The 457,078-nt window shown below is 56.6% G+C and carries 429 protein-coding genes, 9 tRNA genes and 2 pseudogenes (1 of these 440 cut by a window edge); 239 read left to right on the top strand and 201 right to left on the bottom strand.

Translation table 11 applies throughout. The annotated features are described in order from the left end of the window. The first annotated feature begins 6 nt into the window (after nt 1-6). Genes KORLAC_RS09485 through KORLAC_RS09510 form a run of 6 tightly spaced genes read left to right on the top strand, consistent with a single transcriptional unit; the run spans nt 7 to nt 7,702 of the window. Nucleotides 7-1,107, top strand: coding sequence for an XrtA/PEP-CTERM system-associated ATPase (locus KORLAC_RS09485; protein ID WP_068305840.1), 1,101 nt, complete (start codon nt 7-9; stop codon nt 1,105-1,107). Beyond that, nucleotides 1,097-2,020 carry an XrtA system polysaccharide deacetylase gene (locus KORLAC_RS09490; RefSeq protein WP_082714599.1) on the top strand — a complete coding sequence of 308 codons (924 nt, stop codon included), beginning with the start codon at nt 1,097-1,099 and terminating at the stop codon, nt 2,018-2,020. Before KORLAC_RS09485 ends, KORLAC_RS09490 begins: the two co-directional genes overlap by 11 nt. Beyond that, the gene (locus KORLAC_RS09495) at nt 2,017-3,063 is read left to right on the top strand and encodes a FemAB family XrtA/PEP-CTERM system-associated protein (protein WP_068305842.1); all 1,047 of its coding nucleotides are present in this window, start codon (nt 2,017-2,019) and stop codon (nt 3,061-3,063) included. Before KORLAC_RS09490 ends, KORLAC_RS09495 begins: the two co-directional genes overlap by 4 nt. Before the next feature lie 9 nt (nt 3,064-3,072). Further along, nucleotides 3,073-4,290: a TIGR03087 family PEP-CTERM/XrtA system glycosyltransferase gene (locus tag KORLAC_RS09500; protein ID WP_068305844.1), complete on the top strand. Its 1,218-nt coding sequence runs from the start codon at nt 3,073-3,075 to the stop codon at nt 4,288-4,290. After that, nucleotides 4,290-5,822, top strand: coding sequence for an exosortase A (xrtA, locus tag KORLAC_RS09505; RefSeq protein WP_068305846.1), 1,533 nt, complete (start codon nt 4,290-4,292; stop codon nt 5,820-5,822). Before KORLAC_RS09500 ends, xrtA begins: the two co-directional genes overlap by 1 nt. Further along, a complete protein-coding gene (locus KORLAC_RS09510) occupies nt 5,810-7,702 on the top strand; it encodes an XrtA/PEP-CTERM system amidotransferase (RefSeq protein WP_068305847.1) in 1,893 nt (630 codons plus the stop codon). The genes xrtA and KORLAC_RS09510 overlap by 13 nt, the downstream gene beginning before the upstream one ends. A gap of 12 nt (nt 7,703-7,714) precedes the next feature. Here the strand turns inward: KORLAC_RS09510 and phoB are convergent, their stop codons facing one another. The 7 genes from phoB to KORLAC_RS09545 all read right to left on the bottom strand — a co-directional run bounded on the left by phoB (nt 7,715) and on the right by KORLAC_RS09545 (nt 15,254). Then, nucleotides 7,715-8,404: a phosphate regulon transcriptional regulator PhoB gene (phoB, locus tag KORLAC_RS09515; RefSeq protein ID WP_068305849.1), complete on the bottom strand. Its 690-nt coding sequence runs from the start codon at nt 8,402-8,404 to the stop codon at nt 7,715-7,717. Between the two features lie 24 nt (nt 8,405-8,428). Continuing rightward, nucleotides 8,429-9,142, bottom strand: a complete 714-nt coding sequence (gene phoU / locus KORLAC_RS09520; RefSeq protein ID WP_068305851.1) for a phosphate signaling complex protein PhoU — start codon at nt 9,140-9,142, stop codon at nt 8,429-8,431. An 11-nt stretch (nt 9,143-9,153) separates the two neighbouring features. Next, entirely contained in the window at nt 9,154-9,924 is a 771-nt protein-coding gene (gene pstB / locus KORLAC_RS09525) for a phosphate ABC transporter ATP-binding protein PstB (protein WP_068307100.1), read from the bottom strand. Nucleotides 9,925-9,955: 31 nt separating this feature from the next. Beyond that, nucleotides 9,956-11,275, bottom strand: coding sequence for a phosphate ABC transporter permease PstA (gene pstA, locus KORLAC_RS09530; RefSeq protein ID WP_068305853.1), 1,320 nt, complete (start codon nt 11,273-11,275; stop codon nt 9,956-9,958). A 9-nt stretch (nt 11,276-11,284) separates the two neighbouring features. Next, nucleotides 11,285-12,664: a phosphate ABC transporter permease subunit PstC gene (pstC, locus tag KORLAC_RS09535; RefSeq protein WP_068305854.1), complete on the bottom strand. Its 1,380-nt coding sequence runs from the start codon at nt 12,662-12,664 to the stop codon at nt 11,285-11,287. Nucleotides 12,665-12,766: 102 nt separating this feature from the next. Continuing rightward, complete coding sequence (locus tag KORLAC_RS09540) at nt 12,767-13,843, bottom strand: substrate-binding domain-containing protein (protein ID WP_068305856.1); 1,077 nt, start codon at nt 13,841-13,843, stop codon at nt 12,767-12,769. Between the two features lie 127 nt (nt 13,844-13,970). After that, nucleotides 13,971-15,254, bottom strand: coding sequence for a sensor histidine kinase (locus tag KORLAC_RS09545; RefSeq protein ID WP_068305860.1), 1,284 nt, complete (start codon nt 15,252-15,254; stop codon nt 13,971-13,973). 255 nt (nt 15,255-15,509) lie between these two features. On the opposite strand from KORLAC_RS09545, the gene KORLAC_RS09550 reads away from it, so the two are divergent. From KORLAC_RS09550 to KORLAC_RS09565, 4 genes are read left to right on the top strand one after another with little or no spacing between them, the layout of a single operon-like run. Beyond that, nucleotides 15,510-16,304 (top strand): hypothetical protein, encoded by a 795-nt coding sequence (locus tag KORLAC_RS09550; RefSeq protein ID WP_068305862.1) that lies wholly within the window; start codon nt 15,510-15,512, stop codon nt 16,302-16,304. 9 nt (nt 16,305-16,313) lie between these two features. Continuing rightward, entirely contained in the window at nt 16,314-16,616 is a 303-nt protein-coding gene (locus KORLAC_RS18795) for an HPr-rel-A system PqqD family peptide chaperone (RefSeq protein WP_074519310.1), read from the top strand. After that, a complete protein-coding gene (locus tag KORLAC_RS09560) occupies nt 16,613-17,542 on the top strand; it encodes an HprK-related kinase A (RefSeq protein WP_068305867.1) in 930 nt (309 codons plus the stop codon). The genes KORLAC_RS18795 and KORLAC_RS09560 overlap by 4 nt, the downstream gene beginning before the upstream one ends. Then, nucleotides 17,539-18,546: a nucleotidyltransferase family protein gene (locus KORLAC_RS09565; protein ID WP_068305869.1), complete on the top strand. Its 1,008-nt coding sequence runs from the start codon at nt 17,539-17,541 to the stop codon at nt 18,544-18,546. The genes KORLAC_RS09560 and KORLAC_RS09565 overlap by 4 nt, the downstream gene beginning before the upstream one ends. Here the strand turns inward: KORLAC_RS09565 and gph are convergent. Then, nucleotides 18,533-19,198 (bottom strand): phosphoglycolate phosphatase, encoded by a 666-nt coding sequence (gph, locus tag KORLAC_RS09570; RefSeq protein ID WP_068305871.1) that lies wholly within the window; start codon nt 19,196-19,198, stop codon nt 18,533-18,535. The genes KORLAC_RS09565 and gph overlap by 14 nt on opposite strands. A 275-nt stretch (nt 19,199-19,473) precedes the next feature. On the opposite strand from gph, the gene KORLAC_RS09575 reads away from it, so the two are divergent. Beyond that, nucleotides 19,474-20,847 (top strand): class II 3-deoxy-7-phosphoheptulonate synthase, encoded by a 1,374-nt coding sequence (locus tag KORLAC_RS09575; protein ID WP_068305873.1) that lies wholly within the window; start codon nt 19,474-19,476, stop codon nt 20,845-20,847. Between the two features lie 121 nt (nt 20,848-20,968). Here KORLAC_RS09575 and KORLAC_RS09580 read toward each other — a convergent pair whose 3' ends face one another. Next, complete coding sequence (locus KORLAC_RS09580) at nt 20,969-21,598, bottom strand: LysE family translocator (protein WP_068305874.1); 630 nt, start codon at nt 21,596-21,598, stop codon at nt 20,969-20,971. Between the two features lie 128 nt (nt 21,599-21,726). On the opposite strand from KORLAC_RS09580, the gene KORLAC_RS09585 reads away from it, so the two are divergent. The 5 genes from KORLAC_RS09585 (at nt 21,727) to KORLAC_RS09605 (ending at nt 27,539) form a co-directional block, all read left to right on the top strand. Further along, the gene (locus tag KORLAC_RS09585) at nt 21,727-23,400 is read left to right on the top strand and encodes an NAD+ synthase (protein ID WP_068305876.1); all 1,674 of its coding nucleotides are present in this window, start codon (nt 21,727-21,729) and stop codon (nt 23,398-23,400) included. A 44-nt stretch (nt 23,401-23,444) separates the two neighbouring features. Then, nucleotides 23,445-24,776, top strand: coding sequence for a glutamate--tRNA ligase (gene gltX, locus KORLAC_RS09590; RefSeq protein WP_068305878.1), 1,332 nt, complete (start codon nt 23,445-23,447; stop codon nt 24,774-24,776). A gap of 10 nt (nt 24,777-24,786) precedes the next feature. Further along, nucleotides 24,787-26,118, top strand: coding sequence for a cysteine--tRNA ligase (gene cysS / locus KORLAC_RS09595; RefSeq protein WP_068305880.1), 1,332 nt, complete (start codon nt 24,787-24,789; stop codon nt 26,116-26,118). Further along, nucleotides 26,118-26,861: an RNA methyltransferase gene (locus KORLAC_RS09600; protein WP_241493398.1), complete on the top strand. Its 744-nt coding sequence runs from the start codon at nt 26,118-26,120 to the stop codon at nt 26,859-26,861. The genes cysS and KORLAC_RS09600 overlap by 1 nt, the downstream gene beginning before the upstream one ends. Nucleotides 26,862-26,939: 78 nt before the next feature. Continuing rightward, entirely contained in the window at nt 26,940-27,539 is a 600-nt protein-coding gene (locus KORLAC_RS09605) for a C-type lectin domain-containing protein (protein WP_068305884.1), read from the top strand. Nucleotides 27,540-27,545: 6 nt separating this feature from the next. Here the strand turns inward: KORLAC_RS09605 and hemB are convergent, their stop codons facing one another. Continuing rightward, on the bottom strand, nt 27,546-28,535 hold the full coding sequence (gene hemB / locus KORLAC_RS09610; protein WP_082714601.1) for a porphobilinogen synthase: 990 nt from the start codon (nt 28,533-28,535) through the stop codon (nt 27,546-27,548). Nucleotides 28,536-28,749: 214 nt separating this feature from the next. Here hemB and KORLAC_RS09615 point away from each other — a divergent pair, with 214 nt between their 5' ends. The 3 genes from KORLAC_RS09615 to KORLAC_RS09625 all read left to right on the top strand — a co-directional run bounded on the left by KORLAC_RS09615 (nt 28,750) and on the right by KORLAC_RS09625 (nt 30,836). Next, nucleotides 28,750-29,229 carry a MarR family winged helix-turn-helix transcriptional regulator gene (locus KORLAC_RS09615; RefSeq protein WP_068305888.1) on the top strand — a complete coding sequence of 160 codons (480 nt, stop codon included), beginning with the start codon at nt 28,750-28,752 and terminating at the stop codon, nt 29,227-29,229. A 157-nt stretch (nt 29,230-29,386) separates the two neighbouring features. Beyond that, nucleotides 29,387-30,604: a 5-aminolevulinate synthase gene (gene hemA, locus KORLAC_RS09620; RefSeq protein ID WP_068307101.1), complete on the top strand. Its 1,218-nt coding sequence runs from the start codon at nt 29,387-29,389 to the stop codon at nt 30,602-30,604. Nucleotides 30,605-30,617: 13 nt separating this feature from the next. Then, nucleotides 30,618-30,836, top strand: a complete 219-nt coding sequence (locus tag KORLAC_RS09625) for a DUF6898 family protein (RefSeq protein WP_068305890.1) — start codon at nt 30,618-30,620, stop codon at nt 30,834-30,836. A 33-nt stretch (nt 30,837-30,869) separates the two neighbouring features. On the opposite strand, the gene KORLAC_RS09630 is transcribed toward KORLAC_RS09625, so the two are convergent. Beyond that, a complete protein-coding gene (locus KORLAC_RS09630) occupies nt 30,870-31,286 on the bottom strand; it encodes a Ros/MucR family transcriptional regulator (protein WP_068305892.1) in 417 nt (138 codons plus the stop codon). Between the two features lie 273 nt (nt 31,287-31,559). Between KORLAC_RS09630 and rpiB the strand changes: the two genes are divergently transcribed. The 11 genes from rpiB to KORLAC_RS09685 all read left to right on the top strand — a co-directional run bounded on the left by rpiB (nt 31,560) and on the right by KORLAC_RS09685 (nt 41,525). Continuing rightward, nucleotides 31,560-31,997, top strand: a complete 438-nt coding sequence (gene rpiB, locus KORLAC_RS09635) for a ribose 5-phosphate isomerase B (RefSeq protein ID WP_068305894.1) — start codon at nt 31,560-31,562, stop codon at nt 31,995-31,997. A gap of 50 nt (nt 31,998-32,047) precedes the next feature. Further along, nucleotides 32,048-33,340 (top strand): serine hydroxymethyltransferase, encoded by a 1,293-nt coding sequence (glyA, locus tag KORLAC_RS09640; RefSeq protein WP_068305898.1) that lies wholly within the window; start codon nt 32,048-32,050, stop codon nt 33,338-33,340. Nucleotides 33,341-33,421: 81 nt separating this feature from the next. Then, entirely contained in the window at nt 33,422-33,901 is a 480-nt protein-coding gene (gene nrdR, locus KORLAC_RS09645) for a transcriptional regulator NrdR (protein ID WP_068305899.1), read from the top strand. Nucleotides 33,902-33,914: 13 nt separating this feature from the next. Continuing rightward, nucleotides 33,915-35,009 (top strand): bifunctional diaminohydroxyphosphoribosylaminopyrimidine deaminase/5-amino-6-(5-phosphoribosylamino)uracil reductase RibD, encoded by a 1,095-nt coding sequence (gene ribD, locus KORLAC_RS09650; protein ID WP_206594912.1) that lies wholly within the window; start codon nt 33,915-33,917, stop codon nt 35,007-35,009. 9 nt (nt 35,010-35,018) lie between these two features. Next, complete coding sequence (locus KORLAC_RS09655; RefSeq protein ID WP_068305900.1) at nt 35,019-35,618, top strand: riboflavin synthase; 600 nt, start codon at nt 35,019-35,021, stop codon at nt 35,616-35,618. Nucleotides 35,619-35,622: 4 nt separating this feature from the next. After that, nucleotides 35,623-36,732, top strand: a complete 1,110-nt coding sequence (gene ribB, locus KORLAC_RS09660) for a 3,4-dihydroxy-2-butanone-4-phosphate synthase (RefSeq protein ID WP_068305902.1) — start codon at nt 35,623-35,625, stop codon at nt 36,730-36,732. A 60-nt stretch (nt 36,733-36,792) separates the two neighbouring features. Beyond that, nucleotides 36,793-37,233: a 6,7-dimethyl-8-ribityllumazine synthase gene (locus tag KORLAC_RS09665; RefSeq protein ID WP_068305903.1), complete on the top strand. Its 441-nt coding sequence runs from the start codon at nt 36,793-36,795 to the stop codon at nt 37,231-37,233. Beyond that, nucleotides 37,233-37,700 (top strand): transcription antitermination factor NusB, encoded by a 468-nt coding sequence (gene nusB, locus KORLAC_RS09670; protein ID WP_068305906.1) that lies wholly within the window; start codon nt 37,233-37,235, stop codon nt 37,698-37,700. The genes KORLAC_RS09665 and nusB overlap by 1 nt, the downstream gene beginning before the upstream one ends. Nucleotides 37,701-37,730: 30 nt before the next feature. After that, entirely contained in the window at nt 37,731-38,684 is a 954-nt protein-coding gene (thiL, locus tag KORLAC_RS09675; protein ID WP_068305912.1) for a thiamine-phosphate kinase, read from the top strand. A 22-nt stretch (nt 38,685-38,706) separates the two neighbouring features. Then, the gene (locus tag KORLAC_RS09680; RefSeq protein ID WP_068305914.1) at nt 38,707-39,207 is read left to right on the top strand and encodes a hypothetical protein; all 501 of its coding nucleotides are present in this window, start codon (nt 38,707-38,709) and stop codon (nt 39,205-39,207) included. A gap of 230 nt (nt 39,208-39,437) precedes the next feature. Beyond that, entirely contained in the window at nt 39,438-41,525 is a 2,088-nt protein-coding gene (locus KORLAC_RS09685) for a sodium-translocating pyrophosphatase (protein ID WP_068305916.1), read from the top strand. 76 nt (nt 41,526-41,601) lie between these two features. Here KORLAC_RS09685 and KORLAC_RS09690 read toward each other — a convergent pair whose 3' ends face one another. After that, the gene (locus tag KORLAC_RS09690; RefSeq protein WP_068305918.1) at nt 41,602-42,099 is read right to left on the bottom strand and encodes an outer membrane protein assembly factor BamE; all 498 of its coding nucleotides are present in this window, start codon (nt 42,097-42,099) and stop codon (nt 41,602-41,604) included. 164 nt (nt 42,100-42,263) lie between these two features. Here KORLAC_RS09690 and KORLAC_RS09695 point away from each other — a divergent pair, with 164 nt between their 5' ends. The 5 genes from KORLAC_RS09695 (at nt 42,264) to KORLAC_RS09715 (ending at nt 45,489) form a co-directional block, all read left to right on the top strand. After that, the gene (locus KORLAC_RS09695; protein WP_068305920.1) at nt 42,264-42,806 is read left to right on the top strand and encodes a ubiquinol-cytochrome C chaperone family protein; all 543 of its coding nucleotides are present in this window, start codon (nt 42,264-42,266) and stop codon (nt 42,804-42,806) included. Beyond that, entirely contained in the window at nt 42,807-43,355 is a 549-nt protein-coding gene (locus KORLAC_RS09700) for a YceD family protein (protein ID WP_068305922.1), read from the top strand. It abuts the gene before it with no gap. Nucleotides 43,356-43,474: 119 nt separating this feature from the next. Continuing rightward, nucleotides 43,475-44,518 (top strand): phosphate acyltransferase PlsX, encoded by a 1,044-nt coding sequence (gene plsX, locus KORLAC_RS09705; RefSeq protein WP_074519311.1) that lies wholly within the window; start codon nt 43,475-43,477, stop codon nt 44,516-44,518. A gap of 171 nt (nt 44,519-44,689) precedes the next feature. Continuing rightward, entirely contained in the window at nt 44,690-44,980 is a 291-nt protein-coding gene (locus tag KORLAC_RS09710) for an integration host factor subunit alpha (RefSeq protein WP_068305924.1), read from the top strand. Between the two features lie 41 nt (nt 44,981-45,021). After that, complete coding sequence (locus KORLAC_RS09715; protein WP_068305925.1) at nt 45,022-45,489, top strand: MerR family transcriptional regulator; 468 nt, start codon at nt 45,022-45,024, stop codon at nt 45,487-45,489. A 7-nt stretch (nt 45,490-45,496) separates the two neighbouring features. Here KORLAC_RS09715 and KORLAC_RS09720 read toward each other — a convergent pair whose 3' ends face one another. Beyond that, nucleotides 45,497-46,120 carry a helix-turn-helix transcriptional regulator gene (locus KORLAC_RS09720; protein WP_074519312.1) on the bottom strand — a complete coding sequence of 208 codons (624 nt, stop codon included), beginning with the start codon at nt 46,118-46,120 and terminating at the stop codon, nt 45,497-45,499. 176 nt (nt 46,121-46,296) lie between these two features. On the opposite strand from KORLAC_RS09720, the gene KORLAC_RS09725 reads away from it, so the two are divergent. Together KORLAC_RS09725 and KORLAC_RS09730 are read left to right on the top strand one after the other, a co-directional pair. Then, nucleotides 46,297-47,880, top strand: coding sequence for a Rieske (2Fe-2S) protein (locus tag KORLAC_RS09725; RefSeq protein WP_068305927.1), 1,584 nt, complete (start codon nt 46,297-46,299; stop codon nt 47,878-47,880). Nucleotides 47,881-47,966: 86 nt separating this feature from the next. Next, a tRNA-Pro gene (locus KORLAC_RS09730) sits at nt 47,967-48,043 on the top strand. Between the two features lie 10 nt (nt 48,044-48,053). Here KORLAC_RS09730 and KORLAC_RS19175 read toward each other — a convergent pair. Continuing rightward, nucleotides 48,054-48,188, bottom strand: coding sequence for a hypothetical protein (locus tag KORLAC_RS19175; RefSeq protein ID WP_277620380.1), 135 nt, complete (start codon nt 48,186-48,188; stop codon nt 48,054-48,056). On the opposite strand from KORLAC_RS19175, the gene KORLAC_RS09735 reads away from it, so the two are divergent. The 5 genes from KORLAC_RS09735 to KORLAC_RS09755 are packed head-to-tail and all read left to right on the top strand — an operon-like array spanning nt 48,178 to nt 54,688. Beyond that, a complete protein-coding gene (locus KORLAC_RS09735; protein ID WP_074519341.1) occupies nt 48,178-48,984 on the top strand; it encodes a sulfite exporter TauE/SafE family protein in 807 nt (268 codons plus the stop codon). The two genes, KORLAC_RS19175 and KORLAC_RS09735, sit on opposite strands and share 11 nt — an antisense overlap. A 30-nt stretch (nt 48,985-49,014) precedes the next feature. Beyond that, nucleotides 49,015-50,865, top strand: a complete 1,851-nt coding sequence (locus tag KORLAC_RS09740; protein WP_074519313.1) for a methylmalonyl-CoA mutase family protein — start codon at nt 49,015-49,017, stop codon at nt 50,863-50,865. Continuing rightward, nucleotides 50,862-53,015, top strand: coding sequence for a methylmalonyl-CoA mutase (gene scpA / locus KORLAC_RS09745; protein WP_068305932.1), 2,154 nt, complete (start codon nt 50,862-50,864; stop codon nt 53,013-53,015). The genes KORLAC_RS09740 and scpA overlap by 4 nt, the downstream gene beginning before the upstream one ends. A gap of 8 nt (nt 53,016-53,023) precedes the next feature. Further along, on the top strand, nt 53,024-54,034 hold the full coding sequence (meaB, locus tag KORLAC_RS09750) for a methylmalonyl Co-A mutase-associated GTPase MeaB (protein ID WP_068305934.1): 1,011 nt from the start codon (nt 53,024-53,026) through the stop codon (nt 54,032-54,034). Nucleotides 54,035-54,064: 30 nt separating this feature from the next. Continuing rightward, entirely contained in the window at nt 54,065-54,688 is a 624-nt protein-coding gene (locus tag KORLAC_RS09755; RefSeq protein WP_068305936.1) for a glutathione S-transferase family protein, read from the top strand. A gap of 57 nt (nt 54,689-54,745) precedes the next feature. Here the strand turns inward: KORLAC_RS09755 and KORLAC_RS09760 are convergent, their stop codons facing one another. From KORLAC_RS09760 to KORLAC_RS09800, 9 genes are all read right to left on the bottom strand, one after another. Beyond that, on the bottom strand, nt 54,746-55,483 hold the full coding sequence (locus tag KORLAC_RS09760) for an SDR family NAD(P)-dependent oxidoreductase (protein ID WP_068305937.1): 738 nt from the start codon (nt 55,481-55,483) through the stop codon (nt 54,746-54,748). Between the two features lie 3 nt (nt 55,484-55,486). Then, the gene (gene purF / locus KORLAC_RS09765) at nt 55,487-56,974 is read right to left on the bottom strand and encodes an amidophosphoribosyltransferase (RefSeq protein WP_068305939.1); all 1,488 of its coding nucleotides are present in this window, start codon (nt 56,972-56,974) and stop codon (nt 55,487-55,489) included. Nucleotides 56,975-57,113: 139 nt separating this feature from the next. Then, nucleotides 57,114-57,794, bottom strand: a complete 681-nt coding sequence (locus KORLAC_RS09770) for a CvpA family protein (protein ID WP_068305941.1) — start codon at nt 57,792-57,794, stop codon at nt 57,114-57,116. Between the two features lie 21 nt (nt 57,795-57,815). Further along, nucleotides 57,816-58,334 carry a GNAT family N-acetyltransferase gene (locus tag KORLAC_RS09775; RefSeq protein WP_068305943.1) on the bottom strand — a complete coding sequence of 173 codons (519 nt, stop codon included), beginning with the start codon at nt 58,332-58,334 and terminating at the stop codon, nt 57,816-57,818. Nucleotides 58,335-58,341: 7 nt separating this feature from the next. Continuing rightward, nucleotides 58,342-59,718 (bottom strand): DNA repair protein RadA, encoded by a 1,377-nt coding sequence (gene radA / locus KORLAC_RS09780; protein WP_068305949.1) that lies wholly within the window; start codon nt 59,716-59,718, stop codon nt 58,342-58,344. Between the two features lies 1 nt (nt 59,719). Beyond that, the gene (locus KORLAC_RS09785) at nt 59,720-60,496 is read right to left on the bottom strand and encodes an ABC transporter ATP-binding protein (protein WP_068305955.1); all 777 of its coding nucleotides are present in this window, start codon (nt 60,494-60,496) and stop codon (nt 59,720-59,722) included. Continuing rightward, nucleotides 60,493-61,278, bottom strand: a complete 786-nt coding sequence (locus KORLAC_RS09790) for an MlaE family ABC transporter permease (RefSeq protein WP_068305960.1) — start codon at nt 61,276-61,278, stop codon at nt 60,493-60,495. Before KORLAC_RS09790 ends, KORLAC_RS09785 begins: the two co-directional genes overlap by 4 nt. 112 nt (nt 61,279-61,390) lie before the next feature. After that, nucleotides 61,391-62,176, bottom strand: a complete 786-nt coding sequence (locus KORLAC_RS09795) for an enoyl-CoA hydratase-related protein (protein WP_068305963.1) — start codon at nt 62,174-62,176, stop codon at nt 61,391-61,393. 65 nt (nt 62,177-62,241) lie between these two features. Next, nucleotides 62,242-63,483 carry a DEAD/DEAH box helicase gene (locus KORLAC_RS09800; RefSeq protein ID WP_068305966.1) on the bottom strand — a complete coding sequence of 414 codons (1,242 nt, stop codon included), beginning with the start codon at nt 63,481-63,483 and terminating at the stop codon, nt 62,242-62,244. Nucleotides 63,484-63,566: 83 nt separating this feature from the next. Here KORLAC_RS09800 and KORLAC_RS09805 point away from each other — a divergent pair, with 83 nt between their 5' ends. Next, nucleotides 63,567-64,265, top strand: a complete 699-nt coding sequence (locus KORLAC_RS09805) for an alpha/beta fold hydrolase (protein ID WP_068305968.1) — start codon at nt 63,567-63,569, stop codon at nt 64,263-64,265. On the opposite strand, the gene parE is transcribed toward KORLAC_RS09805, so the two are convergent. Further along, the gene (gene parE / locus KORLAC_RS09810; RefSeq protein WP_068305970.1) at nt 64,262-66,241 is read right to left on the bottom strand and encodes a DNA topoisomerase IV subunit B; all 1,980 of its coding nucleotides are present in this window, start codon (nt 66,239-66,241) and stop codon (nt 64,262-64,264) included. The two genes, KORLAC_RS09805 and parE, sit on opposite strands and share 4 nt — an antisense overlap. A gap of 213 nt (nt 66,242-66,454) precedes the next feature. Between parE and KORLAC_RS09815 the strand changes: the two genes are divergently transcribed. Further along, nucleotides 66,455-66,718 (top strand): hypothetical protein, encoded by a 264-nt coding sequence (locus KORLAC_RS09815; protein ID WP_068305972.1) that lies wholly within the window; start codon nt 66,455-66,457, stop codon nt 66,716-66,718. A gap of 154 nt (nt 66,719-66,872) precedes the next feature. On the opposite strand, the gene KORLAC_RS18960 is transcribed toward KORLAC_RS09815, so the two are convergent. From KORLAC_RS18960 to KORLAC_RS09830, 3 genes are all read right to left on the bottom strand, one after another. After that, complete coding sequence (locus tag KORLAC_RS18960; protein WP_068305975.1) at nt 66,873-67,409, bottom strand: hypothetical protein; 537 nt, start codon at nt 67,407-67,409, stop codon at nt 66,873-66,875. Nucleotides 67,410-67,579: 170 nt separating this feature from the next. Next, nucleotides 67,580-69,004, bottom strand: coding sequence for a type I glutamate--ammonia ligase (glnA, locus tag KORLAC_RS09825; protein WP_068307105.1), 1,425 nt, complete (start codon nt 69,002-69,004; stop codon nt 67,580-67,582). 97 nt (nt 69,005-69,101) lie between these two features. Beyond that, nucleotides 69,102-69,440 (bottom strand): P-II family nitrogen regulator, encoded by a 339-nt coding sequence (locus KORLAC_RS09830; protein ID WP_068149449.1) that lies wholly within the window; start codon nt 69,438-69,440, stop codon nt 69,102-69,104. 276 nt (nt 69,441-69,716) lie between these two features. Between KORLAC_RS09830 and KORLAC_RS09835 the strand changes: the two genes are divergently transcribed. The 12 genes from KORLAC_RS09835 (at nt 69,717) to KORLAC_RS09890 (ending at nt 79,780) form a co-directional block, all read left to right on the top strand. After that, a tRNA-His gene (locus KORLAC_RS09835) sits at nt 69,717-69,793 on the top strand. A 343-nt stretch (nt 69,794-70,136) separates the two neighbouring features. Beyond that, entirely contained in the window at nt 70,137-71,630 is a 1,494-nt protein-coding gene (locus tag KORLAC_RS09840; RefSeq protein WP_082714604.1) for an NAD(P)H-hydrate dehydratase, read from the top strand. Nucleotides 71,631-71,762: 132 nt separating this feature from the next. Then, nucleotides 71,763-71,847 (top strand) — tRNA-Leu (locus KORLAC_RS09845). Between the two features lie 49 nt (nt 71,848-71,896). Continuing rightward, entirely contained in the window at nt 71,897-73,459 is a 1,563-nt protein-coding gene (gene tig, locus KORLAC_RS09850) for a trigger factor (protein WP_068305977.1), read from the top strand. Nucleotides 73,460-73,712: 253 nt separating this feature from the next. Further along, nucleotides 73,713-74,342, top strand: coding sequence for an ATP-dependent Clp endopeptidase proteolytic subunit ClpP (clpP, locus tag KORLAC_RS09855; RefSeq protein WP_068305979.1), 630 nt, complete (start codon nt 73,713-73,715; stop codon nt 74,340-74,342). A gap of 88 nt (nt 74,343-74,430) precedes the next feature. Further along, entirely contained in the window at nt 74,431-75,699 is a 1,269-nt protein-coding gene (gene clpX, locus KORLAC_RS09860; RefSeq protein ID WP_068305984.1) for an ATP-dependent Clp protease ATP-binding subunit ClpX, read from the top strand. Between the two features lie 182 nt (nt 75,700-75,881). Beyond that, nucleotides 75,882-78,299: an endopeptidase La gene (lon, locus tag KORLAC_RS09865; RefSeq protein WP_068305987.1), complete on the top strand. Its 2,418-nt coding sequence runs from the start codon at nt 75,882-75,884 to the stop codon at nt 78,297-78,299. Between the two features lie 161 nt (nt 78,300-78,460). Next, entirely contained in the window at nt 78,461-78,736 is a 276-nt protein-coding gene (locus KORLAC_RS09870) for an HU family DNA-binding protein (protein ID WP_068305989.1), read from the top strand. A gap of 140 nt (nt 78,737-78,876) precedes the next feature. After that, nucleotides 78,877-78,952: transfer RNA gene (locus KORLAC_RS09875), tRNA-Val, on the top strand. Between the two features lie 41 nt (nt 78,953-78,993). Continuing rightward, nucleotides 78,994-79,069, top strand: a tRNA-Val gene (locus tag KORLAC_RS09880). 107 nt (nt 79,070-79,176) lie between these two features. Further along, nucleotides 79,177-79,482, top strand: coding sequence for a hypothetical protein (locus KORLAC_RS09885; protein ID WP_068305993.1), 306 nt, complete (start codon nt 79,177-79,179; stop codon nt 79,480-79,482). 221 nt (nt 79,483-79,703) lie between these two features. Next, nucleotides 79,704-79,780 (top strand) — tRNA-Asp (locus KORLAC_RS09890). Between the two features lie 51 nt (nt 79,781-79,831). Here KORLAC_RS09890 and KORLAC_RS09895 read toward each other — a convergent pair. Next, entirely contained in the window at nt 79,832-80,404 is a 573-nt protein-coding gene (locus KORLAC_RS09895) for a DoxX family protein (RefSeq protein ID WP_206594913.1), read from the bottom strand. Between the two features lie 106 nt (nt 80,405-80,510). On the opposite strand from KORLAC_RS09895, the gene KORLAC_RS09900 reads away from it, so the two are divergent. From KORLAC_RS09900 to fabZ, 37 genes are all read left to right on the top strand, one after another. Beyond that, nucleotides 80,511-80,587, top strand: a tRNA-Asp gene (locus KORLAC_RS09900). A gap of 245 nt (nt 80,588-80,832) precedes the next feature. Next, entirely contained in the window at nt 80,833-81,198 is a 366-nt protein-coding gene (locus KORLAC_RS09905; RefSeq protein WP_068149414.1) for an NADH-quinone oxidoreductase subunit A, read from the top strand. After that, nucleotides 81,189-81,749 carry a NuoB/complex I 20 kDa subunit family protein gene (locus KORLAC_RS09910; RefSeq protein ID WP_241493399.1) on the top strand — a complete coding sequence of 187 codons (561 nt, stop codon included), beginning with the start codon at nt 81,189-81,191 and terminating at the stop codon, nt 81,747-81,749. The genes KORLAC_RS09905 and KORLAC_RS09910 overlap by 10 nt, the downstream gene beginning before the upstream one ends. A gap of 90 nt (nt 81,750-81,839) precedes the next feature. Further along, the gene (locus KORLAC_RS09915) at nt 81,840-82,472 is read left to right on the top strand and encodes an NADH-quinone oxidoreductase subunit C (protein WP_068305998.1); all 633 of its coding nucleotides are present in this window, start codon (nt 81,840-81,842) and stop codon (nt 82,470-82,472) included. Beyond that, on the top strand, nt 82,472-83,650 hold the full coding sequence (locus KORLAC_RS09920; protein WP_068306001.1) for an NADH-quinone oxidoreductase subunit D: 1,179 nt from the start codon (nt 82,472-82,474) through the stop codon (nt 83,648-83,650). The genes KORLAC_RS09915 and KORLAC_RS09920 overlap by 1 nt, the downstream gene beginning before the upstream one ends. After that, the gene (gene nuoE, locus KORLAC_RS09925; protein ID WP_068306004.1) at nt 83,647-84,243 is read left to right on the top strand and encodes an NADH-quinone oxidoreductase subunit NuoE; all 597 of its coding nucleotides are present in this window, start codon (nt 83,647-83,649) and stop codon (nt 84,241-84,243) included. Before KORLAC_RS09920 ends, nuoE begins: the two co-directional genes overlap by 4 nt. After that, entirely contained in the window at nt 84,243-85,523 is a 1,281-nt protein-coding gene (gene nuoF / locus KORLAC_RS09930) for an NADH-quinone oxidoreductase subunit NuoF (RefSeq protein WP_068306007.1), read from the top strand. Before nuoE ends, nuoF begins: the two co-directional genes overlap by 1 nt. A 22-nt stretch (nt 85,524-85,545) precedes the next feature. Further along, on the top strand, nt 85,546-87,597 hold the full coding sequence (gene nuoG, locus KORLAC_RS09935; protein WP_068306013.1) for an NADH-quinone oxidoreductase subunit NuoG: 2,052 nt from the start codon (nt 85,546-85,548) through the stop codon (nt 87,595-87,597). After that, the gene (gene nuoH, locus KORLAC_RS09940) at nt 87,590-88,624 is read left to right on the top strand and encodes an NADH-quinone oxidoreductase subunit NuoH (protein WP_068306017.1); all 1,035 of its coding nucleotides are present in this window, start codon (nt 87,590-87,592) and stop codon (nt 88,622-88,624) included. The genes nuoG and nuoH overlap by 8 nt, the downstream gene beginning before the upstream one ends. A gap of 14 nt (nt 88,625-88,638) precedes the next feature. Beyond that, nucleotides 88,639-89,127: an NADH-quinone oxidoreductase subunit NuoI gene (gene nuoI / locus KORLAC_RS09945; protein WP_068306021.1), complete on the top strand. Its 489-nt coding sequence runs from the start codon at nt 88,639-88,641 to the stop codon at nt 89,125-89,127. Nucleotides 89,128-89,150: 23 nt separating this feature from the next. Next, complete coding sequence (locus KORLAC_RS09950; RefSeq protein WP_206594915.1) at nt 89,151-89,798, top strand: NADH-quinone oxidoreductase subunit J; 648 nt, start codon at nt 89,151-89,153, stop codon at nt 89,796-89,798. Between the two features lie 13 nt (nt 89,799-89,811). Further along, entirely contained in the window at nt 89,812-90,120 is a 309-nt protein-coding gene (gene nuoK / locus KORLAC_RS09955; protein WP_068306024.1) for an NADH-quinone oxidoreductase subunit NuoK, read from the top strand. 4 nt (nt 90,121-90,124) lie between these two features. After that, nucleotides 90,125-92,242 carry an NADH-quinone oxidoreductase subunit L gene (gene nuoL / locus KORLAC_RS09960; protein ID WP_068306026.1) on the top strand — a complete coding sequence of 706 codons (2,118 nt, stop codon included), beginning with the start codon at nt 90,125-90,127 and terminating at the stop codon, nt 92,240-92,242. Between the two features lie 18 nt (nt 92,243-92,260). Continuing rightward, the gene (locus tag KORLAC_RS09965) at nt 92,261-93,790 is read left to right on the top strand and encodes an NADH-quinone oxidoreductase subunit M (RefSeq protein WP_068306029.1); all 1,530 of its coding nucleotides are present in this window, start codon (nt 92,261-92,263) and stop codon (nt 93,788-93,790) included. 13 nt (nt 93,791-93,803) lie between these two features. After that, entirely contained in the window at nt 93,804-95,258 is a 1,455-nt protein-coding gene (nuoN, locus tag KORLAC_RS09970) for an NADH-quinone oxidoreductase subunit NuoN (protein ID WP_068306034.1), read from the top strand. A gap of 35 nt (nt 95,259-95,293) precedes the next feature. Further along, nucleotides 95,294-96,043 (top strand): biotin--[acetyl-CoA-carboxylase] ligase, encoded by a 750-nt coding sequence (locus KORLAC_RS09975; protein WP_068306038.1) that lies wholly within the window; start codon nt 95,294-95,296, stop codon nt 96,041-96,043. A gap of 13 nt (nt 96,044-96,056) precedes the next feature. Then, nucleotides 96,057-96,845, top strand: coding sequence for a type III pantothenate kinase (locus KORLAC_RS09980; protein WP_068306041.1), 789 nt, complete (start codon nt 96,057-96,059; stop codon nt 96,843-96,845). After that, nucleotides 96,817-98,526 (top strand): ribonuclease J, encoded by a 1,710-nt coding sequence (locus tag KORLAC_RS09985; protein WP_241493400.1) that lies wholly within the window; start codon nt 96,817-96,819, stop codon nt 98,524-98,526. The genes KORLAC_RS09980 and KORLAC_RS09985 overlap by 29 nt, the downstream gene beginning before the upstream one ends. A 10-nt stretch (nt 98,527-98,536) precedes the next feature. Then, complete coding sequence (gene mce, locus KORLAC_RS09990; RefSeq protein WP_068306046.1) at nt 98,537-98,941, top strand: methylmalonyl-CoA epimerase; 405 nt, start codon at nt 98,537-98,539, stop codon at nt 98,939-98,941. Nucleotides 98,942-98,944: 3 nt separating this feature from the next. After that, nucleotides 98,945-99,196 (top strand): DUF1467 family protein, encoded by a 252-nt coding sequence (locus KORLAC_RS09995; protein ID WP_068306049.1) that lies wholly within the window; start codon nt 98,945-98,947, stop codon nt 99,194-99,196. Between the two features lie 443 nt (nt 99,197-99,639). Then, complete coding sequence (gene proS / locus KORLAC_RS10000; protein WP_068306052.1) at nt 99,640-100,950, top strand: proline--tRNA ligase; 1,311 nt, start codon at nt 99,640-99,642, stop codon at nt 100,948-100,950. A 24-nt stretch (nt 100,951-100,974) separates the two neighbouring features. Continuing rightward, nucleotides 100,975-102,222 carry a lipoprotein-releasing ABC transporter permease subunit gene (locus KORLAC_RS10005; protein ID WP_068306056.1) on the top strand — a complete coding sequence of 416 codons (1,248 nt, stop codon included), beginning with the start codon at nt 100,975-100,977 and terminating at the stop codon, nt 102,220-102,222. Then, nucleotides 102,215-102,907: an ABC transporter ATP-binding protein gene (locus tag KORLAC_RS10010; RefSeq protein WP_068306060.1), complete on the top strand. Its 693-nt coding sequence runs from the start codon at nt 102,215-102,217 to the stop codon at nt 102,905-102,907. Before KORLAC_RS10005 ends, KORLAC_RS10010 begins: the two co-directional genes overlap by 8 nt. A gap of 54 nt (nt 102,908-102,961) precedes the next feature. Beyond that, entirely contained in the window at nt 102,962-103,381 is a 420-nt protein-coding gene (locus KORLAC_RS10015) for a DUF1761 domain-containing protein (protein ID WP_068306063.1), read from the top strand. A gap of 25 nt (nt 103,382-103,406) precedes the next feature. Further along, complete coding sequence (gene dnaE / locus KORLAC_RS10020) at nt 103,407-106,916, top strand: DNA polymerase III subunit alpha (RefSeq protein ID WP_068306067.1); 3,510 nt, start codon at nt 103,407-103,409, stop codon at nt 106,914-106,916. A gap of 1 nt (nt 106,917) precedes the next feature. Next, nucleotides 106,918-107,688, top strand: coding sequence for an NUDIX hydrolase (locus KORLAC_RS10025; RefSeq protein WP_068306071.1), 771 nt, complete (start codon nt 106,918-106,920; stop codon nt 107,686-107,688). Between the two features lie 148 nt (nt 107,689-107,836). Further along, the gene (gene rpsB / locus KORLAC_RS10030; RefSeq protein ID WP_074519314.1) at nt 107,837-108,742 is read left to right on the top strand and encodes a 30S ribosomal protein S2; all 906 of its coding nucleotides are present in this window, start codon (nt 107,837-107,839) and stop codon (nt 108,740-108,742) included. Nucleotides 108,743-108,834: 92 nt separating this feature from the next. Further along, nucleotides 108,835-109,761, top strand: coding sequence for a translation elongation factor Ts (gene tsf / locus KORLAC_RS10035; RefSeq protein ID WP_068306073.1), 927 nt, complete (start codon nt 108,835-108,837; stop codon nt 109,759-109,761). 198 nt (nt 109,762-109,959) lie between these two features. Beyond that, complete coding sequence (gene pyrH / locus KORLAC_RS10040; RefSeq protein ID WP_068306076.1) at nt 109,960-110,682, top strand: UMP kinase; 723 nt, start codon at nt 109,960-109,962, stop codon at nt 110,680-110,682. Nucleotides 110,683-110,684: 2 nt separating this feature from the next. After that, nucleotides 110,685-111,248 carry a ribosome recycling factor gene (frr, locus tag KORLAC_RS10045; protein ID WP_068306080.1) on the top strand — a complete coding sequence of 188 codons (564 nt, stop codon included), beginning with the start codon at nt 110,685-110,687 and terminating at the stop codon, nt 111,246-111,248. 1 nt (nt 111,249) lies between these two features. Further along, a complete protein-coding gene (locus tag KORLAC_RS10050) occupies nt 111,250-111,990 on the top strand; it encodes an isoprenyl transferase (RefSeq protein WP_068306083.1) in 741 nt (246 codons plus the stop codon). A gap of 16 nt (nt 111,991-112,006) precedes the next feature. After that, nucleotides 112,007-112,807: a phosphatidate cytidylyltransferase gene (locus KORLAC_RS10055; RefSeq protein ID WP_068306086.1), complete on the top strand. Its 801-nt coding sequence runs from the start codon at nt 112,007-112,009 to the stop codon at nt 112,805-112,807. Nucleotides 112,808-112,809: 2 nt separating this feature from the next. Continuing rightward, a complete protein-coding gene (locus KORLAC_RS10060; protein ID WP_068306089.1) occupies nt 112,810-113,982 on the top strand; it encodes a 1-deoxy-D-xylulose-5-phosphate reductoisomerase in 1,173 nt (390 codons plus the stop codon). A 10-nt stretch (nt 113,983-113,992) separates the two neighbouring features. Further along, nucleotides 113,993-115,126 (top strand): M50 family metallopeptidase, encoded by a 1,134-nt coding sequence (locus KORLAC_RS10065; protein WP_068306092.1) that lies wholly within the window; start codon nt 113,993-113,995, stop codon nt 115,124-115,126. 132 nt (nt 115,127-115,258) lie between these two features. Beyond that, nucleotides 115,259-117,754: an outer membrane protein assembly factor BamA gene (gene bamA / locus KORLAC_RS10070; RefSeq protein WP_068306095.1), complete on the top strand. Its 2,496-nt coding sequence runs from the start codon at nt 115,259-115,261 to the stop codon at nt 117,752-117,754. A 22-nt stretch (nt 117,755-117,776) separates the two neighbouring features. Beyond that, nucleotides 117,777-118,367, top strand: coding sequence for an OmpH/Skp family outer membrane protein (locus KORLAC_RS10075; protein WP_068306101.1), 591 nt, complete (start codon nt 117,777-117,779; stop codon nt 118,365-118,367). Nucleotides 118,368-118,382: 15 nt separating this feature from the next. After that, on the top strand, nt 118,383-118,820 hold the full coding sequence (fabZ, locus tag KORLAC_RS10080; protein ID WP_068306104.1) for a 3-hydroxyacyl-ACP dehydratase FabZ: 438 nt from the start codon (nt 118,383-118,385) through the stop codon (nt 118,818-118,820). A gap of 48 nt (nt 118,821-118,868) precedes the next feature. On the opposite strand, the gene KORLAC_RS10085 is transcribed toward fabZ, so the two are convergent. The 3 genes from KORLAC_RS10085 to gltX (KORLAC_RS10095) form a co-directional block, all read right to left on the bottom strand. After that, complete coding sequence (locus KORLAC_RS10085; protein ID WP_068306107.1) at nt 118,869-119,135, bottom strand: hypothetical protein; 267 nt, start codon at nt 119,133-119,135, stop codon at nt 118,869-118,871. A 105-nt stretch (nt 119,136-119,240) separates the two neighbouring features. Continuing rightward, nucleotides 119,241-120,527: a citrate synthase gene (gltA, locus tag KORLAC_RS10090; protein WP_068306111.1), complete on the bottom strand. Its 1,287-nt coding sequence runs from the start codon at nt 120,525-120,527 to the stop codon at nt 119,241-119,243. Nucleotides 120,528-120,578: 51 nt separating this feature from the next. Next, nucleotides 120,579-121,982, bottom strand: a complete 1,404-nt coding sequence (gltX, locus tag KORLAC_RS10095) for a glutamate--tRNA ligase (RefSeq protein WP_068307111.1) — start codon at nt 121,980-121,982, stop codon at nt 120,579-120,581. Nucleotides 121,983-122,200: 218 nt separating this feature from the next. On the opposite strand from gltX (KORLAC_RS10095), the gene KORLAC_RS10100 reads away from it, so the two are divergent. After that, the gene (locus KORLAC_RS10100; RefSeq protein ID WP_160328622.1) at nt 122,201-124,291 is read left to right on the top strand and encodes a ComEC/Rec2 family competence protein; all 2,091 of its coding nucleotides are present in this window, start codon (nt 122,201-122,203) and stop codon (nt 124,289-124,291) included. Between the two features lie 20 nt (nt 124,292-124,311). Here KORLAC_RS10100 and lexA read toward each other — a convergent pair whose 3' ends face one another. From lexA to KORLAC_RS10130, 6 genes are all read right to left on the bottom strand, one after another. Continuing rightward, the gene (lexA, locus tag KORLAC_RS10105) at nt 124,312-125,001 is read right to left on the bottom strand and encodes a transcriptional repressor LexA (protein ID WP_068306116.1); all 690 of its coding nucleotides are present in this window, start codon (nt 124,999-125,001) and stop codon (nt 124,312-124,314) included. 81 nt (nt 125,002-125,082) lie between these two features. Further along, a complete protein-coding gene (locus tag KORLAC_RS10110) occupies nt 125,083-126,279 on the bottom strand; it encodes a molybdopterin molybdotransferase MoeA (RefSeq protein WP_206594917.1) in 1,197 nt (398 codons plus the stop codon). Beyond that, nucleotides 126,276-126,749, bottom strand: coding sequence for a cyclic pyranopterin monophosphate synthase MoaC (gene moaC, locus KORLAC_RS10115; protein ID WP_068306121.1), 474 nt, complete (start codon nt 126,747-126,749; stop codon nt 126,276-126,278). The genes KORLAC_RS10110 and moaC overlap by 4 nt, the downstream gene beginning before the upstream one ends. A 24-nt stretch (nt 126,750-126,773) precedes the next feature. Continuing rightward, nucleotides 126,774-127,571 (bottom strand): indole-3-glycerol phosphate synthase TrpC, encoded by a 798-nt coding sequence (gene trpC / locus KORLAC_RS10120; RefSeq protein WP_068306124.1) that lies wholly within the window; start codon nt 127,569-127,571, stop codon nt 126,774-126,776. Further along, complete coding sequence (gene trpD, locus KORLAC_RS10125; protein WP_068306126.1) at nt 127,571-128,602, bottom strand: anthranilate phosphoribosyltransferase; 1,032 nt, start codon at nt 128,600-128,602, stop codon at nt 127,571-127,573. Before trpD ends, trpC begins: the two co-directional genes overlap by 1 nt. Beyond that, nucleotides 128,599-129,183: an anthranilate synthase component II gene (locus KORLAC_RS10130; RefSeq protein ID WP_068306127.1), complete on the bottom strand. Its 585-nt coding sequence runs from the start codon at nt 129,181-129,183 to the stop codon at nt 128,599-128,601. The genes trpD and KORLAC_RS10130 overlap by 4 nt, the downstream gene beginning before the upstream one ends. A gap of 174 nt (nt 129,184-129,357) precedes the next feature. Here KORLAC_RS10130 and KORLAC_RS10135 point away from each other — a divergent pair, with 174 nt between their 5' ends. Then, complete coding sequence (locus KORLAC_RS10135) at nt 129,358-130,365, top strand: divergent polysaccharide deacetylase family protein (protein WP_068306130.1); 1,008 nt, start codon at nt 129,358-129,360, stop codon at nt 130,363-130,365. 8 nt (nt 130,366-130,373) lie between these two features. Here the strand turns inward: KORLAC_RS10135 and trpE are convergent, their stop codons facing one another. Continuing rightward, complete coding sequence (gene trpE, locus KORLAC_RS10140; RefSeq protein ID WP_068306133.1) at nt 130,374-131,891, bottom strand: anthranilate synthase component I; 1,518 nt, start codon at nt 131,889-131,891, stop codon at nt 130,374-130,376. Nucleotides 131,892-131,911: 20 nt separating this feature from the next. Continuing rightward, nucleotides 131,912-133,840 carry a SurA N-terminal domain-containing protein gene (locus KORLAC_RS10145; protein ID WP_068306136.1) on the bottom strand — a complete coding sequence of 643 codons (1,929 nt, stop codon included), beginning with the start codon at nt 133,838-133,840 and terminating at the stop codon, nt 131,912-131,914. Nucleotides 133,841-134,084: 244 nt separating this feature from the next. Between KORLAC_RS10145 and tpiA the strand changes: the two genes are divergently transcribed. The 4 genes from tpiA to KORLAC_RS10165 all read left to right on the top strand — a co-directional run bounded on the left by tpiA (nt 134,085) and on the right by KORLAC_RS10165 (nt 137,931). Beyond that, a complete protein-coding gene (gene tpiA / locus KORLAC_RS10150; RefSeq protein ID WP_068306138.1) occupies nt 134,085-134,837 on the top strand; it encodes a triose-phosphate isomerase in 753 nt (250 codons plus the stop codon). Between the two features lie 109 nt (nt 134,838-134,946). Further along, nucleotides 134,947-135,267, top strand: a complete 321-nt coding sequence (gene secG / locus KORLAC_RS10155) for a preprotein translocase subunit SecG (RefSeq protein WP_068306140.1) — start codon at nt 134,947-134,949, stop codon at nt 135,265-135,267. A gap of 125 nt (nt 135,268-135,392) precedes the next feature. Next, the gene (locus KORLAC_RS10160; RefSeq protein WP_068306141.1) at nt 135,393-137,024 is read left to right on the top strand and encodes a CTP synthase; all 1,632 of its coding nucleotides are present in this window, start codon (nt 135,393-135,395) and stop codon (nt 137,022-137,024) included. Between the two features lie 115 nt (nt 137,025-137,139). Next, the gene (locus tag KORLAC_RS10165) at nt 137,140-137,931 is read left to right on the top strand and encodes a hypothetical protein (RefSeq protein ID WP_068306143.1); all 792 of its coding nucleotides are present in this window, start codon (nt 137,140-137,142) and stop codon (nt 137,929-137,931) included. On the opposite strand, the gene KORLAC_RS10170 is transcribed toward KORLAC_RS10165, so the two are convergent. Further along, nucleotides 137,932-139,458, bottom strand: coding sequence for a M20/M25/M40 family metallo-hydrolase (locus KORLAC_RS10170; RefSeq protein ID WP_068306146.1), 1,527 nt, complete (start codon nt 139,456-139,458; stop codon nt 137,932-137,934). 167 nt (nt 139,459-139,625) lie between these two features. On the opposite strand from KORLAC_RS10170, the gene eno reads away from it, so the two are divergent. The 8 genes from eno to lpdA (KORLAC_RS10210) all read left to right on the top strand — a co-directional run bounded on the left by eno (nt 139,626) and on the right by lpdA (KORLAC_RS10210) (nt 147,303). Next, a complete protein-coding gene (gene eno / locus KORLAC_RS10175; RefSeq protein WP_068306148.1) occupies nt 139,626-140,900 on the top strand; it encodes a phosphopyruvate hydratase in 1,275 nt (424 codons plus the stop codon). 143 nt (nt 140,901-141,043) lie between these two features. Continuing rightward, nucleotides 141,044-141,367, top strand: coding sequence for an FtsB family cell division protein (locus tag KORLAC_RS10180; protein WP_074519316.1), 324 nt, complete (start codon nt 141,044-141,046; stop codon nt 141,365-141,367). Nucleotides 141,368-141,515: 148 nt separating this feature from the next. Further along, on the top strand, nt 141,516-142,547 hold the full coding sequence (pdhA, locus tag KORLAC_RS10185; RefSeq protein ID WP_068306152.1) for a pyruvate dehydrogenase (acetyl-transferring) E1 component subunit alpha: 1,032 nt from the start codon (nt 141,516-141,518) through the stop codon (nt 142,545-142,547). 14 nt (nt 142,548-142,561) lie between these two features. Further along, entirely contained in the window at nt 142,562-143,962 is a 1,401-nt protein-coding gene (locus KORLAC_RS10190; protein ID WP_068306156.1) for a pyruvate dehydrogenase complex E1 component subunit beta, read from the top strand. A gap of 12 nt (nt 143,963-143,974) precedes the next feature. Further along, the gene (locus tag KORLAC_RS10195) at nt 143,975-144,199 is read left to right on the top strand and encodes a hypothetical protein (RefSeq protein ID WP_068306158.1); all 225 of its coding nucleotides are present in this window, start codon (nt 143,975-143,977) and stop codon (nt 144,197-144,199) included. A 33-nt stretch (nt 144,200-144,232) separates the two neighbouring features. Beyond that, nucleotides 144,233-145,531: a pyruvate dehydrogenase complex dihydrolipoamide acetyltransferase gene (locus KORLAC_RS10200; protein WP_068306160.1), complete on the top strand. Its 1,299-nt coding sequence runs from the start codon at nt 144,233-144,235 to the stop codon at nt 145,529-145,531. 11 nt (nt 145,532-145,542) lie between these two features. Next, the gene (locus KORLAC_RS10205) at nt 145,543-145,902 is read left to right on the top strand and encodes a cupin domain-containing protein (RefSeq protein WP_068306162.1); all 360 of its coding nucleotides are present in this window, start codon (nt 145,543-145,545) and stop codon (nt 145,900-145,902) included. A gap of 3 nt (nt 145,903-145,905) precedes the next feature. After that, nucleotides 145,906-147,303 carry a dihydrolipoyl dehydrogenase gene (gene lpdA / locus KORLAC_RS10210; RefSeq protein WP_068306164.1) on the top strand — a complete coding sequence of 466 codons (1,398 nt, stop codon included), beginning with the start codon at nt 145,906-145,908 and terminating at the stop codon, nt 147,301-147,303. A gap of 53 nt (nt 147,304-147,356) precedes the next feature. Here the strand turns inward: lpdA (KORLAC_RS10210) and KORLAC_RS10215 are convergent, their stop codons facing one another. After that, nucleotides 147,357-147,950, bottom strand: coding sequence for a TetR/AcrR family transcriptional regulator (locus KORLAC_RS10215; protein ID WP_068306166.1), 594 nt, complete (start codon nt 147,948-147,950; stop codon nt 147,357-147,359). Between the two features lie 112 nt (nt 147,951-148,062). On the opposite strand from KORLAC_RS10215, the gene KORLAC_RS10220 reads away from it, so the two are divergent. From KORLAC_RS10220 to KORLAC_RS10245, 6 genes are all read left to right on the top strand, one after another. Next, entirely contained in the window at nt 148,063-148,380 is a 318-nt protein-coding gene (locus KORLAC_RS10220) for a YciI family protein (RefSeq protein WP_068306169.1), read from the top strand. Between the two features lie 33 nt (nt 148,381-148,413). Further along, a complete protein-coding gene (locus KORLAC_RS10225) occupies nt 148,414-148,800 on the top strand; it encodes an MAPEG family protein (RefSeq protein ID WP_068306171.1) in 387 nt (128 codons plus the stop codon). A gap of 162 nt (nt 148,801-148,962) precedes the next feature. Beyond that, entirely contained in the window at nt 148,963-149,892 is a 930-nt protein-coding gene (gene lipA / locus KORLAC_RS10230; protein WP_068306173.1) for a lipoyl synthase, read from the top strand. Nucleotides 149,893-150,045: 153 nt separating this feature from the next. Then, entirely contained in the window at nt 150,046-150,822 is a 777-nt protein-coding gene (locus tag KORLAC_RS10235; protein ID WP_068306174.1) for a DUF3667 domain-containing protein, read from the top strand. 60 nt (nt 150,823-150,882) lie between these two features. After that, a complete protein-coding gene (locus tag KORLAC_RS10240; protein ID WP_068306175.1) occupies nt 150,883-151,320 on the top strand; it encodes a type II toxin-antitoxin system RatA family toxin in 438 nt (145 codons plus the stop codon). A gap of 74 nt (nt 151,321-151,394) precedes the next feature. Continuing rightward, nucleotides 151,395-151,673: a hypothetical protein gene (locus KORLAC_RS10245; protein WP_068306178.1), complete on the top strand. Its 279-nt coding sequence runs from the start codon at nt 151,395-151,397 to the stop codon at nt 151,671-151,673. On the opposite strand, the gene KORLAC_RS10250 is transcribed toward KORLAC_RS10245, so the two are convergent. The 4 genes from KORLAC_RS10250 to KORLAC_RS10265 are packed head-to-tail and all read right to left on the bottom strand — an operon-like array spanning nt 151,670 to nt 154,843. Further along, nucleotides 151,670-152,164, bottom strand: coding sequence for a CinA family protein (locus tag KORLAC_RS10250; protein WP_175445642.1), 495 nt, complete (start codon nt 152,162-152,164; stop codon nt 151,670-151,672). The genes KORLAC_RS10245 and KORLAC_RS10250 overlap by 4 nt on opposite strands. Before the next feature lie 2 nt (nt 152,165-152,166). Next, on the bottom strand, nt 152,167-153,159 hold the full coding sequence (locus KORLAC_RS10255; protein WP_068306179.1) for a YeiH family protein: 993 nt from the start codon (nt 153,157-153,159) through the stop codon (nt 152,167-152,169). Then, complete coding sequence (locus KORLAC_RS10260; RefSeq protein WP_068306181.1) at nt 153,159-153,677, bottom strand: phosphatidylglycerophosphatase A family protein; 519 nt, start codon at nt 153,675-153,677, stop codon at nt 153,159-153,161. The genes KORLAC_RS10255 and KORLAC_RS10260 overlap by 1 nt, the downstream gene beginning before the upstream one ends. After that, the gene (locus KORLAC_RS10265) at nt 153,677-154,843 is read right to left on the bottom strand and encodes a bifunctional 2-C-methyl-D-erythritol 4-phosphate cytidylyltransferase/2-C-methyl-D-erythritol 2,4-cyclodiphosphate synthase (protein WP_068306182.1); all 1,167 of its coding nucleotides are present in this window, start codon (nt 154,841-154,843) and stop codon (nt 153,677-153,679) included. The genes KORLAC_RS10260 and KORLAC_RS10265 overlap by 1 nt, the downstream gene beginning before the upstream one ends. Before the next feature lie 103 nt (nt 154,844-154,946). Here KORLAC_RS10265 and dusB point away from each other — a divergent pair, with 103 nt between their 5' ends. The 9 genes from dusB to hflX all read left to right on the top strand — a co-directional run bounded on the left by dusB (nt 154,947) and on the right by hflX (nt 166,988). Next, entirely contained in the window at nt 154,947-155,933 is a 987-nt protein-coding gene (gene dusB / locus KORLAC_RS10270; RefSeq protein ID WP_068306184.1) for a tRNA dihydrouridine synthase DusB, read from the top strand. A 20-nt stretch (nt 155,934-155,953) separates the two neighbouring features. Continuing rightward, nucleotides 155,954-157,036 (top strand): two-component system sensor histidine kinase NtrB, encoded by a 1,083-nt coding sequence (locus tag KORLAC_RS10275; protein ID WP_160328623.1) that lies wholly within the window; start codon nt 155,954-155,956, stop codon nt 157,034-157,036. Further along, nucleotides 157,036-158,490, top strand: coding sequence for a nitrogen regulation protein NR(I) (gene ntrC, locus KORLAC_RS10280; protein WP_068306191.1), 1,455 nt, complete (start codon nt 157,036-157,038; stop codon nt 158,488-158,490). Before KORLAC_RS10275 ends, ntrC begins: the two co-directional genes overlap by 1 nt. A 79-nt stretch (nt 158,491-158,569) precedes the next feature. Further along, entirely contained in the window at nt 158,570-160,918 is a 2,349-nt protein-coding gene (locus KORLAC_RS10285; protein WP_160328624.1) for a sensor histidine kinase NtrY-like, read from the top strand. Nucleotides 160,919-160,941: 23 nt separating this feature from the next. Continuing rightward, on the top strand, nt 160,942-162,339 hold the full coding sequence (gene ntrX, locus KORLAC_RS10290; RefSeq protein ID WP_068306194.1) for a nitrogen assimilation response regulator NtrX: 1,398 nt from the start codon (nt 160,942-160,944) through the stop codon (nt 162,337-162,339). A gap of 36 nt (nt 162,340-162,375) precedes the next feature. Continuing rightward, a complete protein-coding gene (trkA, locus tag KORLAC_RS10295) occupies nt 162,376-163,752 on the top strand; it encodes a Trk system potassium transporter TrkA (RefSeq protein ID WP_068306195.1) in 1,377 nt (458 codons plus the stop codon). A 9-nt stretch (nt 163,753-163,761) separates the two neighbouring features. Beyond that, the gene (locus tag KORLAC_RS10300) at nt 163,762-165,204 is read left to right on the top strand and encodes a TrkH family potassium uptake protein (RefSeq protein WP_068306197.1); all 1,443 of its coding nucleotides are present in this window, start codon (nt 163,762-163,764) and stop codon (nt 165,202-165,204) included. 164 nt (nt 165,205-165,368) lie between these two features. Then, a complete protein-coding gene (gene hfq, locus KORLAC_RS10305) occupies nt 165,369-165,614 on the top strand; it encodes an RNA chaperone Hfq (RefSeq protein ID WP_068149198.1) in 246 nt (81 codons plus the stop codon). After that, nucleotides 165,615-166,988 (top strand): GTPase HflX, encoded by a 1,374-nt coding sequence (gene hflX, locus KORLAC_RS10310; RefSeq protein ID WP_068306200.1) that lies wholly within the window; start codon nt 165,615-165,617, stop codon nt 166,986-166,988. A gap of 8 nt (nt 166,989-166,996) precedes the next feature. Here hflX and mazG read toward each other — a convergent pair whose 3' ends face one another. Then, complete coding sequence (gene mazG / locus KORLAC_RS10315; RefSeq protein WP_068306204.1) at nt 166,997-167,827, bottom strand: nucleoside triphosphate pyrophosphohydrolase; 831 nt, start codon at nt 167,825-167,827, stop codon at nt 166,997-166,999. A gap of 88 nt (nt 167,828-167,915) precedes the next feature. On the opposite strand from mazG, the gene KORLAC_RS10320 reads away from it, so the two are divergent. The 3 genes from KORLAC_RS10320 to KORLAC_RS10330 all read left to right on the top strand — a co-directional run bounded on the left by KORLAC_RS10320 (nt 167,916) and on the right by KORLAC_RS10330 (nt 170,659). After that, a complete protein-coding gene (locus KORLAC_RS10320) occupies nt 167,916-168,869 on the top strand; it encodes a glycerophosphodiester phosphodiesterase family protein (RefSeq protein WP_068306206.1) in 954 nt (317 codons plus the stop codon). A 30-nt stretch (nt 168,870-168,899) separates the two neighbouring features. Continuing rightward, nucleotides 168,900-169,553 carry a phosphatase PAP2 family protein gene (locus tag KORLAC_RS10325; protein WP_068306208.1) on the top strand — a complete coding sequence of 218 codons (654 nt, stop codon included), beginning with the start codon at nt 168,900-168,902 and terminating at the stop codon, nt 169,551-169,553. Nucleotides 169,554-169,741: 188 nt separating this feature from the next. Continuing rightward, entirely contained in the window at nt 169,742-170,659 is a 918-nt protein-coding gene (locus KORLAC_RS10330) for a nucleotidyltransferase family protein (RefSeq protein ID WP_068306212.1), read from the top strand. An 18-nt stretch (nt 170,660-170,677) separates the two neighbouring features. On the opposite strand, the gene KORLAC_RS10335 is transcribed toward KORLAC_RS10330, so the two are convergent. The 4 genes from KORLAC_RS10335 to KORLAC_RS10350 all read right to left on the bottom strand — a co-directional run bounded on the left by KORLAC_RS10335 (nt 170,678) and on the right by KORLAC_RS10350 (nt 176,560). After that, the gene (locus KORLAC_RS10335; RefSeq protein WP_068306214.1) at nt 170,678-170,953 is read right to left on the bottom strand and encodes a zinc ribbon domain-containing protein; all 276 of its coding nucleotides are present in this window, start codon (nt 170,951-170,953) and stop codon (nt 170,678-170,680) included. 189 nt (nt 170,954-171,142) lie between these two features. After that, on the bottom strand, nt 171,143-174,337 hold the full coding sequence (locus KORLAC_RS10340) for an error-prone DNA polymerase (RefSeq protein WP_068306216.1): 3,195 nt from the start codon (nt 174,335-174,337) through the stop codon (nt 171,143-171,145). 8 nt (nt 174,338-174,345) lie between these two features. Then, nucleotides 174,346-175,932: a Y-family DNA polymerase gene (locus KORLAC_RS10345; RefSeq protein WP_068306218.1), complete on the bottom strand. Its 1,587-nt coding sequence runs from the start codon at nt 175,930-175,932 to the stop codon at nt 174,346-174,348. Further along, the gene (locus tag KORLAC_RS10350; RefSeq protein ID WP_139167448.1) at nt 175,844-176,560 is read right to left on the bottom strand and encodes an ImuA family protein; all 717 of its coding nucleotides are present in this window, start codon (nt 176,558-176,560) and stop codon (nt 175,844-175,846) included. The genes KORLAC_RS10345 and KORLAC_RS10350 overlap by 89 nt, the downstream gene beginning before the upstream one ends. A 278-nt stretch (nt 176,561-176,838) precedes the next feature. Between KORLAC_RS10350 and abc-f the strand changes: the two genes are divergently transcribed. After that, complete coding sequence (gene abc-f / locus KORLAC_RS10355) at nt 176,839-178,422, top strand: ribosomal protection-like ABC-F family protein (protein WP_068306224.1); 1,584 nt, start codon at nt 176,839-176,841, stop codon at nt 178,420-178,422. Nucleotides 178,423-178,661: 239 nt separating this feature from the next. Here abc-f and KORLAC_RS10360 read toward each other — a convergent pair whose 3' ends face one another. The 11 genes from KORLAC_RS10360 to KORLAC_RS10410 all read right to left on the bottom strand — a co-directional run bounded on the left by KORLAC_RS10360 (nt 178,662) and on the right by KORLAC_RS10410 (nt 194,372). Further along, entirely contained in the window at nt 178,662-180,509 is a 1,848-nt protein-coding gene (locus KORLAC_RS10360; RefSeq protein WP_068306227.1) for an ABCB family ABC transporter ATP-binding protein/permease, read from the bottom strand. A gap of 128 nt (nt 180,510-180,637) precedes the next feature. Continuing rightward, nucleotides 180,638-181,381, bottom strand: a complete 744-nt coding sequence (locus tag KORLAC_RS10365; RefSeq protein WP_068306229.1) for a retropepsin-like aspartic protease family protein — start codon at nt 181,379-181,381, stop codon at nt 180,638-180,640. A gap of 129 nt (nt 181,382-181,510) precedes the next feature. After that, complete coding sequence (locus tag KORLAC_RS10370) at nt 181,511-184,495, bottom strand: Tn3 family transposase (protein ID WP_068306231.1); 2,985 nt, start codon at nt 184,493-184,495, stop codon at nt 181,511-181,513. A gap of 188 nt (nt 184,496-184,683) precedes the next feature. Beyond that, entirely contained in the window at nt 184,684-186,591 is a 1,908-nt protein-coding gene (locus KORLAC_RS10375; protein WP_068306233.1) for a cytochrome c/FTR1 family iron permease, read from the bottom strand. A 75-nt stretch (nt 186,592-186,666) separates the two neighbouring features. Then, complete coding sequence (locus tag KORLAC_RS10380) at nt 186,667-187,149, bottom strand: c-type cytochrome (RefSeq protein WP_068306235.1); 483 nt, start codon at nt 187,147-187,149, stop codon at nt 186,667-186,669. 244 nt (nt 187,150-187,393) lie between these two features. Then, entirely contained in the window at nt 187,394-187,711 is a 318-nt protein-coding gene (locus KORLAC_RS10385) for a P-II family nitrogen regulator (protein ID WP_068306237.1), read from the bottom strand. Further along, complete coding sequence (locus KORLAC_RS10390) at nt 187,708-190,836, bottom strand: efflux RND transporter permease subunit (protein ID WP_068306239.1); 3,129 nt, start codon at nt 190,834-190,836, stop codon at nt 187,708-187,710. The genes KORLAC_RS10385 and KORLAC_RS10390 overlap by 4 nt, the downstream gene beginning before the upstream one ends. 9 nt (nt 190,837-190,845) lie before the next feature. Then, nucleotides 190,846-192,021: an efflux RND transporter periplasmic adaptor subunit gene (locus KORLAC_RS10395; RefSeq protein WP_068306241.1), complete on the bottom strand. Its 1,176-nt coding sequence runs from the start codon at nt 192,019-192,021 to the stop codon at nt 190,846-190,848. Continuing rightward, nucleotides 192,018-193,259, bottom strand: coding sequence for a TolC family protein (locus tag KORLAC_RS10400; RefSeq protein ID WP_068306243.1), 1,242 nt, complete (start codon nt 193,257-193,259; stop codon nt 192,018-192,020). Before KORLAC_RS10400 ends, KORLAC_RS10395 begins: the two co-directional genes overlap by 4 nt. Nucleotides 193,260-193,348: 89 nt before the next feature. Beyond that, the gene (locus KORLAC_RS10405) at nt 193,349-193,663 is read right to left on the bottom strand and encodes a hypothetical protein (protein ID WP_068306245.1); all 315 of its coding nucleotides are present in this window, start codon (nt 193,661-193,663) and stop codon (nt 193,349-193,351) included. 46 nt (nt 193,664-193,709) lie between these two features. Then, the gene (locus KORLAC_RS10410; protein WP_068306247.1) at nt 193,710-194,372 is read right to left on the bottom strand and encodes a cation efflux transmembrane domain-containing protein; all 663 of its coding nucleotides are present in this window, start codon (nt 194,370-194,372) and stop codon (nt 193,710-193,712) included. Nucleotides 194,373-194,449: 77 nt separating this feature from the next. On the opposite strand from KORLAC_RS10410, the gene KORLAC_RS10415 reads away from it, so the two are divergent. The 3 genes from KORLAC_RS10415 to KORLAC_RS10425 all read left to right on the top strand — a co-directional run bounded on the left by KORLAC_RS10415 (nt 194,450) and on the right by KORLAC_RS10425 (nt 198,101). Continuing rightward, entirely contained in the window at nt 194,450-194,872 is a 423-nt protein-coding gene (locus KORLAC_RS10415; protein WP_068306249.1) for a MerR family transcriptional regulator, read from the top strand. Between the two features lie 191 nt (nt 194,873-195,063). Next, complete coding sequence (locus tag KORLAC_RS10420; RefSeq protein ID WP_068306253.1) at nt 195,064-197,304, top strand: TonB-dependent receptor family protein; 2,241 nt, start codon at nt 195,064-195,066, stop codon at nt 197,302-197,304. A gap of 332 nt (nt 197,305-197,636) precedes the next feature. Then, the gene (locus tag KORLAC_RS10425; RefSeq protein ID WP_074519317.1) at nt 197,637-198,101 is read left to right on the top strand and encodes a hypothetical protein; all 465 of its coding nucleotides are present in this window, start codon (nt 197,637-197,639) and stop codon (nt 198,099-198,101) included. 61 nt (nt 198,102-198,162) lie between these two features. On the opposite strand, the pseudogene petA reads toward KORLAC_RS10425, so the two are convergent. After that, a pseudogene (gene petA, locus KORLAC_RS19265) lies at nt 198,163-198,726 on the bottom strand (ubiquinol-cytochrome c reductase iron-sulfur subunit). A gap of 294 nt (nt 198,727-199,020) precedes the next feature. On the opposite strand from petA, the gene KORLAC_RS10435 reads away from it, so the two are divergent. The 10 genes from KORLAC_RS10435 to KORLAC_RS10480 all read left to right on the top strand — a co-directional run bounded on the left by KORLAC_RS10435 (nt 199,021) and on the right by KORLAC_RS10480 (nt 205,134). Then, on the top strand, nt 199,021-199,833 hold the full coding sequence (locus KORLAC_RS10435) for a transporter (protein WP_082714611.1): 813 nt from the start codon (nt 199,021-199,023) through the stop codon (nt 199,831-199,833). Between the two features lie 15 nt (nt 199,834-199,848). Next, nucleotides 199,849-200,169, top strand: coding sequence for a heavy-metal-associated domain-containing protein (locus KORLAC_RS10440; protein WP_206594920.1), 321 nt, complete (start codon nt 199,849-199,851; stop codon nt 200,167-200,169). 162 nt (nt 200,170-200,331) lie between these two features. Then, nucleotides 200,332-200,700 carry a hypothetical protein gene (locus KORLAC_RS10445; RefSeq protein WP_068306259.1) on the top strand — a complete coding sequence of 123 codons (369 nt, stop codon included), beginning with the start codon at nt 200,332-200,334 and terminating at the stop codon, nt 200,698-200,700. Between the two features lie 11 nt (nt 200,701-200,711). Next, nucleotides 200,712-201,044, top strand: coding sequence for a heavy-metal-associated domain-containing protein (locus tag KORLAC_RS10450; protein ID WP_068306260.1), 333 nt, complete (start codon nt 200,712-200,714; stop codon nt 201,042-201,044). Next, a complete protein-coding gene (locus KORLAC_RS10455) occupies nt 201,031-201,942 on the top strand; it encodes a transporter (RefSeq protein ID WP_139167450.1) in 912 nt (303 codons plus the stop codon). The genes KORLAC_RS10450 and KORLAC_RS10455 overlap by 14 nt, the downstream gene beginning before the upstream one ends. Nucleotides 201,943-201,955: 13 nt before the next feature. Beyond that, nucleotides 201,956-202,249 carry a thioredoxin family protein gene (locus tag KORLAC_RS10460; protein WP_074519318.1) on the top strand — a complete coding sequence of 98 codons (294 nt, stop codon included), beginning with the start codon at nt 201,956-201,958 and terminating at the stop codon, nt 202,247-202,249. Next, the gene (locus tag KORLAC_RS10465) at nt 202,233-202,910 is read left to right on the top strand and encodes a cytochrome c biogenesis CcdA family protein (RefSeq protein WP_068306264.1); all 678 of its coding nucleotides are present in this window, start codon (nt 202,233-202,235) and stop codon (nt 202,908-202,910) included. Before KORLAC_RS10460 ends, KORLAC_RS10465 begins: the two co-directional genes overlap by 17 nt. A gap of 8 nt (nt 202,911-202,918) precedes the next feature. Next, the gene (locus tag KORLAC_RS10470) at nt 202,919-203,311 is read left to right on the top strand and encodes a MerR family DNA-binding protein (protein ID WP_068306266.1); all 393 of its coding nucleotides are present in this window, start codon (nt 202,919-202,921) and stop codon (nt 203,309-203,311) included. A gap of 189 nt (nt 203,312-203,500) precedes the next feature. After that, entirely contained in the window at nt 203,501-204,475 is a 975-nt protein-coding gene (locus tag KORLAC_RS10475) for a DUF2231 domain-containing protein (RefSeq protein WP_068306268.1), read from the top strand. Next, nucleotides 204,472-205,134: a helix-turn-helix transcriptional regulator gene (locus KORLAC_RS10480; protein ID WP_068306270.1), complete on the top strand. Its 663-nt coding sequence runs from the start codon at nt 204,472-204,474 to the stop codon at nt 205,132-205,134. Before KORLAC_RS10475 ends, KORLAC_RS10480 begins: the two co-directional genes overlap by 4 nt. Here KORLAC_RS10480 and KORLAC_RS10485 read toward each other — a convergent pair. Continuing rightward, nucleotides 205,131-205,604: a YybH family protein gene (locus tag KORLAC_RS10485; RefSeq protein WP_068306273.1), complete on the bottom strand. Its 474-nt coding sequence runs from the start codon at nt 205,602-205,604 to the stop codon at nt 205,131-205,133. The genes KORLAC_RS10480 and KORLAC_RS10485 overlap by 4 nt on opposite strands. Nucleotides 205,605-205,664: 60 nt before the next feature. Then, the gene (locus KORLAC_RS10490) at nt 205,665-206,555 is read right to left on the bottom strand and encodes a sterol desaturase family protein (RefSeq protein WP_068306275.1); all 891 of its coding nucleotides are present in this window, start codon (nt 206,553-206,555) and stop codon (nt 205,665-205,667) included. Between the two features lie 135 nt (nt 206,556-206,690). Between KORLAC_RS10490 and KORLAC_RS10495 the strand changes: the two genes are divergently transcribed. Continuing rightward, entirely contained in the window at nt 206,691-207,404 is a 714-nt protein-coding gene (locus KORLAC_RS10495) for a class I SAM-dependent methyltransferase (RefSeq protein ID WP_068306276.1), read from the top strand. 28 nt (nt 207,405-207,432) lie between these two features. Here KORLAC_RS10495 and KORLAC_RS10500 read toward each other — a convergent pair whose 3' ends face one another. After that, entirely contained in the window at nt 207,433-207,855 is a 423-nt protein-coding gene (locus KORLAC_RS10500) for a hypothetical protein (RefSeq protein WP_068306278.1), read from the bottom strand. A 40-nt stretch (nt 207,856-207,895) separates the two neighbouring features. Between KORLAC_RS10500 and KORLAC_RS10505 the strand changes: the two genes are divergently transcribed. The 3 genes from KORLAC_RS10505 (at nt 207,896) to KORLAC_RS10515 (ending at nt 209,201) form a co-directional block, all read left to right on the top strand. Beyond that, on the top strand, nt 207,896-208,162 hold the full coding sequence (locus tag KORLAC_RS10505) for a MerR family DNA-binding protein (RefSeq protein ID WP_160328625.1): 267 nt from the start codon (nt 207,896-207,898) through the stop codon (nt 208,160-208,162). Nucleotides 208,163-208,290: 128 nt separating this feature from the next. Continuing rightward, entirely contained in the window at nt 208,291-208,674 is a 384-nt protein-coding gene (locus KORLAC_RS10510; protein ID WP_068306282.1) for a hypothetical protein, read from the top strand. 47 nt (nt 208,675-208,721) lie between these two features. Continuing rightward, nucleotides 208,722-209,201, top strand: coding sequence for an HNH endonuclease (locus tag KORLAC_RS10515; RefSeq protein ID WP_068306284.1), 480 nt, complete (start codon nt 208,722-208,724; stop codon nt 209,199-209,201). A 49-nt stretch (nt 209,202-209,250) separates the two neighbouring features. Here the strand turns inward: KORLAC_RS10515 and KORLAC_RS10520 are convergent, their stop codons facing one another. Then, nucleotides 209,251-210,198 carry a site-specific integrase gene (locus tag KORLAC_RS10520; RefSeq protein ID WP_068306286.1) on the bottom strand — a complete coding sequence of 316 codons (948 nt, stop codon included), beginning with the start codon at nt 210,196-210,198 and terminating at the stop codon, nt 209,251-209,253. 196 nt (nt 210,199-210,394) lie between these two features. On the opposite strand from KORLAC_RS10520, the gene KORLAC_RS10525 reads away from it, so the two are divergent. The 3 genes from KORLAC_RS10525 (at nt 210,395) to KORLAC_RS10535 (ending at nt 212,057) form a co-directional block, all read left to right on the top strand. Continuing rightward, nucleotides 210,395-211,414 (top strand): DNA-binding protein, encoded by a 1,020-nt coding sequence (locus tag KORLAC_RS10525; protein ID WP_068306288.1) that lies wholly within the window; start codon nt 210,395-210,397, stop codon nt 211,412-211,414. A 1-nt stretch (nt 211,415) separates the two neighbouring features. Continuing rightward, nucleotides 211,416-211,646, top strand: coding sequence for a hypothetical protein (locus tag KORLAC_RS10530; protein ID WP_068306289.1), 231 nt, complete (start codon nt 211,416-211,418; stop codon nt 211,644-211,646). Between the two features lie 231 nt (nt 211,647-211,877). Beyond that, nucleotides 211,878-212,057, top strand: a complete 180-nt coding sequence (locus KORLAC_RS10535; RefSeq protein ID WP_068306293.1) for a hypothetical protein — start codon at nt 211,878-211,880, stop codon at nt 212,055-212,057. Nucleotides 212,058-212,213: 156 nt separating this feature from the next. Here KORLAC_RS10535 and KORLAC_RS10540 read toward each other — a convergent pair whose 3' ends face one another. From KORLAC_RS10540 to KORLAC_RS10580, 9 genes are all read right to left on the bottom strand, one after another. Continuing rightward, on the bottom strand, nt 212,214-212,969 hold the full coding sequence (locus KORLAC_RS10540) for an MBL fold metallo-hydrolase (RefSeq protein ID WP_068306295.1): 756 nt from the start codon (nt 212,967-212,969) through the stop codon (nt 212,214-212,216). Next, nucleotides 212,966-213,781, bottom strand: coding sequence for a TatD family hydrolase (locus KORLAC_RS10545; protein ID WP_068306301.1), 816 nt, complete (start codon nt 213,779-213,781; stop codon nt 212,966-212,968). Before KORLAC_RS10545 ends, KORLAC_RS10540 begins: the two co-directional genes overlap by 4 nt. Next, nucleotides 213,781-215,334 (bottom strand): methionine--tRNA ligase, encoded by a 1,554-nt coding sequence (gene metG, locus KORLAC_RS10550; protein WP_068306304.1) that lies wholly within the window; start codon nt 215,332-215,334, stop codon nt 213,781-213,783. The genes KORLAC_RS10545 and metG overlap by 1 nt, the downstream gene beginning before the upstream one ends. A 33-nt stretch (nt 215,335-215,367) precedes the next feature. After that, the gene (locus tag KORLAC_RS10555; protein ID WP_068306307.1) at nt 215,368-216,474 is read right to left on the bottom strand and encodes a DNA polymerase III subunit delta'; all 1,107 of its coding nucleotides are present in this window, start codon (nt 216,472-216,474) and stop codon (nt 215,368-215,370) included. Beyond that, nucleotides 216,471-217,124: a dTMP kinase gene (tmk, locus tag KORLAC_RS10560; protein ID WP_068306311.1), complete on the bottom strand. Its 654-nt coding sequence runs from the start codon at nt 217,122-217,124 to the stop codon at nt 216,471-216,473. Before tmk ends, KORLAC_RS10555 begins: the two co-directional genes overlap by 4 nt. Then, nucleotides 217,124-218,299 carry a D-alanyl-D-alanine carboxypeptidase family protein gene (locus KORLAC_RS10565; RefSeq protein WP_068306316.1) on the bottom strand — a complete coding sequence of 392 codons (1,176 nt, stop codon included), beginning with the start codon at nt 218,297-218,299 and terminating at the stop codon, nt 217,124-217,126. Before KORLAC_RS10565 ends, tmk begins: the two co-directional genes overlap by 1 nt. 16 nt (nt 218,300-218,315) lie before the next feature. Beyond that, nucleotides 218,316-219,089, bottom strand: a complete 774-nt coding sequence (locus KORLAC_RS10570) for a septal ring lytic transglycosylase RlpA family protein (RefSeq protein WP_068306318.1) — start codon at nt 219,087-219,089, stop codon at nt 218,316-218,318. Nucleotides 219,090-219,093: 4 nt separating this feature from the next. Continuing rightward, entirely contained in the window at nt 219,094-220,170 is a 1,077-nt protein-coding gene (locus tag KORLAC_RS10575) for a lytic murein transglycosylase (protein WP_068306320.1), read from the bottom strand. Between the two features lie 182 nt (nt 220,171-220,352). Next, nucleotides 220,353-220,428, bottom strand: a tRNA-Lys gene (locus tag KORLAC_RS10580). Nucleotides 220,429-220,591: 163 nt separating this feature from the next. Between KORLAC_RS10580 and KORLAC_RS10585 the strand changes: the two genes are divergently transcribed. Then, entirely contained in the window at nt 220,592-222,073 is a 1,482-nt protein-coding gene (locus KORLAC_RS10585) for an alpha/beta hydrolase (protein WP_068306322.1), read from the top strand. On the opposite strand, the gene tgt is transcribed toward KORLAC_RS10585, so the two are convergent. The 4 genes from tgt to coaD all read right to left on the bottom strand — a co-directional run bounded on the left by tgt (nt 222,074) and on the right by coaD (nt 225,430). Beyond that, nucleotides 222,074-223,216: a tRNA guanosine(34) transglycosylase Tgt gene (gene tgt, locus KORLAC_RS18805; protein ID WP_068306323.1), complete on the bottom strand. Its 1,143-nt coding sequence runs from the start codon at nt 223,214-223,216 to the stop codon at nt 222,074-222,076. It abuts the gene before it with no gap. 3 nt (nt 223,217-223,219) lie between these two features. Further along, a complete protein-coding gene (gene queA, locus KORLAC_RS18810; protein WP_068306324.1) occupies nt 223,220-224,254 on the bottom strand; it encodes a tRNA preQ1(34) S-adenosylmethionine ribosyltransferase-isomerase QueA in 1,035 nt (344 codons plus the stop codon). Nucleotides 224,255-224,350: 96 nt separating this feature from the next. Beyond that, nucleotides 224,351-224,839: a peptidylprolyl isomerase gene (locus tag KORLAC_RS10600; RefSeq protein ID WP_206594922.1), complete on the bottom strand. Its 489-nt coding sequence runs from the start codon at nt 224,837-224,839 to the stop codon at nt 224,351-224,353. 72 nt (nt 224,840-224,911) lie between these two features. Then, complete coding sequence (gene coaD / locus KORLAC_RS10605; RefSeq protein WP_068306328.1) at nt 224,912-225,430, bottom strand: pantetheine-phosphate adenylyltransferase; 519 nt, start codon at nt 225,428-225,430, stop codon at nt 224,912-224,914. Nucleotides 225,431-225,556: 126 nt separating this feature from the next. Here coaD and KORLAC_RS18685 point away from each other — a divergent pair, with 126 nt between their 5' ends. Next, nucleotides 225,557-226,192 (top strand): LysE family translocator, encoded by a 636-nt coding sequence (locus KORLAC_RS18685; protein WP_068306329.1) that lies wholly within the window; start codon nt 225,557-225,559, stop codon nt 226,190-226,192. A gap of 58 nt (nt 226,193-226,250) precedes the next feature. On the opposite strand, the gene gyrA is transcribed toward KORLAC_RS18685, so the two are convergent. Continuing rightward, entirely contained in the window at nt 226,251-229,010 is a 2,760-nt protein-coding gene (gene gyrA, locus KORLAC_RS10615; RefSeq protein ID WP_068306333.1) for a DNA gyrase subunit A, read from the bottom strand. Between the two features lie 276 nt (nt 229,011-229,286). On the opposite strand from gyrA, the gene KORLAC_RS10620 reads away from it, so the two are divergent. Continuing rightward, nucleotides 229,287-229,376: transfer RNA gene (locus KORLAC_RS10620), tRNA-Ser, on the top strand. 122 nt (nt 229,377-229,498) lie between these two features. Further along, a complete protein-coding gene (locus tag KORLAC_RS18690; protein WP_139167453.1) occupies nt 229,499-229,954 on the top strand; it encodes a hypothetical protein in 456 nt (151 codons plus the stop codon). A gap of 6 nt (nt 229,955-229,960) precedes the next feature. Here KORLAC_RS18690 and KORLAC_RS10625 read toward each other — a convergent pair whose 3' ends face one another. Next, the gene (locus tag KORLAC_RS10625; protein ID WP_068306334.1) at nt 229,961-230,539 is read right to left on the bottom strand and encodes a glutathione S-transferase family protein; all 579 of its coding nucleotides are present in this window, start codon (nt 230,537-230,539) and stop codon (nt 229,961-229,963) included. A 259-nt stretch (nt 230,540-230,798) separates the two neighbouring features. On the opposite strand from KORLAC_RS10625, the gene KORLAC_RS10630 reads away from it, so the two are divergent. From KORLAC_RS10630 to KORLAC_RS10645, 4 genes are all read left to right on the top strand, one after another. Next, complete coding sequence (locus KORLAC_RS10630; protein WP_068306335.1) at nt 230,799-231,137, top strand: P-II family nitrogen regulator; 339 nt, start codon at nt 230,799-230,801, stop codon at nt 231,135-231,137. A 13-nt stretch (nt 231,138-231,150) separates the two neighbouring features. After that, on the top strand, nt 231,151-232,509 hold the full coding sequence (locus KORLAC_RS10635; RefSeq protein ID WP_068306337.1) for an ammonium transporter family protein: 1,359 nt from the start codon (nt 231,151-231,153) through the stop codon (nt 232,507-232,509). Between the two features lie 182 nt (nt 232,510-232,691). Further along, nucleotides 232,692-233,774 (top strand): ferritin-like domain-containing protein, encoded by a 1,083-nt coding sequence (locus tag KORLAC_RS10640; protein ID WP_068306338.1) that lies wholly within the window; start codon nt 232,692-232,694, stop codon nt 233,772-233,774. A gap of 378 nt (nt 233,775-234,152) precedes the next feature. Next, nucleotides 234,153-234,428 carry a TraR/DksA family transcriptional regulator gene (locus KORLAC_RS10645; protein WP_241493403.1) on the top strand — a complete coding sequence of 92 codons (276 nt, stop codon included), beginning with the start codon at nt 234,153-234,155 and terminating at the stop codon, nt 234,426-234,428. A 3-nt stretch (nt 234,429-234,431) separates the two neighbouring features. Here KORLAC_RS10645 and KORLAC_RS10650 read toward each other — a convergent pair whose 3' ends face one another. Together KORLAC_RS10650 and KORLAC_RS10655 are read right to left on the bottom strand one after the other, a co-directional pair. Then, the gene (locus KORLAC_RS10650) at nt 234,432-234,737 is read right to left on the bottom strand and encodes a chorismate mutase (protein ID WP_068306342.1); all 306 of its coding nucleotides are present in this window, start codon (nt 234,735-234,737) and stop codon (nt 234,432-234,434) included. 117 nt (nt 234,738-234,854) lie between these two features. Continuing rightward, complete coding sequence (locus KORLAC_RS10655; protein WP_068306343.1) at nt 234,855-235,712, bottom strand: tetratricopeptide repeat protein; 858 nt, start codon at nt 235,710-235,712, stop codon at nt 234,855-234,857. A 131-nt stretch (nt 235,713-235,843) separates the two neighbouring features. On the opposite strand from KORLAC_RS10655, the gene KORLAC_RS10660 reads away from it, so the two are divergent. Continuing rightward, nucleotides 235,844-236,059: a hypothetical protein gene (locus KORLAC_RS10660; RefSeq protein ID WP_068306345.1), complete on the top strand. Its 216-nt coding sequence runs from the start codon at nt 235,844-235,846 to the stop codon at nt 236,057-236,059. A 118-nt stretch (nt 236,060-236,177) separates the two neighbouring features. Here KORLAC_RS10660 and KORLAC_RS10665 read toward each other — a convergent pair whose 3' ends face one another. Then, a complete protein-coding gene (locus tag KORLAC_RS10665; RefSeq protein ID WP_160328626.1) occupies nt 236,178-237,038 on the bottom strand; it encodes a squalene/phytoene synthase family protein in 861 nt (286 codons plus the stop codon). A 177-nt stretch (nt 237,039-237,215) separates the two neighbouring features. On the opposite strand from KORLAC_RS10665, the gene KORLAC_RS10670 reads away from it, so the two are divergent. Next, entirely contained in the window at nt 237,216-237,803 is a 588-nt protein-coding gene (locus KORLAC_RS10670; protein ID WP_068306349.1) for a urate hydroxylase PuuD, read from the top strand. Between the two features lie 78 nt (nt 237,804-237,881). On the opposite strand, the gene KORLAC_RS10675 is transcribed toward KORLAC_RS10670, so the two are convergent. The 9 genes from KORLAC_RS10675 to KORLAC_RS10715 form a co-directional block, all read right to left on the bottom strand. Beyond that, nucleotides 237,882-238,505, bottom strand: coding sequence for a superoxide dismutase (locus KORLAC_RS10675; RefSeq protein ID WP_068306351.1), 624 nt, complete (start codon nt 238,503-238,505; stop codon nt 237,882-237,884). 106 nt (nt 238,506-238,611) lie between these two features. Beyond that, nucleotides 238,612-239,205 carry a gamma carbonic anhydrase family protein gene (locus KORLAC_RS10680; RefSeq protein ID WP_068306354.1) on the bottom strand — a complete coding sequence of 198 codons (594 nt, stop codon included), beginning with the start codon at nt 239,203-239,205 and terminating at the stop codon, nt 238,612-238,614. Nucleotides 239,206-239,218: 13 nt separating this feature from the next. Continuing rightward, the gene (argC, locus tag KORLAC_RS10685) at nt 239,219-240,346 is read right to left on the bottom strand and encodes an N-acetyl-gamma-glutamyl-phosphate reductase (RefSeq protein WP_068306357.1); all 1,128 of its coding nucleotides are present in this window, start codon (nt 240,344-240,346) and stop codon (nt 239,219-239,221) included. Nucleotides 240,347-240,481: 135 nt separating this feature from the next. Then, nucleotides 240,482-241,351 carry a flagellar motor stator protein MotA gene (gene motA, locus KORLAC_RS10690; RefSeq protein ID WP_068306360.1) on the bottom strand — a complete coding sequence of 290 codons (870 nt, stop codon included), beginning with the start codon at nt 241,349-241,351 and terminating at the stop codon, nt 240,482-240,484. Between the two features lie 186 nt (nt 241,352-241,537). Continuing rightward, nucleotides 241,538-242,143: a redoxin domain-containing protein gene (locus KORLAC_RS10695; protein ID WP_068306362.1), complete on the bottom strand. Its 606-nt coding sequence runs from the start codon at nt 242,141-242,143 to the stop codon at nt 241,538-241,540. Nucleotides 242,144-242,156: 13 nt separating this feature from the next. Then, the gene (locus tag KORLAC_RS10700; RefSeq protein WP_139167455.1) at nt 242,157-244,241 is read right to left on the bottom strand and encodes a protein-disulfide reductase DsbD family protein; all 2,085 of its coding nucleotides are present in this window, start codon (nt 244,239-244,241) and stop codon (nt 242,157-242,159) included. A gap of 90 nt (nt 244,242-244,331) precedes the next feature. Next, nucleotides 244,332-245,603, bottom strand: coding sequence for a glycerate kinase type-2 family protein (locus KORLAC_RS10705; RefSeq protein ID WP_068306365.1), 1,272 nt, complete (start codon nt 245,601-245,603; stop codon nt 244,332-244,334). Next, nucleotides 245,590-246,993 carry a M28 family metallopeptidase gene (locus KORLAC_RS10710; protein WP_068306367.1) on the bottom strand — a complete coding sequence of 468 codons (1,404 nt, stop codon included), beginning with the start codon at nt 246,991-246,993 and terminating at the stop codon, nt 245,590-245,592. Before KORLAC_RS10710 ends, KORLAC_RS10705 begins: the two co-directional genes overlap by 14 nt. Before the next feature lie 19 nt (nt 246,994-247,012). Next, nucleotides 247,013-247,354: a 5-carboxymethyl-2-hydroxymuconate Delta-isomerase gene (locus KORLAC_RS10715; RefSeq protein WP_068306369.1), complete on the bottom strand. Its 342-nt coding sequence runs from the start codon at nt 247,352-247,354 to the stop codon at nt 247,013-247,015. 183 nt (nt 247,355-247,537) lie between these two features. On the opposite strand from KORLAC_RS10715, the gene KORLAC_RS10720 reads away from it, so the two are divergent. Continuing rightward, nucleotides 247,538-248,107 carry a hypothetical protein gene (locus KORLAC_RS10720; protein ID WP_068306371.1) on the top strand — a complete coding sequence of 190 codons (570 nt, stop codon included), beginning with the start codon at nt 247,538-247,540 and terminating at the stop codon, nt 248,105-248,107. A 50-nt stretch (nt 248,108-248,157) separates the two neighbouring features. Here KORLAC_RS10720 and KORLAC_RS10725 read toward each other — a convergent pair whose 3' ends face one another. From KORLAC_RS10725 to KORLAC_RS10740, 4 genes are all read right to left on the bottom strand, one after another. Next, on the bottom strand, nt 248,158-248,586 hold the full coding sequence (locus KORLAC_RS10725; RefSeq protein ID WP_068306375.1) for a DUF4399 domain-containing protein: 429 nt from the start codon (nt 248,584-248,586) through the stop codon (nt 248,158-248,160). Between the two features lie 93 nt (nt 248,587-248,679). Further along, nucleotides 248,680-249,507 (bottom strand): sterol desaturase family protein, encoded by an 828-nt coding sequence (locus KORLAC_RS10730; protein ID WP_068306377.1) that lies wholly within the window; start codon nt 249,505-249,507, stop codon nt 248,680-248,682. A gap of 89 nt (nt 249,508-249,596) precedes the next feature. After that, on the bottom strand, nt 249,597-249,959 hold the full coding sequence (locus KORLAC_RS10735; protein ID WP_068306380.1) for a cupin domain-containing protein: 363 nt from the start codon (nt 249,957-249,959) through the stop codon (nt 249,597-249,599). A 79-nt stretch (nt 249,960-250,038) separates the two neighbouring features. Then, nucleotides 250,039-250,569 (bottom strand): PAS domain-containing protein, encoded by a 531-nt coding sequence (locus tag KORLAC_RS10740; RefSeq protein ID WP_082714619.1) that lies wholly within the window; start codon nt 250,567-250,569, stop codon nt 250,039-250,041. 188 nt (nt 250,570-250,757) lie between these two features. On the opposite strand from KORLAC_RS10740, the gene def reads away from it, so the two are divergent. Beyond that, nucleotides 250,758-251,303 (top strand): peptide deformylase, encoded by a 546-nt coding sequence (def, locus tag KORLAC_RS10745; RefSeq protein ID WP_068306384.1) that lies wholly within the window; start codon nt 250,758-250,760, stop codon nt 251,301-251,303. Here def and KORLAC_RS10750 read toward each other — a convergent pair whose 3' ends face one another. The 4 genes from KORLAC_RS10750 to rplM form a co-directional block, all read right to left on the bottom strand. Continuing rightward, a complete protein-coding gene (locus KORLAC_RS10750; protein WP_068306387.1) occupies nt 251,304-251,927 on the bottom strand; it encodes a hypothetical protein in 624 nt (207 codons plus the stop codon). A 250-nt stretch (nt 251,928-252,177) separates the two neighbouring features. Then, nucleotides 252,178-252,837 carry a YiaD family glycine zipper/OmpA-like lipoprotein gene (locus KORLAC_RS10755; protein WP_068306389.1) on the bottom strand — a complete coding sequence of 220 codons (660 nt, stop codon included), beginning with the start codon at nt 252,835-252,837 and terminating at the stop codon, nt 252,178-252,180. Nucleotides 252,838-253,065: 228 nt separating this feature from the next. Further along, nucleotides 253,066-253,545, bottom strand: coding sequence for a 30S ribosomal protein S9 (rpsI, locus tag KORLAC_RS10760; protein WP_068306391.1), 480 nt, complete (start codon nt 253,543-253,545; stop codon nt 253,066-253,068). Nucleotides 253,546-253,550: 5 nt separating this feature from the next. Further along, nucleotides 253,551-254,009: a 50S ribosomal protein L13 gene (rplM, locus tag KORLAC_RS10765; protein WP_068306393.1), complete on the bottom strand. Its 459-nt coding sequence runs from the start codon at nt 254,007-254,009 to the stop codon at nt 253,551-253,553. Nucleotides 254,010-254,289: 280 nt separating this feature from the next. On the opposite strand from rplM, the gene KORLAC_RS10770 reads away from it, so the two are divergent. From KORLAC_RS10770 to KORLAC_RS10780, 3 genes are read left to right on the top strand one after another with little or no spacing between them, the layout of a single operon-like run. Next, entirely contained in the window at nt 254,290-255,300 is a 1,011-nt protein-coding gene (locus tag KORLAC_RS10770) for an NADP-dependent oxidoreductase (protein WP_068306396.1), read from the top strand. Nucleotides 255,301-255,313: 13 nt separating this feature from the next. Further along, nucleotides 255,314-256,453: a nitrilase-related carbon-nitrogen hydrolase gene (locus tag KORLAC_RS10775; RefSeq protein WP_068306398.1), complete on the top strand. Its 1,140-nt coding sequence runs from the start codon at nt 255,314-255,316 to the stop codon at nt 256,451-256,453. A 48-nt stretch (nt 256,454-256,501) separates the two neighbouring features. Next, nucleotides 256,502-258,451: a M48 family metallopeptidase gene (locus KORLAC_RS10780; protein WP_068306400.1), complete on the top strand. Its 1,950-nt coding sequence runs from the start codon at nt 256,502-256,504 to the stop codon at nt 258,449-258,451. Here KORLAC_RS10780 and cutA read toward each other — a convergent pair. The 10 genes from cutA to panB all read right to left on the bottom strand — a co-directional run bounded on the left by cutA (nt 258,448) and on the right by panB (nt 267,605). After that, a complete protein-coding gene (gene cutA / locus KORLAC_RS10785; protein WP_068306402.1) occupies nt 258,448-258,789 on the bottom strand; it encodes a divalent-cation tolerance protein CutA in 342 nt (113 codons plus the stop codon). The two genes, KORLAC_RS10780 and cutA, sit on opposite strands and share 4 nt — an antisense overlap. After that, nucleotides 258,786-259,817, bottom strand: coding sequence for a COX15/CtaA family protein (locus tag KORLAC_RS10790; RefSeq protein ID WP_068306404.1), 1,032 nt, complete (start codon nt 259,815-259,817; stop codon nt 258,786-258,788). Before KORLAC_RS10790 ends, cutA begins: the two co-directional genes overlap by 4 nt. Before the next feature lie 57 nt (nt 259,818-259,874). After that, complete coding sequence (locus tag KORLAC_RS10795; RefSeq protein WP_068306407.1) at nt 259,875-260,423, bottom strand: hypothetical protein; 549 nt, start codon at nt 260,421-260,423, stop codon at nt 259,875-259,877. Beyond that, the gene (locus KORLAC_RS10800) at nt 260,420-261,172 is read right to left on the bottom strand and encodes an ABC transporter permease (RefSeq protein WP_068306409.1); all 753 of its coding nucleotides are present in this window, start codon (nt 261,170-261,172) and stop codon (nt 260,420-260,422) included. The genes KORLAC_RS10795 and KORLAC_RS10800 overlap by 4 nt, the downstream gene beginning before the upstream one ends. Continuing rightward, nucleotides 261,165-261,899, bottom strand: coding sequence for an ABC transporter ATP-binding protein (locus KORLAC_RS10805; protein WP_068306411.1), 735 nt, complete (start codon nt 261,897-261,899; stop codon nt 261,165-261,167). Before KORLAC_RS10805 ends, KORLAC_RS10800 begins: the two co-directional genes overlap by 8 nt. Next, the gene (locus KORLAC_RS10810; protein ID WP_074519322.1) at nt 261,899-262,879 is read right to left on the bottom strand and encodes an ABC transporter substrate-binding protein; all 981 of its coding nucleotides are present in this window, start codon (nt 262,877-262,879) and stop codon (nt 261,899-261,901) included. Before KORLAC_RS10810 ends, KORLAC_RS10805 begins: the two co-directional genes overlap by 1 nt. 74 nt (nt 262,880-262,953) lie before the next feature. Next, complete coding sequence (gene der / locus KORLAC_RS10815) at nt 262,954-264,405, bottom strand: ribosome biogenesis GTPase Der (protein WP_068306416.1); 1,452 nt, start codon at nt 264,403-264,405, stop codon at nt 262,954-262,956. Between the two features lie 30 nt (nt 264,406-264,435). Continuing rightward, on the bottom strand, nt 264,436-265,782 hold the full coding sequence (locus KORLAC_RS10820) for an outer membrane protein assembly factor BamB family protein (protein ID WP_068306418.1): 1,347 nt from the start codon (nt 265,780-265,782) through the stop codon (nt 264,436-264,438). Then, nucleotides 265,779-266,543, bottom strand: coding sequence for a tetratricopeptide repeat protein (locus KORLAC_RS10825; RefSeq protein WP_068306420.1), 765 nt, complete (start codon nt 266,541-266,543; stop codon nt 265,779-265,781). The genes KORLAC_RS10820 and KORLAC_RS10825 overlap by 4 nt, the downstream gene beginning before the upstream one ends. Nucleotides 266,544-266,753: 210 nt before the next feature. Next, nucleotides 266,754-267,605 (bottom strand): 3-methyl-2-oxobutanoate hydroxymethyltransferase, encoded by an 852-nt coding sequence (panB, locus tag KORLAC_RS10830; protein WP_068306422.1) that lies wholly within the window; start codon nt 267,603-267,605, stop codon nt 266,754-266,756. A 191-nt stretch (nt 267,606-267,796) separates the two neighbouring features. Here panB and KORLAC_RS10835 point away from each other — a divergent pair, with 191 nt between their 5' ends. Continuing rightward, complete coding sequence (locus tag KORLAC_RS10835; RefSeq protein ID WP_068306424.1) at nt 267,797-268,291, top strand: hypothetical protein; 495 nt, start codon at nt 267,797-267,799, stop codon at nt 268,289-268,291. 19 nt (nt 268,292-268,310) lie between these two features. Here KORLAC_RS10835 and guaA read toward each other — a convergent pair whose 3' ends face one another. Both guaA and aspS read right to left on the bottom strand, forming a co-directional pair. Then, entirely contained in the window at nt 268,311-269,858 is a 1,548-nt protein-coding gene (guaA, locus tag KORLAC_RS10840) for a glutamine-hydrolyzing GMP synthase (protein ID WP_068306426.1), read from the bottom strand. A gap of 94 nt (nt 269,859-269,952) precedes the next feature. Beyond that, on the bottom strand, nt 269,953-271,737 hold the full coding sequence (aspS, locus tag KORLAC_RS10845) for an aspartate--tRNA ligase (RefSeq protein ID WP_068306429.1): 1,785 nt from the start codon (nt 271,735-271,737) through the stop codon (nt 269,953-269,955). A gap of 172 nt (nt 271,738-271,909) precedes the next feature. Between aspS and rnd the strand changes: the two genes are divergently transcribed. Next, nucleotides 271,910-273,067, top strand: coding sequence for a ribonuclease D (gene rnd, locus KORLAC_RS10850; protein ID WP_068307116.1), 1,158 nt, complete (start codon nt 271,910-271,912; stop codon nt 273,065-273,067). A gap of 57 nt (nt 273,068-273,124) precedes the next feature. On the opposite strand, the gene KORLAC_RS10855 is transcribed toward rnd, so the two are convergent. The 6 genes from KORLAC_RS10855 to KORLAC_RS10880 all read right to left on the bottom strand — a co-directional run bounded on the left by KORLAC_RS10855 (nt 273,125) and on the right by KORLAC_RS10880 (nt 281,311). After that, on the bottom strand, nt 273,125-274,483 hold the full coding sequence (locus KORLAC_RS10855; RefSeq protein WP_068306431.1) for a glutamine synthetase family protein: 1,359 nt from the start codon (nt 274,481-274,483) through the stop codon (nt 273,125-273,127). Between the two features lie 99 nt (nt 274,484-274,582). Beyond that, nucleotides 274,583-276,091, bottom strand: a complete 1,509-nt coding sequence (locus tag KORLAC_RS10860) for a Ppx/GppA family phosphatase (protein WP_068306432.1) — start codon at nt 276,089-276,091, stop codon at nt 274,583-274,585. Nucleotides 276,092-276,096: 5 nt separating this feature from the next. Next, nucleotides 276,097-278,319 carry an RNA degradosome polyphosphate kinase gene (locus tag KORLAC_RS10865; RefSeq protein ID WP_068306434.1) on the bottom strand — a complete coding sequence of 741 codons (2,223 nt, stop codon included), beginning with the start codon at nt 278,317-278,319 and terminating at the stop codon, nt 276,097-276,099. Between the two features lie 58 nt (nt 278,320-278,377). Beyond that, nucleotides 278,378-279,046: an HdaA/DnaA family protein gene (locus KORLAC_RS10870; protein ID WP_068306436.1), complete on the bottom strand. Its 669-nt coding sequence runs from the start codon at nt 279,044-279,046 to the stop codon at nt 278,378-278,380. Nucleotides 279,047-279,080: 34 nt separating this feature from the next. Then, nucleotides 279,081-280,151, bottom strand: coding sequence for an AI-2E family transporter (locus KORLAC_RS10875; protein ID WP_068306438.1), 1,071 nt, complete (start codon nt 280,149-280,151; stop codon nt 279,081-279,083). Nucleotides 280,152-280,177: 26 nt separating this feature from the next. Further along, nucleotides 280,178-281,311: a DUF2066 domain-containing protein gene (locus KORLAC_RS10880; RefSeq protein WP_068306440.1), complete on the bottom strand. Its 1,134-nt coding sequence runs from the start codon at nt 281,309-281,311 to the stop codon at nt 280,178-280,180. 134 nt (nt 281,312-281,445) lie between these two features. On the opposite strand from KORLAC_RS10880, the gene purM reads away from it, so the two are divergent. Together purM and purN are read left to right on the top strand one after the other, a co-directional pair. Further along, nucleotides 281,446-282,567 (top strand): phosphoribosylformylglycinamidine cyclo-ligase, encoded by a 1,122-nt coding sequence (gene purM / locus KORLAC_RS10885; RefSeq protein WP_074519323.1) that lies wholly within the window; start codon nt 281,446-281,448, stop codon nt 282,565-282,567. Between the two features lie 3 nt (nt 282,568-282,570). Next, nucleotides 282,571-283,221 carry a phosphoribosylglycinamide formyltransferase gene (gene purN / locus KORLAC_RS10890; protein WP_068306443.1) on the top strand — a complete coding sequence of 217 codons (651 nt, stop codon included), beginning with the start codon at nt 282,571-282,573 and terminating at the stop codon, nt 283,219-283,221. 17 nt (nt 283,222-283,238) lie between these two features. On the opposite strand, the gene KORLAC_RS10895 is transcribed toward purN, so the two are convergent. The 3 genes from KORLAC_RS10895 to ndk form a co-directional block, all read right to left on the bottom strand. Further along, nucleotides 283,239-283,742, bottom strand: a complete 504-nt coding sequence (locus tag KORLAC_RS10895) for a hypothetical protein (RefSeq protein WP_068306445.1) — start codon at nt 283,740-283,742, stop codon at nt 283,239-283,241. Beyond that, complete coding sequence (locus tag KORLAC_RS10900) at nt 283,729-284,127, bottom strand: YbaN family protein (protein WP_217627990.1); 399 nt, start codon at nt 284,125-284,127, stop codon at nt 283,729-283,731. The genes KORLAC_RS10895 and KORLAC_RS10900 overlap by 14 nt, the downstream gene beginning before the upstream one ends. A gap of 173 nt (nt 284,128-284,300) precedes the next feature. Continuing rightward, nucleotides 284,301-284,723, bottom strand: a complete 423-nt coding sequence (ndk, locus tag KORLAC_RS10905; RefSeq protein ID WP_068306447.1) for a nucleoside-diphosphate kinase — start codon at nt 284,721-284,723, stop codon at nt 284,301-284,303. Nucleotides 284,724-284,860: 137 nt separating this feature from the next. On the opposite strand from ndk, the gene KORLAC_RS10910 reads away from it, so the two are divergent. Next, nucleotides 284,861-286,765 (top strand): ABC-F family ATP-binding cassette domain-containing protein, encoded by a 1,905-nt coding sequence (locus tag KORLAC_RS10910; protein ID WP_068306449.1) that lies wholly within the window; start codon nt 284,861-284,863, stop codon nt 286,763-286,765. Nucleotides 286,766-286,818: 53 nt separating this feature from the next. Further along, nucleotides 286,819-287,670 carry a DUF417 family protein gene (locus KORLAC_RS10915; protein WP_068306451.1) on the top strand — a complete coding sequence of 284 codons (852 nt, stop codon included), beginning with the start codon at nt 286,819-286,821 and terminating at the stop codon, nt 287,668-287,670. Between the two features lie 56 nt (nt 287,671-287,726). On the opposite strand, the gene KORLAC_RS10920 is transcribed toward KORLAC_RS10915, so the two are convergent. The 5 genes from KORLAC_RS10920 to KORLAC_RS10940 all read right to left on the bottom strand — a co-directional run bounded on the left by KORLAC_RS10920 (nt 287,727) and on the right by KORLAC_RS10940 (nt 292,923). After that, complete coding sequence (locus KORLAC_RS10920; protein WP_068306452.1) at nt 287,727-289,322, bottom strand: calcium-binding protein; 1,596 nt, start codon at nt 289,320-289,322, stop codon at nt 287,727-287,729. A 216-nt stretch (nt 289,323-289,538) separates the two neighbouring features. Beyond that, nucleotides 289,539-290,414 carry an alpha/beta hydrolase gene (locus KORLAC_RS10925; protein WP_068306453.1) on the bottom strand — a complete coding sequence of 292 codons (876 nt, stop codon included), beginning with the start codon at nt 290,412-290,414 and terminating at the stop codon, nt 289,539-289,541. A gap of 132 nt (nt 290,415-290,546) precedes the next feature. Then, nucleotides 290,547-291,011, bottom strand: coding sequence for a GNAT family N-acetyltransferase (locus KORLAC_RS10930; RefSeq protein ID WP_068306455.1), 465 nt, complete (start codon nt 291,009-291,011; stop codon nt 290,547-290,549). Next, nucleotides 291,008-291,457, bottom strand: coding sequence for a DNA polymerase III subunit chi (locus KORLAC_RS10935; RefSeq protein WP_068306456.1), 450 nt, complete (start codon nt 291,455-291,457; stop codon nt 291,008-291,010). Before KORLAC_RS10935 ends, KORLAC_RS10930 begins: the two co-directional genes overlap by 4 nt. A 5-nt stretch (nt 291,458-291,462) precedes the next feature. Then, nucleotides 291,463-292,923, bottom strand: coding sequence for a leucyl aminopeptidase (locus KORLAC_RS10940; RefSeq protein WP_068306459.1), 1,461 nt, complete (start codon nt 292,921-292,923; stop codon nt 291,463-291,465). A 257-nt stretch (nt 292,924-293,180) separates the two neighbouring features. On the opposite strand from KORLAC_RS10940, the gene KORLAC_RS10945 reads away from it, so the two are divergent. The 4 genes from KORLAC_RS10945 to rsmA all read left to right on the top strand — a co-directional run bounded on the left by KORLAC_RS10945 (nt 293,181) and on the right by rsmA (nt 298,661). Then, nucleotides 293,181-295,382, top strand: a complete 2,202-nt coding sequence (locus KORLAC_RS10945; protein WP_068306460.1) for an LPS-assembly protein LptD — start codon at nt 293,181-293,183, stop codon at nt 295,380-295,382. 99 nt (nt 295,383-295,481) lie between these two features. Beyond that, nucleotides 295,482-296,768: a peptidylprolyl isomerase gene (locus KORLAC_RS10950; protein WP_082714623.1), complete on the top strand. Its 1,287-nt coding sequence runs from the start codon at nt 295,482-295,484 to the stop codon at nt 296,766-296,768. A 13-nt stretch (nt 296,769-296,781) separates the two neighbouring features. Beyond that, nucleotides 296,782-297,798 carry a 4-hydroxythreonine-4-phosphate dehydrogenase PdxA gene (pdxA, locus tag KORLAC_RS10955; RefSeq protein WP_082714624.1) on the top strand — a complete coding sequence of 339 codons (1,017 nt, stop codon included), beginning with the start codon at nt 296,782-296,784 and terminating at the stop codon, nt 297,796-297,798. Continuing rightward, the gene (rsmA, locus tag KORLAC_RS10960) at nt 297,792-298,661 is read left to right on the top strand and encodes a 16S rRNA (adenine(1518)-N(6)/adenine(1519)-N(6))-dimethyltransferase RsmA (RefSeq protein ID WP_139167457.1); all 870 of its coding nucleotides are present in this window, start codon (nt 297,792-297,794) and stop codon (nt 298,659-298,661) included. Before pdxA ends, rsmA begins: the two co-directional genes overlap by 7 nt. Before the next feature lie 9 nt (nt 298,662-298,670). On the opposite strand, the gene gmk is transcribed toward rsmA, so the two are convergent. From gmk to fabD, 7 genes are all read right to left on the bottom strand, one after another. Beyond that, nucleotides 298,671-299,333, bottom strand: a complete 663-nt coding sequence (gene gmk, locus KORLAC_RS10965) for a guanylate kinase (RefSeq protein ID WP_068306467.1) — start codon at nt 299,331-299,333, stop codon at nt 298,671-298,673. A gap of 22 nt (nt 299,334-299,355) precedes the next feature. Then, nucleotides 299,356-300,243, bottom strand: a complete 888-nt coding sequence (locus tag KORLAC_RS10970) for a YicC/YloC family endoribonuclease (protein WP_068306468.1) — start codon at nt 300,241-300,243, stop codon at nt 299,356-299,358. 87 nt (nt 300,244-300,330) lie between these two features. Then, nucleotides 300,331-301,314, bottom strand: coding sequence for an endolytic transglycosylase MltG (gene mltG, locus KORLAC_RS10975; RefSeq protein WP_068306471.1), 984 nt, complete (start codon nt 301,312-301,314; stop codon nt 300,331-300,333). A 65-nt stretch (nt 301,315-301,379) separates the two neighbouring features. Then, nucleotides 301,380-302,651, bottom strand: coding sequence for a beta-ketoacyl-ACP synthase II (fabF, locus tag KORLAC_RS10980; RefSeq protein WP_068306473.1), 1,272 nt, complete (start codon nt 302,649-302,651; stop codon nt 301,380-301,382). A 108-nt stretch (nt 302,652-302,759) separates the two neighbouring features. Beyond that, a complete protein-coding gene (locus KORLAC_RS10985) occupies nt 302,760-302,993 on the bottom strand; it encodes an acyl carrier protein (protein WP_068145829.1) in 234 nt (77 codons plus the stop codon). Between the two features lie 196 nt (nt 302,994-303,189). After that, nucleotides 303,190-303,927 carry a 3-oxoacyl-[acyl-carrier-protein] reductase gene (gene fabG / locus KORLAC_RS10990; RefSeq protein WP_068306476.1) on the bottom strand — a complete coding sequence of 246 codons (738 nt, stop codon included), beginning with the start codon at nt 303,925-303,927 and terminating at the stop codon, nt 303,190-303,192. Between the two features lie 20 nt (nt 303,928-303,947). Further along, the gene (gene fabD, locus KORLAC_RS10995) at nt 303,948-304,886 is read right to left on the bottom strand and encodes an ACP S-malonyltransferase (protein WP_068306480.1); all 939 of its coding nucleotides are present in this window, start codon (nt 304,884-304,886) and stop codon (nt 303,948-303,950) included. A gap of 242 nt (nt 304,887-305,128) precedes the next feature. Here fabD and rpsF point away from each other — a divergent pair, with 242 nt between their 5' ends. From rpsF to rplI, 3 genes are read left to right on the top strand one after another with little or no spacing between them, the layout of a single operon-like run. Then, complete coding sequence (gene rpsF, locus KORLAC_RS11000) at nt 305,129-305,548, top strand: 30S ribosomal protein S6 (protein ID WP_068306484.1); 420 nt, start codon at nt 305,129-305,131, stop codon at nt 305,546-305,548. Beyond that, nucleotides 305,548-305,778 carry a 30S ribosomal protein S18 gene (rpsR, locus tag KORLAC_RS11005; protein WP_068306487.1) on the top strand — a complete coding sequence of 77 codons (231 nt, stop codon included), beginning with the start codon at nt 305,548-305,550 and terminating at the stop codon, nt 305,776-305,778. Before rpsF ends, rpsR begins: the two co-directional genes overlap by 1 nt. Nucleotides 305,779-305,802: 24 nt before the next feature. Continuing rightward, complete coding sequence (rplI, locus tag KORLAC_RS11010) at nt 305,803-306,417, top strand: 50S ribosomal protein L9 (protein ID WP_068306489.1); 615 nt, start codon at nt 305,803-305,805, stop codon at nt 306,415-306,417. Nucleotides 306,418-306,478: 61 nt separating this feature from the next. Here rplI and KORLAC_RS11015 read toward each other — a convergent pair whose 3' ends face one another. Continuing rightward, nucleotides 306,479-309,229, bottom strand: coding sequence for a S8 family serine peptidase (locus KORLAC_RS11015; RefSeq protein WP_068306491.1), 2,751 nt, complete (start codon nt 309,227-309,229; stop codon nt 306,479-306,481). 277 nt (nt 309,230-309,506) lie between these two features. On the opposite strand from KORLAC_RS11015, the gene KORLAC_RS11020 reads away from it, so the two are divergent. Then, nucleotides 309,507-311,033, top strand: a complete 1,527-nt coding sequence (locus KORLAC_RS11020) for a replicative DNA helicase (protein WP_068306493.1) — start codon at nt 309,507-309,509, stop codon at nt 311,031-311,033. 55 nt (nt 311,034-311,088) lie between these two features. On the opposite strand, the gene KORLAC_RS11025 is transcribed toward KORLAC_RS11020, so the two are convergent. The 4 genes from KORLAC_RS11025 to KORLAC_RS11040 all read right to left on the bottom strand — a co-directional run bounded on the left by KORLAC_RS11025 (nt 311,089) and on the right by KORLAC_RS11040 (nt 314,127). Then, on the bottom strand, nt 311,089-311,367 hold the full coding sequence (locus KORLAC_RS11025) for a hypothetical protein (protein WP_068306495.1): 279 nt from the start codon (nt 311,365-311,367) through the stop codon (nt 311,089-311,091). Nucleotides 311,368-311,496: 129 nt separating this feature from the next. Continuing rightward, on the bottom strand, nt 311,497-311,835 hold the full coding sequence (locus KORLAC_RS11030; RefSeq protein ID WP_068306497.1) for a ferredoxin family 2Fe-2S iron-sulfur cluster binding protein: 339 nt from the start codon (nt 311,833-311,835) through the stop codon (nt 311,497-311,499). Beyond that, complete coding sequence (locus tag KORLAC_RS11035) at nt 311,832-312,989, bottom strand: cysteine desulfurase family protein (RefSeq protein ID WP_068306499.1); 1,158 nt, start codon at nt 312,987-312,989, stop codon at nt 311,832-311,834. The genes KORLAC_RS11030 and KORLAC_RS11035 overlap by 4 nt, the downstream gene beginning before the upstream one ends. A 19-nt stretch (nt 312,990-313,008) precedes the next feature. After that, nucleotides 313,009-314,127 carry a cysteine desulfurase family protein gene (locus KORLAC_RS11040; RefSeq protein ID WP_068306501.1) on the bottom strand — a complete coding sequence of 373 codons (1,119 nt, stop codon included), beginning with the start codon at nt 314,125-314,127 and terminating at the stop codon, nt 313,009-313,011. Nucleotides 314,128-314,296: 169 nt separating this feature from the next. Here KORLAC_RS11040 and KORLAC_RS11045 point away from each other — a divergent pair, with 169 nt between their 5' ends. After that, nucleotides 314,297-314,944 (top strand): alpha/beta hydrolase, encoded by a 648-nt coding sequence (locus KORLAC_RS11045; protein ID WP_068306503.1) that lies wholly within the window; start codon nt 314,297-314,299, stop codon nt 314,942-314,944. A gap of 14 nt (nt 314,945-314,958) precedes the next feature. On the opposite strand, the gene KORLAC_RS11050 is transcribed toward KORLAC_RS11045, so the two are convergent. Continuing rightward, nucleotides 314,959-315,531 carry a PAS domain-containing protein gene (locus tag KORLAC_RS11050; RefSeq protein WP_068306505.1) on the bottom strand — a complete coding sequence of 191 codons (573 nt, stop codon included), beginning with the start codon at nt 315,529-315,531 and terminating at the stop codon, nt 314,959-314,961. A 68-nt stretch (nt 315,532-315,599) separates the two neighbouring features. After that, nucleotides 315,600-316,760, bottom strand: a complete 1,161-nt coding sequence (locus KORLAC_RS11055; protein ID WP_068306507.1) for an anhydro-N-acetylmuramic acid kinase — start codon at nt 316,758-316,760, stop codon at nt 315,600-315,602. Between the two features lie 122 nt (nt 316,761-316,882). Between KORLAC_RS11055 and tyrS the strand changes: the two genes are divergently transcribed. Beyond that, complete coding sequence (gene tyrS / locus KORLAC_RS11060) at nt 316,883-318,133, top strand: tyrosine--tRNA ligase (protein ID WP_068306509.1); 1,251 nt, start codon at nt 316,883-316,885, stop codon at nt 318,131-318,133. A gap of 78 nt (nt 318,134-318,211) precedes the next feature. On the opposite strand, the gene KORLAC_RS11065 is transcribed toward tyrS, so the two are convergent. Continuing rightward, on the bottom strand, nt 318,212-321,553 hold the full coding sequence (locus KORLAC_RS11065) for a YhdP family protein (protein WP_068306511.1): 3,342 nt from the start codon (nt 321,551-321,553) through the stop codon (nt 318,212-318,214). A 101-nt stretch (nt 321,554-321,654) separates the two neighbouring features. On the opposite strand from KORLAC_RS11065, the gene KORLAC_RS11070 reads away from it, so the two are divergent. From KORLAC_RS11070 to KORLAC_RS11090, 5 genes are all read left to right on the top strand, one after another. Further along, complete coding sequence (locus KORLAC_RS11070; RefSeq protein ID WP_068306513.1) at nt 321,655-324,579, top strand: bifunctional [glutamine synthetase] adenylyltransferase/[glutamine synthetase]-adenylyl-L-tyrosine phosphorylase; 2,925 nt, start codon at nt 321,655-321,657, stop codon at nt 324,577-324,579. Nucleotides 324,580-324,612: 33 nt separating this feature from the next. Further along, nucleotides 324,613-325,077, top strand: a complete 465-nt coding sequence (bcp, locus tag KORLAC_RS11075; RefSeq protein WP_068306516.1) for a thioredoxin-dependent thiol peroxidase — start codon at nt 324,613-324,615, stop codon at nt 325,075-325,077. Nucleotides 325,078-325,085: 8 nt separating this feature from the next. Beyond that, nucleotides 325,086-325,907, top strand: a complete 822-nt coding sequence (locus KORLAC_RS11080; protein ID WP_068306518.1) for a ferritin-like domain-containing protein — start codon at nt 325,086-325,088, stop codon at nt 325,905-325,907. A 142-nt stretch (nt 325,908-326,049) separates the two neighbouring features. Next, nucleotides 326,050-327,306, top strand: coding sequence for a M23 family metallopeptidase (locus KORLAC_RS11085; protein ID WP_068306520.1), 1,257 nt, complete (start codon nt 326,050-326,052; stop codon nt 327,304-327,306). Continuing rightward, nucleotides 327,284-327,748, top strand: coding sequence for a bactofilin family protein (locus KORLAC_RS11090; protein WP_068306522.1), 465 nt, complete (start codon nt 327,284-327,286; stop codon nt 327,746-327,748). The genes KORLAC_RS11085 and KORLAC_RS11090 overlap by 23 nt, the downstream gene beginning before the upstream one ends. Nucleotides 327,749-327,817: 69 nt before the next feature. Here the strand turns inward: KORLAC_RS11090 and prfB are convergent. From prfB to KORLAC_RS11105, 3 genes are all read right to left on the bottom strand, one after another. After that, nucleotides 327,818-328,946 (bottom strand): peptide chain release factor 2 gene (prfB, locus tag KORLAC_RS11095; protein ID WP_139167458.1). Its coding sequence is split into 2 segments (ribosomal slippage): nt 327,818-328,876 and nt 328,878-328,946, totalling 1,128 coding nucleotides; the frame shifts between segments, so codons are not numbered across the junction. Nucleotides 328,947-328,990: 44 nt separating this feature from the next. After that, nucleotides 328,991-331,528 carry a penicillin-binding protein 1A gene (locus KORLAC_RS11100; protein WP_068306526.1) on the bottom strand — a complete coding sequence of 846 codons (2,538 nt, stop codon included), beginning with the start codon at nt 331,526-331,528 and terminating at the stop codon, nt 328,991-328,993. Nucleotides 331,529-331,615: 87 nt separating this feature from the next. Beyond that, the gene (locus KORLAC_RS11105) at nt 331,616-332,815 is read right to left on the bottom strand and encodes an N-acetylmuramoyl-L-alanine amidase (RefSeq protein WP_068306528.1); all 1,200 of its coding nucleotides are present in this window, start codon (nt 332,813-332,815) and stop codon (nt 331,616-331,618) included. 500 nt (nt 332,816-333,315) lie between these two features. Between KORLAC_RS11105 and KORLAC_RS11110 the strand changes: the two genes are divergently transcribed. The 3 genes from KORLAC_RS11110 to KORLAC_RS11120 all read left to right on the top strand — a co-directional run bounded on the left by KORLAC_RS11110 (nt 333,316) and on the right by KORLAC_RS11120 (nt 338,472). After that, entirely contained in the window at nt 333,316-336,135 is a 2,820-nt protein-coding gene (locus KORLAC_RS11110) for an Rne/Rng family ribonuclease (RefSeq protein ID WP_068306530.1), read from the top strand. 160 nt (nt 336,136-336,295) lie between these two features. Then, nucleotides 336,296-337,687: a M48 family metalloprotease gene (locus tag KORLAC_RS11115; RefSeq protein WP_068306532.1), complete on the top strand. Its 1,392-nt coding sequence runs from the start codon at nt 336,296-336,298 to the stop codon at nt 337,685-337,687. Nucleotides 337,688-337,698: 11 nt separating this feature from the next. Next, on the top strand, nt 337,699-338,472 hold the full coding sequence (locus KORLAC_RS11120; protein ID WP_068306534.1) for a DsbA family protein: 774 nt from the start codon (nt 337,699-337,701) through the stop codon (nt 338,470-338,472). A 75-nt stretch (nt 338,473-338,547) separates the two neighbouring features. On the opposite strand, the gene thiS is transcribed toward KORLAC_RS11120, so the two are convergent. Beyond that, nucleotides 338,548-339,537, bottom strand: a complete 990-nt coding sequence (gene thiS, locus KORLAC_RS11125) for a sulfur carrier protein ThiS (RefSeq protein WP_068307119.1) — start codon at nt 339,535-339,537, stop codon at nt 338,548-338,550. A gap of 127 nt (nt 339,538-339,664) precedes the next feature. Here thiS and aroQ point away from each other — a divergent pair, with 127 nt between their 5' ends. Genes aroQ through aat form a run of 4 tightly spaced genes read left to right on the top strand, consistent with a single transcriptional unit; the run spans nt 339,665 to nt 342,668 of the window. After that, complete coding sequence (gene aroQ / locus KORLAC_RS11130; RefSeq protein WP_068306536.1) at nt 339,665-340,120, top strand: type II 3-dehydroquinate dehydratase; 456 nt, start codon at nt 339,665-339,667, stop codon at nt 340,118-340,120. A 25-nt stretch (nt 340,121-340,145) separates the two neighbouring features. Further along, a complete protein-coding gene (gene accB, locus KORLAC_RS11135; RefSeq protein ID WP_068306538.1) occupies nt 340,146-340,631 on the top strand; it encodes an acetyl-CoA carboxylase biotin carboxyl carrier protein in 486 nt (161 codons plus the stop codon). A gap of 9 nt (nt 340,632-340,640) precedes the next feature. Continuing rightward, nucleotides 340,641-341,993 carry an acetyl-CoA carboxylase biotin carboxylase subunit gene (accC, locus tag KORLAC_RS11140; RefSeq protein ID WP_068306540.1) on the top strand — a complete coding sequence of 451 codons (1,353 nt, stop codon included), beginning with the start codon at nt 340,641-340,643 and terminating at the stop codon, nt 341,991-341,993. 15 nt (nt 341,994-342,008) lie between these two features. Then, a complete protein-coding gene (aat, locus tag KORLAC_RS11145) occupies nt 342,009-342,668 on the top strand; it encodes a leucyl/phenylalanyl-tRNA--protein transferase (protein ID WP_068306542.1) in 660 nt (219 codons plus the stop codon). On the opposite strand, the gene KORLAC_RS18695 is transcribed toward aat, so the two are convergent. Genes KORLAC_RS18695 through KORLAC_RS11160 form a run of 3 tightly spaced genes read right to left on the bottom strand, consistent with a single transcriptional unit; the run spans nt 342,605 to nt 343,965 of the window. Continuing rightward, complete coding sequence (locus tag KORLAC_RS18695) at nt 342,605-343,093, bottom strand: DUF2155 domain-containing protein (RefSeq protein ID WP_074519477.1); 489 nt, start codon at nt 343,091-343,093, stop codon at nt 342,605-342,607. The genes aat and KORLAC_RS18695 overlap by 64 nt on opposite strands. Next, complete coding sequence (mlaD, locus tag KORLAC_RS11155; protein ID WP_068306544.1) at nt 343,093-343,536, bottom strand: outer membrane lipid asymmetry maintenance protein MlaD; 444 nt, start codon at nt 343,534-343,536, stop codon at nt 343,093-343,095. Before mlaD ends, KORLAC_RS18695 begins: the two co-directional genes overlap by 1 nt. A 33-nt stretch (nt 343,537-343,569) precedes the next feature. Continuing rightward, a complete protein-coding gene (locus tag KORLAC_RS11160) occupies nt 343,570-343,965 on the bottom strand; it encodes an NADH:ubiquinone oxidoreductase subunit NDUFA12 (RefSeq protein ID WP_068306546.1) in 396 nt (131 codons plus the stop codon). A 488-nt stretch (nt 343,966-344,453) separates the two neighbouring features. Here KORLAC_RS11160 and KORLAC_RS11165 point away from each other — a divergent pair, with 488 nt between their 5' ends. The 4 genes and pseudogenes from KORLAC_RS11165 (at nt 344,454) to KORLAC_RS19275 (ending at nt 350,999) form a co-directional block, all read left to right on the top strand. After that, complete coding sequence (locus tag KORLAC_RS11165) at nt 344,454-348,119, top strand: vitamin B12-dependent ribonucleotide reductase (protein WP_068306549.1); 3,666 nt, start codon at nt 344,454-344,456, stop codon at nt 348,117-348,119. A 302-nt stretch (nt 348,120-348,421) separates the two neighbouring features. Next, complete coding sequence (locus KORLAC_RS11170) at nt 348,422-350,185, top strand: putative bifunctional diguanylate cyclase/phosphodiesterase (protein ID WP_074519476.1); 1,764 nt, start codon at nt 348,422-348,424, stop codon at nt 350,183-350,185. A gap of 139 nt (nt 350,186-350,324) precedes the next feature. Beyond that, nucleotides 350,325-350,555: pseudogene (locus KORLAC_RS19270) on the top strand (DNA-binding protein); the annotation flags it as partial. Nucleotides 350,556-350,732: 177 nt separating this feature from the next. Beyond that, a complete protein-coding gene (locus KORLAC_RS19275) occupies nt 350,733-350,999 on the top strand; it encodes a DUF4389 domain-containing protein (RefSeq protein ID WP_420913275.1) in 267 nt (88 codons plus the stop codon). Nucleotides 351,000-351,231: 232 nt separating this feature from the next. On the opposite strand, the gene KORLAC_RS11180 is transcribed toward KORLAC_RS19275, so the two are convergent. Then, the gene (locus tag KORLAC_RS11180; RefSeq protein WP_217627996.1) at nt 351,232-351,402 is read right to left on the bottom strand and encodes a glycerophosphodiester phosphodiesterase family protein; all 171 of its coding nucleotides are present in this window, start codon (nt 351,400-351,402) and stop codon (nt 351,232-351,234) included. A gap of 207 nt (nt 351,403-351,609) precedes the next feature. Between KORLAC_RS11180 and KORLAC_RS11185 the strand changes: the two genes are divergently transcribed. Together KORLAC_RS11185 and KORLAC_RS11190 are read left to right on the top strand one after the other, a co-directional pair. Further along, a complete protein-coding gene (locus KORLAC_RS11185) occupies nt 351,610-352,038 on the top strand; it encodes a hypothetical protein (protein ID WP_068306557.1) in 429 nt (142 codons plus the stop codon). After that, the gene (locus KORLAC_RS11190) at nt 352,028-352,978 is read left to right on the top strand and encodes a sterol desaturase family protein (RefSeq protein ID WP_068306559.1); all 951 of its coding nucleotides are present in this window, start codon (nt 352,028-352,030) and stop codon (nt 352,976-352,978) included. The genes KORLAC_RS11185 and KORLAC_RS11190 overlap by 11 nt, the downstream gene beginning before the upstream one ends. Before the next feature lie 68 nt (nt 352,979-353,046). On the opposite strand, the gene KORLAC_RS18885 is transcribed toward KORLAC_RS11190, so the two are convergent. Beyond that, nucleotides 353,047-353,214, bottom strand: coding sequence for a hypothetical protein (locus KORLAC_RS18885; protein WP_160328627.1), 168 nt, complete (start codon nt 353,212-353,214; stop codon nt 353,047-353,049). A 202-nt stretch (nt 353,215-353,416) separates the two neighbouring features. On the opposite strand from KORLAC_RS18885, the gene KORLAC_RS11195 reads away from it, so the two are divergent. Together KORLAC_RS11195 and KORLAC_RS11200 are read left to right on the top strand one after the other, a co-directional pair. Then, on the top strand, nt 353,417-354,598 hold the full coding sequence (locus KORLAC_RS11195) for a thiolase family protein (RefSeq protein ID WP_068306561.1): 1,182 nt from the start codon (nt 353,417-353,419) through the stop codon (nt 354,596-354,598). A gap of 40 nt (nt 354,599-354,638) precedes the next feature. Further along, nucleotides 354,639-355,772, top strand: coding sequence for an acyl-CoA dehydrogenase family protein (locus KORLAC_RS11200; protein ID WP_068306563.1), 1,134 nt, complete (start codon nt 354,639-354,641; stop codon nt 355,770-355,772). 57 nt (nt 355,773-355,829) lie between these two features. Here the strand turns inward: KORLAC_RS11200 and KORLAC_RS11205 are convergent, their stop codons facing one another. Continuing rightward, on the bottom strand, nt 355,830-356,747 hold the full coding sequence (locus KORLAC_RS11205) for a hypothetical protein (protein WP_139167644.1): 918 nt from the start codon (nt 356,745-356,747) through the stop codon (nt 355,830-355,832). 232 nt (nt 356,748-356,979) lie between these two features. Next, nucleotides 356,980-357,810 (bottom strand): patatin-like phospholipase family protein, encoded by an 831-nt coding sequence (locus KORLAC_RS11210; RefSeq protein ID WP_082714627.1) that lies wholly within the window; start codon nt 357,808-357,810, stop codon nt 356,980-356,982. A gap of 139 nt (nt 357,811-357,949) precedes the next feature. Between KORLAC_RS11210 and KORLAC_RS11215 the strand changes: the two genes are divergently transcribed. Then, the gene (locus KORLAC_RS11215) at nt 357,950-358,537 is read left to right on the top strand and encodes a DUF1579 family protein (RefSeq protein ID WP_068306570.1); all 588 of its coding nucleotides are present in this window, start codon (nt 357,950-357,952) and stop codon (nt 358,535-358,537) included. 50 nt (nt 358,538-358,587) lie between these two features. Here the strand turns inward: KORLAC_RS11215 and KORLAC_RS11220 are convergent, their stop codons facing one another. Further along, entirely contained in the window at nt 358,588-359,106 is a 519-nt protein-coding gene (locus KORLAC_RS11220) for a YHS domain-containing (seleno)protein (protein ID WP_068306571.1), read from the bottom strand. 150 nt (nt 359,107-359,256) lie between these two features. Between KORLAC_RS11220 and KORLAC_RS11225 the strand changes: the two genes are divergently transcribed. After that, entirely contained in the window at nt 359,257-359,844 is a 588-nt protein-coding gene (locus tag KORLAC_RS11225; RefSeq protein ID WP_068306573.1) for a uracil-DNA glycosylase family protein, read from the top strand. Here the strand turns inward: KORLAC_RS11225 and KORLAC_RS11230 are convergent. Then, nucleotides 359,841-360,782 carry an AraC family transcriptional regulator gene (locus KORLAC_RS11230; RefSeq protein WP_068306575.1) on the bottom strand — a complete coding sequence of 314 codons (942 nt, stop codon included), beginning with the start codon at nt 360,780-360,782 and terminating at the stop codon, nt 359,841-359,843. The two genes, KORLAC_RS11225 and KORLAC_RS11230, sit on opposite strands and share 4 nt — an antisense overlap. Nucleotides 360,783-360,936: 154 nt before the next feature. Here KORLAC_RS11230 and KORLAC_RS11235 point away from each other — a divergent pair, with 154 nt between their 5' ends. From KORLAC_RS11235 to KORLAC_RS11250, 4 genes are all read left to right on the top strand, one after another. Next, a complete protein-coding gene (locus KORLAC_RS11235) occupies nt 360,937-361,317 on the top strand; it encodes a VOC family protein (RefSeq protein ID WP_068306577.1) in 381 nt (126 codons plus the stop codon). Nucleotides 361,318-361,338: 21 nt separating this feature from the next. Next, on the top strand, nt 361,339-361,755 hold the full coding sequence (locus KORLAC_RS11240) for an MAPEG family protein (RefSeq protein WP_068306579.1): 417 nt from the start codon (nt 361,339-361,341) through the stop codon (nt 361,753-361,755). A gap of 213 nt (nt 361,756-361,968) precedes the next feature. Further along, nucleotides 361,969-363,402, top strand: coding sequence for a D-arabinono-1,4-lactone oxidase (locus KORLAC_RS11245; RefSeq protein ID WP_074519474.1), 1,434 nt, complete (start codon nt 361,969-361,971; stop codon nt 363,400-363,402). Then, nucleotides 363,395-364,675: an alanine racemase gene (locus tag KORLAC_RS11250; RefSeq protein ID WP_068306583.1), complete on the top strand. Its 1,281-nt coding sequence runs from the start codon at nt 363,395-363,397 to the stop codon at nt 364,673-364,675. Before KORLAC_RS11245 ends, KORLAC_RS11250 begins: the two co-directional genes overlap by 8 nt. 28 nt (nt 364,676-364,703) lie before the next feature. Here the strand turns inward: KORLAC_RS11250 and KORLAC_RS11255 are convergent, their stop codons facing one another. After that, the gene (locus tag KORLAC_RS11255) at nt 364,704-365,357 is read right to left on the bottom strand and encodes a TetR/AcrR family transcriptional regulator (protein WP_068306585.1); all 654 of its coding nucleotides are present in this window, start codon (nt 365,355-365,357) and stop codon (nt 364,704-364,706) included. A gap of 426 nt (nt 365,358-365,783) precedes the next feature. Between KORLAC_RS11255 and KORLAC_RS11260 the strand changes: the two genes are divergently transcribed. Beyond that, nucleotides 365,784-367,913 carry a hybrid sensor histidine kinase/response regulator gene (locus tag KORLAC_RS11260; protein WP_160328628.1) on the top strand — a complete coding sequence of 710 codons (2,130 nt, stop codon included), beginning with the start codon at nt 365,784-365,786 and terminating at the stop codon, nt 367,911-367,913. Here the strand turns inward: KORLAC_RS11260 and KORLAC_RS11265 are convergent. Continuing rightward, the gene (locus KORLAC_RS11265) at nt 367,910-368,251 is read right to left on the bottom strand and encodes a nuclear transport factor 2 family protein (protein WP_241493406.1); all 342 of its coding nucleotides are present in this window, start codon (nt 368,249-368,251) and stop codon (nt 367,910-367,912) included. The genes KORLAC_RS11260 and KORLAC_RS11265 overlap by 4 nt on opposite strands. Nucleotides 368,252-368,323: 72 nt before the next feature. Then, the gene (ssb, locus tag KORLAC_RS11270; protein WP_068306589.1) at nt 368,324-368,863 is read right to left on the bottom strand and encodes a single-stranded DNA-binding protein; all 540 of its coding nucleotides are present in this window, start codon (nt 368,861-368,863) and stop codon (nt 368,324-368,326) included. Nucleotides 368,864-369,163: 300 nt separating this feature from the next. Between ssb and KORLAC_RS11275 the strand changes: the two genes are divergently transcribed. The 3 genes from KORLAC_RS11275 to KORLAC_RS11285 all read left to right on the top strand — a co-directional run bounded on the left by KORLAC_RS11275 (nt 369,164) and on the right by KORLAC_RS11285 (nt 372,081). Next, nucleotides 369,164-369,709 carry a hypothetical protein gene (locus KORLAC_RS11275; protein WP_082714629.1) on the top strand — a complete coding sequence of 182 codons (546 nt, stop codon included), beginning with the start codon at nt 369,164-369,166 and terminating at the stop codon, nt 369,707-369,709. Nucleotides 369,710-369,751: 42 nt separating this feature from the next. After that, nucleotides 369,752-370,951 (top strand): acetyltransferase domain-containing protein, encoded by a 1,200-nt coding sequence (locus tag KORLAC_RS11280; protein ID WP_068306591.1) that lies wholly within the window; start codon nt 369,752-369,754, stop codon nt 370,949-370,951. Between the two features lie 71 nt (nt 370,952-371,022). Next, nucleotides 371,023-372,081, top strand: coding sequence for a hemolysin family protein (locus tag KORLAC_RS11285; protein WP_068306593.1), 1,059 nt, complete (start codon nt 371,023-371,025; stop codon nt 372,079-372,081). Here the strand turns inward: KORLAC_RS11285 and KORLAC_RS11290 are convergent, their stop codons facing one another. Then, nucleotides 372,082-372,489, bottom strand: coding sequence for a GFA family protein (locus KORLAC_RS11290; RefSeq protein ID WP_074519473.1), 408 nt, complete (start codon nt 372,487-372,489; stop codon nt 372,082-372,084). 267 nt (nt 372,490-372,756) lie between these two features. On the opposite strand from KORLAC_RS11290, the gene uvrA reads away from it, so the two are divergent. Together uvrA and KORLAC_RS11300 are read left to right on the top strand one after the other, a co-directional pair. After that, nucleotides 372,757-375,618: an excinuclease ABC subunit UvrA gene (gene uvrA, locus KORLAC_RS11295; RefSeq protein ID WP_068306597.1), complete on the top strand. Its 2,862-nt coding sequence runs from the start codon at nt 372,757-372,759 to the stop codon at nt 375,616-375,618. 151 nt (nt 375,619-375,769) lie between these two features. Continuing rightward, nucleotides 375,770-376,573, top strand: a complete 804-nt coding sequence (locus KORLAC_RS11300) for a substrate-binding periplasmic protein (RefSeq protein ID WP_068306599.1) — start codon at nt 375,770-375,772, stop codon at nt 376,571-376,573. Between the two features lie 23 nt (nt 376,574-376,596). On the opposite strand, the gene KORLAC_RS11305 is transcribed toward KORLAC_RS11300, so the two are convergent. The 3 genes from KORLAC_RS11305 to KORLAC_RS11315 all read right to left on the bottom strand — a co-directional run bounded on the left by KORLAC_RS11305 (nt 376,597) and on the right by KORLAC_RS11315 (nt 379,088). After that, entirely contained in the window at nt 376,597-377,232 is a 636-nt protein-coding gene (locus KORLAC_RS11305) for a LysE family translocator (protein WP_068306601.1), read from the bottom strand. A 153-nt stretch (nt 377,233-377,385) separates the two neighbouring features. Next, on the bottom strand, nt 377,386-377,925 hold the full coding sequence (locus KORLAC_RS11310) for a DUF924 family protein (protein ID WP_082714630.1): 540 nt from the start codon (nt 377,923-377,925) through the stop codon (nt 377,386-377,388). A gap of 17 nt (nt 377,926-377,942) precedes the next feature. Continuing rightward, nucleotides 377,943-379,088: a M28 family metallopeptidase gene (locus KORLAC_RS11315; protein WP_068306605.1), complete on the bottom strand. Its 1,146-nt coding sequence runs from the start codon at nt 379,086-379,088 to the stop codon at nt 377,943-377,945. Nucleotides 379,089-379,230: 142 nt separating this feature from the next. Here KORLAC_RS11315 and trmFO point away from each other — a divergent pair, with 142 nt between their 5' ends. The 3 genes from trmFO (at nt 379,231) to KORLAC_RS11330 (ending at nt 382,829) form a co-directional block, all read left to right on the top strand. After that, nucleotides 379,231-380,565 carry a methylenetetrahydrofolate--tRNA-(uracil(54)-C(5))-methyltransferase (FADH(2)-oxidizing) TrmFO gene (gene trmFO, locus KORLAC_RS11320; protein ID WP_068307123.1) on the top strand — a complete coding sequence of 445 codons (1,335 nt, stop codon included), beginning with the start codon at nt 379,231-379,233 and terminating at the stop codon, nt 380,563-380,565. Between the two features lie 67 nt (nt 380,566-380,632). Then, complete coding sequence (locus KORLAC_RS11325) at nt 380,633-382,036, top strand: M20/M25/M40 family metallo-hydrolase (protein WP_241493407.1); 1,404 nt, start codon at nt 380,633-380,635, stop codon at nt 382,034-382,036. A 349-nt stretch (nt 382,037-382,385) separates the two neighbouring features. After that, on the top strand, nt 382,386-382,829 hold the full coding sequence (locus tag KORLAC_RS11330; RefSeq protein WP_068306607.1) for an avidin/streptavidin family protein: 444 nt from the start codon (nt 382,386-382,388) through the stop codon (nt 382,827-382,829). A gap of 55 nt (nt 382,830-382,884) precedes the next feature. On the opposite strand, the gene KORLAC_RS11335 is transcribed toward KORLAC_RS11330, so the two are convergent. The 5 genes from KORLAC_RS11335 to KORLAC_RS11355 form a co-directional block, all read right to left on the bottom strand. Continuing rightward, nucleotides 382,885-383,370, bottom strand: a complete 486-nt coding sequence (locus KORLAC_RS11335; RefSeq protein WP_068306609.1) for a tetratricopeptide repeat protein — start codon at nt 383,368-383,370, stop codon at nt 382,885-382,887. Nucleotides 383,371-383,527: 157 nt separating this feature from the next. Beyond that, a complete protein-coding gene (locus tag KORLAC_RS11340; RefSeq protein WP_074519472.1) occupies nt 383,528-384,856 on the bottom strand; it encodes an RsmB/NOP family class I SAM-dependent RNA methyltransferase in 1,329 nt (442 codons plus the stop codon). Between the two features lie 12 nt (nt 384,857-384,868). Then, nucleotides 384,869-386,338: an IMP dehydrogenase gene (gene guaB / locus KORLAC_RS11345; protein ID WP_068306613.1), complete on the bottom strand. Its 1,470-nt coding sequence runs from the start codon at nt 386,336-386,338 to the stop codon at nt 384,869-384,871. A 149-nt stretch (nt 386,339-386,487) separates the two neighbouring features. Further along, entirely contained in the window at nt 386,488-387,201 is a 714-nt protein-coding gene (locus tag KORLAC_RS11350; RefSeq protein WP_068306616.1) for an RlmE family RNA methyltransferase, read from the bottom strand. Further along, nucleotides 387,194-388,528, bottom strand: coding sequence for a Ppx/GppA phosphatase family protein (locus tag KORLAC_RS11355; RefSeq protein ID WP_074519471.1), 1,335 nt, complete (start codon nt 388,526-388,528; stop codon nt 387,194-387,196). Before KORLAC_RS11355 ends, KORLAC_RS11350 begins: the two co-directional genes overlap by 8 nt. A gap of 211 nt (nt 388,529-388,739) precedes the next feature. Between KORLAC_RS11355 and KORLAC_RS18890 the strand changes: the two genes are divergently transcribed. Next, on the top strand, nt 388,740-388,925 hold the full coding sequence (locus KORLAC_RS18890; RefSeq protein WP_068306618.1) for a hypothetical protein: 186 nt from the start codon (nt 388,740-388,742) through the stop codon (nt 388,923-388,925). A 442-nt stretch (nt 388,926-389,367) separates the two neighbouring features. Here KORLAC_RS18890 and KORLAC_RS11365 read toward each other — a convergent pair whose 3' ends face one another. The 3 genes from KORLAC_RS11365 to KORLAC_RS11375 form a co-directional block, all read right to left on the bottom strand. After that, complete coding sequence (locus tag KORLAC_RS11365) at nt 389,368-390,249, bottom strand: SPOR domain-containing protein (protein WP_139167643.1); 882 nt, start codon at nt 390,247-390,249, stop codon at nt 389,368-389,370. A gap of 176 nt (nt 390,250-390,425) precedes the next feature. Further along, nucleotides 390,426-391,193 (bottom strand): CDP-diacylglycerol--serine O-phosphatidyltransferase, encoded by a 768-nt coding sequence (gene pssA, locus KORLAC_RS11370; protein WP_068306623.1) that lies wholly within the window; start codon nt 391,191-391,193, stop codon nt 390,426-390,428. Between the two features lie 25 nt (nt 391,194-391,218). Next, nucleotides 391,219-391,911, bottom strand: coding sequence for a phosphatidylserine decarboxylase (locus tag KORLAC_RS11375; protein ID WP_068306624.1), 693 nt, complete (start codon nt 391,909-391,911; stop codon nt 391,219-391,221). Nucleotides 391,912-392,187: 276 nt separating this feature from the next. Here KORLAC_RS11375 and KORLAC_RS11380 point away from each other — a divergent pair, with 276 nt between their 5' ends. Next, nucleotides 392,188-392,595, top strand: a complete 408-nt coding sequence (locus KORLAC_RS11380; protein WP_068306625.1) for a hypothetical protein — start codon at nt 392,188-392,190, stop codon at nt 392,593-392,595. 27 nt (nt 392,596-392,622) lie between these two features. Here KORLAC_RS11380 and KORLAC_RS11385 read toward each other — a convergent pair whose 3' ends face one another. Then, nucleotides 392,623-393,627 (bottom strand): LysM peptidoglycan-binding domain-containing protein, encoded by a 1,005-nt coding sequence (locus KORLAC_RS11385; protein ID WP_074519486.1) that lies wholly within the window; start codon nt 393,625-393,627, stop codon nt 392,623-392,625. Between the two features lie 197 nt (nt 393,628-393,824). On the opposite strand from KORLAC_RS11385, the gene KORLAC_RS11390 reads away from it, so the two are divergent. Next, complete coding sequence (locus KORLAC_RS11390; protein WP_068306631.1) at nt 393,825-394,430, top strand: LOG family protein; 606 nt, start codon at nt 393,825-393,827, stop codon at nt 394,428-394,430. 188 nt (nt 394,431-394,618) lie between these two features. After that, entirely contained in the window at nt 394,619-395,833 is a 1,215-nt protein-coding gene (locus tag KORLAC_RS11395) for an NADP-dependent isocitrate dehydrogenase (RefSeq protein WP_068306633.1), read from the top strand. Between the two features lie 53 nt (nt 395,834-395,886). Here KORLAC_RS11395 and KORLAC_RS11400 read toward each other — a convergent pair whose 3' ends face one another. From KORLAC_RS11400 to flgB, 13 genes are all read right to left on the bottom strand, one after another. Continuing rightward, complete coding sequence (locus KORLAC_RS11400; RefSeq protein ID WP_068306635.1) at nt 395,887-396,648, bottom strand: type 2 periplasmic-binding domain-containing protein; 762 nt, start codon at nt 396,646-396,648, stop codon at nt 395,887-395,889. A 122-nt stretch (nt 396,649-396,770) separates the two neighbouring features. Beyond that, nucleotides 396,771-397,547 (bottom strand): substrate-binding periplasmic protein, encoded by a 777-nt coding sequence (locus KORLAC_RS11405; protein WP_068306637.1) that lies wholly within the window; start codon nt 397,545-397,547, stop codon nt 396,771-396,773. A gap of 67 nt (nt 397,548-397,614) precedes the next feature. After that, on the bottom strand, nt 397,615-398,856 hold the full coding sequence (locus KORLAC_RS11410; RefSeq protein WP_068306642.1) for an ion transporter: 1,242 nt from the start codon (nt 398,854-398,856) through the stop codon (nt 397,615-397,617). Between the two features lie 20 nt (nt 398,857-398,876). Further along, nucleotides 398,877-401,525, bottom strand: coding sequence for an alanine--tRNA ligase (gene alaS, locus KORLAC_RS11415; RefSeq protein ID WP_068307125.1), 2,649 nt, complete (start codon nt 401,523-401,525; stop codon nt 398,877-398,879). 220 nt (nt 401,526-401,745) lie between these two features. Further along, entirely contained in the window at nt 401,746-402,591 is an 846-nt protein-coding gene (locus tag KORLAC_RS11420) for a TIGR02285 family protein (RefSeq protein ID WP_068306644.1), read from the bottom strand. Nucleotides 402,592-402,783: 192 nt separating this feature from the next. After that, nucleotides 402,784-403,860, bottom strand: a complete 1,077-nt coding sequence (gene recA / locus KORLAC_RS11425; protein ID WP_074519470.1) for a recombinase RecA — start codon at nt 403,858-403,860, stop codon at nt 402,784-402,786. Nucleotides 403,861-404,082: 222 nt separating this feature from the next. Further along, nucleotides 404,083-406,473 carry a hybrid sensor histidine kinase/response regulator gene (locus tag KORLAC_RS11430; RefSeq protein WP_068306649.1) on the bottom strand — a complete coding sequence of 797 codons (2,391 nt, stop codon included), beginning with the start codon at nt 406,471-406,473 and terminating at the stop codon, nt 404,083-404,085. 78 nt (nt 406,474-406,551) lie between these two features. Further along, entirely contained in the window at nt 406,552-407,631 is a 1,080-nt protein-coding gene (flhB, locus tag KORLAC_RS11435; protein ID WP_068306650.1) for a flagellar biosynthesis protein FlhB, read from the bottom strand. A 3-nt stretch (nt 407,632-407,634) separates the two neighbouring features. Continuing rightward, nucleotides 407,635-408,393: a flagellar biosynthetic protein FliR gene (fliR, locus tag KORLAC_RS11440; protein ID WP_068306653.1), complete on the bottom strand. Its 759-nt coding sequence runs from the start codon at nt 408,391-408,393 to the stop codon at nt 407,635-407,637. A 3-nt stretch (nt 408,394-408,396) separates the two neighbouring features. Further along, entirely contained in the window at nt 408,397-408,663 is a 267-nt protein-coding gene (fliQ, locus tag KORLAC_RS11445; protein ID WP_068306655.1) for a flagellar biosynthesis protein FliQ, read from the bottom strand. A 26-nt stretch (nt 408,664-408,689) separates the two neighbouring features. Then, on the bottom strand, nt 408,690-409,013 hold the full coding sequence (gene fliE, locus KORLAC_RS11450) for a flagellar hook-basal body complex protein FliE (RefSeq protein WP_068306658.1): 324 nt from the start codon (nt 409,011-409,013) through the stop codon (nt 408,690-408,692). Between the two features lie 10 nt (nt 409,014-409,023). Further along, nucleotides 409,024-409,431, bottom strand: coding sequence for a flagellar basal body rod protein FlgC (gene flgC, locus KORLAC_RS11455; protein ID WP_068306662.1), 408 nt, complete (start codon nt 409,429-409,431; stop codon nt 409,024-409,026). A 43-nt stretch (nt 409,432-409,474) separates the two neighbouring features. Further along, complete coding sequence (gene flgB / locus KORLAC_RS11460) at nt 409,475-409,897, bottom strand: flagellar basal body rod protein FlgB (protein WP_068306663.1); 423 nt, start codon at nt 409,895-409,897, stop codon at nt 409,475-409,477. A gap of 152 nt (nt 409,898-410,049) precedes the next feature. On the opposite strand from flgB, the gene KORLAC_RS11465 reads away from it, so the two are divergent. The 4 genes from KORLAC_RS11465 (at nt 410,050) to KORLAC_RS11480 (ending at nt 412,664) form a co-directional block, all read left to right on the top strand. Then, nucleotides 410,050-410,454, top strand: coding sequence for an EscU/YscU/HrcU family type III secretion system export apparatus switch protein (locus KORLAC_RS11465; RefSeq protein ID WP_082714673.1), 405 nt, complete (start codon nt 410,050-410,052; stop codon nt 410,452-410,454). Beyond that, nucleotides 410,451-410,771, top strand: a complete 321-nt coding sequence (locus tag KORLAC_RS11470) for a FliO/MopB family protein (protein WP_068306664.1) — start codon at nt 410,451-410,453, stop codon at nt 410,769-410,771. The genes KORLAC_RS11465 and KORLAC_RS11470 overlap by 4 nt, the downstream gene beginning before the upstream one ends. Further along, complete coding sequence (fliP, locus tag KORLAC_RS11475; protein WP_206594930.1) at nt 410,758-411,552, top strand: flagellar type III secretion system pore protein FliP; 795 nt, start codon at nt 410,758-410,760, stop codon at nt 411,550-411,552. The genes KORLAC_RS11470 and fliP overlap by 14 nt, the downstream gene beginning before the upstream one ends. Before the next feature lie 77 nt (nt 411,553-411,629). Then, nucleotides 411,630-412,664, top strand: coding sequence for a phytanoyl-CoA dioxygenase family protein (locus KORLAC_RS11480; RefSeq protein WP_082714634.1), 1,035 nt, complete (start codon nt 411,630-411,632; stop codon nt 412,662-412,664). A 28-nt stretch (nt 412,665-412,692) separates the two neighbouring features. On the opposite strand, the gene KORLAC_RS11485 is transcribed toward KORLAC_RS11480, so the two are convergent. From KORLAC_RS11485 to KORLAC_RS11505, 5 genes are all read right to left on the bottom strand, one after another. Next, nucleotides 412,693-413,766: an SMP-30/gluconolactonase/LRE family protein gene (locus KORLAC_RS11485; RefSeq protein WP_068306670.1), complete on the bottom strand. Its 1,074-nt coding sequence runs from the start codon at nt 413,764-413,766 to the stop codon at nt 412,693-412,695. 52 nt (nt 413,767-413,818) lie between these two features. Then, nucleotides 413,819-414,229: a VOC family protein gene (locus KORLAC_RS11490; protein WP_068306671.1), complete on the bottom strand. Its 411-nt coding sequence runs from the start codon at nt 414,227-414,229 to the stop codon at nt 413,819-413,821. A gap of 38 nt (nt 414,230-414,267) precedes the next feature. Beyond that, on the bottom strand, nt 414,268-415,221 hold the full coding sequence (locus KORLAC_RS11495; RefSeq protein WP_206594932.1) for a M14 family metallopeptidase: 954 nt from the start codon (nt 415,219-415,221) through the stop codon (nt 414,268-414,270). A 59-nt stretch (nt 415,222-415,280) separates the two neighbouring features. After that, nucleotides 415,281-416,699: a glutamate-cysteine ligase family protein gene (locus KORLAC_RS11500; protein WP_068306678.1), complete on the bottom strand. Its 1,419-nt coding sequence runs from the start codon at nt 416,697-416,699 to the stop codon at nt 415,281-415,283. A gap of 118 nt (nt 416,700-416,817) precedes the next feature. Beyond that, nucleotides 416,818-418,401: a peptide chain release factor 3 gene (locus tag KORLAC_RS11505; protein WP_139167640.1), complete on the bottom strand. Its 1,584-nt coding sequence runs from the start codon at nt 418,399-418,401 to the stop codon at nt 416,818-416,820. A gap of 347 nt (nt 418,402-418,748) precedes the next feature. Here KORLAC_RS11505 and KORLAC_RS11510 point away from each other — a divergent pair, with 347 nt between their 5' ends. Next, nucleotides 418,749-419,636: an alpha/beta fold hydrolase gene (locus tag KORLAC_RS11510; RefSeq protein ID WP_160328629.1), complete on the top strand. Its 888-nt coding sequence runs from the start codon at nt 418,749-418,751 to the stop codon at nt 419,634-419,636. Between the two features lie 408 nt (nt 419,637-420,044). Continuing rightward, nucleotides 420,045-420,299, top strand: a complete 255-nt coding sequence (locus tag KORLAC_RS11515; protein WP_068306684.1) for a SemiSWEET transporter — start codon at nt 420,045-420,047, stop codon at nt 420,297-420,299. A 35-nt stretch (nt 420,300-420,334) separates the two neighbouring features. Here KORLAC_RS11515 and KORLAC_RS11520 read toward each other — a convergent pair whose 3' ends face one another. From KORLAC_RS11520 to KORLAC_RS11530, 3 genes are all read right to left on the bottom strand, one after another. After that, the gene (locus tag KORLAC_RS11520) at nt 420,335-422,659 is read right to left on the bottom strand and encodes an alpha/beta fold hydrolase (protein WP_074519468.1); all 2,325 of its coding nucleotides are present in this window, start codon (nt 422,657-422,659) and stop codon (nt 420,335-420,337) included. A gap of 66 nt (nt 422,660-422,725) precedes the next feature. After that, nucleotides 422,726-423,259 (bottom strand): DsrE family protein, encoded by a 534-nt coding sequence (locus tag KORLAC_RS11525; protein ID WP_082714636.1) that lies wholly within the window; start codon nt 423,257-423,259, stop codon nt 422,726-422,728. A gap of 74 nt (nt 423,260-423,333) precedes the next feature. Continuing rightward, nucleotides 423,334-423,990: a TetR/AcrR family transcriptional regulator gene (locus tag KORLAC_RS11530; RefSeq protein ID WP_068306686.1), complete on the bottom strand. Its 657-nt coding sequence runs from the start codon at nt 423,988-423,990 to the stop codon at nt 423,334-423,336. A 175-nt stretch (nt 423,991-424,165) separates the two neighbouring features. Between KORLAC_RS11530 and KORLAC_RS11535 the strand changes: the two genes are divergently transcribed. The 4 genes from KORLAC_RS11535 (at nt 424,166) to KORLAC_RS11550 (ending at nt 430,211) form a co-directional block, all read left to right on the top strand. Next, nucleotides 424,166-426,424, top strand: a complete 2,259-nt coding sequence (locus tag KORLAC_RS11535; RefSeq protein ID WP_074519467.1) for a TonB-dependent receptor — start codon at nt 424,166-424,168, stop codon at nt 426,422-426,424. A gap of 88 nt (nt 426,425-426,512) precedes the next feature. Further along, nucleotides 426,513-428,051: a class I adenylate-forming enzyme family protein gene (locus KORLAC_RS11540; protein ID WP_068306688.1), complete on the top strand. Its 1,539-nt coding sequence runs from the start codon at nt 426,513-426,515 to the stop codon at nt 428,049-428,051. Continuing rightward, nucleotides 428,044-428,901, top strand: a complete 858-nt coding sequence (locus tag KORLAC_RS11545) for an alpha/beta fold hydrolase (RefSeq protein WP_068306692.1) — start codon at nt 428,044-428,046, stop codon at nt 428,899-428,901. Before KORLAC_RS11540 ends, KORLAC_RS11545 begins: the two co-directional genes overlap by 8 nt. An 89-nt stretch (nt 428,902-428,990) precedes the next feature. Continuing rightward, nucleotides 428,991-430,211 carry a threonine ammonia-lyase gene (locus KORLAC_RS11550; RefSeq protein ID WP_068306693.1) on the top strand — a complete coding sequence of 407 codons (1,221 nt, stop codon included), beginning with the start codon at nt 428,991-428,993 and terminating at the stop codon, nt 430,209-430,211. Between the two features lie 74 nt (nt 430,212-430,285). Here KORLAC_RS11550 and KORLAC_RS19180 read toward each other — a convergent pair whose 3' ends face one another. Next, entirely contained in the window at nt 430,286-431,881 is a 1,596-nt protein-coding gene (locus KORLAC_RS19180) for a M10 family metallopeptidase C-terminal domain-containing protein (protein WP_068306694.1), read from the bottom strand. A gap of 149 nt (nt 431,882-432,030) precedes the next feature. Between KORLAC_RS19180 and KORLAC_RS11560 the strand changes: the two genes are divergently transcribed. Further along, nucleotides 432,031-432,423 carry a bacteriohemerythrin gene (locus tag KORLAC_RS11560; protein ID WP_068306695.1) on the top strand — a complete coding sequence of 131 codons (393 nt, stop codon included), beginning with the start codon at nt 432,031-432,033 and terminating at the stop codon, nt 432,421-432,423. On the opposite strand, the gene KORLAC_RS11565 is transcribed toward KORLAC_RS11560, so the two are convergent. From KORLAC_RS11565 to KORLAC_RS11580, 4 genes are all read right to left on the bottom strand, one after another. Further along, nucleotides 432,420-433,208 carry an alpha/beta hydrolase gene (locus tag KORLAC_RS11565; protein ID WP_068306697.1) on the bottom strand — a complete coding sequence of 263 codons (789 nt, stop codon included), beginning with the start codon at nt 433,206-433,208 and terminating at the stop codon, nt 432,420-432,422. The genes KORLAC_RS11560 and KORLAC_RS11565 overlap by 4 nt on opposite strands. Nucleotides 433,209-433,210: 2 nt before the next feature. Next, on the bottom strand, nt 433,211-436,312 hold the full coding sequence (locus KORLAC_RS11570; protein ID WP_068306702.1) for an efflux RND transporter permease subunit: 3,102 nt from the start codon (nt 436,310-436,312) through the stop codon (nt 433,211-433,213). Next, a complete protein-coding gene (locus KORLAC_RS11575) occupies nt 436,309-437,382 on the bottom strand; it encodes an efflux RND transporter periplasmic adaptor subunit (protein WP_068306704.1) in 1,074 nt (357 codons plus the stop codon). The genes KORLAC_RS11570 and KORLAC_RS11575 overlap by 4 nt, the downstream gene beginning before the upstream one ends. 218 nt (nt 437,383-437,600) lie before the next feature. Beyond that, a complete protein-coding gene (locus KORLAC_RS11580; protein ID WP_068307130.1) occupies nt 437,601-438,470 on the bottom strand; it encodes a LysR family transcriptional regulator in 870 nt (289 codons plus the stop codon). A 126-nt stretch (nt 438,471-438,596) separates the two neighbouring features. Between KORLAC_RS11580 and KORLAC_RS11585 the strand changes: the two genes are divergently transcribed. The 7 genes from KORLAC_RS11585 to KORLAC_RS11615 all read left to right on the top strand — a co-directional run bounded on the left by KORLAC_RS11585 (nt 438,597) and on the right by KORLAC_RS11615 (nt 447,315). Continuing rightward, complete coding sequence (locus KORLAC_RS11585) at nt 438,597-440,204, top strand: carboxyl transferase domain-containing protein (protein WP_068306706.1); 1,608 nt, start codon at nt 438,597-438,599, stop codon at nt 440,202-440,204. A 12-nt stretch (nt 440,205-440,216) separates the two neighbouring features. Next, on the top strand, nt 440,217-441,017 hold the full coding sequence (locus KORLAC_RS11590) for an enoyl-CoA hydratase/isomerase family protein (protein WP_068306708.1): 801 nt from the start codon (nt 440,217-440,219) through the stop codon (nt 441,015-441,017). Further along, nucleotides 441,014-443,020 (top strand): acetyl/propionyl/methylcrotonyl-CoA carboxylase subunit alpha, encoded by a 2,007-nt coding sequence (locus KORLAC_RS11595; protein WP_068306710.1) that lies wholly within the window; start codon nt 441,014-441,016, stop codon nt 443,018-443,020. The genes KORLAC_RS11590 and KORLAC_RS11595 overlap by 4 nt, the downstream gene beginning before the upstream one ends. A gap of 24 nt (nt 443,021-443,044) precedes the next feature. Beyond that, entirely contained in the window at nt 443,045-444,211 is a 1,167-nt protein-coding gene (locus KORLAC_RS11600) for an isovaleryl-CoA dehydrogenase (RefSeq protein ID WP_068306712.1), read from the top strand. A gap of 296 nt (nt 444,212-444,507) precedes the next feature. Beyond that, nucleotides 444,508-445,857, top strand: a complete 1,350-nt coding sequence (locus KORLAC_RS11605) for a porin (RefSeq protein ID WP_068306714.1) — start codon at nt 444,508-444,510, stop codon at nt 445,855-445,857. Between the two features lie 133 nt (nt 445,858-445,990). Further along, a complete protein-coding gene (locus tag KORLAC_RS11610; protein ID WP_206594934.1) occupies nt 445,991-446,491 on the top strand; it encodes an FMN-binding protein in 501 nt (166 codons plus the stop codon). Continuing rightward, a complete protein-coding gene (locus KORLAC_RS11615; protein WP_068306718.1) occupies nt 446,488-447,315 on the top strand; it encodes a PepSY-associated TM helix domain-containing protein in 828 nt (275 codons plus the stop codon). The genes KORLAC_RS11610 and KORLAC_RS11615 overlap by 4 nt, the downstream gene beginning before the upstream one ends. A gap of 4 nt (nt 447,316-447,319) precedes the next feature. Here the strand turns inward: KORLAC_RS11615 and KORLAC_RS11620 are convergent, their stop codons facing one another. Next, a complete protein-coding gene (locus KORLAC_RS11620; RefSeq protein WP_068306719.1) occupies nt 447,320-448,348 on the bottom strand; it encodes an FAD:protein FMN transferase in 1,029 nt (342 codons plus the stop codon). A gap of 245 nt (nt 448,349-448,593) precedes the next feature. On the opposite strand from KORLAC_RS11620, the gene KORLAC_RS11625 reads away from it, so the two are divergent. From KORLAC_RS11625 to KORLAC_RS11645, 5 genes are all read left to right on the top strand, one after another. Next, nucleotides 448,594-449,820 carry a 3-methyl-2-oxobutanoate dehydrogenase (2-methylpropanoyl-transferring) subunit alpha gene (locus KORLAC_RS11625; protein WP_068306721.1) on the top strand — a complete coding sequence of 409 codons (1,227 nt, stop codon included), beginning with the start codon at nt 448,594-448,596 and terminating at the stop codon, nt 449,818-449,820. Nucleotides 449,821-449,823: 3 nt separating this feature from the next. Beyond that, nucleotides 449,824-450,840 carry an alpha-ketoacid dehydrogenase subunit beta gene (locus KORLAC_RS11630; protein WP_068306724.1) on the top strand — a complete coding sequence of 339 codons (1,017 nt, stop codon included), beginning with the start codon at nt 449,824-449,826 and terminating at the stop codon, nt 450,838-450,840. Beyond that, a complete protein-coding gene (locus KORLAC_RS11635) occupies nt 450,840-452,156 on the top strand; it encodes a dihydrolipoamide acetyltransferase family protein (RefSeq protein WP_068306726.1) in 1,317 nt (438 codons plus the stop codon). Before KORLAC_RS11630 ends, KORLAC_RS11635 begins: the two co-directional genes overlap by 1 nt. Continuing rightward, a complete protein-coding gene (lpdA, locus tag KORLAC_RS11640) occupies nt 452,157-453,551 on the top strand; it encodes a dihydrolipoyl dehydrogenase (protein WP_068306728.1) in 1,395 nt (464 codons plus the stop codon). A 486-nt stretch (nt 453,552-454,037) separates the two neighbouring features. Further along, complete coding sequence (locus KORLAC_RS11645) at nt 454,038-455,162, top strand: Leu/Phe/Val dehydrogenase (protein WP_068306730.1); 1,125 nt, start codon at nt 454,038-454,040, stop codon at nt 455,160-455,162. A 188-nt stretch (nt 455,163-455,350) separates the two neighbouring features. Here KORLAC_RS11645 and phhA read toward each other — a convergent pair whose 3' ends face one another. The 3 genes in view from phhA to KORLAC_RS11660 are tightly spaced (at most 22 nt apart) and all read right to left on the bottom strand, a layout consistent with a single transcriptional unit that may run on beyond the window. Further along, on the bottom strand, nt 455,351-456,232 hold the full coding sequence (gene phhA / locus KORLAC_RS11650) for a phenylalanine 4-monooxygenase (RefSeq protein WP_068306732.1): 882 nt from the start codon (nt 456,230-456,232) through the stop codon (nt 455,351-455,353). A gap of 22 nt (nt 456,233-456,254) precedes the next feature. Further along, the gene (gene maiA, locus KORLAC_RS11655; RefSeq protein WP_068306734.1) at nt 456,255-456,911 is read right to left on the bottom strand and encodes a maleylacetoacetate isomerase; all 657 of its coding nucleotides are present in this window, start codon (nt 456,909-456,911) and stop codon (nt 456,255-456,257) included. 10 nt (nt 456,912-456,921) lie between these two features. After that, nucleotides 456,922-457,078, bottom strand: partial view of a fumarylacetoacetate hydrolase family protein gene (locus KORLAC_RS11660; protein WP_068306736.1) — the final stretch only. It continues 851 nt past the right edge of the window; the window shows 157 of its 1,008 coding nt (coding positions 852-1,008); the start codon falls outside the window, past its right edge; its stop codon occupies nt 456,922-456,924.

Below are 457,078 nucleotides of genomic sequence, written 5' to 3' on the forward strand. Positions count from 1 at the left end.
GGCGGTATGTACGAAAGTTTTTATAATTTGCAGGGACGGCCGTTTCAGCTGACGCCGGATCCTCGATTTTATTTCAGTTCGCGCACGCACAAGAAGGCGATGGCTTACCTTACCTATGGTTTGAACCAGGGGGAGGGTTTTATCATCGTTACCGGCGATATCGGTACTGGTAAAACGACCTTGGTGCGTCACCTGTTTGAAACGCTTGATCGCAACGAGTTCATCGCTGCGATGATCGTGAGTACCCAGCTTAGTGCGGAAGATCTACTGCGTAGCGTGGTTGCAGCTTTCGGGCTGGATGCCCAGGCGGAAGACAAGGGGCAGCTTTTGGCGCGCCTTGAAAAATACCTGAGGGAACAGTTCCAAATGGGCCGTCGTGCCCTTCTTGTTGTGGATGAAGCGCAAAACTTGTCGAATGCGGCGCTTGAAGAGATGCGCATGCTGTCCAACTTCCAGGAAGGCGACAAGGCATTGTTGCAAAGCTTCCTTGTGGGCCAGCCAGAGTTTCGCGAACGGATTTTTGCTGCCCCAGAGCTGGAGCAGTTGCGCCAACGTGTGATCGCGACCCACCATCTTGAGCCGATGGAAGAAGAGGAGCTCGCGGGCTATATCGAGCACCGCCTGCGCCTTGTGGGATGGGACAATGACCCTTGCTTCACAGCTGACGCTGTTGAAGCGATTTACCAGCATAGCGCTGGTGTGCCGCGTCGCCTGAATACCCTTTGTTCGCGGATACTCCTGTATGGTGCGCTTGAGGAAATTCATACGGTTGACGCTGAAACCGTTGATGCAGTGATTGCGGATATGGCCAGCGATACGCGCCAGGTAACACCGACCTCCTCGGCGATCCAGCGGCCGATGGCGGCGCCCGTTAACTTGCAAAATGATCCGTCGTTACCTCTTGAGAAGTCCAGTGGTGGTAGCTCTGGTAAATCTTCGTCTGCCAAGTCTAAGGATAAGGACAGCGGCAATGACAAAGAAAAAGATGAGATGCAGAACCGCATCAACCAGCTTGAGAATATGATGAAGTCGCAGGACGAAACCCTCAAGCAATTGACCAATTTGATGGCTCAGCTTGCCGGTGGCGGTGCAAAGGATGACAAGTAGGGACGCATCAATCCTTACGTCGATTGAGCCTGTCGCGACCGGCACCAACTTTGGCGACCGATCTGCCTTCTCCGTGGACGTTGAAGAATGGTTTCAGGTGGGTGCGTTTGAAAACACACTTCACCGGGAAGACTGGCCCAGTCTTGAAAGCCGTGTTGAACGCCAAACGCACAAGGTGCTGGAGCTTCTGGACAGGCACCGGGTCAAGGGTACCTTCTTTTGTCTAGGCTGGGTGGTTGAGCGGCATCCGCTGTTGATCAAAGCCATTCACGACGCTGGGCACGAGGTTGCCTGCCACGGCAGGGATCACAAGCGCCTTTTTACCATGACCCGAGGTCAATTTCTTCAGGATGTGGCCGGCGCCAAGGCGCAGCTGGAAGACGCGACAGGTGTGGCGGTTAAAGGCTACCGAGCCCCCAGCTTTTCCCTGAGGCCAGATACCTGGTGGGCTTATGAATGCCTTGAGGAGCTCGGGTTTCACTATAGTTCTAGCATTTATCCCATTCAGCATGACCATTATGGGATGCCGGAAGCGCCGCGGCGACCCTTCTGGCCCATTGGGGCCGGGCGAATACTCGAGGTGCCGATGAGCGTCTACCGTCTGGGTCGGGCGTGGCCGGCTTCGGGTGGCGGATATTTTCGCCTTTTACCATACATGTTAGGGAAGGGGCTGTTCAGCTTGAGCGTCCGACAATCGGGTTTGCCGGGTGTTTTCTATATGCATCCGTGGGAAATGGACCCGGGCCAGCCTTATGTCGAGAATGCTCCATGGCTCTCCCGCTTCAGGCATTATACTAATCAGGCCCGAATGGCCAAAAAAGTTGGCCGCTTGTGCGATAGCCGAAAATGGGCCCGCATGGACGAAATATATGGCGGTATGTTTGCCCAAGCTGGCCAGGCAGGTAATCCATGACAGTGCGCGTGCGGCATCTTGATGCAGCTTCTTGCGCTGCCTGGGATGCTTTTGTGGCGCAGCACCCTGATGGGACCTTCTGTCACCGTGCCGGTTGGAAAAAGGTCATTGAAGCTGGAGCAGGGCATGAAAGCCCATTCCTTGTTGCTGAACAGGATGGATCGCTTGTTGGGGTGTTGCCGCTAACGCTCAGGCGCAGTTTGTTGTTTGGAAAACAAGCCAGCTCCACAATGTTTGGCGTGTATGGTGGCCCACTCGCAGGGAGCGATGAAGCCTATGACGCGCTTGATGAAGCAGCTTGGAACCTTGCTCGTGATGCCGGCTGCGACACGCTGGAATACCGCACTATTCGGCCACGCCATCAGGCCACAGAGGGATGGCAAACTGTGCCGGGGAAAGCCGCAACCTTCATTCGCGATCTGGCGTCGGGAGATGAGCAGGATATCTTGTTGCAGATCCCGCGAAAGCAGCGCGCCGTTGTTAGGAAATCACTTAAACAAAATATCGTAAATGATTGGAATGCGGGCATAGATGAATTTTACCAGTTTTATGCCTATTCAGTGCATGGACTGGGGACGCCGGTATTTCCTAAGCGGCTTTTTACTGCCTTCAAAGCGGTCTTCGAGGATGACGTTCTGGTCCAGGTTATCCGTGATGCTGGTGGTAAAGGCGTGGCCAGCCTGATGAGCTTTCGCACGCGTGACACAGTGCTGCCTTTCTATGCAGGGGGCAGTGCGCAGGCCCGTAAGTTGGCCGCGCACGACTTTATGTATTTTGAGCTGATGAAACGAGCTCAGGCAGATGGGCTCTCAAAGTTTGACTTCGGTCGGAGCAAGATCGGTACCGGTCCCTTTAACTTCAAAAAGAACTGGGGGTTCGAGCCCACGCCACTGGAATATGAATACAGGCTGGCGCCGGGCGCCAACGTGTCAGATATGTCGCCGCAAAACCGAAAGTTCAGCCTGGTAATCGAGGCGTGGAAGCGGCTGCCGCTGGGTGTCGCAAATCTGATTGGCCCGCCGATCGCGAAGCATCTGGGATAGGGGGCAGGGATGGCACGAATACTTTTTCTGGCGCACCGCATTCCCTATCCGCCCAACAAGGGCGACAAGATCAGGTCATGGCACTTTCTGGACCATTTGCTGAAGAACCATGAGGTTTATCTGGGATTCTATGTCGATCAGCCTAAAGATCTGACGCATATTCCGTTTCTGCAGTCAAAGGTGAAAAGCCTGTGTTACCGTTGCGTTAGCCGCTTTTCGCAGATCGCAGGAATTCTGACTGGCATTCTGCGAGGCCGCTCCATGACGCTTTCGGCATATCCGAAGAATAAGCTGAAAGCTTATGTCGATGACCTGTTCGCACGAGATGAAATTGATCTGATCTTTCTGTTCTCTGCTGCCGTCGCGCCGTTGGTTGCCGACCGGCCGGCCCATATCCCCGTTGTCGCTGACCTCGTCGATGTGGACAGTGAGAAATGGGCGGCTTATGCCCAGAAGAGTTCCTGGCACCTTCGCTGGCTCTATGGACGGGAAGCTCGGTTATTGCTTCAATTCGAAACCGCGATTGCTGACACAGCTGCAGCAACGGTTTTTGTCAGCGACGCAGAAGCAGAACTATTCAGGGAGAAACTGGGGGGCGACAGCAAAGCACGCGCCAGCCACATCAACAACGGGGTGGACCTCAAGGCCTTTGATCCATCGCGGTTCAGTGCGCTAACCGTTTCCCCAAGAACGGTCATATTTACCGGTGCGATGGATTATCAACCGAACATCGAAGCCGCTGTCTGGTTCGTGTCTCATGTCTGGCCGATTGTGCGCCGCACCGTGCCGGACGCTGAGTTTGTGATTGCCGGTGCTCCGGTACACAGCCGGGTGAGGGCTCTTGCCGATAAGCCGCACGTCACAGTGTTGGGCTTTGTTGACGATATGGCAGAAACGATTGCCGGGGCGGGACTTGTTGTTGCGCCGCTGCTGACTGCCCGTGGCATTCAGAACAAGGTGATTGAAGGCATGGCCATGAGTAAGGCTGTGGTGGCAACCTCGGCTGCGAAGGAAGGCATTGATGCAGAACCAGGCAAGCATCTTGTCGTTGCCGACGGCGCCGGAGACTTTGCAGCTGCAGTTGTCGCCCAGTTGCAGAACCCAGCCGCAGCGGCCAAGCTCGGCCAGGCCGCGCGCCAACATATGGTTGAACATTATAGCTGGCCGAAAAGCTTGAGGCGCCTGGATGCGCTGATTGACCGGGTTATGCCCGAGGAGACGCAGTGATGCCGGTATCGAGCCGTTTGAATCTGAGCCTCCTTGGGGCAGGCCTGCTATTGCTGGTGCTGGCGTGGTTCGACACCTTGCGGCATATGGCAACTCTGGTGTGGACTGTGGATACCTTCAGCCATGGAATCTGGGTACCTGTTGTCAGCGTCTGGTTGATTTGGCGGGACCGCGCCCAGTTGGCAAATATACCAATCAGATTCTGGTGGCCGGGTTCGGTTGGACTGGCCTTTGTGTCTTGCCTCTGGCTCCTGGGAGGGGCAGCGGAAGCCAAGATTGTTCAGCATGTGGCGTTCATCGGCGCTATTCAGTTCCTTGTGGTGGCCTGTCTTGGGCGTGCCATTTACCGTGCCCTGTTGTTTCCGCTGTTGTTCCTGTTTGCCTTTGTGCCGTTTGGGGGGCAGTTGGTAGGGCCACTGCAGGTCTTCACCGCAAAGATAACCATCTGGGCACTGGATGTTACAGGTGTGGCGCACCAGTCGGATGGGGTATTGATCCGACTATCATCAGGGCTTTTCGAAGTGGCAGCCGCGTGCGCTGGGGTGAAGTTCCTGTTTTCAAGCTTGGTGACGGGCATTCTGTTGTGTCGGCTGGCGTTTCGCAGTTGGCGTCGGCGTGTGGTTATGCTAGTGGCGTCTGTGATTGTTCCAATATTTGCCAATGTGGCGCGGGTATATGGGACGCTCCTGATTTCAGAGGCGACAGACATCTCTTTTGCAAAGGACGTCGACCACATCGTTTATGGTTGGGGGTTCCTGAGCTTTGTCCTGATTATCCTCATAGCAGCGGCATATAAATTCTCAGACATTGACGATACACAGGCGGAAGAGGATCAAAGGCCTGTGTATGCGGTAGGTGAGCATAGCTCACAGAGACCAGCGTTTTTTGCAGTGATAGTCAGCCTGCTATTGGTGCTTTTCAGTGCCTGGTGGTTGCCTGCAGGCCCAGAAAAAGCGTTTACCTGTAACTTGGCTCGCTACAAGATTCCCCAATGTGATGGATGCGGTATTCGCGCACTTTCACCCGACGTTCAGGCAGGTTGGTTGGATGCGCCCTCGGCAGACCACTCCAGAGCCTGGATGTACCGCCTTGAAGCAGATACCGTTTTTGGTGTCACGGCACTGTACGCCCCGGACAGGGTAGGCCACCGTTTGGCGGCCTCAACCTCCATGGCGCCTGCGCCAACGTGGTCTCGGCTGAGTGGGCAGGATATAGAGGTCCAATCTGTGGGCGCTGCCGCATTCCAGGAAACAGTGATTTTCAGTAATGGCCGGAAGAGGCTGGTTTGGCAGACATTCTATGTAGACGGCCAGTTCTTCAGTTCACCGATCGGGGCGAAACTCGTGCTCGCTATTCTTCGCCTTAAGGGGCAGAACGCCGTTGGGCAAATGCTTGTGGCAGCGGCAGAATTTCCGTCGACAGGGGAATACCCCAGGGCTATTCTAACCAAGTTTTTTGAAACCTTCAGTCCTTCAACTCTTGTGTTCGATCTGGGCGCAACCGGCCAGGAAAAGAATGTATGTGTGGCATAACCGGAATTATCACGACTGCCCGGACCCGCATTGATCAGGCTGTATTGCGCCGGATGACGGAAAGTATCACGCACCGTGGGCCGGACGATGACGGATACTTCTGGGGCAATCAGGTTGCCTTTGGTCACTGCCGTCTGTCGATTATTGACGCAGCAGGCGGCCACCAACCGATGCTTAGTGCCGACGAAGGCGTTGTACTGACCTACAATGGTGAAATCTATAACTTCCAGTTTCTTCGCCGCGAACTGGAGGGATTGGGCCATACGTTCAAGACGGAATGCGACACGGAAGTCTTGCTGGAAGCCTACCTGGAATGGGGGCAAGATTGTGTCAGTCGCCTGCGGGGCATGTTTGCCTTTGCCATTTGGGATAACCGCAAGGGTGAACTGTTTCTGGCCCGTGACCGGCTTGGCATCAAGCCGCTTTATTATGCCAGCCTACCCGATGGGACATTCCTGTTCGCGTCAGAAATGAAGGCACTGATGAAGCACCCGGGCCTTCAACGCCGTTTGCGGTTGGATGCAGTGGAAGATTATCTGGCGCTCGGTTATGTGCCTGACCCAAAGTCGATCCTGACTGGCGTGGAAAAGCTTCCACCCGCCCATTGCCTGACCCTATCGAAAGACACCGGCCGGTTTGACCTCTACCGTTACTGGCAGCTTGATATGGCAACGCCTTCAGTGGTTGATGAGGACACGGACGAGCTGCTGGAACGCCTTGAGGAAGCTGTGAAACTGCGGATGATCGCCGATGTGCCTTTGGGGGCTTTCCTCTCCGGCGGTGTGGATTCGAGTATGGTCGTTGGCCTGATGAGCCGCAATAGCGACAAGCCTGTGGAAACCTGTTCTGTCGGATCAGATGTACCGGAGTTCGATGAAAGTGGATATGCGCAGAATGTGGCCGATCATTTTGGTGCTCACCATAGAATGCGGCTGATCTCTGCCCATGACGCCAGCTTGATCGATGTCATGCCGGATGTTTTTGACGAACCATTTGCCGATATGTCTGCTCTGCCGACCTACCGAGTGTGTGCTCTGGCGCGGGAAACAGTGAAGGTTGCGCTATCTGGTGACGGTGGAGATGAACTTTTCGGCGGTTATCGACGCTACCGCCTTCACATGATGGAAGAGCAGTTCCGTAACGCCATTCCTCATATGGTTCGGCGCGCAGTCTTTGGGCCTTTGTCCAAGGTGTATCCCAAGATGGATTGGGCGCCTCAGTTCTTGCGTGCGAAATCGACTCTTGAAGGGCTGGCACGAAATTCTGCACAAGCGTATTTCCAGTCGGTGGCCAAGACACCGGACCGGGACCGATTGCGCTTGCAGTCAGACCGGATGAAAAAGCAGCTGCAAGGCTATCACCCGCAAGAGCGTTTTGAAGAACTGGCAGGGCATATTCCGGGCGCACATCCGCTTTCGGTGGTGCAATATATTGATATCAACACCTATCTGCCTGGCGATATTCTGACCAAGGTAGACAGGGCAAGTATGGCTCACTCCCTGGAGGTAAGGGTACCACTGCTGGACCATAAATTCTTTGAATGGGGCGTAAGGCTTGGTCCTGAAAGCCGAATTGTCGATGGTGATGGCAAGGCCGCCTTCAAGAAGGCCGCACGCGGCTTTATTCCTGATCAGATTATCGACAGGCCCAAAAAGGGCTTCAATATTCCTGCGGGCCAGTGGATGCGCGAGGAATTGGCGCCAATTCTTGAAAGCCTATGTGAAAGCGAAATTCTGCTGGATTCAGGCCTTATTTCCAGAACTGGCCTCAGGGAGATGGTGGCAGAGCATCTAGCCTCGAAGCGAGACCATCATGCCTCGCTGTGGTGCGTCCTGATGCTGGACCGCAGTTTGGCCAAGCTGGACGCCAGTCCAGCCTGATCCTGCCAGGCGTCAATTGTAATTATCGAGCGAGTAGCCAGCAGAGCGTACCGTGCGGATATAATCCGGGGCGTCCTCTAGGTTGATGGCCTTGCGCAAGCGTCGAATGTGAACGTCAACCGTACGGGGCTCAACATACACATCATGGCCCCAGACACTGTCCAGCAGTTGTTCGCGGCTGAAGACCCGACGCGGGTTTTCCATAAAGTGCCGCAGAAGGCGATACTCAGTGGGCCCAAGCTGGATTGGCTTGCCACCACGTGTCACACGGTGCGAGACGCTATCAAGCTTGATATCCTCAAACGCCAGCTCGTGTCCGGCAAGGGCTGGGCGAAGGCGGCGCAGTACCGCCTGAATGCGGGCGATCAACTCTTTGGGTGAGAAAGGCTTGCAGATATAATCATCCGCGCCTGTCTCAAGCCCGCGGATACGGTCAGGTTCATCTGCGCGCGCCGTTAGCATGATGATTGGAATATTCTGGGTCTCAGCGTTCCGTCGAAGTTGACGGCAGATTTCGAGCCCTGAAAGGTTCGACAGCATCCAGTCCAGAAGGATCAGGTCAGGTGCTTCTTCGCTGGCGCGGTAAAGGCCGTCTTCACCATCGGCAACGGCATCGACTTTATAGTCAGCGCGCTCAAGATTATAGCGCACCAGCTCAGTGATGTTTTCGTCATCTTCGATCAGTAGAATACGTGTTTTCACAGGAATTTCCTTAGATTGCCCTGTTTATTGTTCACCTGTCATCAGCTCGGTGCTGGTCAGGTCATGTTTCGGTCGACGTGCCTCCTCAAGCATTACGCCCCGTAGGGTGTAAAAGACTTGCTCGGCGACATTTGTGGCCTGGTCACCAATGCGCTCAAGATTCTTGGCAATCATCAGGAAGTGCGTCAGGACACCTACCTTTTCGGGGGTCTCCATCATGCGGGCCAGAATGTGCCGGTATGCTGCATTGTGCAGGTTATCCAGTGCCTCATCCCGTTCCCAAACCTCCATCGCCAGGTCTGCGTCGCGGTGAACGTATGCGTCCATCACGTCCTGAACCATCTTCCGGGCGTCACGGGCCATTTGGTCGAGGATCGGAGGCAATGCCACTGGCCCCATTTCAGATATGGCCAGTGTCCGCTTGGCGATGTTTTTCGCATAATCGCCCATCCGTTCGATCAGGCCGGTCATTTTAAGGCTTGAAACCACTTCGCGAAGGTCATCAGCGACGGGCGCACGGCGGGCGAACACCACGATTGCTGCCTTCTCGGCGTCGATTTCAAGTTTGTCCAGCAGCTTGTCGGAGGCGCGAACCGCCGCAGCTTTTACGGCATCAAACTCGTTCAATGCTTCCATGGCGCCAACAAGTTGATCTTCAGCCAGACCACCCATGCGGCTGACGATCGCACGCAGGTCTCTCAGTTCATCGTCATAGGCTTTGACAGTATGATCCGTCATCTCAACACTCCTTAGCCGAAGCGGCCGGTAATATAGTCGCGCGTCCGCTCTTGCTTCGGCGCCGTGAAGATTTCTGTGGTATCGCCATGTTCAACCAGGTCCCCCATATGGAAGAAGGCTGTTTTCTGCGATACGCGTGCGGCCTGCTGCATGCTGTGGGTTACAATCGCAATCGCGTAACGGCCTTTTAGTTCATCAATCAGGGCCTCAACCTTGGCCGTTGCAATCGGATCAAGCGCAGAGCAGGGTTCATCCATCAGAATGACTTCCGGGTTCACGGCAATGGCACGTGCAATGCACAGGCGCTGCTGCTGGCCACCGGAAAGTGCGGTGCCGGGACTTTCAAGCCGGTCTTTCACTTCATTCCAGAGGCCTGCTTTTTCAAGTGCCGTAGAGACGATCTCGTCCAGATCGGTACGTGTCTGTGCTAACCCGTGAATGCGCGGGCCATAGGCGACATTGTCGTAAATGGACTTGGGGAAGGGGTTTGGTTTCTGGAAGACCATGCCCACTCGTGCACGCAACTGAACCACATCGATTCTGGAAGCATAGATGTCTTCACCATCAAGCGTGATCCTGCCTTCGACCCGACAGCTGGCCACCGTGTCGTTCATTCGGTTCAGACAGCGCAGGAAGGTGGACTTGCCACACCCCGAAGGCCCGATAAGTGCCGTCACCTCATCCTGGTGGAGGTCCAGCGTAATTCCTTTGACAGCGTGGTTTGTGCCGTAAAATACGTTCACATTCTCCGCCAGCATTTTTGGTTTGCGTGTTTCTGTCATGGTTTCCAACTCTGAGGCCATTTTATACATTTTACCAATGCTGCTCGAATTTTTGGCGTAGCCAGATGGCCAGGCCGTTCATTGCAATCAGGAACGTCAGCAGCACCAAAATGGCTGCAGAAGTTTTCTCGACGAATGCGCGCTCTGGGCTGTCAGCCCAGAGGAAAATCTGCACCGGCAAAGCTGTGGCCGCATCCGTCACACCACCCGGAATATCAACAATAAAAGCCACCATACCAATCATCAGAAGCGGTGCAGTTTCACCCAGCGCTTGTGCCATGCCGATGATGGTACCCGTGAGGATGCCAGGCATCGCAAGCGGCACGACATGGTGGAAAACCACCTGCATCGGTGAAGCCCCGAGGCCGCGTGCCGCGTCCCGGATTGATGGTGGAACCGCCTTGATCGAAGCACGGGAAGCAATGATGATGGTTGGCAGTGTCATTAAAGCCAGGGTCAGCCCCCCGACAAGAGGCGCAGAGCGTGGCAGGTGCATGACACCAAGGAATACAGCCAGGCCCAGAAGGCCGAAAACAATGGAGGGTACGGCCGCCAGGTTGTTGATGTTGACTTCGATCAGGTCGGTCAAGCGGTTCTTGGGTGCGAATTCCTCAAGATAGATTGCCGTCAGAACGCCAATCGGGAAAGCAATCGCCAGTGTCACCAGAAGGGTGAGGGCAGAGCCGACGGTTGCGCCCCAGATACCAGCCAGTTCTGGGTCGCGGGAGTCACCACTTGTCAGGAAGGTCGTGTGGAAATTCAGCGAAACGCGGCCTTCTTCCTTCAGCTTCTGGTACCATCCCAGTTCCTTGTCCTTCACCTTGCGGTTTGCCTCTGGCTCTGAGGCGTCGATACGACCTTTGCGTAGCTGGTCGACGTCATCAGACGCAAGCAAGCGCACCCGCTCTGTGGTGCCCACCAGGCTTGGGTTTGCAAGAACCATATCCCGGATCTGGGCCCGTGCACCGGTGCTGACCATCCGCAGCAGCTCGCGGCGATCGCGGCGGCTCTTCACGTCGGGGAAGTGGCCCTGGAGGCTGGCGTCGATAATACGCAGCATGTTGGCACGGCGTACATTCTCTTCAAAGTCGGCCTTTGACATCTCGCGCGGGTTACCAAGGATGCTTTCCTCGAACGGGATATCCAGTTCGATACTGGTTTGTACGAAACCGTAAAGACCGTCGCCTGCGATTCTGCCAATCAGTGTCACCAGGAACATGGCCGCCAGGATCACGGCAGTAAAGCCAAGGCCTTTGAACCATTTTTCCTTGCGATAGCGCCGCTTGATACGGGCATTCATTTCAGGTGAATGCCAGTCGGTAGGTTTGATTTCTTTTGCGTTATCCGACATGTGACATCCTTAATCGTAAACTTCGCGATATTTTCTGACGATCTTCAGCGCGATAACGTTGAGCACCATCGTGGACACAAACAAGGCAAGACCCAACGCAAAGGCCGACAGGGTCTTGGCGCTATCGAATTCCTGGTCGCCGGTCAGAAGGGCCACGATTTGCACCGTCACAGTCGTTACGGCCTCAAACGGGTTTGCTGTCAGGTTTGGCTGCATGCCGGCTGCCATCACAACGATCATGGTTTCGCCAACCGCGCGGCTGATTGCTAGCAGGAAGGCGCCCACGATACCAGGCAGGGCCGCAGGCAAAACCACTTGCTTGATTGTTTCGGACGGCGTGGCGCCAAGTGCCAATGACCCATCTTTGAGCGATTTGGGTACAGCGGTAATCGCGTCGTCAGACAGGGACGAAACGAATGGAATGATCATGATGCCCATCACAATGCCGGCTGCGAGCGCGCTTTCACTTGCGATATCGAGGCCCAGCGTGATCCCCATGTCGCGGAACAACGGTGCGACTGTCAAGGCTGCAAAGAAGCCGTATACAACGGTGGGCACACCCGCGAGGACCTCAAGCATCGGCTTGGCGATCTTGCGCATGCGCTGACTGGCGTATTGGGTGAGGTAAATCGCTGCCAACAGACCAATTGGCCCGGCAACAAGCATTGCAATAAAACTGATCAGAAGGGTGCCTGCGAAAAGCGGCACGGCGCCGAAGGCTCCTGCGGAGGCAACTTGGTCAGCGCGCAGTGCGGTTTGTGGGCTCCAGTGCAACCCAAAGACAAATTCAGCGATCGACACTTCCTGGAAGAAGCGCAGGCTTTCAAAGAGAAGCGAGGCCACAATGCCGAGCGTGGTCGCAATGGCGATGACCGAGCTCATGCCCAGCGTGATCAGGACAACACGCTCAAACTTGTTGCGGGCGCGAAAGTCCGGCTTGGTGCGGTTTACTGCCACGTACAAACCAACGAGGCCGAGAGAGATCGACAGTACGAAGGCTGCCCAGATACCCTTCAGATAGATGGCCTGAAACTTCGCTGCGGCTGCCAGAATGTCTGGATCCGTTTCCGGAGAATTCGGATTTTCCACCGCCAACCGGATTCGGTTTAGAACCAAGGTGGCCTGATCGCCATTCTGTTCAAAAACCCGGTCAGGGACGCCGGAAAGGATAAGGCCTTCGATGATGCTGTTGCCGAAAATGACCCATATGCCGAAGGCGAAAAGCCCGGGCAGTAGGACACATGTGGCAGCGAAATAGCCATAGTGGCGTGGCAGGGAGTGCAGTTTTGCAGGGTCACCGCCCGCGCCGGCCAGCGCTTTTTGGCGGGCAAAGACGAAGGAACCCAACGCCAGCATCACCAGAAAAAGAAAAATTGCGGAGCTCGTCATATCAGGGCGGCCTTACGCAGGTTTGTTGAACGTATCGAGATTTGAAAAAGGGGCAACAGCTCAGTGTCGCTTGTTGCCCCTCTACACAGTATTTTACACCTGTTAGTCAAGCTCAAGGTTGGTCAGGTCGCTTGCTGCCTGCTCAAACTTTGCTCGGTCTTCGTCAGGCAGTGGGATCAGGCCGCGATCTGCCAGGTAACCAAAATCGCCAGCTGCTTTGTCGCTGGTGAATTCTGCGAGATACTCACGGATCCCAGGGACAACGTCCACGTGCGCCTTTTTAACATAGAAGTAAAGCGAACGCGAAATCGGGTATGAGCCGTCTGCAATGGCTTCAAAAGTCGGCTCCTGGGAAGCCTCGCCCACCTTCTTTGCGACAGGGAAGGCCTGGATTACGTCGCCGTTCTGATCAAGGAAGCTGAACCCGAAGATGCCAACAGCGTCGTCGTTGGTCTGGAGCTTCTGAACGATCAGATTATCGTTCTCACCGGCTTCAATGTAGGCGCCGTCTTCGCGAATGCCGCGACACAGAGCTTTATAGAGCTTCTTGTCGGCAGACTTCAGGGCTTTCATGCCAGCGAAAGTCTTGCAGCCGCCTTCGATGCCCAACTCGTTGAAGGCGTCACGCGTACCGGACGTTGGTGGAGGGCCGAGAACCACGATTGGCTTGTTTGGCAGGGCGGGGTTTACTTCATGCCAGTTTTTATATGGGTTCGGGACCATGTTCCCTGCACCACCTTCAGTGCCTTCAGCAGGAACCTGCGCTGCGAGGGCGAGATACAGGTCGCGCAGGCTGACTTCCATTGGGGCAGCGTTCTTGGACGCGGCCAGCACAATGCCGTCATAACCGATTTTGACTTCGACAATGTCGGTCACACCGTTTTTAGCGCACAGCTCAACTTCGCTCGCTTTTATGCGGCGGGAAGCGTTGGTGATGTCGGGGTGGTTGGTGCCGATGCCAGAGCAGAAAAGCTTCAGCCCGCCACCGGAACCAGTCGATTCTACGATCGGCGTCTTGAAATTTGTCGAGCGGCCGAATTCTTCAGCGACAGCAGTCGCGAAAGGGAAAACGGTCGAGGAACCAACAATCCGGATCTGATCCCGGGACTGTGCTTCCGCGCTGGTGGTGCTGAAAGTGGCAGCGGTGATCAAGGCGGCTGCAGCAGCGAATTTTTTCATCGTAGTTCTCCTTGCCACAACACCCGTGGCTAATTTCCTATCAGGCCGGTTCATATATTTTGAAAGCCTATGCTTTCTGCCGGCACCGCGACTGTTACAGCTTAAATGTTACAGGCAGATGACAGTTCTATTCGGATGGCTTTTGGGCGATCGGAAGTCGGAAGGAAAACTCTGTCCCTTTACCAACCTCACTCTTGATGTCGAGGCTGGTATCGTGCCGTAAAAGAATGTGTTTTACGATTGCAAGGCCAAGGCCGGTCCCTCCCATTTTGCGGGAGCGGGCCGTGTCAACGCGGTAGAATCTCTCGGTTAGGCGGGCGAGATGCTCTTGCGGGATACCTGGGCCCTCATCGCGAATTTTGACATGGATTCGCTTGTTATCGAGCGTCGGTGTGGCGCTGATATGCAGTGTGCTGTCCGGATCGCAATATTTCGATGCGTTCGACAGCAGGTTGATAAAGACCTGGGTCAACTGATCGCCGTCTCCGCGGATATACGCCAAGTTATCTGAAATGTTACACTCCATCCTGATGTTCCTGGCAGCCGCTGCAGGTTGGATTGCGCTAACCGTATTGACGATCAGTTTCTTGAGGTCGACTTCCATTTCTGGTGCGACATACCGGGTCATTTCGATTCTCGAGAGCGATAACAGGTCATCAATCAGGCGGACCATACGTTCGGCTTCAGTCTGCATGATGCCCAGAAAACGGCCATGGGCATCCTTGTCGTCTGCTGCTGGGCCAATCAGGGTCTCAATGAAGCCAAGGATCGAAGTGAGGGGAGTCCGCAACTCGTGGCTTGCATTTGCGACAAAGTCGGCCCGCATCTGTTCAGCCCTGATCAGGCTTGTAACCTCATAGAAAAATAAAACAGCTTCCGGCTGCTGTTCGTCAGACTTTCGGTGCGGAATGGCTGCAACTGTTACGTCAAAAATGCGGTCTTTGCTGTTGGTATAACGGACCACCTGGAAGTCGCTGCCTGGCCCTGACAAGACTTTTTCGAGTGCAGTAATGAACTCGACCTGGCGCAGGTAGAAGGTTGCATCGTTCCCGACTATGTCTTCGCCCAACAGGTCTTTGGCAGCCAGGTTGGCTACCACAATTCGGTGATCCGAATCTATCAGCATGAAAGGCGAGGGTAGCTGGTCCAGGGCTTTCGCCCGTATGGAGACTGACGTTGGCCGTTTTGCCCGCTTGCGTTTCTGAATGGCCGCCCGACGCGCTTCCAGTTCCTCAAACCGTCGCCTTACCGACAGCTGCACCAGACATGAAGCTGAAACGCCAGAAACGATGACCGCCCCCAGAAATGAGAGTTGGCCGAATGACCACATGAGCGCCAATGTAAAAACAATAGCAACAATGATCGTGCGTTCATTAAGCAACGCTATATATGGTTTCGACTGCAGGGCCATCAATCAGCATCCTAAATATGTATTCATGTGTCGCATACGGTGACGCATAAATATGAAAAGTCAGCTTTCCCTTAAATGACACAGTTTGCACTTTTGTGAATGTTTTATTACGGCAATTGAATTGAGCTTAAATATCGCAATTCTCTTGGCGCGGGGCATTTTCGCCTAGACCGGTGTCTGTAAAGCCTGTTAAACTCAGTTTAATAAATTTTTTGCATAATTTTCCATGCCTGTAAGTCTGGAGAAGTAGTCAGAGTGTCAAATATTCAGAACAAGGACGGCGATTTCCTAGCGCGCCGTCGCCAGTTGCTTAAGTTGGGCGCTGCCGGCGTCCCTATGGTTTTGACGCTGAAAGCCTCGGCTACGCAGCCTGTCCATTCCGCGCTGGATTGTGCATTCGTTATTCCTGATGAAGTTACAATTCTTGTCGACTATGACGGCAAGGCCTGGATGGGCGATGACAGCATCCGGGAGAAGCATGGCAAATACAAAACCCAGGATATCGAGCGCTTCAAAAGCAACGCTGACTATATGTTCCCGGATTCAACGGTACCGGAACGCTTCCGCCCGGATGAATGCGATACAGGTCAGAACGATGCCAACGGCAATGACTGTGGTTGGGGCAATGATATTGACGACCCTGTCGGCGATAACAATGACCAGGATAGTTGTCCGGCTGACCCGCCGCGTGAAACGCCGTGGTTTGAGGAAGAGGGCGAAGACGGTGAGCCAGGCAACCGCCCCAATGACTATAGCGGCAATGGCAACGACTGGCGCCATGGTGGTGGCGGCAATGGCAACGGGAATGGTAACGGTAACGGTAACGGTAACGGCGGTTGGACCGATTGTTACAAGGTCTATAAGATCAGCCGTAACACCACCATCACGCCAGCCGATTATCTGAGCGGCAACGGCAACTGGAACCTGAATGGGGCCAACGGCCTTTACCTGCTGTTGGCGGGCAAGTATCTGGATACGTATGGGAATGACGGTGGTTTCCCGGGTATTTCGTGCCTGTTGTCGATCCTGAACTATCTGGAAATGCAGTAGACGGCTACAGTGTCTGCTGGCCCCAACAACGACGACTGGGTTTGGGTCGCAAACCCTGATCATTATATCCTGCACGAAATAGGGGACTCGACATTCGCCTTTAGCCGGGTGTCGGGCACCACTCATATGCTCAATCTGGTATCTCGTGCGATGCTGGACTATCTCGCAGAACACCCCAAAACGCTTACCCAAATCATAGCGGGCTTCGCTGCCTATCTTGAGGTGCCCCCCGAAGAATGCCCCAGCGGTGTTGTGCGCCGATTGTTCGGCGAACTGGATGAGGTTGGCCTTGTAGAACGGGTAGAGCCATGAATAGGCGCGCGTTATCCGATTATCCGCGGTCAGATGTTATTCATGCGTTGCGGTCTGGCACCTTGGCACTTGATTTGGGGCCTTTTCTGACACGGATTAAGCTTTCAGACCGGCGGTCAATTGATTTCTTCCGGGATATGTATGCAGCCTGCCCTGTATCCATCGACAAAGCTGTGTTGTGTGATTTTTCCTTGTGCCTGCGCCCGCCAAACAAATTCCGGAAATACTTCAGGCGCCAGATTGTGCCAGATCCGGGCTTTCAGTTCCCAGCTGTACCGTTGCCGCTGGAAATGTCTCCTCTCGCTTTTGAAATGGGCCTGAACCTCAGTGTGGCGCTGCAATGTTTTCGCTTTGCCATTTTCCATGCGGGCGTTGTGGCAGATGGTGACAATGCCTTGATCATTGCCGCCAAATCCGGGGGAGGAAAAAGCACTCTGACAGCCGCCTTGATGGAAGAAGACTGGCGTCTGTTGTCCGATGAATTCGCGATCCTTGACCTGGATGCAGCCACACTAAAGGCGTATCCACGCCCGGTGTCGCTGAAGAATGCGTCGATTGATGTGGTCCGGGGCTTTGCTGGTAGCGGGCAGGTCAGTGATACACTCCATGATACCCCGAAGGGTGCCATTGCTTATCGCCGGCCGCGCCCAAGCGATATCGAGACAATGCAAAGGGCGGCTAAACCCCGCCTTATCCTGTTCCCGCGCTTTACAGACGGGGCCCAAGCCGAGAGCCGTGAAATTGACCTAGCTGACGCTGCTATGCAGTTGATTGCCAGTTCGCCAAACTATCAGGTGATCGGTGAACGTGCCTTTTCAGGCTTGATGACAATGCTTGAGGGCATGAAAGCCTATGAGATTGAATATGGCAGCACAGAAGACAGCCTCGCGCTGGTTCGCGAGCTTTGGAAGGCGCACGTGCCATGATCCAACGCGCGCCGGACATAAAAGATTTCCTGCGAATTGCGACGGGGCAGGCACCGCTCCCTGACCAGCCCCAAGCCCTAGCGGCGTTCACCTTGTGGGCTCAGCAAAGCCATATATTGGGGCAGGTTGCAGCTGTGGTAGACGCGCCGGTCGGAACGAAGCTGGCAGAAATTCTCGAAAATGCCCGCCTCCGCAGTAGCTATGACCAGCGGATGCTGACTTTTGAGACCAACCGCATCAAGCGCGCGCTGATGGGTGCCGATATTCAGCCCATACTGCTCAAAGGCAGCGCCTATGTGGCGGAGCACCTGTTGGCGAGTATAGGGCGCCGGGTGAGTGATATCGATATTCTGGTACCTGAAGCCCAGTTGGGTGAAACTGAAAGGCTGCTTGGGCAGGCCGGATGGCGGGCGGAAGAGAGCACATCCGGGGCTTATGATCAGCAATATTATCGCCGCTGGATGCACGAGCTGCCACCACTGCGGCATGTTACGCGACGAACGCTTATTGATGTGCATCACCGGCTGCTACCGCGCACCTCACGCATTCGGCCTGACCATCTGAAGATGATGGCTGCCGCACGTCAGATTGAAGGCAGTGATCTCATGGTTTTCTCGCCGACCGACCGGTTTATCCATTCGGCGATCCATATCTTTGGGGACGGCGCGTTTGAAACGCCGGCCAGGAGTTTCATTGAACTCTATTATCTCTATCAGGACCTGAGCGATGATGAGCGGCAAGGTCTTTTGGCCCGTGCTACGGATGTGGGTGCGCAGAAGCCGACGGCAGAGGCCCTGTGGATGTTAGATGAATATTTTGACATCAAGGCTGGGGGCGCGCGCGCTTCCTTGGTGCTGAAATCCTGCCTTCGTTCCGTGACTGCCGGGCAAGGGAGTGGCCAGTTTCTTGCCAACAGCGTCCTATATGTCAGAAGCCATTATATGCGAATGCCGCTGCCGCTCTTGCTGGGGCATCTGTGGAAGAAGCTGCTCAGGCGGGTGTGATCAGGGTCTTCAGTTCTGCCAGGCTGTCAATCACTCGGTCTGGGGCCAGCTCATGTACCGGTGTCTGCGAATAGCCGAAGCTGACAGCAATAGCAGGTACACCGGCCGCCCTGGCAGCTTCAATATCCGGGCGGCTGTCACCAACCATTACGATCGGGCCTTCGCCGGGCATCTGGCTTGCGGTTTCCAGAATATGGCGCGGGTCTGGCTTCTTGAAGTCGAAGCTGTCGCCACCACTGACGGCGGAAAATAAATCCCGCAGGCCAAGATTGGCCAGAATGGGCTCGGTCAAAAGGAATGGCTTGTTGGTGCAGATTGCCAAGTCAACGCCGGCAGCACGGAAGTGCTGCAACATATCCAGGGCACCGTCAAAAAGCCGTGTGTGGGCGGTACTATTCTTGCCGTAATAGTCAAGGAACACAGGGCGTAATTCTTCTGGGGTATATTCGTCCCCATCGCCTGTTGCTTCAAGGCCCAGCTTGATCAGTGTCAGTGCGCCATAGCCAACCATGTGGCGTACCTGGTCAAGCGTCACTGTTTTCCGTCCAATATGCTCCAATACATGATTGGTGGCGGCGTGCAGATCAGGGGCACTGTCAATCAGGGTGCCGTCTAGGTCAAAGACGATCTTCTGGGCAGGGAACAGGGACATGAACAAAAACTCTCATCAAAGTGTCAGGCAAGGGCCGGTAAAAGACGCTATATTGTGTAAAGAAAGACAGCCTGTTGCGAAAGGCAAGAATTCGTCTGAGGTATTTGGGCGAAAAGACTGTTACATAAGAAACTGTGGAAATGGCTGAAAAAGGCCGTTATGGCTTGCTTTCCGAAGGGTCGCTCTATTATATGTGGGGCTTAGGAAATTGCCGAAAATGGCAAGATATTGAAATAATCCTGCACGAGTGCGTGCTGCGAAGTTGAGGAAAAGTGATGAGTGAGTGGCGTCCAGACAGTTGGAGAAACCGGCCGATCGTACAGGTGCCGGACTATCCTGATGGAGAAGTGCTGAAACGGGTAGAAGAGGAGCTGTCCTCCTATCCGCCACTCGTCTTTGCGGGCGAGGCACGCCATCTGAAATCCCAGCTTGCCGATGTGGCGGAAGGTAAGGCCTTTCTGCTGCAGGGTGGTGACTGTGCCGAAAGCTTCGCTGAATTCCACCCAAACAACATCCGTGACACCTTCCGTGTACTGCTGCAAATGGCGGTGGTGCTGACCTTTGCTGCCAGCTGCCCGGTTGTGAAAGTGGGGCGCCTTGCGGGCCAGTTCGCAAAGCCGCGTTCCAGCAACATGGAAACCAAGGATGGCGTGGAGCTACCAAGCTACCGCGGTGACATTATCAACGGCCCAGCGTTTGATGCGGACTCCCGCATTCCGGACCCGAACCGCATGCTGCGCGCTTACAGCCAGTCTGCCGCGACGCTGAACCTGCTGCGGGCGTTTGCGCAGGGCGGCTATGCCAACCTGATGTCTGTTCACCGCTGGAACCTGGACTTTGTTTCCAAATCGGCTGCTGGTGACAAATATAAAGAACTGGCGGACCGCATTGGTGAAGCGCTCAACTTCATGGAAGCCTGCGGCATCAACCCGAACGACGTGCGCCAGCTTCAGGGTACTGATTTCTACACCAGCCACGAAGCGCTTCTGCTGGGCTACGAGCAGGCCCTGACGCGCGTGGACAGCACTACGGGCGATTGGTACGACACCTCGGCCCACATGCTGTGGGTCGGCGACCGGACCCGCCAGCTGGACGGCGCACACCTTGAGTTCCTGAGCGGCATCGGAAACCCGATTGCGGCCAAGGTTGGCCCCACCACGGAAGTGGATGGCTTGCTGAAGCTCATCGACACGCTGAACCCGAATAACGAAGCCGGTCGCCTGACACTGATTACCCGCTTTGGTGCGGACAAGGTGGAAGAGCACCTGCCGAAACTGCTGCGCGCCGTAAAAGCCGAAGGCAAGAAGGTTGTCTGGTCCTGCGATCCGATGCACGGCAATACCAAGGCCTCCAACGGTGGTCTCAAGACCCGCCCGTTCGACCGGGTGCTGAAGGAAGTGCGCCAGGTATTCGCCTGTCACCGCGCCGAAGGCACATATGCCGGCGGTATCCACCTGGAGCTGACGGGCCAGAATGTGACGGAATGCATTGGTGGCGCTGTGGCGATCACCGAAGACAGCCTGTCGTCGCGCTACAACACGCACTGCGATCCACGTCTGAACGCCAGCCAGTCAATCGAGATGGCGTTCCTGCTGGCAGAAGCCCTGAAGGAAGAGCGCGAAGCGTTGGCGAAAACAGCGGCCGCGTAAAAGGGCACACTGGTAGTGCCCCTATGACTAAAAGGGGCACAAAAGGGCACACCCGTAGGGCCCAAAACATAGAATTTGAAACCGGCGTCGCAGAAATGCGGCGCCGTTTGTTTTTGAAAGCTCAGTTCCGGCCCGAGAAGGCAAGCCGAACGGCAAGCCCTGTGAAAACACCGGCGAGCAGATATTGCGGCCAGCGACCGAAGCTGCCGCCCTTTGAAAGACGCTGACGCAGCGTACCACTCGCGATAATGACGACGCCGTTCACCAGAAGCCCGATGACATTCAGAATGGTTACCAGAACCATCGTCTGCATCACCACCGACCCGGCTTCCGGTTTCAGGAACTGCGGGAAGAGGGCGAGCATAAACAGAGCCATTTTCGGGTTCAGGAGGTTGGTGATCAGCCCCTCACTGAAAATCCGGCGTTTGCGCTTGCGCGGCGCTGCAACCGCGGCGCTGTTGTCTGGCTTCGACCGAAGCGTTTGCCATGCCAGATAGAGGAGGTAAGCGGCACCGGCGAACCGGACGATATCAAATGCGGCGGGCACCAGCAGGAAAAGCTGGGCAAGGCCAAAGGCAACCATCAGGGCGTGACAGTAACACCCGGCGGCGATTCCCGCGTAGGTCAGCAAGCCTGCAAGCTTGCCCTGACTGACGCTTCGGGACGCGATCAGGAGCATGTCCGGGCCTGGCGTTGCGGTGAGCGCGAGGCTGGCGGCGGAAAACAGAAGAAGTGTGGAAAGGTCCGGCATAAATAATTCCTTTAAAATCAAGCCGGGTGTGCAAGATACCAGATACCGGAACGGCGGCAAGCACGTTTGATCAAACACGTGATTTTCTTTGACTTGTCCCGGCCCGCCAAGAAGGGTAAAAGCGCGTCATGACTGATACTTTATCCATATATCTGGTGCAGATGAATCCGACGGTGGGCGCGATTGCGGCCAACACCGACCTGATCAAAGCTGCTTACGGGCGCGGCTCTAACGCGGGCGCGGACCTGGTACTGACACCTGAGCTGTCGGTTGCCGGCTACCCGCTTGAGGATCTGGTGCTGAAACCCTTCTTTGTGCGAACCGCCATGCGTGCGGTGGACGAGCTGGCGGCGCTGACTGCGGGCGACGGCAAACCGGGCCTGATTATCGGCAGCCCCTGGTTCGACGGCGAAGTATTGCATAACGCGGTCCTGCTGCTGGAAGACGGCGAAATTTCAGCCATTCGCTACAAGCATGACCTGCCAAACTATGGCGTGTTTGACGAAAAGCGGGTGTTCAAGCCGGGCGCACCGTCCGTGCCCATGGAATTCCGCGGTTTCCTTCTTGGCGTGATGATCTGCGAGGATATGTGGTACCCGACCATTGCCAAGAACCTGAAGGATCATGGCGCTGACATTTTGCTGGTGCCGACCTGCAGCCCGTTTGAGCTGGACAAACACCCGGAACGCCAGGTCCACGCCCGTAACCGGGTGGATGAAACCGGCCTGCCGCTGGTGTTTTGTAACGAGATGTCCGGGCAGGACGAGCTGGTGTTTGAGGGCGGCAGCTTTGTAATGAACGCTGACGGCAGCGTGCCGGTGCAGATGGAATTCTGGGCTGAGGCCGAGCTGCGCACCGAATGGACGCGCGCCGGCAAGGGCCTTGAGTGCACGACCAGCTATCAGGCACCCACGCCAGACCATTACACCAGCATGTATCAGGCGATGGTGCTGGGGCTGAAGGACTATGTTCACAAGAACCGCTTCCCCGGCGTTATCCTGGGGCTGTCGGGCGGGATCGACAGCGCGCTTTCTGCCGCTGTGGCGGTAGACGCGCTGGGGCCGGACAAGGTTCACTGTGTGATGATGCCGTCGCGCTACACGTCTGGCGAAAGCCTGGGCGACGCGGAAGACTGCGCCAAGGCCCTTGGGGTCCAGTATGATGTGATTGCCATCAAGCCGGGCGTTGAGGCGTTTGACGAGATGCTTGCTGACGTGTTCAAGGGCACGAAAGCCGATACGACAGAAGAAAACATCCAGTCGCGGCTGCGTGGCTTGGTGTTGATGTCGCTCTCTAACAAGTTTGGCAAGATGGTGCTGACGACCGGCAACAAGAGCGAGATGAGTGTTGGCTATGCAACGCTCTACGGTGACATGTGCGGTGGCTATAGCGTGCTGAAGGACGTCTATAAGCTGGACGTGTTTGCACTGTCGCGCTGGCGCAATGAAAATGTGCCCGTGGGTGCGCTTGGGCCATCGGGCGAGGTGATCCCGGAAAATATCATCACCAAGCCGCCAACCGCAGAGCTTCGCGAAGACCAGAAGGACGAAGACAGCCTGCCGCCATACGAGGCGCTGGATGATATGCTCCGCTGTCTGGTAGACGAAGAAATGTCCGTGGACGAGATCATCGAACGCGGCCACAGCGCATCAGAGGTTGCACGAATTGAGCACCTGCTGTACATCGCCGAATACAAAAGGCGCCAGTCGCCGCCGGGCGTGAAGATTACGCGCAAGAATTTTGGCCGGGATCGCCGCTACCCCATCACCAATGGGTTCAGAAGCGCCCGCAGGACTGAATAACTTATACATCAAGGCCGTCAGGCCAATAAGGTTGGATAAAGACAATGACTGTTAAGGTTCGTTTTGCCCCGTCACCCACGGGCAAGCTTCATGTGGGGAATATCCGTGCTGCACTCGTGAACTGGCTGTTCGCGCGCCAGCAGGGTGGCACCTTCGTGCTGCGCATCGACGATACGGACCGCGAGCGGTCAACGCTGGAAAACGAAGAAGCCATCAAGGCAGACCTGACGTGGCTTGGCCTGGAGTGGGATGAAACCTTCAAGCAGAGCGAGCGCTTTGACCGCTATAATGAAGTGGTTGAAAAGCTGAAGGCCGAAGGCCGGCTTTATCCATGCTATGAGACAGCCGAAGAGCTGGACATGAAGCGCAAGATCCAGATGGGCCGCGGCAAGCCACCTGTCTATGACCGGTCTGCACTGAACCTCACGGACGAAGACAAAGCCAGGTTCGAGGCCGAAGGCCGCCAGCCGCACTGGCGCTTCAAGCTGAACACGCCTGCGCGCGTTGAATGGACTGACATGATCCGGGGCGATGTATCGATCGACCTTGAGGCGCTGTCTGATCCGATCCTGATCCGCGAAGACGGCTCGTTCCTCTATACGCTGCCATCCGTGGTGGATGACGTGGATTACGGCATCACCCACATCGTGCGCGGCGAAGACCACACAACCAATTCTGCCGTTCAGGTGCAGATATTTGAAGCTGTGGGCGGCAAAGCGCCAGAGATGGCCCACTTTGCTTTGCTGACTGGCAAAAGCGGCGAAGGCCTTTCCAAGCGCCACGGCGCCATGTCCATCGAGGAATACCGCGATGAGGCAGGCATTGAGCCAATGGCGATTGTGAGCCTGCTGGCCCGCGTTGGCACATCTGAGCCGATCGAGCCTTTCGTGGACGCCCAGCCACTGATCGCCGGTTTCGATTTCGGCAAGTTTGGCCGCTCGACCGCCAAGCTGGACCCTGCAGAGCTTGATGTGCTGAATGCCAAGATCCTGCACGCAACACCTTATGCTGCCGTTGCGGACCGTCTGGACGGTGTTTCGGAAGAGATGTGGCTGGCGCTGCAGCCAAACATCAACAAGCTGGCTGATGTGGCAGAACTGAAAAAGATCATCGACGGCCCGGTGACGCCAAAAATCGAAGACGCAAACCATATTGCCAAAACGCTTGAGCTGCTGCCTGCAGGCGAGCTGACGGGCGACAGCTGGCAGGCCTGGACGGGTGCGATCAAGGAAGCCACGGGCGCCAAGGGCCGTGCGCTCTTCATGCCGCTTCGTCAGGCGCTGACAGGGCAAGACCACGGCCCGGACATGGGTATGCTGCTGCCGCTGATCGGCCGCGACAAGGTTGTGGCGCGTCTGTCTGGCGAAAGCGCATAAGGGGGCTTCCATGACCGAGATTCGGGTCTACAACACGCTGGCGCGCGAGAAACAGGTCTTTAGGCCCATCGATCCGCAAAACGTTCGCATGTATGTGTGTGGGCCGACGGTCTATGACTATGCCCATATCGGCAACGCCCGCCCTGTTGTGGTGTTTGACATGCTGTTCCGGTTGCTCAAACACGTCTACGGCCAAGATCATGTGACCTATGCCCGCAATATCACCGATATTGAGGACAAGATCATGGAGCGTGCGATAGCGGAAGGTGTCAGCATCAAAGCCATCACCAGCCGCTATACCAAAATCTATCAGGAAGACATGGCCACCCTTGGCGCGCAGGACCCAACGATCCAGCCCAAGGCGACTGAGCATTTGCCTGAAATGATCAAGATGATGCGCACGCTGATCGAACAGGGCCACGCCTATGAGGCGGAAGGCCATGTGATGTTCAATGTGCCGTCCATGGATAATTATGGTGCGCTGTCGCGCCATAGCCGCGATGAGCTGGTGGCAGGCGCCCGTGTTGAAGTGGCGCCCTACAAGCGCGATCCGGCGGATTTCGTGCTCTGGAAGCCATCAACGGATGATCAGGTTGGCTGGAACAGCCCCTGGGGCCGCGGCCGTCCGGGCTGGCACCTTGAATGCTCCTGCATGATCGAGAAGCATCTGGGCGACACCATCGATATCCATGGTGGTGGGCAGGACCTGATCTTCCCGCACCATGAAAATGAGATCGCGCAGAGCGAATGCTCGCACGGCAAGCAGTTCGTGAACTATTGGATGCACAACGGCTACCTGACGGTGGACGGCGAGAAGATGTCCAAGTCCTTGGGCAACTTCCATACAGTGCATGACCTGATAGCGGAGCACCCAGGTGAGGCGCTGCGGCTCAGTTTGCTGACGGCGCACTATCGCCAGCCGGTTGATTTCTCGCTGGATAGCACGCGCGAGCAGAAGCGCAGGCTGGACCGTTGGTACCGCATCACGGACGGTGTGGAAGCGGCCTCAGAAGTGCCGGCCAGCGTGATTGATGCACTGGCGGATGACCTGAATACACCAAAGGCAATTGCGGCCCTTGATGCGCTGGCAGCACCTGAAACAGCGGCTGAGCTGAAAGCCGGCGCGCAGTTCATGGGCTTGCTAATGCAAGAGGCAAGCGACTGGTTCCAGAGCTTCTCGGATGAACAGAGCGCCTGGATTGACGCCAACACGGCAAAGTATAACGCTGCCCGAGCCGCCAAGGATTTTGCCACCGCTGATGCCCTCCGCGATGAAGCGACGGCCCTTGGCCTTGTGATTGAAGTCGGACCAGACGGCGTGAAATGGCGTCAGGCCGACTGATGACGCACGATCGCCAACAACCCGCCATAATCCTGGTGCGACCGCAGCTGGGCGAGAATATCGGTAAGGCAGCCCGCGCCATGCTCAATTTCGGCCTAACGGAAATGCGCCTTGTTGCCCCGCGGGATGGCTGGCCCAACCCGGCGGCAGGACCGGCCGCCGCGGGCGCCGATATCATTCTGGATGCAGCCAAGGTCTATGACACGGTTGAAGAGGCCGTGGCCGACTGCAACCATGTCTATGCCGCCACCGTGCGGGACCGCGATATGCCCAAGCCGGTGGTCACCCCGCGCGAGATGGCAGCCCAGATGCATGCCCAGATCAAGGACGGTGCCAAGTCGGCCATTCTGTTCGGGCCTGAGCGCTCGGGCCTGACCAATGACGATGTGGTGCTGGCGGACACGGTGCTGACTGTACCGGTGAACCCGGAATTCGGCAGCCTCAACCTGGCGCAGGCGGTTGTTCTGGCAGCTTATGAGTTTCACACATTTGCCGACCAGACCCCGGCCTATCAATCCGCCCATGAAGACCCGTTGGCCAGCAAGGATGAACTTCTGGGCCTGATGGAGCATATGGAACGGGAGCTTGAGAAAAAGGGCTATTTCCGGTCAGAAGGGCGCCGGAACCCGCTGCGCCGGACGCTCCGCAATTTGGTGCAGAATGCCGCCTTTTCGCGCCAGGAAGTCCACACCATGCGCGGCATTATCAAATCTCTCGCGCGCCCTGCAAGGGACGACGCCTAAGCCGTTCATCTGTCATACAGCGTTTCCTTTGCTATAATAGTGTGGCACAGAAGGTGCTGAGATTAACAAGGAGGGCCTATGTCTGGGATTGGTGCAACACTTGCCATTATGATGATGCTGTTTCAGGGCATTGACGAAACAGGCACGGCTGTCGCGCGGCCGCTGGGCGAGGTGCACCTCAATGAGGGAAACGGCAGCTACTATCAAGTCTTCGAGTTTTACGGCAAGCCGCCCCACACATGGCGCCACGCCAAACGTATGGTGCGTGGTTACCTCTATGAAGGCAGGGAAGGGCAGCTGGCGACGGTCAAGGACGTGGAAACCCACTATTTCCTGCTTCTGAATTTCCCGATGATCCGCACCAGCCCCATGTGGCTTGGCCTGAGCGCGACCTGCAACGAGACTGCCGACCTGTTGTGGGTGGACGGCAGCAACCTCGCAGATCAATCTTTCCGCGGTTTTGGCGAAGGCGCGCTCAGGGACATCAGCCGGACCTGCCGTGCCCGCAAGGATAGCGGTATGGAAATTCCGATTTTCTACGAGCCCGACGCCTTTGGCGTGCGCTGGCAGATGGGTAGGGGCAATCAGAACCTGACCTATATGATGGTTGAATTTCCGGTGCCCGCAGAGGAAGAAGCCGCAGAGGAAGAAGCTGCAGAAGAAGGCGGGCAGGACTAGCCTGCCTTAGCCCTGCAGCAGTTTGGCCGCCATGGGCGCAAAATAGCTTAGAACCCCGTTTGCGCCCGCGCGCTTGAATGCCAGAAGCGATTCCATCATCACAGCATCCTGATCCAGCCAGCCATTCTGTGCGGCGGCCATCAGCATCGCATATTCGCCAGACACCTGATAGGCGTAGGTGGGCACACCGAATGTGTCTTTCACATCACGCACGATGTCCAGGTACGGCATGCCAGGCTTGACCATCACGCTGTCGGCGCCTTCCAGAATGTCCTGCTCAATTTCGCGCAAGGCCTCGGCACGGTTGGCCGGGTCCATCTGGTAGGTTTTCTTGTCACCCTTCAGCGCACCCTTGCTACCAACCGCATCGCGGAACGGGCCATAGAAGGCGGAGGCGTATTTGGCGCTGTAGGCCATGATCTGCACATGTTGGAACCCTGCCTTGTCCAATTCACCGCGAATGGCCCCAACGCGGCCGTCCATCATGTCGGATGGGGCGATAATGTCGGCGCCGGCCTCAGCCTGCACCACCGCCTGCTGCACCAAGACGCCAACGGTTTCATCATTCAGGATCACGCCATCTTCAACCAGGCCGTCCTGGCCGTGGCTGGTGTAGGGGTCCAGCGCCACATCGGCCATCAGGCCAATCTCCGGCACGGCGTCCTTGATGGCGCGCATGGCTGTGTTGATCAGATTGTCCGGGTTCAGCGCCTCGTCGCCGCGTTCGTCGCGCTTGTCGGATGGTGTGTTGGGGAACAGGGCAATGCAGGGAATGCCCAGGCTTGCCGCTTCCTTTGCCGCCTTCACCGCTTCATCGACCGATAGCCGGTTAACGCCCGGCATGGAGGCCACAGGCTCGACAACGCCTTTGCCTTCGCGCACAAAAATCGGCCAGATCAGATCATTGGCGGACAGGTGGTTTTCGCGCACCATGCGGCGGGACCAGTCTGTAGCGCGCGGGCGGCGCAGGCGCGTGGCGGGGAAACGAGCTGTCATATAGGTATCCTTACTGAAATTTTCGCGCATCTTAGGCACGCAAAAGCAAGTTTGTCACTGCTTGCTGAAAATTTGGAGCAATATGCCGCACCAAACGGCTTTCGATCACGAAAATAGTTCAAATTTTAGCATTAATAATCCGTTAGTACTTGTGGAGCAGATTGTTTTTAGTCAAGATTCACTAAAAATCTTCTCTAAAAGTCAGGCAGATACCATGAGCGGTTACGATTTTAACGATCCAAAGTTCCTATTTCTCGATATCCTGAGCCTTGTCGAACGGCTTCACCGACGACTTCTCGATGTATTGAAGAACCATATGGAGCATATCGGCTGCAATGACCTGAACCCGGTTCAGGCACTGCTGCTGCACAATATCGGCGAGAATGAAATGACCGCCGGCGAGCTTAAAACCCGCGGTTATTATCAGGGTTCCAACGTTTCCTATAACCTCAAGAAGCTGGTTGAGATGGGCTATCTGCGCCACGAGCGGTCTGATTATGACCGGCGCGCGGTCCGTATCTCGCTGACGGACAAGGGCTATGAAATCCGGAATTTGATCGACGATCTCTACAAACAGCACCTGGATGAGCTGCTGCAGGACGATCTAATCAACCATGATGAGCTGAAAAATTTGCGTAAAAACTTGCGCAACCTTGAACGCTACTGGTCTGACAAGCTACACTTCGGACTCTAGAGAGTCGCAGAGGGCAGAAAAAGACTGGCCTTGCAATTGGGCCAGTCTATTTTTATATGCAGGTGCGACATTTTCGACTCTGGACGAAAAGCGCAGCATTGCGCTATGAAGAGCGCGCCGATACACTTCGGACAGCTGTAAGCGAATGGACTGCCTGATGGACTATAAAAAGATTTTTGCCGACGCAATCGAAGCCGTACGCCAGGAAGGGCGCTACCGCGTCTTTGCTGATATCTCGCGCGAGCGCGGCAATTTCCCACGGGCCGTACGGCACGATGCGGGCGATAACGCCCGTGCTATCACTGTCTGGTGTTCGAATGACTATCTGGGCATGGGCCAGCATGAAACCGTGATCGGCGCCATGCACAAGGCGCTGGACGAGACCGGCGCGGGCGCTGGCGGCACGCGTAACATTGCAGGCACCAACCATTATCATGTGCTTCTTGAGGAAGAGCTGGCTGACCTGCACGGCAAGGAAGCCGCGCTTCTGTTTACCAGTGGCTATATTTCGAATGAGGCGACGCTCTCGACCGTAGCCAAACTGCTGCCGGGTTGCATCGTTTATTCCGATGCCATGAACCATGCATCCATGATTCAGGGCATTCGCAACAGTGGCGCGAAGAAACATATCTTCCGCCATAACGACCTCGAGCATCTTGAAGAGCTTCTGGCAGCAAGCGATCCGGCTGCGCCAAAGCTGATCGCTTTTGAATCCGTCTATTCCATGGACGGCGATATTGCACCGATCGGCAAGATTTGTGACCTGGCGGACAAATACGGCGCGATGACCTATCTGGACGAAGTGCACGCTGTTGGCCTGTACGGCAAACGCGGCGGCGGTGTCTCTGAGCGCGACGGCGTGGCCGACCGGGTGACCATCATTGAAGGGACGCTTGGCAAGGCGTTTGGCGTTATGGGCGGCTATATCACTGCGTCGAAAGCGCTCGTGGATGTTGTCCGCAGCTATGCGTCCGGCTTTATCTTTACAACGGCGCTGAGCCCTGTGCTGGCAGCCGGCGCGCTTGCAAGCATTCGTCACTTGAAGGCAAGCAACGCAGAGCGCGAGCAGCACCAGGAAAGGGCTGCCAAGCTGAAGGTGCTGCTGAAGGCAGCCAACCTGCCGGTTATGGACAGCGAAAGCCACATCGTACCGGTCTTCATTGGCGATCCGGTGCTGTGTAAGGATGTGTCTGATCTGTTGCTGAACGAATATGGTATCTATGTTCAGCCGATCAATTACCCGACGGTTCCGCGGGGAACCGAACGCCTGCGCTTCACGCCGGGTCCACTTCATGACGACAATGTCATGAATGCCTTGGTCTCGGCCTTGAGCGAAGTTTGGCAGCGCCTGCACCTCAAGCGCGAGGTAGGCTGAGAGGGAAAGCCCGATGGCTTCACCTGATAACGTCATCATCGAATTTATTCGCGTCGGTAATTCCGTGCGGGTCAGTGCTGTCTGCACGCGCACCGGACGGGAAGTCCAGATCGTGGGAGACCCGCGTGCCAGCAAGCAGGAGCTTGAAGCTGTTGCGATCCGGAAGCTTCGGTATGTGATGGAGCGGGACGCGAAAGCGGGCGGGGCACCAAAAAAGGGGCTGACCATCTAGGCCGCCCCTTGGAGACAATCATTCCGAATTAGTTCAGCGTTTCTTGCCGAGCCCGATTTTCTTGGCGAATTCGGATCGTTTTGCAGCATAATTCGGCGCAACCATCGGATAATCCACCGGCAGGCCCCATTTGGCGCGATAGTCTTCCGGTGTCATGCCGAAACGGGTTCTGAGATAACGCTTGAGCATCTTCAGTTTCTTCCCATCTTCAAGGCAGATGATATAGTCCTTGGTATAGGATTTATTCACCGGTACGGCGGGCTTCTGGTTGGCGCTGCCGAAAGGGCTTTGTTGTTGGCCAAGTCCGCTCAGGGTGGAGTGGACAGTCTTGATGACATCCGGCAGTTGGTCAGAATCAAGGGTATTGTTGCTGACATAGGCCGCAACAATGTCTGCCACCAGACCCAACATGATTTCGCCTGAATCGGAGGAGGCGTCAAAGTCTGACATTAAATTAATGCTCCAATTTCTTAATTTTTCGAGTTTTTATTGCCGCATTTCGTTGGTGATTACAACATCAAATGGTTGTTCTTTCACAATTTATTTGTTAATAAATAGTTAATAGATGCATTCCCAAGTAATACGTCAGCTAATTTGTTGAATAAGTGGTTTTCATACATGCCGCTTTTTGCGCGCTTGGGTTCTGGCCTTTTCTATGATAATCAAGCCGCGAATTCCCGCCGCAGTCCTTGGCTGCGAGACCTTTGACCGATGAGGCGTAGAATGGCATCCGAGACAATTGCAATTGCTTGCGATCATGCAGGTTTTGACCTGAAAGAAACCCTGAAAAACGAACTGTCAGACCGTGGCTATGACGTGCTGGATCTGGGCACTAACGGTCTTGAGTCTGTTGACTACCCAGATTTTGGTATTGCCATGGGTGAAGCGATTGCCAGCGGCAAGGCCAAGCGCGGTGTGCTGGTGTGTGGTTCGGGGATCGGAATATCGATCGCGGCCAACCGGAACCCTGCCGTTCGTGCGGCTCTGTGCACCGATAGCCTGATGGCAAAGCTGTCCCGCCAGCATAATGACGCCAACGTATTGTCGCTGGGCGCGCGCCTGATTGGCATTGAAACGGCACTGGATTGTCTCAACGCATTTCTGAACACTGATTTTGAAGGCGGTCGCCACCAAAGGCGGGTCGACAAAATGGGTGCTTAAAGCTAAACCCAACATACTTATTTTTCTATATTCGTAAGGGCCCACCAACGATGACTAGTTTTACCCAACCTGGTTTCTTTTCTTCCCATCTGTCCGAAACTGACCCAGAGCTGCTGAATTCAGTGACAGGCGAACTTGAGCGCCAGCAAGGCCAGATCGAACTGATCGCATCCGAAAACATTGTCAGTCGCGCTGTGCTTGAAGCTCAGGGCTCTGTGCTGACCAACAAATATGCCGAAGGCTATCCTGGGCGCCGTTACTACCAAGGCTGTCACCATGTGGACGTGGCCGAAAACCTGGCAATCGAGCGTGCGAAGCAGCTGTTTGGGGCAGAGTTCGTCAACGTGCAGCCGCACTCTGGCGCGCAGGCCAACGGTGCTGTGATGCTTGCGCTGGCAAAGCCGGGCGACACCATCATGGGTATGAGCCTGGATGCCGGTGGTCACCTGACCCACGGTGCAGCCCCTGCGCTTTCCGGGAAATGGTTCAACGCAGTCCAGTATGGCGTACGGCGTGAAGACGCCCAGATCGACTATGATCAGGTTGCCGAAATGGCGCTTGAGCACAAGCCGACCATCATCATCGCTGGCGGTTCTGCGTACCCCCGTGTGATCGACTTCAAGCGCTTCCGTGAAATCGCTGACAGCGTAAACGCGCTTCTGTTCGTTGATATGGCACACTTCGCAGGCCTCGTAGCTGGTGGCGCGCACCCGAACCCGCTTGAGTATGCTGATATTGTCACAACCACGACGCACAAAACCCTGCGTGGCCCACGTGGCGGTATGATCCTGACCAACCGTGAGGATGTGGCGAAGAAGATCAACTCTGCGGTATTCCCAGGCCTTCAGGGCGGCCCGCTGATGCATGTGATTGCCGCGAAGGCGGTTGCGTTCGGTGAAGCACTGCGCCCGGAATTCAAGGAATATGCGGCACAGGTTGTCAAAAACGCCAAGGTTCTGGCTGACAAGCTCAAGGCCAACGGTTTTGATATCGTCTCTGGCGGCACCGACACCCACGTTGTGCTGGTGGACCTGCGCCCGAAAGGCTTGACCGGCAAGGCAGCAGACGAAGCGCTTGAGCGCGCCCACATGACCTGTAACAAGAACGGTGTGCCGTTCGATCCGGAAAAGCCGTTTATCACGTCCGGTATTCGCCTGGGGACGCCAGCCGGCACGACCCGTGGCTTCGGCGAAGAGGAATTCGGCCAGATTGCGGACATGATCACCGAGGTCCTGGACGGCCTGGCGGCCAACCCTGAAAACAATGATGCAGCAGAGGCCGCAGCACGCGACAAGGTCGCTGCCCTTTGTGCACGCTTCCCAATCTATAGTGAATTGGGATAAGCTTGATCACAAGATGGTGTGGGTGCATTATCCCCACACCATCAGTGACCAAGAAAAGAATTCAGGGGAGTAGGGGGCGTTATGCGTTGTCCGTTTTGTCAAAACGAAGACACTCAGGTTAAGGACAGCCGTCCGACCGACGACAAGTCGGCGATCCGGCGTCGGCGGTTTTGCCCGGCATGCGGGGCACGGTTCACCACATTTGAGCGTGTGCAGTTGCGCGAGCTGACTGTGATCAAGAAAACCGGGCGGCGCGTACCCTTTGAACGGGCCAAATTGGAGCGGTCGCTTGATATTTCCCTGCGCAAACGGCCGGTTGACCCGGACCGGGTGGAGCGCATGATCAACGGTATCGTGCGTCGGCTTGAATCCATGGGTGAAAATGAGATTGATTCGGGTGAGATTGGCCGTTTAGTCATGGAAGGGCTCGAAAGCCTCGATCAGGTAGCCTATGTGCGCTACGCATCCGTGTACCGTAACTTCCGCGAGGCTTCCGACTTTGAGAAGTTCCTGGGCAAGATGTCCGGCACGGAAGACGAGGTCTTTTCCGAAGAACCCTGACAGGGAGGCTTGAGTGGCCTCAACATCGTTAGATGAAACCTATATGAAGGCTGCGCTTGGGCTTGCCCGGCGCGGCCTTGGTACTGTTGCGCCCAATCCTGCTGTTGGCTGCATTCTGGTGAAAGACGGCATCATCATTGGCCGCGGCTGGACCCAGCCGGGCGGGCGGCCACACGCAGAAACCATGGCGCTGGGGCAGGCCGGCGCCGCCGCGAAGGGGGCCACTGCCTATGTCACGCTTGAGCCTTGCGCCCATGTTGGCAAAACCGGCCCCTGTGCCGAAGCCCTTGTGAACGCAGGCATCAGCCGCTGCGTGATGGCGGTTTCGGACCCGGATTGGCGCGTGGCGGGCAAAGGGCTGGCCATTCTGGCGAATGCGGGCGTGGAGACCAGAAACGGCGTATGCGAAATGGAAGCTGCGCAGCTTAACCGGGGCTTTTTCCTGCGCGTGAGCCGCGAGCGCCCGTTATTCACCGTCAAGATCGCCAGCACGCTGGATGGCCGTATCGCCCTTGAAAATGGTGACAGCAAATGGATCACTGGCAGTGAGGCCCGGCGCTTTGGTCATATGCTCAGGGCACAGCATGACGGCATCCTTGTGGGCAGCGGTACGGTACTGGCGGACGACCCTATGCTTGACTGCCGGCTTGCGGGGCTGGAAGGCCGATCGCCCGCACCCATTATTCTGGACGGTACACTGCAGTTGAAGCCTTCCCATAAACTGGCACAACGTGCTGCCACGCGGGGCACTGTGGTTTTCCACCAGGTGCGCGACGCTGCCAAGGAAGCGGCGCTCCAAAAACTGGGCGTTGAAACCGTCGCGGTTGACGATACCCGCGATCTTGCCGCCGTTTCGGCCATTCTCGCAGAACGCGGATTTACCCGGGTGCTTGTCGAAGGCGGCGGGCAGGTGCATGCGTCTTTCCTGAAGGCTGGTTTTGCAGACAGGATCGCGCATTTCAGCGCCGCAAAAGCCATTGGTGCTGACGGCCGACCGGCAATCGGCGACCTTGGCCTTGCCAGCCTTGGGGATGCGCCCCATTTCAATCTTGAGACAATTCGGCAACTGGGGCCGGATATACTTGCATCATACGTCAAGGCGGAGTAACTCAGGCGCATGTTTACCGGAATTGTTACAGATGTGGGGCGCATTCGCGCCGTGGAAGGCGACGTTGACAAGCGGGTCACGCTTGAGACCGCCTTTGATATGGCGTCCGTTGATATCGGTGCCTCCATTGCCTGTTCAGGCGTTTGCCTGACAGTAGTGGACAAAGACACAGGCTGGTTTGCGGTTGATGTGTCTGCCGAAACGCTGAAGGTGACCAACCTGAACGGTTGGGCCGAGGGCACGGAAGTCAACTTGGAGCGCTCCCTGAAGCTTGGGGACGAACTTGGCGGTCATATCGTGACAGGCCATGTGGACTGCACTGGCGAAATTGTGCGCTTTGATGAGCTTGGCGAGTCTGTCGTTATGGATATCGCAATCCCAAGCGCGCACGGAGCGTTCGTGGCCCAGAAGGGCAGCGTTACCATCGATGGGGCCTCCCTGACGGTGAATTCGGTTGCCGACGAAGGCGATGTCACGCGCTTCTCCATTAACCTGATCCCGCACACGCAGGCGGTCACCAGCTTCCGCAACAGCAAGCAGGGCGACACCGTGAATGTGGAATTCGATATTCTGGCGCGGTACGTAGCGCGCCTTCAAAGCAGAGGATAGGCCTGTGTCAGAGAGTTTCCTGTCACCAATCGAAGACGTCATTGAGGACGCGCGCAACGGGCGCATGTATATCCTGGTGGATGACGAAGACCGTGAAAACGAAGGTGACCTGATCATCCCGGCGCAAATGGCAACGCCTGACGCCATCAACTTCATGGCCAAGCACGGCCGTGGCCTGATTTGCCTGCCGCTGACGCGGGAGCGGGTTGAAGCGCTGAAGTTGCCGCAGATGAGCAACAACAATCAGGCGCGCAACCAGACGGCCTTCACCGTGTCAATCGAAGCCAAGCAGGGTGTGACAACCGGCATTTCCGCGGCTGACCGGGCGCACACGATTTCCGTGGCGATCGACGGTTCAAAAGGCGCGGACGATCTGGCCACACCGGGCCATGTGTTTCCGCTGATGGCACAGGACGGTGGCGTGCTGATGCGGGCTGGGCATACCGAAGCCTCTGTTGATATTTCCCGCCTCGCGGGCCTCAACCCGTCCGCCGTGATCTGTGAGATCATGAAGGACGACGGCACCATGGCGCGCCTGCCAGACCTGATCCCGTTTGCTAAAGAGCACGGCCTGAAAGTGGCGACCATCCGGGACCTGATTGCCTACCGGCTGAAGAATGATGTGCTGGTTGAGCGCGCGTCCGAAAGCGATTTCGTGCGCCAGAGCGGCAAGAAATGGCGTGTGGTTGTTTACCGCTCTACCGCTGACCGCCGCGAAACCGTGGCGCTGGTGCTGGGCGACATCGACAGCAGCGTGCCGACGCCAGTGCGGATGCACGCGCTGAACCCCTTCGAAGACCTGCTGGGCATGGACCATCCGCGCAGTGGCCAGCTTGAGCGCGCCATGACCGCGATTGAGGGCGAAGGCCACGGCGTTGTGGTGCTGTTCCCGGGGCAGATCGCGATCCGCCCGTCGGAGCTGCTGGAAGGCGTGCCGGCGGAAGACGACGGCAAGGAGCGTGCGCTGAAGGACATCGGGCTTGGCTCGCAGATCCTCCTCGATATCGGCGTGCGCCACATGATTCTCTATTCCAACAGCCCGAACCACTATGTTGCGCTTGATGGGTATGGTCTCGATATCGTAGAACAACGGAAAATTCCGGACGCCGGTTAGGCGCCGCACTGATTTATCGCCACACGTCCAACAAGGGCTGGCGCGTTCCAAGGAAAAAAGATGGCAAAGCCTCATATTCTTATTGTCGAAGCAAAATTCTATGCAGACCTGGCCGACGAGCTGGCGGCAGGCGCCATTGAGGCGATCGAAGCCGCAGACTGCACGTGGGACCGGTACGACGTGCCCGGTGCGCTTGAGATCCCGGCGGCGATCAAGTTTGCGCATGCGGGCCAAAAGGCGCATTTCGACGGCTATGTGGCGCTTGGCTGCGTGATCCGCGGTGAGACGACCCACTATGACTATGTGTGCGGCGAAAGCGCGCGTGGCCTGATGGACCTGGCACTCAATGAAAACCTGGCCATCGGCAACGGCATTCTGACCGTCGAGGACTGGGACCAGGCATGGGCGCGCGCGAAACGCGACCAGAAGAATAAAGGGGCAGGGGCGGCACAGGCTGCACTTGCCATGATCGGACTGAAGCAGAGTTTTGGAGTAGAATAATGTCCGCAGGATCAAAAACACCGAAGGTTGGCGGCCCCAGGAGCGCAGCGCGCCTTGCAGCCGTTCAGGCGCTCTACCAGCTGGACATGTCCGACGAACCAAAAGCCAAGATGGTGGTTGAGGAATATGTCAATCACCGCCTGGGCCAGGAAATCGAAGGCGACCAGTATGTTGCCGCTGACGCCAACCTGTTCAGCGACGTGGTGCTGGGCGCCTGGGAACGCCGCGAGGAAATTGACGGCACGCTGACAAGCTGTCTGTCATCGGACTGGCCGCTTGACCGCCTGGAGAAGCTGATCCACGCCATTTTCCGCGCGGGCGGTTATGAGCTGGTAGCGCGCCCGGATGTGCCGACTGCCGTGATCATCAATGAGTATGTCGATGTGGCGCACGGTTTTTACGAGCGCACGGAAGCGTCGTTCGTCAATGGCGTCCTCGACAGGTTTGCCAAGGCCGTGCGCACCTAGCACGTGCCCCGGCAGAAAGCAGAGAAGCTTATGGCCGGAGAATTTGACCTGATTGCCAGATATTTTCGTCCGCTGGCCGGGCCCGAGGGGCTTGGCCTTGCGGATGATGCTGCCTGCCTCACCGTACCAGACGGTCATGAACTGGTCGTGACCAAGGACCTGATCGTGGAAGGTGTGCATTTCGTTGGTGATGAGCCAGCCGCGGACATCGCCTGGAAGGCACTGGCCGTCAACCTGTCAGACCTGGCAGCCAAAGGCGCGAACCCCACACACTATTTTGTCGGTCTCAGCCTGCCAAAGGGCGCACCTGAAGCCTGGATTGCCGATTTTGCTGCTGGCCTGAAAGCGTGCCAGGAGCCATTCGGCATTCAGCTTGCGGGAGGCGACACCACTGCCAGCACAGGCGGCGTGACCCTCAGTATCACAGCCATGGGCACCGTGCCCTCCGGAGGTATGATTAGACGCGGCGGCGCGCAGGTCGGTGACGATGTCTATGTGTCCGGTACGCTTGGCGATGCCGCGCTGGGCGTGAAGATGGTTCAGGGACGGCTGGACGCTTCAGAAGGCCTCGTGCGCCGGTATCGGAAACCCACACCTCGCGTTGCTCTGGGCCAGGCCCTTAGGGGCGTGGCATCAGCCTGCGCCGATGTCTCTGACGGACTGTTGGCCGACCTTGGGCATATCTGCGCGGCATCAGCTGTTGGCGCCCGTGTAGATCAGTCCAGCCTGCCGCTTTCGGAAGCCGTTGCCGCACTGGTGGGGCAGGACAGTGAGCTGTGGCCGTCTGTCTATGCGGGTGGGGATGACTATGAACTGGTCTTTACCGCTTCAGCTTCAAACGCAGGCGCGCTGGAACGCATTGCTGTGGACTGTGGTGTCCAGCTCACGCGCATCGGTGTGGTGGAACAGGGCGGCGGATGCCATCTTGTTGATTCATCAGGTAATTTGGTGCAGTCTGGCCAGCAGGGTTACCAACATTTTTGAAATTGAACCGAGGTGTTAGTCAATGTCACAGGATGACGTATCAATTCATGGAAACTCCGGTTCAGGCAAATTGCTCCTGATCCTCGGGCTTTTGGGTGGCATCGCGATCGGCGGCGGGCTTGGATTTTATTATTTCAAGAACATGGCGCCGGCGACCGAAGGGCAGGAACAAGAACGCAAAAAACCATCGGGACCTTTGCTGACGGTTGGCTTTGAACGCATCGCGGTACCAATCTATCTCAGGAATGAGAACAGCTCCCGCTTTGTGGGCAACTATTTTGTCGATCTGGCGGTGCAGGTTTACGGCGACGACAACCAGATTTTGGTGAAGCGTTCCCAACCGCAACTGCAACACGCCTTTATCGCAGCGATCAGCCAGAACGACCTGATGCAGGAAGACTCGCCGCTGCAGCTGGACCATGACAAGGTCGCGGCGGTCCTGAAGAAGAAGGCCGCAGAGGTTGTCGGCCCCAATGTGGTGGAAAATATCTCGATCCTCAATACCATGCGGCTGTCGCGCTAGCTGGCGGTAAAGCTTGGATTACGCAAGGCGCTGCATGTTTGCGGCGCCTTCTCTTTTTTAAGATGGTTGAAAGTCTTGAAAATGCTTCCTAAGGTGAAAACCGACCAACCTGTTGTCAGGAGTTTTAGGGGTTTGTCTACTAGAATGAATGAGCAGGGCGGACGTGTGGGGAGTATCTCTGCCCGATAAGCTCAAACTACTTGGGTTTGGTTCAAGGGAGGGAGTTTCCCATGGAAGTATTGTACGCCGCGATTGCATGCGGCGTTGCTGCCGTTCTGTACGGCATTGTAACGCGTCAGTCTATTTTGTCCGCCAGTGCGGGCTCCGAGAAAATGCAGGAAATTGCTACTGCGATCCAGGAAGGAGCGCAGGCCTACCTTAATCGTCAGTATCGTACCATTGCCATTGTGGGTGTGGTTGTTGCTGTGATTCTTTTTGTTACACTGGGGCAACTTGCTGCCCTTGGCTTTGTCATCGGCGCCGTTCTGTCGGGCGTTGCGGGCTATATTGGTATGCTGATTTCCGTCAAGGCCAACGTTCGCACAACTGAAGCTGCCAGCACCAGCCTGCAAGCAGGCCTGACCATCGCATTCCGGTCCGGCGCGGTGACAGGTATGCTGGTTGCCGGACTCGCACTTCTTGCCGTGGCTGGTTACTATACAGTTCTGACCGGGCCAATGGGGATTGACCCAACGGACCGTGCAGTGATTGACGCCCTGGTGGCACTCGGGTTTGGTGCATCGCTTATCTCCATCTTCGCCCGTTTGGGCGGCGGTATCTTCACCAAGGGCGCCGACGTTGGCGCTGACCTCGTTGGTAAGGTGGAAGCCGGTATCCCGGAAGACGATCCACGCAACCCGGCGGTGATTGCCGATAACGTGGGCGACAACGTTGGTGACTGTGCCGGCATGGCGGCAGACCTGTTTGAAACCTATGTTGTGACCATTGGTGCGACCATGGTGCTTTCCGCGCTGTTCATCAGTTCAGGTGCTGCAGATATCATGCAACTTCCATTGATCATCGGTGGCGGCTGTATCCTGACCTCGATCATCGGCACCTATTTTGTCAAGCTGGGCAAAAGCCAGTCGATCATGGGGGCACTATACAAAGGCTTTATCGTGACGGCGGTTCTGTCTGCCGGTGTAATGTGGTTTGCCATGGACTGGGCACTGGGCGGCGAGATGGAACGGGTTTTCCAGACGGCCTCCAGCAGCTTCACCGGGCGTGACCTCTATTACTGCGGCCTGATCGGGCTGATCGTGACCGGATTGATTATCTGGATCACTGAATATTATACCGGTACTGACTATCGCCCGGTTCGGTCGATTGCCAAGTCATCTGAAACAGGCCACGGCACGAACGTGATTCAGGGGCTAGCGATTTCCCTTGAGTCTACCGCACTGCCGACGCTGGTCATCTGTGCAGGCATTATTGTTGCCTACCAGCTTGCCGGTATCCTTGGTCTTGGCTTCGCGGCAACCGCGATGCTGGCGCTTGCAGGCATGGTTGTGGCGCTAGATGCCTACGGCCCTGTTACAGACAACGCTGGCGGTATCGCGGAAATGGCTGGCCTCGACGAGACGGTTCGGAGCCGCACTGACGCGCTTGATGCTGTGGGCAACACCACCAAAGCTGTTACCAAGGGCTATGCTATCGGTTCCGCGGGCCTGGCTGCACTGGTGCTGTTTGGTGCCTATACGGCGGACCTCAACACCTACTTCTCGGATGTTACGGTCGATTTCGGCCTGTCTAACCCGTATGTGGTTGTTGGGCTGTTCCTTGGGGCCATGCTGCCGTACCTCTTTGGTGCGATGGGCATGACAGCTGTGGGCCGCGCAGGCGGTGCAGTGGTTGAGGAAGTGCGCGAGCAGTTCCGCAATAACCCTGGCATTATGGAAGGGACATCCAAGCCGGATTATGCCCGGTCGGTTGACTTGCTGACCAAAGCAGCGATCAAGGAGATGATCATCCCAAGCCTGCTGCCTGTGGCGGCGCCGGTGATTACCTACTATCTGATCAATGCCATTGCAGGTCAGGCGGCCGCATTTGCGGCACTTGGCGCTCTTCTTCTGGGCGTGATCGTTGGCGGCCTCTTTGTCGCACTTTCCATGACCGCCGGCGGCGGCGCATGGGACAATGCGAAGAAATATATCGAGGACGGCAACCATGGCGGCAAGGGCTCTGAAGCTCACAAGGCTGCCGTGACAGGCGATACTGTTGGTGATCCGTACAAGGACACTGCAGGCCCGGCTGTGAACCCGATGATCAAGATCACCAACATCGTGGCGCTTCTGCTGCTGGCGATGCTGGCGCACTAGACACCGGTTTGATCCGAAAACAGAAAGCCCCGGCACTGCCGGGGCTTTTTCTTTGTCTGCTTCTGTTCGGGCCGGGTTAGCCGTTCGGGCCGCGACCGCCACCCTGGCTGCCAACAGGGGCGGAGCCACCTGCGAACCGGCCAACGCCGCCAAAGATCTGCTGGAAGAAGCCTTCCTTGCGGCCTTTGGTTGGGGTTTCATCATCAACCGGGTCAACCTTGCGCATGTCGGACAGGTCGTAGTTGACCACGTCGGTCACCACACCAGTGTCGCTGAAGGCTACAGCCATCACGCGGTGTTCCTGGGCATCGGGCCAGAAAACCGGGCGGATGCGAACAGTCGTGGAGATATAATACCAGGTGTTGTCGTCAAACGTGGCACGAACCGTTGGCGTGCCAAGTGTTGATTCAACCGACTGGCGGTTGTCCACGCCGGGCTGGATAGCAGCAGCAAGTTCCTTGTCGAAAACATAGCCGCGGATCATGCGTGAGTTACCGCATGCCGACAAAGCCACACCGGCCATAAGACACAGAGCCAGTGGTTTCGCCTGTTTCGCAAGAGAGGTCATTTTCATCTACTATCCTTATTTCCGATACTGTTCGGATAAAACTTCCAGTGCTTTAATAACGGCCACCGTTGCGCGGCGCAAGGCTCCGTGTTAGAGCACGCCATAAATTTTGCAAAAGAGATGCGTTGTCCCCTTTTTCCCAAAGATTGGGGCGACATCAAGGAGGCGCCATGCTTGCGCGACTTTTTTCACTGTTCCAGAACAAAGACCAGGCCTATGCGGTGTATGGAAAACTGGTTGGCCAGGCCCGGAACCCCGTGTTTTATCAGGACTTTGGTGTGGCTGACGATATTGACGGCCGGTTTGATATGATCCTGCTGCATCTCTTCATCGTGGACCGCCGTTTTGAAAAAGAAGGCAAGGTTGCGGAAAAAGTCCGCAGACAGATCCAGGAAGCGTTGATTTCTGACATGGACCGGTCTCTCAGGGAGATGGGCGTCGGGGACATGTCCGTGGGCAAGGAAGTCAAAAAGATGGGCGCTGCCTGGTTTGGCCGGGTGAAAGCATATAGTGCTGCGGTCAAGGCAGATGCGCCGAAGCCTGACCTGGCGGCTGCAATTGCAAAGAATATCTATAAGGGCGCAGAGACACCCTTCGCGGGTCAGATGGCGGACTATGCCCTTGAAGCCCTTCAGAAATTAGCAAGCTATACATTCGAAGAAATGGTAGCATCAGAGTTCGAGTTCCCGGATATCAAGGTGGAGGCCAAATAGATGACTGACCAACTATCACTGGACTTCACTGTCAAGATTACCGAGCTGGAGCGCACGCCAAAGGAATTCAAGCTGGTTGCGACCGAAGCGCAATGCAAGGACCTGGCAGAGCGCTTTGACCTTGTTGCAGTCGCGGAGCTTTCGGGCACCCTGTCTGTGTGGGATGCGGGCGCCGACAGCGGTATCCATATCAAGGGATCGATCGCGGCCAAGCTGACACAGCGCTGCATTGCATCCCTGAAGCCGGTTGAAGAATCGTTTGAAACGGATTTTGAGCTGATGCTTGTGAACCCGGAAATGGCGGACCGGATGGATGACGAAGGCGTCTACCTGGACCCGGAGGCACCAGACTATGACGCACTTGAAGGCGATGTGGTGCCACTGGGGGAAGTGCTGGCACAGACCCTGTCGATTTCCATGAACCCCTATCCGCGGGCCGAGGGCGTCGAGCTTGAAACAAAGAAAATGACAGGCGTTAGCATTAACGAACCTGAGCTTGAACGTCCCAATCCGTTTGCTGTTCTTGCAAAATCACGCGACGAATCTTGAAGTGCAAGGTAAAATCGCTATGGTCGTTGCAAATGACAAATGCTGAAAGCGCATTGAGGGATGCGCCTGAGGCTCTATAATAACCCGCGGGACCAACGCGTTAGACTGGATACGTATACGTGGCAAAAAATATAACGATCGCCGTCGATGCCATGGGGGGCGACCATGCACCTGACATGGTCATAGAAGGCATTGCTCAGGCCCGGACGTTCTTTCCTGGCACTCAGTTTCTGGTATTTGGCGATGAAGCGCGCATCAAACCGCTTCTGGACAAACAGCCGGACCTGACGGCAGCCAGTACGCTTGTGCACACAAGCGATGTCGTTACATCAGACATGAAGCCATCCCAGGCACTCAGGAAAGGGCGTCAGTCGTCGATGGGGCTTGCAATCCAGGCGGTGAAGGACGGCACGGCAGATGTCGCCATTTCCGCTGGTAACACGGGGGCCTTGATGGCGCTGGCCAAGTTCCTGCTCAGGACCATGCCCGGTATTGACCGGCCGGCGCTTATTTCACCGCTGCCGACCTTGCGCGGCGAAAGCGTGATGCTTGATCTGGGCGCGAATGTGGAATGCGACAGCAACAACCTTGTTCAGTTCGGCATCATGGGCGCCGCCTATGTGCGGACAGTGCTCGGCCTTTCCAATCCGACCGTTGCGCTTTTGAACGTGGGTGTTGAGGACCTCAAGGGCAAGGACAGCATCAAGGCTGCCGCTGATGTCCTCAGGGCCTCCAAGCACCTGCCGCTTGATTTCGTTGGCTTTGTCGAAGGCAACCATATTGCCACAGGTGAAGTGGATGTGGTGGTCACAGACGGCTTTACCGGCAACGTGGCCCTTAAAACGGCTGAAGGCACGGCGCGTCTGGTTACAGATCTTCTGGGGCGGGCCTTCCGCTCAAGCATGTCCACCAAGCTTGGCTATCTGCTGGCCCGGCACGGCCTGCGGTCGCTCCGGGACCATATGGACCCCAACAACCATAATGGCGGTGTGTTCCTTGGCCTGAACGGCCTTGTGATGAAAAGCCATGGTGGTGCGAATGCGCACGGATTTGCCTCTGCTGTCACATCAGCCATCGATATGGCCCAGAATGACCTGATTCGCCTGATTAGCGAAGATTTGCAGCGCATCGTCGATGACGAGGCTGCAGCTGGGGCGGCATAATTTCCTGTGAATAGGGCGGTAAACCCCGTTTTCTGGCCCAAAATATAAGGGCGGGGATATAAACCCTTCTAAATATTGACTAAAAGCCGACAGGCGCGTTGACTCGCTTCCGCGCTTCGATTAGCTTTTTTAGTAACAGGTAATTTGCCTATTCACCAGCAGGGGGCAGAAATGAGCGACAACACACTTACTCGTGCGGATCTGACTGAAGCAGTTTACGAAGAGGTCGGGCTGTCGAGGAACGAGTCTGCTGACCTGGTTGAAGCGGTTCTCGGCGAGATTTCTGATTGCTTGGTGGCTGGTGAAAATGTGAAAATTTCCTCGTTTGGCAGTTTCCTTGTGCGCCAGAAAAACGGTCGCATGGGACGTAATCCTAAAACGGGCGAAGAAGTGCCGATCGATCCTCGGCGCGTTCTTGTTTTCCGGCCTAGCCAGGTCATGAAAGACCGTATCAACGCCTGAGGTCAGTCTCGGACCCTAAACCAGGTCTAAAGGAGTCGGTTGTGAGTGAAACTGCGTCAGGTCTTGATCGCCCGAGGGGCGGGAAGGGCCGCGAAGCGTTCCGTACCATATCCGAAGTGGCAGATGAACTGGATCTGCCACAACATGTCCTGCGTTTCTGGGAAAGCAAGTTCACTCAGGTCAAGCCGCTCAAGCGGGGTGGCAATCGTCGCTACTACCGGCCTGATGACGTCACGCTCCTGAAGGCGATCAAGAAATTGCTGCATTCTGACGGCTATACCATTCGCGGCGTTCAAAAGCTTTTCAAGGCTCAGGGGCTGAAAGCAACCATCTTTGAAGCGCTTGAAATGGTGGATGACGGTGCAGTCGAGGCAGCACCCGAAGCGGCGGCTGAAGTCACAGAGGTTGCTTCCGATGTTCAGGCTCCCGCAGCCGATGGTGCGCAAGATAGCGCGGCACTGCGCGATGTGCTGGACCGCCTGAAAGCCCTCAGGGCCCGTCTTTCCTGATATAACTTTAGCGTTTCGGCGTGATTTTGTAGGCGCAGCGTTTGCCACCTGACAGAAGGTGCTCTGTGCGCTCCACCTCGGCTTCGTCCGCCAGCAGCTCCTTAAACAGGCTCAGTTCCTTGCCGCACAGGCCGCTACAGGCTTTTGCTGCCTCGCAAATAGGGCAGTGGTTCTCCAGGAGGAACAGCGCACCGTCTTTCTCAACCGCTTCCGCCATATAGCCTTCGTTTGCCCGCTCGCTCGCCAGTGCCTTCAGGCGGTCCTGCAGGGTCGCCTTTCCTGCAAAGCTCGCCTCATATCGGCTTTTTTGCTTGAGGGTTCGGTGGTCTACCAGGCGTTCCAGGCCTTCCGGCCCAAAGAGGTCTTTCATGCTGTCGATGAGGTCCAGCGACAGGTCCCGGTGCGCGTCAGGGAAATAGACATCTGCTTTTTCCGTCAGCTCCCACATTTTTGCCGGTCGCCCACGGCCTTGCGGTTTGGCACAGCACACAACGGCGCCTTCATCCCGCAGCTGATACAGATGCTGGCGGATCGCCATGGGCGTCAATTCCAGCTTTTCAGCCAGGTCATCAGCGCGGCAAGCGCCAACGCGCTTCAGCTCTGTCAGGATGATTTCACGGGTCGTCTGCATGGTTTCTCCTTGGTTGGACATTTATTAAAGAAAAAACTTGAATAAATCAAGAGAGGCTTCTATATCGGATTTACTAAAGATAAAACTTTAGAAAAGGAGGCTGCCATGGGTGGCGATTTAGCATGGGTAGAATACGGTCGCATCAGGGCCGAGTTACGACAGCAAGGAGAGACGACATGGAAAAGCCAGAAGCCGGTGCCGGTAAAGATTGGAAAAATCTGGGCCAGCTTGCAGGGCTCAAAGAAACGGGCCGCCATGTCCTGAAGTTTGACGGCAAACAGATCGCGCTTCTGAACACAGAGGCCGGTCTGTTCGCCATCAACAACAGGTGCCCGCACGAAGGCTATCCGCTGATTGAGGGTACTCTGAACGACAGCTGCACGCTTGCCTGCAACTGGCACGGTTGGGCGTTTGACCTCAAGAGCGGCGAAGCGCTTCAGGGCAGGGACGCGGTGCGGACCTACCCGGTAGAACGCCGGGGTGACGATATCTGGATCGACCTGACGCCGGTTCCAAATACCGTGCGGGCAGCCAAAGCCTATGATGAGCTTGATGAAGCCATGGCGGAGCATGACTATGAGCGTATCGCAAGGTCGCTGTGCCGCCTGGATCAAGCCAGTGTACCCTATGAAGAGGTCGCGAAACGGGTGATCAGTTGGTCGCTGCCGCGTTTTGAGCGTGGTTTTGGCCATGCCCACGCGGGTCTTGCTGATTGGATCGACCTTGCTGGCGATGATGATGACCTGCGGTTGGTTGCCTTCCTTGAAACCTTCGGGAATTTTTCCTGGGATGCGCTCTTCAGTCAGCCCCTGGAGCAGCTGCCTGCAAAGGCTGCGCCTTGGGACGCTACGGCCTTTCTTAAGGAGCTGGAGGCCATGAACAGCCTGGCGGTCCTTGGCCGTGTCCGGGGCGCCTTTGAGGCGGGCCTCCGCTTCAGGGACATCAAGCCTGCCTACCTGGATTTTATCTTCAGCCACTATGCAGGCTTTGGCCATCCGGCCATTTATGTCGCAGCGCTTGAGCGGCTGAGTGCCAGCCTGGGGGCGGAGGTTGAGGAAACCCTGGCGCTTCAGTTGGCGCACTATCTGTGTGTCGCAGCGCGGGAAGACCTGATCCCCGAATTCCGTGGCTTTGCGGACTATCTGCGTGTTGACGCGGGCACGACAGCAGCGCCGCGCGCGACCGAATTTGTTGGCACGTCGGTGCGGAATGCCATGGCATTGACTGCAGCATCGCTGAGGGACCCTGAAGGACTGTATGATGCGCTGCTGGGGGCGGCGGCCCTTAATATGCTGGGGTTCGACCTTGAGCTTCAGCATGCGGTGAAGCAGCCGATTGCCCGCAATATTGGCTGGCTGGATTTCACTCATGCCATCACCTTCGCCGAAGCCGTGCACACGCACGCGTCCGAAAACGCGGGCTACTGGCAGTCAGGGCTGATGCAGATGGCTTGTTTCGTCGGGCGCAACAGCAGCTTTGTCGGTGAGGCTGACCTTGATAAGTGGCGGGTAACTGACAAGCCGGCGTTTCTGGCGCAGCAGAAGGCGGCGCTCTTTAACATGGATGTGGGCGAATATATCTACGGCGTTCACCGGCTGAAGATGGTGTGTGCCGTCGAGCGGCTGGACCGTTTCGTCAGCGAGGCGACATCCGAATTGGTGTTCGCGGCCCTCAACCGCTATCTGCACACACGCCTGCGCCAGCGCCACCCGGCAAGGGCGGCCTATCAGGCCCGGCAAAGCGTTTTGCGGGAGGGGTAATTTTTCCAAAAAACCGTGTTGCGCTGCCCGCATGCCAAAGCTATAGTCCGCGCCACCAGAATGCTGGTATCATCAGCATCCTTTGTCGGGGAGTAGCGCAGTCTGGTAGCGCACTACACTGGGGGTGTAGGGGTCGCAGGTTCAAATCCTGTCTCTCCGACCAAATGAACGGGTCAGCGGTTATCGCTGGCCCGTTTTCTTTTGCCCCCTTTCTTTTGAATGTTTCTTTCCTTGCGATTTTGTTGCACTGCGGTAATGTGCAACCCGTTCATGTTGCGCAGCAGCAAGGAAGGCACTTTGGAACTCATTCTGACGCATCTCCTGCCTCTTATTGGCGCTGGCCTTGTCGCCGGTTTTCTGGCCGGCTTGCTGGGTATTGGCGGCGGAATCGTCACTATTCCTGTGCTGGTTCTGGTGTACCGGAAAGTTGGCATGCCCGAAGCCTGGCTGATGCATATTGCCATCGCCTCCTCGTTGACCGCTATCATCGCAACCAATACATCCAGCGTGTTTGCGCACCACCGGAAGCAGGGGGTCGATTGGTCGATCGTCAAGGGCTGGTGGTTTGTTGTGGCTCTTGGCGCCGTGCTTGGAAGTTTCTTCGCCAAGGGGCTCAAGACAGCTGAACTGGTATATTTTTTCGCGACGCTTGCAAGCCTGGTGGCCATCAAGATGATGTTGCCCTTTGACCGCTGGAAGCTTGGCAGCGAGCTGCCAAGCAGCAAGGCCCGCTTTGTGGCCCCCGGACTGATCGGCTTTTTCTCTGCCATTATGGGCATCGGGGGCGGCAGTTTTTCAGTTCCCTACATGACGCTCTATTCCGTTCCAATCCACAAAGCTGTTGGCACCGCATCCCTTATCGGGCTTGTTGTCAGCGTTTCAGCCGGTATTGGCTATCTGATTGGCGGTTGGGGAATTACAGGGCTGCCTTCAGGGATGGCGGGCTTCATTCACTTGCCGTCGGCCTTTACGGTTGCGATCGCGGCTGTTCTGATGGCCCCGGTTGGTGCTAAAGTAGCCCACATGCTGCCCAGAACTGTGCTCAGTATCGTATTTGGTATCTTCTTGGTCGTTGCGACCATCAAGCTCGTGAGTGGCATATAAGCCGCCACCGGAATTTGAGGGACAGGTTACATGTCTAATGAGGACTTAAAACTCGCTGCTATGTTCGAGCCCGCCACGGATGACGCCTGGCGGCAGCTTGTAGACAGGGCGCTGGGCGGGCGCGACTTTGATAAGGCCATGACGGCTGAAACCTATGACGGTATTCGCCTGCAGGGACTGTATTCGCAGGCGAATGCAGACCTTTCTGGCCGCCCCCAAGCCCGCGACGGCATGTGGGGGACGATTGTCCCGCACTGGAACCCGGATGTGGCGGCAACCAATGCGGCCATCCTTGAAGACCTTGGGCGCGGCGCGACGGGGCTTGCCTTAAGGCTGCAGGCCGGCCGTTTCCCGGGTATTCCGGCGGAAAAGCTTTCAGAGGCGCTCGACGGCGTTTATCTGAACATGGCTTCCTTCACCCTGGTGCCGGGCGAAGAGTTTTCGACGGCAGCACAGACAATGTTGTCCCTTCTTGAGGCGAGCGGCCATAAGGCGTCGGATTTCCACGGGAAACTGGGGGTCGACCCTTTGGGAACTTTGGCGCAGACCGGCCGGCTGGGCACATCCCTTGCGGGCGCGATGGCTCAGGGCTCTGAAATTGCCGGTGCTGTAGCCCGCGTATATCCGAATGTTTCAACGTTCATGGCCGACAGCGGCCCTTACCATATGGCGGGCGCCACGGAAGCTCAGGAACTGGGCATCATGATGGCCACAGGCGTTGCCTATTTGCGCGCCATGGTCGGTGGCGGCATGGATGTGGCCACGGCTGCCTCCCAGATCGCCTTCTCGATGGCGGCGGATGCTGATGTCAGCCTGACCATTGCCAAGTTCCGCGCATCCCGGCTGATGTGGGCTGCTGTGCTCAAGGAATGCGGGCTCGAGGACGCGCCCAAGATGGCGCTCAGTGGTGTCAGTTCGTTGCGGATGATGAGCGTGAAGGACCCATGGGTGAATATCCTGCGGGCCACGGCGGCTTGCTTTGGGGCAGGCATTGGCGGTGCAGATGATATCTGTATCCTGCCGCATGACAGCATGGTGGGCATGTCCAGCAGCTTTGCCCGGCGCATTGCCCGCAATGTGCAGATTATCCTGCAGGAAGAAAGCGGCCTGTCGCGCGTGCAGGACCCGGCAGCAGGGTCTTATGCTTTTGAAACCATCACTTCGGAATTGGCCTCTAAGGCGTGGGAATATTTCCAGAAAATCGAATCGGTTGGTGGCATCGAAAAAGCGCTGGCTGCGCGCGCCATCCAGGAGGATCTGGCAAATGCCTGGGCCGTGCGGCGCCAGAACCTGGCCAAGCGCAAGGATGCGATCACCGGCGTTTCCGAGTTCCCGGACATTGATGAAAAGCCCATCACCAATACAGGGCCAATGCCGCCGGAACCAACCGAGCTGGCCCCAGCAGGCGTGACAATTGAACCTCTGGCCTTCCACCGCCTGCCGGAGGATTTCGAGAAGCTTCGCGGGTTCAGTGATGCCTGTCTTGAAAAAGACGGAACACGCCCGTTGATCTATCTGGCGAATATGGGCAGCCCGGCGGACTATTCGGCGCGCACCACTTTCGCCAAGAATTTCTTCGAAGCCGGCGGCATCAAGTCCGTGTCCGGTATGGGCGGTACAGACGTTGCCGCTATTGTCGATGAATTCAAGGCGTCAGGCGCTAAACTGGCGGTGCTGTGCTCCAGTGACGATCAATATGGCGGTCTGGGGCAGGATGTGGCTGCCTGCCTCAAGAAAGCTGGCGCCTATGTCTATCTGGCGGGCCGCCCGCTGAACGCTGATGACCTGAAAAAGGCTGGCGTGGACGAGTTTATCTATATGGGCTGCGACTTACTTGAAGTGCTGGCGCAGGCCCATGTTACCGCGGGAGCAAGCGCATGACCCGGATTCCTGATTTCAGCAATATCGCCTTCAGTGCCCCGGCTACGTCGCCTGAGGCCTCCTCTGATCCCTGGCTGTCACCCGAAGGCATCCCGGTGAAACCGGTTTACGGCGAAGAAGACCTGCAGGGCCTTGATTTCCTTGATACACGGCCGGGGATGGCGCCCTTCCTGCGCGGTCCATACCCAACCATGTATGTGCAGCGGCCCTGGACCATCCGGCAATATGCGGGCTTCTCGACGGCTGAAGACAGCAACGCCTTCTATCGCCGCAACCTGGCTGCTGGCCAAAAGGGCCTCTCGGTCGCGTTCGACCTGGCGACCCACCGCGGGTATGACAGCGACCATCCGCGCGTCGTGGGCGATGTGGGCATGGCTGGTGTGGCGATCGACAGCATTTATGATATGCGGACGCTCTTTAGCGGCATTCCGCTGGACCAGATGTCGGTGTCCATGACCATGAACGGCGCAGTTCTGCCGATCCTCGCGCTCTATATCGTGGCAGCGGAAGAGCAGGGCGTAAGCCCGGAGAAGCTTTCCGGCACTATCCAGAATGACATCCTGAAGGAATTCATGGTGCGGAATACCTATATCTTCCCGCCAACGCCTTCGATGCGGATCATTTCGGATATCTTCGCCTACACGTCTGAGAATATGCCCAAGTTCAACTCCATCTCCATTTCCGGCTATCACATGCAGGAAGCAGGCGCGACGGCAGACCTTGAGCTTGCCTATACGCTGGCGGACGGGGTGGAATATATTCGTGCTGGTGTCGCCACCGGGCTGGATGTGGACGCGTTCGCGCCGCGCCTCAGCTTCTTCTGGGCCATCGGCATGAACTATTTCATGGAAGTGGCCAAAATGCGCGCAGCCCGCATGCTGTGGGCCAAGCTTGTGAAGGGTTTCAACCCGAAGAACGCCAAATCGCTGTCGCTCCGGACCCATTGCCAGACCTCTGGTTGGTCGCTGACGGCGCAGGATGTGTTCAATAACGTCTCCCGAACGTGCGTGGAAGCCATGGCGGCAGCCCACGGCCATACCCAAAGCCTGCACACCAATGCGCTGGATGAGGCGCTGGCGCTGCCGACAGACTTTTCGGCGCGGATCGCGCGCAACACCCAGCTGTTCATTCAGCAGGAAACCGGCACCAACCGCCTTATCGACCCCTGGGGCGGCAGCTATTATGTCGAGCGTCTGACCGCAGACCTGGCGGCCAAAGCCTGGGCCCATATCCAGGAAGTGGAAGCTGAGGGCGGTATGGCCAAGGCGATTGAGGCCGGGATACCGAAGCTGCGCATTGAGGATGCCGCCGCCCGCACGCAGGCGCGGATCGACAGCGGCCGCCAGACCGTGGTGGGTGTCAACAAATACCGGCTGGATGAGGTCGAGGAAGTTGATGTCCTGAAGGTGGACAACAGCGCCGTACGGGCCGCCCAGCTTGATAAACTTGCGCGCCTCAAGGCCGAACGCGATGACGCTGACGTGGCCCGGACGCTTGAAGCCTTGACCAAGGCAGCCGATACAGGCGAGGGTAACTTGCTGGCGCTTGCTGTGGATGCGGCGCGTGTGAAGGCAACCGTGGGCGAAATCACCATGGCGCTTGAGAAGGTTTACGGGCGTCACAAGGCGGAAATCAAGGCTGTGACAGGCGTTTACAAGGCAGAAGTTGGCAAGAACAACCCGGCGGTGAAGAAAGTTCACGCGCTTGTGGATGCGTTTGAAGCCAACGATGGCCGCCGCCCGCGTATCCTTGTTGCCAAAATGGGCCAGGACGGCCATGACCGCGGCCAGAAGGTGATTGCTTCGGCTTTTGCTGACCTGGGCTTTGACGTGGATATCGGCCCGCTGTTCCAGACACCGGAAGAAGCCGCGCGGCAGGCGGTTGAGAATGACGTGCATATCATCGGCGCGTCCTCGCTGGCGGCTGGCCATCTGACGCTTGTGCCGTCCCTGAAGGAAGAGCTGGCCAAGCTTGGCCGGGAAGACATCATGATTGTGGCTGGCGGTGTGATCCCGCCGCAGGATTATGATGCACTTTATAAGGCCGGTGCAGAAGCCATCTTCCCGCCCGGCACCGTGATTGCCGAAGCGGCTGGTGAGCTGATTGAAAAACTAAATGCCCGCCTTGGGTATGCAGAAGCGGCTGAATAGGGGGCTTTGTGGCGGCGACCGTTCATCAACCCACTGTGGATGAGCTCTATGAGGGGGTCAGGAGCGGTAATCGCGCCCTGATTGGCCGGGCCATTACCCTGATCGAAAGCCGCAACCTGAAGCATCAGGACAAAGCGCAACTGCTGCTGGAAAAACTGCTGCCGCACGCCGGCGGCGCCCAGCGCGTGGGGATTTCCGGTGTGCCGGGCGTTGGCAAGTCCACCTTCATTGAAGGCCTGGGCAGTTGGTTGATTGACCAGCAGAAGAAACGCGTGGCTGTGCTGGCGGTTGACCCATCAAGCGGGCGCACGGGGGGCTCCATTCTGGGCGACAAGACGCGTATGGAAAAGCTTTCCGCCAACAAGGATGCCTTCATCCGGCCAAGCCCCAGCGCAGGCGTGCTGGGCGGTGTGGCGCGCGCCACGCGGGAGACGATCATCGTCCTTGAAGCCGCAGGATTTGACGTGGTGCTGGTGGAAACGGTGGGTACGGGCCAGTCGGAAACCATGGTCAGCGACATGGTGGACTTCTTTCTGGTGCTGATGCTGCCCGGCGCAGGGGACGAACTTCAGGGCATCAAGAAGGGCATTCTTGAGCTGGCCGACATGGTGGCCGTCAACAAGGCCGATATCTTTGAGAAGAAGATCAAGCAGGCCGTGCGGGAATATAAGTCCGCGCTGCATATCATGACGGACGCCAGCCCCAACTGGCACCCGCCGGTGATCACCGTATCCGGCCTGACAGGCGACGGCGTGCCGGACCTGTGGGAACGCATTGAAAAGCACGCGCGCATCATGTCTGAGAATGGCGAACGGGCGGCCCGGCGCAATGAACAGCGGGTTTCATGGCTCAAGAGCCAGATCGCAGACCGCTTGCTGGCGGACTTTCACAGTGACACAGCAGTGCATCAGGCCTTCGGCCCAATGTTGGAGGATGTACGTAATGGCAAAAAGCCCGTGTCATCCGCCGTTTCTGACCTACTTAAGCTGTATCATTCAAAAGGATATCGGGGTTTGTGAAGGCAAGCTCTGGCGCGACAGGAGGAAAGCATGTCCAAACCCGTATTGATCAGTATTCCCGTCTCAAACCTTGGCCGGTCTGTGCAGATGCTTCTGGAAGAGAAGGGCGTCGACTATGAGTTTGAGACCGCGAGCCCACATTCAGACGCAGTGAACGCGGTTCATCCGCTTGGCAAGGTTCCGGCACTCCGGCATGGTGAGCTGACGCTTTGCGAATCAGAGGCCATGGCGCGCTATATCGATAAGGTCTTCGACGGCCCTAAGTTCTTCCCGGAAGACCCGACCTTGTGCGCGAAGGTGGACCAATGGGTGTCGCTGCATAACACCGCATTCGATACGTCGATGATCCGGCAGTATGTGCTGGGCTATGTGCTGCCGAAAATGGCAGGCAAGGAACCCAACCGCGAGCAGATCGATGCGTCATTGCCAATAGTGAAGAAGCATCTGGCAGTGCTTGAAAGCGCGCTTGAAGGCGGCTTCCTGGTTGGGGACAGCCTGACCTACGCGGACCTGGCCAACTTCCCGACGCTGGCTTATCTGCCGGATTTCCCGGAAAGTGCGGAAATGCTCAAGGAATTTCCAAACGTGGTGGCCTATATTGACGCCATAGGCGCACGGGAGAGCGCGAAGAAGACACAGCCGCGGCGCGGCTGATCGGCCACGAAAAAGGGCGCCTGCGGGCGCCCTGATGACTTCTGGCAATGAGCCCGCTTAAGAGCGTTCGATACCCGCCCAGTCATAGAAGTTGATGCGCTCTGCGTGTGTATCGCTCTCGGGCGATGCCAGTTCCACAAACAGCGGTGCGATCTGCTCTGGCTTCGGCAGCGTTTCCGGGTCTTCTCCCGGAACAGCCTTGGCCCGCATGCTGGTGCGGATAGGGCCCGGATTGACCATATTTACCTTCACGCCGGTAATGCGCGATTCGGCAGCATATGTCATGACAAGCTCTTCGAGCGCCGCCTTGGTGACGGCGTAGCCGCCCCAGTGGGCGTAATGGCCGCCAGCGGCGCCGCTGGTAACAAACACCGCGCGACCGGTCTTCGAGAGCTTCAGAAGCGGGTCCAAAGAGCGGATCAGGCGCCAGTTAGCAGTGACGTTGATGTCCATCAGCTCAGCCCAGTCCTTTGGCGTGATGTGGCCAAGCGGCGAGATGGGACCAAGGATACCGGCGTTGCCCACCAGAATATCCAGTTTGCCCCAGCGCTCATAGATGGAAGCACCCAGACGGTCGATCGCATCAAAATCGCGGAGATCAATGGGAACAAGCGTACATTTACCGCCGATTTCCTTGATCTTGTCGTCCAGCTCTTCAAGCGCGCCTTGGGAGCGCGGGCGGGCGAGGGCGATGATGTCAGCGCCGGCTTCCGCCATGGCGATAGCAACCGCGCGACCGATCCCGCGCGAAGCGCCTGTGATCAGCGCCAGGCGTCCGTCCAGTGGTTTTGTCATGAACTAGGCTCCTGAACCCGTCGACGCGATGCTCGAGAGCTGGCTGTCGTCCTTTTCCGCTTCCGACTGGTCGGTCAGGAAGGTTGGATAGTCGCCAGTGAAGCAAGCATCACAGTAAGCGGGGCATTTGTTGTCGCGGCCTTTCGGCTGGTTTACAGCGCGGTACAGACCGTCGATGGAAAGGAAGGAAAGCGAATCCGCCTTGATGTGGTTGCGCATGGCTTCCACGTCCATCTGCGCCGCCAAGAGCTTCTTCCGCTCCGGCGTATCAACGCCGTAGAAGCAGCTGTGTGCGGTTGGCGGGGAGGCAATCCGCATATGGACTTCGGTGGCACCGGCTTCGCGCATCATGTTGACGATTTTCATCGACGTGGTGCCGCGAACGATACTGTCGTCCACAAGGATGATGCGCTTGCCCGCAATGTGCCAGCGGTTGGCGTTATGCTTCAGCTTCACGCCGAAGTGGCGGATCTGGTCTGATGGCTCGATGAAGGTCCGACCCACATAGTGGTTACGAATGATGCCAAGCTCAAACGGGATGCCGCTTTCCTGTGCATAGCCAATGGCAGCAGGAGTGCCGCTGTCCGGTACCGGGATAACCAGGTCTGCGTCCACGCCGTTTTCGCGTGCCAGTTCTGCACCGATGCGCTTGCGAACTTCATAGACGCTCATGTTGTCCATGTAGCTGTCCGGGCGCGCGAAATAGACATGTTCGAAAATGCACGGGCGAGCTTTTTCTTCCGGGAAAGGCTTGTGGCTCTTGATGCCGTCTTCGGTGATGATCACCATCTCGCCGGCTTCAATGTCGCGGATATATTCCGCGCCAATGATATCAAGCGCACAGGTTTCGGAACAAAGGATATAAGCGTCATCCAGGCGTCCCAGCACCAGCGGGCGAACGCCCAGCGGGTCACGGATGCCGATCAGGCCTTCCTTGGTCAGCGACACCAGCGAGTAGGCACCTTCCATCTGGCGCAGCGCATCGATGAAGCGGTCCATCAGGGTACGGAAACGGCTTGTGGCGATCAGGTGGATGATCACTTCCGAGTCAGACGTGGACTGGAAGATCGACCCGCGTTGAACCAGCGATTTCCGCAGGTGTGTCGCGTTGGTGATATTGCCGTTGTGCGCAACAGCAAAGCCGCCCGATGCGAATTCAGCAAAGAGCGGCTGGCAGTTCCTCAGAACGGTGTCACCTGTGGTCGAATAACGGGTATGGCCGATGGCGGCGTCGCCGGGCAGGCTGTCGATGACATCCTGGCTGGTGAAATTGTCTGCCACATGGCCGAGAACACGTTTGGTGAAGAAGTTTTCACCGTCGAATGCCGTGATGCCGGCGGCTTCCTGGCCGCGGTGCTGTAGGGCATGAAGACCAAGGGCGCAGTGGGCGCTGGCGTCCGAGGTGCCGAAAATCCCGAAAACACCGCATTCTTCGTGCAGTTTGTCATCGTCAAAAGGATTGGTGGTGAGTGGGGCTTGCTCAAAAGACATTACTTGGTCCTGGTTAATGGGGCTAATGGTGTCTTGTTGCACGCACCATATATCGCCTCACGGGGCTGCTGCCTAGTCAAAAACCAAATTTACAGAAATATTGCGCTTAAATGAAGGGATGGCACAGCTTGCGCGCGCATCAGCGCCCGCCATCATCCTTTTTCTTGGTTTCTACGGCGTCTTCAAAAAGCTCATTCAGGTTTTTGCGCTGTTCTTCTTTATATTTTGCTGCCTGCTCTTCAAAAATCTCAGCGCCAAACTGGTTTGGGAATTTGGAGGCGGCTTCTTTCATCAGGTTGTTACCAGCTTCGGCAGGGTCCTTGCCAAGCACGTCTGCGGCGAAGCCTTCAAGCATCTCTGCGCTCCAGGCCACGAGCGGCCGAAGCTGGGCATTCTTGACCCATTCCTGTTCATCGTCTGACGGATAGAGCTTGGAGAAGCCCAGATAAATGACCGACACAATCACCAGACCCCGTAACAGCCCAAACAAGGCGCCAAGGGATCGGTCCAACAGGCCGACAGGGCTGTCCTTGATGGTTTTGCCGATGAATTCAGCCAGTTGTTTCAGCACAAACAGGGTTACAAAAAACAGGACCGCCAGTGTGATCAGGTCAGCCAGTTCTGCCGGGCTGATCAGGTCGCGGCCATACGGCTTTGCCAGCGTGAAGCCGAACACAGTCGCCATCAGCGCGCCTGCCCAGGCGCCAAAGGAAAGGGCCACGGTGGCGAAGCCCCGGCCAAAGGCCATCAGGGTTGAAAGCCCGATGATAACCAGTACGCCAACGTCAAAAGCTGTGAGTGTGCTGGGTTCGATGTCCAAAATCCGGTTTCCTTCAAGTTCTCAAGTTCTTGCGAGGTCGTACCATGTGGCCGAAACCTCGGCTTTTCGCCCGACACTATATATTGTGTGCGGGCCGGTCTCCTTAAACCCCAGTTTTTCAACTACCCGCTTCGACGCCGGGTTGTCATCGAAAACACTAACGATGATTTTGTCTATTGGCCAGTGGTCAAAAGCAAAGTCACAGACAGCTTTTGCCGCTTCTGTGGCATAACCGTTGCCCCAGGCCTTACGGGCAAACCAATAGCCAAGCTCGACCTGCTTCTTGTCTTTGTCCCAGTGGTGCGCACCAGCCAGACCAACAAGTCCGGATGGGGCAATCACCGCGGCAATATAAGACGCTTTCTTTTCCCATTCATCCTGGACCAGGCCGATAAAATCACGGGCCATCTCAAGGGTGTAGGGGTAGGGCACGACCTGCAGCATCCTGACCACGTCAGAATCGTCAAGTGCTTGCTGAATTGCCTCTGCGTCATCCTTTGCAGGAAACCGGAGGGTCAGTCTGTCAGTTTTCAGTTCCATGTCGAGCCTAGCCTAAGCCGCCATCTGGGTAGAAATGTGTCACAAGGTCATTCACATGATTGATTGTCTGCTGGCGGATGGCCTTGGGGCCAGCCTTCTTGGCCTTGGGCATCATGGCATTCGCGAAGCCAAGCTTGGCCGATTCCTTCAGGCGCCCCTCACTTTGCGATACCGGGCGAATGTCGCCTGACAGGCTGATTTCGCCAAACACCACGGTTTCGTCTGGCAGCGGTACCTGCGACAGGCTGGAGATCAGCGCGGCAGCTACAGCGAGGTCCGCGGCCGGTTCAGAGATTTTAAGCCCGCCCGCAACATTGAGATATACATCGCAGCCAGCAAGGCCGAGGCCTGCACGAGCGTCCAGGACCGCCAGCACCATGGCAAGCCGCCCGCTGTCCCAGCCCACCACAGCACGGCGCGGGTTGGCGGCGCTTGAGCGCGCCACCAGCGCCTGGATTTCCACCAGCACGGGGCGGGAGCCTTCGATGCCTGCGAACACGCAGTTGCCAGGCTCACGGCTGTTGTGGTCCGCCAGGAACAGGGCGGAGGGGTTCGTGACTTCATTCAGGCCCATGCCTGTCATCTCGAACACGCCGATCTCGTCCGTACCGCCGAAACGGTTCTTCACCGCACGCAGGATGCGGAACTGATGGCCGCGATCACCTTCGAAATAGAGGACTGTATCAACCATATGCTCGAGAACGCGCGGCCCGGCGATCTGGCCGTCCTTTGTGACATGGCCAACCAGCAGCACCACCGTGCCCTTACGCTTGGCAAAGCTGATCAATTCATGGGCACAAACACGAACCTGGCTGACGGTGCCGGGCGCGCTTTCCACATGGTCGGCGAACAGGGTCTGGATACTGTCGATCACCACCACCTTGGGCGGGGTGCCTTCATCCAACGTTGTCAGGATATCACGCAGGCTTGTTTCGCAGCCCAGCTTCAGCGGCGCGCCGGAAAGACCCAGACGGTTCGCCCGCATCTGCACCTGTGCGGTCGCTTCCTCGCCAGAGATATAGACACAGTCTTGACCCTTGAGGGCCAGCTGCCCCATGGCCTGCAGCAGAAGCGTGGATTTACCGATACCCGGGTCACCACCAATCAGGACAGCGCTGCCCGCCACCATGCCGCCGCCCAGCGCCCGGTCAAGTTCCGCAATGCCGGTCAAGAGCCGTGGCTGTTCCTTGAGGGGCGTATCAAGCGAAACCAGATCAATCCGGCGCCCTTTCTTGCCGCTCAGGCCCTTGGGCGCGCCGGATGTGGTACCGCCCTTCGATTCCTCAATCGAGTTCCACTCACCACATTCATCGCACTTGCCCTGCCAGCGGCGGTACACGGCGCCGCAGTCGCGGCAGTTATATGAAAGTTGCGCTTTTGCCATGTCAGAGCTTCAGAAGTTCCATTTCAATTGGCCCCTGGGCGCGGCCATGGATGAACTGGTCCACATGGTCGTTACCCGAACTGTCGATCTCGTCCTTGGCGCCGTCCCAGATGATCTTGCCGTGATAAAGCATGGCAATGCGGTCCGCGATCTTGCGTGCACTGGCCATATCGTGGGTGATTGACAGCGTCGTGGCACCCAGGTCTTTCACACATTCGACGATCAGGTCATTGATCACATCCGCCATGATGGGATCGAGGCCCGTGGTTGGTTCATCGAAAAAGATGATTTCGGGTTCGGTTGCGATGGCACGGGCCAGGCCCACACGCTTCTGCATGCCGCCAGACAGTTCGGCCGGTGAAAGGTTCCCGACATCGGCGCCCAGGCCAACACGGCGGAGCTTTTCAATCGCGATTTCCTGCGCGTCCTTGCGGTTCATGCCCTTGCCCTGGATCAGGCCGAAGGCGACATTTTCCCAAACAGGCAGGCTGTCAAAAAGGGCAGCCCCCTGGAACAGCATGCCGAATTTGGCCAGGGTTTTCTTGCGCGCGCGGCTGGAGAATTTGGTGACATCCTCGCCGTCCACGAAAATCTCGCCCTGGTCAGGGTTCAGGATGCCCAGGATGCATTTGAGCATAACGGATTTGCCGGTGCCGGACCCGCCAATGATCACGACCGACTGGCCTTTGGGTACTTCAAGGTCAATGCCCTGCAATACCTTTTTCGGGCCGAAGCCCTTATGAACGTCTTTCAGCTGGATCTTCAGGTCAGTGCTCATGCGCCGCGCCCCCCAAATACGATCACGGTGATGATCAGGTTCGCCAGCAGGATGGCGATGAAGGCAGATACCACGGCATTGGTGGTGGCTTTGCCCACGCCCTGGGCGCCCCCGCGGCTGTTATAGCCGTGGTAGCTGCCCATCAGCGCGATGAAGAAGCCGAACACTGAAGCCTTGACGAGTGACGAGATCACGTCGGCCCGCTCAAGGAAATCAACCGTCACCTGCAGGTAGGTGCCTTCATTGAGGCCCAGGCGGCCTGTGCCGATCAGGTAGCCGCCCAGCACGCCGATGATATTGGCGATGATGACCAGAAGGGGCAGGGTGATGACTGCCGCTATCAGGCGCGGGGCCACCAGATATTTGAACGGGTCGGTCGACAGGGTCACAAGCGCGTCGATCTGTTCAGTCACGCGCATGGTGCCAAGCTCTGCAGCCATGGCCGAGGAGACACGACCCGCGACCATCAGCCCGCCAAGCACGGGGCCCAGTTCGCGCACGATGGCAATCACCACCACGCCGGGTACAACGGATGCCGCGTTGAAGCGGCTGCCGCCCACATAAATCTGCTGGGCCAGGGCCGCGCCGGTAAAAAGTGCGGTGAGGCCAACAACGGGCAGGCTGTTATAGCCGATAAGCCACATTTGCTTCAGCACATGTCGCCAATATACGGGCGGCATGAAGATGCTGCTGATGGCGGTTGCCGAAAATTTGGAAAGCCGACCGATTTCAGCCAGGCTTGCCAGAACGACCTGGCCAATGATCGCAAGCGGATTGCGCACAGACGCTCCCTTTGTTGCCTTTATGTTCTCAAACTGTCAGATGGATGTGTAGCGCCCTCTGATAGAAATGAAAAGTGGCGATTTCAGGATGTCGGAATTTTGATCAGTCTGTCTACTTGCCCTTGAAGGCCGCCTCGCGCTTCTGGATGAAGGCCATTACGCCCTCAACACAGTCTTCGGTGCGGCCTGCGACGCGCTGAGCCGTAGCTTCAGCAGCCAACTGACCCTGATAATCGTTGGTCAGCGACTGCGCCAGAAGATGCCGGATGGAACCCAGGGCCACGGTTGGGCCGCTGGCCAGCTTGGTGGCGAGTTTGGTTGCCGTGTCCAGTAGCGCGTCGTCTTCAACCACATCATAGACAAGGCCCCAATCAAGGGCTTTGTCCGCCGGCACCTTTTCCCCAAGCATCATCATGGAACGGGCCCGGTTCAGGCCGACAAGGCGCGGCAGCAGGAAGGTGCTGCCAGCGTCCGGCACGAGGCCGATGTTGACGAAGGCCTGCAGGAAATAGGCGGACTTGGCCGCGATGACGATGTCGGCGGAAATCGCAATGCTCATGCCTGCGCCGGCGGCAACGCCGTTCACCGCGCTGACAACGGGGATACGCAAGTTGGCGAGTTCTGTCAGGAACGGATGGTAGGTGTCCGTCAGGCTCGCGCCCATGTCGCGGTCTTCATTGCCGCCTTCGGCCAGGTCGGCACCGGCACAAAAACCGCGGCCTGCACCGGTAATCAGCAGCGCACGGGCTTCGCTGTCTTGACGGTTGAGAGACCTGAGGGCTAGCAGAAATTCTGATTTCAGCTTGGCGCTGAGCGCATTCAGCCGGTCAGGCCGGTTGAAAGTGATGGTCGCCAGACCATCGTTGATGCTGAAGTCGATTGTTTCAAATCTGGGCATGCCGGCCTCCGCTTATTGTCCCTGAAAAGAAGACTTAGCGCAGGCCGGGAGAATGGCAACCGCAATTAGCGGCTGCTTTTGACGTTAACGGGACGGGCGAGGAAAGCCGGTACGTGCGGGCCCATGCCCACAAACGGCTTTTTCGGCATATCGTCCGCCGCAACCTTCGGCTTTGGTGGTTCCAGATCGATCTTTGCGGTGCGCGGGAGCTTCTGGCCGATCATTTTTTCAATGGCGTCGACAAACTTGGTGTCGGTCTTGCCCGGCGTGGTCAGCGTGAAGGCCTTGCCCTTACGGCCCGCGCGGCCTGTCCGGCCAATACGGTGCACATAATCTTCCGCGTGGCTTGGCACATCGAAGTTGAACACATGGCTGACGTCTGCGATGTCGAGGCCACGGGCGGCCACATCAGAGGCGCACATCAGCTGCAGTTCGTTGGCTTTGAACTGGCGCAGCACTTCAAGGCGTTCGGATTGCTCCATATCGCCGTGCAACTGGCCCACATTGAAGCCGTGACGGGCGAGGCTGTTATAAACCTCTTTCACGTCCTTCTTGCGGTTGCAGAAGATGATGCCGTTCTTGATATTTTCATCACGCAGCAGTTTCCGAAGCGCCTTGCGCTTGTCGCGTACTGGAACGGTTACCAGAAGCTGTTCGATGGTTGTCGCCGTCATGGACTTGCGCTCAACGGTGATCATCTTCGGGTCGTCGAGGAAACGCTTTGTCAGCTTTTCAATAACCGGCGGCATGGTGGCCGAGAAGAAAAGCGTCTGGTGCTTGCCTGTGATGCACTCACAGATTTTCTCAACGTCCGGGATAAAGCCCATATCCAGCATGCGGTCGGCTTCATCGACCACGAGGATATCGATGCCAGTCAGCAGCAGCTTGCCCCGGCTGAAATGGTCGAGAAGACGGCCCGGCGTTGCAATCAGTACGTCCACGCCGCGGTCCAGCCGCTTTTCCTGATCGGCAAAGTTCACGCCACCAATCAGCAGTGCCATGGTCAGCTTGTGTTCCTTGCCGTATTTTTCGAAGCTTTCAGAAACCTGGGCCGCGAGCTCGCGGGTTGGCTCCAGGATCAGGCAGCGCGGCATGCGGGCGCGGGCCCGGCCTTCCGACAGGATATCGATCAGCGGCAGCGTAAAGCTTGCCGTTTTACCAGTGCCTGTCTGGGCGATGCCGAGAACGTCGCGGCCCATCAATACTTGGGGAATGGCTTGGGCCTGAATAGGCGTGGGCTCGGTGTAACCGGCCTCGTTCACAGCCTTCATTGTTGGTTCACTCAGTCCTAAAAGGTCGAAACCCATGCGTGTCCTATCCAATTGCTTCAAACTTAATTTCGGCGCAGCATAGGTTCGCGTGCGTCAATGTCAATGTAGGAAACAGGAAAATGCCGCCGAAAACAGATGCATTAATCCTTTTACCGGCGCTTTTATGTGACAGTCGGCTCTATCAGCATGTGGTGGACGCGCTGGCGCTGGAAGTCCCGACAATTGTGCCGGAGGTTTGGCATGCCAATAACCTGGCGGAACTGGCGAATTCATTGCTTGAAACCTTGCCTGCGCGGTTTGCCCTGGCAGGCAATTCAATGGGCGGCTATCTGGCGCTTGAAATGGTGCGGCAGGCGCCCGAGAGGGTGACCCACCTTGCGCTGATTGGAACCAACGCCCATGCAGACCCTGCCGCCGCACGGGAGAAGCGGGAGCAAGCCATTAGGCTGGCGAGGGCAGGAAAGTTTGAGACCTTCTTCGACGGCTATTTCGAAGCAGCGCTTTACGACGGAAATCGGCCAAATTGCGGACCGGTGCTGCGCCAAATGGCGCGAGACCTTGGGCCGGAGGCGCTGATCAACGGGCAGACAGCAATCATGGCGCGGCGCAGCAGTGAGGATATCCTCGAGGCAATTTCTGTGCCTTCAATGGTGATTTGCGGGCGCGAAGACGCCTTTGCCTCGCCTGAGGCCCATCAAAGCCTTGCGGGCGCCATTCCGGGGGCCAGCTGCCATGTAATTGAAGGATGCGGTCATCTGGTGCCGCTGGAAGCGCCCCAGCAGCTGGCAGCCAGTCTGGACGCTCTGTTGGCGGTCTAGATATCCAGCTGGTCTGCAACTGAATCAGCGTTATCACGGATGAATTCGAAGCGCTTTTCCGGCTTCTTGCCCATCAGGTCATCCACCAGCCGGTTGACCACAGAGCGCTCTGCATATTCAGGCGGCAGGGTAACGCGCTGCAGGGTTCGGTTGGCGCGGGCCATGGTGGTTTCTTTCAGCTGGGCAGGGGGCATTTCACCCAGGCCCTTAAAGCGGCTGATCTCCACCTTGCCGCGGCCGGAAAACTCATTGGCCATCAATTCGTCCTTGTGGGCGTCATCGCGGGCGTAGGCCACCTTGCCAGATTGCGCCAGCCGGTAAAGCGGCGGCATGGCCAGATACAGCTGTCCGTCCTTCACAAGGCCAGGCATCTCCTGGAAGAAGAAGGTCATCAGAAGCGTTGCGATGTGGGCTCCGTCGACGTCGGCGTCACACATGATGATGACTTTTTCATACCTGAGCGCGTCGCCGTCATAATTGTCGCGCGTGCCACAGCCCAGCGCCTGGATCAGGTCGCGGATTTCCTGGTTGGCGGCGATCTTGTCGCGCGTCGCGGATGCCACATTGAGAATTTTACCGCGGATCGGCAGGATCGCCTGGGTTTTCCGGTCGCGTGCCTGTTTGGCCGAGCCGCCCGCGGAATCACCCTCCACGATGTAAATCTCAGTACCTTCGGAAGAATCGCTCGAGCAATCCGTCAACTTGCCGGGCAGGCGCAGCTTGCGCTTGCTGACTGCTGTCTTGCGGGTGATCTCCCGTTCCTGTTTGCGGCGCAGGCGCTCTTCAAGGCGGTCCAGTGCCCAGGTGAGCAGGCTGCCAGCCCGCTCTGGGTGGTCTGCCAGCCAATGGTCAAATGCGTCGCGGACGGCGTTCTCCGTCAGGCGGAAGGCGTCCATTGTTGAAAGCTTGTCTTTGGTCTGGCCCTGGAATTGCGGGTCACGGATGAAAACGGACAACATGGCGCAGAAAGTGCCGCAGACGTCATCTGACGTTAGTTGCGCGGCCTTCTTGTTGTTTGTCAGTTCGCCGTAGGCTTTCAACCCACGCAGGATGGCGCTGCGCATGCCGTTTTCGTGCGTGCCGCCCTGGGGTGTCGGGATGGTGTTACAGTAGCTGTTACAGAAGCCGTCGCCAAATTCAGGCCACTGGATGGCCCATTCAACCTGGCCGGCATCATCCGGGAATTTCACAAAGCCGGAAAAGGGCTCTTCGGTGACGCAAGTGCGTTTCTTCAGCGTGTCCTTGAGGAAGTCCCCAAGGCCACCCGGGAAGTGCAGGGTGGCTTCTGTGGGTGTGTCGTCGCCTTCCTGGATCATCTCGGGCGCGCATTTGAACCGGATTTCCACGCCGCGGAACAGATAGGCTTTCGAGCGCGCCATTTTGTAAAGGCGGCTCGGTTTCAGTTGGGCCTTTTCGCCAAAAATTTCAGGATCAGGCAGGAAGGTGATGGTGGTGCCGCGCTTGTTCTGCACCGCGCCGAGGTCTTCAATATCGGACGTGGTCTTGCCGCGGGCATAGGTCTGGCGCCACATGTTGCGGTCGCGCGCGACTTCAATGGTCATCCATTCGCTGAGCGCGTTCACGACAGAAATACCGACACCGTGCAGGCCGCCGGAGGTCGCATAGGCGTCGGAACTGAACTTGCCGCCTGAGTGCAGGGTGGTGAGAATCACTTCAAGTGCAGACTTGCCGGGGTACTTTGGGTGGGGGTCTGTCGGGATACCGCGACCATTATCCGAAATGGTCAGGGAGCCGTCAGCATGCAGCGCCATCGAGATGCGACTGGCATGGCCTGCGACAGCTTCGTCCATCGAGTTATCGAGAATTTCAGCAACCAGATGATGAAGCGCGCGCTCATCCGTTCCGCCGATATACATGCCCGGGCGTTGGCGCACTGGCTCAAGCCCTTCAAGAACCTCAATATCTTTCGCGGAATAGTCAGATTTAGTCTGCTGTACTTCAAACAGGTCGCTCATAACCCCACCCTATAAACTGGTCCAGAGTACCGGCGTAAACCAGCGACAGCGCGGCGTCAAGGGATACAAGATATTGTGCTTATTTTGGCATAAATTAGAAAATATAGTGTGCAATTCCGCATTCTTCTTGTAAGTTTCAAGCTGGCTTAAAACTTATTTAAGGCCTTGAATGTACCTTTTGTGAGGTACCCGTGTGCCTTTTGGAGAGAGCGAATGGCCAGTCAAAGTCGAAAAGGCTTTTTTAATTGGATGTTTAGCCCGGCACCCACCGGAGAATCAGTTTCTGAGGTGACGATCGGGGACCGATTCCAGCATCGACACAGCCGCGCTTCCGTATGGGTAGTGGAGCGCATCAGCAAGGTGGGGGCGAGCACTTATCCCCTAGTCAGCCTGTCCCGTGAAGGGCGGCCTGACATCAAGAAGGTTGTTTCAATTGCGGTCCTGCAGGACGGCGAGGATTTCAAGCCCGCGGCCTGATGGTCGCGGTCATACAGATAGCTGCCCATAACCTCATTCCGGGGTAGGGCAGAAACTTACTTAAAATTCCGGCGATTTTGTTTGGAAGCCATGCAGCACCGATGGATGGTGCTGTAGTGGCTGTTCCCTGCGGTGAGCGTTGCGGCCGGGATGGCTAATCGAACAGTTTGTCGATGTCTTCCTGGGTCTGTGCGCTTTCGTCGGTTTTTTCTTCGACGTCTGGCTGGTCCTGCACAGTCCATTTGCCGTGGATGATCTGATTGAGCTTCATCAGCAGTTCCTGGACGGCTTCAATCCGCGTCCGGATCAACTGCTGGGCTGCTGGCGTGAAGCCACGCTCGACCACATTTGTCGCTTGCAGGCCATTCAGGGTGGACATGATCAGCTTGTCCAGTTCAGCGCAGATGCCTTCGAAAGGCGTCTTGAAGGTGGTGGGGGCGAGGTCATAGGCTTCAATCGCCAGATCCTTTGCCTGAAAGCCGCTGTCTTCGAAATGCTCGACATAGCTTTTCGGTGCCCAATCGAAGGCATCTTCCGCAAGCTCAGGCATATCCGGCACCATCTCCAGCAGCATGACAATCTCGTTGAAGTGGTTGAGATAGTCAGTGGCTAGAAATGTTTCAGGATTGATGTTGGCACTGGCAAGAAGGGGGCGAAGTGCCGTCTGTTCTTTTGTGTATTCAATTTGCATCGGATAGGCTGCCTGATTTTCCCTTGCGCGATGAAAACACGGTTTTGCTTACAACCAACCTTAAAGGCACCGGGTTGTTAAATCGTAAACAACCACAAAGCCAGAAAAATATTTGGAAAATGAAAAAGGGGGCGCATGGCCCCCTTTAACGCAACTATGGATCTATAGGCTTACGCGCTATAGTACATTTCGAACTCAACTGGGTGCGGAGCCAGCTCAAGGCGGTTCACTTCTTCCATCTTCAGTTCAATGTAGGCGCTGATCTGGTCGTCGGTGAACACGTCGCCCTTTTTGAGGAACTCGCGGTCGTTGTTGAGGGCTTCAAGCGCTTCGCGAAGCGAGCTTGCAACCGTTGGAACGCCGAGCAGTTCTTCAGCAGGCAGTGCGTACAGATCTTTGTCCATGGCGTCGCCAGGGTGGATCTTGTTCTCGATACCGTCGAGGCCAGCCATCAGCATGGCAGCGAACGCGAGGTAAGGGTTGGCCGTCGCATCAGGGAAGCGGATCTCAACGCGCTTGGCTTTCGGGCTCGTGCCGTAAGGAATACGGCAGGAAGCCGAGCGGTTGCGCGCGGAGTAGGCCAGCAGAACAGGCGCTTCGAAGCCGGGCACCAGACGCTTGTAGCTGTTGGTGGATGGGTTGGAGAAGGCGTTGATCGCTTTCGCGTGCTTGATGATGCCGCCGATATAGTAAAGCGCGGTTTCAGACAGGTCAGCATAACCGGAGCCCGCGAACAGAGGCTTACCGTCTTTCCAGATTGACTGGTGTACGTGCATGCCAGAGCCGTTGTCCTGGGCCACTGGCTTTGGCATGAAGGTCGCGGTTTTGCCGTAAGAGTGGGCAACCTGGTGAACTGCGTACTTGTAAACCTGTACGTTATCGGCCGTGTCCACGAGGGTGGAGAACATCATGCCAAGCTCGTGCTGGGAAGCGGCCACCTCGTGGTGGTGCTTGTCCATCTTCAGGCCCATTTCCTTGGCGATCTTCACCATGTCGCCACGAAGGTCGACACAGCTGTCGACTGGTGCAACAGGGAAGTAGCCGCCTTTTACTGCTGGACGGTGGCCATAGTTGCCTTCTTCGAAAGTCTTGTCGCTGTTATAGGGGCCTTCAACGTCGTCGATGGAATACATCGCGCCGCGGTAGCCGCTGTTGAATTTCACGTCGTCAAAGACGAAGAACTCAGGCTCTGGGCCGAAGAAGGCTGTGTCACCAACGCCGGAGAACTTCACATACTCTTCTGCTTTCTTGGCAGTGGAGCGTGGGTCACGGTCGTATGGCTGGCCTGTTGATGGCTCCAGAATGTCGCAAAAGACAATCGCAGTCACGTCAGCCGTGAAGGGGTCGAACGTAACGCGGGAGAGGTCAGGCTTCAGGATCATGTCGGATTCGTTGATCGCTTTCCAGCCGGAAATGGACGAACCGTCGAACATGAAGCCTTCGCTCAGCATGTCCTCGTCAACGACGTCCGCAGCCATCGTCAGATGCTGCCACTTGCCTTTAGGATCCGTAAAACGCAGATCGATCCATTCCGCGTTCTTTTCTTTGACCAGACCGAGAAAGTCTTCAACGCTCAGATCGGTATAGTTGGACATTTCCATTTTTCCCTTCGATTTAAACGACTGTATATAGCCCGGGGATTCCGCCCCGGCTGAATTGTTCGGCAACCCTGCAGGGCAGGGTGGCCTGTGCCTAGATAGCGTCCTTACCGGTTTCGCCGGTACGGATGCGGATTGCCTCTTCAACGGCGCTGACAAAAATCTTGCCGTCACCGATGCGCCCGGTGTGGGCGGCATTCTTGATTGCTTCAACAGCACGCTCTGCGTCTGCTGAATCCACTACCACTTCCACTTTCACCTTCGGAACGAAGTCGACGACATACTCAGCACCCCGATAAAGTTCGGTGTGGCCTTTCTGGCGCCCAAAACCTTTGGCTTCCGTGACCGTGATCCCCGAGATCCCGACTTCATGAAGGGCTTCCTTCACTTCATCGAGCTTGAAGGGTTTGATAATTGCTTCGATCTTCTTCATTTCCTGGTACCGTTTGTTATGGTTATTGCCGCTTATTACGCACGGTTCGTGCCAGTTTTTCGTGTCGCGGAATCCTGCGGTTTTTTTCAATAGGTCAAAGAGGTTGACCGTTCTTTGTGCGATAATGTGCCTAAATTTTGTGCAGTTGCTTGAGCTTTGGTCAGTCGTCGGGCACGGCCTGATTTAAGGAATTTGTGAAGCGCCTAAAAAAATGCCAAACTTCCTACTTGACGCGACGGGAGCTTGCGCATAAACAAGCGCCCACATTCAGAGATGGCGGGTGTAGCTCAGTTGGTTAGAGCGCCAGTTTGTGGTACTGGAAGTCGCCGGTTCGATCCCGGTCACTCGCCCCACTCTGAAGTTTTTTTAAAGAAGCCCCTTCCGGGGCTTTTTTCTTTTGCTACACTGCGCCCCGATGACGAAAAGTCCCTCGCTTGTGCTCGGTGTACTTTTCATCAGTTTTTATGTTGCGAAATCAAAGCTTGAGGCGGCTCTGCGCTTTGCTTTCAATTTTTCGCTTGTGAAATCCACCGGGGAGGTGGATTTCTGAGCGGATAAGTAAAACTGGACCGCAGAACAGCTTCAAGGTCCGGTTTTTCGATCTGGAATCGGAAAAAAGTACACTGAGGCAAAGCCGAAGGACTTTTTTACGGCAGGTGTTACACTGCGTCGATTCTTGAGGGGGAGCTTAAGACAGTGCAGACCAGTGGCAATACCCACATTCTATTGACGCCCGAGGAGTCCAGGCAGGCTGATGCCTGGGCGCTGAAGAATGGCACCAACGGCCTCACGTTGATGGAGGCCGCGGGCAAGGCCGTTGCTGAGGTCATTGTCGATTATATTGGCACACCGCTTGAGGCCGGGGGCGAGATTTTGATCTTGTGTGGTCCTGGCAACAACGGCGGCGATGGGTTTGTGGCGGCCCGGTATCTGGACGAATGGGGTTACCCGGTTCGGGTAATGATGTCGGTTGAAACGCGGGACCTCAAGGGCGACGCGGCCATCATGGCGCGGCGCTGGCAGGGCGGTGTGGGGCCGATTGACACCAAACGCCTCAGGGGCTCCACGGTTGTTGTGGATGCGCTTTTCGGCACCGGACTGACCCGCGCGATCGAAGGCGAGTTGGCTGAACTGATTGAAGCAGTGAATGCGCTTGATGCATTCCGGGTGGCGGTTGATATGCCGAGTGGCCTCGACGGCGATTCGGGTATTCCGACAGGCCCATGCTTCCAGGCTGACATGACAGTCACCTTCTTTACCAAAAAACCCGGGCACATTGTGGCGCCGGGTCGTTTTCTGTGTGGTGGCGTGGAGCATATCCATGCCGCTGACATTGGCATTTCCAGCCGAAGCCTTGATGCCATCAAGCCGACGCTGTTTGAAAATACGCCTTCGCTCTGGGGCAGTGGCTATCCTTTCCCCGGGCCGGAAACGCACAAATATCATCGCGGCCATCTGCTGGTCCTCGGGGGCAAGGAGCCCACACTGGGGGCTTGCCGGCTGGCGGCAACGGCGGGGCTCAGGGTTGGGGCAGGGCTGGTGACACTGGCCGCCCCCTCAGAGACCTATAATATACAGGCGACAGCCCTGACCGACGTGATGGTTCGCCGCTTTGACAGTGCCTTTGGGTTCTTAGGCATCATGGCGGACACCCGGATCAACACCATCCTGCTAGGGCCTGGTGCGGGCGTGGGTGAAAAGACGGCTGAGTTGGTCCATGATGTGGCTCGGCGCGACAAGGCCATGGTGCTGGACGCGGATGCGCTCACAAGCCTGGTTGGGCGCCTGGATATCTTTGCTCAGGAAGGCACGGACGATGTGGTGCTGACACCGCATGAAGGCGAATTTGCCCGCTTGTTCCCTGGGCTTTCCAAGGAGACCAACAAGGTTGCCGCTGCGCGGTCGGCGGCAGTTTCGTCCAAATGCCTGATCGTTTTGAAGGGTGTATCCACGATTGTGGCAGCACCCGACGGGCGGGTCTCTATTGCTGCGAACGCGCCCGCGTGGCTGTCTGTTGCGGGAACAGGTGACGTGCTGTCTGGCGTAATTGCGGGGCTGATGGCCCAGGGCATGCCGCCTTTTGAAGCCGCGTCTGCGGGCGTGTGGCTTCACGGCGAGGCCGCGATGAAGGCGGGCAGGGGGCTGATTGCATCCGATCTTGTGACTGCTTTGCCGCAGGTTTTGCTATAGGAAAAATTGGGCTCGGCGTACAAAAATACTTGTACTCCGCAGTGCGCCTGTTATAAGCCCGTCAAATTCACGTTTTAATGAAACCGGAGAGGTCGCGTTCAGCGCGGTTTTTCAAGTGTTTCCGAAGGTAGCGCGGGCGTGGCGAAATTGGTAGACGCGCCAGATTTAGGTTCTGGTGTCTTCGGACGTGGGGGTTCAAGTCCCTCCGCCCGCACCACCTTCAGGAAATCCGGTTCCGGATAAAGAAAAAGAGAGTTGGAAGACCCATGCAGATCGAAGAACTGCTGAATGAAGGACTGAAGCGCGAGTACAAGATTGTCGTAGCAGCGAAAGAGCTGGACGACCGCTTGGACGCGATCCTGGACGAATTCCGTGCCACTGCAAAAATCAAGGGTTTCCGCCCTGGTAAAGCCCCACTGTCGCTTCTGAAGCGTATGCACGGCGAGCGTGCCAAAGGGCAGGTCCTCTCTGAGACCATGCAGGAAACGTCTACAAAGCTCTTTGAAGACAAGAATATTCGCCCAGCGACCCGCCCAGAAGTGGACATGGACGAATATGAAGACGGCAAAGACCTCGCTTACACGCTGAAGGTTGAAATCCTGCCGGAAATCTCCGTAGACGATTTCAAAGCACCAGCGCTTGAGCGTTGGGTTGCTGAAGTTGACGACAAGACCGTTGACGAGTTCTGCGAGAAAATCGCTGCCCAGCAGAAGACTTTCAAGAAAGCCGCCAAGACCACCAAAGCTGGTGAAGGCGATGCCGTATTGATCGACTATGTTGGTTCCATCGACGGCGTTGAGTTCGACGGCGGCAAGGGCGAAGACTTCCAGCTTGAGCTGGGATCCGGCATGTTCATCCCTGGCTTTGAAGAGCAGCTTGTTGGCTCCAAGGCTGGTGAAGAAAAGACCGTGAAGGTTTCTTTCCCTGAGCAGTATCAGGCTGCTGACCTTGCCGGCAAGGAAGCTGAATTCGCTGTAACGGTGAAAGAAGTTCGCAAGCCTGCTGAAGCCAAGGTTGACGAAGACATGGCAAAAGGCATGGGCTTTGAGGACCTCGCGTCTCTCAAGGAATCCGTGAAAGGCCAACTGGCTGCTGACAACAACAGCCTGACCCGTGCTCACATGAAGCGTGGCCTCCTGGACGCCCTGGCTGACGAATATACGTTCGACGTGCCTGCCGGCATGGTTGACATGGAATTCCGCCAGATTTGGGAACAGATCAAGCGCGACGCCGTCATGAGCGGTGAAGCCAAAGCTGAAGACTTCGAAGGTCAGGATGGCCCGGAAGACGAGGCAGAAGCTGCTGAGTTCCGCGCCATTGCCGAGCGCCGCGTGCGCCTTGGCCTGCTGCTTTCCGAGCTGGGAGTGAAGAACAACATCCAGGTGAACCAGGAAGAAGTGAACCGCAAGATCATCGAGGAAGCGCGCCGCTTCCCGGGTCAAGAAGCTCAGGTCTTCGAATTCTACCAGAAGAATGAAGAAGCCCGCGCTCAGCTGCGTGCACCGATCTTCGAAGAAAAAGTTGTCGACTTCGTTCTCGAAATGGCTGACGTGACTGAAAAGTCCGTTTCCCGTGATGAACTTGAAGCCGCTGTTCGCGCAATCGACGAAGAAGAAGCCAACCCAACCAAGGGCAAAAAGGCTGCTCCTAAGAAGAAAGCTGCTGCGAAAAAGGCGCCTGCGAAGAAAGCTGCGCCTAAGAAGGCTGCCGCGAAGAAAGACGACGCAGAAAAGAAAGCTCCAGCGAAGAAGGCAGCGGCGAAAAAAGCCCCTGCGAAGAAAGCTGCGCCTAAGAAAGCTGCTGCGAAAAAGCCAGCTGCCAAGAAATAGGCTTGCGACACAGAATAACGGCACTCAGGTGCCGATGAAAAAGGGGCTTCCGGGCCCCTTTTTTAATGCCCCTCTTTAATTGCTCTACCGAAGCCCTATCTAATTGCAGGAACTGTTTCGTATTTCCTTGCCCGAGCCGACTTGGGTTTGCTACAGCTTCACAAAAGATCGATAACAAAAAGCCCTGACCGGTAGCCTGCCAGATACTCCGGCAGCTATTTGGGGCCACTCAGGACAACATTTGGAGTGCCTAATGCGCGATGATTTGATGGAACCTATCAGAGATGCCCTCGTACCGATGGTTGTTGAGCAAACCAATCGGGGCGAACGGTCGTATGACATTTATTCGCGGCTTCTCAAGGAACGCATCATTTTCCTGACCGGCGATGTGAATGATCAGATTTCCAGCCTGATTGTGGCGCAGCTTCTGTTCCTCGAGGCGGAAAATCCGAAGAAGGATATTTCCTTCTATATCAATTCACCAGGCGGTGTGGTGACGTCGGGTCTCGCGATGTATGACACGATGCAATATATCAAGCCAAAGGTGGCAACGATTTGCATTGGTCAGGCTTGCTCGATGGGGTCACTTTTGCTGGCCGCTGGGGAGCCAGGCATGCGCTATGCCCTGCCAAATGCCCGCATCATGGTGCACCAGCCTTCTGGCGGTGCGCGTGGTCAGGCTGCGGATATCGAAATTCAAGCGCGCGAGATTTTAAAGCTTCGTGAACGTTTGAATAATATATATGTAAAACATACCGGCCAAAAGCTGGACAAAATCGAAGCGGCGATGGATCGCGACAACTTCATGGACGCACATGAGGCCAAGAAGTTCGGATTGATCGATGAGGTATATACCAGCCGCGAAGAGACCGACGAGAAATAAGACCGGCTGGTAGCCTGTAAATTTCTTGAATTTTGGGTGTACGAGCCATTTTAACCGGTCTACGATAGCAAGAAACGAGTTTATAGCGGTGACAGATTTGAGTAACAGCGATTCGAAAAACACGCTCTATTGTTCCTTTTGCGGCAAGAGCCAGCACGAGGTCAGGAAGCTGATCGCAGGGCCTACGGTCTTTATTTGCGATGAGTGCGTAGAGTTGTGTAACGACATCATCAAGGAAGAGAGCAAAGGCGCGCTTTCCAAGGGCACCGACGGCGTGCCGTCGCCGCTGGAGATTCTCGAGGTCCTCAATGATTATGTCATCGGGCAGGCTGGCGCCAAGAAGGTGCTTTCAGTTGCGGTGCACAACCACTATAAGCGCCTCAATCACGCCAACTCATCCGCGCCTGAAGTGGAGCTGGCCAAGTCGAACATCCTGCTTGTTGGGCCAACCGGCTGCGGTAAGACACTTCTTGCCCAGACGCTGGCGCGCATTCTGGACGTACCGTTCACCATGGCTGACGCCACGACGCTGACCGAAGCCGGTTACGTGGGCGAGGACGTGGAAAACATCATCCTGAAGCTGCTGCAATCGGCTGATTATAACGTCGAGCGCGCCCAGCGCGGCATCGTCTATATTGATGAGGTCGACAAGATCAGCCGCAAGTCAGACAACCCGTCCATCACGCGCGACGTGTCGGGCGAAGGTGTCCAGCAGGCACTGCTGAAAATCATGGAAGGCACGGTTGCCAGCGTTCCACCACAGGGTGGCCGCAAGCATCCGCAGCAGGAATTCCTGCAGGTTGACACCACAAACATCCTGTTCATCTGTGGCGGTGCCTTTGCAGGCCTTGACCGTGTGATCGCGAACCGCCTTCAGGGCAAGTCCATCGGCTTTGGCGCGACGGTGAATTCACCGGACGACCGCAGTGCCGGCGAACTGTTCAAGGAAACCGAGCCTGAGGACCTGCTGAAGTTTGGCCTGATCCCCGAGTTCGTGGGCCGTCTGCCTGTGATCGCGACGCTGGAGGACCTGGACGAGGGTGCTTTGGTTCAGATCCTGTCAGAACCGAAAAACGCCCTTCTGAAGCAGTATCAATGCCTGTTCGATATGGAAGACGTGAAGCTGACCTTCTCTGAAGACGCATTGTTTGCCGTTGCCAAGAAAGCAATTGAGCGCAAAACTGGCGCGCGTGGCCTGCGGTCCATCATGGAAGATACGCTTCTGGATACCATGTTCGACCTGCCGAGCCTTGAGGGTGTTGAAGAGATCGTGATCAACGGCGAAGTGGTCGACGGCAAGTCGAGTCCTTTGATGATTTACGCTGATCGCCGCGACGAGGCTGGTCAGCCAGCTTAGAAAACAGATTATATTGTGTGAATAAGGGTTGAAACGAACGTTTCAACCCTTATTTTTTATGGTGAAGGGCACAAATTTGGCCCTAAACTCGTTTTTCGACCTCTTTTCCTTTCTTGTCTTGATGGAAATGGCCTAAAATCAGGTCGATCAAGTCGCTCATTCTAGTTCTGGAAGTTTTTCCTATGTCCGAATCCGCCGAAACCACGTCAAACATTGTCACTTTGCCCGTTCTGCCCCTGAGGGACATTGTGGTTTTCCCACATATGATCGTGCCGCTTTTTGTTGGCCGCGATAAGTCCGTTCGGGCACTCGAAGAAGTGATGGCAAAGGACAAGCAGATTCTGCTGGTTGCCCAGAAAGAAGCTGGTGAGGACGACCCGAAAACCAAGGATGTGTTCGAGGTCGGTACAGTTGCCAGCGTGCTTCAGCTGCTGAAGCTGCCGGACGGCACGGTCAAGGTGCTGGTGGAAGGCTTCAACCGGGCCACCATCAAGGAATTCGTTCGCGACGATGATTATTTCGAAGCCAACGCAGAACTGATGGCCGACGGCGAAGAAGACGATTCGGAAATTGAAGCGCTCAGCCGGTCGGTGATCGCCCAGTTCGAACAATATGTGAAGCTGAACAAGAAAATCCCAGCAGAAGTGCTTGTAACGGTCAATCAGATTGATGAAGCCAGCAAGCTGGCCGACACGGTGGCGAGCCATCTGGCGCTGAAGATCGACGACAAGCAGGACCTGCTGGCCACCGTTTCTGTGGCGCAGCGCCTCGAGCGCATCTTCAGCTTCATGGAAGGTGAGATCGGCGTCCTGCAGGTTGAGAAGAAGATTCGTGGCCGCGTGAAGCGCCAGATGGAAAAGACCCAGCGCGAATATTATCTGAACGAGCAGCTCAAGGCGATCCAGAAGGAACTGGGTGAGGGCGACGACGGGCGTGAGGAAATCCAGGAACTGGAAGACCGAATCGCCAAGACCAAGCTGACGAAGGAAGCCAAGGAAAAGTGCCTGGCGGAGCTCAAGAAGCTGAAGTCCATGAGCCCGATGTCCGCTGAAGCCACTGTGGTGCGGAATTTCCTCGATTGGATGCTGACGATTCCATGGGGCAAAAAGAGCCGCGTGAAGAAAGACATCAAGCTCGCGCAGAAGGTTCTGGATACTGACCACTATGGCCTGGAGAAGGTCAAAGAGCGAATCGTCGAATATCTTGCTGTGCAGCAGCGTGCGAAAAAGATCAAAGGCCCGATTCTGTGTCTTGTTGGCCCTCCGGGTGTTGGTAAAACCTCGCTTGGCAAGTCCATCGCCAAGGCCACAGGGCGCGAGTTCGTTCGATTCTCGCTCGGCGGCGTGCGCGACGAGGCAGAGATTCGCGGTCACCGCCGCACCTATATCGGCTCCATGCCTGGTAAGGTGATGCAGTCGATGAAGAAGGCCGGGACCACGAATCCACTGTTTCTCTTTGATGAGATCGATAAGATGGGCCAGGACTTCCGCGGAGACCCAGCGTCTGCGCTTCTTGAAGTGCTGGACCCAGAGCAGAACAGCAAGTTCAACGACCACTATCTTGAAGTGGACTATGACCTGTCGAACGTGATGTTCGTCACCACGGCCAACTCGCTTCGCATGCCGCGTCCGCTCTTGGACCGGATGGAAATCATCCATCTCTCGGGCTACACCGAGGAAGAGAAGGTAGAGATTGCTCGCCGTCACCTGATTCCGAAACAGCTGAAGGATCATGGCCTTAAGAAGGGCGAGTGGTCCATCTCTGACGGTGCGCTCAAAGATGTGGTGCGCTACTACACCCGCGAAGCCGGTGTCCGGAGCCTGGAGCGCGAAATTGCCAAGCTGGCCCGTAAGGCTGTGAAAGAAATTGTTGAAGGCTCACGCGACAAGGTTGCGCTGACGTCCCGTAACCTCAGCCAGTATGCCGGCGTGAAAAAGTATCGCTACGGCCAGGCGGAGGAAGAAGATCAGGTTGGCCTGACCACTGGCTTGGCATGGACCGAAGTTGGCGGGGAACTGCTGGCGATCGAAGCTGTCACTGTTGCAGGCAAGGGCCAGATCAAACAGACCGGTAAGCTTGGCGAAGTGATGAAAGAATCGATTCAGGCCGCCCGTTCTTACGTGCAGTCCCGCTGCGTGGAATTCGGGATTCATCCGAATGTGTTCGAGAAAAAGGACATTCACATCCACGTGCCGGAGGGCGCAACGCCAAAAGATGGCCCATCTGCGGGTGTTGCCATGTGCACAAGCATTGTTTCTGTGCTGACGGGAATCGCTGTCCGGAAAGATATTGCCATGACTGGTGAAGTGACACTTCGCGGTCGTGTGCTGCCGATTGGCGGCCTCAAGGAGAAGCTTTTGGCGGCGCTGCGCGGCGGAATCACCAAGGTTCTGATCCCGAAAGATAACGAGAAAGACCTGGTGGAAATCCCGGACAATGTGACCAAAGGCCTTGAAATCGTTGCAGTTTCGAATGTTGACGAAGTTCTCGAGCATGCCCTTGCAGGCCCGATGGAGCCAATCGACTGGCCGGACGAGTCAGAGCTCAAGGAAGTGAGCTCCGGGGACGGTGCAGATGAGGCAGAACTGACGACTCATTAGCTCCTTTGAACCGAATTCGATAAATTTCAAGGAAAAAAAAGCCCAAAACCGCAGTTTTCTGCGGTTTTTTGCTTTGACAAGCGGATTTAGCCGTGCCTAAACTGCATTCGCATTTCGGAACTAATAACGAAATCAAACTCTTCAACTCAGAGGGGGATACCTTGAATAAAAATGATCTGATCGCAAAGGTTGCGGAAGCAGCTGACCTGTCCAAAGCTGATGCTGGTAAAGCAGTAGACGCTGTATTTGACTCCATTTCCGGCGCTCTGTCCGGTGGTGGCGAAGTTCGTCTCGTAGGCTTCGGTACTTTCGCAGTAGCACAACGTGCTGCTACTAAAGGCCGTAACCCACGCACGGGCGAAGAAATCGACATCCCTGCTTCCAAACAGCCTAAATTCAAGGCTGGCAAGGGTCTCAAGGACGCTGTAAACAAGTAATATTGTTTGCACACTTGAAAAGAGAACGGCTGCGGATTTTCCGTGGCCGTTTTTCTTTTTATGCCTTGTTAAAAAATTGCAAAAAAAGGGGTGGACAGCGCCGCCGTTTAATCTTAAAAGCGCGCTCACCACACTGGTACGGGCGATTAGCTCAGTTGGTAGAGCATCTCGTTTACACCGAGAGGGTCGGCAGTTCGAGCCTGTCATCGCCCACCATTTCCTACCAGTGTCTTTCGCCTGACGGCGTATGAGAGAATGGGCGATTAGCTCAGTTGGTAGAGCATCTCGTTTACACCGAGAGGGTCGGCAGTTCGAGCCTGTCATCGCCCACCATTCTCTTCTCTTTCCCGACATTGCTTCCTGATATACTACTGCTGGCTGGCCATGCCATCGGTGTGACGCCCAATATGTGACGTCTGGGGATTCGGAATGCCATCGATATGACCAATCAAAAAGACAGCAAGGCAACCGGGCATGACCCGGACGGTGATTCTCCCGCTGCAGAAGAGGAAGGCGGAATCGTGATCGAGGCGACCTGGGCCCCGAAGGACCCGCGCGACCGGCTGTATGATGAAGATGCGACGGCGTCAGAGCGCACCATGTCCCTGATCCGGGTGATTGCGGCCTTCCACCCCGTTTTGAACAGTGTGCTGCTTATCGGCCAGTTGCTGCGCCGTATGCCCAGGTGGGCACTGGCAGTGTTGCTGGTTATTGCTGCGGCTGGGTTGGTTTATCTGGCCGTCTGATTTCGAGTCCGGACGTCGCTCTAAAGTACGCGAGCGCGGCAGTGTTAAAACAATCGAAAATCGTCAGTTGCAGGGACTGTAAGTGCTTCGAACAGGAGGCGGGCAGGGCGGGCTATTTTTGGCGGTTTTCTCCCGAAAAATAACGGGCGGAAAAAAAGTGTCAAAAAAGCCGTTGACAGGGGCGGGGGTGCGGCTTAAACAGCCCCTCACACAAGAGCCGCGCGGGTGTAGCTCAGTTGGTTAGAGTGTCGGCCTGTCACGCCGAAGGTCGCGGGTTCGAGCCCCGTCACTCGCGCCACTCTTGTTGTAAAGAAAGCGTTCAGGCATTGCCTCGGACGCTTTTTTCTTTTCAGCCTTCCGCGGACACGTTTCCTTCATCGCGTACGGCGAACCAATAGGCCCAGAAAATCAACAAAATCTGCAAAGGGGTTCGTATCAGGAGATACTCAGGGCCCCACTGATGGCCGCCCAGCCCAGTCTGGTTGAGGGCGGCATATATGTTTGCCGGGAAGAAGCAGATAAGAACCGCTATGCAGGCTTTGCCGGCTAAGGCGCGGGTTGCGGGCATGATCAGTCCCACCGCCAGGGCTGCCTCGAGAATGCCTGTCGCGTACACAATGGGTGTTCGGAAGGGAACGAACGGCGGCAGCATCTGGACCATGCCTGCGGTTTTAACAAAATGTCCAACGGCAAAAAAGATGAAGGCAGCTGCCAGTGCATATGTGCCGACAGATTGTGACGGCAATTCCTTGCCGGACACAAGTGCTAGCAGTCTGGTGGCAAGGAGGGGGACAAGCAAGAGTGATAGTATGATTAATGGCGTGGTCATGTGTTGCACTCTTTTCTTCGGGACAGTGACCTCAACAATATGGATCAGGCCACTTTCGGCCAGCCGCCAAGAGTGAATAAGCCACTTTTGCAAATGCGGGATTGCATGTGCTCACAGCGGCTTAAAAAAAATCCAAAAAATACGTTTTGTCCGTTGACACGGGCGGCCTGAAAATTTAAACACCCCTCACGCAAGACGCGCGGGTGTAGCTCAGTTGGTTAGAGTGTCGGCCTGTCACGCCGAAGGTCGCGGGTTCGAGCCCCGTCACTCGCGCCACTTGCCTCCCTCCTAGAGGGCAGTACAGAAAACGCGTTCCGGTACGTCCGGGCGCGTTTTTTTGTTTGGCCCGTCCAATATCCTGCAAATGCGCCAAAAAACCGCAGGAGATAAGCTTTTCATTAACTAAAAGCATGCCTATACTCACGCCCGCAGGCGCCAGGGGCAAATTCGCCCTTTACGGATCGAAAATCGGCCTTTAAAAGGGCGCTGTAATTAGGGCCAATAATCAAAAAGGGACTCCCATGGAGTCGTTGCTGATACAATATTTTCCGATCCTGATTTTCCTCGGGATCGCCATTGCTTTTTCACTGATTTTTGTTGGCGCTGCGATGCTGATCGCAAAACAGCGACCCGACAGTGAAAAGCTGTCTGCGTACGAGTGTGGATTTGAAGCATTTGAAGACAGCCGTCATCAATTCGATGTCCGCTTCTATCTCGTCGCTATCCTGTTCATTATCTTCGATCTCGAGATCGCCTTCCTGTTCCCTTGGGCTGTGTCCCTGGGCGAAATCGGGCTGTATGGTTTCTGGTCGATGATGATCTTCCTCGGTGTGCTGACCGTAGGTTTTGTATACGAGTGGAATAAAGGAGCGCTGGAATGGGAGTAACATCCGCAAAAAATCCCGGTGCGTACAACACGCTGTCACCAATCCCACCAGTAAGCGAGGGTGATCTGCTTGAGGGTCTCAACGAAGAACTGACTGAAAAGGGCTTTGTTGTCACCAACCTCGAGGATCTGATCACCTGGGCCCGGACGGGTTCGCTGTGGTGGATGACGTTTGGTCTTGCGTGCTGCGCCGTTGAGATGATGCATACCTCGATGCCGCGTTACGACGTGGAGCGTTTTGGTTTTGCCCCTCGCGGCAGCCCGCGCCAGTCGGACGTGATGATCGTCGCCGGGACGCTGACCAACAAGATGGCGCCTGCCATGCGCAAGGTTTATGACCAGATGTCGGAGCCACGTTACGTGATCTCCATGGGGTCCTGCGCCAATGGTGGCGGTTACTACCATTATTCCTATTCGGTTGTTCGGGGCTGTGACCGCATCGTGCCGGTTGATATCTATGTCCCCGGCTGTCCTCCCACCGCGGAAGCACTTCTTTATGGCGTGCTTCAGCTGCAGCGTAAAATTCGCCGCACCGGGACCATCAACCGTTAGATCGAGTACGAGGCGCCGCCACAAGTTGGGGGCGCTTCGCTGTGTGCCTGCGGCACCTCTGCCGCACATCAAAAAGGAGCGCGTCAGCGCATGACTGATAAGGCATTAAAGTCACTGGGCGAGCACATCGCTACCAGTCTGGAAAACGAGGTCATTTCCACCAGTGTCGCTTTTGGCGAGCTGACTGTGGTAGCCCGCGCGGAGCATGTTCAGAAAGTGCTCACTTTCCTGCGCGATGACCAGGAATGTATGTTCAAACAACTGATCGACCTGTGCGGTGCCGACTATCCTGAGCGCACCCGCCGGTTCGATGTTGTGTATCACCTGCTCAGTGTGCAGCTGAACCAGCGCATCCGCGTGAAAGTGGAAACCGATGCCGACACGCCTGTGCCGTCGGCAATTGACGTATTCCCGGCCGCCGGTTGGTTCGAGCGCGAAGCGTGGGATATGTACGGCATCTTCTTTGCCGATCACCCGGACCTTCGCCGCATGCTGACGGATTATGGCTTCCAGGGCCATCCGCTCCGTAAGGACTTCCCGCTGACCGGCTTCGTCGAGTGCCGCTATTCCGAGGAAGAAAAACGGATTGTGTACGAGCCTGTGAAGCTGAAACAGGAATTCCGCAACTTCGATTTCATGAGCCCATGGGAAAGCGCCAAGTATGTGCTGCCGGGTGACGAGAAAGCCGACGATGCCGCTGAGAGTAAAGAGGGGGCGAAATAATGGCTGAGGTTGATATCAAGAACTATTGCCTGAACTTCGGCCCACAGCACCCTGCCGCGCACGGCGTGCTGCGGATGGTGATGGAGCTGGACGGTGAGATCGTTGAGCGGGTGGACCCGCACATTGGGCTGCTGCACCGTGGTACTGAGAAGCTGATTGAGCACAAGCAGTATCTGCAGGCAATGCCGTACTTTGACCGCCTTGACTATGTGGCGCCGATGAACCAGGAGCATGCCTTCTGTATGGCGGTTGAGAAGCTTGCCAGCATCGAAGTGCCTGAGCGCGGCCAATATATCCGTGTTCTGTTCTCCGAGATCGGCCGTGTCCTCAATCACATTCTGAACCTGACGACCCACGGTATGGACGTCGGCGCGTTGACCCCGATCCTTTGGGGCTTTGAAGAGCGCGAAATCTTGATGGAATTCTATGAGGCGGTTTGTGGCGCGCGTTTGCACGCAGCCTACTTCCGTCCCGGTGGTGTGCACCAGGATCTGCCAGCAGGCCTTGCCGAGCGCATCATGAAATGGACCGAAACATTCCCCAACACCCTTGCGGATATGGAAGCGCTCCTGATTGATAACCGTATCTTCAAGCAACGGAATGTGGACATCGGCGTGTTCGACGCAGATGAAGCGCTGGCATGGGGCTTTACCGGCCCGATGCTTCGCTCTACCGGCGTTGCCTGGGACCTGCGTAAATCGCAACCCTATGAAGTATATGACAAAATGAAATTCCAGGTCGCTATCGGTAACGCGGGTGACTGCTATGATCGCTTCATGCTCCGAATCGCTGAGATTCGCGAGTCGCTGAAGATCATTCGCCAGTGCCTGAACGATATGCCGGCTGGTCCGGTTATGTCGACCGACCCGAAGATTTCGCCCCCACGTCGCGCCGAGATGAAGCGGTCGATGGAAGCGCTGATCAACCACTTCAAGCTTTATACCGAAGGCTTCAAAGTGCCTGAAGGCGAAGTTTACGCCGCGGTTGAAGCGCCGAAGGGTGAATTTGGTGTGTATCTGGTGTCTGACGGCTCCAACCGTCCGTACCGCTGCAAAATCCGGGCACCCGGGTTCGCACACCTTCAAGGCATGGATTACCTTCTGAAAGGTCACATGCTTGCTGATGCTCCGGCAGTACTTGGGGCTATGGACATTGTATTTGGTGAGGTTGACCGATGAGTACGGCACCAGAAAAATTTGTGTGGACCTCGGAAAACGAGAAAACCGCGCAAGCGCACATCGCAAAATACCCGGAAGGGCGCCAGCAAAGTGCTGTGATGCCGCTTCTTGATCTGGCCCAGCGCCAGAATGGTGGCCATGTGACGCAGGAAATCATGGAATATATCGCTGACTATCTGGACATGCCGGCAATCCGGGTTCAGGAAGTGGCGACTTTCTATACCATGTATAACCACAAGCCGATCGGTAAGCACCATGTGCAGGTGTGTGGCACGACGCCATGCTGGCTGCGTGGCAGCGACGATATCATGAAGGCTTGCAAGTCCAAGCTGGGTATCGAAAAGGGTGAAACCACCAAGGACGGCATGTTCACGCTGAGTGAAGTTGAATGTGCTGGTGCCTGTGTGAACGCGCCTGTCGTTGCAATTGATGACGATTATTTCGAAGACCTGACGCCAGAGGCCATGACCGAGCTTCTTGAAAAGCTTGGGAAGGGTGAGGCCGTTAAAGCAGGCCCGCAGATCGACCGTCAGAACAGCGCCCCGGCCGGTGGCCCAACCACGCTTAAGGGCGACAAAGGGGAGGATGCATAATGCTTGCTGATAAGGATCGCATCTTCACAAACCTCTATGGTTTTGAGAGCCCTGGCATCGACGCCGCCATGAAACGCGGCGACTGGGACGGCACCAAAGACATTATAGCCAAGGGCAAAGACTGGATCATCGGCGAGATGAAAGAGTCCGGCCTTCGCGGCCGTGGTGGTGCGGGCTTCCCGACGGGCCTCAAGTGGTCCTTCATGCCGAAGGAAACCGATGGTCGTCCGTCTTATCTCGTAATCAACGCGGACGAGGGCGAGCCAGGTACCTGTAAAGACCGTGACCTGATGCGCCACGATCCACACAAGCTGATCGAAGGCTGCCTGATCGCGGGCTTCGCCATGAATGCAGTGGCGGCTTACATCTATATCCGCGGTGAGTTCTTCCGCGAAGCCGAAGCACTTGAGCGCGCGATCAAGGAAGCCTACGACAAGGGCTTCATTGGCAAAAACGCCTGCGGTTCCGGCTATGATTTCGACGTCTATGTGCACCGCGGTGCGGGCGCCTATATCTGCGGTGAGGAAACCGCGCTGATCGAAAGCCTTGAAGGCAAGAAGGGCCAGCCACGGCTGAAGCCTCCGTTCCCTGCGAACGTGGGTGTGTGGGGCTGCCCAACCACGGTTAACAACGTGGAATCGATTGCGGTTGCGCCAACCATCCTGCGCCGTGGCGGCGCCTGGTTCGCGGGCCTTGGCCGTCCGAACAATACGGGCACGAAGGTTTTCTCCATCTCCGGTCACGTGAACAATCCGTGCAACGTGGAAGAAGAGATGGGCATTCCGCTCAAGGAACTCATTGAGAAGCACGCCGGCGGCGTACGCGGCGGGTGGGATAACCTGCTGGCCGTAATCCCGGGTGGGTCCTCAGTGCCGGTTCTGCCGAAAGAAATTTGTGACACCGTGCTGATGGATTTTGACAGCCTGCGTGAAGTGCAGTCGGGCCTTGGGACCGCTGCGGTGATCGTGATGGACAAATCCACGGACATCGTGAAGGCGATTGCGCGCCTGAGCGAGTTCTACAAGCACGAAAGCTGCGGCCAGTGTACGCCGTGCCGTGAAGGTACGGGCTGGATGTGGCGTGTGATGGAGCGCCTGGTTGAAGGTAAGGCTGACAAGTCCGAGATCGACACGCTCCTTGATGTCACGAAACAGATTGAAGGCCACACCATCTGCGCGCTTGGCGACGCGGCGGCTTGGCCGATCCAGGGTTTGATGCGCCACTTCCGTCATGAAGTGGAAGCGCGTATCGATGCATATCATGCCAAAGCGGCTGAATAGAGCGCATGGCAAGGAGAGTTAGATGCCCACGCTAACCATTGATGGAAAAGAAGTAACGGTAGAGCCGGGAACAACGGTTCTGCAGGCGTGTGAGGAAATCGGCGTTGAAGTGCCGCGTTTCTGCTATCACGAGCGTCTGTCGATCGCTGGCAACTGCCGTATGTGCCTTGTTGATATGGAAAAGGCACCGAAACCGATCGCAAGCTGTGCGATGCCTGCGGGCGACGGCATGGTGATCCACACCAACACCGAGCGTGTGAAGAAAGCACGCGAAGGGGTGATGGAATTCCTGCTGATCAACCACCCGCTGGATTGCCCGATCTGTGACCAAGGCGGCGAATGCGACCTGCAGGACCAGGCTGTGGCGTTCGGTGGCGGCAAGAGCCGCTACGACGAGAACAAGCGCGCCGTTGAAGACAAATACATGGGTCCGCTGATCTCCACCACCATGACGCGCTGCATTCACTGCATGCGCTGCGTGCGCTTCTCCAGTGAAGTGGCGGGTGTGGAAGACATGGGTGCCCTGTGGCGCGGTGAGCATACGGAAATCACCACCTACCTGGAAAAAACGCTCGACAGCGAAATGTCCGGTAACGTGATTGACCTGTGCCCGGTTGGCGCGCTGACCAGCAAGCCATACGCCTTCACAGCGCGGAGCTGGGAACTGAAGCACACCGAAAGCATCGATGTGATGGACGCCCTGGGCTCCAACATCAATGTTGACACACGCGGCTCTGCCGTAATGCGCATTCTGCCGCGTCTGAATGAAGACGTGAATGAAGAGTGGATCTCTGACAAAACCCGCTTTGTTTATGACGGCCTGAAGAAGCGCCGCCTGGACCGCCCATACGTTCGCAAGAACAAGAAGCTTGAAGAAGCGACCTGGGGCGAAGCGTTTGAGGCGATCAAGAAGAAGCTCAAAGGCGTTAAAGGCGATCAGATCGGCGCTATCGCTGGTGACCTTGCTGATATGGAAGCCATGCTGGCGCTGAAGGATCTGATGGGCACGCTGGGCTCCAGCCGTGTGGAAGGCCGCCAGGACGGTGCAGCGCTCGATGCAAGTGTTCGCGCGGGCTACCTGATGAACTCTGGCATCGCCGGTGTAGAAGAAGCTGACTATCTGCTGCTGGTAGGCTGTGACCCACGTGCGGAAGCGCCTGTGCTTAACAGCCGTATCCGCAAGGCTGTGCGCCACATGGGCCTCAAGGTTGGCCGCATCGGCGCTGAAGCTGACCTGACATACAAGGTTGAAGACTTTGGTGACGACGCGAAGCTGCTGAAGTCAGTGCCTACTGGCCGTCATGCCGCCGCCAAGGCGCTGAAGGCCGCCGAAAAGCCGATGATCATCGTTGGTCAGGCTGCGCTGGCCCGTGAAGACGGTGCTGCAATCCTGAAGGCTGCCCGCGACGCCGCAGACAAATACTGCGTCAAAGATGGCTGGAATGGCTTCAACGTATTGCACACGGCGGCAAGCCGGGTTGGTGCGATGGACCTGGGGCTCACCACAGAGGGCGGTGTGAACGCCATCCTTGATGATGCGGCTGCTGGCGACCTCAAGGCCGTGTTCCTGCTGGGTGCGGACGAGATCGACACATCCAAGCTGAAGAAGGCCTTCACGGTTTATATCGGTACGCACGGCGACGAAGGCGTGAAAAACGCTGATGTGATCCTGCCGGCTGCAGCCTATACCGAGAAGTCTGGCACCTACATCAATACCGAAGGCCGCGTGCAGCGCACGGAAAAGGCAGTATTCGCACCGGGCGATGCCCGCGAAGACTGGACCATCCTGCGGGCGCTCTCGGACGTTGTTGGCGAAACACTGCCATACAATACGCTGGCTGCGCTGCGCACCCGTCTGGCGGAAGTGGCACCAGCCACGGCAACGCTTGATGAAGTGCCAACAGAAGCCTGGGGCGACTTTGGAACCAAAGGCGATATCGCTGAAGGGGCCATCAAGCCAATCATCGATAATTTCTACATGACCAACCCGATCGCCCGCGCCAGCCAGATTATGGCTGACTGCGCCCAGGCCCGGGAAGGTGTAGCTGAGGAGGCGACAGGAACCCATGGTTGAGGCGCTTTACACACTGTTCGGCGGTGAGGGTCCTTTCTTCTATTTCCTTGCGATCCTCGCTTCCATCTTCGCGATTGTGCTGCCGCTTCTGATTTCGGTGGCATTCGCGGTATATTTCGACCGGAAAATCTGGGCGGCGGTTCAGATGCGTCGCGGCCCGAACGTGGTTGGCCCGTTTGGCCTGCTGCAGTCGTTCGCTGACGGCCTCAAGCTTTTCCTGAAGGAAACCGTAATCCCGGCGGGTGCGAACAAGGTGATCTTCCTGATCGCCCCGATGATCACCTTCACGCTGGCGCTGATCAGCTGGGCTGTTGTGCCCTTTGGTGAAGGCGTCGCGATTGCGGACCTGAATGTGGGCATCCTGTACCTGCTGGCGATCTCCTCGCTTGGCGTATACGGCATTATCATGTCCGGTTGGGCATCGAACAGCCGATACGCGTTCCTGGGCGCGCTGCGGTCTGCAGCACAGATGGTATCCTACGAGGTCTCCATTGGCTTCGTCCTGGTATGTATCCTGGTGTCTGTGGGTTCCTTGAACCTGACGGATATTGTGGTGGCACAAAAGGGCGGCGCACACATGTGGAACATGTGGGTCTTCGCACCTGTGTTTGTAATCTTCTTCATCTCCGCGCTGGCGGAAACAAACCGCCCACCGTTCGACCTTCCGGAAGCGGAAGCGGAACTGGTGGCGGGGTATCAGGTGGAATATAGCTCGATGGCATTCGCGCTCTTCTTCCTGGGCGAATATGCCAACATCCTCTTGATGTCTGCTGTGATGGCGATCCTCTTTATGGGGGGCTGGTACGCACCGGTTCCGGCGCTGGACTTCATCCCCGGTATTGTTTGGCTGACCCTCAAGATTGCCCTGATGTTCTGGATGTTCGCGATGGTGAAGGCATTCGTGCCGCGGTACCGCTACGACCAACTGATGCGCCTTGGCTGGAAAGTGTTCCTGCCGCTGTCGCTCGCGTTCGTCGTCATTTACTCGGGCCTCGCCGTTTACGGCGTTATCGGCAATATCGGATAGGAAAGGCTTGAAACATGAGTACATTTAAGCAAGCCGCCAAGACGTGGATCCTTTGGGAATTCCTCTGCGCTTTTTGGCTGTCGGTGAAATATTTCTTCCGACCTAAGGTGACAATTAACTATCCATACGAAAAAGGCCCGCTGAGCCCACGCTTCCGTGGCGAACACGCACTGCGCCGCTACCCCAACGGGGAAGAACGCTGCATTGCCTGTAAGCTTTGTGAAGCCATTTGTCCGGCGCAAGCCATCACGATTGAGGCTGAGCCACGCGAAGATGGCTCCCGCCGCACGACACGCTATGACATTGACATGACCAAATGCATTTACTGCGGGTTCTGTCAGGAAGCGTGCCCGGTGGACGCGATTGTTGAAGGCCCGAACTTCGAGTTCGCGACCGAGACACGCGAAGAACTCATGTATGACAAGAACAAGCTGCTCGCCAATGGTGAGCGCTGGGAGCGCGAAATTGCGGCGAACATCGCCGCCGACGCGCAATATCGCTAAACGAAGGGCAGGGGACGATAATCATGGACTTTAGCTCAATGCTTCCAGTCGCTGCGTTCTGGCTGTTCGCTTCGATTACCATTCTATCAGGCCTTCTGGTGATTTTGGCCAAGAACCCGGTACATTCGGTGCTGTGGCTTATCCTGGCCTTCTTCAGTGCTGCTGGTCTCTTCGTCCTGATGGGCGCGGAATTCTTGGCGATGCTGCTGGTCATTGTATATGTGGGCGCGGTTGCCGTGCTGTTCCTCTTTGTCGTGATGATGCTCGATATCAACTTTGTCGAGCTTCGCCAGGGCATCATGCAGAACGCGCCGATTGGCGTTGTTGTTGGCCTTGTGCTGCTGGCCGAACTGGGGACGCTGGGCGCTGCCTGGCACTTCGGTGACGATGTGGCCAAGAATGCGGCGGCACCAACGCCCGTTGTCGAGCAGGTGGAAAACACAGCTGCACTCGGGAACATTATTTACACCGACTATATTTTCATCTTCCAGATGTCTGGCCTCATTCTTCTTGTGGCGATGATCGGCGCGATTGTGCTGACACACCGCACCCGTCCTGGCGTACGCCGCCAGGATGTATCGAAGCAGAATGCGCGCCGTCCGGAAGACGCATATGAACTCGTAGATGTAGAAGTTGGTAAGGGCGTCGCCCTGCCAACGAAGAAAGGCTAGGGGGCGATAGTCCATGACTATTGGGTTAGGACATTATCTGACGGTCGCCGCGATCCTCTTCGTATTTGGGGTCCTCGGTATCTTCCTCAACCGGAAGAACGTCATCATCATTCTTATGTCGGTCGAGCTGATGCTTCTGGCCGTCAACATCAACCTTGTGGCCTTCTCTACCTACCTGCAGGACATGGTGGGCCAAGTGTTTGCCATGTTCGTGCTGACGGTGGCTGCTGCTGAGGCGGCGATTGGTCTGGCGATCCTCGTGGTTTATTTCCGCGGCCGCGGTTCCATCGCGGTTGAAGACATCAACCAGATGAAGGGGTAGGACAATGGAAACAGCTGCTAAGTTTATTGTATTCCTGCCGCTTGTCGGTTTCCTGATCGCAGGCATGTTCGGCCGCACCATCGGTGACCGGGTCAGCCAGGTACTGACATCGTCGCTGGTGACCATCGGTGCGATCCTGTCGTGGCTGGTGTTTGTTGATGTGGCACTTGCGGGCAACAAGTTCGTTGTGACGCTTCTGGACTGGGTTAAGTCCGGTGACCTTGAGTTCGCCTGGGCCCTGCAGGTTGACACGCTGACCGCCGTGATGCTGGTTGTTGTCAATACGGTGTCTGCGCTGGTGCACTGGTATTCCATGGGCTACATGGAAGAAGACCCTGACAAGCCGCGCTTCTTTGCGTATCTGTCGCTCTTTACCTTTGCGATGCTGATGCTGGTGACAAGCGATAACTTGGTGCAGATGTTCTTCGGTTGGGAAGGCGTGGGCCTGGCGTCCTATCTGCTGATCGGCTTCTGGTTCAAGAAACCAAGCGCGAACGCAGCCGCCATCAAGGCTTTCGTTGTGAACCGTGTGGGTGACTTTGGCTTTGCGCTGGGCATCTACGCTGTGTTCCTGTTGACCGGTTCGGTGCAGTTCGACGTGATTTTCAGCACCATTGGTAACTATGAGACGGCGACACTGAGCTTCCTCGGTCATGAATATCACGCCATTACGGTTGTCTGCCTGCTGCTGTTTGTCGGTGCCATGGGTAAATCCGCCCAGCTTGGCTTGCACACATGGCTGCCGGACGCGATGGAAGGCCCGACGCCTGTGTCGGCGCTCATTCACGCGGCAACCATGGTAACGGCGGGTGTGTTCCTGGTGGCGCGCTTCAGCCCGGTATTCGAATATTCCGCCTACGCCCTCGAAGTTGTTGCGATCGTTGGTGCGACCACTGCCTTCTTTGCGGCAAGCGTCGGCCTAGTGCAGAATGATATCAAGCGCGTGATCGCTTACTCAACCTGTTCGCAGCTGGGTTACATGTTCTTCGCCCTTGGCGTTGGCGCATACGGCGGCGCAATCTTCCACCTGTTCACGCACGCCTTCTTCAAGGCGCTGTTGTTCCTGGGTGCGGGTTCCGTGATCCACGCCCTGCACCACGAGCAGGACATGCGCAAGATGGGTGGTCTGTTCAAGAAGATTCCGATCACCGCCACTGTCATGACAATCGGCACGCTGGCGATCACCGGCTTCCCATTGCTGTCGGGCTATTATTCCAAGGACCTGATCATCCAGGCTGCCTTTGCGTCAGACAGTTCAGTTGCCCAGTATGCCTTCGTTATGGGTGTCGCTGCAGCGCTGATGACCAGCTTCTACAGCTGGCGTCTGGTGTGGATGACCTTCTTTGGTGAAACCCGCGCTAAGCAGAAATATTTCGATGCGGCACACGAGGGCCCGATCACGATCATGGGGCCATTGCTGATCCTTGCGACAGGTGCAGTCTTTGCCGGCGCTGTGTTCAGCAGCTACTTCGTTGGCGATGACCGTGTCGCTTTCTGGAATGGCGCACTGGTTACCCAGATGGGTGATGTGATGGACGCGGCACAGAGCGTGCCGATGGGCGTGACGCTGGCACCATTCGTTGTGATGGTTCTGGGCTTCTTCATCTCCATGATGTTCTATGCCCCCCGCATTGCGATGCCAAAGTTTGCGGCGGCAGGCCTTGCGGTTCTGACGCTGGCGCTCTTTATCGCCGCCAAGTTCACGGACCTGCATCACATAGGCTTCATGAAATACGTTGGCTATTTCGCGGGCTTTGCCTTCGCTATCTTCTACTACGCATACCTGTATGCGGCCGGGAAGGTGACGAATGACCTGCCACAGCGTACCGCCACCATGTGGAACGGCCTTTATGCGTTCCTCCTGAGCAAATGGTACTGGGATGAGCTCTATGACTTCCTGTTCGTGCGCCCGGCCTTCTGGCTTGGCCGCGTATTCTGGAAGCGCGGTGACGAGCAAACCATCGACGGGTTCGGCCCGAATGGTGTGTCGTCCACGGTGGCCCTGGTGGCTGCCAAGGCTCGCAAGCTTCAGACTGGTTACGTCTATCACTATGCCTTTGCCATGATCATTGGCCTGGCTGTCGTGGTGACATGGTTTATGGCCCAAAGTGGCGCACACTAAGGGCAGGGGATAAGTAAAATGGAATTTTTCTCGAATAACCTGCTCAGCCTGATGATGATCATCCCGCTTTTGGGATCGGCTCTTATCCTGATCATTCGTCATCAGGATAAAGAGATCGAAAAACGGAACATCCGTCAGGTTGCGCTGCTGGCGACAATCTCCACCTTTATCCTCAGCATTTTCCTGTGGGTTGGTTTTGATAACTCCAGCGCGGACTTCCAGTTTGAAGAACGCTACAGCTGGGTTGGGGACATTAGCTACTATGTCGGCGTGGACGGTATTTCCATGCTGCTGGTGGTGCTGACGGCCTTCCTGATGCCAATCGTGATCCTGTCGAGCTGGGAATCGATCGAGACGCGCGTGAAGGAATATATGATCGCGCTGCTGCTGCTTGAGACGCTGATGATCGGCGTGTTTACAGCGCTCGATATTTTCCTCTTCTATGTCTTCTTCGAAGGCGGCCTGATCCCGATGTATCTGCTGATTGGTGTCTGGGGTGGCTTGAACCGGATTTATGCCGCGTTCAAATTCTTCCTCTATACGCTTCTGGGTTCCGTGCTGATGCTGGTGGCTGTGTTCTACATGTATGTGGAAACCGGCACGACCGACATCCCGATGCTGATGAACCATGAGTTCGCGGCCGACGTTCAGAACTGGCTATGGCTGGCCTTCTTTGCCTCCTTCGCGGTGAAGATGCCAATGTGGCCGGTGCACACATGGTTGCCTGACGCGCACGTGCAGGCACCAACAGGTGGTTCCGTGATCCTGGCGGGTGTACTCTTGAAGATGGGTGGCTACGGCTTCCTGCGGTTCAGCCTGCCGATGTTCCCGGACGCGACTGAGCATTTCGCCTGGCTTGTCTTTGCGCTGTCGATCATTGCGATTGTCTATACATCGCTGGTCGCGCTGGTGCAGGAAGACATCAAGAAGCTGATCGCTTATTCGTCTGTCGCCCACATGGGCTTTGTGACAATCGGTATCTTCATCCTGAATACCAACGGTATTGAAGGTGCGATCTTCACCATGCTGAGCCACGGTATTGTCTCTGGCGCACTGTTCCTGTGCGTTGGCGTGATCTATGACCGCCTGCATACGCGGGAAATCAGCCGCTACGGTGGCCTGTCCGTCAACATGAAGATCTATGCGACCACGTTTGTGATCTTCTCGATGGCGTCTGTTGGCCTGCCTGGTACTTCCGGCTTCATCGGCGAGTTCCTGGTGCTGAATGGTGCTTACGCTTACAACAGCTGGGTTGCCTTCGGTGCTGCCACGGGTGTGGTTCTGGGCGCGGCCTACATGCTGTATCTGGTGCGCCGTCTGGTGTTTGGTGAACTGGACAAAGACGATGTGAAGGCGATGCCAGACCTGACCCTGCGTGAGAAGCTGATTTTCCTGCCGCTGTTAATTGTGGTCTTCTGGATGGGTATTTACCCGAACAGCTTCCTTGAGCCGATCCACGCTTCCGTGGAGAACCTCATCCAAACTGATTTTTCATCTGCAGCCGAGCATGCGGAAGGTGTAACCACCTCTGCTGCTGCAGCACGTTAAGGAGTACAAACCGATGACCGGTGACATTCCATCCCTCGTTCCCGTGATGCCGGAAATTATGCTGGCAATTGGCGCGATGGTGCTGCTGATGCTTGGTGTGTTTCAGGGCGACAAAAGCTATGGCCAGGTCTCGAACCTTTCCATCCTGCTTCTGGTAGCCGCCGCAACCGTGCTGGTGACAAAAGTTGGTGGTGAGCGCCAACTGACGTTTGGCGGCATGTTCGTGACAGATAGCTTCGCTGTGTTCACCAAGATCCTGGTGCTGACGGGCTCCGTGATTGCAATCCTGATGTCCGGCAACTTCATGAAGCAGCACAAGATCGCCAAGTTCGAATATCCGATCCTGATCCTTATGGCCACGCTTGGCATGATGGTGATGATTTCTTCGAACAACATGATGACGCTTTATGTGGGTCTCGAGCTTCAAAGCCTGTCGCTTTATGTGCTTGCAGCCATGAACCGTGACCGAACGCGTTCAACGGAAGCGGGCCTGAAGTATTTTGTTCTGGGCGCGCTGTCGTCCGGCATGCTGCTTTACGGCGTATCGCTGGTGTATGGCTTCGCAGGCACCGTGGACTTCGACCTGCTTGCGTCCTCACTGAAGGGGCAGGAAAGCACGTCCATGGGCGTCGTTGTCGGCATGGTGTTCCTGATGGCAGGCCTTGCCTTCAAGATCTCCGCCGTGCCGTTCCACATGTGGACGCCGGATGTATATGAAGGCTCGCCAACACCTGTGACGGCATTCTTTGCCGCGGCACCCAAAGTTGCTGCGCTCGCATTGCTCGTTCGCGTGTTGTTTGGCGCTTTCCCTGGTATGATACAGGAATGGCAACAGGTCATCGTCTTTATCTCCGTCGCCTCCATGCTGGTGGGTGCCTTCATTGCGCTGGTACAGACCAACATCAAGCGCCTGATGGCATATTCAAGCATCGGCCATGTTGGGTATGCACTTGTGGGCCTTGCGGCTGGCACGCAGGCGGGTATTGAAGCACTGCTGATCTACCTTGCCATCTACCTGACCATGACGCTGGGTACCTTTGGTGCCATCCTGTGCATGCGCCGGTCGAACGGCATGGTGGAAGACATTTCCGACCTGTCGGGCCTGAGCCAGAGCAACCTGCCACTGGCCATAGGCATTGCCATCTTCATGTTCTCGCTGGCGGGTATTCCGCTTCTCGCGGGTTTCTGGGGCAAATGGTATGTGTTCCTGGCAGCTGTTGAAGCTGGTCTGGTACCGCTTGCCATCGTTGGCGTGCTGACAAGTGTTGTGGGCGCTTTCTATTATATCCGTATCATCAAAGTGATGTTCTTCGATGACCCTGCACCTGCCTTTGAAGGCGGTCAGGGCAATGGCATCAGCTTCGTGATCGGCGTGAGCGCCCTGATCAACTCGCCAGTCAGCTACTTCATATTGATTGCGCCACTTGTGAGTGCAGCGGGCTGGGCCGCCCAGTCCCTGCTGTTCTAGTGACGGGCAGCGACCATCAAAATTGGGGGGCCTCGATGCCGAATGGTGTCGGGGCCTTCTTCTTTGAGGTCTGTGACAGCACCAACGCCCGTGCGGCGACACTGGCTATTGCCGGCGAGCCAGGACCTTTGTGGGTTGTGGCTGGCGAACAAAGCGCGGGCAGGGGGCGCCGCGGCCGCAGCTGGACATCCAAGACAGGTAACCTCTATGCGTCGTTGATGTTCCGCCCGCATATCAGGCCGCAGGATTTGGCAGCCTTGCCCTTCATTGTGGCGTTGGCGGTGCGGGACACCTTCATCGCGTTTGGCGCGCCTGAAAGCCAGGTCCAATGCAAATGGCCCAACGACATCCTGATCGGGGAACGTAAAGCCAGTGGTGTATTGATTGAAAGCAGTGCCAAGCACGGTGGCCTGTTGGATTATGTCATCATTGGTATCGGTATGAACCTGGTGCATTTTCCGGACGATGCAGCATTCGGCGCGACGTCGCTTCTGCACGTCACAGGGCAGGAGGTATCAGTCAAGGATGCCGCCACAGTGCTCGCGGAGAAGTTATATGCCCGGATCGATGCCTGGAAGGTTGATGATTTCAGCTCCGTTGCCGAAGAATGGACGCGGTATTCCTGGGGTTTGGGCCAGCAGCGTGTACTCAGGACCCACGATGAAACCTTCACAGCAACGCTTTTGGGCCTATCTGATGATGGCGCCCTGATTGCCAGACTGGACGACGGCCTTGAAAAGCGCCTATATGCAGGGGACGTTTTCCCGGTCGAACGGGCGGATTAAAGGATTAGGCTTTATGCTTTTGACCATTGACGCAGGCAATACCAACACGGTGTTCGCGCTGATTGAAGATAGCGACATTGTGGAACAATGGCGCATCTCAACCGGTGACCAACGCACGGTTGACGAATATATGGTTTGGATTTCCAACCTGATGGCGCTTTCAGGTCGGTCGCCAGACGCTGTTTCCGGGGCAATCATCGCCAGCGTAGTGCCGCAGGTGGTGTGGCCGCTGACGCAGCTGTGCAAGAAATACTTCGGCTGTGAGCCTTTGGTGGTGGGTGAGGAGAATGTCGACCTGGGTGTGGACATTCAGGTGACCAACCCGCGCGAAGTGGGCGCTGATCGCTTGGTGAATGCTGTCGCGGGCCATGCGCTCTATGGTGGGCCATTGATCGTGGTGGATTTCGGCACGGCGACCACCTTTGATATTGTGGGCAAAGACGGGGCCTACCTGGGCGGCGTGATTTGCCCTGGTATCAACCTCAGCCTGCGGGCGCTGCATCTGGCCGCGGCCAAGCTGCCGCGCATTGCCGTGGAAGCCCCCAAAGAAGGCAAGCCCGTTACCGGCAAGACCACACAGGAAGCGATGCAATCTGGCGTTTTCTGGGGCTATGTCAGCATGATTGAAGGCCTGGTAGCCCGCCTCAAGGCCGAACACGGCGGCAATATGAAAGTACTGGCCACCGGCGGTTTGGCGCCTGTGTTTGCCAACCGGACGACCGCGATTGATGAAGTCGCGGGTGAGATGACGCTCCAGGGCCTGCGGCTGATTTATGACCGCAACAAGCCGGGCGCGCGCTGATATGGCATATATGCGCAAAAGCGACGAACGGCTCTTGTTCCTGCCACTGGGCGGCTCCGGCGAAATCGGCATGAACCTCAATTTGTATGGCCATAAGGGCAAATGGTTGATGGTGGATTGCGGCATGAGCTTTGCCGACAATTTCCTGCCCGGTGTAGACCTGATTTTCCCGGACCCTGAGTTTATCGAGGACGAACAGGATGATCTGGTCGGTCTGGTGCTGACACACGGGCACGAAGATCATATCGGCGCCGTGCCGTTCCTGTGGGAGCGCTTTCAGTGCCCGGTGTACGCCACGCCGTTTACGGCGGAGCTGGTGAAGGGGAAGCTGTCTGAAGCAGGACTTCTGGACAAGGTGCCGCTTTATGTGGTTGACGGCATTGATCCCATCAGTCTTGATCCGTTTGAGGTCCAGTATGTGCCGCTCGCGCATTCCATCGCGGAAGGGCATGGGCTGTCGATCAAGACGTCTGTGGGTACGATCTTCCACACAGGTGACTGGAAGCTGGATGACCGGCCCCTGATTGGCCCGGCGTGTCCAAGCCCGGTGTTGTCCGCCATGGGCGAAGAGGGCGTGCTGGCGCTTGTGGGCGACAGTACCAATGTCTTCAACCCGACAGAATCGGGCTCTGAGGCCGCTGTGCGCGAAAGCCTGAAGGAAATCGTTGCAGGCCTGAAAAACCGGGTGGTGATCACCACTTTTGCGTCAAACGTGGCGCGCCTTGAAACCATTGGAGAAGTGGCCAAGGCGACAGGCCGGCGGCTTGTGCTGCTCGGCCGGTCGATGGAGCGCGTGGTCAAAGCTGCCAAGGAAACCGGCTATCTGAAGGATTTCCCACCGCTTGTGGACGAGGAAGATGCCGATTACCTGCCCAAGGACGAAGTGCTGATCGCCTGCACAGGGTGTCAGGGTGAACCGCGCGCGGCCATCGCCCGCATCGCCCGCGACGACCATAAGCACTTGCAGCTCAGCCCCGAAGACAATGTGATTTTCTCGTCCAAGATCATTCCGGGCAACGAATTGGTTCTTGGCCAGCTGTTCAACCAGCTTGCGATCAAGAATGTGAATGTGATTACGGAAAAGGATGAATTCATCCATGTGTCCGGTCACCCGGGTCGCGCGGAACTGGCCAAAATGTATGAGTGGACCAAACCGCATACCGCCATTCCAGTGCATGGTGAAGCCCGCCACCTGCAGCGCCACGCCAAGCTTGCGCGCGAACTGGGGGTCAAACATACCATCGTGCCCAAGAACGGCGATGTGATTGAGATCAGCAAGAAGGGCCTCAAGCTGGTGGATCAGGCGCCCTTTGGCCGCCTTGTGCTGGACGGTACCGAAGTGGTGTCCTTCGAGGACGCTGCCATCGCAGACCGCAGGCGTGCATCCCATAACGGCTTTGTTTCCGTCAGCCTCGTGTTCGATGACGATGGCGCACTGGCCGCTGAGCCGCTTATGGCGCCCCTTGGGCTTCCGCGCGCGGATGACGACAGCTTTTATGACGGCATGGTGGATGCGATTGAAACCGCTGTGGAGCGGATGAAACGCCGGGACCGTGAAAGCGATGTGTTCGTGGAAGAAGCAGTGCGGATTGGCGTTCGCCGCTTCTGCCGCCGTGAAATCGGTAAAAACCCCGGCGTGGCTGTGCTGATCACCCGTCGGGACGAATTAGAATTCAGTTAGGGAGAGAAGGATGATTGGTCGTTTGAACCATGTGGCGATTGTTGTGCCAGACCTTGAAGCCGCTGCGAGGACCTACCGGGATACGCTCGGTGCGACGGTGTCCGGGGCTGTTGACCTGCCAGACCACGGCGTGACCACCGTTTTCGTTGAGCTGCCGAACACCAAGATCGAGCTGCTGCATCCTCTGGGCGAGGACTCTCCCATTGCCAAGTTCCTTGAAAAGAACGCCTCCGGCGGCATGCACCATGTTTGCTATGAGGTTGAGGATATCCTCGCCGCGCGCGACAAGCTGGTGGCAGAGGGCGCGCGTATCCTGGGCGACGGCGAGCCCAAGACCGGTGCCCACGGCAAGCCCGTATTGTTCCTGCACCCCAAGGACTTCTGCGGCACACTTGTGGAAATCGAGGAGGTCTAGTCCATGAATATCGCGACGATCCTGCTGGTCTATGTGGTCGCATGGTGGATGGTGTTCTTTGCCGTACTGCCCTGGGGTATCCGCTCCCAGCATGAGACGGAAGAGGGGGTGACAGAGGGCACCGAACCAGGCGCACCGGCAAACCCGAACCTGAAGAAGAAAATCATCGTGACGTCACTGATCGCGCTGGTGCTGACCGTGGGCTATTATTTTGTCGCCACGTCAGGCTGGATTTCCTTCCGGTACAAGGGCTAGTGACGCCACGTCACCACGTCTGAAAGTAAAAAAGCAAGGCCGCTAAGCCTTGCTTTTCTTTAATATATGAACGAGCGATTTTTTTAGAGCCCGTTTCTAATATATATGAGCACAAAGTCCTCCCTGAGCGTGGGCCACATAATGCGTGATCCGTTCAGCTCTGCGCCTGAGAGACGCTATGGAAACATTTGATGCTTGTCATCAATTGAAAGCGTGTGTTGCCACCATATATTGTGTTTCTTTCCGCATTCTGTTGCACGGCTGCAACATTTTGAGCGACTTCCCGCTGATGTTGCCGGAAATTTAGCATTGAGGGGCATACCTGCACACAAAATTTGAAAGAAACCGTTGCTATTCGACTGCCTGAGCGGCAAAAGAAGCAAAGACTTAAGGCGCGGAAAGAAGCGCCCTCTCCATGATTCAAACAAGAGATACAAGCCATCATGCGTTCAAGCCGTTATTTTTTGCCAACTTTGAAAGAAACCCCTGCAGATGCGCAGATTGCCTCGCACCGCCTGATGCTGCGTGCCGGCATGATCCGCCAGGGCGCAGCCGGAATCTACAGTTGGTTGCCGATGGGGCTTAAGGTACTGCGCAAGATCGAACAGATTGTTCGGGAAGAACAGGATGCGGCGGGCGCACAGGAAGTGCTGATGCCAACCATTCAGGCAGCAGACCTGTGGGTGGAAAGCGGCCGGTATGACGATTATGGCGACGAGATGCTGCGCATTGAAGATCGTCACGGCCGCAAGATGCTGTATGGCCCGACAAACGAGGAAATGATCACGGATATTTTCCGCAAGGAAATTAAATCCTACCGCGATCTGCCCAAGAATCTCTATCACATTCAGTGGAAATTCCGCGATGAGCGCCGCCCGCGCTTCGGCGTGATGCGTGGACGCGAATTCCTGATGAAGGATGCCTACAGCTTCGATTTGACCGCTGAAGACGGCCAGAAGTCCTACAACGCCATGTTTGTGGCTTACCTGCGCACGTTCGCGCGCCTGGGCCTCAAGGCGATTCCGATGCGGGCTGACACTGGCCCCATTGGCGGCGACCTGAGCCACGAGTTTATCGTGCTGGCGGAAACAGGCGAGAGCGAAGTCTTCTTCGACAAGGCGTTCGACGGGCTCGACCCCATGGTTGAAGCCGCCGCGGGTGCAGACCTTCAGCCGATCGTGGATGAGTGGACCAGTCATTATGCTGCAACAGATGAAATCCACGACGCAGATAACTGCCCGGTTGACGCGGGCAACCTGATTACCGGTCGCGGTATTGAGGTTGGGCACATCTTCTTCTTCGGCGAAAAATACTCCAAACCGATGAACGCAACCGTTCAGGGGCCAGATGGCGATACCGTACCAGTGCAGATGGGCTCATACGGTGTTGGCGTGTCCCGCCTTGTTGGTGCCATCATTGAAGCGTGTCATGACGAGAACGGCATCGTGTGGCCGGAGGCTGTGGCGCCGTTCAAGGTTGGCCTGATGAACCTGCGCGCCAAGGACGAAGAGTGCACGGCAGCCTGCGACAAGCTTTATCAGCAACTGACCGCTGCGGGCATCGAGGTGCTGTATGACGATACCGACACCGGGGCGGGCGCCAAATTCGCCAACATGGACCTGATCGGCCTGCCGTATCAGCTGGCTGTCGGCCCGCGCGGGCTCAAGAACGGTGTTGTTGAGGTCAAGGACCGCAAAAGCGGCGAGAAGCTTGAGTTGACGCCGGAAGAGGCCATTGCCAAACTGACGGCTTAATCGGCCCAAAGAAGGGGGAGTTTGGTGATAGCACGAGGATTTGAATGGTCTGTTGCGCAGCGCTATCTGCTTGCGCGCAAGAATGACCTTGTTATCTCCGTCACTGCCTTGTTGTCGATCACAGCCATTGCCGTTGGGGTTTGGGCCCTGATTGTTGTTATGGCGGTGATGAATGGCTTCCGGGCTGAACTGATGGATAAAATCCTCGGCTATCACGGCCACGTGCTGGTGCAGGGCTATGGCGGCAAGATCAATGACTATCAGGATATTCTGAAGGACCTGGAGCAGGTCGACGGCGTAGTGAAGCTCATGCCCTTCAGCGAATCCCAGGTCATGGTCACCAAGGAAGGGCAGGCATGGGGCGCATTGGTGCGCGGTATGCCGGACGATTATTTCACCGAAGAAAAGCTGAATGTGGCGCGCACTGTCGCGGGGAACATTGAGCAGGCGTCTGAAGTCGGCGGCGTCGTGCTTGGGATGCAGCTTGCCAACCGGCTCAGGGTTACTGCGGGCGATACCGTTACCATCGTCAGCCCGAATTCTGTTTCAACCCCTTTTGGGTCAACCCTCCGGTATCTTTCCTTTCCTGTCGCGGCCGTCGTTGAGATCGGCGTTTATCAGTTCGACGAAAGCTTTATCGGCATGCCGCTTCCGGAAGCCCAGCGGTTTTTCCGGTTGGGCGACACGGTCACCAATATTGAGCTGATGCTGACGAGCCCGGATGCAGTAGACGACATGGGGCCGACGATTGCCGAGGTGGTCGGCGGGCGTGCCTTTGTCCGGTCCTGGCGCTCGCTGAACCAAAGCCTGGTTGGTGCGCTGCAAACAGAGCGCGTTGTCATGTTCCTGGTTGTCGGATTGATAATCGTCGTGGCGGTTTTCAACATTTCCTCCAGCCTTTTCATGCTGGTGAAGGACAAATCGCCTGATATTGCCATTCTTCGGACCATGGGCGCCACGCAAGGGGCCATCAAGCGTATCTTCGTAACCGTGGGCCTGTGCGTTGCCTTGGTGGGAATCGGTGTTGGCTGTTTGCTGTCGTGGGTGACCATTGCCAACATTGAAGGCATCAAAAATTTGGTTGAGCGCATGACGGGCATGGATGTGTGGGACCCTGCTGTCCGCTTTATCTCTGGCATTCGTGCCGATGTGGACTGGTTTGAAGCTGGCCTGACCATCGGGCTTGCCGTGCTGCTGTCGCTGATCGCGGCCGTGATTCCGGCGCGGCGGGCCGCCAAGCTCGATCCTGTGGAGGTGCTTCGGTATGAGTAACGCAACAGCACCCCTCGCGCTTGAGATGACGGGCATCTGCAAGAGCTTTTTTCAGGGCCACAAGGAACTGCACGTCCTCAAGGGCATTGACCTCTCGGTAAAGCCGGGCGAGCTGGTGGCGCTTGTGGGGGCTTCCGGCTCTGGCAAAAGTACTTTGCTGCAGCTTGCTGGCCTTCTGGACAAGCCAACCTTCGGGACGATTGCCATTGCTGGCGAGCGAGTTGCTGACTTGAAGGATGATGTGCGCAGCCAGATTCGCCGATCCAAACTTGGCTTTGTTTATCAGTTCCACCACCTTCTGCCGGATTTTTCAGCCCTTGAAAACGTCCAGATGGCGCTGCGCATCGGCGGCGTTGACACGAAAACAGCCGCCAAAGAGGCTGAGGCAATTCTGGTCGAGATGGGGCTGGGCGACCGCTTGTCTCATAATCCTGCCGAGCTTTCGGGCGGCGAACAGCAGCGGGTGGCTATCGCGCGGGCGATTGTGGCCAATCCATCGCTTTTGCTGGCAGATGAGCCAACCGGAAACCTGGATGAGGAAACCGCGGGCCGCGTTTTTGAATTGTTCGTTTCCATGGTTCGGAACAGGGGGCTGGCTGCAGTGATTGCCACGCACGATCTGTCCCTTGCTGGGCAAATGGACCGGCAACTGCATCTGTCGGCAGGCGTGCTTCACGAATCTTGAGCGCGTGCGCTTTTGCGGCTACTCTACACCCCTCACTTGGGAGAGGGGGAGACAATGGAATTACTCGCAAACATGAACTGGCTTGCCGTGCTTTTGGGCGCGGTGATTTATATGGCTGTTGGCAGCATCTGGTATGGCCCCATAGCGGGCAAAGCCTGGATGGCTGAAATGGGCCTTACGGAAGAGGAAATCAAGGCATCTGGCAGTCCCGCCAAGGCAATGGCCCAAAGCTTTGTGGCCGCCTTGTTTCTGTCAGCAGGTCTTGAATTCATCCTGTCGATGCAGTCTTTCGCGGACGGCGGCTGGATGGGCGGCGTGCAGGTCGGCTTTGTCCTGTCCATCCTGATAATCGGGGGCGGCACATTTGCTAATTATGCCTTTGAGAACAAGACACTACGTCATTTTCTCATTCATATGGGCAATATCACGCTTGCAATGATGGCAATGGGCGCGATGATGGGCGTCTGGAACTAACCAAAAGGGTCTGGAGTAAGATTTTATGAGCCACGCGGGCTTTGTGCATTTGCGCGTTCACACGGCATATTCTCTCTCTGAGGGAGCGATTCATGTCAAAGACCTGGTGAAACAGTGCGTGGGGCACAAGATGCCCGCCGTGGCCATGACCGATACGGACAATATGTTCGCGGCGCTTGAGTTCTCATCATATGCGACAGACGCCGGGGTGCAGCCCATCATTGGCGTTACCCTGCATGTGAAGAACCCTTTCAAGGATCATCAGGCGAAGGGCAAGAAGACTGCCAAGCCAGACCAGCTGGTGCTGCTGGCGCAATCTGAGCTGGGCTACCAGAACCTGATGAAGCTGGTCTCAAAGGCCCACCTCGAAAGCGACCCCCAGGCTGGCGTACAGTTCCCGTTTGAAGGCTTCAAGGGCCTTACAGAGGGTATCATCTGCCTGACGGGTGGCGTGTCTGGGCCCATCGGTGCTCTACTCCTGGAGGGCAAGAAGGAAGAGGCGGACCTGTGCCTGCGGTCGTTGAAGACGCTGTTTGGCGATCGGCTTTACATGGAAATCCAGCGCCACGGCATGCCGACGGAGGAGCAGACCGAGGAAGACTTCCTTGATCTGGCTTATGACCACGATATCCCGATCGTGGCGACCAACCAGCCCTTCTTCGTCGGGCCTGACATGTATGAGCCGCACGACGCGCTTCTGTGTATGGCGGAAAGCACCTATGTGGCTGTGCAGGACCGCCGGAAGCTGAATCCGGAGTATCGCTTCAAGGAAGCTGATGAGATGATAAATCTCTTTAAAGACCTTCCAGAAGCAATTGAAAATACAATGAATATTGCACATAGATGTGCGTATAAGGTCGACAAGATCGATCCGCTTTTGCCCAACTTTACCCGCGGCCTTGACCTGTCTGAGGCCGACCTGTTGCGCCAGCAGTCCGAAGACGGCCTGCGCGAACGCCTGGATATCAAGGCCAAAGAAGAAAGCCTGACGCCTGGCAAGGACCAGGAGTGGGAAAAGGAATATTGGGACCGGTTGGATTATGAACTGGGGATTATCAACCAGATGGGGTTCCCGGGCTACTTCCTGATCGTTGCGGACTTCATCCAGTGGGCCAAGGACCACGACATTCCCGTTGGTCCAGGCCGTGGGTCCGGCGCGGGCTCGGTGGTTGCATGGGTGCTCAAGATTACCGATCTCGACCCGCTTCGCTTCTCGCTGCTGTTCGAGCGTTTCCTGAATCCGGAACGGGTATCCATGCCCGATTTTGACGTCGACTTCTGCCAGGACAAGCGGGAGAAGGTGATCCGTTATGTGCAGGACAAATATGGCTATGACCATGTGGCGCAGATCATCACCTTCGGTAAATTGCAGGCCCGGGCGGTTGTAAAGGCCTGTGGCCGGGTGATGCAGCAGCCGCACGGCCAGACAGACCGCCTGTCGAAGATGATTCCGAACGACCCTGGGAACGCCATGAGCCTGCAGGAGGCGATCGACAGCGAACCCAGGCTGCAGGCTGAGATCAACAATGACGAGCTGACCAGAAGCGTGATGGACCGGGCGTTGAAGCTCGAAGGCTTCTACGCACACTCATCCACCCACGCAGCGGGCGTGGTGATTGGTGACCGGCCACTCGATCAGCTGGTGCCGCTTTACCGCGACCCCAAATCCGATATGCCAGTTACCCAGTTCAACATGAAATGGGTGGAGCTGGCGGGCCTTGTGAAGTTTGACTTCCTCGGCCTGAAGACACTCACGGTGCTTGACCGCGCTGTTCACTATATCCGTGATCGCGGCATTGAGGTGGACCTTGCCCATGTGCCGCTTGAGGATGGTCCTGCTTATGAATTGCTCGCAAAGGGCGATACGGCTGGGGTGTTCCAGCTCGAGAGTACCGGCATGCGGTCGGTCCTGAAGGGCCTGAAGCCGGATAAGTTCGAGGATATCATCGCAATTGTGGCCCTGTACCGCCCGGGGCCCATGGAAAACATCCCAACCTATATCGACCGCAAGCACGGGCGGCTTGAGGTCGAATACCCGCATCCGATCCTTGAGGAAATCCTGGGCGAAACCTACGGCGTGATCATCTACCAGGAGCAGGTGATGCAGATCGCGCAGGTCATGTCCGGCTACAGCCTTGGTGAAGCAGACATCCTGCGGCGCGCCATGGGTAAGAAGATCAAGGAAGAGATGGACAAGCAACGGGGCCGCTTCTGTGACGGCGCTGTCGAGCGCGGCATTGACGCGGAAAAAGCCAGCTATATCTTTGATCTTGTAACGAAATTCGCAAGCTACGGCTTCAACAAATCCCACGCTGCGGCCTATGCATTGGTGGCCTATCATACGGCCTATCTGAAGGCCAACTTCCCGGTTGAGTTCATGGCGGCGATCATGACGCTGGATTTGGGGAACACAGACAAGCTCGCGGCCTTCAAGCAGGAACTGCAGCGCATGGAAGTGCCGCTGTTGCTACCTGATATCAACCGGTCCTTTGTGCCATTCGTGGTGGAAACCGTTGAAGAACCCTATTGTGACGAGGAAGACCCACGCCACAACCTGGGTGTTCGCTATGCGCTTGGCGCTATCAAGGGCGTCGGTGAAAAGGCCATGGAAAGCATCATCGAAGAGCGTGAGAAGAACGGCCTGTTCAAGGATATCTTCGATTTTGCCGAGCGCGTTGACCCCAAATATCTCAACAAACGCCAGATAGAGCGTCTGGCCTCGGCTGGCGCGTTCGATAGCCTTGAGCCCGACCGTGCAAAGGCCTATGCGGCGGCCGAGATGGTCATGCGCGTGGCCCAGATGGAAGCCAAGGAACGCGAAAGCGACCAGGTCAGCCTGTTTGGCGGGGAAATGGCCAAGAGCGTGGATCGCCCAAGCCTGCCGCAGGTCAGAAGCTGGACGGACACTGAAGCCCTTGAGTATGAGAAAAACGCGGTCGGTTTCTATATTTCAGCCCACCCACTGGATACATACGACACGATCCTGCAGCGCGAACGCATCATTCCCGCTAAGGAGGTCTATACCGACCCAGGTCTTATTGGCCAGACGGTTCGGATGGCAGGCGCAATTGCAGGCTACCGCGAGGGCAATACCAAGCGCGGCAGCAAATTTGGCCGCCTGACCCTGTCTGACCGCTCGGACGCCTTTGAGATCATGGCATTCGAAGATGACCTGGACGCCATCCGCGCAAGGGTGGAAGAGGGGTCCCCTGTGGTGGTGTCCGTCCAGATCAGAAAGCGGGATGATGACGACAGCATCGGCCTCTCGTGTCGCGGTATTGAAAGCCTGGAGCATGTGGCTTCGCAGTCTTCCAAGGGGCTGTTTGTTGAGGTGGAATCGGAAAAGGCCTTTACCGGCATCAAAGCCGCCCTAGATCGTAAAGCAGGCGGCAAAGGCCGCGTGACCATGCGGGTGCCGGTGGCTGATAACAGTCGCTATGCCGAATTCAAGCTGCCGGGGCGCTTCAAGGTGACGCCGGAACTGAAACAGGCTGTTGCCGCTGAAATGGGTGTTCTGTCCGTAGAGGAAGTATAACTTGGACCATAGCCGCAAGATCGCTTTTCCCAAACCAGCCTCGTCCATCATGGTGATCCGTGACGGGCAGGGCGGCTTGGAAGTCCTGATGATCGAGCGGGCTAAAACCATGAAGTTCGCACCCGGCGCTTTTGTGTTCCCCGGCGGCAAGGTCGACAAGGCCGACATGCAGGGTTGGCGCTGGCAGGGCATCACCACCGGCCGCAGCGCCATGCGCGATTTCCCTTACCGGGTTGCGGCGCTCAGGGAGTTATACGAGGAAGCCGGTATCCTGCTGACTGACAAGTCACCGAAACGGACCCTTGCGAACGCAACCCCGTTTGCGAGCATGGTGCGCATGGCCGGCGTCAAGCTTGATATCCTAAATATGGTGCCGTTCGCCCACTGGGTTACGCCGGAACCTATGCCGCGCCGGTTCGACACACACTTCTATCTGGCGCCCCATAACGGTGATACAGCGCTGCATGATGGCAATGAGGCCATTTCCTTCCGTTGGGTGAACCCCCGGCGCATTCTTGATGACTGGGAAAACGACCGTATTCCGCTGATGTTTCCGACACGCCTTAATCTGATGAAACTGGCGCGCGCCACAACCGTGAATGAAGCGCTTCGGCAGGCCCGGCGAGCCAGGGTTATCCGTACTTTGCCTGTGGTTCATATGGGCCAGGCGGGCGTAAAACTGACCATCGATCCGGCAACCGGCTTCGGCGTTACGGCGGCCACGCCGAAAGAACTTTCCGTTGAAGCGAGCGGAATAGCAAAAAAAGCTTGATCTACCCCCATTAAAGGCCTATACGACGCGCGACTTCACACGTGGGTGAAGGCTTCCTGCTGTGTTGGCAGGCCGCCATCCGGTGTTTCGGGAAATGGTTTTCCGATACGCACGCCCACGGAGGCTTAACCGGAAAAGGAGTAGTATTATGGCGATGCCAGTAGTCGACATGCGCGCCCTCTTGGAAGCAGGCGTACACTTTGGTCACCAGACCCACCGTTGGAACCCGAAAATGGCGCCGTTTATCTTCGGCGAGCGTAACGGCGTTCACATCATTGACCTGTCCCAAACAGTTCCATACTTCCAGCGTGCTCTGCAGGCTGTTCGTGACGTAGTTGCCGGCGGCGGCCGCGTTCTGTTCGTTGGTACAAAGCGTCAAGCATCCCCAATCATTGCTGAAGCTGCAAAGCGTTGCGGCCAGTACTATGTAAACCACCGTTGGCTCGGCGGCATGATGACCAACTGGCAGACCATCAGCCAGTCCATCAAGCGCCTGAAGCAGCTCAACGAGCAACTCGGTCAAGAGCACACTGGTCTGACCAAGAAAGAAACTCTGCAGCTGACGCGCCTGCGCGACAAGCTCGAGCTTTCCCTGGGCGGTATCCAGGACATGGGCGGTCTGCCAGACATTATTGTTGCTGTGGACGTAATCGGTGACGACCTCGCGATTGCTGAAGCCAACCGTCTGCACATCCCTGTTGTTGGCGTTATCGACACCAACTCCAAGCCAGAAGGTGTTGATTACCCAATCCCAGGCAACGACGACGCGACCCGTGCGCTGCGTCTGTACTGCGACCTGCTTGCTGAAGCAGCTCTGGACGGTATTCAGGCTGAACTGGCTGCTCAAGGCGTTGACCTTGGTGCTCAGGCCGCTCCAGTTGAAGAAGCTGTGGCTGAAACTGAAGTTGAAGCTGCACCAGCTGAAGAAGCTGCTGCTGAAGCTCCAGCTGAAGAGAAGAAGCCAGCGAAAAAAGCTGCTGCAAAGAAGGCTCCTGCGAAGAAAGCTGCGCCTAAGAAAGCTGCAAAAGCTGCTGACGCCGACAAGGCTGAGTAACACTTTTCATAGCGGGCTCCCGAAAGTCTCGGCTTTCGGGGGCTTCCTCATATCTACACTTTAGATCTCCACAGATCGTAAGGGGAATTCCGATGGCACAAATTACTGCCGCACTTGTAAAAGAACTGCGTGAGACTTCCGGCGCAGGCATGATGGATTGTAAAAAAGCGCTTGCAGAAACAGACGGCAACCTTGAAGCCGCTGTTGACTGGCTGCGCACCAAAGGTCTTGCTGCTGCTGCGAAGAAATCCGGCCGCGTTGCTGCTGAAGGCCTTGTTGGCGTTAAAGCGGCTGGCACCAAAGCCGCTGTAATCGAAATCAACTCCGAAACTGACTTCGTTGCCCGCAACGAGAAATTCCAGAAGTTCGTTGGCGACCTGGCTGGCGTTGCTCTGGAAGTTGGTACCGATGTTGAAGCAATTGCTGCTGCAACCTACCCAGGTTCCTCCAAGCCAGTTTCTGAAGTCCTGACCGACAATATCGCAACCATCGGCGAGAACATGACTATCCGTCGTGCCGCTGTTGCTGAAGTTGAAAGCGGCCTTGTTGCTTCTTACATCCACAGCGCTGTTGCTGATGGCATGGGCAAAATCGCCGTTCTGGTTGCCCTGAAATCCGACGCTGGTGAAGACGTTCTGGCGCCTCTGGGCAAACAGCTTGCAATGCACATTGCCGCTGCCAACCCGGCGTCCCTGTCTGAAGCTGACCTGGACCAGGAAATCGTAGAGCGCGAGAAGCAGGTACAGATCGAGAAAGCCAAGGAATCCGGCAAGCCAATGGAAATCATCGAGAAGATGATCGTTGGCCGTATGCGCAAGTTCCTTGAGGAAATCGTTCTTCTGAAACAGACGTTCGTTATCGACGGCGAAAGCAAGATCGAAGACGTAATTGCAAAAGCTGCGAAAGACGCTGGCACTGCAATTGAACTCGTAAGCTTCGTACGCATGGAAATGGGCGAAGGTCTCGAGAAGAAAGAAGACGACTTCGCTGCGGAAGTGGCTGCTGCTGCAGGCGTTTAAGACTCACCGCCAAAGAGTTGAAAAGCCCAGGAGGTTTCTCCTGGGCTTTTTTATGAGGTATTCCGCCACCCAAGTGCGGCGTTGAAGCCAAGCGCATTTTTATTTAAAACTTCGGTAGCCTTGTCCCGCCCAAGCGGATAAGCTGCTGCGGGCAAGAATAAACACCAGATTTCAAGGTGTAAGGGGAGATACTGGCTGATGTCCAATGAGCCAAGATTTAAACGTGTATTGCTGAAACTTTCGGGCGAAGCGCTGATGGGCGACGGCAGTTATGGGATCGATCCTGTAACGGCTAACCGGGTGTCCCAGGAAATTAAACGCGCCCGGGAAATCGGCACCGAAGTATGCGTGGTTGTCGGTGGCGGCAACATCTTCCGCGGCATCAAGGGTGCTGCAGAAGGCCTTGACCGGTCCACAGCGGACCATATGGGCATGCTGGCCACGGTCATGAACGCGCTGGCGCTTCAGAATGCGCTCGAGAAGGTGGGCGTGGACACACGGGTACTGTCTGCCATTCCGATGGCCAGTGTGAGCGAGCCCTATATCCGCCGCCGGGCGATCCGCCACCTGGAAAAGGGGCGCGTGGTTATCTTCGCAGCCGGTACAGGCAACCCATTCTTTACAACGGACACCGCCGCAGCCCTACGGGCAGCTGAGATGAACTGTAATGCGCTTCTGAAGGGCACACAGGTTGATGGTGTCTATAACGCGGATCCGAAAAAAGACCCGTCGGCTGTCCGCTATGAGCACCTGTCCTACATGGATGTGCTGCGGCAGGACCTGAAAGTCATGGACGCATCGGCGATTTCGCTGAGCCGCGAAAACAATATTCCAATTGTTGTCTTTTCTATTCAAACGCAAGATGAGCTGGTGAAGGTCCTTCAGGGCGAAGGAACCTGCACAATCGTGGGTGAGGAATAAACATGAGTGACGAAGAACTTGATCTGAACGATATCGAACGCCGCATGAAGGGGGCTGTTGAGGCGCTGAAGCATGAATATGCTGGCCTGCGCTCCGGTCGGGCAACAACCAGCCTGCTGGACCCGGTAACGGTGGATGTATATGGCGCCAACATGCCGCTGAACCAGGTGGGAACTGTTGGTGTGCCCGAGCCACGCATGCTGTCGGTCCAGGTCTGGGATAAAAGCAATGTGTCAGCCGTTGAGAAGGCAATTCGCAACTCTGGCCTTGGCCTGAACCCGATGATCGATGGTCAGTTGGTTCGCATTCCAATTCCTGAGCTCAATGAAGAGCGTCGGGCGGAGCTGGCCAAGGTTGCTGCGAAATACGCCGAGACGGGCCGTATCGCAATCCGCAACGTGCGCCGCGACGGCATGGATCAGCTGAAGAAGATGGAAAAAGACAAATCCATCAGCGAAGACGATCACAAGATGTATGCCGACGAAGTTCAGGAGCTGACCAACAAGTTCGTTGGTGAAGTGGACGAACTTCTGCAGGCCAAAGAAAAAGAAATCATGCAGGTCTAACATGGTAGCTCAGGCCCAGCCTATCGAAGAGGCGCCCGCTGCGGCGCCTCCAAAACATGTTGCCATCATTATGGATGGCAACGGCCGATGGGCGGCGCAAAAAGGCAAGCCACGGTCTGCAGGCCACCGGCGGGGGGCGGAAGCCGTTCGCGAGGCCATTGAAGGTGCCCTGGATCTGGGTATCGGGTATCTGACGCTATACGCTTTTTCATCTGAAAACTGGAACCGCCCAGAAGACGAAGTGCGGGATTTGATGGGGCTTTTGAAGCTGTATCTGAACCGCGAAGTCAAGACCATGCACAAGCAGAAGGTTCGCCTGCGTGTCATAGGCCGCCGTGACAAGCTTTCTGCTGACATCCAGAAAATGATCGAGCGGGCCGAGGATCTGACTGCCGAGAATGACAGGATGACGCTTGTGATTGCGCTCAGCTACGGCAGCCGGGATGAAATCCTGGATGCGGCGCAAAAGCTGGCCCGCAGGGTCGCAAGTGGTGAGATGGCAGCGGAAGAAATTACAGAATCTGTTTTTGAGAATGCCCTGACAACGCACGGCCTCCCAGACCCGGACCTGATCATCCGCACCAGCGGTGAACAGCGCTTGTCCAATTTCCTTTTGTGGCAGGCAGCGTATTCGGAGTTCCTGTTTCTGGATCTCTTGTGGCCGGATTTCACCAAAGAGGCATTCGCTGAGGCTGTGTCCGATTTTCATAACCGCGACCGCCGATTTGGTGTGCGCCCATAAAGAATAGGGTGCCCGTATGCCTCTTGGGATTTCAGATAATTTATTCAAGCGCATCGTGTCGGCCGTGCTGCTGCTGCCTGTGGTGCTTTGGCCGATATATGTCGGCGGTTGGTGGTTTGCTGCTCTTCTGGCTCTGGGCGGCGCCCTGATGATCATTGAATGGTGCGACCTGACCAAGATTGAACCCCGGTTGTTGCACGGTCTGTCTGCTGTCCTGATGGCAACCGTCGTACCTCTTTTGCTCGTGACCGGATTTGACACTGCCGCCTTGTTGATTGGCGCCCTGGTAGGCCTTTCCCTTGTCGGTGGCCTGCTGGTCAGGGTTGAGCGCACGCTGGGCTGGTGGCTTACGGGCTTGGGGTATGTGGCGCTGCCGCTTGTGGCGCTGTTTTATGTGCGCGAGGCCAGTGCTTTGGTAGTTTTCTGGGTGTTTCTGGTGGTTTGGGCGACCGACGTTGGCGGCTATTTTGCCGGTAAAGGCATTGGCGGGCCGAAGCTCGCACCGAAGATCAGCCCAAAGAAGACCTGGGCAGGCCTTTTGGGCGGTATGGGGCTTAGCGCGGTTGTCAGCGTTGCCTTTGCGGCCATCTTTGACTTTGAGAGCAGCTATTGGTGGATTGCCGGGCTTCTGGCGGCCTGGGCCCAGGTCGGAGACTTGCTTGAAAGTGGTATCAAGCGTTCCTTCGGGGTCAAGGACTCTGGTGGTTTGATCCCTGGGCATGGCGGCTTGCTTGACCGGGTGGACGGCCTTGTGTTCGTCGCCCCTGCTGTCGCGGTCTTGATGGCTTATCAGCCCTTATTCGGTTTTGAGTTATAGTGATGAGCGACACAGTGAAAAAAAGCGTAACGGTTTTGGGCGCGACCGGGTCGGTGGGCCAAAGCACGCTTGACTTGATTTCAAGAAATCCAAATAAATTCAATATTATAGCGCTTACTGCTTATAGTCGAGTTGAAGAGTTGGCCAAGTCGGCAATTGCTTTCAAGGCCCAGCTTGCGGTCATCGGCGATGAAAGCAAACTGCTGGTACTCAAGGATCTGCTTGAGGGCACCGGTGTAGAGGCAGCCGCAGGCGAGGAGGCTTTGATTGATGCCGCCGCGCGACCGTCGGACATTGTGATGGCTGCCATTGTTGGCGCTGCAGGCCTTCGGCCCACTATGGCGGCTGTCAGGCGCGGGGCGACGGTGGCGCTTGCCAACAAGGAATGCCTGGTGTGTGCCGGTGATCTGCTGATGACAGAGGTTGCAGAACATGGTGCGACGCTTTTGCCGGTGGATTCCGAACATAACGCGATCTACCAGGTTTTCGACTTCGGTGCCGCCAAGTCAGTTGACCGCCTGATCCTGACTGCGTCGGGTGGCCCATTCCTGGGCCGGAGCCGGGCAGACCTCATGGGTGTTACGCCGGCGCAGGCCGTGGCACACCCCAATTGGGACATGGGCGCCAAGATATCAGTCGATTCCGCGACCATGATGAACAAGGGTCTCGAGGTGATTGAGGCTTTCCACCTTTTTCCAGTCACCAAGGACCAGATCGAGGTATTGGTGCACCCGCAATCAGTGATCCATTCAATGGTCGAATACCATGACGGCAGTGTGCTGGCCCAGCTTGGCTCACCTGACATGCGTACGCCGATCGCCTATAGCCTTGCATGGCCTGAGCGGATGGAAGCGCCGGTAAAGCGTCTATCGCTTGCAGAGATCGGATCGCTTACCTTCCAGGCACCGGATTATGAGGCATTCCGCTGCCTTGCGCTGGCCAAAGAAGCGCTTGACGCGGGTGGGGCAGCCCCGGCAGTGTTGAACGCCGCAAATGAGATTGCTGTGGAGGGGTTCCTGAAAGGCCAGATTGGCTTTATGGATATCCCATCACTTGTAGAGGAAACTCTTGCCCAAACTGACATGAAAGCGCCACAATCGCTGACGAATGTGTTTGAAATCGATCAAGAGGCACGGCGCATAGCCGGGCTACAGTTGGCAAGCCGGAAGAAGTAAGGATTACTCTATGGAGACGGAAGGCCCAGGACTGTTTTTCACCATCGCTGCCTTTATCGGGGGCTTCAGCCTGCTCGTGTTTATCCATGAGTGGGGCCACTATATTGTGGGCCGGATTTTCGGCGTGAAGATCGAGACTTTCTCGATTGGCATGGGCAAGGAACTGATAGGGCGGACCGATAAACGGGGCACCCGTTGGAAGTTCAGCGCGATTCCGCTTGGTGGGTACGTGAAATTCTATGGCGACGCCTCTGCAGCCAGCAACCCCGGCGATATTCCCGAAGGCATGACGGATGAAGAAAAGGCGGTTTGCTACCACTTCAAGCCACTCTGGCAGCGGGCCCTGATTGTGTTTGCTGGCCCCGCAGTCAATTTGATCGCAGCATGGATGGTGTTCTCGGGCCTCGTTTACATGAACGGTATGGTGGTCACTGACCCAGTTGTTGTAACTGTGTCGGAAAACTCTGGAGCCTCTGAGGCCGGGGTTCAGAGCCGCGACAGAATCTTGGAAATCGACGGGACTGAAGTTGAGCGCTTCGACGATATTGCGCGTATCATTCGCCTGCATCCTGGTCAGCGCCTCGAGATGATTGTTGAGCGGGATGGCCAGGAGACTGTTCTTTACCCGGTCATTGGTATCGAGTATTTCGTTGACCGATTTGATAACCAATATCCATACGGCTTGTTGGGGGTCAGCAATTACAGTGAAGAGGGTGGGACACCCTACACGCGCCGGATCGAAGACCCGGGCATGTTTCTCTCGCTTCATGAGGGTGGTCGCCGTCTGGTGGGTACGACCAAATCCATGTTCACAACGCTGGGGCAGATGCTCTTGGGTGTTCGCTCGATGAAAGAACTTGGGGGCATTCCGCGGATTGCCAATGCGCTTGGGGAAGCAGCGCATGCAAGTGTTGAGTATTTTGTCTGGATGCTGGCGATGCTGTCGCTCAATTTGGGCATTATCAATCTGTTACCGATTCCCGTGCTGGACGGGGGCCATCTTCTCTACTATGGCCTTGAAGCACTTAAGGGTTCTCCCATCAGCAAGAAGGCTCAGGAAGCCGGTTTTGTGGCGGGATTTGCCTTAATGTTGATTTTTATGCTGCTTGTCACACTGAATGACTTGCAATCCATGGCGCTCTAGGCCAATTTCACCGCCATTGTCGCTAAAAAAATATGAATGGGCAGGAATAAGTTGCGTTTTTTTAAGATGTGCGTGATGTGGCGCTTTATTGTAGCGCTATCGATCGGGGGAGCTTCGCTAACAGGGCCAGCAATGGCACAGCAGCCAGCTGCTCAACAGGCTCCTATTATTCGTCAGATCAGTGTGATCGGCAACGAACGGGTTGAGCCGGAGACCATTGCGTCTTACCTGGCTGTTCAGCCTGGGCAGCCGTTTGACCCTGAAAGGCTTGATATCAGTCTGAAGAACCTGTTTGCGACAGGCTTGTTCTCGGACGTTGAGCTTTCTGAAAACCAGGGTGCCCTGATTGTCCGCGTGGTTGAGAACCCAATCATCAACCGTATTATCTTTGAAGGAAACAAACGCCTTGATCGCGATGAACTGATTGAAGAGGCGCGCTTGCGCCCACGTCAGGTCTTTACCCGCGCCAAGGTGCGTGCCGATGTTCAGCGGATGCTGGAGCTGTATCGGCGGTCCGGTCGTTTTGCCGCCATCATCGAACCTAAGGTGGTGCAGCTGGAACAGAACCGTGTTGACCTGCTTTATGAAATCCAGGAAGGCCCGAAGACCAAAGTTAGCCGCATCAACTTCATCGGTAACAAAGTGTTCAGTGATGGCGATCTGCGCGACGTTCTGGCGACTAAAGAATCCCGCTGGTGGAAAATCTTTACCTCAAACGACACATTTGATCCGGACCGTTTGGCCTATGACCAACAGGTGCTGCGTCAGCATTATCTGAATGAAGGTTTTGCAGACTTCCGGACCGTTTCCGCGATTTCCGAGCTGACACCTGATCGGGAAGACTTCTTCATTACCTTCACGGTGGAAGAAGGTGAAGTCTACGAATTCGGTACCATCGACGTGGAAAGTGAAATTCGCGACGTGGACGCCAGCCTGTTCCGTGCATTCCTGCTGATGCGCGAAGGCATGACATATAACGCCGAAGCAATTGAGAAAACCGTAGAATCGCTATCCAACGCTGCCGGCCTCTTGGGCTATGCCTTTGTGGACGTAAGGCCACAGATCAGCCGCGACCGTGAGGCACGCAAGATCAACATCACCTTCCGCGTGCTTGATGCACCGCGGGTTTATGTTGAACGGATCAATATCGGCGGAAACGTGGTGACGCTCGACCGTGTAATTCGTCGGGAATTCCGCCTTCAGGAAGGTGATGCCTTCAACTCTGCGCTCGTTAGCCGTTCCGAGACGCGTTTGAAGCGTCTTGATTTCTTCCGCGAGGTTACGATCGATCAGATCCAGGGATCTGAGCCGGACCGCATGGTGCTGGATGTGACAGTAGAAGAGCAGGCAACGGGGCAATTGAATCTGGGTGCCGGCTTCTCGAGCCTCGAGAACTTCATTTTCGACTTCTCGATCCAGCAACGCAACTTCCGTGGTATGGCGCAGGATCTACGTCTGGGGCTGCGCCTTTCCGGAACACGTCAGGAAATCGATCTTGGCTTTACAGAGCCGTATTTCCTTGGCCGCCGCGTGGCCGCAGGCTTCGATATCTTCGCCCGTAAAGTAGACTCCAGCTCGTTTGGCTCGTTCTTCGATACCAAATCACTGGGCTTCTCTTTGCGCGCTGGTATGGCGGTTAGCGAATATTGGACACTGTCCACTCGCTACACACTGCGTCGCGACAATGTCAGCATCCTGGATGGCTTCCTCAACAGCTTCTTCCAGAATTTCTACAATGTTCGCACAACCGACGGTGTGACTGACGAAGATGAGATCACGCGTCGTGTTGGCCTGTATGATGTAAACGGCGATGGCGCTGTAACACTGGCTGACTTCGATACTGATGGTAGTGGCGTGTCAAGCATCTCAGACCTCAGCGTCGACGAGCGTTCTGTCGCCCTGAGCCGTGGTATTCAGGATTCGCTTGGTAACCGCTATCAGTCGATCCTAGGCTATACACTCGGTTTCAACACGCTCAACAGTGTCATCCGCCCAACACGCGGTCACAGCTTCTACTTCAGCCAGGACTTTGCTGGCCTGGGTGGCGATGTGCGGTATCTGCGTTCGTCGATCAACTTCGACAATTACTGGACGCCGTGGCAGGGCTGGACCTTCCGTATTGGCGGCGAGACCGGCATCATTCATGGCCTTGGCCAGGACATTCGTTTGTCGGACAAGTTCTTTATCGGTGGGCCGCGTATCCGCGGTTTCGATACAGCCGGTATGGGGCCGCGTGACTTCAGCAGCGAACAGTCGCTGGGTGGTACGGCCTACTATATTGGCCGTGGCGAACTTTTCTTCCCGCTAGGGGACGCAGCACTTGAATCCGGTATTCAGGCATCGGCCTTTGTCGATGTTGGCTCCTTGTTCCGCGCACAAGAAGACGAGCTGCTGGAATGTACCTTCTCGCAGGCTGATTTTGATGCGGCAGAGGCTGACAGCAATCTCTCCAGCCTGAACACAAACTGTCTTTCGGGTAACTCGCCTGCACCACGGATTTCCGTGGGGATTGGCTTCTCCTGGCAGTCGCCATTCGGACCTTTCCGGATCGATCTGTCGAAGACATTGAAAAAACAATTGGGCGACCGCACGCAGACGCTGCAGTTTAACGTCGGGACCGCCTTCTAAGGGTGAAACTAGGGAAAATATAATGGGTAACATGTTTAAATCACTGAAAATGGCTGTTGTGGGCGCGCTTGCAGCGCTGACCATCACGACAGTCGCGACGGCACAGATCCTGACCGTAGACGACGAGCGCGTTGAGCGTGAAGCGGCGGCATACAAGGATTTCAACCTGCAAACTGCAGAGCTGCGCCAGAATATCCTACAGTTGCGCCAGTTCATCACCCGTGGCGGTGTTGTTGAGCAGCAGCTGGCCGACCTTGAAAAGCGCAAGGCAATCATCGGCAACGACAAATATGAAGAAGAAAAGCGCAAGCTTGAGAGCCAGTATGTTCAGGCGCAGCAGGCCCTGAGCCAGTTGGAGTATACTTTCGACAAACTGCGTCAGGAAGCCATGGTTCAGGTTGAGCGCGCGCGCCAGCCGGTTATTCGTGCGCTCCTCAATGACCGGAAGGCGCAGGTTATCATGCTGAAGCGCCTGGTTCTGGGCTCTGCAGCGGGCATCGACGTAACCACAGAGTTCATCGAAAAGCTTGATGCTGAGCTGCCGACTGTGTCACTGAACATGCCGCAGAAAGCTGATGATGCAGCTGCGCCGGCGCAGGGCGAAGGCCAGTAAGCAGGGATCTGACCAATGGCGTTTGATATCCAGAAAATCATGGAATCGATACCGCACCGGTATCCTTTCCTGCTGGTGGACAAAGTGGTTGACGTGGTACCAGGCGAAAGTGCGACCGGTATCAAGAATGTCACCATCAACGAGCCATTCTTCCCGGGGCATTTCCCGCAAAAGCCCGTTATGCCAGGTGTGTTGATCCTTGAGGCAATGGCTCAGACAGCCGGCGTGCTGGCGATTGACTTCCTGGGTGAAGAGGCCCGCGGCAAGGTTGTTTACTTCATGGGCATTGACGGCGCGAAGTTTCGCAAACCGGTTGGCCCTGGTGACCGCCTTGAGATGAAAGTCGTCAAGACCCGTGGTGGTGGCGCTGTGTGGAAGTTTGATGCGCAAGCCTTCGTCGATGGCGAACTGGTGACGGAAGCCAAGCTGACAGCCATGCTCGGCGCAAGCTAGGGCGGTAACATATCAGAATTCGGAAAGGCGGCCCCTGAGGCCGCCTTTTTATTTGGCTATGCGGTTCTGACGGCCATTCGCGACAAAACCAATCGCCGCGCCCAATAAGGTTCCTGTGACTTCCAACGACAGGACACCGGCTATTGCCAGAATAGCGATGATAGGTAGAACTACGGTTGCTATAGCAAATTGGTTGATGCTTTCGCCAATTCCCTTGCCCGCGCCCTTGTTCCTGTTGACGGCCATTCCAACCGTGGAAGCCAGAGCCACAAGGGCCAGGCAGATAATGACGATGTTGGTTGCTGTCAGCTCCATCTCACGTCTCCCTATAAGGTCGCATGGCAGTATGACACAGAATTGCAGGCAAGAAAAAAGCCAGCCCCGAGGGACTGGCTTTTGAATTTCTCTGACTAACGCAGTTTAGCGCTTTTCTACCGGTACATAGTCCCGCTTCGGTGCGCCAGTGTAGAGCTGACGAGGACGGCCGATCTTTTGGGTCGGGTCTTCGATCATTTCTTTCCACTGGGCAATCCAGCCGGCAGTCCGTGCAAGAGCGAACAGAACCGTGAACATCTCGGTCGGGAAGCCCATGGCCTTCAGGATGATGCCGGAATAGAAGTCCACGTTCGGGTAGAGCTTCTTCTCAACGAAATAAGGGTCTTCGAGGGCAATCTTCTCAAGTTCCATCGCCACGTCAAACAGCGGATCGTCCACACCCAGTTCCTGCAGAACCTTGTGGGCGGTATCGCGCATCACGGTCGCCCGTGGGTCGAAGTTCTTATAGACGCGGTGACCAAAGCCCATCAGGCGGAATGGATCGTTGCGGTCTTTGGCGCGTGCCACGAACTCAGGAATACGGTCAACAGTGCCGATTTCCGCAAGCATGTTCAGGCAGGCCTCATTGGCGCCGCCATGGGCAGGGCCCCAGAGGCACGCAATACCGGCAGCGATACAAGCAAACGGGTTGGCGCCAGAGGAGCCAGCCAGACGGACAGTCGATGTTGACGCGTTCTGCTCGTGGTCAGCGTGCAGGATGAAGATCAGGTCCATGGCTTTTTCAAGCGTCGGGCTGACCTTATATTGTTCTGCAGGCACTGAGAACATCATGTGCAGGAAGTTGCCCGCGTACGACAGGTCGTTGCGTGGATATACGAACGGTTGGCCGACCGTATATTTGTATGCCATTGCCGCGATCGTCGGAATTTTGGCGATCAGGCGGTAGCTTGCCACCATGCGCTGGTGCGGGTCGTTGATATCAGTGCTGTCGTGATAAAATGCCGACAGGGCACCAACAACACCCACCATAACGGCCATGGGGTGTGCGTCGCGGCGGAAGCCAAGGAACAGGCGGTGCAGCTGCTCGTGCACCATTGTGTGGTGGGTAATATCCCACACAAACTTCTCTTTTTCAGCTTTCGTGGGCAGTTCGCCAAACAGCAGGAGGTAGCAGCATTCCATGAAGTCGCTATCGGCCGCCAGCTGTTCAATTGGGTATCCGCGGTATTGCAATTCGCCTTTTTCACCATCGATATAGGTGATTTTAGACTCACAGCTCGCAGTCGATGTAAATCCAGGGTCAAAGGTGAACATGCCCGTCTGCGCATAAAGCTTGCGGATATCAATCACCTTCGGACCTACAGACCCCTCCATCACAGGAAGGTCGACGTCTTCGCCGGCGCCGGCCAGTTTAAGGGGATCATTTGTCATGGTCCAAACTCCTTCATAAAAAATACAGTCTGCCGGGGCAGACCTACAAGGCTAAGCGGCAATGAGGTCCCTCAAGCGACCGATCGTTTCTTCCTGGCCCAAAATCTCCAGGGTTTCTACCAGGTCACCGCACTGTCTTCCGCCAGTTACGGCAGCCCGGACCGGCTGCATCACTTTGCCTAGTTTTAATTCCTCCGCTTCCGCGAAAGAGAAAATGGCAGCTTTAATAACTGAAGCTTCCCAGTCAGTTACTGCTTCCAATTCATTTGCCACTTTACCCATCAAGGCAGGCATGTCGCCTTGCAGGGCTTTGGCAGCATTCTCGGTAAGGCTTAGCGGGCGAACGTTACAGAACAGAGACGCATTCTCTGTAACGTCAGGCATCCGCTTCGCACGTTCCGCCAAGGCGGGCAGGCCCTTGATAAGGCGCTCTTCCTCAGCAGTTTCAAGTGTGTGACCCACTTCCTTTTCTAGATCGTTTCTGATCAGGGACAAGAGCGCGTCAGGATTTAAATTGCGAATATAGTGGCCATTCAGATTGTCGAGCTTGTCGAAATCGAAACGGGCAGCACCTTTACCGACATTCTCAAGACTAAACCATTCAATAGCCTGTTCGGTAGAGATAATTTCATCATCGCCGTGGCTCCAGCCAAGACGCAGCAGATAATTGCGCATGGCGGCAGGCAGATAGCCCATGTCGCGGTATGCTTCCACACCAAGCGCACCGTGGCGCTTCGACAGTTTCTTGCCGTCCGGACCATGAATGAGCGGGATATGAGCGAGCACGGGCGGCGTCCATCCCATTGCTTCATAAATCTGGTGCTGGCGGAAGGCGTTATTGAGGTGGTCATCGCCGCGTACAATATGGGTTACGCCCATATCGTGGTCGTCCACAACGACAGCCAGCATATAGGTTGGCGTACCGTCAGAGCGGAGAATGATCATATCATCCAGGTTGCTGTTCTGGACAGTAACCTTGCCCTGAACGGCATCCGAAATGGTGGTTTCGCCTTCACGGGGCATGCGAATGCGGATGGAATAGGGCGCGCCTTCAGGGGCTTCGCCCTCATCCCGGTCGCGCCACAGGTCACCACGGAAGTTGCCGCCGCTTGCGCGGGCTGCATCGCGGGCTGCCGTCAGTTCTTCAGAAGTGGCGAAACACTTGTATGCCTTGCCTTTCTCGAGTAGCTCACGGGCAATTTCCGCGTGACGCTCCGCCCGGCCTGCCTGGCTGATGGCATCACCGTCCCAGTCCAGTTCGAGCCATTTCATGCCTTCAAGAATGGCGTCAATTGCTTCGTTGGTGGAACGCTTTTTATCGGTGTCTTCAATGCGTAGCAGGAATTTTCCGCCAAAGTGGCGGGCAAGAAGCCAATTATACAAAGCGGTGCGGGCCCCGCCGATATGGAGAAATCCAGTCGGAGAAGGCGCAAATCGTGTAACCACAGTGGGCATGTCAGTTTGCATGCTCAGGAACTAAACCCTTGTTGTTTATAACAAATATAGGACGCTGGAAAAGTGATGGAGCGGCCTAAAAGAAAATTTGATTGGCTTGTATCACATGTTTCTTCACAACACAAATTGCAGTGCAGCAATTTTTTATGTTCCGACACAAAAATCAAAGCGATACTATACCTCTGATCGCAAGAATTCATCCTTTAATAGGCGGAACTGTGCCCACTTTCATCCTCAAGGCCCCGGCGTTGCCCTTCAAGCGAGGTTATGACGCACTGCAACACGTGCACGGGGAGTGGCGCCTGATGATTATGGTGGCCGCCTTCGCGTCAGGGTGCCTGCTCCAAATCGTGCCGAATAGTGAAATACTCACCTTGTCCTGGCTGTTGTTCATGGCGGCATCAGTCTTGGTGGCGGCATTTGTCGCCCGCCAGCTTCAGCGTACAGCGGTCCAGATGATACTGGCATTGTTGATGGGGATGGTATGTGCGGCAGCTCGAATTGACAGGCTTCACGCGCCCGCTTTCGGGCCTGAGCGCTATGTTTCGCTTGAAGGCAGCGTGAAAACGGTGGAGGCGCGCCCGGGCGGCTCAACACGTCTCATCGTCCTACCTTCTGCGATGGAGGGCGAGACCGAAAGCCTGCCTCTGAGCGTGCGGCTGCTGGTTCGTACGGACATAAGGGGCGAGCTGACGCCGGGCACTATGGTTCGCACACAGGCGCTTCTGCATGAACCGCGGGGCGCCATAACGCCGGACGGGTTCAATTTCGCCCGAAAAGCCTATTTTGACGGCATTGGCGCAGAAGGCTTTGCAGTCGCGCCCATTGATGTCCTTGGCATGCCGGAGACCGGCGGGCTTGGCGTGGCAGCTGGCATTGAGGGCATCAGGCAGCAGGTAGCGCAGCGCATCATGGCAAGGCAGCCCGATCAGTCTGGTGCCGTGGCCGTTGCCTTGCTGGTGGGCTACCGGCACTATCTGACCGACCAGACAGTGGATGATTTCCGCGATGCCGGGCTGGCGCACCTGATGGCAATATCAGGGCTGCATATGGGACTGATCACTACGGCCGCTTTCTTTCTGTTCGAATTCCTGTTTGCAGCCTTTCCCGGGATTGCGCTTCGTGTGCCGCCGCGCAAACTGGCCGCAGTTGCTGCCTGGAGTGTGGCGCTTGGGTATCTGCTGCTGTCGGGCATGAGTACTGCCACTGTGCGGGCCTTTATCATGGTTTCAATTGGGTTGCTGGCAATCCTCCTGGACCGCCGGGTCCTGTCGCTCCGTAATGTGGCGATTGCTGCTGGCATTATCCTGAGCCTTTGGCCTGAAGCGATTCTTTCTGTCGGTTTCCAGATGTCGTTTTCAGCAACATCAGCGCTTGTGGTGGCATATGAGCGATTGGCCAAGTCGACTTTTCGAATGCCCATGGGGCAGGGGCTTTTGGCCAAGGTGGGCCGCTTTCTGGCGATGACTGCCTTTACAACCATTGTGGCGGAAGTCGCTGTGGCGCCTTTTGCGCTCTATCATTTCCAGGCCACGCCGCTGGTTGGGCTGGGGGCCAACCTGTTGGCGGTTCCGATTGTCAGCCTTGTTGTGATGCCACTTGCGCTTCTGGCCTTGCTGGTGATGCCGCTAGGCTGGGATGGTCCGGTTTTGCACCTGATGGGGGCCGCGCTGGATCTGGTGCGGGGTGTCGCCGGGACGTTCGGCGCCCCTAGTTACGGGGTCGCCCACATCCCCCAGCAATCCGCGGCCTTCATTGTTGTCGCCAGTATCGTTTTGTTTCTCTGCCTGCTTTTGAAGAGCCGGACAGTGTGGGTTCCTGTCGTTGCAGGTCTACTGGCCGCTCCCTTCCTGTATCAAGACGCAAGGAATGATCTGCTGATCGATAGCGGCGGAAACATCGTTGCGGTGTTTGACCAGCCAGCAGGGCGTTTTGATATTTCGGGTGGGCGCCGTGGCAGCTTTAGGGATGATGCCTGGGCACGATACTGGGGCATATCGCCCGACGAGGTGCCAGGACGCCTCAAACGTCAATGTGATAGTGATGGATGCTTGACCAGGCTGCCTACGGGCCTTGTCGTTGCCAGGGCACGAAGCCTTGGCGGTATGCGGCGAGACTGCGTCCAGGCAGATATTGTTATCATGCCGGTACGCTGGCGGCGCTATTGTCGTGGTGACGGCGTTAAACTATCCGAGGAGGGGCTGGCGCGCTATGGCCCAGTGGCCTATGACCTGAAAACAGGCGAAGTACGCTGGAGCCGGGAACGGGGTAATCGGCCCTGGCATGCAGGGCCAAAAAAGGAGGGCTAGCCTCCAATAGCAGACTGATCTTAGTGATACTGCCTCAAGAGGCCAACAAGACGGCCCTGAACCTGAACACGATCCGCTTCCAGCACCTGGGTTTGGTAATCGCGGTTGGCAGGTACCAGCTCAACGAATTGACCATTGCGGCGCAGGGTCTTGAGCGTGGCTTCCTCGCGGTCCACCAGGGCAACAACCACTTCGCCGTCACGTGCGGTATTGACGCTTTCGATCACCACCGTATCGCCGTCCAGAATGCCCATCTCAACCATGGAATCGCCGGAGACTTCAAGGGCATAACAATCACCGCGGCCCATCATGGCGCCAGGGATTGAAACGAAGCTGTCGCGGTTTTCCAGCGCCTCAATCGGCGTACCAGCTGCGATCTTGCCGTGAAGCGGGATTTCAAAACTGTCATCGCCAGCTGCAGAGGGCGCAGATGGCGTCTTTGCCTGGCCAAAGGGGGCGCTGACAACATTGTCGCCACCACGCTGCGGCGCTGCATTGTCTGGTGTCTTGAGAATCTCAATCGCGCGGGCCCTGTTGGCCATGCGGCGGATGAAACCACGTTCCTCAAGCGCATTGATCAGGCGATGAACACCGGACTTTGACTTAAGCCCAAGGGCGTCTTTCATTTCATCGAACGAAGGGGAAACACCTGAACTGGCCAGTCGCTCCTGAATAAAAAGCAACAGCTGGTTCTGTTTGGCGGTTAACATAGCTCCCTCCGGGTTTGTTTTCGATATGTTCTCTTTTAGTTCACCTTTTGGATGAATGTCAAGGCCTTCGGGTAATACACGCTAAAATGGGAGGAACGGTACCATGGTGCCGGCCTTTGTCACTGGCGCGTTCGGCTCACGAACAATCAGACCGTCACACTGCGCGAGAACCGATACCAGGCTGCTGTCCTGAGCAACAGCGGGATCGAGATGACGACTACCGGGTTCGCCAACCAGGCGGGCGCGCATGTAATGCTGGCGCGGACCGTTTTCAGCGAGATCGGCGGCGAGCGGCAGCGAAACGCCGGTTGGCAGGGGGGCTGGCCGTCCCATCATCTGGTCCACGAGCGGGCGCGCAAACAACAGGGCACACACAAAGGCCGAAACCGGGTTGCCGGGCAAGCCCAGCACCTTGGTTTGTCCCATCGTGCCAAAAATCAGCGGTTTTCCAGGGCGCATGGCGACCTTCCAGAAATCAAGCGCCATGCCTTCAGACGCCAAAGCCTGTTGCATGAAGTCCTTATCGCCCACCGATGCGCCACCGATTGTGATCAATACATCGGCGCCTGCAGCTTTCTTGACCGCAGCCTTGAGTGCTTTGAGGTCATCCCCGGTCTGGCCAAGAATGGTCACTTCGGCGCCCGCGTCGCTCAGTAGGGCGGAAATCTGTGGGGCCGTGCTGTTGACGGTCTCAAACGGCTCAAAATCCTTCTTGCCTGGCGGAACCAGTTCGTCACCCGTCGCCAGAATTGCCACTTTGGGGGCACGGTGGACCATCAGATGGTCATACCCGGCACTAGCGGCCAGACCAATGGATTTGGGGCTGATGTAGGTTCCCTGGTCCAGCACAATCTGTTTCACGGCGAAATCAATGCCTGCCAGCCGAATATGGCGGCCAGCCTCAGGGCCTATTGCCGTCGTGACGCTATCGGCTTCCGCCGTGCAGTCTTCCTGCACAACCACTTGGTCGGCGCCTTCAGGGACAATGCCACCCGTGAAAATACGAACAACTTCCCCGTCACCGCAGGCACTGGGAAACGGGCTTCCTGCCGCGCTTTCGCCAATCAGCTTCAGGGTTGTCGGTTTTCCTGTAAGGCTGCTGCTTTTGACCGCGTAGCCGTCCATGGCAGACATATCTGCGCCCGGCTGGGTGCGACGGGCAGTCAAAGGGGCTGCAAGCACGCGTCCTGAAGCCTTCTCAAGCACGATCTTTTCGGTTGTCAGGGGCTTTGTGGTTTCAACGATGCGTTTGAACGCGTCTTCAACAGAAATCATCATTCGGCCTCATAGGTTCCGGATTTGCCGCCTTCTTTGCGCAGCAGGCGAATACCTTCAATGCGCATGGCCTTATCGGCCGCCTTGGCCATGTCATAGATGGTCAGCGCAGCAACGGACGCCGCAGTCAGCGCTTCCATTTCCACGCCGGTCTGGCCCGTTACTTTCACATAAGCTTCGATCCGAAGTCTGGTGTCAGATGCAGGCGCGATCTCAACCTTGACGCTGGTAATCGGCAGGGGATGGCATAGCGGGATCAGGTCGCTGGTTTTCTTTGCTGCCATGATGCCGGCAAGCCTGGCAGCACCAAGCACGTCGCCTTTGGGCAGGTCGCCAGCCTGAATAAGCTTGAGCGTTTCCGGTTTCATCTCTACAAAGGCTTCGGCGATGGCAATGCGGTGTGTCGCAGCCTTGTCCCCCACATCCACCATGTGCGCGGCACCGGTTTCGTCAATATGGGACAGCTTAGACATATATTATCCTTTTAGATTAGCGCGTTACGGCGCTTTTTGAAGGTCACGCACTGCTTGTTCCACATCTGGTTGGCGCATGAAGGTTTCGCCTATGAGGAAACAATGTGCCCCAACCTGCGCACAGGCCGCAAGGTCCTCTTGGGTCCTGAGGCCAGATTCTGCAACAGCGATCTTACCTTCCGGGAAGCCGGGTACCAGCGAAAGCGTAGTCTCAAGCGAGACATCCATGGTTTTCAGGTTCCGGTTATTGACACCGACAAGCGGGCTCTTGAGCCTCAGGGCGCGCTCAAGCTCGGGCGCGTCATGAACCTCAATCAGCACATCCATGCCCCACTTGTGCGCCTCAGCCTCAAGTTCAGCCGCGAGCGAATCATCAAGGGCCGCCATGATCAACAGGATACAGTCTGCGCCCAAACCGCGGGCTTCCGCTACCTGGTAAGGATCAACCATGAAATCTTTCCGAAGGCACGGCAGTGATACGGCTGCGCGGGCCGCCTTGAGATAGTCGTCATGTCCCTGGAAATAGGGCTCATCTGTCAATACAGACAGGCAGGAGGCACCGCCGCGCTCGTAACCCTCTGCGAGCGTGGCTGGGTCGAAGTCGTCAGGCCGGATCAGGCCCTTCGAGGGGCTGGCCTTTTTGATCTCGCAGATGAAGCCGTACCTACCATCGGTCACAGACGCCTGCAGGGATTTGATAAAACCGCGCGGAGCAGTGGCCTCTTTGGCACGGGTTTCCTGCTCGGCGAGCGAGAGGCTGGCTTTCACTGCAGCCACATGCCCGCGCTTGCGGTCGCAGATTTCCTGCAGGATGTCAGCCATCAGTCTTTCTCCGGCGCATGGGCTTGGGTGAAGGCCACCCATTTCTGCAGTGCCTCAGCCGCCTTGCCGCTATTGATCGTGCTGGCAGCCAAGTCAACACCTTCCTTGAGGGTTTCCGCTTTCCCGGCCACGACAAGAGCTGCGCCCGTATTCATCAGCACGATATCGCGGTAGGCGGAAGGGTTGCCCGCCAGAAGCTCACGAATGGCCTTGGCATTAACGTCGGCGTCACCGCCCTTGAGGTCCTCGATGTCGGAAACTTCAAGCCCTACTGACTGCGGTGTTACCTCGAATTCCGTGATCTGGCCATCCTTCAGTTCCGCCACATAGGTTGGGCCTGTGGTTGTGACTTCATCTAGGCCATCACTGCCGTGCACGACCCAGACATGTTCGCTGCCCAGCTTTTGCAGCACTTCTGCCATCGGGCGCAGCCACTTGCGGTCAAATACGCCCAGTATCTGGCGTTTGGCCTGTGCGGGGTTCGCGAGCGGACCCAGGAGGTTGAAGATGGTGCGCAGCTGCAAACTGCCGCGGGCAGGGGCCACATGGCGCATGGCCTTGTGGTGCGCCGGCGCGAACAGGAAGGCGAAGTTGTTGTCAACCAAGCTCTGCTCATTCGCTTCCTGGGAAATCTCAAGCTCTGCACCGAGCGACATCAAAACGTCAGCGGAGCCGGACTTGGATGATACGGAGCGGTTGCCGTGCTTTGCTACCGGTGCGCCCGCTGCAGCCGTGACAATCGCCGCAGCCGTTGAAATATTATAGGTGCCGAGGCCGTCACCACCCGTACCACAGGTATCGACAATGCCTTTAGGCGCTTTTATCTGGGTTGCCTTGGACCGAAGCACACGGGCACCACCCACGATTTCGTCTACCTGCTCGCCCCGAAGCCGAAGCGCCATGATGAAGGCAGCCATTTGCGCCAGGTCTGCCGCGCCTGACATGATGATGTTGAAGGCGTCCTGGGACTGTTCGGCTGTCAGCGTTTCGCCGTCTGCCAGCTTTGCCAGAATGGGTCTAAGGTCGCTCATGCTGCCTGTTCCCCTTCACAGATATCGATGAAATTCTTCAGAAGCGCGTGGCCATGTTCGGACGCGATGCTTTCCGGGTGGAACTGAACGCCATAGAGTGGCAATGTTTTGTGCTGCAGGCCCATGATCAGGCCGTCTGCGGTGTCCGCCGTGATTTCCAGACAATCGGGCAGGGTATTCCGTTCGACAATCAGGGAATGATAGCGCGTGGCTTTATAAGGACTTGGCAGCCCCTTGAAGACGCCGGTGCCGGTATGGGTGATGTCGCTGATTTTGCCGTGCATGACATATGGCGCACGCACGACATCGCCGCCAAACGCCTGGCCAATGCTTTGAAAGCCCAGACAGACACCGAAAACAGGCACTTTCCCTGAAGCGGCTTCGATCAATTCAAGGCATATGCCTGCTTCTGTAGGAGAGCAGGGACCGGGGCTGATGATGATGCCCTTCGGGTTTTTCGCCAGCACTTCCGTGACGGTAATCTGATCATTACGCCAGACTTCAACTTTTGCCCCCAATTCCATCACATAATGGTACAAATTGTAGGTAAAGCTGTCGTAGTTATCGATCAGAATATACATTGAAACCGCTCGCTGATTCATAAACTAGATGGACATTGCGGCTTTCACCTTGAATGTCAATGGCGGACTGGTCAATTTCGCGGCATTTACAAAAGACTTTGGCCAGTTGGGCTTAAGAAAAATTGAAACGAAAGGGACGCGCCACCCAAATGGCAAGCCAGGGAACGGAGATTTATGAGTAAGCGGCTGAAAAAGCTGGTGATTGGTGTCTACAGCCTGGTGATCATCCTGATTGGCATGGGCCTATATAGCGTGCTGGAGCAGGAGCCGACCACACCACTTCTGACAAATGAGGCTTCAGAGCCGGAATTGGACCCCGACGTTTTGGCTGTGCTGTCGGATATGGATGGCGACGGCGAGGTGACCGTGCCAATCAAGGATCTGGAAAAGCTGCTGCCTGAAAAGGTGGACCCGGCCTGGCGTCAATATGCCGTGGCTTGGCAGGAAACAACGCTGCCGCGGATTGCCATTGTGATCGATGATCTCGGGCTGAGCTATCAGGCGACAGAGGACCTGGCTGAAATGACGGGTCCATACACGCTGGCTTATCTACCATATGCCGAGCAGTTGGCATACCAGACCGGTCGGGTGCGGGCCGCAGGGCATGAACTGATGGTTCACCTGCCCATGCAGCCCAAGGGGGATGTTGCTGACCCCGGGACCAATGCCCTTTTACAAGGATTGGCGCCAGAGGAGTTCGAGCGCCGCCTGAACTGGAACCTCAGCCGCTTTGACGGCTTTGTGGGCGTCAATAACCATATGGGCAGCCTGCTGACGGAAGATGCCGGGCACATGGTGCAGATAATGGCACACTTGAAAGCCGATGGCTGGCTGTTTCTTGACAGCCTGACGTCACCGAAAAGTGTTGGCATCAGTGCGGCCAGGGCGCTTGGTGTGCCCACCATCGCGCGGGACGTGTTTCTTGATAACGTGCAGCAACGGGATGCCATTGAGGTGCAGCTCAGGAAGGCTGAACGGATTGCAAGGGTGCGGGGTTATGCTATCGCGATAGGCCACCCATATCCGGTGACACTGGAAACGCTGAAGGACTGGCAAAAGACGCTGGCCGCCAAGGGGATCGCATTGGTGCCTGTATCACAGTTGGTCGGGGCCCTTGAGGCCAAGCGCCAACATGCGGTTGTGATGAACGGCGACGCGACGCATTCACGGCCTGGCGAGTAGGGCGGGGGTTAGCCCCTGTTCGATTTGGCGAAGCGCACGGCTTCCTTGGCCGCGGTCACCAAAGCGCGGGCTTTGTTCTGGCATTCCTGGTGCTCTGATTCCGGGTCGCTGTCTGCAACCACGCCTGCACCGGCCTGTACGTGCATCTGGCCGTCTTTGACAATTGCGGTCCTTAGCACAATACAGGTATCCATCGTGCCGTTGGCGCTGAAATAGCCGACGCTGCCTGCATAGGGCCCGCGGGCATCGACTTCCAGCTCGTCAATGATTTCCATCGCCCGAACCTTCGGGGCACCTGAAACCGTACCTGCAGGGAACCCGGCACCAAGTGCGTCAATCGCATCATACTTCGGATCGATTTCACCGATCACGTTCGAGACGATATGCATCACGTGGGAATAATATTCGATGGTGTTGCGGGCCGTGACCTCAACAGAGCCAGGCTTGGCAACGCGGCCAACGTCATTGCGGCCCAGGTCCAGAAGCATCAGATGCTCTGACAGTTCCTTTGGGTCTGCCAGCAGGTCTGCGGCAAGGGCGGCATCTTCTTCTGGTGTGGCGCCACGTTTGCGGGTGCCTGCAATGGGACGGATTGTGATCTCGTCATCGCGCAGGCGCACCAGAATTTCGGGGCTTGAGCCGACAATGGCGAAGTCCTCGAACGCCAGGTGATACATGAACGGCGATGGGTTCGTACGCCTGAGCGCCCGGTACAGGGCAAAGGGTGGCAGCCCGAACGGCATGGAAAAGCGCTGGCTGAGAACGACCTGAAAAATGTCGCCCGCCAGGATATATTCCTGTGCCTTTTTAACCATGTCGTGGAAGCGCGCCTGGCCGGTGTTGGACACAGGTTCCTCGAATACCGGGCTTGCTGGTCCCGCGGTCAGCGGCAGTGGCGCGTCAAGGCGCTCCAGCATCATGTCGAGGCGTTTGTCCGCCTCGGCAAGCGCGGTGTCCGCAGGCACGCCATCTTTTGGGCGCACCGGCGTTACCAGCGTAATCAGGTTGGTGACACTGTCAAAGATGGCCATCACGGTGGGCCGCACGAAAATCGATGTCGCGAGCCCGAGCGGATCGGTTTTGGCGTCCGGCAGCATTTCCATCTGCCTGACCATGTCATACCCCATATAGCCCACGAGGCCCGCAGCCATTGGCGGCAAGCTGTGGGGCAGGTCAATCAGGCTTTCCTGTTGGAGCTGCCTCAGGCTTTCGAGTGGGGCTTCATCGACGGACTTGAACGCAGCGCCGTCGGCGCCATAGTCACGGCATACTTCAACGCTGCTGCCACGGGAGCGCCAGACAATGTCCGGGCGCAGGCCAATGATGGAATAACGACCGCGGGTTTCACCGCCCTCGACTGATTCGAGAAGGCATGAGTATGTCTCCCCTTGTGCCAGTTTGAGGTAGGCAGAGACCGGCGTATCCAGGTCGGCCACCAACGTGGTGGATACGACCTGGGGTTTGCCGTCCTGGTAAAGCGCGCGCTGCGCTTCCAGGGTGTCCGGTTGTTCTGACGTGCCGCTCACTGCCTGATCACCGCCGTGTGTTATTCTTCCGCGTCGCGGCGGAAAAGTTGGTTCACCAGGGAGTTGTTGATCTCAGGCGAATAGGTGTCGAGCAGCTTGGCTTGGTACTGTTCGAACAGCTCGCTACCGAACTGGGCTTTTAGCTCAGCGTGCAGGGCGTCAACCTTTGCTGCATCGCGGACAGGATCGCCCGGCGTGATGTCATTGACACGAACGACCACATAGCCGTTACCGTCTGCGGCACGCTCTGCATCAATCTGGCCAACGCCCAGGTCAAAGATCAGGCGGCGGATATTGGCCGACAGTCCTGACGTTCCTTCGGCCGTGCGCGAGACATTCTTGGCGTCGTAGGATGTACCGCCTAGATCCAGCGCAATGGCTTCGGCTTCTTCACCGGCCTCGAGGCGTGCTTTCGCTGCTTCCGCAATCTCGCCAGCCTTTTCCTGGCGGCGCTGGGCGATCCAGGCGCTCCTGATTTCGGACCGGACATCTTCAAACGAGCGTTCGGCTGGGTCCTTGATCTCAGTGACTTCGACGAAGAACACACCCTTGGTGCTGTCGGTTGGGTCAAGGTCCTTGAGCTCAGGCTCAATACCCAGTTCTGTCCGGAACGCCTCGGAAAGTACCGTGCCTTCTTCCTGAAGGGTGACTTTCGGGGATCCGTCCGGACCCTGGCCCCGACCGTCCACTTCCGACACAGTCGCCAGTGGCACGTTCAGTTTTGTGGCTGCGGCCGTCAGGGTACCGTCTTCTGCGATGGCGTCTTCAAGGTCTGGCAGGAAGTCGAACATCAGGTCAACGGCGTGTTCTTCCTTGAGTGATGCCTCAAGGTCGGCGCGAACATCTTCCAGCGTTTGTTCTTCTCCGGCTGTGATGCTTTTGATCCGGAAAACGTTCCAACCGGCCAAGCCCTCAATCGGTGCACTCAGCTCGCCTTCACCCAGGGCAAAGACGGTATCGGCTGTTGTGCTGTCGAAATCTGTCTGCAGATCGGCTTTGGTGTTGGCGCCAAGCTCCAGCTCTTCAGCTGAGAATTCAGTCAGCTCCGCGCCAAGGGCAATGAAATCTTCACCTGCTGCAACACGTTCTATGAACGCGTCAGCAGCTTCCTTGTCGGCGAAGCTGACCAGCTGGAGATCACGGCTTTCGTCGCGTACATATTCGCTGCGGCGATAGTCATAAGCCTGGAGAAGGTCTTCTTCCTTGATCTCGACTTCGTCCACGAACTGCGCTGGTGTCAGCATGATGTAGTTATAGCTACGGCGCTCTGGCGTCATATAATTCGACTTGGAGTCCTCATAATAAGCCTGAAGCTCTTCCTCAGTCGGCTCTGCAACATCCGTGATGTCAGAGGCTGCAAAATTGATCATGGTCGCGCGGCGGCGTTCAGCCTGCCAGGTGTACAGGCGCTCAGCAAGGACGCGAGGCACCGGTGCGCCTTGCGTGATGCTGCCCAGCAATTGGTTGCTGGCTGCTTCGCGGCGCAGGCCGATATACAGCTCCTTCTGCGTCATGTTGGCCTGGTTAAGTGCCTGAGCCATCATCTGTTGGCTGAAGCTGCCATCAGGGGCCTTGAAGGCCTCGAACTGCAGAAGCTCCGCCGCCAGTTGGGCGTCGGTAATGCGGATGCCAAGCTCACGGGTGTTTTCCGCGATGGCAGCTTCCTGGATCATTTGTTGCAGAACCTGACGGTCCAGCTGCATCATCTGGATAATCCTGTCGGCCGTGAACTGGCCGCCAAACTGCGCTTGCAGTTGCTGTGCCCGGCGCTGGACCGCATTAGCATACTGCGCTGTCGGAACCGTGGTGTCCCCAACTGTGGCGACAGATTGCGTGTTGCCAGCAAGCATGCCAGGGCCGATGCCCCAGATTGCAAAAGCGGCAATCAGAACGCCAAGAAGAAGAGTTACAAAAAAGGAATCCAGTCCCCCGCGAAGTTTGAGCAGCATGCGCCCGAGCTCCCGTCGATTAATCATTACGTAAATTTGGGTGGAATAGCCCACCGGATTGGCCGCGCATCATAAGCAGGGTTTGGGCGCGCTGCAACAGGCGATTTGCCGCCAGATGAGCAGGCGCGTCAGGTGAGAGCAAAAACCGGCAGGAAGAAGGAAACAGGAAGCTGGTCAGGGGGGCATTAATTTGCTAATCACCGAGCCATAAAAATTCTAAATAGAAATCATATGAGGCCCCAATATGAAACCGACTGCCCTTGTTGCAGGAAACTGGAAAATGAACGGTCTGGCGTCGAGCCAGGCGGAACTCGAGGCGCTTGGGAATTACCTTAGTGATGGCTCTGCCGCTGATTGCGACGTGCTGATCTGCCCACCTTTCACCCTGATTGCCGCGTTCGCATCAAACGCACCGACCGGCGTGGCGATTGGTGCCCAGGATTGCCATACGAATAAATCGGGTGCCCACACGGGGGATATTTCAGCTGAAATGCTCAGCGATGCGGGTGCATCTTATGTGATTGTTGGCCACTCCGAACGTCGGGCCGATCACGGCGAAAGCAGTGCACTCGTCCGCGACAAAGCGAACGCAGTGCTCGCCGAAGGCCTGAAGGCGATCGTATGTGTGGGCGAAACGGAAGCCGAGCGCGATGCCGGCAAGACCTTGGACGTGGTGCTGGGGCAGGTTGCACAGTCGGTTCCGGCTGGCAGCATACCTGAGAACACGGTTGTGGCTTATGAACCTGTTTGGGCCATTGGTACTGGCCGCACGCCAACGGTTGCAGATGTGGCTGAAGTGCACACCGCAATCCGTGGTGCGCTCGTGGAACGCTTCGGTGATGCTGGAAACGGCTTCCGGATTCTTTACGGCGGGTCTGTGAAGCCTTCGAATGCAGCCGAGCTGATGGCAGCCGACAATGTGAACGGAGCCCTCGTCGGAGGCGCAAGCCTGAAGGCTTCGGATTTCAACGGTATCATCGACGCATACCGGAATTAAAAATTTAGGGTTGGCAAACCGGTCAAAGAGGTCTAGAAACCGCGCTTTGAATCCCGGCCAAGATTTGTATAATCGGGTCGGGTTGGCCAACGTTAGGTAGGACAGGTACATGGAAACCGTATTGCTGAGCATTCATCTGATTGTAGCCCTTGCTATGGTCGTTGCCATTTTGCTGCAACGCTCGGAAGGTGGTGCGCTTGGTATTGGCGGCGGACAGGGTGGCATGATGACCGCTCGTGGTGCCGGGGACCTGCTTACCCGCACGACAAAATGGCTGGCGATTGTCTTTCTTGCCAACTCACTTCTTCTTGGATGGTTCGCGGCTCAAAAGAGCGCCGAAGATACCGTTGTTCAGGAAGTGATCCAGCAGGAACAGGAAGATGGCGGAAGCCAACTCCCTGAAATACCTACCGTTCCTGAGGACGGCTAGGACAAGAGACTTTAAAGCGGGGGCCACGAGCCCCCGCTTCTCTTTATGTAGATAGTATTTTTGTTGAGTTACCAGGCAGCAAACCTGTCCGGTGTGGCATGCTTTTTTGGGATTAGAGAGGCTCCATGACGCGCTATATTTTTATCACTGGTGGTGTTGTTAGTTCCCTGGGTAAGGGACTGTTGTCTGCTTCGTTGGGCGCTTTGTTGCAAGCCCGCGGCTATTCAGTTCGCATGCGGAAGCTGGACCCATACCTGAATGTGGACCCGGGCACGATGAGCCCGTACCAGCATGGCGAAGTATTTGTAACCGATGACGGCGCAGAGACAGACCTGGACCTGGGCCATTATGAGCGTTTCACTGGTGTTGCCTCGCGTCAGAGCGACAACATCACATCTGGCCGGATTTACCAGCAGATCATTTCGAAGGAGCGTCGTGGCGACTATCTGGGCGGTACCGTACAGGTAATCCCGCATGTAACAGACGCCATCAAGGAATTTGCGCTGGCTGAGCAGGAAGGTATCGATTTCATGTTGTGTGAAATCGGTGGTACTGCCGGCGACATCGAAGCTGCGCCTTTCATGGAAGCAATCCGCCAGCTGTCTATCGACCTTGGCAAAGGACGGTCCATCTTCGTTCACCTGACACTAGTGCCCTATCTGGCGGCGGCTGGCGAACTGAAGACCAAGCCAACGCAGCACAGTGTACGTGACCTGCGTTCCATCGGTATTCAGCCGGATATCCTTGTGTGCCGCTCAGAGCACCCGATCCCGGACGGTGAGCGCCGCAAGATGTCGCTTTACTGTAATGTGGCCGAAACAGCCGTTATTCCGGCGTTGGACGTCAGCTCCATCTATGAGGTGCCAATTTCCTACCACAAGGAAGGCCTGGACACGGAAGTGCTCAAAGCCTTTGGCCTGGCACACAGCCAGAAGCCGGACCTGACGGTTTGGGAAGACATCATGGACCGGGTGCAGAACCCGGAAGGCGAAGTGACCATTGCTGTGGTCGGAAAATACACCGGCCTGAAGGATGCTTACAAATCGCTCAATGAAGCCATCATCCATGGCGGTATCGCCAACCGGGTGAAAGTGAACATCGAATGGATCGAATCCGAAGTGTTTGAACGCGACGATGCGATCAGCAGGCTTGAAAATGTCCACGCCATCCTGGTGCCTGGCGGCTTCGGCAAGCGCGGCACAGAAGGCAAGATTGCTGCCGCACGCTTTGCCCGCGAGCGCAAGATCCCTTATTTCGGTATCTGTCTGGGTATGCAGATGGCCACCGTTGAGGCGGCCCGCCATCTGGCAGGCATCAAAGGCGCGGGTTCGACCGAGTTCGGGGAGCAGAAAGAGCCGGTTGTCGGCCTGATTACCGAGTGGGTCAAGGAAGACGGCAGCGTCGAGCAGCGCACAGAAGATACCGACTTGGGCGGCACCATGCGTCTGGGCGCATACCCAGCGAACCTCAAGGAGGGTTCACATGTCGCGGACATCTACGGCAAGGTAGAGATCGAGGAACGGCACCGTCACCGCTATGAAGTGAATATCGGCTATGTTGAACGTCTTGAAGAGGCCGGTGTGCTGTTTTCCGGCATGTCACCCGATGGTGAACTGCCAGAGATTATGGAAATTCCTGGCCACCCTTGGTTCATCGGTGTTCAGTATCACCCTGAGCTGAAGTCCAAGCCGTTTGACCCGCATCCGCTGTTCGCAAGCTTTGTTGAAGCGGCATTGAAGCAGGCACGGCTGGTATAAATACTGGCAAAAATAGTGATTTTAGAGAAGGGGGCTTTTCGGCCCCCTTTTTGCATATATACTTTCCGAAGACGCCTGATGCGGTAAAATATGCCGCGCAGATGAGGAAAGATACATGCTGAGAACACTGATACTTCCCGTGGTAATCGCTGGCCTGATGGCAAGTTCGGTCGCGGCCAGAACGCCGGAGGAAAAGGCGGCGGAAACCGCACAGGCGGTTACCTATTATCTGGACACATTCAGGTCGACCGATGACGAAGAGGCGCTTGCAAGGGCCTATTCTGGCATTGCCCGTACATGGGAACATTTCAGTCAGATCGCTAATCCAATTGTACCGATGGTCGGCGAATTTGCCTTGCTGCATGCAAGAGCGGCAACGGCTGCGCGGGACAGGAAGCGCGTTGTGGAAGCGTGGCAAACGGCCCTCAAACTCGTTCAGTCAGCAAGTAATAGTGAGCGCCTTATGGCACTCAATGTTGAAGCCGCCCACGCCGCAGCTAAAGTCGAACAAATTGATGTTGCCCATCAGTTCTTCGCTGCGGCCCGCGCATTCACTTTCACCCGTGGTGAGAACGCAGACAGCGCGCTTCTTTACATGCGTATCCGCGAGCTTAGTGTCCTCGGGGGCTCAATGCAGTGGCGCAATCTGAATGATGCGCTGACAGACATGCGCGCCTTCTCGGAAAAATTTCCAATGTGGTCTGTGTCCCGACTTGAGGCGGTTTTGGCTGAAACGGAAATTCGCCTGCAGTTCCAGCCGGAAGAGACTGAAAAGCGTGCAGATCTGTCGCGACTGAAGGCCGAGATCAGGCTGATTGCAGACGGACTGGCGGAGCAATTGCCGTCAGGATATCTGGCCCGGGTGCGGCAAGTGAATTACGCGCTTGAAGACAACTATAATCTCTGATCACGGCTTGCCGTATTCCAAAAGCACCGCAGCATATACATCGATCGCGTCCCAAAGATTTTGGATGCGAAGATTTTCGTTGCGGCCATGTTGATTATTGTCGTGATTGGCAATCGGTAGAATTATGATCGGCATCTTCGGGAAGGTGTCTTCAAAGAGATAGATTGGCAAACTTCCGCCCATCGTTGGTGTCAGAAGGGTTTCTTTGCCGTCAAATCTGTTCAGGATTGAAACCAGTTTCTGCGCTTCAGCGCTGCCGAGATCACTGCGGTAGGCACGGTATCCGCCTGGCCGCCAATCCACATACAATGCGCTGCTTACCGCGCGCTCCTCTGGGGTCGGTGGCTTTGAATAAAGGGTGAAGCCTTGGTCAGAGAAAAACTGATTCAATCGTGCAATCACGCGTTCCGGGGTCTGACCTGGAGCAAGGCGCAGATTTACGGAGGCGGTTGCCGATGGCATGATGATATTGCGCGACTGTTTGCCAACCCCGCCGCCTTCAAAGCCTTTGACGATGATAGATGGGCCCATGGATATCTCTTCGACGCGCTTTCCCCCGCCCTCCGTCTTTGAGAGAAATAGCTCGTCTTTGAGGGCCGTATCCATATTGGGAAGGGTGCTGATTGCTTGTTGCTCGGCGGCAGTAGGCGGGTGCACGTCATCGAGATACCCCGGTATGATAATGCGGCCATCATCATCTTTCATGCTGGCCAGCAGGCGCATAAGCTGTTCGGATGGATTCGGAGCCCAGCCACCATAGTGCCCGCTATGAAGAGGTCTTGCTGGCCCGTAAGCCGTCAGGTCCACGGTCATGGTGCCTCGAACCCCGAAAACCAGTTGGCGCATGCGGCTTTGATGCATTGGGCCGTCGCAGAAGAGCATAAGGTCCGCAGTAAGCTTGTCCGCATGCTTCTGAAGAATATTGTCCAGGGTAGGGGAGCCAGCTTCCTCTTCTCCATCAAGGATCAGTTTGATGTTCACACTAGGTACGTCGCCCGCGGCTTCCATTGCATCGAGCGCGGCCATCAGTGCTATCACCGGCGCCTTGTCGTCACCTGCTGAACGGGCAAAAATACGCCATTCAGGATTGATGGTCGTGAGGCTTTCCCAATTGATAGTTGCTCCAGCCAGCTCCACAGGGCCGTCACGCAGCGTTGGCTCAAATGGAGGCGAGGACCAATTTCGGGGCTCTGCCGGCTGGCCGTCGAAGTGGGCGTATATCAGGATGGTCTGGCTTGCGCCGGGCTGCTTCCGTTCGGCAATCACGTACGGTGCGCCACCTTCTGCGACGATCTGTGAGGTAAAACCACGTTTGGCGATATACCGCTCGATCCACGCCGCATTGGCCATCATGTCGGGTGTGCTGCTGGCGACATTGGGTAGACTGAGGAAGTCCCGAAAGTCGGACAATATCTGACGTTCATGTTCAGCGCGATATCGATGAATGCTATCGTCTGCGGAGGCACCCCCAGTTCCGAGCGCGAAAGCCAAACCTGCTGCGATAAAATGACGGTGGCGACATGCCATGCTTTTTCTCCCTGTTGCCGATAGGAAAGTTATCTGCAGGATTAGGAATTTTCCAGCAACAATCCATGATACCGACAGACTGGGCCTTGCGGGAGAGGCCGTGAAAGGGTAACAATCGCGCCGCAAGTTTTTATCCTTTCCCATCTTGAGCGATTAAGGAACAGCCCATGAGTGCGATTATCGATATCATTGGCCGCGAAATTCTGGACAGCCGCGGCAACCCCACCGTTGAAGTAGACATCTATCTTGAAGACGGCGGCTTTGGCCGTGCGGCAGTGCCTTCTGGTGCATCCACGGGTGCCCATGAAGCTGTTGAACTGCGCGATGGTGGTGGCCGGTATCGCGGCAAGGGCGTTCTGAAGGCAGTTGAAGCCGTAAACGGTGAGCTGTTCGATGCGCTGGTGGGGCTGGACAGCGAAGACCAACTGGCCATCGACCAGGCCATGCGTGACCTTGACGGCACGGAAAACAAAGGCCGCCTGGGTGCGAATGCGATCCTTGGTGTGTCGCTCGCGATTGCCAAAGCAAGCGCTGACAGCCTGGGCCTGCCGCTCTACCGCTATCTTGGTGGCCCTGCCGCGCACATCCTGCCAGTGCCGATGATGAATATCATCAACGGTGGTGAGCACGCAGATAACCCGATCGACGTGCAGGAATTCATGATCATGCCGGTGAATGCCGACAGCGTGACTGACGCGATCCGCATTGGCGCCGAGATTTTCCACGAACTGAAAGCCAAGCTGCACGAAGCTGGCCACAATACGGCTGTAGGCGACGAGGGCGGTTTTGCACCGAACCTGAACGGCACGGTCGATGCGCTTGATTTCATCATGAATGCGATTGAAAGCGCGGGCTACAAGCCAGGCGAAGATGTGTATCTGGCGCTTGACGCTGCTTCGACCGAGTTCTTCCATGACGGCAAATATATCCTGAAAGGAGAAGGCAAGGAGCTGGATAGCGCTGGTCTCGTTGACTATTACGCGGACCTGGTTGCCAAATACCCGATCATTTCCATCGAAGACGGCATGGCCGAAGACGATTGGGACGGCTGGAAGATGCTGACGGACCGCATTGGCGACACAGTCCAACTGGTGGGTGATGATTTGTTCGTGACTAACCCGGCACGTCTTGCAGACGGTATCGAGAAGGGCGTTGCCAACTCCATCCTCGTGAAAGTGAACCAGATTGGCACGCTGGCCGAGACCATGCAGGCCGTTGAGATGGCGCACCGCGCGCGCTACACCAGTGTCATGTCGCACCGTTCTGGCGAGACTGAGGACGCGACCATCGCGGACCTCGCAGTTGCCATGAACTGTGGCCAAATCAAAACCGGCTCGCTCGCACGCTCCGACCGGCTGGCGAAATATAACCAGCTGATCCGCATCGAAGAAGAGCTGGGCAGCACCGCTGTTTACGCAGGCCGCGCGATCCTGAAGGGCTAACACCCTCGAATAAATAAACGCCTCTGCCTGGAAGAGACTCGGGCAGGGGCGTTTTCTTACCTTCCTGATTCTATTCGAAAAAACTGCATTTTCGGGTGTTTTTTCGCTTGCGTGCCCGATTCGCTTATGAGATGATTCGAATCATGAAGCGAGTCGGAAAAATATCACGTCATTTGAGCCAGGCCTGGTTGGCCGGGGTATGGATCTTTTTGGTCGCCTATTTTGCGTATCATGCCTTTCAGGGCGACAACAGCCTTGCGGCTTTGAAGCGTCTTGAGGCCCAGCAGGTTGAGCTTGCGGCCCTGGCGAGCGATGTAGGGGCAGTACGTGCCGCGCTTGAGCTTCGTACTTCCCGCTTGAACAATCGCAGCATTGATCCTGACATGCTTGAAGAGCAGGTGCGGCAACGCCTCGGCTTCACTCATCCTGATGAGGTTGTGGTGTTTCTTTCTGATGCTTCTCATTAATTAACTTATTTCTGGTTAATTAAATTTTTTCTATGTAAATCAATAAGTTATACCCTATTGCAAATGTGGCAAAACGAGGGTATCCATAGGCCTCACATGCATTGAGTGTCGGGCGTTCCTGCCTGCGACCTTTTTCTGGAAGGCCGAGATGACTACAAAAAAATCCACCACAAAGTCGGGCGCACCCGCGCGCCGCCGTACGGCGAAGCCGCAACAATACAAGGCTTCTAACGACGAACTGCTTGAATTCTATGAGCAAATGCTGATGATCCGCCGCTTCGAGGAGAAGGCAGGCCAGATGTACGGCATGGGGCTCATTGGTGGCTTCTGCCACCTGTATATTGGTCAGGAAGCCGTTGTTGTCGGCATTCAGTCGGCTCTCAAGAAGGGCGACTCAGTGATCACCGGCTACCGCGAGCACGGCCACATGATCGTGTCTGGCACCGACCCTAAAGCCGTTATGGCAGAGCTGACCGGCCGTTCCGGTGGCTGTTCCAAAGGCAAGGGCGGGTCGATGCACATGTTTGACCCTGAAAATGGCTTCTATGGCGGGCACGGTATCGTGGGCGCGCAGGTGTCACTGGGCACTGGCCTCGCGTTTGCAGCCAAATACCGCAAGACTGACAATGTCTCTGTTGCCTATTTCGGTGACGGTGCTGCCAACCAGGGTCAGGTGTATGAAAGCTTCAACATGGCGCGCATCTGGAACCTCCCTGTGATTTATATCATCGAGAACAACCAGTATGCCATGGGCACCAGCGTCAGCCGGTCATCCTCTGAGGTTGAGCTTTACCGTCGCGGCGAAAGTTTCCGCATTCCCGGCAAGCAGGTGGACGGCATGAATGTGCTCGAGGTCCGTGCCGCCATGGATGAGGCGGTCAAGCATTGCCGTGAAGGGAACGGCCCATTCGTCCTCGAGATGAAGACATACCGCTACCGCGGCCACTCCATGTCTGATCCGGCGAAATACCGGTCCAAGGAAGAAGTGCAGAAAATGCGCGCCGAGCATGACGCAATCGACCAAGTGAAGCAGCGCATTCTGGATGCCGGCTTCAAGGACGAGGCAGAGCTCAAGGAACTCGACAAGAAAGTGAAGGCGATTATTGCTGATGCCGCGACATTCGCGCAGGAAAGCCCTGAGCCTAACCTTTCTGAACTTTATACTGATGTGCTGGCGTAAGGGGGAGACACCCAATGGCGATTGAAATTACGATGCCGGCCCTCTCTCCCACCATGGAAAAGGGCACACTGGCCAAATGGCTAGTCAAAGAAGGCGATACAGTTGAAAGCGGCGACGTGATCGCGGAAATCGAAACCGACAAGGCGACGATGGAAGTTGAAAGCATTGACGATGGCACTGTTGCCAAAATTCTGGTGGCTGAAGGCACGGATGACGTGCCGGTTGGCGAGCTGATTGCGATCCTGGCCGAAGAAGGTGAGGACGTGAAGGACGTTGATACGTCATCTTCCAAGCCAAAGGCTGAGAAGGAAGAGGCTCCTGCGCCACTGCCGGCGCCCAAAGAGGATCCTGACCAGCAGGAAACTGTATTCACAGGTGCGGCGACGTCATCGAAGGACCTGCGTGATCCTGAAGTGCCTGAGGGCACCAACATGGTGAAGCTGACGGTGCGTGAAGCACTCCGTGACGCTATGGCCGAAGAAATGCGCAAAGACGGCGACGTGTTTGTGATGGGCGAGGAAGTGGCGGAATACCAAGGTGCCTATAAGGTAACCCAGGGCCTGCTGGACGAATTCGGCCCGGAACGCGTGATCGACACGCCAATCACAGAGCACGGTTTTGCCGGTCTCGGTGCAGGCGCGGCCTTTACTGGCCTCAAGCCAGTGATTGAGTTCATGACCTTCAACTTCGCCATGCAGGCGATTGACCATATCATCAACTCGGCTGCCAAAACCCGCTATATGTCAGGCGGCCTGGTGCAGTGCCCGATTGTGTTCCGTGGCCCGAATGGCGCGGCATCCCGCGTGGGCGCGCAGCACAGCCAGAACTATGCGGCATGGTATGCGAATGTGCCGGGCCTGAAGGTCATTGCACCGTATGATGCGGCGGATTGTAAAGGCCTCCTGAAGGCTGCGATCCAGGATCCGAACCCGGTCGTGTTCCTTGAGAACGAGCTGATGTACGGTGAAAGCTTCGAAGTGCCTGAGCTGGATGATTACACGCTGCCAATCGGCAAGGCACGTATTTTCCGTGAAGGCGCGGATGTAACCATCGTGTCCTATTCGATCACCGTGGGGGAGGCGCTCAAGGCTGCAGACATGCTGGCGGAAGAGGGCATCAATGCCGAGGTGATCGACCTTCGCACCATTCGCCCGCTTGATCTCGATACACTGATCGAAAGCGTCAAGAAGACCAACCGCTGTGTGATTGCGGAAGAAGGCTGGCCACAGTGTTCGGTGGCTTCCGATGTATCGGCGCAGCTGATGGAGCAGGCGTTTGATTGGCTGGACGCGCCGGTCACCCGCGTGAACAGCGTGGATGTGCCGCTGCCATATGCCAACAACCTTGAGAAAGCCGCGGTTGTGAGCGCAGCCGACATCGTCAAAGCCGCAAAAGCGGTTTGCTACGCGGAGTAATAAGGAGATTGGATGAGGGGAAGGAAGTGGCGTCGCCTTGTTAACCGTCACGCTTTGAAAGGCAAATTTCAAAGTGTCAGATCAAAGTTGGATTATCGTGATCCAACTTTGGGTGCGGCAAACAAAGGAAGACCGCTGCTTGGCGTTGAAAATATCGTCGTTGCCTTGATCCTGCTGATCTTGATTGGAGCGCTTGGATATGCGCTTGGGGTAAATATGAACGGGCTGTGGCAATAACAGCCCAGAAGTCCAGACCGGAAGAGAACGAGTATGGCTATTGAAATTTTTATGCCTGCACTGTCGCCCACCATGGAAAAGGGCACGCTTGCCAAATGGTTGGTGAAAGAAGGCGATACGGTAGAATCCGGCGATGTAATCGCTGAAATCGAAACCGACAAGGCGACGATGGAAGTTGAAAGTATCGACGACGGCACAGTCGCGAAAATCCTGGTGGCTGAAGGCACGGACGAAGTGCCGGTGGGCAAACTGATTGCGCTTATGGCGGAAGAGGGCGAAGACGTCAAAGATGTCAAAGTGCCGTCGGAAGAGCCAAAGAAAGAGGCTGCTCCTGAGCCAGAGGCCAAAGAAGCAGCACCCGCACCGGCAGCTGATGACAAGCCAGCAGCAAAATCGGAAAAAGCGCCTGCCCGAGACAGCAGCGACCGCATTAAGGCGTCGCCACTTGCGAAGCGCATCGCCAAGCAGGAAGGCGTCGACCTGGCCGCAGTTTCCGGCTCCGGCCCGCACGGCCGTATCGTGAAGCGCGACGTTGAAGCCGCAGTTGAAGGTGGCGCAGCAAAAGCAGCACCCGCCGCCGCGCCCGCTTCCGCCCCAGCGGCAGCGCCTGTTGCGGCAACCGAATATGGCCCGCACGACGATATTCCTTATCACGAAGAACGCCTGTCTGGCATGCGCAAGGTTATCGCCAAGCGTCTGACCGAATCCAAGACATCCGTGCCGCATTTCTATCTGACCATCGAATGTGAGCTGGATAAGCTGCTGGCGCAGCGCAAGGAACTGAATGCCAAGCTGGCCGACAGTGGCGTTAAGCTCTCTGTGAATGATTTTGTCATCCGGGCGACGGCGCTGGCGCTCAAGAAAGTGCCTGCTGCCAACGTCCAGTTCGCAGGCGACAAGATGTATTGGTACGAACGTGCTGATATCTCTGTAGCGGTTGCTGTGGATGGTGGCCTGGTAACGCCGGTCGTGCGCGGCGCAGACCAGAAGGGCCTGGCTGAGATTTCCTCAGACGTCAAAGACCTTGCAGGCAAGGCCCGTGACGGCAAGCTGATGCCGGAAGAATATGCCGGCGGCACCATTTCGATCTCGAACCTTGGCATGTATGGGATCAAGGAATTCAGCGCGGTGATTAACCCGCCGCAGGGTGCGATTCTGGCCATTGGAGCCGGTGAACAGCGGCCTGTCGTCAAGGACGGGGCGCTTGCTGTTGCCACGGTGATGAACGTCACTATGTCGTGCGACCACCGTGCGATTGACGGCGCTGTAGGCGCTGAGTTCCTGGCGGCCTTCAAAGGGTACATTGAAGACCCGATCACAATGCTGCTCTAGGGGAGTGTCTGATGAAACCAGTCAATCTCAAGGCCAAGCTAACCACATTCAGCGATCACTGGTCTCCGAAACTGATCGGGGATCTGGATGGCTATCACGTCAAGCTGGCCAAACTGTCTGGGGACTTTGTCTGGCACGCCCATGAAGGCGAAGATGAGTTCTTTCTGGTGATTGATGGCCGCTTCCGCATGGACTATCGGGACCGCCAGGACTGGATTGAGGAAGGCGAAATGGTTGTGGTGCCCAAGGGCGTTGAACACAAACCATATGCGCCTGAGGAATGCAGCGTCCTGTTGATCGAAAAAGCATCGACTGACCATACCGGCGGTGTTGACGATCCAAGACGCGTTGAAAATCCCGAAAGGATTTAAAGAATGTCTCAGAGTTATGATCTTGTAGTTGTTGGTGGCGGCCCGGGTGGCTATGTGGCTGCGATCCGTGGTGCCCAGCTGGGCATGAAGGTCGCTTGCGTTGAGCGCGAACACCTGGGGGGCATCTGCCTCAATTGGGGCTGTATCCCGACCAAGGCGCTGCTGCGGTCGGCTGAAGTGCTGCATCTGGCCAAGCATGGCGCAGACTTTGGCCTCAAGATCGGCCAGATCGATTTTGACTTGGATGCGATCGTCAAGCGTAGTCGCGGTGTCGCCAAGCAGATGAACGGCGGTATCAAGTCGCTTCTGAAGAAGAACAAGGTTGTTCATGTGGAAGGCGACGCAAAAATTGCCGGTAAGGGCAAGGTTTCTGTCGAGGGCGCTGACGGCAAGACCACTGAGCTAACGGCCAAGAACGTGATTCTGGCAACCGGTGCCCGGGCGCGTGAGCTGCCGCACCTGAAGGCTGACGGTGAACTGGTCTGGACCTACAAGCACGCACTTGCGCCAAAGGTGATGCCGAAGAAACTGCTGGTCATCGGCTCCGGCGCGATCGGCATTGAGTTCGCAAGCTTCTTCAACGAACTGGGCTCAGACGTGACCGTTGTTGAGATGATGGACCGTGTACTGCCGGTCGAAGATGCGGATATCTCGAAATTTGCAGAGAAATCCTTCAAGAAGCAAGGCATGACCATCAAGACGAATGCGTCGGTCACCGAGCTGAAGAAGGGCAAGAACAACGTTACCTGCGTGGTTGAGACCAAAGGCAAGAAGGAAGAGATCACCGTTGACCGTGTGATTGTTGCCATCGGTATCACCGGGAACGTGGAAAACCTTGGCCTCGAAGACGTGGGCATCAAGGTTGATCGCGGCCATATCGTGACAGATGAATGGGGCCAGACTGGCGTGGACGGCTTTTGGGCCATTGGCGACGTTGCTGGCGCACCGTGGCTTGCCCACAAGGCATCGCACGAAGGCATCGTGGCGGTTGAAAAGATCGCCGGTGTCAAAGGCGTGCACCCGATGGACAAGGGCAATATCCCTGGCTGTACATATTGCCGCCCACAGGTGGCAAGTGTTGGCCTGACCGAAGCCAAGGCCAAGGAAGAGGGCTATGACGTACGTGTTGGCAACTTCCCGTTCATTGGTAACGGCAAGGCTGTCGCGCTTGGCGAGCCGGAAGGCATGGTGAAAACTGTCTTTGACAAGAAAACCGGCGAACTGCTGGGCGCGCACATGGTGGGTGCTGAGGTGACAGAGATGATCCAGGGCTATGTTGTGGCCCGGACGCTTGAGAGCACGGAAGCGGAACTGATGCACACGGTGTTCCCGCATCCGACGCTCAGTGAGATGATGCACGAAAGCGTGCTGGATGCTTATGGCAAGGCCATTCACTTCTAGACACTGTATTCAGAGCATAAACGGGGCCAAGCGCCCCGTTTTTTATGGTCGGATCAGGCCGCCTTGCTGCTGCGTATATCTTCCGCAGACTTAAGGGCCGCTTGTCTGACTTCCTGTGCTAACTCGCAGTCCGGCAAGGTTCTGGCAAGCGTCATTCCCCCGACACACAGTGCGGCCAGCGTCAGCGCCTGTCGGCGGGATTCTTGGCCCGATCCAATACATTGCTCGAAAAGCCAGACCATCGATTCCAGCAATTGGCGGTAGGCTTCTCGTACGGCATCGTTTTCCCGGGCGACATCCGATGGCAGCGCGATCATCGGACACTGGCCTTCGACATCACCCAGATGCTCGTCTGACAAGTAGCTTTTCATCATGTTCATCACCATTTCCGGGCTAGGGCAGGTGGGGTCGACCCCGGCTTCGGCGCGCCATTTTGCCCCGCGGCCCATCAGGAAGCTGGATACAGCTGCGCTGTAGAGCGCCTGCTTGTTTGGAAAATGATTGTAGAACCCGCCCCTTGTCAGGCCGGCGGCTTCCATAACCTGATCGATGGTTACACCTTCAAAGCCGTGACGGTTAAATAGTTTACGCGCGGTTTCGACAATTTTGGCGCGGGTTTGTTCCTTGTGTTCTGCACTATAGGGCATGGGGCGCCTCCTTCACGGCGATGCTAGCATCTTCCTTAATATGTTCTTTAACATATTTTATTTCCCCCCATGATGCCTTCATCGTTTCAAGACACCTAAGAAGGAGAGTCACATGCCCAAATTTGTATTTGCTTACCATGGTGGGCCGTCATCAATGACGGAAGAGGAGGGCAAGGCCCATATGGCGAGCTGGATGGACTGGATGGTAGGCCTTGGCGAGGCCGTGCTTGATCGCGGTCACGCTGTGGGTAAATCCCATACTGTGACGGGGGACGGGGCTGTTGAAGGCGGCGGCGTTAACCCGATCTCTGGGTATACGCTGGTTCAGGCAGTCGACATGGATGCTGCGCTGAAGATGGCGGCGGTCTCGCCGCATGTCCATGTCGGGGGCACTATTGAAGTGGCTCCGGTTCTCGACATGCCAATGTAGGAAAAGTGACAATCACATACTTGGGGGATATTTATGAGCTTACAGTTTTCTGCGATTCTGGCGGCAATCTTTGCTATCGCGTTGGTGCCCTTGACGCTACAGGTTGGGATCAAGCGTGTTTCAACCGGCATTTTCTTTGGGGATGGCGGAAATAAGGACTTGGCGCGGCGAAGAGCTGCCCAATCAAATTTCCTTGATCATGTGCCTCTCTTTCTTTTGGTATTTGCGCTGTGTGAAATGAACGGGGCTGGACCGCCGGTGCTGTTCGGGGCCGGGGGATGCATGCTTCTGGGCCGCGCATTTCATGCATTTTCCATGCTCGCCACTGATGGCACAGGCAACAGTCGTGCGTTCGGCATGATCTTGACGCTTTTGGCACATCTGGGCGTGGCCGGATACCTGCTTTATGTGTTACTGTAGGGCAAGCAAGAGCCTCCTGGCGCAGTCTGCCCTTATCCGGTTACAGGGTAGCGCATAGCTGGTTTGCACAATTTGGTGGATGTCACCGCCCTTAATGCATTATAAGGTCGCCAAAATGGCGGCCTTTTACCGTTTAACGCTAGCAAAGATGGTGTTTCGAGCATGACGACTGAACAGAAGACAACTGAGCAGAAGGCGACCGGGTACCAGCGCAAGCCGGATTGGCTGCGGGTTAAGGCGCCGACGAGCAAGCAGGCGATGGAAACACGCCGCATGATGCGCTCCAAGAACCTGCACACCGTCTGCGAAGAAGCGGCTTGCCCGAACCTGGGCGAATGCTGGCAGAAGAAGCATGCCACCATCATGATTCTGGGTGACACCTGCACCCGGGCCTGTGCCTTCTGTAACGTCAAGACAGGTCGCCCCATGCAGGTTGACCCGCTGGAGCCCATGAACACCGCTGAGGCCTGCGCCGAAATGGGCCTCAATCACATTGTGATTACGTCTGTGGACCGGGATGACCTCGATGATGGCGGCGCAATGCAGTTCGTCAAGGTGATCCGCGCGATCCGCGACCGCTGCCCGACCACGACCATCGAAATCCTGACACCTGATTTCCGTAACAAGCCGGGCGCCATCGAGATGGTTGCCGAAGCCAAGCCGGACGTGTTCAACCACAATCTGGAAACCGTGCCGCGGAACTACCCGAAGATCCGCCCTGGGGCGCGCTATTACCAGTCGCTCCGCCTGCTTGAAACCGTGAAGAAGGTGGACCCGTCCATTTTCACCAAATCCGGTATCATGGTTGGCCTTGGCGAAGAACGCATGGAAGTGAGCCAGGTGATGGACGATATGCGCATGGCGGATATCGATTTCATGACCATCGGCCAGTATCTTCAGCCCACGCCGCGCCACGCCAAGGTTGACCGGTTCGTGACACCCGCTGAATTCAAGGCCTACGAGCGTATGGCAAAAGGCAAGGGCTTCCTGATGATCTCATCTTCGCCCCTGACGCGTTCAAGCTATCTGGCGGGCGACGACTTTGCCTTGCTGAAGGCTGCGCGCGACAAGCAGATCAAGGCTGCAGAGTAATCGAGACCGACGCGCAGACAATCCAGTGTAGAAACTGCAGCGCAGAAATCAGCGAGATCTATTGCGGACCAGACATGGCTGACCGGCGTCCCTTGAAGGGTGTCTGTTGAAATGTTTGGGGTAGGGCTTTTAGCCTGATGGGGAAGTCTATCAATGGCAGAAACACAATCAGCCGAGGCGGTCATCACCTGCAAAAACTGCGACGCATATCTGCATGGATCTTTCTGCAGCGCCTGCGGCCAGAAGCACATCCCAAGCCGCCTGAGCGCAAAGGAACTGTTTGTGAATGCCTTCTTTGCGTTCATGGACCTTGATTCCACAATTTGGCGCACGATAAGGGAGCTGACAAGAAATCCGGGCCAGGTGGCGCTGAACTATATTGGCGGCCAACGGTTTTCCTACGTCAATCCCATCAAGTATTTCCTGGTAACATCGGCATTTGCTCTTGCCGTCATCGCGCTGACCGTCGGGCTGGACACTATGGCCGATGGAATGGTTCATATTGATGGTGACTTCAAGGAAACGGATACGGTTTTCCAGATAGGCGAAGCCTTAAGGTCAGTCCTTCGGGAAAATATGAATCTCATCTCCTTCCTCACACTGCCGTTGTTCGCTTTCCTGCTGCGCTGGCAATATTGGCGCTCGGGCAGGAACTATGCTGAAACGCTCAGCTTTCTCGCCTTTGCCATGGGGCAGACCAATCTGTATTCTGCCCTGCTTGTCATCGTGCTTGCGGCAGCTGGGAGCGGTGATCAAGGCATCAGCGTCTTCATTGGGTTCATCGTGTTGCTGCATGCTGCCAAGGTGTTCTTTGGCATGTCATGGCCGAAGGCCTTCTTTGCCGTTGTTTTGTCGTCAATACTTCAGAGTATCACGGGCATTTTGGTTGCCGGCATACTGGTCCTTGCAAAAATGGCGGGATTGATCTGAGGACTTTACCCCCATGTCAAATCAGGCTAGGACGTGGCAAGCCGAGTATGAGGGTTGTTGATGCACCATTTTGTTGAAAAGAAGGTTTTGCCTTATTCGGACGAGCAGCTGTTTGCTCTTGTCGCCGACGTGGCAAAATATCCCGAGTTTTTGCCCTGGTGCCTGGGCGCGCGCGTATATGGCAGAAAAGCAGGGCAGTTTGATGCGGATGTCATCATCGGGTTCAAAATGTTCCGCGAACGTTTCACGTCCCGCGTGACGCTCGAGGAAAACCGCAAGGTGGATGTGGACTACATCAAAGGCCCGATGAAGCGGCTTTATAACCATTGGCGCTTCATTCCTCAGGAAAATGGCCACTGTCTTGTGGATTTCGAAGTGGATTTCGAATTTTCCAGCCGCATCCTCAATCAGGTGATTGGCCCTTTGTTCGGCGAAGCCTGCAAGCGCATGATGCATGCGTTTGAAGAGCGTGCCACTGTGCTTTACGGCCCTGCCTGACCCACTTGACGCCCGTCAAGTTTCACCGCAAATCCCTGTGTTATGATGCACCTCTCAGAAAAAAGGAGGCAACCATGACCACATTTATGCATCGACTGGTAGAAGAGCTTCGCGCCCGCGAACAGTATCTGGAAGAGCATTCCGAGCACCCGATTTTCGACAATGACGAAAGTGGCGAATACAAGCGGGATTATGACAAGCTGGTGGCCGAGTTGAAGGCATTCAATGATCGCGTCGTAAAGGCGCAGGAAAAGGGCGAGACGTTCGACGAGCATTTTGAGCGCGAAATCAAGGACGAGCATAACCATCTGAAAGTGAAGGTGGAATCCTGGTCGAAAAAGCTCGACAGCTAAGTCGATAACGCGTCATGGAGCATTTCCAGTGCGGTTAGAACGGTGCGGCGCCTTACGTCGCTGCGGCCGATATCACCGAACTGGATGCTCTGGGCGATCGGGGATTCGCCAATCCGGCACAGCCCGAAACAAACCAGTCCCACGGGCTTTTCGGCAGACCCGCCACCGGGGCCTGCAATGCCGGTAACTGCCACGCTGACGTCCGCACGGGACGCTGCGATGGCGCCATATGCCATTTCCTTGGCAACAGCCTCGGATACGGCACCAAAGCGCGCCAGGCTTTCAGAGCTCACGTCCAGCATCTGGTTTTTTGCTTCGTTTGAATAGGTTATGAAGCCGCGATCAACTACATCGGATGACCCGGCAATTTCGGTCAGTGCGCCCGCGATCAAGCCCCCTGTGCAGGATTCGGCTGTGGCGATCATCTGACCCTGGCTTCTGGCCAAATCAAGTACCTTTTCCGCCAGTGCCAAAATCTCTGTGTTGAACATGCTTATCCAATCATTGGCAGGCACAGCAGGATCAGGCCTGCGAGCCAGACAGTCTCAGCCACCATCAACAGAACCGGCTTCAAGCCAACATGCATGACCTTCTTCAGGTCTGACTTCAAACCGATAGCGGCAATTGATGTAATCAGACAAACTCTGGAGAAGGCCGTCAAGTTTTCTGTGACGACTTCAGGCAACGGCACAAAGCTGTTGATCACCACAAACAGGACGAAAGCCGCGAGAAACGGTGGCAACAGTGGCGGTTTCTTGCCCTCTGACGGGCTGTTCCTGAACACCATGATAAACATGAAGACGACAGGCAGCAGCAACGCCACCCGCATCAGTTTGGTGAGCGTTGCCAAATCACCCGCTTCGGGTGAGATAGAATAGCCAGCCCCCACCACTTGGGCCACGTCATGAATGGTGGCGCCGATAAAAATCCCCGCTTCAGCGTCGTTCAAACCAAAGAAAGCACTGATCATCGGGTAAAGGATCATCGCCAGGGTCGACAGCGTGGTGACACCCACAACGGTGAAGATCGTGTCCTGCTCCAGATTCTTGCCCTTTGGCAGGACGGCTGATATCGCCAGCGCGGCAGACGCACCACAAATGGCCACTGCGCCACCCGTCAGGCCGCCAAACCGGCTGCTCATGCCCAACAGGCGAGCAACCAGCACGCCAAACAGGATGGTGCTGCCGACACCCAGCGCAACCATGGTCACCGTTGGCCAACCAAGGGCTACAACGTCGGAAAAGGCGATACGGAAGCCCAGGAGAGCAACACCGATGCGCAGGATGGTTGACCCTGTGAATTCAATGCCCGGGCGGGCCTTCGGGTCTTCGAACAGGAAACTCATGGCCATGCCAAGCAGAAGGGCGAACAGCATTGCCGGGGCACCGTAATGTTCGCTCAGGAAACTGGCGGCCAGTCCGATTGTCAGGCTTATTATAAAGCCGGGTGTTTTTGTGGATATTTGTTCTTTAAACTTGGATACCATTAAATCGCCCACTCTAACAAATCGAATGTTAGAAGGACCCATATAACAATTGCGGCCATAAGGCCAGCCACCAAATCATCCACCATGACGCCAAAACCACCACTCACCTGCCGGTCCAGCCAGCCGATGGGCCAGGGTTTGAGAATGTCGAAAAAGCGAAATAACAGGAAAGCCAGGGCGAACAGGAAAGGCGACCCTGTCAGGCCGACGAGCGGCAGCAGCGCCAGCCATTGGCCTGCGACTTCGTCGATAACGATTTCGGGGGCGTCGTGGATGCCTGTAATGGCTTCAATACTGCCAATCAGCTTGGTCGACAGGATGGTGACGCCAATCACCCAAGCTGCCATCTCGATCTGGTCGACGCCTGCTTTCAGCATAAAATATCCGGCAATGACCCCAAGCAGCGATCCCCAGGTGCCAGGGGCTGGCCGCAACATGCCTGAACCAAGCGCTGTTACCCACCAGAAGGCGAAGCTCCGGTGCCGGCCTTCCCATGTACGCAAGGATACTTTCGCCATCAAGTATCTCCCAGTGGCAGGCGGACGGTTGCGGTCGCCTGCGCGGCGATGCCTTCCTCACGTCCGGTGAAGCCCAGTTTTTCAGTCGTTGTGGCCTGCACGCTCACACGGCTTGCCGGAATTTCCAAAAGCTCGGCGACACGGTCACGCATGGCGTCTTTATGCGGGCCAATCTTGGGCTTCTCACAGATCAGGCAGACACCGACATGGCCAATCTGGCCGCCCCGCGCCAGAACCCGGTCTCGGGCGAAGGTCAGAAACACATCGCTTGGGGCCCCGCGCCACTGATTGTCCGAGGGCGGAAAGTGCGTGCCGATATCGCCGTCACACAGCGCCGCCAGGATGGCATCCGTCAGCGCATGCAGGCCCACATCGGCGTCCGAGTGGCCCTTGAGTGACTTGGTAAACGGTAGTTTGACGCCACACAGCCAGACATGGTCGCCGTCTTCAAAACGGTGCACGTCATAGCCACCGCCGGTTCGAATGTCGCCAAGGGCCATCATGATCTGCTGCTCCGCCTTCTTGAAATCGTCTGGGGTTGTCAGTTTGACATTGCGGCTGTTGCCCGCAGATATGACGATCGTGCCACCTGCGGCTTCGACGACCGCCGCGTCATCTGTTAATTCCTGTCCAATTGTTGCCTCGTGTGCAGCAATGAGGGGCTGGAATGGAAAGCCTTGTGGCGTCTGCACAGCATACAGATGCTCGCGACTGACTGTTTGCTTGATGGTGTCATTTTCCACAAATTTCAGCGTATCGGTAACCGGTACGGCGGGGACAACTCCATCGGCGCCACTTTCAAGCGCTTCCATGACCCCACGATAAACTTCTTCGGTGACGAACGGCCTAGCAGCATCGTGCACCAGGACATAGTCGGGGTTGAGGTGTTCAATTCCGCTCAGTCCATTTCTAACACTGTCCTGACGCGTTTCTCCGCCTAAGACCTGCTCTTGAAGCTCCAACCCCTCAGTGGCGGCTTTATATAGCGCCATGTCGTCGGGGTGGATCACGCAAATAATGTTGGCCGTAGGATCAATTGCCAGAAACGATTCGATGGTACGTGTCAGCACCATCTTTCCGCCCAGCTTACGATATTGCTTCGGCAGGCCTTCTCCGGCCCGGCTGCCACGCCCGGCGGCCACTATCACGATAGAAACTTGCGTCATGCGAGGCCTTTCAATCTCGGGCTGGCTTTTTACCAAAACTTCTGGCATAAGCAGTGCCCAATATTTAGGCAGTGCGTATAAGCGTAAAGTGTAGGTTTGTAAAATGGCTCTTAACATTGGTCCGGTCGAAATCAAAGACCCTGTGATCCTCGCGCCCATGTCCGGCGTTACTGATTTGCCGTTCCGGCGTTTGGTAAAGCGCTACGGGGCAGGCCTTGTCGTGTCTGAAATGATTGCGTCTGAAGCCATGATCCGCGCCAGCGAACGCAGCCAGAAAATGGCCACCAGCTGCGCCGAGGAATTTCCGATGTCGGTTCAACTGGCGGGCTGTGAAGGTGCGCGTATGGCGGAAGCTGCCAAGCTGAACGAAGATCGCGGTGCGGCCATCATCGATATCAATATGGGCTGCCCGGTAAAGAAGGTTGTGAACGGCCATGCGGGGTCCGCCTTGATGCGGGACCTGGACCATGCGGGTGAGTTGATTCACGCGACTGTAAATGCAGTGAACCTGCCTGTTACGTTGAAGATGCGCCTCGGATGGGACGACAGCAGCTTCAACGCGCCGGAGCTTGCGAAAATCGCACAGGAAGCCGGTGTCAAGCTGATCACGGTTCACGGGCGTACGCGCTGCCAGATGTATCGCGGCCATGCTGACTGGAAGAAGGTTGGCATCGTCAAGGAGGCTGTGGACCTGCCTGTCATCGTGAACGGTGACATCAACACCTTCGACGATGTCGACCAGGCGCTTCAGGATTCTGGCGCTGACGGCGTTATGATCGGCCGTGGCACCTACGGCAAGCCATGGCTTGTGGGCCAAGTGATGCATTACCTGCGCACAGGCGAAAAGATTGACGAGCCTGCGCTTGAAGAGCAACTCAACCTCGTGCTGGAACATTATGATGACATCCTGAGCCATTATGGCGTCGAGGGTGGCGTTCGCATCGCACGCAAGCATCTGGGCTGGTACACCAAGGGGCTCCACAGCTCTGCAGAGTTCCGCAATGAAGTGAACCGCATTGAGGAACCTGAGAAGGTCAAGGCGGCGCTCAGGGAATTCTATTTGCCGCTGTGCGAACAGGCGGCTGCCTGATGACAAGCGCGGGGGAGGGCTTGGATCGGAAACCGGTGGACGAGATTGTCGCCCAGGACATCCTGCATAGCCTGTCTCAAGCTGTGTTCGTTGTTGGTGCCGATAACTGCATCCTGGACGTCTATGCCCAGGCAGAAGCAATCTTTGAACGCAGCCGGGAAAGCCTGATTGGCGCATCGATCGGCCAGATCCGAGGCATCGGCACTGAGGCGCTCAATATTGTTGCGCGGTCGCGGGACGAAAACACACCCCTGAACAGCTATGACGTTTCGGTGGTGCCGCCAATTGGTGATATTGAGCTGATGGACCTGCATGCTCACCCATATGGCAGCGAGGGGGCGACCCTTCTTACGGCCCAGCCGCGGCGGATTACCGCTTTTCTGGAAAAGCGCGACCACATGGAAGCCGCTGCGCGCTCCGTCAGTGGCCTTGCATCCATGCTGGCGCACGAAATCAAGAACCCGCTCTCTGGTATTCGTGGTGCAGCCCAATTGATGGGCCGGGCGCTTGATGACAAGAACATCAAACTGACTGAACTCATTTGCAAGGAAGTCGACCGCATCAAGGGCCTGGTGGATGAACTTGAGACCTTCAGTAATCCGTCACAGGCAGTGCTGGAGCCTGTGAACATCCACGAAGTGCTGGATCATGTGCTGAATGTGGCTGTGGCTGGATTTGGTGCCAAATGTATCTTCCGCCCGCGGTTTGACCCATCCCTGCCACCGGTCGCTGGTCTTTACGACCGCCTGGTGCAGATTTTCCTGAACCTGATCAAAAATGCCGTCGAAGCCGCAGGCGCAGAAGCAGACATCACCATCACGACGTCATACCGCCATGGTATCTGGATCACAGGCCGGTCAGGTGAGCGTATTCGCCTGCCGATTGAGATCGCGATCCACGATAGCGGGCCCGGCATCCCCGATCACCTGAAAGGCCACTTGTTCGACCCATTCGTAAGCGGCAAGGAAGGCGGTACCGGGCTTGGGCTTGCCCTGGTGGCGCGCTATGTCAGTGAAATGGGCGGTACAGTGACCTGCGACAACCATCCACACGGTGGTGCCGTGTTCCGAATTCAGCTTGCCCTACATGAGGACGCAAAATAATGGCTCAGGCTAAACCAAACATTATTGTTGCCGATGACGACATGACGATCCGGCTGGTGGTCAGCGAAGCGCTGCGTCAGGAAGGCTGGATTGTGCTGGAGGCTGAGGATATCCCTGAGCTGAAGCGCCTTGTGCTGGGCGGGCAGGGGAATGTGGTGATTTCCGACGTGGTCATGCCATCCGGTAGCGGGCTGGACGTTATGCCGGAACTGATTGAGGCACGCCCGGATCTGCCGTTCATTATCATGAGCGCCCAGAATACGCTTGCGACAGCCATGGCGGCAACCGGCAAGGGCGCCTATGAGTATCTGCCGAAGCCGTTCGATATTGATGAGCTGGTTTCTACGGTTAAGAAAGCACTTAAAGAACGCGGAACAACCTCTTATACTGCTATTGAAAAAGACGATAGCCTGATCATTGGTCGGTCTACCGCCATGCAGGAAATCTACCGCACCATGGCACGGGTGGTGAACACTGACCTGACAGTGATGGTGACGGGCGAAAGCGGTACGGGCAAAGAGCTTGTGGCGCGCGCGATCCATAATCACGGGCCGCGGGCAGACAATCCATTTGTGCCGGTCAATATGGCAGCCATCCCCAAGGAACTGATCGAAAGCGAGCTTTTTGGTCACGAGCGCGGTGCCTTTACCGGCGCTGAAACCCGGACGTTGGGTCGTTTTGGGCAGGCGAAGGGCGGTACGCTGTTCCTGGATGAGATCGGCGATATGCCGCTTGAGGCCCAGACGCGGCTTTTGAGGGTGCTGCAGGAAGGCGAATACCGGACTGTGGGCGGTCAGGCCAGCATCAAGGCAAACGTCCGTATTGTGGCCGCAACCAACCGCAATTTGCGCAATATGGTGCGGTCCGGCGATTTCCGGGAAGACCTGTTCTTCCGCCTGAACGTGGTGCCGCTCAATCTGCCGCCGCTTCGGGATCGTGCGGACGATATCCCGGACCTGGCTGAACATTTTCTGAGGAAGGCCGCAGACAGTGGGCTGCCGCTCAAGAAGCTGACAGACGGCGCCAAAAAGGTACTGAAATCGTTCGACTGGCCAGGCAACGTACGCGAATTGGAAAACCTCCTACACCGTATTTGCGCGCTTTACCCGGGCAATGAGATTTCCGGCACCATCATCCAGAGTGAGTTTGAGCGGTCGACGTCAGAGCTCGCCGGTGCCCCCATGGGCATGATGGCAAGTGTGAGCGGCGGTAATCTCTCGCAAACGGTTCGCCAGCATCTGGACCAATATTTTGATTATCACGATGATGATCTGCCGCCTGCGGGCCTGCACCAGCGCATTCTCCGGGAAGTCGAGCGGCCCTTGATCCAGAAAGTGCTCGCGGTAACGCAAGGGAATCAGGTGAAGGCGGCTGAGCTCCTCGGTCTGAACCGCAATACGCTCCGGAAAAAGATCCGTGAACTGGATATTTCCATGCCTGCCAAAACCAACTAGGGCTTGGGCTGCGCTATTTTTTTGCCGCGCCAGTGTGATATTTCTGGAACAAATGTGACAAATATGCATCATGGGCGCTATGTCAAAGATCGCCTCGCCAGATGCACCCAAGATTCCGAAGCTGCCTAACCGCCGTTGGGCCCGCTTCATGCTTTGGGCTCGGCGCTTCAATCTGGGTGGTCGGCTTGAGATTCTCCTGTCCATTCTGGCAGTGATCGCCGCGATTGCTACCTACATCACCATGTCGCGCAAGTCGGCACCGTTTGAGGTAACGTCCGGTCGTACCATGCGGGTGCTGCTGGCCATCAACCTGGCGCTTTTGATGGCGCTTGGCGTGTCTATTGGCCGATGGTTCGTGCGTATCTGGAGTTCCAAGAAAGGCAAAGCGGCAGGTTCACGCCTGCAAACCAAGATGACCGGCTTTTTCATCGCCATCGCGATTGTGCCGCCGATCATCATGACCGTCTTCTCCGCCCTGTTCCTGGAGTTTGGTATTCAGGGCTGGTTCAGCGAGAAGGTTCGTTCCACCATCAACAACTCTCTTGAAGTGGCGGAGGCCTATATGGTCGAACACCGCGCCACGATCGAGAAGGACATGCAGGCCATTGCGCTGGCCTTCAACCGCATGACACCCTTACAGCAGGCCGACCAGTTGGCGCTGAGGCAGGTAGCCTACGGCGCCTTGAACACGCGGCTGCTCTCGGAAGTGCTGGTGATCGAGATTGAGGACAGTGACACTGAAGGAAGCGTGCTCGCCCGTGCCAGCCAGGGGCTGGAGCTGGCCACCATCCGCCTGAAGGACGATATGATCGATCGGGTGCGGCATGATGGGACCTTCGTGGCCTCAAACCGTGCGGACAACACCGTGGTTGGTATGATCCGCCTGACCTCCTTTTTCAAGCCGACGTATCTTTATGTCGCGCGAGACCTGAACCCACAGGTCTTGGCCTATCTGGAAGCGACACGCAGTGCCGTAGCAGATTATCAAAACCTGGAGGTGCAGCGCGGCGACATACAGCTGCAGTTCAACGTGGTATTCATCATTGTGGCACTCTTGATTCTGCTTGCTGCGATCTGGGTGGGCTTGTGGTTCTCCAGCAGGCTGGTAACGCCGCTGTCGAACCTTGTGGACGCTGCTGAGCGGGTCGGGAAGGGCGAACTGGATGCCCGGGTACCCAGTGTGCCGACAAGCGACGAGGTGGGCACTCTAAGCCGCGCCTTCAACCGTATGACTGACCAACTGGCCAAACAGCAGGACGCGCTTCTGGACGCCAACAAGGAACTGGATGAACGCCGCCGCTTCCTGGAAGAAGTGCTGGAGGGCGTGTCTGCAGGCGTCATTGGTATGCAGCAGGACGGTACGATCTTCCTGCCGAACAGGTCTGCTTCAAGCCTTCTGGGCCGGGCTCACGATGAACTGATCGGACTTCGTCTGCATGATGTCGTGCCAGAGTTCCGCGAACTGCTGGCTCAGGCCGAAGGATCCAACGCAGGTGAAGCGAAGGGCCAGGTGCAGGTTGAAGTGGGTGAAGAGGGTCGCACGCTTCTGGTTCGGGTATTCGTTGAAAAGTCCGAGAACGACAATATCGCAGGCTATGTGGTGACCTTTGACGATCTGACGGAACAGCTGGCCGACCAACGGACCGCCGCATGGGCGGATGTTGCCCGCCGGATTGCTCACGAGATCAAGAATCCACTGACCCCAATTCAGCTGTCGGCCGAGCGTCTCAAGCGCAAGTATGCCAAGGAAATCACCACGGACGCCAAGGTCTTTTCCCAGTGTACCGACACGATCATCCGTCAGGTAGGTGACCTGCGTCGTATGGTGGATGAGTTCTCATCATTTGCGCGGATGCCGTCACCCATCTTCAAGGAAACCGACCTTGTCGACGTGGTGAAGCAGTCTGTGTTCCTGCAGGACGTGGCGTCTTCGAAAATCCAGTTCACGACGGATATCCCCAAAGAGCGCCATCCGCTGCCGTGTGACGGCCGCCTGATCGGGCAGGCACTGACGAATATCCTGAAGAATGCGTCTGAATCCGTGCTGGCGCGTACCGCGACAGACATGGAAAACATCAACGATACCGTTGAACCCGGACTGATCAAGGTGACGATGATCCAGGATGATACCCGGACGGAGATCAGAGTGGAGGACAATGGCCTTGGCCTGCCTCAGGAACAGAAAAACCGCCTGATGGAGCCCTATGTGACCACCCGCGCCAAAGGCACAGGTCTTGGCCTTGCTATTGTGCGCCGCATTATGGAAGAGCATGGCGGCACCGTAAAAATCCAGGACCGCAAGCCTGTGGGTGCCCGTGCCGTGCTGACATTCTCGCATGCCGCCTTGCATCAGCGTGCTGAAGCGAACCCAACCGAATCTGAGAACCCGCAGTTGACGCCGAAAAACAGCGCCAGCGCGGCTGAGTGACCAAACAGGGAGTAAGCCTAAAGATGGCTCTTGATATCCTTATCATCGACGACGAAGAAGACATCCGTGAACTGATTTCCGGGATTTTGGAAGACGAAGGCTACAACACGCGCACCGCGCGCGATAGCGATACCGGTCTTGCCGAAATTGAAGCTCGGTTGCCGTCACTTATGGTGCTGGATATCTGGCTTCAGGGCAGCAAGCTTGATGGGCTGGAAATCCTTGAATTGGTGAAGTCCCGCCACCGGGAGCTGCCGGTCGTTGTGATCAGTGGTCACGGCAATATCGAAACAGCTGTGGCGGCGATCAAGAAGGGGGCTTACGACTTTATCGAAAAGCCCTTTGAGGCGGATCACCTGCTATTGACGGTCCAGCGCGCAACGGAGGCGGAGCGCCTGCGCCGTGAAAATGAAGAATTGAAAAAGCGGTCGGTGTTCACCGTGGATATCACAGGAAAATCAAATGCAATCAATGGTTTGCGGCAAAGCATTGAGAAAGTGGCAGCCACCAACAGCCGGGTGCTCATCCATGGCCCTTCCGGTTCGGGCAAAGAAGTGGCTGCGCGGCAAATCCATAACCGGTCGCACCGGGTAGGCAGCTCCTTCATTGTGGTGAGTGCCGCTTCGATGGAGCCGCACCGGATGGAGCAGGAGCTCTTCGGCGTTGAACAAAACGGCGGGGTTGTGAAAACCGGTCTCTTTGAGCGCGCGCACGGCGGCACATTGTTCATCGACGAAGTGGGCGATATGCCTTTGCCGACGCAGGCGAAGATTCTGCGGGTCCTGACGGATCAGGCGTTCGAACGCGTGGGAGGCAACACGGGTGTAAAAGTGGATGTGCGGGTGATATCGGCAACCAGTAAGGATCTGGTTGCTGAGATTGCTGAAGGCCGTTTCCGCGAAGACCTTTTCCACCGGTTGAATGTGGTGCCGCTCAAGATGGCGTCCCTGTCCGAACGGCGCGAAGATATTCCGATGTTGGCCCAGAACTTTCTGGACGCACTTGCGGAAGCCACAGGCCGTCCGAAGGTGCATCTGGCAGATGACGCGATTGCGGCGCTTCAATCCTACGACTGGCCAGGCAACGTGCGTCAGCTGAAAAATATCATGGAACGCGTGGTGATCATGGGCTCCGATGACCTGGACGGTGAAATCACGGCGGATCAGTTGCCGCCGGAAATTCAGAGCGGTTCCGGTGATCTGTTGCACTCAGGCAGCAATGGCGCCATTATGACCACGCCGCTGAGGGAGGCACGGGAGGCCTTTGAACGGGAATATCTGAAAGTTCAGATCAACCGTTTCAGTGGCAATATTTCGCGGACGGCCGCTTTCATTGGTATGGAGCGCTCCGCCCTGCACAGGAAACTGAAGTCTCTGGGCTTGACCGGATCCGCCAGGAATGGCGATGGGTCTGAGGTCTGAACTGGCGACGATAGCTATTAGGCGTTACGGGGAATTATGAAAGTCATCGTATGTGGCGCCGGCCAAGTGGGCTTCAATATCGCGAAGCACCTGGCCGACCAACAGAATGATGTTACGGTGATCGACCGGTCACCGGACCTCATCAGAAAAATCAGTGAATCCCTCGATGTGCAGGCACTTGTGGGCCATGCATCCGATCCGTCCATGCTGGACCGGGCAGGGGCCTCAGACGCGGAACTGCTGATCGCGGTAACCTGGTCGGATGAGGTCAATATGGTCGCATGCCAGGTGGCCAGCTCACTTTTCAGTGTGCCCACCAAGGTTGCCCGCATCCGGAACCAGACATACCTGAAGCCCACGTGGGGTGATTTGTTCTCCCGCGAGAATATGCCGATTGATGTGATCATCTCGCCGGAACTTGAGGTGGCGGAAGCCCTTCGGCGTCGGCTCGAAGTCCCGGGTGCCTTCAATATGGTGCCGTTCGTGGACGGCCGCGTGCGTATGATTGGCCTTGTGCTGGATGAAAACTGCCCGGTCGTGGATACACCGCTGAGGCAGCTGACCGAACTGTTCCCGAACCTGCAGACCACCGTGACGGCTGTGGTGCGCGGAGAGCGGATATTCGTGCCTCGAAGCGATGACCAACTGCAGGCGGGTGACGCTATCTATATTGCGGTTGAAACCGGGACAACAGAGCGGGCCATGGCTGTGTTTGGGCACGAAGAAAAGGCTGCCCAGCGTATTGTGATCGTGGGCGGCGGTAACATCGGCCTGTTCCTGGCACAGCAGCTTGAAGGCAATGCGTCGGTCAGCAACCTCAAAATCATCGAGTATGACAAGAAGCGCGCTGAACTGATCGCGGAAAAACTGGCCCGAACTGTTGTGATTAATGGTGACGCGCTTGACCGGGAAATTCTCCAGGAAGCTAACATTGCCCAGACAGATACGATTGTTTCCGTGGCCAACGACGATGAGGTGAACATTCTGTCGTCATTGCTGGCCAAGCAGCAGGGCTGCCCAAGGGCCATTACCCTGATGAACAACCCAATCTACGGTAGCCTCGTTGGCTCGCTGGGGATCGATGTAGCGCTTGACCCGCGGGAAACCACAGTATCCTCCATCGTGCGCCATATCCGCCGTGGTCGTATCCGCGACCTATACAGTATCTTTGAGGGCAAAGCCGAGATCATTGAGGCGGAAGTACTTGAAGGCTCGGAAGTTGCAGGGCGATCGATAGGTGAGCTCCGGCTGCACGGCGATGTGAAATTCGGTATGATCGTGCGCGGTGAAGATGCGATTACGCCCAGCGCAGATACCGTACTGATGGGTGAGGACCGGGTTGTAATCCTTGCCCTTTCGGAAGCGGTGAAAAAGATCGAGCAGCTCTTTTCTGCCCGCGCCGACATCTTTTAGGGTCAGCACATGTGGCGTAGCCGGCTTTTTTACCTGATTGGGTGCTGGATCCTTCTTCTGAGCGCCACACAGGCCGTACCCTTCTTCATTGCGACGTCACTTGAGGAAGCGCATGCCGCAAGCGGCTTCCTGGCGTCCATCATGGTGATGTCGGTCATCGGCGGGTCGCTTTTCCTTGGGTTCCGCTCAACACCACAAATCAAAGTGACACGGCTGACCATTCTGTTGCCGGTGGTGGGCGGGATCGCTCTCGCGATCGTTGCGGGCATGCCTTTCTTCTTCATCTTTCCGGATCAAGGACTGGTGCCAGCTTTCTTCGAGGGGATGTCTCTGATCACGACGACCGGCAGCAGTGCCTACGAAGGGGCGCATGAAACCATCGTTTCCATTGCTTTCTGGCGTGTGCAGGCATCCTGGATTGGCGGGTTTCTGGCCATTTGCATGACCTTGTCGATCCTGACTGCGATCAATAGTGGTGGTGTACAATTGCACCGCTCGCCACTGCCATATGGTGATAGTGAAACGGGCTATCCCCGGCTCCGTGCTGCGGCTATCTCAATAGCGCCAATTTATGCTTTATTTACAGTAGCTTGTTGCGCCTTTTTGATGTTGACTGGCGTGCCGCTTTTTGAAGCCCTGCAGTTGGCAATGAGTGCGATCAGCACCACGGGCATAGGGCCTGATGGATCTAACAAGATCGAAGACGTCGGGACCCAGGCAGTACTGGCTGTGTTCATGGTTTTCGCGATGCTCAATTGGGACATCATGCGGGCCCGGCTGTTACGGGTAAAGGCCAAGCATCCGCAGGGGCTGGAAAGCAAAAGCGTCCTGCTGTTGGTGGCTGGCGGAACGGTCGTACTGTTCCTCTTGGCATTTCCCGGCGATTGGTTGGGCCTTTGGCACAGCCTGTTTGTGGCGATTTCGGCCATGTCTACCACAGGATTCTCACCGGCAGACATGGGGTTCACAGGTGATGGCATCGATGCCGGTGCCATAATCCTGGTTGTCCTAGCGTGTCTTGGCGGGGCAGTAGCCAGCACGACGGGCGGCATCAAGCAGCTACGGTTGATTGTGGTCTATTTCCTGACGCGCAAGGAAGTGGACAGGCTGGCGCACCCCCACGGCGTAAAATCCCTTAGGTTCCAGTCCTTTGCCATCGAGCGCCGGGATATCGAGGCCATCTGGCTTCTGGTCGGCGCTTTTGTGCTGATGCTTGTATTTGGCAGCCTGTTTTTGGCAATCTTGGGTATTGATTTTCAGTCTGCGCTTGCCATGTCTGTGTCGGCCCTGACGCTATCCGGGCCGCTGATTACCATGATCGATCCATATTTCAGCGGTTTTTCCGGGCTGACGGAAGTCGACTATATGATTATGTCCGGCCTGATGCTGCTTGGGCGGATTGAGGCATCACTGTTTCTTGCCTTGATCACAAGAAGTTTTTGGCGCGGATAAATGTACGAAGGCTGTTGACCGACAGCGAGAGTGTCTGACATATATGTACCCGCAGCCGATATATGACGGGGAAGGTGCTTGTCGGCACCGGATCAAACGGATCGGCGGCGGCACTATGCTCTACAGGCGCAATGATTATAACGTAAAAAACAAACGGACAGTCCATGTCAGAAAAAAATCAAAACCTCCAGGACGTCTTTCTTAACGCCGTTCGCAAAACCAAAACGCCGGTAACGGTATTTTTAGTCAACGGTGTTAAACTGCAGGGAGTAATCACTTGGTTCGACAACTTCTGTGTGTTGTTGCGCCGTGATGGCCATTCCCAACTGGTCTACAAACATGCAATCTCTACGGTGATGCCATCTGGCCCAGTGCAATTGTTTGAGCCGGAAAAAGATATTGAGGACTAATTGACCGACCGATCCGATGACCGTTCGGCCGATCAGCCGGGCGGCGGCTGGTCAACCGAAGGATTAGGCTACCTCCAGGATGAGGCAGCCCGTCAACGCGTATTCGTTGTCCATCCTTATGTGAAGGATTCCCGCAAAGCAGACGCGCTTGTCCGCTCTCCTGAGGCCCGCCTCGAGGAAGCGAAAGGGCTTGCGCTTGCCATCGACATCGACCTTGTCGGTGGGGAATGTATACCGCTGCGCGGTGTGCGTCCGGCCACCTACCTGGGTGTCGGCAAGCTTGGCGATTTGAAAGACTTCGCCAAGGAAGAAGAGATCGATCTCTTTATCTTCGACTGTGAACTGAGCCCGATCCAGCAGCGGAACCTGGAGCGCGAAGTTGGCGCCAAGGTCATTGACCGCACGGCGCTGATTCTCGAAATCTTCGGCAACCGCGCCAGCACCAAGGAAGGGGAGTTGCAGGTAGAGCTTGCACACCTCAACTACCAGCGTAGCCGGCTTGTGCGGTCATGGACCCACCTGGAGCGCCAGCGGGGTGGTGCCGGCTTCATGGGCGGTCCAGGTGAAACCCAGATTGAGGCCGACCGCCGGATCATTGCCGACCGCATTACCCGGATCAAGCGCCAGCTTGAGACTGTAACACGGACGCGAACCCTGCACCGCGCACAGCGGCAGAAGACACCGTATCCGATTGTGGCCCTGGTGGGGTACACGAACGCCGGGAAGTCGACCTTATTCAACATGGTGACGGACGCTGAAGTATTGGCGGAAGACATGCTGTTTGCCACTCTCGATCCAACGATGCGGTCCATTGACCTGCCAAGCGGGCGCAAGATTATTCTTTCAGACACTGTTGGGTTCGTGTCGGAACTGCCCACCATGTTGGTGGCGGCTTTTCGTGCAACGCTTGAAGAAGTGCTGGAAGCAGACGTTATCGTGCATGTGCGCGACGCAGCCCATCCAGACAGCGAAGTGCAGAAAAAGGATGTCGAGGAGGTTCTGGGCGACTTGGGCGTTGATTTTGAAAGCGATGCGGACGGCACGCCGATCATTGAGGCGCTCAATAAGGCTGACCTGCTGACGGAAGATATGCGTGAAGCCGCCATGAACAAGGCGGACCGCCAGGACCGGGTGGTGGCACTGTCCGGTTTGACAGGCGAAGGTTGCGATACGCTTATTCAGGCGATTGACGCCATTTTGAGTGCACAGGACCACCGTGTTGAACTGACGGTGCCTTATAGCGACGGCGCCACGCAGGCATGGCTTCATGCTAATGCCAAAATTCTGAGCGAAAAACATGGCGAAGACGGTGTCTGCTATAATTTCACCGTTGATCCGGTTGCCTGGGCGAAGTTCACCGCAAAAACAAGATAAAGCAGGGTTTATCCCGCCGCTTTCTCTTCGGCTTTAGCTTGATCCCAAAGGCGGTCCATCTCTTCAAGGGATGACTGGGCTGGCTCTTTACCCTTTTCCGCAAGCAATGCTTCAATACGGTGGAAACGTCGTTCGAACTTGGCGTTACCGCCACGCAAAGCTTCTTCGGGATCGATATCCATGTGGCGGGCCAGGTTTGCCATTACGAACAAAAGGTCCCCAAATTCTTCCTTAAGGCGATCCTTGTCGGTGCCTTTCTTATATTCTTCGACCAGTTCGGCTGCTTCTTCCTGCATTTTATCAAGCACACAGGCGGTTTCTGGCCAATCAAAGCCGACCCGGGCGGCCCGCTTTTGTAGCTTCACAGCGCGCAAAAGCGAGGGCAGGCTGATGGATACGCCGTCAAGAACTGAGGCTATCTTGCCTTGCTCGTCAGCCTTCTTCTGGCGTTCTTTCGCTTTCTGGGTTTCCCAAGCAGCAGTTTGTGCATCAGCTGTCTCAATCGATGCGTCGCCAAACACGTGCGGGTGTCGTCGAACCATCTTGTCAGAAATGGCATTGATCACATCGTCAAAGGCAAAATGGCCGGCTTCCATGGCCATTTGGGCATGGAACACCACCTGGAACATCAGATCGCCGAGCTCATCCTTAAGCGATTCCATATCATGGTGACGGATCGCTTCATCCACCTCATAGGCTTCCTCAATTGTGTGGGGTACAATGGTTTCAAAGCTTTGCTCCAGGTCCCACGGGCAGCCACCATCGGGGTCGCGCAGCTTACGCATGATCTCGAGAAGGTCATCCACCGAATAGGCTGCATTTGATGCATTGCTTGACATGATAGAACTACCCCTGAACTGTTGGTTGCTGCCTCGACACATTCGTGGCTTGGGCAATGAAGGTCAACCCTTAGAAGGACGATATCCGATGATAAAACGGCTGCAGTCGCTGGCTTTCCTGTTCGCGCTTTTCCTGTCGTGCCCCATTGTGCAGGCAGAGAACGTGCCGCCACCGGTTGGTGACAGCTATTATTATCTGGAGGTGCCGCCCGGCGGATTGCCAGATTTCTTCCGTTGGCACCCGCTCAGGATACCGCTGGTCAGCCATCATCGGGGTGCTCCAGCGCCGGGGTTTGCGGAAAATTCCATTGAAGCCATGCAGAATGCGTTGCGGTACGGCCCAGGTCTTATGGAAGTGGATGTCGCCCAATTGGCGGATGGCACATTGATCCTGATGCATGACAACACGCTGGACCGCACGACCACCGGTAAAGGCCGTGTCGCGGAGGCGGTCTGGCCTGACATTGCGCCATTGACGTTGGTGGACCAGGAAGGCCGTAACACCGGTCATCGGGTGCCCAAGCTTTCTGATGTGCTCAGGTGGGCGACAGGGCGTGCGATCCTGACCCTGGACATCAAAGTGGGTACGGACTTTCGTGCCGTCGCACAGCAGGTTGAGGATGCCGGAGCCAGCGACTATGTTGTCGCGATAACCTATTCGCTTGATCAGGCACTTGAGTATCAAGCCATTGCACCATCAATGATGCAAACCGTAACCATGCGAAACGTTGAAGAGCTGGCGGCTGTTGAGGCCAGCGGCCTAAAACCTGAAACCATCATTGCCTGGACGGGCACCAGCCTTGCACCGAAGGATTTCTACCAGATGCTCCATGATCGGGGCTGGCGCGTTATCGTGGGCACCCTTGGCAATCCTGGCTATTCAATTGATGGTCAGATCTTCCGGTCGGGTGACGACAGCAAGTATCTTGATATTTTGAACCTAGGCGCAGATGTCATTGCGACCGATCGATTCTGGGCGGTGCAGGGCCAGATTATGAACCCGAATATCTTTGTCTTTACCCGGAGCAAGCTCTATAGATAGGACCGAAAATCAGGCCGGGGAGGGCACCATATGACCGCACAATCTCAATCGTCTTGGGTTCAGGCATATCGCTTACCACTTGTGTTCCTGCTGTTGTGTATTGTCTGGGTGGGCGTAACCTTCTCCGGCGTGCTTGACGGGTTTGATCGTGCTGGCGTGTTGGCATTCCGCGCAGACTCAGCTGGCGCAGACCCAGTCGGCCCCTTGTGGGTTGAAAAGGCAGTCCTGGGGTTAACGCATGTCGGCGACACTATTACATTAATCATCCTGTCGGTTGGGACGATTGGCTGGCTGATGGTGCGCAAGCAGCGCTCGGCTGCTCTGTATTTGCTGGTGATGGCTGGCGGTTCCTTCTTGCTATCGGCTATTCTGAAAGCTGTATTCGGTCGGGCACGTCCTGATATCGTCGAGCATGTCGTGCATGCATCCAGTGCCAGCTTCCCCAGCGGGCATACGTTGCGTTCTGCTGCCGTGTTCCTTTCACTTCTTATGCTTGCCCGGCTCTATAGCGCATCGCTGCGGGGGCGGACACTGGTGATCGGTGTCTCGCTACTATTCATCGGGATTGGACTCAGCCGAATCTATCTTGGCGTCCATTGGCCGTCTGATGTCATTTTTGGTTGGCTGGTGGCAGGCTTTTGGGTCTCGCTCTGGTCACCTAAGCTACAGAAATCCATGTCCTGAAGGCGTATTCAGATCGCCTGAATACCGGGCTTTTGTGATGCGTATCAGTCAGAATCATTGCTTTTGCATGACAGCTCCTATACAGATAGGGGTCGGTTCGGAAGCGAACCGCCGGTTTGGGAGGACCGGAAAACTCGGCCATGAACGGTCGGTAGGTTTAATAGGGGTATTAGGGGGGCTGTCCGGGCATGAAAGAAATGGCCATGTATGAGTTTGAGGCTGCACATCAACCCAATCATTCCAACACGTTAAACCGGTTGTCTGAAATGTCTGCTGTAGAGCGACAGTTCACAGCTGTGGTGTTGGCGGGTACGCGGTCGAACACAGACCCTGTTGCTTCAATTTTTGGCGGTCAATATAAAGCGCTGGTTCCCATTTGCGGCAAGCCGATGGTTGAACGCGTTGTTGATTCTCTCGTTCGGTCCCGCTCAGTAAAGCGTGTCGTCATTGTCTTTGATGACGCTGCGCAGCTGGAAGAATGCTGCCCTGATATTCGGGCAGGGTACGATGTGCCGGTTGAGGTTATTCCTTGCCGCGACACCATTTGTTGCAGCGTAGGCAGTGCCCTCGAAAGCGCTGGCGGGGAGTGGCCGTTTCTTGTGACGACAGCTGATCACGCCTTGCTTACATCGGCAATGGTAGATCGTTTTTGTACGGAAGCCATGGAAGGCGGCGCCTTGTCTGTTGGCTTTGTCGAGAAAAAACACCTGGATGCCGAGCACCCAGGATCGAAGCGGACGTACCTGCCGTTTCGCGAGACCCAGCTTTCCGGTGCAAATCTTTTTGCCTTCACCAATTCTGGTGCATTGCCAGTGCTCGATTTCTGGCGACAAATTGAAATGAAGCGCAAGAAACCCTGGCAGCTCTTTAAAGCGTTTGGCTATCGCAACCTATTGGGGCTGTTGTTTAAACGCTATACTGTGGACGAGGCATTTGGCCGTGCGTCTGCTGTATTGGGCGTTGAAGCGCGTGCCGTGCGTTTGCCGTTTGCTGAAGCCGCGATCGATGTGGACACGCCTAAGGATTATCATCAGGTAACGCAGATTTTGAAAGACCGCATGGATGCTCTGGGGACTTTCGAGACCCAGCTTCAACCTGTTTCCTGACTTTACGGTATTTTTGCCTCAGTAGTGAGACAGGCTGGACCAGCGCTTCTTCTTCTTGCAGTGCGGGCAGGAGAAGTCGTCTTTTGCAAGCGCGATATAGTCTTTCAGGCGGAATGTGAAGATGTGCCCACAACTCGTGCAGCGGTGCCGGGTGGTCACGATGTAACGCAGGGTGTACCCAAGGGATACGAGTGAAACCACGCCGAGGCTCAGGCCCGTCGGTGCCAGGTTGAGAAGCATCGGGGCACACAGGAAGAAAAACAGGCCGCCAAACAATTTTTCAGACATAGACATAAGGCACGAACTTCGTTTGATTTCAGTATGGCTAGAGTAGTAGCCAAAGGTTAACGAAGTTACAAATCTGATCCTTTTTTTTACTAAAATTGTCGATAAACTGTCGGGGCTGAAGGCTTAATCTCTATATATATCAAGGGTTTAGTTTTGGTTTCGCGAATATCGTTGAACGTGTATTTATACAATTCACTAGTGAAAATCCCGGCTCTTAGGCACCAGATTTTTAACATTCCTTGGGTGAGTGGCACCCCGATAGGCTGGGAGATTCTCTGCGGCGGCATTTTCGTCCGACAGCAGCAACAAATCAGCGGATGCGTCACTCAGATGCTCTGCAATCAAATGGGTGACGCCATCTTCATGCTGAAGCTTGCCCTCAATCACCAAAAGGCGGCTGGACATCACGACTGCGCGCTGCATTTTGAACAGCCGCTTCCAGACAATGATGTTGGCGACGCCAGTTTCATCTTCCAGCGTGATGAAAACCACATTCCCCTTGCCGGGGCGTTGGCGCACAAGCACCAACCCCGCCACCTTGACTTTGGCACCGTCACCGCATCGGGCCAGGTCGGCGCACCGGGTAATCCCCTGAGACTGTAGTCTTCGCCGCAAAAAATGAAGTGGGTGAGCCTTCAGCGATAGCCGCATGGTCTGATAATCATTAACTACATGTTCTGATAGCAGCATCTGGGACAGGGCGACGGTATCAGCCTCATCCTGTTCCCGGGTGCCCGCATGCTGGAATAGAGGTAGGTCCGGGGCGTCCACGAGGCCACGCACCTGCCAAAGTGCCTGTCGCCGGTCAAGGCCGCAGGACCGGAAAGCATCCGCCTCCGCCAGCTTTTCAAGCTGGCTGATGGGAAGCGCAGTGCGCCGATGCAGGTCTGCCACGTCCTCATAGGGGCGGGTACGGGCCTGGGTCAGTGTATCGGATGTTGCCTGCGCGATGCCTTTGATCTGGCGAAGCCCCAGGCGTATGGCCCATTGCCACCCATTTTCAGGCGCAGGCTCCAAGTGGCTGTCCCAATCGCTTTTGTTGATGTCTGCGGGGTGGATGTCCACGCCGTGCTCGCGTGCGTCGCGTACAATCTGTGCCGGGGCATAGAAACCCATCGGCTGTGAATTGAGGAGGGCGGCAGCGAACACATGGGGATAATGGCACTTGAGCCAGGCAGACGCATAGGCCAGCATGGCGAAAGCGGCTGCGTGGCTTTCGGGGAAGCCATAATCGGCAAACCCCTTGATCTGGCTGAAACACCGTTCAGCATAGTCGGCGTTGTAGCCGCGGCTGGTCATGCCCGTGATGAATTTTTCCTCGAATTTATGGATGGTACCATGATTGCGGAAAGACGCCATGGACCGCCTGAGTTGGTCAGCTTCCGCGGGCTTGAAGCCTGCCGCGACAATCGCAATTTTCATGGCCTGTTCCTGAAAGAGCGGCACGCCGTAGGTTGCCTTCAGGACATCCCTCAGTTCATCGGCCGTGCCGAACTTTGGATCCCGCCAGGGAAGCTCGTGTTCTTCCTTGCCCTGACGCCGCCTGAGGTAGGGGTGAACCATATCCCCTTGAATGGGCCCAGGACGCACGATGGCTACCTGCACCACCAGGTCATAGAACACCCGGGGCTTCAGGCGTGGCAGCATGCTCATCTGGGCGCGACTTTCCACCTGAAACACGCCGATGGTGTCGGCTTTTTCCAGCATGTCGTAGGTGGCGCGGTCTTCCTTGGGCAGGGTCGCGAGCGTGAACGGCAGACCGTGATGGAAGCGGATCATGTCGAACGCCTTGCGGATGCAGGTCAGCATGCCAAGCGACAACACATCCACCTTCAGGATATCCAGGGCATCCAGGTCATCCTTGTTCCATTCGATCACCGTGCGGTCGTCCATGGCAGCATTCTGGATGGGCACGATTTCATGAAGCGGCGCTTCGGTCAGCACAAAGCCGCCGACATGCTGTGACAGGTGCCGGGGAAAACCCATGATTTCATGGGCAAGCGTCAGGGTTTGCCTGAGCCGTTTGTCCGAAGGGTCAAACCCGGCCTCCCGGACCTGTTCATCAGGGATATCATGGCCATAGGAGCCCCAGACCGTGCCGGATAACGCGCCGATGGTGTCTTCTGACAGGCCCATCACCTTGCCCACTTCGCGGATGGCGCTGCGCGGGCGGTAAGTGATCAGCGTGGCCGCAAGTCCGGCCCGGTGCCTGCCATAGCGCCGGTAGATATATTGGATCACTTCTTCGCGGCGCTCATGCTCGAAATCCACGTCGATGTCCGGCGGCTCGTCGCGTTCGTCCGAGATGAAGCGGTCGAACAGCAGGTCGACTTCAGTTGGGTCCACATCCGTGATCCCAAGGGCGAAGCAGATAATCGAATTGGCCGCAGATCCGCGCCCCTGGCACAGGATGTTCAGGCTGCGGGCATAGGTGACAATGTCATAGACGGTCAGGAAATAGGGTGCATAGTTTTTGCGGCCGACGATGCTGAGCTCGCGTTCGAGGGTTGCGGACACATGGTCCGGCACGCCGGCAGGAAAGCGCCCCTTGATCATGCGGCGTGACAGCTGCGCTAAGTGGTCTTGTGGCGTCAAGCCGTCAGGTACCGGCTCGGTCGGATAGTTATACCGCAGCTCATCCAGCGAAAAGCGGCAGTGCTGTGCGATCTCCAGCGTGTTCCTGATGGCATCTGGATGGTCTGAAAACAGGCGCGCCATTTCATGCCCGGGCTTGAGGAAGCGTTCGGCATTGGCCTCCAACAAGTATCCAGCTTCCTCAATACGCTTGTGGGTGCGGATGCAGGTGAGGGTGTCGGCCAGTTGCCGCCGGTCTGGCGCGTGATAGAGCACATCACCTGTCGCCACCAGGGGCACTCGGTCCTGTGCGGCCACGCTCGCCAACACAGCGATCCGCTGCCGGTCATCCCCCCGGTAGCGGTGAGAGGCGGCCAGGTAAAGCGGTGCATCCAGCTGTTCCTTCAGCTGGGGCAGGGCTTTGGGCAGCGCATCCCCCACGCTTTCCGGCAGCAGGGTGAAGATATGGCCTTTGGCAAAGGCCGCTACATCTTCAAGCGACAGGTCACAGGCGCCTTTTTCCACCCGCCGGTTGCCAATTGTGAGCAGCTCCGTCAGCCGGCCATAGGCGGCGCGGTCTGTGGGGTAAGCCAGCAGGCTGGTACCGCAGCGCAGGTTCAACCGGCAGGCGGGGATAAAGTCGATGCCGTGAGCCTTGGCAGCGATATGTCCACGGACGATACCGCACAGGGTGTTATGGTCTGTGATGGCCACAGCCTTCAGCCCTAGCGCCTTGGCCGTGATGATCAGTTCATCTGGATGAGAAGCGCCGCACAAGAAGCTGTAATTGCTGCTTATTTGCAGTTCCGCATACATGGCCGACCTCAGGGGAAAAAGCCGTGGAGATACCAGTCCGGTACCTCCCGGGCGGGCTCTGCCTGATGGGCGCCGGGGCCGGGGACCAAATAAAGGCCATAGCGGAACAGCCAGAAACGGGCGCCGGATGACACCTCCACCTTATAATAGTCGCGGGTGCGGTCTTCTTCGCACAGCCACCATTCGGGCGCGATCCGTTCGGGGCCGGCGGCGCGGACAACCCGGTGCTCCATCCGGCGCCAGCGAAAGCGCTTGGGCGCGCCCTCGGGCACTTCCGCCAGCACATCGATGGCTTCTGGGCGGCACAGCAGCCGGAGCGGCCTGTCTGGCAGGTCGTCTGGCAGGCTTTCCCAATCAGACGCGTCCGCACCCACCGGCATGAAGCTTTGCATGCGTTCCGGCAGGTGGCTGCGCCGGTGCTTGAGGCGCCTGACCGTACCAGGACCCAGGCGAGTACTCAGCCTGTCCAGCACCTCGGAGGCTGTCTGGTCCTCCCGGTCCCGGCTGGACGTCAGTTGTGCGGGGGCGAGGCGTTCGGTCTCATAAGCCTTGAGGATCAACAAATCGAAGCCGAAGTCGGCCTCCAGGAGCGGGATTTTCTCCGCCAGAAGGCGCATCAGGTGGCCGGCGTCCCGGCTGGGGCGGTTGGTGCCGATGGTGATCTGCTGTACGCTGCCGTCCACGCGGAAGGCATGAAGGCCCAGGCGCGACAAACCGTGTTCTGCGCGGGCAAGCGCGCCTGTGAGCTCCTCAAGCAGCTGGCGGCAGGCAATCTCAACAGTTTCAGTATGCAGTACCGGTTCAGCGAAGGCTTGCCGCACCTGCCAGCTCGGCAGCGCTTCAAGGGGCGATATGGGGGCTTCGCGGCCAGCGATGGCCATATCAAGCCGCGTCAGAAGATCGGCCACCATTTTGGACGGTTTGCCGCGGAACCGGCGGGCGAGGGCCGGGCGCGGCAGATCAAACAGGCTGCCTGCCGTCTTGAGGCCAAGGCGTGCAAGCGTTTGCACGCTGGCGCTATCCAGCCGCAGAGCTGCGGCGGGCAGGGGTGCCAGCTGGGCCCGGGTGTCAGCCGCGTCCCGGCTGATGGTGCCGGGACGGAAGTGCGCCAGCGCCCAGGCCGCGGCCTGGTTTTCGGCCATGGCCAGCCGCGCGCACATGCCCGCGCTTTCAAGCCGACGCTGGATATCATCCATCATGGCGCGTTCGCCGCCGAACAAGTGTGGGCAGCCTGTAACGTCCAGAAGGATGCCGTCCGGGCCGTCCAGCGCCACCAAGGGGCTATAGCGCACCAGCCAGCGGGCCAGGCTTTCCAGGCTTTCGGCGTCACTCTCGCGGTTGGCCTGACGTACCTCGATATCCGGCTTGATGGCACGGGCTTCCGCCAGCGTCATGCCGGGCGCAAGGCCAATTGATGCTGCAGCAGGGCATACGGCATAGAGCTTCTGGGTCTGGTTCTCGGTTTCCGTCAGGACAAGCGGGCTCTCCGCCGGGCTCTCCGTCAGGCTATCCGGTGGCGTGCACGGGCTCGCCTGCGCGCGGCGCCGCCGGTCGATCGGCCAGCGTGGGAGCCATAGAGAGATAATCCTGCGCATGAGAGGGCCACTCCATCGTGAAAGAGAAAGGGCGTTCACCGCCCCTGTGTTTGACAAGGCTCACCGTGCCGCGGGCATCGCCTGGGGCTTTGGCGTCAAAAAACGCGTCATGGCTGACGGCCGGCGCGATGCGGAAACGGCTGTGGGCCGCGCTTGACGGCGCTTCGCCTGAGCGCACAAGCAGCAGACAGCGGCTGCCGTGGGTTTGGGCCGCCAGTGTCAGGCGGCGGCTGGCTGTCAGGTCCACCGGGCCGCATTCGCCCACGACGCTTGCGAAAGCATCAGTTTTGAGGCCTTCCTCAATGGCCCACAGGGCGTCGATGGTCTTGTGCGCCTGCACCAGAATGATGCGCTCGGGCGGGATCCCGTGCTGGCGTAGGCCCGGGCCATAAGGCAGGCCATGGTCCAGCACCGCAGCACGGCTTGTGATCCACAGGATGGGCTTGTCGTTGTCCTTCAGCGCCGTCAGCAGGCAGGCCATGGCGGCGGTATAGTCAGCCATCGTTTCGGCCCACAGCTCATGCACTTCGCCAAACGGCAGGGACGTCAGCATCTGCGTGCGGTCCCGCGCGCCAGCTTCAGCACCAAGGGCAGGGAGCGTCACCCCCGCGCCGCCTATCCGTGCCATGAGGCCCTTCAGTTTCGCCTGCTTGCTCGCACAAGCAGGCGTTCTGTCATGATTGTCATTTTCCGCCACAGGCAACACAGGCTTCTATCCTCACTTTCGCAACTCGGCCCCTTTTGTTCTCTATTTGTTCTCATTTTAAGCCATAAAAGTCAAGGTGAAATAGATGTGGACGATAAGCGGGAGTGTTGGAGATCGGCCTTTAATCAACGATTTTGATGGCATAGGACGCGGATACCTGTATAAGCGCGGCTCATGGCAAATCACAGGACCAGTCACAAATGATTACTTTCTCCGACGTGGCGCTTCGGCGCGGCGCCAAGTTGCTGTTTGAAAAAGGCAGCTTCAATCTGAACGCCGGGGAGAAGATGGGTCTCGTGGGCGGGAACGGTGCAGGAAAATCCTCACTGTTTGCTTTGCTGCGCGGGGACCTGATCGCGGAAACTGGAACTGTGGACTTTCCAAACCGCTGGCGCATTGCCCATGTGGCACAGGAAACCGAAGGCAGTCCACTGTCTGCCTTGCAATTCACGATCGATGGCGATACCGAACTCCGTGCCCTTGAAGCCGAACTTGCGAAGGCCGAAGACGCCGGGGACGGGTTTGAAATGGCGCGAATCCATGAAGAGTTCATGCGTATTGACGCCTATTCGGTAGACCGCCGGGCCGCAGAACTGTTGATTGGCCTGGGGTTCGATCTGGAAACGCACGAAAACCCTGTTTCGTCCTTCTCTGGTGGCTGGCGGATGCGGCTTAACCTCGCGCGGGCCTTGATGTGCCGCTCTGACTTGCTGCTCCTAGACGAGCCCACCAACCACTTGGACCTGGAGGCCATCATCTGGCTGCAGGACTGGTTGAAGGCGTTTGAGGGCACTGTTCTGATGATTTCGCATGACCGGAACTTTTTGGACAACACGGTGGACCGTATTCTCGAATTGGCCAACAGCACGTTGACGCTCTATACCGGCGGCTATTCAGACTATGAAAATATGCGCGCGGAGAAATTGACACTGCAACAGGCGATGTTTGAAAAGCAGCAACGCCAGGTCGCCCATATTTCTTCCTTTATCGAGCGTTTCCGCGCCCAGGCATCAAAAGCGCGGCAGGCACAAAGCCGCATAAAGGCACTGGCAAAGCTGGAGCGAGTGGCCGCTGCCCATATCGATACGCCTTTCACCTTCAAGTTCCGCGAACCGGACGCCATGGCCAGCACGCTGTGGTCGTCAGAAGGTGCGGGCGCAGGATACGGCGAAAAGCAGATCCTGTCGGACGTGACCGTTCATGTTGGTGAAGGCAGCCGGGTGGGGCTTTTGGGGCGCAATGGCGCCGGCAAGTCAACACTCATTAAGCTGATCGCTGGTGAGATTACCAGCGGGCAGGGTGACATAACACGGGATCGCCGCATCAATATTGGCTATTTCGCCCAGCATCAGCTGGAAACCCTTGATCCAGAGCAGTCGCCGCTTTGGCACATGAAACAAAAAGCGCCCAATGCACGGGAACAAGAGCTCAGGACCTATCTGGGTACCTTCGATTTTTCCGACAAAACCGTGTTTCAGGAAACCGGGACAATGTCAGGCGGCGAAAAATCGCGCCTTGTTCTGGCGATGATCATCTGGGACAGGCCAAACCTGTTGCTGCTTGACGAACCAACGAACCATTTGGACCTTGAAGTCCGCTCGGCACTGACGCTGGCGCTACAGGAATTTACCGGGGCCGTGGTGCTGGTGTCGCACGACACGGCGCTTATAGAAACCGTGGTGGATTCATATTGGCTTATCGACAACGGTACGGTTACACCGTTCGACGGCGACCTGATGGACTATAAGCGTTACCGCGCGCAAGCGAACCGTAACGCCGCATAACTTCCAAGGATGGTGAAGCAGACAAGAAGCCCAGTTTACTAAGTGGGGGACTTGACCAACTCCGTCAGTGCTAAGGGTGTCATTGGCTCAATTTATGAAGCACCACTTAATGCGCATAATTTATATTATGGGAAATAATTAGATCAAGCAGGTCAGATAGTTATGGCGATTAAGGCCTCTGACGCTTTATTAACGTGCATCCCCGCCTGTCCACACAATGCCTGGCGCGACCTGAGCGTCTATTCCGCCGGCACCGCGACCTCTTCGCCTGCAGCTTCGAGCTTCTTGAAGGCTTCGCTGACTTCCTGCTGCTTCGCCCACATCTGGGCATAGAGGCCGCCCTTGGCCAGCAAGTCGTCGTGACGACCGCGTTCCACGATCTCACCGGCATCCATCACCAGAATCTCGTCCGCGTTCACCACGGTTGACAGTCTGTGCGCGATAATCAGCGACGTGCGGCCTTCGGCGATCTCCTCAAGTGCCGCTTGGATATCGCGCTCTGTGTGGCTATCGAGCGCAGATGTGGCTTCATCCAGCAGCAAGATCGACGGGTTCTTGAGGATCGTGCGTGCAATCGCCACGCGCTGCTTCTCACCGCCCGATAGCTTGAGCCCACGCTCGCCAACCTCTGTTTCATAGCCTTCTGGCAAATGGTCAATGAAATCATGGATTTGCGCGAGCCTGGCAGCCTCATAAACCTCTGCGTCCGTGGCGTCAGGCCTGCCGTAGCGGATATTATAGCCGATGGTGTCATTGAACAGCACCGTATCCTGCGGCACGACGCCGATCTGGGCCCTGAGGCTCTTTTGTGCGACATCGCGGATATCCTGGCCGCCAACGCAGATCTGGCCGTCGGTGACATCGTAAAAACGGAACAAAAGCCGCGAAATCGTTGATTTTCCGGCGCCGCTTGCACCCACAATCGCGGTCGTCGTACCGCTTGGGACCGTGAATGACAAGCCCTTGAGGATTTCCCGTGTGTCGGTATAGCCGAAGCGCACATCTTTGAATTCTACGTTCGGGTTTTCTGCTTTTAAATCAATTGAATTGGGTGAATCCTTAATGTCAGAGCTCATGCGGATGATATCAAACATTTTTTCCATATCCACCAGCGACTGCTTGATTTCGCGGTAGACAAACCCGAGGAAATTGAGCGGCATATAGATCTGGATCAGGAGCGAGTTGACGAGCACGAACTCACCAATGGTGAACTGGCCACCCACAACGCCCTGTGCGGCCATATAAAGCACAATCACAAGCCCAAGGGAAATGATGATGCCCTGCCCGACGTTTAGAAGCGTCAGCGACAGCTGGCTGCGTACGGACGCGGATTCAAACCCGGCCAGCGCCTGGTCGTAGCGGCTGCTTTCATGTTCTTCGTTGGTGAAATATTTCACCGTCTCGAAATTCAACAGGCTGTCGACCGCCTTGGTGTTGGCTTTGGTGTCCTGCGCATTCATTTCGCGGCGGAACTTGAGACGCCAATCGGTCACATAAATGGTGAACAGGATATAGCTGACAAGCGCCACAAAAGTGATGGCGGCGTACCAGAAGCCGAATTTGGTCCAGAAAACAGCAGAAATCAGCAGGATTTCAAGCAGCGTCGGCAGGATGTTGAACAGCATGAACCTGAGGAGGAAATCAATGCCGCGCGTACCGCGCTCGATCACGCGACTAAGGCCACCGGTGCGACGCTCCAGGTGGAATTTGAGGCTGAGTGCGTGCAAATGCCGGAAGGTATTGAGCGCAACGGCCCTCAGGGCATGCTGCCCAACGCGCACGAACACCGCGTCCCTGAGTTCCCCGAACAATAGCGCCAGCACGCGCGCTGTGCCGTAGCCCAGGATCAGGCCCGTAGGAACCGCAACCGCCATCGTTTCTGCGGTTACCTTACCGCCACCCGCAATGGCGTCAACCGCGTCCTTGAAGAGGAACGGCACATAAACGCCGATCAGTTTAGCCAGCACCAGGAAGGAAAGCGCCAGGATCACCCTGAAGCGCAAGTCCCAGCGACCATCAGCCCACAGGTACGGCAAGATGCTTTTGACAGTGGACCAATGGTTATCGGACTTTTGGTGGTTGGTCATAGAGATATGTTCCAGACTGGGCAAGGCGTGAGGCGTTAAACACGAAGAAGACAGCATATGGGCGCACGGGCCAATGTTTCAACTAATGTATAGCTGCCTTGCGGAAATGTTACCCTGATATAGGGCCGTCAGGGCCGAAGGATCATCATGTCACCACGGAACTCGATGCTGGAAAATTCCTTCAGCACGGTCATGCCGAGAAGCGAGCCGTCCATATCCGAGCCATTGATGGTGACGGGTACGTCATAGAAGGTCTCGTCGCCGAGCCCCAGCGTACTGATGGTAGCGCGAGCATAGGATACCACACCGTTGGCTGTGCTGGCGCGCCCACTATAATCCAGAATGCCGGTGTTGATGCCCACGCGCCGGGCGTCATCCGGGCTCAGGACCACGTTGCTGGCGCCGGTATCAACCATGAAACGGACCTCAACGCCATTGAGACGCGCTTTCATCCAGAAATGGCCATCACGGGAACGGTGCACCATGAGCCCCTCTTCCGTGCTGACCACGCCTGATGGGTCGATCGCACTCATGAAACGGCTGCCCAGATCTGATCTATAGAGATAGAAGACGGCAATGCTGGCAATGATCAAGGCCCAGAGGCCTGCCATTTTAGCCAGCCGCATGATGCTGGAGCGGCTCCAGAAAGCGGCGGCACCACCAAAAATCAGGATGATGATAAGCCCACGGACCAGATAGGGATCAACCATGCTGGTGGTCGGGAACGCGAGAGAGAGCCCGAACAGCAAGAGCGCCATACCCGCCAGAAACACGAGCAGCCGCAACACGGGCGACGGCTGGCCCTTCGGACGCCGGTTGCCGGGTGGCTGGTCTTTATCGTGGTCTGGCACTTGCCAGGGGTTCTGGGTCATCTCTAGTGGCTCCGCTTCACCATAAGGATACGGAAAGCGCGAGCCCGCGCCAAGCGTTCATTAAGAGGGTTGGCCGGGATTCTGGAAAAATCCGCCATGATCTTCATAACATACTGTATTTATGCAGTTTTAATCATCTTTCTTGTGCAGTAACCTCGCCTCGAAACTCATGGATCTGAATTTTCGATTAAGATCCAATATGTAATCACCGAAACGATTGATGCTTTCAGTCCGATACGGAGCAAACCCGGCCAGAATATCCTCATCTATCGGATATCCTTCTTCAATTAGCTCGCTCAATACCCGGGTCATCGCTTCTACATTGTGGAGTATGACCATGTTGGCGACAAGGTGGTTGTACTTGATAATCTTGCGCTGCTCATGCCTTACATTTTGCGCAATAATGCCCTCCCCGCCAAAGAAAAGCCATTTTGTGAATTTGTTGAACTCTTCACTCTTGTTGGTCGATGCCTGAATGGTCCTTCTGAGATCGACATCGGTAATATAATTTAGCAAAAACTCCGTTCGAACAACGCGCCCCAGTTCTCGAAAAGCAAAATAGATTTTGTTCTTTCGGCTATACGTGCCCAGACGCCGTAGAATCGCCGAGGGCGTCAGTTTCCCGGCCTTTATAGAAATCGCGATACGCAGCATATCAGGTAGGTGGGTCGCTATAATATCCCAGTTTATAGAGCCGGAGAACAACTTCTCTATGTGTCTGAAGCGCGTTTCTTTGTCTGCTTTGAAAAATGTCAAATCCTTGATGTAGCGAATACGAGGCATCAGGTTGATGCCCAGCAAGTGTGCCAGGCCAAACACAGGAGTACTCTGAGCTTGGGTGTCTCCGTGGATTGTGTCGGGTTGTATATCGGATTCGTTATCTATCAGGCCGTCCAATATATAGATCGCTTCATAGACGCCACAGGGGATGAAGTGGCTAAACAGCGCTATATATTTGTCAGATACATGATAATAGCCGATACCACCATATCCGCCATATCGAATGTGATATTCCGAAAGCAGATTTTGCTCATACATGTTCCATTTTGTGCCGTCTGCGCTGACCCGCCTGCCAGTCCCCCAGTAACTGGGAAGGCGATATTTATTATAGGCATTGATCACTTCGACAATCGCTTTATCCAGGCGCTCTTCAGAGACATGATGCAGATTCAACCAAGCGACCTGTTTGCGGCTTAAGTCCTTTACTGACCGGGCGGTTTGGCTGGGCCCTAAGTTGCAGCCATAGCAAAATAGCGTCGTGATAAAGCGCTTGCGCGGGTCGTCGATTTTGGCGTCGTACCCGGAAAGAGGGCCAAAATGTCGATGCAAATCCAGCCAACTTTCTGTTTCAGCAAGAATATCCAAAATATTGGTGGGCGGCAGTCGCTGTGAAATTAGTGTGTCGATTTTGGCAAGTGCTGCGGGTTTTTGACGGCTGCTGTGCTTTTTCAACACGAATCCATCGTCGATGATATCCAAATACTCGTTCGTTGGAAATTGCGCGTCGACCTTCCTGGCTGTTTCGGTCAGCCAACTTTTCATGTTTGAAACAAAGACAGCAGGGTCTCTTGATATCCCCATCATCTGGCAAAATGCGGGCACTTGGGCTTCATATGTTTTCCAGTCCACAAGCTGGTCACGATAATCGCCATATTGGTCGCTATGCTCGACAAATAGATCACATGACTTCAGTTCCTTCATAACTTGGGTCAGCGTACATAGTTCAAAATATTTGCGGTTGATTTTGGCAGTCGGTCCTTTTGTCTTGCCCAGCACCAGTCTTCGCCATTTGTCCGGCAGCCATGACAGATCGACTTCTTGTCCCCCGTCTCCAATCGGAAGCGCTTCCTTGTGACTGTGCCGATGGGCCAATATGAAGCGTACTGCGTCAACAACCGATCGATCATTTGTGGATGACTGCACTTCCAGCAATTCAAGGCAGTTGAGCAGCAAGGGGCGCATCGGCTGATAGCTCGACAACATGAACGGGTAGTAGTTGTTACCGGCGTATGCCAGATGCTCTTCGCACTCGGTATAAACATCGAAAGGATCGTCATTTAACGCCGCAAGCATGCCAGTAACACGCTCCGTGTCCGTATCACCATCCTGATAGGCGCCGAGAACGTCCCGGAACTGCCCGATTAGTTTTTCAGCACGCTTTACCTGTTGCAGGTGATATTGCGCAAGCTTCACTTCGGCCGTATTGTGCAAGCCCTTAATTTTGCGGTTGAAAATTTCGACAGCATCGTCCATCACGGAACGCAACTGCGCGTGGACGAGAACGACCAGCAGGAAGTAGCGTTTTTGGGGCCTTAATCGCCTCATATCGGCAACATCCAGGGCCCGAGCCTCCAATACAAATTGTCTAAGCTTGGCAGCAGGAATGTCTTTGATGGGCGGTAGGCGTCCGACCCAAGATTTCAGCCAGTCGATATGCCTGAGATATTGCCGGACTTCCTTGTTAGTCGGTTTTCTTGGCTCGCGCTTCAGCCTCCGCCACTCGCTACTGCCCTGCTCATTATCCGCAATCAGCATTGCATCCAGCCGCTCCTTCTCGGATAGCGTCAATACCTCCTCTAGCTCTTGATAGTGACGATTGTTGACACTGGTGCGCGCACGTCTGGCGGCGCGCACCAGCGTCGTGAAGCCAGGAAGTTCACACCGCCGCCGGACTAATTCTTCGATGACAACATTTATGATATCAGCAAGTTCCTGCTTCGTTTGGGCTGCCGCGCTCGCCGTTTGATCCACCACTTCTGCGACCATTTTCCGGTTCGCCTGCATGTCGAGGTACGTTCGGATCCGGGTCACAAACCGGGTGCGTGTCCCTGAACTGTCCATCTCTGGGAGTTTTGTTCGTTTAGGTAGTTTGAAGCCGGAACAATCGGACAAAAACGTAACTATAGGCTGCGGAACATCGGAAAGTTTGACAAAATATCCCAGCCTTTGAACGGTTTTTAGCAATATGAGCATCGACAAGCGCCCAGCCGATTGCTGGGCATTCGCTTTGCAGAAGGCAATTTCTTCACTCGTCGGTGTGTAGATTTCTCGAAGTTCGTGATCGGTCAGGTTGGGCTTGAATCGCGGGTAAGCCGTTTCATGAAGGCTGGCCATGGCGGCGTTTCTCTCTTATTAGCGATGGGATTGTTTTTAATCGATAATCAATGACCCTATATAGATGTGATCTCCACAACCAGGTGCGCCAGTTCCAAATGACAGCTACCACCTTCGAGAATAACAGTTTTGCCTGGAAAGCATCTCTCATTGCTGGGGCTGACACATAATGGTGGGGGTGAAGGCTCCTATTGTTTCTTCTTACGGGAAAAACTGTTCGACAAGAAAACAAGAGAAGAGATCAGGATCGCTGTCTGAAGAAGCAGCCCCTCCCTGCTAGGATAGATTCCCAACCATTCAATAGGGGTAAACTGCAACAAGGTCTGTGGCACCGTGCCCGCCTCCTGTAGCGCGGCGATACCCTTGCCGGCAAAGATGAACGACAGGGCCAGCAAGAGAACGCCTGTGGTTGCAAAGAACTGTCTCAGCGGTAATTTCACACTGAACCGAATAACCAACCCGGCCACGACAGCCAAAATCAATGCACCGGCACCAAATCCCGCCATGATCCAATCGGCGCTATCGCCGGTGGCCTGGGTCCACAGCGCCTGATAGAAAAGGATGGTTTCAAAGACCTCGCGATAAACGGAAATGAAAGTCAGTCCTGTCAAACCCCATAGAGTCCTCCTAGCCAGAACGGTTTGAAGGCTTTTTTGGATAAAGGCGTGCCAACCTGCCGCGCTTGTCTTGCTGTGAAGCCAATAACCGACGAACAACAGCATGCCCGATGCCAGAAGTGCTGCGACGCCCTCTGTAACTTCGCGCGTTGCACCGCTGATCTGGATGAAGTGCTCGGATACTACCCATGTGAGACCACCCAGCAACAGCGCGGCGATCCAGCCTGAGTGAAGATAAGGCATCGCTTCCCGTCGTCCGGTCTTGATCAGGAACGCTGAGATGGCCACAACCACCAGTAAGGCCTCCAGACCCTCTCGCAACAAGATAACCAAGCTGGTGATAAATGCGGCCGATGTGGACAATCCTTCGCTATCGCTTAAGGCAGTTTTGGCCTGCTGTAAAAGGGAAAGTATTGCCTGTACACGGGCAGTAATGTCATCAACCGGTTCTTCGGCGCGGATCGCGCTGCGGAGCTGCATCATCTCCGCTTCAATTTTTCGCATCAGGTCGCCATCTACAGCAGACAGGGTAGATTCGGCCAGCTCGAAGCCTTCAAGGTAAGCAGTAAGGGTTAGTGTATAGGCCTTTTCAGTCTCGCCTTGCTGGTAACTTTCCAAACCGGACTGAAGCAGGCTCATCGCCACATCAAGCGGAGCGTCCTTGCGGTCAAACAGGGCTATAGGGTCGGTCCGTAGAAATGCCATCACATCTGCACCGCCAGACAATTTTTCCGCCGCTTCCTCCGGTGAAAGGCTTGCATAGCCTTGGATGTCAATCGGTACGGCGCTGTCAGCTTGTTGCCATAACCGTTGACCGTTGCTTGCCGCATTTGGCTTGGCACCCAGGCTACCCACGTAGGCCGCAAGGCTCCATCGATCATCTGCGGAAAGATGAGGATAGGCAGCCATACCGGTCCCATCGACACCGTTAGTTATGGTGTTAAAAAGGGCATAGAGCGACCGTTGGCTGTAGCGCACCTGATCCGTGAAATCGGTTGGCTGGGGATCGAGTCCTTCGGCGAGGTTGCCTTTCCCACTACCACTCGGGCCGTGGCACGCGGCGCACTCACTTTGATAGAGTAGCTTGCCACGGCTAATATCCGGAATACGGTCCGGCGTTACCTTCAGGCCCGTAACCTGAACAACGGTCGCCCGCATCGACTGTGTGAGTGCCTTGACGTCGAGGGGGGACGCCCGTGAAAGTATGAGGTCCTTCAGGGCTGTAGCTTGCTGGCGAAGACTCTGCACATCTGAAGGGACCACCATCTTTTGCACCTCGATTTCAATGATGCCTGCAAACTCCACCATCTCATCATATTCAAGCTGGTTGACAATGACGCCTTCTGACACGGCGGCGCTATAATCCACACCGACATAATCGATAAGTTGGACAAGACGATCGCTGTCATTCGCCTGCGCTCCGGCCAGAAAACCGAACTGGAGGATCAGGATGAGGAGTGTAGTCTTTAATCGGGTCATAACCAGGGTACCGTTAGTTACAAAATAAAATGCAATTAAGAGTTAATATTAAATATAATCAGGCAGCGCACAACATCATTCTGGTTCCGATGAAACTTCAGGTTTCTCTGTGTCGCTTTGGGCCCAAGTACTCTCGACATAGGAAAGAACGGCCACAATCTCCTCGTCCTCAAGGATGCCCACAAAGGCGGGCATGTTGCTGTTCAATGTGCCTTTGCCCTCAAGCGCATGGACGCCGAATTTCGTCATCATAAACAGCGTTTTATCGGCGTGTTCCCAGGCTCTCCCTGTAGCATCAAGCGGGGGTGCCCGTCTGCGCTCGAAGGGCTTCTTATCCTGCCAGTCCTTCTGTCCCTCCAGATTGTCACCGTGGCAGCCGGCGCAATGTTGGCCGTAGAGGACCTTGCCTCGCTGCACAATGTCTGCATTATCCGGATGGAGCGTCATATCCGGGAGGTTCTGCGCTTCATAATAGGAGAGCAGATAAAGCGCTGCGGTTAACACACCGAGGGCAGCAGTGAATTTCAAGATCGATTTACTGTTCTTCTTAGTTTTCATTTCCTGCGGTTTCCCATGCACAGCTTCCAATAGTGGATAGATACAAAAGGTGGCCTGGCAACGCGCTGATGGGGGTCACATGCTGCCAGGCCGCGAGGCACAAGCGGGTCGTCGTGATACAGCCTCGTAATCGACTATCCGCCGGATACCTCGTGAACCCGATGGCAGGACCGCGAGGTCGCCCCGCCACCGGGCCCGCCGCCGTGCACAAGTAACGCAGTGCAACGGCAGACTTGGGCAGGAACTAGCCGCCATCGATCTTGATGGCCTGCTCCACTTCAGTCACATAGATCCAGCCCGCTGTCTTTTGGCCAGTACGGCCCTGACGGCTGATGATGTCGATGGCGTCATCCAATTGATGATCGTCGCAAACAAGCTCCAGCTTGACCTCGGACACCACCTTGGTACCCAGATCCACTGAATACTGCTGTTCCTGGGAGCTGAGCGCCTTGAGGAGACCAAGAACATCGACCACCGAGATATATTTATATCCCGACTGTTTCAATTCATGGACCACATCTGAAATCCTGTTCCGGTGAATGAAGGCTTTGATCTCTTTCATGATTGCACCTCATCGATTGAAGGGAGTGTTTTTGCCTTGCCGCCCCGGCTTTCCATCCAGTCATAAATGACTGGCAGGAGCACCAATGTGAGCAGCGTCGATGTAACCAGCCCGCCGACGACAACGGTCGCGAGCGGTCGCTGCGTCTCAGCACCCACACCGCTGGAAAGCAGCATGGGTACAAGTCCAAGGATAGCAACGCTGGCTGTCATCAATACCGGCCTGAGCCTTAACTCTGTGCCTCGCCTGACAGCCTCCTGTACTGTCATACCTTTGGCTCGAAGCTCGTTGATGAAGCTGACGAGTACAATACCGTTGAGCATGGCCACACCGAACACAGCGATAAAGCCGATGGCTGAGGGCACGGACACATATTGGCCTGTGATAAAGAGCCCGATCAGCCCGCCTGCTGTCGCGAACGGTACGTTGGCGATGATCAGCGTGGCAAAGCGCACGGAATTGAAGGCTGTATAGAGAAGCACAAAGATGAAGAAGATCGTCAGCGGCACAATCACCGACAAACGGGCAAGTGCCCGCTGCTGGTTTTCAAAGGCCCCGCCCCATTCAATCCAGTAGCCAGGAGGCATCTCAACCTGCTCGCCAATCACTCGATTAGCGTCCTGCACGAAACCGTCTACATCACGGCCGCGTACATCCATCTGGATAACAGCATAGCGCTGCAGTTGCTCACGCCTAACGAAGCTATAGCCCTCGGCAACACTGACGTCTGCTACATCAGCGAGCGAGATGATGGCGCCCGACGATGTCCTGACAGGTATGGCCTTGATCGCTTCCACAGACGCTTTGGAAGCATCCTGGAGCCGAGCTGTGATGTCAAACCGCTTGACGCCGTCGATCAGGGTGCTTATCGGCTCATTGCCGATACCGGTACGAACAATATCGAGGATGTCATCTGCGTTCATGCCGTACCGCGCGAGTGCAGACCGGTTCACTTGTATTCGAACCTGCGGCTTGCCGATATTGGCCTCAAGTGACAGGTCAGCCACACCGGGCACCGCGGACACAACCTCTTTGATCCCGGCGCTAAGCCGGTCCAGTTCGCCCAGGTCTTCCCCATAAAGTTTGACGGCGAGCGTTGCCCGTACGCCGGAGATCAATTCCTCCACCCGCATCTGAATGGGCTGGGTGAAAGCGATGACAGACGTAGGAACTACTTTTTCAAGCTTCTCTCGCATGTCATCTGCCAGTTCCTCAATGGACCGATCATTGCTCCATTCATCATGGGGTTTGAGTGCGGTATAGATCTCCATATAGTTCACATCGGCGGTTTCACCTTTCTCTGCACGGCCTATCATCGCGATAGTCGTTTCCACTTCCGGAAACTCCCCTAGCGCTAATTCAATATCCTTCGATATCTTGATCGACTGATCGAGCGAAGTGGACGGGATCGAGGTGACCCGCCACATGATCGAGCCTTCCTGCAACTGCGGCATGAACTCTTTGCCGAGGAACGGAAAGAGCGCCAAGCTTCCCAAAAGAAGGGCGACAGCCCCACTGACAACGGCTTTCTTGTGCCCAAGCGCCCACTCAAGGAGCGGCAGATAACGCTTCTTGATCCAGGCGACGAGGAAGGTGTCTTTTTCTTCCTTTGGCTTGAGGATCAAGGCGGCCAGAACCGGGATGATTGTCAGCGTCAGCAGGAGGGAACCCGCCATGGCGAAGCTGATGTTGAAAGCCATCGGTTTGAAGAGCTTGCCTTCCAGCCCTTCGAGGCTGAAGAGCGGCAGGAACACCACGATGATGATCAGAATCGCAAACGAAATCGGGTTGGCCACCTCGCGTGCAGCTTCAAGTACTGCTGCGGTTCTGTTAACAGTCTCACCAGCTTCCCGTCGCTCCGACATAACCCGGAACGAGTTTTCCACCATCACGACGGCCCCATCCACCATCATACCAATGCCGATCGCGAGACCTGCAAGCGACATCAGATTGGCGGATAGCCCGGCATTTTCCATGAAGATGAAAGCGATCAGCATGGCGAGCGGTAAAGCCGCGATCACCACAAAAGCCGACCGTAGCTCTCCAAGGAACAGAAACAGCACGATCGCCACCAGAATGGAACCCTCAATGAGCGCGTTCTCCGCCGTCGATACTGCTTTTTCCACCAGCTCGGTCCGGTCATAGATCGGCTTGATCACTACACCGTCTGGCAATGCCTGTTCGGCAATACCCACCTTGTCTTTGACAGCATCAACCACATTTTTTGCGTTCTCGCCGATACGAGACAGAGCCATGCCAAGTACAACTTCCTTGCCGTCACGCGTGACAGCACCGAACCTGAGGGCACCGGCCTGTGAAATTGTTGCAATGTCCTTCAGGTACACAGGCGTACCATCGGCTTCCTTGACGACGATGTTGCCGAGATCCTCTTCACCGCGAACCAATCCCAGGCCACGTACCAGATATTGTTCGGAGCCCTGGTCGATATACTGGCCGCCCACCTGCCGGTTGTTGGCCTCGATCACTTCCATCACATCGCGGTAGCCAAGGCCATATTTAATCAGCTTGAGCGGATCGATCTGAACCTGATACTGGCGCTCCTGACCACCCCACGACATAACATCATCCACACCAGGTGCAGTTCTCAGGATCAACCGGATGGTCCAGTCCTGCAAAGTACGCAGGTCCATCTCACTATCGGCGCCTGCCAGCTTCTCGTCTGCTTGCTCGACCGTGTACCAAAAGACCTGACCAAGCCCTGATGTGTTGGGCCCCATCTCTGGCGTCCCGTATCCTTCCGGAATACGGTCACCGACCTCCGCCAGGCGCTCCATAACGAGGCGGCGGACAAAATAGATGTCCATGTCGTCCTCGAAATAAACCGCCACATACGAAAGACCAAAAAGGCTAACGGAGCGTATTTCCTGCACTCCGGGTAAGCCTGCCATACCGGATTCCACCGGGAAGGTCAGCAGTTGTTCCACGTCCTCAGCCGCAAGGCCGGGGGATTCTGTATAGATATTCACCTGTACCGGCGTCACGTCCGGAAAGGCATCGATCGGCACGGTATTGACGGCGCGCCAGCCCATAAAGCCGACGACCAGAAACGCGATAATCACCAGAAATTTATACTGGAGCGCGCTTTCTACGAGTTTGTTCAACATTTGCGCCTCCTAATGCCCATGGCCTTCACCCATCTTGGACTTCAAGATGAGGGATTTGATGAGGAAGGCGTTCTCAACAACGATCACATCGCCGCCAAATAGGCCCGCTTTCACTTCGGTCCAGCCGCCTTTAGAGATGCCGAGATCCAACGGCATGGGATGCAACTCGTCGCCCTCGCGCTTAAACACCACCTGCTGACCTTCAAGAAGAACGATCGCGTTATTTGGAACAGCAACAACCCGTTCGGTTTCGCCAGTCTGGATTGCCACATCAGCGAACTGGCCCGGATGGAGATTGTCTTCCTGATTATTCACCTCGATCCGAACAGACAGAGTTCGTGTCGTTTCATCGACACGGTGGTGGACCTGCACGACAGTTCCTGTCATGGATATACCGTTCTTTGTGACCCAGGCTTGAGAACCCTGTTCGACCAAGGCAGCTTCTTCCGGTGACAGCTGGGCCTCTACCCATATCCGGCTTTCATCGCTTACTTCGAACAGGAGATTGCCAGGCGCTATAATCTGCCCCACAACGAACGTGTCATGAATGATGGTGCCGTCTTGATTTGCCAACAGATCAAACTCACCCGTGGCGGCAGAGACTTCGTTGGCTTGCAGAGTTTTAACCTGAGCCTCTGACATGCCGTAGGCGAGCACTTTGGCTTTTGCTTGTTGTGCCGCCACCTTCGCTTCAAGGAAACGCTGTTCGGAGACAACGTCCCGCCCGAGCTTCTGGACCCGCTGCCATTCCTGTTCTGTCAGGATCAGATCCGCCTGCGCACGAGCCGTCTCTACACTGGACATGGTTACGAGAGGCTGGCCCTTTTTAACCACGTCCCCCATACGGGCATGGCGTGCGATCACTTGGGCCTCGATACGGGGCGTCACCTGAATGGTTGCATATTGATTGACGGTAACTTCCCCAGGAGCCGAGACCGTCTCTGCCAATGTCCGCGGTGCGACGCGCGCGGTTACAACACCTGCATCACGTAATTCCTGATCAGACATTTTGATGATTTCTTCTTCGCCGTGCTTTTCGCCTTCTTCTTCAGCATGCCCGTCGCCGTGTTCATCCTGACTGTAAGCGAACGCAGCAAACTGCTGTGGCAGCATGCCAACAACGGCGGTGTCGATTGCCAGTGGCGAAACCAAGGCCAGCAGCGCAAATTTCATTGAGTATTTCATTGAATTGTCTCCAGCCATTCTTCAACCGTTGCACCGGCATCCTGCCAGTCAAACCAGGCGTTCCAGAGCCGACCATTCAGCTCGACAGAAGCCTCTTCAGTTGCGAATGTTTGATTGAGTTGAATCAGATAATCGATGGCGCCGATCTGGCGTGCATCCAGTAGTTTGCCAAGAAGCAGGCGTTGCTCTTTAAGCGGCTCAGCCCCCTGGTCCTGCCACAGGCTCCAAGCTTGAGATGCCGCCAGATAGCGTTTCAGACTGGCATCATAACGTGCCCGAACACGCCTGTTTTCAGCATAATAGTTTTGCTGGACTTCCAGAAAGTCAGATCCTGCCGCATCCACCTGATCCCGGTAGCTGTTGCGGATTGGGATAGGAATGGAGGCAGAAAGCCCGACAAGGCTGCTGCTGCCTTCCTCGCCAACCCTGACGCCAACCGTGGGATCAGGCATACGCTCTGATTTGGCTACCCGGATGCGGGCACGGGCGATCTCCGATTGCGCTTGCGCCAACCTCAGTTCCGGAAGCCGCTCATAGTCTGTCGTTTCCGGCACGATCACGGTATGGAGTGGCGCACCGGTAAGGCGGGGCCAGACGTCCCGGTCTTGGCCGCTGATCGCCGCGAGGCGTTCTTCTGCTGAAGAAAGTACGAGCATCGCTTCATTCTTCGCTGCCCGTGCCTCCGCAAGTGCCAAACGCGCTGTCAGCAACTCTGCCTGAGGCATCTCACCGGCCTTATGGCGCCGTGCGGCCAGATCAAGGAACTGTCTGCTCAGGTCTTCGCGCCTTTCTGCAACATCCAGAAGGCTGGAAGCTGTCTGATACTCGGAAAGCGCTTCAAGAATGTCGCTCAACAGGGCTTTCTTTGCGATGGCGTAGCTGGCCTCGGCTGCATCGATCCCAGCGCGCCCGACGAGCGTGCGGGCCTTGCGTTTGCCGGACCAATCGAATGTTTGTGAAAGGCCGATCTCCTTGGTGACCTCAGCGCCATCTTCGTAGCCAACTTCGATTTCGGGATTGTAGATGGGGCGAGACTGGCCCTTGGCTCTGGCTCTGGCAGCCGCCAGGGCCGCTTCTGCTGCCTTCAAGGCTGGATGGTCAGCAGAGACTTGTTCTATAAATTCATGTAGGATGGGACGCTTTTGGCTGTCCGCCCACGCGGCAGGACCGCTTTGTACCATGCCAGTACAAATGCCGATCACCGCGACACCCAATAGGGCATGTCGCATATATTTCATGCTTATACACTCTCAAAAAGATTGTTATATGCGCGACCTGAAGAGATTCCAGAGAGGAAAGCTCCTTCAGTGTCCACGCAGGGACATCGTTAGATGAGAGTGTGCGAAGGTGGATGCAGTCCGGGTTCCGGGTGTTGCCCGATGGCCCGCTGTGCCGGAGCAGGGCGCAGCTTTGTGGCTTCGCCAATCCGGAAAAAGGTCTTCACCCTGGTTAAAAAGGTGCCGTGGTGGATGATATGGCAATTACAGTGGATATCGCGGTCAGCCGACTGATGCGAAGTTTCTGCGGCATGAAAGCTTTCGGTAAAGTGGTCGTCTGGTTCCTGCGCGTCAAGAAGCGCAATGCCCAGCGTCGGCGCCGTCACGAATATCAACAGAAGCAGTATTTTCAGAAATCTAACCATTATTCAGTGCCAACACCGTCACGTGATTTCATGCCTATTGCTTTCCTTACAGGCTTTTGCCGCATTTGTCACCGCTGCCAGTCTGACGAAGCTTCTCTAAAGAGAGTTCCTGCCATGATTGCTGCACAATCCTGGTGGCGGAATGAATAAAGAGGCTGCCCATGATGCCTGCAACCAGCAGGTCCGGCCATGCCGCATCGGTCGCGGCGATGCCGGAAGCCGCAACGATAACAGCCAGATTGCCGATGGCATCATTGCGACTGCAGAGCCATACAGAGCGCACATTGCTGTCGCCGTCTTTATATTTCAGCAGGAGCACCGCACTGATCACGTTGGCGGCAAAGGCGGCAATACCTATAGCCCCCATTGTGAGCGCTTCGGGAACACCTTCAACAAATACACGATAGACGGTGCTACCCAGAACCCAGGCGGCGATCACAAACAGTGAAATGCCCTTGAATAGGCCCGCTTTGGCGCGCACAGCAAGCGGCATGCCGATGACAATGAGCGAGATGATATAGGTCGCACTGTCGCCCAGGAAATCAAGTGAGTCAGCAAGCAGCGCCATCGAACCGGAGGCCAATCCGCCAAAAAGTTCAACAAAGAACATACCAAAGTTGATGGCAATGATGATCATCAGCACCCGCTTGTAGGCCGGTGACGAGCCGTCAAAATTCTGGTTTGCACCACAGCCGCATTCGCCAGACATTGTTACCTCGAATCACTGTTAATTTCTCTCCTGTAAACCTATATGCTACAGTCACTGTAGGAGCAAGGAGAAAATGAATGGCGCAGAAATTTATGATCGGCGAACTAGCCAGGCGCACTGAAACCAAAGTGCAAACCATCCGATACTATGAAGAGATCGGGGTCATGCCCCAGGCGATCCGAGCGGCAAACAACAGGCGACTGTATGATGAAACCCATCTGGAGCGGCTGACCTTTATCCGCCATAGCCGTGAGTTGGGCTTTTCCCTTGACGATATCAGGAATCTATTGGCGCTATCTGATCAGCCTGACCGCCCCTGCAATGAAGTAGACGCTATTGCAAGAACCCACTTGGACAATGTTGAAAGCAAGATCGCATCGCTTCAGGTCTTGCAGGAAGAGCTCAATCGCATGATCAGCCATTGTTCTGGCGGTAAAGTTTCAGATTGCAGGATTATCAAAGTGCTCGCTGATCACAGCCTTTGTCAGGGACACGAATAGCTTCCAAACGCATCACTTCTTAGTTTGCTGCAAGCAATGCTAGGTCAGCAAACGGTCAACAATAGGAGTGGCGCGCTCCAAAAATGTGTGTTTATCAGCTTCAATTAATAATTATTTGCAAAAGCAAGTTTTGGGTGATAACTGGTGCGATTAATAACGCGAGTAATTATTAATACCTGAAGGAACACTCCATGAACCCCATTCTTCACACCGGTGCCGCAGTCGTTGCACTTATGGCAGGCGCATCTCATGTTTACGCGGCTGACGATGCTACAGCCAACCACGCCGAAATGGACTTCATTGACATCTCAATGGAGCGAATTCAGGTTATCGGTAAGGCAACAGACCGTAAGCATGTGATCGGTTCTGCAACTCGTCTCAGCGCCGAAGACCTAGAGATTTTTAAGTATCAGGACATAAATCGGGTTCTGCGCCTCGTGCCCGGTGTCAATCTTCAAGAAGAAGATGGTTACGGGTTGCGGCCGAACATAGGCCTCCGGGGCTCGGGCGTCGAGCGCTCTGCCAAAATTACATTGATGGAAGACGGAGTTTTGATTGCGCCAGCCCCTTATGCATCGCCATCGGCCTACTATTTCCCGACCGCAGGAAGAATGGAGGCTGTTGAGGTTCGTAAGGGTTCTGCAGCAGTTAAGTTTGGACCCCGCTCTGTTGGCGGAGCTGTCAACCTCGTCAGCCGTTCAATACCCGAGGAGTTTGGCGGCTTTGCCAATCTGAGCATCGGCAGTGACGGACTGCGTACGCTGCATGGAGTTGCTGGCGGCACTGGCAAAAACGTTGCGGGTGTAGTAGAAGTGTTCGATAGCAACAACGATGGCTTTAAGAGTCTACCAAATGGTGCTGACACAGGTTACGACATAGAAGATTATCTGGCGAAACTTCGTTTGTTCACGGACGAAAATGCGGCAATACATCAGGCGCTTGAAATCAAGCTTACCAAGACCGATGGCGACTCGAACGAAACATACCTTGGCCTGACTGACGCGGATTTTGAGGCTGATCCCTATCAACGATATGTCGCCTCGGAACTAGACAATATTGATACAGAGCATGAACAGGTCCAACTCACTTATGAGTTACAGCTGGAAAACGGTCTGGAAATGGTAACGACAGCCTACCGAAACGAATTTAAGCGCGACTGGTTCAAATTTCATGATCTAAAGAACACGGTTGGCGAGGGCTGCAACAAAGGACAGTTTGTCCTGGATAACCCTGTCACCTGTGCAACAGAACTATCCTGGCTAAGAGGGGATGCGGACAGCGCCGAGGGCGCCATTCGGATTCGGCATAATGCGCGGTCATATGTGTCCAAAGGCATACAGTCCGTCATTGCAATTCCGTTCACCTCGGGCAATGTCGTTCACGATCTGGAGTTATCTGCTCGCTATCACGAAGACTATGAAGACAGGCTGCAATATAACGAGCAGTATACGGTAGTTGGAGGCAGTTTGCAGTATGCTTCCGAAACTAGCCTTGGCAGTGCGGGTAACCGGGTGGTGAGTGCTAATGCTTGGGCTTTCTATGCTCAGGACACTATTAGTTTTGGAAAATGGACCATCGTGCCAGGCATTCGTTTTGAAAGCATCGAGTTGAATCGCTCTGACTGGGCAGGCGATGATCCAAATCGCAGTGGCGCTGAGAATGCACGTGAAACCACGAGCGTGAATACATTTGTTCCAGGCCTGGGTATCAAATATGAAGTGAATAAAAACCTCACCTTAACAGGCGGCATTTTCAAAGGCTTCAACCCTCCTGGGGCTGGCAACCCTGACGCGCAGGAAGAAAAAAGCCTCAACTTTGAATTTGGAGCCATTTATGACAACAATGGCGCCTATTTTGAAGGAATGGCTTTCTATAGCGATTATTCGAACATTCTTGGAACCTGCACCGCAGCTGTTGGCTGCTCAGATGCCGAAATTGGCGATCAGTTTAATGGCGGTAAAGCGCGGATCATGGGGCTGGAACTTATTGCTGGATACACTGCGGAGTTCCAAGGCGGCTGGCAGCTGCCTCTTTATGTTAACTATACTTTTACTGACGCTGAGTTCAGAACTGATTTTGAGGACAGTTTCTGGGGTGATGTAACGAAAGGCGATGAATTTCCCTATCTGTCAAGGCACCAGCTAACCGTGAGCACGGGCGTGAACAATGATAACTTCAGCTCTGTTCTGCAGGCCAATTATGTTTCGGCCACTCGGGTAACCGCCGGATCCGGAGGAATAGCCTCCGGTGACCGTGTTGATGGCCGCCTAATCTTTGATTTGGCAGCACAGTATCAGATATCTGAAGCCATTACACTGTTCGCGACCATCGACAATCTTTTTGACAAAAAATATTCGGTTGCCCGTCGCCCGATAGGCCTGCTGCCAGGCAAGCCCCGTACATGGGTAAGTGGTATTAAGTTCACCTTCTAGTTCTCGTAAAGCACTGCTACTGAGCTGTAATGGGGAGGCGACGGCCTCCCTTTTTTTGTGGCTCAGCCAGCTAGAACATCTGACGGGGCTGCTTAATTATTCTCAGTACTCTAGGCGGTTTTCGGTTATTATCGCGTCCCGTCAGTAGGTTTAATAACTATGACCAATCTGTTATACTTTTTGTGTAGGAGGAGCTTTCTTGGCGGACTTCCTCTCTCTCAAAGCTACAGGGGGGGGGTGGATGATCTCAAAATCGCGCCCGTCCATTGGTAGTAGTCCCACCAGAAACGCCTCTAGCACCCGTTTGTAACGCTAATAGAGGAGTTGGAACGGTGACCATGTGGAACGACAACTTTCATATTTTATATACCGCAACTTTACTGTCCGGGTTTTCAATTGCTAGTGCTGCAGCCGTTGCCGGCGATCCAAAGATAACTGTGGTAACACCGGAAACGATGAAGGAAATGGCCATTGTTTATGAACATATCGCAGACAACTTTGTATTGCGCGGGCAAATACTGAAACCGCCTAAACCGGCAACACGGCGGTCTATGCGACATCTTGATGTCACCCTTTATGACGAGCAAGACAGAGTGATAAATTGCGTGACATTTCCAGTAACCTATCTGGCAAATGAGATTGATCGGGCACTGCCTCCAAATGCACATCAAGCGAAGAGTGTTTCGGTTGCCCAGTATGATGAAGCCCACTTCAGACATGAAAAAAACACATTTATTCAGGACTGTCCCGGGCGACGATATAATGATTCCACATACGGCCTGAAACGAGAACCGTGACATCTCATTGTCACCACAAGGTAAACACCTCAAAGCTTTACTTCTGCCGAAGTTACAATATTCAACCGAGGCGTAAAATACTGTCCGAAACAAACGTATAGGGTGGTATGTCAAGATTTCTTGGTGCTGGTCCCTTGCGGATTCGACCAACCAAATCATAATGCGAGCCATGGCATGGGCAGAACCAACCGTCCCACTGACCGCGTTCATCTCCGGGCCTTTGCCCGATCGGCACGCAGCCCAAATGTGTGCAGATACCTTTAACAACCAGCCATTCTGGGCGTTGAACACGATCCGCTGCCTCTGCCCTATCGACCATAGACTCATTGTCACCATCCTGGGCAGCAGCAATTTCCTATTCGGTGCGATGAACTATGAAAATGGGTTTACCCTGCCATTTAACGGTCACCCGCTCGCCAATGCCAAATGATGTGAGATCAACATCGATGGTCGCAACCGCCAGGACATCTGCCGCTGGGTTAAAGCTGTCGATAAATGGCCAGCAGGTTATAACCGCGCCGGTGGCAGCGAAAGTTCCGGCCGCCACATGGATGAAATCCCGCCGGACAATATCATCTTGCTGTAATGCTCCCGACACTTCACTCAAAACCCTTGTACGGTTCATCTGTTTTCCTGGTCATATTGTAGCATATGATCAATATGTTGCAGAGGTATAGGCTACTCCAACAACGCAATTCTTCGTTTTTATGCGCTAACAATTGTCAAACATAGGTTCTTTTTTGTCATTTCTACTGCTCGGTGCCTCTAACAAGCAACCGTTTGAATGGCTCTATAGAATTCGTCTATTAAGTAAAGGTTCTTCCTACCCAATGATCGGATATGCCCTAAAGATCGCTTGTGCTGGAGTTAACTCCATATGCGAGGATATTCCGAATTTGACTCGCAACCGGAGTTTTAGATGCTCAGCAGAATATTTGGCGCTGCAACGTTCACAGGATTATTGGCTGCTTTGTTTCTGTCAGACACTGCCTTTGCCCATGATCCAGTTTTTAGCCCCGGGCCCCATGTGCTGTTCAAGGATGGCATAGAAGTCCACGCGGAATACGCTCGCCATAAGGCCAGAGGCCTTTCAGACAATGAAGCCTCTGTCGCCATCAAATATGGTCTTACAGGCAATTGGGTTGTTGGCCTGGAGCTTCCCTATGAATGGGAAAGAGGCCCTTTGGGGCGGGAATCTGGTGTCGGTGCCGTGTCCCTTTCTACGAAATACCGGTTCTGGCGCAGTGATCGAAAAGGCGTCCAGGAATCGGCAGCGATCCTTGCGCAGTTAAAACTCGATACAGGCGGCTTTTCCGACACCAGCACCAATGATCTGTTGGTGGGCCTGGCCTACGGTTATGAGAGCCTGAAATGGTATCGCTGGGCGAGCGTCCGCTATCTTTTCAACGACGATGCCAAGCCGGACAGGCGCGGAGACCGACTGTTTGTCGATCTTGCTGTGGGGTGGCGACCAAAAGTCAACGATTACCGGTCACCGGACACCGTTTGGATGGTAGAGTTGAACGGCGAGCTGACACAATCGTCCACCGTCGCAGGCTTGCCTCTGGCTGATAGCGGCGGGGACCAATGGTTTGTCTCACCGGGCGTGATGTGGACCCTGCGAAACTTAGCCGTCAAAGCCGGTGTTCAAATCCCCATTATCTCAAAGCTCAATGGCGACCAGGCCAAGGCGCGATATCGTGGGCTGGTGGGACTCGAATGGCATTTTTAGCGGGAGTGGTATCTCATGCACATATTCAAATCGACTAAGCTTGTCATCCCGCTGCTGTTTTGGGTCGCTATCATGCAGACCGCATATGCAGATGACAGACTTGTAAAAATAAGGGTCGACGGTCTGGCATGCTCATACTGTGCTTACGGTATCGAAAAAAAGCTTATGAAACTGCCCGGTGTGAAGCATGTAGATATTGATCTGCCGAATGGCCTTGTCATCGTGACCGGTTCCGACAAGCTAAAACTCGATCCCGAGCAATTACGGAAACTGTTTGAGGACGCTGGATTTACGTTTCGGGCCATAGTCCGGGATGATGGCCGGAAGGCTCAGTAAAAGGATTGCCATAGTTGCAGCACCTCCTCCGAGGCCGAACCCTCTCTATAAAACTCTTATTTCAGTTGCCTTCACAAAACCGTGCGTTTGGGAAAAGTTGCTTGATCTGGAGTATACTCCAGCTCGTAGCTTGGCTTCATTCATGGCTTCAGGAGAAATGCTTTGGAGAGAATCAAAACCAATGGCAGCATTGCCGGGAGTGTGGGCCTCGCTCTCCTCGGTACGACATGTTGCGCCTTGCCGATCGTCCTTGTGGCTCTCGGGATGGGTAGCGCTGTTGCCTCTATGGTCTCAGCTGTCCCGTGGCTCGCAACACTATCCGAATATAAATATCTGACCTTTGGCTTCACGGCCATTGTGCTGGCTTACAGCTGGTATCGTGTGCACCAGGTTTCCTCGTGCGATATGGAAAATGCCAAAAGGCTCAAAATGCAGCGCCTCCTTCTTTGGGGCAGCACCGGGATATTCCTGTTGGCCATGTTCGCTGCCTATGCGTTGCTCCCGATTGCCCTCTGGCTGGAAAAAATATGAGGAGAGTTGAAATGAAACTGGCTGCTGCCGCACTCCTGTTGCTGATCAGCAGCGCCGCTATGGCAGGCGAGCAATATCTGGTCAAAGTCAAGGGTATGTCCTGCCCCTTCTGCGCCTGTGGCGTCGAGAAGCAGATTATGAAACTTGAGGGTGTCGCTTTTGTTCGTACCGATCTGGACAAGGGTGCCGTCGCCATTGAGATGAAGGATGGCAAGGTTCTGCCAGAGGCTCTGATCCGCAAAGCTGTCACCGACGCGGGCTTCAGCGTTCATACAGTTGAACGGGTTACCCATTTGCCGGGCCACCACAAGCATACGGATGGTCAGGAAAATGAGCACCCGTAACTTAGGTGTGATGTTCGCCGGCCTGTGCCTATTTTGGCCAGGGGCCGGTTCCGTGCCTGTTCAGGCGGCGCCGATCACCTTCAACACGGCGCTTCCAGTCGCAAAGGATGAATTCATTTGGCGCGAGCAACTTATATTGAGGCGTTCTGGTTCCGACCCCAGCGGCATGAACAGGCGCTTCTCATCCAACACGCTGGTTTCGGTTCTCGGCTATGGGGCAACGCCCAAGCTGGCGTTGTTTGGCATCCTGCCAGCCAGTGACAGATCCCTTCGGCTCACCATACTGGATCAGGAAATCAAACGCGGCAATCTGGGCATTAGCGATCCGACCCTGATGGCCCGGTACACCTTTTTTCAGGAAGACGGTGTCGGCCAGACACTCAGGATTGGAGGCTTTGCCGGTGTAAAGTTACCGCTCGCTGAACATAGGGATACCGACGATGATGGTCTGTTGCCGCCATCCCTACAGATGAGCACGGGAGCTTGGGACGAGTTCGTTGGCATGGTCGTAACCTTCCAGACACTCAAATATGAGATTGATGCTCAGGTTTCCTATCGCCACAATGGCACAAAGGGTGGGATCGATTTCGGCGATGAATTTCGCCTGGACGGATATCTTCAGTACCGCTTGCTACCCAAGACGCTTTCCGGCGGCACACCGGGTTTTCTCTATGGTATTATGGAAGCGAACTGGGAGCAGCGAGACGGCAACAAAGTTGATGGGGTTATCGACGCAAATACTGGTGGGCGCACGCTCTTTCTGACACCCGGCCTGCAATATGTCACCAAACGCTATATAATCGAGTCCGCCCTCCAAATTCCTATTTATCAGGATTTGAATGGAACTGCCCTGGAACGGGATTATGTTCTGAGGATGGGCTTTCGTGTCAACTTCTGAGGATCGAGCCGCCATGACGAAGCCAGTGATAGTTGAATTGTTGACCGCAAGCGGCTGCAACCGGTGCCGCCAGACCAGAGACCGTATTCGGTTCGTTGTCGCCGATTGGCCGGAAGGGTCCTTTGATTATCGCGAAGTCAATGTCGTGGAGGAAATCGATTATGCCGTAAAACTCGAGGTCCTGAGCACGCCGTCGGTCGCGATCGATGGCGTTCTCGCTTTCACGGGTCCGCCTTCCGAGAAGAAATTGCACCAAGCGCTTCGGGACGCTCTGGATAAACGGAACACTCATGCCCCACTTAGCTGATATCGGCATGGAGGCTGGCGGCATCGCCGGCTTGTGGGCGGCACTGATCACCGGCTTCCTGTTCAGTTTCAATCCGGTGTCCTTCGCCTCGCTGCCGATGGTACTGGCCTATGTCACGCGGGCCCGTTCCATGAAGGATGCGCTGACCTTCGGGCTCTCCTTTGCCCTCGGCATGGTCCTGACCCATGTGGTACTGGGAACCGGCGCCGCCCTCGGCGGCTATTGGGTCGAGAATTTTCTGGGCCGCCAGTGGGGGCTGTTGCTCGGACCGCTCCTGATCCTGCTCGGACTGATCTGGCCGGGCTGGATCAGGCTGCCCTTGCCGTGGCTCTCGATGAAGGGTGAGCGTGTTGCCACGGCCGGCGGCGCTTTTTTACTCGGCATCCCATTTACCGTCGGTATCTGCCCGGTTTGTTCGCCAGGCCTTTGGGTGGGGCTAGGCGCCAGCGCGGCTATCGGGTCTCCGCTCTATGGCGCGCTTCTGATGCTGGTGTTTGCGGTTGGACGCACCCTTCCGCTGGTGATTGGCGCCTGCAGTGTCGGCTGGCTCGAGTCCCTGAAACCCTTGATGGGATGGCGCCAAGTCTTTGAAGCCGTCGGCGGTGTAACCCTGATCCTCGTTGGGCTCTATATGCTGAACGCGTATTTCTTCTGGAAATGAGGTGAAGCATGTACCCGATAGGGACCATTACAACCCAGCTTAAGGTAAGCGCGGATACGTTGCGCTACTATGAGAAGATCGGTCTGCTGAAGCGCATCTACCGTAACGAAGCAGGCAGACGCCTCTATAGCGATAAGGATATCTCGCGCCTGAAGTTTATCAAGCGTGCGCAAAGGATGGGATTTACGCTGGCGGAGATCGGCAACCTGCTGTCGTTCCGGGAAAACCCGCAAACAGCCCAGCCAAAGGTAAGGGAATTGGCGCATCATAAGCTCAAGGAGATCGAAGGCCACCTCGCTGAAGTTACGACCCTCAAAAAAGAACTGTCGCTATTGTTGAGCCTGTGCGAAGCAAGCTCCGAGGGGTGCCCCATTCTGGAAAATCTGGATGGGGACGCTTAAAATGAGGGCGATGCGGAAAGCCTGTTTAGTGCAGATGCATCATTCAGTGCGGTTGATATGGCTTTTGGGCGACCAGGCAGGGCGTTGAGGGCCTGGCACTCTTCGAATTTTGATCAAAATGCCGCTTGACCTTGGAGTATAGTACCGGCTGCAGGATGCATGCTTTTCAGAATATATCGGGAGGGACACATGAACGATCTGATCATTCCAAACTGGCACCCGCTGCTGGTGCATTTCACCATTGCACTTGTCGTGACGTCGAGTGTCTTTTTCGTTTTGTCCAAGATCGTGGCCGGGAAGGCTGACACCTTTGCGCTTGTCGGACGCTGGACGCTGTGGTCTGCGGCGGTTGTAACGATCCTCACACTGCTGGCCGGATGGCAAGCCTATAATTCCGTAGAGCACGATGATGTGGCCCATACGGTGATGAAGACACACCGTTTCTGGGCCCTGATTACAGCCGGGGCCCTGTTCGGGCTCGCGCTTTGGTGCCGTCGAGCCAAGGAGGTGTCAGTGCTGCTTGTCGCGGGCAGCCTTGTCGTCACGGGCCTTGTCGGCATCACCGGTTATTTGGGCGCCGAGCTTGTCTATCGCCATGGCCTTGGTGTGATGCGCCTGCCAGACAGCTCCGGCGCCGGGCACAGCCATGCAGATGGCGGCGACCATGACCATGGTGAAGCGACTGCGGAAAATGAAGCGCATGAGCACGTGGACCATGATCATGGTGCGGTGCCCCCAGAAGGTGAAGCGCATGACCACGCAGATCACGATCATAGCGGAGTGGCCGAGGCCACCGTGCCGATTGACCCGGCGGCCATATCCGACGCGTTTCTGGCCGCGCTTCAGTCTGGTGATGAACAGGTCGTCGATAAGCTGCTGGCGGACGATGTACTGATTATCGAAGGCGGTCATGCCCAGTCGAGTAAAGCCGCCTATATGGCTGGCCATATGAAGTCCGATATGAAGTTCGTGCCACATATGACCTTTGAGATCCTGTCTCGTGAAACCGGCCAGTCCGGCGACAGGGCCTGGATCGTTACCTTTTCCCGCAGCGTGGGCACCTATAACGGTAAAGACTATGACAACAACGGGCGGGAATTCATGCTCTTGCGGCGCGAGGGCGAGGACTGGAAAATCGCCCTGATTGACTGGGCGGAGAAGTGAGCTGGCACGGGAAGCTCCTGCTCGCGCAAGGGTGGGCGCATTATCATGGGCCCGCCGGCGACACGACTTTCCATGCCCATTATCCTATCCAGCTTGTCTTCTCAGAATCTGGCGAGGCGACGGTTACCCTCGATGATCGCCAGATGGTGGGCCGTTTTCTCCATATCCCATCGAATGCAAAGCACATGCTGGCGCCAAGCCAGCAGCCCCTTGATCTACTTTATATTGAGCCAACCTTGCTGGCGGGACACGAGGCCGAGAGTAGAGCTCTTTCGGAGTGGCTGTCCGCGCTGCGGCAGCGAAAAGCCACTGTTGATGATCCCAGGCTGATCCGCGCCCTTGGGGCCATCGACGGTGCATTGGGCGGCAAAATCACGCAGGATATGATCGCGCGCGCCGCAGGCATGTCCAAAAGCAGTTTTACGAAACTGTTCCGTGCCATCATCGGCATGCCGCTTCGGCGGTATGTCCTGTGGCGGCGTCTGAGTGTTGCGGTTGCCGAGATTGGCGCGGGGGCAGATGCAACCGCGGCTGCCCACAAGGCGGGTTTTTCAGATTCTGCCCATTTCTCAAGAACAATGAGGGAGACATTTGGTGTCTCCCCCACAGATAGCGTTTTAAAGATTCAGATGACAGTTGCAGAAACGTCAGCTGTCTAGTGTTCGTGCTTCTTTGGCCTATAGTCGCGGCTTGAAGAATGGGTATGTACCACTTTCCACTCGCCCTCCACCAAGCGGAACAGGAATGTTTGGCGCCCGGCTTTATCAAACTCGCGTCCATTTTTCCTGACCTTGCCTTTAACGCGTGTGTCAGCGATGGCCCAGGCAAATCCGCCCTCGAAATGGATTTCGATATCCGAGAAATCGAGGTGCAGATATTCAAGGGCGTCTTTCTCCGGCTCCACATGGTTGGTCACCAGATCGTCCAGTCCTTCATTCTGACCGCCGGACTCTACATATCGGGCCCCCTCGAAATCGAGGAAATGCTTTCGGAACGGTGCCCCGTCGCCGTTTTCCCAACCATATTCGATGGCGGCGATGATCTCTTTGATCGCTTTTTTGTCGTCTGCAGACGCGAAAACGGACGTTGACCCGATGGCGATCAGCGCCGCACAGATAAGTATTCTCACTCTATCCCTCCCTTTTTATTACAGCGCTGATACTAAAGGGTTTTTATGTCAGATGACAACTCATTCCGCAGCCTGATTTGGAACTGTTGCTTCTGTTTTAGAGGGCGCTTTGAACGGCCGGATCAACTGTGCCAGATAAGTGTCCGGATAGTTGGGTTCCTTACCGATGCCCAGGTCGTTTGAGGAGAAGCGGCGTTTGGCGTCATATACGGCTGTCCCCAGCATCCGGTCCCAGATTGTGGTGAACAGGCCGAAATTCACGTCGCCCTCCACAGGCCACTTGATGTGGTGAAACCGGTGCAGGGGCGAGAGCGCCAATATATAGCGGAGCGGCCCGATTTTCACGTCTACATTGCTATGCTGCAGGAGTAGCTGGATGGCGACCGCGAAGGCGAGCAGGGCGGCAATGTCTAGCGGGATCCCCATCAGGATCAAAGGGCACGTGCCGCCGAGCGTTTCAATGGCCTGATGAAGCGGGTGTTTCATAAGGCCGTTGAAGCCATACATGCGCTTGACGCTGTGATGAACCGCATGGAAACGCCACAGGGTAGGATGGATGTGGCTTGCATAGTGCACCAAAGTGATGCCGCAGTCAGCGATCAGGATGGCGAGGAACAGTTGCCCCCACATTGGCCAGTCGGTGGGCCAAATATCGAAGCCCGGTACGATGGCGACAATCAAAGGCAGCAAGGCCACAGACGAGGCGTTGGCGCCTTCATTCACAAAGGCATGAAGCACGTCTCGCCAGCTATCCCCACGGTCTTGGTTCCATTGCCTTTCGTATGGCACAAGCCGTTCCAACGCAAACGAGATACCAATAGCAAGTAGTAGCAGCACCAGCAGCGCGCCATAACCGTAGCCGCCTGCAAGGGCGTAAAGCGCGGCAGCCAAAAAGCCGCCAAGCATCAATGGCACATAGGTCACCTTGATCAATTCTCTCAAAACAAACATCGATCTCTCTCCTTTGTTCAGGGCAGAGATAATGATTGGAGGTCCAGGCGGCTTGAATAAATGGCCATTTATTCAAGTGTGCTCGCCGGTCGTTCACTTAATCTGTCGTTCAGGAAATCAAATCAGGAGGCGGCAGTGCCGAATATCGTAGAACACGAAAAGGGCGAGTCCCAGGCCTTTGTCCCAGCTCTTCGCTACAAGTGGGCGACGGGCATTTATGACTTGGTTATCGAATATTTTACGCGTGGCAGAGCGCTGCGAAGATTATCGGTCGACGCGATAGCGCCGGCGGCAGGAGAAGCCATATTGGATCTCGGGTGTGGCACGGGTGAGTTGTCCCTCGCATTGGCGCAGACTGAGCCGAAGTCCAGTATCACTGGATATGATATCGATCCTGAGATTTTGGAGATCGCACGCAATAAGATGGGGCTCCAAGGCGAGGTATCTGCAGTCACATTCCGAGAGGTCAATGTGACGGACGCCGCCTCATTTCCACAGCAAGATATTGGCCGCTTCGATTGTGTGGCCTCCAGCCTCATGTTTCATCACTTGACCCATGATCAAAAACAACAGGCGCTTAAGTCCGTTCAGGCGTTGCTCAATCCCGGCGGTCGGTTCGTTTTGATCGACTGGGGGCCTGGGGCAAATATGTTCCTTAGGGCCGCCTTCTGGCAGGTGCGCCTGCTTGATGGCTTGGCCGTTACCCTAGATAATGCCAGAGGAAACCTGCCCAATATGCTTGAGGAAGCTGGTTTCTCACAGATTGATGCGACACCGCTGCTGGACACGATGTTCGGAACGGTTTGGTGCTACCAGGGAAAATTACGTTCTCTATATGATAGCGAGTGAACCCTAATATGATAGCGAGTGAACCCTATTATTTTCGGTTCAACCGGTACCATGTCTGGCGTACTTCCCACCTGTCGATTGGACCAAGTGGGCCGATAGGACAGTGGTGTTCCTTGATCGGCGTTCCTGTGACCAAAGAGAATAGATGATGGAATGCGCGCATCTCGCAGCCCGGCGTGCGGATCAGCGCGGCAACCACAAAGGCAAGCCCGAGATGGCTGAAGATATAAAGCTCCCCGACATGAACCGCCTGCGCCAGCAAGGGCGTTTCAATGTGACCAGCCTGCATATAACCCATCAGTGCGAAACCCATCAAAATCACTGCACTGACAGCGGCGGGCCATTTCTTCCAGGATCGGGAGAAGCCGATATTGATCACATAGCTGACCAGTACAAGGCCGATAACGATGCCGTTCCACAGGAGCGGTCGAATGCTACCCTCGCTGGTCATCAGATCTCCGCGCACGGCGTCTGGCTATCGATGCTATTCCATGGATCATCTGAAGCGACTGAAGTTCATTCGCCGCACGCGAGACCTTGGCTTTACCAATCAGGAAGTGAAAGGCCTATTGGAGATGGTGGATGGCACCTATGCCTGCGATGATGTGAAAGGCATGGCACTTGCAAATGTGAAACTGGTCAAAAATAAGGTTGCCGACCTCGTGAAGCTACAGGCAGCCCTTGAAAGCATGGCGGCGGAATGTCGCGGCGGCGACACGCCCAATTGCGTCATCATCGATCGATTGCTGGACGAATAGTTGCTGCGCGCTATTCGCTGTGTTGCTCGCAAGTCAAAACCCGGATAAGAGCCAATGTCAAATGGCGACATCTGGCCTGGAGCATAATTTCATAGCGTGACAGGGAAGGACTTTATAGAAAGAGTGATATGACCAACATCTCCTTTCAAGACAAGCTGTATGACGTGGGCTCCAAGACCGTTCGAATGAATTCTGTCGAACATCTTAGACATCATAACCGCTTTGCCAATTTGTCGCGAGTGGACGTCCTTAGGGAACTGGAACGCCATATTGATGAGCCGTACGGGGCCATCCGGTTGGCCCATGAACGGCTCACCGTCACCGGGGCGCACCATGGCGACAAGAAGCTACTGGCCACTCTCATCTACCACGGTCAGATGTACGGCCTCGGCGCTTCGCCTCAACCGGCGACAATAGCAGACCTGTTGTGGCAGGCGGCTGCGATAATCATGGAAGATAATCGCGTTTCCCACCCGAACGAAATTTCCACTCCATCGTCCGATGACATGTAACCAGCAAAGTTGATGCGCAATGTCTGAGGTAAACAATTGGACGAAGCATGGAATTTAGAAAAGCCGCAAAAAGCGATCTCAAGAACGCCAAGCTCAGGCAACTCTATAACCAGAGCCATGGTCTTTGCTTCTACTGTGAAGAAATGATGCACCTGCCGCCACGGGTGAAGCGCGGTTCAGATCGTTACCCAAGTACCGATCATTTCATACCGATCAGCAATGGCGGTGCGAAGGATATCAGCAACTGCGTCGCCGCACATGTCAAATGTAATAACGAGAAGGCGAACTCGGTTCCCTCCGCGCCACTCCTTCTGCGCTTCGACGACTTCATCAAAGGCAGATGGCCGTCTGCCGCTCAGAAAAAGGCCGTGCAGCGGCGGTTCGGTGTCGACCTTCGCATCAAACTAAGTTTTCTGACCACGCTGTTTTACTTAGACATGCAGCTGCACAGAGGGCTTAGGGTCAAAAAAGGGCTCAAACGCGGCCCCTGGCTGGCAATCCAATTCCACTTGGGGCGTACCCCATGATCCAGCCTATGGTGGGTGGCCACCTAGACTGAAAGGGCAATTTCTACCGTCAAGCATCCTCAGATTCTGTTTTTCGCAGGCCAGCTTCCATCTGTCGCTTCATGAAGGGGTCCGCCGTGTCCACATAGCGCAGGGCAGATTTAACGTCCTTCCAGCCCACATACTCCATTAGCGATTTTATATCCCAATCGTTAGAGTTGGCCCAAGAGGCAAAACCACGACGGAGAGAGTGACTGCTGTATCGGCTGGCCTCTATGCCAGCCTCAGCCAATTCCTTCCTCAGTAGCGGCACGATGCTATTGGGATGCATTCCGGTCTTATTGAAGTTTCCCCACCGGTCGACACCCCGGAACAGAGGCCCCTTCTTGATGCCAGAGGCATTGAGCCAAGCCCGACATGCAGCCACTGGACATAGCCGACTGAGAGCTGGACACCGGTATGTCGTGCCGCCGTGGCTGCGATCGCTCTTGGATTGCACCAAATGGAGCGTCATCCCGGTATCGGTATCAAACTCGATATGCTGAGCCTCAAGCCGGCACAATTCGTCGCTGCGAAAGGCGCGCCAGAAACCGAGCAATATGAGGGCGCGATTACGCAGTATTCTTAGCGTCTCACTGGGCGTCGCGGTACCAAGTTCAAGCTGAGCTTTCCAGTAGCCGTCGAGTGCTTCAAGCTGTGCCAGTTGCAGCGGTGCGGCTTGCTTCTCCCGATGGGGATGTAATTCGGCAATACCTTTCAGCGTGCGTTTGACCAGGATTGCCTTTGTTGGGTCGACAAACCCCTGTTCCACGTGCCAGCGACCGATTGCGGCCAGTCGTTGCTTGAGCGTGTTGAGGGACAGGCTGTCCGCGTAGTCGGCCAAATAGTGGGCGACCCTGTCGGCTGTCGCAGGCAGCATGCCGCCCCAACCGACCTCAAAATGCTCAATGGCCGAAGCGTAACTCCGGCGGGTGTTGTCGCGGGTCGCGGCTTGTACATACTCTTCGATACGGCTCATGAAAGCGTCACTTTGTCAGATCTGTCTGTGCTTGATGTATCATACCGATTTTTTCAACCTCATCATCATATTAACGCTTAAGGCGTGATAAGCCTCCATTATCAAATTTTAGAAACGTAATTTTGTTGTCAATCCAATGTACAATTATGGTATGTATATACATAGTACATAATATGGTATGAAATAAGGAAAAGTCATGGCACGCAGTGGAATCGACAAACAAAGCGTCAAGCAGGCACGGCAGGCGCTGATCGCCCGCGGCGAAAACCCGTCGATCGACGCTGTCCGTGTCGAACTGGGCAACACGGGCTCCAAAACCACCATCCACCGTCATCTCCGGGAGCTGGAGGCGGAGGAAGCAGCCAAGGTCGATGCTGACGCCTTTCTGACCGATACGTTGCGCAACATGGTGGCCAACCTCGCAGACCAACTGCAGAAAGAAGCGCAGGATGTCGTCGACAAGGCCAGAACGGATCATGCCGAACAGATCGCAGCACTGTTTCGCGAGATTGCCGACCGGGAAACCCAGCTTTCGGAACGCGATAAGCAGCTACAGGTACTTTCCGCGTGTTTTGCGGAGGAAAAAGAGGAGCATGCCAATACCAGGTCAGCTTTGGAGAGTGCCGTTGAAGACAAGAGGGAGCAGGAACTTCGCCTAAAAGACCAGGAAGCGCGACTGTCTGAAAAGGCGTCGCAAATAGCCTCCCTGGAGGAGAAACACCAGCACGTCCGCGACAGCCTGGAGCATTACCGCCAATCCGTAAAAGAGCAGCGCGACGCAGAGAACCGTCGGTTTGAGCATCAGATGCAGCAACTGCATGTGGAAAAGCGCGAGTTGACCCAAAAACTTGGGGAAAAACAGGAAGAGCTGTCCAAAATGGCAAGGGATAACAGTGCGCTAACGACCAGGCTGACTGATGCTCATGCCGCCCTGGAAAACCAAAAGAGTGAAAATCAGGCCCAGGCATCAGAGTTGGTGAACCAATCGGAAGAACTGCGGCGGTTCGGTGACATAGAGACGAAATATGCTACGCTCGAGGAAACGCATGATGATCTCTTGAACAGGCACCAACTTGTCCAGGATGATATGCGATCCAAGGAAGTGGAATTGGCTGGCCTCAGGGCGGAAGTGGCAACGATGACAAAACTTCTTGCCGTGTTCGAAAACCCGTCCACCGGACAAACGCCAACAAATACAAAAAGGGGGAGGCAGTGAAATGAGCACGAAATCAACGATCTGTTCCGGCGATGACTATCATTTGTTCGAGGAAATCGCCCTGGATGATGAGGAGCCGCTGACACATGTCCAACTCCAAATCGAACGTGCCAGCATGTTTGCAGTGGAGAAGCTGCTTCCGGACAAAGATGCCAATGTGACGTTGGCTATTCCCACCACGACCATGGATGAAATAGCATTGGCGTGGATTGAAAAGAGAAAACTGTTGTGAATTTAGAAGTTAGAAGCGTTCGGCCAACTCAAGTATTCGATTAGTCCAAGTTGGCCGTTTTTGCAGCTACGTGGTTACTAGGCCGACAAAGGGCACGATTGCATTTGTACGCCCTTTGTTCCAAAATATGGCCACTTTCGCAGCTACCCGGTCACTAGGCCAACACCCGAGGTGGTCACCACGTCGTGGTTGAGGTATGATATGCTAAGTGCCGTTCCCGAGGACACATATATGCGCGACGTTAATATCTTAAGCTTGAATCTTGAGCAGAATGGCCGTCAGGAAGTGATGGAACTAGGTGCTGCAGATAGAAAGGTCTTTGTGGAAGCGCTTATCGACCCACCACCGATTGCCTCAGAGAATCTAAAAAGGGTGGTAGCGAGCTACAAGCGACAACAGCCGAAGCAATGATTGTCAAAAGGGCTTTGTTCCCAAGGTGTTCTTTTAGGGTTCTTCCACGGGGCCCCCAAGCATGTTGAGGCACTGAAGTAATCTATAAATTATATAGCATTTACAATGCCTTGTTGGATTTTCGGCGGATTTCGTCAGGATCCCGGCCGACCCTCATTAAGGGCGCTCGATCACCATACCGTCATATGCAGGCACGACGCCGTCAGGCAGTTCTGCCTTCAGGGTCTCATAGTCCATGTCCCAGGTCATATGTGTGAGGATGGCGAGTTCCGGTTTTACCCGGTCGATCCACGCCAGCGTTTGGGCCAGATGGCTGTGGGTTGGGTGCGGGTCATACCTGAGCGCATCCACCACCCATACCTTCACGCCATCAAGAGCCTCGAAGGCGGATTCGGGCATGCGGTCCAGGTCGGTGGAATAAGCCATATCGCCGAACCGGTAGCCCAGGCTGATGCCAGCACCGTGGCCCTGTTCAAAGGGCGTCATGGTTATGTTGCCGACTTTCGTGGGGCCCGACATGGTCTTTGCAGCACAGATGGCGGGATAGCCGTTCTGGCTTTTGAAAATATAGTCGAACCGCAGCTTCAGGGTGTCGATAGTCTGGGCGTCGCCATAAACCGGCACCTTCTGGCGTGTTGACTGGAAGAAACCGCGCAGGTCATCAATGCCGTGGGTATGGTCGGCATGATCGTGAGTATAGAACACGCCGCTGACATGCTTCATGCCCGCCGACAGCGCCTGCTCCCGAAGGTCTGGCGTGGTATCGATGAGGATGCTTGTGTCGCCCTCCTCCACCAGGATGCTGGCGCGGCGGCGGCGGTTCTTCGGGTTCTTGGGGTCGCAGGCGCCCCAATGTTCCGGCATCTTGGGGACACCGCCCGACGTGCCGCAGCCAAGAATGGTCAGCTTCATGCCGCGCTCTGGGCCAGCTCTGGCGGCGTGGCTTTATCGAACAGCTTGAAGAAATTGGCCGTAGTGGCTTCCTGCAACTCCTCGAAGCTATTCCCCCTCAGCTCTGCTACAAAGCGTGCTGTATCCATCACATAGGCGGGCTCGCAGGGTTTGCCGCGGTGCGGGACAGGGGCCAGGAACGGCGCGTCGGTTTCCACAAGGAGCCGCTCAAGCGGAACGGTTTTCACCGTTTCCTGCAGGTCTTTGGCGCTGCGGAACGTTGCAATACCCGAAATCGAGATATAAAGGCCCATCTCCAAAACCGCGTCTGCCAGCATCTGGCTGGCGGTAAAGCAGTGGATCACGCCCTTGAACGGGCCTTTGGCCATCTCTTCCTTGAGTATTGCCACACAGTCTTCGTCCGCATCGCGGGTGTGGATGATCACCGGCAGCCCGGTTTCACGCGCGGCTGTGATGTGGGCGCGGAAGTTCACCTGCTGCATATCGCGTGGCGCATTGTCGTAATAATAATCGAGCCCGGTTTCACCGATACCCACGATTTTCGGATGCTGGGCACGCTCCACAAGCGCTGCTACGGCAACATCCGGTTCGTTCTCCGCCTCATGCGGGTGAATGCCCACGGTGCCATACACATCGTGGTATTTCTCAGCAATCTCGCGGATTTCATCAAACTCGCGCAGTTTGGTGTTGATCGCCAGCATGCAGCCCACGCCGGCTTCACGGGCGCGATTTACGGCACCGGCTTCGTCTTCGCGAAGCTGCTTGTAGTTCAGGTGGCAATGGCTATCGACGATATATCCATAGTCAGCCATCAGGCTGCATCCTCTTCCGGCAGATCAAAGCGCGGGAAAACGCCCTCTGGTTTCGGAATTTCGGTGCCAGGCGCAATCCGGTGCGTGCTGCCGATCTGGTCAAAGCCGCGCTCAGTCACATTCATCTGGCTCAGGAGCTTGTCCATGCTTTCCGGCATGATGGCCTGCGCCATAATGGCGATCTGGCGGATGGCGTCTGCCAGCACATAGAGAACCGTGTTCATGCGCTCTGGGTCGGTCTTCTTCAGTTTCCAGGGTTCCTGCACGGAAATATAGCTGTCTGCCGCGCTGGCCTGGGCGAAAATGGCCTCCAACGCAAAGTTGAAGGCCTGCTTGTCCATATGACTGCGAACAACATCAAGTGTTGCTTCAATGTCGCTCAGCAACTTCTTATCTTCACTGATTAATTCACCTGGAGTTGGAATGGCACCATCACAGTTTTTATGGATCATGGACAGCGTGCGTTGGCTGAGGTTGCCAATACCGTTCGCGAGTTCCGAGTTGCAGCGCAGCACAAACGACTTGCGGGAGAAATCGCCATCATTGCCGAAGGGCACTTCCCGCATCAGGAAAAAGCGTACGGGATCGAGGCCATAGGTGTCGATCAACTCAAACGGATCGATGACATTGCCGAGAGACTTGGAGATCTTCTGGCCTTCGTTGGTCCACCAGCCGTGGGCGAACACCCGCTTTGGCAGCGGCAGGTCAGCCGCCATCAGGAAGGCGGGCCAGTATACGGCGTGGAAGCGCAGGATATCCTTGCCCACCATATGAACATTGGCCGGCCAATAGGTCTTGTAGGCCTCAGCGCCCTCGTCCGGGTAGCCCACAGCCGTCAGATAGTTCGCCAGCGCGTCGATCCAGACATACATCACATGGCCTTCATGACCAGGCACAGGCACGCCCCACTTGAAGCTGGAACGGGAGATCGACAGGTCCTCAAGGCCGCCTTTTACAAAGCTGCGCACTTCATTGAGGCGCGATTTCGGCATGACGAAATCTTCCTGGGTATCGTAAAGCTCCAGGAGCTTGTCTTCAAAGGCGGAAAGCTTGAAGAAATAGCTGGGCTCTTCAACCCACTCAACCGGCGCGCCGGTTGGGGCCAGCTTCTCGCCGCCCTCCCCGACTGTCAGTTCCTTTTCAGCGTAAAATGCTTCGTCGCGCACGGAATACCAGCCGGAATAGCTGTCTTCATAGATGAAGCCTTTTTCCTCAAGGACCTTCCAAAGGTGCTGCACGGCTTTCTTGTGGCGGTCTTCTGTGGTGCGGATGAATTGGTCGTTCGAGAAATTCATGGCGGCCGCGAGTTCTTTGAAACGGTCCGAGACCCGGTCGCAGAAAGCCTGTGGGTCAACACCGGCTTTTTCCGCGGAGCGTTCGATCTTCTGGCCGTGTTCGTCCGTGCCTGTCAGGAACATGACGTCATAGCCGTCCAGTCGCTTGAACCGCGCCAGCATGTCGCAAGCGAGGGTCGTATAAGCGTGGCCAATATGTGGAACGTCATTCACATAATAGATTGGCGTCGTAACGTAATAGGACGGCCTGTCGGTCATATCATTCTCGTATCTGAATAAAATAAAATCGGCTTAGCCGCGTGCCAAAGCGCCGATAGACGTGAACAGGTTTACAATCACCTGCTTGCGGTCAAGGTTTACGGCGTCAGCCCGGCTTACCAAACGGCCCATCTTTTCCCACAGGTCAAGCCAGTTATCAAGCCCGGCAGTAGCAGAAATTCGGGCCATTTCAGCGCTTTCACCCTGCATGATGTCATTTATGCCAACGCCGCTTGCACTTTGGCGCACAAGGCGCTCCACCCAGCCGAGCAACATCTCGACAAACAGGCGGTATTCTGCGTCCGCCTTTGGGTTGGCCAGGCGGGTCGCCAGCGCATGAACATCCGGGATATTGAGACGCGGCAGGCGCACCAATTGTGAAGCCATATCGCGGTATAGGCCCACGCCGCCCAGCTCAGCCAGTTCGATCGCCTTGCCTGGCGCCCCGCCCGAGAGCCGCGCCAACGCGTTCAGGTCTTCACTCCCCAGCGTCGGGTAGCGGGATACCAGAACAGCCTTCACGCTTTCTTCCCCAAGTGCCTTCAGCTTCAGGGTGCGGCAGCGGCTCCGGATTGTCGGCAACAGTTTGCCGGGTGAATGGGCGACCAGAAGCAATATGGATTTGGCAGGAGGTTCCTCAAGAAGTTTCAGAAGCGCATTCGCCGCATTGGCATTCATTTCGTCGGCCGCGTCGACAATCGCGACACGCCACCCGCCTTCGCTGGCGGTTTGGGAATAGAAGCCTGTCAGTTTGCGAACATCGTCGATGACGATATCATTGCGCAGCTTGCCGGTTTTCTCATTCTCTGTCCGTTCCGCAATGGCGACACCCCCGTGCCCGCCAGACAGAATACGCTGAATTGCAGGGTTTTCCGGGTCCACATCCAATGTGGTGGCTTCTTGAGGGAGATCGTCACCGAACAGGCCCGGCCCAGCATCTGCATTGGCCTGTGTCAGCAGAAACTTGGCGAATTTCCAGGCCAGCGTGGCCTTGCCAATGCCCTTTGGCCCGGTAATCAGCCACGCATGGTGCAGACGGTCCGCGTTGAAGGCAGACAGGAACTCTCGTTCTGCGGCCTCGTGCCCGAAAACCGCTGTGGTTTCGCGTGGATGGCGCGATATGGCGGCTTCTTCGCTCATTTCATGCCCACAAGCCTGTGGTTCACTTCGGCCCGCAGATCATTCTGCAGCGTCGTAATATCCCGGTTGGCATCAATCACCACGCAGCGATCTGGTTCAGATTCTGCAATCTTGAGGTACGCATCCCTGATATTTTCATGAAACGCAAAATTCATGCGCTCGAACCGGTCTTCCCGGTCTTCGCGCAACGCCTCGCGGCCACAAGCGCGTGCCAGGCCAACATCCACAGGAAGGTCCAGGATGAAGGTCAGGTCAGGCGTCAGGCCATGCAGGGCCATATCCTGCAGTTCCCGCATCTTGTCGATGCCAAGGCCGCGTGCGCCGCCCTGATAGGCAATGGTGCTGTCGAAGAAACGGTCACACAGCACCCAAACACCGCGCTTGAGCGCCGGCTTGATGGTCCGTTCCACGTGTTCGGCACGGGCTGCGGTCATCAACAGCGCTTCGCTCATGGGTGTCCAGCGATCAGTCTCGCCTTTTACCAGCAGCTCACGTATCTCTTCGGCGCCAGTGGAACCGCCTGGCTCGCGGGTCATGACAACTTCAACGCCCCTGCCGGTCAGCCATTTGGCCAGCAGTTTAATCTGCGTCGACTTGCCTGCGCCTTCGCCGCCCTCGAAACTGATAAATTTCGGCGAAATATCGTCCATCAATTACCGGGCTCCGCGCCAGCTGATCCAAAGATCAGATATTCAAAGGCTGCACCGATCTTGCCAAGGCCACCAACTTCTTCAACCGACTGTCCGGCAAGCAGCGGTACCCGCAGGCCCGGGCGGTTAGGCATTTCGATAACCAACTCGCCCAGTTTATCGCCCGTCGTGATCGGCGCGGGCGCTGGATTGGTATATTCCACGCTGACCTTCATCTGGGCCCGCTGCAGGCGGGACATGGTCAGGGCTACGTCTTCCGCCACAACCATTGGAACGGTTTTGTCTTCGCCCAGCCAAACCTCGGCATAGTCAACGGTTTCACCAGCCTTGAACAGCGGATAGTGGCTGAAATTGCGGAAACCATATTGCATAAGGCGTGAGCTTTCGCGCATCCGCTCGTTCATGGAGCTGAGACCCGCAACAACCAGAACCAGGCGGCGGCCATCACGTTCAGCAGATGCCGCCAAGCCGTAGCCGGCTTCTTCCGTGTGGCCGGTCTTCAGGCCATCAGCGCCGGCAAAGCGGCCCAGCAGCGGATTGCGGTTATATTTGTTGCTGTCGAAGTTTTTATAAAGAAACTCGCGCTCGGCAAACATTGGGTAGAGGTCCGGAAAGTCATTAACCAGATGCATTGAAAGGGTCGCCAAATCGCGCGCGGTCATCACATGGCCTTCTGCCGGCCAGCCGTTTGAGTTGACAAAATGGCTACCCGTGAGCCCCATCTCTGTGGCTTTGGCGTTCAGCCAGTCGGCAAAGACCTCTTGCGAGCCAGCCATATGTTCAGCCAGAACGACACATGCATCGTTTCCTGACAGCACAATGATACCGCGAAGCAGGTCAGCAACCGTCACTTCATCACGGGCACGCAGGAACATGGTGGACCCACGGTTATTCCAGTTGCGCCAGGCTTCGTCTGACACCACAACCTTGTCATCAAGACGCATGGTGCCCTGCTTGATGGCGTCAAACGCCAGATAGACTGTCATCAGCTTGCTCATCGACGCAGGTGGGAAAGGTTCATCTGCGTCTTTTTCAAACAGGATGCTGCCGGTTGAGGCATCAAGAAGGATGGCATGCTTTGCCGGGGTCGCCATTTGCTGGGCAGATACCGGCTGCACAAAAGCCAGTAGCGCTGAAATGGTCAATCCGATTAGTGCCAGTTTCATTTTAAACATTGCCTTCCCTTGTCTCTCATCGCGTCGATTCAGTGAAAATTCGGGCCTCATAAAACCCATCAGCTACAATTCGGTCAAGCTTCTCTTCCGCGAGAAGCATTTCAATAAAGGGCCCTACCCGCACACGCCAAAGCATGCGCCCGTTTGACGCCGATTGTTCAATCCGGGCGTCATGGCCACGGCCTTTCAGGCGCCCAGCCTGAATTTCGGCATTCTCTCGCTGGCTGTAGGCACCAACCTGAATATAGTGGGCGTCTCCCGGGGTGTCACTCCGGGCCGTCTGGGTTCGCGGCAGCTTTGGCACGCGCCCGTGCTCATCAACGGCTTGAACCCGGACCTTCGTGACGCCCTGCTTGTCGAAGCCCAGAAGCTGAGCCCCGCGTCGGGAGATATCAATGATCCTGCCTTTGACAAAAGGTCCACGGTCGTTGACGCGCAGCAGGATCGTTCGGCCGTTTTCCAGGTTCGTGACCTTAACATAGGTTGGCAGTGGCAACGTCTTGTGGGCCGCTGTCAGCGCATTCATGTTGTAGATTTCGCCATTTGCCGTTTTCTTGCCGTGAAAATCCCGGCCATACCAGGACGCATAACCGACTTCGTCATAATTCGGCTGTTCAGCGGGCGTGTACCAGACACCGGCAATCTTGTATGGCTTGCCAACCTTGCGCTCTACTCCCTGGCTGCCGCGTGGGAGTTCGTCGTTCTGAGGCATGCGACCAATCGGGCGCATGGACGAAGAACAAGCTGCCAGGAAAGCACTCAGGATCATCAGAAGGACAAGATTGCGCATGTGGCTAGTCCTTCGCGATTACGTCAGACAAAAGCCCGACAGCCAAAGCGTATTTGAAGGACGGGTTATAGCGCATGACCGAACAGAAGTTGCGGTACACCAAATAACCTTCATCATCCCCTTCGTCGCCGACAATCAAGGCAGCGGGGATAGACCTCGGCGGCAAATCCTTGCCGTTCAGGCGGCGGACACCCAGCTCCTGCCATTCCTGCAGGTCACGCCATACGCCCATGCTTTTATAAGCGGCACACCACCGGTCAGGCTGGATGCCATCGGCCTGGGTGCCCTGCAGGCTGGCTTCACCGCCTTTTGGCAGCTTGACTTTGCGTCCCCAGGTCTGGTCATCCTGCCAGCCGTATGACTTCAGGTAATGGGCAATGGATGCAAACACATCCGATTTGCTGGTCCAGATGTCCCTGTGGCCGTCGCCGTCATGGTCGACGGCATACTTCAGGTAATTTTCCGGCATAAACTGGGGTTGACCCATTGCACCGGCCCAGGACCCCTTCATCAGGTCAAAATCGGCATAGCCCTTGTCCAGAATTTCCAGAGCGGCGAAAAGCTCACGGCGGAACCGCGCAGCACGGCGCTTGTCGTATGCCAGTGTCGCCACGGCGTCGAACACCGAATAGCTCAGTGGCACGGTGCCATAATTGGTCTCAATACCCCAGATAGCTGCGATGAAGCGCGGCTGGACACCATAACGTTCGCCCGCGGATCGCAGCGCGTCAGCATGCTCCTTCATCATCAAGGCGCCCTTTTCCTTGCGCCAGTCGCTGACGCGACTTTTGAGGTACATGGCATAGGTCTGCTTGACTTCCGGCTGGTTGCGGTCGCGCTTGATAACCCGTTCAACCGGCACGATGGTTGGCAGCACCTGGTCAAGGGTTTCAGATTTGATGCCGCGCTCCAGCGCTTCGGTGCGAACACCGTCAAGCCAGGACTTGAAGGCGGCATCCTGCGCAGGTTCTGGTTCTGTAACGGCGGTCGGTGCGGCTTCGTCTGATGCGAGGCAGGCATGTGAAACAGATAAGGACAGGAAAACTCCCAGGACAGACTTCAAAACACGCCGTGTTTGCATCGGTGATACCGCTCCCTTTTCCGAGTGATTAAGTGTGTCTAGACTTTAGGCTGTCCTGCCCCTGAAATACAAGTCGAGAAAGGCGGCTTTTTCGAGGCAGTTTCAATTATTTCGCGGGAAAGAAGGTGGTGACGGCGGAAACGAAAAAAGGCTAGCGATATTTCACGCTAGCCTTTCGGAATTGGTGAGCCCGACAGGGTTCGAACCTGTGGCCTACTGATTAAAAGTCAGTTGCTCTACCAGCTGAGCTACGGGCCCTCACAAATTCGCTCTCGAGGTGTTTCCCCGGGAACGCGGCGGAACATAGGGGCATCATTCCGGACCGTCAAGCAAAAGTGTCACCTAAAATGAAATTTTTCTGACAGCCCTTCTATGCACCCCGGAATTGCGCCGATTTCAAAGGCAGGATAAGCTGAATTTCATGAAGAAATTTATAACGACAGCAGCAGCGATCACGTTTTTCCTAGGCGCTTTCTACAGCCCAGCGAACGCGTCCCTCATAAAAGAAAGTTCAGAACCGACGATATGTGACGGTAGCTTTCTGGCAGAAAGCGCAGAAGAAGCGTTATGTAGGTTCGCCGGATCCTTCCTTGATGTCTATCTCTTCAAACCGGACACAGCGACCGACACAATAAAAGCGCCTGTTCTTTACCTGATGGGTGGACCTGGAAGCCTGGTGGCGCCCCAGAGGAAAAGATTTACGGCCTTGGCGAAATCCACCGGTCGCGTGATTCTGGTACCTGCAGTTGCGGACGGTCTGCAACAACTGGACTGCCACAGCGACAATGCTGCAGAAGCAGTTTGGGGCATCGCCCCCGACCCAGCTGACGCGGTCATTTACGGCCGTGAACAGCATGCCGAAAAAATGGCGCGCTGTTTCGGGCAAATACAGGAAACCTTGTCATCCGGTGTGGCTGATACCCTCGGGACTGACAGCATCGCAATCCAACTGCAGCGCCTGCGGCAAGATATGGGCATTGAGGGCTGGCATCTGTTTGCCGAATCGTATGGCGCCAGGGTCGCGCTTGCCTTGGCCGCACGCGATACGGCCGCCACACTGACACAGACGTTAGATTCGCCAGAGACGCCATGGGTTGAGGGCTTCTGGCACACCGGTGAGAACTTTCATGCGGCGCTCAAGGCATTGAGCGGCTATTGCAGGGATCATTTCTATTGCCCGGGCAAAAGAACGCGTTTGGAGCGCGACCTCCTGAAAGGCATTGCCAACCAGAACGCAGTGACGGGAGAGCCTGTTGCGCTTAAGGACATCAGGACCGGTCAGATTGATGCCTATGCCCGACCAACCCGGGAACAGCTCCTGATCAGTAGTTTCCATGCGCTGAGGTCTCCTGCCCGCGCCGCTATACTGCCCTATATCGTTGCGTCCCCCGACCATATGCGGGAACGCTTCGGCCTGCTCTTGGATCAGCTTCTGTACCCAGGGGATGGCCTGAACACCGGGATGCACCACCTGATCCGCTGCCGCGAGCTTCCCATGCAGCAAATGTACAGGGCGCTGGAGGATGACAAGCTCAGGCATCCGGATATGGCACCGTTCCTCAGCTACCTGGCGTGGCGCCAGGACTATGCATGCCGATCATTGGGGGTAACGCCACCTGCGCGTTTCGACACGCCTTCGCTGCCCGACGTGCCCACATTGGTTTTAAGTGGGGAGCTTGACCCGGTGACGCCACCAGATGTGGTCCAGGCTGCGTTCGCGACCAAGTCAAAGTACGCAATGCGCCGTTACAGGTCCCTTGGGCACGTTACCCATGCCCAGAAAGTGTGTGTGCTTAAAGATGTCATCAGTTTCTGGGATGCACCAAAGGCCCGCATGGCCCGGACGGCATGCGGCAGCGATGACTTGTCGCTCAGATTCTACTCACCGGTCGTCGTCCGCTAGTTAAAGCGGGTCAATATCCCCAAGGGCATAGGTCTCGCGGAAATTGTTTGCATGCTCGGTCAAACGGCCGTCGCTGATTGCCTGCCTCAGGCCGGCCATCAGGTCCTGATAGAATTGCAGGTTATGCCACGTGAGCAGCATGGCACCCAGGATTTCGCCCGCGCGGATCAAGTGATGCACATAAGCCCGACTGTACTGCGTACAGGCCGGGCAGGCACAGCCTTCCTGAATGGGACGCATATCGTCCTTGTGGCGGGCGTTCTTCATGTTGATGGCACCGCGCCAGGTAAAGCCCTGTCCTGTGCGCCCTGACCGGGTTGGCATCACGCAGTCGAACATATCGATGCCGCGTTCAACCGCACCCACAATGTCGTCTGGCTTGCCGACGCCCATCAGGTAGCGCGGTGTCTCTTTCGGCATGCGTGGCATAGTGAAATCAAGCACCCGGAACATCATTTCCTGGCCTTCGCCCACGGCCAGGCCACCAACAGCATAGCCATCGAAACCGATTTCCTGCAGCGCATCAATGGAGCGGAAGCGCAGGTCTTCATAAACACTGCCCTGAACGATGCCAAAGAGTGCAGAGCGGGCTGCATGGTCTGTGCCGCTATCGAACCCGTCACGGGACCGCTGGGCCCAGCGCATGGAAAGCTCCATGGACTGCCTGGCCTGGTCTTCGGTGGCGGGGTACGGCGTACATTCATCGAAGCACATCATGATGTCAGACCCCAGCAGGCGCTGGATTTCCATGGACCGCTCAGGCGTCAGCAAAATCTTGCTGCCGTCCAGGTGCGACTGGAAGGTCACGCCCTCTTCGCTCATTTTCCTCAGCTGCGTCAGGGACATCACCTGGAACCCACCACTGTCAGTCAGTATCGGCCGGTCCCAGTTCATGAACTTGTGCAGGCCGCCCAGCTTGTGTACGCGCTCAGCTGTGGGGCGCAGCATCAGGTGGTAGGTGTTGCCAAGCAGGATATCCGCGCCGGTGGACCGGACACTTTCGGGCATCATGGCCTTAACCGTCCCCGCCGTCCCCACTGGCATGAAGGCGGGCGTGCGGATGTCGCCGCGCATCATCTGGATGGTACCAGTCCGGGCTGCGCCATCGGTGGCGTGGATGTCATATTTGAAGCGTTCGCGCATGGATCACCTTTTCTCGGGATACAGCAAGCTGCTGTCGCCATAGGAATAGAATCTGTATTCGGCCGCAATCGCGTGCTGATAGGCTGCTTTCATGGTCTCAAGGCCAGCAAAGGCCGATACCAGCATGAAAAGCGTGGATTTTGGCAGATGGAAATTGGTCATCAAGAGGTCCACGCCTTTGAAGTGGTATCCTGGCGTGATGAAAATATCTGTGTCGTTGGAGAACGGATGTATGACACCGTCGTCGGTTGCCGCACTTTCAAGAAGCCGGAGCGATGTGGTGCCTACAGCAACAATCCGGCCGCCGTTCGCACGTGCGTCATTAAGCGCCGCTGCAACCTCGGGGGTGATTTCGCCCCATTCACTGTGCATCTTGTGATCTTCTGTGCGCTCGGCCTTCACGGGCAGGAAGGTCCCTGCCCCGACATGCAGCGTGACTGTGTGGCGCTTGATGCCTTTTGCGTCCAGGGCCGCCAACATCTCAGGCGTGAAATGCAGGCCTGCTGTTGGCGCGGCCACAGCGCCATCTTCGCGGGCGAACACGGTCTGGTAATCAGATTTGTCGCGCTCATCCACGCCGCGCTGGGATGCGATATAGGGCGGCAGCGGCATCACGCCGTGGGTCTCGAGCGCCGCCGTCATGGCGGCCGGGTCCACATTGAACTTCAGCGTACGCTCGCCGTCTTCACCGACATGGACCACTTCTGCCTGAAGGCCTGTGAAATCAAGCGTGTCGCCGAGCCGACATTTCTTTGCGTTCTTGGCAAACACGCGCCAGGTGGTGGCGTCTTCCCGCTTATGGAGCGTTACCTCGACCTTGGCTTCGCCGCGCTTTCCAGTGAGACGCCCTGGAATGACCCGTGTATCATTGGTGACCAGCACATCCTTTTCGGTCAGTTGGTCGATCAGGTCACGGACGCCCGCGTCAACAAGCGTGCCGTTGTTGACCAATAGCATGCGTGCGGCATCGCGCGGCTCTACAGGCCTAAGCGCGATCCGTTCCTTCGGCAGGTCAAAATCAAAAACATCTACATCCATGGGGCGGGCTTTTATCGGAAGTCGAGACAAAGGACAAGCGGCAACAAAAAAGGCACCCCCAATGAGGTGCCTTCCCTGCGTGCCATATGGCTATACTTATTCTTTGACGTCAGCCGCAACCTGCATGCGAACGATCTTGCTGGGGTTGGCCGGTGGCTCACCCCGGTTGATCGCATCAACATGCTCCATGCCGGCCACGACCCGGCCCCAGGCGGTATATTCACCATCCAGGAAGGAAGAGCGGTTGAAGCAGATAAAGAACTGGCTGTCGGCGCTGTCTGGTGATGCGGCGCGGGCCATGGAAACCGTACCGCGCATATGTGGCAGGTCGTTGAATTCGGCTTGAATGTTCTGGCCGGAACCACCTGTGCCGGTGCCAAGCGGGTCACCGCCCTGGGCCATGAAACCTTCGATCACACGGTGGAAAATGAGGCCGTCATAGAAGCCTTCACGCACCAGCTGCTTGATCCGTTCCACATGTTTCGGGGCTTTGTCGGGGCGCATGGCAATCACCACACGACCGGATTCCAAATCAAGATAAAGGGTGTTTTCTTTATCCAGTTCCATTGCATTTGAGTCGCTCATGAAGCCCACCATCATTGCTAGTAAAATAAGAATACGTTTCATTTTAGATACTTCTATTCGCTGAAACCTGACCTATTGCGCCCGCTTGGATTCGGCAACCCGTTTCACAACGGCTGCAGCCACATCAGCGGGAACAAAGCTTTCGATCTTGCCGCCATAACGCGCGACTTCCTTGACAAGGCGTGAGGCAATTGTCTGGTAGCGCGGGTCTGCCATCAGGAATACGGTCTCGATGTCCGGGTTGATCTGATAGTTCATGCCCGTCATCTGGAATTCATATTCAAAGTCAGCCACGGCGCGCAAGCCGCGGATGATGATGGAAGCGTTCACGCGCTCGGCAAAATGCATCAGAAGTTCGTCAAACTGAACGACTTCAAAGTCCACACCAGCCTCTTCCGCCAGTGGCCGTGCACCGCAATCCACCATCTCAACGCGCTCTTCAAGCGTGAAGAGCGGGTCCTTGCTGGGGTTGGTTGCGACACCGATAACCATCTTGTCCACAAGGCGCAAACCGCGCTTGATGATATCAAGATGCCCATTGGTGATTGGATCAAACGTGCCTGGATATACGCCTATTCGCTGTTTGGTCACAGCTACTCCCCAAGAAAAAGTCTTGCAATATCGTTGCTTGCCAGCAACATTCCCGAAACTGCCCAAAAAAACAAGGGCCAAGTGCCATTTAGAGCACATTCAGACGCTGTCGAGGAACTTTTTGTTATGGCTTTGCCTGTTGACCCCCTTCTTTTCTGGCTGTTTGTTGGTGCTGTGACGCTCCTGGTACTCACTCCGGGGCCGATTGTCAGTCTGATTGTCGCCGAAACGCTGAACGAGAGCCCCAAGCATGGGTTTGCCGTCGTGGCTGGTGCCGAAGTTGTCGGTATTGTGATGCTTGCTGTGTATCTGCTTGGATTTTCCGCCATCATCGAGTTTCTGTCAGATGACGTCTTGACTGCTGTGCGCTATGGCGGCGCTGCCTACCTTGCTTATCTGGCCTTTAAGTCTTTCAGAAAAAATGACAGCGGAGACGACCCTAAAAGGATTGTGGTCGAGCGCACGCCGGCAAAAGCCTTCAAGGCAGCCATTGCTGTAGCAGCAACCAATCCCAAGGCCATTCTGTTTTTCGCAGCATTCTTCCCGCAGTTTATCTCGCCTGATATGCCTGCCATGCCGCAGTTGATCACGCTATCGATTGTGTTTGCCGTTCTGGCCCCGCTGCTGGACTGTGTCTGGGTGCTGGCTGCTACCGGCGCGCGGGAAATCCTGCGGCGCAAAGGCTCGGTTTCCCTGATTGGCAAGATCTCCGGCACCATACTGGCGGTTGGCGCCTGCGCCCTTCTCCTGATCAATAAATAACGCCCGACCTACAGGATGAAGGCCGGGCGCTAAAGTATTAATTTAACTGAAGATTGCTCTATTCGGTTTCTGGAGTATCAGGCCCATCTTCGGTTGCTGACGCCTCTACTGCTTCAGTAGCTTCGCCCTCAACTGCACCTTCTTCACCCTCTTCGTCTTCTTCAGTTTCCTGAAGCTTGGCGACAGACACGATGTGTTCGCCTTCCGCCACCTTGAATAGGGTTACGCCTTTGGTGTTACGCGATGCGATACGAACGTCATGAACAGGCGTCCGGATCAGTTTGCCGTGATCCGTTACCATCATGATCTGCTCGTCAGCCGTGATTGGCGACGCCATCACAACGTCACCGATTTGTTGGCGCAAGCGCTCGTCAGATGGCACGTTCCAGATGCCCTGCCCGCCGCGGTTCGTCAGGCGGTATTCATGGCTGGATGTGCGCTTACCGAAGCCCTGGTCCGTCACTGTCAGGATAAACTGTTCGCAGGCTTCAAGTTCCGCCATACGCTCATCAGGCAGCGTTTGCTCGCCCGGTTCTGCTTTCCAGGGAGCAGCCTTGAGGTAGGCATCACGTTCTTCTGTCGAAGCATCCGTGCCGTTGATCACGCGCATGGATACCACTTCGTCGCCCGCGCCGAACTTCATGCCGCGCACGCCAGTGGATGTCCGTCCCGCGAACAGGCGCACGTCGGTTGCTTTGAAGCGGATCGCACGGCCTTTCTTGGCGGCCAGCAGCACATGATCGTCTTCGGTGCATACATCAACGCCAATCAGCTTATCGTCTTCCTCAGAGAAGCGGATGGCGATCTTGCCGTTCGACATGACGTTGGAGAAATCAGACAGTTTATTACGGCGGACGTTACCGTGTGCGGTCGCGAACATAACCTGCAGGTCACCCCAGCTGTCCTCGTCTTCCGGCAGCGGCAGGATGGTTGCGATGGTTTCGCCCTGCTTCAGCGGCAGCAAGTTAATCACCGCCTTGCCTTTGGACTGCGGCGTGCCAAGCGGCAGCTTCCACACTTTCATCTTGTAGACCTGGCCGAGGTTCGAGAAGAACAGCACCGGCGTATGGGTGTCGGCAACAAAGACGGTGGAGAGGAAATCCTCATCCTTCGTTTGCATGCCGGACCGGCCTTTACCGCCACGGCGCTGCGCCCGGTAAGTCGACAGTGGTACACGTTTGATGTAACCGCTTTGCGTTACTGTCACCACCATGTCTTCTCGTGCGATCAGGTCTTCGTCATCGAAGCCTGTGATGGCGTTCATGTCGATCTCGGTGCGGCGGTCGTCGCCAAACTCGGCGCGTACAGCCTCAAGCTCGCCGCGCAGCACTTCGTAAAGTTTTACGCGGGACTGAAGGATTTCAAGGTATTCGCGGATCTTGAGTGCCAGTTCCTCGAGTTCGCCGCCGATCTCATCACGGCCAAGCGCTGTGAGGCGGTGCAGGCGCAGGTCAAGGATGGCTTTGATCTGGGCTTCAGACAGCTGATAGGTGCCGTCGTCATTCAGATGGCTCATCTCATTGATCAGCTCAAGATACGGCAGGATTTCCGTGGCGTCCCACTTGCGGGCAGCAAGCGCTTCGCGCGCCGCAGCCGGCGATGGCGCCGTCCGGATGGTAGCGACCACTTCATCGATATTCGCAACAGCCGTCACGAGGCCAAGCATGATGTGCGCGCGGTCACGTGCTTTTGCCAGTTCGAATTTGGTGCGGCGGGTGATCACTTCCTCACGGAAGTCGATAAAGGCCTGCAGCACGCGCTTAAGCGAAAGCTGCTCAGGTCGGCCGCCATCAAGCGCCAGCATATTGATGCCGAAACTGGTCTGAACTGGGGTGAAACGATACAGCTGGTTGAGAATCACGTCGGCCACACCGTCGCGCTTCAGCTCGATCACAACGCGAACGCCGTCGCGGTCACTTTCGTCGCGGATGTCAGAAATGCCTTCGATCCGCTTCTGCTGAACGCACTCGGCGATCTTTTCGATCATTGAGGACTTGTTCACCTGGAACGGGATCTCGGTAATCACGATAGCCCAGCGGTCCTTGCGGATTTCTTCAACATGCGTGCGGCTGCGGATCGTGATCGAGCCCTTGCCGGTTTCATACGCCTGGCGAATGCCGCCAACGCCCATGATGATGCCGCCGGTTGGGAAATCAGGGCCCTTGATGTGTTCCATCAGGCCCATGGCGTCAATTTCAGGATTGTCGATAACCGCGAAGACGCCGTCGATCACTTCCCGAAGGCTGTGCGGCGGGATGTTTGTGGCCATACCAACAGCAATACCGGTGCCACCGTTTACCAGAAGGTTCGGGAAACGCGCAGGCAGAACAATCGGCTCATGCTCGCTTTCGTCATAGTTAGGCTGGAAGTTGACGGTATCCTTGTCGATGTCCGCGAGGATCATCGAGGAAACCTTGTCCATCCGGGCTTCGGTGTAACGCATGGCTGCCGCACTGTCGCCGTCCATGGAACCGAAGTTACCCTGGCCGTCAACAAGTGGTGCGCGCATGGAGAAGTCCTGCGCCATCCGCACCAAGGCGTCGTAAATCGCGCTGTCGCCGTGCGGGTGATATTTACCCATCACGTCACCGACGATACGCGCCGACTTGCGGAACGGCTTGTTCCACTCATAGCCCTGTTCGTGCATGGAGAAGAGAATGCGGCGGTGTACCGGCTTCAGACCGTCCCGCACGTCCGGCAATGCCCTCGATACAATCACGCTCATGGCGTAATCGAGGTACGATGCCTTCATCTCATCTTCGATGGTGATTGGCTGGATATTCCGCTCTTCCGGCGTAATGGGTGTGTTATCGCTCACCAGCTTCAGCCCCTTGCTTGTGCGGCGTCCAGATCATGACACCGCGGTCCCCGAAACAAATAAAAACTCAAATATATAGTCAACACGCGCACGGGTACCCCCGATATATGGTGTGACTGAACAAACTTGTCTAACAAGTAAGAGGCCCGTGTGCAAGGCGGGAAGGCCCCTTTTCCACAGGCTTTTTCCATATAGATGAATTTTCCCGATAATTGGGCTGGACGGACAGGAAAACAGTCGCTAAAAAGCTCCCCAGTTTTCGACTTATCACCATCTGGGCAGGTGGCAGAGCGGTTGAATGCACCGGTCTTGAAAACCGGCAAGGGTGCAAGCCCTTCGTGGGTTCGAATCCCACCCTGCCCGCCATTAAAAAGGTCACCTTCGGGTGGCCTTTTTTATTGCGCTCTGAAATGATGACACTTCCATTCAGCCCGGGTTCAGGCAGCTTTGCCATCATGGCTGCAATGAAAACAAGTGTGAGAAAGCCAATGAAGAAGAAATTGACGACAGCAGGTTTGGTGATTGGGCTGGCTGCCAGCCTTACCGGGCCGGCGACACAGGCAGCCGATAAGCAGGAAGTCTGCAGCTACTATGGCAACGTCGGCGCTGCGGCGATCGACTTTCTGATGCCGTTGACCTTCGCTGAAGTTGTGGAAATGGTGTCCGGCAAAAATAAGGATCTGCTTGAGCGCATGTCCAAGGCAGTTGAGCGGAAAGGCAGCGCCGATGTCAAAAAGGCGATCCGCAGTATGGGTGACGGCAGCCTTGAGCTGATGGGCGAAGCGGCGGGGCTGCACGGCTTCCAGTTAGTCATGACCGGCCAGGCCACGGACGGGCAGGAAGTTTTCGGCATGCTTGCCAGCCGCTGCATGGAAGCGGGCCCCGATGCCATCATCGAAGCCCAGCGCCGTGCCCGCGCCCTGCAGGCGCCGGACAACAATTAAGAGGGCCTAGCCTGTAAGGCCAGCTTTGACGCGCGCCAGCCAGCGTTTGATTGCCGGCCGACCGTCCAGGGAAAAGCCGCCCTCTTCCGCGAACTGCGTATAGGCCAGAAGCGCGATGTCTGCGAGCGAGAGTGCATCCCCAACCAGATAGTCATGCTTGCTGAGCCGCTTTTCCAGGCGGTCCAGCGCAGCATCGCCTTTTTCGATGAGGTTTGGGTCAATTTCTTTCAGGGGCGTGCCTTTGAGTGCCACCAGGAAGCGCACCACCGCAATGGCCGGCTCATGGCTATATTGCTCCCAAAACAACCATTCATCCATCTTGGCCTGTTCCCACTCGTCAGAGGGGATCAGGCTGCTACCGCGCGCCAAATAGCGCATGATGGCATTCGACTGGGCCAGCATCCGTCCGTCATCAAACCGAACCGTGGGAATTTGCCCGGCCGGGTTCATCGCCAGGAACTCGCGCGTGCGGGTGACACCAGAGAGGACATCCAGCTCTTCCCATTCATATGGGAGCTTCAGAAAGTCGCAGACATATTTGACCTTGAGGCAGTTGCCCGAGCGGCTATCGCCATAGATTTTCATGTTTTTCCACCTGTCGAAGTTGGCTTTTTGTTAGTGCGCAGCATACCACTCCGTTTTCCGTGCATAACGCGATATTTCGCCCTGCCTCCGTTAAGCTCATCTAACTGATTAAATTTTGTGCAATCGATATTTTTTGTGCATAAATTCGCATCAGCAATTTTCGTAAAGCTCCTGAAACCGTTGCTATCCTTATATTTCAACAACTGGCACGGAACATGCTGTTAAGGCTCCCGAACGAGACCAACCATAGGGAGTTGTCATGAAATACATCATCGCGATCATTAAGCCGCACCGGCTTGATCCAGTTCGGGATGCCCTGGCGGAAATCGGCATCAACGGCATGACCGTAACCGAGGTTCAGGGCTATGGGCGCCAGCGCGGCCAGAAGGAAATTTATCGTGGTGCCGAATATGAAGTTCATTTTCTGCCCAAAGTAAAACTCGAAGTTGCCACCGATGACGGTGTGGCGGCGCAAGCCATCGAAGCAATTCAGCAAAGCGGCCATACGGGCCAGATCGGCGACGGCAAGATTTTCGTGCTCGACCTGAATCAGGTGATCCGTATCCGGACCGGCGAAACAGATTCGGCTGCGCTTTAAGGGAGCATTATCAATGTTTGAAAAATCGACACTCAAAAAGCTGGCTCTCGCTGGCCTCGGCGCGACGCTGATGACAGTTCCTGTTAGGGCTGAAGTCTCAGGCGAGACCGCTTATATCTTTAATACACTTCTGTTCCTGATCGGCGGCTTCCTGGTTATGTGGATGGCAGCCGGCTTTGCAATGCTTGAGGCGGGCCTTGTTCGCTCCAAGAACGTTGCTGACATCTGCGTCAAGAACGTATCGCTCTATGCTATCGCCTGCATCATGTGGATGCTGATGGGCTACAATCTGATGTATATGGATGTGTCCGGCTATTTTGGTACCTTCTTCTCACTCTGGTCGCCTGATGATGCAGCTGCACTCGCTGAGGCCGCTGAGCATGACCCGGCGGGCTATGCCGCAGGCTCTGACTTCTTCTTCCAGATGGTGTTTGTGGCGACCACGGCTTCGATCGTGTCCGGTACAGTGGCCGAACGCATCAAGCTGTTCCCCTTCTTTATCTTTACGGCTGTTCTGGCAGGCCTGATCTACCCGATCCAGGGGTCCTGGGAATGGGGTGGCGGCTGGCTGAACTCTGACGGGTTCGTTGAAACCTATGGCTCAGAGTTCGCAGATTTTGCCGGCTCCACGCTTGTGCACTCCACCGGTGGCTGGGCAGCCCTTGTCGGTGCCCTGATCCTGGGTCCGCGCCTTGGTCGTTATTCGGCTGAAGGCAAGGTTCGCCCAATGCCTGGTTCAAGCCTGCCGCTTGCCACACTGGGTACCTTCATCCTGTGGTTCGGCTGGTTCGGCTTTAACGGCGCTTCCCAACTTGCTATGGGTTCAGCGGCTGACGGTATCGCCATCTCCAACATCTTTGTGAATACCAACATGGCTGCTGCTGGTGGTGCGTTCGCGGCAATGGTTACGACCAAGCTTGTTTACAAGAAAGTCGACCTTTCAATGGTGCTGAACGGTGCTCTCGCAGGCCTGGTATCCATCACTGCAGGCCCAGATACGCCGCTTCCGCTTGAAGCTACGCTGATCGGTGCTGTTGGCGGTGTCCTGGTGGTGTTCGCGGTACCGTTCTTTGACAAGCTCAAGATTGATGACGTTGTTGGTGCTGTGTCCGTTCACCTCGTGTGCGGTATTTGGGGCACGCTGGCTGTTGCCATCACGAACCCAGACATCACCTTCATGGCTCAGCTTGTCGGCGTTCTGTCAATCGGTGCCTTTGTGGTTGTTGCAAGCGCGATCGTATGGCTTGCGCTCAAGTACACCATCGGCATCCGCCTTGCTGAAGCTGATGAAGAGCTTGGTTCTGACCTCGCCGAACTCGGTCTGGAAGCTTATCCGGAATTCGGCAAAGGCTCGCAGAAGCTCAGCTTCTAAAGGCCTACCTCTTTAACCTCGGAGCCCTTCTCTCCCTGGTAACCTCGGCAGTCGCGAGTTTTCGCGGCTGCCTTTTTTATGGTGAACCTATTGACAATATTGTCATTATGGTTGCGGGGTTTTTGTTTCTTTACTAGACTGTCTCGTCTACAAATGTACGGGAAGATGGAGGGAAGAATTCGATGGCACTGGATCCACTGTACGCGACAGCATTAGAGGACTGCTCCTGGGAGGTTCCCCAGGATTTTGAAGCCCTGTTCAACTGGAACTATGGCGATGACCGCAAAGACCTGCTTGGCCTTTATAATAAGGGCAAGAGCATGCAGTGGGATACGGAATCCCGCATTGACTGGTCACATGAGTTGGACCCAAGCAACCCACTGGGCATCCCAATTGAACTGTTCCCGCTTTATGGTGCCGACTTCTTCATGAAAATGTCGCCGAAGGAACAAGGTGAAGCGCGGCTCCACCAGGCAGCCTGGAGCAACAGCCAGTTCCTGCACGGCGAGCAAGGCGCGCTGATATGCAGCGCCAAGATCGTCACCAACGTTCCTGACATGGAAGCCAAATTCTATGCCTCTACCCAGGTGATGGACGAGGCCAGACACGTTGAAACCTATAAGAAGCTGGTGGAAAAGATCGGTCTCGCCTATCCGATCACCGGGCCGCTTAAAACCCTGCTGGATCAAGTGCTGCGCGATAGCCGCTGGGATATGACCTATCTGGGCATGCAGGTAGTGATCGAGGGGCTGGCCCTTGCCGCCTTTTCCAACATTCGCGACCATAGCACAGACCCCCTCGCCTCGGCTGTCAATGCCTATGTCATGCAGGATGAAGCCAGGCATGTGGCTTTCGGGCGTCTCGCGCTTAGGGACTATTACCCTGAACTGACCCAGTCGGAGCGCGACGAGCGGGAAGAATTCCTGATTGAGGCATGCTACCTGATGCGTGACCGCTTCCAGAACAAGGAAGTATGGGAAAACCTGGGTTATCCAATGAAAGAGTGTCTGGAGTTCCTTGAGAACAGCCAGGGCATGAAAATGTTCCGGACAAACCTGTTCAGCCGGATCGTTCCTATTGTCAAAGACATTGGGCTGTGGGGAGACAAGATCCAGCACGCATACGGCCAGATGGGTATCCTCGGGTTTGCCAATCTCGACATCGACGCCATGCAGGCAAACGATATGGCTGTGGCGGACGAACATGACGCACGCCGCAAGCATGTGGATGAAACAATCGCTGTGGGACAGTCCGCGGCCGAATAACAGCTTGTCATGACATTTGGGCAATAAGAAACCCAGAGGGCGATGGGGGTAAGCCCTCTGGGTTAGGTAACGTTCCGGCAAATAGCCGTTTATGAACGTTACATAACCATATTATATTAGGGTTCAGCCCTTTTCAAAGACAAATATTTCATCGATCATTCAAGAACATAGCTGGAAAACGATCCTGACCGATTGGCCAAGTATGCATTGGCCGTGAAATATGAATGAAAATGCAACCATACGGCCCTTGAGAAATCACCTTCTTCAATTTGAACTAGAAATGATATTCGACTTCCGCCTATCATCAATTTCATGGCGAAAAACGAAAAAAAATCCTCATATTGGTCCGGGAAGCTGCTTCGACTGCGGCAGGAGCTCGTGAACCTCGACAAAGAAGCCCTCGATGGGCGTCAGGCCGTGGAGCTTGATCAGTCGCGTGTCGGGCGTCTGTCACGCATGGACGCGCTTCAGGGGCAGGCCATGAATAATGCCATTGCCGAACGGCGACGCGCGACACTGGCACGCATCGAAGCTGCCCTCGCCCGCCTCGAGGAAGACGAATTCGGCTATTGCACCCTCTGTGGTGAAGAAATTGCTGAAAAGCGGCTGGAGCTGGACCCGACAGTCAGCACCTGCACGGCTTGCATCAAATAGTGACTACGCCTGCTTGGTGTCCTTGTTGGCGCTATCCCATACATCGAACTCGTGGTTGATGCTCCATTCGATCAGATGCCGGTAAACATCTTCAATATAAGCCTCGTTGCCGCCCATGTTGGCGGCCGTCGCCTTGGCTTTTGACACGACATCCTCAACCCGCCAATTGTCGCGCACGGTATCGCGGTCCGGCTTGATGTGCCCCGCCTGTGCAATATACTCCAGTCGCTCAAGAAGCAGTGGCACGATCAAACGGTCTACCCGGTCGATTTCCTCACGAACTTCTTTCATGTCATTGCACTGTTTCACCGCACTTCCTTTTTATACTCTTGTACGTTTGGCTGCAGGGCCATTTGTATCTGCAGGCTTCATTAGCGGGCAACGCGTCATCATTCAAGGGGACATTTTGCCTCATTGGGGCCAGCATTAGCGCTGCATGATGTCCCGCGGCAGATGGTCAAACATCAGAAGGGCAGCCTGCTCACTCTTGTTCAGCCGCGGTAACAGATCGAACGCCACGCTCATGCGCTGGAATTCAGACTCGTCAGTCGCCCCGCCGGCAATGACCTGTGCAGCCTTCTTCTGGCCTGATAAGGCATAAACGAGCGCCAGTGATCGCTTGCTGGGTGTCACGCTGGCGGGCATGTCCAGCGTCTTCTGCAGCAACGCAACGGCGGTCTCAAATTCACCTTCCAGTGCGAACGAAAGTGCCATATTGCGTATGACGCCAGGATGACTGGGTGCAACAACCAGGGCCCGGTCAAACATGATGCGGGCCCGGCGCGCGTTACCAGTAACCTGGGCCAGCTGGCCGGCCAGTATCAGTTGCGTCAGGTCAGTGGTGTCAGGGGTTATTACAGTCGACAGTTCCGCGTCAGCGACCGCATAGTCGGCCCGCATGATTGCGACGTCCACCTGCGTCAGCTTTAGCTCTAATGCGTCAGGAAACTGTTGGCCAAGGTTGTCAAGAATGGCCTGGGCCTGATCCAGACGTCCGGTTTTGGCAAGCACTCGAGAAATGCCAAGCTTGGCGGCCATCAGGTTGGGGTCAGCGGCTGCTGCCTGGCTGTAGAGGTTATAAGCACCCTCCAGGTTCCCTGCCCGCTCAAATCCTTCTGCCACCGTGACCAGGCCGGCTGGGTCTTCACTGGCCAGCGTGTTTCTTGCTCGTGCCGATACAGGCCCTTCGCCGTGGTTAACCCGCTTTTCCGGTCCGCCAGCTGCGCAAGCCGCCAGCAACAGTAAAGGTACAAATTTGATTCGGTTGGATAAAATTTTAAACATTATGCCCCCGGTTTTGGGCCGTTCATCGACAGAAAAACACGGATTTGGGCTGTTAACCCCGTCAAATCCCGATTTATTTGTCGATTACGGTCAATTGCTGTATAGTCATAAACGCTGAGAAAGCGCGTGTCATGGGTATTCACGCGCAGTTGGAGCAGAAAAAAATGGACATTCAAGGAACAGCCAATACCAGTGCAGCCGCGATTGCGGGGCAAGGTCGGTCTGGAGCGCTTGAGTCTGCTGCCACCGAACGCAAAAGTGCGGAAGATTCCGAAATTGAACGGAAAGAAGTTGAACCTTCCGATACTGGTGCTGGCGTTGGCGAAAAGGTAGACATTCAAGCGTAGTTTAGGCAGAACGCCGGACTTCTATTGAACATGGTATGAGCCTGCAATTGATTTTGCGGGCTTTTGGTGCATGTAAACTTTGAATCTAATATAGATTCTGGCGCACGGCACCGGCTGGTTAACCGAAAAAGTGATACTTCATCAGGGCCAGCAGCTTCCTGGCATTACCGGGCAAATATTCATCCAATGCCATCAAGTCGTCACCGACACGCCTGACTGCGCGAAACTCAAGCATAATCAGGGGCATCAGGCCAAGCGCAAATCGGAGTGCAGCATCCCCTCTTACCTCGGAAAGATGCTGCGTGAGGCTTTCGACGCTATCCCCAATTGAACCGAGCAGCCGCTGTACCGTTGGCTGGATCGCACTGACCAGTTGATCACGCTTGTCCGTTTCCTCCTGCGCTGCCGTATTACTGCTTTGTGCCAGCAGGTCCTGCCAATCACTCGACGGGTTGGCGAGTTCATGCGGCAGGCCCCGGATGGTTCCCATCAAGCTCCATGCTTGACCTGCCCTGCGCGCAACGTCGATTTGGGTTGTGTCGGCATCCGGGTTCAAGGCAAGCAGCATCGAGGCATTCAGCGCGCCACCCGTTCCGTGGGCATGGCTCTCCAGGCTAGCGAGGGTAACCTGTGCGCCACCAAAGTCGTCCGACCAGGTGTCGATAACTTCATCCATAAATGGACGCACAGTGGCAAAATCGTGAAGTTCTGCCGCCAGAGCTTCAACCACCGGATGGGCACGAGGTGTCCCTGCTGCAATGCTATCAAGGGCTTCGCGCCACCACTGCAACCGAATTTCGCCCAACATCGCCTCAGAGACCACGGCCCGTGTCTTGCTGACTTCCAGGTTAAAGGCAATCAGGGCCCATAACGCAGGGCGCTTGGCGGCTGATGCGAACAGGCTCATATAATAGCGGTCGGCGTCGTTTTCCCGCGCCTGTTGACGGCAATAATCGATATTTTGCAGCTTGGTTTCCATGGCGCGCACCATGGCGTTAGCAGTGCCGTTTTGCAACAGAATTTACCGGCCCAAACATCAAGGATTTTGAGCACCAATAGGTTCCATCCCATTGTTTCCCTTGTGAAACCTTTACTCAAACGGTAAGATTTAGCTGGGACGACTTTAAAATCGCTCGATAATAAGGGGAGCTAGGAAATGGGAAAAATTCTCGAATCGTTACAGAACACAGTGATTGCGGGCTTTGTGCTTGTGGTTGTTGTGATCGCGCTCATGACTAAAGGTTTCGCTGGTGTTGACTTCGACCCAGCCTTCTTCGCCCGCTACATTCACGTTCTGGCAGGCGTGATGTGGATCGGTCTTCTTTGGTACTTCAACTTTGTGCAGATCCCGACCATGCCGTCCATCCCGGACGAGCAGAAGCCGGCCATCGGCAAGCATATCGCACCCAAGGCCCTTTGGTGGTTCCGTTGGGGCGCCATGTTCACACTGCTGAGCGGCTTGTGGCTCGCGTCCGCCAATGGCTATATTGTTGATGCCCTGACGCTTGCTGAAGGCACGCGTTCCATCGGCCTTGGCATGTGGATGGCAATCATCATGTGGTTCAACGTTTGGTTCGTTATCTGGCCAAACCAGAAAATCGCACTCGGTATCGTTGAAGCAGACGCTGATGCCAAGCCGGCAGCTGCACGGAAAGCCATGCTCTTCAGCCGCACAAACACCCTGCTGTCCATCCCAATGCTTTATTGCATGGTCAGTGGCCAGAATGGTGGCGCAGGCTGGTAAGCCTGTCACTGAAGTCAGATACAGAAAAGGGCCGGAAAACCGGCCCTTTTTTATTGTTCAAATCAGCCAGAGCCTCACCTATTCGGCGGCTTTCCGTTCCTTGGCAGCCTCGAAATTCTCGGCAGCAAATGCCCAGTTTACAAGGCTGGAGAGGAATGTAGCGATATAGTCAGGACGGCGGTTTTGGAAATCCAGATAGTAAGCATGTTCCCAAACATCCATGGTCAGCAATGGCGTCTGGCCGTCTGTCAGCGGGCATTCCGCGTTCAGGGTTTTGACAACCTTCAGGCTGCCGTCCTTATCGAGCACAAGCCAGGCCCAACCGGAACCGAACTGGGTTGCGCCGGCGGTTTTGAATGCATCCGCAAAAGCATCAAAGCTACCGAAGTCGGCGTTGATCTTTTCAGCTAGTGCGCCTTCTGGCTTGCCGCCACCATTTGGTGCCATGGAATGCCAGTAGAAGGTATGGTTCCAGATTTGGGCAGCATTATTGAAAATGCCTGCTTTCGAGGCGTCACCCGCTGTGGCCACCATTATGTCTTCAAGGCTTTTGCCTTCAAACTCGGTGCCAGCTACCAGATTATTCAGGTTGGTAACGTAGGCATTGTGGTGCTTGCCGTGATGGAAGCCAAGGGTCTCGGCCGAAATGTGCGGCTCAAGGGCGTCCTGGGCATATGGCAGTGCGGGGAGTTCAAAGCTCATGGGGGATACCTCTTTTCATCAGAATTACGTTAAAACATAAAGAGTTGCATGGCTTAGCTAATGCAAACCAAGCCTCATTTCAATGGGGGGTGGAGTCAATTTTTCTTTACGGATAGGGGCGGTCTGCTTGCCCGCCATGCGCGTCAATTTCATGCTGAACGGCCAGCAGGCGGTAATGTTCAGCCATGCTGCGGTTCTTGGCAATTTCAGCTTCCGTCAGCTTGCGCATGAACTTGGCGGGCGACCCGGCCCACAACTCGCCAGACCTGACAGTCTTGCCGGGGGTCAGCATGGCGCCCGCAGCCAACATGCCATCGCTTTCGATCACCGCGTTGTCCATAACGATAGCGCCCATGCCGACAAAGGCGTTGTCCATCAGTTGGCAGCCATGCAGCATGGCTTTATGTGCCACCAACACGTCCCGGCCAATGGTTGTCGGGTAGGTTCGGGTGGAAACATGCACAACGGTGCCGTCCTGAATGTTACTGCGGGCACCCACGCGGATATGGTTCACATCGCCCCGCAGTACGCAATTGTGCCAGATGCTGGCCCCCTCCCCGATCTCCACGTCACCGACAATCTGCGCACCATGGAAAACAAAGCTGCCTTCGCCAAGGATGGGCCACTTGCCCTTGAAGGGGGTTAGGCGGCCACCCAGATGGGTTTCGCGGTAAAGCGGTGCGGCGTCAGTAGCTGTCATCGTGCTGCCCGCCTTATGGGAACATGGGTGCCTGCATGAGGCCCGTCGTTTCATCCAGGCCTAGCATCAGGTTCATATTCTGAATGGCCTGGCCAGACGACCCTTTCACCAAATTGTCAATCGCCGACACGACAATCGCCCGTCCGGGGATACGGTCCTGGAAAACATTGAGCACGCAGCGGTTGGACCCCCGCACCATGCGGGTTGCCGGCACAACGCCCTCTTCCAGGATGGACACAAAGGGTTCGTCAGCATAAGCATCTACCAGCTGGTCCTTCAGATCACCAACTGTAGTGCCTTCCTTCAGGCGGACATAGATGGTTTCAAGCTCGCCCCGGTTCATAGGAACCAGGTGCGGGGTAAAGCTGATGCGGACATCCTCACCCGCCGCCAGCGTCAACTCCTGCTCAATCTCCGGCATATGACGGTGTTGGCCAACTGCGTATGGATGCATGGCCTCAGCCACTTCAACGAACAGATTGGCTTCCTTGAGCGACCGCCCGGCACCGGAAACGCCTGATTTGGCGTCGATGATGATATCCTCGGCGGATATCTGCCCGGCCTTCAGGAGCGGAATGAGCGCAAGGAGAGCGGCTGTCGGGTAACATCCCGGGCACGCGACAAGATGCGCCTTCCGTACCTGATCGCGGTTAACCTCAGGCAGGCCGTAAACAGCCTTGGGCTGCAGGGTCACAGCAGAATGCTCGCGGCCATACCACTGGGCATAGACATCGGTGTCGCGAAGCCTGAAATCCGCTGAAAGGTCAACGACCTTTACCTCACCCGAAATGGAATCAGCCAGGTCACCCGTGGTTTCAACAACCATTTCATCAAGCAGGCTGTGCCCGGTCGCATGCAACAATCCTTTGATGACCTCCTGGCTGGTGGCATGCGGCAGCGCACAGAACACCACGTCCAGTTCGACAGCCGGCCACTCAACTTCATCAAGGCCAATAAGGTCAGGCAGGTCATATCCTGCCAGGTGTGGGAAAACGTCGCCAATCGGCATGCCGGCCTTGCGCTCTGCTGTCATCAGGGCAATTTCAACGTTCGGGTGCGTCAGCAGAAGGCGCACCAGATCCGCGCCCGTGTAACCGCTGGCGCCCAGGATACCGACCCGAAATTTAGGTGTGACAGACATAACGAAGCCTCTATTTCATGATTAGGAAAAGAAAATGCCATGTCCTATTTTGCGACATGGCATTCCATAAGTCATTGAATTTCTGTGCCCAGGCCGAGAAGATTTTTATCTGGTCGACATTAAGCAGGCTTATGATCAAATGTCAGGCGGCATCTCGGCAATGGCTTCCTCGAGCTCGATAAAGCCAGGCATATGGAGGCTCGGGACATTGCGTCGGCCAATTTCCACTGAAATCTGTGGCGGGTTACCCTGCAGGTGCGATACCAGCACGATTTTGATCAGGTTCATGAATTGACCTTCTTCCGCCAAAATCTGGCCCAGGCGACCAGCGATCGGTGCCACCATCAGATAGGACAGGAAAATCCCCAGGAACGTACCCACAAGGGCACCCCCTACCATGCCGCCCAGAACCTCAACCGGTTCTGCGATGGCGCCCATGGTTTTCACGATACCAAGAACCGCGGCAACAATACCAATAGCTGGCAGACCGTCCGCCATGGTTTGCAGCGCATGCTGTGGTTCATGAAGCTCGGCATGATGCTTCTCAAGGTCTGCATTCATGGCGTCTTCCATCTGCATCGGATCATCGAAGTTCATGGTCATCATGCGGATATAGTCACAGATGAATTCAACCACGTGATGATCTTCAACAATGCGCGGGAAGTTCTGGAAAATCTTGGATTCTTCAGGGTTTTCCACGTGCGCCTCAATGGCCACGACACCCTTGGTTCGCATGGTCTTGCACAAGAGGAACAAGAGGCACAAAAGGTCCCGATAGTCTTCCGACTTCCAGTGCGGCCCCTTCATGACCTTGCCGACGCCTTTCATCGACCCGGTGATGACGCTGGTGGAGTTGGCACTGATATAGGCGCCAATGGCCCCGCCAAAAATGATCATCAACTCGAACGGCAGGGCCTTCAGGATAATGCCGAAGCTGCCGCCCGATAGTGCGAAGCCTCCGAACACCATCACAAGGACCACGATTAGACCGATGATTAGAAACATAAGGGCGCCTGCCTTCTGTGGTTAACTTGCCTGCCGGGTAAACAATTATCACTACCCGTTTTTTGCATCTTTACAGTTTCGCCAGTGTTGATCAATAGGCTTAACACACCTTTAATTCCCGCTATCATACTGAGAATCAATAAAAAAGGCGGGATTGCGGCCCCGTCTTTTGAAGATTTCCCCCTGTTACTTGCCGTATTTTACCGAGCAACCATAAGGCTGGGTTGAATTTGGCGTCACTGCCTCTCCTGCCGCCAGCTGCTGCCAGGCCTGCAGCGCATAATTGGAGGCGCCTTCGAGCGACGAAGCCCGTGTGGACGGGCGATCATCGATTGCCCCCATATATTGCAGCGTGCCTTCAGTGTCGATCAGGAACATTTGCGGCGTGGTCTTGGCATCATAAAGCCTGCCAATCTCGCCAGACGGGTCCAGCACCAGCATATCGTTATACGTACCCCGGCTCTCGCTCAGTTGGTCGGCTTCTGCTGCCGTCACATGCCCTTGTTTGCCCGGCGCAGATGAGATGACGGAGATCCAGATTACACCAGCTTCAGTCAGGGCTCGTTGGGTCTGTTGCATATTGCCACTGGAATAATGTTTGCGAACATACGGACAATCATGGTTCGTCCATTCCAGCATGACAGGTTTACCGCGCAGGTCGGACAGAGTGACGGTTTCACCCGTGGTCAACACACCGGTGAAATCAGGCGCTGGTTTACCGGGCGTCGGGCCCTCGCCCGCCACTGCAGCATTCAGACCGAGCATAATGGAAACAACAAGAAACAGCTTCATTTCTAGCCTCCCTTTAGCCTTTTTGGTTGGCGATCAGGTTTGAAATACTACTGGGCCCCAAGATTTCGGGCAACACGATCGGGGCAGACGCTCCGACGGGGTAATACAGATATAGCGGCACCCCGGCCCGACCATGCTTTGCCAACACGGCGGCAATTTCAGCATTTCTGTTGGTCCAGTCGCCCTTCATCACCACTGTGCCGGTTTCACGAAACACCTGTTGGGTCGTATCCGTCAGAACTGCAATCCGTTCGTTCACCTTGCAGGTGATGCACCAGTCGGCCGTGAAATAGACAAACACAGGCTTGCCGCTTTCCAGTATCGTGGCGAGTTCCGCCCCGCTGTAGGCGATTTCTTCCACATAGCCTTCGGCTGCGGTATGGGCAGGCTCCTGCCAAGGTTTGGAGATAATGCTGTAAACCGAAAAGGCGGCGATAGCCCAGGCCAGAATGCGCACCGGTAGCCGTCCACCGGACTGCTTCCCGATCCAGATCGCGAAGACAATGCCAATGATTGCTGCGAGCAGCACAAGCATTGCCACGGCGCCGGTTTCACGGGTGAAAACATACAGAAGCCACGCCGCTGTCAGATACATTGGAAACGCCAGGCCTTCCTTGACCTTTTCCATCCAGGGGCCCGGGCGCGGCATGGCTCGGGCCAATGCCGGGCTGTAAGACAGCGCAAGGAATGGCAGCGCCAAACCTAAAGCCAGGAAGCTGAACACCATGAGGACGATCAAAACCGGCTGTGTCAGGGCAAATCCGATGGCAGGTGCCATAAAGGGTGCTGTGCACGGGGTCGCAACGAGTGCCGCCAGAATGCCCTTGAAGAAAGCTCCACGGACCCCTTCACGGGCCGCCAGGGACTGCCCTGCCCCTTCAATGCCGAATTGGATATTGAACATACCGGACAGCGAAAGCGCGACCATGAGCATCAGAAGCGTCATTAGGCCAACGAAAACGGGCTCCTGCAGTTGAAAGCCCCAGCCGACAGCTGTACCCCCCGCTCGCAGGACCAGAAGCGACGCAACAATTACCATGAAACTGAGCCAGATACCCAGGGTATAGGCCCAGCCCTCCTTTTGGCGGTTTGCAGCAGTTTTATAATTGGCTGACACAAAGGCAAATGCCTTCAACGACAAAATCGGGAACACGCAGGGCATCAGGTTAAGGATGACGCCGCCGATCAGGGCAAAGACGGCGGCCTCCCAAAGCGGCAGGGATACCACCGGCGCCGCTTCCGCTACCTGCGGGGCGGTTTGATCCGCAGTGACCTTCAGCATCGGCTCCATGGCGAAGGCGTCAGTCGTACCGTCATGATAGGTCAATAGCAGTACACCGGCTGCAGTTTCAGCCGTAGGCGCGCCAGAAGGGCGTTTGGCATGCACTTTGATGCCATCAGATGCCCGTTCCAGGCTTTGTGCGGCGGCATAATCCAATACGCCAACGCCGTCAGGGAAGAAGTAAGCGTCAGCGACCTCTTCGGCCTCAGATGGTGCCATGTAAACTGTCAGGGAGGTATCTTTTGCCCCCACCGTCAGATCAGAGCTCCAGAAGCTTGGGTCTGGCATGGCTGCGCGAGCAGCGTTGAATATTGCCTGTGCTTCACCGTCTGGCTTTGCTTCGCCAACCGGCAGCGTCAGGGACAGTTCAGTCACTTGCGGGACACACTCGACCTCACAGATCAGCCATTCGGCCTCAAGCGAAGCCGTGAGGCTACTACCGCTCACTGGGGCCTTGGCAGGAAGAAGAAGCGTAACCGGGGCGTCGTAACCATAATTGGTCAAAGGCCCCAGGGGCAGTTGTCTAGGCACGGGAAATTGCGGCTCACCAATTGTTGCATCACCGTCCAGCGTCCAGTCAAACGCCGGGCTTGCGCCGCTATCTCCTGCGTTTTTCCAATAACTGTGCCAACCGCTGCGGGGAGTGATGGTAACGGCCAGCCAGAAGGGCTGCCCTGGTGAGACGGATTGCATATCAGCATCAATCACCAACGTGCTGTGGCTTTCCTCAACTCGGGCAAGCTCTTTAGCCTCGGCTAGGCTGGTAAGCCCAAGCGCCAGACAGATCGTGATCAGTCCCTGCAGCAAACTCTTCACTTCTTCACCCCTTTTGGGTCCGTAATCTAAAGTTTTGTCCTGATTATTGCCGTATAACACGATGAGGGCCTAAAACACCTCACATGTTCGTCAATCTTGCGGGAGGCCCTTGGGTGCGACGGCAATGACGCGAAGGTCATTTACATTTGTTCCCGTAGGTTTAACTTTAAATAAACAGTCCAAATCTTTGAAATATTGATGACTATTGTTGTTATTAAGCATTGCGGTTGGGGCAGTGCCAGCCGTTGCTGCCCGCTTTCTATCTTCAGGTGTCATAAAGGCACCAGCAGCGCCACCGACACCGTCCATGCCGTCAGTATCGGCCGCGAAAGCATAAACGCCAGCGTCGGTCTGCAAAGCAGTAGCCAGAGCCAATACATATTCCTGATTGGGGCCGCCTTTGCCAGTGCCCGTGACTGTTGATGTCAATTCACCGCCTGATAGCAGCAGCACTGGCTTGTTGCTCACTTCCTTAAGCCGCTCTGTTACCATCGAGGCATGGTTTCGAGCCACATCACGCGCCTCGCCGACAATGTCATCGCCCAGAAACTGTACTGAAAACCCTGCCTTCTCGGCATATGCCTGCGCAGCAGTCAGCATATGGGCGCCGCTGGCAACAATCTGGAAGCTTGTTCTGTCCCCTGGAACAGGACCGCACCACCCTGCCCATCGTGAAGGATGGCTGATACCGTATTTGTCAAGGACTGCTATGGCGTCAGTCCGTGTAGTGCTGTCAGAAACAGTCGGACCAGACGCAATCAGGCTTGGGTCATCACCCACAACGTCTGAGATAGCGAGTGTGAAAATATGCCCTGCTCTCGCAGCCGCCGCGGCCAGCCTTCCGCCTTTTATGCGGGACAGCTGCTTGCGCACCGTATTCAACTCACGAATATCGGCCCCTGCATGCATCAGGGCCCTGACCAGTTGCTGTTTTTCCTTGAGGCTAACGCCGTCCGCCGGCAGACAGGCGAGCGCGGACCCGCCGCCTGAAAGCAACACCAAAAGCAGTTCGCCCTCAAGGGTATTGCGGGCAATATCCAGCGCGCGTTCTGCAACCTTGAGACTGCGTTCATCCGGTACCGGATGGGCGCTTTCAATGACCTCAATACGATTGCATGGCTGACCGTAGCCATCGCGGCACACCGCAATGCCAGACAGGTTCACGTCAGGCCAGGCTTCTTCAACGACACGGGCCATCGCAGCTGCCCCTTTGCCAAGGGCGATCAACTTGACAGCGCTATAGTCAGTTGGGTCCGGCAAATGTTTGGGCAGGCAGTTTTCAGGCAGGACAGGCCTGATAGCGGCGGCAAACATACCGCTGCAAAAGGCCCGCCACGTATCGTTCTGGTCAGTCGTCACCACCGACGGTCCGCTCAAATGCTCCCATGGAGCCAGGGAACACAACAGGGCTCTCGAGGCCGTCATTGGCAACCGAGGCCACGCCGAAGAAATAATTGTCAATAACGACATTCTCTAAGGTGTAGGATCGCGCCTCAGGGCCGACAAAATGGCTCCAGCGCCATTGCGGGTCGGTCGTCAGGCGCCAATAGACCTTGAAGCCACGTAGGTTGGCGGTTTCCCGCTCATCACCCGGCATACTCCACTTGATGGTGGTCGAGGGCGATACGGCACCTTCAAGGGTCACGTCTGCTGGAAACGGCGGCGCACCGGCCATGGATGCCAGGGTCACAACATTGAGGGCTGTCAGCTTGGCTGCATAATCGAAGTTCACACCGTCCAGTGTATCACCATATTTGATACCATTTTCGGTGCGCAGGTCCTGATGTTGACGGTTATAATTCTCATTTGTCTCCATGATGCGCACTCCCGGCCAGCCGGCTTCGTTAAATGGCCGGTGGTGGCCGCCGCGGCGGAAACGGTCCAGCCGGTAGACCATCATCACGTCAAGGTTCGGGATATATTCATCGGCCAAGCGGTCAACCAGGCGCGCGATGTTGCGGCTTGGGCTGTCTACTTCGCCGCCCCAAAAACGGCGCTGACGGGCTTCTTCCGCTGTTTCTGTAACCCGCGTGCCCTCAGAGAAAACGCGGGCTGTCGTGTTATCGATCACGCCGTTCACGCCTTCGATGTTACCGATCATGTCATTGTTCAGTACACCCATTAGGCGCCAGCCTTTCTCCTTGATATGGTTGGCAAGGATTGCACCGCCATAAAGGCCCTGCTCTTCCCCTGACAGGCCAGCATAGACGATCGTGCCCGGGAATTTTGTTTGGCACAGAACGCGGGCCGCTTCCATGGTGCCCGCCATGCCAGACGCGTTATCGTTGGCACCGGGAGAATCGCTTGTGCCGTCCAGTGGGTCGGAAACACGGCTGTCGATATCGCCAGACATGATCACAACGCGGTCGGGGTCCAGAATCCCGCGCTGGACGGCAATTACATTTACCACCTCTGTCGGGTTTGGGATGCGGGTGCCGCTGACGACATCGGAAACGGTATAGACCTCAAGGTCTGCCACGCAGCCGTCTGCGATGCGCTTGAATTCTGCTTCAATCCAGCGGCGCGCGGCGCCAATGCCTCGGGTTTCCGATTTGGTTTCCGAAAGTGTGTGACGGGTGCCGAAGCTGACAAGCTTGGTGATGTCGGTCTTGATCCGCTCAGCTGAAACGTCAGAGACCATCTTATGGAGGCGCTGCACCTCGCCCTGCGGTCCTTCATGGTGCTCCGCAGAGGTGGCTGTCGTCAGCAGTATGGCTGCGCCTGCTACAAGTCCCAGTGTCGATCGTTTCATATAACCCTCCCTTGGTATTTCAGCGCGATATCTTGGAATAGGTTTCCCGGTCCATATCGATCGCGTTGGCACTGATCGACTTTGCTGAAGGCACGAGCCCCTCAAATCGCTTTACCAGTGCCGATGTCAGTGCTTTTTTGGTCGGCTGATCCCGCCCGGAAAGCAGGTAGATGGTAATATGCAGTGTTGCAGCAGCATTTCCAGCCACAAGCGCGTGATCAACGGGATAAAGGCGAACCTTGATGTCTGCTTCGCCGAACTGGCCAGACGCGACTGCTACTTCATGCGCAGCCGCCATGAGGTCGGCATGCTTGGCATCTGTTTCAAGGCTGCGGCTGTATTCAACAATAAAATGTGGCACCTTAGCTCCCTCTGAACGGCTCTCTTTTGATGATTGATGGATCCTACTTGGAACCCTGTGCAATGGAAAGCGTCCTATGGACTTGACGGGGCACACTTGGCAAACACACCCATTAGTGTTAACTTTGCACTTTGATGGTGACCAGCCCACTTTGAGGATGGTTGGACATTAGATGGGGGGCTTATGAGATATTTCGCAATTTGTGCTTTGGCTGCCGCTTCATTTCCCGCGTTTGCCAATCCCGGCCTTGAGCAAGCCCTCAGCCGCGTGCCGACTTTGACAGATTTGTGCGGTGCTGTTCCCGAGGCGCCAACCAAGGTTCGCGGCAATTCGATCCACCGTCCCGTGCGCCCTGAGGTGAAAAGCTTCATCCAGAATACTAACGACTGGCTTGATTGTGCTGCAGAGAAATATGTCCGTATTCAGCAGTTGGTGAATGGGATGCAGGATGACGGACAGCGCGACGCTCTGGTTGAGCACCTGAACAAGGATTTCCGTGCGCAATATGCTGAACTGAATGATCAGACACGTATATTGGCAAGGCGTGTGAATTACCGGCTCACTTGGGAGGTTCGGCCAGTAAGGCCGGCTGTCAGCAGCTCAGGCGTTGGTTACAGTAACAGCCAAGCCAATGTATTGTTGCGGAAAGTGAAAAAAATTACCTATCGAACTGACGTCAACCGCCCAATTCACGATCCGTCTCGAGGTTTATTGAACTGGGAACCCGTAGAGCCCTTACAGTTCAGCGGTTAAAATCGGGAATAGCCGCAAGAAAGGCCAGCAAACGCTGGCCTTTTTCATTACTATTCCTTCACGGTGACGGTTATCTTTTTGGAATAAACCGCAGGATCATGGGGGATATGGTTCATATCGCCCAACAGCAGCTGAAGCGTATGCGTGCCTGGCTTCAGATCCAATGTGACTTCGGTCTGTCCCCCACCAAAATGCACATGATTTTCGTCTGCCGGGATGTTTTCATCAAGAGGCGGCAGAACTGTGTCGATCAGCAGATGATGGTGGCCAGTGTTTGCTTTGTCAGTGCCCGCCGGCGCAACGCCCATACCCTTCAGCCCAAAAACCACGGTTACAGGGCTTGATACTTCCGCACCATCGATCGGGCTGATGATATAGACTTCAGCGTGATTATCGGCATGGCCAAAAGCCATTGCAGACGGTGCTGCCGCGACTGTAAATGCCAGCCCGACTGCAGCTGTAAATGCACGAATTGTCATCCTAAATTCTCCGTTGCTGACTGTTTGACCGCACTATTTCACAGTTGGCGTAAATCGGCCACCACCATCAAGGCCCAAAACAAACAATTGTGATCACAGGTGTTCGCGGCGGCGGCCACGTATTAGTGGCGCAAAGACCAACCTGCCCCAGTGATCGAAGGGATACCAAAGCTGACCAATGAAGCACGTGGGGTAATCGGGGCCATTTACGCCCAAATCCTTGGCGCGATGTTTGGGGCAGTAGAAGGTGCCAAACATGACATCATAAAGCGAAAACACCGTTGCGAAGTTGGTGCCTCGGGCGGCTTCATCGGTTGCATGATGCCAACGATGCAGGAACGGGCTGACGAAAAGATACTTCAACGGCCCGAACCGCCAGTTCAGGTCACTATGTATCATATAGCCATAATAGTGCCTGACCCGATTGCTGAATATTACCGCCCAAACAGGCATCCCGAGCACGGATAGAATAACCGCATCCAGGCACACCGAGATGAGGCGGTTTATCGGGTGGAACCTGACCAAAGTGAACCATGTCAGGTCTTCGTCACTATGGTGGGCGGCATGGACGGGCCACAATGGCGCGAGATGCATCAGGCGGTGTCGCCAATAGCCGATAAAGTCTGACACCATTACGGCCGCAATAGCGACAGCCCATCTTGGCATGCTGTCAAAAAGGGAGGCGCCAGTTGATCTGCCACCCTCTTCAATCGCTGTTCTGATCTCCACCGACACGATCAGAAGCAGCGGTGCCGTAACCATCAGGTCGAACGCGAAATAGCTGCCGTTGACCCGCCAGTTGCGTTTCTGCCGCTCATCAGGGATCAGCGATTTCCATCCGTGCAACAGGAATGCTGCGCTGCCAAAGACAATCGACAACACAATGAATTCTGTTATTCCAGCAGCAAGTCGTTCAAACAATGAATCCGCCCTCCAGGGCGTATCCTAGTCCGTTTGCGTTAACAGTGTCTTGTTTCGTGGTGATAAGTTGAACTGTCGCAAGGGCTGCCCTACCCAACCAATGAAATCACATACAGTTTCTTGCAGGGAACTACTGTTTCCCATGTGCCGGTGAAACCAGCCGGTACAACAAAGCGGTCTCCAGCCCTGAATTCCTGCGCCTCGCCTTCCGTGCTTGTCAGGATGATTTCACCTTCAAGGATATGGCAGAATTCTTCTTCACCATCGTAATTGACGTGCCATTTGCCAATGTCAGACGACCAGAAGCCGGTAAAGAATTTACCGGACGCGCCTTCGTAGATATTTTCTGTCAGCTGATGTGGCGTACCGGAAATCAGCTTTTCTGCGGCTGGCAGGCTTTCTTCCCGCTCAGGGCTAACAGAATCGAATGACACAATGGATGGGGTTGCCATGAGAAATCCTCCTTTTCGGGCGTCTGGGCGCTACTTTGGCGGAAGGTATATCTCAACGCAACAAAAATGTGATCACATTTTAGTCTCGCTCGGGTGCAGCAGAAAAGTGTGCAAATATCTGGTCGATCTTACCGTTTTCATCGACAAGTGGAATGAACAGCAACGTCACTTGAAAATACGGCAGGTCAGCAGACATTTTGACCGAGTGTCCCAGCACTGGCTGCCCCGAGGTCAGGACAGCTGCAACACACTTGAAACCGCGATCTACTACCGTGGCATTGTTCAGTGACCGAAGGCTGGCGCCACTCACAGGCCCATAAAAGCTGGTCATACGCGATCCGGCCAACCGTATCTTGATGTCTGCCAAGGACCCGTTTTCAATCTCCGGCTCGAGGATCATGACATCGGGAAGCAGATGCTTCATGTCGTTGGGTTCCAGGTCTGCCCGCATAGGCACGCCGCCCGTGGGCACGTTACGATAGGCATAGTCATACAACCAGCTTGCCTCCGGGCCCAGTAGGTCTCTGTTCCCGCTGTTCACATCGGAAACGGAAAATTCTGCCAACGAATGTTGGATTTTGGCCGAAATATCTCTTGGAAACGAAGACATGCTTTACTCTCAACATAGACCCGAAGGCCATCACCCTTAAGTTTCAGTATCCTATCTGTCTGCGCTTTGTCTAAATTTTGGGTTAAGAATTGTCGTGAAAAGTAAATTTGGCTCGATTTCTCTTTGCGCACCGGAGGGTTCAGGCTATTGGAAAGCCAAAGAACTTTAGCTATAGCGGATAAATCAGCATGGCCCACCTTCACATCGTCGCAGCCCCTAACCCGATCTTTCGCCAAAAAGCAGTGCCTGTCGTAGATGTCGACGACGGTATCAAAGCGCTTGCGGAGCAGATGCTGGACGTTATGTATGAAAACCGCGGTATTGGCATTGCAGCCAACATGGTTGGGCTGTTGCACAGAATAATCGTTGTGGACATTCAGCCTGACGGAAATCGCGACCCGCTTGTGTGCATCAACCCGGAAATCACCTGGGCCTCGGATGAGACCTCTACTAACGAAGAAGCGTCCCTCAGCTTTCCAGGCATTTCAGCAGATATCACTCGCCCAAACGCCATCAAGCTGACGTACCTTGACCAGCAGGGTGAAAAACAAGAGCTGGATGCCGAGGGCTTCCTCGCCATCGTGATTCAGCATGAAATGGACTATCTGGACGGGCGAACGTACCTGGACCATCTATCCAAGATGAAACGCGACAGGCTGCTGAAGAAAATGCAGAAATACCTCAAGCAGGGGCACGCATGCGGTGACCCTCATTGCGGGCACGACCACCACTGATCAGGACGCTTCAGCGATCCCCTGTTGCATCTTGTATAGCGGCAGCTGCCAGGACGGCACACCAAAGCCGAGATCCAGATATTCAACTTCGACAAATCGGGTTCTGCCTAGTGGTAAAGGGCCCCGTTCGGCCTCGGTCGTCACCTGAAAGGGTCGGCGAACATCCGCCCTGTCATCCAGGTTGACGATATATTCTACGGCGCCAGTGTTGTCGACGGTCGGCAGAGACAGAAAAGACCTCTGGTACACCTGTTTTTTTACGATTGAATGATGCTCGACCGTGCCAAAGAAGCCACAAGGTTGCTGGCGGATCAATGTAATGAACCTGAGAACGTCCCGTTGAATATGCGGTTCAAACAAACCGAGATAGTCCTCAGCCTCCTGCGTATGGCGATGCCAGTCAAACATCCCACCATAGGCAAAATAGGCACCGACCTCGTTTTCCGAAGGGAAATCCATTAACAACAGCGTCCGGCTATGCAGATCAAGGTCGTCAGTCAATAGGTGGTGGGTGCTAGGCACGGAGCTATCGGAAGCCCTTGCGGCGAGCCAAAGGCTGGTCAGCACTTTCATGTTGGGGCCGAAATACTCAGCTTCGGGCCAGATGTCGCCTGTTTGTGACACCCATGTTCCTCCTTTCGCCCCAATCAGCCGGATTATAATGCCTACAATTTTAATGATTGGTTACCACAGCACCTACGACCTCAATGCTGTAAATGCAGGAGTACCTCAAGCAGGACCATGCTTGCGGTGATCGGCATTGCTGCCATGATCATCCCTAAACCACGATCATACCTAAACAAGGTTTCTCTGGGTCTCAGGAAGTGCATTTGTCCTGCCAGCGGTGCGCGCCGGGCCTTAGGGACAAGACGCCCTACTCCACCAAAGGCGACAGGGCAATCTCAACACGGCGGTTTTGTCGGCGACCCTCTTCTGTATCGTTCGGGGCAATCGGGTAGGCCTCGCCCAAACCACGTACCACCAGGCGTTCACGCTGTACATTCTGGGTGACGAGTATCTGTGCGACCGCCTGTGCCCGGTTCTGTGACAAGGTCCGGTTATAGTCTGCAGACCCTGTTGAATCTGTGTGTCCAAGAATATCGACATAAGTCTTGTCATACTCGTCAAGGACGATCGCGACGGATTCCAGAACTGACATAAACTCTGGCTTCACATACGCCTGATTGGTGTCGAACGTAATGTTATCGGGCATATTGAGGATGATATTGTCACCATCGCGAACGATCTGGACCCCGGTACCTTGCAGCTTTTCCCGGAGTTTGGTTTCCTGCCGGTCCATGTAGAAGCCCACGCTGCCGCCTGCAATTGCGCCAATACCGGCACCGATGAGCACAGACTTACGTTTGTTGGATCCGCCGACAATTGCCCCGCCAACAGCACCAGCGGCTGCACCAATCATGGCACCAATGGCCGTATTCGACACTTTCTTCTCGCCTGTATAGGGGTCCGTTGAGCAAGCCTGCAGCAATATTGCGGTGCTCAGCAGCAAGCCAATCTGTGGTATCTTTTTCATGATCAGTCTTTCGTGATTGAAAAGTAAATGACTTTGAACAGCGCGCTTCGAAAAACTCTAGGACACCATAGCATAAGCGAACCATGTGCAAGCCATGGCAAATGATAAAGGCGTCATAAGTTTTGGTTTGGCCCAACAAAAAAGGCCGCCCCGTGGGGCAGCCTTTTGAACTCTGAACAATATTGTTTGGTACTCGTAACTGGTACTCGAAACAGAAACTCGTGGCGCTTAACGCTTGGAGAACTGGAAGGAACGGCGAGCTTTTGCTTTACCGTATTTCTTACGTTCAACAACACGGCTGTCGCGCGTGAGGAAGCCTGCAGCCTTGAGGGCAGCACGCAGCTCAGGCTCAGCCTGCTGAAGCGCTTTGGAGATGCCGTGCTTAACCGCGCCAGCTTGGCCAGAAAGACCGCCGCCTTTAACGGTAGCAACAACATCATATTGGTTTTCGCGACCAACAACCTGGAAAGGCTGGTTAACGATCAGGCGCAGCGTTGGACGTGCGAAGTAAGTTTCCTGATCGCGACCGTTTACAGTCACTTTACCGGAGCCAGGCTTAACCCAAACGCGGGCGATAGCATCTTTACGCTTACCAGTGGCATAGGAGCGGCCAAGGTCGTCAACAACCGGCGTACGCTCTTCGGTAACTTCGGCGGCAACAGCTGCTGCTTCGCCGGTCAGTTCTTTAAGGTCCTGAAGATCGGCCATGTCGCTTACCTCTTATTCTTCGGGTTCATTGCAGCAACGTCGAGAACCTGAGGCTCTTGTGCGGCATGTGGATGCTCAGTACCGGCGTATACACGCAGGTTGCGCAGCTGCTGGCGACCAAGCGGACCCTTCGGGATCATGCGCTCAATGGCTTTCTCAACAACACGCTCCGGGAAACGGCCAGTCAGGATCTCGCCTGCAGTTGCAGACTTGATACCACCTGGGTGACCCGTGTGACGGTAGTAAACTTTGTCAGCAAGCTTCTTGCCTGTCAGCTTCACTTTTTCAGCGTTGATGACGATTACATTGTCACCGCAATCCATGTGCGGCGTGTAAGTTGGCTTGTGCTTGCCACGGAGAACAACAGCAACGGCTTGTGCCAGACGACCCAGAACTACGTCTTCTGCGTCAACAACGAGCCACTTCTTTTCGATCTCCGAAGGTTTTGCGGAATAAGTTTTCATCGCAATTTTGCCTCGGTTACCGGTAAACCGGTGTTAAACTCTCAATACCTGAATGGCAGGGAAAATCCCCGCTTCTTGGTTCGTGGCGCGCAATATATGCGGATTTCACAGCTAGTCAACAGCTATTTTCTGGGCCGTTTTCAATTTTTGTTATTAAAAACAATTGGTTAATAAAACGGTAATTAAATACCCCATCGTTTTTGGTAGCATCCTTGTCCCTTTTGGACGCTGCCCCATATCATTGACAAGTCAAACATCCAAACTTGGGGACAGTAAAGTCATGGAAAACAAGCAAATCCTTCTAGCAAGCCGCCCGAACGGCGTCGTGGTACCGGAGAACTTCAAGCTGGCAACAGCCGCCGTGCCGGAGCCCAGCAAAGGGGAAATGCTGCTGCAGACTATTTATATGTCGGTAGACCCCTACATGCGCGGCCGCATGAATGACGTCAAAAGTTATGTCCCCCCGTTCCAGATCGGCGAACCGCTGCAGGCGGGCATTGTGGGCAAAGTGGTCAAGTCCAATGGCGGTAAGTATCCAGAAGGCACCTATCTGACCGGTATGGGCCTTTGGGCCAACTATATGGTCACCAATGGTGAAGGCTTCCAGCCGGTAGACCCGGACCTCGCGCCCCTATCCTATTATCTTGGCGTTCTTGGCATGCCAGGCATGACAGCATATGTGGGACTTAAGGGAGTTGCTGAGCTTAAGGAAGGGGACCAACTGTTTGTGTCCGCTGCCTCTGGCGCCGTGGGCCAGGTCGTGGGCCAGATCGGCAAGAATATGGGCTGCCATGTGGCCGGTAGCGCAGGCTCCGACGACAAGATCGCCTACCTGAAGGACGAACTCGGTTTCGACGAAGCCTTCAACTACAAGACCCAGGACATCCACAAGGCCACTCGCGATGCCAACCCCAAAGGCATCGATGTCTATTTTGAAAATGTTGGCGGGCCGCAGCTCGAGGCCGTGATCAACAACCTCAACTTCAACGCTCGCGTGGCCCTGTGCGGCATGATCGCCGTTTATGACAACAAGCTGGAAGACATGCCTCCCGGCCCCCGCAATCTTGCGGTGCTTGTGGGACGCAGTGTCAAGATGCAGGGCTTTATCGTCTTCAACTATCCTGACCTGTGCAAGGAATGGATCCAGGTTGGGGCTGGCTGGCTCAAGGAAGGCAAGCTGAAATACCGCGAAAGCGTGGCAGAAGGCATTGAAAATGCCCCAACTGCTTTCATGGATGTCCTGAAGGGCCGCAATTTCGGTAAACAGGTGGTACGCCTCGCTGGCGACTGATAGGCTCGGGCTCATGCTCAAGCGTCATAAAAAGAAGATCATTGCGCTGGCGGTCCTTGCGGTCGCTGGCGTTTGTTTGTTCTGGCCGGGGTTCAAACCTGACCTCTCGTCCCCGCCAACGCTGCACCTGACGGTAACAGCCAGTTATGGGACTGATAGTGGTCACGGCAATGTACTAGGGATTGAGCCCTACATGGAGCCTCTCGATTATGCCTCGGCTGACCGGTTCCAGGCAAAAATCGACGGGTACCTTTCGGCAGCCGAAGCCAAAGGGTGGCTGCACCCCGGCACAATCGTGCTGCTGCCGGAGCATATCGGGACTTGGCTGTTGGCCGCCGATCAAGGCAGCCGCGTTTATGAGGCCTCCAGCTCGACGGATGCCATGCTACCTATCATCACCCATAACCTGCCCCAGTTTCTCAAGAACCTTTTCATCTTCGATGATCCGGACGGTACTTCAGCCGCCCTCATCCGCGCGCGAACGCGGGCATCGGCTGATGCGCAGCTGAAGGTCTATAGTGCTCTGGCGTCAAAATACGGCATCACCCTGGTCGCAGGCTCAAGCGCCCTCATGACGCCTGGCGTGTACCCTGACAGCCTATCATACGGCCATGGCCCCATCTTCAATGCAGGGTTTGTGTTTGGCCCGGACGGCAAACCACAGGAAGACGCGATCCGAAAAGTCCACCCTATCCCGTCTGAGGTCGGTTTTACCAAGGCATCAAAGGCTGTTTTTCTTCCAACCTTTCAGTCCGCGGCCCGCCGCTTTGGCGTTCTCATTTGTGCGGACAGCTGGTTTGATGACACCACAGGGTATCTGGCCAACGAAGGAGTTGAGCTGCTGTTGGTGCCCAGTTTCCTGACCGGCACCACATGGGATGCTCCCTGGCAGGGCTATCTGAATGACGCGCCGACAGGTGACGCCTGGAAGGCAGACATCGGCACTATCACCGAAGGCGATGCCTGGGTGCAGTACGCCCTACCCGCCCAGGCTGAACGCCATGGCCTTCGCTGGGGCATGAATGTGTTCCTCAAGGGGGATTTGTGGGGCCAGAAGGGCTCAGGGCGTGCCCTGATCCTTGAGGATGGCACGCTCCATATAGGTGAAGGCGGCGATGACGACGCCGCCCTCTATAATTTATGGTTGAACTAACACTATCGCGGGTCTAGAGAAAGTCAGTAGCTCTATGGGGGGGAAGAGATGTCTGACACGCCAATGCTGAGTGCCCTGCACGACGATCATGCTTTGTTGCAACAGCGACTTGAAAAATATCATGCACAGTATTTATCCGCGCCATGGTGGGTCAATCTGAAGCTAGCCCTGCTTCTGATATTCTCTGTTTCTGTAGCTCCAGCTTGCGTTTTGCTCGCCTATCTTCTGATTTCTAAGGTGGGTGCAGCGATTTGGGAAAATTTCGATTCGGTTAATGGTGCCGGCATACGCGGTATCATCTGGTTTATTCTTCTGGTGGTGGTCCCTTCCCTTCTTCTTACGGCAGTTGCGTTTGGGTCTTACTTTCCATCCAAGCCTGAAATGAAGGGCGCAAGAGTTTCGCGCAAGCAGGCGCCGCAGCTTTGGGCGGCGGCTGACAATGTTCGCAAAAAGCTCTCGACGGCGCGGATCAATGAAATCTACATAATTTCAGAAGCAAATGCTTCCATGACCAGTTTCCCGCTGTTTGGCCCATTCTGGCTGCGGCGCAGCATGTCGGTTGGGTTGCCACTTCTGGCTTTGCTTGATCCGGAAGAGCTTGAAACCGTTATCGCCCATGAAATGGGTCACACATCGTCTGAATGTCCAAGGCTGTTACGAATAGCCAATTATGTATCTGCCTATTTCACTGCCTTCGCCAGCGATGCCGATAGCTTATCTGAGGGCGCTGGCAGTTATGCAATTCCAACCCTGTTCCTGGCTCAAATAATGGGAACGCTCAGCCGGCCGATTTCCGAACTGATGGTACCGTTGAACCGGGCGGGCGAGATTGTTGCCGATGGCGCCGCAGGCAGGATCTACGGCAAGACCGCCGGAGACGCGCTTTTAAAGCTCGAGGTGGATTTCCCTTTAAGTTATGCAGCTTTCGATGCCGAGTTCTATCAGGGTGCACGCCATCGAGAAAAACCAGAAATGCTGCCAAGCCGTTGGCTTGTCGCAAAGTATCCGCTGGTCCTTGACGAAACTGAGCGTCAAGAGAAGCTAATTGAAGCTCTTGAGGCAAAAACGGAAACCTGGCACGAGCATCCATGTTTGAATGAGCGGCTTATAGCGCTGGAACATGGAAAACAACTGCCGCCGCAGACGCGTAAGAACTATGCTGAAAGCTGGCTAGGGGATGCGCTGGACAAGGTCGTCAAGGAATTCGATTACAGTTGGTACAATCAATTCGGCGGTCAATGGCGGGCTTCTTACAAACACTTCAAGGAACTCGAGGCACGCAAAGCCGAGTTGCTTTCAGCCGAAACCGAAGTCGGCAAAAAAGCGCTATTGGAACTTGCTAATATTGAGCGGGAGCTTGAAGGGGTTGAGGCCGCGAATGAATATTACCATCGTGCCCTGGAACTGGATCCCGCCTGTACGGAAAGCCAATATCATCTGGCATGCTCGGCGTTGAATTCCGGCGATGAACAGGCTGTGGGAACCATTGTAAAGCTGGTTTTGCAGGACCCAATCTTGGCCAGTGGCGGTTATCGGGCCCTTGCTGATCATTTCAGTGCTTCAGAGAATGAAGAAAAAGCCAAGAAATTTACTGACCTGGCAAACGAGGCCTATGACAAACTGCTGGAAGCCCAAAAGGAACGATCACAGATTTCATATAGCGATACCTTTTGCGATCACACTCTGGACGCCGTTCAGACCAATAAGGTTGAGGCGTTTTGCAACAGCCTTGGCAACGGTATTCGGTGCTACCTGTTCGGCAAAGAGCCTGTCGAGTTTCCCGACAGGCCGATCAATATCCTTGCTTTCGACAAAGTGCCACCCGCAATGCAGCAAGCCGGTTCAATCAACCTTTTGGACCGGGCAAGCCGAGAACTGGGAGACCTGGACCTCGAGCTTTTCGTTGTGTTGGACCAAAAAAAGCATATCCGCACCAAGATACTGGAGTTGAAAAACGCCTCCATTGGCACGCCAAGTGGTGGAAGCCTCTTTTTCTAGTCAATCTGGCGCTCGATCCAGGCCATATAGTCTGCGTTGCCACCAATGATAGGCATCACGGTAATGCAGGGCACTTCATAGCTGTGAAGTTCCTTGATGCGCGCAACAGCGGCCTCGACGTTGCGGCGGGCCGTTTTCAAGAAGACAGTCACTTCATTTTCAAGCTGGATGATACCGTCCCATTCATAGATGGACCGGGTGCCCGAATTGACGTTGGCACAGGCCACAATCCGCTCTTTTACAAGTGCGGTCGACAGGTGAACGGCCACGTCTTCGCTTTCGGCCATCACATAAATGGTCACATAGTCTGATTGCTGGTCTTTTTGTTGGTCGCTCATTTGGCGATCCTCCCTCGCTGTTTATGCATCAGATTTATTATTGCGGCCAGCACAAGCACGCCTCCACCCTGGTGGACCGTACCCCAGCTGACCGGTACTTCTTTCAGAAGCATTATGATGCCTAATAACATCTGCACGCCGACCGTCCCGATCAAGAGGTAGGCGGCATTTTTTGTCTCAACCGGTGCCTTTCGCGCAACAAATCCGGCGGCAATGACCAGCAAAGTCAGCACATAAGCGCCGATCCGGTGGTCGAACTGCACGGTAACGGCATTGTCCAGCATGTTGAGCCACCAGGGTTCCATGAACCACAGGCCCTCCGGCACGAATGTGTCGCCCATTAGCGGCCAGGTGTTGAAAATATGCCCAGCCTTCAGGCCCGCCACCAATGCCCCCATCACCAGTTGCAGCACCAAGACAAGCATGGCTGTGTGGGTCACCCGCTTCAGAACGGCAGGCCCGCCCACTGGCTTGGGATTGAGAAGCGATAAAGCCGTCCAAAATATTGCTCCAAAGATCAAGAGCGCCAGCGAGAGGTGGGCTGTCAGCCGGTAGTGGCTCACCGCAGGCTCGTCCACAAGGCCGGACATCACCATATACCAACCCATAAGACCCTGCAGGCCACCCAGGACAAAGAGCCCCACCAGACGGGGTTTATACCCCTGCGGAATACGGTCCTTGGCCCAGAACCACACCATTGGCACAAAGAAGAACAGGCCGATCAGGCGGCCCAGCAGCCGGTGGCCCCATTCCCAATAGAAGATGCCCTTAAAGTCATCGACGCTCATGTGATAGTTCTTGAGCTTATATTCCGGGCTTTGCTGGTATTTGGCAAACTCAGCCTGCCAGGCGTCTTCCCCGATGGGTGGCAGCACGCCGGTTACCGGGCGCCAATCAACCATCGACAGGCCCGATTCCGTCAGCCGTGTCGCGCCGCCCACAACCACCATGGCGAACACCATGAAGGCCATGAACAGCAACCAATATCCGACCGCCCGGCGGTCTCTATCCTGCGTTTGAAACATCATGCCGGTTTGCTAGCGCCATTGAGGCTAAAGGGCAAGAGACATTGTGCCGCATATTCATTAGCAATCCCGCGACATGTATCGGCGATAAGTTTCACTGTAATGGTCCCCGATATTCAAATGGGAAACGTCGTCGTAGGAAATCTCAAAACTCTCTTCGTACCATTCTCCGATGGGCCGAACAGCAAGCAACTCAAACGTCTTCAGCCCAACAGACACGATTTGCCCAATATCACACCCAGGCCCATCATGGACGGCCAACCAATTGTGGTTATTGGCAATCGATTCAATGCAGGACTTTGGATCATCCAAAGAGATCCAATCTACACAACTGGATTGGCTGATGCCTGACCACTCAAGTATCTCCTGTTGCCCACGTTTTGTGTCACCTTCAAACACACAATCGACAACTGCAACAATGGAGAACACACGGGTTCCTTCAAGCCGCATATCATATACTTCTTGCACTGCAACGTATCCATCGCCAATGCCTGTTATAAAACCGGAATAGCTTTCTCCGCTATGGTCTGAATTTAAAACCACATCTGCATATAGCCCTTGATCCATACACATTCGCAACCGGGACAAAACAGAAGAATTGGGTGTCATTTTCTTCTCCTCAGAATGAACCATTCAAGGGCAGTAAAGAAATAGAAGATCGCCACGCCCGCGAGGCTCAGAAGCACGAGGCCTGCGAACATTTTCTCAACCTGTAGCCTGTTGCCAGCCTCCAGGATGCGCCAGGCAAGACCTGTTGCGCCGCCGGAGCCTGCAACGAACTCGGCGACCACAGCACCAATAAGTGCCAGCCCGCCGCTGATCTTGAGGCTTGCGAGCAAATACGGCATGGCCGTGGGCCACGACAGCCGCCAGAACCGCTGCCAGCGGCTGGCACCGTAGAGTGTAAACAGATCGTCCAGATGCCGGTCCACGCTCCTCAGGCCTGCCGACATGTTGGCCAGGATCGGGAAAAAGGCGGCGAGCCAGGCAATGATCACCAGCGCCCGGTCCACATGGTCAATACCGACCCAGATCAGCACCAGCGGCGCGACCGAGACAATCGGCGTCACCTGCAGAACCACGGCGAAGGGGTAGAAGGTCATCTCAAAGGATCTTGAAAGCGAGAACAGTAGCGCCAGCATCACACCACTGAAAACAGCGGCAGACAAGGCGATGAAGGTAACCTTCAGGGTGGCCCCCAAGGCTTCCACAAGGCTGCCGAAGTTGGCGAAGAAGGCCGCCCAGACCGCCTCTGGGGTGGGAAGTATAAACTTAGGTATTTCAAATACTTCTATGGATACCTTCCACAAAAATATCATCAACAGAAATGCAGCAGACGGCAGCAGGACCTTACGCATCGACCATGCTCCCTGCCTCAAGAATCGTCGCTACCTTTCTGGCAGCGTCGATGAAAGACTTTGACGCTCGTTGGTCCGCAGCGGCAAGCGTCCGGTCGAGGCCTGGTGTTACTTCGCCCGCGATACGCCCGGCATCCATCACCAGAACCCGATCAGACAGGTAAACCGCTTCATAGATACTGTGGGTGACAAACAGGCCGGACCAGCCCTGCTCCGCCTTCAAGGCAAGCATCAGATCATTCATGCGAAAGCGCAGGATTTCGTCAAGGGCCCCGAAAGGTTCGTCCATCAACAGCAGTTTTGCGTCCGCAGCCAGTGCCCGGGCGATGGAAACCCGCATCTGCTGGCCACCTGACAAGGCCTGAGGGTACCGCGTTTCAAGGCCCTTGAGCCCGACAAAGCCAAGAGTTTCCTCTAGCCGCTTTGCGTCTAGCGCCTGACCCCTTAGGCTTAAAGGTAAGCTGATATTCTTTGACACATCCGCCCAAGGCATGAGCGCTGCGTCCTGAAACACGAAGCCGGTTTCAGGGGCTTGGCCGGTTTTCCAGGTAATCTCCCCGCCTATGGGCGTCAAAAGGCCGGCGACAAGCCTGAGAACCGTCGATTTTCCGCATCCGCTGGGCCCAACCAGCGAAACCAGCTCACCGTCATGTAGCGAGATGCTGATGTTGTCCAGCACGGCCGCGCCACCATCGTAGGCGAAGGAGAGATCGCGGACCTTAAGCATCAGTCGCGGTCTTCCCGGGCGACAAAATCCAGCGTGTAAGCTTCCCCAACATCAAGACCCTTGGCGAGGATGCCCAGCGCAGACATTTCATCATAGAACTGCTGCCAGCGCGCGTGGGTCATCATGCCAACTTCGCTTTTGTCGCCCACCATCTGGTTGGCAAGCATGATCTTGATGCCGTTGGCGATAAGCTCCGCCGTCTTTTCAGGGTTATCCTTCAAAATCAGGGCATTACCTGGCGCAGGGTCACCCCACAGATAGTCCTGCCAGCCCTTTATGGACGCCGCGACGAAGTCTGCCACCACCTGCCGGTTTTCCATCATATAGCTACCGCGCACCATCACCATGGCCGAATAGCCGGGATACCCTTCATCAGACAGGAGGAAGACTTTGGGCTCGACGCCAGCCTGGGTGGCGGTGAAGGGTTCTGACGAAACATAGCCTTCCTGCACGGTTTCCGGATTCGCGAGCCACGGCGCCAGTGAATAGGTATATTTACGGATGTTGCGATCTTCATAGCCAAAGCGGGCCTTCAGCCACGGCCAGACAGTCGCAATGGCACTATCGGCCAGAAACACGGGCCGCCCCTTGAGGTCAGCGAGGCCTGTAGCCTCAACATGAGGGTGCACCATCATCACCTGCGGATCTTTCTGGAATGCGGCCATAACCACCTTCACGTCAGCGCCCGCTGCCATCAGATTGATTGGCTGGAAGCTGTTGGACGCCATGGCGATATCCAGCGCGCCCGCGGCCATCAGACGCGGATTATCCAGCTGCGGACCGCCCGAACGGATGGTCACATCAAGCCCACGTGCCCGATAATAGCCCTTGGCCAGCGCCTGATAGAAGCCGCCATGCTCTGCCTGGGCCTTCCAATCGGTCGCGAAGGTGATTTTGGTCAATGTATCGGGGTTCTGTGCCGCCACAGCCGATGCACAGAACAGAATGCTCAGAAAGCCAATGAAAAGGTGCCGTTTCATGGGCTTAACTATAGGGGGAACTGGGGCCGCGTCAAAAGGAAAGCAGCCCCACTCTGGTTTTGAAAGGTGAAAGCCTAGCGGCGTTTCTTGCGGCGGCTCTCATAAGGGTTGGCACCCTTCTTCATGATAATCCGGATTGGCGTGCCCGGCAGATCAAAATCGCGCCGCAGCTCATTCTCCAGATAGCGCTTGTAGCTGTCCGGCAGGTCGTCCGGGCGGTTACAGAACATCAGGAAGGTCGGTGGCCGTGTCTTGATCTGGGCCCCATAGCGAATCTTGATGCGACGACCACCAACGGATGGCGCCGGATGCTTCTCAAGCGTGTCGGCAAGCCACTGGTTGAAGGCGCTTGTTGGCACGCGCGCGTTCCAGACCTCATAGGCCTCGGCAACTGCTGGCATCAGATGCTGGATGCCCTTACCGGTAAGCGCAGAGAATTTGACAACCTTGACGCCTTTAAGCTGTGGCAGGCTGCGGGTCAGCGCATCCGTCAGCTGACGTTGACATTCGAGCCGGTCGGTAACTGCGTCCCACTTGTTGAGCGCGATAACAAGGCCACGGCCTTCATTGACGACACGCTCAGCAATCTTGAGGTCTTGCTTCTCAATGCCCATCTCGGCATCCAAAAGCAGCACGACTACTTCAGCGAACTGGACAGCCCGCAGGGTATCGCCGACAGAGAGCTTCTCAAGCTTCTCGGTAACGCGGGCACGGCGGCGGAGGCCGGCTGTATCAAACAGCTTCACCGGCAGTCCGTCCCATTCCCAGTCAACCGCGATGGAATCGCGTGTCAAGCCAGCTTCAGGGCCTGTGATCAGGCGGTCTTCGCCAACCATCTCGTTGATCAGTGTGGATTTACCAGCGTTCGGGCGGCCAACAATGGCGAGCCTGAGCGGACGGGCTTCTTCGGTTTCGGCTTCACGGTCAACGAACTCATACTCGAGGTCGCCCTCAGTTGGCCCAGTGTCCACGTCGTGAAGTTCCTGGGCCAGGTCTGCGTCGTCCTCGTTCGGGTATGGGTCAATGCCCACTTCCTTGAGGCTTTCAACAATCGCGCGATACAGCTCCGCCAGGCCCTCACCGTGTTCGGCAGACAAGCCGATCGGTTCGCCAAGGCCCAGCGTATAGGCCTCATAGATGCCGTCGACGATGGCATTACCTTCACACTTGTTGGCCACCAGGATAACGGGCTTGTCACCGCGGCGGAGCCACTGGGCGAAATGCTCATCCATCGGCGTTACCCCTGCGCGGGCATCATAGAGCATCAGCGCGATGTCGGCTTCGTTGAGTGCCTGCTGTGTCTGGCGACGCATGCGGTCAGACAAAGAACCCGGCTCGCCTTCTTCAAGCCCTGCCGTGTCAAACACCCTAAACTCAAGGTCCGCAATGGATCCCTGCGCTTCGCGGCGGTCGCGTGTTACGCCCGGCGTATCGTCAACAATGGCAATCTTCTTGCCAACCAAACGGTTGAACAGCGTCGACTTGCCCACGTTGGGGCGCCCAACAACGGCAATTGTGAAGGTCATGATCTTTTAACTTCTGTTAGAAGTGGCCTATCAGCGATAGGCCACCAGTTCGCCAGCGTCTGTCAGCACAATGAATGTGCCGTCCACAACGATTGGCGGTGTTGATGCACCGGCTGGCAATTTGATGCCGCTCAGCACTTCACCGGTATATGGCGACACGCTCATGGCATAGCCGTGCGAACTTGTCACCAACAAACGGTCTCCGGCAAGCACAGGACCGTTCCATTTGATCAGGTCACGGCGCTTTTCCTGGTCCTGGAAGCGCTGCAACTGGGTTACCCAGCGAATACGACCGTCGCCCAGCGCCACACAGATAATCTGGCCATCAATGGTGGTCAGGAATCCGAAGCTACCGGCAATCACAGGCATGTTCACCCCTGCCACATCTGCTTCCCACGAGCGTTCGCCCGTGCGCATGTCAATGGCAACCATGCTGCCAGCATGGCTCAAGGCATAGACTTTACCGCGGTCGATCACCGGGGCGCCATCAATGTCAGCCAGCGTCGCAAGCGGCGTAAGCCGGCGGGAGGACGAAAGCGCATCCTGCCACAACACGCGACCATTGCCGCCACGCAGGGCGATCAGTTCGCCCGATGACAGAGCCATGATAACTGTAGCACCATCGAATGCAGGTGACGCGGCACCAAGCATGCCGGCACTTTCTGCAATACCAACCTGGTCCCAAACGAGGCTGCCGTCATCAGCATCAAGGGCAAGCATCTGGTTATCATGGGTCACGGCATAAACCCGGCCGCCGCCTACTGTTGGCGCACCCCGGAACGGCACGAGGCCGCTGTAGCGCCACAACTCGCGTCCGTTTGAGGCATCCAGTGCCACCACAAGGCCGCGCCCGGACGTTACATACAGATTACCGTCGGCATAGGCAGCGCCGCCACCGAAGCCAACCTTGCTGCGTTCGTCAGGTGTATCGATTTCCGTGCTCCAGAGCGTGCGGCCATCAGACAGCGAAACGGCTGTTACGTCGCCTTTCACATCAATGGCAAACACCTTTCCGTCTGCGGCCACAGGACCTGTGACCATACGGCGGTATTTTTCGTTGCCGGGGCCGATGTTACGGCGCCAGGCCAGGGACAGCTGTTCGCCCAGGGCCACGTGCTGAGGCGTATGGCTTGGGTTACCGCCTTCAACGGCCCAGTTGCGATTTACATAGGGGCGAGGCAATACCACAGGCAGGCCACTGATCGCTGAATCGGCGTCCAGGGTTTGCGTGGAGGTCAGGATCGAAATGCGCTCCCTGCCCTCGTCGTCATACTTCTGTTTGGGCTTATCGCTTTTGAACCAGCTGCAGGCTGACAAAGCCAGAGCGGTTGTCAGGATAAGGCCTGACCTGATAATTACACGAGCCGGTGCGTTCACTGGCTATCTCCCTCACTGGCTGCATTGTTTTGTGTTTCTGTCGGCACTTCGTCTGTCGCTGGCGCACTATCGGTGCCGCCGCTGAAAACATCAGTCGCGAATTGCTGGGCCTCGATGAACGTGCGGAACTGGCTGGCACGGCCCTGGATGCTTGCAGGCGTTTCTGCGTCTTCAGCCAGGAGCCGAAATTTTTCCAGTGCGCCGTCCAGGTCGCCTTGCTGAAGGTCGATCAGGGCCAGCTGTTCCTGAGCTGAGAAATACCAGGCTTTGCCTTTGACTGCGATCGTCGAGAGTTTGCTGCGGGCAGAATCCAGGTCGCCTTGGCCAATCATCAGCATGGAGGCTTTCAGCGTCCCCAGTTCCCTGAGCGATGTTGGGGCTGTGTCATCAGCCGCCAGCCCGTCATAGGTTGCAATTGCTCCGGCGATGTCACCGCCATCAGCCAGGGCGGCAGCCTCACGAAGCTGGGCAAGTGCGACATACCCGCCACCGAGTTTTGGCGCGGCTTCACGCCAGATAGCGACAGCATCAGCGCCCTCTACATTCGCCTGTTCAATCGCAGCCTGGAAAGCTTCGGAATGCTGGCTTTCAATGCTTGAAACCCGCCAATTGTAGATTTCGCGCCCGGCGACCACGAGGACGACGCCAACCGCGCCACCGATCACATATTTACCGTAACGCTTCCAAAGAAGATTCATCCGCTCGCGGCGGACTTCATCGTCAACTTCCTGCGCGACCAGATCGGAATTAATGTCCGACACACCAAACTCCCCAGACAAGGCCATCCCACATAGGCGGACGGCTCGGTTTAATCCATTTTTGGGCAAGGCCCGATAATTGGGCGCTACCATAGCCAAAGCGCCACCGGGACGCAAACCAAGAAACGCCTCTCAGACCATTGAAAGGCGCTTCTTTGCTAGTGAACAGCTGAATGTGGTTATTTTTCGGCGCCCAGGCGCGGCTTTGGGGGTTTAACTGTTTGCCCCGCGCATTTTATAGGTGTGCTCTTCTGCCGGGAATGACCGTGACCGGACCTCGTCGGCATATTCCGCAATGGCCCCTTCAATGTCGCGGCCGATTTCCGCGAATCGCTTCACGAACTTCGGATTGATCGCGAACAGGCCAAGCATGTCTTCGGTTACCAGGATCTGACCATCACAGGCATTTGATGCGCCAATACCAATAACCGGAACAGACAGAACCTCTGTAACCTTGCGGGCCAGCGGTTCTGCAACGCCTTCAAGAACCACAGCAAAAGCCCCAGCCTCCGCGATAGCAATCGCGTCATCGATGATGGGCTGCCATTCATCGACAGTCCTGCCTCTGGCGCCGTAGCCACCGTGCGCATGGACTGACTGAGGCATCAGGCCAACGTGGCCGAGTACCGGAATACCGCGGCGAGACAGGAAACGAACGGTTTCTGCCATCTCGACACCGCCCTCAAGCTTGACTGCCCCTGCTCCGGTTTCTGAAAGCACACGCGCGGCATTGCGGAACGCCTGTTCCTTCGATTCCTCATAGGACCCGAAAGGCATGTCGATCACAACCAGCGCCTGTTTGGCGCCCCGGCAGACCGCTCGACCGTGACGGATCATCATCTCAAGGTCCACGCCCAGCGTGCTGTCGAGGCCATAAAGCACCATGCCCACACTGTCACCCACCAGCAGCAGGTCGCAGTGCTGGTCAAGCCGCGCCGCCATTGGGGTGATATAGGCCGTCAGGCAGACGATCGGCGTGTCACCCTTGCGGGCTGCGATATTTTTCGCTGTCTGCTGGCGCTTGGGGCGCGCATCAACGGTGACGTCTTTGCTCGTGGTGGACATAGATACTCTCCTCAACCGTGTTTGCGGCTAATATAGTCGGATTTTACAGCATGGAAAGGAAAAGCCCCACACACATTCCAGGATGGGGTCTATTCATATATGGCCTGGCAGCACATGAAACATTGACCAACGCCCGCAACGCCCTAGCTTTGGGATACCGCAAAGACGGTTGGCCCTGAAGGAGAGATAACATGCCCGAAATCACCATGTTCGGCTGGTTCCACACTATCATTGGTATTGTTGCGCTGTTGTCCGGCGTATATTCGCTGATCAACTACAGGGTAATCCGGTTTACCGACACGACTGGCAAAATCTACCTGATCTGTACCCTTCTGGCGGCGGCATCGGCCCTTGCGCTCTATAATGCGACCGGCGAGTTCAACAAGGCCCACATCCTCGCCATCCTGACGCTCGGCGCCCTGGGCGTGGGACGACTTGCAGAGACAACACACCTGTTCCGGCAGTTCTCCGGCTATGTCCAGGCCATCAGCTACACGGCGACCTTCCTGTTTCACATGATTCCGGCCATTACCGATGGTCTGATGCGGCTGCCTGTCAGTGATCCGATCGTCAAGGATGTCGAAGACCCGCTTTTGAAGCAATTCTACCTGGCGTTCCTGATCAGCTATCTTGTGGTGCTTACGCTTCAGCTCTTGTGGCTGCGGAAAAAAGAAAAGGCGGCATAAAGCCGCCTTTCCGAACAGGTTATTCCCACTCGATGGTTCCTGGGGGCTTCGACGTCACATCATAGACCACGCGGTTGATGCCGCGCACTTCGTTGATGATCCGTGTCGCCACACGACCCAGGAACTCATGTGGGAACGGATAATAGTCTGCGGTCATACCGTCGGTGGAGTTCACCGCGCGGATGGCACACACATGGTCGTAGGTACGGGCGTCGCCCATCACACCAACGGTCTTGACCGGCAGCAGCACGGCAAAAGCCTGCCAGATGCTGTCATAAAGGCCGGCGTTGCGGATTTCCTCAAGATAGATGGCGTCAGCCTTCCGGAGGATATCTGCCTTCTCGCGTGTAATCTCACCTGGAATACGGATCGCAAGGCCAGGCCCTGGGAATGGATGCCGCCCAACGAAATCTTCATGCAGGCCAAGTTCGCGGCCAAGGGCGCGAACTTCGTCCTTGAACAGCTCACGAAGCGGCTCAACAAGCCCCATGTTCATGCGCTCAGGCAGACCGCCCACATTGTGGTGGGACTTGATGGTCACCGACGGGCCACCGATGAAGGAAACGGATTCGATTACATCAGGATAGAGCGTGCCCTGCGCCAGGAAGTCTGCACCGCCAACCGCTTTTGCCTCTTCCTCGAACACATCGATGAAGAGCTTGCCGATGGTCTTGCGCTTCACTTCAGGGTCGGTCACGCCCGCTAGCGCACCCAGGAACAGATCCGACGCGTCGCGGTGCACCAGGTTGATGTTATAGTGCTCGCGGAACAGGCTCACGACCTGCTCGCTCTCGCCCTGGCGCATCAGGCCGTGGTCTACATACACACAGGTCAACTGGTCGCCGATGGCTTCATGGATCAGGACAGCAACAACGGAGCTGTCGACGCCACCAGACAAGCCGCAGATCACACGCTTGTCGCCAACCTGCTCCCTGATTTCCTTGATCTTGGTGTCGCGGAAGCTGGCCATTGTCCAGTCGCCCTTGCAACCGCAAATCTTGGTAACAAAGTTGCCAAGCAACTGGGCGCCGTGGGGCGTGTGCACCACCTCAGGGTGGAACTGTACCGCATAGAAGCGCTTCTCTTCATTTGCGATGGCGGCATATGGCGCACCGTCAGATGTAGCGACAACCTTGTAGCCTTCAGGCAGCCGGTCCACATGGTCGCCGTGGCTCATCCAAACCTGTTCGCGGTCGCCCACGTTCCAGACGCCGTCGAACAGCGCGCAGCTTTCCTTGACGTCTACGAACGCCCGGCCGAACTCCTGGTGGTCCGAGGTGGTCACATTACCGCCCATCTGGGAAACCATGGTTTGTTGGCCATAGCAGATGCCCAGAACCGGGATACCCATGGTGAATACACGTTCTGGCGCGCGCGGGGTATCGGCGTGGGTCACGCTTGCCGGGCCACCCGACAGGATGACGCCAGCCGCGCCGAATGTGTCCAGCACTTCGTCAGCTTTGTTGAAGGGAACGATTTCACAGTAAACACCGGCTTCACGCACACGCCGTGCAATCAGCTGGGTGACCTGTGAACCGAAATCAATGATCAGAATGTTTTCATTCATCAACCGGTCTCGCTTTTAACGGTCATGTCCTAGCGGTGATCTGGTCACCACCCTCAAGTCAAAATGGGGCCGCAAGGGCCCCATCTCATCAGTCTTATTCGCCGTCTTTCTTAGGCGGCTCTACGCACCGAATGTGCAGCTCTCGAAGCTGCTTCGGGTGAACCGTGCTTGGTGCGCCCATCATCAGGTCTTCGGCTTTCTGGTTCATCGGGAACAGGATCACTTCGCGAATGTTCGGCTCGTCTGCCAGCAGCATCACCATCCGGTCAACGCCTGGCGCCAGACCACCGTGTGGCGGCGCGCCGTATTTGAACGCATTCAGCATGCCGCCGAACTCTTCTTCCACGGTTGCTTCATCATAGCCCGCGATACCAAACGCCTTGATCATGATGTCAGGACGGTGGTTCCGGATCGCACCAGACGAAAGCTCGATGCCGTTACAGACGATGTCATATTGGTACGCGAGGATCTCAAGCGGATCTTTGGTCTCAAGCGCTTCCATCCCGCCTTGCGGCATGGAGAATGGGTTGTGCGAGAAGTCGATCTTCTTGTTTTCTTCGTCATATTCGAACATCGGATAGTCGACGATCCAGCAGAATTTGAACTCGTCATCCGGAATCAGCTCGAGGTCTTCACCTACCTTGGTGCGCGCAAGACCGGCAAGCTTGGCTGCGCCCGCTTCCTTGTCACAGGCAAAGAAGACACCGTCATTCGGGCCAAGGCCCAACTGGTCGATCAGGGCTTGCGTCCGCTCTTCGCCGAGGTTCTTGGCAATTGGACCGCCAGGCACGCCTTCCTTGATGTTGATGTAACCAAGGCCCGCGAAGCCTTCGCGCTTCGACCAGTCGTTGGTGCTGTCAAAGAACTTGCGGGATTTCAGGCCTGCTTCCGGCGCCGGGACGGCGCGCACAACAGCGCCGCCATCAACCATTTTGGCGAAAATACCGAAGCCGCTGTCACGGAAAATTTCGGTCACGTCCTGGATTTCGATCGGGTTCCGAAGGTCAGGCTTGTCGTTGCCGTACTTCAGCATTGATTCCGCAAACGGAATGCGCGGGAACGGTGCTTCGGTGATCTTCTTCTTGGAGAATTTCTTGAACACATTCACCAGTACGGGCTCGATTGCACCGAACACATCGTCCTGGGTCACGAAGCTCATCTCAATATCGAGCTGGTAGAACTCACCCGGGCTACGGTCCGCGCGGGCATCTTCATCACGGAAGCAAGGCGCAATCTGGAAGTAGCGGTCGAAGCCCGACACCATGATCAGCTGTTTGAACTGCTGTGGTGCCTGTGGCAGCGCATAGAATTTGCCTGGGTGCTGGCGAGCCGGCACCAGGAAGTCACGCGCGCCTTCTGGGCTTGAAGCCGTCAGAATCGGCGTCTGGAATTCCTTGAAGCCCTGGCCAGTCATCTGGTTGCGGAGCTCAGAGATCACATCAGAGCGCAGAATGATGTTATTGTGGATGCGTTCGCGGCGCAGGTCCAGGAAGCGGTACTTCAGGCGAATATCCTCAGGATATTCAGTGTCGCCGAATACCGGCAGCGGCAGGTCACCAGCGGCAGACAGAACTTCAAGCTCGTCAACATAGATCTCAACGTCGCCAGTCGGCAGGTCTTTGTTGACCGTGTCTTCCGTGCGAGCCTTCACGCGGCCATCAATACGGATCACGCTTTCAGCACGTACAGCCTCCGCTTCCGCGAAGCATTTGCTGTCCACGTCGAACACACATTGGGTCAGGCCATAGTTATCGCGCAGGTCGATAAACAGCAGGCCGCCGTGGTCCCGTTTACGGTGAACCCAGCCAGACAGGCGGACGGTTTCGCCGACGTTGGCGTGGCGAAGCTCGTTACAAGTGTGAGAGCGATAATCGTGCATGGTTTCCTACGTTCTTTTTAGTCTCTGGGTACGAATATTACGTACAAATTTGGCCCGGAAAAGCGCATGAATGACAGCGAATGTCAAGACCGTGTTAGAAGGATTGCAGAGAAAGGGTGACGATTGGCCTCTGGTTGTGTATTAGATGCGCCAAACAGAAACGGAAATTTACATGCAACCAATTACCAGTACGGACGAACTTGCCAGTCTTTGCGAACGCCTCGCAGCCGCAGAGTTTGTCACCGTAGATACCGAGTTCCTTCGCGACAATACTTATTATCCCAAGCTTTGTCTTGTCCAGGTCGCCGATGATGACGGCGCCTTTGCCATTGACCCTCTGGCTGAAGGCATTGACCTCAGTCCCCTGATGGATCTGCTGGCGGATGAGAATGTCCTGAAGGTCATGCACGCCTGCCGCCAGGACATGGAGATATTCCACCAGATGATGGATGGCGCACTCCCTGCCCCGATCTTTGATACTCAGGTCGCTGCGATGGTTTGCGGCTTCGGCGATTCGGTTGGCTATGAGACATTGGTGACCAAAATCACCAAGGCGCAGCTGGATAAATCAGCCCGCTACACGGACTGGTCCAAGCGGCCGCTGTCTGACACCCAGCTCAATTACGCCATCGGCGATGTAACCTACCTCAGGGACATCTACCGCACGCTGAAGGCTGAGCTTGAGCGCGAGAATCGCGTTGGCTGGGTCGATGAAGAAACGGCTATGCTGCGTGATCCAGAGCTTTACTTCGTCAAGCCGGAAGATGCTTGGAAGCGCCTGAAGGTACGCACCAACAAACCGCGGTTCCTCGGCATCCTGAAGGCCCTGGCGGAGTGGCGTGAGCTGCAGGCACAGGAACGCGACCTGCCGCGCAACCGCGTCGCCAAGGACGAGACCCTGTTCGAGATCGCGGCCCACCCGCCGAAGGATGTCGCCGGGCTTGATCGCATTCGCAGCATTCCAAAAGGATTCAGCCGGTCCCGTGCCGGAAAGTCGCTGATGGAGGCTTTGGAAAAAGGCCTCAACATGCCTGAAAGCGAACTGCCGCAGATTGAACGGGCGAAACCCCGTCCGGCAACGCCGCCGATGGCCGACCTTCTGAAAGTGCTCTTGAAAATCAAGTGTCAGGAAGCCAAGGTTGCGTCGCGCATGGTTGCGAACAGCGCGGACATTGAGAATTGGGCGGCAGTGCCGACCACCGACATCAAGGCCATGCATGGCTGGCGCTATGAGATTTTCGGCAAGGACGCCGAGAAGCTGATGCGTGGTGATCTGGCGCTCACGGCCCACAAAGGTGATATCGAGGTTGTTGAGCTCGAATCCGAATAGTCTGACAACAGAATGATTTGAGATTGGGAGGGCCAGCGCCCTCCCTTTTTTGTGCGCCTATGTCGCGCGCCAATACCAGTCCAGGTCCCGTTCACTGACCTCGGCATGGAAGCTTTCTTCCTCAAAGCGTCTGCACTTGAGGAAATAGTCATGGTAGCGCGCCCCCAGGTAGCGCGGCAGAATCGTACCCGCTTCAAACCGGTCCAACGCATGCGGCCAACGGGACGGTAGTGTGGCTTTTTCTTCTTCCAGCACTGTTTCTTCCGCGACCATCGGCCCCGGCTTTGCCTTGGCGTCGATACCGTGGTGGATGCCCGCCACAATAGCTGCCGCGACCAGATACGGGTTGGCGTCCGCCCCGGATACACGATGCTCCACCCGCATGTTCGCCGCGTCCGCGAGCGGAATACGCAGAGAAACACCCCGGTGGTTCGGCCCCCATGTGGGTGTCAGCGGCACGTAGCTACCGCGCTGAAACCGCCGGTAGCTGTTGGCATTGGGCGCGAAAATGGCCATGCTTTCTGCCATAGTGGCTTGAAGCCCGCCCACGGCGTGCTCGAACGTTTCTGACCAATTGTTGCCGCCCTCGCAGCCAAACACATTGTTGCCGTCCCGGTCCAAGAGGCTGATATGGGCGTGCAGCCCCGAGCCGGCGCAATCCGCGTATGGCTTCGCCATGAAAGTCGCCACCATGCCGTGCTTGCGCGCTACCCCCTTGATTGCCCGCTTCAGAAGCATGGCGTGATCGCAGGCGGTCACAATATCGGGCACATGGGTTAGGTTCACTTCAAACTGTCCGGGCCCGTATTCCGACAACACCCCTTCGGCAGGGATATTCTGCTCGGCACAGACGGCGTACAGCTCTCGCAGCACATCATCGAAATCATACAGGTCCTCAAACCCCGTCGCCTGCGCACCTGTCAGCGGCGTCCAGCCGTTTGGCGTTTTCGCGGGCCTGAGCGGCAGCGTGGGTTCTGTCATGTAAAACTCAAGCTCAAGTGCCACAACGGGCGTCAGCCCCATGTCTGAGAGGGGCTTCAGCGCGTTCAAAAGCGCCGCACGCGGATCAGCCGCGAACAAGCTACCGTCCTTTTCGTGTTGGCTCATCAATACCTGTGCGGTTGGGCGCTTGACCCACGGCACATAGGAAAACGTACCCGGAACCGGCTTGCAGATGCGATCTGGGTCACCGTCCTGGGGGCCTTCCACTACCGTGTCCACCAATTGGCCCTTGCTGTCCATCAGCGCCGACGATGTTGGCAACGGAATGCCTGTGGTGTAAAGCTTCTTCAAGCCATCGATCGGCAACTGTTTGCCGCGCATCATGCCCACCATATCGGGCATCATGCAGTCGATTACTTCAATGTCCGGGTGAGCGGACAGGCAGGCCAACACGTCTTCAGGCAAATTTTCCATTTTTGGATACTCGAGATTTAAGGCGAAATTTAAGGTCCAAAAAAAAGTGATCACATTTCAGGATCAAGCGCAACAGAAATCAGATGCGCCGGCTCGTGCTCAGCTAATATCATTCGGGAACTCGATTACCGCCCGGCGGCCCATAAGCTGACCAAGTTGAGTCAATCGCTTCTGCACCACCTCGTTGGCGATATCCTTGTAGGCCTTCGGTACGCCCAGATAGACCTTGGATTTACTCACACGCAGGCGGCTGTGCAGCAATGGATCGGCAGTGCCTCCAGACAAGCGCTGGGCCAGCCGAAGCGCTGCCCCCATCATGCGGGCCTCCAGAATTTCATTGATCTTGAGCAGCGGCAGGATATGCGCCACATGGCCCAGGTCCACCGACGCGCCATACGCCTGGTTCATGGCAACTGCCAGATAAGCTCTGTCCCGGTGCGAAACACCAATGAAATGACCGTGCAGCACCGATTCCACGGCCTTCTCAGCCCGGAAATCGGGATGTCCCCGCCAAGCAATATCGCTCAGCAAGCAAATCGCCCGATGCAGCTTCTCACGAAGCTCGGGGTCCGGCACCTTGTGCCAGAACAAGGGGCGCGTCCATTCAAACAGCAGATTACTGTGCTCTGCAAACCTGGATCGTTCCGCTGCCAGCACGTGGCAGGTAAACAGAAACGGGTCCATGCCGCGTTCGTCTTCGCGCGTCAGGTCATAGATCAGGCCCTCGCGGATGCCATATGTGGAAACCACGGCCAGCTTGGCTTTCATCGCGGCCATCACTTCCATCAAGATTATGGCGGCGGTTGGCATTACCGCACGGCGACGACCAGTGAGCAAGCCTGCAAAGGGAATATCATCAGGCAACAGGCGGCTGATGCGTTTGCAGTAATTGGTGTATTCAGACCGGCTGTTTCGGTAGCCCTGCAGGATGGGCAGCGGGTTGGACTTTTCCCTCATCATAAGCTTGGCAATATTCCGCCAGGCGCCACCAACCATATACAGGTTTTGGCCTTGCCGTTCGGAAAGCCATGGAATTTCCTCAAACAAGCTTTTCAGATGCTTGCGGATTTTACGCCGGTCATCACCGAACATGCTCTGCAACCTGAGTGGACCGATTGGCAAGCTGATTGTCTCATGGACTTCGCCATCTTCAATGCGGGCAAGCTCAAGTGACCCCCCGCCCAGGTCCCCCATGATGCCAGTAGCGTGGGGTTCAGCTGAAATCACCCCGTGGGCCGCCAGCCGGGCTTCTTCCACACCATCAATGGTCTCAATCTCGATACCGCATTCCTTACGAACGCGATTGATGAACGCTTTGCGGTTTTTGGCGTCGCGGACTGCCGCGGTCGCCAGGATCTCGATCCGTTCTACCTGCATCTGCTCACACAAGGCCCGGAATCGCTTTAGCGTGGACACCGCGCTGTCCATGGCTTTCTTGCCCATTTTGCCCGAGACACCGATTTCAGCGCCCAAACCACACATGACCTTTTCGTTGAAGATAATGTCTGGCACACGCCGAAGACCGGAAAAGACAACAAGCCGCACGGAGTTGGAGCCGATGTCGATTACTGCGATATAATCATCGGCCCGGGCCGCCGCTTCAAACATGCTGATCAGTCCTCAATACTATAATCAATCAGGGGCGTGATTTTCTTGTCACCGCCCAAGGCCTTGCCCCTACCAGAAAGGGACGAGTTGGTCATGAAATAATGGTGGGCGATGAACTCTTTTTCGCCTTCCTTCGGCAGGTTCCGGCGGAAACTGCCGTCCGGCGCCATACTCCAGGACTGGGTGTTGTCCTTGAAGTTTGCAGCCATCACCTGCCCCATAATCTGGTCATGCACAGTCGGGTTCTCAATCGGTACAAGGCTTTCGACGCGGCGGTCAAAGTTCCGCGGCATCCAGTCTGCGCTCGAGATATAGACCTTCGCTTGGCGCGATGGCAGGCCGTGCCCGTTGCCGAAGCAGCAGATGCGGGCATGCTCAAGGAAACGGCCAACAATAGACCGCACACGAATGTTTTCGCTGAGACCCGGAATGCCTGGGCGCAGCGTACAGATACCGCGCACCACGAGGTCCACCTGAACCCCGTTCATGGAGGCCTCATAGAGCTTGTCGATGATCTTGGGGTCCAGCAGCGAATTCAGCTTCACCCACACGGCACCTGGGCCACCCGACCGCGCGATCTCGATTTCCTTGTCGATCAACCGGATCAAGTGATCCCGCAGCATGAAGGGTGACATCACCAGCTTTTCCATGCCGTCGGGCTCAACATAGCCGGTCAGATAATTGAACATCTTGTTGGTGTCACGCGCCAGCGCGGGATCGGCGGTAAAGAACGACAGGTCCGTATAGAACCGCGCCGTAACCGGGTGATAGTTGCCGGTCCCGAAGTGCATATAGCTCCGGAGCTTGCCGTTTTCGCGCCTGACAGCCATCGATACCTTCGCGTGGGTCTTCAGGTCGATAAAGCCGAACACCACATGCACGCCCGCGCGCTCAAGGTCGCGCGCCCACTTGATGTTTTGTTCCTCATCAAACCGCGCTTTCAACTCCACCACGGCTGTGACGGATTTGCCCGCTTCTGCCGCCTCGATCAGCGCCTTGATGATCTGGGACTGGGAGCCTGCGCGATAGAGCGTCTGCTTGATCGCCACAACATCCGGGTCGCGCGCTGCCTGAAGCAAGAAATGGTGCACAACTTCGAAGGATTCATAAGGGTGGTGAACCACAAAGTCCTTCGAGGCGATGGTCTTGAAGATATCCCCACCGAAATCCCTTACGCGCTCAGGGTAGCGCGGGTTATAGGGCACATATTTCAGGTCGGGGAAATCGTCGACAATCAGCTCGCCTGTTTCATCGATGCCGAGTATGCCGTCGACAACAACAACGGTTTCTTCGTCCGCGTCCAGCCGGTTGATCACAAGGTTCCTGAGCGGCTCAGGCATGGCCGCATCAACCTTCAGGCGGATTACCCTGCCCCGGCGGCGGCGCTTGAGCGCGCTTTCAAACACGCGCACCAGATCTTCCGCCTCCTCTTCAATCTCGATATCGCTATCGCGGATAATGCGGAACACACCACAGCCATCAACGCGGTATCCCGGAAACAGTTGGTCCAGGAACAGTTCCAGCATGCGCTCCAGCGCAATGAACCGCACTTCGCCGCTGGTATCATTCGGCAGGCGCACAAAGCGGTCAACATGATGCGGTACCGGCAGCAGTGCCACCATTTCCTTATTGTCGCGCTTACGCACCAGCGACAGCGCCATAGTGAACCCAAGGTTCTGGATGAAGGGAAATGGATGAGCCGGATCAACCGCAATCGGCGTCAGGACCGGCATCACATTATCCAGGAAATATCCTTCGATCCAATCGCGCTCTTCCTGGGAGATCTCGGCTTTCTCCAGCACGATGATTTTGTTCTCACGCAGTTCCTTGTTGAGCCCCGCCCAAACGTCCTGCTGCTTGGCCATCAGGGTTTCTGCCAGATCATTCAGTTGCTGCAACTGCTGCATCGGCGATTTCTGGTCATCAGACACGACCTCAAGCTTCATGTCGCACTGGCCCCTAAGGCCTGCAACGCGCACCATATAGAATTCGTCGAGGTTATTGCCTGAAATCGACAGGAAGCGTAGGCGCTCCAAGAGCGGGTGGCGCATGTTTTCCGCTTCTTCCAAAACGCGCATGTTGAACTGAAGCCAGCTCAGCTCCCGGTTCAGATACTTCTCACCGCCGGGCAGGCCTTTGATGTGACTGACAATCTCCTCACGGGATGGCAAGCCTTTATCTTTGGCCTCGGTGGGTTGTGATGCTGCCTTTTGGTCTCCGTCAGCCATGCTGTCGTCTGCTCCTGTCGGGGTTATAAAGGGTCCCCGTAGCCCATGAATGTTACAATTATCTGTCTGTTGGCGCCTCTAAGCAAGTTTTAGCCAACGCCTTGGTTATTTTGCGTTTGTCTGCCAAAGCATGCCGGTCGATGGCATCAACCAGCTCTTTGGCGGCAGTGAAGGACCGCTCAATGCGCTTGATAATATAATCCACTACAGCAAGATCAACTTGTAACTGTCTGTCAGAAAACAGTTTTACCAGTAGAACCATTAACAAATGGTCATCAGGCTCACTGATTTCCGCGACCGGAATGGTGGCCAGCCGTGACTTGAGGTCCGGCAACGCTACATTCCACAAGTTAGGCGCGGTGCGGCTGGTCAACAACAGGTGGCCACCGGTCTCCTTGGTCCAGTTAAACAGGTGGAACAGTGTTTCGTCCCGACGTGTCGCCGCGTCTGCACCGTCAACCAGCACGTTGCTGCCGGGCGCGATGGCGTCAATTTCGTCAGACGCGTTGACCTCAATCGCATCCGCTCGTTTCGCCCAGGCCTTTGCCAGATGGGTTTTGCCGCTGGCAGCCGGCCCCACGAGGGCGACGGCATGGTGTGGCCAGTCCGGCCAACCGTCCACAACGGAAAACGCTGCCTCATTCGAGGCGGAAACGATAAAATCCGCCATTTCGAAACTGGGCTTGTGCGGTAGCTCAAGCGGTATCTGTTTTGCCTGTTTTACCATTGCTGGTCCTCAATACTCATCACTCAGTTTAGATTTATTCTTTCGAAGCTGCGGGCTGCACAGCGTCCGGGATGCCGTGATGCTCCAGATAGACGTCGATCCAGTAGCGCACCAAGACGGCAATGGCCGCAGCAGCAGGCACTGCAATCAAGACGCCCACAAAGCCCATCACCTCACCACCGGCAAACACCGCAAACAATACCCACACAGGGTGCAGGCCAACACGGTCGCCGATCAGTTTCGGTGTCAGGAGCGAGCCCTCGATCACCTGCACCACAAGGAACACGCTGGCAACAAGCCCCAGTTGGACTGGGTCCATGCCCCATTGGCCAATGCCCATGGCCACGGCAACGGCAGCGGCAAACAAGGCGCCAACGAAAGGCACGATGGACATTACACCAGCCAGCACGCCCAGCAGAATAGCGAAATCAAGGCCCACGGCTGACCAGCCTATGGCATAAAGGATGCCCATGATGGTGCTGACAATCAACTGCCCGCGCACGAAACCGGCCAGAACGGTGTCGACATTGCGCGCAAGGCCCCGGACGACCTCGCTGCCCGAGGGCGGCAACCAGCTGTCCACCTTGGCAACCAGAAGGTCCCAATCCCGCAGCAGGTAAAAGGCCACAACTGGCGAAATCAGCATCAGCGACAGGATGTTGAACACCGCAAGCCCGCTTTTTAGCACCGTGCCGGCGCCGTGCTTAACCCGCGCCAGCAGTTCATCGCTGAAGGAGGCCAGCATGCTGTCTACATCGCCCGCAACGTCCTGCCCGAAACGGTCCGAAAGCGTTTGTAGCGTGTCGTTCAACCAGGGCCTCAGGCCCGCAAGCGTTTGAGGTAGGCTTTGGGAGATGGCCGCGATCTGGGATTGCAGGATGGGCCAGAATGCTAGGACAACCCCAACAATCACCAGGAAAAACACCGTGATCACCATGGCTGCGGCAGCGCCGCGGGGAACCTTCAGCGCCTCAAGCCTGTCGGCAATCGGGTCAAGGAAATAGGCAACAGCAAGCCCTGCCAGAAAGGGCAGCATGACGCCTTTCGTCAGGTATACAAACAGTATCACAACGGCTGTTGTGCCGATCCAGAACCATTTATTCATGATGTCTCCCCCACATTCATTAAGCGTTAGTCGTCTACATCGTCCCCACGCAGCGCCAACAGCTGGCTTTCGCCATACGGCGACAAAACAAGGCCTGCATACCTGAGCGCCAGCACAAGCTGATCCTCGCGGCCTGTGTACCGAAAGCGCAGTTGGCTGAAGGGCAGCCCAATCTGAAGCTGCTCCACGTCACTAACCAGGCTAACGTCGTCCAGTCTCGATAAAACTTGATTATAGGTTCCAAGCTCGGTCGATGAAACCATCACGTCCAGAACGCCGCCCTGCCCTGTATCCACCAGCAACTGGGCACGCCATGCGCTATCGATCTGCTCCAGTGCTTCAGCATACATGGCAGCAATCGCCGCTTCCTCGCTTGCGGCATTGCGGATACGGCCGTCGCCTGTAATATCGCCGTCGGTATTGAGGAACCTATAGTCGAGCACCGCACCCTCGGGACCGGCAGTATGCCAGCGTGATGCTATAATCAGCGCAGATCGGACATCATAGCGCCGTGCCAGCGTCAGCACATCGCGGGCTTCAAGATGAGCCACTTCCTCATACGTCAGCATGGCGCGCTCTGCCATTTCGCCGCGCGGAAAGACATATTGCCGAATACGGTTCAGCCAGTCGACTTGCTCGCGGGCTGCATCCAGCGTCGCGTCTGCCTCCCACAGGATATCCTGCAGTCCGCGGCTGTGGCCATGGACCACAAGAATACCGCGCCCGGTACCCAACACGTGCGGCACGTTATATTGTGCCAGGAACTGGCTGACAACGCCGGGCTCGAACCGTACATCAAGTGTTGCAAGGTATCTGCGGGAGGAAGACTGTTCCTCAACCACCTCGATACCGCTGATCATGGCCTGAACTTCACGGGCGCTCATGGTGGGCAGCTTCTCCCTGCCCTCAGGCTGCGTCAGCTTCACCAGCAGCTTCTCGTAGGCCATCAGTTCGGCTTTGGCGAGAGCCACGCGGCGCGCCTCGCTGGCCCGGCTCGCGGTTTCATCGACCTTGATGGCCTGAATGGTGAACAATCGGTCGAGTGGGTCTTCCTTGGCTTGCGCCCACGCGGCAATATCTGCGGCAAATACGCCCAGGAACGCCGCGAAGATACAGAAAAGATGATTATTTCCCAGAAGCTTGCGCATAAATACTTTCATAACTGATCCGGCGCCACTATAACGCGCTTGAAATCAAATGCCATAGGGTCTTAGGCTTGCAATTAAATTAGCCCAATTTGTGGCCACCCGCTGGACGGAAACACAGAATGGCGCCCCCGCAACAGGCGTCAGAAATGCTTGGAAGAAGAAACGTGAGCGCCCAAAACGATTCATACACCTATAAGCAGGCAGGCGTGGATATCGACGCCGGTGAAGCCCTTGTTGAGAATATCAAGCCACTGGCGGCTTCAACCCGCCGCTCCGGCGCGGACGCAAGCCTTGGCGGCTTTGGCGGTCTGTTTGACCTTAAGGCTGCAGGCTTTAATGATCCGATCCTTGTGGCTGCCAACGATGGCGTCGGCACCAAGCTGAAGGTCGCCATCGACGCGGGCATTCATGACACCGTGGGTATCGATCTTGTGGCCATGTGCGTGAATGACCTTGTGGTTCAGGGTGCAGAGCCGCTTTTGTTCCTTGATTATATGGCGACAGGCCACCTGGACGTGGCGCAGATGACTGACGTGGTCGCCGGTATTGCCGAAGGCTGCCGTCAGGCCGGTTGCGCGCTGATTGGTGGCGAAACGGCAGAAATGCCCGGCATGTACCAGGGCGGTGATTATGACCTGGCTGGCTTCAGCGTGGGCGCCGCAGAGCGCGGTACGCTACTTGACGGCTCTACCGTTACTGAGGGCGACGTGCTTCTGGGGCTGGCGTCAAACGGTACGCATTCGAACGGCTATTCGCTCATTCGCCGCATCGTAGAAGATAAAGGCCACAAATATTCCGACGCCTCCGGCTTTGGCGCGGGCACGCTGGGCGAAGAGCTGCTGGCCCCGACCAAGATTTACGTCAAAAGCTGCCTCGCAGCCACGAAGGCTGGCTATGCCAAAGCCTTTTCCCACATCACCGGCGGCGGCTTCCTTGAGAATATTCCCCGCGTGATGCCAAAGGACACGCTCGCAGAAGTGGACACCGGCACGTGGGAGCTTCCCGGCGTGTTCAACTGGCTGCGCGACCAGGGCAACATCCAGGCGTCAGAGATGTCCCGCACCTTCAACTGCGGCATCGGCATGGTTGTTGTTGTGGCACCTGAACATGCAGAAGCCGCCACAGCGCTTCTCAAAGAGCACGGCGAGACGGTTTACACCATTGGTTACATCACCAAGGGCGCCGGCAAGCCGAAATGCCGAGTGACCGGCAAAGCTGGCACCTGGGGCGCAGACACTGACTGGTCCGCCATCACGGGTGAAGGATAAGCCATGCGGAAACTTCGTCTCGGCGTCATGATTTCCGGCAGCGGTACCAACCTGCAGGCCCTGATCGACGCCTGCTCGGCCGCTGATTACCCAGCCACCATTGAGGTTGTCATTTCCAACCGCCCCGGCGTGCGCGGGCTTGAGCGCGCCGAACAGGCTGGCATCAAGGCTGTGACCATTGATCACAAGGAATTTGAGGACAAGGAGACGTTCGAGGACGCGCTGCATGAGTGCCTCGCGGACCATAAGGTGGACCTTGTTTGCCTCGCGGGCTTTATGCGGCTTCTGACCTCCACATTCGTCAATCGCTGGCGCGACCGCATGATCAACATCCACCCGTCGCTGCTGCCGTCATACAAAGGCCTGCATACGCATGCGCGCGCCATCGAAGATGGTGTCCGCTTCGCGGGCTGCACCATCCACTATGTGCGGCCCGAGATGGACAACGGCCCGATCATCATGCAAGCCGCTATCCCGGTTGCAGTGGACGAAACAGAAGAAAGCCTGATCGCCAAAACCCTGAGCTATGAGCACAAGATGTACCCGGCCGCGGTCAGGATGATTGCCGAAGGTAAGGTCCGCGTGGCGGGCAACAAGGTGGCTTTCAAAGATGTAGATGTGGGCGAGTTGGGCATCATCAGCCCGCTACCATAAGCCCCTCAACAACCAGATCATTCGAAGACCGCCTCAACCCTTTCAGGCGGTCTTTTTCTTTTGCCGTGTATGACCCAATGCGCGATCCAGCCGTTCAGCAGCGTGATCAGCGCAAAATAGCTCAGGAAATAGATATCGCGCGGCGTTACCAAGCCGGACGACCGGCTCTGAAACATGATCAAGCCCACCATTGCTGGGAAAGCCATAAAGCTGGCGGCGATATAGGCGGGCTTTGAGTGGCGCGAAAGCCTGGAAAGGCCATAGCTGAGCGGAAACCCAGGAATAAGCATCAGAGCCATGCCGGTGATGCCGGCTCCAAGAGACATATAAACCACTGTTTCGCCTTCAATGAAGAAACCGGCGGCAAAACTGACCTCTGCAAAAACCAGGCCTTCGCCAAGCAGAAGCACGATCAGGTTGCTGATTGACCAATAGAGTATGCCGGTCACGGCAGACGCCCCCAACGGCCCTACCAAAACCGCAACCAGCGCACGCTTCCAATGCCATTCATGTTCGTACATCTTGCTGCTTTGCTACCTCTGGAACTGGTCGCGTGAGGATAAAGGCTGCAACCACAGCCAGAACCGCTATCTGGGTTGCGAGTGCCCAGTAGGGTGCACCCGCAAGCCACGTGATGACGGGCGTGAGCGCAATCACAATCACCGCCACACGTTTCGACCGCCGGTCAATCGCGCCATACTGTTCCCAATTTCTGATCATCGGCCCGAACTGGCGGTGCGCCATAAGCCAACCGTGAAGGCGCGGCGATGACCGGGCAAACCCGAAGGCGGCCAGCAACAGAAAGGGCGTTGTGGGCAATAGCGGCAGCACAGCGCCAACCAATCCAAGCAGCAGCGAAACCACACCAAGTGTGAACCACGCCAGTCGTATTGTTGCTTTCCTCACGGTCTCCGCACCCTGCTCCGGTCAATTCTTCCTGTGACAGTAATATTGTCGGGCCGCATTTGGCAAACAAGTAGTCCGGCCATGAAAAAAGGGCCAACCAACGGCTGACCCTTCCCTCTCGCGAGCGAACCCGCGTGCCTAGTTAGCTCCCAGGCAGAATATTTGTCGGCTGATTAGCCTACGATCTCGTTGCCAGAGAAGAACTGCGCGATTTCGATCGCTGCGTTTTCTTCACTGTCAGAACCGTGAACGGAGTTTTCACCGATGGACAGTGCGAATTCTTTACGAACGGTGCCTTCCGCAGCTTCAGCCGGGTTGGTGGCGCCCATCACTTCACGGTGTTTCAGAACGGCGTTCTCGCCTTCCAGAACCTGAACAACAACAGGAGCGGACGTCATGAACTCAACCAGCTCACCAAAGAAAGGACGCTCAGAGTGAACAGCGTAGAAAGTCTCTGCTTGTTTCTGCGTCATCTCGATGCGCTTCTGAGCAACGATGCGCAGGCCATTTTTCTCGAAAATAGCGTTGATCGCACCGGTCAGGTTACGGTTGGTGGCGTCTGGTTTAATGATGGAAAAAGTACGTTGCACAGCCATGTGACTATCCCTTTAATAGATGGGGTTAAACTTGATTCGCGCGCCTTATAGCACAAACCATGGCAAAGCCAAGCATTGTCTGCTTTGGGCGCTGTATGGCGTTGCCAAGGCCCCTGCCCTGTGATACTTCGCCTGCCATGTTACACATCAACGACATAACCTACCGGATCGGCAACCGCGTCCTCTTTGAGGAGGCGACCGTTGGTGTGCCCGCTGGGCACAAGGTGGGTTTTGTTGGCCGCAACGGCGTCGGCAAATCGACATTGCTGAAGATGATCCTTGGGGAACTGAGCCCCGAGGCTGGCGAAATCAAGATCCGCCCCACGGCCCGTGTGGGCCACGTGGGCCAGGAAGCGCCCGACGGACCCGAGAGCCTCTTGGAGACCGTGCTGATCTCCAACAAGGAACTCACGGCCTTGCAGGCTGAATCTGAGACCGCGACAGACCCGCACCGTATTGCAGAAATCCACACAAGGCTCGCCGACATTGGCGCGCACACGGCGGAAGCCCGCGCGGCCACGATCCTCTCGGGCCTAGGCTTTGACGACGAGGCCCAGGCGCGGCCGTGCCAGAGCTATTCAGGCGGCTGGCGGATGCGGGTGGCACTGGCCTGCGTACTGTTTAACGAGCCCGATCTGCTGCTTCTCGATGAGCCAACCAACTATCTCGACCTTGAAGGCGTCATGTGGCTCGAGAATTTCCTCAAGAACTACCCCTATACAGTCGTGATTGTCAGCCACGACCGGGACCTTCTGAACAAGGCCGTCACCCACATCGTGCATCTGGAGAACCAGAAGCTGAACCTTTATACGGGCGGCTATGACCGGTTCGAGGAACTGAGGCGCGAGCAGATGGAACGCCAGATGGCGCTCAAATCCAAGCAGGAAGCCGAGCGCCGCCACATCCAGAGCTTCGTTGACCGCTTCAAGGCCAAGGCGTCGAAGGCCAAGCAGGCGCAAAGCAGGGTCAAGGCGCTGGAGCGCATGAAACCCATCGCCACGATGGTCGAAGAACATACGGTGCCCTTCCAGTTCCCGAAACCGGACCCTCTGTCCTCACCGCTGATCGCACTTGAAGGCGCCAGCGTGGGCTATGAAGCCGACAAGCCGATCCTGAAAAAGCTCGATCTCCGGATCGATATGGATGACCGCATTGCGCTTCTGGGTGCGAACGGTAACGGCAAATCCACCTTCGCCAAGCTGTTGGCTGAAAAGCTGCAGCCGATGGAAGGCAATATGCGCCGCCCGCGTAAGCTGACGGTCGGATACTTTGCCCAGCACCAGCTGGACGAATTGAGGCCCAAGGCCAGCCCCTATGACCATCTGGCGAAGCTGATGCCGGACGCTATTGAAGCCAAGGTTCGCGCGAGGCTGGGCTCGTTCGGTTTTGGCGTGGAGAAAGCCGACAGGCCGGTGGAATCACTCTCGGGTGGTGAAAAAGCACGCCTGATGTTCGCCCTGGCCACCTTCCATGCCCCGCAGCTTCTGATTCTCGATGAACCCACCAACCACCTGGATGTGGACAGTCGCGAAGCACTGATCCATGCGGTGAATGATTATGACGGCGCGGTGCTTCTGATCAGCCACGACAGACACCTGGTGGAAGCCTGCGTTGACCGGCTGTGGATTGTTGAAAAAGGCGATGTGAAGCGTTTTGACGGCGACCTTGAAGATTATAAGCAGCATCTCCTCAAGGAACGCTCCGGCGAGCGGTCAGAGAAACGTGGGCCAAAAGCGGATAACCAGAAAAAGGCCGCCCGGCAGAATGCTGCAGAGATTCGCCGCCAGCTCGCACCCTACCGCCGCAAGGTTGAGAAGGCCGAGGAGGCACTTGAAAAACTTCTGGCCGAAAAGGAAAAGGTTGATACCCGCCTCGCCGACCCACGCCTTTATGAGCCCGGTCAGGAAGAAAAGGTGGCGAAGCTGTCGATCATGGCCGCAGAACTGACCGCCAAGATCGAAGCCGCCGAAGAAGCCTGGGTGATGGCCGAGGAAGCCTACACAGAGGCTCAAGAAGCCGTTATCGGCGAAAGCGCCGCTTGACGCCCTTCCCCACATTCTGCTTACTGCTGGCAATGTAAGGGGAGCCTGAAACCATGACTGCAATATTTGACCGCCTGCGTCCGGGTGCGCAATTCACCGACCTGTTCGTGACCCTGTCGCTCGCGGGCGTCCTGATATGGTTCGGCCTGATGAATATCTCTGGCGCCAGTGCCGAAACGGTCGACCGTTGGCTCAAGGGCCATATGTTCCTCTCCGGCCTTCAGGAAAACAAACAGTGGATCATGTGGGCACTGGGCGGCGCGCAGGCGCTGTCAGGCCTGTTGATCGTGCTGCATTCGGTGCCAGAACGCGTCAAGCGCTATGCATACGGCTTTGTCGTGCTGTGGAGCGCCGCGAGCCTCAGCCTCCTCCTCACCAACCCGGTGTGGATCGGCTCGCTTGGAGGTTTTCCGGCGATTGGGTCAGGCCAAGGGCTTCTGAAATATATCACAATTGGGGGACTGGCACTTTGGTGCCTCGGGCATCGCCACGGCAAACTTGTGATGCTGATCGGGATTATCGTGGTCCTCGGCTGGATCGGCGGCATGAAATTCACACAAATCGAAGCTGATGGTATCGCGCCGCTGCTCAAAACCAGCCCGGTATTCAACTGGTGGCTGCCGGTGTATTTGGGTACCATGCAGGCATCCTATGTCATTGGTGCGATTGAGCTGGCAACTGTGGCCCTGCTGACCGGCAACTGGTGGAACCAGCGCGCCTATATGCTGGGCCTTGCGCTGGCGGCGGGAACCTTCATCGTCACGCTCAGCTTCATGGTTACTTTCGCCCCCACATGGAACGGCAGCCTGGGCGGTTTCCCCTACCTGACATCCAGCGGTCAGTTTCTCCTGAAGGACCTGCTGCTGTTGGCGGGCTGCTGCGTGCTGGCGGCGAAAGGTCGATAGCCAAGAAAATGGGGAGCCGAAGCTCCCCAAGGCTAAAGCAAAAGGCTTTTTTCGGATTAGAGTGCGATATCCGCTGTTGCGAATGTCGTGAGGTCCAGGCCAACCATAAAGATGCTAGACCCATCCCCTGTGTCGATCAGGACACCGGCCTGACCATCAATTTCCGTTTCTGAGCTTGCTGCAAGCAAGGCATCAAAATCGGCAAAGTCAGCTGCGACATTGCTAATCACAAGCGTATCGCTGGTGACATCAAAGTCAGTAACGGTATCCACACCGTGGCCTGCACCAAAGAAGAAGAAGTCATCTCCGTTACCGCCAGAGAGCACATCGTCGCCTGTACCGCCAAACAGCTGGTCGCTGCCTTCACCGCCATCAATGGTGTCGTTGCCGTTACCGCCAAAGACCTGGTCATCACCTGCACCGCCATCAACAATGTCGTTGCCGTCTGCTGCAAAGATCAAGTCATTGCCGTCACCGCCACTGATGTCGTCGTTGCCGCCATCGCGACCACCAAAGACGATGTCGTCACCGCCTGCGGCATCGATGCGGTCATCGCCGTCGCCGCCGCCCAGCAGGTCGTCGCCATCAGCACCAAACATGCTGTCGGCACCGTCACCGGCCCACATAGAATCACCTGCGGTGTCAGACGTATCAACATCATCGTCGTTGAAACCGTCATTGTTGGCGTCAGCGGTCCAGGAACCACCGATCAGAATGTCATCACCAACACCGCCAAAGACGATATCGCCACCGGCATCGCCGACAAGGATGTCGTTACCAGCACCGCCGCCAATGATATCGTTGCCGGAGCCGCCATAGAAGGTGTCATCGCCGGTATCGCCCGGCCCTGCGAAGATCAGGTCGTTGCCGTCGCCGCCATCGAGCGTGTCATCCCCTTCGCCGCCGGTCATGAAGTCGTCACCTTCAGTACCCGTGACGGAATCGTCTTCATTGCCGTCACTGTTACCATCGGAAGCTTCCATCCCAAAGTAACTGGCTTCCAGGTCGGCCTTGCTGACGCCATAAAGGGTCAACGATCCGCCGTCTTCAAGGCTGATCACAACACCGCCTTCACCGTCGGCAGAGGCTTCCAGCAGGGCGTCGAAGGTTTCCGGGGCGGCATCGCCCAGGTCAATCACGTCGCCTTCGTCACCATTGAAATCCAGAATGACGTCATTCGAGCCTTCATCGTCGTCGTCGTGATCTTCCAAGTCATGCTCTTCATGATCGTCATCATCATCGTCATCATCGCTGACATGGAAGGTGTCGGCACCGGCGCCGCCGGACATGACGTCATCGCCGCTGCCGCCGTAAAAGTCATCATCGCCGTTGCCGCCCATCAGTGTATCGTGGCCTGATCCGCCTTTAAGCTCGTCATCACCATCACCGCCGGTCATCAGGTCGTCACCGCCGCCGCCTTTCATGCGGTCATTCCCGGCTTCGCCATGCATGACATCGTCGCCGCCGTTGCCTTTCAGGTCATCGTCGCCGTTGCCGCCGCTAAGCGTGTCATTTCCATTGTTACCGATCAGACGGTCATCACCGTCGCCCCCCACCATCAAGTCGTTGCCGGACAGGCCAATGATCTTATCGTCACCGTCTGTGCCCATAAGGCTGTCATCGCCTTGAGTCCCTTTTATTTTATCAAACATATCCGTTCTCCCTTTGTCGGATGAGGTTCGCTAACTCGGGGAATGCGGGAATCCGCCTGTTGTTGTATCGGGCCCCGACCATTCCTGAAATCCGATACTCAGGAAGATAAAGCCGGATTTAGGGGACACTGAGACGACAAGATGGCAGGGCTGCCATCTTTTTATAAAGGGAGCATAAAGACGATTTTCAGGCCCTTGTTTTCAGGGCCTTTTTTGTTAGCGGGCGGTGTTTGAAAAAATGCTGTTTTCTGCATTTTTCTGTGAACGGCTGTCAGGTAGGCCTGCAAAGCCGAGCCCCCAGCGGGCGCGGATATCGGTGCGTACATCTTCCCGCCAGGGCAGGTCATAATGCGTACCGCCAGGCACAGTGATGAAACTGTCGTCTGGGCCCAGCACTGCGGCCAGCGCTTTGCCGGAAGCATAGTCGATAATCCTGTCGTTGGTGCCGTGGTAAATCACGATATGGCCCTTGGCCCTGGCCAGCTTCTGATCATTCCTGAGTGGATATTCCGCCAACAGCGCGATCGGCAGGAAAGGATAGCGTCGTTCGGCCACATCAATGATTGATTTCATGGGGGCAAACAGGATCGTGTTCTTGACGTCCCGCACGGCAGATACGTGGCTCGCGAATGTGGTGCCCATGGAATAGCCAAACACCCGGACATCCCTGCCTTTATAGGCGTCAGTTGCCCAGTCGTACCAGGCTTCGGCATCAGACAGCAGCGCCGCTTCAGAAAGTTCGCCCCGGCTTTTCCCAAAGCCACGATAGTCCATCGATAGCACGTCAAACCCCATGTCGAGGAAGGGTTCTGCTATCTGCTCCGACCAGCTCACGTTGCCCATGTTTCCCTTGTAGTAGATCAGCACCCCACGGGATGGGCGATCGGTCTTGAACAGCACGCCATGCAGCTTGGCACTGTCTTCGCCTGAGATCAGGACTTCATCATAAGGCGTGTCGAAAGCATAAATATGCCCGTCAGGGACGGGCGCGAAGTGAAACATCAGTTTTTCTTGATTGAGATAGATGGCAGCAGCCAACCCGACATACAGGAAGATTGCGACGGATGTTACTCTGACAACTGCTTTCATCATGGGACACACTGCTCTCTACACAAGGGTTCGCTGGTGTCCTCCCCTTCACCTTCAGGTTAGGCTGAATCTGTAAAGAAAGCGTAACCTGATGATTACAAGTTACGAATGAATTTTGCCGAAAATGCGGCTTCTTTAATCGCTATAAAGCACCTTGTAGACGTCGGGTGACAGCTTTTCCATCAATCGGTCTGGCTTGGCGGGCTGTTCAAATCCGAACTTCCTGTACAGCGGATGCATGTCTGCCGTTGCCAGCATCATTCGCCTGAGGCCTTGGAGTTCCGGATGCGCCATGATGACTTCCATCATCCAATAGCCAAGGCCATTGCCGCGCTCACCGGCGTCCACATAAACGTCAGCCAGATAGGCGAATGTAGCCTTATCGGTGATCATGCGGGCGCAGCCAACCTGGCCTTTATCCGTATGGAACAGACCAAAGGCCAGTGAGTTGGTAAAGCCCTTGACCACCGTCGCCATCGGAATGCCCTCTGACCAATAGGCGTTTGAAAGCCAGTTGTGCACCTTGGAGAAGTCGAAATCGATGATGTTCGTGCAAATATGATACGGCAGGCTGTCATGCTTCACGCAGAAATCACTCACGCTTTTTGCTCCCAACCGCCCTGCTCTCGCTGCTGCCAATAAGACATCTCAACGCCTTTGTCCTTGAAGGCCTTCCAGTCAGCCCGGGCTTCGGCGACGATACCCTCGTCCCGACCATCAAACATATAAAGACAGCGATCATAGGCATCCATGTCCGTGCACTTGACAGCGTCGATCAGCACCAAAATCTTGGCACCGTTCGGATTGTCGTCACCTGTTGTCAGGTAGATGGGTTGCTCGGACGGATCCTGGCAGCCTTCCTTGTCGTGGGGGATAAAGCTTGCGGGATCGAAATCCCACAAGACCTTGTCTACTGTCTCCATCAGGCCCTTGCCCGGGAGCTTGACCACAGCGTTCTGACCCGTTTCATATACCTTTGCCATCAGCTGGGGCAAAGCTTGCTCCAGCGTCTGGCGCTGCAGGTGATAGAAACGGATTTCCGCCATGGCACTTAGCCTTCGTAATTGTCGGCAACAAACTTGTCGAGAAGCCGCACACCGTAACCGGTACCGCCTTTTTCAGACAGAGGCAGGTCCTTGTCTGACCAGACTGTGCCGGCGATGTCGATATGGCACCACGGCACATCGTTGGTGAAGCGCTTCAGGAACTGCGCCGCTGTGATTGAGCCCGCACCGCGCCCACCGATATTCTTCATATCGGCCGTCGGGCAGTCGATCAGCTTGTCATAGTTCTTGTGCAGTGGCAGGCGCCAAACCTTGTCACCGGTGTCAGTCGCGGCTTTGGAAAGGCCATTGGCCAGATCGTCGCTATCGGTAAAGATACCCGCATGTTCATTGCCCAGCGAAATGATGATGGCACCAGTAAGGGTCGCCAGGTCCACCATGAACTTCGGCTTGAAGCGGTCCTGGCAGTACCAAATGGCGTCAGCCAGCACCAAGCGGCCTTCGGCGTCTGTGTTCAATATTTCAATGGTCTGGCCGGACATGCTGGTTACCACGTCGCCCGGGCGCTGCGCGTTGCCGGACGGCATGTTCTCAACCAGCCCGACGATCGCGACAACATTGACCTTCGCCTTGCGGCCGGCGAGCGCTTTCATCAGGCCGACAACCGTACCGGCGCCGCCCATGTCCCATTTCATCTGCTCCATGCCTTCGCCAGGCTTCAGGGAAATCCCGCCAGTATCGAAGGTTACACCCTTGCCAACAAAGGCAATCGGCTGGTCGTCTTTGCCGGCGCCATTCCAACGCATGATCGCAAGCTGCGATTCCCGCTCGGACCCCTGGCCCACACCCAAAAGCGCGCCCATGCCAAGCTTGGCCATTTCGGCTTCACCCAGCACTTCTACGTCAACTCCGACAGCGGACAGTTCCCGAATCCTGTCAGCAAAGCTTTCCGGATACAGGATGTTTGCTGGCTCTGAGACCAGATCGCGGGTCAGGAACACACCATCCACCACCGCTTTGCGGCTGGCGAATGCTTCTGAAGCCTCAGCGTCGGCTGACGCCACAATCACCTTCTTCAGGGTTGGCTTCTTGGCCTCTGGCTCTTTGGTGCGATATTTGTCGAACCGGTAAGACCGCAAAAGCGCACCTTCGGCGATTGCCACGGCGTCAACGCCTTCAGCAACCACTGTCGCGGTATCACTGCCCGCGCCAAGGAGGCCAGCCACAGCGGCAGCGCCGGTTTCAACAACGTCCGTTGCTGACATCTTCGCAAGCTCGCCAACACCCAGCAGCAATACGCGCTCAGCGTCGAGGCCTGCGGGTGCGATCAATTGAAGCTTCTGGCCCTGACCGCCTGTGAAGCGGGAGGTTTTCATCGCCTTCGTCAGTGCGCCGCCCGAAGCCTTGTCGGCCTCCGCCGCCAGTCCGGAAAGGTCTTTGTCCTTCTCTACCAGAAATACTGCTGCGCCTGACGCGGGCAGTTCCAATGCAGAAAACTCGATTTGCATGGGAAAATCCTCTTTTTGTTTTGTTTGTATGCGGGCCACACAGAAAGGAACCCGGTGGCCGCGCCCTCCCCCAACCTAATGCCTTTTCTTGGTTTCAGTTGCAAGCATCGCTCGCGAAATCGCCACATTTTTAGGAAAGATACTGCCCATGACCTGCTTTTCTGATGGCGTGTGTGGAGAAAAGCCGCAAGGTCGTTGCGATAATGGGCCACACCCGCTATCAAGGCTCAAACAGTTTAGGGTGGGAAACTCCAGCAGTGTCAATTCAGTCGGCTTTCATCAATGGCTTCGCGGCGGCCTGTCTTCTTGGATCAACCGCTCTCACCATGCCTGCGCACGCTCAGGCAACTGGAAATCCCGGTGAAACGGTAGATTTCGAGGCCGACCAGATCAGTTATGACGCCGACACCGGTGAAATCCTTGCCCTTGGCCGCGTCCTGCTGAAGCGCGATGGCTATACCCTTCGGGCTGGTGAAGTCCGCTACAATGAAAAAACTGGCGAAGCGCAGGCCTCCGGCGCTGTGGAACTGATCGCCCCCAACGGCGACCGTATCATGGCTCCGCGCATTGAGCTGAGCGACTCACTCAAGCGCGCGTTCGTTGAGGATATCCGCCTTATCATGTCGGATGGCGCCCAGGTGGCTGCCGCAAGCGGCGTGCGGAACGACAATGAAACCACCTTGGAAAAAGCGGTCTATAGCCCGTGCAAAGTGTGTGCGGACGGTAGTGACAAACAGCCGCTGTGGCAAATCAAGGCGGTCAAGGTGACCCATGATCGGGAAAAACGGCGGCTTTACTATAAGGACGCCAGCCTCGAAATTCTGGGCATTCCAGTGATGTGGACGCCGTATTTTTCGCATCCGGACCCAACGGTTGACCGGGCCAGTGGCCTGTTGCCCCTGGATATCCAGACCACCAAGAACCTCGGTTTCGTGATCGGCGTCCCCTATTATCATGTCTTCAGCGAAAGCAGTGACGCGACATTCACACCAACCTATACCTCCAAAGAAGGTCTTCTTCTTGAAAGCGAATATCGCCAGCACCTCGGTTTTGGGCAGTTTGAGGTAGACGGTAGCATCACCTATGCCGACCAGCGGGACGAGATTACCAACGACCCAACGGGTGAAAAGGAATTTCGCGGGCATATCAGCAGTGCAGGCGAATTCAATCACTCGAAGCGCTGGCGGTCTACTTACAGGCTGAACTGGGCGTCAGATGACACCTTTCTGCGCCGTTATGACATCTCGGACGCCGATACGCTGATTAGCGAATACCTTCTCGAGGGATTTTACGGACGGTCCTATGTGTCCGCACGCACCATTGGGTTCCAGGGTCTGCGGATCGAGGATGTTGCCGGGAAAACAGCCTTTGCCCTGCCGTTGATCGACGCAGAATATATCCCAAGTTTCCAGCCCCTTGGTGGCACAGTTAAATTGCGCGGTAACGCGTTGGCTCTGCACCGCACCGACGGTCTGGATACCCAGCGTGTCTCGCTATCTGCCAACTGGCAGCGGCGCTGGATCACCGCCAACGGCTTTGTCATTGATGCCGACGCCCTGCTCCGCGCCGACGCCTATAATCTGGATGACGCAGACCAGCCGGACGATGCCGCCTTTGCCGGTACTTTCGGCAGCAGGTCGGGCAGCGAATGGCGCAACCTCGCGCGGGTTACCGGCACAGTTACCTGGCCGTTGGTGAAATTCACCGAGGGCGGGTCCCACACGATTGAGCCGATCGCGGAAATCACCGTGTCACCGCGCCGCGGCACGCCCGATAATATCGTCAATGAAGACAGCCGCGCCTTTGAATTGAACGATCTGAATCTTTTCTCGGCCGAGCGAGCCTCTGGCTATGACCTCTGGGAAGAAGGCAGCCGCCTGACCTACGGTCTTCGCTGGCGTTTTGATGGTGCTGACTGGACAACTGATGTCATGCTGGGTCAAAGCTGGCGCTTGAGCGGAACAGATTTGGTGTTTGCTGATGGTGCAGGTCTTGAAGGCGATGTATCTGACCTCGTCGGCCGCACGCTTATCACCTACAAAGGCTGGCTGGATTTTGAGCATCGCTACCGGGTGGATGAGCAAACCTTTGCTGTCCGCCGCAATGAAATCAATGTCGCAATGGCCAATGAAAAGCGCGGTTTGACCGTCGGCTACCTGAAGCTGGATCGGGACCTCGGTTTCATCAACCGTGAAGACCGTGAGGAAATCCGCGCCAGCGCCTTTTACCAGATCAAGGAAAATTGGCGACTGAGCGGCGGCTTCACGCACAGATTAACCGGCGCGATCATCGACGGCGTCGCCGAGGATTCCGGTGGGGTTGAATATGATGTTGGGGTGTCCTACACCAATGAATGTATCGATCTGGGCCTCAGGGTACGCAAGACCTTCACGCGTGACCGCGACGTCGAGCCCGGAACATCTATTTTGTTCCGGCTTAAATTAAAGAATTTGGGCTAGTGCATTAGTGGAAAACCGTCTAAAAGGCTAGCTTGTCGGGGAGCCCACAAGGGGCGGAACGAGCTTTTTTAAATTATTAAGAGACAGCAAAGTTTGGGCATGGCGAGAGTTTTGAATACAGCAAAAAATTGGGTACAGCGTATGATCGTGGGGGCAAGCGTGGCTTTGATGGCCGCAACTGCAGCCTATGCTCAGCAAGCCATCAACAGCATTGAAGTTCTCGTCAACGACGAACCAATTTCCAGCTATGATATCAACCAGCGTCTGCGTCTCGTAATCGCCGTCTCCGGCGGCGTGCAATCTGAACAGGAATTTCTGAAGGTTCGTGAGCAAGTTGTCCAGTCGATGGTGGACGAGCGGCTGCAGCTCCAGGAAGCTGCGACGGTCGAGCTTGAAATCCCGGACGCCCAACTTGAAGAATTCTTTGGCCGCCGGGCGCAAGGCTTGGGCCAATCGCCGGAACAGTTTGCCCAGGCGCTTGCCGGTATCGGCTCCAGCAAGCAGACCATGCTGGATCAGATGGAAGCTGAACTGGCCTGGTCCCAACTGGTTCAGGGCCGCCTGGGCTCTTTCGTCAGCGTGTCTGATGAGGAGGTAGAGGCCTACATTCAACGCATCTATGACAACCGCGGCAAGTTTGAGTATCGCCTGGCTGAAATCGTCCTCCTCGTGGATTCAACCGAGCAAGAGGCCGCAGTAAAAGCAAACGCTGAAGAACTGGTTTCCCGAATCCGTGGCGGCGCCTCCTTCCCTGCGATTGCCCAGCAGCTTTCGGCATCATCCAGCGCAGCCGTTGGCGGTGATATCGGCTGGATCGTCGCGGATGACCTCGATGGCCCCTACAGAAAGGCTGTTGACGAGGTCAGCGTCGGTGATGTGGCAGAACCTATTCGTACGCCTGGCGGGTACCTGATCCTGGCGGTCCGTGATCGCCGCCGTATTCTGACCGCCGATCCACTGGATACCCAGTTTTCGCTGCGACAGATTCATCTGACCGCCGAAAAAGCACAAGACGCTGAAGCCGTTGCCCAGTTTAAAGGCGTGGTTGAAGACCTGCACACGCGTGAAACCACTTGCGGGCAGGTTCAGCAATTCGCGACCGACGCCGGTGCAGATGGCCCGGTGGAAATTGGCGTTCTGCGCCTTCGGGACCTTCAAGGCCAGTTGCGCGGTGCTGTTGAAGGCGCCGATATTGGCCAAGCCAGCGAGCTCATGGAAATGGAAGACGGCATGCGCGTGCTGTTTGTCTGTGACCGGCAGGAACCACAGGTGCAGGAGCCTGAATTTGATGCTGTCTATAACCAGCTCGAACAACAGCGCCTTTCCATGATGGGCCGCCGCTACCTGCGTGACTTGCGCCGCGACGCCATCATCGATTACCGCTAACCGGACAAAATCCATGTCAGACAATCAGGCTCCCCAATCGGACATGCGGCCGCTGGCCGTCACCATGGGAGAGCCTGCAGGCGTCGGCCCTGAGCTGATCGCCCGCTTGTGGCAGCAAAGGGAAGCGCTGGAGCTGTCCCCATTTCTTTATGTCGGCGCCGCAGAAGCCTTGCAGGCGGCCATCCCCGACTTGCCTCTTCAATCCGTCTCTGATCCTGGGGAAGCTTATGAAATCTTCCCTTACGCCCTGCCGGTCATGGAAGTCAGCCTTGCGGTGCCAGTCACCCTCGGCGAACTCAATCCTGCAAACGGCGCAGCGGTTGTCGGGTCGATTGATCTCGCCTGCGATCTCGCCCTTAAAGGCGCGGTCAGCGGCGTTGTGACAGGCCCTATTCACAAGGCTGCCTTATACAAGGCCGGTTTTGCCGCTCCCGGCCACACCGAATATCTGGCGCGGCGCTGCAACATGCCGGATACATCTTCAGTCATGATGCTGGCCGCTCAGGACCTGCGCGTTGTGCCCGTCACCATCCACATAGCTCTCAAGGATGTACCCAAGAAGCTGACAGCTGACGCCATCATTCACGCAGGTATGGTGACACACCATGACCTGAAGGCGCGCTTTGGCATTGAAAAGCCGCGGATCGCCGTCGCGGGCCTGAACCCGCATGCAGGCGAAGATGGCGCCATGGGCATGGAAGAAGCCACCCATATCACGCCAGCCATCTGGGCCCTTAGGGATGAAGGGGTAGATGTTACCGGCCCTCTGCCCGCCGACACCCTGTTTCATGCAGAAGCCCGTGCGCGCTATGACGCGGTGCTGTGCATGTATCATGATCAGGCGCTCATCCCTGTCAAAACGCTTGATTTCTGGAGTGGTGTGAACATCACGCTGGGGCTTCCCATTATCCGCACATCGCCCGACCATGGCACCGCGCTCCCACTCGCTGGCACAGGCGAGGCACGGACAGAAAGCATGCTGGCGGCGATCCGCACCGCAACAGACATGGCCCGAAAGGCGTCATCATGACCGATAGCCTGCCGCCACTGCGTGACGTGATCCGTGAATATGACCTGCGCGCCAAAAAATCGTTCGGCCAGAACTTCCTGCTGGATCTGAACCTGACCCGCAAGATTGCCCGCGTGCCGGGCGATATTAGTGACAGTGTGGTCTATGAAGTCGGCCCTGGCCCTGGCGGCCTGACCCGCGGCTTGCTGGCTGAAGGGGCCAAACGCGTCGTTGCTGTTGAGATGGACCCGCGCTGTCTTGATGCGCTTGCGGACATATCCGCGGCCTATGATGGCCGGCTGACCGTTCATCAGGGCGATGCCCTCAAGATGGATGAGCAAGAGCTGCTGGCAGCCAAAGAAGGCGAAAAGATGCGCATCGCCTCCAACCTGCCCTATAACGTGGGCACGATGTTGCTGATCAAATGGCTGACACTGGATGACTGGAAGCCTTGGTTTGCCTCGCTGACGCTGATGTTCCAGCGCGAAGTGGCGGACCGCATTGTGGCCCAGCCCCGCACCAAGGCCTATGGCCGCCTGTCAGTGCTCGCGCAGTGGCGCGGCAAGGTACGGATCGCACTGAATGTGCCCGCTGCGGCCTTCACGCCGCCGCCGAAGGTCGCCAGCGCAGTGATCCATTTTGAACCGACAGAGCCAATCGATTCTGAGGTGAAACTCAAGGACCTGGAGCTGGTGGTCGAGAAAGCCTTCGGCCAGCGCCGCAAAATGCTGCGCGCCAGCTTGAAGGCCCTGCCCGTTGACCCACAAAAGCTGCTGGCCATGGCCGAAATCGAGGAAACCAAGCGCGCAGAAGATGTGCCGGTGGCAGATTTCGTCCGGCTGGCAAAATGCTATGGCGTCATGAAGGCCGACGCACGGCCTTAGAAAAAAGCGTCACTCAGCCTCGCGGTTTGCGCGTTCGTCCATCAGGCCACGCACAAATTCCGACATACCTGGCCGGCGTTCACGGCGGTAGCGCTCAGCGCGCACGATGGCTTTGAGGTCCGCATAGGTTTCCTCAAGATCGTCATTGACCAGAACATAATCATATTCAGCCCAGTGACTGATCTCGCTCTCCGCCTTGGCCATCCGCCCGGCGATTGTTTCTTCGCTATCCTGACCGCGCTTCTTGAGCCTACTTTCAAGCGATGCAATGGAAGGCGGCAGAATGAAAATACGAACCAGATCAATGGCCTTTGAGCTGGACATCAGCTGCTGCGTGCCTTGCCAGTCAATATCGAAGATCACATCCCTGCCCCACAGCAACGCCTGTTCAACCGGCTCGCGCGGCGTCCCGTATTTGTTGCCAAACACGGTGGCATACTCCAGTAGCCTGTCGTTTTCGACCATCTCGTTAAACCGCTCAGGGCTGACGAAATAATAGTCCTTACCGTCCACTTCACCAGGGCGTGGCGGGCGTGTGGTTGCGGAAACGGACATCACAACGTCTTTGTCGTCTTCCAGCAACCGACGCGTCAGCGTGGTTTTTCCGGCGCCGGACGGCGACGACATAACAAGCATCAAGCCCCGGCGGCTATGAACAGACTTATGTGGCATGCATCCCTCTAATGTTTTGTTATTATTCGATATTCTGGATCTGTTCACGGAACTGATCAATAAGCGCTTTCAACTCCAACCCGATCTTGGTTAGCGCTGTGTCGCTTGATTTGGAGCACAGTGTGTTCGCTTCGCGGTTAAATTCCTGGCACAGGAAATCCAGCTTCCGGCCCACAGGCTGATCACTGGCAAGAAGCAGCTTAGCCTCAACCACATGGCTGTCCAGCCTGTCCAGTTCCTCCTGAATATCAGCTTTCACCGTCATGGTGGCCAGCTCCTGCGCAATCCGATCCTCAGCGACCGGCTTATCGATATTCTCAAGCTTGGCCAGCTGCTGGCGGAATCGCGCATGCATGGACTCAAGCCTGTCGCCTGACACCGCCCGCGCGTCTGTTGCCAGCTGCGCGATATCGGCAAGCTGTGTTTCCAGAATTGTGCCCATCCGCGCACCTTCGTCTGCCCGGGCCGCTTTCAGGTCTGTCACGACGGTTTTGAGGTCTTTAAGGAGTACAGCTTCAAGGGCGGATCGTTCGTCATCTGTCATATCGCGGGAGGTCAGGTCCACCACGCCTTTAATAGCCAGCAGCCCATCGATGCTGGCCTTTTCCACACCCGGGACGTCTGAGAACCTGGCGGCCACATCAATCAAGGCCTGGAGACGGTCTTCATTGACCACAAAGCTGGCGTCGTCGCCATCGCGCTCAATATTCAGGCTGATATAGACCGAGCCACGGGCAAGCATGCCAGAGACGGCCTTTTTGATGGCCAGATCAAAACCGTCAAGGAACGACGGCAGCTTGGCGCGTACCTCCAAGCCCTTGTTGTTGACGCTTTTGACTTCCCAGTTCCAGCGAAACCCAACGTCCGCGCCGGCCCCACGGGCAAATCCTGTCATGCTGTTAAGCGGCATATACTGCTCCTAATGGCTCCTCGAGCTGTGCACTATAATGCCCCGAACGCCAATGGGCAGCCCTAATTTGCCGATTGTTGGAATTTCCTAGCGGGACTCGCGCTCGATCTTGCGCCAGCGCACCACATTGCGGTTATGGTCCTCAAGCGTGGATGCAAACGCGTGGCCGCCCGTGCCGTCTGCCACGAAATAGAGATACGGCACATCGGCCGGGTTCATAACAGCTGCGATTGCGTCACGGCCAGGGTTGGCGATTGGTGTCGGCGGCAAACCACCAACCCGGTATGTGTTATATGCCGTTTCTTCCCTGAGGTCCGCGCGGCTGATCGGGCGGTCCAGCGGCATTCCGGCCGTGATGCCGTAGATTACCGTGGGGTCGGACTGCAGCCGCATGTTCTTCTTCAGCCGATTAACAAAGACGGCGGCCACGAGCGGGCGTTCACTCGCGACCGCGGTTTCCTTTTCCACGATGGAGGCCAAAACCAAAGCTTCCTCGACTGAAGAGAATGGCAGGTTGTCGGCGCGCGTTTCCCATGCATTCAGGAGCACCTCGTTCATCGCGCGGGCCATGCGGGCAATGAGTTCTGTGGCCTTGTCGCCACGTTCATAAAAGTAGGTGTCAGGCAGCAAGCTGCCTTCCATCGGTGCCACCATTCCCTCAAGATCAAGTCCGTCCGCACCCTTCAGCAGCAACATGACCTCAGAAACAGACAAACCTTCAGGAATGGCCAGTCTGTGCAAATAGACATCATGCTTTTTGATCTGGTCCAATGTCGCAGAAAGCGGTTGCCCGGGCAGGATTTCATATTCCCCGGCAAGGAGGCCGCGTTCCATGCCCCTCAGGCGGACAACAAGGCTGAAATGCCACGGTGCGGCGACGAGGCCGCCCTCATAGGCCAGCCAGGCTACGCGCTTCACCCCCATACCAGGCTCGATGTAAAGATATTGGGCCCCGGGCCCAAGCGCGGGTGTGCGGGCAAGGTGGCGCATGATGCCGGCCCCAACTGAAGCCAGAATCACCAACGTGCCAAGCACTAGGATGAAGGTATGAAAAAACCGGCTATTGATCATGTCAGGCAGCCTATCAGGCCAGGGACAATCTCAAAAGCCGGTCTTTAAATCTCAAGGGCGCTTAATCAGTCGCCGTTGTATTCGCGCATCACCAGAGACGCGTTGGTGCCGCCGAAGCCGAAGCTGTTCGACAGCGCGGCTTTCACCTGGCGCTCCTGCGCTTCAAGCGCCACCAGATCAATGCCGTCGCAGCCCTCAGCCCGCTCATGCAGGTTCAGGGTTGGCGGCACCACGTTATCGGTGATGGATTTGATACAGAAAATGGCTTCAACCGCGCCGGCAGCCCCCAGAAGGTGGCCAATGGAAGACTTGGTCGACGACATGGCAATTTTGCTCGCGTGTTCACCAAGAAGGCGTTTCACAGCGCCGAACTCAATCGGGTCGCCCACTGGGGTCGACGTGCCATGCGCGTTGATATAGTCAAGATCGCCAGCTGTCATACCTGCGCGTTTCAGCGCAGCTTCCATGGCGCGGTAGCCGCCATTGCCGTCTGGCGCAGGAGCCGTCACATGATAGCCGTCACCAGACATGCCGTACCCAACGACTTCCGCATAGATTTTGGCACCACGTTTCTTGGCATGCTCAAGTTCTTCAAGCACAACAACGCCTGCACCTTCACCCATCACGAAGCCGTCATGACCTTTGTCCCATGGGCGCGACGCAGCGGTTGGATCGTCGTTATAATGTGTGGACAGAGCCTTCGCCTGACAGAAGCCGGCATAACCGATTCCACAAATTGACGCTTCGGCGCCGCCCGCAACCATCACATCCGCATCATCAAGAGCAATAATACGGGCTGCATCGCCAATGGAATGCGCGCCAGTCGAACAAGCGGTCACTGCCGCATGATTCGGACCTTTGAAGCCATACTTGATGGACACGTTGCCAGAGGCCAGGTTGATGATGGAGCCCGCAATAAAGTGTGGGCTTACCTTGCGCACGCCGCGCTCATGCAGAACGATCGACGTATCGGAAATCCAGCGCAGGCCACCAATGCCCGCACCAATCATCACACCGGTCCGCAGGCACTCTTCTTCGCCTGGCTCTTCCCAGCCCGAGTCCCGGACAGCCTGAATTGCCGCGGCCACACCAAACAGAATGAAATTGTCTACGCGACGCTGCTCTTTCGGCAGCATCCATTCGTCGGCGTTGAAAGTGTCGCCCGAGCCATCGCCCAGCTTCACTTCACAGCCAATTTTACATGGAAAGCCCTCAGTATCGAAAAGCGTCACCGGACCAGCGCCAGAGTGACCTTCGATCAGTCGTTTCCAGGTGCCGTCTACGCTATCGGAAAGCGGAGACACCATACCCAAACCAGTAACAACGACACGTCTCATCGGTAATCCTTTATTTCTATCATTCAGCCCAAAGTCTGACAGAAATTGAAAAAGGGCAACAGCCTACCGAGCGGCGCGGCTGTTGCCCTTTCTGATAGCAGATTCAGCTTAGGAATTCGCGCTAATAAAGTCGATAGCGTCTTTCACAGTCTGAATTTTTTCAGCCGCGTCGTCCGGAATCTCGATGCCGAACTCTTCTTCAAACGCCATCACCAGTTCAACGGTATCAAGGCTATCGGCGCCCAGGTCGTCGATGAAGCTGGCTGTGTCGGTTACTTTATCTTCGTCAACACCCAGGTGCTCGACTACGATCTTTTTCACCTTGTCGGCGATTTCGCTCATTGCTCTTTTCCTCGTTTTTAACCCGATAAAAAAAGGGGATTATCCCTTAATCAAAACCCCTTGTTGCGGAAATCCTAGCAATCTGAGCCAGATCGCCCGCATCGAGGGCGCTAGTAACACAGTTTCTTCCCTTTGAGAAGCCTCTGTTATGCTTTTGTGGCCGCAGCCACAAAATCGTGTTTTGGGAAAATCCCAATTAAATCATTGCCAGGCCGCCGTTGACGTGCAGCGTTTGGCCGGTGACATATTTTGCCTCTGGGCTCGCTAAATACAAGACCGCAGATGCAATATCTTCAGGCTCGCCCAGATCACCGGATGGAATGCCGCTTGTGATGGCGGCTTTCTGGTCATCGCTCAGCACGTCGGTCATCGGCGTGCCAATAAAGCCCGGCGCCACGCAATTCACTGTGATTCCGCGGCTTGCAAGCTCTGCCGCCAACGCCTTGGACATGCCGATCATGCCCGCCTTGGACGCGCAATAGTTGGCCTGCCCCGGGTTACCGGTCACGCCAACCACGCTGGTGATATTCACCACGCGCCCCCAGCGGGATTTCATCATACCCCGCATCAGGGCCTTAATGAGGCGGAAAGAAGACTCGAGATTGACCTGCATGACGCTGTCCCATTCGTCTTCCTTCATGCGCATGGCCAGATTGTCTTTGGTGATCCCGGCGTTGTTGACCAGGATATCCACCCCGCCCATGGCGTCAGCCGCATCTTTGGCTAACTGGTCCACGCTTGCGCGGTCAGACAGGTTCGCGGCAATCACATGCACGCGGTCACCCAGTTCCGCCTTCAGTTCTTCGAGTTTTTCTGCGCGTGTACCGGAAATGGCCACTTCAGCGCCGGCAGCATGAAGCGTTTTCGCAATCGACGCACCAATGCCGCCCGTGGCACCTGTTACAAGTGCCTTTTTGCCTTCAAGATTAAACATAGTAATTCCCCTGACTGGCCTTAAAGCGATGCCGTGAAGGCTTCGATATCGGCCGGATCCTGAATATTCATTGTATTGAGGTCGCGGTCAATACGGCGCGCGAGGCCGGCAAGCACTTTGCCTGCCCCAACCTCAACCATATCGGTGATGCCCAGCGATCCCATGGACGCCACGCTTTCGCGCCAGCGCACAGCACCGGTTACCTGCTCCACCAGCAGGTTGCGAATGCCTTCTGGTTCGCTCACGGGTGCGGCCAGCACGTTGGCAATCACCGGCACCACTGGGCGCTCGATGGTCACATCGGCAAGCGCGTCTTTCATCTCAAGGGCCGCTGGTTTCATCAGCGGGCAGTGGAAGGGGGCGGACACCGGCAGCAACAGGCCGCGCTTGGCGCCTTTTGCCTTGGCAATCTCAATCGCGCGCTCAACAGCCGCTTTATCGCCGGATACAACAACCTGACCGTCGGCGTTATCATTCGCAGCCACAACCACCTGGCCTTTGGCTGCTTCTTCAACAACCGCGTTCACGTCCTCAAGGCTCAGGCCCAGGATCGCCGCCATAGCGCCCTCGCCCACTGGGACGGCACGCTGCATGGCCTGGCCGCGCAACTTAAGAAGACGCGCTGCATCAGCAACGGAAAAAGCGCCAGCTGACGCCAGGGCCGAATATTCACCAAGGGAATGGCCCGCAACGTGACTTGCCAGTTCGCCCACCTTCAGGCCACCATTTTCCAGAATGCGGATCACAGCCAGGGAATGCGCCATCAGCGCGGGCTGGGTGTTTTCCGTCAGACGGAGATCGTCCTCGGGGCCTTCCCACATGATTTTGGAGAGATCTTGAGAAAGGGCATCGTTCACTTCCTCAAAGACCAGACGGGCTGGCTCAAACGCTTCAGCCAAAGATTTCCCCATGCCGACATACTGACTGCCTTGGCCTGGGAATACGAGTGCGCGGGTCATTCATGAACCTCCGATTTGCCTCAAATCTGATGAGGGAATGGCATAGGCCGTAGCGGAATGGCAAGTCTTTAAGGCAAATAATTGCACAAGCCCAAGCTTTCCCTTGCTTTTGGGCTAGTCGGGCGGTATAGAAGCGCGTCTCGAGTCTCGGGCTTAAGCCTGAGGCGGCGGGATTTTGTTAAGGAAAGCTGGAGGCGTCCGTCACTGCGACTGGCGAACAATCAGCACTAAAGGAGCAAAACATGGCTTTTTACGAGCATGTTTTCATTGCGCGTCAGGACATCACTGCGTCGCAAGTTGAAGGCATTACCGCCGACTTCTCCAAAATCGTTGAGGAGAACGAAGGCAAGGTCGCAAAGACCGAATACTGGGGCCTTAAAAACCTCGCATACAAAATCAAGAAAAACCGCAAGGGTCACTATATTCTTATGAATATCGATGCCCCGCACGCTGCGGTTGCTGAGATGGAGCGCCAGGCGCGCCTGCATGACGACGTTCTGCGTTTCATGACCATCCGCGTTGACGAGCTTGAGGAAGGTCAATCGATCGTTCTTCGCTCGAAAGCTGACAAAGAACGCCGCGGTCCACGTGGTGAAGGTCGTGGTGAAGGCCGCGGCGACAATCGTGGCGAAGGCCGCGGTGACAAAAGGGAGTCTCGCTAATGGCTGCTCGTCGTCCATTTTTCCGCCGTCGTAAAACATGCCCGTTTTCCGGTGAGAACGCACAAACCATCGACTATAAAGACGTAAAGCTGCTGCAGAAATATGTTTCTGAGCGTGGTAAAATCGTACCTTCCCGTATCACTGCCGTTTCTGCGAAGAAACAGCGTGAGCTGGCGAAAGCGATCAAGCGCGCCCGTAACATCGCCCTGCTGCCGTTCATCGTTCAATAATCGCTCAATCCAAGGAGACATAAAATGGAAGTCATCCTGCTGGAACGTGTCGAAAGACTCGGTCAAATGGGCGAAGTTGTAACCGTTAAGGACGGTTTTGCCCGTAACTTCCTGCTGCCGCAGAAAAAAGCCCTGCGCGCAACTGAAAGCAACAAAGCAGCTTTTGAAGCTGACCGTGCCCGCCTTGAAGCAGAAAACCTTGAGCGCCGTAAAGACGCTGAAGCTGTTGCTGCCAAGATGGAAGGCCTGAAGGTCATTATGATCCGCGCTGCTGGCGAATCCGGCCAGCTGTACGGTTCCGTAACCAGCCGCGACATCTCTGACGCCGTGACTGAAGCTGGTGTTGCGGTCAACCGCAACCAGGTTGTTCTGGACCGCGCGATCAAAACGCTTGGCCTGCACGACGTTGTCGTTCGCCTGCACCCGGAAGTCGCTGAAACTGTTGTGGTGAACATCGCTCGCTCTGCTGACGAAGCTGAGACGCAGTTCAACACCGGTTCTGCTGTTACTGCCGCTGACGTTGAAGACGTTGTTGAAGAAGAAGTTGTTGAAGAACTCTTCGAAGACGAAGCGCCAGAAGAAGCAGTTGAAGAAGTTGCAGCTGCAGCTGAAGAAGCTGAAGAGGAAGTTGAAGCCTAATCGCTTCAAACTCTCGCAAAGTATAAGAAGGCGGCCCAAGTGGCCGCCTTTTTTTGTTGGCTTATAGCATGACGTTGGCCGCTGTCAGGTCATCGAGACTGATGCCAGACAGGATGATCACGGTATCCCCGAAGCTGATGGTAACACCAGCACCGTCCTCCGTGGTCGCGGCCTTCAGGGCGGCCAAGTCAGCAAAACCTGAACCGTCCAGGAGCAGGATATCCTCGGCCGCGTCGAAGTCCGTCACCGTGTCACTGCCGTTGGTGCTGGTGAAAGCGAAGATGTCCGCGCCCGTGCCGCCCGTGAGCAGATCATCGCCGCCGCCGCCCCACAGGGTATCGTCGCCGTCGCCGCCTGTGGCCGTGTCACTGCCTGCGCCGTTGAAGATCAGGTCATTGCCGCCGCCACCGGAAAGCATGTCGTCACCGCCGCCGCCAAAGAGCGTGTCCTGCCCGGCACCGCCATCCAGCGTGTCAGAGACCGCGCCTTTGCCCGCATAGAGGATGTCGTGGCCACCATAGCCGTAGATGGTGTCGCTCTCAGTGCCGCCGCCGAGCGCATCATTGCCGTTGGCACCATGGATGACGTCATCGCCGCTACCGGCCCACAGTTCATTGTGGCCGCCGCCAACGGCACTCGCACTGCCGCCTTCCCAGAAGCCACCCACAAGCGTGTCATCGCCCGCGCCGCCAAAGATGGCATCATTACCAGCCTCGCCGACCGCAAGGTCATTGCCTGCGCCCACGCCGATGATGTCGGCACCATCGCCGCCATAATAGCTGTCGGCGCCCACATCCCCCGCGCCGGCCCACATGCGGTCATCGCCCTGCATGCCGTAGAGCGTCTCGTCAAACGCAGCGCCCACAAGTGTGTCGTCCTGGTCTGTGCCGATGCCCAGCGTAAACACGGCGTCAGCAGAGGTTTTGAACGCCGTCTCGCCGCCGATCTTTGATGTGCTGCCCGGCGCCAGCTTCAGGAGAATAGCCTCCATCAGCGCGGCGGCGTTGATGCTGTTCTGGCCCAAAGCATCGTCAAGCACAGGCACCCCGCCATTGGCCGCATTCATCAAGGCCCAGTCGTCAGTGAAATAATAGATGTCGTCGTCAGTGGCCGCGTCGCCCAGGAACATCAGCGACAGGCTGTTCACGGTGCCCGAGTTGCCGTTATCGACCGTGTCGCGGATCACCAGTGTCCATTCGCCCGCACTCTCCTCGCCCCAGAAACCACGCGCAAGAAGATCCCACTCAAGCTGGCCTGTATTGGCGCTCTCATGGGGTGCGCTTGCAGTTAATTCGGGGGTATCGAAAAGGATGATTTCAGTTCCGGACGGCGAAATCAGAATCATTTCCAATTCAGGCCAAGCGTCATGAACGATGTCAAACTGGAGCTCAACGCCGTCAATATCAATCGCGTCCGCATCACCTGCCACAAACTTAAAAGTCAAGTCAGCGCCATAGGTAATCGTCTCAGACGCAGTAGCGAAGCTATGGCTCTGCTCTACCAGATTACCGCTGTGGCGGGTCATGGTCCATGTCTCAGCAAGACGCACGGCGGCGTGAACATCAAGCATGCCAAAGCCATAATCAGCCGACCAGTGAAGCCCACCCCCATTCAGAATGCTGGCGCCATTGATTATCCAAGAGTTAAGTTCATGATCGTAGAGGTCTCGTTCCGTAATGCCGAAACCACTCCCTGTATGGGCGCTCGACAGCGCAAATATCTCCTGAACGTCACGCCACCCCAATTCAGTGTCGCCGAAAACATTATTGGATGCAGCCTCCAGCACCAGTGCCGTGGCCCCGGAAACAAGGGGGCCACTGGAAGAAGTACCGCCATAAAAAATATAGTCGCCGTCTTCAAAGCCAGCTTCTAATGCAGCATGGGCCAGCGAATTTTCTACAACCTGAAGGTAAAATCCGGGCTCCTGCGGCGCCTGCCCTGTTATCTCAAACTCAGTAATCTCGGCACCGAGTATCTTTATCTCCCCCCAATTTCCGGGACGATCCAGGCTCAACGTGGTGTCGGACTTTGCCCCAAGAAAGGCCTGAGCCAACGGCGAAACCATATGAAGCGCAGAGCCTGCAACAGAGAAAACGGTGACAAAGCCGTTGGGCGACGCGGCACCGACCGACAAAACATAGAGTTCATTCAGGCCCCAGGAAATATCGGTAGTGGAATCGTTGTACCGCCAATTTCCTGATCCATTCACCCAGACGATGCCAAGGCCATCACGTCCCTCAGCCAGGAAATCCGTTGCACCACTATAGCCACCATTCAAATCGGAAGACAGCAAGAAGCCGCCAGACACGGATCTAGTCACAATATCCACATCTGCATTCAACTCTGCGGTCACACCATTATAGATGCTATACCCTGCCAAGATCGACGATCCATGAGCAACGCCAGCCAACCCGATGCCATTTCCCGCCCTTGCCCCAATAATCCCGGCTGTGCTCGTGCCATGAGTGTAGTCATGCTGAATGTTTTGGAACATTTCCTCGTACGACACAGGGGCGTTATCGACTTGTGCCCCTTCCAAGTCAGGATGACGGAAATCAATCTCTTCAACCGAAGCTATCAATATGCCGGTGCCGTCATACTCATCCCAAACGGGGAGGATATTGATATGGGCGCTTTCTGTATAGGCGCCCGTATCGTCATACATGAATCCCGTCAGGTTGGCCTGAAAGGGAAACAGTGGGTCGTTGAATGGCACATAGGTACCAGCAAAATCGCCGAACGGAATGGTATAGCCATCGCCTGTATCATCGGCGGTTTGCGGTGCCGCTTTGTCCGTGCCGGTATTCCCCATCTGCCGGATGCCCCATCGTTTGCCTGAGTTCCCAACGTTACACCAAAGTGTTAATGACACATTAAAGCTAAAATGCCACCCAAACTTCACGCGCGCCCCGACTTATCCCCATAGTTATACCCCTGTGGAAAACTCTGTGGTGGAAAACCCGAATTGGCGGTTGGATCATCCGCTGAAATCTGTATTGTCTGCCCTCACCAGGCTCGAGGGGCGCAAGACCCCTGGGGAGGAGGCCTGGGCTCAGGGTTTGGAAACGCACCACGGAGGGTTGCACTTTATGGAAGCTGTCAAGAAGGACGCTGCCAACGATGAAGGCAGTGAGCTGAACTATCGCCAGCCGCCTCATAACCTGGAAGCCGAACAGGCGCTTCTGGGGGCTGTTCTCGTGAACAATGAGGCTGCGCAGAAAGTTCAGGGCTTCCTGCTCGCGGAACATTTCTACGAGCCCGTGCACGGCCGCATCTATGAAAGTGTCCTCAAGCTGATGGACAAGAACCAGATTGCGGATCCGGTCAAACTCAAACCCTACTTCGAAAATGATGAGGCGCTCGCGGATGTGGGCGGGGCGCGCTATCTGGTGCGCCTGGCGGCATCCGCCACCACCATCATCAATGCCGAAGACTACGGTCGTACCATCTATGATCATGCCATGCGCCGCGCGCTCATACAGATCGGGGAGCAGATGGTGAACGACGCGTACGACGCGCCCGTTGACGTTGAAGCCACGGAACAGATCGCGGATGCCGAAAAGCAGCTGTTCGATCTGGCCGAAATGGGCCAGGCGGAAACGGGCGCGCAGGCATTCTCAAAAGCCCTGCGTACTGCCGTTGAGAACATTGAGAACGCCTACAAGGACCCTGACAGCCTTTCCGGTGTCACCACTGGCCTGGCTGCACTGAATGACAAGATTGGCGGGCTGCATAACTCGGACCTCATGATCCTTGCCGGGCGACCGGCCATGGGGAAAACCGCGCTCGCCACCAATATCGCATTCAACGCCGCCAAACGCTATGCGGATGACCGCCTTGCCGGTATCCCACCGGAGAAATCCAAGGGCGCCGTTGTTTGCTTCTTCAGCCTCGAGATGTCAGCCGACCAGCTGGCCGCGCGTATCCTCTCGGACCGGGCGAACCTGGTTTATGACGGGCCTGAGCCGATCCAGTCGCACAAGATGCGGCAGGGTAGCCTGGACCAGCGCCAGTTCGAGGCCATCGCCCGCGCAGCCATCGAGCTAGAAGATGTGCCGCTGTTCATCGACGACACCCCTGCCCTCACCATCGCGGCCCTCCGGAACCGGGCCCGGCGCCTGAAGCGCCAGCATAACCTGGGCCTTGTGGTGGTCGATTACCTCCAGCTTCTGCGCGGGTCCGGCAAGGGGACGGCCGCCGACAGCCGGGTACAGGAGATTTCCGAGATCACCCGGGGCCTGAAGGGCCTGGCGAAGGAACTGCATGTGCCGGTTCTGGCGCTGTCGCAGCTCAGCCGGGGTGTGGAGCAGCGCGAAAACAAGCGCCCGATGCTGTCTGACCTTCGGGAATCAGGCTCGATCGAGCAGGACGCGGATATGGTGATGTTCGTGTTCCGGGAAGAATACTACAAGGAAAAGGAAGAGCCGTCCCAATCCGACCAGGAAAAGCACGTCCAGTGGCAGGCCGAGATGGAAAACCTGTACGGCAAGGCCGAATGTATTATCGGCAAGCAGCGTCACGGCCCTGTGGGCACTGTGCATCTGGCATTCGAAAAAGACTGCACGCGCTTTACCGACCTTATCGAGGAAGATCACCTTCCCGAACGGTTCGACTGAGCCTTACACAGATGTCAAAGAAAAAGGCGGGCCCGATGGTCCGCCTTTTTTGTTATCAGTCGCAGATAATTTCAGTGCTGGTGCCGTCTGAGCGTTCCACCACGATGGTGCCACCGTTTTTCTTGCAGCTAACGGTACCATCTTTGGTGTGAACGACGACGTCGCCGCCTCGGCCTTCAATCTCGATCTCGTCACCGCTAACACTGACCCGGTCACCGTCAGACGTCACGACAATATCGTATCGGTCGCTGTCACCGGATGTCAGTTTGGCACTGACAAAAGCCAGGACGGCTGCACCGCCGGCCAATGCAATAAAGAGCTGGTTTCTGGTCATAAGTTTTCCCTCGCTATTGGGTCGCCATTCTATTTTTTTTAAGCGACTAAGCAAAATATGGCGAAAAGCGGTTGGAATTTCAACTGATGACTTGTGAAGAATGGAGGAGGCTGCCAGAAGCAGGCCCCCTTAAAAGCCCATCATGTTGCGATGTTCTTTGGGCACCCGAAGGACAAGGCCGTCCAGGTCAGCCGTGATCACCACCTGGCATCCAAGGCGCGATGTGGCGCTGAGGCCCAAGGCGAGATCAAGCATTTCTTCTTCGTCGTCGCTGGCTTCAGGCAACCGGTCAAAGTGGGCATCGTCCACAATCACATGGCAGGTTGAACAGGCCATGTTTCCTTCGCAGGCACCTTCCATGTCGATACCCAGTTCATGAGCGAGTTGAAGCACGGTTACACCTGGCTCTGTTTGAACCGACTTTTCTTCGCCTCCAGGCAGCAGGAATGTCACCGTTACCTTGCTCATGACTTCAATCCCCCCATTTCCCTGACGGCACTGATCAGCGTCTCTGCCGCGAAATCGATTTCGTCATCGCCTGTGAACCGCCCGATCCCGATCCTGAGCGCCGATTTCGACAGCGCTTCGGTCCGACCAATGGCCTGCAGCACATAGGAAGGCCCGCTGACCGCTGATGCGCACGCAGCACCCGATGAGACCGCCAGCGACCGGATATTCGCGAGCAGCAGATCGCCGTCCAGACCGGGGAAGCTGAGATTCAGGTTGCCAGCCCAGCGCATTTCTTCATCTCCATTAACAAGAAGACTTGGTAATTCTTTGAATAATTTAGACTTAAAGCGGTTCATGATATGCGCCAACCGGTCTTTTTCCTGCGCCATTTCAGCCTTGCATATGGACGCGGCAGCACCCAGCCCGGCGACAAGCGCAGGCGCCTGGGTTCCGGAACGAATGCCGCCTTCCTGCCCGCCGCCGGACATCTGGGGTGTCAGGGCAGTCTGGCGACCCGACCGCTTGTAAAGCGCGCCGACGCCCTTCGGGCCGTAAATCTTGTGGCCGGAAATGCTCATCAGGTCGATGTTCATGGCGTTCACGTCGAGCGTAATCTTGCCAAAGCCCTGTGCTGCGTCCGTATGGAACAGTGCGCCCTTCGCCCGGCAGATGGCACCAATGTCAGCCATAGGCTGGATCACACCAATCTCGTTATTGACCGCCATCACCGATACGAGCGCTGTCTCGTCCGTCACGGCTTCCGCCAATTGGTCCAGGTCTATCAGACCGTTGGGGCGCACCGGTAGGTAGGTGACACGGTACCCTGCCCGCTCAACCGCCTTTGCGGCCTCCAGCACGCATTTGTGCTCGGTTACCACGGTCACCAGATGGGGCTTTTTCCTGCCCCAGACATCCATGATGCCCTTGAGCGCCAGATTGTTGGCTTCCGTCGCCCCAGAGGTGAAATAAATCTCGCCCGCATCAGCGCCGATCACCTCGGCTACCTGTTCGCGCGCGATATCCAGTGCAGCCTCAGCTTCCCAGCCAAATCGGTGGGTCGAGGAATGCGGGTTGCCAAATTTGCTGGTTAGATAAGGCATCATGGCGTCAAGCACCCGCTCATCCATTGGCGTGGTGGCCTGATAGTCCAGATAGATGGGTGTCGTCACCATAAAGCGGTGTCTCCCGCGTTTATCTTGCCCGTGTACGAGTATAAATGGATTTCCAGGCTGCGACAAAGGCGTCCACATCCTCTTCGGTGGTACGGTAGCCCAACGAGACCCGGATCGAGCATTCTGCCAATTCTGGGGCAAAGCCCATGGCCGTCAACACATGCGAAACCTTCACCTTGCCGCTTGAGCAGGCAGATCCGCTTGAGACGCAAATGCCGTTCAGGTCAAAGTGCATCACCTGCGTTTCGCCCTTCACGCCCGGCATGATCAGGCAACTGGTGTTGGCCAGTCGGTCTGCACCGCTGCCCACAACAATAGCGTCGTTGGCTGTGGCGCGAACTTCGCTTTCAAGCTTGTCCCTGAGCGCGCGAATGCGGTCCATATCGCCAAGGCCCACCATGGCTTCCATGGCCGCTGTACCAAAACCGGCTATTCCGGCGACATTTTCGGTCCCTGACCGGCGCGAAAGTTCCTGCCCGCCCCCTGGGATCAGGGACTTCAGCGGCGCTGTCGGCCCCAGCACAATGGCGCCCACGCCCTGCGGCCCGCCCAGCTTGTGGGCAGACAGGCTCAGGTAATCAACACCCAGTGCCTTGAAATCAAGCGGGATTTTGCCTGCAGCCTGCACGGCGTCTGTAAACACCCGCGCGCCGAATTCTTTGGCCAGTGCGACGATTGCCGCCACATCCTGTATCGCGCCAATTTCATTGTTTGCCAGCATCACAGACACCAGTGCCGGCTTTTCCGCCTTCTCAAGCAGGCCGCGCAACGCTTCCATATCCACGACGCCCTGATCGGATGTGGGAATCACATATGTCGGAAGGCCGCTTTCCTTTGCCGCTGCAAAAACGCAATCATGTTCGATCGCGGAAACCAGTATGGATGCTGCGCCGACACCCCGAATCACCGTGTTGGATGCTTCTGTACCGCCCGAGGTAAAAACCACATCCCGTGGCCGGGCATTCACAAGCGCAGCAACTTGTGCCCGGGCTTCCTCAACCTTCGCCCGCGCCCCACGCCCCGCCGCATGGACAGACGACGGGTTACCCACCGACTGCATTACTGCTGTCATGGTGTCTATCACCGCGCTCCGGATCGGGCTCGTGGCGTTATAATCAAGGTAAACTAAGCGCTTCATAAGGCCATCACATAGGCCCTAACAAGGGCCTGATCAATTCTATTTTTCACCAAACGCATGAGATTGCTTGCGAATCGGTACCAAAACTCTATATACGGGGATCAGGATACATGATGGGTGCACGTGCCCAACAAGCCATCATTAACCATAAGATTTATAAAGATCGTCAATGCCCGAAATCATTTTCAGTGGACCAGCTGGTCGCCTCGAAGGCCGTTATCAACCTGGTAAAACCGATACTGCGCCCGTTGCGCTGATCCTACACCCGCATCCGCAGTATGGCGGTACGATGGATAATAAGGTTACTTATTATCTGTATCACGCCTTTGCACACCGTGGCTTTGCCACCCTTCGCTTCAATTTCCGCGGGGTTGGCCGCAGCCAGGGCGAATTCGACAATGGAACTGGTGAGCTTTCTGATGCAGCATCAGCGCTTGATTGGCTGCAGTCGATGAACGAGAATTCGACCGGCACCTGGATCGCAGGCTTCTCCTTCGGTGCCTGGATTGGCATGCAGCTTCTGATGCGCCGCCCGGAAATCAAAGGCTTCATCTCGGTGGCCCCACCGGCCAACCTGTATGATTTCTCCTTCCTGGCGCCCTGCCCGTCCTCCGGCCTTATCATCCAGGCCGACCAGGATGACCTTGTGACGCCAATCTCGGTCCAGAAACTGGTCGAAAAGCTGAAGGCACAGAAGTCCATCACCATTCATCACGACAACATCAAGGGCGCCAACCACTTTTTTGAAAGTGAACTGAACCAGTTGATGACATCAGTGAACAATTATCTGAACAAGCGGCTTACCGCCGGCGATTAAGCCCGTTCAGACAGCTATTTTGGGGAACCGGCATAGTCACCTTCGGGTGGGAATGCCGGTTTTTCTTTGGGTATGCCGTATCCGATATCGATATAGTCCAGCGACAAAATGCTGGACCGCGCCCTTTTGAACTCATCAGTGAAGCCCAGCGGTGTATCTGGATCAGGGGTTTCTGTCAGCCCCAGCTGAAATGTCACGGGGCCACTCTCACACCGAACCGGGAATCCCACGCCACGAACCTCAACAGAGCGCCCATTCTGCAGTGTGATGCGACGCAACAGGTCTGCACCACACGGATGGCCGCAAACCGGCGCCATGGCCCTGGCATAGAAATCTTTTTGCTCACCCTTGTAAACACCCAGAAAATCGCCCCCCACATGCAGGTCTGGAATGAAAGCATCAAGAGCTGTCCCCAGCAACCGAACGGTCGCCGTGGTTGGCCCATGCCATTCCAGCAGATAGAAATAGGGCGCAACTCTGGGTATATCCCTCAGCACGAAGGCCGAACGGTAGGGAATACCGCCAGCTTCATTGGCATGGCGCTGCCAATAGTCGATAAAATTCTGAAAGTCTGTTTTCGTCAGCAAGCCACGCTCCAGCCCCCTGCACTACAACCTTAAGGAATGATACAACTGACTAACGAAAAAATCGTTAACTAGCGCCGCAAGCGCCGGCCCCGCGGCAGATGAACCACGCCGCCCGGAGTTGGTGCAGAACAGCCTGTCGTGCTTGGCAAGCTAAGCGCCAGCCCCCGTTCTGTGCGAGCAGCCAAGAATGCGAAGGCCTCGGCTTCCAGCGCGTCACCGCGCCAGCCCAGCACCTCGACTGGGTCCACCAGCACCGGCATACGCCGTCTGAGGCGCCGCATCAGGGTTGGATTATGTCTGCCGCCACCAGCGACATACCAGGCCTCTGGCGGGCTTGGGAAATGGCTTTGGGCTGAAATGACCGATTCCACCACGAAGTTGGTGAGCGTCGCGGCCCCGTCTTCAGCTGACAAGCCACGCACGGTCTGGATGTTGAAGTCGTCTCTGTCCAGCGTTTTGGGCGGGGTTTCATCAAAATATGGTGAAGCCATCAGCCCCATGACAACTTCTTCGTGGCACAAGCCCCGTGCCGCCAGATTACCGTCGGTATCAACCGGCTTTCCGGTATGGATTTCAGCCCAGTCATCCAGCATGGCATTACCCGGTCCGGTGTCGAACGCCATGATCTGCGGGTCTTCCCCATCAGTGCCAAATTTCACCCAGGTTACATTCGCGACACCACCGATATTCAAGATTGCCACCACATTGTGTCGCCGAGCCCGGGCCAGAAGCGCCGCGTGATAAAGCGGCACGAGGGGCGCGCCCTCACCGCCCGCTGCCACGTCAGCCGTGCGGAAATCATTGACCACCTTGATGCCCGTCAGGCCGGCAAGCCGGCCGCCGTCCCCCAGCTGCCAGGTCCAGCCGCGGTCCGGCCGGTGGGTCAGCGTCTGGCCGTGAAAGCCTATCAGGTCAATCTCTTCCGGCGTTTGCCCGGTAACCGCCAACAGCTCAAACACGGCTTCTGCGTGCCAATCAGCGAGGTCGTCATCCAGTTGTTTGATGGCTTCAGGCGGATTTTCCGGGCTTGCGCACCCAGCTGCCAGGGAAAGACATTCTTTCACCTGCGCCCGCATCTCGGGGGTATATGGCAGTGTCAGCGATGGGCCCAGGCGTTCAATTCGAACACCATCCGTATAGATCATGGCTGCATCGATACCATCCATCGAAGTGCCGCTCATCAGGCCGATGACACATTTGATATCGCCTGCTTCACCCAAAACTGACATAAAACACCTGTCTCCTACGCTTTTGCACCCGCTTGGGGCTTTGCCTTACCGCCACCGTATGCTACATCAGCCCGCTCTTAAATAATTTTATTCGCACGACATCATCTATTTGGACCAGATCAATGACCAACTTGAAATCGGAATTTCTGCAAGTCCTGACCGAACGGGACTTTATCCACCAGGCAACTGACCTGGAGGCTTTGGACGCCAAAATGTCTGAAGGTCCGATTTCTGCCTATATCGGCTTCGACTGCACGGCCCGTAGCCTGCATGTCGGCAGCCTTGTCCAGATCATGATGCTGCGCTGGCTACAGAAGACCGGCCACAAGCCGATTGTCCTGATGGGCGGCGGCACATCCAAAATCGGCGACCCGTCGGGCCGCGACGAAAGCCGCCAGCTGATGACCGATGAGATCATCGAGGACAATATGGCGGGCATTCGCACTATCTTCGATCAGCTGCTGACGTTCGGCGACGATGCCAGCGACGCTGTGATGGTCAATAACGGCGAATGGCTGGATGACCTGCGTTACATCCCGTTCCTGCGCGAAATCGGCCCGCACTTCACCATCAACCGCATGATGACGTTTGACAGTGTGAAACTCAGGCTTGAGCGCGAACAGCCGCTGACGTTTCTTGAGTTCAACTATATGATCCTGCAGGCCTACGACTTTATGGAGCTTGCCGGGCGCCACAACTGCGTGCTGCAGATGGGCGGGTCAGACCAGTGGGGCAATATCGTCAACGGCATGGAACTGGCGCGCCGCAAGGCAGGCAAGCATCTGTTTGGCCTGACGACGCCGCTGATCACCACGGCTGACGGCAAGAAGATGGGCAAAACCGCGTCCGGTGCCATCTGGCTCAATGAAGAACAGCTGCCAGCTTACGATTTCTGGCAATTCTGGCGCAACACGCAGGACGCTGATGTCGGCAGGTTCCTGCGCCTGTTCACCGAAGTGCCGATGGACGAGATTCGTCGCCTGGAAGCGCTCGGCGGCTCAGAGATCAACGACGCCAAGGTGATCCTGGCCAATGAAGTGACCAAGCTTTGTCGTGGCGCCGATGCCGCGAAGGCTGCGGAAGCAACGGCACGGGAAACCTTCATCAAGGGAGGCGCAGGCGCTGACCTGCCAACTGTAAGCATCCCCGCCGCAGCACTGCAGGCCGGCTTCAATGTGGTTGACCTGTTTATCGAAGCGGGCCTCGGCGCGTCCAAAAGCGAAGTCCGCCGACTGATCAAACAGGGCGGTGCCAAGCTGAACGACGCCAAGGTCGAAAGCGAAGACCTCGTCGTTTCGGCGGATGCCCTGAATGACGGTCAGATCAAGCTTTCGGCCGGCAAGAAGCGTCACGCGCTGGTGAAGGCCGAGTAACGCCTGTCTTTACAAACTGATCAATGAAGGCCTCTGTTGAAGCACAGGGGCCTTTTTCATGGCGTAGAACAAGACCATTCAAGAGGCTGGCTTGTCTTCGTCTTTCGGCTCATCCGAGGGGTCTTCCGCCGGTTCTGGTGTCGGCTCCGCTTTTGGCGCAGTGCCACCATCGGCACCAGGCTGCGGCTCCGTGCCGTCCGGGGTACCGAAATCAGCGGGATCAACGGGTGCAGTTTCAGGGTCCGGCTCCAGCTCCACATCGGCAATCTTGCCTTTCCGGCCCTCAAACAACAGGCGCAGAAATCCAGGTGCCAGGCCCGAGACCGGATTGATGGTGAACTCAGGATTCTCCAGCTGGCCTTTCACGCGGTAGGATACGCCAAACACGCCCTTGCCTTCGCCGCCGGTCAGGAGCGCGCCCAAAATGGGGATCTTGCCCAGAAGAGAGTTCAAGCCATAAGCCGGTACAAAGACGCCGTTTACATTGATCTTGTCTTCACGGGCCGATATCTGCCCTTCCATGGTCATGCCCAGCGTCGGGCCATTGGCCTTCAGACCAGACAGGTCAAGCAGGCTGTTGGTGTAATCGAAAGGGACGTCAATCTTGTCGAGCGAAACCGGGCCATCCGATAGATAGTCATTCAGGCCGCTCACGACGCCTTCTTTGACCCCGGGGCCGAGGTTCTCCTGCGAGACCATCAGGCTGTCGCGCACTTTTGCCTCGCCTTCCATATGCAGCCGGTCGCCCCACCCTGACGTCAGGCCTGACATATTCAGGCTGCCATCCCTCAGGTGTGCAAACAGGCCTAGCCCCCGCAGGATATGGCCCGCATCCGGGCTGGTAAGCGAAATGGCCTGCCCAGCCGGGTCATCTGTTTCTCCGACTGTCATAACGACCTGCTTCTCGGTTCCGGGGACAAAGCCGGTGAAGCTCAGTGTTTTGGGCTCCCCTTCCTTGAAGCGGGTCTCCAAGGAGGCCTTTTCCAAGGCCTCGCCATTCAGCAGCAACAATCGGTCAGCCAAAAGCTTGATGTCGACATCATCGCCTTTTTGCTCAGCCTCATTGGCTGCTGCCGAGGGCGTTGCAGGCGCATCATCCAGTTCCCGCAGGTAAACACCGGCATCGAACGTTGCGGCCACAATGTTCACCTTGGTCGGCTTCCCCGCGCGCTGCACCACAGTGCCCGCCAACTGATGATTGCCCATCTGACGAATAGTAAAATCACCATCCAGCCGTCCGCTTTCGCGGCTACCCCAGTCGAATGAGGCAACCAGATCCACGTTTTCGCCCTGCACGACAAGCGGGCTTAGGGACGTCCCCTCGTCCCGAAGCACCAGTGTGCCCGTTACCATCGCAGGGCTGGACACCGGCTTGCGCCAGGCAAGCTGGGATGCCTTTAGAACCGCGTCGGTCGTATCGGCAGTGAAATAGCCACGACTGAATTTGAAATTGCGGCCAATGAAGGTGGCTTCACCCACGGCCTTGCCCTCGAGAAAGTCAGAAATATCGACGCCAAAAGCCTGGATATCCGTCTCATCGAATTCGCCAACCAATACCACTTCCGTGGTTTCTGCCTCAGGATTGTCGCGGCCGGCTGCGAAATCCTCGCGCCAATAAAGGCTTACTGGTACCCCGTTCAAGCGGGCATCCCCGGCGAGCGACAGCCGGTCACCGTCCAGTTGCAGGATCATCGAACCGTCCCGCAGGCCTTCGCCGCCCAGGAGATCTCTGACGGATGTGCCCCTCAGGTGCGCTTCCACCCGGTAACCGACATCTTCCTTCGGCACGCCCTTGATAAGCGGCACAGTGATCGCGACATCAACATCTGCCGTACCGTCAAGCCGCGTGGGGTCGAAATCGATCTTCTGCGGTACATTCAGCGGATCATAGGCAATCAGGTCCATAATGGTTGGCACAGGCCCCGTCAGCTTGACATTGAACTCCCCCGTGCCCTGCCCCGGCATATGAATGTCATACATATGGGCGGTCGACCCGCCAATTGGCATGCCCAGGACAGAGCCCGCTGTTATCTCGATGTCGAATTCTTCACGCGTCAGTCGCCCATGACCGATTGCATTTTCAATGGGGGGCATTTCACGCAGGTACTTGGTGTCAATACCGTCGAATTCAAAATCCAGTTGGATGGCGCTGCCTTTTGCGAAGGCACCACCGGTGGTCGGCGACCAGTCCACATGGAAACTGACATTTCGAGCAGTTCCCTGGATCATATTCTCATCCACCCAGACCCGCGCGCCCCTTGGCGTACCGTCAGGATAGGTGGCAACTGGCCAATAGCTTTTAATTTCGGGAATGGTTGCGGCATCTGTCTGCAGCATCAGCTTTACGCTGGGCTCATCCAGCTCCTCAAACCACTGAAAGACACCGCTGCCTGTAACAAGCCGCGCGCCGGCCTGCACTTCCAGCTCCTCAATCACAACCATGTCTTCCGACGCAACATAGTAGCCGTCGATGGACCCGAATGTGACAGGCGCGGCTTCGGGGAAACGCACCGGATGGCTGACAAAGCCTTCATCAATGCCCACATGGAAGCGCGCGGACCGAAGGCCCACGTTTGACGCCAACTCAAAATCCAGCCCCAAAGTTACCGGGAAATCGAGGTAAGTAACCACCTCAGGCATATTGGCCTGGAAGCTCAAATCACTTGGGTTCATCTGGCTGAACGCCACGGAGACTGTAAGCTCACCTACTTCCGGCTCGGCTTCACCCTGCAGCTGCAGCTGGACAGGCCGGTTCCCAAGCATAACGTCGGCAAGGGCGGCCAGGGACAGCAAATCACCGTTGGCATTCAGCTCGAGCCGCGGCACGGCAAAACGGGCATTCTGGAACTCGTCCCCGCGCACAATTTCAATCACCGAACTGGTCAACAGGATATTGTCCAGGTCGGGCGCCTGGTTGGTCAGGCGTTTTGCGAAACGGCTAAAAGCTTCTGTCACAGGCCGGAATACGGCGGGTTTTGGCAGGCCGCTGTCGCCGAACAGGTCTGAAAACCCGCTACTGCCCGTGGCATCCGAAAAGCCTGCCAAATCTGTCACCAGGACATTTGGTGCGTCCAACTCAACGGATGACAGGCCAATGTCCCCGAGGATACTGGAAAAGGCGACACCCACGCGCGCCCTCGGCACCCGGGCAGTCAGACGGTCGGCCCGGTCCGTCAGGCGCAGGTTGGTGATGGAAATCCAGGGCCTGACGCTGCGCCAATCCCAGCCAATTTCGGTTTGATCGAATTCAATTTTCCAGCCTGGCAGGATCCCTTCCGCCTGGCCGATTATCTCGTCTCGGGCAAAGCCCATATCAATCGGCGCAAACAGCAGGCGCGCAAACAAAAGGCACGCCAGCAACACTGCTGCTGTCGCAACCCACACCCCCGTTCTGACCATAATGCCCAGAGACTTTTTCAAAGATGACGTCCGATCGCCTTAATTGCCCTTGATTTGACTAGGCAAGGTATGAACACTCGTGTCTGTCCGCAAATAAAAACTCAGAAAGTTGATCCTTCTGTATGTCACACTCGACACATACACTACCGAAAGCTTATCATAAGGAAAAAGCAGACGAAATTTGGGCAGCTGTAGCCGAAAGTGATTCTGCCCTCAAGGGCAATGAGTCTGCACGGGCGCTGGCAGATGCGCTTTTCGGTCACAGTAACTTTCTGGCGGGCATTGCCAGGCGTCAGCCCGCGCTTGCCGCTGCATATCTGCAGGGCGATCCGGACAGCCATTTTGAGGCCATCCTCGCGTCCCTGACTGCGCCCCGCCCTGATGGTGAAAAGACCCCGGACCTGATGGCCTTCCTGCGTGAACAGAAAAGCGCCACAGCATTCCTGACTGCCGCCGCCGACGTTGCTGGCTGGTGGAGCTTAGAGGACGTCACGACGGCCCTCAGCCGTTTTGCTGATGCGGCGCTCGAGCTGGCGCTCGCGCACCTGTTGCACGCCAGCATGAAAGCCGGCGAACTGGCGTGGCCGAACGGTGAGGAAGAAGCCGCCAGTCCGGCCCTTGCGGCCTCGTGCGGCTATTTCATTCTCGGCATGGGCAAATTGGGGGCTTATGAGCTCAATTATTCCTCGGATATCGACCTGATCGCCCTCTATGACACCGACCGTGTGCGCTACACTGGGACCAAAACCGTCAAGCAGTGCTTCATCCGCCTGACCCAGGAACTGATGAAGATCATGGAAACCCGGACCATGCACGGCTATGTGTTCCGCACCGACCTGCGCTTGAGGCCCGACCCTGGCGCCACCCCTGTAGCCCTGGCCGTTGAAGCCGCCGAAACTTACTATCATTCCATGGCTGTGAACTGGGAACGGTCTGCCATGATCAAGGCCCGCGTGGTGGCCGGCGACCAGACAGCAGGAAAAGCCTATCTTGAGACCATGGCGCGCTGGATCTGGCGCAAGAATATGGATTTCGCGGCCCTCAATGATATTGCCGCCATCAAAAATCAGATCAACCGTCACTATGGCCAAACCCAGACCGCCTTCAAGGGATACAATGTCAAACTGGGCTATGGCGGCATTCGGGAGATAGAATTCTTCACGCAAATCAACCAGTTACTACATGCAGGCCGGCACCCGGCGCTCAGGCTTAGGGGCACGCTGGACGCCCTTGACATGCTGGCAATGGACCAGATTATCGACGGCAAGGTCCATAAGACGCTTTCGAAGGGCTACCGCTTCCTGCGCACGTTAGAGCACCGCATTCAGATGATGAATGACGAGCAAACCCACGATATCCCGGACGACGATGACCGGTTCGCTTGCCTGGTATCCTTTATGGGGTATGCGGATGAAGCCAGCTTCAAGGAAGCTGTTACCTGCCACACCAAGCCGATCAGCCAGATTTATGAAGACTTGCTGCCCGAAGACGACACAGCCAAAAATGACGGCTATTCCGAAGGCGACCTGCCGGCCACGCTCGCGAAGCTCGGCTTTGAAGACCCGGACAATTCTGCCGCAGTGATCGATGGCTGGCGGCGGGGGCGTCACAGGGCGCTTCGAACGGAACGCGCCAGAGGCTTGCTTGAACAGATATTGCCTGGCCTTCTGGAAGCCTTTTCAGGCACGGAAAACGCTGGCAGCGCCCTCACCCGATTTGACAGATTCATATCGCAACTGCCTGGTGGCGTTCAGCTTTTCTCCCTTCTTCAGTCCAACCCTTCGCTGTTCCAGTTGCTGGCACATGTCATGGGGCTCGCGCCCGCTCTCGCTGAAACACTAGGGAAAAAACCTGACCTCTGGGACGCAGTATTAGAACCTGGCTTCTATGCGCCGCTCGAAAGCGAAGAGGACCTCAGGGAAAAGCTTGAAGAACTGCTGGATAGTGCCCGCGACTATCAGGATATCCTGGATATCGTCCGACGGTTCGTGGCCGAACACCGCTTCCGCATTGGCGTCCAGTTGCTGGAATCGCTTGCCAGCGTTGAAGAATGCGGTGAAGCCCACACGCGGCTTGCTGATGTAACCTTGAAAGCCCTGACAAAACGCGTCGAGGATGAGTTCGCCACAAAGCATGGTCGCTTCGAAGGCGGCGGTATTTCGATTGTGGCCATGGGAAAATATGGCGGCGGCGAGCTGACACACACATCCGACCTGGACATCGTCTTCCTCTATCATGTGCCGGATATGGACAGCCTGTCGGATGGGCCTAAGCCCTTGATGCCAAGCCAATATTTTTCCCGCCTTGGCCAACATATCATCACGGCCATCACAGCACTGACGCCCGAAGGCCGGCTTTATGAGGTCGATACCCGCCTCAGGCCGTCTGGCAGCCAGGGCCCGCTTGTTGTGACGCTCAAGACCTTTGCTGACTATTATACGGAAGCGGCCTGGGCATGGGAACATATGGCGCTGACCCGCGCGCGCGTGATCCTGGCGCCGGACAGCATTCGCGAGGCCCTCGTCAGCACCATCATTTCGGTGCTGACTGCCTCACGGGACGGTGACGCGCTGCTGCGGGCCGTTCATGACATGCGCGGCAAGCTGTTCGCGCAGTTCGGCACCGACAATCCGTGGGCCATCAAGCACGCGCGGGGCGGGCTCGTGGATATGGAATTCATCTGCCAGTATCTGATGCTTCGGGAAGGCAACAGGGCAAAGGATATCTTCCACCCACAACTGGACGAAAGCATCAGTCGGCTTGCTGCCGCCGGGGCCCTGACCGAGGAACAGGCCGCAACCCTCCATGGAGGACACGAATATATGCAACAGGTGCAAAGCTTGCTGCGCCTTTGCCTGGGCGGCAGTCCGGCTGACGACAGCGCCATCCCAAAGGCGCTTCGGTCCACATTGTGCCGGGCCACGGGGAAGGCAACTTTCAACGATCTGCGGGCAGACCTTGTCCGTAAACAATCAGACATATACAGCTTGTTCCAAACTGTGATAGAGGAACCGGCGAATGCCTTACCGACTGCAGAAGACGCATAATCTGCAGCAAAAGAGATAACCGGAGGACATGACGTGAGCATTGACGTTGGAGATAAAGCCCCTGCCTTTACCCTGCCCACCGATGGCGGCGAAACGCTGTCGCTCAGCGACTTCAAGGGCAAAAAAGTGGTTCTGTATTTCTACCCCAAGGACAGCACCCCTGGCTGCACCACCGAAGCCAAGGATTTCACGTCACTGATCGGTGAATTTGAGGCCGCTGGCGCCGTTGTGCTGGGCATGTCCAAGGACAGCGTCAAGCGACACGATAACTTCATCGCCAAGCAGGAACTGAAAGTACGCCTCTTGTCTGATGAAGACGGTAAAACCATTGAAGACTACGGCGTTTGGGTGCAGAAGAAGCTCTATGGCCGTGAATATATGGGCATTGAGCGCGCCACCTTCCTGATTGACGGTGAAGGCACCGTACGCGAGGTCTGGCACAAGGTGAAGGTCAAAGGGCACGCCGAGGCGGTCCTTGAAGCTGTCAAAGGGCTATAGTCTGATCCATGACCGCAGAATGGAAAAATATCAGCGAAGCTGCCGTGGCTGTCCTCAACACCGGGCGCCCGCGCGAGAAAGCTGAAATGGCCCGTCTGGCGGCTGCCAAATGGCGCGGTGGTACGCTGGAGTTTGACTTCACTGTCCAGCCGCCGCTCCGCCCCGAAAGGCCAGAAAAGCCGGTCCTGATGATGCCCGCGGATATGCCAAAGCGTCGCAAAGGCGGCACAGAGGGCAACCGCCGCGCCCTTCTGCATGCCATCGCACACATCGAACTGAATGCCATTGATCTGGCGTTTGATCTGGTCGCCCGCTTTGGTGACCTGATGCCAAAAGGCTTCACCGATGACTGGGTACAGGTTGGGGATGACGAAGCCCGTCATTTTTCCCTTTTGCAGGCGCGCCTGAAGGCGCTGGACTGCTATTATGGCGATCTGCCTGCTCATGACGGTCTTTGGCAGTCCGCCATGGACACCAAAGACAGCCTGCCTGCCCGGCTGGCCATTGTGCCCATGGTGCTCGAGGCCCGCGGCCTGGATGTCACGCCCAAGATGATCGAGCAGTTCAAGAAAGCCGGAGACGTCACGTCCGCTGATGTGCTGCAAACCATCTATGAAGAAGAAATCGGCCACGTCAGTGCCGGAACCCGGTGGTTCAAGCATCTGGCCAAACAAGGCGGGCTGGACGACAAGGTCTGGTTCCAGGAACTGGTGGGCGAATATTTCAAAGGCTCCCTCAAGCCGCCTTTCAACAAGCCTGCCCGCAACCGTGCCGGCCTGCCCTGCTCCTTCTATGAGCCCCTTGCGGAGCTGCTTGCAGACGGACAATAGGCTTGACCATTCGGCCGAAATTCGGTGGAATGGCAAAAAACTACTATAAATTATAACTTTATTAGCTTGATGCATGCCTATATAGAGGAATGACTTCGAGCAGGGACCAACAGGGTGAGGACGCGCATTGCGTGGATGGTAGTTGAGTAACGATCTGACTTTATTAGAGAAATTCCAGATCTTCCGGCAAAGATATTTTCCGGAGCGCCAGCTGTTTTTGCGCAGCGAAGGCCGCGTTCGCTTTGTTACCATTGGCAGCTACACCCAAATGGTGGCTGCAACTGCCCTTTCAAGCGCCCTGATTTGGGGCAGCGTGACATCCTATCACTATCTTACCCGCGACCAGGTGCTTGAAGCCAAGAACCGCACCATTACGACCATGTCAGCGCAGTATGAATCGCTGTCCAACGACTTTTCGGCGCTTGAAATGGAAGTGGAGCGTAAAGCGGAACAGCTTGAGACACGTCAGCAGTTTCTGGAAGAAGTTGTTGGTGTTGAAAAAGCGAGTACGGCAGCACCGGCCCAGGACGATGCAGAAGAGATCGCTGCACAAAATCCAGAGCGCACGTCTTTCAACAGCGACAGTAAACCGGGTTTCTTCGCGGAAATCCTTGGTGCCGGTACAGCACAGGCCGCGATCCTGTCCAATAACGACCGACGCAAGAACCTGCTTTCCAGACTCCAGCAGATGGAAGCGCGCCAGCAACAACTGGCCAACGCCCTGCTGTCTGAGGCTGAAGCAAAGATCGCCAATATCGACCGTATTCTGGAGCCTACAAAGCTGGACAACGACACATTGATCGAGAAGGCAGAGGCCCTCGTCAGGAAAGTCGGGAATCAGTATGATGCGTCACAGGCCGATTTTCAGCCTGTATTTCAGGACAATGACCAGGAGACCTTCCTGCGTTTGACGAATTCTCGCCAGCGCCTTGAGATGGTCACATTGGTGCTAAATAGTTTCCCCGTCGGCAAACCGGCGGAGGATTTTTATCTCTCTGAGCGGTTTGGGTACCGTATCCATCCTGTTAAGAAAACGCCTGACAATCATAACGGCGTGGATTTGGCAGGCTGGCCCGGAACCGCGATTTATGCAACAGCCCAGGGCAAGGTTGTCCGGGCTGGCAATATCTGGCCCTACGGCAATATGGTCGAAATCGATCACGGCAACGGGTTCAAGACGCGCTATGGCCATATGCGAAAGCTAAGGGTCAGCAAGGGAGAGACTGTAACGATGGGACAACGTATCGGCGACATGGGAAAGACCGGTCGAGTTACGGGGACCCACTTGCACTATGAAGTCTGGTTTGACGGCCAAGTGCGCGATCCGATGCCTTTCATGAAAGCAGCAAACGATGTTCTCGAAATCCAAGGAAGAAATGAAGAAACCAGTCAGCAATAACACGCCAGCGCCCCGCTCGGGTGCAGCGACCACCCCTTCCCTCATCGCATCAGACGTTCAGATTGAAGGCAATGTCCGTACAAACGGCGAACTACAGCTTGACGGCAGCATCACGGGCGACGTGTCCTGTGGCGGTCTTGTCATGGGCGAGAGCGGCGCTGTAAAAGGCACCATCTCAGCCGATAATGTGACTGTCCGCGGTACCGTCAAAGGCGAAATTCGCGCCCGCTCGGTACGCCTTGAAAAGAGCGCTATTGTTGAAGGCGATGTGGTTCACGAAAGCCTGTCTGTTGAAGCCGGCGCCAAACTGACCGGCCGGTTCGCGCATTCGTCGAACCCGACCGAAGGGAAGGCAGCCCCGATGGCTTCTGCTGCAGCCCCAAAGAAGGATGAAACGGCGGAAACGCCCTCCTTCGTCAAGGCAAAACCAGCTGCCGAATAAGCACACTGGTATCAGGCAATAAAAAAGGCGCCCTTCGAGGCGCCTTTTTCATGTTCAGGTGGCAAAGCCTTAGTCGATATCCGCGACTTCGGTGTCTGTGCCGTGTACCCGCGCCGCAAGCGCCGCCGCCATGAAGCGGTCAAGGTCACCGTCCAACACCTTGTCAGGCTGGCCGGATTCTTCGCCTGTGCGCAAATCCTTCACCATCTGATACGGCTGCATCACATAGGAACGGATCTGGTGGCCCCAACCGATTTCGGTCTTGGTGGCATTGACCGCATTGGCTTCTTCTTCCCGGCGCCGAAGCTCGGCCTCATAAAGCCGCGCCTTCAGCATGCTCATGGCCGCCGCACGGTTCTTGTGCTGGGACCGTTCGGCCTGGCACTGTACCACGATGCCGGACGGCTGGTGGGTAATCCGTACCGCACTATCGGTCGTGTTCACATGCTGGCCGCCCGCGCCCGACGCCCGGTAGGTATCCACCTTCAGGTCGCCTTCGTTGATATCGATCTCAATGCTGTCGTCGATCACCGGATAAACCCAGACAGACGCAAAGCTGGTGTGCCTGCGCGCATTGCTGTCATAGGGCGAAATCCGCACCAGCCGATGGACACCGGATTCGGTCTTCAGCCAGCCATAGGCGTCCTCGCCCTTGATCTGCAGCGTGGCGGATTTGATGCCCGCCTCTTCGCCCGGCATATACTGGACGGTTTCCACTTTGAAGCCGCGCTTCTCGGCCCAGCGCATATACATGCGGTGCAGCATGGACGCCCAGTCCTGGCTTTCCGTACCGCCAGCGCCTGAGTGGATTTCAACGTAGGTATCGTTACCGTCCGCCTCACCCGACAGCAACGCCTTCAGCTCAGCGTCCTTGGCTTTTTCAGCCAGGCCCTTGATCTGCTCTTCCGCTTCCGATTCCATGTCCGCATCGCCTTCCATTTCGGCGAGCTCAAGAATCTCCAGCGTGTCAGAAAGGTCGGTTTCGATTTCCTGCACGGCCTTGATGGCGTCATCGAGCTTGGTACGCTCGCGCATCAGTTTCTGTGCATTCTGTGGATCATTCCAAAGATCAGGGTCTTCGGCTAATGCATTCAGCTCTTCCAGCCTGAGTAAAGCCCGATCCCAGTCAAAGATGCCTCCTCAGCAGTGCCATTGACTGCTGGAGTTGGTCGACGGTTGCCTGAGCTTCCGCGCGCATAAACACTTCCTTCGTTACTTAAGTCATCCCGGGCGAACCAGGGATCAATAGATACCGCCGGTGCCCTTGCGAATTGTGCTTTTGGTTTTACCGTTTTCAAGCGAGCCGTCAAGTACTGCATATTGCCCGACACGGGGTTCGGTCCCTGGCTTGAAGGCCTCCAATATCACATCCTCATCGCCCATCGTAGCTGGCTGGCCGGTCTTGGCGTCGATCCGCACAAGGCGGATACCGGACGGCATCCGGAACGGCACACCCGGTTCGCCCTTGAGCGCGTCACGCATGAAATCCCGGAATATGGGCACAGCGACGCTTGAGCCTTCTTCAAAGCGCCCAAGCGACCGTGGGCGGTCAAAACCGGTGAACACGCCAACGGCAAGGTCAGCCGAAAACCCGACAAACCAGGCGTCTGTGGCATCGTTGGTGGTGCCTGTTTTACCGGCAAGCGGCTTACCCAGTACACGAATCTTACGCCCGGTCCCGTTCTGCACAACGCCCTCAAGCATTGAAACCATCTGGTAAGCGGTCAACGGATCAAGGATCTGCTCACGGTCATCCGGGATCTCCGGTTCGTTGGTGGTCCGCTCCCACTGAATGGTACATTCCACGCACTGGCGTTCATCATGCTTATAGATTGTACGGCCGCGACGATCCTGTATCCGGTCAATCAGCGACGGTTTGATTTGCTTGCCGCCGTTCACCAGCATGCTGTAAGCGCCCGTCAGCTCCAGAAGCGTCACTTCTGATGCGCCAAGTGATGATGCAAGCGTCGGCTCCATATTTTCGCCGATACCGAATTTGTCCGCATACTTGAGAACCGTTGGCATCCCAAGGTGTTGAGCCAGTCGGATCGTCATCAGGTTCTTGGACCTTTCCAGGCCGAACCGCAGCGTGCTGGGGCCGTAGAACTTGTTGGAACTGTTCCGCGGTTTCCATTTGCCCTGCCCGTCGCCTTGGTCAATCACGAACGGTGCATCGAGCACAAGGCTGGCCGGCGTGAAGCCTTTATCGAGGGCCGCAGCATAAACAAACGGCTTGAAGGCCGAGCCCGGCTGGCGTTCGGCCTGCACGGCGCGGTTATATTGGCTGGCGTCATAATCGAAGCCACCCACCATCGCGAGTACGCGGCCCGTATGGGGGTCCATGGCCACCAGTGCGCCTTCAATTGCCGGTATCTGGCGGAGCGCAAAAGGCGCAACATCGCCAACCGGCTGGCCGTCTTCGCTGAAGAAGCTGGTGAGCGCCACAGCGTCGCCTTTGATTTTCTCCACGGCGATTACATTGCCGACTGACAGCACCTGTGCCGGGTCCTTGACGCTAGGCCCCAGGGTTTCGCCTTCGCGCCAGGCGCGCGCCCATTTGATTTCCTCAAACGGAATAAAGCCGTAGCTGCCGTCTTTGAGGCCAATCACGGCGCCGTCGGCGCGGACTTCCTGTACCGCAGCCAGCTGCCATTCGGCATACCCAAGCGGACGGTTGATTTCCTTGAGCGCGTCGACCCAGCCATTGCTGATGACAATATTGCTGATTGGCCCGCGCCAGCCGTGACGGCGGTCATAGGCCACAAGACCATCCCGCAGTGTGCGTTCCGCAATTGCCTGCAGGCGCGGCTCCAGCGATGTGCGGACCGACAGACCGCCCTCATAAAGCTGTTTGGTGCCATACATGCGCCCGACCCGGCGGCGTACTTCTTCTTCAAAATGCGCGGCTTCAAAGCGGGCCTGATCGGTCTCGGTTGCCATCACAAGGTCTTCCTTGAGGGCCTCCTGATATTCTTCATCGGTGATGTACCCCAAGAGGTTCATCCGCGACAATACCCAGTTCCGCCTGCCAACAGCGCGTTCTTTATGGCGTATAGGATGGTAGTTGTGTGGTGCTTTCGGCAAAGCCGCCAGATAGGCCATCTGGGCGACTGTGAGCTCGTTCAGCGCCTTGTTGAAATAATTCTGTGCCGCAGCAGCAACGCCATACGACCTGTTCCCGAAGTTGATCTCGTTCAGATACAGTTCGAGGATATGGTCCTTTGAAAAGGCCCGTTCGATCCTGAGCGTCAGGATCATTTCCTTGATCTTGCGGTCCAGCTTCTGATCAAGCGTCAGCAGGAAGGTACGTGCCACCTGCTGTGTGATCGTGGAACCACCCTGCAGCGGCCGCCCCTGGATAACATTCGCCACGTTGCGGATATTGCCGCGCACCATGCCCATGTAATCAAGGCCGTTATGCTCATAGAAGTTCTTGTCCTCTGCGGACAGGAAGGCGTGGATCAACTGGTCCGGTACGGCATTGATCGGCACAAACACCCGCGGCTTGCGGGCATATTCGGTCAGCAGGCTACCGTCGCCCGCATGAACGCGGGTAACCACGGCGGGCTCATACTGCGCCAGCTGGCGGTAGTCCGGCAAGTCGCGGCCATAATAGATGATAGCCCAGACAATCAGCACACCAACAGACACGGTCCCAACGGCACCCAAAATCAGGCCATACTTTAGCAGGCGCCGCCACAGCGGTTTCTTGACATTCTGCGCCGTCTTCTGTTCGGCCTTGTCCGCCTTGTTCGTTTGATTTTTGTCAGTGTCAGCCATTGTATCTCAAACGCCTGTCAGCACAGGCAAAAAGCATAAATTGTCCCATGCCATAGATGGCAACAGAATGTGTCGCAGTTAAGGCAATTAGCGGCCCAGCGCTACCATTTGTTCGAAATAGCGGTCAATCGCCCGGCGCACGGCCTTGGCGATACGACGTTGGCCGTCCCGACTATTAAGGAAACGGGCGTTCTGCTTGTTTGTCAGATAGCCGGCCTCCAGAAGCACTGACGGCACGTCAGGCGCCTTCAGCATGCCCAAGTTGGCAAAGCGGTGCGCCCGTCTCAGCATGGGCACATCGCGTTCCAGTTCAGACACCAGAATGGCAGCAAACTGCGCCGAGAAATTCATCGTCTCGCGCTGCGCCAGGTCAATCAGGATGGACGAAACTTCATCATCCGCCTGTTCAAGGTTCACGCCGGCGATCACGTCGGATTTGTTCTCGCGGGCCGCAAGGCGGGCCGCTTCCTTATCCGATGCGGTTTCCGAAAGATTATAGACACTGCCGCCCTTCACGTCAGGGCGGTTGATTGAATCCGCATGGATACTGATAAAGAGGTCCGCACCGTGGCGCCGTGCAATCCGGAAGCGCTCGCGCACAGGCCAGAAAATGTCACGGTCACGTGTCATGCGCACGTCATAGCGTCCGGTGCTGACAAGTTCGTCCCGCACTGCGCGGGCAATCGCCAGCACAATCACCTTTTCATGCACACCAATAACGCCAAGGTTCCCTGGATCCGGCCCTCCATGGCCTGGATCAATCACGATAACCCGTTTACCAGTCACACTGCGGCGCGGGCTGACCACTTCGGGCGTGGCTTTGGCCACAATGACCGGGCGCGCCTTTTTACTGTCTTTCACGGCAACCAGGAACCGGTCGCGCGATGTTGTTTCAAGATCAAGCACCAGCCTGTGGCCGTATCCGCCCCTTGGCGGCAGATGGAAAGAGCTTTTGATTACAGCAGGGTCCTTGAGGTCCAGCACAATCCGGTAGATGCCAGGGGAAAACAGCCCGTGACGAAATCCATCAACCGCCCCGGATGCCTTGACACTGTCGCTCGCGCGCCAATCGGCTTCCGGCAGGTCGATCACTACCCGGTAGGGATCTGCCAGCAGGAAGATGCTGGGCTCCGCTTTTTCGGACACATCCAGCACAAAACGGGTCACATTGCCGTTCTGACCAAAACGGATGCCAGAAATATCGATATCTTTTGCAAAGAGAGCACCGCTTCCACCAAGCAGGATGCTCAGGCTCAGAAACAGTAACTGTAGGCTACGCAAAACCACACTCTTCCCCGAAAAACAGCTCAAATTACAGTGACTATGCCCACCATAGTATGAATAACGGCTTAATCGCTCAAGAGAAACAAATCCCAACGCTCTCTCTCTGCTTATACAGTTTTATTGCCGAGATGGAACAATTTCGATTGTAAAGCATGCCCGCTTTCACTATTTTACCCATGCGAGTTTATCGATCGGCCGTATGTTTGCGGCAGGTCGCGGCCTTGAAGGGACGCTCTCGCGGTCTCACTCTTGATAGAGATCGCCATCGAACCCAAGGCCAAACAAGGACATGAACCGGCAATGGCCAAGCGGCTTTGCGCATCGAAAACACAAATTTCACGTCGTGCACCATTGAGTGAACGGCGGCGTTTTGCTTTGGTCGATACCTGTCCGGGGACTGCCTACTCCACTCCTAAAGTAAAATCATACCCATTGGACCCTGCCTGCGCCCCCCTTCTTAAAGAGGGCGTGCCTGCGCGGCAGCCAGTCCGGAGAACAATTATATGTCGACAAGAATGCTTATCGACGCGCGTCATCCAGAGGAGACACGCGTTACAGTTATTAAAGGTAGCCGCGTAGAGGAATTTGACTACGAATCAGCAACGAGACGTCAACTTAAAGGGAATATCTATCTTGCACGCGTAACCCGCGTGGAGCCTTCCCTGCAGGCGGCTTTTGTTGAATATGGCGGCAACCGCCATGGCTTCCTGGCCTTCAGTGAAATCCACCCAGACTATTATCAGATCCCGGTCGAAGACCGCGAGCAGATCCTGGCCGAAGAAACGCAAGCTGTTGCGGAACATGGGGACCCGGATGATCTTGACGCGTCTGGCAAAGACGGTGACGCCAACGAAGACGAAACCGAAATCCAGCATGGCGATGATGAGGAAAAAGACGCTGAGATCGAAGAAGCTGCGGCGCGCCGTCGTGGCCTGAAAGCTCTCAAGCGCAAATACAACATTCAGGAAGTGATCAAGCGCCGCCAGGTGCTCCTCGTTCAGGTTGTGAAAGAGGAGCGTGGCAACAAGGGTGCAGCCCTGACCACCTACCTGTCGCTGGCTGGCCGTTACTGCGTGTTGATGCCGAATTCGACCCACTCTGGCGGCATCAGCCGCAAGATCTCCTCTGCCACCGACCGCAAGCGTCTGAAAAAGATGATTTCGGACCTGGAAGTGCCTGAGGAAATGGGCCTGATCGTCCGCACAGCGGGCATGAAGCGGACCAAAACCGAGATCAAGCGCGACTATGAATATATGATGCGCCTGTGGAACGGTATCCGCGAGAAGACACTCGAATCCGTTGCCCCTACCCTCGTGTATGAGGAAGGCAACCTGATCAAACGCACCATCCGTGATCTCTACACCCGCGAGGTGGACGAGATTCTGGTGGAAGGCGAAGAAGGCTACCGCGCGGCCAAGGACTTCATGAAGCTCCTGATGCCAAGCCACGCCAAGAAGGTTCAGCACTATAAGGACCACATTCCGCTGTTTCACCGCTATCAGGTGGAAAACCACCTCGAGGCCATGTTCCAGCCTGTGGTGCAGCTGAAGTCCGGCGGCTATATCGTGATCAACCCGACAGAGGCGTTGATTTCCATCGACGTCAACTCCGGCCGGTCAACACGTGAGCATAATATCGAAGAAACCGCCCTCAAGACCAACCTTGAAGCGTCAGAAGAAGTTGCCCGCCAGCTTCGCCTGCGCGACATGGCCGGCCTTGTTGTGATCGACTTCATCGATATGGAAGAGCGTAACAATAACCGCGCTGTCGAGCGTCGCATGAAAGACGTTCTGAAGGCTGATCGCGCGCGCATCCAGGTAGGCCGTATCTCAAGCTTCGGCCTGATGGAAATGTCGCGTCAGCGCCTGCGTCCGAACCTCCTTGAGGTCAGTATGGAAACATGCCCGCACTGTTCCGGTACCGGCATCGTGCGGTCTGTTGAATCTGCGTCTCTCATGGTTCTGCGCCAGCTTGAAGAAGAAGGCATCCGTGGCCGCAGCTCGCTTGTTCGCGTAACCGCAAGCCCGGAAGTATCCATCTACCTGCTGAACAAGAAGCGCAGCATGCTGACGGAACTGGAATCCCGCTATAACTTCACAATTGAAGTTACGGCGTCGCCATCCTTTGGCTCGTCCGAGACCGAAATCACCCGCGAAGCCATCACGCCAGGCGCCAAATCCGACGCCCCAGTGGAAGCTGCGGTGACCGCAGAGAGCCTTCTGGCTGCTGAGCCTGAAGTTCAGCAGGAAGCAGCGCGCCCTGCCCCAACCCACCATGACGACGAGAAGTCAGACGATGACAAGCCGCGCCGCAAGCGCCGTCGTCGCCGCCGCCGCCGCCGGGGTGAACGTGGCCAGGACGGCCAGGAAATGGACGCACAGGCGCAAAATAGTGACGGCAAGGACGAAGACGACCAGGCCGACGCAGAGCACTCAAACGACGACCAACAGGACGATAACCGCGATGGCAAACCACGCCGCCGCCGTGGCAGCCGTGGTGGCCGTCGTCGTCGGGGTCGCGATGACCGCCCAGCAGGCTCTGAGGGTGATGAAGCCCCAGTCGCTGCTGAAGGTGACGCACCTACGCAGCCAGTTGCCGCCGAAGCCGTGACAGATACTGCCGACGCCAAGACGGAAGAGAAGCCGAAACGCCGCACCCGTGCCCGCAAGAAAGTAGACGCCGATGCGCCTGCCGCGGATACTGACGCCAAGCCGGACGCTGAAGCCGCACCAGAGGCAGAAGAAAAGCCGAAGCGCCGCACGCGCGCCCGCAAGAAGGTTGACGCTGATGCGCCTGCCGCGGATGCCAAGCCGGAAGCAGAAGCTGGGCCAGAGGCAGAAGAAAAGCCGAAGCGCCGCACGCGTACCCGCAAGAAAGCAGACGCTGATGCGCCTGCCGCGGATGCCAAGCCGGAAGCTGAAGCCGCGCCAGAGGCAGAAGAAAAGCCGAAGCGCCGCACCCGCGCCCGCAAGAAAGTAGACGCTGATGCGCCTGCAGCCGATGCTGACACCAAGCCGGTAGCAGAAGCTGCGCCAGAGGCGGAAGAAAAGCCGAAGCGTCGCACACGCAAGGCTGCGCCGAAGGCAGACGCAAAAGCTGATCCAAAAGCAAAAACCAAGGCTGACGCCAAAGCAGATGCTCCCGCCAAACCTGAAAAGGCGAAGCCTGCGGCGAAAGCCAAGCCTGCCCCAAAGCCTGAGGACAAGCCTGTACAGAAAATCTCTGTATCGTCCGACGGTAACGACCAGGCAGCAAGCCCCGTTCCTGCAGAGGACGACGGCGGTCCGAAACGTAAAGGTTGGTGGCAACGTACGTTCGGCTAAGCCTTGAAAGTTTAATCAAAGGCGGCGAGGTCACAGCTTCGCCGCCTTTGTTGTTTATACCACCAAGCGAATAGCCGGTAATCTCACGGCGTTGTCAGTGGATGTTCATTGACGATTAAGCCGCCACCCCATAGCGTGGGCGGAAACTTGGAGACAACTGTTGCGACGCTTCACAAAACTCTTTATCGCCCTTGCTGTTTTTCTGCTGGCTTTCCCCCTGTCGCCTGCCCGCGCGCAGTCAATCCTGAGGGACGCGGAAACAGAGGCCTTTCTCCATGAAGCGTCAGACCCCATCTTCCGGGCCGCCGGATTGACCCCCGCTTCGGTCCATATGTATTTGCTGCATGAAAATTCGATCAACGCCTTTGTCACAGGTGGACAGAATATCTTCATCCACTCCGGCCTGATTCTGGAGGCCGATGATGTGACGGAGTTTCTGGGCGTGATCGCACACGAGACATGCCACATTGCCTGTGGCCACCGGATCAGGACCGGCGAGGCTTACGCGAATGCGGGCACTACATCCATCCTGTCGATGGTGCTGGGGGCGGCTGCCATTCTGGCTGGTGGCGCGGACGCCGGCATGGGCATCATGATGGCCGGGCAATCCATGGCGCAGGGCCAGTTCCTGGCCTACAGCCGCGGTCAGGAAAGCGAAGCAGATCTGGCGGGCGCGCGCTACCTGGAGGAAGCCGGCATCTCCGGCGACGGCATGATTCGCTTCTTCGACAAGCTGCGCGATCAGGAAATCCTGGCCCAAGTGCGCCAGGACCCATATGTTCGGTCACACCCCCTCAACCGCACCCGTATCCTTCAACTGCAGGAAGCAGTTGAGAAGAATCCGCATTTCCAGGCAAAGGCTGACCCGGTTCTTGAGGAAAAATTCCAGCGCTTGAAGGCCAAACTGCTGGGCTACCTTTACCAGCCGCGCCAAACACTCAGAAAATATCCAACCAGCGACACCAGCATCGCCGCGCGCTATGCCCGCGTCTATGCCTACCACAAGTCGCTTGAGTGGGATCTGGCGCTTGCTGAAGCCCGGGCACTGGTGGAAGCGGAACCCAACAACCCATTCTTCTATGAAATCATGGGCCAGATTCTGTTTGAAAACGGTCGGGTGCGTGACAGCCTGCCCATCTTCCAAAAAGCGGTAGACCTAGCCCCCCATGAGCCATTGATTGCGACAGCCCTTGGCCAGGCCATGGTTTCCCTGGAAGACAAGGCCCTGATGGACCGCGCCATCCCGATTCTGGAGGCTGCCACCCGCGATGACCGCGGCAACAGCTTTGCCTGGTTCAATCTGGCGAAAGCCTACAGCTGGATGGGCCGCGACGCGGAAGCCAGCCTGGCGACAGCCGAACGCTTCTATTCAGGCGGCAACCCAATGATGGCTGTGATGCATGCCCAGCGGGCCATGGAAGGCTTCAAGACCGGCACGCCCGAGTGGCTGCGCGCGCAGGACATCCTGTATGTTTCAGAGGAAGCCGCAGAAAAATTCCGAAAACAACAACAGCAACAACAGCGCAGACGCCGTGTTGCCTTTGACCAATAGGACATAACCCAGTGAAGATTACCCCTACCGCGATTGCGCTGGCAGCGACCCTGCCCCTTGTTGGCACGCTTGGCGCGCAGGCCCAGGACACCGCTATTGACCCTGCCGAGCGTGCCAAGATCGAACGCGTGCTTGAAGACTATCTGATGGAAAACCCGGAGATTGTCGTTAAAGCGATCCGCGAGCTGCAACGCCGCCAACTGGTTTCCCAGATGCTGCCCGCGGTCAATCTGTATCGCGATTTTCTGGAACGGGAGGAAGGCGCACCGGTGCTGGGCAACCCGAACGGCGACGTGACAATCGTTGAATTCTTCGATTATCGCTGCGGCTACTGCCGCCGGCACTTCCCATCGGTTTTGAAGCTGGTACAGGACGATGGCAACATCCGTCTGGTGCCGCGCCAGTATCCGATCCTGGACCAGCCAGGTAAGCCGCCGGTCTCTTTCCTAGCGGCCAAAGCCGCCCTCGCTGCCCACAAACAGGGCAAATTCGAAGAGTTCCACCTTGCCGTGATGGGCGACAGCGTCCAACTGACCGAAGACCGCATCTATACCCTAGCGGCATCGGTGGGGCTGAATGTGGACCAACTGAAGGCTGACATGCAGGACAAGCTGGTTGAAAAGAACGTGAAAAACAGCCTGGCCATCGGCCAGGACATCGGTTTTGACGGCACGCCAGGCTATATCATTGCCGACGACATTATCGTTGGCGCCGAAGGCTACAACCGGTTGGCCGAGGCTGTCTCCCGTGCGCGCGAGAATATGGCAGACAACGGCGCGGAGTAACCCGTGTTTGATCAAGACAACAAAAAAGGCCGCTAACTGCGGCCTTTTCTTTTACTGTCATGTGCCTCGCTGGCGCTAGATCAGGCCGGAAAGCGGCGAACTTGGATCGGCGTAGCGTTTCTTCGGCATCCGACCAGCCTGATAGGCCAGCCGCCCGCTTTCAACCGCCAGCTTCATGGCACGCGCCATCTTGATCGGGTCTTTGGCCTCCGCAATCGCTGTATTCATCAAGACGCCGTCACAGCCAAGCTCCATCGCGACAGCCGCATCAGAGGCCGTACCAACGCCCGCATCCACCAGGACGGGCACATTGGCCTGCTCGATCATCAAGCGGATCTGCACCGGGTTCTGAATACCAAGGCCAGAGCCAATCGGCGCACCAAGCGGCATGATGGCCACACAGCCCATGTCTTCAAGCTTCTTCGCTGCAATCGGATCATCAGAGCAGTAAACCATGACCTTGAAGCCGTCGCGGATCAGTTCTTCTGCCGCGATGAAAGTCTCCTGCATGTTCGGATAAAGCGTTTTCTGGTCGCCCAGCACCTCAAGCTTCACGAGGTCCCAGCCGCCGGCTTCGCGCGCGAGCCGAAGCGTCCGCAGCGCAGACTGGGCATCAAAACAGCCTGCCGTGTTGGGCAGGTATGTGATCTTCCTGGGGTCCAGATAGTCCACCAGCATCGGCTGGTTCGGGTCTGACACATTCACCCGGCGCACGGCAACGGTGACGATTTCGGCGCCGGAGGCTTCAACCGCCTTGGCTGTTTCTTCGAAATCCTTGTATTTGCCAGTGCCAACGATCAGGCGCGAACGGTACTGCTCGCCCGCCAGGGTCCATGTGTCTTCGTTTGGGTGCGTCACTGTTTCCAGTCCTCCGCCGATAAAATGTACAATCTCAAGCTTGTCGCCGTCTTCCAGCATGACCTCGGAAAAGGTGGACTTGGGCACAATCGCCAGATTGCGCTCGACAGCGACCTTCGTTGGGTCCAGCCCCAGCCCTTCCAGAAACGCATGAAGGCTTGCATTCCCTTCAAGCGTTTTCACTTCACCATTCACTGTAATTTGCATCTGAACTGCCAAACCTTTACGCGCAAAATGAATTTCCGCAAAAAAATACCGAAGCGGCTTTGCATGCCATGCATATGGCATTATACAGGGGGCATCAAGCGATCTGTCGAAACATTTGGATTCGATTATGAGTGAAGCGCCACAAAAAACGATCATGGTCCTCAATGGCCCCAACCTTAATCTGTTGGGAAGCCGAGAGCCCGAGACCTATGGCAATCTGACATTGCCGGAGATCGGCAAGATGATCAAAGAACATGCGCAGAACCACGACCTGAATGTGGATTTCCGGCAGACCAATCACGAAGGCACGCTTGTGGACTGGATTCAGGAGGCCGGTGATGGGGCCGACGGCATTATTTTAAACGCCGCGGCATATACCCACACGTCGGTCGCAATCCGAGACGCAATTGCTGCTATCAACACACCAGTTATTGAAGTGCACTTATCCAACGTTTTCGCGCGGGAGGAATTCCGCCACCACTCATTCGTATCCGATCAGGCTGCGGGGGTGATTTGCGGTTTTGGCGCGACCGGATATGTGCTTGCGATTGACGCGTTTGCGAGTATGCTGCGCGTCAATTAATGACCAGGGGTTAAAGGCTACTTACATGTCAAAGATTAAAGAATATAAAGAGCTTGTGCGCGAGCTCGCCGAGCTTCTAGACAAATCCACTCTGTCTGAGATCGAAGTGGAAGAAGAAAATCTGCGCATCCGCGTTGCACGCGAAGTGCCTTCCAGCATCAATTATGCTGCGCCTCAAATGGCTGCGCCGGCACCAGCCGCGGCACCTGCTGCCGCACCGGCTCCTGCTGCAGCGCCCGCACCCGCTGCACCTGCTGCCGCTGACCCGGCTGATCATCCGGGCGCCGTACCGTCGCCAATGGTTGGTACCGCCTATACGTCACCAAGCCCAGGCGCAGACCCCTTCATCCAGGTTGGCTCTACCGTGAAGGAAGGTGATACCATCCTGATCATCGAAGCCATGAAGGTGATGAACCAGATCAAAGCGCCGAAATCCGGCACTGTGAAAGAAATTCTGGTTGCCGACTCCCAGCCGGTTGAGTTCGGTGAAACCCTTTGCATCATCGAGTAGGGACACCTTTTGATGATTAAAAAAGTCCTCATTGCAAACCGGGGCGAGATTGCGCTCAGGATTCACCGTGCCTGTCACGAAATGGGCATCAAGACGGTGGCTGTGCACTCCACAGCTGACGCCGACGCGATGCATGTGCGGCTGGCGGACGAATCCGTTTGTATCGGCCCGCCCTCTTCCACAGACAGCTACCTGAATATCCCGGCGATCATTTCGGCCGCCGAGATCACAGGCGCTGACGGCATCCACCCGGGCTATGGCTTCCTTTCAGAGAATGCGCATTTCTCCGAAATCGTGGCCGAGCACGGCATTGCCTTCATCGGCCCATCGGCGGAACACATCCGCATGATGGGTGACAAGATCACCGCCAAGGAAACCGTGAAGAAACTGGGCATCCCGGTTGTTCCCGGCTCCGAAGGCGGCATCACCGACGATGTTGAAGCCAAGCGGGTATGTGAAGAAATCGGCTATCCGGTGATCATCAAGGCTTCTGCCGGTGGTGGTGGCCGCGGCATGCAGATTGTGCGTTCGGCTGATGAGCTGTCGACCAAGCTGAAGACCTGCCGCACCGAAGCCAAAGCGGCGTTCGGCGATGACGCGGTCTATATCGAGAAGTTCCTCTTGAAGCCACGGCACATTGAATTCCAGTTGATCGGCGATAGCTTCGGCAACTGTATTCACCTTGGCGAGCGCGACTGCAGCCTGCAGCGCCGGCACCAGAAGGTGCTTGAAGAAGCGCCTTCGCCTGTCATCGACAGCGAAACGCGTGAGCGCATGGGCGGCATCGTTGCCAAAGCGATGGCCGAGTTCGGTTACTGCGGTGCCGGCACCATCGAGTTCCTCTATGAAGACGGTGAGTTCTATTTCATTGAAATGAACACCCGGGTTCAGGTGGAACATCCCGTGACCGAAATGATCACCGGGATCGACATCGTGCGCGAGCAGATCCGCGTGGCATCGGGCGAGAAGCTTTCTTACACGCAGGATATGGTGCGGTTCTTCGGCCATGCCATCGAATGCCGCATCAATGCCGAGCATCCCTTCACCTTCATGCCAAGCCCGGGCGTGGTGACACAGTATCACCCACCAGGTGGCTTGAACGTGCGCTGCGACAGCGCTGTTTACGCGGGCTATAAAATCCCGCCTTATTATGACAGCATGGTCGCCAAGCTGATTGTGTCCGGCTACACCCGTGAAGGCTGCCTGCTGCGCCTTCGCCGGTCGCTCGAGGAATATGTCATCGACGGGGTGACGACCACCATTCCGCTCCATCAGGCGCTGATGGACGACCCGGAATTCCAGAAAGGGGATTATGATATCCACTGGCTGGAAAAATTCCTTGAAAAGCACAACGCAAAATAAAGTATATTAGGGGTTATGCCGCACGACAGTATAACCCCTAATCTTTTGCTCCAGGCCTACGCTGCCGGCGTCTTTCCCATGGCCGACAGCCGGGAAGACGACGAGCTGTTCTGGGTTGACCCGGATGAACGCGGCATCATTCCCCTGGACAAGTTCCACATACCGAAATCGCTGGCCAAGATTGTGCGCCAGGACCGTTTCACGGTAACTGTGGACGAAGCCTTCCAAAAGGTTGTGCAAGCCTGCGCGCGCCCTGCCCGTGGCCGCAACACCACCTGGATCAGTGAACGGATCGAGCATCTCTATACCGATCTTCACGAGCGCGGCTTTGCCCACTCAGTAGAATGTTGGCTTGAGGGGGAGCTGGTCGGCGGGCTGTATGGTGTGTCGCTGGGCGGTGCCTTCTTCGGCGAAAGCATGTTCCATACCGCAACCGGCGCCAGCAAGGTTGCGCTGGCGCACCTGGTGGCCCGGTTGAAGGCCGGGCGATTTATCCTGCTGGATACCCAGTTCGTAACGGATCATCTGAAGCAGTTCGGAGCGTGTGAGCTACCGCGCGAGGAATACCAGGCAATGCTAAAGGCCGCGCTGATGATCCACTCGGCCAATTTCTACGGCTTGGGTGCATCCTCCGACGGCTCGACCGTCTTGCAGTTGATCACCCAGACATCATAAACCGAATGCTCAAGCGGGTTGAGCGCCGGGCTTGATGCCACCATCCAGCCTTCGAAAACACGCTCGCGGTCCTCATTTCTTTTGAGGTCCTCGATTTCCAGATAGGCAAATGTCTCTGGCGGCTCGATTGGCTGCCTCGTGCGGCAATAGAGAGCCTTCAGGGCCAGGGTGCCAAAGCGCGCCTCGTCACCAACCGGCAGTTCAATTTCGGTGATGCGGGCCGTGATTTTATCAAGCGCGCGCAGCACCACAACATTATGGGCGACATTGTCGGCACGCTTGGCATCGTCTTCAAGGCCGGCGGTTTTTTGCGCCGCCGCCTCTGTCGGTTGTGATGCGTTTTGGAATGTGTCCTGGGCCGCTGCGGTCTGGCCGCTCAGGCAAATCAGGGATGCCAGCGCGATATGCAGCAGCCCTGCTTTCATCAATTGCTGTCGCCTGTTGCGAACTTGCCAAACAGGCTGATCAGGTCAACCGCATCCTGGGTTTCTGAAATCTCATCGCCGTCAGCCAGCGTTTCCAGCATACCGCCCGGTAGCAACCGCAGGTATTTACCGCCCAAAAGGCCTTCCTGGCTCACTGCTGCTGCCGTGTCTGTCGGAAGTTCAATGCCCCGCTCTACAGAAAACTGCACCACGGCCTGGAATGTCTCTTTATCAAGCGTATTGGACACCACGGAACCCACCTTGACCCCCGCCAGACGGACGTCCGACCCAACGCCGATACCGTCAATCTGGTCGAACTTGGCCACCAGCGTATAGCCGCCAGACATGGCACCGTCCGTGCGCTCGTAAGCAAACATAAGGAACCAGCCCGCGATCAGCAGAACCAGCGCACCGATGAGAGATTCAACAAGATTGCTCGACATAAATTTCTTTCGCTGGCTTGAGATGCCCTGCCCTTATGGGCGCCAGGCCTCATAGTCTGCCGTGGTGGATGCGCGCTGTGCCGCGTTCACGGCGCCAGCTGGCACATAGGCGCCGGCTGTACCGGTCATGTTTTCCTGATGTTCTTTTTCCCATGGCTTACTCTGGATCGGCTGCTCGGACGGCAGCTCATCAACAGTATAGTGCAGCCAGCCATGCCAGTCTGCTGGCACGCGGGACGCCTCAACCGGGCCGTTCTTGTAGATAACCCAGCGGCGATGGCCGTTCTTTTCCTGATAGTAAACGTTGCCCTGATTGTCTTCGCCCACTTTCACACCCTTGCGGCTGGTGAACAGACGCGTACCGAAGGTGGCGGAATTCCACCAAGTGAAGATCGGTGACGAAAACAGTTTAGAAATCAGACCAGTCATTACTTTTTTCCATCAATTGCGGGAACATTCGCGCCCGTTTAGCACGTTTGGCCCCCAAGGAAAAGCCGCAACAACACCCATATTTCGCAATTGTGACATTTCTGGGTCCAGTTCACCCGGCGCCATCCGATTCGGCCATCACAGCCTCCCACGAGAAGCATGAAGGAAATGTTACAGGGCGGTTGAAAAAAAATTTAACGAAGCGAAAAACACACCCATGTTTGGAAAGACTCATGGTGCAACAATGAGTCGTCTCCCACCCTTCACAGAAAGGGCCAATGTCAACCGACTTAAAGTGAAAAATAGGACTTGTCCCCCTCGCCGTTTCACACATAGGATTGGGCCCACTCAAGGGAGCAGCCACTAGATATAGTGGTAGAGTAAGAATTAGGGGCTGGACGGCGCGCGCCTGGGCAGGGGCTGGTTTGCAGGCGCTTGAGCAGCGAGATTCCAGTAAAACATGAGCGATAACCGAACGGGGGAACCGCATGCGTATTGAACGCCGTTTTACCAAAGATATGTCATGTCCATATGCTGGACAGGAGTGGCGTACTGCAATCAGTGAAATCAGGAACCCAGATGGTTCGATCGTTTTCCATATGGATAATGTGGAAGTACCCACAAACTGGAGTCAGGTCGCGACCGACATCATTGCGCAGAAATATTTCCGCAAGGCTGGCGTACCCCAGGCCCTGAAACCTGTCGAAGAAGAAAGTGTGCCCAGCTGGCTGTGGCGCAAGGAAGCCGACAAAGACGCACTTGAAAGCATGCCAGAAGACAAGCGTTACGGCAGTGAGGCCAGCGCCAAGCAGGTTTTCGACCGTCTCGCCGGCACCTGGACATACTGGGGCTGGAAAGGCGGCTATTTCGATAGCGAAGCCGACGCCAAGACCTTCTTTGACGAAATGCGCTTCATGCTGTCGAACCAGATGGCGGCACCAAACAGCCCGCAGTGGTTCAACACGGGTCTCCATTGGGCGTATGGTATCGACGGTCCGGCACAAGGCCACCACTATGTAGACTTCGAAACCGGCAAGCTTGTGAAGTCTAAAAGTTCTTACGAGCATCCACAGCCGCATGCCTGCTTCATCCAGGGCGTATCTGACGATCTGGTGAACGATGGCGGCATCATGGACCTCTGGACTCGCGAAGCCCGCCTCTTCAAATATGGCTCGGGCACCGGCTCCAACTTCTCGAATATTCGTGGAGAGGGCGAAGCTCTCTCTGGTGGCGGAAAGTCCTCCGGCTTGATGAGCTTCCTCAAAATCGGCGACCGTGCCGCTGGGGCAATCAAGTCAGGAGGCACCACCCGCCGCGCCGCCAAGATGGTGGTGGTGGACATCGACCACCCTGACATTGACGACTTCATCAACTGGAAAGTTGTTGAAGAACAAAAGGTTGCAGCGCTTGTTTCAGGTTCGAAGCTGAATGAAATTCACCTGAACCGCATTATGAAAGCGTGTCATGACGCCAAGCCGGACATGGGTGACAAGGCGTTTGAGCCGAAGGAAAACAAGCTTCTCAAGAAGGAAATCATCGCCGCCCGTAAGGTGATGATCCCTGAAAACTATGTGCAGCGCGTGATCCAGTTCGCCAAGCAAGGCTACTCGTCGATCGACTTCAAGACCTACAATACCGACTGGGATTCGGACGCCTATCTGACCGTTTCCGGCCAGAACTCCAACAACTCCATCCGTGTCACCGACGATTTCATGAAAGCCGTGAACGACGGCGCGGAATGGAACTTGGTGAGCCGTACAGACGGCAGCATTGCCCGTAAGCTGAACGCCAAGGACCTGTGGCGCGACGTGGGCCACGCGGCCTGGGCTTGCGCTGACCCCGGCATCCAGTTCCACACCACAATCAATGACTGGCACACCTGCCCGGCAAGCGGCGACATCCGCGCGTCGAACCCATGCTCCGAATATATGTTCCTCGATGACACAGCCTGTAACCTGGCGTCGCTGAACCTGATGACATTCCGGGCCAAGGATGGCAGCTTCAAGGTTGAGAACTTCAAGCATGCGTGCCGCTTGTGGACCATGGTGCTTGAGATTTCCGTCCTGATGGCGCAGTTCCCATCGAAGGAAATCGCCAAGCTCTCCTACGAGTTCCGTACGCTGGGCCTTGGCTTTGCCAACATCGGCGGCCTTCTGATGAGCCTCGGCATGTCCTACGATAGTGACGAGGGCCGCGCGCTTTGTGGTGCCATCACTGCCCTGATGACCGGCGAGTCTTACGCGACATCCGCGGAAATGGCCTCTGAGTTGGGCGCTTTCCCAAGCTACAAGAAAAACGCCGACCACATGCTGCGGGTCATCCGCAACCACCGGCGTGCCGCATTCGGCCAGGATGACGGCTACGAGAAGCTGCACACCAAGCCTGTGCCGCTGGATATCGAGAGCCTGACTGACCCAGCAATCGGTGTCGCTGCCGGTGAAGCCTGGGACCGCGCGCTGGAGATCGGCGAAGAACACGGTTTCCGGAACGCACAGGCAACTGTGATTGCACCTACCGGCACCATTGGCCTGGTGATGGACTGTGACACCACGGGCATTGAGCCTGACTTCGCGCTGGTGAAGTTCAAGAAGCTCGCGGGTGGCGGTTACTTCAAGATCATTAACCGCATTGTACCGCAAGCCCTTGAAGTACTTGGCTATGACGGCGAAGAGATCAACGATATCATTCTCTATGCCGTGGGGAACAGCACGCTGAAGGACGCGCCTGGCGTGAACCATGAAACGCTGAAGGAGCGTGGCTTCACAACGCGTGAGATTGATGCGGTCGAAGCCCAACTGAAGAATGCGTTCGACATCAAGTTCGTGTTCAACCAATGGACGCTGGGCACGGATTTCTGCAAGGAAACGCTGGGCCTGACCGACGAACAGCTGAACGACTATAATTTCGACCTTCTGGCCGCCATCGGCTATGACCGCGAAGAAATTTCAGCCGCCAACCTCTTCTGCTGCGGCGCCATGACGCTTGAGGGCGCGCCGCACCTGAAGGAAGTGCACTATAATGTGTTCGATTGCGCCAACCCATGCGGCAAGATCGGCAAGCGCTCGCTTTCCTGGAAAAGCCACATCCACATGATGGCGGCGGCACAGCCGTTCATCTCAGGCGCTATCAGTAAAACCATCAACATGCCGAACTCGGCCGACGTTGACGACTGTATGGCGGCTTATGAGCTCAGTTGGTCGCTTGCGCTCAAGGCCAACGCACTGTACCGCGACGGCTCCAAGCTCAGCCAGCCGCTGAATGCTGCCCTTCTGGACCCAGAGGATCTTGAAGAAGACCTCGAGGAAATGAATGTGGCAGAGCGCGCCGAAGTGATCACTGAGCGGATCGTTGAACGCATCGTTGAAGTGGAACGCGAAGCCGCAACCAAGCGCAAGCGTCTGCCGGAGCGCCGCAAGGGCTACACCCAGAAAGCCATCGTTGGCGGGCACAAAGTCTATCTTCGTACCGGCGAATATGATGACGGCAGCGTAGGCGAGATCTTCATCGACATGCACAAGGAAGGCGCTGCGTTCCGGAGCCTGATGAACAACTTCGCCATCGCCATCTCCATCGGTCTCCAGTATGGCGTGCCGCTTGAGGAATTCGTCGACGCCTTCACCTTCACGCGCTTCGAGCCATTCGGCCGCGTGGAAGGCAACGACACGATCAAGATGGCAACTTCGCTTCTGGATTATATCTTCCGCGAGCTGGCGATCTCCTACCTTGGCCGGGATGATCTGGCACACGTCCAGCCTGCAGACCTCGCACCCGACACAACGGGGCGCGGCGACAGCGGCGACGGCCTGCCTGCCATGAACGAAGAGGTTACCGAAGCCCTGGAGCGCGTCCAGAAATTCGCGTCCTCCGGCTATGTTCGCGGCAGCAACCTGGTTGTCCTGAAGTCGAAAGATACCAAGGATACCAAAGAGTTAGAGACTGTTGCTGTAGCCACCGGCACGACCGGCACTGCCGCGGTCTCCGTTGGGTCGGCCATGGCGAATGGCGCCACCGAAGCAACCGTTGATGCCCGGGTCGCGGCCCGGATGAAGGGATATGAAGGCGATGCCTGTGGCGAATGCGGCAACTTTACGCTCGTTCGCAACGGCACGTGCCTGAAGTGCGACACTTGCGGCGGCACAAGCGGCTGCAGCTAAGCAATTAAAGAATTACCCCACCCACTAACCCGTCCCAGTGGGTGGATATCTCGGGGAAGGTCCTGCCTTCCCCAATTTTTTTTTGCCTGTACCAAACCAACAGACGCCTGCCCCGGCGGCTTTCACGAAATTGCCTATAATTTTCAACTTGTTGTTTCCACGGCGCAGACACGCGCCTATAGTATCGCCTACAGCACTTGAACCTTTACCAAATCTTTACTGGCGGGGTGTTCAAGTGTCGGGGTGCGCGGGGGTGAGGCTCTGCCATTTCTTGTGTTGTATTATTTATCGTGGAGCTAACGGTGGCCGACACGCTAGGAAGCAAGGTTTCTCCGATTGCCAACTCATCTGGCGATGGTTCCCAGTCGACTCGCATTGTCAATACGAGCGCCGTTGCCGAACGCCTGCCAGTTGGCATTCTCGTGTGTGGTGTAACCACCGGCAATGTCATTGAAGCCTTGTTTATCAATGGGTTCGCCCGCGATGTGTTCGACCTGAAAGAAGGCGCGCAGATGCCCTGCACGCTCGACAGTGTCTGGAGCGCCAGCGACAACCATGTGCTCGCAGGCCAAATCCTGGAAGTATACCGCTCGGGCCGCAGCGCCAGCTTTGAATGGTCCATCCGCGCCGGCGCGATGGAGCGCTTCCTATCGTCCCACCTGCTGCCGCTTGAGGATCACGAAGGCCGTGTCTATCAGGTGATCTGCACCATTGAGGACCAGACGGCCGAGAAGCTTGCCGAACGCAACCTGTTGCACCACGCCTTTCACGATGCCCTCACGGGCCAACCCAACCGGGTGCTGTTCCGCAACAAACTTGAAGAGGCCGTGGCAGAGTGTCAGCGGTCCGGCCAGACCACAGGCTGCGCCGTCCTGATCATCAATATCGACCGGTTCCAGCAGATCAACGAAAGCTTCGGCCATTCATCAGGTGACCGCTTTCTGATCTCCATGGCGTCCACACTTCGCCGCTGCATCCGCAGTTCAGACACGCTCGCGCGCCTTTCTGGCGACGAGTTTGCGATTCTCGTCTCCCGCTTCAGCGACATTGAAGAGGTTGAGATGATCTCCCGCCGTATTCATGACGCCATGGCGCTTCCGTATGACCTGGATGGCAATGAAGTTTTCACCAGTGTTTCCGTAGGCGTGGCGACCACGATTTCCAGCTCTACCCACCCGGAAGACCTGATCCGCGATGCCGATTTCGCCATGCACCGCGCGAAATCCGCCGGCAAAGCCCGGACAGAGATTTATCGCAGCGATTCGCATCAGCGCGCCCGGTCGCAGTTCCACCTGGAAACCGAACTCAGGCGTGCTGTCGAACGCGGCGAGCTTGAGCTTAACTATCAGCCCATCATTGATCTGAAGACAGACACACTGCACGGCTTTGAGGCCCTCACCCGCTGGGTCCACAAGGATCGCGGCGTGGTGTCTCCCATTGAGTTTATCCCACTGGCGGAAGAAACCGGCGTGATTGTCAACCTTGGCCGCTGGGCGGTTGACTCGGCCTGTGCCGCGGTTAAATCCTGGCTCGATGAGATGGGGCCGGAGAATACAGTCCCGGTGAATGTGAATGTCTCAGGCGTTCAGTTCGCGCGCGACGATATCGCCGGCATGGTGGAAAAGGCGCTGAAGGAATATGACCTCCCGGGCCATCTGATCCGCATCGAGCTGACAGAAAGCGCCATTATGGCCAACCCGACCCGGATTTCCGAAACTTTGTCCCGAATCCGTAAGCTAGGTGTCAAAGTGGCCCTCGATGATTTCGGCACTGGCTACAGCTCGCTTAACTATCTTCACCAGTTCCCCATAGATATCATCAAGATCGACCGCAGCTTCATCAACCAGCTTGAAAAGGACAATGCGCCTTTCAAAATTCTGGAAATGATCGGCATGTTGGCCACAAACCTGGGCCACGAAGTGGTGGCGGAGGGGCTAGAGGATCTGGAGCATATCGACATGCTGCGGAATTTGGATTTCAGCTTCGGACAGGGGTATTTCTGGTCGAAGCCTGTGAATACCGCCTCAGCAACAGAGATGGTGCGCGGCAAGCTGCCTTGGGCTTGACCTGGCCTGCCCCCTTGAAGGCCGTCCCGAGCCGCCCCACATATGGTGTAAAGACGGCCCCGTCTATAGATAGGGCCGGTAATAGCGGCCAATGACAGGGAATGATATGAGCGAGGACATCACGAACACGACGGAACCAGCCAAGAAAGCGGCCCCGAAAACTGCTGCAAAGAAAACGACTGCGAAGAAAACAGCTGCGAAGAAACCGGCGGCCAAGGCCAGCACGGCTAAGAAGGCGCCGGCGAAGAAAACCGGCACAGCCAAGAAGACGACCACTGCCCGCAAGCCGGTCAAGAAGGCAGCAGCCTCCAAGACAACGGCTAAGAAAGCGCCCAGCAAAAAGCCAGCAAGCAAAAGCGCTGCAGCGAAGGCAGTGAAGCCCGACCCCAAAGTATCCAGCGCGGCAGATGAGCAGGAGCGGACGTTCGAAGCGGCTGATCAGCCGGAAAGCACCGAAAGTGCAGCCCGCGCAGGCGGCAGTGACGACGATTACTCTTCCGAATCCTCTTCCGGGAACGGCTTTGACGCGGAGCAGTTCAAGCAAGCCATGAAGGAAAAGGATTGGTCCACGCACCTCACGCGCCTCGCCTTCGTGGTGCTGTTCAGCATTTTTGGCTATTTCTCCCTGATTGCACTCATTGTCCTCGCGGTCATTCAACTGGTCCTGACCGTCTTGAACGACAGGCCCAATGAAACGATCAAAAGTGCCATGACCATTCTGGGCCGCTATATCAGCGATGTCATGGATTACCTGAGTTTCCAGACGGACGAACGCCCCTTCCCGCTTGGCAAGGATATGCCGTCCGACGACTAACGCATTGACTGGCACATTGCCTGAAATGAAGAAAGGCGCCACTCGGCGCCTTTTTGTTTGGTCTCTGATGCTGATAATGTGGCTACATGAACAGCCCTGCTTTTTCAAACAGCACCTCCGCACCCAGCCGGATAACAGCTGCGGCGATAATCGCGGTAACCAAGCCTTTGATCAAATCAAACATAGCCCAATTCTAGCGTAAGCTATGCGCTGCAGCAAGAGCCGTGCTTAGTCACGGCCGGGCCACCAATTTACCGGCCCTGGTCAGTACCAGGTTGGGCTCGATATAATCCGCACCCATCTCGATTCCCATCCGGTAGGCCATCAGTGTATGTTCCGGGCGGTAACCGCTTGCCCCCCGGTGAGCAATCACAATAGGGTCGCTGTCATTTGCCTGTACCACAGGTGTCCCTCCCACCAATATCAGGGCCAATCCCAAAAAAGCCTTTAATCTCATATCCATAACCATACGCCCCTCAAGCAGTTTGCAAACAGGAAAAGCACCCTGCCCGGAAAATGTGACAAACTGGCCGCTATGCTGCTTCCCGTGATCAATTCAAGACTTGACGGTCCAATAATTCAAGGGTCTTTTAAGGGTGGAGGATCGATTATGGATTTGGGACTGACCCTGGGCTCGCTTGTGGCCATCATTGTTCTTGCGCTTCTGACCGCAAAGCTGTTCCCGAACACGGGGCGGCTGGACGCTGACCGTGTCGCGCGCAACATTGTGCGCTACGCGCCCGAAGCCCAGGTTGCTGATGTCATGGTTGACGCGACCGGCAATGTGGCGCTGGCCGCACTTGACGCCCCTGCGGACTGTTTTGGTCTGGCCCGCCTGTTGGGGGACAGGGTTGTGTGCCGCCTGCTGACGTCAGCAGACATCCGCAAGGTCTATAAGGACCATGCCCGCATCACCCTTGTGCTGAACGATTTCACCCAACCCGAAATCACGCTAACCATGCCGGCAGCAACGCTGGCCCAGGCAACAAAGCTGCTTGATGGCTTCGCCAACCGTGAGGAGGCCACCCATGCCGCTTGACCTGCCAAGTCCAACCGATTTTGCGGTGCCCGCCTTCGTCTTTTTCGTATTGGTGGAAATGATCTATGGCTGGAAGACGGGCCGCGCCAAGTTCGAAGGCAAGGACGCCTTCACATCCCTGATCATGGGCCTTGGCAGCACCGTTTCCGGTGCCATTACCGTGTCCATTACCTTCTTTGTCAGCTATTGGGTGTGGGAGAATTTCGCCCTGTTCAACTGGGGTCATGCTGCGTGGGTGTTTGTAGTGGCCTTTGTGCTGGATGACCTGGCCTATTATTGGATTCACCGCTGCGGGCACCGGTCGCGCTGGATGTGGGCAGCCCATGTGATCCACCATTCGAGCCAGCATTATAACCTGACAACCGCGCTCAGGCAGACCTGGACCAGCCAGCTGACACCGGGCGCCCTGTTCCGCTGGCCCATCTTTATTTTGGGTATCGAACCCGGCATCGTCTTCTTCTGCGCGGGCCTCAATCTGATCTATCAGTTCTGGATCCACACCGAAGCGATCGACCGTATGCCCAGATGGTTCGAAGCGGTGATGAACACGCCAAGCCACCACCGGGTGCACCATGCCAACAACCCCAAGTATCTGGACGCCAACTATGCCGGGGTCTTTATCATCTGGGACAAACTGTTCGGCAGCTTCGTACCGGAAGACCGGGACGAGCCGTGCCGCTATGGCCTGGTGCGCGACCTGGGCACCTTCAACCCGCTGCGGGTGGCTTTTCATGAATGGTGGGGCATTGTCACCGACATGTGGCAGGCCAAGGGCCTCAGGAACAAGCTGATGTTTCTTGTCGCCCCGCCCGGCTGGACACCAGACGGCAGCCGCAAGACCAGCGATATGATCAAGGCTGAATGGCGTGAACGGCAGGCTTCAACCAACAGCGGTTCAATCGACAGCCCGCCAAAAGGCGCCCCCCAAGCCGCCGAATAGCCTATGGTTCAAGGCGTTCGCAGCCACTATAGTTGCAAAACCTGGTATTAGGCAGCGCCAATGACGGACTAGCCTTGCCGCTTCCGCTTGCCAACAAAGTCGAACAATACCGCAAGCAAAACACCGGCTGCGCCGCCGACCACTGTTTCAAGAATGGCGGGATACGGCAACCAAGCCCCGACAACCGCGCCCAGGATAAAGCCGATAAATAGAAAAAAGCCAACGCGTGTCGCCATGTCAGTGTCCCTTCAAAATATGCTGACGCCTTCTTATATGGCTGTGCATGAGCCGTCAAATGTCACTTTTTTGTGCAGGTGCGAAAAGAATTTTATTTTGCACTTGCGAAAAGCCGGAATTTTGGCACATTGTCGGCAACCAGATTTAGGGAGAGCGCCCCCTATATAAAGGGCGCCCCGGAAAATTGAAGGAGAGCCCCTCATGTCTCAGGATGCAATTGTAATCGTTGGAATGGCCCGCACCCCAATGGGTGGTTTGCTGGGTGACCTGTCTACCGTTCCCGCTTCAGACCTTGGCGCTGTTGCGATCCAGGGCGCGCTTGCAAGTGCCGGCATCGAAGGCGAAGCGGTCAACGAGACGATCATGGGCTGTGTGCTGCCAGCCGGCCAGGGCCAGGCCCCTGCCCGCCAGGCAAGCCGCAAAGCCGGCATCCCGGACGTCACAGGCGCTGTTACCATCAACAAAATGTGCGGCTCCGGCATGCAGGCCATGATGCAGGCGCACGACAGCCTTAAGGCTGGTACTAACAGCGTGGTTGTTGCGGGCGGCATGGAAAGCATGTCCCTGGCACCACACATTCTGCCAACGGGCCGCACCGGCGTGAAATACGGCAACGCCCAGATGCTGGACCATATGGCGCTCGACGGCCTGACCGACGCCTATGCCGGCGAACCCATGGGCGTGTTCGCGGAACTCTGTGCTGCAGAATACCAATTCACCCGCGAGGCGCAGGACGCTTACGCCATCCGCTCGCTCGAGCGTGCCCAGCGCGCCATCGAGGACGGCAGCTTCGATGGTGAAGTGGTGCCGGTAACCGTCAAGTCCCGCCGCGGCGACCTGGAAGTGGCAACTGACGAGCAACCACCAAAAGCCCGTCTCGACAAAATCCCGGGCCTGCGCCCTGCCTTCAAGAAGGACGGCACAGTAACGGCTGCTAACGCCAGCTCCATCTCAGACGGTGCGGCAGCGCTTGTGATGATGACAGCGGGTGAAGCCGAAAAACGCGGCCTGAAGCCACTGGCCAAGCTGGTGGCGCACGCCAACCACGGCCAGGCGCCTGAGTGGTTCACCACGGCGCCCGTAAAAGCCATGGAAAAGGTTCTCGATAAAGCTGGCTGGACGGTCGCTGACGTTGATCTGTTCGAAGTCAACGAAGCTTTTGCCGTTGTCGCCATGGCGGCGATCCAGGAACTGGGCCTCGACCCTGAAAAAGTCAATGTGAACGGCGGCGCCTGTGCCCTTGGCCACCCAATTGGCGCGTCCGGCGCGCGGATTTGCGTGACGCTCATTAACGCACTCAAGAAACGCGGTCTCAAGAAGGGTGTTGCATCCTTGTGTATCGGCGGCGGTGAAGCGACAGCCGTTGCGATTGAGCTCGCATAACAGTTAGATTAGGCCAAACGATAACCAAAGGGACACGGCCATGATCTTGACCGAAGAACAACGCATGGTGCGGGATATGGCCCGCGCCTTCGCAGCCGACCGCATCACCCCGAACGCAGCCGCGTGGGAAAAAGCCGGTGAAATCCCGGCTGATATCCTGCGGGAAATGGGCGAACTCGGGCTCATGGGCATGACCATGCCCGAACAGTGGGGCGGCGCAGAAACGGACTATGTATCCTACGCGCTCGCGCTGATTGAGATCGCTGCAGGCGACGGTGGTCTCTCGACACTGATGAGCGTCAACAACGCGCCCGTGTGTGCGGCAGTGCTGGCGAACGGTACGGACGAGCAGAAGGAAAAATTCCTCAAGCCCCTCGCCCGCGGTGAAATGATCGGCGCTTTCTGCCTGACAGAACCGCAGGCCGGTTCTGACGCCTCCATGCTCAAGACACGCGCTGAACGTACTAATTCAGGCTGGAAACTGAATGGCTCCAAGCAGTTCATCACATCCGGCAAGATCGGTGGCGCCGCCATCATCTTCGCGGTGACGGACCCATCTGCGGGCAAGCGTGGCATCTCCGCCTTCCTGCTGCCCACAGACACGCCCGGCTATACGGTCGCCAGCGTTGAGCACAAGATGGGCCAGAAATGCTCGGATACCTGCTATATCACCTTCGATGACATGGAAGTCGGCACCGACTGCCTGCTGGGTGAAGAAGGCGCGGGCTATAAGGTCGCACTATCGAACCTGGAAACCGGCCGCATCGGCATCGCCGCCCAAAGCGTGGGCATGGCACGCGCGGCGTATGACTATGCCCTTGAGTATGCCAAAGAGCGCATGAGCTTCGGCAAGCCCATCATTGAGCATCAGGCAGTAGGCTTCCGCCTCGCGGATATGGCCACCAAACTGAAAGCCGCCGAGCTGATGGTCCTCAACGCCGCGGCCATGAAAGACGCGGGCGAACCGTGCCTCAAGGAAGCCTGCATGGCCAAACTGTTCGCGAGCGAAGCGGCAGAAGCCATCTGTTCCGACGCGATCCAGACGCTCGGGGGCTATGGTTACCTGAGCGAGTATCCAGTTGAGAAGATCTACCGGGATGTCCGGGTGACCCAGATTTACGAGGGCACATCAGACATCCAGCGCATCGTGATCTCGCGGGAAATCAACCGCTAGAAAACAACCAGTCAAGAGAAAGCCGGCCCTTCCAGTGCCGGCTTTTTTATTGCCCACTTACTGGTTGGTCTGTGGGCCAGAGCCTGTCAAATGGGACGCGAAGGCTGACTTATCTTCAAAGCGATGCCAGTGGTCTTCAGAAATGACCGCCAACCCCGTGCATGCAGCACAGTCTCCCAAATGGAAGGTGGTTCGCTGGTGGGCCTGTATGTCTGCCAGCGCAGCCTTGATTGTCGGGATACTGTAGAAAAACTGGTCATAGCTGCCGTCTGCATGGCCTTTTTCCAGGCCATCCTGGATGATAGCCGCCCGCTCCGCCGCATGCTTTGGCAGATAGAAGAACAAATCCTGCTTGTAAGCCAGCATCACGGAAGGGTCGAGCGTCAAGGTGACTCCTCTAACCGGGTTTCTTTCTCGTTCAATCTCGCTGACCACCTCAATCAGCCCGCGCGGAAAGGCATCATAACGCCCGCGCACCAGCATCGCCCACAGGCTTTCATCCGTACCCGTGACGACACACAGGCCGGCATCCCGCATGATACGGGCGTCGGGCCAGTCGGTTCCTGCACCGAAGCACACCTTGGATTGCAATTGTTGAAAGGTGATGTCGGGCTTGAGCAAGCCAACACGGTCATCGCGTACGGCAAGCAACCGGTATCCCAGCATGCCGCGTGTCAGTGGAAACGCCACGATCGCCAGCCGGCCCGCACGTGCTTCGGTATAGCCGCTATAGAGTACGTCAAAGCGCGCGTCACGGGCCTCCAGCATCCTGAGTGCGCGACCCTGCGCCATGGGGGCGATGCGGACCACCTCCATCGTATGGCCGCCACCTTGTTTCTCCAGCGCGAATTTGAGGATTTCGCCGATGTACAGATCGTCATCAGACGCAATGGCTAAACGGAAGTGTTCAGCACCGGACGGCCGGGTCACCATAAAAATCGCCGCCAATACCAATACAGCCCTCAACACAAACATGCCTCGCTGTCTTAAAATGTCACCATAAGTAGATCAGTGTACTATCTTTAGTAACATTTTCAAGAATCCTGGATGAAGTTACTCCCCAATGCTTTTACGGCTGCCGCGAATATTGGATCATTTGTACCCGTCACCCCGAACCTGCCAATGACTTAAGGCTTACCCCAAGTAATTGGCTTAAAGACACGCGATGTTGTCACAATATTGAAGTAGCCAACAATCCAATTGGCACTCAGCGTACGTTCTCGGTCCGGGACATCGCCTCCATGGCGGCCCAGATGGAAGGCAATTCATCCAGCGCCGCCTTTTTTCCAAGGTCAATCAGGTCATTTGCCCGGGTGAAATCCACCATGTCGACATGCCCAATCTTCGGCGCAATCACGACGTTGGGGCGATCAATCTGGAGCCGGGCCCGGCTGAGCGCCTGCAATGCCATCGACCACCCTGCCCGCGCCGTCTTCAGCGCCCGGCCGTTTTTCCTGACATCCGGCGTAACACCGTAGCGGCGCGCGCGCCCCTCATAGTCACTCTGCAAGTCAACCGCGATGATGAAATCGGCCCCTAAATCCCGAGCTGCCGCAACCGGGATCGGGTCAACCATGCCGCCATCCGCCAGCAGCATATGGCCCGTTTCAATGGGCGGCAGGACGCCCGGAACGGCAGATGAAGCCCTAAGCGCAGTCACGACATCACCTTCATCGAATACGACACGTTCGCCCGTGTATAGGTCCGCCGCCACAGCCGCAAAAGGCTTGGGCATGCCTTCAATGGTGAGCGTCCCGAAATGCTCCCGCAGGCGCTTTTCAATCTTGCTCGCGCCAATCAGGCTGCCGCTTTTGAAACCGAACTCACCAAGTGCCAGCATTTCCCTGAGGGTAATCTCGCGCGCGATCTGCTCCAGCTCATCCAGCATGTCGGCGGCCACACAGGCCCCAACGATTGATCCTATGCTGGTACCAGACACGATATCTGCACTGATACCTTCGGACGCCAGCGCGCGCACAACCCCGATATGGGCCCAGCCAAGTCCAGCTCCGCCACCAAGGGCCAATCCTATCCTCACATGTTTATCCTTTTTTTGTCTTTCTCTACCCTGACATGGGAAAAAAGCGCGGCCTCTGCAAGGGTGGCCTAAACCATTTTCCCGATTGCGCCAGAGCCCGTGCGCCCTATGCTGCTGTGCATAAGGGGAGGATCATATCATGAGAAAGATGCTGACTAGGCCTCTGGCCACACTCCTGACCGCTTTTCTCGCGTTTTCAGGCATTGTGACAGTACAGGCTGACGATGCTGCGCGCCCGCCCGTCTCTGAGAAACCATACGGCATGATGCAAAAGCTGGCGCTGCTTGAAGGCCGCTGGACCATGACCACTGAAATGACAGAAGACAACGGCGAAAGCTGGCAGGCCTTTCCCGCGTCAGAGGTGGACCTGCATCTGCGCCACAAGGGCATGATTTTGGCGGAAATCCCCGCAGATACAGCAAGTCCCGGCTTTCATATGGAAACCTATATCAGCTTCGACCAATACCGGAATGTCTACCGCAAGGCCGCCATTGATGATGTATGGGGCATCATGGATATGTATGAAGGCACGCTTGAAGGCGACGCAATCGTGTTTACCAACCTCAAATCGGGCACCACCTTCCCGGTGGGCGACGGCATTTGGCGCAACTTCCGCCTGACGCTGGAACTCAAGTCTCCCACGCGCATGCTGCATATTGAAAAATCTGACGATGGCGGCGCCAGTTGGCAAAAGGCATTCCGCATCACCTACCGGAAAGAAGCCTGAAAAAAAGACCGGCCACAAGGGCCGGTCTTATCTCTTTAAAACGCAGGAGGCTATTCATCATAGGGCGTCGGGCTCAGGCTTGCCGCCGCCATGGTGCGAATATTCTTCCATTTCCGGTCCGCTGCCTTGATGCGACCACTTGGGTCCTTCAGCCACATGGCATGTACCTCGGGCGAATTATTCAGATATAGTTTGCCTTCCACGATCTCGAACGCTTCTGGGTCTACTTCCAGCTTCAGGCCGACAGACGCACCGAAAGCACAAAATCCGCCATACTGCGGCTCATACTTTGCGGGCTTCGCCGCGAAACGGTCGCGGTTTTCCGCCGTCGAAAATCGGTACTCCACGCCTTTGTGGATATGCCTGAAGCGGCTTTTTCCGGCCACCGGCGCTCCCTGATTGAAATAGGCAACCGCGTCATATCCTTTCAGCGCCAGTTTATGGTCGCTGACATTGGTGGTGCGTACCATTGTGTCGCCCCCATATGAAGCGGAGGCCAGCATAAGCGCGGCCACCATGGTGGCAATGGATTTGAATAGTGTGGAAGAGATGGAATTAAGCACTGTCATGATCCTTTCGTATAGGTGATGGCCCCTACATAATCCGCCCGGTCACCCGCATCCATGCGCGGAGGTCCGTTCCTTTTGCGCGATCGTCTTTTGATTTGGCGCTGCCCGGACGATTGCCGTATCAAGGAGACAGAACGAAAGGATAAACCATTGACTGACACGGCTCTCAGCACCCTGCTCGCGGATGTCCGTGCCTGCAGCGCCTGCGCTCAGACACTGCCTGCAGGCCCGCGCCCGGTATTGCAGGCTGCCGCGGATGCCAGAATATTGATCGCCGGCCAGGCGCCGGGACGAAAAGTGCATGAAAGCGGTATTCCCTTTGACGATGCATCCGGCGACCGGTTGCGCGACTGGATGGGCATCACGCGCGATACCTTCTATGATCCCAGCTACATTGCCATCCTGCCCATGGGATTTTGCTATCCGGGCACCGGAAAGTCCGGCGATCTACCGCCCCGGCCTGAATGCGCAACCTTGTGGCGTCGCCAGCTTCTGGACCTGCTTCCCAATATAGAATTAACCCTGGTGATCGGTGGATACGCCATGGACTGGCACCTGCCAGCACGCCGGGAAAAAAACCTTACAGACACAGTCCGGAACTGGCGAGCCTATCCAGATAGCATCCTGCCGCTGCCACACCCCAGCCCCCGAAATAACATCTGGCTCAAGAAGAACCCCTGGTTTGACGTCGAGCTGCTGCCCGTCCTCAGGCACCGGGTAAGGGCCCTGACACACTAGGAAGCCTGCATCAGCCCCTGCTCCCGCCGGTAGCTACCTGGGCCAACGCCAATGACTTTCTTGAACACTTTGGAAAAAGCGGCGAGCGATTGGTAGCCGACCTGCTCCGCGACCGCATCGGTGCTCATGTCGCTTTCCAGCAGATACCGACAGGCTTTCTGCATGCGCCACAAGGTAACATATTCCATCGGCGTCATCCCCAGCATGTCCCGGAATTGGCTGGCAAAAACAGATCGGCTGAGCCCCGCCTCGGCCGCAAGTCGTTCAATTGTCCAGCGTTCGTCCGGCCGCTCATGAAACTTTGCGATACCGCGCCCCAGATGCCGGTCTGCAATGGCTGCCAGAAAGCCGCTGTCGCGGCCCGATGTGCTGTTCCACAGCCTGACTGAATGAATGAACAGGATTTCAGCCAACCGCTTGACGATCGCGTCATTGCCCAGATGGCTGGTCTGGCTTTCAAACGACATGAACTTCATGGCGCTGTCGAACCAGCTGAACTCCATCGCCTGTCGGCCTGTTATCAGGATATGGTCCGGCAACTCCTGCACCAGCGGATGACTGAAGCTTTCATCATATTCGAAATGGCCGCAGACAAGCTTTGAATATGTGTCGCCGTTACCGCCATACACAAGGTACCCGTCACCCGAATAGCCACTCTCCGCCAAAACGTGGTCCAGGGTCAGGACCGGTGACTCCGGCTTGTCCAGCAGATAATGGCGACAGCCGTGGGGTATCAGGATCATGTCCCCTGCTGTCAGGCGAATGGCCTTGTCCTGTCCTGCCAGCCGCACCCAGCAATCGCCGCCTATGGCCATGTGGAACCGGGCGACATTCTGATAGTCGGGCACTTCAATGCCCCAGGGGGCTGTCAGGTCCGTGGTGAAATAAAGGCTCCCCTTGAACTTGAGGATATCGAGTATGTCGCTGAGAACATCCATGGCGGTTCCTTTTTCAATGCCGTCATTATGCGCAGAAAGCAGGCATCGGCAACAATTCTGGACGATTGAACAAAAAAGGCGGACATCCGCGCATTGTTAATCTCGGTCAAAATCGTAGCGTCAGCTACCTGACAACTCGAAGAAGAGGCCGAAAATGATTGACCATCTTAGCGTGGGCGTAAGCGACATTGATCTCGCCCGCAAATTCTACGACACCCTGCTGGAGAGCTTGGGCATCACCCTGCTTGCCGCGACGGATCAACTGTTGGCGTATGGTTCGGGCGCAATCGAATTCATCGCAATGCTGCCGTATGACGGCGCCTCCCCAACGGGTGGCAACGGCACCCATATCGCATTCCGCGCCACCAGCCCCGAAGCCGTCGACGCCTTCCACCAAGTTGCCCTGGCAACTGGAGGCATCTGTGAAGGCGCACCTGGGCCAAGGGCCTACCCGCACGCAGAGGTATATGCCGCTTATGTGCGCGACCCGTTTGGCAACAAGCTTGAAGCGCTTTCCGGCGGTTTCGCAGGCTAACAGACCAGAAAGGAAATAATCATGACCACTGCATTTCATTATCTGGCCCTCTCGGGCCTGCTCACTGTCCTGCTTTGGGTGCCATACATTGGCGCCCGGGCTTATGAATGGGGCCTGGTTACCTTTTTAAAGAATTATCCGGACGGATACCCCCAATCCCAACCGCCGCAGGCGCTCTGGGCCGCCCGGGCGCAACGGGCGCACCTCAATATGGTGGAAACCATGCCAGCCTTCATAGCCGTGGTGGTGGCAGCAGCCTTTCTCAAAGAGGGTGACATGGCAGCCGCGGAAACGGTCGGAAAATGGACACAGCTGTTCTTTTACGCCCGCCTTGGTCATGCCGCCGTCTATATCTTCGGTATCCCATATCTGCGCACGCCGGTCTACCTGGCCTCCTGGGTCGCAATATTGATGATTGGCTTTCGGGTATTGTCCTGATCAAAAGAAGGGCGCGAATTCCAGCGGTTCGCGCCCAAACACAGGTCATTCCGGAACAACATCCGCCAGCAGTAGAAACCTTGGTTCAATGCGGAGGCGTTGCCTGCGATAGTGGACCGGGCCCAGTCCCTGTTGGGTTAAGGCCCTTTAATCCGCCTTGACATTATGCTGCGTCGCCATAATGATAGTTAAAACTATCGTTTGGAGACACTCATGCCAATATCCCGGCGAAAACTCTTGCAAGGTGGCGCTGCCGCCATCGGTGTCGCAGCCGCAGTCCCTGTGGGCCAACATCTGATGTGGGGGGCGAAAGATTTTGTCCGCCCAGGCTATTCACCCGACTTCCCTGACGCTCCTCCGGGCGAAGAAAGTTGGGAAAACTGGTCGGGTATCGAGCGGGCGACCCCCACAGACATCAGCTACCCGGAAACGGAATCGATGCTTGCTGACCAGATCAGGGGTGCAACCGGCCGGGTGAGACCCTTCGGCAGCGGCCATTCCTTCACCGGCCTCGCGCCCAGCGAAGGCCTGATGGTGAATGTCAGCAGCATGTCCGGCCTGCGGGCATTCAACGCCCAGACTGGCCATGCGGTCTTCGGTGCAGGCACGCACCTGTTCGATGTCGCGGCTGACCTGGCAGCGCACGGCCGGGCCCTGCCCAATATGCCGGATATCGATGTCCAGACGCTGGCCGGTTGCTTCTCGACCGCCACACACGGTACCGGGGCGCAGCTCACGGCACTGCATGACTATATCGCCGGTTTCCGCCTGATCACGGCGTCAGGCGATATACTGGATGTAACAGCTGCAAGTCATGCAGACCTGTTCGCTGCTGGGAAAGTGTCGCTTGGGGCCTTGGGCGTAATTACGGAATATACGCTCAAGACCGTTCCGGCCTTCAATTTGCGCCGCATTGTGCGCGCCCTGCCCGTGGAAGAGGTGCTCCGTGACGCCGAAGCGCTCGCAGACAAACACCGCAATTTTGAATTCTATTATTTCCCAACCACCGGCATGGCCGCCACCATCACCCATGACCTGCACGAGGGGCCTGTATCTGGCGGCCTGGCATCAGCAGAGGACGACGACCTGCTTGAAAGCCTGAAGGCCCTTCGGGACAAGTTTGGCTGGTGGCCGTGGCTCAGGCAGCAGGTGGCACAAGCCTCCTTCCCCAAAGGCGTGGTGGAGGATGTCAGTGACGCGGCACCAAAGCTTCTGTCCACCACCAGGCCGCACAAGTTCAACGAGACCGAATATCACATCCCGCGGGAGAACGGCGTTCAGGCTGTGCGCGAGGTCATCAAGGTCCTGGACGGCCTGAAAGCCGGCTATTTCCCGATGGAAGTACGCTTCATTGCACCCGATGATGCCTGGCTCAGCCCCTTCGAAGGCGGGCAGCGCATGTCCATCGCGGTTCATGCGTCGGCTGACGAGCCGTACGATCATTTCTTCAAGCTGGTTGAGCCCATCTACCGCGCCCATGGCGGGCGGCCACACTGGGGCAAGCTGCATACGCTTGGACACGCAGACCTTACCCAGCTCTATCCACAGTTTGAGGCCTTCCGCGACTTGCGCAGAAGCCTTGATCCTGCGGGCAAATTCCTCAATCCTCATCTGGCCAAGATATTCGGGGAGCCATTCGATGCCTAACATATCCCGTCGCCGTTTCCTTGCAGGCAGTGCCGCCGTCGCAGGCGCTGCAGCGATCGCCCTCAGGCCAGAAGACCGGAGCGGCCCCCGCGCGGCCTATTTCCTCAGCCTGCAGGCGGCGCTTATAAAGGCCGGAATCGCCACGCCGACGCTGGTGATCGACCGCCAGCGCCTGAACGCCAATATCGACACCCTCACCGGCCATCTGCCTGACGGCATGGGATACCGCATCGTTGCCAAGTCGCTGCCGTCGCTGAAGCTGCTTGACCACATCATGACGCGGGCCGGAACCGCCCGGCTGATGACCTTCAACCTACCCATGCTGTCCACGCTCAGCATCCAGAAACCCAAGGCCAGCCAGTTGATTGGCAAACCGCTGCCGGTGGCCGCCGCCCGGCGCTATTTCGACACCCTGCCCGCAGACGCTGGGCCGGCCGCAGACCGGATCGAATGGCTGATCGACACGCCCGAGCGGCTGGAACAGTACCGCGCGCTCGCGCAAGGCCTGGGCCGAACGCTCAGGATCAATATCGAACTGGATGTCGGCCTGCACCGTGGAGGCCAGACACCGGGCCCCGAGCTTGGCGCCATGCTCAAAAGCATCAAGGACAGCCCAAATCTCGCCCTTGGCGGCTTCATGGGCTATGAGCCTCATATCCCGGCCATCCCGTCGGTCCTGGGCTGGCGCGAAAGCGTCAAGGACGCGGCCTGGCGCATCTACTCAGATGCGCTCACGCAGGCGCGCGATCAGTTTGGCGCCAGCGCGGTTGAGGGCATGACCCGCAACGCCGCAGGCAGCCCCACTTACCGCTATTACAGTGACACAAAGATTGCCAACGAAGTGTCGGCGGGTTCCTGCCTTGTCAAACCCAGCCATTTCGATAGCGAGCTTCTTGAGCCGCACCAACCTGCCAGCTTCATCGCCACACCGGTGATCAAGGCTGTGGATGAGACCCGTATGCCGGGGCTGGAATTTGCCGACGGCATCAAAAGCATGTGGGACCCGAATTACCGCAAAACCGTTTTCATCTATGGTGGACACTGGCTGGCTGACCCCGTTGACCCACCTGGCCTGGATTATAATGCCACCTTCGGCCGGTCTTCGAACCAGGAAATGCTCAATGGCGGGCCAGCGCTTGATGTTGCGCCCGACGAATTTGTCTTTTTCCGGCCGCAACAAAGCGAAGCCGTGTTCCTGCAGTTCGGCGATATCGCGGTCTATGACGGTGGGGAAATTGTCGATTTCTGGCCGGTCTTCCCGGCATCTGCCTGACCAGCGCCCAGACGGTGGCGCCCAGACGCTAGCTGACGGCCATGCCTTCAGGCAGCGTATCGTCAAAGATGGCGACAATGGCGTGGGCAGCGCGGGCCAGCACCTCATCCCGGTCCCTGAGACCGGTATCGAACAACAGTTCCATGGTCGCGTAACCAAGTTCGATCGCCAGCGCCGCGCGGGTCAGTGCATGATGGCGGTCGGCTTCATTTTCAACCGGATACAGTTCGGCTTGCAGGAAAGCCGCCATTACGTCGCGCGAATGGCACCTGATTTTCTGAAGTTCCGGCAACGCGCGCATCAGCAGCAACAGTTCCCTGCCTGCCAGGAAATTCTGTGTCACATCAATTGTCTGCGTCAGAATCTCCAGCGTGCTTTGCACAAGCTGGTCACGGTTTTCCACCAGCACGCCCTGCCGCTGGACGAAAATATCGTTCTGCGCCTCCATCAGCCGGATGGCCAGAACCATCAGGACCGACAGTTTGTTGGGAAAATACCGGTAGAAGGCAGGTGGCGTCAGCCCGGCCCGTTCAACAATGGCATTGGAATTGAGCGCATCATAGCCGCCTTCGACCAGGATTTCCTGCGCAGCCATAAGCAGCCGGTCATAGGTCTGCCGGCCACGCGCCTGCCGCGGCTCGTTGATTACAAAATCCAGCGTCTCAAGACTTAAGGTGCTCATAGGCCTGCGGTTTATCCATTCTTGAAGGTCAGCCCATCATAGGCGAGACGCCGCGCCAACACAAAGCTTTCCCCGCGCTTTAACACGCGGTTTATGTAGGGGTGGGCGACAGACACAGGCATTGTCACCGAAGCACGCCCTGGCTAACCAAAGAGCGCTATCCTGCGGATGCCCCCTCAACAACATCTGACTGACGAGGAACCCTGGTTCGAAACTGAAGCATTGCCCTTCCTGAAATCCAGGCTGGCACAGCTTGTTGCAATGAATTAGCATCAATGTAGGCCTAAATTAACCTTTCGACCCTATTCCATAGCTATGGCTAAAATAGAAATTCGCGGTTACGTGGCGGACAAGTAAGTCGATGCCGATATGACCAAATTGCACAAGACATTGGTTCTTGCGTTTATTTTATCTGTGATATTGCCGGTGACCATCATTGAGTGGATCAACGCCGGCAAGATCAAAGCGGCATCACGCACGGCATTTATCAATTCGGTTGAAGGCGAAGTGCGGCAAATAGATCGCGCTTTTACCTTGCTGTTCGAACAGGTCGAGCAGAACCTCAATTTCCTCAGCAATTTTGAAAGCATCCGTCAGGCCCTTGGCGAGGCGCCGCGCTACATGAATTCCCGGTCTCGACAGATGCTGGCGCCAAACAGTCTGTCTGGTCCCTCCGCTGAGGCATACGATATTTTCGAGCGGTTTGCCGCAGATCACCCTGACCTGGCGTATATTTACATGGGCGATGCAAAAGGCGGCTATTTGCAGTGGCCCGCCGCCGGTATCACTGAAAACTATGATCCCCGTGTTCGACCATGGTATCGGCAGGCCATTGAAGCCGCAGGAGAGCCAGTCCTGACCAATGCCTATTATTGGGCTGCGGACGACGCCACGACTTTTTCCACCGTGAAGAAAATATCCAACATGACGGGGACAGCAACCGGCGTGATCGGAATGGATATATCCCTGGGACATCTGATGTCGCTGGTGCAGAAGTTCAGTTACGGGGAAACCGGATACCTGATGATTATTGAGGATAATCTCAACATCCTGATCGATGGATCAACGCCGGAAAACACGTTCAAAAAACTGACTGAGGCAAACGGCGGGGCCTACAAAACGCTCGTAACCCTGAATGAGGGCAGCACCGCAATGAACGTGGGAGGAACACGGTATATTGCTACTGTCTATCGGTCGCCAACGCTGGATTGGCGTTTTATAGGCCTTATTCAGGAAGCTGAAGTTGATGCTGCATCAACCGAGCTCAACAAGGTCAGCCTGACAGTGACGCTGATTTGTTTGGCGCTGTTTGTCATTATCGCGATTATCCTGTCGTCTTCTATTGCCAGGAAGATCACCGCCCAGCACCAGCGCTTGCGTGAGGCAAAGCTGCAAGCCGAAGAAGCCAACCTGGCGAAATCGCGTTTTCTTTCCACCATGAGCCATGAAATTCGCACACCGCTGAACGGCATCATTGGCATGGCGCAGTTGATGGACAGCGCCGAACTTGACGAAGAGCAGTCCGAGCAGCTGAAGATTATTCAGACCTCCGGCAATACCTTGCTGGCCATCATCAATGATGTGCTCGATATGGGTAAAATTGAGGCCGGTGCACTCGAACTCGAAGAAACCTGCTTCAGCCTGAAGGATCTGGTGTCCGGAACCATGACGCCATTTGCAGCACAGGCCGAGGAGAAAAACATTCAATTGCGGACCTCTCTCTCATCCAGCGAAACCGACCTGCTGATCGGGGACCCGGTGAGGATGCGGCAGATTTTGTGGAACTTGGTCAGCAACGCGCTCAAATTCACCAAAGAGGGCCGCGTCTCGGTCTCGGTCGGTGTGAAAGAGGGAAGGACTGAGGAGATTGGCGCCGGACAACCGGTTACCTTGCAGTTAACGGTGACGGATACAGGACCCGGCATCGCCTCAGACCGACTTGACCTGGTTTTCAAGCCATTTTCACAAGAAGACAGCTCCATCACCCGGAAATTTGGCGGCACCGGATTAGGCTTATCGATCATAAAGGAACTTGTAACCTTGATGGGCGGCGAGATTTCCGTGCAAAGCACACCGGGGCAAGGCAGCTGCTTCACTGTAACCTTGCCTTTGATCCGGGGCGCCAAGGGGGACACGCCAAGAGACGCCATGGGCGAAACGCCCGATATGCCGATGACTGGGCTGGATTATGATATTCTATTGGCAGAAGATAACCCCGTTAACGCAGCCATTGCGCGAAAAGTGCTCGAAAAGCTTGGCTGCACCGTGACCCATGCCGAAAATGGGATCGACGCGGTGTCGGCTTTCCGTGCAACCACCCCTGACCTGGTCTTCATGGACGTGCACATGCCTGATATGGACGGCGTCGAGGCAACCAAACAAATTCGCCTGCTGGAAACCGGGAAACACGTCCCCATCATTGGCCTGACAGCCGATGTCTTTGAGGAGCATCACCGGAAATTCATCGCAAGCGGCATGAACGCAGTCCTGACCAAACCCTTCACGCCAGAGAAACTGGCGCGCGCCATCCAGAAATTCGCATCCCGCCCGGCTTAATCTGGCGAAAAGCCCATCACCTGACGGATCAAGCCACCTTTGACCACAAAACAGACTGCCATCTCGATCGGTTCATCGGCAATGCCGTGGATCAGCTCGTGGTCGAACACTTTGCTCCCAAGGACAAAACGGTTCACGAGTTCGGCGCGCAGCCCTTCATGCACGAAGCGCTCGCGGGCGTAAAAGTCACCGAACGCGGCCTTGCCCGCAATCACCGGCTCACCAAGCGGTGGGCGATAAACACAGACATCATCACTGAAGCACGCCAGGAACCGTGTAAGGTCCCGGGCGTTATAGGCTTCCAATTGTTCCTGAACCAATTCAGCTGGCGTCATCATCACGAAACTTACAAAAAAGCCTGCAACAACAATTTGTTACGGGCCTTATTTAAACTTCTAATTCAGCACGAATCAGAACGGGATCTCATCATCGAGGTCGGCGCCGCCGCCCATGCCGCCACCTTGCTGGCCACCGCCCTGATTGCTGCCGCCGAAGCCGCCGCCTTGGTTGCCGCCCTGGCCACCACCGGATGGGCCAGCAAAGTCACCGCCGTAACCGGACTGGTTATTGTCGGCAAAGCCACCACCCTGGCTGTCACCACGGCCGCCAAGCATGGTCAGCTCACCGCGGAAGCGCTGCAGCACCACTTCGGTGGAATATTTCTCAACGCCTTGTTGGTCGGTCCATTTGCGGGTCTGCAGCTGGCCTTCAATATAAACGGTCGAGCCTTTCTTGAGGTACTGCTGCGCCACTTTGGCCAGATTTTCGTTGAAGATGACAACCCGGTGCCATTCGGTGCGCTCCTTGCGCTCACCCGAATTGCGGTCGCGCCATGTCTCGGACGTGGCGATGGAGAGATTCACAACAGGTGAACCGTCATTCATCGTGCGCACTTCCGGGTCGCGCCCAAGGTTACCAACCAAAATTACTTTATTTACACTACCGGCCATCAGAGCCCCCTTATTCGTCATTCGTGGGCGCTTTCCGCGCCCGTGTGGCAGCGACAATAGAACATGCCAGCCACCGCATCAAAGAGAAACATGACCGAACATCCAAAAAATATCCGCGCCATTTTTGTTCCCATTTTGTTCTCATTGTAGTCAGGTGGGCGCTGCGGGTCAAGCCCGGGCTCATAGCGCGCTTCGGCACACCCTGCCCCTTTTCGGGCTCGCTTTGTCGCAAGCTGCTACAAAGACACAGCTTTTGCCTGCACGGTAGTGTCGGGGAAAACCAACAGTGGGGAAAATATCATGACAGTTCGCCTGACTGCCGCAGCAGCAATAATCCTGACAACCAGCGTGGGCGCTGCTGCACAAAGCCAAACACAGACACCGCCACCGCCGCCGCCTAACACCTGCGAAAACGATCCTGGCTTCAATCAATTCGATTTCTGGGTCGGCAGCTGGAACGTGACCGCCCGCAACGGCGGCCAGCAGGCAGGCACCAACCTGATAACCAAGGTGGAAAAAAACTGCCTGATCCGCGAGGAATGGACCAGTGTGTCTGGCGGCACGGGCCAGAGCATCAACTATTATAACCCGGTCAGCAAAAAATGGCGGCAGGTGTGGGTTTCCGCCGGTGCGGGCGGCAACCTGATTGACTATGAAGGCGGGCTGCGCGACGGTTCCATGGTGCTTGAAGGCACCATTACCTACTATGCGAACGGCACCAGCTTCCCTTTCCGTGGCACCTGGACCCCGAATGAAGACGGCACGGTGCGCCAGTTCTTTGAACAGTATGATGAAACGGAAGAAAAGTGGAAAGGATGGTTCGACGGGCTTTACGCGCGCCAGTAAAAAGGGAATAATACAACCCAAATAAAGTTTGGGGGTTTTGCAATGTCACCTGACACGAGCCAGTATTTTACCGCGACCGACACCAAAAGCCACCGGGCTTACCGTTTGACTTCCATCGATTTCCTGCGGGGCCTGGTGATGGTAATCATGGCGCTTGACCATGTGCGTGACTTTTTCACCGATGCCCGGTTCGACCCGGCCGACCTGACGCAGACAGACAGTGCCTTGTTCCTAACGCGCTGGATCACCCATTTCTGCGCCCCCACCTTTGTGCTGCTATCCGGCATCAGCGCGGGTTTGATGCATGAACGCAAGAGCACGGGAGAGCTCAGCCGTTTTCTGGCCACCCGCGGCCTGTGGCTGATCGCCATTGAAATCACGCTGGTCAGTTTTGGCTGGCAGTTCAATTTGGCGACCTTCTCGATCGGCCTGCAGGTTATCTGGGTCATCGGCGCCTCCATGCTGATCATGGCCGTGCTTGTGTGGTTGCCCTTCTGGGCAATTGCGGGCTTTGGCGCTGTTGTTGTGCTGGGCCATAACGCGCTGGATTATGGCCTTTTCCCGCCGGTGAACTGGGCGGCGCCGACACCCTTCTGGCATATCCTGCACAATCCAGGCTTCAGCCTGCCATTCGGCTTCCCGGTCGGGCGCATGTATCCGCTCCTGCCCTGGATCGGCCTGATGCCGCTCGGGTATGTGCTGGCAAAAGCCTATAAGCTGGAGCCTCAGGTACGCCAGCGCCTGCTGGTCCGCCTGGGTCTTGCGCTTATTGCCGGCTTTATCCTGATCCGACTGGTGAACGGCTACGGCAACCCTGCCCCCTGGTCCCAACAGGAAAGCGGCCTGTTCACTTTCTGGTCGTTCCTCAATACAGCGAAATACCCGCCGTCGCTGGCGTTCCTCTTGATGACCGTCGGGCCCGGCCTGATCGTGCTGGCCCATGCCGAACGCTGGCGTGGCCGGTTTGTCGACTGGATGGTCACCCTTGGCCGCGTGCCTTTCTTCTATTATCTCGCGCACATCTACCTGGCGCATGCACTGGCCCTGGTGGCCGCAGAACTGCAGGGCCTTGGGTGGCGCGCCATGGCCACTGCCATGTGGAACATGCCTGCGGGCTATGGTTTTTCCATCTGGGTGGTGTGGCTGGTCTGGATCGGGGTGGTTGTCGCGCTTTATCCAGCCTGCAAATGGTTCGCGGACCTCAAGGCGCGCCGGAAGGACTGGTGGCTCAGCTACCTCTAGGCAGGAAAGCTGTCACTGGGCATGCTGCTATCTCTAGGCAAGGCACGCGAATTCTCGTATAGAGTTCGGATATGACGCTTCTTATTTTTTATCTGGTGCTGGCAATCTGCGTGTCCTTCCTGTGTTCAGTGGCGGAGGCTGTGCTGCTGTCTGTGCGCCCAGCCTATGTGGCGGCGCTGAGGAAACGCGGCAAACGGGGTGCCGACGACCTGACGGCCCTGCAGGCAAACCTTGACCGGCCATTGGCCGCCATCCTGATTCTCAACACCATCGCCCACACGGTCGGTGCGGCCGGTGTTGGTGCGCAGGCTGCCGTGGTGTTCGGCAACAATTATGTCGCTGCAACAAGCGCCGTGCTGACACTCCTGATCCTGGTGCTGTCAGAGATCATCCCCAAAACCCTTGGCGCCACTTATTGGCAAGGCCTGGCGCCCACCACCGCCTTCTGCCTTGTGTGGCTCACCCGCCTGTTGCTGCCGATTGTCTGGCTTTCGCAGAAGCTGACCCGCGCCATCGCCCGTAAGGACGAGCTGGCCACCACCTTCAGCCGGGACGAGATCGCCGCCATGGCGCAGATCGGCCACGAAGAAGGCCTGCTGGACAAGAAAGAGCAGAAGATTGTCGCCAACCTGATGCGGCTGCATAAGCTGTCGGTGAAGGATATCATGTCGCCGCGCGCGGTGATGTTCAGCCAGCCGATGGCCCGGACCGTGGCCCAGTTCCTGGAAGCCCATGCGGAAAACCCCTTCTCCCGCATCCCGGTTTACGGTGCCCACACAGACGACATCTGTGGCTATGTGCTGAAGCAGGACCTCTTCATGGCGGCAGCAAAAGGCGAAAGCGACAAGACGCTTGAGGATTTCCGCCGCGACCTGCCGATGATGCCGGACACCATGAAGGCCTCCCACGCCTTCAACCAGCTGATGCACCAGCGTGGCCATATCATGCTGATTGTCGACGAATACGGAACCACAGAGGGCCTTGTGACGCTTGAAGACGTGATTGAGACCCTGATGGGCCTCGAGATCACGGATGAGCTGGATACGGTAGAAGACATGCAGGCCTTTGCCCGCCGCAAGTGGCACCAACGCATGACCGCCCTCGGGATTGACCCCAAGGACTGGTCCTGATCAGTCCTCAGCTTCATACTGCCGGGCGCCCGGCACTGGTGGAATGCTGTCCCAACGGCTGCGGGTATAAATCTCGACACTGATCTCAATCCCACTTGTGTCATCCAGCGTACCAGTGCTGATGGAAATGCGGTCTGGGAAATCCCGCCCTTCCCAAGTCATGGGGGTACCGCAGCCGGTACAGAAGCGGCGCACGGCAATCTCGCTGGCCTTACCTTCGCCGGTTGGCGCGGAGATCCAACGGAACTGGCCCCGATCAACGCTGGTGAAGGGCATGAATGCCCCACCCGAGTTCTTCTGGCAGTCCCTGCAGTGACAATTGTTGGTCTCGCTACCATCCAAGTTGATTTCGTAGCGTACGGCACCACACAGGCAGCCGCCCGTCCGAAGGTCTGTTTTTGGACTCATGAGTGTCTCCTCGTATCGTTTGTTCTTTTTTTGTTCTCATTTCATGCAAGATGTCAAGATAGATAATCTCCTGCTGTTGTTGGTTTTTTCCAAACGTTCACAGATCAGGACCGATATCCTGACAGTTTCTGACAGCAGGCTGGATTATGTTCTTTTTTTGTTCACGCCATCATATTATTGTCAGGCGGCTTGACAGCTTGGCATCCAGAGGCCAATTGATGGCGTACAAGAAGCGCAGAAACACTAGTTCAGATTTAAGAGATCAGCATGCTCACAGAGATTTCCGTCCGCGGGGCCAGAGAACATAACCTGAAATCCGTGGATGTTGACATCCCGCGCGACAAGCTTGTGGTGATCACCGGGCTGTCGGGCTCGGGCAAATCGTCGCTCGCGTTCGATACCATCTATGCTGAAGGCCAGCGCCGCTATGTGGAAAGCCTGTCTGCCTACGCCCGCCAGTTCCTGGAGCTGATGCAGAAGCCGGACGTGGACCATATCGAGGGCCTGTCGCCTGCAATCTCCATCGAGCAGAAGACCACATCCAAGAACCCGCGCTCTACTGTCGGCACCGTGACCGAGATTTACGACTATATGCGCCTTCTGTGGGCGCGCGTGGGCGTGCCCTACTCGCCTGCCACCGGCCTGCCGATCGAAAGCCAGACGGTCACCCAGATGGTCGACCGCATCATGGCCATGGGCGAAGGCACCCGGCTTTATCTGCTGGCGCCCATCGTGCGCGGCCGTAAGGGTGAGTACAAGAAAGAGTTCGGCGAGCTTCAGAAACGCGGCTTCCAGCGCGTAAAGGTGGACGGCGAGTTCTACCTGATCGAGGAAGCTCCAACGCTCGACAAGAAATACAAGCATGATATCGACGTGGTGGTGGACCGCCTTGTGCTGAAGGACGGGCTCGAACAGCGCCTTGCCGACAGTGTCGAGACCGCGCTTGAGCTCTCGGACGGCCTGCTGGCCGTTGAGGTCGCCGCGCGCGACGGTGAAGACGCCAGCCGCCAGCTGATGTCGGCCAAGTTCGCCTGCCCAGAAAGCGGCTTCACCATTGAGGAGATCGAGCCCCGGCTGTTTTCCTTCAACAACCCGTTCGGCGCCTGCCCATCTTGCGATGGCCTCGGGCAGAAGCTCTATTTCGACCCTGAACTGGTGGTGCCAGACCACTCAAAGACCATCAAGGATGGGGCTTTGGCGCCGTGGGCCAACAAGGCCAACAACCCCTCGCCCTTCTACTTCCAGGCGCTGGACGCGGTGGCGCGCCATTTTGGCATCTCCATCGACACGCCTTGGAAGAAAGTGCCTGAGGACGCCCGCCAGGCCTTCCTCTATGGCACCGGTAAACAGTCTGTGACCATTGTCTATGCCGACGGCAAGCGGCGGTTTGAGGTCAACAAGCCGTTTGAAGGCGTGATCAACAATATCGAACGCCGCTGGCGCGAGACAGACAGCAACTGGATGCGTGAGGAATTATCGAAATATCAGGCCTCCACCACCTGCACAAGCTGCGAGGGCAAGCGACTGAAGCCCGAAGCGCTGGCAGTCAAGATCGCAAGCTGCACTATTGGTGATGTGACGGAACTTTCCGTGCGCGGCGCCCATGACTGGTTCATGGGCCTGCCCGAGAAGCTGACCGACAAACAGAATGCCATCGCGGAAAAGGTGCTGAAGGAAATCCAGGAACGCCTTGGTTTCCTCAATAACGTGGGGCTGCAGTATCTGACGCTCAGCCGGGCGTCCGGCACGCTGTCAGGCGGGGAAAGCCAGCGTATTCGCCTGGCCTCCCAGATCGGCTCCGGCCTCACAGGCGTGCTGTACGTGCTGGATGAGCCGTCCATTGGCTTGCACCAGCGCGATAACGACCGGCTGCTGGAAACCCTGAAGAACCTGCGCGATATCGGCAATACCGTCCTGGTGGTCGAGCATGACGAAGACGCCATCCGCACCGCCGACTATGTCATCGACATGGGCCCCGGCGCCGGCGAACACGGCGGCGCCATTGTGGCCGAAGGCACGCCCGATGACGTCATGGCATCAAATGACAGCCTCACAGGCCAGTATCTGACCGGCAAGCGCGCCGTGCCCATCCCGGCCCTCAGGCGCCCCGGCCACAAGGGCAAGTTCCTCACCGTCAAGGGCGCGACCGCCAACAACCTCAAGGATGTGGAAGGCTCGATCCCCTTGGGGACGCTGACCTGCATCACAGGTGTGTCCGGGTCTGGCAAGTCCACCTTCACCATTGAGACGCTCTATAAGGCCGTGGCGAAGCACTTGAACGGCTCGCGCACCATCCCGGGCCCCCATGGGGCCATCGAGGGGCTGGAACATCTGGACAAGATTGTCGATATCGACCAATCGCCCATCGGCCGCACGCCGCGGTCGAACCCGGCCACCTACACCGGCGCCTTCGGCCCGATCCGCGACTGGTTCGCGGGCCTGCCGGAAGCGGGCGCGCGCGGCTACAAGCCGGGCCGCTTCAGTTTCAACGTCAAGGGCGGCCGCTGCGAGGCGTGCAAGGGCGACGGCATGATCAAGATCGAGATGCATTTCCTGCCAGACGTGTATGTGCAGTGTGACCAGTGCAAAGGCCATCGCTACAACCGTGAAACTTTGGAAATCAAGTTTAAAGACAAGTCGATATCAGACGTTCTTGATATGACAGTTGAAGACGGCGTGCAGTTTTTCAAGGCGGTTCCCGCGATCCGCAACAAGCTTGAAATGCTCGAGAAGGTCGGTCTTGGTTATATCAAGGTGGGCCAGCAGGCCACCACCCTTTCAGGCGGCGAAGCCCAGCGCGTGAAGTTGGCCAAGGAACTGTCAAAACGCTCGACCGGCAAAACGCTTTATATCCTCGACGAGCCCACAACCGGCCTGCATTTCGAGGATGTCAGGAAGCTGATGGAAGTGCTGCAGGCGCTGGTGGACCAAGGCAATACGGTCGTGGTGATCGAACATAACCTTGAGGTTATCAAAACCGCCGACTGGATCATTGACCTGGGCCCTGAAGGCGGCGACGGCGGTGGCGAGATTATCGCCACCGGCACACCAGAAGAAGTGGCAACCGTCGCCCGCAGCTACACCGGCCAGTATCTGGCCCCTGTGCTGAAGCGCCAGGCGGCTGAATAAACGCGCACGAACCGCAGCTGAATCAAGGCCTTAATGAATAGAATGGATGCGTCCCAGCTTTGCGTCCATTTTAATGCCGTAAAGGTGGTATTTTGACGCCAAATGCACTAGATAATCGAATGATCTTGATTATGTGCTAAAAGGCTTTGTGATGCGTGCCTCCCTGACCAATCATGCCCTTCGGGCCCTGTTCACAGCAATATGCCTGTCACCGCCGGTGACAGCGCAAACGGCGGCCACGCCCCCGGAAATGATTGAAATCGCCACGCGCGAAAACCTGCCGCCTTATGTGGTCGACCGTGCCGCGCATGGAATTGAAATCGACCTGGTGCAAGCCATCCTTAAGGGCAGCGGGTATGAGCCTGTCTTTGTCCAGCAACCGCGCGTCCGGATGATCTCCGCGTTTGAGAATGGCCAGATGAACGGCATTCTGACCCAGAATGTGCTGGCATCGGAGGTTGGGTGCGCAACAGACTGGTACATCGCCCATCAAAATATCGCTGTTTCAATGACATCCAAGAACCTGTCCATCGACAGCCTGGATGACCTCAAAGGCCTGTCGATCCTGTCCTTTTCCGGTGCGACACGCTACCTGGGTTCTGAATTCCAGCAAGCAGTGAGGCACTCCAAGCGCTATACCGAATCAGGCGACCAGAGCAAACACATCAAACTGTTATACAATGGCCGGTTTGATGCGGTTGTCGGTGACCGCTGGATCCTCGCCCTGGCACAGAAAAGCCATTTCACCAAAACCGGTGAGTATCGGGAACTCAAGCACCACCCGATCATGGAGCCATCGCTTTATGTCGCCCGCTTCCATGACCAGAAGGTCTGTGATGCTTTCAACCTGGGCCTTCGCCGGCTTCGGGCGGATGGCAGTTACGCTGAAATCTGGAATGGTTACCGCAAAAGCCTGGCCGTCACGACCGACAGCAAGGCCCCAGTACCCCAGTAAGATCGGAAGACTGGGCTACCGCCTTATTGCCGCAATAGCGCCAGTTTCGTACCGAACCCGATGAACACAACGCCGGTAAGGGATTTCAGCCACTTACTGAACCGGGCACTTGTTGCCATGGTCTTGAAACGCGCCAATACCAAAATCATTGCGGAAAACCACAAGGAATTAAGCGCCACATGCGCAGAAACGAGCGCGTAAGCCTGAAAAGGGCTGTCGCCAACAGTTAGGAACTGGGGGAAAGCTGCGAGGTAAAACATCGAAACCTTAGGGTTTAAGGCGTTGGTCAGAAACCCTTCGAGACAAGCTCCCCTTAAGGAGGCTGTCCGCTTGGCAGCCTTGGTGACGGCAGTATTAGTATCCTGACTGGTTTTCCAGGTAGACCAAAGGGCCTTCACACCAACCCAGCAAAGATAAGCCGCACCCGCCATTTTGAATATGAAGAAGGCTTCCGCAGACCGCACCAGCAAAATGGATATGCCAAATATCGACAGTGTGCCGTGCAGATAGAACGCTGCAATAAAGCCTATGATGTTGGCGAAGCCTGCCTTGCGGCCCGAGGTTGGAACCGTCTTTGCGATCAGGACACCATTTGGTCCGGGGGAAATAACCAGCAGCGCCAAGACTGACATGAAAGTTATGATTGTTACCAGATCCATCGTCAAAGCCTCCTGCTGCCATTTTCATGACGCTTGCTTATCACCAAATGACATACCTGCATACGCTGTATTGTTTCCCGTCGAAGAAAAATACTGGTCCGCCGGAATCGCGGGGAAATGAAGCGCCTTCCCGTCCACCGAATGTGCAGGAACTTAGAAGCTGCTACCCGGCTGTTTGAGGAATTCCAGCTCTTCCGGCGTACTCTGGCGGCCCAGAATGGCATTCCGGTGCGGGTAGCGACCAAACCGGTCGATGATTGCCTTGTGGCGCATCTCGAAGTCCAGGTTATTCTCCAGCCCCGGACGGGTAAACAGCCGGACGGCCTCTTCGTGCACCGCCCTGCTTTCGCTATGCATATAGGGCATCAACAGGAAGGCGCACTCATCCGGTGCCAGAGACGCGTCAGCGCCCGCGCGTACCGCCTCCTGCGATAGCACTAGGGCCAACGGGTCAGCGGCAAAGCTTTGCGGAGTGTCCCGGAACATGTTGCGCGGGAACTGGTCCAGCACAATGATTTCCGCCAGCCTGCCGCGCGGGCTTGCCCGCCAGCCGTCCAGCTCTCCCGCAACGGCCACTTCATAAACAGGCAGGAACCGGCGGCGGACCAGATCGTCAAACATCTTGGACTTCTGCCACCAGGCGCCTTCCCCTGCTTCGGTAAACCAGAAATACAGGATATCCTCTGGGCGCATGTCTAAACTCCTTATCGTCATGTTTTTGGAAGCGTGCGGATGACCGCTTCGCCAAAGCGTACTGCGTCTTCTACGATCGCCAGGTCAATATGGTCTGCCGTGTCGTCCGGCGTGTGAATGTGCGGCATCAGGCCGTCATCGTCATACGCGGCGATGGTCAGCGCCGAAAACCCGTCACGGGCGAACCAGACGCTGTCAAAATCACCCACATGGTGCTTGGCTGCCTTCACATGGCTGTAGCGTTTGTCAATCTTCGTTACCGCGGCTGCGGTACGCACCAGTGGGCCGTCATAATAAACCGGGGTGAAACCGCCACTTTCGGTAACAAACGAGAGGTTCCCGAATCCCACGGTGTCGAAATTCAAAACGTGGGTGTCGCGCATCTTGAGCTCATCCCGGTGCTGGCGCCAATAATGCTGGGCGCCCAACATACCGGCTTCCTCACCGCTTGTTATCACCAGCCGCACTTCCGTGTCTGTCGGCATGGTCTTCCACAGCCGGGACGCCACCTCTGTGGCCGCTGCAACGCCCGTGAGATTGTCATTCGCGCCCGGGGTATAGCCAAAGCGCCAGAAGTCAACACTGGCCACCACGGCCTGCCCCAGCAGCAACAGCGTCACGATCCAGCCGGCCCAATGAGGCAAAACAACATCCTGCGTGCCCATGGCCGGAATCAGCACCCCCAAACCAATAATGAAAGTGCCCAAATAGATGGAAAGCTTGAAATGCCGCACCTGATCGGGGCGGTAGGCATAGGAAGACGGTGCGCTATCCAGATGCGCCATCAGGATCACCAGGCGTTTCCCGCTGCCTTTGGTCGCGGACACATTGGCAGTCACGCTGCGGGCGCCCCACCAGATGATCGGGCTGGTGCGCCAGTCGAAATACAGAAGGTGGCTGAAGAACAGCAGGACCCCGGCCCCTAGCATGAAGGCTGGCGCCCAAGGCGACAGCAGCACCACAATGGCCTGCCCGATGGCGATCATCCAGAAAAACGGCAGATAGGTGCGCGGGCATTTGAAGCCCTGGTCGGTCACATCCACACCGTATTCACCGGTGAGCGCCGCCATCAGGGCCTCACGCGCTTCCATCTCATTCTCGCTGCCGCAGCCGCGATGCGGCCATTCGCTGAGTTTTTCAAAAATCTCGCGTGCTGTCAGCACCCCTGTTCCCCCGGGATTGGTCTTTGCGTTCCGTTGGTCACCTTTTTCCCTTACAAAATGGTGCCAAGTCCAGTAAATAAGCCCGCAAGTGAAGACGCATATGTGGCCGCCCTTCGAGGAGGTCCTGAAAAGGTACAGTGTGATGGCAAACGAGTTTAAGGAAATCCATATCATCGGCGGCGGGCTTGCGGGCTCTGAAGCGGCGTGGCAGGCAGCAGAACAAGGCGTGCCCGTGGTGCTGCATGAAATGCGCCCCGTTCGGAAGACCGACGCCCACCACACCGACCATCTGGCGGAACTGGTATGTTCCAACAGCTTCCGCTCGGATGACTATGAAAATAACGCCGTAGGCCTGCTGCATGAAGAAATGCGCCGCATGAACAGCCTGATCATGGCAGCAGCTGAAAAACACAAGGTACCTGCGGGCTCCGCGCTTGCGGTTGACCGCGACGGTTTCTCCGCCGAAGTCACCGAAACGCTGGAAAAGCACCCGCTGATCACCATCGAACGCGGCGAGATTGAAGGCCTGCCCCCAAAGGAGTGGGACAATGTGATTGTCGCCACCGGCCCGCTGACGTCCCCGGCGCTGTCGAAAGCCGTGCTGGAGCTGTGCGGTGAAGACGCCCTGGCCTTCTTCGACGCCATCGCGCCGATCCTCTATAAGGAAAGCATCGATTTCGGTACCGCCTGGTACCAAAGCCGCTACGACAAAGGCGACGGCGCCGACTATATCAACCTGCCCATGACTAAGGCGCAGTATGAAGAATTTGTCCATGATCTGAACACCGGCGAAAAGACCGACTTCAAGGAATGGGAAAAGGATACACCCTATTTCGAAGGCTGCATGCCAATTGAAGTGATGGCGGAGCGCGGGCCAGAGACCCTGCGTTTCGGCCCGATGAAGCCGGTGGGCCTGACGTGCCCGCACTGGGACGAAAAGCCCTATGCCGTCGTGCAGCTCAGGCAGGACAACAAGCTGGGTACGCTCTATAATATGGTCGGTTTCCAGACCAAGCTGAAGTACGGCGAACAGACCCGCATCTTCAAGAAGATCCCGGGGCTTGAGAATGCTGAGTTCGCGCGCCTGGGCGGCCTGCATAGGAACACGTTCCTCAACAGCCCAAAGGTGCTCGATGGCCTGATGCGCATGAAGGCAGACCCCCGCCTTCGGTTCGCCGGCCAGATCACTGGCGTTGAAGGCTATGTGGAATCGTCCGCGATGGGCCTGATGGCCGGCCGTATGGCAGCGGCAGAGCGCAAGGGCCAGACACCCACGCCGCCGCCCGCCACCACGGCTTTCGGCGCGCTGATCAGCCACATTACCGGCGGCGCAGACGCAAAAACCTTCCAGCCGATGAACGTGAATTTTGGCCTGTTTCCGCCGCTTGAAGGCAAAGTCCACAAGAAAGAGCGCAAGCCGGCCATGAGCCGCCGCGCACTAGATGAGCTGAGCTCATGGATATGTGAACTCAGCTAGCTTGACGATGGGGCGGTTTCGCCCCACTCTGCGCCCCACAAGATAACCTAGTTAACAAGGGGCAGCGATGACCAAGCATATGTTTCTGAAGGCCGCCACAGGGGTGGCCTTTCTTTTATCCGCATCCACGGCACTGAAGGCCGATGTAGTTCCCGTCTCCGACGACACGCGGGAAACCGCCGCCATGCTGCGCGACAAGGCGCTGAAGAGCGACGCGGCCTATGAAATTCTTGAAAGCCTGACCACAGAGGTCGGGCCCCGCCTGGGTGGCAGCGAAAAAGAAGCCGAAGCCGCGCGCTGGGCTGTAGCCAAGCTGAAGGCGCTGGGGTTCGATAAGGTCTATACCGAACCAGTGACCGTTTCCAAATGGGAGCGAATTAGCGAAAGCGCATCTGTTGTAGCGCCCTACACCCAGCCGCTGAGCATCACGGCGCTCGGGAAATCGGCGGCGACGCCAGAGGGCGGCATCACGGCTGAGATTGTCCATATCCCGACCTATGAAGCACTTCTGGAGGCTGACCCGGCAGACATTGAAGGCAAGATTGTCTTTATCTCCAACCGCATGGAACGCTTCAAGACCGGCGCCGGCTATGGCCCCGCTGTTCAGGCCCGCGGCAAGGGTGCCGCAGAAGCTGCCCGCAAGGGTGCCAAGGCCATCATCATCCGGTCCATCGGCACCGACAGCCACCGTCTGCCCCACACCGGCGGCGTGAACTATGAGGAAGGCACACCGCCGATCGCGGCCGCCGCGCTGTCGAACCCGGACGCGGACCTCCTGGAGCGCATGCTCGATCGCGGCAAGCCCATCAGCATCCACGTGGATGTCCAGACCAAGTTCCATGGTGACGTGACCATGCATAATGTGATCGGCGAGATTACGGGCCGGGAGAAGCCTGAGGAAGTCATCCTCATGGGCAGTCACCTGGACAGCTGGGACCTGGGTACAGGCGCCATTGATGACGGTGCAGGCGTTGCCATCACGGTGGCCGCTGCCGATATGATCCAGGACCTGACAAAGGAACGCCCGCGCCGCACGCTCCGTGTGGTGTTGTTCGCGTCAGAGGAACTGGGGCTGATTGGTGCCAAACAATATGCCGAAGCCCACAAGGATGACGTGGCCAACCATGTGATTGGCGCAGAATCAGATTTTGGCGCAGGCCCTGTGTGGGCGCTGGCATCCAAGGTCAGCACCGGTTCGGTTCATGTGGTTGATACCATGGCGCAGCTGATGCAGCCGCTTGGTGTCGTGCGCCATGGCCGTGAGGCTGGCGGCGGGCCTGACGTCGGCCAGATGGTCAAGATCGGCATGCCCGGCATCGACCTGATGCAGGACGGCACCGATTATTTCGACCTGCACCACACCGCCGACGATACGCTGGATAAGGTTGACCCCGAGGCCTTAAAGCAGAATGTGGCGGCCTGGGTGGTGTTCGCCTATATCGCCGCCGAATGGCCGGGCGACTTCCGCTAGGGCTCTAAATGATAAGAAGGAGCGTCCCCCAGGGCGCTCCTTTTTCTATACGATGTCTGGCAGGACCTGCGCGGCGCGGAAATCCCCTTCAGGCGCGATATGAGCCTCCCCAAGCTAGGGCGTCTTACGACATCCCTCATTGTCATGGAATCGATTTCAATGCGCCGCCCTGTGTGACGCCGGGCGCCAAAGCTTCGCCCTCGCCCCCAGCCAGCGTGCTGTCAGCATTGATTACAAGCATTTTGGCGGCGCCGAATTTCTTGACATCGGCTTTGGCGTGCCCGACTTTACTTTCACGTTAGAAAAACGTTGAAATTAAACCGTGCATTGCACATTGGGGGACAAACACATGACAGTAAAATCACTCACGGTACTGGCCGCAGGCGCAGTATTGTTCATCACCGCACCCAGCTTCGCCCGCGATTGCGGCGACGGCATCATCGGGGACTGGACCACCAATATCGGCGCCACCATGCGGTTCGAGAAGGTTGACGGCCAAACCGGCATGCTCTCAGGCCAGTATATCCCGGCATCTGACCCGGATATGTCCTTCCCGCTCACAGGTTTTGTCAACCCGAACGGCAGGGACGACAGCAAAGCCCACTATGCCGTACCCGTCAGCGTGACCGTTAGCTTCGGCGAGTTCGGCGGCATCACCAACTGGTCCGGTACCTGCAGCATGACAGACGGCAAACCGGTGATCGAAACCGAAGACCTGATCATCTTCCCGATGGCGGATTATTACTGGTCTCACGTGGTCGATAACCACGACACGTTGGTGGTGAAGGACTAAGCAACAAAAAGGGCGCCGTCAGGCGCCCGTTTCACTTTAGGCTACTGTGGAAAGCCTAGCCTTCCTTTTGTGCAATCGCTGTCTGGTCGTTTGCGGCGTGATATTCTTCAAGCGCGCTTGTCACGCTCGTAAGCGCCTCGCAGCCGTTCATGCACAGACGCGCCAACTTGTCGCGGTTGCCTTCAGCCCGGTCTGCCATGTCCCTTTTGAGGAACGCCAACGCCTGGGCTTCAAGCGCCACCTTGTGGTTGGGCTCAATCTCAAGCGCACGACGATAATATTTCAGCCCCCGGCCCGTCAGGCCTTGGGCTTCCGCCGTCTGGCCAAGGCCAACAAGCGCCGCCACATTGGCGGGATCAGCCACAAGCGCGCGTTCAAACAGAAGCCGGGCATCACCGGGCTTTTCCGCGTGCAGGGCCACGGTGGCCTGGGCCACCAGCTCCCGCGACAGGGACTGGAATTTATTGCTGGTTTGGGCCGCAGCTGGCAGCGCCATCATGGCGCTCAGGCCCAGGGCCAGAATCAGGTTGGAATTACGCATACCATGCCTCTTCTTGTTCTTCTTGCCACCATAACCGCATTTTTACGCAGCGATTGCAACAAGAGATAAGCTGTGTTCGCCGTGCGCCAAACTGTGCCGCACCAGCCCGCCATAACGCCAGTGTAGGCTTCAAAACCCAAACAATTGGTAAAAGCTGTCAGGCGACGCGTTCAAGAACCGCCAGGAAGAAGCCGTCCGTGTCGTGCGCGTGGGGCGCCAACTGCAGGCATTCAGGGGTCAGCGCCAGCGTTTCAGCGGGTTTACCGGGCAGTGTCTCTGCCCAGATGGCCTTATAGTCCATCAGTTGCCATGCGCCCTTTGGCTGACTTGCGAGAAAGGCCGTGACCACGTCTTCGTTTTCTTCCGGCAAGACAGAACAGGTCATATAAACAAGCCTGCCGCCCTGTTTGACAATCTTCGCGCCTTCCGCCAGCAACCTGCCCTGAAGCGCGGTCTGCGCTTTCAGGCTAGCCTCGTCAAAGCGCCATCGCTGGTCCGGACTTCTGCGCCAGGTGCCCGTGCCCGTGCAGGGCGCGTCCACCACCACCCGGTCCATCTTGCCTTCCATGGGGCCGAACGCGATCTCGCGCCCCGCGCCTTCCGCAGCAATCTGATGCACCTGGATGGTGCGCGCGCCCGCGCGCTGCATCCGCTTCTTCAGGCTGGACAGCCGCTTGGGTGAAATATCGAACGCGTGGATCTGGCCACGGTTTTCCATTGATGCCGCCATCGCCAGCGTTTTACCGCCAGCGCCCGCGCACAGATCCACGATTTGAGCGCCCGGGAAGGCATCCACCAGGCTAGACGCCACCTGCGCAGCTTCATCCTGTACCTCGATCAGGCCGTCACTGAAGGCCGGATGAGCGCCCAGGTTGATCGGCCCTTTGGCGCGATACCCAAGGCAGGAAAATTCATTTTTTTCAAATAGTTCTGCGTCGTTCTTTAGAACTTCATCGAAGCTTTTTCCGTTGGCTTTCAGGCTGTTGACCCGGATATCCAGCGGGGCGGTTTCATTCAGGCTTGCCGCCGCCGTGGCCAGCCCTTTGCTGAACCGCCGCTTCAGCCCCGGCACCGCCCAGTCCGGCAGATTATAGGCCGCCTCAACAGGTGCCGCGTGCCAATCGATCCGCTTCAGCTTCCGAAGGAAATCTTCTTCCTCCTCGTGCAGACGGGTGGGCGCGAAGGGGTTTTCCTCGCCGAAATGCTTCAGGCTGTCGCTTTCATGGCGCGCCAGATGCACGATCATCATGTTGCGGACAGTTGGCTTGGCGCCAAGTTCCTTCAGCGCCCAATGGTAAAGCGCCCTCGCCCGCAGGATGCCGTACACATAGCCGGAAATCGCGCGTTTGTCCTTCGAGCCCGCATAGCGGCGGGCCCGGAAGAATTTGGTGACCAGCACGTCCGCAGGCGCGGCTTTTGCCGCCATCTTCTCCTCGATGTCAAAGAGGAGTTCAATGGCGGCGGAAAGGCGCGCGGCGGGCTGCATCAGGTCGCCAGCTTATTTCGCAGGGTAATTCGGGGATTCACGCGTGATCGTCACATCATGCACGTGGCTTTCCTTCAGCCCCGAATTGGTGATGCGAACAAATTGCGCTTTTTCGTGCATTTCCGGGATGGATTTCGCGCCCGTATAGCCCATGGAAGCCCGCAGGCCGCCAATCAGCTGGTGCAGCACAGCAGCCGATGGGCCCTTATAAGGCACCTGGCCTTCAACGCCTTCCGGCACAAGCTTCAGCGTGTCCTTGACGTCATCCTGGAAGTAACGGTCTGCAGAGCCGCGCGCCATGGCGCCTACGCTGCCCATGCCGCGGTATGCCTTGTAGGACCGGCCCTGATAGAGGAACACTTCGCCCGGCGCTTCTTCGGTGCCTGCAAGCAGTGAACCCACCATACAGGCGTTCGCACCAGCGGCAATGGCCTTGGCCACGTCACCGGAGGTCCGGAGGCCGCCGTCAGCAATAATCGGAATGCCCTGGGCGGACGCCACTTTGGCAACGTCGGAAACTGCTGTCAGCTGCGGTACGCCCACACCCGCCACGATGCGCGTGGTACAGATGGAGCCTGGTCCGATACCAACCTTGATACAGTCAGCGCCCGCATCAATCAGTGCCTTGGCGGCGTCAGCGGTTGCGACGTTACCAGCCACAAGCTGGACGTTACCGAAGGCTTTCTTGATCTTGGCAACCTGCTCGATCACGCGGGAAGAATGGCCGTGGGCCGTATCCAGCACGATCAGGTCACATTCGGCGTCTGCCAGCATGCCAGCACGCTCAAAGCCCTTGTCGCCAACGGTCGTCGCAGCTGCCACACGCAGGCGACCTTTGCTGTCCTTGGCGGCGTTCGGGTTTGCAACAGCCTTTTCAAGGTCTTTCACCGTGATCAGGCCAACGCAGCGGTAGCCTTCGTCAACAACGATCAGCTTCTCGATCCGGTGCTGGTGAAAGAGGCCCTTGGCTTCTTCAAAGGAAACACCTTCGTTCACCGTCACCACATCACGGGTCATCAGCTCACTAACCGGCTGCTCCATGTTGGTGGCGAAACGTACATCGCGGTTTGTCAGGATGCCGACCAGCTTCTTGGGGCCAACAGCGCCGTTGCGCTCAACCACCGGAATCCCGGAAATCTTATGCTGCGTCATCAGGCGCATGGCTGCGGCCAGGGTCTCATCCGGGTGCATTGTCACCGGGTTCACCACCATGCCGCTTTCGAACTTCTTGACCTGGCGGACCATTTCGGCCTGCTCTTCTTCGGTCATGTTCCGGTGCAGCACACCAACACCGCCCGCTTGCGCCATGGCAATCGCCATTGGGGATTCGGTTACGGTATCCATCGCCGCGGAAAGAAGCGGCAGGTTCAGTTCGATTGATTTTGTGATTTTGGTACGAACGTCCACCTGCGCAGGCATGACATCACTGGCTGCCGGTACAAGAAGAACATCATCAAAAGTAAGGCCGAGGCGAATATCCATTAGGGCGATCCTGCTTTCACTGTGGGCGCATTGTGCGCGCTTTGGGGGCCCAAATTTGCCCCGCCGGATTAAGATATTCGCCGTTCAATACCCCGAAGGCCGCCCAAAAATCAACGTTAAACTTCGCCCAGAGGAAAATCAGATGAAAACTATTCGGAATCGGCCTCTTTTCGACCCTTGAAGCCAGTCGCCACCACGAACCATTCCTTGGAATCCTGCCGGCTTGACGGCGGCTTCGCGTGCTTGACGCTGGTGAAGTGCCTGTTGAGCGCCAGGATCAGGTCATTGTCGGCCCCGCCCTGCAGCACCTTGGCCACGAACGTGCCACCGGGTGCCAGCACCTTGACGGCAAAATCAAGCGCGGCTTCACAGAGCGCCATGGTGCGGATCTGGTCTGTCTGCCGGTGCCCGGTGGCCGAGTTGGCCATGTCGGACAAGACAAGGTCGGCCGGACCTTCAAGGGCGTCCATCAGGCGCTTTTCAGCGTCTTCAGCCAGGAAATCCATCACCCAGATGTCGGCGCCCTGAATGGGTTCCACTTCCTGAATGTCGATGCCGATGATCTGGGCGCCGTCTTTCAGTTCCTCTGTCAGCACCTGCGTCCAGCCGCCGGGGGCACAGCCCAGGTCCACCACACGCTTGACGCCCTTGAAGAGATTATAGCGTTCCGCCAGCTCCTTGATCTTGAAGGCCGCGCGGGAGCGGTATCCAAGGCGCTGGGCCTCGGCGACATAGGGGTCGTTGAGCTGACGCTGCAGCCAGCGGGTCGAGCTGTTCTTGCGGCCACGCGCCGTCTTGACGCGGACCTTGGCACCGCGCGCCCGGCTCCGGGTGTTCGATTGCTTGTTCCAGCCACTAGCCATTCTTCTCTACCCTTTTTTGTGCCCTGTCGCCCTGCTGAGTCTTGTCGCCACGGTAAAGCGGGCGCGCCCGCCGGGGCGGTTGTTCCATCTGCATCAGGCCGCGCAGGATGCCTTCCCGGATGCCGCGGTCCGCCACGCGTAGGCTTGGCACCTTCCACATCCCCAGGATGGCCTCAAGAATAGCACAGCCCGCCACAACAAGGTCAGCCCTTTCCGGGCCAATACAAACCTGGGCGGCACGTTCATCATGCGTCATGGTGGCCACCCGGCGTGACAGGGCGTGAATATCCTGCGATTTCATCCAGGCGCCGTCCACTTTCTCGCGGATATAGCGCGGCAGGTTCAGATGCAGGCTCGCCAGCGTCGTCACGGTGCCTGAGGTTCCCAGGAACTGGGTCTTGCGTTTCCTGACCACATCAGAGACCTGATGCGCATCTTCAAAGGCCTGCAGGTGGTCCACCACCAGCTTGACCATCTTGTTGTAATGCTCGATCGGCAGAGTCTCGCCAGGCCGCCCAAAGCTTTCGGACAGGTTCACCACGCCCCAGGGAATGGACATCCATCCGGAGATTTCCGTGCGCTGCCCCGGGTGCACCCGCACCCAGATCAGCTCTGTTGATCCGCCACCAATATCAAACACCAGCGCGTTCCGGTTACCGGGCGCGATCAGCGACTGGCAGCCCATCACCGCAAGCCGGGCTTCCTCGCCCGCCGAGATAACATCCAGGTTGATACCGGTTTCGCGCTTCACGCGCGCGATGAATTCGTCAGAATTATCAGCCACACGGCAGGCCTCAGTCGCCACATGGCGCATGCAGGTAACGCCCCGGCGCGCGATTTTCTCAGCGCAGACTTTCAAGGCCTCAATGGTGCGGTCCATCGCTTCATCAGAGAGGCGGTTGTTCGAAGAGACCCCCTCCCCGAGACGCACGATGCGCGAGAAGGCGTCGATGACGCGGAAACCGCCGCGCGTGGGGCGGGCGATCAGCAGGCGGCAATTGTTGGTGCCCAGGTCAATGGCGCTATAGACACCGCGCAGGGGCGGCTGTGGCTGCCTGCCTGTCTGTTTCTTTGCGGGGGCGGCGGAAGGCTGCGCGGGTCGCGCTGGCCGGTCCGGCTGCCGTGAGCCGCCCTGACCTTTTGCTGGCGCTGCTTGAGGTTGGCCCGGCCCTTTGGCTTGCGCCGCATCCTGCCCTTTGGCACCGCGTCTGCGGCGGCGGGGGCGGCGTTTTTTGCCGGAATTCTTCTGTTGGTGCTCCGCCTGGCCTCCCGAAGGAGAGGTGCCCGGCGCGGCCCCGGCCGATGGGGCCTGTGGGTCTAACGACATACTTTTTCTCTTGTTATCTTTTTTTGTCGCAGGCGCCTGGCTGATGGGGCTTCGGCTGCTCTGCTCACTTGCCCTATCTTTAGCACCAGCGCGCCACAGAGCGCAATAAATTTCAGATGTAACGAATTGCAGAATATTGCCATGTTCCACTTTTGTTCTTGACGGGCCACATTTCCCGAGATAGAAGAACAAAAGATGAACGGAGGACGCTATGCCTGGATTTGAACATTTGCTCATTCTTTTGCTGTTTATCTTGCTGGGGGGCCTGGGGATGGCCGCAATGCAGGATGGGGCGTCCGTGATGTGGAAGCATCTGCGCAAGCAACTGCCCAAGGCCCCTCGTTCACGCGTACAGCCCCAGTCCCGAATTCCGGACCCGCTTTTCTTCCAGCGCTAGGCACTCTGGGTTTGGGCGGCTTATCCGGGCCGTCTCACCTGCCCGCCTAGCCTTGGCCTGTCCGGGCATGAAAAAACCGCCTGCGTGTTCACGCAGCGGCTATCTTGGTAACGACACTCTACCTGACATAAGTAAGAGGCGCGGCGAACAAACCACAAGGTGGTTGAAGCACCGCGCCTAATCCGAGCGAACCCCCAGGTGTGCCCGGCCTTCTCCGTCAGTGGCTGCCTAATCCGTGGGCGCCAGAAGATTGATCGTACCTCCCCAGATGGATCAATCCCGGTCTGAATTCGGTGAAGGTTGCAGCATCCCATAGGATTTGGTCGGTTCTGTCAAGGTCGCTTCTCATAATTTTGCGTCTTTTTTTACCAAAGATATAAAAAAGCCGCCGTTTGGCGTGAAAACGGCGGCTCATTTCAACATCAGTTGATTTTCTGAAGGCTTACTGAAGCGGTTCGCCTTGATATTCGGACACACGGCAATATTGCTCGCCCCCCACGGCGCGGATGTTGTCGCACAGCAGTTCGGCATCTTCTTCACGCTCCAGCGGTCCCACAATCAGGCGCAGGAACGTACCAATACCTTCCTGGTTCTGGGTATAGATGCGCGGGCTAAGGCCTTCAAGCTGACTGGCGAACGCCCGGTAAAGGGCTGACCAACCGCTGTCCACCTGGTCCTTCGACCGGTAGGACGCCAGATGCGCACCATAATAGGTGCGGCTGTCGTCCTGTGCGTCATTGGTTGCCGGCGTACCGTTGTCAATCGTACCCGTCTGGACGTCGGCACCCGTCTGCGACGTGCCTGTTGGCGCCGCCTGGGTGTTGTCTACAGCTGGCTGCGACGCGGCCTGAGGCTGGGACGACTGCTGTTGTTGCTGTGTCTTGCCGGGCGCTTTGGTCTGATACGCCGCGTTGCGGTCAATCATCTCAACGGAGAACAAACGGTTTTCAAGCGACTTGATTTCGGTACGAACGCCGGAAATATCATTCCTGACACGGCGAAGGGCTGCTTCGGTTTCCGGGTCTTTCTGCAGGGACGCCAGCTTCTGTTCCATGTTTGAGAGCGCCTGGTCCTGGCTTCTAACATGCTTCACCAGGTCCACATAGAGACGCTCGAGCGCGTTGAAGCGGTCCTTGAGGTCACGGTTATCTTCCGAAACACCTTCAACGCTGCGTTCCAGCGTTACCTGCCGGGCTTCAACGAGAACTTCCTCGCCCTGCCAAAGATTGCCGGTGCCGCCACACGCGCTGGTCAACAGCGCCATGCAGGCAACAATTGCCCCTTTTTTGGGAAATACTGTGGGTGCGCTAAGTCCCTGTGTCATGATCACGCCTTTCTACACATTGCTTTTCACCTTTATTTTCAAAGGCTAAGCTGCATCCATGCCTCACTTGGCAGTCTCTTTCAGCAGTGGAATATGCAAAGGGAGTGCCAATAAAGGCGATAAAGGCAATGATACCACGAATGGCAAAAAGGCGCAGCCCCTACCGGCTGGTCACATCAACCCAGTTGCTTGTGCTTGCGTCGGCGCTCGTAGGCCACATAAGAAAACGGCATGCTGGAAAGATACGCGATGGCAATGATAATCAGCACCGCCCAGGTACGAACGAACAGGCCCGCGATGACAATGCCGATGATCAGCATCACTGGCACAAACCAGGCCTTGGGCACGCGGAAGGCCTTAAGCGAGATGGTCGGGATGGTCGACACCATCAGAACAGCCACCACAACCGCATAGGCGGAAACAACCAGGCCATAATTTTGAACCGTTACGGCCTCAAGTGCAAAATCGACGATGAGCGGCATCAGAAGGAGCGTTGCGCCCGCGGGTGCCGGCACACCGGTCAGGAAACCCAGGCGCTTGCGGGGCTCTTCCTCGTCATCCAGCTTGGCATTGAAGCGCGCAAGCCTGAGCGCCATGGAGATGGCGTAAATCAGCGCCACAGCCCAGCCGAGCCGGTCAAGCCCCTCAAGCACCCACAGATACAGGATCACGGCCGGCGCCACCCCAAAGGACACCACGTCCGAAAGCGAATCCAGCTCGGCACCAAAGCGACTGGTGCTTTTCAGAAGCCGGGCAACAGTTCCGTCAAGACCGTCAAAGATACCCGCCAGCAGGATGGCAAAGACCGCCAGCTCCCACTTGTCGGCCAGGGCGAACTTGATCGACGTCAGCCCTGACATGAAGGCCAGGAGCGTCACCACATTCGGCAGGATCGTCCGGATCGAGATCTTCTTGAACAATAGTGCCCGTTTTTCACCGCCCATGTGGTTTGCTCCCCGCTACCTGATCTTACTTGTCAGCGCTGGCAGCTTTGCGGCGCGCTGGCGCCTTGCGGGCGATGATGGTTTCGCCGCCAATCATGGTCTGGCCCACGGCAACAGTCGCCTTCTGGCCCTTGTCCAGATAGATATCCGTACGGCTGCCAAAACGGATCAGGCCGAAGCGCTCGCCGCGCTCTACCGTCTGGTCCACTTCCAGATCACACAGGATACGCCGTGCCACAAGGCCCGCAACCTGGGCGAAGGCAATGTCATGGCCGTCTTCCGTGGTCATGCGAATCAACTGGCGTTCATTCTCTTCACTGGCCTCTTCCGCGGCAGCGTTCAGGAACTTGCCCGGAACATAGGCCACATTCGTGATCTCGCCTGCCGCAGGCGCGCGGTTTACATGCACGTTAAAGACAGACAGGAAGATGGAAATGCGCGTGCGCGGCTCATCGCCCATGCCCAACTCTGCAGGCGGCGTCGCTTCCATCACCAGGCACACAGTGCCGTCGGCGGGGCTTACAAGAACACCCTTTTCATCCGGCACCACCCGTTCAGGGTCGCGGAAGAAATAAAGACACCAGCCGGTCAGGATCAGACCGGCCCAACCAAGAGGTTCCGACAGGAAAAACAGGCCAACAGACACGGCAAAGAAAATTGCCACAAACATGTGCCCTTCCTTGTGGATAGGCGTCATTACTACATCCATAGCCTTCATCGGCGGCAACCTTCTTCTTTTGTAGGTAAATTTGGCACACACTGGCGATTTGAAGCCTCCACGTCAAGTCTGACGACCTGCGTGACCCGCTTTCCGCATGAGCCTGAAAAAAAATCTTGTCCAGATGAAGCGGATACAGCAAAAGAAATAGGAGGCCTTTAACGGTTGTTTAAGCCCGCACAGCGATCCTGTTGATGCGGCAAGGGGAAGCATTCACCCGAAACGATCAGGCCGCGGGGCAGCTAAGTAAACTGGCGTATTTGGAAACGGGGCAACATGAAACTTCACGAATCGCTGCAGAAGGTCAAAGGGCACCTCGACAGCCTCGACGATCCTGCCTTCGACCAGCTTGAGTTCGATTGGGAAGGCATCAAATTTCATGCAACAGCAGACACCGGCCAGGACGGCGCCGGGATCATCAGGCTGGATGCCAAGCTGGGCCGCCTGTATTTCACCGTTGAGAATGCCGCGGAACGCACCATGGCGATCGAGCGGGTCTATTCCACCAACCGCGGCATTGATGGCGCCTACAAGATCAGCAAGACAGGCGATGTCACCTACCACAGCGTGACGGCCACCAACCAGAAGCTTCAGGGCAATGACCTGGTGGGCGCGCTGACGCTGATATTGCTGGAATCAGAAAGCCACCTGCGGGCGCTCAGGTCCCACCTGAAAGCTACCTAAAATCAAATCAGAAAAGTTTGGGAAGTCCTAGCCCGTAGGCTTTTCGTCGTTGAGCGGCAGGCGGAACATCTGGCCGGGGTAAATCAGGTCCGGGTCGCGGATCTGTTCGCTGTTTTCGCGGAAAATCACGGTATAGCGCACACCGGAGCCGTAAAGCTGGCGTGCGATCTGCCACAGGGTGTTGCCTGGGCGCACAATCACACCACCTTCCGCGACCTCTGGGTCAATGGCCTGACCGGCTTCAAACGGCTGTTCGATCCTAAGCTGCACCTGACCGTCACCAATCGTCTGATCGACGCGGATCACATGGCGCCCCGGTGAAAGCGGCCGGCCCGTCAGCGCAATCTGCCAGCGGCCTTCATCGCCCGCGCGCATATTGCCAACGAATACATCGTCCAGATACAGCCTCACATCCACCCGCGGAAGCGACCGGCCTGCAACAATGGGGTCGCCGCCGTCACCATAATCGATGGTGTCCACGCTCAGGCTTTCACCCACTTCGCCAAAGGCAGCCACGCCCGGCTTCTGAAGGACGGTTGAGGCCCCCTCACCGCTTTTCGGCGTCAGCACGGCCACAACGCCGTTCTGTTCACGCTCAAGAAAACGCTGGTTGTCGCGCTCGGGAACGGAAACCACCACCACATTGTCGGCCTCAGAAACCTCGGCCCCGTCGCGTTCGCGGCCCTTCAGGTTCAGTTCCACAGACCCAGCGTCCAGCGGTTCTTCAAGAATCATCACCCATTCGCCGTTTTCATCGGCAGTGACCTGCGAGACCATCTTGCCGTTCGCGAACAGCTCAATGCGGGCGCCCGGCGCCATGCGCCCGGCAATCACACCGGTACCGCCGCGCGAGATTCGCACAAGGTCAAACTCAGGCACAGGCTTCTGGGCCTGTTCCGCTGTCGGCTGGTTCTCGGAAACTTCTGTGGGGGATGCAGGCGTTTGCGGCGCGGGCTCGTCTGAGAAAAGCACGTAGAGGATAGCGCCGACACCAATGGCCGCACTTACGGCACCGATGGCAATTCGGCGCATATCATCGCTCTTGCTTTCCAGTGGGCCCATAACTCACCATACATCCTGTTCAACAAAGCCTTAACAATCGGGCCTATATAATGAAAGATGAATTTATTAAAAACATGTCAAAACTTTGACAACTAAACTTTATGACCCTGAATTAGCGGGTTTTTCCCAATTTGGCCACCAGGTCACCATCTCTTGTGAGGTATTGTATGAAGTCGACACCCCAACCTACAACCACAATCCGTAATGTTTGTGTCTATTGTGGGTCACGAATGGGCAATAAACCGTCCTATGAGCAACTTGCGAAAGACCTGGGTGGCCGGATCGCAGGCGCTGGCCTGGGCCTTGTGTATGGTGCCGGCAGCATCGGACTGATGGGCGTGGTGGCCCGCGCCGCCCGCGACGGTGGCGCGCCTGTGATTGGTATTATCCCTGAGCATCTGGACGCGGTTGAAATCACCCAGGACGGGCTGACGGAACTGCACGTCACCCAGAATATGCATGAACGCAAGAAGATGATGTTTGACCGGTCTGACGCCTTTGTCATCCTGCCCGGCGGCCTTGGCACGCTTGACGAGACGTTCGAGATCATGACCTGGGCGCAGCTGAGCCTGCACAGAAAGCCGATCATCCTGATCAACCATGAAGACTATTGGACGCCGCTCGTTGATCTGGTCTCGAACGTGGTTGAGGCCGGTTTCGCGGCGCCTGAGAATGCGACACTTCTCAGCGTGGTCGAAACGGCAGAAGACGCAATCGAGCTGTTGAAACAGATGGAGACCGCCCCATCTGACGCCAGAAGCGAACTCTTTTAAGCCTGCATTGACAACGCTGACAGCAGAAAACCCGGCTGATTGCGATAAAAACAGCAAAAAGTCGTTTTTTTAGTGCGGTTGGGCCTTCAACTCTGCAGGTTCTGGTGATAGGGTGCGCCCAAATTCCGCACCGGTCCTCTCCCCGGCGCGATACTACCCCTTGGGAAAAAAATAAATTTGAGGGAACTATGAGCAAGATTACCGTAAAAAACCCGATCGTGGAAATTGACGGCGATGAGATGACCCGCATCATCTGGCAGTGGATTCGCGAACGTCTGATCCAGCCATACCTTGATGTAGAGCTTCTCTATTATGATCTGTCGGTTACAAAGCGTGACGAGACAGACGACCAGATCACGATCGACGCTGCAAACGCGATCAAGGAACATGGTGTGGGCGTGAAATGCGCAACCATCACCCCGGACGAGCAGCGCGTTGAGGAATTTGACCTCAAGAAGATGTGGCGCAGCCCGAACGGCACCATCCGGAACATCCTGGGCGGTACCGTATTCCGTGAGCCGATCATCATGAAAAACGTACCGCGTCTGGTTCCAGGCTGGACCAAGCCGATCGTTATCGGCCGTCACGCTTTTGGTGACCAATACCGCGCGACTGACTTCCTGGTACCTGGCAAAGGCAAGCTGACCATGAAGTTCGAGCCAGCCGACGGCGGCGAAGCCATCGAGCGCGAGGTCTATGAATTCCAGGAATCGGGCGTTGCCATGGGCATGTATAACGTGGATGACAGCATCCGCGATTTCGCCCGTGCCTGCATGAACTACGGCCTGAACCGCCAGTGGCCGGTTTACCTCAGCACCAAGAACACGATCCTGAAGGCCTATGACGGCCGCTTCAAGGACCTGTTCATGGAAGTGTTCGAAAACGAATTCCAGGACAAGTTCAAGGATGCCGGCATCACATACGAACACCGCCTGATTGATGACATGGTCGCATGTGCCATGAAATGGGCTGGTGGCTTTGTATGGGCTTGTAAGAACTATGACGGCGACGTGCAGTCTGACACTGTGGCCCAGGGCTTCGGCTCGCTCGGCCTGATGACCTCCGTTCTGATGACGCCTGACGGGAAAACGGTTGAATCCGAGGCCGCACACGGCACGGTTACCCGTCACTACCGTCAGCACCAGGAAGGCAAGGAAACGTCCACGAACCCGATCGCTTCCATCTTCGCATGGACGCGCGGCCTGAAGTATCGCGGCAAGATGGACGGTACGCCTGAGGTAACCCAGTTCGCGGAAGCGGTTGAGAAGGTATGTATCAATACCGTTGAGACCGGCTCCATGACCAAAGACCTGGCGCTCCTGATCGGCCCGAACCAAAGCTGGATGACCACAGGCCAGTTCTTCGACAAGATCGACGAGAACCTGAAAGCCGAGCTGGGCTAAGCCCCTCCCCGGTTAGCAATCAGAAAAGCCGCCCTATTCCGGGGCGGCTTTTTTTAATGCCTCACATCTGCCGCGGCTTCAATGGCAGCGTCCAGGCGCGCCAGGAGCCCGGGCTCAACGGCACGGGTGCACATCACAAAGGCTTCGCGCGCCTTTGGCATGTCGGGCAACGAGACAAACCCAAGGGCCTCCCCGCCAGCAGTTGCCGCGCGGTGCAGCGGCGCCATCATTTCATTTTCAAACAGGAAGTCGATCCGTCCCCTTACCAGCAATTGGACCAGGTTTTCATGGCTGGTGGAAACAAACAGATGCTTGCCCCGGCTGTTTGCCAGATAGGGGCGAAACGGCACTGCATATTTCGCCTCTGCGATAAAGCCGCCCGCCAGATCGGTTGTCTCGAACAGGGCCTGAACGGATGAAAGCGCTTCAAATTTTTGGATATCCGCGGTGCGGACCAGCAGACCGGACCGGCCAAACGTCCCGATCGCTGGCGTATAGTGGAATTTGGGCGCCCGATCCGCGTCATAGCTGTGGCCAGCAACGCAAAACGGCTGCTTGCCTTCCTCCAGGTCGCGGCGCGTGCGCCGGAAAGCCCGCTCCTGCCAGATGAGGCCGATGCCAGCCTGCGCCGCAGCCGCATTCACGAATTTGCCGAACGATCCGCCAATACCTTTGGGTGTTTTCTCCAGGAATGGCGGATGATCTTCAAACTGGAAAACGAGAGTGTTCCCGCCTTCTTCCGCCTTGGATGCTTCCTGGCCCATGAGGAATACCGACAGCGCAAACAGGTACAGGAACGCCGAAATCTGACGCACAGCAAGCTCCTTTCGCCCCCAATTTGCACAGGATGTATGGATCATACATGAAAGATATGCGGTTGCGAAGTGGCAGAATGGCTGTGGCAGGCGGCCTGCGGTGCCGTGACGGCCTTAATTGGTTACTGGTCTGTATCCCGCTCAGGCGCGTCCATGCCGGGGAGCAGCATCATCGCCTCGATGGCTTCATTGATACGGTCCCTCATCCCCTCCGGCAGGTTTCGGCTGCACAGGATGTGTTCGGACCCCGGCGGTCGCATCCCCTTGGGTTTCAGCGCGACAAGCTGCTGCCCGCCCGGCAGAGCCCTTTGCAGGTATGCCACCTGGTCCGGGTTGACCATGGCGAAATCCACGCGCCCACGCACCACCATAACCGCCAGGTCATTGTCGTCGCCACCGATGAACAGGTGGCGCTCCCTGCCCGCTTCAATGAGCGGCGTCTGCACGTCGCTGTATGTGGCCCCCTGCAGGAAGGCACCACTGATCGCCTTATCCGTCAGGATGTCGACAATGGATTCGTGGTCCTTGAATTTTTCCAGATTATCCTTCAGCACGGCAATCCCGGAACCGGACGACATGGCAAACGGTTTACTGATCCAGGAAGTCGCGGCCCGTTCCGGCGTTGTTCCGTACCCCGCGATGCACACCGGAGGAGTACCCTTGCCGTTTGCAATGCTGCGGAGCATGCGGCTGAAGGTTGCCTGCCGCCACTTAACCGTCAGGCCGGCAGCAGCCGCAATGGCATCAACCTTTGCCACAATGGTCCCCACAACCTTGCCGTCATGCTGGAAGGTATAAGGCGGGTAAGGCTCGTAAAGAAATGCGATCGTGTCGCTAGCTTCCGCAGATGGCGCCATGGCCACAGCCAGATAGGCGAAGGGAAAAAATACTGTGCGCATCAGGGAGGATTTCACCGACGCATGCTCCTGGATTCTCTAGAACGAATGGATAGTTAATCGCAGCTTATCACACTTGCGGCGACCGGGCGAGCCCCACCCAATGATCATAGTGGGCAATCATGGTGGCGCGCTCTTCGCTGCTCAGCAGACCATCTTCCACAAGATCGATCAACCGGCGAGAGGCAAACTCCCGCAACTCGTCCAGAAGCGGCGGATAGATGGACATCAGAATCTGCAACTCGGTGCTGTCGAGCCACATGACCCGGCAGCGGCTGCGCGCGACAGACGCCGGCTGTGCGCCGCGGTCACTGATGAGCGAACATTCCCCCAGAAAATCCCCTGCATTCAAGGGGATGGCCCTGTGGTGATAAAAGACCGTAATCTCGCCAGACAGAATGAAATAGATGCCATTGTCCCGGTCACTTCGGCGGGTCAGCACTGTGCCGGGCACCATCGTGACAGACCGAACGCGCGACGCCAGCTCCTTGGCGATATCCTTCGGCAGCTTCCTCAGCGCTGGCAGGTCATCCACCACGCCAACAGGCACCACGAATTCACGCCGGTGCACTTCGTCTGTGAAGCCCGAGGCAATAATCCCGATGGGCACAGCATAGAAGACGAACCCCATGATCATCACCACCCCGCCAATGACCTTCCCGAGGTCTGTCACAGGCACAGCGTCGCCGTAGCCCACTGTGGTAAAGGTGGCCAGGGCCCACCAGAGCGCCGCCGGAATACTGCCAAACACCTCAGGCTGCGCCTCGCGTTCCACCAGATACATCAGCGTGGACGCGAACACCTCCAGCCCCACCATGATCACCATGGCCGCCAGAAGCGCCTGCCGTTCGGCATAGATCACGCGCGCCAGCGACGACAGCGCAGGTGAATACCGCACCAGCTTGAGGAGCCGGAGAAGCCGGAAAATCCGGAGTGCGCGCAGGTCAAGCCCTGTCATCTGCCCCAGATAGAACGGGATAATGGCGATCAGATCGATGAGCGCCAGCGGCGAAAAGATATAGCGGATGCGCCGACCCAGAACCGTATCGCCGGGGACAGCCTCGCGCTCTGCACTGGCCCAGACGCGGGCCAGATACTCTACCGTGAAAATGCCAATGGAAATTGCATCAAACGCCCGGAACCAGGGGCTGTAGGCCTGCCAAAGGCTGTCGACCGTTTCCAGTACGACAGCCAATACATTCAGAAGGATCAAGGCTATCATGAACCCTTCGAACACAGCGGCTTTCCGCCCTGCAAAGCTTCCCATCTCCAGGAAGCTGTAGGTGCGTTGGCGGGCCGTCTGCGTTGTCATGATTTTGCCTTCCCTGCGCCCTAGCCCGCGATCGCCGCTTCGATAGCATCAAGGGCCTTGGCGGCATTTGCGCCGTCCGGGCCACCGGCTTGCGCCATGTCTGGCCGTCCGCCGCCGCCCTTGCCGCCTAGTGCCACAACACCGGCCCGCACGAGGTCAACCGCGCTCAAGTTGGACGTCAGGTCGTCGGTGACCCCCACCAGAAGCGCCGCCTTGCCGTCATTGACAGCCACGAACGCCACGGCGCCGCTGCCCAGAGATTTCTTGGCGTCGTCCGCCAGGCCGCGCAGGTCTTTCGGGCTGACGCCGTCCAGCACCTGACCGAGGAATTTGATGCCGCCCACGTCTTTTGCAGTCGGGCCGGATGCACCGCCGCCCCCGAGGGCCGCTTTCTTCTTGGCTTCCGAAAGCTCGCGCTCCAGTGCCTTGCGGTCAGCCTGCAGGCCTGCGATCCGCTCCGGCAGCTCAGCCGGGCTGGATTTCACCTGGGCGGAGGCTTCTTTCAGAAGCTTCTGCTGGCCCAGAAGATGCTCAAGCGCCGCTTCGCCTGTCAGTGCCTCAATCCGGCGCACACCGGCGGATACGCCACCTTCCGAAAGGATGGTAAACAGCGCGATGTCGCCCAGGCGCTTGACGTGGGTGCCACCACATAGCTCAACCGAATAGTGCGGCTTGCTGCTGGTTGCTTCCTCGCCCATGGACACCACGCGCACTTCGTCGCCATATTTTTCGCCGAACAGGGCCATGGCGCCAGCTTCAATCGCGTCGTCATAGCTCAGCAGCCGCGTCTCAACGGCTGCGTTTTCGCGTATTATGCGGTTCACTTCGCGCTCAACGGCGGCAAGCTCTTCGTCTGTCATGGCCTTGGGGTGTGAAATATCGAACCGCAGGCGGTCCGGTGCCACAAGCGACCCCTTTTGCGTGACATGCTCGCCCAGTTCGCGGCGCAGCACTTCATGCAGCACGTGGGTGGCAGAGTGGTTGGCCCGCAGTTTGGCCCGGCGCTCGCCGTCCACATGCATTTCAACCGTGTCGCCCACCTTCAGGTCACCTTTGGTAACGGTGGCCTTGTGAACATGCAGGGCGCCGACCATCTTCAGCGTGTCGGTAACCGTTACGTCAACCGCTTCACCCTTGAAGGTGCCGGTGTCGCCCATCTGGCCGCCGCTTTCGCCGTAGAAAGGCGTCTGGTTGGTGACAACCATCACCTCGTCGCCCTCGCCCGCGGCGTCCACGCGTGCGCCGTCCTTCACCAGCGCAACCACCTTGCCTTCGGCCTGTTCTGTCGAATAGCCAACAAATTCTGTCGCGCCGAATTCGTCGTTGATATCGAACCAGACCTTTTCAGTCGCGGCGTCGCCGGAGCCGGACCAGGCAGCGCGGGCCTTGGCACGCTGTTCTTCCATGGCGGCATTGAAGCCGTCCACGTCCACTGTGCGGTCCTGCGACCGCAGCGCATCCTGTGTCAGGTCAAGCGGGAAGCCGTATGTGTCATACAGTTTGAAGGCCACGTCGCCCGGCAGTTCAGCGCCGTCACCGATTTTTGTCAGTTCGTCGTCCAGCAGCTTCAGGCCCTTGTCCAGCATCTGGCGGAAGCGGCCTTCTTCAAGCTTCAGCGTTTCCTCGATCAGGCGTTCGGCACGGCCCAGTTCCGGGAAGGCCTGGCCCATTTCGCGGATCAGCGTTGGTGCCAGCTGGTGCATCACCAGGTCCTTCGCGCCCAGCATATGGGCGTGGCGCATGGCCCGACGCATGATGCGCCTGAGAACATAGCCGCGGCCTTCATTGGACGGCAGCACGCCATCGGCGATCAGGAAGCTGCAGGCCCGCAGGTGATCGGCGATCACCCGGTGGGATGCGCGCGTCTTGTCGTTCTCACCGGCACCCGTGGCGTTCACGGACGCAGCGATGATGGCCTTGAAGGTATCGATTTCATAGTTGTCGTGCGTGCCCTGCATCACGGCAGAGATACGCTCCAGCCCCATGCCCGTGTCGATCGACGGTTTCGGCAGGTTGATGCGCTCGCCGGAGGCCAGCTGCTCATACTGCATGAACACGAGGTTCCAGATTTCCACGAACCGGTCGCCGTCCTCTTCCGGTGTACCCGGAGGGCCACCCCAGATGTGGTCGCCGTGGTCATAGAAAATCTCGGAACACGGGCCGCACGGGCCGGTATCGCCCATGGACCAGAAGTTGTCTGATGTGGCGATGCGGATGATGCGTTCCTCGGGCAGCATCGCAATCTTCTTCCACAGGTCGAAGGCTTCATCGTCCTCGTGGTACACGGTGACGGTCAGCTTGTCCTTGTTGAGGCCATATTCGCGTGTGATCAGGTTCCAGGCATGGCTGATGGCCTCTTCCTTGAAATAGTCACCGAAGGAGAAGTTGCCCAGCATCTCAAAAAACGTGTGGTGGCGGGCGGTGTAGCCCACATTGTCGAGGTCATTGTGCTTGCCGCCGGCACGCACGCATTTCTGGCTGGAGGCCGCGCGGTTATAGTCGCGGGTTTCCGCGCCCGTGAACACATTCTTGAACGGCACCATGCCGGCGTTGACGAACATCAGCGTCGGGTCGTTGTGCGGCACCAGCGGCGCGGATTGCACCACCTGGTGGCCCTGCCCCTTGAAATAGTCCAGAAACGCCTTGCGGATGTCGTTGGCGCCAGTGATTGGTGCGGTCATGGAATTGGCCTCAAGTCCTCGAAAACAAAATTCAGGCGCCGCCATGGGGTTAGCCCATTTTGGCGGCACCGGTGCTTACCGCCGTTTTAGCGTGGCAATACTGAAGTGTCTAGCGTCAGCAAGGCGATTGCAGGCTGGAAGGCACCATTTATTTGAAAGAATTGCGTTCGGGTAACTAGAAGTCCGTGCTGAAAGCCGCCAGCATGGCCTACCGCTGCATCGCGGCGCGAAGTTTGCGGTAGTCTTTGAGGGAGCGGGCATCCAGCCACTGTTCATAGAAGGCGTCATAAACGGCGCTGACTTCTTCTGTTGCGATCAGCCTGTTGATCTCCGCAATCACTTTGCGGCCCAAAGGTTTGTCGCTACAGCTAAAGCCGCCGGACTGGAATCTGGCCTCCCCCGCGATCGGAAGGGCCACAAAGGCCTCCGCCTTCCCGAGCTTGCTGAACTGGTGATAGGCTTCAGCCGGAAAACCGAAAGTATAGTCAATACGGCCATGATCCAGAAGCGCGCCATAGCGGTTAAACGGGATCACCACCATATTGTCCGGCATGCCGACCGCCTTGAGCGTGTCATTGATCAATTGGCTGTAGAAGCGGTCTGGCACGACGCCGACCGCAAGGTCACTGGCAGTCAGCAGCCGTGTAATATCAACCTCCCCCGCCGCGTTCAGGTACGGCTTGAAGCGGTGAAGGTTTCGGTTCATCACCACCACCCGGTTGGTCATGACATGGTAAACATCGTCGCTGAAGTTGGCGAAAGCAGCCCGCTCGGGTGTCTCAAACAGGGCCACGCTGCAGACGCCGTCGTGCAATTTCATTTGATTGTAGGTGCGCGTCAGGTTCGCGGTTGCAGGCACATGCCGGTAATCCGGCAGCTTTTCTGACATATAGCGGACGATCTGGTCCCCATAGCCCTGCCTTTTCAGCGGGCCGTCGGCGATAAAGACCGGGGGGAAATTCGGGCTGAGCCAATGAATGACAGGCTTGTCAGCGGCCCACAGGGTCGCGGAGCCGCCGACCAGAAGCCCAAGAAGGCACAAAAACCGTATCACTATGCAGCCCCACAGTCTTGAACCCCATCCGTTACGCATAGGCAAAGCTAGCGCAGAATGGCTAACTTTTCCTTAAATCGGCCTGGCACACGCCGCCTTCAACACAGCTCCGTCTGCGCACCCAAAACAAAAAGCGGCCCTCGGGAGAGCCGCTTTCTTTACTTATTCACAATGTCGCTTGCGCGCATGGACTTATTTGTCGTCGTCGTCGCTTACGACCGCAGGGTCAACCAGCATGGCTTCATTGACGAGGCCTGCGTTCTTGCGGATCAGCTGTTCGATCTCATTGGAGATGTCCGTGTTCTCGAGCAGGAAGCGCTTGGCGTTTTCGCGGCCCTGGCCGATGCGCTGGCTGGAGTAGCTGTACCAGCTGCCGGATTTCTCAACCACGCCGGCCTTGACGCCCAGGTCGATAATCTCGCCCATCTTGGACACGCCTTCGCCGTACATGATGTCGAACTCAACCTGCTTGAACGGTGGTGCCAGCTTGTTCTTGACCACCTTGACACGGGTCGCGTTACCAACGATCTCGTCTTTTTCCTTGATCGCGCCGATGCGGCGGATGTCCAGTCGGACAGAGGCATAGAACTTCAGCGCGTTACCACCCGTTGTGGTTTCCGGGCTGCCGTACATGACGCCGATTTTCATCCGGATCTGGTTGATGAAGACCACGATGGTGTTGGATTTGGAAATGGAGGCCGTGAGCTTGCGGAGCGCCTGGCTCATCAACCGGGCCTGCAGGCCCACATGGCTGTCGCCCATTTCGCCCTCGAGTTCCGCACGCGGCGTCAGCGCCGCCACCGAATCCACCACAAGGATGTCTACGGCGCCGGAACGCACCAGCGTGTCGGCAATTTCAAGCGCCTGCTCGCCGGTATCCGGCTGTGAGACCAGAAGTTCGTTCACGTCCACACCCAGCTTACGGGCATAGACAGGGTCCAGCGCGTGCTCGGCGTCCACGAAAGCGGCGATGCCGCCCTTTTTCTGGGCTTCTGCAACCGCGTGCAGCGCCAGCGTGGTTTTACCGGAGCTTTCAGGCCCATAGATTTCGATGATCCGGCCCTTGGGGAAGCCACCGATCCCGAGCGCAATGTCGAGATTGAGCGAGCCGGTCGAGATGGTGTCGATCTCAATCCCCGATTCCCGCTGCCCCAGTTTCATGACAGAGCCTTTACCAAAGGCCCGGTCGATTTGGCCAAGCGCTGCTTCGAGCGCTTTTGTCTTATCCATGGAGTTTCCCTTTACCAACTGTAGTTCCGCTGTTGCCATGATCGGGCTCCCTTATTCCACAGGCTGATATCCCTTGCAACGGATGATTTAAATCCTTTGCGCTTGCCCTCTTGTACCCATTTTGTTCTCGTTAGGCAAGCTCTAATATTCTTGTTTTGTTCTCATGGCCTCTCAAGGGCCGGAACAGCGGAACAAAAAAGGGCACAACGGGTGTGCCCTCCGTGTGCCCTTTTGCCTGTTGTGTGCCCTTGTGGGCTCCCTTTATCCGAGGATCGACTTGACCTGCCCTGCCAGGTCCTTGAGCGAGAAGGGTTTCGGCAGGAACAGGAATTCTTCGGCTTCCAGGTTCTGACGGAAGACATCCTCCGCATAGCCCGAAACAAAGATAACCGGCAGGTTCGGCAGGTTTTTCCTGGCTTCCTTGACCAGTGTCGGGCCGTCCATGGTTGGCATGATCACATCCGAGATCAGGAGATCGATCGGTTCCGGGTGGGTGTTGAGGATATCCAGCCCGGCTTCGCCCGAGGCGGCTTCAAGCACCTTGTAGCCTTTGTTGGCGAGCGCCCGGCAGGCGAACATGCGCACCGGGTCTTCGTCCTCGACGATCAGGATGGTGCCCTTGCCCGTGAGGTCCCGCGCGGGGGCTTCCGGCTTCTGGGCGGCGCTTTCCACCTCGGCTTCCGCGGCGTGCGCCTTGAAGAACAGGAGGAACCGCGTGCCGTGGCCAAGCTCGGATTCGACAAACACAAAGCCGCCTGTCTGCTTGACGATGCCGTACACGGTGGCGAGGCCAAGCCCCGTGCCCTGCCCGACTTCCTTGGTGGTGAAGAAGGGCTCGAAGATTTTCGACATATTTTCCGGCGCGATGCCGCTGCCGCTGTCGATGACTTCCACCAGCACATAATCGTCCGGCACCACCACGTCATAGCGTTCGATCAGCGGGTCATCGGGCCCGATCATGCTGGTCTTGATTTCCAGCTTGCCGCCGCCCGGCATGGCGTCGCGCGCATTGACCGCCAGGTTGATGATCACCTGTTCAAGCTGGCCTTGGTCCACCTTCACTGGCTGCAGGTCTCGGCCGTGCACGACCTTGAGTTCGATATTTTCGCCGATCAGGCGGCGGATCAGGTTGGACAGTTCCGCGAGCACGTCCGTCATCATCAGGACCTTCGGCCTGAGCGTTTGCTGGCGCGAGAAGGCCAGCAGCTGGCGCACCAGATTGGCCGCGCGGTTGGCGTTCTGCTTGATCTGGATGATATCCGAGAAGGACTGATCACCCGCATCGTGGCGCACCAGAAGGAGGTCACAGAAACCGATGATGGCTGTCAGCAGGTTGTTGAAGTCATGGGCCACGCCGCCCGCCAACTGGCCAACCGCCTGCATCTTCTGGGCTTGAACAAACTGTCGCTCGAGACTTTTTTCCTGCGTAGTATCAATAAGATAGAGGATAGCGAAGGTTTCCTCGCCCCTGGAAATGGCAGACGAATAGATCTGCCCCACCCGCTCAGGCTGACCGTCATAGACCACATCAAGCGGCGTTGAGGCAGGCTTGCCGTCATGGGCAAAGCCGATCAATTCCTTGAGTTCGGCCCGGTCGTCTTCTTTCACCAAATCCAGTACACTGGAGCCCACAGAAATGCCCTGTCCGGCCGGGTGGCGCTTCAGCGGCTGGTTATATTCCTTGATCCCACCGTCGCGCGCGACCACGGCCACGGCAATCGGGGCGGCATCAAAAATCGGATCGATCAGGAACTCGCGGTCTTCCGGCACCAGACGGCCCCGCATCTGATCCAGCTTGCGCAGAAAACGGTAGCGACCCAGGTTGCGGTCTTCCTCTCTGGACGGCAGCGGCATATCCACCACGTCCACGTCCATCCGTTGCTTCTTGCCGATCAGCAATTGGGTTTCCCCCGCTTTCAGCTGAATCTTGAGCGGCATCTCACCAGGGCTGAGCCCCATCCATTCCCGGAGCGTATCGTTGATATAATGAATTTTGCCTGAGGCATCCTCAAGCAGCACGCCACAGCCCAGGCGTTCAAACAGTGGCGCGCCCCAGTCGCCGATCATTTTGCGTTCATGGTCCAGCCGCTCGCGGTCGCCCACGCGGGACGCGCGCCACAAGATATGGTAGCCGGTCCGTCGCCCAATGAGCTTCAGCTTTTCCGTGTCGGCGCGATCACATGCGAATACGCCGCGCGACTGGCCCGTTTGTGCCGCCAGCGCCAGCGTTTTATCAAACGCTTCCTTGACTGTGTCGCTGCGAAACAGGTCGCCCATCATGCGCACACGCCCCATAGCGAGGCGGTCGAACGCCGAGTTTGAGGCCGTGATTTCGCCGCGGAAATCGCTTAGTGCGACTGCGCGCCGGTCGAGCGAAACAAGGGTCTGGACCAGCTCGCGGTCGGCAAACTCGACCTGATCTATCGGTTGCTGCAATCCGCCCAGCGCCCGCAGAAGCGTAAGCGCCGTCGCGATCAGGAGAAGTCCGCCAAGGATAGCAGCAATCGCTGCGCCCCATGTCACGGCCACCAGGGCCGCAATCCCGATGGTGCCAATAAGGCCAGCCAGCGCGACAGTCAGCAGTTTCACACCGGACTTGGCCTCGCTTTGATGCAGCGCTTCCTGAAACGGTCTTGGCAACCGGCTTTCCATATATGCCTACCCCTTTGATCCCTGTTCAGCCCACCTGGCCCAGAGAGTAGCCACCCTCCGAGCGGGAACGCAAGCCCGTTAACGCGATGGTTTGAACCCCGCCCGCCTGAGCTTCATGATATAGCTAATGACTTCTGCCACGGCCTTATAGTGATCCGGCGGCACTTCCTCATCAATTTCCACGGTCGCGTACAGCGCCCGGGCCAACGGCGGGTTTTCAACGATCGGCACGCCGTGCTCGGTCGCCACTTCCCGGATCTTGAGGGCAACCCCCTCGACCCCTTTGGCCACCACCATCGGCACATCCATGGTGCCGTGCTTATATTCCAACGCCACTGCGAAGTGGGTCGGGTTGGTGATCACTACATCGGCGTCAGGGACAGCTGACATCATGCGTTGGCGCGCCCGCTCCATACGGATGGATCTCAGGCGCCCCTTAACTTTCGGGTCACCGTCGGTTTGTTTGTGCTCATCCTTGACCTGCTGCTTGGTCATGCGCAGTTTCTTGATGTGCTGATAGCTTTGGTAGGAAAAGTCGATGGCCGCAACCACAGCCATGACAATCAGAACACCGATCAGCAGCTTGATGATCATGGAGTGGATCAACACTACAACATCCACAACCGGCAACAGCATTAACGTATCCATGCGGCCGCGCTCAGGATAGACGATGATCACAATCACGGCAGACACGGCCGTCAGCTTGGCGATCAGTTTAAAGGCTTCCACGCCCAGTTTGTCCGGCGCCCATTTCTTGGCGTTGGAGATCGGACTGAGCTTCTTGAAGCTGGGCTTGATCTTTTCAAACGTAATGGTGGTCTTATGTTGCATCATATTGCTTGCGATCGCGGCAACCACCAACGCCCCAAAGGGCACCAGCAGAACCAGGAACACGCGCCACATTGTAGGCATCAGGCTTTCGAGAGGGCCAATCTGATCGGTGTCCATCAGATGCAGCGTGGACATATGTACATAAAGCGTATCCGCAACTGTCGTACCGATAAAGCCACCCCCTGCACCGATCACAATGGCAGCAATGGCCAGCATGAAAAAGGTTTTGACTTCCTGGCTTTGGGCCACGTCACCTTTTTCCTCGGCCTCGCGCAAGCGTTTCGGCGTCGGTTCCTCAGTTTTCTGGCTTTCGTCTTCGTCTGCCATTCTTTACCCCAGAAAGCTCACGAGCAGTTCTTCAAAACGCTCTATAAAGAGTGCCATCATCGAGCCTATTAAGATCATCATCAAGGCAAAGCCCATAAACAGGTTGATAGGCATACCGATGAAAAATACCTGGAAGGCCGGGATCATACGGGAAATCAAGCCCAAGCCTGCATTATAGATGATACTATACGCAATGAACGGTGCCGCCATATGAAATCCCAGCAGGAACGCGCTGGAGGTATATTCAACGATCACCATGGCGAGATCCGTATAAGGCAGGCCCAGCGCCACCGGAAACTTCAGGTAGCTATGGGCCATTCCAAGGATCATGAGGTGATGCAAATCCGAAACAACGATCAGCGTGACCGCAACCAGTGTCATGAACGCGCCGACCAAAACACCCTGACTACCCTGGCTTGGGTCGAAGGACTGGGCTGCGGCTAAGCCTGTCAGGAACGCAATCACCGTACCGGCGATGTGAGTTGCTGCAAGCATGATACGGGTAACCAGCGCGAGGACGGCTCCAATCATCGCTTCTCTGACAAGAAGGGCACCCAGAACGAAGGCATTGTCGGGCATTGGCGGCAGATTCTCGCGGACTGCCAGATAGATCACCAACGCCAACACAAACCCCATTGTCGCCCGAATACGACCGGGAACCGACTGGTCCCCTAACACCGGCATCAACATAACAAGGGCAATCAGGCGTGTTGCAACGAGCACGAAACCGAATGCTTCTGCCGGCAGGACTTCCCCCAGCATGGCTTAGCCGCCGGAGATGATGCGTTCAGAAATGCGCAACATCAGTGCAGACATATTTTGGCCCATGTAAGGCATGGCGAGGAGCAAAACGGCAAACACCGCAATGATTTTGGGAACAAAAGTCAGGGTCATTTCCTGAAGCTGGGTCAGGGCCTGGATGAAGGCAACCGTCAAGCCAACGCCCAGGCCAACCGCAAGGATCGGCCCTGCTGTCAGCAAAAGGGTCATCAGGGCGTCACGCGCCACTTCAATGACGTCACCACTTTCCATAGAATACTCGCCCCCGCCCGGCTGGATTAGATTGGCATCTTGAGGATATCATTATAGGCGGCGATCACCTTGTCACGCACAGTAACAACAGTGTTCACAACCATCTCCGCGTTGGAAACAGCTGTCACCACGTCAACCATATCAGCTTCATTCACCAGCGACTTGGCCGCCGTGAGTTCCATATGGCTTGTTGCCTGCTGCACGTCTCCAACGGCGTCGTTCACAAGGGCGGAGAAGGCGCTGTTGGATTTCGCGCCGTCCAAACCGTCGCGGGAACCCAGGCCGGTTTCCTGCATCTTCTTGGTCGCCTGTGAATAGGCATTGACCGCATCAAGTTGCTTGATATTCATGGCCTACTCCCTACCGCAAGAGATCAAGCGTCATTGTGGCCATCCGACGGCTGGCCTCAAGCGCATTGATGTTTGACTGGTAAGTCCGCTGAGCCTGGCGCATATCCATCATCTCGATCATGCCATTGACATTGGCCGTCTTGATATAACCTGCCTCGTCCGCAGCCGGATTGCCCGGATCATATTTCTTGCCGAATTCCTTCTGATCGAATTCCACCTTGCCCGGCTTCACAAGTTCAACGCCAGACGCGCGATCAAGCTCCGTCTGGAAGGTGATGATCTTGCGGCGATATGGGTCTGCGCCCGGCTCGCTTGCGACCGAATTCTGGTTGGCGATGTTTTCGGAGATTACGCGCATGCGCACGGACTGCGCACGAAGCCCAGCCGCCGAAGCCATCATAGCCTTTTCGAGATCCATCGCTTGTTCCTTTACACTGGTTCAAGCGGGTCATGACGCTGTTCTAGCGCCCGCCACCCTTGCCTAGGGCAATATTCAACAGCCCGATATTCTTTTTGTAGAGGTTGACAACCATGCCGTATTTCATCTGGTTGTCAGCCAATTTCATCATTTCTTCTTCAAGCACCACAGAGTTACCGGATGGCGTTTCCTCGCTGTCCTTGACCTCACGTGTGCGCATTGTCACAGAAGAAGAACCACTCGTATCCATGTGGCGAGAATTCTTGGTGCGCATTTGCGTGCCCTGCGGCCGGTCCGAGACAAGGTTGTCGACAAGACCAGAAAAATTCTGTTTGTCCAGTTCCTTAGCCTTATAGCCCGGCGTATCCGCATGACCGATGTTTTCACTGATCACCGTCTGGTTGGTGTTCAGCCATTTCATGCGGCTTTTAAGGGCAGCCATCAGGGGAATATTGGTTAAATCCATGCTTCCAACAGTCTCTGTTTGCGCGCGTCTTTCATTTAAACGTACCATAACATGCACCGGAACCGGTTAACAAGTTGCAAACACGCGATATTTTTCCACTGCCCCTTCCGCAAGCGCTTGCATTTTGACCCGATTTGTCGCTCAATATCGCCATGTCAGACCAGAAACCGACAGATGCACCCAAGCCGGTGCCGGACACAAAAGCCGTTGCAGTAAAAAGGGATAGCGAACAGGCTACGCCCCGAATTACTGCAAAAGGGCACGGCTTTAATGCCGAAAAGATACTGGACATTGCCTTTGCCGAAGGCGTCAAGGTCCGCCAGGACAAGGACCTCACGGAGCTTCTTGATGCTTTTGAAGTCGAGAGCCCTGTCCCGCTTGAGGCCCTGCATGCCGTGTCACTCATTCTTGAGCGTGTCTATGCCGAAAATAAAGCCATGACAGAAGCGCGCGAGCATGACACAGATACAGTCGAAACCACAGAGCTCTTGGAGCCAATGCCGGCCGACGAGCCAGCCCAGACCAATGACGACGACGGGAAAGAAAGCAACCAATGACCAGCGAAGCCATTAGCGCCTTTTCTATCTTGTTCGTGATGCTCGGTTTTCTGGCCTTGGCGGCCTGGGCTGTGAAACGCTTCGGGCTGATCCCCGGACAACCCCGCATGACAGGCAAGAAACGCGAAATTACCATTCTCGACAGCCAGATGCTGGACGCCCGCAACCGCTTGGTGGTTGTGCATTGGCGCGGACGGGACTATTTTCTCGGCACCGGGCAGCACGGCGTGACCTTGATTGACGGCCCGACCGGACATAAAGCCCCATCAGGCTTCGAACAGGCGCTAGCAGAGGAAACACAACGTGAAAAGCCTTAAGTTTCACCGCAAGCTGATCATCCATAGCTTTCTGTTTCTGCTGCCGCTGGCGCTTGCCGCCGTGCTGATGACAGCGTCACCTGCCTCCGCTCAATCGCTCAATCTTGACCTTGGGGAATCAGGGTCACTGAGCGGTCGCGTCGTACAGATGATCTTGCTGCTGTCTGTGCTGAGCCTGGCACCCAGCATCCTGATCATGATGACCAGCTTTACCCGCATGATCATTGTCTTCTCGCTGCTCAGGAGCGCGATGGGTACACAGCAGACACCGCCCAATATCGTGTTGATTTCGCTAGCCCTTTTCCTTACCGGCTATGTTATGGCACCGACGCTAACCGCTGCCTGGGACCAAGGTATCCAGCCGCTGATAAATGAGGAAATCGACGAACAGGAAGCCTTCGACCGCGCGTCTGTACCCATGCGAAATTTCATGATGTCGCAAGTGCGGGAAAAAGACCTTGAGCTGTTCATGAACCTATCGCCAGACGGCCCGGTGGAGACACAGGATGAAATCACACTGACCGTTCTGGTGCCGGCTTTCATGATTTCTGAACTCAGGCGCGCCTTCGAGATCGGCTTCCTCTTGTATGTGCCTTTTGTGGTGATCGATATGGTGGTGGCCTCGATCCTCATGTCCATGGGTATGATGATGCTGCCACCTGTCATGATCGCCATGCCGTTCAAGCTGATCTTCTTCGTCATGGTGGACGGCTGGAACCTGGTGGCCGGTTCGCTGGTTCAAAGTTTCGGCACGGCCCCGCCGCCCGGGGTGGGCACTTAGTCGCCACTCGCGCCGGTGTTGTGATCCTCCATCTTTTCCGCTAGCGTTCCCCTTGGTACACACAGTGTGTTTTATCGATGGGGGTCGGTATCATGTTAAACGTTCGCGTGCTTGGAAGGCTGCAAGGCCAATTCGTCGCCATTTTCACCACAGAGAAGTCTTTTAAAAACAATCCACTACTTGGGTCCCGCGCAGCAAACCTTATGGGCCTGCACGTTGTCCGGCTGATCCTGGCCAAGACATGTTTCGCTTTCAGGCGCTTGCTATTGTTTCGCTTTGCCTCGGCCGATGAACGAAGCATGTTTCGCCGCGACGGGCTGCTTGTGATTCCTGATTTTATATCAGCTGACGAACTGGACGAGATCCATGCAGACATTGCGGCCTGTCTCCAGGATGTGCGCCAGTTGACAGAAGGCAGTTCCACGCTCTGCCGTATACAGATGGACGAGAAGGCCCGGAAGGACATGCCAGCGATTGCCAAATTGATCACGTCAAAACGCTACCTGAACTTGCTGGCCTACACCGGGGCAACCCTGAAAAAATCACCTGTTCTTTTGCAACGCCTGCACCACAATGACACTACCGGTACAGACCCGCAGAAAACGCCTCATAGTGATACGTTTCAGCCTACGATGAAAGCCTGGCTGTTCCTTGAAGACGTTACCGAACAGAATGGGCCTTTCCATTTCATTCGTGGTTCACACCGGCTAAGCCTGAAGCGGCTTATGTGGGAATACCGTTACTCCCTCAAGGCAAAGCGCCTTACTGATGGACATAGCGAGCACGGCTCGTCCCGTTTCACAAAGGAAGACCTTAAGCAATTGGGGCTCGAGGCACCGCAGCCGATTTGTGTGCATGCTGGCACATTCGTGATCGCCAACACCCATGCCATCCACTGCCGGGGAGATGCGCAGCCCGGCTCCAGCCGACTGGAGCTTTGGACGCACCGCCGCGCAGCGCCCTTTCTGCCCGTACCCGGCTATTCGACAGCCGCTAAATTGGAACGACTGTACCGAAAGCGCAGCCATAAATGGCAACGGCAGGACAAGGCGGCACAATCTGGCACACCCCACCCCTTTCCGAAGGTCGACAGAACTAGGTTGCGCCCATAACCGCCACTGCCGGCATAGGCAGAGCAGCCTATTTGTCGGCTGGAATGGGCACTCGCGCCACCTGCGGGGCCTCCAGGCTGCCCAGATAGAGCATATCCCCCACCTGCTCAGCAGAAGTGATCATATAAACATTATCGCCGCGCGGGTCCTGCAGCGTGCGGATTACCTGCCCCTCTTCATCAAGCGCGATCACCAGCCCCATATGAATGGCTGACGGCTGCAAGAACGTAGGCAATTTCGATACCAGCGCCTTGGCCCAGGGCTTCGGGTGAAGGCCATCCATCTTCGGGTTCCGGGGTGATGGAATCGCCAGCCAGAATGTCCCCTTGCGGTTCGCAGAAATGCCATCCGGGAACCCCGGCAGATTATCGATGAAGATGTCTGAGGTCCCGGCCTTTTCGCCTTTCAGCCAATAACGCGTCACCCTGTAGCGACCCGTTTCATTGACCAACACAAAATCTTCATTCTGCGACAGTGCGATACCGTTGGCGAAATAGAGGTTCCCCAGCAGTTTGGTGGTCTCACCAGTGGCGGGGTCAAACACCAGAAGCCGGCCGTTACCGCGCGCCTCCAATAGGTCCAGGCGGTAGTCGGGCTGGTTGTAGGTGAAGCTGGCGTCCGAGAAATAGATTTTGCCATCGCTCGCAATATCCAGGTCGTCAGCGAAGGCAAAGGGCACACCGCCCTCTTCCGTGCTCAACACCGTCATGGCGCCTTCAGTATCGAAGGACAAAAGCCCTTTCCAGGCGTCCGCCACAATCAGGTTGCCCGCTGCGTCAAAATGCAGCCCAAGCGGCCTGCCGCCCTCAATGGTGGCAAACACTTCCTGTGTGCCGTCCTTCAGGATACGCACGATGCGCCCGTCATGCAGCCCGCCATAGATGCGACCACCTGCATCCACGGCAACATCCTCTGGTCCCTGGCTGAACTGCAGCGGAATGGTCTCGGCCTCCAGAAGCGCTTCGTTCGTGGCATAGACACCGGTGAAGCCGGGCCCTTCAGGCGGCGTATAGGCAACAGGATCAATCTTGGCCGGCCACAGAATAAACAGCAGCAGCAAGGCCACAACCGCAGCTGCGCCTCGAACGATTATCTTTTTCATCAAGTCCCCCTTTTGGTCACCCATGCCCTTGATAGCGAGGCGCCCCCAAAAATCACTCGTCCATTATCGGTGGCTCGCCCAGCTGCTCCCACAGCTCGATCTTGGTGCCCTCAGGGTCCATGATCCAGGCAAATTTGCCATATTCGAACTCTTCGATCTCGCCAATCTGCTCGACGCCCATCTTCTTGAGCCGCTCGACAAGCTTCTCAATGCCGCGGACCCGCAAGTTGATCATGAACTCCTTGCCGGACGGCCGGAAATATTCGCTTTCGCGCTTGAAAGGCCCCCAGACAAAATACCCCAGCTTTTCCGGGTCATCATCTTCCCTGAACACAAAGGATGCACCCGCCCCGTCAAAGGGAAATCCAAGCTTGTCCTGATACCAGGACACAAGCTTTTCCCGGTCGCGGCATTTGAAAAATATTCCGCCCACACCGGTTATTACCCCTTCGGCATCAGACATATACTCTCCCCTGTTCAGTTCGGACCAGTGGCACCAGGCTATACGGCCAGTGACACTTCTTCCATAACATAGAACAGGCAGTCTTGCCGAACCACATCAACATTTGTTGTCGCCATTGAGGGAATAAGTGCCTTTCGCACCGCCAATGTGCCGCCAGACTGGGCAAATAGGTCTTCGGTGATATCCCGGCCCTGATCATCCAGTGCAATCAGTGGCATTGGCAGGCTTTCGGAGGTACGGGCAATCGCCGCTCCTGCCTTAAGGGCCCCGAAATTGAAATGGTCCAGGTCCGGCCGGAAACAGACATCACTGCCCTGCCCCGAAAATGTGAAATCCAGCCCCGGTTTCACCTTCACCGTTGCCTTGGTTCTGAGAAGATGGATATCGCGCGGCGCCACTGGATGGTCCGGGATGTGGTGCATATGCAGGCAGGCATCCAGATATTCGGTCGCATGCGCAAGCGCCGCGCTTTCACCGGCCTGGCCGCACTCAAGCGTCACAGCTGGCGCATGCATTGCCATTGCCGCGGACTGGACACCAAGCGGCCGGGTAAAATAGACCACCGTGCGCGCAAACAACGACGCAAGCTGAAGAAAAGCGGTATCGAGGAAATTGACGCAGCCATAATGCGGGTTGCAGCCAGTGTTGTTGTGAAGATCGATACTGGCAAACAAAGGTTCCGCTGTCACTTTTGCCACAACGTCGGCCATCAGGGCCGTCTCCGGCCCCGGCGCCATATCCGTGCCTGGCCAGGAACGGTTATAGTCAAGCTGCCCCTCGAGCACGCGCCGGCCAGTTTTTGCCGCCGCAACATTTCCAACAAACAGCCACATGGCACGCGGCAGTTGGCTGCCTTGATACTTGCGCAATATGGCCTGAACGGCCTCGAACCCTGTAGGTTCATTGCCGTGCTGCAATACGGTTACAAACAGGGGCGGTTTTCGCAGGCCTTCCAGATAGAATAACGAAGGGCCCCCAAGAATGTCCGCCAACTGGTGCGCCCCGCAGGATAAAAACGTGTCTGGTACCTCGTCGAAACATTGAAGCATGGCTACAGTGGCCACTCGTGGACCGGCGTGTCTGTTTGCTGCCTGGCCATATAGGCCTCGAGCATTTCCTCCATGCTGGCACCGTGTGTCCTCACGAACGCACGCTGCCAGGTTGCGCCGTTCTGGCCGGTTTCCGCCCGCCCCCGAATAATGCCCAGATAACGATGTATATCAGCAGGGTCTACATTCAGCGACTGAAGCCCCTCCTCTGCCATAGGCAGAAAGACTTCCTGAATGAGTTGCCTCATTGGCTTTCCGTCCTGATGGTCCCAGCGAATGACAGCGCCCAAGCCGTCCCTTGCCGCCAAGTAGAAATTATCCCGCGTGGTGAAGAACTGTGCGCGCTTATGCGGCCGCGTGTCTGCATTTGCAAGATAGGTGACAAGCCCATAATAGAAGGCCGAATTTGCCATTGAATCCGCAATGGTCGGGCCTGCGGGTACAACGCGCTGCTCCAACCTGAAGTGGGGTGTGCCGTCCTCGTCCCAGCCAACCAGCGGCCTGTTCCAGCGCCAGATCGTACCATTCTGCAGCCGGAAATGATCCAGCTTTTCGGCCTCCCGGTCGGTCACATGCGGCAGCAGGATCGGATAGCGTTGGCGGTTGGCCAGGAACACTTCGGAAAGGCTTTTTTCAATGAAACGAACGCCAAAGGTGACGCGCTCCTCATAGTCCCAGTCCCCAACCGACACCGCCTGCTCAAAAAGCGGAATGCGGCTTTCTGCCCAAAGGTCCCTGCCAAAAAGATAGGGGCTGTTTGCCGATACCGCGACCAAGGGCGCTGACGCCAGCTTCGACGCATTGTAATAGTCCACGCCCCGACCGTTCGGGACCTTGAGGTGAATCTGGAAGGAAGTTGCAGCCGCCTCCAGCATGACATCCATATGGTCGCTTACCAAGTGCTCGCGTCCTTCGATGTCCAGTTTGATCGGCTTCCCTTTTCGCAGGCGAAAAACCTGCTCGTTCAAGGCCTTATAGCGCTGGCCGGCAGACATGTTTTCGGTACAGAGGTCTGTGCCTTTGACCGTAGGCAGGATGCCGATCATGGCAAGCTTCAGGTCCATCTTGGCAGCGGCATCAACGGCCCTGTCCCACAGGCCAGCCAAGTCGGCATGCAGGTCTGATAGCGCACCCCCAGTCAGCTCCGCAGGGTCGCCATTGAACTCTACGTTGAAACAGGAGAGTTCCGGCACCACCAAGGGGCTATCCAGCGCCTTTATGAAAGCGTCATTTTGGGGGACCGGGTGCATATTGGGGCCTACAAGCCAGGCCTCCAGCTCAAATCCCGCGGTAGCCGGGCCATTAGACAAAGCCCCTTGCTGCTCCCAGGTTTCAACCAAATCGGTTTCCGCCCTCAGGCGCTGGCCGAACGCTTCATAATCCTCGTCACGAAACTCGCTGGTATCCAGTTCCTGCCCCATATAGCCTCCCTGAAAGCGGACGTCTGATGGGCAGTATAATGCAGATCAAGACAAAGGCCCACCTTGACCGATGTCAAAGTGAGCCTCTTGGAATTCTCCGGATCGGCTTTCGGAAGCCTTAGTAGACTTCCTCTTTTGTTTTCAGGAACTTGAGCGATGGAAAATCATCCTTCGCCTTATCAAGATGCCAATTGTTTCGGGCCAGATAGACCGGCGCGCCAGCATGGTCAACCGCCATCGATGCCCGGTTCTGGTCAGAAAACTTCTTGATCTCGCGCGGGTCGCCTTCCACCCACTCAGCCGTCATCAGGCTGGTGGCTTCAAAGCGGCAAGGCACTTCATATTCTGTCCGAATACGGTCCGCCAGCACGTCAAACTGCAGTGGACCCACAACGCCCACAACCCAGTCACTGCCCAAGGCAGGTTTGAACACACGCGCAGCGCCTTCTTCCGCCAGCTGCTCGAGCGCCCGGCCCAGATGCTTGGCTTTCATCGGATCTTCAGGACGGACCTTCTGCAGGATTTCCGGCGCGAAGGAGGGCACCCCTGTGAAGCGGATCATTTCACCTTCCGTCAGGGTGTCACCAATGCGCAAGTTGCCGTGGTTCGGCAGGCCAATGATGTCGCCCGGATAGGCCTCTTCAGCCACGGCCCGGTCCTGCGCCAGGAACAGCTGCGCGTTATGGATCGCCAACGTTTTGCCGCTGCGGACATGCTTCATCTTGATGCCCTTCTTGAAGCGGCCGGAAACAACCCGCACAAACGCGATGCGGTCGCGGTGCTTGGGGTCCATGTTCGCCTGAATCTTGAACACGAACGCTGTTACCTTGCCTTCGTCCGGTGCGACCTGGCGCTCAAGCGCCTTGCCAGCGCGCGGCCGGGGCGCAAAGTCCGCCAGTCCTGCGAGAAGCTCCTGAACACCGAAGTTGTTGACAGCTGACCCGAAGAAAACCGGCGTCAGCGTGCCTTCAAGATAGTCCTTCAGGTTGAACTGGGGGCACAGTTCCCGCACCATTTCAACGTCGGTCCGCAGCTTTTCAACCGCATAGTCGGGCAGTAGCTCATCCAGCTTGGGGTCATCGAGCCCCTGGCATTTGATGCTTTCCGAAATGCTGTCGCCCTTGCCGCGATCAAACAGGATCAGCTGATCGTGGATCAGGTCGTAACAGCCCTTGAAATCGCGGCCCATGCCGATCGGCCAACTGGCCGGTGCCACATCAAGGGCCAGCGTCTGCTCAACTTCATCCAGCAGCTCGAACGGGTCCTTGGTTTCCCGGTCCATCTTGTTGATGAAGGTCGCAATCGGCATATCGCGCAGGCGGCAGACTTCAAACAGCTTGCGGGTCTGGGTCTCGATACCCTTGGCGGCATCCAGCACCATCACCGCGCTGTCGACAGCAGACAGCGTCCGGTATGTGTCTTCCGAAAAGTCTTCGTGGCCTGGGGTGTCCAGCAGGTTGAAGGTGCGCTCGAGATAGTCGAATGTCATGACAGACGACGCCACAGAAATACCACGTTCCTGCTCCACCTTCATCCAGTCAGACCGGGCGCGGCGGCGTTCACCGCGCGCCTTCACTTCCCCCGCAGCCTGAATGGCACCGCCGAACAACAGCAGTTTTTCTGTCAGGGTGGTCTTGCCGGCGTCAGGGTGCGAGATGATCGCAAACGTCCGCCTTCTTTCGATTTGCTGTGCCAGAGACATCAAGTCTACCCAACTGTTTTCAGGCGATTCGCCTGGATTTTCATGTTTCTTTCCGGCAACCGCGCCAAAGGCCGCTTATCTCGCCGAAATTCGTCGGCACCCTAGCGATTTCTACGGGGATTGAAAGAGGAAATCCGGCTACTGGCGCTGAATCTGCTGCAAAATTGCAACATTTTTGCAAAGTGACCGCCATACGCGTGCAACAGGCCTTGCAACCTAAGATGATTCAATGTATGCCCCGCCCTCATGGTTAATTAGGCATTAACCAAACTATCAGGCAAACAAAAAGTAAATAAAGATTCATCAGGCGCAAATTTTCGTTCGAACTCTATCAGAGGAACTGAATAGTGTCTAAATTACATAGTTTGTCTTTCGATCACCAATATCATCGCCTTTCCTTTGAAGGCTTTCCAATTCACCTGAAAGAATATTCAAAAGGACTGACCGACGTCCCTCTGGTCTTTATCGGCGGCGCTTTCCAGAATATCACCCAGGTCGAAAAGCTGAGCAATGCAATCGCTGAAAAATCCTGGGTGATCACCATTGATACACCCGGCAACGGCGATACCGGTATCCTGCCCCACACCTATGGCTTCGATTTCATCTGCCGCGCCATCCACAGCGCGCTCAAGTCGCTTGGCGTAGACCGGATCAACCTCATGGGCTGCAGCTATGGCAGCATCATTGCCATGCGTTATGCCCAGAAATATCTGGGCATCGACAAACTGATCCTGGCGTCTGCCATGGCGGAACTGCCGCGCGAGCTTGAATATGACTTCAACCTCTTGCTGTTCCAATTGGAATGGAACCGCATTGAAGAGTTTGCCGATGGCTTCACAAACCTGATGACCAACCCGGAACTGCGTCAGACCAACCGGATTGCGCGCCTGACGGCCGACAAGCTGAAACATGCATTGTTGAACGCCAACACCGGCATCAAGGAACAGTTCAAGCACAATACGCTGCGCATCCTTCGGGACGGCAAGACTGACCTGAGCCTGATGCCGGACGTCGAGGCAACCATCTTCACCGGCGAGCACGACCATTTCGTGCCGGTAGAGGCCAACCTGAAAGTGGCCAATTCCTTCAAGAACGGTCGTTTCATTGCCGTACCTGGGGCCGACCACATGATCCATGTGGAAAAATTCAAGCGCATGATCGAGATCATCCACGACACACTGATGGATAGCGAAGAGACAGTCGAAGGCGCCTTCACAATGGACCGGGCTGCGTAAGCCGGCCATCTTGCCCCTGAAAACAAAAGAAGGCCGGAAACAGCGCTTGCTGCTCCGGCCTTTCAGATTTCACGCCCGCTCGGGTGGATCACGGATGGGGAGGGGGAAGGAAGAAGTCCAATCTCCAGCAACCGGCGGGCGTTCCCATGTGCCTTGGCTTTTGCGGTGCTGTCTCACGGTACCGGCATCGGCGTCAGGCCTTTAATGGACTATATAGTCCAGAAAAAAATTAATACAAGACTAATGAGTCTACTTTTTATCAAAAAATGCATTGATCGCCCACCAGACCAACGCGCCCCGCCCTCCGGCTGGGTTAATCAGGCCTCCTGACACAATTTTTTATATGACAGCGCTATCACGATAGAGTATGTGGCCAGAGAATGTTTTCCCAAGGATTGGAACTGAACCGTGCCATACCTGACCCTGATAGGCCTTCTGGCCGGCTGCCTCACAACCATCGCCTTTGTGCCTCAGGTTGTCCGTGTCTGGCGCACCCGGTCCACCACCGACATTTCCCTGGGCATGTTCGGCCTGATGTCTTTGGGTGTCTTCATGTGGCTCGTCTACGGCTTGATGCTCGGTGATATCCCGATCATCGCCGCCAATGCTGTTACGCTGCTGCTGGCGACATCAATCGTGATCGCCAAGGTGCGCTTCGGTTAAAGAAAAGGCCGGGGTACCCCGGCCTCTCCACATCCTTAATCTGCTTGCAGCGTTCGCTTGAAAAAGGCCAGCGCCTGATTATACAGGTGGGCCTGCGCGGCCTCTCCCCGAATGCCGTGCTTCTTGCCCGGATAGGTCATCAGCTCAAATGGCTTGCCGGCATTCTGCAGCGTCGACATCAGCTTCACAGAATTATCGAAGAAGACGTTGTCGTCGGCCATGCCGTGGATCAGCAAAAGCTTACCCTTGAAGCCGTCGATATATTTGAAAACGCTTGAGTTTTCATAAACGTTCCCCGGCGCGTCGGGAAGACCTAGATAGCGTTCGGTATAGGCCGTATCATAGAGCCGCCAGTCGGTCACAGGCGCCACAGACACCCCGGCCTTGAAGACGTCCGGCGCCTGGAAGAGCGCCATCAGCGTCATGTAGCCACCATAGGACCAGCCCCAGAAGCCGATATTGTCACGGTCGATATAGTCGAGGCCCATCAGGAAATTGGCACCGGCCACCTGGTCTGCCACCTCAACCGTACCCATGGCATGCTTGATATGGCTTTCAAACTTCAGGCCCCGATTGGCCATGCCGCGGTTGTCCAGCACAAGCACAACGAAACCGTTCCGCGCCAGAATATGGTTGAAACCCAGATGCCAGTCATGCCGCACTTTCTGTCCGTGCGGGCCGCCATACGGTGCCAGTACAGCCGGATACTTGCGCCCCGCGTCCATAGTGGCGGGCTGATACATGCGGTAGTAAAGGTCTGTACCGTCATCCGCCTTGATTGTGCCGAAAGTGGTTTTCACCCGGCTATCCAGATACGGCCCGAACGGATGGCTGGCATCCAGCTTGTTCTCAAGGATGGCAAACCGCGTGCTGCCATCCGCCAGGTTGCGCACCATTACCTGTGGCGGCTGGTCAGGGCTTTCGAACTTGTCGACAAACACGCCCTCGCTCACCGTCACCTTGTGCCAACCGGCCTCGCGGGTGATGCGTTTGACCTCTCCGCCCTTGAGCGGCACGCTATAAAGATGCTGCTCCAGTGGACTGTCTTTGTAGCCAGTGAAATAGACCAACCCGGCTTTCCTGTCGACATGCTCGATCTCGTTCACGCTCCAGTTGCCCGAGGTGATCGGGGTAAACTCGCCGGTATCAAGTTTATACCGCAGGATATGGTTGAAGCTGCCAGCGTCGCCTTGCGGCCAGTCACGGCTGACAAGCACTTCTTCATAGCCAATGGTTTCGAAATCGTCGTTCAGGTTGATCCAGACATCGCTGGTCAGCTTCCTGGCGAACCGCATACACATGTTGCCGTCACGCTTGACCACCCAGTTTTTGTCTGCATCCGGCCCACACTTTGGAAAGACCCGGTTATTGCCATTCCCGGCAATCAGATTGTAGGTCAGCTCTGTCTGCGTGCGGTTCAGTGTCTGGGCCACCAACAGGTTCGATGACGCCAGCCAGTCCACGCGCGCCAGATATTCTGCGCCGCCTGTCCCGACGACATCCGCCGCCAACGCGAGATCCTTCGGCTCATCCGGCTTATTCAACCGCACAATCTTCAGGTTCCATTTAACATTCGGCGTGCCAGCTGAAGGATAGCGCTGCTTGTGCGTGATGACGCTGCCATCACCCTGGATTTCGTAGCGATCCTTTATTTCAACCGGGGATTCGTCCACCTGCTGGAAGGCGATAGCGGCCTCATCAGGTGACCACCAATAGCCCGTGTAGCGCCCCAATTCTTCCTGCGCGGCAAACTCGGCCATACCGTTCGACACGGTCTCGCTTGCGCCAGAACTCAGTTGAATTTCAAGGCCGCTTTCAATGTCGATTGCATATAATTCCCGGTCGCGAATGAAGGAAACATACCGTCCCTTCGGGCTGAACTGGATGTCTGTTTCAAACTCTGGCGTGTCCGTCAGCCGTTTGACGTCGCCACCAATGGGCAGCACATAAACATCGCCACCAACGGGAAACAGCAAGGACGTTCCGTCCGCATTCCATTCATAGCTCACGATCCCGCGCTTGCCGGTGAGCGACCGGTCGCGCTCGCGCCGCGCCTTTTCTTCTTCGCTCAGCTCTTCTTCCTTGCCGCCCAGGAGGACAGCGGAATCTACCAGCAGAGACGCCTCCCCGGTCTCGATGTCATACTGCCACAGATCAAGCTGGGCCTTGTTCTCGGCTTTGCCCTGCAGGAAGGTGATGCGGCGCCCGTCGGGCGACATCTCAAGCCCCTGTACGCTTGGTCCGCTGATGCTCGGGCTGCCAACCAGCCGTTCAATCGTCAGGTCTTCAGCCCCGGCCGTCCCAGCCGTGAGAGCACTAAGCGCCAGAAAAGAAGCGCCGGTCTGTATCATTTTCTTCATTATGTTGTCCCCGTTGGTCGCCGACACCTCCCAAGTGTCGTTGCAGTCGGCACAGTAAGTTGCCCATTATGGATTAAGTGTATAGCCCTGTTGCTGCAGAAGCGCATGAGCTGTCATCGCCGACAGTGCCATCTCGACACCCGGCAGAAGGTCTTCCGTCTTCACGCCCTGATAGGCTGCAGACTGACCACAAACGTGGAATGTCACGCCATGTGCCATCAAGGTTTTAATGAGGTCTGCATTGGCGTTCGGGCCGCCATATTTCTCGTCGTTCGTGACATCAAAAACAGCCTTACCGTGGATCACCACAGCCAGCTTGATATTCCTGGGGTCTGCGCCCGCCGCCACATGCATATTCAGGAAACGTGCGGCGCTCTCCAGCCGGCGGCTGACCTTACCCTGCTCGCCTTTATCGACCACGTCAAAGGCCACTTGGAACTGGCTGTCGGCTGACAGGGCCGTGGCACCAGGCACAGCCACCACTGGGCCATATTCCGTGATGAGAGGCCCCTTGGTGAATTCGGCATCGTCCGCAATCACCGGCATCGCGCATAGCATGCCGGTGCACAAGAGGGCTGCGCCCACTAAGGCCTGTTTCATCGTTTTCTCCCTGTCGAACCTGTCCTCTCTCGCGCCTAGCAAGATAAAGGGTCAGGCTCAAATCACATGTCTGTTTATTTCTTGGTGCAGATCTGCATGAAGCCGGCTGTGATAAAGGGCACCATGCGTTCATAGGCCCCCACCATGTCCTTGGACCGCGCGATGCCGTCCGAAAGTTTATCGATCCGGCCTGTGTTGGCGAAGGTAAGCGTCAAGGCGCCTGAAAGGAAATGATAGGCCCAGTATAGATTTTGCGGCTCAGAATCCGGCAGTGCTTTCTTTAGTGCATCCATGAACCTACGGGCCAGTGGGTCAAAATATTTGGTCATCAGCTGGCCACCCCATTCCGGCGAGTTGTTGACCTGGGCCACCAATTCAAAATAATGCCGCCAGCCTTCGTCTTCTTCATATCCGAACGCCAGAAGCGGCTTCAGGTAGGCATCGATGATGGCCTCAACCGTCGGGCCAGCTTCTCCTGCTTCCTGCTGGCATTTCTCCAAGGCTTCCAGTCGGGTCTGGTTCAAAACCCCGGCCCGCCTGAGCAGAATCGCATCAAAAAGGCCGCGTTTGTTGCCGAAATGGTAACTGGCGAGCGCCAAGTCTACCTCCGCCTTCACAGCGACCATGCGCATGGACACACCGTCGAAGCCATGCTTGGCAAAGAGCGCCTCAGCTGCATCAAGAATTCGGTCTTTACGCTTAACCCGCCGGTTCTCTTTGGTTTTAGCCAATGCATCCCCCTCCTCATTACCCCTTCTTTTGTAGCCCAGGCTGCAGTCATTCGTAAATCTCTATTTTTTCATTTTTCAATGACTGTTGAAATTTTGATTGACAATTCAACAAATGTTGAGTTTTTATGAGGTCGAAGGTCGAAAAATTCATCTACATTCCTTGGGAGGGGAAACCATGAGACGATTTAACGCCACACGAGTATCTTTGTTGACCAGCGTCTGTTTGGGCAGCCTGGCCGCCACAGCGCCGACTGTTGCCCAGGACGATGCCGTTAGCGGCTTTGCGCTTGAGGAAATTCAGGTTACAGCACGTCGCCGCACGGAAAGCCTGCAGGATGTGCCAATTGCGGTAACGGCTTTTTCCGCCGATGAATTGGCGCTTCGCGGTGCAGCGGATATCACCGATATCGCACAAGTCGCGCCAAGCGTGACGCTGGAGCCATCGCGCGCCACAAACTCCACGCTTACCGCCTTTATTCGCGGCGTCGGCCAACAGGATCCGCTCGCGGGCTTCGAGCAAGGCGTTGCGCTTTACCTGGATGACGTCTATATCGCCCGGCCCCAAGGCGCGCTACTGGACATCTATGATATCGAGCGCATTGAGATCCTACGCGGCCCACAGGGCACGCTCTATGGCCGGAATGCCGTGGGCGGCGCCATCAAATATGTCACCAAGAGACTGAGCGACGAGCCTGAGTTTGGCCTGAAATTCTCTTATGGCACCTATGACCAGATGGATGTGGTGGCTAAAGGGTCGGTGCCAGTCAGCGATACCGTCCGCGTGGGTGCCACCGTGGCGTCCCTCAACCGTGACGGTTTCGGTGAAAACCTGACAACAGGTGAAGACAACTACAACAAGCAAATCCTGGCCGCCCGCGCCAGCGTTGAATTCCTGCCAAATGACGCACTCTTTATCCGTGTGGCGGCAGACTATACCAATGACGATTCAAACGCCGTTGCGGGCTACCGCCCCTACCCTGGCGCATTCAGCGGCACCCCGGTAACCGACAGTGTCTATGACACCTATGCCGGTGCCACCCAAAACGCTTCAACAGCTGCCATCGGCGGCAACAATGAAGTGACATCGAAAGGCATCCAGGGCTCGATCGAGTGGACCGCAAGCAACAGCGTGACGTTCAAATCCGTCACCGCTTACCGTGAAGACTATACCGAATCCGTGATCGACTTCGACAGCCTCGCCGTTGACGATTTCGATGCGCCGGTCATTTATGACAATGAGCAGTTCAGCCAGGAATTCCAACTGCTGTACACCAGCGACAAGCTTTCTGGCGTATTCGGTTTCTATTATCTGGACGCGTCTGCCGCGAACGACTTTGACGTCGTTCTGGGCCAATTGGGCCGGGTCGCCTTCGGGTCAGAGCTGACAGCCTACACGGGCGGTACGGTTGACACCAAAGCCTGGTCCCTGTTCGCAGATGTCACCTACGATTTCACAGAGGCCCTGTCGCTATCGCTTGGTGGCCGCTATACTAACGACAAGCGCTCTGCTGATGTTTTCCGCGCCACTTACCTGAACGGCAACTCGCCTTTCTTTGGCAATGAAGACGCCATCCAGCTCGCGGTATCGAGCGACTTTGAAGCGGAACGCACCTTCAAGGACTTCTCACCGCGCATTGCGCTGGACTATAAGCTCAGCGAAGACGCCCTTGTCTATGCGGGTTTCAGCCGGGGCTTCAAGGCCGGCAGCTTCGACCCGCGCGGCGCCAACATCACGTCGCCTGAAGTTGAAGACGGCTTTGCCCCGGAAACGCTGGACAGCTTTGAAGTCGGCCTGAAATCCACCTGGCTGGATGGGCGTGCGCGGACCAATATCGCGGTCTTCTATTCCGACTATAAAGACATGCAAATCCCTGGCTCTCTGCCAATCGACACAGACGGTGACGGCACCAATGACGGCTTCGTCGGCACAGTGACAAACGCCGGTAAAGCGGAGATCAAAGGCATCGAGGTTGAAGGCAACTTCCTGTTGACGGAAAACCTGACGCTGCAGGCGTCCCTGAACCTCCTGGACGCCGAGATCAAGGAATGGATCCTGAACGGTGAGAATGTCGCCGATCAGCGTGAAGTCCAGAACACGCCTGAGTTCATGTCCTTCGTAGGCCTGACCTACACGACAGAGCTTTCAAGCGGCACCCTGAGCATCAACGCCAACTGGTCGCACAAAAGCTCGATCGTGCAGTTCGAAACGCCGGTGCCTGAAATTGACCAGGATGCCTACGACATTGCGAACGCAAGCGTGGTCTGGACATCGGAAAGCGAAAAATATCGCTTCGGTGTGCACGGCAAGAACCTGTTCGACACCCAGTATAAAACTGCTGGCTACAACTTCCCGACGCTGGGGCTCGAGAACAACATCACGACGTTCTACGGCCCTCCTCTGACCGTCACCGCGACGTTCGAGGTGCGTTTCTAGATCGCCAGTATCCAGATGCCGGGGGTCCCTTCCGTCCCCCGGCACCCCTAACTCCCAGGCAACCCCGCTAAGACCATAGGATTGTCAAATGGCTGCATTTGATACACATGCCCCGCTATTGCCCGAAATCCTGTCGCTGCACGGCAAATGGAAACGGAACAAGCCCGCCCTCGTGTGCGGCACGGAAAAGATCTCCTGGGCCGCGTTTGATCGGCGTACCAACCAACTGGCTAATGTTCTGATCAAGGCTGATATCAGCCGCGGCGCCATGGTGGGCATTGTGATGTCGAACGGCACAGCCATGGTTGAAACCATCGTGGGCGTGATGAAATCTGGTGCCTGCTCGGTCCCCATCAACCTGTCCGTCAGCGACGAAGCCCTGATGGCCATGCTGGAGGACGCGGGCGTTGCGGCCCTTGTGGCGACAAAGGACCAGAAAGATCGGCTGCAGCCCTATCTTGAAGCCCATCCCGGCACGCTGGTGCTAGTGGTTGGCGAAAATTATGAAAGTTTCCGCGATGGCGGCGATACAGCAACCCCGTCCGTCGAAATTTCCGGCGATGACCCCTTAAATGTGATCTACAGCTCTGGCACCACCGGCATGCCCAAGGGCATCCTGCATGACCACCAGGGCCGCCGCGACTGGGCCTATGACCTGACGGTGGCGCTTCGCTACCACGGCGGCGCGCGAACGCTTTTCACCATCGGGCTTTATTCCAACATCAGTTGGGTGGGCATGCTGTGTACGCTCCTTTCTGGCGGCACCATGTTTATTCATGAGAAATTCGACGCTGAAGCGGCTCTGAAGACCATTGAGGCCGAGAAAATCACCAACTTTGCCATGGTACCGATCCAGTATCAGCGCCTGTTGGAAGTCAAAGGCCAGGAAAAATACGACCTCTCCTCCATCGAGGCGGTGATGAGCTGTGGTTCGCCGCTGCACGCGGACCTGAAAGCAGCGCTGTTCAAGCGCCTTGGTCCCAAGGCGGTGATTGAACTGTTTGGCCTGACGGAAGGCCTGATCACCACGCTGGACCCCGAAGAGGCCGATGGCCGCATGTCATCGGTGGGCAAACCGCTTCTGGGGACGGACATCAAGATTATCGGCGATGACGACCGCGAAGTGCCCCCGGGCCAGTCAGGCGAAATTGTCGGCGTGGGCCGCACCATGATGCCCATGTACCTGAAGCGCCCCGACGCCACTGCAGAGGCCACCTGGACCGACGAGACCGGCCGAGGCTGGTTCCGCACCGGCGATGTTGGACAGCTGGACGAAGAAGGCTATCTCTATATCGTGGACCGCAAGAAGGACATGATCCTCTCGGGCGGGCAAAACATCTACCCGCAGGATATAGAGGCTGTATTGATCACACACCCGGATATCAACGATGTTGCCGTCATCGGCGTACCCAGTGAAACCTGGGGCGAGACACCGCTCGCGGTCGTCGTGCCGGAAGCGGGCATCACGCTTGATGCCGCTGAGGTCACAGCCTGGGCCAACGAAAGGTTGGGCAAACAGCAGCGGATTGTCGGCGCGGTGTTCAGGAACGCCCTGCCCCGCAACGCCAACGGCAAGATATTGAAGCGGGACCTGCGCGACATCTATGGGGACAAGAATTATGGCTGACTATACAGATGAATATTTCACCAACCCGGACGGCCTGAAGCAGCATTACCGCGACTATAACCAAGCCGGCGACAACGCCCCAGTTGTGCTGTGCATGCCGGGCCTGACGCGGAACGGCCGTGACTTCGAAGCCATCGCCGAGCATCTGTCCGACCGATGCCGGGTGATCTGTGTGGAACAACGCGGGCGCGGCCAGTCTGACTGGGACCCGAACCCCAGCCGCTACCTGCCTGTAACCTATGTGGCTGACATGATGGCGCTGCTGGCGCACCTGGGCGTGGATAAGGTGATCGCCATCGGCACATCCCTGGGCGGCCTGATGACCATCATGATCCAGGCCATGCACCCGGGCAAGCTGCAGGCGGCCGTGATCAATGATATCGGGCCGGAGATCGACCCAAAGGGCATCGAACGCATCAAAAGCTATGTCGGCAAAGGGACGCCGCCTGAAACGTGGGAAGCCGCCGTGGAGGCCGTGAAAACCGCGAACGCGGGCGTCTACCCCGCCTTCACGGAAGAAGACTGGCGCTGGTACACCGAAAACCTCTATGAGGACGTGGACGGCAAACTTGCCGTGATGTACGACCCGGCGATCAGCCAGAACTTCAATTCGGAAGAAAGCCAGTCCTCACCAGACTTGTGGCCGTTTTTCAAAGCGCTGCATTCCATCCCTATGGTGGTCCTGCGCGGTGGCATCTCGGATATCCTGTCGGCGGAGACACTGGAGCGCATGGCGCGCGAGCACCCGGACCTGGTGCCTGTTACCGTACCGGGCATCGGCCACGTGCCGCTGATGCGGGAGCCAGAGTGCAAACAGGCCATCGACGAGCTTGTCGGGCGCTTCCTGTAATTTTTTTGACCTTTTTATGGACACCAGAAACGGTCTGTGGCAAAGCTGCGGGCCGTGTCTTTTTGTATTTTTATTTCAGGGAGTGACGCATGAGTGAACAATTATTGCCGATAAGCGCGCAAGATGTTTACGATGCAGAAGAAGCAATCCGGGGTGCCGTGAAACGCACGCCCATGGAAAAATCCGTTACGCTGTCTGAAATTACCGGCGCAGAATGCTGGCTGAAGTTCGAGATTTTCCAGTTCACCGCTGCCTATAAGGAGCGCGGCGCGCTCAACCGCCTCTTGTCGCTGCCCGAAGGCACCAAAGGCGTTGTTGCGGCCTCCGCCGGCAACCATGCCCAGGGCATCAGCTACCATGCCGGGCGGCTTGGCATTCCAGCCACCATCGTGATGCCGGAAGGCACCCCGTTCAACAAGGTGAAGCGCACCGAGGAACTGGGCGCACGCGTGGTGCTGACCGGCCAGGATTTCGAGGAAGCCACCAAAGCGGCCTACGAACTCGCCGACAAGGAAAACCTCACCTTCATCCACCCGTTCGATGACCCGCATGTCATGGCGGGCCAAGGCACCGTGGGCCTTGAGATACTGCAGGATGTGCCCGACCTGGATACCCTCGTGGTGCCCATCGGTGGCGGCGGCCTGATTTCCGGCGTGGCGACCATTGCCAAGCACCTACGCCCCAACATCCGCATCGTCGGCGTGCAGACCGAAGCGTTCCCGGCGATGAAAGAGAAGATGGACGGCACGCAGTTGGCCGGCGACAATATCTCCATCGCTGAAGGCATCGCCGTGAACCAGCCAGGCGAGCGCACCCAGAATGTGGTGCGCAAGCTGGTGGACGAGATTGTCACGGTGCCCGAACGCGCCATCGAGGCCGCCATCATCACCATCATGGAAATTGAAAAGGTGGTCGTGGAAGGCGCAGGCGGCATTGGCCTTGCAGCCGTCATGACCCACCCTGAACTGTTCAAGGGCCATAAGGTCGGCATCGTGCTGTCGGGCGGCAACATCGACAGCCGCATGCTGGCCAATGCCATCATGCGCGGCATGGCCCGCGACGGCCGTCTGGCGCGCCTCCGGATCACCATGATGGACCAGCCCGGTGCGCTGGCGAAAGTCACCGACATCGTGGCCCGCGTGGGCACCAATATCATCGAGATGCGCCACCAGCGCGAGTTCGGCGCCCTGTCGCTGAAGCAGACCGAGATGGAACTGGTGGTCGAAGCCAAGGACCAGGAACACGCGCTCAGGCTTGTGCGTGCGCTTGAAGACGCCGACTTCAAGGTGGACTACGCCAAGACCGTCTAACCGCCGGTATCATTCGAAAAAGCAAAGGCCGCCCCAAACGGGACGGCCTTTTTATTTGGTTATCAGCGACTGGCTTAAGCGAAGTCGTCTGCCGTGATTGTGGTGTAATCCGTGTCCAGCAGCGTGATCGACCCGTCGGCATAGGTGATAACTGTATCGTCACCGTCCTGCACGACCGAAACCGGCCCTGCGGTATAAAGCTCGATCAGGTCAACACCGTCTTCAAAGTCTGCAATCACGTCGTCACCGTCACCGTCCACAAAGGTGAAAGTGTCAGCGCCCGAGCCGCCGAACAGAAGGTCGTCGCCTTCAAAGCCGCGCAGCACATCGTCGCCCGCGCCGCCGTCCAGCATATTATCGACCTCATTGCCCCACAGCAGGTCACGCTCAGACCCGCCAACGGCATTCTCGATCACCGTGCCGTAGGCAATGCTGATGTTAAAGAGCGCCGTTGCCTCAATGCCGGACACGCCTGTTTCAGACGCAATCTGGTTACTTGCCAGGTTCATCCGACCTGCGGCCACAGCATCAACAGTAGCCTGGCCGATATCGCCCAGCGGGAAGCCTGCAATGTCGGACAGATCAGCGCGGTTGGCGTTGATCACATCCGCATCCGGCACTGCCTGTGCGGCGGAGCTGAAAGCACCGTCATGCAGGTCGATGAACACGCTGGCGCCAAAGCCGGACATATCAAGCGTGTCAATCCCGCCTGCGTCATAGATCGACAGGTTCGGGTATTCGTTGAGCGAAAAGTCAAACACGTCACGGCCAGCGGTTGAATTGAAGCCGTATGTGGTGTCGTCCGCCCGGGTGTTTTCATCTGCGCCATATTTGGCCTGGATGGTCAGGATGTCATGCAACATCGGCGTCTGGGCGTTACCGAACAGGAACGTGCTCCAATCGATGACGGAAGCGCCGGTCTCGGACGGGCTCCAGTATGACATGATGCTATATTGCTCACTGTCCTGGGCATATTCAGCCTGGTCCACATAAGTGGTTGCGCCAGCGCCATTGTATGCACCTGGGTGGCTGAGGCCAACCGCATGGCCAATTTCATGGATCAGCGTGGTGGCCCCATAGCCATTGAAGCCGAGCCAGTTGTTGGTCCAGTTGATTTCGGGGTCAGCAACGAAGACATCCCCGAAGAACTTCCAGCCCTGGGCATTGGTGAAATCATATTCAGGATAGTAGGCATAGGCCTGCCCTGGGTCAGCCGAGCTTGCAAACTGGATGTCTGCCCCGCGGCCGTTCATTTCAACGAAAGTGGCGTCGATCAAGTCATCCCAAAGCTGAATGCTGTCGCGGGCGGCATCGCGCTGGGCGTCTGTAAAGGGCGTCAGCCCCTCGCCTGCGGTGAAGCCATACTGTGGGTTGTTATAGAGGCCCGTCAGGTTATTGCCGTCCAGGAACGTGTAGGTGATGGTGCCACCATTGACCTGCTGGCTGTTGCCCGAATCGATCTGGTTGATGACACCGTCCAGGTCCAGGATTGGCTTGTCCCTGAAGGTAAACCCGGCATAGTCATCCAGATTGAAGCTTTCAGGCGTTACCCCGGTGAAGCCGTCGCGCCAGAGATTGCCATCGTTCCAGGTGCTGGCGTCATCCCATAGCGTGACAGCCTCGCCGCCGGGCAGTTCATCAGTCTCGATTGTGGTTTGAGTGTTTGGCATTTTTTAGTTTCCTCCCCTAAAAAGATGATCAACTTATTGGTGAGCCGGGGAAGGTGTCAACTGAAACTATTAACCAAAAGTTAATTTTATTTCCCTTTTAAGGGAATTAAATACACCATATAATGGTTTTTTAGCCGGGAGACACACGTATGTCCTACGAAGGCAGCTTCCCCCATGCATGGGAAACGGGTATTGCCGAAATCGATGATGACCACCGACATCTGTTCAAAACACTCAATGAATTCATCGCAACTGATGGCAAATCCCTAGTGGACGACAGCCATATCCTTGACTGGTTCCTCGCCGAACTGATGAATCACTTTGAAAAAGAAGAGCGGATCATGGAGATGCATGGCTACAGAGCCGCGGGTGAACACCGGGACCATCACCGCTATGTCTTCAAACAGCTTGTGGCCCTGAAGGACAAGAACCTGTCACCAACGGAGCTGGCACACGAATGCCAGAAGGCCCTGATCCGCGACCTGTTGGTCAAGGACCTGCCCTTCAAGGAATTCATGCAGAAGAGGAAGGCTGCGGGTTAGTCGGAAGACTCAGCAGCAAGGTATCGGAGGGCCATAATTTGCCCCGGTATCATACTTAGAGGGTGAGGCAGCGGTGCATGCGCCCTTTTCCACGACACGCCGGGATTGGGATTATCAGTCAGTCGGGCAATCACCCCGTCAAAGCCGCGCCAAAATTTCTCCTGACTTTCAGCACCACTAACGAGATACAGGTGTGTGTTTGAACCTGTCTCCATCTTTAATCTCTGGCCCACTTGGTCCAGAATTGGTTCATAATGGAAGACTGAGGGAACATAGGCGAAATGTGCATCAAAGAGCCCTGGATGCTCCGCAAAAGCATAGAGGGCATATAGCCCACCATACGAATGTCCGGAAATAACATTCTGCCCTGAGGTCCGAAACCGGCCATCAATGTGAGGCATGAGTTCACTCTCAAGAAATGCAGTAAAGGCTTCAGCGCCTCTGTTTGGCGCAAAATCACGCGTGCGGTGGCCATGGGTATAGATGGCGACCAGAATAACCTCTGGCGTGCCGACAAGAGCAGAGAGCATGTGAGCATTTGCTGCCATCAGCTGGCCGTGCCTGGTTTTCTCACCGTCCAATGAATAGATCACGGGGTAGTGACTGCCTGCCTTTTCATCGTAACTCGCCGGTAAATATACTTGGAAACCCCTTTCCTCACCAAGGAGGCCGGACTGTATCTGAGCATGATGTCCCCAGCGGTAAAACAGGCCCAAATATGCAACAAGGACAGCCACCGAGAAGGCAACTGTCCTTGCTAGCCATTTTAAAATCTTACGGCTCACAGCTACTCCGCCGGGATACCCTTGGCTTCCTTGTCTTCATAGTCTTCGAGTTGCGCTGCCACATGGCCGGGTGACTTGGTGAAGCGCGCGAAGAAGTCATAGAAGACCGGGATGATGAAGAGCGTGAAGAAGGTGGCCACAATCACGCCGCCAAAGACCGTCACACCAATGGTGATACGGCTGTTGGCGCCTGCGCCCGCTGCCATCATCAGCGGCACTGCCCCCATGGCGGTAGAGAGGCCCGTCATCATGATCGGCCGCAAGCGGGTTTTGGACGCGTCCAGGATGGCCTCGCGCACACTTTCGCCCTCGTCCCGAAGCTGGTTGGCGAACTCAACGATCAGAATGCCGTTCTTGGCTGCAAGGCCGATCAGCATGATCAAACCAAGCTGGCTATAGATATTGAGCGTACTGCCCGCCAGATAGAGCCCCAACAGCCCCCCAAGCACCGCAAGCGGCACAGTGAGCATGATCACGAACGGGTGGATGAAGCTTTCAAACTGGGCCGCCAGGATCAGGAACACCACGACCAGCGCCAGCACGAAGATGAAATAGATATCGCTGCCCGCTTCCTTATACTCGCGGGTGGCGCCTTTATAGTCGATCTTGGTCACGTCCGGGATCTGCTCGCGCACCACGCCTTCCACATGCTCCAGCACCTCGCCCAACGTGAAGCCCTCGCCCAGGCTGCCCGACAGAGTCAGTGCCCGCACGCGGTTGAAGCGGCGCAGGCTTCCCGCGCCAGAGACTTCCTCCACATTCACCAGGTTCGAAAGCGGGATCAGCTCGCCGGTGCGGCCTGACGCCACATGAATATTTTCCATATCCAGCGGCTGGCGGCGGTCTGCCTCCTCGGCCTGCAGGATCACGTCATATTCTTCGCCGTCCTGCACAAAGGTGGTTACACGCCTGCCGCCCATCATGGTCTCGAGCGTCCGGCCAATGGCCTGGATGGAGACGCCCATGTCGGCTGCCCGCGCCCGGTCGATCCGCACCTTGAACTGGGGCTGGGTCTCGCGGTAGTCGGCATCCAGGCCCACAATACCGGGATAATTCTGCAGTTCTTCCAGCATGATCTGCTTGAAGCGCCCCAGGTCGTCATAGGTGTCGCCGCCGATGACAAATTCGAAGGCTTCGCCCCCACCCCGGCGGGTCAGGCCAGAGGTCTCAATCGGGATCGCCATGGCGCCGGGGACATTCATGATCAGTTTCGGGCGGATTTCGTTGAGGATTTCAGTAGAGCTGCGCTCACGCTCATCCCACGGGCTCAGGATCAGGAAACCCCAACCGCCGCCGCCGTCAACACGCAGCAGGATACGCACCAGCTCACCGCTGTCCAGAAGCGGCTGCACCTGCTCCTCAATCTTGTAAACCTGCTCTTCCATGAACTCATGGCTTGCGCCCTCAGGCCCGCGTACCACCATGAACAGGCCGCCGCGGTCTTCAATCGGCGCCAGTTCAGCTGGAATGCGCTGCTGCAGCCCCGCGATCAGGCCGAAGCAAGTCAGGAAACACAGGGTGACAATGCCTTTATTGGCCAGACAGATTTTGAGGATATTGCCGTAGCCTTCCTGCAGCCGCTTGAAGGCGCGGTCCAGCATCTTGGCAAAGGCCGGCTTCTTGTTGCGCCGGCGCACCAGCTTGGAGCACAGCATGGGTGACAGGGTCAGCGCCACCAGGCTTGAGAAGGCAACAGCCGCCGTCATGGTGATGGCCAGCTCGCCGAACAGGCGGCCCACGTTCCCTGTCAGGAACATGATGGGCACGAACACGCCAATGAGCACCATGGTGGTCGCGATCACGGCGAAGGACACTTGCCGCGCGCCGCGGTAGGCGGCCAGAAGGCCCGGTTCGCCCTCTTCCACACGGCGGTAGATATTCTCAAGCACCACGATGGCGTCATCCACCACCAGGCCAATGGCCATCACAAGCCCCAGAAGCGTGATCAGGTTGATCGACACACCGGCGATATTCAGAACCCAGAAGCTGGCGATGATACACACAGGCACGGTGACAGCAGGCACCAGTACGGTCTTGATGTTCCCAAGGAACAGATACAGCACCAACACCACAAGTCCCATGGCGACCGCCAGCGTGAAATAGACCTCATCAATGGCTTTCTCGATGAAGACAGAACTGTCGTAGGACGGCAGAAGCTCCATACTTTCCGGCAGGGTTTCACGGATGCGCTCCATTTCCGCTTTCGCGGCTTGCGCCACGGCAAGCGTATTGCCCTTGGACTGCTTCACCACACCCAAGCCAATGATCGGAATACCGTTCCCCCGGAAAGTCCGTTCATCGCGTTCCGAGCCCAGTTCAATACGCGCAATGTCGCCAAGGCGCACGAAGCCGCCGTCTGTGCCCTCCTTGATCACCATGGTCTGGAAATCTTCGGGCCGCGCATATTCGCGGTTCAACCTCACGATGGTGTCACGGTTGATGGATTGGATCTTGCCAGCTGGAAGCTCCACATTTTCCGACCGCATGACGCCTTCAATGTCCTGCACGGTAACGCCGCGCGCGGCCATGGCCTGTCTGTCCAGGTGAATGCGGATGGCATAGCGCTTCTGCCCGCCAATGCGCACACCCGCCACGCCGTCCACCACCGAAAGGCGGTCAACGATGTTCCGCTCGGCATAGTCCGTCAGCTGCAGGATATCCATCACCGGGCTCGTGAGGCTGAACCACATGATCGGGCGGGTATCGCTGTCGGCCTTCGAAACCTCAGGCGGCTCTACTTCTTCGGGCAGGTTATTCAGCACGCGGCTGACCCGGTCGCGCACATCGTTGGCGGCGGCGTCGATCTCCCGGTTCAGCATGAACTCAATGGTAATGCTCGACCGGCCGTCGCTCGACGTGCTTTCAATCGTCTTGATGCCCGGCACGCCTGCAATGGCGCTTTCGATAATCTGGGTAACGCGGGTTTCCACAACAGCTGCGTTCGCCCCCGGATAGTTGGTGCGAATGCCCACCACCGGCGGGTCTACGTCCGGCAGTTCACGAACCGACAGCTGCTGGAAGCTGATCACGCCAAACGCGATCAGGAGCAGGCTGACAACGGTGGCAAAAACCGGTCGCTTGACCGAAACATCTGTCAGGATCATGACGCGTCTCCAGCGGCCTTGTCAGCTGCCATATCGATCACTTTCATGCCCATGCGGCCAAGGCGCATGGTGCCTTCTGTCACGACGCGCTCACCTGCTTCAAGGCCGCGTGTAACCTCGACATAGCCTGGACGGCGCAAGCCAAGCGTAACCTCACGGCGCTCGGCTTCCCCGTCCTTCACCACGAACACAAAGGTTTTGCCGCCAGTGGGGACGACAGACTCTTCTGGCACACCAATCGCCTGCCAGGACCGGTTTATCACTTCAACCCGCATCAGAAGACCGGGGCGTAACGCATGGTCTTCATTGGGAATTTCAGCGCGAACAATGACCGACCGAGTCACAGGATCAACCCGGCTATCGATGGTTGTCACCACGCCCTTGAACAGGCGGTCCGGGTATGCGGAAACCTTGGCCTCAACATCCTGCCCGGGTTTCAGCGTGGCGATGAAACGCTCAGGCACGGAGAAATCCAGCTTGATGGTATCGATTGCGTCAATGGTGGTGATCGGGGTGTTGGGAGTGATCAGCGTACCCTCGCTGATCTGCCGCAGGCCCAGAAGGCCGTCAAACGGCGCCTTGATGCGCTGGTCGGCCAAACGGGCGGCGGAGGCATCAACGCGGAAGCGGGCTTCGTCCAGACGGCGGCGCTCAGTATCCAGCGCAGCGGACGAGGCATTGCCTTGCTTGACCAGATTCTCGATGCGCCGGAAAGATCGTTCGGCTTCCCGCAGGTTTGCTTCCGCTTCCTGCAACTGGGCTTTTTCTTCGATATCCTCAAGAACCACGAGTACCTGGCCGGCCTTGACGATATCGCCGTCACTAAAATGCACTTCGCGCACGGTGTCTGACACCCGCGAGGTCAGCGTGACAGATTCACGGGCATTCGCTGTGCCCAGAGCTTCTACAATATCGGTGAAAGTGCGCTGGGTCGCTGGGGTCGTGACAACGCTGACGGCGCGTGGGCCCCGGCCCCGCTCTGTTGCGGCACCATCGGCCATCAACAGCCAGGCAGCCGTTCCTGCCAGCGCCAAAAAGATCGCACCCAATACCAATCGACCCGAATTCATAAATGCCTCACACTTGCTGCAGCCGTTCGGAATTCCATACGAACGAACCCATAAACCAGTTTATACAATCAACGCTTTTGTAAAGTTCTTCAAACAGATAGCGACACTATAGCATCAATTTTGCGAGACTTTGTGACTCTAAATTAATCGGTTTCATTCAAAATTGCGTCAGGCTGTTCAGCCGATGCGATAAACGGAAGTTGTGTGTACTCCGCCGCTTAAGCCTGCAGATAATCCTGAACATGCACCTCGAACCGTTCACCCACTTCAGCCACCCCCGCAGGCAGCTGGTACCCCGGCCGGAAAAGTGCAATTTTGCGCCGATAATCGAACCCCTGCAGCTGGACGGCAGCCACCCGGTCATCCACCAGACTGGTGGGGACCACGGTGCCACCCAATCCCGCGGCCACCATGGCGATAGCGCGGCTGTCATTTGGCGTGCGATACACCAGTCGCGGGCGAATATTCTGGTCGGTGAAATAGCGGCTGGTCTCAGACAGAACCTCGCACCGGCTGCGCACAATCATATATTCCTCGCCTAGGTCCGCCGCAGTCACACGTGTGCGCCCAGAAAGCGTATGGTCCTTCGCCAGGATGAAGCTGTAGCCTTCCTCATAAAGTGGCAGTGCGGCCTCAGCCCCCTGCCCACGGTGGATCGACAGCGCGTAATCCAGGCTGCGGTCATCCAGGCGGTTGGAAAGCTCCTGTTCCGTGCCGTCAAAAATCTCGATGGTTGCCCGTGGCTCGGCGCGCTTGAACGCCGCCAGCATCTCCCCCATCGCCCGGTTCGACAGGGTCGTGAGAATGCCAAGTTTCAAAACTGGCGCCGCCACGTCGGCCTCCAGCACTTGCACCGCCATATTGCATTCATGCAGGATGGCCTTGGCGCGCGGCAGAAAACGCGTGCCGGCATCCGTCAGGAAAACCCGCCTGTTGGAGCGCTCGAACAGGGTATGCCCAAGCTGGGTCTCAAGCTTCTTGATCCCGGCGGAAAGCGTTGGCTGGGTTACGAAAACCCGGTCAGCCGCCCGGGTGAAGCTGCCCGTTTCCACGACCGCCAGAAAATACTTCAGAAGGTATAAATCCATGATAGACGCCATCTATGGTTTCTATTTTTCCATTCGATTGTACCGATAGCACGATCTGCCGTAAACTGCCAAGCGTAACCAAAGCACACCCGGATTTCACAAGGGTGCGGACGGGAGACCTCATACATGTCAATCATCCATTCTGGCATTCAGGCCGGGAGCGCTGATTTTGAAGCCAATGCGGCCCATATGCAGGCCCAGGTAGATGACCTTAAAAACAAGATCGCCAAGGTATCCTTGGGCGGCCCCGAGCGCGCACGAGAGAAACACCTGTCACGCGGTAAACTGCTGCCCCGGGACCGGGTGAGCACACTTATCGACCCCGGCACAGCGTTCCTTGAGCTGTCGCAACTGGCGGCCTACGGCATGTATGACGCAGACATTTCCGCCGGCGGCGTGATCACCGGCATTGGCCGCGTTGAGGGCACTGAGTGCATGATCGTATGCAATGACGCGACAGTCAAAGGCGGCACCTATTATCCTGTCACGGTGAAGAAGCACCTGCGGGCGCAGGAAATTGCGCGCGAGAACAAGCTGCCGTGCATCTATCTGGTGGACAGCGGCGGCGCCAACCTGCCGAACCAGGATGAAGTCTTCCCCGACCGCGACCATTTCGGCCGCATCTTCTATAACCAGGCGACCATGTCGGCAGAAGGCATCCCGCAGATCGCTGTGGTGATGGGCAGCTGCACGGCAGGCGGCGCTTACGTGCCCGCCATGGCGGACGAAAGCATCATCGTCCAGAACCAGGGCACCATTTTCCTGGGCGGCCCACCACTCGTGAAAGCTGCCACCGGCGAAGTGGTGTCAGCGGAAGACCTGGGCGGCGGTGACGTTCATGCCCGCACCTCCGGCGTTGTGGACCACCTGGCGAAGGATGATTATCACGCCCTTGGGCTTGCGCGCCGTATTGTCGCCAACCTGAACCGCGAGAAGCGCATTCCTGTGAAAGTGCGCGAAACCCGCGCGCCGCTTTATGACACCCGCGAAATTTACGGCGTGATCCCCAAGGACAGCCGCCATCCCTATGACGTGCGCGAGATTATCGCCCGCATTGTCGACGGCAGCGAATTTGATGAATTCAAGAAGCTTTACGGTGAAACATTGGTATGCGGCTTTGCCCATATCCATGGCTTCCCGGTTGGTATTGTGGCCAACAACGGCGTGCTGTTCTCTGAAAGCGCGCTCAAGGGCGCGCATTTCGTGGAACTTTGCGCCCAGCGCGGTATCCCGCTGGTATTTCTCCAGAACATCACCGGCTTCATGGTCGGCCAGAAATATGAAAACGGTGGTATCGCCCGTGACGGCGCCAAGATGGTAACCGCAGTCGCGTGCGCCAACGTGCCCAAATTCACCATCCTGATTGGCGGCAGCTTCGGCGCCGGCAACTACGGCATGTGTGGCCGGGCCTACCAGCCGCGTTTCCTGTGGATGTGGCCGAACGCCCGCATCTCGGTGATGGGCGGCGAACAGGCCGCTGGCGTACTGGCCACCGTCAAACGCGACGGCATGGAAGCCCGTGGCGAGGACTGGTCCACGGAAGACGAGGAAGCCTTCAAGGCGCCAATTCGCGACATGTATGAGGAACAGGGCCACCCCTATTACGCCAGCGCGCGCCTGTGGGACGACGGCGTGATCGACCCCGCTGATACCCGCCGGGTGCTCGGCCTTGCCCTGTCCGCCTCCATGAACGCCCCAGCCGAGGAAACACGCTTCGGCGTGTTCCGGATGTAAGGAAGACGAACCATGTGTGATGTAAAACCCCTTCTTTGCAGCATTGACGACCGCGGCGTGGCGACTGTGACGCTGAACCGCGCGGATGTGCATAATGCCTTCAATGACGACCTCATCTGGGAACTCAAGAACGCCTTCAAGACCTTGGGCGAAAACACCGACGTGCGGGCCATCGTGCTGACCGGCGCAGGCAAGAGCTTTTCCGCGGGCGCCGACCTCAACTGGATGAAGGCCGCAGCCGAATACACCGACGAGCAGAACAAACGGGACGCTATCGCGCTTTCGGAAATGCTGTCGACAATCAATGGCTGCCCCAAGCCCACCATCGCGATCGTGAACGGCGCCACCTTTGGCGGCGGCGTGGGGCTTGTGTCCTGTTGCGATATCGCCATTGCTGTGGACGACGCCAAGTTTTCGCTCTCGGAAGTGCGGCTTGGACTGACGCCCGCGACTATCTCGCCTTATGTAGTGGCCGCGATTGGTGAGCGCCAGGCACGACGCTATTTCCTGACAGCTGAGCGTTTTGACGCGGCGGAAGCCCTGCGGATCGGCCTGGTGCATGAAACCGCGCCGTCGCTGCAGGAGGCCTTCAGTAAGGCCCACATCTTCCTCAAGAACATCCTGGCCGGGGCGCCGGGCGCCCAGCGCGACGCCAAAGCGCTGGTATCTGTGGTCAAGAACAAGCCGATCACCGAAGAGCTGCGGACCAATACAGCCGAGCGCATCGCCAAGCGCCGTGCCAGCGTTGAGGGCAAGGAAGGCCTGTCGGCGTTCCTTGAGAAACGCAAACCGGAATGGAGCATCGACGCATGAGCAGCCGCATCAAGAAGCTTCTGATTGCCAACCGGGGCGAGATTGCCTGCCGCGTGATGGCCACTTGCCGCCAGATGGGCATCAAGACGGTTGCCGTTTATTCTGCTGCTGACGCCCATGCCCTGCATGTGAAAATGGCGGACGAAGCCGTATTCATTGGACATGCAGCGGCAAGCGAGAGCTATCTGGTCGGTGACAAGATCATCGACGCCTGCAAGCGCACAGGCGCGGACGCAGTGCACCCCGGATACGGTTTCCTATCGGAAAACCCTGAATTCGCAGAAGCCTGCGCCAAAAACGGTATCATCTTTGTTGGCCCATCGGCGGCGTCCATGCGCGCCATGGCGCTCAAGGGTGCAGCCAAGCAGCTGATGGAAGAAGCGGGCGTGCCCGTAGTGCCGGGCTATCACGGCGAAGACCAGTCGGTCGCGACGCTGACGGCGGAAGCCGAGAAAATAGGTTATCCCGTGCTGATCAAGGCCGTGGCTGGTGGTGGCGGCAAGGGCATGCGCAAGGTGTTTGACGCCAAGGAGCTGCCAGCCGCCATTGAAGCCGCCGCGCGCGAAGGCAAGAACAGCTTCGGCAACCCGGAACTCTTGATCGAAAAATACATCCAGAAGCCGCGCCACATTGAAGTGCAGGTGTTTGGCGACAGCGACGGCCATGCCGTGCATTTGCTGGAGCGCGACTGTAGCTTGCAGCGCCGCCACCAGAAAGTGGTTGAAGAGGCCCCTGCCCCCGGCATGAGCCTTGAGATGCGCCGCGCCATGGGTGAAGCTGGCGTTAAGGCTGCCGAAGCCATTGGCTACCAGGGCGCTGGCACCGTTGAATTCATCGTGGATGTCGCAAACGGGCTTGAGAGCGCGCCTTTCTATTTCATGGAAATGAACACACGCCTGCAGGTGGAGCATCCGGTGACGGAAATGATCACCGGTCAGGACCTGGTGGAATGGCAAATCCGTATCGCCGAGGGCAAGCCACTGCCACTGAGCCAGGACGAGATTGAAGCGCTGGCTGACGGCCACGCTGTTGAAGTGCGCCTTTATGCCGAAGACCCGTTCAATAATTTCGCACCAGCCGTAGGCCGCATTGGCATGTTCGACCCATTTGCCGACACAGGCCCCACAGGCCGCATTGATGCGGGCGTGCAGGCGGGCGACGAGGTTTCGATCCATTATGACCCAATGATCGGCAAACTGATCGCCTGGGGCGAGGACCGCGAGCAAGCAATTGACGCGCTGATCAATCTGGTGGCTGAGACACCGGTGACGGGCCTGACCACCAACCGCGATTTCCTGTTGCGCGCCCTGAAGCACGAAGACTTCCGTGCGGGCGACGTGCACACCGGCTTTATCGAAGCCTTTGAAGACACCCTGCTGGCCAAACCAGTTACCAAAGCAGCCGACTATGCTACGGCAGCCGTTGCTATCATTGCCGCGCGGCACGTCCGGGCGCATGACGCGGACCCATGGTCCCTGAGCGACAATTTCCGCCTGAACCTGCCCGCAAGCGAAAAGCTGTGGTTCGACAGCGGCGACGGTGAGTTCATCACGGCCCATGTAGTGGAAGATCGCCAGAATGTATCTGTGACCGTGGGTGACGACACCTTTGCCTACAAGTGCCCGCATCTGGTGGACGGCATCCTGACCTTCAGCCAGGACAGCCTCAGGCAGCGGCTGTTTGTGGAGGTTGACGCCGCGCATGTGTCAATTGTCACCGATGACCGCACGCTGACGGTCAAGCGCCACGCGCGCGACGGCGGCGCGGACGACGAAACTGACGGCCCTGGCACCATCACGGCGCCCATGCCGGGCAAGATCCTTGAAGTGAAGGTTGAGGACGGCGCGTCGGTCGAACGCGGCCAGCCGCTTCTGGTGATGGAAGCCATGAAAATGGAACAAACGATCAGCGCCCCACGGGATGGTGTTGTGACCGGCCTGAGCCTGAAGGCAGGCGACCAGGTCGCGGACGGTGCCACCCTGCTGACGATCAGTGACGAATAAGTAAGCCAATAAGGGACAAGAAAAATGTTTGAGTTTCCCCATTTGAAATTCGGCCACGGCGAAGATATGGAAATGCTGCGCGAAACGGTGGCCCGCTTCGCCCGCGACGAGATCGCCCCGCGCGCCGAAGAGATTGACACAACCAACACCTTCCCGTCTGACCTGTGGCAGAAGATGGGGGACCTGGGCATCCTGGGCATGACAGCCCCTGAAGAGTTCGGCGGCGCTGACATGGGCTATCTGGCCCACGTGATCGCGATGGAAGAGATCAGCCGGGCGTCCGCAAGCGTGGGCCTGAGCTACGGTGCGCACTCAAACCTGTGTGTTAACCAGATCACCAAAAACTGTAATGCCGAGCAGAAAGCCAAGTATCTGCCCAAGCTGATCACGGGCGAGCATGTCGGCGCGCTGGCGATGTCAGAACCCGGTGCGGGGTCAGACGTGGTCTCCATGCGCCTGAAAGCCGAAAAGCGCAACGACGGTTACATGCTGAACGGCAACAAGATGTGGATCACCAACGGCCCCGATGCCGATGTCCTGATGGTTTACGCCAAAACCGATCCGGACGCTGGCCCGCGCGGCATCACCGCTTTCCTGGTTGAGAAAGGCATGAAGGGCTTCTCGACCGCCCAGAAGCTGGACAAGCTGGGCATGCGCGGCTCGAACACCTGTGAACTGGTGTTCGAAGACTGCCTCGTGCCGTTTGAAAATGTGGTACGCGAAGAAGGTGACGGCGTGAAAGTGCTGATGTCCGGGCTAGATTATGAGCGCGTCGTCCTGTCTGGCGGCTCGCTCGGCATCATGCGCGCCTGCCTCGATACCGTCATCCCCTATGTTCACGAACGCACCCAGTTCGGCAAGGCCATCGGCGAATTCCAGCTGATGCAGGGCAAGCTGGCGGACATGTACTCGACCTGGGGCGCCTGCCGGGCCTATGTTTATGCAGTCGCAGAAGCCTGTGACCGGGGTGAAACCACGCGCAAGGACGCGGCTGGCTGCATCCTCTATGCCTCCGAGAAAGCAACCTGGATGGCGGGCGAAGCGATCCAGACGCTGGGTGGTAACGGTTATATCAATGAATATCCCACCGGCCGCCTGTGGCGCGACGCCAAGCTTTATGAAATCGGCGCCGGCACATCAGAGATTCGCCGCATGCTGATTGGTCGCGAGCTGTTCAAAGAGACAGCCTGATCCGCCAGAAAATGGCGACATTTCGCCGCAGCCATGATTTGGGCGTCTTCCACAGGAGGCGCCCTTTCTTTTTATATATTTGATTTTAAAAAGTTTTTCCGCACCGCCGAGCGCGCGCTCTAATTTTCACAATCATTTTTTGCGAATGATTATTAAAATTATTTGACAATGTCACGGGGCCCGGCTAAATCCTGCGCATCACGCTAACTAATAATGGTTATCAGTTTTAATTGCAGAATTAAGAGCCACCCTCCCCTCCCCGAAATGAAGGTGGCCGATTTGAAACAGGGAATGACATGAAACACCTCATCAAGACCTCCGTTTCCGCCATGGCTATGGCTGCTGTGCTTGCAACGACCGCCAGCGCACAGGACGACATGCCTTCGAAGGAAGAAATGTGGAAAATGCTGATGGCTCAGCAAAAACAGATTGCTGAGCTCAAGTCCAAAGTGGAAGCGCTGAGCATGGAAGGTGTTCAGGTCTCGGCCGCTGATCGCAAGGAAATTGAAGAGCTTCGCAGCCAGGTAGCGACCAACACAGAGGCTGTTGAAGCCACTACCGGCCTTGTTGAAACCGCCCTTAACGGTGACAGCAGCACGCCAGACAATGCGCTCCGCAACTTCCGCGGCGCTGACTGGGCCCGCCGCACCACCATCGGCGGTTACGGCGAGCTGCACTATAATGGCGGCGACGCGGACGAGATCGATTTCCACCGTTTCGTTCTGTTCGCCAACCACCGGTTCAACGACTGGATCCAGCTGCAGTCCGAGCTTGAGCTTGAGCACTCGCTGGCCGGCGACGGCAAACCAGGTGAAGTTGAGCTTGAGCAAGCCTTCATCGACATGGACCTGACAACCGGCCTGGGCCTGAAGTTCGGCGAGCATGACCGTCACAATTTCCGCGCCGGTCTGTTCCTGATGCCTGTTGGTATCCTCAACGAAGTGCATGAGCCCAACACCTTCTTCGGCGTTGAGCGCAACAATGTTGAAAAGAACATCATCCCGACCACATGGTGGGAAGGCGGCTTTGGCCTGAACGGTCAACTGACCCAAGGCCTGTCGTATGACATCTATTACACGTCCGGCCTTGCTGTGGCGACCGAAGGCAGCAAAGCCTACAACATTCGCAGCGGCCGCAAGAAAGTGGCTGAGGCACCAGCAGAAAACGCAGCGATCACCGCGCGCCTGAAGTGGACCGCGATCCCAGGCGTTGAACTGGCCGCAACCTTCCAGCACCAGAATGACATCACGCAAGGCGTTGCTGATGCTGACGCGAACCTGTTTGAAGCACACGCCAACATCCAGAAATCCGGCTTTGGCCTGCGTGCGCTTTATGCCCGCTGGGATATCGACAGCGCTGACGCCGAAGCGATCGGCCGTGATGAGCAGGTTGGCTGGTACATTGAGCCAAGCTACCGCTTCTCCGTGTCCCCAGACTTCGGTGACTTCGGCATCTTTGCCCGTCACGAGCAGTGGGATACCGAAGCTGGCCTGGGCCTGGACAGCAACAACAAAACCACAACATTCGGCTTTAACTATTGGCCACACAACAATGTTGTGTTTAAGTTTGACTATCAGTCGCAAAAACTGGGCTTCGGCGCGGATGGTGACGACCGCATCAACCTCGGCGTTGGCTACCAGTTCTAAGCCATTGAGGCTTAAAAGAAATTGGGTTTGAATGGTACAAAAGACCAAACAAGACAAACTCACACTATGGCTCCGCCCTCTCGTCACGAGGGGGCGGCTTTGCCTGTTTATAAGCATGCTTGCCTGGGGCTTTATGCCCTTCCCGCTGAATGCCGAAACCGTAAAGGCAGAGACTTATCAGCCACCCGCAGCCTTTGTCGCCAACGCGTTTGGCGGCAAAACACCGCGGCCTAAGACGCTCTGGCTAAAGCCTGACCTTCAGGACCAGATCGCGGACATCATGGACCAGCCGCTCAGCGCGCTGCGACTGCGCTATTGGCGCGAGGGTGACCGCACCGCCTGGATTCTGGAAAAAGTGGGCAAGGAACAGCCCATCACCGCGGGCTTTGTTGTGGAGGCCGACAAGCTGGTTGAAACCAACGTGCTGGTCTACCGCGAAAGCCGGGGTTGGGAAGTGAAATATCCTGCCTTCAGGAACCAGTTCGCAGGCGCCATGCTGGATGATGCGCGCGAACTGGACACCAACATCGACGGCATTTCCGGCGCCACCCTTTCCGTGAACGCCATGCGCAAGATGGCACGGCTCGCCTTGTTCCTCCATGGGCATGTGGTAGCCAAAGGGGCCAAGTCATGAACGCCCCGTTCCTGGACCCGAAAACATCAGAAAAACGCCGCCGGGCCGCCAGACTGCGGGCATCGCTGGTACGCTGGCACCGGCGCCTTGGGGTCGCGGCGGCCTTATTGGTGCTGCTTTTGTCGGTGACCGGCATCATCCTGTCACACGCGGAAAGCTTCCGCCTGCATGAAACCAACATTTCTCCCGTCCTTGCTGAGACATTTTATGACGCAGCACCGGCCACCCCACCATCTGGCGTGGAAACGAGCCAGGGCTGGCTCGTCTGGCTGGACCGGTCCCTGTATCTGAACGGAATGGCGCTTCCCCGACAGCTCGGCACGCTGCACGGCGTTGTGGAAACCGATATGCTGGTTGCCATTGCGGGACAAAATGAAATTCTGCTGTTCACCCGCGACGGTGATTTTGTCGAAACACTAAACAGCGCGGCACTCCCCGGCCCTGTAGACCGTATCGCCAAAATCTCGGATGATTTGGTCGTGATCGAAAGCGCTGGCGGGTATTACCAGACCACTGGCGACTTCCTTGACTGGCAGGCGACAGAGTTTGAGACCGCCGACTTTATCGGCTGGTCCGCGCCCACACAGGCCCTGCCCGCTTCAGTTCGGCAAACGGCTTTGGAAGTACACGGTGTGGCGGAAGTGACCACGCACCGCTTTGTGTCAGACCTCCATAGCGGTCGCACATTTGGCCCCTGGGGGCCTTTCATCATGGATGCCGCCGCCATATTGCTGATCTTCCTGTCGCTTTCGGGCTTCTATATGTGGTGGCGCCAGCGCAGGGCCCGCATCCAGAACAAGCGCTTGATGCCGCCAGCGGAATAATGGCCTAAAGCCCGATACGGATCGGATCACCTTCCAGAGGCCGCAGCAACGCAGCGGCGCCTTCGAATTTCGACAGTATCTCAGGCGCTTGCTCGGGCGGCACCACTGTCAGCACTGTCGATAGGCCGTCTGCGATCGTGGCGGTTGGCGCCGTCACCGTCACGCTGTGATAGCGGTTTGCGCTCAACCCGGTCTTGGGGTTGAAGATATGATGCACGTCACCTCCCGTGTTGAAAACAGCTCCGCTGGGCGACGATGTCGATACCGCGCGGTCTGTCACCTCCAGCGTTTCAAACACGCGCCATGGCGCCTCCGCGTCGGCAATGCCAATCTGCCAGGGCTTTACGCTGCCGTCCGGCTGGGGCTTGCCGCCAAGGGCACGGTATTCGCCCATATTGATCAGGGCGTGGTCAAAGCCCCGTTTGCGCAGAATTTCATGGGCGCGGTCCGTGAGGTAACCCTGCACAATACCATTGAAACTGAGTGCCATGCCCTCGACCGCCAAACGGATACTGCCGTCATCAACCAGAACCTTATCAAGCCCGACCTTAGCGCGCGCAGTCGCGATCGCTTCTGGCGATGGCCCCGGATCATCCGGTGCACGCGGTGTGGCATAATAGTCGGCATACAGCTCCCACAGCGGCTGGATGGTTGGGTCGAACAGGCCGTCGCTTTCCCGCCACAGGCGGCGGCTGACATCAAGGATTTCCAGCATTTCGGGTGCTGCGGGCGCAAGCCTGCCAGATTTGTTCAGGCGCGACAACTCAGACCCGAATACATAGATAGTGAAAATGCCAGCCAGGCGCTTCACCTCCGCCGTGATTTCCTTTATCGCCGCAATCGAGGCAGCGTCATGCTCATGATAGAGCGTCAGGTTGGTTTCCGCCCCAAGGAGGCTGCCTTCCCACACATAGGGTGTCAGCTTTTTGCGCTTGTCCGCATTTTCTCCGCAGGCGCCAAGGGCCAGGGCTGCGGTACCGCCCGCAACAATCTGCAGAAAACGTCTACGTGGCAATCCGGCGTCTTTGAGCATGCATATCCCCTATCATGTTGATCCAGTCTAGCGGTTGGAAACAACCGGTTCAATTGATCAATTCTATCCCTGTGGGTCAGCCCAGCATGTGATTCTTTGGCCGGAATCCGCTATAGTGCCCTCGCGGTTGCCCTGTACCTTTCGCCCGCGCCAAACAGTATCAGAGAAATATATTGATTTTTGGCAAAAATACGTCAGTATTGCTGACGTTATTTTGACACCCCATAGATTGAGGTTCTAGAGCCATGTCTGAGTACAAGCCCTTGAAATTCCACGTGCCGGAGCCCCCGCGCCGCCCGGGCGACGAGCCTGACTTTTCTGGTGTAGTGATTCCCGAGGCAGGCAGTGTGCGCCGTCCTCCGGTTGATTCCAGCGCCGCCGACATGAAGGAACTGGCATCCACCATGGTTCGCGTCCTCAACAAGGATGGGGAAGCTGTTGGTCCGTGGGCTGAGGGCCTTGATGACGACATCCTCATCCAGGGCCTGAAGAACATGATCCGTGTTCGCGCCTATGATGAGCGGATGATGACCCTGCAGCGTCAGGGCAAGACCAGCTTTTATATGAAGTGTACTGGCGAAGAGGCAATCGCCGTCGGGTTCCGTGCCGCCATGGAAAAAGGCGACATGAATTTCCCGACCTACCGCCAGCAGGGCCTGTTGCTCTCGACCGATTATCCGCTTGTCGACATGATCTGCCAGATTCTGTCGAACTCGCGCGATCCGCTGAAGGGCCGCCAACTGCCGATCATGTACAGCTCGAAAGAACACGGGTTCTTCTCGATCTCCGGCAACCTCGGGACCCAGTTCATCCAGGCCGTTGGCTGGGCCATGGCAAGCGCCATCAAGGGCGACACCAAGATCGCTGCGGGCTGGATCGGTGACGGCTCGACCGCAGAAACCGATTTCCACGCCGCGCTCGTGAACGCGTCCGTCTATAAGCCGCCTGTTGTCCTGAACATCGTGAACAACCAGTGGGCCATCTCCAGTTTCCGCGGTATCGCGGGCGGTGACCACGCCACCTTCGGTGAGCGGGCGCTGGGGTATGACTTCCCTGCCCTGCGGGTCGACGGGAACGACTTCCTCGCGGTTTACGCGGCCTCCAAGTGGGCCGTTGAGCGCGCGCGCCGCGGGTTCGGCCCAACGCTGATCGAGTGGGTGACCTACCGCGTAGCGCCGCACTCCACGTCGGATGACCCAAGCCAGTACCGGCCGAAGGAAGAATCGTCCGCCTGGCCGCTGGGTGACCCGATTCTCAGGCTCAAGAATCACCTGATCAGCCGCGATCTGTGGTCAGAGGAGCGCCAGACGCAAACCGAAGCCGAGTATAATGATGAAATTCGTGCCGCCACCAAGGAAGCCGAAAGCTATGGCGTGATGGGGTCCGGCGCGAGCCCGAAAGACATGTTCGACGATGTGTACGAAGAGATGCCGCCGCACCTCCGTGAACAACGCCAGAAGTTGGGAGTATAATCCATGCCGCAGATGTCTATGATTGAAGCCATCCGGGATGCGATGGACGTGAAAATGGGCCAGGACGACGATGTTGTCGTTTACGGCGAAGATGTGGGTTATTTCGGTGGTGTATTCCGCTGTACGCACGGCCTGCAGAAGAAATATGGCTCTCACCGGGTGTTCGATAGCCCGATCAACGAGAGCGGCATTGTGGGCACCGCCATCGGCATGGGTGCCTATGGCATTCGCCCCTGCATCGAGATCCAGTTCGCCGACTATATCTATCCGGCCTACGACCAGATCGTGTCCGAAGCCGCGCGGCTTCGCTACCGGTCGAATAAGGATTTCACTGCACCGATCACCATCCGCACGCCCTGCGGCGGCGGCATTTTCGGTGGCCAGACCCACAGCCAGAGCCCGGAAAGCCTGTTCACCCACGTCTCCGGTGTGAAAACAGTGATCCCGTCAAACCCGTATGACGCCAAGGGCTTGCTGATCGCCTCCATTGAAGACAATGACCCGGTGATCTTCTTTGAGCCCAAGCGTCTTTATAACGGCCCGTTCGACGGCCACCATGACCGCCCGGCATCGAACTGGTCCAAGCACCCGCTGGGGGACGTGCCGGAAGGCCACTATACGGTGCCGATCGGCAAGGCGTCTGTGTTCTCTGAAGGCAAGGACGTTACAATCCTGACATACGGCACCATGGTGTTCGTGGCAGAAGCCGCCAAGAAGGAAACCGGCATCGACGCCGAGATCATCGACCTGCGCACCCTGATGCCGCTCGATGTGGATACGATCGTGGAATCGGTGAAGAAAACCGGCCGCTGCATGGTGCTGCATGAAGCAACGCAAACCTCCGGCTTTGGCGCTGAACTGTCGGCCCAGGTGCAGGAGCGCTGCTTCTACCACCTTGAGGCACCTGTTGTGCGCGTCTGCGGCTTCGATACGCCCTACCCGCACGCCCAGGAATGGGACTATTTCCCTGGCCCGGCCCGCGTTGGCCGCGAGCTTAAAGCAATGATGGAGGCCGTATAATGGGCATTCACAAAATCCAGATGCCAGACGTAGGCGAAGGGATTACCGAAGCCGAAATCGTTGAGTGGAACGTCAAGGTTGGCGATGTCGTGAAGGAAGACGACGTGATTGCCGCCGTGATGACCGACAAGGCAACCGTTGAGATCCCCTCCCCGGTTGATGGTACCGTCACCGAAATCCTCGGTGAGATCGGGTCCATGACGCCGGTGGGCAGCGTGATCATCGCGCTTGAGGTCGAAGGCGAAGGCAACAACATCCCGGATGCGCCTGTGGCAGAGCCTGAGCCCGCCCCGGAAGCTGAAGCCCCGAAAGAACCATCGGATGAAGCACCCAAGGCAGCTGCAGCAGCCTCTTCCGGCGCCTCCGCGCCCAAGCTTGCTGCGTCCGCGCCCAAGGCCAAGGCTCCAGCCAAGGCTGGCCCAAGCGGTGCACCGCGCGCCGAAGGCGAGAAGCCGCTGGCGTCGCCTGCTGTCAGGAAGCGCGCCATGGATGCCGGCGTGAAGCTTCAATATGTGCACGGTACGGGCCCGGCGGGCCGCATCACGCACGAAGATCTGGAAGATTATATCTCCGGCGCCAGCGCGCCTGCCGGTGGCTCCAGCCGCCGCGCAGACACCAGCGTTGAGGAAATCAAGGTTATTGGCCTTCGCCGCAAGATCGGCGAGCGCATGCAGGACGCCAAAAGCCGCATCCCCCACATTACCTATGTGGAAGAAGTGGATGTGACCGAGCTTGAAAGCCTGCGCGAGCACATGAACGCAACCAGGAAGGCGGATCAGCCAAAGCTGACCATCCTGCCTTTCATCATGCTGGCCATGGTCAAGTCGCTGAAGGTCTACCCAAAATGCAGCGCGCATTATTATGATGCCGACGGTGTGGTGCACCAGTTTGGCGCCGCGCACATCGGCATGGCCGCGCAAACGCCGGGCGGCCTGATGGTGCCTGTGCTCAAGCACGCTGAAGCCATGGACATCTGGGGCATCGCCAATGAGACCCGCCGTCTGGCGGAAGCTGCGCGCGACGGCTCGATCACGCGGGAAGAGCTCACAGGCTCCACGATCACGCTCTCCAGCCTCGGCCGGATGGGCGGTATCGTCTCGACGCCGGTGATCAACAGCCCGGAAGTCGCCATTGTTGGTGTCAACAAGGTTGCTGTTCGTCCCGTGTGGAAAGACGGTGGCTTCGCACCGCGCAAGATCATGAACCTGTCGTCCTCCTTCGATCACCGCATCATCGACGGCTGGGACGCAGCAGAATTCATCCAGAAAATCAGGGAGCTGATGGAAAACCCAGCCACCCTGTTCATGGAGGACTAAATGACGACCATGAACTGCAATACACTCGTGCTGGGCGCGGGACCCGGCGGCTATGTGGCTGCTATCCGCGCAGGCCAGCTTGGCATCGACACCATTATCGTTGAAGGCAATAAGCCCGGTGGCACCTGCCTCAATGTGGGCTGTATCCCCTCCAAGGCGCTGATCCACGCAGCGGAAGAGTATGAAAAGGCTGTTCACTATACCTATGAGAACAACCTTGGCATCACTGTTCAAAAGCCTGAGATTGACCTCAAGAAAACCGTTGGCTGGAAAGACGGCATCGTGAAACGCCTCAACAGCGGCGTCGCGGGCCTTCTGAAGAAAGCCAAGGTCAAGTCGGTCGAGGGCTGGGGCACCATGGTTGACGGTAAGACCTGCGAGGTCGAAACCGCTGACGGCAAGGTGACCATCAAGGCCAAGAATGTCATTCTGGCCACCGGTTCCGTGCCTGTGGAAATCCCAAGCCTGCCCTATGGCGGCAATATTATTTCCTCAACCGAAGCGCTGTCGCTCGACAAGGTGCCCTCAAGGCTTGTTGTCATCGGCGGCGGCTATATTGGGCTGGAGCTTGGCATCGCCTACGCCAAGATGGGTGCAAAAGTAACCGTGGTGGAAGCCATGGGCAGCATCCTGCCCCAGTATGACGCAGAGCTCACCAAGCCGGTTGCCGAAAGCCTCAAGAAGCTGGGTGTTGAGGTTCTCCTGAACACCAAAGCCAAGGAAGCGACCAAAAAGCAGGACGGCCTGGTGGTAGAAACGGCAGACGGCAAGGATGAAACCCTGCCCGCAGACAAGATCCTGGTCACTGTGGGCCGCCGCGCCAAAACCGATGGCTGGGGCCTTGAAGGCCTGGACCTCAAGATGAACGGGCGCGTGGTCGCCATTGATGACAAGTGCCAGACATCCATGACCGGCGTCTACGCCATCGGCGACCTGACGGGTGAGCCCATGCTGGCGCACCGCGCGATGGCACAGGGCGAGATGGTCGCGGAAATCATCGCTGGCGAAAACCGCACCTTCGACAAGGTCGCGATCCCGGCTGTGTGCTTCACGGACCCAGAGATCGTCACCGCTGGACTGTCGCCTGACGAAGCCGAAAAAGCTGGATACGAGACGCAGATCGGCCTGTTCCCGTTCCAGGCCAATGGCCGCGCCATGACCATGGAAGCCGAGACCGGTTTCGTGCGTGTGGTTGCCCGCAAGGACAATCATCTGGTTCTGGGCATCCAGGCGGTTGGCAAAGGCGTGTCCGAGCTTTCAGCCGCCTTTTCCCTGGCGCTGGAGATGGGCGCGCGCCTTGAAGATATCGCAGGCACGATCCATGCGCACCCAACCCAAAGCGAAGGCTTTCAGGAAGCCGCGCTCAAGGCCCTGGGCCACGCGCTGCATATCTAAACGTAGATATCAAACCGAAAAGCAGATGCCGGGGCCACCACCCCGGCTTTTTTGCTGCCCATTTGTAGGAAGTGAAGTTTTTTGCCAAATGGCAGAACTGATGGTCAATGCCATGCATCTGAGTCGTAGGTTACCCTTACGGAATGCATAGGAAATCTAGGCACTTGGCAAAAATTACTTGTGCTTGATCACAAATTACAAAAAAGCCCTCAAAAGCTATCTTAAGATTGCGAAATTCAGAGATCTTCGAAAGCTCATTTCCCAAATTTAGTGCGATAATCCGCCCAGATTAGAGACCTGGCTTTTCGGGGAAGATACCACCGGGAAGCGGAAGATGTGGTTACCAGACGGCCCGGCCCGGCCCAGCCAAAACAAACAAGCATGCCGGCCCCCGTGGGAACGCCCCTAAAGCCCCCAAGGTAACGACAGGGTATGACGAGTAACCGGGGAAACCCGGCACGGGATTAATTGGGAAGGATTTCGACTATGCCCGTTTTCGATTCACGCAGCTTCAAGAACCACGAACAGGTCGTATTCTGTTCTGACGAAGCTTCTGGCCTGAAAGCCATCATCGCTGTGCATTCCACTGCCCTCGGCCCTGCCACAGGCGGCACGCGCTTCTGGGACTATGCTGCAAACCACCGTCGTTCCGCGCCAATCGATGTGGCCGAAACCCGCGGCGAGCAGGATGCCGTTTATGACGTCCTGCGCCTGTCGCGCGGCATGTCCTTCAAGAACGCGATGGCTGGCCTTCGCCTTGGTGGCGGCAAGTCCGTCATCATCGGCAACCCGAAAGAGCTGGGCACGCCAGAGCTGATGCGCGCCTTCGGCCGCATGATCAACCGTCTGGGCGGCAGCTACTATGCCGCGGAAGACGTTGGCACCAGCCCTGACATGCTGGCGGCAGCCGCAGAGACCACCAATTTTGTGTGTGGCCTCGAGGGCGGCGACTTCGGCACCGGCGACCCATCCCCGCACACAGCCCTTGGCGTCTACACCGGCATCAAAGCTGCTGTGAAACACCGCCTGGGCAAAGACAGCCTCAATGGTGTGACCGTTGCGGTTCAGGGCCTTGGCCACGTTGGCCAGTATCTGGTTGACCACCTGCGCGGTGACGGTGCGAAAATCGTCGTGACTGACATTGTTGACGCCAACATCCAAGCGGTTCTGGCAAAAGGTGACGCCGAAGTGGTTGCGCCTGACGCCATCCACGCTGTGGACTGTGACGTGTTCGCGCCTTGTGCCCTCGGCGGCGTGTTGAACCCGAAATCGCTGGGTGACATCAAAGCCACCATCGTTGCGGGTGCCTCCAACAACCAGCTGGAAACTGAAGGCCGCGAAGACGAAGAGCTCAGGAAGCGCGGTATTCTGTATGCGCCTGACTATGTGATCAACGCTGGTGGCATCATTTCGGTTGAATCTGAAGTGTATAAGGAAAAGCCAAACGCTGCAGAGCGTGAAGCCAAGGTTCTGCGTATCGGTGACACGCTGACCAAGATCTTCAATGCCAGCGACAAGGAAGGCCGCCCAACGGGTGTGATCGCCAACGAAATGGCTGAAGACATCATTCGCCGTGCCAACGAAGCCAAGCTGGCTGCGGCAGCTGAATAACAACAAGAACTGAAACTTTCCTCCAGAAAGTTCCTGAAGGCTCCCGCAATCGCGGGGGCCTTTTTTCTATGGCATATGAGCCCCCTACCCGCCCCTTCGCACTACAGCAAAAAGAAAGGCCGCCACAGGTGTGGCAGCCTCAATTAGGCCCTCAGGCCAGCCCAAATTATTATTGTTGTGACGTCTCTCTAGCTCGCAGCCTTCGCCAGGCGTCCGCCCGCGTTCGCATAGGCCTGCGTACCGTTATTGTGTACCTTGTCTGTATCGAGCACTGTGTCTGGTGTATAGACAGTCTCGTTGGCTTCCAGCTCGTCATAGATGGGGCCGAAATCCTGGTATGTTGCGTCCAGAAGCTCCTGGAAGCTGTCGATCACCCAGTAAGTCTGCTGGAAGTCGTCAATGCGGTAGTCGGTTTTCATCAGGCGCATCAGGTCAAAGTGGATGCGGTTCGGGCTCGCGTCCTCAAGGCAGAAGATGCTCTCTGATTTGGAGCTGACGATCCCGGCACCATAGATGCGCATGCCCTTCGGGGTATTGATCAGGCCGAACTCCACGGTGTACCAGTAAAGTCGCGCCAGATTCTGCAGCACGCCACGGCCAGCCGCGCGTTGGCCACCCTTGCCGTACGCTTCCATATAGTCAGCAAACGTCGGGTTCGCGAGAAGCGGCACATGGCCGAACACATCGTGGAACACATCCGGTTCCTGCAGATAATCCAGCTGCGCTTCCGGGCGAATGAAGTTGCCCGCCGGGAAGCGGCGGTTCGCCAGATGGTCAAAGAACACATCATCCGGCACCAGGTCCGGCACCGCGACAACCGTCCAGCCCGTGATATCCTTCAGCTTTGCCGACAGGTCGTCAAAGCGCGGGATACCACCATCCGACAGCTTCAGCGAATGCAGCCCTTCCATGAACTCATCGCACGCGCGGCCTTCCAGCATCTGTTCCTGACGGGCATACAGCCGGTCCCACCGGTCATGCTCCTCGTCGGTGAAATGCTCCCAATTCTGGTCAACGGTATAGTCTTCGTTTACTTCAACTTCCCGGCCAAGACGTGTCTTGATTTTCATGGGTCCCTCCTAACAAAAAACGTTACGCTTGCGGCGCGTCCGGCTGGTTCTCCGGCGCGGCTGCGATAAAGGCCTGCTCTTGCTGGCACGCGGCATCGATGGACAGAATGGTTGGGAACGCATCAAGTGGCGTGCCGAAACGCCGCGCGTTCCAAACCTGCGGCACCAGATAGATGTCAGCCATGCTCGGCGTGTCGCCAAAGCAGAAGCGGCCTCGGTGCTCACTTGACGCCAGCATGGCTTCAAGCGCCGTGAACCCCTCTGTAACCCAGTGATGATACCACGAATTGGTAGCATCTTCATCCGCACCCAGCTGGCCCTTGATGCGCATCAGCACCGATAGGTTATTCAAGGGGTGGATATCGCAACCGATCAAGCTCGCCAGCTGGCGCACATAGGCACGGTCGGCCATGCCTTCCGGCAACAACGATGGCCGTGGGTAGGCTTCATCCAGATATTCGAGGATGGCAGGCGACTGGCTCAGCGCCACATCGCCATCAATGAAGTACGGCACCCGCCCCTGCGGGTTCAGCTTCAGATAATCCTCGGATTTCTGCTCGCTCACACCCGGCTTCAGGTTGATGGCGCGGTGCTCATAGTCAAGCCCCTTCAGCCCAAGGGCAATGCGCACCCGGAAGGCTGCCGAAGACCGGAAATAACCATATAGGATGCGCATCATATTCCCCGCTTTAGCCTTGGGTCACAACCTGATCGATGGCACCGAAGATCGACGCACCGTCACGGTCAAACATTTCGATTCGAATCGAGTCGCCAAACTTCATGAAGCTGGTCGACGGCTTACCGTCCTCGATCGTTTCGATCATACGGATCTCGGCAATACAGCTA

The organism is Kordiimonas lacus (assembly GCF_001550055.1).
In the GTDB taxonomy this organism is placed as follows: Bacteria; Pseudomonadota; Alphaproteobacteria; order Sphingomonadales; family Kordiimonadaceae; genus Kordiimonas; species Kordiimonas lacus.

Excerpts from the sequence above, each read along its gene's own strand:
- KORLAC_RS09485 (WP_068305840.1), top strand. The coding sequence starts at position 7 with ATGTACGAAAGTTTTTATAATTTGCAGGGACGGCCGTTTCAGCTGACG.
- KORLAC_RS09490 (WP_082714599.1), top strand. The coding sequence starts at position 1,097 with ATGACAAGTAGGGACGCATCAATCCTTACGTCGATTGAGCCTGTCGCG.
- KORLAC_RS09495 (WP_068305842.1), top strand. The coding sequence starts at position 2,017 with ATGACAGTGCGCGTGCGGCATCTTGATGCAGCTTCTTGCGCTGCCTGG.
- KORLAC_RS09500 (WP_068305844.1), top strand. The coding sequence starts at position 3,073 with ATGGCACGAATACTTTTTCTGGCGCACCGCATTCCCTATCCGCCCAAC.
- xrtA (WP_068305846.1), top strand. The coding sequence starts at position 4,290 with ATGCCGGTATCGAGCCGTTTGAATCTGAGCCTCCTTGGGGCAGGCCTG.
- KORLAC_RS09510 (WP_068305847.1), top strand. The coding sequence starts at position 5,810 with ATGTGTGGCATAACCGGAATTATCACGACTGCCCGGACCCGCATTGAT.
- phoU (WP_068305851.1), bottom strand. The coding sequence starts at position 9,142 with ATGACGGATCATACTGTCAAAGCCTATGACGATGAACTGAGAGACCTG.
- pstB (WP_068307100.1), bottom strand. The coding sequence starts at position 9,924 with ATGACAGAAACACGCAAACCAAAAATGCTGGCGGAGAATGTGAACGTA.
- pstA (WP_068305853.1), bottom strand. The coding sequence starts at position 11,275 with ATGTCGGATAACGCAAAAGAAATCAAACCTACCGACTGGCATTCACCT.
- pstC (WP_068305854.1), bottom strand. The coding sequence starts at position 12,664 with ATGACGAGCTCCGCAATTTTTCTTTTTCTGGTGATGCTGGCGTTGGGT.
- KORLAC_RS09540 (WP_068305856.1), bottom strand. The coding sequence starts at position 13,843 with ATGAAAAAATTCGCTGCTGCAGCCGCCTTGATCACCGCTGCCACTTTC.
- KORLAC_RS09545 (WP_068305860.1), bottom strand. The coding sequence starts at position 15,254 with ATGGCCCTGCAGTCGAAACCATATATAGCGTTGCTTAATGAACGCACG.
- KORLAC_RS09560 (WP_068305867.1), top strand. The coding sequence starts at position 16,613 with ATGAATAGGCGCGCGTTATCCGATTATCCGCGGTCAGATGTTATTCAT.
- KORLAC_RS09565 (WP_068305869.1), top strand. The coding sequence starts at position 17,539 with ATGATCCAACGCGCGCCGGACATAAAAGATTTCCTGCGAATTGCGACG.
- gph (WP_068305871.1), bottom strand. The coding sequence starts at position 19,198 with ATGTCCCTGTTCCCTGCCCAGAAGATCGTCTTTGACCTAGACGGCACC.
- KORLAC_RS09575 (WP_068305873.1), top strand. The coding sequence starts at position 19,474 with ATGAGTGAGTGGCGTCCAGACAGTTGGAGAAACCGGCCGATCGTACAG.
- KORLAC_RS09580 (WP_068305874.1), bottom strand. The coding sequence starts at position 21,598 with ATGCCGGACCTTTCCACACTTCTTCTGTTTTCCGCCGCCAGCCTCGCG.
- KORLAC_RS09585 (WP_068305876.1), top strand. The coding sequence starts at position 21,727 with ATGACTGATACTTTATCCATATATCTGGTGCAGATGAATCCGACGGTG.
- gltX (WP_068305878.1), top strand. The coding sequence starts at position 23,445 with ATGACTGTTAAGGTTCGTTTTGCCCCGTCACCCACGGGCAAGCTTCAT.
- cysS (WP_068305880.1), top strand. The coding sequence starts at position 24,787 with ATGACCGAGATTCGGGTCTACAACACGCTGGCGCGCGAGAAACAGGTC.
- KORLAC_RS09600 (WP_241493398.1), top strand. The coding sequence starts at position 26,118 with ATGACGCACGATCGCCAACAACCCGCCATAATCCTGGTGCGACCGCAG.
- KORLAC_RS09605 (WP_068305884.1), top strand. The coding sequence starts at position 26,940 with ATGTCTGGGATTGGTGCAACACTTGCCATTATGATGATGCTGTTTCAG.
- hemB (WP_082714601.1), bottom strand. The coding sequence starts at position 28,535 with ATGACAGCTCGTTTCCCCGCCACGCGCCTGCGCCGCCCGCGCGCTACA.
- KORLAC_RS09615 (WP_068305888.1), top strand. The coding sequence starts at position 28,750 with ATGAGCGGTTACGATTTTAACGATCCAAAGTTCCTATTTCTCGATATC.
- hemA (WP_068307101.1), top strand. The coding sequence starts at position 29,387 with ATGGACTATAAAAAGATTTTTGCCGACGCAATCGAAGCCGTACGCCAG.
- KORLAC_RS09625 (WP_068305890.1), top strand. The coding sequence starts at position 30,618 with ATGGCTTCACCTGATAACGTCATCATCGAATTTATTCGCGTCGGTAAT.
- KORLAC_RS09630 (WP_068305892.1), bottom strand. The coding sequence starts at position 31,286 with ATGTCAGACTTTGACGCCTCCTCCGATTCAGGCGAAATCATGTTGGGT.
- rpiB (WP_068305894.1), top strand. The coding sequence starts at position 31,560 with ATGGCATCCGAGACAATTGCAATTGCTTGCGATCATGCAGGTTTTGAC.
- glyA (WP_068305898.1), top strand. The coding sequence starts at position 32,048 with ATGACTAGTTTTACCCAACCTGGTTTCTTTTCTTCCCATCTGTCCGAA.
- nrdR (WP_068305899.1), top strand. The coding sequence starts at position 33,422 with ATGCGTTGTCCGTTTTGTCAAAACGAAGACACTCAGGTTAAGGACAGC.
- KORLAC_RS09655 (WP_068305900.1), top strand. The coding sequence starts at position 35,019 with ATGTTTACCGGAATTGTTACAGATGTGGGGCGCATTCGCGCCGTGGAA.
- KORLAC_RS09665 (WP_068305903.1), top strand. The coding sequence starts at position 36,793 with ATGGCAAAGCCTCATATTCTTATTGTCGAAGCAAAATTCTATGCAGAC.
- nusB (WP_068305906.1), top strand. The coding sequence starts at position 37,233 with ATGTCCGCAGGATCAAAAACACCGAAGGTTGGCGGCCCCAGGAGCGCA.
- thiL (WP_068305912.1), top strand. The coding sequence starts at position 37,731 with ATGGCCGGAGAATTTGACCTGATTGCCAGATATTTTCGTCCGCTGGCC.
- KORLAC_RS09680 (WP_068305914.1), top strand. The coding sequence starts at position 38,707 with ATGTCACAGGATGACGTATCAATTCATGGAAACTCCGGTTCAGGCAAA.
- KORLAC_RS09685 (WP_068305916.1), top strand. The coding sequence starts at position 39,438 with ATGGAAGTATTGTACGCCGCGATTGCATGCGGCGTTGCTGCCGTTCTG.
- KORLAC_RS09690 (WP_068305918.1), bottom strand. The coding sequence starts at position 42,099 with ATGAAAATGACCTCTCTTGCGAAACAGGCGAAACCACTGGCTCTGTGT.
- KORLAC_RS09695 (WP_068305920.1), top strand. The coding sequence starts at position 42,264 with ATGCTTGCGCGACTTTTTTCACTGTTCCAGAACAAAGACCAGGCCTAT.
- KORLAC_RS09700 (WP_068305922.1), top strand. The coding sequence starts at position 42,807 with ATGACTGACCAACTATCACTGGACTTCACTGTCAAGATTACCGAGCTG.
- KORLAC_RS09710 (WP_068305924.1), top strand. The coding sequence starts at position 44,690 with ATGAGCGACAACACACTTACTCGTGCGGATCTGACTGAAGCAGTTTAC.
- KORLAC_RS09720 (WP_074519312.1), bottom strand. The coding sequence starts at position 46,120 with ATGCAGACGACCCGTGAAATCATCCTGACAGAGCTGAAGCGCGTTGGC.
- KORLAC_RS09725 (WP_068305927.1), top strand. The coding sequence starts at position 46,297 with ATGGAAAAGCCAGAAGCCGGTGCCGGTAAAGATTGGAAAAATCTGGGC.
- KORLAC_RS19175 (WP_277620380.1), bottom strand. The coding sequence starts at position 48,188 with ATGAGTTCCAAAGTGCCTTCCTTGCTGCTGCGCAACATGAACGGGTTG.
- KORLAC_RS09740 (WP_074519313.1), top strand. The coding sequence starts at position 49,015 with ATGTCTAATGAGGACTTAAAACTCGCTGCTATGTTCGAGCCCGCCACG.
- scpA (WP_068305932.1), top strand. The coding sequence starts at position 50,862 with ATGACCCGGATTCCTGATTTCAGCAATATCGCCTTCAGTGCCCCGGCT.
- KORLAC_RS09755 (WP_068305936.1), top strand. The coding sequence starts at position 54,065 with ATGTCCAAACCCGTATTGATCAGTATTCCCGTCTCAAACCTTGGCCGG.
- KORLAC_RS09760 (WP_068305937.1), bottom strand. The coding sequence starts at position 55,483 with ATGACAAAACCACTGGACGGACGCCTGGCGCTGATCACAGGCGCTTCG.
- purF (WP_068305939.1), bottom strand. The coding sequence starts at position 56,974 with ATGTCTTTTGAGCAAGCCCCACTCACCACCAATCCTTTTGACGATGAC.
- KORLAC_RS09775 (WP_068305943.1), bottom strand. The coding sequence starts at position 58,334 with ATGGAACTGAAAACTGACAGACTGACCCTCCGGTTTCCTGCAAAGGAT.
- radA (WP_068305949.1), bottom strand. The coding sequence starts at position 59,718 with ATGGCAAAAGCGCAACTTTCATATAACTGCCGCGACTGCGGCGCCGTG.
- KORLAC_RS09785 (WP_068305955.1), bottom strand. The coding sequence starts at position 60,496 with ATGAGCACTGACCTGAAGATCCAGCTGAAAGACGTTCATAAGGGCTTC.
- KORLAC_RS09795 (WP_068305963.1), bottom strand. The coding sequence starts at position 62,176 with ATGCCCAGATTTGAAACAATCGACTTCAGCATCAACGATGGTCTGGCG.
- KORLAC_RS09800 (WP_068305966.1), bottom strand. The coding sequence starts at position 63,483 with ATGGGTTTCGACCTTTTAGGACTGAGTGAACCAACAATGAAGGCTGTG.
- KORLAC_RS09805 (WP_068305968.1), top strand. The coding sequence starts at position 63,567 with ATGCCGCCGAAAACAGATGCATTAATCCTTTTACCGGCGCTTTTATGT.
- parE (WP_068305970.1), bottom strand. The coding sequence starts at position 66,241 with ATGAGCGACCTGTTTGAAGTACAGCAGACTAAATCTGACTATTCCGCG.
- KORLAC_RS09815 (WP_068305972.1), top strand. The coding sequence starts at position 66,455 with ATGGCCAGTCAAAGTCGAAAAGGCTTTTTTAATTGGATGTTTAGCCCG.
- KORLAC_RS18960 (WP_068305975.1), bottom strand. The coding sequence starts at position 67,409 with ATGCAAATTGAATACACAAAAGAACAGACGGCACTTCGCCCCCTTCTT.
- glnA (WP_068307105.1), bottom strand. The coding sequence starts at position 69,004 with ATGTCCAACTATACCGATCTGAGCGTTGAAGACTTTCTCGGTCTGGTC.
- KORLAC_RS09830 (WP_068149449.1), bottom strand. The coding sequence starts at position 69,440 with ATGAAGAAGATCGAAGCAATTATCAAACCCTTCAAGCTCGATGAAGTG.
- tig (WP_068305977.1), top strand. The coding sequence starts at position 71,897 with ATGCAGATCGAAGAACTGCTGAATGAAGGACTGAAGCGCGAGTACAAG.
- clpP (WP_068305979.1), top strand. The coding sequence starts at position 73,713 with ATGCGCGATGATTTGATGGAACCTATCAGAGATGCCCTCGTACCGATG.
- lon (WP_068305987.1), top strand. The coding sequence starts at position 75,882 with ATGTCCGAATCCGCCGAAACCACGTCAAACATTGTCACTTTGCCCGTT.
- KORLAC_RS09885 (WP_068305993.1), top strand. The coding sequence starts at position 79,177 with ATGACCAATCAAAAAGACAGCAAGGCAACCGGGCATGACCCGGACGGT.
- KORLAC_RS09905 (WP_068149414.1), top strand. The coding sequence starts at position 80,833 with ATGGAGTCGTTGCTGATACAATATTTTCCGATCCTGATTTTCCTCGGG.
- KORLAC_RS09910 (WP_241493399.1), top strand. The coding sequence starts at position 81,189 with ATGGGAGTAACATCCGCAAAAAATCCCGGTGCGTACAACACGCTGTCA.
- KORLAC_RS09915 (WP_068305998.1), top strand. The coding sequence starts at position 81,840 with ATGACTGATAAGGCATTAAAGTCACTGGGCGAGCACATCGCTACCAGT.
- KORLAC_RS09920 (WP_068306001.1), top strand. The coding sequence starts at position 82,472 with ATGGCTGAGGTTGATATCAAGAACTATTGCCTGAACTTCGGCCCACAG.
- nuoE (WP_068306004.1), top strand. The coding sequence starts at position 83,647 with ATGAGTACGGCACCAGAAAAATTTGTGTGGACCTCGGAAAACGAGAAA.
- nuoF (WP_068306007.1), top strand. The coding sequence starts at position 84,243 with ATGCTTGCTGATAAGGATCGCATCTTCACAAACCTCTATGGTTTTGAG.
- nuoG (WP_068306013.1), top strand. The coding sequence starts at position 85,546 with ATGCCCACGCTAACCATTGATGGAAAAGAAGTAACGGTAGAGCCGGGA.
- nuoH (WP_068306017.1), top strand. The coding sequence starts at position 87,590 with ATGGTTGAGGCGCTTTACACACTGTTCGGCGGTGAGGGTCCTTTCTTC.
- nuoI (WP_068306021.1), top strand. The coding sequence starts at position 88,639 with ATGAGTACATTTAAGCAAGCCGCCAAGACGTGGATCCTTTGGGAATTC.
- KORLAC_RS09950 (WP_206594915.1), top strand. The coding sequence starts at position 89,151 with ATGGACTTTAGCTCAATGCTTCCAGTCGCTGCGTTCTGGCTGTTCGCT.
- nuoK (WP_068306024.1), top strand. The coding sequence starts at position 89,812 with ATGACTATTGGGTTAGGACATTATCTGACGGTCGCCGCGATCCTCTTC.
- nuoL (WP_068306026.1), top strand. The coding sequence starts at position 90,125 with ATGGAAACAGCTGCTAAGTTTATTGTATTCCTGCCGCTTGTCGGTTTC.
- KORLAC_RS09965 (WP_068306029.1), top strand. The coding sequence starts at position 92,261 with ATGGAATTTTTCTCGAATAACCTGCTCAGCCTGATGATGATCATCCCG.
- nuoN (WP_068306034.1), top strand. The coding sequence starts at position 93,804 with ATGACCGGTGACATTCCATCCCTCGTTCCCGTGATGCCGGAAATTATG.
- KORLAC_RS09975 (WP_068306038.1), top strand. The coding sequence starts at position 95,294 with ATGCCGAATGGTGTCGGGGCCTTCTTCTTTGAGGTCTGTGACAGCACC.
- KORLAC_RS09980 (WP_068306041.1), top strand. The coding sequence starts at position 96,057 with ATGCTTTTGACCATTGACGCAGGCAATACCAACACGGTGTTCGCGCTG.
- KORLAC_RS09985 (WP_241493400.1), top strand. The coding sequence starts at position 96,817 with ATGACCGCAACAAGCCGGGCGCGCGCTGATATGGCATATATGCGCAAA.
- mce (WP_068306046.1), top strand. The coding sequence starts at position 98,537 with ATGATTGGTCGTTTGAACCATGTGGCGATTGTTGTGCCAGACCTTGAA.
- KORLAC_RS09995 (WP_068306049.1), top strand. The coding sequence starts at position 98,945 with ATGAATATCGCGACGATCCTGCTGGTCTATGTGGTCGCATGGTGGATG.
- proS (WP_068306052.1), top strand. The coding sequence starts at position 99,640 with ATGCGTTCAAGCCGTTATTTTTTGCCAACTTTGAAAGAAACCCCTGCA.
- KORLAC_RS10010 (WP_068306060.1), top strand. The coding sequence starts at position 102,215 with ATGAGTAACGCAACAGCACCCCTCGCGCTTGAGATGACGGGCATCTGC.
- KORLAC_RS10015 (WP_068306063.1), top strand. The coding sequence starts at position 102,962 with ATGGAATTACTCGCAAACATGAACTGGCTTGCCGTGCTTTTGGGCGCG.
- dnaE (WP_068306067.1), top strand. The coding sequence starts at position 103,407 with ATGAGCCACGCGGGCTTTGTGCATTTGCGCGTTCACACGGCATATTCT.
- rpsB (WP_074519314.1), top strand. The coding sequence starts at position 107,837 with ATGGCGATGCCAGTAGTCGACATGCGCGCCCTCTTGGAAGCAGGCGTA.
- tsf (WP_068306073.1), top strand. The coding sequence starts at position 108,835 with ATGGCACAAATTACTGCCGCACTTGTAAAAGAACTGCGTGAGACTTCC.
- pyrH (WP_068306076.1), top strand. The coding sequence starts at position 109,960 with ATGTCCAATGAGCCAAGATTTAAACGTGTATTGCTGAAACTTTCGGGC.
- frr (WP_068306080.1), top strand. The coding sequence starts at position 110,685 with ATGAGTGACGAAGAACTTGATCTGAACGATATCGAACGCCGCATGAAG.
- KORLAC_RS10050 (WP_068306083.1), top strand. The coding sequence starts at position 111,250 with ATGGTAGCTCAGGCCCAGCCTATCGAAGAGGCGCCCGCTGCGGCGCCT.
- KORLAC_RS10055 (WP_068306086.1), top strand. The coding sequence starts at position 112,007 with ATGCCTCTTGGGATTTCAGATAATTTATTCAAGCGCATCGTGTCGGCC.
- KORLAC_RS10060 (WP_068306089.1), top strand. The coding sequence starts at position 112,810 with ATGAGCGACACAGTGAAAAAAAGCGTAACGGTTTTGGGCGCGACCGGG.
- KORLAC_RS10065 (WP_068306092.1), top strand. The coding sequence starts at position 113,993 with ATGGAGACGGAAGGCCCAGGACTGTTTTTCACCATCGCTGCCTTTATC.
- bamA (WP_068306095.1), top strand. The coding sequence starts at position 115,259 with ATGGCACAGCAGCCAGCTGCTCAACAGGCTCCTATTATTCGTCAGATC.
- KORLAC_RS10075 (WP_068306101.1), top strand. The coding sequence starts at position 117,777 with ATGGGTAACATGTTTAAATCACTGAAAATGGCTGTTGTGGGCGCGCTT.
- fabZ (WP_068306104.1), top strand. The coding sequence starts at position 118,383 with ATGGCGTTTGATATCCAGAAAATCATGGAATCGATACCGCACCGGTAT.
- KORLAC_RS10085 (WP_068306107.1), bottom strand. The coding sequence starts at position 119,135 with ATGGAGCTGACAGCAACCAACATCGTCATTATCTGCCTGGCCCTTGTG.
- gltA (WP_068306111.1), bottom strand. The coding sequence starts at position 120,527 with ATGACAAATGATCCCCTTAAACTGGCCGGCGCCGGCGAAGACGTCGAC.
- gltX (WP_068307111.1), bottom strand. The coding sequence starts at position 121,982 with ATGCCCACTGTGGTTACACGATTTGCGCCTTCTCCGACTGGATTTCTC.
- lexA (WP_068306116.1), bottom strand. The coding sequence starts at position 125,001 with ATGTTAACCGCCAAACAGAACCAGCTGTTGCTTTTTATTCAGGAGCGA.
- KORLAC_RS10110 (WP_206594917.1), bottom strand. The coding sequence starts at position 126,279 with ATGATGATTTCTGTTGAAGACGCGTTCAAACGCATCGTTGAAACCACA.
- moaC (WP_068306121.1), bottom strand. The coding sequence starts at position 126,749 with ATGTCTAAGCTGTCCCATATTGACGAAACCGGTGCCGCGCACATGGTG.
- trpC (WP_068306124.1), bottom strand. The coding sequence starts at position 127,571 with ATGGCTGACATCCTGCAGGAAATCTGCGACCGCAAGCGCGGGCATGTG.
- trpD (WP_068306126.1), bottom strand. The coding sequence starts at position 128,602 with ATGAGCGACCTTAGACCCATTCTGGCAAAGCTGGCAGACGGCGAAACG.
- KORLAC_RS10130 (WP_068306127.1), bottom strand. The coding sequence starts at position 129,183 with ATGTATATTCTGATCGATAACTACGACAGCTTTACCTACAATTTGTAC.
- KORLAC_RS10135 (WP_068306130.1), top strand. The coding sequence starts at position 129,358 with ATGAGTAAGCGGCTGAAAAAGCTGGTGATTGGTGTCTACAGCCTGGTG.
- KORLAC_RS10145 (WP_068306136.1), bottom strand. The coding sequence starts at position 133,840 with ATGCTGCTCAAACTTCGCGGGGGACTGGATTCCTTTTTTGTAACTCTT.
- tpiA (WP_068306138.1), top strand. The coding sequence starts at position 134,085 with ATGAAACCGACTGCCCTTGTTGCAGGAAACTGGAAAATGAACGGTCTG.
- secG (WP_068306140.1), top strand. The coding sequence starts at position 134,947 with ATGGAAACCGTATTGCTGAGCATTCATCTGATTGTAGCCCTTGCTATG.
- KORLAC_RS10160 (WP_068306141.1), top strand. The coding sequence starts at position 135,393 with ATGACGCGCTATATTTTTATCACTGGTGGTGTTGTTAGTTCCCTGGGT.
- KORLAC_RS10165 (WP_068306143.1), top strand. The coding sequence starts at position 137,140 with ATGCTGAGAACACTGATACTTCCCGTGGTAATCGCTGGCCTGATGGCA.
- KORLAC_RS10170 (WP_068306146.1), bottom strand. The coding sequence starts at position 139,458 with ATGGCATGTCGCCACCGTCATTTTATCGCAGCAGGTTTGGCTTTCGCG.
- eno (WP_068306148.1), top strand. The coding sequence starts at position 139,626 with ATGAGTGCGATTATCGATATCATTGGCCGCGAAATTCTGGACAGCCGC.
- KORLAC_RS10180 (WP_074519316.1), top strand. The coding sequence starts at position 141,044 with ATGAAGCGAGTCGGAAAAATATCACGTCATTTGAGCCAGGCCTGGTTG.
- pdhA (WP_068306152.1), top strand. The coding sequence starts at position 141,516 with ATGACTACAAAAAAATCCACCACAAAGTCGGGCGCACCCGCGCGCCGC.
- KORLAC_RS10190 (WP_068306156.1), top strand. The coding sequence starts at position 142,562 with ATGGCGATTGAAATTACGATGCCGGCCCTCTCTCCCACCATGGAAAAG.
- KORLAC_RS10195 (WP_068306158.1), top strand. The coding sequence starts at position 143,975 with ATGAGGGGAAGGAAGTGGCGTCGCCTTGTTAACCGTCACGCTTTGAAA.
- KORLAC_RS10200 (WP_068306160.1), top strand. The coding sequence starts at position 144,233 with ATGGCTATTGAAATTTTTATGCCTGCACTGTCGCCCACCATGGAAAAG.
- KORLAC_RS10205 (WP_068306162.1), top strand. The coding sequence starts at position 145,543 with ATGAAACCAGTCAATCTCAAGGCCAAGCTAACCACATTCAGCGATCAC.
- lpdA (WP_068306164.1), top strand. The coding sequence starts at position 145,906 with ATGTCTCAGAGTTATGATCTTGTAGTTGTTGGTGGCGGCCCGGGTGGC.
- KORLAC_RS10215 (WP_068306166.1), bottom strand. The coding sequence starts at position 147,950 with ATGCCCTATAGTGCAGAACACAAGGAACAAACCCGCGCCAAAATTGTC.
- KORLAC_RS10220 (WP_068306169.1), top strand. The coding sequence starts at position 148,063 with ATGCCCAAATTTGTATTTGCTTACCATGGTGGGCCGTCATCAATGACG.
- KORLAC_RS10225 (WP_068306171.1), top strand. The coding sequence starts at position 148,414 with ATGAGCTTACAGTTTTCTGCGATTCTGGCGGCAATCTTTGCTATCGCG.
- lipA (WP_068306173.1), top strand. The coding sequence starts at position 148,963 with ATGACGACTGAACAGAAGACAACTGAGCAGAAGGCGACCGGGTACCAG.
- KORLAC_RS10235 (WP_068306174.1), top strand. The coding sequence starts at position 150,046 with ATGGCAGAAACACAATCAGCCGAGGCGGTCATCACCTGCAAAAACTGC.
- KORLAC_RS10240 (WP_068306175.1), top strand. The coding sequence starts at position 150,883 with ATGCACCATTTTGTTGAAAAGAAGGTTTTGCCTTATTCGGACGAGCAG.
- KORLAC_RS10245 (WP_068306178.1), top strand. The coding sequence starts at position 151,395 with ATGACCACATTTATGCATCGACTGGTAGAAGAGCTTCGCGCCCGCGAA.
- KORLAC_RS10250 (WP_175445642.1), bottom strand. The coding sequence starts at position 152,164 with ATGTTCAACACAGAGATTTTGGCACTGGCGGAAAAGGTACTTGATTTG.
- KORLAC_RS10255 (WP_068306179.1), bottom strand. The coding sequence starts at position 153,159 with ATGGTATCCAAGTTTAAAGAACAAATATCCACAAAAACACCCGGCTTT.
- KORLAC_RS10260 (WP_068306181.1), bottom strand. The coding sequence starts at position 153,677 with ATGGCGAAAGTATCCTTGCGTACATGGGAAGGCCGGCACCGGAGCTTC.
- KORLAC_RS10265 (WP_068306182.1), bottom strand. The coding sequence starts at position 154,843 with ATGACGCAAGTTTCTATCGTGATAGTGGCCGCCGGGCGTGGCAGCCGG.
- dusB (WP_068306184.1), top strand. The coding sequence starts at position 154,947 with ATGGCTCTTAACATTGGTCCGGTCGAAATCAAAGACCCTGTGATCCTC.
- ntrC (WP_068306191.1), top strand. The coding sequence starts at position 157,036 with ATGGCTCAGGCTAAACCAAACATTATTGTTGCCGATGACGACATGACG.
- KORLAC_RS10285 (WP_160328624.1), top strand. The coding sequence starts at position 158,570 with ATGTCAAAGATCGCCTCGCCAGATGCACCCAAGATTCCGAAGCTGCCT.
- ntrX (WP_068306194.1), top strand. The coding sequence starts at position 160,942 with ATGGCTCTTGATATCCTTATCATCGACGACGAAGAAGACATCCGTGAA.
- trkA (WP_068306195.1), top strand. The coding sequence starts at position 162,376 with ATGAAAGTCATCGTATGTGGCGCCGGCCAAGTGGGCTTCAATATCGCG.
- KORLAC_RS10300 (WP_068306197.1), top strand. The coding sequence starts at position 163,762 with ATGTGGCGTAGCCGGCTTTTTTACCTGATTGGGTGCTGGATCCTTCTT.
- hfq (WP_068149198.1), top strand. The coding sequence starts at position 165,369 with ATGTCAGAAAAAAATCAAAACCTCCAGGACGTCTTTCTTAACGCCGTT.
- mazG (WP_068306204.1), bottom strand. The coding sequence starts at position 167,827 with ATGTCAAGCAATGCATCAAATGCAGCCTATTCGGTGGATGACCTTCTC.
- KORLAC_RS10320 (WP_068306206.1), top strand. The coding sequence starts at position 167,916 with ATGATAAAACGGCTGCAGTCGCTGGCTTTCCTGTTCGCGCTTTTCCTG.
- KORLAC_RS10325 (WP_068306208.1), top strand. The coding sequence starts at position 168,900 with ATGACCGCACAATCTCAATCGTCTTGGGTTCAGGCATATCGCTTACCA.
- KORLAC_RS10330 (WP_068306212.1), top strand. The coding sequence starts at position 169,742 with ATGAAAGAAATGGCCATGTATGAGTTTGAGGCTGCACATCAACCCAAT.
- KORLAC_RS10335 (WP_068306214.1), bottom strand. The coding sequence starts at position 170,953 with ATGTCTATGTCTGAAAAATTGTTTGGCGGCCTGTTTTTCTTCCTGTGT.
- KORLAC_RS10340 (WP_068306216.1), bottom strand. The coding sequence starts at position 174,337 with ATGTATGCGGAACTGCAAATAAGCAGCAATTACAGCTTCTTGTGCGGC.
- KORLAC_RS10345 (WP_068306218.1), bottom strand. The coding sequence starts at position 175,932 with ATGCGCAGGATTATCTCTCTATGGCTCCCACGCTGGCCGATCGACCGG.
- KORLAC_RS10350 (WP_139167448.1), bottom strand. The coding sequence starts at position 176,560 with ATGGCACGGATAGGCGGCGCGGGGGTGACGCTCCCTGCCCTTGGTGCT.
- abc-f (WP_068306224.1), top strand. The coding sequence starts at position 176,839 with ATGATTACTTTCTCCGACGTGGCGCTTCGGCGCGGCGCCAAGTTGCTG.
- KORLAC_RS10360 (WP_068306227.1), bottom strand. The coding sequence starts at position 180,509 with ATGACCAACCACCAAAAGTCCGATAACCATTGGTCCACTGTCAAAAGC.
- KORLAC_RS10365 (WP_068306229.1), bottom strand. The coding sequence starts at position 181,381 with ATGACCCAGAACCCCTGGCAAGTGCCAGACCACGATAAAGACCAGCCA.
- KORLAC_RS10370 (WP_068306231.1), bottom strand. The coding sequence starts at position 184,495 with ATGGCCAGCCTTCATGAAACGGCTTACCCGCGATTCAAGCCCAACCTG.
- KORLAC_RS10375 (WP_068306233.1), bottom strand. The coding sequence starts at position 186,591 with ATGACCCGATTAAAGACTACACTCCTCATCCTGATCCTCCAGTTCGGT.
- KORLAC_RS10380 (WP_068306235.1), bottom strand. The coding sequence starts at position 187,149 with ATGAAAACTAAGAAGAACAGTAAATCGATCTTGAAATTCACTGCTGCC.
- KORLAC_RS10385 (WP_068306237.1), bottom strand. The coding sequence starts at position 187,711 with ATGAAAGAGATCAAAGCCTTCATTCACCGGAACAGGATTTCAGATGTG.
- KORLAC_RS10390 (WP_068306239.1), bottom strand. The coding sequence starts at position 190,836 with ATGTTGAACAAACTCGTAGAAAGCGCGCTCCAGTATAAATTTCTGGTG.
- KORLAC_RS10395 (WP_068306241.1), bottom strand. The coding sequence starts at position 192,021 with ATGAAATACTCAATGAAATTTGCGCTGCTGGCCTTGGTTTCGCCACTG.
- KORLAC_RS10400 (WP_068306243.1), bottom strand. The coding sequence starts at position 193,259 with ATGAAATATATGCGACATGCCCTATTGGGTGTCGCGGTGATCGGCATT.
- KORLAC_RS10405 (WP_068306245.1), bottom strand. The coding sequence starts at position 193,663 with ATGGTTAGATTTCTGAAAATACTGCTTCTGTTGATATTCGTGACGGCG.
- KORLAC_RS10410 (WP_068306247.1), bottom strand. The coding sequence starts at position 194,372 with ATGTCTGGCGAATGCGGCTGTGGTGCAAACCAGAATTTTGACGGCTCG.
- KORLAC_RS10415 (WP_068306249.1), top strand. The coding sequence starts at position 194,450 with ATGGCGCAGAAATTTATGATCGGCGAACTAGCCAGGCGCACTGAAACC.
- KORLAC_RS10420 (WP_068306253.1), top strand. The coding sequence starts at position 195,064 with ATGAACCCCATTCTTCACACCGGTGCCGCAGTCGTTGCACTTATGGCA.
- KORLAC_RS10435 (WP_082714611.1), top strand. The coding sequence starts at position 199,021 with ATGCTCAGCAGAATATTTGGCGCTGCAACGTTCACAGGATTATTGGCT.
- KORLAC_RS10440 (WP_206594920.1), top strand. The coding sequence starts at position 199,849 with ATGCACATATTCAAATCGACTAAGCTTGTCATCCCGCTGCTGTTTTGG.
- KORLAC_RS10450 (WP_068306260.1), top strand. The coding sequence starts at position 200,712 with ATGAAACTGGCTGCTGCCGCACTCCTGTTGCTGATCAGCAGCGCCGCT.
- KORLAC_RS10455 (WP_139167450.1), top strand. The coding sequence starts at position 201,031 with ATGAGCACCCGTAACTTAGGTGTGATGTTCGCCGGCCTGTGCCTATTT.
- KORLAC_RS10460 (WP_074519318.1), top strand. The coding sequence starts at position 201,956 with ATGACGAAGCCAGTGATAGTTGAATTGTTGACCGCAAGCGGCTGCAAC.
- KORLAC_RS10465 (WP_068306264.1), top strand. The coding sequence starts at position 202,233 with ATGCCCCACTTAGCTGATATCGGCATGGAGGCTGGCGGCATCGCCGGC.
- KORLAC_RS10470 (WP_068306266.1), top strand. The coding sequence starts at position 202,919 with ATGTACCCGATAGGGACCATTACAACCCAGCTTAAGGTAAGCGCGGAT.
- KORLAC_RS10475 (WP_068306268.1), top strand. The coding sequence starts at position 203,501 with ATGAACGATCTGATCATTCCAAACTGGCACCCGCTGCTGGTGCATTTC.
- KORLAC_RS10490 (WP_068306275.1), bottom strand. The coding sequence starts at position 206,555 with ATGTTTGTTTTGAGAGAATTGATCAAGGTGACCTATGTGCCATTGATG.
- KORLAC_RS10500 (WP_068306278.1), bottom strand. The coding sequence starts at position 207,855 with ATGACCAGCGAGGGTAGCATTCGACCGCTCCTGTGGAACGGCATCGTT.
- KORLAC_RS10505 (WP_160328625.1), top strand. The coding sequence starts at position 207,896 with ATGGATCATCTGAAGCGACTGAAGTTCATTCGCCGCACGCGAGACCTT.
- KORLAC_RS10510 (WP_068306282.1), top strand. The coding sequence starts at position 208,291 with ATGACCAACATCTCCTTTCAAGACAAGCTGTATGACGTGGGCTCCAAG.
- KORLAC_RS10515 (WP_068306284.1), top strand. The coding sequence starts at position 208,722 with ATGGAATTTAGAAAAGCCGCAAAAAGCGATCTCAAGAACGCCAAGCTC.
- KORLAC_RS10520 (WP_068306286.1), bottom strand. The coding sequence starts at position 210,198 with ATGAGCCGTATCGAAGAGTATGTACAAGCCGCGACCCGCGACAACACC.
- KORLAC_RS10525 (WP_068306288.1), top strand. The coding sequence starts at position 210,395 with ATGGCACGCAGTGGAATCGACAAACAAAGCGTCAAGCAGGCACGGCAG.
- KORLAC_RS10530 (WP_068306289.1), top strand. The coding sequence starts at position 211,416 with ATGAGCACGAAATCAACGATCTGTTCCGGCGATGACTATCATTTGTTC.
- KORLAC_RS10535 (WP_068306293.1), top strand. The coding sequence starts at position 211,878 with ATGCGCGACGTTAATATCTTAAGCTTGAATCTTGAGCAGAATGGCCGT.
- KORLAC_RS10540 (WP_068306295.1), bottom strand. The coding sequence starts at position 212,969 with ATGAAGCTGACCATTCTTGGCTGCGGCACGTCGGGCGGTGTCCCCAAG.
- KORLAC_RS10545 (WP_068306301.1), bottom strand. The coding sequence starts at position 213,781 with ATGGCTGACTATGGATATATCGTCGATAGCCATTGCCACCTGAACTAC.
- metG (WP_068306304.1), bottom strand. The coding sequence starts at position 215,334 with ATGACCGACAGGCCGTCCTATTACGTTACGACGCCAATCTATTATGTG.
- KORLAC_RS10555 (WP_068306307.1), bottom strand. The coding sequence starts at position 216,474 with ATGAGCGAAGAAGCCGCCATATCGCGCCATCCACGCGAAACCACAGCG.
- tmk (WP_068306311.1), bottom strand. The coding sequence starts at position 217,124 with ATGGACGATATTTCGCCGAAATTTATCAGTTTCGAGGGCGGCGAAGGC.
- KORLAC_RS10565 (WP_068306316.1), bottom strand. The coding sequence starts at position 218,299 with ATGTTTAAAATGAAACTGGCACTAATCGGATTGACCATTTCAGCGCTA.
- KORLAC_RS10570 (WP_068306318.1), bottom strand. The coding sequence starts at position 219,089 with ATGCGCAATCTTGTCCTTCTGATGATCCTGAGTGCTTTCCTGGCAGCT.
- KORLAC_RS10575 (WP_068306320.1), bottom strand. The coding sequence starts at position 220,170 with ATGCAAACACGGCGTGTTTTGAAGTCTGTCCTGGGAGTTTTCCTGTCC.
- KORLAC_RS10585 (WP_068306322.1), top strand. The coding sequence starts at position 220,592 with ATGAAGAAATTTATAACGACAGCAGCAGCGATCACGTTTTTCCTAGGC.
- tgt (WP_068306323.1), bottom strand. The coding sequence starts at position 223,216 with ATGCGCGAACGCTTCAAATATGACATCCACGCCACCGATGGCGCAGCC.
- queA (WP_068306324.1), bottom strand. The coding sequence starts at position 224,254 with ATGGATGTAGATGTTTTTGATTTTGACCTGCCGAAGGAACGGATCGCG.
- KORLAC_RS10600 (WP_206594922.1), bottom strand. The coding sequence starts at position 224,839 with ATGAGCGACTCAAATGCAATGGAACTGGATAAAGAAAACACCCTTTAT.
- KORLAC_RS18685 (WP_068306329.1), top strand. The coding sequence starts at position 225,557 with ATGGCTTTGCCTGTTGACCCCCTTCTTTTCTGGCTGTTTGTTGGTGCT.
- KORLAC_RS18690 (WP_139167453.1), top strand. The coding sequence starts at position 229,499 with ATGAAGAAGAAATTGACGACAGCAGGTTTGGTGATTGGGCTGGCTGCC.
- KORLAC_RS10625 (WP_068306334.1), bottom strand. The coding sequence starts at position 230,539 with ATGAAAATCTATGGCGATAGCCGCTCGGGCAACTGCCTCAAGGTCAAA.
- KORLAC_RS10630 (WP_068306335.1), top strand. The coding sequence starts at position 230,799 with ATGAAATACATCATCGCGATCATTAAGCCGCACCGGCTTGATCCAGTT.
- KORLAC_RS10635 (WP_068306337.1), top strand. The coding sequence starts at position 231,151 with ATGTTTGAAAAATCGACACTCAAAAAGCTGGCTCTCGCTGGCCTCGGC.
- KORLAC_RS10640 (WP_068306338.1), top strand. The coding sequence starts at position 232,692 with ATGGCACTGGATCCACTGTACGCGACAGCATTAGAGGACTGCTCCTGG.
- KORLAC_RS10655 (WP_068306343.1), bottom strand. The coding sequence starts at position 235,712 with ATGTTTAAAATTTTATCCAACCGAATCAAATTTGTACCTTTACTGTTG.
- KORLAC_RS10660 (WP_068306345.1), top strand. The coding sequence starts at position 235,844 with ATGGGTATTCACGCGCAGTTGGAGCAGAAAAAAATGGACATTCAAGGA.
- KORLAC_RS10665 (WP_160328626.1), bottom strand. The coding sequence starts at position 237,038 with ATGGAAACCAAGCTGCAAAATATCGATTATTGCCGTCAACAGGCGCGG.
- KORLAC_RS10670 (WP_068306349.1), top strand. The coding sequence starts at position 237,216 with ATGGGAAAAATTCTCGAATCGTTACAGAACACAGTGATTGCGGGCTTT.
- KORLAC_RS10675 (WP_068306351.1), bottom strand. The coding sequence starts at position 238,505 with ATGAGCTTTGAACTCCCCGCACTGCCATATGCCCAGGACGCCCTTGAG.
- KORLAC_RS10680 (WP_068306354.1), bottom strand. The coding sequence starts at position 239,205 with ATGACAGCTACTGACGCCGCACCGCTTTACCGCGAAACCCATCTGGGT.
- argC (WP_068306357.1), bottom strand. The coding sequence starts at position 240,346 with ATGTCTGTCACACCTAAATTTCGGGTCGGTATCCTGGGCGCCAGCGGT.
- motA (WP_068306360.1), bottom strand. The coding sequence starts at position 241,351 with ATGTTTCTAATCATCGGTCTAATCGTGGTCCTTGTGATGGTGTTCGGA.
- KORLAC_RS10695 (WP_068306362.1), bottom strand. The coding sequence starts at position 242,143 with ATGAAGCTGTTTCTTGTTGTTTCCATTATGCTCGGTCTGAATGCTGCA.
- KORLAC_RS10710 (WP_068306367.1), bottom strand. The coding sequence starts at position 246,993 with ATGAAACGATCGACACTGGGACTTGTAGCAGGCGCAGCCATACTGCTG.
- KORLAC_RS10720 (WP_068306371.1), top strand. The coding sequence starts at position 247,538 with ATGAGATATTTCGCAATTTGTGCTTTGGCTGCCGCTTCATTTCCCGCG.
- KORLAC_RS10725 (WP_068306375.1), bottom strand. The coding sequence starts at position 248,586 with ATGACAATTCGTGCATTTACAGCTGCAGTCGGGCTGGCATTTACAGTC.
- KORLAC_RS10735 (WP_068306380.1), bottom strand. The coding sequence starts at position 249,959 with ATGGCAACCCCATCCATTGTGTCATTCGATTCTGTTAGCCCTGAGCGG.
- KORLAC_RS10740 (WP_082714619.1), bottom strand. The coding sequence starts at position 250,569 with ATGTCTTCGTTTCCAAGAGATATTTCGGCCAAAATCCAACATTCGTTG.
- def (WP_068306384.1), top strand. The coding sequence starts at position 250,758 with ATGGCCCACCTTCACATCGTCGCAGCCCCTAACCCGATCTTTCGCCAA.
- KORLAC_RS10755 (WP_068306389.1), bottom strand. The coding sequence starts at position 252,837 with ATGAAAAAGATACCACAGATTGGCTTGCTGCTGAGCACCGCAATATTG.
- rpsI (WP_068306391.1), bottom strand. The coding sequence starts at position 253,545 with ATGGCCGATCTTCAGGACCTTAAAGAACTGACCGGCGAAGCAGCAGCT.
- rplM (WP_068306393.1), bottom strand. The coding sequence starts at position 254,009 with ATGAAAACTTATTCCGCAAAACCTTCGGAGATCGAAAAGAAGTGGCTC.
- KORLAC_RS10770 (WP_068306396.1), top strand. The coding sequence starts at position 254,290 with ATGGAAAACAAGCAAATCCTTCTAGCAAGCCGCCCGAACGGCGTCGTG.
- KORLAC_RS10775 (WP_068306398.1), top strand. The coding sequence starts at position 255,314 with ATGCTCAAGCGTCATAAAAAGAAGATCATTGCGCTGGCGGTCCTTGCG.
- KORLAC_RS10780 (WP_068306400.1), top strand. The coding sequence starts at position 256,502 with ATGTCTGACACGCCAATGCTGAGTGCCCTGCACGACGATCATGCTTTG.
- cutA (WP_068306402.1), bottom strand. The coding sequence starts at position 258,789 with ATGAGCGACCAACAAAAAGACCAGCAATCAGACTATGTGACCATTTAT.
- KORLAC_RS10790 (WP_068306404.1), bottom strand. The coding sequence starts at position 259,817 with ATGATGTTTCAAACGCAGGATAGAGACCGCCGGGCGGTCGGATATTGG.
- KORLAC_RS10795 (WP_068306407.1), bottom strand. The coding sequence starts at position 260,423 with ATGACACCCAATTCTTCTGTTTTGTCCCGGTTGCGAATGTGTATGGAT.
- KORLAC_RS10800 (WP_068306409.1), bottom strand. The coding sequence starts at position 261,172 with ATGCGTAAGGTCCTGCTGCCGTCTGCTGCATTTCTGTTGATGATATTT.
- KORLAC_RS10805 (WP_068306411.1), bottom strand. The coding sequence starts at position 261,899 with ATGCTTAAGGTCCGCGATCTCTCCTTCGCCTACGATGGTGGCGCGGCC.
- KORLAC_RS10810 (WP_074519322.1), bottom strand. The coding sequence starts at position 262,879 with ATGAAACGGCACCTTTTCATTGGCTTTCTGAGCATTCTGTTCTGTGCA.
- der (WP_068306416.1), bottom strand. The coding sequence starts at position 264,405 with ATGACCTTCACAATTGCCGTTGTTGGGCGCCCCAACGTGGGCAAGTCG.
- panB (WP_068306422.1), bottom strand. The coding sequence starts at position 267,605 with ATGTCCACCACGAGCAAAGACGTCACCGTTGATGCGCGCCCCAAGCGC.
- KORLAC_RS10835 (WP_068306424.1), top strand. The coding sequence starts at position 267,797 with ATGCCCGAAATCACCATGTTCGGCTGGTTCCACACTATCATTGGTATT.
- guaA (WP_068306426.1), bottom strand. The coding sequence starts at position 269,858 with ATGAATGAAAACATTCTGATCATTGATTTCGGTTCACAGGTCACCCAG.
- aspS (WP_068306429.1), bottom strand. The coding sequence starts at position 271,737 with ATGCACGATTATCGCTCTCACACTTGTAACGAGCTTCGCCACGCCAAC.
- rnd (WP_068307116.1), top strand. The coding sequence starts at position 271,910 with ATGCAACCAATTACCAGTACGGACGAACTTGCCAGTCTTTGCGAACGC.
- KORLAC_RS10855 (WP_068306431.1), bottom strand. The coding sequence starts at position 274,483 with ATGGAAAATTTGCCTGAAGACGTGTTGGCCTGCCTGTCCGCTCACCCG.
- KORLAC_RS10860 (WP_068306432.1), bottom strand. The coding sequence starts at position 276,091 with ATGTTTGAAGCGGCGGCCCGGGCCGATGATTATATCGCAGTAATCGAC.
- KORLAC_RS10865 (WP_068306434.1), bottom strand. The coding sequence starts at position 278,319 with ATGGCTGACGGAGACCAAAAGGCAGCATCACAACCCACCGAGGCCAAA.
- KORLAC_RS10870 (WP_068306436.1), bottom strand. The coding sequence starts at position 279,046 with ATGGTAAAACAGGCAAAACAGATACCGCTTGAGCTACCGCACAAGCCC.
- KORLAC_RS10875 (WP_068306438.1), bottom strand. The coding sequence starts at position 280,151 with ATGAATAAATGGTTCTGGATCGGCACAACAGCCGTTGTGATACTGTTT.
- KORLAC_RS10880 (WP_068306440.1), bottom strand. The coding sequence starts at position 281,311 with ATGAAAGTATTTATGCGCAAGCTTCTGGGAAATAATCATCTTTTCTGT.
- purM (WP_074519323.1), top strand. The coding sequence starts at position 281,446 with ATGCTTGGAAGAAGAAACGTGAGCGCCCAAAACGATTCATACACCTAT.
- purN (WP_068306443.1), top strand. The coding sequence starts at position 282,571 with ATGCGGAAACTTCGTCTCGGCGTCATGATTTCCGGCAGCGGTACCAAC.
- KORLAC_RS10895 (WP_068306445.1), bottom strand. The coding sequence starts at position 283,742 with ATGTACGAACATGAATGGCATTGGAAGCGTGCGCTGGTTGCGGTTTTG.
- ndk (WP_068306447.1), bottom strand. The coding sequence starts at position 284,723 with ATGGCTGTGCAACGTACTTTTTCCATCATTAAACCAGACGCCACCAAC.
- KORLAC_RS10910 (WP_068306449.1), top strand. The coding sequence starts at position 284,861 with ATGTTACACATCAACGACATAACCTACCGGATCGGCAACCGCGTCCTC.
- KORLAC_RS10915 (WP_068306451.1), top strand. The coding sequence starts at position 286,819 with ATGACTGCAATATTTGACCGCCTGCGTCCGGGTGCGCAATTCACCGAC.
- KORLAC_RS10920 (WP_068306452.1), bottom strand. The coding sequence starts at position 289,322 with ATGTTTGATAAAATAAAAGGGACTCAAGGCGATGACAGCCTTATGGGC.
- KORLAC_RS10925 (WP_068306453.1), bottom strand. The coding sequence starts at position 290,414 with ATGATGAAAGCAGTTGTCAGAGTAACATCCGTCGCAATCTTCCTGTAT.
- KORLAC_RS10935 (WP_068306456.1), bottom strand. The coding sequence starts at position 291,457 with ATGGCGGAAATCCGTTTCTATCACCTGCAGCGCCAGACGCTGGAGCAA.
- KORLAC_RS10940 (WP_068306459.1), bottom strand. The coding sequence starts at position 292,923 with ATGCAAATCGAGTTTTCTGCATTGGAACTGCCCGCGTCAGGCGCAGCA.
- KORLAC_RS10950 (WP_082714623.1), top strand. The coding sequence starts at position 295,482 with ATGGCGAGAGTTTTGAATACAGCAAAAAATTGGGTACAGCGTATGATC.
- pdxA (WP_082714624.1), top strand. The coding sequence starts at position 296,782 with ATGTCAGACAATCAGGCTCCCCAATCGGACATGCGGCCGCTGGCCGTC.
- gmk (WP_068306467.1), bottom strand. The coding sequence starts at position 299,333 with ATGCCACATAAGTCTGTTCATAGCCGCCGGGGCTTGATGCTTGTTATG.
- KORLAC_RS10970 (WP_068306468.1), bottom strand. The coding sequence starts at position 300,243 with ATGCCGCTTAACAGCATGACAGGATTTGCCCGTGGGGCCGGCGCGGAC.
- mltG (WP_068306471.1), bottom strand. The coding sequence starts at position 301,314 with ATGATCAATAGCCGGTTTTTTCATACCTTCATCCTAGTGCTTGGCACG.
- fabF (WP_068306473.1), bottom strand. The coding sequence starts at position 302,651 with ATGAGACGTGTCGTTGTTACTGGTTTGGGTATGGTGTCTCCGCTTTCC.
- KORLAC_RS10985 (WP_068145829.1), bottom strand. The coding sequence starts at position 302,993 with ATGAGCGAAATCGCCGACAAGGTGAAAAAGATCGTAGTCGAGCACCTG.
- fabG (WP_068306476.1), bottom strand. The coding sequence starts at position 303,927 with ATGTTTAATCTTGAAGGCAAAAAGGCACTTGTAACAGGTGCCACGGGC.
- fabD (WP_068306480.1), bottom strand. The coding sequence starts at position 304,886 with ATGACCCGCGCACTCGTATTCCCAGGCCAAGGCAGTCAGTATGTCGGC.
- rpsF (WP_068306484.1), top strand. The coding sequence starts at position 305,129 with ATGGCTTTTTACGAGCATGTTTTCATTGCGCGTCAGGACATCACTGCG.
- rpsR (WP_068306487.1), top strand. The coding sequence starts at position 305,548 with ATGGCTGCTCGTCGTCCATTTTTCCGCCGTCGTAAAACATGCCCGTTT.
- rplI (WP_068306489.1), top strand. The coding sequence starts at position 305,803 with ATGGAAGTCATCCTGCTGGAACGTGTCGAAAGACTCGGTCAAATGGGC.
- KORLAC_RS11015 (WP_068306491.1), bottom strand. The coding sequence starts at position 309,229 with ATGGGGAATACCGGCACGGACAAAGCGGCACCGCAAACCGCCGATGAT.
- KORLAC_RS11020 (WP_068306493.1), top strand. The coding sequence starts at position 309,507 with ATGGAAGCTGTCAAGAAGGACGCTGCCAACGATGAAGGCAGTGAGCTG.
- KORLAC_RS11025 (WP_068306495.1), bottom strand. The coding sequence starts at position 311,367 with ATGACCAGAAACCAGCTCTTTATTGCATTGGCCGGCGGTGCAGCCGTC.
- KORLAC_RS11030 (WP_068306497.1), bottom strand. The coding sequence starts at position 311,835 with ATGAGCAAGGTAACGGTGACATTCCTGCTGCCTGGAGGCGAAGAAAAG.
- KORLAC_RS11035 (WP_068306499.1), bottom strand. The coding sequence starts at position 312,989 with ATGGTGACGACACCCATCTATCTGGACTATCAGGCCACCACGCCAATG.
- KORLAC_RS11040 (WP_068306501.1), bottom strand. The coding sequence starts at position 314,127 with ATGAAGCGCTTAGTTTACCTTGATTATAACGCCACGAGCCCGATCCGG.
- KORLAC_RS11045 (WP_068306503.1), top strand. The coding sequence starts at position 314,297 with ATGCCCGAAATCATTTTCAGTGGACCAGCTGGTCGCCTCGAAGGCCGT.
- KORLAC_RS11055 (WP_068306507.1), bottom strand. The coding sequence starts at position 316,760 with ATGTCAGTTTTGGGTGAAGCAGGCGATATCAAATGTGTCATCGGCCTG.
- tyrS (WP_068306509.1), top strand. The coding sequence starts at position 316,883 with ATGACCAACTTGAAATCGGAATTTCTGCAAGTCCTGACCGAACGGGAC.
- KORLAC_RS11070 (WP_068306513.1), top strand. The coding sequence starts at position 321,655 with ATGTCACACTCGACACATACACTACCGAAAGCTTATCATAAGGAAAAA.
- KORLAC_RS11080 (WP_068306518.1), top strand. The coding sequence starts at position 325,086 with ATGACCGCAGAATGGAAAAATATCAGCGAAGCTGCCGTGGCTGTCCTC.
- KORLAC_RS11090 (WP_068306522.1), top strand. The coding sequence starts at position 327,284 with ATGAAGAAACCAGTCAGCAATAACACGCCAGCGCCCCGCTCGGGTGCA.
- KORLAC_RS11100 (WP_068306526.1), bottom strand. The coding sequence starts at position 331,528 with ATGGCTGACACTGACAAAAATCAAACGAACAAGGCGGACAAGGCCGAA.
- KORLAC_RS11110 (WP_068306530.1), top strand. The coding sequence starts at position 333,316 with ATGTCGACAAGAATGCTTATCGACGCGCGTCATCCAGAGGAGACACGC.
- thiS (WP_068307119.1), bottom strand. The coding sequence starts at position 339,537 with ATGCAAATTACAGTGAATGGTGAAGTGAAAACGCTTGAAGGGAATGCA.
- aroQ (WP_068306536.1), top strand. The coding sequence starts at position 339,665 with ATGAGTGAAGCGCCACAAAAAACGATCATGGTCCTCAATGGCCCCAAC.
- accB (WP_068306538.1), top strand. The coding sequence starts at position 340,146 with ATGTCAAAGATTAAAGAATATAAAGAGCTTGTGCGCGAGCTCGCCGAG.
- aat (WP_068306542.1), top strand. The coding sequence starts at position 342,009 with ATGCCGCACGACAGTATAACCCCTAATCTTTTGCTCCAGGCCTACGCT.
- KORLAC_RS18695 (WP_074519477.1), bottom strand. The coding sequence starts at position 343,093 with ATGAAAGCAGGGCTGCTGCATATCGCGCTGGCATCCCTGATTTGCCTG.
- mlaD (WP_068306544.1), bottom strand. The coding sequence starts at position 343,536 with ATGTCGAGCAATCTTGTTGAATCTCTCATCGGTGCGCTGGTTCTGCTG.
- KORLAC_RS11160 (WP_068306546.1), bottom strand. The coding sequence starts at position 343,965 with ATGACTGGTCTGATTTCTAAACTGTTTTCGTCACCGATCTTCACTTGG.
- KORLAC_RS11165 (WP_068306549.1), top strand. The coding sequence starts at position 344,454 with ATGCGTATTGAACGCCGTTTTACCAAAGATATGTCATGTCCATATGCT.
- KORLAC_RS19275 (WP_420913275.1), top strand. The coding sequence starts at position 350,733 with ATGAAGGAAAAGGATTGGTCCACGCACCTCACGCGCCTCGCCTTCGTG.
- KORLAC_RS11185 (WP_068306557.1), top strand. The coding sequence starts at position 351,610 with ATGGATTTGGGACTGACCCTGGGCTCGCTTGTGGCCATCATTGTTCTT.
- KORLAC_RS11190 (WP_068306559.1), top strand. The coding sequence starts at position 352,028 with ATGCCGCTTGACCTGCCAAGTCCAACCGATTTTGCGGTGCCCGCCTTC.
- KORLAC_RS18885 (WP_160328627.1), bottom strand. The coding sequence starts at position 353,214 with ATGGCGACACGCGTTGGCTTTTTTCTATTTATCGGCTTTATCCTGGGC.
- KORLAC_RS11195 (WP_068306561.1), top strand. The coding sequence starts at position 353,417 with ATGTCTCAGGATGCAATTGTAATCGTTGGAATGGCCCGCACCCCAATG.
- KORLAC_RS11200 (WP_068306563.1), top strand. The coding sequence starts at position 354,639 with ATGATCTTGACCGAAGAACAACGCATGGTGCGGGATATGGCCCGCGCC.
- KORLAC_RS11205 (WP_139167644.1), bottom strand. The coding sequence starts at position 356,747 with ATGTTTGTGTTGAGGGCTGTATTGGTATTGGCGGCGATTTTTATGGTG.
- KORLAC_RS11215 (WP_068306570.1), top strand. The coding sequence starts at position 357,950 with ATGAGAAAGATGCTGACTAGGCCTCTGGCCACACTCCTGACCGCTTTT.
- KORLAC_RS11220 (WP_068306571.1), bottom strand. The coding sequence starts at position 359,106 with ATGACAGTGCTTAATTCCATCTCTTCCACACTATTCAAATCCATTGCC.
- KORLAC_RS11230 (WP_068306575.1), bottom strand. The coding sequence starts at position 360,782 with ATGGATGTTCTCAGCGACATACTCGATATCCTCAAGTTCAAGGGGAGC.
- KORLAC_RS11235 (WP_068306577.1), top strand. The coding sequence starts at position 360,937 with ATGATTGACCATCTTAGCGTGGGCGTAAGCGACATTGATCTCGCCCGC.
- KORLAC_RS11240 (WP_068306579.1), top strand. The coding sequence starts at position 361,339 with ATGACCACTGCATTTCATTATCTGGCCCTCTCGGGCCTGCTCACTGTC.
- KORLAC_RS11245 (WP_074519474.1), top strand. The coding sequence starts at position 361,969 with ATGCCAATATCCCGGCGAAAACTCTTGCAAGGTGGCGCTGCCGCCATC.
- KORLAC_RS11250 (WP_068306583.1), top strand. The coding sequence starts at position 363,395 with ATGCCTAACATATCCCGTCGCCGTTTCCTTGCAGGCAGTGCCGCCGTC.
- KORLAC_RS11255 (WP_068306585.1), bottom strand. The coding sequence starts at position 365,357 with ATGAGCACCTTAAGTCTTGAGACGCTGGATTTTGTAATCAACGAGCCG.
- KORLAC_RS11265 (WP_241493406.1), bottom strand. The coding sequence starts at position 368,251 with ATGATGACGCCAGCTGAATTGGTTCAGGAACAATTGGAAGCCTATAAC.
- ssb (WP_068306589.1), bottom strand. The coding sequence starts at position 368,863 with ATGGCCGGTAGTGTAAATAAAGTAATTTTGGTTGGTAACCTTGGGCGC.
- KORLAC_RS11275 (WP_082714629.1), top strand. The coding sequence starts at position 369,164 with ATGACAGTTCGCCTGACTGCCGCAGCAGCAATAATCCTGACAACCAGC.
- KORLAC_RS11280 (WP_068306591.1), top strand. The coding sequence starts at position 369,752 with ATGTCACCTGACACGAGCCAGTATTTTACCGCGACCGACACCAAAAGC.
- KORLAC_RS11285 (WP_068306593.1), top strand. The coding sequence starts at position 371,023 with ATGACGCTTCTTATTTTTTATCTGGTGCTGGCAATCTGCGTGTCCTTC.
- KORLAC_RS11290 (WP_074519473.1), bottom strand. The coding sequence starts at position 372,489 with ATGAGTCCAAAAACAGACCTTCGGACGGGCGGCTGCCTGTGTGGTGCC.
- uvrA (WP_068306597.1), top strand. The coding sequence starts at position 372,757 with ATGCTCACAGAGATTTCCGTCCGCGGGGCCAGAGAACATAACCTGAAA.
- KORLAC_RS11300 (WP_068306599.1), top strand. The coding sequence starts at position 375,770 with ATGCGTGCCTCCCTGACCAATCATGCCCTTCGGGCCCTGTTCACAGCA.
- KORLAC_RS11305 (WP_068306601.1), bottom strand. The coding sequence starts at position 377,232 with ATGGATCTGGTAACAATCATAACTTTCATGTCAGTCTTGGCGCTGCTG.
- KORLAC_RS11310 (WP_082714630.1), bottom strand. The coding sequence starts at position 377,925 with ATGCGCCCAGAGGATATCCTGTATTTCTGGTTTACCGAAGCAGGGGAA.
- trmFO (WP_068307123.1), top strand. The coding sequence starts at position 379,231 with ATGGCAAACGAGTTTAAGGAAATCCATATCATCGGCGGCGGGCTTGCG.
- KORLAC_RS11325 (WP_241493407.1), top strand. The coding sequence starts at position 380,633 with ATGACCAAGCATATGTTTCTGAAGGCCGCCACAGGGGTGGCCTTTCTT.
- KORLAC_RS11330 (WP_068306607.1), top strand. The coding sequence starts at position 382,386 with ATGACAGTAAAATCACTCACGGTACTGGCCGCAGGCGCAGTATTGTTC.
- KORLAC_RS11335 (WP_068306609.1), bottom strand. The coding sequence starts at position 383,370 with ATGCGTAATTCCAACCTGATTCTGGCCCTGGGCCTGAGCGCCATGATG.
- KORLAC_RS11340 (WP_074519472.1), bottom strand. The coding sequence starts at position 384,856 with ATGCAGCCCGCCGCGCGCCTTTCCGCCGCCATTGAACTCCTCTTTGAC.
- guaB (WP_068306613.1), bottom strand. The coding sequence starts at position 386,338 with ATGGATATTCGCCTCGGCCTTACTTTTGATGATGTTCTTCTTGTACCG.
- KORLAC_RS11350 (WP_068306616.1), bottom strand. The coding sequence starts at position 387,201 with ATGGCTAGTGGCTGGAACAAGCAATCGAACACCCGGAGCCGGGCGCGC.
- KORLAC_RS11355 (WP_074519471.1), bottom strand. The coding sequence starts at position 388,528 with ATGTCGTTAGACCCACAGGCCCCATCGGCCGGGGCCGCGCCGGGCACC.
- KORLAC_RS18890 (WP_068306618.1), top strand. The coding sequence starts at position 388,740 with ATGCCTGGATTTGAACATTTGCTCATTCTTTTGCTGTTTATCTTGCTG.
- KORLAC_RS11365 (WP_139167643.1), bottom strand. The coding sequence starts at position 390,249 with ATGACACAGGGACTTAGCGCACCCACAGTATTTCCCAAAAAAGGGGCA.
- pssA (WP_068306623.1), bottom strand. The coding sequence starts at position 391,193 with ATGGGCGGTGAAAAACGGGCACTATTGTTCAAGAAGATCTCGATCCGG.
- KORLAC_RS11375 (WP_068306624.1), bottom strand. The coding sequence starts at position 391,911 with ATGAAGGCTATGGATGTAGTAATGACGCCTATCCACAAGGAAGGGCAC.
- KORLAC_RS11380 (WP_068306625.1), top strand. The coding sequence starts at position 392,188 with ATGAAACTTCACGAATCGCTGCAGAAGGTCAAAGGGCACCTCGACAGC.
- KORLAC_RS11385 (WP_074519486.1), bottom strand. The coding sequence starts at position 393,627 with ATGCGCCGAATTGCCATCGGTGCCGTAAGTGCGGCCATTGGTGTCGGC.
- KORLAC_RS11390 (WP_068306631.1), top strand. The coding sequence starts at position 393,825 with ATGAAGTCGACACCCCAACCTACAACCACAATCCGTAATGTTTGTGTC.
- KORLAC_RS11395 (WP_068306633.1), top strand. The coding sequence starts at position 394,619 with ATGAGCAAGATTACCGTAAAAAACCCGATCGTGGAAATTGACGGCGAT.
- KORLAC_RS11405 (WP_068306637.1), bottom strand. The coding sequence starts at position 397,547 with ATGCGCACAGTATTTTTTCCCTTCGCCTATCTGGCTGTGGCCATGGCG.
- KORLAC_RS11410 (WP_068306642.1), bottom strand. The coding sequence starts at position 398,856 with ATGACAACGCAGACGGCCCGCCAACGCACCTACAGCTTCCTGGAGATG.
- recA (WP_074519470.1), bottom strand. The coding sequence starts at position 403,860 with ATGGCAACAGCGGAACTACAGTTGGTAAAGGGAAACTCCATGGATAAG.
- KORLAC_RS11430 (WP_068306649.1), bottom strand. The coding sequence starts at position 406,473 with ATGGAAAGCCGGTTGCCAAGACCGTTTCAGGAAGCGCTGCATCAAAGC.
- flhB (WP_068306650.1), bottom strand. The coding sequence starts at position 407,631 with ATGGCAGACGAAGACGAAAGCCAGAAAACTGAGGAACCGACGCCGAAA.
- fliR (WP_068306653.1), bottom strand. The coding sequence starts at position 408,393 with ATGCTGGGGGAAGTCCTGCCGGCAGAAGCATTCGGTTTCGTGCTCGTT.
- fliQ (WP_068306655.1), bottom strand. The coding sequence starts at position 408,663 with ATGGAAAGTGGTGACGTCATTGAAGTGGCGCGTGACGCCCTGATGACC.
- fliE (WP_068306658.1), bottom strand. The coding sequence starts at position 409,013 with ATGAATATCAAGCAACTTGATGCGGTCAATGCCTATTCACAGGCGACC.
- flgC (WP_068306662.1), bottom strand. The coding sequence starts at position 409,431 with ATGGATCTCGAAAAGGCTATGATGGCTTCGGCGGCTGGGCTTCGTGCG.
- flgB (WP_068306663.1), bottom strand. The coding sequence starts at position 409,897 with ATGGATTTAACCAATATTCCCCTGATGGCTGCCCTTAAAAGCCGCATG.
- KORLAC_RS11465 (WP_082714673.1), top strand. The coding sequence starts at position 410,050 with ATGTCAGACCAGAAACCGACAGATGCACCCAAGCCGGTGCCGGACACA.
- KORLAC_RS11470 (WP_068306664.1), top strand. The coding sequence starts at position 410,451 with ATGACCAGCGAAGCCATTAGCGCCTTTTCTATCTTGTTCGTGATGCTC.
- KORLAC_RS11480 (WP_082714634.1), top strand. The coding sequence starts at position 411,630 with ATGGGGGTCGGTATCATGTTAAACGTTCGCGTGCTTGGAAGGCTGCAA.
- KORLAC_RS11485 (WP_068306670.1), bottom strand. The coding sequence starts at position 413,766 with ATGAAAAAGATAATCGTTCGAGGCGCAGCTGCGGTTGTGGCCTTGCTG.
- KORLAC_RS11490 (WP_068306671.1), bottom strand. The coding sequence starts at position 414,229 with ATGTCTGATGCCGAAGGGGTAATAACCGGTGTGGGCGGAATATTTTTC.
- KORLAC_RS11500 (WP_068306678.1), bottom strand. The coding sequence starts at position 416,699 with ATGGGGCAGGAACTGGATACCAGCGAGTTTCGTGACGAGGATTATGAA.
- KORLAC_RS11505 (WP_139167640.1), bottom strand. The coding sequence starts at position 418,401 with ATGTCTCTGGCACAGCAAATCGAAAGAAGGCGGACGTTTGCGATCATC.
- KORLAC_RS11520 (WP_074519468.1), bottom strand. The coding sequence starts at position 422,659 with ATGAAGAAAATGATACAGACCGGCGCTTCTTTTCTGGCGCTTAGTGCT.
- KORLAC_RS11525 (WP_082714636.1), bottom strand. The coding sequence starts at position 423,259 with ATGAAACAGGCCTTAGTGGGCGCAGCCCTCTTGTGCACCGGCATGCTA.
- KORLAC_RS11535 (WP_074519467.1), top strand. The coding sequence starts at position 424,166 with ATGAGACGATTTAACGCCACACGAGTATCTTTGTTGACCAGCGTCTGT.
- KORLAC_RS11540 (WP_068306688.1), top strand. The coding sequence starts at position 426,513 with ATGGCTGCATTTGATACACATGCCCCGCTATTGCCCGAAATCCTGTCG.
- KORLAC_RS11545 (WP_068306692.1), top strand. The coding sequence starts at position 428,044 with ATGGCTGACTATACAGATGAATATTTCACCAACCCGGACGGCCTGAAG.
- KORLAC_RS11550 (WP_068306693.1), top strand. The coding sequence starts at position 428,991 with ATGAGTGAACAATTATTGCCGATAAGCGCGCAAGATGTTTACGATGCA.
- KORLAC_RS19180 (WP_068306694.1), bottom strand. The coding sequence starts at position 431,881 with ATGCCAAACACTCAAACCACAATCGAGACTGATGAACTGCCCGGCGGC.
- KORLAC_RS11560 (WP_068306695.1), top strand. The coding sequence starts at position 432,031 with ATGTCCTACGAAGGCAGCTTCCCCCATGCATGGGAAACGGGTATTGCC.
- KORLAC_RS11570 (WP_068306702.1), bottom strand. The coding sequence starts at position 436,312 with ATGATCCTGACAGATGTTTCGGTCAAGCGACCGGTTTTTGCCACCGTT.
- KORLAC_RS11575 (WP_068306704.1), bottom strand. The coding sequence starts at position 437,382 with ATGAATTCGGGTCGATTGGTATTGGGTGCGATCTTTTTGGCGCTGGCA.
- KORLAC_RS11580 (WP_068307130.1), bottom strand. The coding sequence starts at position 438,470 with ATGGATTTATACCTTCTGAAGTATTTTCTGGCGGTCGTGGAAACGGGC.
- KORLAC_RS11585 (WP_068306706.1), top strand. The coding sequence starts at position 438,597 with ATGTCAATCATCCATTCTGGCATTCAGGCCGGGAGCGCTGATTTTGAA.
- KORLAC_RS11590 (WP_068306708.1), top strand. The coding sequence starts at position 440,217 with ATGTGTGATGTAAAACCCCTTCTTTGCAGCATTGACGACCGCGGCGTG.
- KORLAC_RS11595 (WP_068306710.1), top strand. The coding sequence starts at position 441,014 with ATGAGCAGCCGCATCAAGAAGCTTCTGATTGCCAACCGGGGCGAGATT.
- KORLAC_RS11600 (WP_068306712.1), top strand. The coding sequence starts at position 443,045 with ATGTTTGAGTTTCCCCATTTGAAATTCGGCCACGGCGAAGATATGGAA.
- KORLAC_RS11605 (WP_068306714.1), top strand. The coding sequence starts at position 444,508 with ATGAAACACCTCATCAAGACCTCCGTTTCCGCCATGGCTATGGCTGCT.
- KORLAC_RS11610 (WP_206594934.1), top strand. The coding sequence starts at position 445,991 with ATGCCCTTCCCGCTGAATGCCGAAACCGTAAAGGCAGAGACTTATCAG.
- KORLAC_RS11615 (WP_068306718.1), top strand. The coding sequence starts at position 446,488 with ATGAACGCCCCGTTCCTGGACCCGAAAACATCAGAAAAACGCCGCCGG.
- KORLAC_RS11620 (WP_068306719.1), bottom strand. The coding sequence starts at position 448,348 with ATGCTCAAAGACGCCGGATTGCCACGTAGACGTTTTCTGCAGATTGTT.
- KORLAC_RS11625 (WP_068306721.1), top strand. The coding sequence starts at position 448,594 with ATGTCTGAGTACAAGCCCTTGAAATTCCACGTGCCGGAGCCCCCGCGC.
- KORLAC_RS11630 (WP_068306724.1), top strand. The coding sequence starts at position 449,824 with ATGCCGCAGATGTCTATGATTGAAGCCATCCGGGATGCGATGGACGTG.
- KORLAC_RS11635 (WP_068306726.1), top strand. The coding sequence starts at position 450,840 with ATGGGCATTCACAAAATCCAGATGCCAGACGTAGGCGAAGGGATTACC.
- lpdA (WP_068306728.1), top strand. The coding sequence starts at position 452,157 with ATGACGACCATGAACTGCAATACACTCGTGCTGGGCGCGGGACCCGGC.
- KORLAC_RS11645 (WP_068306730.1), top strand. The coding sequence starts at position 454,038 with ATGCCCGTTTTCGATTCACGCAGCTTCAAGAACCACGAACAGGTCGTA.
- phhA (WP_068306732.1), bottom strand. The coding sequence starts at position 456,232 with ATGAAAATCAAGACACGTCTTGGCCGGGAAGTTGAAGTAAACGAAGAC.
- maiA (WP_068306734.1), bottom strand. The coding sequence starts at position 456,911 with ATGATGCGCATCCTATATGGTTATTTCCGGTCTTCGGCAGCCTTCCGG.